The organism is Streptomyces sp. NPDC020965 (genome assembly GCF_044333555.1).
Taxonomy (GTDB): domain Bacteria; phylum Actinomycetota; class Actinomycetes; order Streptomycetales; family Streptomycetaceae; genus Streptomyces.
In genome coordinates this window covers 986188-1446467 of the sequence record NZ_JBIRRE010000001.1, presented here as the reverse complement: position 1 = coordinate 1446467, position 460280 = coordinate 986188, and the positions used below count along the sequence as shown (strand labels likewise).

Genomic DNA, 460280 nt, shown 5'->3' with positions numbered 1-460280 from the left:
GCCGGGCCGCCCGACCTTTCGACTGGAGCCCACACCATGGCCATCGAGGTCCGCATCCCGACCATCCTCCGCACCTACACCGACGGCGCCAAGGCCGTACCGGGCAGCGGGAACACGCTCGCCGAGCTGCTCGCCGACCTCGAAACCCGGCACCCGGGCATCCAGGAGCGCATCGTGCAGGGCGAGGAGCTGCGCCGCTTCGTGAACGTCTACCTCAACGACGAGGACGTCCGCTTCCTGGACGGCATCTCCACCAAGCTGACCGACGGTGACAGCGTGACGATCCTGCCGGCCGTCGCCGGTGGAATGCACTGATACCGATGCGTTACGACTCCCCGCTCGCGGCGATCGGCAACACCCCGCTGGTCCGCCTCCCCCGGCTCTCCCCGTCGGACGACGTCCGCATCTGGGCCAAGCTTGAGGACCGCAATCCGACCGGATCCATCAAGGACCGCCCGGCGCTCCGCATGGTCGAGCAGGCAGAGAAGGACGGCCGGCTGACACCCGGCTGCACGATCCTGGAGCCGACCTCCGGCAACACCGGCATCTCGCTGGCGATGGCGGCGAAGCTCAAGGGCTACCGGATCGTCTGCGTGATGCCCGAGAACACCAGCGACGAACGCCGTCAGTTGCTCGCCATGTGGGGCGCGGAGATCATCTCGTCACCCGCGGCCGGGGGCTCGAACACCGCGGTCCGGGTCGCCAAGGAGCTGGCGGCCGAGAACCCGAGTTGGGTGATGCTCTACCAGTACGGCAACCCGGAGAACGCGGGCGCGCACTACGCGACGACGGGCCCGGAGATCCTGGCCGACCTGCCGTCGATCACCCACTTCGTGGCGGGCCTCGGCACCACGGGCACCCTGATGGGCGTGGGCCGCTTCCTGCGCGAGAACGTCCCGGGCGTACGGATCGTCGCGGCCGAACCGCGCTATGACGACCTGGTCTACGGGCTGCGCAATCTGGACGAGGGCTTCGTGCCCGAGCTGTACGACGCCTCGGTGCTCACGACCCGCTACTCGGTCGGCTCGGCGGACGCGGTCACCCGCACCCGTGAGCTGCTCCAGCAGGAGGGGATCTTCGCAGGGGTCTCGACGGGCGCCGCGCTGCACGCCGCGATAGGCGTCGGGAACAAGGCCGTAAAGGCGGGCGAGGCCGCGGACATCGTCTTCGTGGTGGCCGACGGGGGCTGGAAGTACCTCTCCACGGGGGTGTACACCGCGCCGACCACGGAGGCCGCGATCGAGACCCTTCAGGGTCAGCTCTGGGCCTGAGCCCGGGACAGCGGTGCGGAGCGGGGCCGCACCACCGGGCCGGCGACGGGGGCCGGGACCTGGTCACCGGGTCGGGGCCGGTGCCGGGTCGGGGAGATGGCGTTGACCCGGAGGATTGCCGGGGCCGGGCGGTGCGAGGGCCGGGGCCTGATCGGGTCGGTGCCGGGGGGCCGGCTCTGACCGGGGCCTGACGGGTTCTGGTGGCTCCGCGCGGCGGAGCAGGGCGGGGAGGCGGCGGCGCGCGCTCCCCGCCTTCGGCGTTTTCACGCCCTCCGAATCAGTGACAGCACAGGTGAGTTCGCCCACACCCCCCACTCCGGAGGAGCGGCCACCCCTTTTGCGCTTTACGCTCATCGGACCGCACGCCCCACCCCCAGCCCTCCCCGTCAACGGAGGTTCCAGCTCCATGAAGCTCACCGTCGTCGGCTGCTCGGGGTCGTTCCCGTCCGCGGAATCGGCCTGTTCGAGCTACCTCGTAGAGGCCGACGGCTTCCGGCTGCTCCTCGACATGGGCAATGGTGCCCTCGGCGAGTTGCAGCGTCACATCGGTCTCTATGACCTCGATGCGATCTTCCTCAGCCATCTGCACGCCGATCACTGCATCGACATGTGCGGATATTTCGTGGCCCGCTACTACCGTCATACGGGCGGTCGCTGCGGCGCCATCCCCGTCTACGGGCCCGAGGGCACCGAGCAGCGCCTCACCACCGCGTACGCGGACACGCCATCGCCCTCCGCGATGAGCGAGGTCTTCGACTTCCACACCCTCAAGCCCGGCAGCTTCGACATCGGCCCGTTCTCGGTCCGTACGGAACGCGTCGCCCACCCCGTTGAGGCGTACGGCGTCCGGTTGGAGCACGGCGGGCGGACGCTGACCTACTCCGGTGACACGGGGGTCTGCGAAACGCTGCACGAACTGGCCGAGGGGGCGGATCTCTTCCTCTGCGAGGCGTCCTTCACCCACGGCAAGGAGGACGTGCCCGGCCTTCACCTGAACGGGCGCGAGGCGGGGGAGCAGGCGCGGGACGCGGAGGTGGGGCGGCTGGTGCTGACCCACATCCCGCCGTGGACGGACGCGGCGCGGAATCTCGCGGACGCCCGCGCGGTCTACCGGGGCCCGGCTGAGATCGCCAGGACCGGGACCGTGTACGAGGTGTGAGGCGGCGGGCCGTCCGGTGGCGCACCTGACGCCCGGTCTCCGCCCGGTGTCGTACCTGCCACCCGGTCTCCGGACGCGGATGACGAGACCGCCCACGACGAGACCGGCATATGGCAAGACCCGCCCATGACGAGCCCCGCCCATGACGAGACCCCCCGCACCGTGGGCGACACAGTGCGAGGGGTCCGCGGACCGGCATCCGGCAGGGGCTACTTCGCCTCCGCCTTCTGGAGCTCGGCCAGCTCGTCGTCCGACTCCCGGCCGGGAGTCGGCAGGTTGAACTTGGTGATCGCGAAGCGGAAGACCACGTAGTAGACCGCCGCGAAGCAGAGACCCACCAGCACCAGGAACCACGGCTTGGTCGCGATTCCCAGATTCAGCAGGAAGTCCACCGCTCCGGCCGAGAAGCCGAAGCCGTCCTTCATGCCGAGGGCCCAGGTCAGCGCCATGGAGACACCGGTCATCACCGCGTGGAAGGCGTACAGCACCGGGGCGATGAACATGAAGGTGAACTCGATCGGCTCGGTCACACCGGTGACGAACGAGGTGAGCGCGAGCGAGAACATCATGCCGCCGACGATCTTCCGGCGCTCGGGCCGGGCACAGTGCACGATCGCCAGGCACGCGGCCGGCAGGGCGAACATCATGATCGGGAAGAAGCCGGTCATGAACTGTCCGGCCTCCGGGTCACCGGCCAGGAAGCGCGCGATGTCGCCGCTGTTGCCCTCGTACTCACCGGCCTGGAACCACGGGAACGAGTTCAGCAGGTGGTGCATCCCGACGGGGATCAGCGCACGGTTGGCGACACCGAAGATGCCCGCGCCCGCCGCGCCGGAGCCGACCAGCCACTCACCGAAGTTGTGCAGACCGGTGCCGAGGACCGGCCAGATGAAGCCGAAGAGGATACCGAGGAAGAGACCCGCGAAGGCGGAGAGGATCGGGACCAGTCGGCGGCCACCGAAGAAGCCCGCCCAGTCCGGCAGCTTGGTGCGGTAGAAGCGCTGGTAGAGCAGGGCCACCACGAGGCCCATCACCACACCGCCGAGGACCTTCGCGTCCACCGGGGCGTCCTGCATGACCACCTTGCCGTCGACGGCGGCGGCGACCTTCGGCAGGTTCTCGTCCGTGAACGTGGCCAGCACGTGCTTGAAGACGAGGTATCCGGTGACGGCCGCGAGAGCGGTCGAGCCGTCGGACTTCTTCGCGTAGCCGATGGCGATACCCACGGCGAAGAGCAGCGCCATGTTGTTGAGGATCGCGTTGCCGCCGGCCGACATGTAGCCGGCTATCTCGGTGAAGAACGACGGGAAGGAATCCCGCCCGAGCATGTCGTCCTGACCGAGACGGACCAGGAGTGCGGCGGCGGGCAGCACGGCGACCGGCAGCATGAGGCTGCGGCCGATGCGCTGCATGACTGCCATCACACCCGCGCCCTTCTTCTTACCGGCCGCGGGGGCGGCACTTGCCGTGGACATCACAATCCTCCAGGGGAGCAAGGCGCCGCCGGGGGAGTGTTCTGGGGGCGACGTCTCAGGGGGAACGCGGCTGGGCCGCGTGGTCTAAACCACTGAGTGGTGTAGACCTTTGTAGCATGTTCGACATAGATAAGGAACCTGCGAATAGTAAGGAGTTAGAGAGGGTTCCTGTGAATTAACCGCGAGGGACAAAGGGCGTCATTCACGTCGCTATCCCGGCCAGTTGGCGCTTTCCGATCCCGGTCGGGGGCAGTGGTCGGGACGGTTGGTCGCGGAGGGTGTCCCGATGGCGACGGAAGGCGTTCGGGGAGGGATTCCGGGGGTGGCGGTCGGCCTCGGGGAATGGCCCCCGCGGGGTGGCGGACGGCCCCGGGGAACGACCCCGCGGTGCGGCGGACGGTGACCGGGTGTGAGTGACCGGGCGCGGAATCCGAGCAGGGCGGGTGGCGGCCCGGGTGCGTGTCAGGACGTCGCTCACGGGTGTCCCGGACGTGGCGAAGGGGCCCGGAAGGCCCTGATGTCAGGACCGTCCAAGCCCCATTCTCCCGGCGGCGGCGCGGGTGCGCGCTCCCCGGTCGCGCGGCTACTTGATGTTGTCGCGCTCCAGTTCCGCTTCGATCTCCTTGGGCTCCCGGCCCGGCGTCTGAATGTTGAATTTGATGATCGCGAACCGGAAGATCGCGTAATAGACCACCGCGAAACAGAGCCCGATGGGAATGATCATCCAGGGCTTTGTCGCCAGACTCCAGTTGATGACGTAGTCGATCAGACCGGCCGAGAAGCTGAAGCCGTCCTTCACGCCGAGCGCCCACGTCACCGCCATCGACACGCCCGTGAGCACCGCGTGGATCGCGTACAGCGCCGGGGCGACGAAGAGGAACGAGTACTCGATGGGTTCGGTGATGCCGGTGACGAACGAGGTCAGGCCCACCGACAGCATCAGACCGCCGATCTCCTTGCGCCGGTGCGGATGGGCGCAGTGGGTCATCGCCAGACAGGCGGCGGGCAGCGCGAACATCATGATGGGGAAGAAGCCCGTGGTGAACTGACCGGCGTTCGGGTCGCCCGCCAGGAACATCGAGATGTCACCGTGCACCACCGTGCCGTCCGGCTTGGTGTAGCTGCCGAGCTGGAACCAGATCGGCACATTCAGGAACTGGTGCAGGCCGATGACCAGCAGCGCCCTGTTCGTGATGCCGAAGATGCCCGAACCCCAGGCGCCCAGGTTCACCAGCCAGTCGCTGAAGCTCTCCAGGCCGCTGCCGATCGGCGGCCAGACCCACAGGCAGAGGGCCGCGAAGAGGATCGCGACGAACGACATGATGATCGGGACGAGCCGGCGGCCGTTGAAGAAGCCCAGCCAGTCCACCAGCTTGGTGCGGTGGTACCGCTGCCAGAAGTAGGCGGCCAGCAGCCCCATCACGATGCCGCCGAACACCCCGGGGTTCTGGTACTCGAAGGCCGTGGTCGCGCCGTCGGGCGCCTGGCAGCCCACCTTCGCCGCCAGGGCGTCGCCCAGGCAGGGCTTGGGGAACTGGCGCAGCACGTTGTAGTAGACGAGGAAGCCGGCGACCGCAGCGAGGGCCGTGGAGCCGTCGGCCTTCTTCGCCATGCCGATAGCGACACCGACGCAGAACAGCAGCGGCAGCCCGATGTTCGGGTCGAGCAGCGCGCCGCCCGCGCCGGCCATGACCTTTGCGACGTCGTTCCAGCCGAGACCGTCCTTGCCGAAGACGTCGTCCTGGCCGAGCCGGTTGAGGATGCCCGCCGCGGGCAGCACCGCGATGGGTAGCTGCAGGCTGCGCCCCATCTTCTGGAGCCCCTGGAAGAAGGTGCTCCACGGGGAGGGCCCGGCCGTGGCTGCGGCGGCGCTCTCTCGGCTCATCGGCGTCCTCCCGGATCGGCGGGTTTGGCAGCTGTAGCAGACTGGTGTAGACCAGTTGTGATGCGGCTCCGGGGCCGGCCCGTGGCGGGGAGCACCGGTGGTCGTCATCATTCGGTACCGGGCGGTTACTCGCCCGCGAAGATGGGCCAACCGTGCGTTACCGTGACAAAGCGGACCAGTGGTGGGCCGACGCAGCGCCGAGCGTCCCCCCGGCTGGGGACGCCCTTGAACCGCAGGGAGAGAAACATGGCCAGCAAGGCTGAGAAGATCGTCGCCGGGCTCGGTGGGATCGAGAACATCGAGGAGATCGAGGGCTGCATCACCCGCCTCCGTACCGAGGTCATTGACCCGGAGAAGGTCGACGAGGCCGCGCTCAAGGCCGCGGGCGCCCACGGCGTCGTCAAGATGGGCACCGCGATCCAGGTCGTCATCGGCACCGACGCCGACCCGATCGCCGCCGACATCGAAGACATGATGTGAGCCGCTGACACCGGCCCGCTGAAAGAGCGGCTCGCCGAAGCGCACCTGCTCGTTGAAGCACCTGCATGCTGAAGCACCTGCTCGCTGAAGACCGGCCCGTCCCGGCCGCACGGCCCGTTACGAGCCACCGTGGAGGGCCCGGTTCCGCACGGAACCGGGCCCTCCCACGCAGCCGATAGGCTCATGGCCATGGATCGAATCGACGGCCGCACCCCCGAACAGCTCCGCCCGGTCACCATCGAACGCGGATGGAGCAAGCACGCCGAGGGCTCCGTCCTCATCTCCTTCGGTGACACCAAGGTGTTCTGCACCGCCTCCGTCACCGAGGGCGTGCCGCGCTGGCGCAAGGGCAGCGGCGAAGGCTGGGTCACCGCCGAGTACTCGATGCTGCCGCGCGCGACCAACACCCGCGGCGACCGCGAATCCGTCCGCGGCCGGATCGGCGGTCGCACCCACGAAATCAGCCGACTCATCGGCCGCTCGCTCCGCGCCGTCATTGACTTCAAGGCCCTCGGCGAGAACACCATCGTCCTCGACTGCGATGTCCTCCAGGCCGACGGCGGCACCCGCACCGCCGCCATCACCGGTGCTTATGTGGCCCTCGCCGACGCCATCACCTGGGCCCAGGGCCGCAAGCTCGTGAAGGCCGGCCGTAAGCCGCTCACCGGCACCGTCGCCGCCGTCTCCGTCGGCATCGTGGACGGCGTCCCCCTCCTCGACCTCCGTTACGAGGAAGACGTGCGCGCCGACACGGACATGAACGTCGTCTGCACCGGCGACGGCCGCTTCGTCGAGGTCCAGGGCACCGCCGAGGCCGAGCCCTTCGACCGCGCGGAGCTGAACGCCCTGCTCGATCTGGCCAGCGGCGGCTGCGCCGACCTCGCCGCGCTTCAGCGCGCCGCCCTCGCGCCTACCGAAGCGACCGACTGACCTGGTTGGGTCCTTGATTGTTGAAAGCAACCAAGGACGCCCCCGGCGGCGTCGTTACTGGCACGGGCGCACGGGCCGAACCGTGCGCCCGGCCGCATTCGGGAGGGACAGTTCCATGCCTGCGCGTCGACGCATAGCACTCACGCTCGCATCCGCCGCTCTGCTCGTGCCGTTAGCCACGGGGTGCAGTGACCTCGACAAGGCCATCGACTGCGTGGAGACGGCGGAGACCCTGGTCAAGAACGTCGAGAACCTCACCGAGGCATTCACCGCGGCGGGCGAGGACCCCACCAAGTCGGGGGAGGCCCTGGACGCCATCGACAAGGCGCTCAAGGACCTCGACGACAAGACCGACAACGCCGATCTCCGCAAGGCCGTGGACGAGCTGAAGGACGGCATCGACAGCGTGCGCAAGGACGTGGAGGGCGGCGACTCGACCCCCCGCCTCAACCCCCTCACCAGCGCCACCGACGAGATCCGCAAGGTCTGCTCCCCCTAGCCCGTGTAGCCCCGGTCCGGTCGGGCCTCGAAGCCCGCCCCGGACCGGAGCTGATGACCTCCCGCCCCGCCCCGAGCCGCGTCCCGGTGGACCCGGCCCGGGGGCGGGCTCGGGCCCGGGCCGGGCGGCCGGATAATCGCGGTATGAACCGTCTCGTCCTCGCCACCCGTAACCACGGGAAGATCATCGAACTCCGGGCCATCCTCGCCGCCGCCGAGCTGCCGTACGAACTCGTCGGCGCGGACGCCTACCCCGAGATCCCCGACGTCAAGGAAACCGGCGTCACCTTCGCCGAGAACGCCCTGCTCAAGGCGCACGCCCTGGCCCGGGCCACCGGTCTGCCCGCCATCGCCGACGACTCCGGCCTCTGCGTCGACGTCCTCGGCGGCGCGCCCGGCATCTTCTCCGCCCGCTGGGCCGGCACCCACGGCGACGACGGCGCCAATCTGCGGCTGCTGCTCGCCCAGCTCTCCGACATCGCCCCCGAGCACCGGGGCGCCCAGTTCTTCTGCGCCGCCGCGCTCGCCCTCCCCGACGGTACGGAGCGGGTGGTCGAGGGCCGGATGCCCGGAGTGCTGCGCCACGCCCCGGCGGGGGCGAACGGCTTCGGCTATGACCCGATCCTCCAGCCGGAGGGCGAGGACCGGACGGCGGCCGAGCTGAGTCCGGACGAGAAGAACGCGATCAGCCACCGCGGCAAGGCGTTCCGGGCACTGGTCCCGGTCCTCCGCGAACTGGTGGGTTGACCCCGGGCGCGCTGGTGGGATGTACGGAGGGCGCGACACCCTTCCCGGGTGTCGCGCCCTTCACGCGGTGCGGCCGGAGGGACTCGAACCCTCACGGGTGTTACCCCACTGGGACCTAAACCCAGCGTGACTGCCAATTCCACCACGGCCGCGCGTGCGCCCATCGTAGTGGGCGCCCGGTCGCGGCCGGACGCGGGTCAGATCCCGAGGTCCTTGATGATCTTGGCTACATGGCCGGTCGCCTTCACGTTGTAGAAGGCGTGCTCCACCAAGCCCTTCTCGTCGACCACGACGGTCGACCGGATGACGCCCGTCACGGTCTTCCCGTACAGCTTCTTCTCGCCGAAGGCCCCGTACGCCTCCAGCGTCGCCTTGGACGGGTCACCGACGAGGGTGACCTTCAGGCTCTCCTGCTCGCGGAACTTCGCCAGCTTCTCCGGCTTGTCGGGGGAGACGCCGATGACGTCGTAGCCGGCGTTCGCGAGCAGCTCCAAGTTGTCGGTGAAGTCGCACGCCTGCTTGGTGCAGCCTGGAGTGAGGGCGGCGGGGTAGAAGTAGACGATGACCTTACGGCCCTGGTGGGAGGCGAGCGAGATCTCGTTGCCGTCCGCGTCGGGCAGGGTGAAATCGGGGGCGGTGTCGCCGGGCTTGAGTCGCTCGCTCATGGTTCTCTTCTCCTCGTCGAGCCGTGCGGGTGTACGCCGACGAGCGTAGATCCTGTCCGGGTGGGAGCGCTCCCGAAGCGGCGTGGTCCCCGGCCGCGGGGCGGCGGCACGCCGGTCGGACGGTGACTTCGCGTCCGCGATCCAGGGGTGCCGTGGGGTGCGGAGGCTATGGAGCTGACAGACTGTGGAGGTAAGGGCAAACCATGACCACGGACCACGGAGGCAGCGCGGTGTCGGACGCGAGGACCCCTGCGCAGATCGAGGCGGACATCGTCCGCCGGCGCGACCAGCTTGCCGAGACGCTGGACGAGATCGGTGTGCGCGTGCACCCCAAGACGATCGTCGGCGACGCCAAGGCGAAGGTCGCGGAGACGGTGGACCGTACGGCGGGGCGGGCCTATGTGGTCGTGCACCGCACCCTGTCGGACGTCCGCGCCGGCTTCGTCTCGGACGACGGCGCGCCACGGCTGGAGCGGGTCGTCCCGGTGGCGCTGGTGGTCGTGAGCGTGGTGGGGCTGCTCGCGCTCTCCACCCGCAAGCGCAGGGTCTGATTCGCCCCGGGCGCGGGCTACCGCGCCCCCGCCGGGGGAGGCGCGGAACACCGTGCGGGAGTACGGAACGCGTCGCGGCAGGTAGGTTCGGTGCGTGAGCGCCAACAGTCATGAACACAGCACCCAGCACGACAAGCTCCCCATCCGGATGCTGCACGACCGTGTCCTGGTGCGGACGGACATCCCGGAGGGCGAGCGGCGCTCCAGCGGCGGCATCGTCATCCCCGCCACCGCGGCCGTCGGCCGTCGGCTCGCCTGGGCCGGAGTGGTCGCGGTGGGGCAGAGCGTCCGGACCGTGGAGCCGGGGGACCGGGTGCTGTACGACCCCGAGGACCGTGCCGAGGTCGAGGTGCGGGGCGTGGCGTACGTACTGATGCGGGAGCGCGATCTGCACGCGGTGGCCGCCGACCGCTTCCAGGGCTCCGAGGACTCCACCGGCCTCTACCTCTGACCCGCGCGGACGGTCCACGCCTCCGCCGAGGGGGGTGAGCAGGGCGACCGCCGCGGGGTCACCGACCCACCGGGCGGCGCCCTCTCCTGACCCGGGCGCCTCGAACACCGGTCCCACGCCCCCGACGACCGGGCTCACGCTCGCGACGACCGGGCCGCGGCGCCCGCCGTGGCCCGGCGGCTGTCGGCGTACTCCCCGGTGCCGGTCCCGGCTCCCCCGGTCCCGTACCCCCGCCGATCGATCCGCCCACCGATCCGCCGATGTCCCCGCCGCCCTCCGTCAGACCGCCGATCACCGCGTCCCCGCCCGCGTCGGTGGCCGGGCCGCCGCTGTCCGCGCCACCGTCGGCGCCGGTGGGCGCCGAGCCGTCCGGGCCGACGCCGTCCGTCGGCGACTCACCGACGCCGGGTGTCGGACCCGGTGTCAGGTCCGGTGCCGTGCTCGGTGCCGGTCCGGTGGGTCCGGTCCCGGTGGCGGACTCCGACGAGCTGGGCGAATCCGACGGCACACCCTCCTCCGGCACCCCCGCCTCCAGCTCCAGTTCGAATTCCACGATCTCGGTCCCCTCCAGCGCCGCGCCGGTGAACTGCCCCCAGATCCGGGCCGGCGCGCCGCCGCCGTTGATCCGGGGCAGACCCATCGCCCCGTACAGCGGTTTCTGCACGCCGGTCTCCGGGTCCTGGCCCATCACGGCGACCACGGTGGCGAGTTCCGGGGTGTATCCGGCGAACCAGGCGGCCTTGTCCTCCTCCGCCGTACCGGTCTTCCCGGCCGCGGGGCGGCCCGCCGACTGGGCGGCGGTCCCGGTGCCGTCGTCCACGACGCTCCGCAGGATGGAGGTGGTGGTGTCGGCGGCCCGCCGGCTGACGGCCTGTCCGGCGTTCCGCTTCGGCAGCCGTACGCTCACCCCGTCCTTGGAGACCTTGGCGACCAGGGTGTACGTGCCGTGCCGGCCGTGGTTGGCGAGGGTCGCGTACGCCTCGGCCATATCGAGCACGCTGGCCGTGGCCGGTCCGAGCGCGATGGACGGCGACGCGTCCAGGTCCGGGGTGCTCGTCGGCAGCCCCAGATCGATCGCGGTCCGCCGCACCCTGGCCGGGCCGACGTCCATCGCCATCTGCGCGTAGACCGCGTTCACGGACTTGTCGGTGGCCTCGGTGACGGTGATCGGACCGTACGAGGTGTTGTCCTCGTTCTCCGGGGCGTACGGCTTGCCGCTCCAGCCCTGGACCGTACGCCGGTTGGTCCCGTCGTAGAGCGTGTACGGGGTGATGCGGCGCCCGTCCTGGGTGCGGGAGCCGTTCTCGACGGCGGCGGCGAAGACGAACGGTTTGAAGGTGGAGCCGACCTGGTAGTCGCGGCGGGTCGCGTTGTTGACGTACTGCCGGGTGTAGTCGACACCGCCGTACATGGCGACGACCCTCCCGTCGGACGGATCGATCGACGCGCCACCGACCCGGACATTGCGGTCGGCCTTGCGGTCCGGGTCGAGTTTCGACATGACCTGGTCGTCCACCGCCTTGGTGAACGCGTTCTGCTTGAGGCGCTCCAGGGTGGTGGTGATCCGGTACCCCCCGGCGGCGAGGGTGCTCTCGTCGAGGATCCGGTGTGCGGTCAGATAGTCCTCGACGGCCTGCACGATGTAGCCGCGCTGCCCGGCGAGCGCGGTGGCGGGCTTCGCCCGCTGGGGCGTGGGGAAGGTCATCGTCGCCCGCGCGGCCGGGGTCAGCCACGCCTCCTTCACCATGCCGTCGAGCGTGTAGTTCCAGCGGGCGAGCGCGGCGGCGGTGTTCTCGGGGTGGGTGGTGACGTCGTACGCGCTGGGGGCGTTCAGCAGCGAGGCGAGGTAGGCGCCCTGGGCGGTGTCGATGTCCTCGATGTCCCGGCCGTAGTAGGCGTGGGCCGCCGCCTGGATGCCGTACGCGTTCCGCCCGAAGTAACTGGTGTTGAGATAGCCCTGGAGGATCTCGCTCTTGCTCTGCTCCCGGCTCAGCTTGATCGCGATGAAGAACTCCTTCCACTTCCGCGTCAGCGTCTGCTCCTGGCCGAGGTAGTAGTTCTTCACGTACTGCTGGGTGATGGTGGAACCGGACTGTTTGCCCTTGCCGGTGAGGGTGTTCCAGGCGGCCCGGACCATCGCCTTGGGGTCGACCGCGCGTTCGGAGTAGAAGTCCCGGTCCTCGGCGGCCAGGACGGCGTGCTGGACCGGCAGCGGGATCTGCGCGAGCTGGACGTTCTCCCGGTTGATCTCGCCGTCGCGGGCGAGCTGGCTGCCGTCCTCGTACAGATAGACATTGGACTGGGCGGTGGCGATGGCGTTGGCGGGCGGGATGTGGACGAGGGCGTAGCCGGCGAGGAAACCGCCGATCAGCAGGAGGGCGACGAGCAGGACCGCGCCGAGCACCATCCGCCAGGTGGGCAGGAGTCGGCGCAGTCCGGTGCGCCGGCCGCCCTCCGTCCCGGGTTCCGCACCCGGTCCGGACGCGGTCGCGTCCCTGGGGGTCCAGCCCTGTCGCCACGGCTCCTCGCTCATCTGCCCATAGTGCACTTTAAGGACGGATATCCTCCGGACCTTCAGCCATAAATACCTCGCGGGGCGGCCACCACCGGTACTAGGGTCAGGCGCTTTGGTGCCATCAGGCGGGGGAGGGCGGGACGTGCGGCTCTATGCGGTCGTGGCAGCCGGGTGGTTCCGGCGCTACGCGACCTACCGGGTGGCCACGGCGGCGGGGGCCTTCACCAACACGGTCTTCGGCTTCATCATGGCCTACACCTATGTCGCCCTCTGGGACGAGCGTCCCCACCTGGGCGGATACGACGTCAGTGACGCACTCACCTATGTCTGGTTGGGGCAGTCCCTCCTGATGGCCTGCGCCATGATGGGCGGCGGCTTCGAGGACGAACTGATCGAGCGGATCCGGACCGGGGACATCGCCGTCGATCTCTACCGTCCCGCCGACCTCCAGCTCTGGTGGCTGGCCGGCGATCTGGGCCGGGCCGCCTTCCAACTGCTGGGACGCGGTGTCGTCCCCATGGCGATCGGCGCGCTCGCCTTCGATCTCGCCCTGCCGGGCTCGCCGCTCCCCTGGCTCGCCTTCGCGGTGGCGGTGGTGCTGGGGGTGCTGGTGAGTTTCGCGATCCGTTATGTGGTGGCGCTCCTCGCCTTCTGGCTCATGGACGGCGTGGGAGTCATGCAGCTCATCCGGCTCATGGGGCTGTTCTTCTCCGGCATGATCCTGCCGCTCAACATCTTCCCCGGGGCGCTCGGCGAGGTGGCGCGGGCCCTGCCGTGGTCGTCACTGCTCCAGATCCCGGCCGATGTGCTGCTCGGCAAGCGGACCGGCTGGGACCTGGTGGGGGCGTATGCCTTCCAGGCCGGCTGGGCGGTGGCGCTGCTGGGGGCCGGACGGGTGCTCCAGACGCTCGCGACACGCAGGGTGGTGGTGCAGGGTGGCTGAGACACCGAAGGGCGCGGGGACCGGGCGCGCGGCGGAGTCGGGTGCCGGGTACGGGGCCGAGTCGGGTGCCGGGTACGGGACCGAGTCGGGGGTTGGACACCGGCCCGGCCCGGAAAGCGGCCCGGGGGCCTGGTACGAGACCGAGCCGGTCGAGTCCGCACTCCGGACCGGCCTGCGCGCCTATGCGCTGATCGCGGGGATGTGGATCCGCTCCACGATGACCTACCGCGTGTCCTTCGCCATGACCACGCTCGCCGATCTGACCGTGACCGCCTTCGACTTCGTCGCGATCCTGCTGATGTTCTCGTACGTCGACACGCTCGGCGGCTTCTCGCTCGCCGAGATCGCCTTCCTGTACGGCGCGGCGGCCACCTCCTTCGGCATCACCGACCTGCTGCTGGGCTCGATGGACCGGGTCGGACGCCGGGTGCGCGACGGCACGTTCGACACCCTGCTCGTCCGCCCGGTCCCGGTGCTCGCACAGGTGGCGGCGGACCGGTTCGCGCTGCGCCGGCTGGGCCGGATCACCCAGGGATCGGTCGTCCTCGGCTGGAGCATCTCGGCCGTGGCCGTCGACTGGACGGTGCTGAAGGTGCTCATGGTGCCGATGATGCTGCTCAGCGGCGCGGCGATCTTCGGGGCGGTGTTCGTGGCCGGGGCCGCCTTCCAATTCTGGGCGCAGGACGCCTCCGAACTGCAAAACTCCTTCACGTACGGCGGCAGCACCCTCCTTCAGTACCCGCCGTCGATCTTCGCCAAGGATCTGGTGCGCGGGGTGACCTTCGTCGTACCGCTCGCCTTCGTCAACTGGCTGCCCGCACTCCATGTGCTGGACCGGCCCTATCCGCTCGATCTGCCCTCCTGGGTGGCATTCACGCCGCCCCTGGTCGCCGCCGCCTGCTGCTGGCCGGCCGTGCTGGCCTGGCGGGCGGGTCTGCGTTCGTACCGGAGCACAGGGAGCTGACCATGGACCTCATCGAACTGGAGGGCGTCGAGAAGGTATTCGACGTACGCCGCCGAATCGGACTGCTGCGCCGGGAGAAACGCCAGGTGCGCGCGGTGGACGGCATCAGCTTCCGGGTGTCGCGCGGCGAGATGGTCGGCTACATCGGCCCCAACGGCGCCGGGAAGTCGACCACCATCAAGATGCTCACCGGCATCCTCACCCCCAGTGGGGGTCGGCTCCGGGTCGCCGGCATCGACCCCGCCCGCGAGCGCACCCGGCTCGCCCGACGCATCGGAGTCGTCTTCGGCCAGCGCACCACGCTCTGGTGGGATCTGCCGCTGATGGACTCCTACCGGCTGATGCACCGGATGTACCGCGTCCCCGACCAGCGGTTCCGGGAGAACCTCGACCGCTGCGTCGAACTCCTCGACCTGGCCGAACTGCTGGACGTCCCCGTACGACAGCTCTCCCTCGGCCAGCGGATGCGCGGCGATATCGCGGCGGCGCTGCTGCACGACCCCGAGGTGCTCTACCTGGACGAGCCCACGATCGGGCTCGATGTGATCTCCAAGGCGAAGGTCCGCGGATTCCTGCGTGATCTGAACACCGAGCGCGGCACGACGGTGCTGCTCACCACCCACGACCTGACCGACATCGAACAGCTCTGCGAGCGGGTGATGGTCATCGACCACGGCCGGCTGATGTACGACGGCGCGCTCGCCGGGCTCCACGAGGTGGGGGAGAGCGAACGCACCCTGGTGGTGGACCTGGAGCGGGAACTGCCCCCGGTGGTCCTCGACTCCGCCCGCACGGTGCGGGTGGAGGGCCCGCGCCAGTGGCTGGCCTTCCCGGCCTCCCAGTCGGCGGCACCACTGGTGGCCGCGCTCGCGGAGCGGTACCCCGTGGTCGACCTCTCGGTACGGGAGCCGGACATCGAGGCCGTGATCGCGAAGATGTACGCGGATCGGTCCGGCTCGGGAAGCGACCGCTGACTATCCTGGGACGTATGAGCGAACTCCCCGAGATGCGGGCCTCCGACAGTGATCGCGAACGTATCGGCGAACTCCTGCGAGACGCGGTGGCGGAGGGCCGGCTCACCATGGAGGAGTTTGAGCAACGACTGGAGATCGCCTACCAGGCACGCACCCAGGGTGAGTTGGAGCCCCTGATCCGGGATCTGCCGGCGACCGGCACCGCGCCGGTGTCGATGGCGAAGACCGGTTCGGGCCGCTGGCGCGACCGGATCGGCGGGCCGGCCACCTCGCGGCTGGCGTTCGCGTTCTGGGGCGCCTTCGAGCGCAAGGGCCGGTGGACGGTCGGCCGGCGCTTCAACTCGTTCGCCGTGATGGCCGGCGGTGACATCGACCTCCGGGAGGCGCGGTTCGAGGAGCGCGAGGTGGTGATCCGGTGCTTCGCCCTGATGGGTGGCATCGACGTCGCCGTACCGCCCAACCTCAATATCGAGGTGTCCGGGTTCGGCCTCATGGGCGGCTTCGGCGAGGAGGGCAACGGCGACGTCGAGCCCGATCCCGAAGCGCCGACCGTGCGGATCACGGGCTTCGCGCTGATGGGCGGAGTCGGAGTGCAGCGCAAGCGGACCAAGGCGGAGAAGCAGCGCATCAAGGCCGAGCGGGAGCGGGCCATCCTGGAGCGGAACCACCCCCATCATCCCGATCTGCCCGACCGGACCGACCGCAAGGAACTGCCCTGACCTCGGACGATCGACCCGGTCGGCGGAGAACCGCTCCGCCCGTCCGGGAACTCAGGGTGCGTGCCGGGAGTCCCTGAGGTAGGGACAATGCGTACGGGGTACGTGTGGACGGGTGGATCGGGATGAATCGCACAAAAAAGAACAAGCCGGACAGTGTGGGGGCTCGGCGCACCGGGCTGCCCGCGTTCGCGTACACCGAGGCGGACGAGGAGAAGCAGCGCGGCGTCCGCCGGATGAAGATGTTCGCCACCGGGCTGCTGGTCCTCGTGGCGGTGATCTTCGCCCTCGCCACCTGGGCGAAGAACGCGGGGGCCGGCCCCTGGGCGGGCTATGTCGCCGCGGCGGCGGAGGCGGGCATGGTGGGCGCGCTCGCCGACTGGTTCGCCGTCACCGCCCTCTTCCGCCACCCGCTCGGCATCCCCATCCCGCACACCGCAATCATCCCGAACAAGAAGGACCAGCTCGGCGCCTCGCTCGGCTCCTTCGTCGGGGAGAACTTCCTCTCCGAAGGCGTCGTACGGGGACGGCTGCGGGCCCTCGGCATCGGCGAACGCCTCGGCGCCTGGCTCGCGGAACCCGCCCACGCCGACCGGGTCACCGCGGAGCTGTCCACCGCGCTGCGCGGAGCGCTCACCGTGCTCCGGGACTCGGACGTCCAGGCCGTGGTCGGTGAGGCCATCACCCGCCGCGCCGACAGCATGGAGATCGCCCCCGGCGTCGGAAAGACCCTGGAGAAGGTGGTCACCGACGGCGCCCACCACCGGGCGGTGGACCTCATCTGCGCCCGCGCCCACGACTGGCTGGTCACCCACGCCGACTCCGTGATGGACGCGGTCGAGGGCGGTGCCCCCGGCTGGACCCCGAGGTTCGTGGACCGCAAGGTCGGCGACCGGGTCTACCGCGAGCTGCTCCGCTTCGTCACCGAGATGCGCGATATGCCGGGCCACCCGGCCCGCGGCGCGATCGACCGCTTCCTGACCGACTTCGCGTCCGACCTCCAGTCGGACACGGAGACTCGCGCCCGGGTGGAGCGGATGAAGTCCGATCTGCTCGCGCGCCCCGAGGTGCAGGACGTGATCGCCTCCGCCTGGTCCTCCGTCCGCGCCATGATCATCTCTGCCGCCGACGACGACCGCAGCGAGCTCCGCCTCCGCGCCCGTGCCTCACTGCTCTCGCTGGGCGCCCGACTGGCGAGCGACGGCCGGCTCCAGTCCAAGCTGGACGGCTGGGTGGAGGGCGCCGCGGTCTATGTGGTGAACACCTACCGCGCCGAGATCACCTCGCTCATCTCCGACACGGTGTCGAGCTGGGACGCGGAACACACCTCGCGCAAGATCGAGGCCCACATCGGCCGCGACCTGCAATTCATCCGCATCAACGGCACGGTGGTCGGCGCCCTGGCGGGCCTCCTCATCTACACGGTGGCGCACGCGCTGGGCGGTTGATCGGCGGCCGGGCGCGAGGTGATCGGGCGCGAGGTGATCGGGCCGATGCCCGTCAGCCCGGTGCCCGTCAGCCGTATCGACCGCCACTGATCGACTACCGCTGAAGGGCACCGAACTGCCCGGTGGGGTAGGGGCGTTACCCTTGCGCCGCGTCCCCGTGGCACTCCCGGTAGATCCGTCCCGTTCCGCACCAGCACGGTGACCCCTTCGCCGGGGGCCAGGAGATCGCGCGGCCACGGGCCGCCAGGGTGGTCGCGTACTGGGGGAGCAGGTCCGCGTTGGCGGGTGAGGACTGTTCGGAGGCGGCGAATGCCTCGTAGGAGGGGACCGTCGAGGTCACGATGCCCAGATTGCCGGTGCCCGTGGAGGACAGATCGCGCAGCGACGCTTCGATGTCCGTCAGATGGTCCGGGTGGGTCGGGTACTCCGAGGCCAGGTCGGGATAGGCGCTGAGGAGTTCCGTCAGTTCGTGTTCCGGCCAGTGGAGGACCGCGACCGGGAAGGGGCGGGACAGCGCCGAGCGGTAGGTGCCCAGTTCGGAGCGGAGGCGGGCGATCTCCGCGCGGAGTTCGGCCGGATTGTCCGAGCCGAGGGCCCAGAGGCGGTTGGGGTCGTGGAGTTCGTCCAGCGAGATGTCCGACTGGGCGGTGTGGACCCTGTCCGCGAGGGCGTCCCACTCGTCGTGCGGGCGGCCCAGCAGCCGGCGGACCCGGTGGCGACCGGCGAGGAGTGACCGGGTCTCGTAAGGGACCTCGTCGTCGCCGGGGGCCAGCAGGAGGGTGACGGCCGTGGTGAAGGTGGCGTGGGACGCCTCCAGCTCGTCGTGGGCCTCCAGCGTCTCCGCGATGATCTCCCACGGGGCCGGGTCCACGGGGGCGGCCATCCGGACGCCGGCGATCAGCGCACGGGCCTCCGCCTCGTGGCCGTACTCCCAGAGGTTCGCCGCCTGGAGCGCCTTCACCAGCAGGGGGCGCTCGGCCCCGGCGGCGAGCAGGCGGTCGTAGAGGGTGGAGGCGCGTTCACGGTCGCCGGCCAATTCGAGGTGGGCGGCGGCTTGGAGGAGCAGCGGTTCCGTGTCCTCGGGGTACTGCGTCGCGGTACGCAGCAGGCGCTCGGCTTCGGCGGTGTGGTCGGCAGGAGTGTCGGGGCGCATGGTGGACACCGTACTGCGGTGCGCGGGTTGGTCGGGATGCCGGCTGGTCCTCGCGCAGGGGTGCACGGCCCTGGTGGCTTCCGGGCGTGGCACTTAGGGTGCGGCCCGTGCGGATACGGGAGAAGCGTGCGCGGATACCGGTGGTGGTCCACGGGGCCCGGTCGCGGGCGCGGACCCGGTGGGTCGGTGGGCTGTGGGTCTGTGCCGAGGTCACCGTCACCCTCGGGATCGTCGGCCTGCTCCTCGTCGTCCACCAGTTGTGGTGGACCAATCTCCAGGCCCGTCAGGGCGCCGAGCGTCAGGTTCACGCCTTGGAGCGGTCCTGGCAGCGGGGAGGCGAGGCAGCGAAGAGGCAAGAGGGGCGAGAGGGACAAGAGGGGTGGGAGGGGCTGGAGAGCGGGGAGGCGGCCGGGGTGGGAGGAGCAGAAGAGGAAGGCGGGAGGGACAGGACACCGGAGACAGGAGCGGAAGCGGGAGCGCGGGGAGAGGCAGTGGTCCCGGCGCGGCGCTGGGCGCAGGCGTACGCCGTCCTCCGTATCCCGAGCCTCGGTGTCACCGCCCCCGTCGCCGACGGCATCAGCAAGAAGCGGGTGCTGGACAAGGGGTACATCGGCCACTACCCGGGGACCGCGCGGCCCGGACAGCCCGGGAACTTCGCCGTCGCCGGGCACCGCAACACCCACGGCGAACCCTTCCGCCGCATCAACCGCCTACGCCCCGGTGACGACATCCGGATCGAGACCCGCGACGCCGTCTTCGTCTACGAGGTCGGCCAGACCCTCGCGCGCACCTCCCCGCGCGATATCGGCGTCATCCGGCCCGTGCCCCGCAGCCTGGTCACCCCGTCGGCCGGCTATCGCACACCGGGCCACTACCTCACCCTCACCACCTGTACCCCCGAGTACAGCTCCAGCCATCGACTCGTGGTCTGGGCCACGCTCACCGCCACGCAGCCGCGCGATCCGGTATAACGGAGGGCACAGCCGTACGAGTAGGGGAGGGGACCATGACGCGTCAGCGTCTCGGGCAACTGCTGCGCCCCGTCCTGCTCACCCTTCTCCTCGTCATCGAGTATCTGATCATCGATGGCGGGCTCATCGACGGCGGTAGCGTCTCCGCCGCCCTCGCCCTCGCGGCGACCGCCACCGGCGCTGCCGGTGCCGCCCTCGTCGTCTGTGCGGTCATCAGCGCGCGCTGCGCCCCCGTGGTGCCCCGCACCCGGGTCCGTACCGCCATCCGCGACCGCGAACAGCGCACCGCCTTCCTGCCCCAACGCGACCCCGACGCCCGCGGCCGGACCAGGCCCCGAGCGCCCGGATGCGCCCTCCCGACGGCCGCGTAGGGGCTCCACCAGCAGTTCCGCACAGCTCCCCACGCGGGTCGTCATGCCGTCATCTCCTGAATCCCGGCACGACGAGGCCCTCGGAGGGCTCACCCATGACCGTTTTCGCCACCCTGGTCGAGCGACTGGCCGATCTGCTCCAGCCGCTGTTCCAGACGTCCGCCACCGCCGCCGCGATCATCCTCTTCACCGCGCTCGTACGACTCGCCGTCCATCCGCTCTCCCGTGCGGCGGCCCGTGGCCAGAAGGCGAAGGCCCGGCTGGCACCCGACATCGCCAAGGTGCGGAAGAAGCACGCCAAGAACCCGGAGCGGATGCAGCAGGCCATGCTGGAGCTGTACGCGAAGGAGAAGACCTCGCCGCTCGCCGGCTGTCTGCCGAGCCTGTTGCAGGTGCCGGCGTTCTTCGTGCTCTATCACCTCTTCTCCAGCAGCAGCATCGGCGGCGAGCCCAACGGACTCCTCAGCCACACCCTCTTCGCCGCCCCGCTCGGCGACCGCTGGCACGACGCCCTCGCGGACGGCGGGGTCTTCGGCGGCGCGGGCGTGGTCTATCTCTTCCTCTTCGTGATCGTCGCCGTCGTCGCCGTCTTCAACTACCGGCGGACGAAGCGACAGATGGCCGAGAACCCGCTGCCCGCGGAGGTCCCCCCGGGCATGGGTGCGATGACCTCGCTTCTGCCGCTGCTCTCCTTCGCCACCCTGATCACCGTCGCCGTGGTGCCGCTCGCCGCCGCCCTCTACATCGTCACCAGTACCACTTGGTCGGCGATCGAGCGGGTGCTGCTCTACCGCGATATGCCGGCCGCGGGCGCGCTGGCCACGCCCCTCTAGGTCCGGTCCGCCCGGACAGGGCCTAGGTCCGGTCCGGAACTAGGGAGCACCCGCGGGGCGCACGGTCACCGTCACCCCTTCGTCCGCCGAACGCCGCGCCGCCTCCAGGACGTCCAGCGTCGCGGCGGCCTCCTCGGCGGTCACCGGTGGGGGAGTGCCGTCCCGCAGGGCCCGCGCGACCGCCGCGTAGTACGCCGGATAGTCGCCCGGGAGGGTCTCGACCGGCCGGCCCCCACCGGTCGGCGGGGACTCCCCGGCGCCGACCCTGGCTCGGAACGCCTCCGCCACCTGGCCCCACGCCGCCCCCGCCGTCGGGCGTTCGCCCGCGCGGAGGGCGGCCTCCTGCGGGTCGAGGCCGTAGCTCACAAAACCGGCCTCGGAGCCGAGTACCCGGAAGCGGGGGCCGAGCTGGGCGGCAGTGGCGCTCATGGAGAGGTGGGAGCGCACCCCGTCGGCATGGGTGACCGCGATGAAGGTGTCGTCGTCGGCCTCGGCCCCTTCGCGGCGCACATCCACCTCCGCGTACACCCGGACGGCCGGGCCGAACAGCGTCAGCGCCTGGTCGACCACATGGCTGCCCAGGTCGTACAGGAGTCCGCCGATATCCTCGGGGGCGCCCGACTCGCGCCAGCCGCCCTTGAGCCGGGGCCGCCAGCGCTCGAAACGGGATTCGAAACGCTGTACCCGGCCCAGCTCGCCGCTCTTGACGACACGGGTGAGGGTGCGGAAATCCCCGTCCCAGCGGCGGTTCTGGAAGACCGAGAGCAGTAGTCCGCGTTCGGTGGCCAGGGCGGCGAGCGTCCGGGCCTCGGCCGCCGTACCGGCGACGGGCTTGTCCACGACGACCGCGAGCCCGGCCCGGAGCGCGGCGGTGGCGAGCGCCACATGGGTCTTGTTCGGCGTGGCGATCACGACCAGGTCGAGCCCGCGCCCCCACACCTCGTCGGGCGTCGCGGCGAACCGTACGTCGGGGAACTCGGCCCTGGCCTGCTCCTGGCGCTCCGGCTTCGAGGTCACGATCGTGTCGAGGACCAGCCCCTCGGTGGCGGCGATCAGCGGGGCGTGGAAGACGGAACCCGCGAGGCCGTAGCCGATGAGTCCGACGCGGAGAGGAGGGCCGGTGCCAGTCATGCCTGTCACTTAAACAACGCGCTACCCGTAGTGCAAGCGATACGGACAAGGGGCGCGGGAGGGGGATGGACGGGAGGGTTACGGGCGGGGATGCTCGGCGAGGCGGCGGGCCGGGATTCTCGCCGAGCCAGTACGAAAATACGCTGATAGGGCGGAGTTGCGCCGCTGTTCGGGGCCGTGCCGGGCCATCCGGCCCACTCGCCGCCGCCGACGGGGAAGGGTCCTCTCGACCCAGCCACGCAGCAGTACGAGCAGCAAAGGTCACCTTCACTCATGCGACCGCGCAAAGCCCTCGTCGTCGGCGCCATCGCGGCCTCCGCGGCCCTGCCCGCCACTGCCGTTGCGGCCTCCGCCGTCCTGCCCACCGCCGTCGCCGAATCCCGCCAGCCCCGCTGCGGCACCCTCGCCGGCAAGGACTTCCCGATCGACACCCGCCTCCACGGCGGGCCGTCCGTCCACCACCCGGGCGGCGGTTTCCAGCAGTGGTCCGTCGACCTCGCCAATACGACGGACCGGGCCTGCGCCAACATCCATCCGGTGATCGTCTTCGCCGCCCGCGACCGTGGCCTCACCCCGGACCGGCTGCAACTGGAGTTCTACGACGCACCCGGCTCGCGCTGGCGGTCCGCCGAACTCCAGACGACGTCCGAGGACGAGGTCATCGCCGTCCTGGACGAGAAGAGCACCAGCGGTTTCGCCGTGCCGGCCGGCTCCACCGTCACCGTCCGGGTCCGGCTCGCCCTCACCGCCGACACCCCGCCCAACCAGGTCACCGTCAACGCCGCGATCGTCCAGCGGCGCGGTGCCGACGGCGACTGGGTCGGCGAGTCCGGCGACTACCGCTTCGCCGTCCTGGACGACAACGGCTACGGCGGCACCGTCACCCGCGATGAACTGGCCACCACCGGAACCGGTTCCCTGATCCGGCTCGGCGCCGCGCTCGGCACCATCCTGTTCGTCGGCGGCGCCCTGGTGCTGATCTCCCGACGGCTGCGCCCGGGCCGGCCCTGAGAGGGCCCGGAGAATCCACGAAAGCACTGGTGGGGTCAGGAGTGGACTTCCTGACTAGGCTGTTCCTGCCGGGGTGACACAGAGCCGTGCCTCCGGCATCCCAGCACACCGCGTACCCGTACGCCGCGCACGGCAGGAGCCCCCTTGATGGCAGAGCGCAAGCCGATCGAATCCTGGCTGACCGACATGGACGGCGTCCTGATCCATGAGGGAGTGCCGATCCCCGGCGCCGATGCCTTCATCAGGAAGTTGCGGGACACCGGCAAGCCGTTCCTGGTGCTCACCAACAACTCCATCTACACCGCCCGCGACCTGCACGCGCGGCTCGCCCGGATGGGTCTGGACGTCCCGGTGGAGAACATCTGGACGTCCGCGCTCGCCACCGCGCAGTTCCTGGACGACCAGCGGCCGGGCGGTACGGCGTATGTCATCGGTGAGGCCGGTCTGACGACCGCGCTGCACGACATCGGGTACGTCCTCACCGACCACGACCCCGACTACGTGGTGCTCGGCGAGACCCGTACCTACAGCTTCGAGGCCCTCACCAAGGCGATCCGGCTGATCAACGGCGGGGCCAGATTCATCTGCACCAACCCGGACGAGACCGGACCCTCCACCGAGGGGCCGCTGCCCGCCACCGGGTCCGTCGCCGCGCTGATCACCAAGGCCACCGGCAAGGACCCGTACTTCGCGGGCAAGCCGAACCCGCTGATGATGCGGACCGGCCTCAACGCCATCGGCGCGCACTCCGAGACCAGCGCGATGATCGGCGACCGGATGGACACCGATGTGCTGGCCGGTCTGGAGGCGGGCATGGAGACGTTCCTGGTGCTGACCGGGGTGACGACCCCCGACGGGATCGACCGCTACCCGTTCCGGCCGTCCACCGTGGTCGACTCGATCGCGGACCTCGTCGACCGGATCTGAGCCGGGGGCCGTACCGGGTTCGTACCGGGGTTCGTACCGGGATCCGATCGGCCCGGACGGCGGCTGTGCTGGTGAGCGGGGCGTACGGGGCGGGGGGTCACCCTCACTCGTTCGTGTAAGGGCAGGTCAGCGAGGTGTACGACGCACCCGGCCGCGCCTCCGGATGCGAAAACGCCCCACCCGCGTGAATCTTTCCGTATCAGGAGGTTCACCATGCGTACCAGGCCGATCGCTCTCCGTGCCGCTGGGGTGGGTGCCGTCCTCGTCACGGCCCCCACCGCCCTGGTCCTGATTCCCGCGGCCCCGACCAACGCCACGGCGTACGCCCGTGACTCCGTCAGCGCCACGGTCTCCCCGGCCGAAGCGGGGCCCGGGGACCGGATCGAGATCGTCGTACGGGGCTGTCGGGACGCCACCGGAACCGCCGCCGCCGGCGCGTTCGCCGGGGCGGCGCGGCTCACCGCACCGGGCGGCGGCCATGGAGAGCGCGACCGTTCCCCAGCAGACGCAGATGCAGGCGCAGAAACAGCCGTAGACGCAGGCGGGCGCGACCGGCACGGAACCGGCGACGCCGGTGCGGCGGACGGCTCCCGCACCCTCTCCGGACACACCACCCTCGCCTCCCGGGCAGGCCCCGGCAGCCATCGCGTCACCGTCACCTGCGACGGCCGCGCCCATCGCACGGCCGGCACGGTCCGGGTCCGTCAGGACCCCGCGCACCCCGGCGCACCCACCCCGGTCGCCCCGGTCAGCGCGGGCGGCGGTGGCACGGCGGCGCTCGCGGCCGGTCAGCGGCGCCACGAGGACACCGACGGCGCCGGCCCCGGCGTTCCGCACACCGTCGTCGGCCTGGTCCTCGCGGGTGTCGCGGCGGTCGTGGTCGCGTTCCGGGGCTCACGCCGCCGCCGTACCGGTTCCGACTGATATGCCGGCCACTGGGCGTTCACCGGGTACCGGCCGCCTGATCACGGGCGTGGCCTGGGCCGTTCTGCTGCTCGGGCTCTGGCTGTGGGGACATGAGATCGCCGGTGGCCTCGGCGGCAGCTCCGCGCCGACCACCGGGGACGTCGCCGCCGTCGGCCGCCCCCGCGGGGTTCCGCTGCCGCCCGCGCACGATCCGGTCGAGCCCGCCAGACCGCGCCGGGTGGACATTCCGTCGCTCGGGGTGGCCGCCGCGGTCGTTCCGCGCGGCCTGGACGCGAGGGGTGCCATCGACCCCCCGCCGTACGCGGCCCCCCGGACGGTCGGCTGGTACGGCGCCGGCACACAGCCGGGCGCGGCCGGCGCCTCGCTGCTGGTCGGCCATGTGGACACCGACACCGACCCGGCCGTCTTCTACGGTCTGAGCGCGGCGCGCCCCGGCGAGAAGGTGCGGGTGACCAGGGCCGACGGTTCGATCGCCGAGTTCACCATCGACGACGTCCAGGTCTTCGGCCGCGACCGCTTCGACGCGCGGAAGGTGTACGGGCCGCGCGAGGGCGGGCGGGCCGAGCTACGGCTGATCACCTGCGGCGGGACCTTCGACCGGGCGACGCGCACGTACACCGCCAATGTGGTCGTCTCCGCCTACCTCACGGCGGTACGGGCGCCGGGCGCGGGGAGGGAAGCCTGACGGGGCGGAAGCCTGACGCGGATCGAACCCGGCACCGGGCAGGCGGCCCGGCGTCCCCGCGTACGCCATACGGCACCCGGAGGAACGGGCCCGGGCCCGCCACCGCATGACGCCTCGTCGCCGGCCCGTCGCCCGTCCGGCACTTGACGGCCCGGCACCCGTTCGATCTGGGGGCCGATGACCCTCGTGACTGATCGAACCCGTGTGCCAGGATGGTTTCGACCGGACTTGTCCGGGGGCGGCGGCTCGATCACGGCCCCGGATCAGTGCGGCCAAGGGGAGTCGGATGTACGGGAGTCGGACCGGGCGTGCCATGGCGGGGGCGGCGGGGGCGGCGGTGCTGCTGCTCTCCGGCTGTTCGTCGGACGGCGACGACCGGAAGCCCGGGGTCGGCCAGCAGCCCAGGGACACCGATCCGTACTGGGTCAACCCCGAAGGCAACGCCGCCCGTCAGGTCGACGCCTACCGCGCAGACGGCGATGACGAGAAGGCCGGACTGATCGAGCGGATAGCGAGCCAGCCGGTCGCCGAGTGGATCGGCACGGACGAGCCCGAGGCGGAGACCCGGAAGGTCACCGAGAAGGCCGCCGGGGCCGACCGGGACGCGCTGCTGGTGCTCTACAACATTCCGCACCGTGACTGCGGGCAGTTCTCCAAGGGCGGCGCCGCCGACGCGAACGCCTACCGTGCGTGGGTCGACCAGGTGGCCCGGGGCATCGGGGAGCGCCGGGCCACGGTGATCCTGGAGCCGGACGCGGTGCTGCACCTCGTCGACAGCTGTACGCCCCGGGAGTTCCACGAGGAGCGGTACCAACTGCTGACGGGCGCGGTTGAGCGGCTGAAGCAGCAGCCGAACACCACGGTCTACCTGGACGCGGGCAACGCGGGCTGGTCCCAGCCGGACGCCCTCCACGACCCGCTGCGGCGGGCCGGTATCGAACGGGCCGACGGGTTCTCCGTCAACGTCTCCAACTTCTACCCGACGGCCGCGAGCACGGAATTCGGCAAGCGGCTCTCGGCGAAGGTCGGCGGCAAGCCCTTCGTCATCGACACCAGCCGCAACGGCAACGGGCCCTACACCGGGGGCGACCCCAAGGAGAAGTGGTGCAACCCCCCGGGCCGGGCGCTCGGCGAGGTGCCGACCACCAAGACCGACGATCCGCTGGTGGACGCGTATCTGTGGGTCAAGCGCCCGGGTGAGTCGGACGGCGACTGCAAGGGCGGCCCCAAGGCGGGCGACTGGTGGCCGGAGTACGCCCTGGGCCTCGCCCGCAACACCCCCGGGGCCTGACCCGCCCGGGGACTGCCCCAGGGACTGTACGACCCCGGGGCCTGACTCCTCCGGGACCGTACGACCCCCGGTGCCTGGACGGCGGCTGCCGGGCCCCCGGGCAAACGCTCGCCCGGGGCCCGGCACAGCCGGCCGGCGCCACGGCCGCGCCCCGGTGTGGGTCCGTCGGAGACGCCCTACGGGACCTCCACCCACACCGCCTCCGACGGCGTCCCCTTGTCATCCGTCACAAAGAGCATGTACCGGCCCGACGGCACCAGCGCCCTGTTCTCCGGCACCGTGACCCGGATGCCGTCCGCCGTCTTCGCCAGCTCCAGCGCGACCGTCCGCTGGTCCACGTCGGTGACATGGGTGACCGCGCTCGGCCGCATCAGCTTCGCCGTCGCCACCGTGTCCGCGCCGCTGACCTTGAACGTCGCCGACCCGCCGCGCTCGATCCGCTTCGGCCCGCCGCTCACCACCGGCCGTGAGTCCCGGTAGAGGTACGGCGGCTTGTAGATCTCGATCCGCTGCTCGAACACGCCCGGCTTGGTGTTGGCCTTGTCCGCGTAGAGCGAGTCGGAGCCGAAGATCATGACTCGTCCGTCGGGCAGCAGGAGCGACCCGGAGTGGTAGTTGCGGCCCACCCGCGGGTCGGCGACGCGCTTGTACTCACCCGACTTCGGGTCGTACGTACGGGCCTGGAGCACATTGGAGCCGCTCCGGCCCCGGTAGTCCTCCGAGCCGCCGGTGACCAGCACCGAGTCGTCCGGCAGGAGTGAGGCGCTCGGATAGCGGGTGCCCTTCGCGAGGTTCGCGCCGTCCGTGAAGCGGGGCTTGGCCTCCTTGAGGTCCACCAGCCGGGACTTCTTGCTGGACTTCTCGGACTCACCGACCCCGCCACCGCCGATGACCATGAAGCGCTGGTCCTGTGCGGGCGGCAGCATGACCGTCGCCGATGTCTCCATCCGGTCGGGGTCGCCCAGGCCGGGGATCTTCTCGAACTTATTGGTCTCCAGGTCCCAGACACCGGGGTCCCGGCCGACGTCGGCGGGCCCGTATCCGGCGTTGGAGCCGGAGTAGAAGAGCTTGCCGTTGTCCATCAGGAAGATCGCCGGGTAGGTGGGGAACTTCCGGATCTTGCCGGTGTACTCCCACTTCTTGGTCTTGGGGTCGTAGACCTCGTCCTTGCCGGGCACGATCGCGCCGATCTCGTCCAGACCGGAGAGCGAGAGGACCTTGCCGTCCTCCAGGGTGGTCAGCGTGGGGTACCAGCGAGCCTCGTTCATCGGGTCGACGGGGATGTACTTCTCGGCGACCGGGTCGAACTCGTAGGAGTCCTTGATGCCCTGGAAGTCCTTCTTGTCGAGCGCTAGTTTCTGGGCGATGCCGTACACATTGCGGGTGTCGTCGCCGGTCAGCCCCAGCACCTGGTAGTTGTCCTCGGTGCCGGTCTCGTACTCCTTGCCGGTCTCCTCGGCCTCGACATAGATCCGGCCGAGGCCGGCCTCGGTCCGCAGGAACCGCCCGGTCTCCTTGTCGAAGACCTTCTTCGCCTTCTCCACCAGGACCGGGTCCTTGGAGACGAAGGTCTTGCCGTTCTTCTTGCCGGTGAACCTGGTGCCGGCGGGCAGTGTCTTGGGCGCGTCCGGGTCCTCGTTGTGGACGATCATCAGACCACCGGCCTTGGTGACATCGCCCTGGAGCTTCTCGTACCGCTTGGTACCGCCCGCGACCAGCAGTTTGCCGTCCGGCAGTTGGGTGTGGCCGGCGCAGAACATATCGGCCGGCGTGGGGATCTTCTTGAACTCGTCGGACGCGGGGTCCCAGAGCACCGACTCGAACTTCTTCGCGTCGAAGTTCTTCTGGTTGTTGCCGGAGCCGGCGATCAGCAGCACCTTGCCGGTGTGCAGCAGCGCGGCGTGGATCGTGTTGATGCGGTACTCGGAGGGGACCTGGAGGAAGTCCCATTTGCCGTTCGCCGCTTTGTACTCCGGCTTGTTGATCGTGTAGTCGTGGTACTTCTCGTTGCCGAAGCGCCACATCGCCGGCCCGTTCATCCCGGCCACCGCGACGATCACCGCCGTGCCTATCGCCAAGCGACGGGCACGTCTCTTGCGGTGGTTCGTCCGGGCGCGCACTCTGCTCATTTCTTACGTCCCCCAAGGGCGATCTGCATGGTGTCTTCCGCTGCTCCGGCGCCGCCACCGGGCGGCCCCGGTGGAGCGGAGCCCCCGGCGGCGGGCCGTGGGGAGTCACCCGCGCGCCGCCTCCCGCGGTTCTTCTTCTTTTTCGCCTCGCGGATCCCGTGCCACCAGGCGAAGATCGGCGCGGCCGTGATCAACAGCGCCAGCGTGGCCCACGTGATCATGGCCGGATGATCGTTTCCGAACCAGAAGGCCGCTCCCATGGAACCGGCGAACACCAGGATGAAGAACAGGTGAATCCGGAACGTCCCGAAGAGGGTGTCCGGGCTGGACGAGTCGCCCTTCGGGGTCACCACGAAGGAGCTCTTGCGGCGCAGTACGGCGTCCATCAGCGAGCGCGCGTAGATGGGGGCGGAGAGCGCCGACATCGCCATGCCCGCGAGCCCACCGGAGCCCTCGGGCTCGTGCGGCGAGACGTTGTGGCGGCGGTTCCAGATGTAGAGGCCGATCTGGAGGGCCGACGCGTTGCCGTACAGCATCATCCAGATCGCCGGGTCGATCTGCACACCGGAGGCGCCCATCCCCAGGAAGAGCGCGCAGCTCAGCGCCGCCAGGATCCAGTTCATGGCTGACATCGGATAGAAGATGATCATCATCGTGTAGTTGAAGAGCTTGCCGGGCGGCAGACTGCCGAAGCCCTTCCAGTACTGCTTGAGGATCGTCTCGTAGGTGCCCCGGGACCAGCGCAGTTGCTGGGTGAAGAAGTCGGTCCAGGCGGTCGGGCCCTCGCCGACGGCCAGCACGTCAGGGGTGTAGACCGAACGCCACTTGTTCCCCGTCCGGGGGTTCCGCGCCCGGTGGATCTCGAAGCCCGTCGCCATGTCCTCGGTGATCGAGTCGTAGAGACCGCCGATCTGCTTCAGCGCCGTGATGCGCACGGCGTTGGAGGTGCCCACGAACATCGGCGAGCCGTAGCGGTTGCCCGCGCGCTGGATGAGCGCGTGGAAGAGGAACTGCTGGGACTCGGCGGCCTTGGTGACGAACGTGTCGTAGTTCCCGTACACCTGCGGGCCGATGACGAACCCGATGTCCGGGTCCCGGAAGTAGCCGAGCATCCGCTCCAGATAGTTGGGCAGCGGGATGTGGTCGGTGTCGACGGAGGCGAAGAAGTCGTACTTGTCGCCGTGGGCCTGGAGCCAGGCGTTGTAGTTGCCGTGCTTCGTCTTGGCCCGGTGCGGGCCCTTGGCCTGGTTCCAGTGCGCGACGCCCTTGCGGGAGAAGTGGTGCACACCGAGCCGGGCGCAGACCTCCTTGACCGCGGGATCGTCGCCCTCGTCCAGCAACCAGACGTGCATCAGACCCCGATGACGGATGCGCACGGCCGCCTCCAGGGTCTTCGTCACCATCTCCAGGGGCTCCTTGCCCGGGACGAACGAGGTGAGGAAGGCGACCCGGGTGCCGCTCTCGGGGACCACCGGCACGGGGTCGCGCGCCACCAGCGTCGCGTGCGCGTTGGAGAGGACGTTCATCGTCCGGAACAGCTCGATCAGACCGATCGACACCAGCATGACGATGTCGAGGACGAGCAGCGTGTCGTTCTTGAGGTTCGGGTCCCGCTCGGTCCAGTGTGAGGGCTGCATCAACCAGACGAAGAGACCGAGGGAGACCAGGGGCGCCGCGCCCAGCAGCAGGGCCGCGCGTATCCGGTGCGTCTCCTGGGACAGCAACGAGCGGTACTGCACGGCGTAGGGCTTGTCGGGGTCGGGCTGGGTGAGCGGGCCCGCCAGTCGGCTGTAGTGCTCGTAGTCGTACCGGGGGAGTTCCTTCTTGGCGCGTGGACGGTGGCCGCCGGTGCGGAGATGCGCGGGTATCCGGAGTTGGGTCGTCCGGGTGGGGTCCTGGGATTCCCCGGTCGCGCCGGTGTTGTCGAAGTCCCCGCCGCCGTTGGGCGTCGACGTCATGAGTCATCCCCCCGCACGCAGGATGGCTGCGTGTGATGTGGTGTTCGGTGTGTCTCGGCCGCGGGCCCCCCGGCCTGCCGCCCTGACGGAATGAGTGACTGACAGATGACTGTCGCCATGGACATGGAGACAGTCACCTGCCGGTTGCATGATGCACGTTGCCCGATTGGCACGCACGAGGGACCCCCATCCCTCGCGGGTCCATGGCGGAACCGCCCCTTCCGGGCGCTCCCAACTGGGATGGAAGCGAAATGCCCGGTCGGCGTATCGGGTTCAGGATAGATTCCACGACCCCGTTCATGATCGCAAGGCTCAATTGATCTACAACCGGTCATATGTGCGATTCGCAACTACCTTGCGAAATGGGCCGGAAGGTGGGCCCCGTGGCGGAAATGTGTCGGTGTGCCACGGTGGGCCGCATGGGGTTGTTGTGTGCGGGGTGTCCCGCGAGGAGCCTGCGGGGTGTCCCGTGAGGTGTCTTGAGAAGGTGACGCGCGGATCGCCGTACGGGCTGTCGCGGGAACGACCGAGGCCCTCGCCACCGGCTGGTGACGAGGGCCTCGGTGTTGCGTGCGCCGCCAGGGACTCGAACCCCGGACCCGCTGATTAAGAGTCAGCTGCTCTAACCAACTGAGCTAGCGGCGCCTGCTGACCTGCACAACTCTACCGGACCTCGGAGAGTGCTCCGGGCCATTATCTGATCACTTCCGGCCTGTCGGATGGTCGTTTTGTCCCTTTGATCCCTCAATATGTGATGAGTTAGGGCAATTGGGGCGCAGGGCTGACCGGCCCCCGACGACTCAGGAGTGCGGAGGGGACACGGATGACGATGCCGGTCTTCGAGGAGTACGAACCCGCTCCCGACTGCGACTGCCCGGGGTGCGTGCAGCGGCGCCGGGATCTCGTGGCCGGGGCGCAGCTCACCGTCCAGGGCCGTCTGCGTGCGATGGCGCTGTTCACGGCGGCGGGTGTGGTGCTCGGCGGCGGGACGGGCGCGAGCCCGGCCGGGGCCGCCGAGGTGGCGGGCGCGCCGGGCGCCGGGGCGGCGGGGGCCATCGGGGGGTTCGGCGCGACGACCCACGGCGCGACGACCCACGGCGCGACGGCCCGCGGCTCGGTGGCGCCTGGCTCGGTGGGTCCTGGCTCGGTGGGTCCTGGCTCGGTGGGATCGAGGGCGGCGGCGCACGGGTCGGTGGGGCTCGGGGCGGGGCGACCGGAGAGTGCGAGTCTGGCGGCGGCGCCCGGGGCCGACCCCGAGGATCATGAGCAGGGCGGCACCGGCCCCCTGCACGGACGCCCGCTCCCCGGCCCCTCCGGCACCCCGGCCCCCGCGCCCCTTCCCAAGACGACCCGGGCCGAGATCATCAACCGGGCCAAGAAGTGGGTCGCCGTCAAGGTCCCGTACAGCATGCAGAAGTTCTGGTCCGACGGTTATCGCCAGGACTGCTCGGGCTATGTCTCGATGGTCTGGAACCTCCCGGGCAACGAATGGACCGGGACCCTCGCCCGGTACGCCACCAAGATCACTCGTTCGCAGTTGCAACCGGGCGACATGCTGCTCTTCCACAACCCGGCCAACCCCACCAAGGGGTCCCACGTCACCGTCTTCGGCGGCTGGATCGACCACACCCACACCTCCTACACGGCGTACGAGCAGGCCAAGCCGCACACCCTCAAACGGGCCACCCCCATGGCGTACTGGAGCAACTCCGAGAGGTACGTCCCCTACCGCTACAAGGGGCTGACCACATCGGCCACCTCCGGGGCCGCCTCCATCGAGGCGTACCCGGGCGCGTCCGCCTTCGGGCCCGGCGCGAACAACCGGTACATCACCAAGCTCGGCGAGATGCTCGTCGAGCGCGGTGGGAAGCGTTTCTACGCGTCGGGCCCCGGGCCGCGCTGGGGCGAGGCCGACCGGAAGGCGACCGAGGCGTTCCAGCGCGCGCAGGGCTGGCGGGGGACGCTGGCGGACGGCCGGCCAGGACCGGAGACCTGGCGGCTGCTGGTGACCGGGAAGGGCAAGAGCATCCCTTCGGTCGGCACGGCCGGACCCGGCGGGGTCGCCGCGGTGGCGCCCCCGTACCCCGGGCGTGAGCACTTCCGGCCGGGGGCGTCGAGCGCCTCGGTGACCCGGCTCGGTCAGCAGCTCGTGAAGCGGGGGTACGGCAGGCACTACACGACCGGCCCCGGGCCGCGCTGGAGCGAGGCCGACCGGCGCAACACCGAGGAGTTCCAGCACGCCCAGGGCTGGCGCGGCGCGGCGGCGGACGGCCGGCCGGGCCCGGAGACCTGGCGCCGGCTCTTCGACGAGCGCGCGGGCCGGTCGAGGTGAGCGCGGTGGCCGGGGGGCATCTCCGAGGGGCCGAGGCATCGGTGCCGATTCGGCGGCAGGTACCCCGTACGACAGGGCGCACGCGTACCACCGCGTGATGCGGGACCACGATCAGCGGAGGCGGTAACGACCCATGAACACCACGACCTCGGAGCCTGAGGGCGGCGGCCCCGTGCGGCACACCCCGGTCATCGCCCAGGAGGCGACCACCGAGATCCCCGTCCATCTGCTCTTCCGTGATCACGACTCGCCCCCGATCCCGCTGCGGCCCGCCGTGGTGGCGCGGCGGCAGGGCACGGGCGAGCAGCCCCGGGTCGGCCGCGCGCCCGTCCGGCCCCCCGCGGTGGTGGTGGCGCGGCGGCCCGCGCCGCCGCTCGACCCGGATCTCGCCGAGCGGCCGGCCGTCGTGCTGCCCGGTTGGACGGGCGTGGTCGCCGGACTGTGTCCGCTCGCCGGGATCGGCGCGCTGCTGTGGGGTGCGGGAGTCCTCCCCGAGATGGTGACGCGACCCCTGGGCCTGCCCTCGTATCCGTACTACGGCATCGGTCTCCCGCTCTGGTGCCTGGTCGGGCTGGGTGTGCTCATCGCGCTCTACGCCATCGGCGGTGTCGGTCGCGGGCACACCGGGCACGCCTGGGTGCTCACCCTCTTCGGGGAGTACCGGGGGAGTGTGCGGCGGTCGGGGCTGGTGTGGGTGAGCCCGCTGCTGCTGCGGCGGCAGGTGGACGTCCGGCTGCGGCACTGGCGCAGCGATCCGATGCCCGCCGTGGACGCGGACGGTACCGCGCTGCGGGTGGTGGTGCTGGTGGTGTGGCGGGTGCGGGACACGGCGCGCGCGGTGCTCGGGGTCGAGGACCACGAGGAGTATCTGAGCGAGCAGGTGGAGTCGGCGATGGCCCGGGTGCTCTCCCGGCTGCCGGCCGACGCCTTCCACGAGGACGCGCCGACGCTGCGCGACGCCGAGGCGGTGGGGGACGCGCTGACCAGGACGCTCCTGGCGGAGTGCGCGCCGGTGGGTGTGGAGATCTTCTCGGCGCAGCCGGTGGGGATCGAGTACGCGCCGGAGGTGGCGGCGGCGATGCAGCGGCGGCGGATCGCGGCGATCGACGCGAAGCACCGGGAGAGCGTGTTGACGTCGGTGGTGGACGCGGTGGACGACACGGTGTCCCGGCTGACCTCGCGCGGGCTGATGGAGCTGGACGACTACGAGCGCAAGGCGCTGGTGAAGGACCTGACGGTGGCGTTCTACGCGAGTCGCGCTGGGAGCACGGAGAAGTAGAACCGTTTCTTCCGGATCGTGCCTGGTCGGCGCCGTTACCGGGGAACGGCGCCCATGATTGGTCTGGACATGGTGAACATCGGTCAATACATTGGGTGTTGGTCTAGACCTGAAGGACGCAGAAGGAGCGTCCCGATACCCACCCCGTACCAACGCACGCGTGCAGCACGGCTCATTGAACTCCCCCACGTTCCCTGGAGCGAAGATGCGCAAGACGTTTACCGCTGCCACCCTCGGTCTGCTCATGGCGGGCGCAAGCGTGGTCGCCACCGGCAGTGCCAACAGCCACGGCTACACCGAGTCCCCCGTCAGCCGCCAGAAACTCTGTGCCACCGGTGCCGTGAGCGGTTGCGGCAACATCCAGTGGGAGCCGCAGAGCGTCGAGGGCTACAAGGGCTTCCCGTCCGCCGGCCCCGCCGACGGCACGATCTGCTCGGGCGGCAACGGCCAGTTCTCCCAGCTGGACGACCCGCGCAATGGCGCCTGGCCCGCGACCAGCGTGTCCTCCGGTCAGAGCCAGAACTTCACCTGGCGCTTCACGGCCCGGCACGCCACCAGCGATTTCAAGTACTACATCACCAAGCAGGGTTGGAACCCCAACCAGAAGCTGACCAGGGCGGCGCTGGAGTCCCAGCCCTTCCTGACGGTGCCGTACGGGGGCAAGCAGCCGCCGTCGACGCTGTCGCACTCCGGCAACCTGCCGTCGCGCTCGGGCAAGCACGTGATCCTCGCGGTCTGGACCGTCGCGGACACCCCGAACGCGTTCTACGCCTGCTCGGACGTTAAGTTCTGACAGATTGTCAGTTACCCTGCGGCACCATGAGCATCGCGAGTACTCCTCGTACGGTCGCGGAACTCGTGGGGCGCCAGTGGAATGACCATCGGGTGGGGCTGAGGGACCGGAGCCGGGCCCTCAGCCACCACCGGATGGCCGCTGGCGCCGCCGCGCGGGCGGCGCTCCTCGTGGACCTGATACCACGCGGGGCCGAGCCCCATGTGGGGGTGCTGCTCGACAACACCCCCGAATTCCCCCTGTGGCTCGGCGCGGCGGCCCTCTCCGGGGCCGCCGTCGCGGGCATCAACCCCACCCGGCGCGGGCCGGAACTGGCCCGGGACATCACCCACACCGACTGCCGGGTGCTGATCACCGAACGCACCCACCTCCCCCTCCTCGACGGGCTCGACCTGCCGGGGGTACGGGTGCTGGTCACGGACACCGAGGCGTACGGCGAACTGCTCGCCGACTACGACGGTGCCGCACCCGGCGAATCCCGACTCGGGCCCGTCGGCCCCGGCAGCCGACTCCTCCTCTACTTCACCTCCGGCTCCACCGGCGCGCCCAAGGCGGCGATCTGCTCCCAGGGCCGGCTGGTGGCCGCCGGACACTCCCTCGCCACCCACTTCGCCGTCCGCGACGACGACGTCCACTACATCTGCATGCCGCTGTTCCACGGGAACGCGGTGATCGCGGACTGGGCCCCGGCACTCGTCGCGGGGGCCTCGGTGGCGCTCGTCCCCCGCTTCTCCGCCTCCGGCTTCCTCCCCGACGTGCGCCACTTCGGGGCGACCTACTTCACCTACGTCGGCCGGGCCGTGCAGTATCTGCTGGCCACCCCCGAGCGTCCGGACGACCGCGAGCACTCGCTGCGGCTCGGCTTCGGCACCGAGGCGGGCGCGGTCGACGCGGCCCGCTTCCGGGAGCGGTTCGGGGTGCCGCTGGTGGAGGGCTACGGATCGTCCGAGGGCGGCGCGGCCATCCAGCGCACCCCCGGCACCCCCGACGGCGCGATCGGCCGGGCCGCCCCCGGCGACGATCTGGCGGTGGTCGACCCCGACACCGGCGAGGAACGGGCGACGGCGCTGCTCTCCGCCGACGGGCGCCTGCTGAACGGCGCCGAGGCGATAGGCGAACTGGTCAACCGGGGTCCGAACCCCTTCGAGGGCTACTGGCGCCATCCGGAGGCGGACGCTGCCCGGCGCAGGGGCGGTTGGTACTGGACCGGCGACCTCTTCTTCCGGGACGCCGACGGCTACCTCCACTTCGCGGGCCGGGCGGACGACCGGCTGCGGGTGGACAGCGAGAACGTCGCGGCCGCGGTGATCGAGAACATCCTGGCGCGCTGGCCGGTGGTCGCGGCGGCGGCCGTCTACGCGGTCCCGGACCCGGTCGCGGGCGACCAGGTGATGGCGGCGCTGGCGCTCCGGCCCGGCGAGGACTTCGACGCCCCCGGATTCAGCCGGTTCCTGGCGGCCCAGCCCGATGTGGGGACGAAGATGGCGCCGCGCTTCCTGCGGGTGCTCGGGGACCTCCCGGTGACGGCGACCAACAAGATCCACCGGGCGGGGCTGCGGCGGGCGGGGTTCCTGTGCGGGGGCGAGGTGTGGTGGCGGCCGGTGGGCGAGGAGGGGTACCGCCCGCTGACCCCCGAGGACGTCGAGGCGCTGCGGCGGGAGTACGCGGAGCGGGGACGGGAGGACCTGCTCGACCGGTGAGCCGCGCCGGTGCGGTCGGTACGGGGCCGGGCGGCGGGGGAGCCGCGCCGGACTGCCCGTACAGCCGGATCCGACCGCCCGTCCCGGCTGCCCCCGTACGACTGATTCCGGCCGGACCGGGATATGCGGGAAGGGCGCCCCGGTCAGACCGGAACGCCCTTCACGATCAAGCTGTGCGCCGCCAGGGACTCGAACCCCGGACCCGCTGATTAAGAGTCAGCTGCTCTAACCAACTGAGCTAGCGGCGCTTGACGGGATAAATAATACCCGGTGGGAAACGGTGCTCCGGACACTCCCGCTCGACCCTCGCCCGTCCGGCCGGAGGAATCACGTCTGCGCAGGTCAGGAGCAGGTCAGAGGGATCTCACAGGTCGGGGGGTGCGCGGCTCAGAGCAGCAGCGACAGCACCACCGGCGCCGCCCGGCGGTTCAAGGTGTCCGCCGCCGAGCGCAGCCGGTGCGCGTGCTCGATCGGCAGTGAGAGCGCCAGACAGCCCACCGCGGCCCCGGCCGTCAGCGGAACCGCCGCGCAGACCGTGCCCACCGCGTACTCCTGGAGGTCGAGCACCGGGACCGTCGGCGGCTGGCTGTCCAGCTTGGAGAAGAGCAGCCGCTCGCTGGTGATCGTCCGCGAGGTGAACCGGGTGATCTTGTGGCGGGAGAGGTGGTCCCGCCGGGCGTCCCCGTCGAGCTGGGTGAGCAGGCACTTCCCGATCGCGCAGGCGTGGGCCGCGTACCGGAAGTCGACGTATTCGTGGACCTTCGGGGTGCGCGGGCCGTCCGCGTACTGCATGATCTTGACTTCGCCGTCGACGTACCGGCTGATGTAGACCGCGGCGCCGAGCGAGTCGCGCAGCTCCGTCAGGGTGTCCCGCAGCTTGTTCTCCAGCGCCTGCTGCCGGGTGGCCCCGGAGCCCAGCAGCACCAGGGAGTCGCCGATGGCGAACGCGCCGTCCGAGATCCGCTCCACATAGCCCTCGTGGCGGAGCATCGCCAGCATGGGCGCGAGGTGGCCGGTCGGCAGCCCCGTCTCCCGCGCGATCTGGACATCGGTGACGCCCCCGCCGTGCCGCGAGATCGTTTCCAGCACGCGCAGGACGTACTGCACCGAATGGAACGGTGCGGTCGGCTCCGGCTTCAGCGCCACGGTCTCCCCCTCGCAGGTCGTCACCGTAAGCTTCCGTACCTCACGATAGCGTTCAAGGGCGCGGGGAGGGGCCGCTGTTGACGAGAACAGCGACCCACCCCACTCCCACACGCTGGGCGGCTGCACGTTGGCATATGCCAGAGTCCTGATCGACAACTGGCGTTCGGCATCCGATCGCCGTCCGGCATCCGATCACGGTCCGGCGCCCGCCGTCGTCCGGCGCGGTCAGCGGAGGGATCAGCGAACCGGCCGGCGAACCGGTCGGGGAAGTCGTCAGAGCACCGCGCTCAGGAACTCCCGGGTGCGGTCCCGCTCCGGATCGTTGAACATCTTGTCCGGGTGGCCGAATTCAATCACCTTGCCCTGGTCGAACATCATCACGCAGTCGGACACGTCCCGGGCGAAGCCCATCTCATGCGTCACGCAGAGCATGGTGATGTCGGTGGTGTGCGCGATGTCCCGCAGTAGGTCCAGCACCCCGGCCACCAGCTCCGGGTCGAGCGCCGACGTCACCTCGTCCAGCAGCAGCACCTTCGGGCGCATCGCCAGCGCCCGCGCGATGGCCACCCGCTGCTGCTGCCCTCCGGAGAGCTGCCCAGGGTAGGCGTCACAGCGGTCCCCGAGCCCCACCAGATCGAGCAGCTCACGGGCCCGCTCGTCGGCCTCGTCCCGGGACATGCCCAGTACGTGCACGGGCGCCTCGGTGATGTTCCGCAGCACCTTCATATTGGGGAAGAGGTTGAACTGCTGGAACACCATCCCGATGTTCTTGCGCACCTCGCGGATGTGCTTCTCACCGGCCGGTACCAGCTTGCCGTTCTTCTCCTCGTGACAGAGCTGCTGCCCGCCGACGGTGATCGTGCCCTCGTCCGGCTTCAGCAGCGTCATCAGCAGCCGCAGGATCGTGGTCTTGCCCGAGCCCGATGGCCCGATCAGCGTCACGTGCTTGCGGGGGAAGACCCGGAAATCCAGGGAGTCGAGAACGGTGTTGGCACCGAACCGCTTGGTGACGTGGTCGAAGCGGATCAGCTCCTCCGGCCGCTCGCCGGCGGTTTTCGCAAGGTCGGTGTCAGCGGACAAGACGACGCTCCAGTGCTCGCATGAGAAGGGATGCCGGATAGGAGATGACGATGAAGGCGATACCGACGACCGTGAACGCCTCGACCGTGAGGAAGGTCTCGGACGCGAACTGCCGGGCCTCACCGAGCATGTCCATCACCCCGATCACGAAGATCATCGGAGTGTCCTTCAGCATCGCGATGACGTAGTTGCCGAGCGCCGGGGCCACCCGGCGGATGGCCTGCGGCAGGACCACCGCGCCCCAGGTGCGGGTGCGCGGCAGACTCAGCGCGGTCGCCGCCTCCCACTGCCCCTTCGGGACGCCGTCGATCCCCGCGCGATAGACCTCGGCGGTGTACGTCGAGTAGTGCAGCCCGAGGCCCACCACCCCGGTCACCATCGCGGAGAGGGTCACGCCCCACTCCGGCAGGACGTAGTAGAGGAAGAACAGCTGCACCAGCAGCGGGGTGTTGCGGACGAACTCGGTGACGGCCGCCACCGGCCAGCGCACCACCGCGGGACCCGAACGCTGGGCCACCGCCCAGACGAGCCCGAGCGCGAAGGCGAGCAGTGCGCCGAAGACCAGGGCCTGCATGGTGACCAGCAGACCGTCCCAGAAACGCGGCATGAAATCGCCCACCGCGGACCAGTCCCACTCCATCAGCGCTCACCTCCGGCGGAAGCCTTGGCCGGGACGGCGGCCCGACCGGCCGGGTCCTGGGGGGCCGCGTCACGCCGGACGGCGGCACGGAGGGAGGAGAGCATCCGCCCGGGGGGCTGCGGCTGTCCGATGCCGGCCTTCGCCTGGCGCTCCAGCGCCCGCATCCCGCGGGTCAGCAGGAAGGCGAGCACGAAGTACATGGCCAGGATCACCGTGTAGACCGGCGCGCTCTGGCCCGTCGCGTTCCGCACCAGCGAGGCGCCGAACGCGATGTCGGAGACACCCATGATCGAGACCAGGGCCGTGCCCTTGAGCAGCTCGATCAGCAGATTGTTGAAGGGCGGGATCATCTCAGGCCACGCCTGCGGCAGGATGATCTTGCGTAGCTGCTGCGCGGGGGTGAAACTCAGGGCGATGCCCGCCTCCCGCTGCGCCGGGGAGACCGCGTTGATCGCGCCGCGCACCACCTCGGAGCCGTACGCCCCGTAGGTGAGGCCCAGGGACAGCACGGCGGCCCACATCGGGACGAGCTGCCAGCCGAAGCCGAGCGGCAGCACGAAGAAGATCCAGAACATCAGTATCAGGGCCGATGTGCCCCGGAAGATCTCGAAGTAGACGCCGGCGACGAACCGGACTATCCACAGTCGGTGGGCGCGCGCCAGGCCGGTGACGAAGGCGACGACCACACCGAACGCGGCGCTGTAGACGGTCAGCTGGACCGTGATCCACACGCCTCTCAGCAGGAGTTCCCACAAACCCGGGCTGATCTCGCTCATGGTTTGCACTTCTCCTTGGCGGTGATCGTGGTCATCTGGTCCTTCGTGAAGCCGAAGGGACGCATGATCTCCAGTAGTTCGCCGCTCTTCTTCAGCTTGTGCAGCTCGCGGTTGAACGCGTCGCGGAGGGTGGTCTCCGGGGTGCGGAAGGCGAAGCCGCCGACATCCATCACCGGCTTCCCGTCGACGTACGGGGTGACCTCCTCGGTCGCCTCGGCGCGGGTGCTCTCGGTCTCCCGGACCACATTGCGCACGGTGACGGCGGTCCCGACGAACACATCGACCCGACCCTGTTCCACCGCGAGCAGCCCGGCCAGTTGGTCGGGGAGGGTGGTGACGGCCTTGACCCCGGCCTCCTTGGCGTACTCGATCTCCGCGTACCCCACGCCGGTCGCCATCCTCGCGCCGGACCGGGCGATGTCCTGGTAGGTGAGCAGCTTCTTGGGGTTCCCCTTCGGCACGATGAACGCGTCGAGCATCTGGTACTCGGGGTCCGCGAATATCACCTGCTCGCAGCGGGCCTCGTTGATGTACATCCCGGCCGCGACCGTGTCGAACTGGAGCGAGTTCAGTCCGGTGATCAGCGAGCCGAACTCGGTGGGGAAGGGCTCGACGTTCTCGACGCCCAGCTCCTTGAAGACCCGGTCGGCGATGGCCGGCGCCGAGCCGGTCATCCTGCCGTTCTTGTCGATGTAGCTGAAGGGCTGCTCACCCGCCAGCCCCAGCCGTACGGTGCCCTTCGCGCGCAACTGCTCCAGCAGCCGCCCGCCGTCGCCGGTGTCGGCCGTGGACACCCTGCTGCACCCGACGGCGCCGATGGCGCCCACGGCGGCGGCTCCTGCGAGCAGTGAGCGGCGTCCGATACTGCGGCCGGTGGTCTGTCTCGTGCTGTCTCGTGGTCGAGCCATGGTCGCGCGGCTACCCCGATGCCATGCGGGTATGCGGATCATTTCCGGCCCCATTTGGGGGCGGCGTCGCGGCGGAGGATGGCTGAACGACCGATTCATCACGATCTCCGCTTACCCGGCCGCCGCGCGCCCGTCCCGGCCGTCTCAGTCGTTCAGCCGGCTCAGTCCCCCCGGCTCAGTCCCCCGGCTTTTCCAGCCGGGCACCCGTTTCAGCCGCGCACCCGTCCCAGCCGGCTCAGTCCCTCAGCCGCTCAGCCGCGCACCCGCTTCATTGGCTCAGCCGCTCAGCCGCGCACCCGCTTCATTGGCTCAGCCGCTCAGCCGCTCAGCCGCGCACCCGCTTCATTGGCTCAGCCGCTCAGCCGCTCAGCCGCTCAGCCGCTCAGCCGCTCAGCCGCTCAGCCGTTTCGTCCGTCTCATCCGTGCGGCCGAGGGCGGGTGCGGGGATCGCCGCCGCCCCCGATTCGTACAGCGCGTGCGCGGCCCGCAGCACCAGCCCGTCGGCGTGACGGGCGCCGATCAGTTGGACCCCGATCGGCAGCCCGTCCTCGTCCACCCCGCACGGCACGGTCGCGGCGGGTTGCTGCGTCATGTTGAAGGGGTACGTGAACGGCGTCCACCCCGTCCAGCGCCGCAACCCCGACCCCGGCGGCACCTCCACCCCCGCTGCGAAGGCGGTGATCGGCACGGTCGGGGTGATCAGCAGGTCGTACGAGGTGTGGAACCGGCCCATCCGCCGCCCCAGCTCCGTCCGGGCGTCCACCGCCGCCAGGTACTCCAGCGCGCTGAACCCCGAAGCGGCCTCGGCCACCTCCCGCAGCCCCGGATCCAGCGTCTCTCGCTGCCGGGCCCCGAGTAGCTGCACCGTCCGGGCCGCGCCGCTGAACCACAGGGTGTGGAAGGCGCCCACCGGATCGGCGATATCCGGATCGGTCTCCTCGATGAACGCGCCGCGCCCGGCGAGCGCGCTCACCGCTCGGCGCACCGCCGACGCCACCGCCGGGTTGACCGCGACCTGCCCGCCGAAGGAGGGCGAGTAGGCGATCCGGAGCCCCTTGATACCGGCGTCGACGGTGTCCCGCACCGGTTCGGCGGGGCCCAGATGGGACCAGTCCCGGCTGTCCTCGCCGCTGATCACATCGAGCATCAGGGCCGCGTCCGCGGCGTCCCTGGCCAGCGGGCCGACATGGGAGAGCGAGCCGAAGGGGCTGGCGGGATGGATCGGAACCCGGCCGTAGGTCGGCTTCAGTCCGAAGACCCCGCAGAACGAGGCCGGGACACGGATCGAGCCACCGCCGTCCGTGCCGAGCGAGAGCGGCCCGGCGCCGACGGCCACGGCCACCGCGCTGCCGCCGCTGGAGCCGCCCGCCGTCCGGGCGGGATCGTACGGGTTGCCGGTCACCCCGTGCCGGGGCGAGTCCGTCACCCCCTTCCAGCCGAATTCCGACGATGTCGTCTTGGCGAGGAGGACCGCGCCGTGCGCGCGCAGCCGGCCCACGGATGGGGCGTCCTCGGTCCAGAGCGTGTCCGGGCGGACCGTCAGGGAGCCCCGCAGGGTCGGCCCGCCGCGTTGCAGCAGCAGATCCTTCACGGTCACCGGCACCCCGTCGAGCAGCCCCTGCGGCTCCCCCCGGCGCCAGCGCTCGGCCGACGCCGCCGCCTGGGCGAGCGCCTTCTCGGCGTCGACCCGTACGAACGCGTTGACCAGCGGCTGGACCTCTTCTATCCGGTCCAGTGCCGCCCGGGTGGCCGCCACGGGAGAGAAGTCGCCTCTCGCGTAGCCGGCCAGTAGTTGACGTGCGGTCAGGTCGGTCAGCTCAGTCAGCGGAGCAGTCATGCCTGGGGACGTACCCACGTTTCTCGTCGGCCACGTTCGGGAACGGCTTTCCGGCCCGGACGCATGGGCCGCGCCCCGGAGTGGTACCTGATGACACCGAGGTGCTGGATGAACAGAAAGGCTGGACATGACCACGGTCGGACTTCTCTACCCCGGACACTCCGCCGAGGACGACTACCCCCGGCTGGAGGTACTCCTCGACAGCGACATCAGGCTGCCGATGGTCCACACCGACATCGGCGGGGACGCGGGCCGGCCCGGCGCGCCGCTCGCCGCCGGCCCGGCGGAACGCCTCGCGGCGGGCGTCGCGGAACTCCGGCTCGCGGGCGCGGAATCACTGGTGTGGGCGTCCACCAGCGGAAGCTTCGGGTACGGCTGGGAGGGCGCCCACGACCAGATCCGCGAGCTGGCCCGGACGGCGGGGCTGCCGGCGTCGAGCACGTCGTTCGGGTTCGTCCACGCCGTGCGGAAGCTGGGCGCGACGCGGGTCGCGGTCGGTGCGACCTATCCCGCGGCCGTCACGGAGGGCTTCACCGGCTTCCTCGCGGCGGCCGGTATCGGCGTGGTCGCGGCGGAGTCGAGCGGTGTGACGACGGAGGAGGTCGCACAGTGGGGGCGCGACGAGGTCATCGCCCTGGCGCGGGCGGCGGACCACCCGGACGCGGAGGTGGTCCTGCTCCCGGACACGGCGCTGCACACGGCCGCACACCTGTCGGAACTGGAGAAGGCGGTCGCCAAGCCGGTCCTCACGGCGAACCAGGTGACGGTGTGGGAGGGCCTCCGCCTGGCGGACCGCCGCACCTGGGCACTCGAACTGGGCACCCTCTTCGCCCGCCCGGCGCCATGACCGCAGCCGGCCCGTCCGGCCCCGTGGTCGCTCCCGGCCCGTCCGGTTCCGTCACCGTCGCCGGCCGGCCCGGAGCGAGTCCGTCCGGCGACGGCTCGCGGGGAATACGCGGGCGACGGCTCGAGGGGAATACGCGGGAATAAGCGGAGCCAGCCTCCTGTTTCTCCGGCGTACGCCGTCGTCGCGCGCAGGAGGACCGACCCAGTGGATCACGCCACGCCACACCCCACCGGCACCCCGGGCCCCATGGACCCGTCCGGCACTCCCGAGGTGGAGCGCGCCGTCGATCCCGTCCGCGCCACTCCCCTCGGTACCGCACCGACCCCGCTCTCCGTCCTCGACCTGGTCACCGTCGGCGAGGGCGACACCGCCGCCGATGCGCTCCGCACCAGCGTCAGGATCGCCCAGCTCGCGGACGCCCGTGGTTTCCACCGGCACTGGGTCGCCGAGCACCACTCCATGCCCGGTGTGGCCTCCTCGTCCCCGGCCGTGATCCTGGCGCACCTCGCCGCGTACACCCACCGGGTCCGGCTCGGCTCCGGTGGTGTGATGCTGCCCAATCACGCGCCGCTGGTCATCGCCGAGCAGTTCGGCACGTTGGAGGCGCTGGCCCCCGGCCGGATCGACCTGGGTCTCGGTCGCGCGCCCGGCACGGACGGCGGCACCGCCGCGGCACTGCGCCGGGGCGACCGTACGGAAGGCGCCGACGACTTCCCGCGCCAGCTCGCCGAGCTGACCCGGTTCCTGGACGACGACTTCCCCGACGGGCATCCCTACAGCCGCGTCCACGCGGTACCCGGACCGGTGCAGGGCCCCACCGCCCGGCCGTCGGTCTGGCTGCTCGGCTCGTCAGGATTCAGCGCCCGCCTCGCCGGGTCGCTCGGGTTGCCCTTCGCGTTCGCACACCACTTCTCGGCGCGGAACACCATTCCGGCGCTGGACCTGTATCGGGAGTCCTTCCGCCCGTCGGCCGTGCTGGACGCCCCGTACGCCATGATCGGCGTCGCCGCGCTCGCCGCCGATGACGAGCGGACCGCCCGTCGCCAGGTACTGACGGGCGCGCTCTCGATGCTGCGGCTGCGGACCGGCCGGCCGGGGCTGATCCCCACCCCGGAGCAGGCCGAGGCGTACGCGTTCAGTGCGGTGGAGCGGGAGTTCGTGGACGACTGGCTCTCGAACATCGTCCACGGCACACCGGACGCGGTACGGGACGGACTCGACGGATTGCAGAAGCGTACGGGCGCCGATGAGTTGATGATCACCGCCAACGCCCATGGTGGCGCGGCCCGACTCCGCTCGTACGAGCTGATCGCGGACGCCTACGACCTGCCGCGCAGCGGCACCCCCGGCGAGTGAGCCGAAGGGGCGCGCGGGGGTCGAGAGGGAGAACGCGCGGAGGTCCCGAGGTACGAGGGACCGAGCACGATCGACCGTCGGCGCACGCTCACAGCGCCCCGGAGGCGAACCGAGCCCCAAAAACCTGAAGCTTTCTTCAACGGACCCTTATCTCGTCCTTAAACCGCTCGTCACCAGCAGGTGCGGGCGGTTACCTATGTATGCGCACCGTCCTGACGAGCGGTTTCTCGCGGCGATTGGTCTAGTCCTTGTTTGGTCAAGACCATTGACGTGGCGCTGGCGGCATCGCTATTTCTATTCAAAGCCCGTTCCACGCAACCTTCCCCCCACGCACGGAGGCTGTACGTGAGCTCCCGCAGACCCTTGATCGCGGCCCTGACGACGGCGGCACTCGCCGCCGGCGTCCTGGCCGGCTTCGCCACCACCGGTACCGCCAGCGCGGTCGGTGAGAAGGCGGCCGGCGTCGCCGCGCCGACCACCGGCGGAGTCAAGATCGCGTACTACGACCAGTGGAGCGTTTACGGCAACGCCTTCTACCCCAAGCACCTGGACACCCGGGGCATCGCGGGCAAGCTGGACATCATCAACTACTCGTTCGGGAACATCCACCCCACCGACCTGACCTGTTTCCAGGCCAACAAGGCGGCGGGCGACGACAACAACCCGAACGCGGGTGACGGCGCGGGCGACTCGTACGCCGACTACCAGCGCACCTTCTCCGCCGCTGACAGCGTCGACGGGGTCGCGGACCGCTGGGACCAGCCGATCGCGGGTGTCTTCAACCAGTTCAAGGAACTGAAGGCGAAGTACCCCAAGCTGAAGATCAACATCTCGCTCGGCGGCTGGACCTTCTCCAAGTACTTCCATGACGCGGCCAAGACCGACGCGAGCCGCAAGAAGTTGGTGGCGTCCTGCGTCAAGCAGTACCTCACCGGCGATCTGCCGGTCGCCGACGGCTTCGGCGGCCCCGGCACCGCTGCCGGGATCTTCGACGGCATCGACATCGACTGGGAGTACCCGGGCTCGTCCGGGGGCCACCTCGGCAACCACGTCGGCCCCGAGGACAAGGCCAACTTCACCCTGCTGCTGGCCGAGTTCCGCAAGCAGCTCGATGCCTTCGGCGCCGCGAACGGTGGCAAGAAGTACCTGCTGACCGCCGCCATGCCGGCCGGCCAGGACAAGATCAAGTACATCGAGACCGACAAGGTCGGCGCGTACCTCGACTACGCGAACATCATGACGTACGACATGCACGGCGCCTGGAACGGCAGCGGCCCGACCTACCACCAGTCGCCGCTGTACTCGCCGGCGTCCGACCCGACCAACCCGATCGCGCCGGGCACCCAGAAGTACTCGATCGACAACGCCGTGGACTCCTGGATCGACGGAAACCCGGCGTACGGCATCGCGGGCGGCTTCCCCGCGAACAAGCTGACCCTCGGGTACGAGTTCTACTACCGCGGCTGGAAGGGCGTTCCGGCCGGTGCCAAGAACGGTCTCGCCTCCACCGCCAACGGTGGCAGCGCCCCGCGTCCGCTGAGCCAGGCGGCCGGCATCGCCAACTACAAGGAGCTCGGCGGCATCGTCGACAACCCGGCGACGACCTTCTGGGACGACGAGGCGAAGGCCGCGTACTTCTACAAGGACGGTGAGTTCTTCACCGGCCTCGACAAGCGCGCGATCCAGGCCAGGGCGGCCTACGGGCACAGCCGCGGTCTGGGCGGCGCGATGATGTACTCGCTGATCGGCCTGGACGCCAACACCACGCTGCTCAACGACATCGTGGCCGCGGTGGGCCAGTCCCCGAACACGCCGGACCCGTCGCCGAGCACCCCCAACCCGTCTCCCAGCACGCCCAACCCCTCGCCGAGCACCCCGAACCCGTCTCCGTCGACGCCGGGACCGGGTTGCACGGCCCCGGCCTGGGCCGCGAGCGGCACGTACAACACCAACGCGCTCGCCTCGCACAAGGGGCGCGTCTGGAAGGCACAGTGGTGGACGCAGGGCGAGGAGCCCAGCACCACCGGCCAGTGGGGCGTCTGGCGCGACCAGGGACCCTGCTGACACACCCGTCCGGATCCCTGATCCGGTGACCCGCCACTGAGTCCCCCCACAAACACCGCCCCCGCCCGGAGCCACCCCTCCGGCCGGGGGCGGTACCCATTCCGCCCGCGCCCGTTCCGCCGGGGGTGCCCACTCGTCGGCGGCATTCCACCCGTACTCCGGCGCCCGTACTCCTGCGCCCGCGCCACTGCGCCCGTACCGCCGCGCCCCGTACTCCTGCGGTCGCGACACCGCGCCCGTACCACCGCGCTGACGATGCCTTACCCGTACTACTGTGCTTGCGACACCGCGTCCGTACTGCTGCTGTCACCGGGGGCGCGCCCGCTCTCTCATGCCGACAGGGGAGTGCTGACGCCGATCATCTCCGCGATGCGCTCCGGGGGGACCGCCCGCGAGTAGAGCCAGCCCTGACCGGTGTCACAGCCGATCCGCCGCAGCCTGGCGGCCTGACCCGAGGTCTCCACGCACTCCGCGGTGACGGTCAGGCCCAGCCGGTGGGCGAGCTGGACCAGCGCCTCGACGATCGTCTCGTCGGCGGGGTTGGGGTGCGCCTCGTCCTGGAAGCCGCGGACGAAGGTGCCGTCGAGCTTCAGCGCCGAGACCGGCAGCCGGCTGAGGTACGCCAGGTTCGAGTACCCGGTGCCGAAGTCGTCGATGGCGATCCGCACCCCCATATCGCTCAGCGCCTGGAGCGCCTGGAGCGGACGGCCCGCCGAGCCCATCACGGCGGACTCGGTCAGCTCCAACTGGAGCAGATCCGGCGCGAGACCGGTCTCCGCGAGGATCTCCGCCACATCCGCGACCAGGTCGGAGTCCCAGACCTGCCGTACGGCGACATTGACGCTCATGAACAGGGGCGGTGTGTCCGGGTGCTCCCGCTGCCACTGGCGGGCCTGCCGGCAGGCGGTCCGCAGCACCCACCGCCCGAGCTGGACGATCGAGCCGTCCTCCTCGGCGATCCCGATGAACCGATTCGGTGTCAGGGTCCCGAACTGCGGGTGGTGCCAGCGGACCAGCGCCTCCACCCCGCGAGTGACCCCGTCGGCCAGTCCCACCAGCGGCTGGTACTCCAACGCGAACTCGCCGTGCTCCACGGCCGGCCGGAGCGTGGAGGCGAGCGCCTGCCGGGTGACCTGGTGGGCGTTGCGCTCGGGGTCGAAGAGGGTCCAGCGGGCCTTGCCGTCCGCCTTCGCCCAGTACAGCGTGGTGTCCGCCGCCTGCATCAGACCGGTGGCGGTGGTCCCGGTGACGGTGCGCTCGACCACCCCGATCGACGCCGAGACCGACAGTCGCTGACCGTCCAGGTCGAACGGCCGTTGGAGCGCGTCCAGTACGGACCGGGCCAGCTCGGCGACCGGCTCCGTACCGAGGGAGTCCTCGACCAGGATGGCGAACTCGTCACCGCCGAGACGGGCCACCAGATGGCCGCCGCCCCGGGAGTGTCCGCCACGGCCCGCGCACTCGCCGAGTCGCTCGGCGACCGCTGCCAGCAGCCGGTCCCCGACGCGGTGCCCGAGGGTGTCGTTGATGGCCTTGAAGCCGTCGAGGTCCAGGTAGCAGAGCCCGATCCGCCCGGTGGAGCCGTCGTCGTACGCGGACGACTCCAGCGCCGCCGTCAGCCGCTCGAAGAACAGGGTGCGGTTGGGCAGCCGGGTGACCGCGTCGTGCATCTGGAGGTGGCGCAGCCGGGCGCGCAGCTCGCGCCGGTCGCTGACGTCCGCGACGGAGAGCAGCAGTCGGCGGCTGTCGGGGACGGGCGCCACCGTGATCTCCGCCCAGAGCCCACGCCCGTCGGCGTGTTTGATCCGTCTGGTGCAGCGGAACCGGGAGCGGCGGCCGTGCAGCACTTCCCGGTAGGCGTGCCAGGCGCGGGTGTCGGATGCGAGGTCGACCAGATCGGCCGCCGTCCGTTCGTGCAGCGCGCCCGGCTCGGTGCCGAAGAGGGCGGCGAGTGCCGCGTTGGCGGTGACGACGACACCCTCGCGGTCGACGAGGGCCATCGCGATCCGCGCCGCGTGGAACGCGGCCCGGTAGTCGCGCGGTTCGGAGCTATTGGCACAGCCGTGACGCTCTGTGATCCGCGGGCGTGTCCTGCCGGGGACTGCGACTCCCGCGGGCCCTGTTCCTTCGGAGGTTCCGCTCACCGCTCACTCCCACAGTGCAGTTGTGTCGTACAGGGGGCGTACAGATGTGGTCGGGAAGGGTCGTGGGCTTGGGAAAAGAGTTCGGGAAAGTGTGCCGATCATAGGGGCAGCTCCTAGGGCCGTTCCAGCTCCGCCACCTGGGTGGCGCGGGTCCACCAAACTCGGCCGATCGTTTCTGCGCGGGTCTGCGCAGGGCTGATTCCGGACTGACCGAATGTGACGTTCCGTGACCCGTCGGAGTGTCGAAGGATCTCAGGTCGTTCGAGGGCTGGGGGTGGCGCGATCACCCGAGTGGGGCACCGGAACAGGGCGTACGCCAGCAAACCGACACAAGGTGGTTGCGGTGTCTCCCATTCCGCAGCCGGAGGTCTACGTGGAGGGTCAGCAGTCACCCGCCGGAACACCCGGGGGAGTGGAGGGCGACGGCCGGCCGGGGGCCGGTGGTGCGGGGGTCGGGCGACCGGGACGGATGGCCGGAACGAGTGGGTCGGGTACGGACGGGTCGGGTGCGGAGAGGGGTGGACGGGGCAGGGGTGACGGATCTGGCGATCCTGACCGGAGCCACAGGGTCTGGACGGGCGCGAGTGGTTCGAGTGGCACCGGTGGTGCGGGCGGCGCGAGTGGCCCGGGTGGTGTGGATGACGGTACGTACCGCGGTGCCGACGGTACGAGTGGTGCGCGTGATGCCAACGTCCCCGAAAGTGCGGGTGGCGCGGGTGGCGCGGGTGGCGCGGGTGGTGCAGGTGGTGCAGGCGGTGCGGGCGGTGCAGACGGTGCAGGTAGTGCAGGCAGTGCAGGCAGTGCGGGTGGTTCAGTCGGCGGCTCGGGTGGCGGCGCGGGCGGTGCGACCGGTCAGGGGGGCGAGCGTGGCCGGCTCCGCAGTGCGGCGGCGGCCCTCACCTCACTGATGGCGCTGGCCGCCACCTCCCTCGTCGCCGGACCGGCGGTCGCCAAGACCTCGGCCGCCTCCTGCGCTCTGCCCCGTACCCCCGCTCATCACTCCCTCGGTCTCGACACCTGGAACTCGGCCTATCCGCGGCCGACCGACCGGCTCGACGCGGTCATGATCTTCCTGTCCTTTCCGGATGCCGTCCCGAGGTACGAACCCGTCGAACTCGCCGCCGACCACTTCCCCGCCACCAGCGGCTTCTTCGAGCGCGCCTCGTACGGCAAGTTCTCGCTGCGCCCGCACCCCCAGCGTGCCTGGGTGGCGATGCCGAAGGCGTCCACCGCGTACGGGATAAGCCGCGACTGGAACCCGGGCCAGCGGAGCGCGTACCTGCGGGACGCGCTCTCCGCCGCCGATGAGACGGTCGATTTCTCCCGGTACGACATCGTCTATCTGGTCGCCGACCCAGACGCGCCCGGGGTGGACTCCGACGCCACGAAGGTCGTCAACTTCGACCGCGCGATGAGCTTCGACGACACCCCCGTACGCCGGGTCGTCACGGTCTTCGAACGGCATCCCCCGGACCGCAACGTCCTGGCCCATGAGACCGGGCACGTCTTCGACCTGCCGGACCTCTACCACCGGCCCAGCGACGGCAAGGGCGACTGGGACACCCATGTCGGGGACTGGGACGTGATGGGCAGCCAGTTCGGCATGGCGCCGGACCTCTTCGGCTGGCACAAGTGGAAGCTGGGCTGGCTGGACGGGCGGGCCGTGCGCTGTGTGACCGGCCCCCAGTTGATCACCTTGGAGCCGATCGCGGCGCCCGCGCCCGGGGGGAGCCTCGGCACCCGGCTGGCGGTCGTACGGACCGGGGCGGGCGAAGCGCTGGCCATCGAGGCGCGCGGGGCCACGGGCAACGACGCCTCCATCTGTACGGAGGGCGTGCTGCTCTACCGGGTACGGTCGGACACGGCCTCCGGGGGCGGGCCCATCGGGGTCGTGGACACCCATCCGGACAGCGAGGCGTGCTGGGACCAGTCGGTCTATCCGGAGCTTGCGGACGCGCCGCTGAGGGTGGGGGAGACCTTCACGCTGCCGGGACCGGCGGGCGGGCGCACCCGGGTGGAGGTGGCGGACCGCACGGAATCGGGCGCCTGGACCATCAAGATCACTACCGCCTAGATCCCGCCTCGCCCGGTGCGGTGCCTAGCCGCACTGCCCGTTGCGGTGTCGAGGCGCACGAAAAGGGCCCCTCGCTCTCGCGAGGGGCCCTTCTCCGTCTGTGCGCCGCCAGGGACTCGAACCCCGGACCCGCTGATTAAGAGTCAGCTGCTCTAACCAACTGAGCTAGCGGCGCCTGCTGACGTCGTAGACCTTAGCACCCTGATCGGTGCGAGGAAAAATCGATACATGTACTTCCGGCGAGACGGCCGCGCGGGCCGCCCGGACACAGGCCCAGAGCAGGACCTCGGGCCCGGGGAGCCAGGGGTGTCGGGTGTCGGGGGCCACCAGCCAGCGGGAGCCCGTGCCGGGCCGCCCGCTCTCGACCAGCGGCGGGATGGTCACCGCGTCACCCGTGCCGTGGCAGAGCGGCGGCGGCACCGAGGCGCCCCACTCCTCCCACTCCAGCAGTGCGGGTAATCGCCCGGCGGTGCCCGGCGCCGCGAAGAGCAGCATCCGGCCCCGGTGCATGGCGACGGGCCCGGAACCCGGCCCCTCCGCCCAGAGCCGGTCGAGCATATGACGCCCGAAGATCGCCGGAACGTTGACGACATCGAAGACGGAACCGCAGGTCAGAGCGGTGGCGGTGGCGGGCTCTGCCTCCCAGTGGGCGAGCAGGGAGTGTGGATACGTCCCCGAGGAGGCCAGCCACTGGGCGCCGGGGCCGGTGACCTGGGCCACGCGCTGGGGGTCCGTCCCGGGTGCCGGGGGCTCCGCGCCCGGCGTGTCCCGGTGGGGGGTGGGCACGGGGGTCGGTGATCCGGAAGGAGCGGTGCGGGGATCGCGGTCGGTGTCTCGCAGCCAGGCGCTCATGAACAACATCTACCGCGGGTAACGGGTTGGATCCCGTGAGTTCGGCAAAGCGAGGACAGGGGCGAGGGGGCTGGAGTATCTTGCGCCCCCGGAATATGCCACCGGACCCTTACGGAGGCCCCTGGTGCCCCCGGCGCGGCGCCTCGCCCGCCGTACTCCGCGAACGGGCCGCGAAGGCCGCAGCGGGTCGACCACGGCCTTCCCTGCGTGTACCGGGGCCCCCGGGGGACCTACCCGGGCCACCCGGTACGCGCACGGGCTGTGCGCACGGGCTGCCTGTGGCATCCCTCGCCGGTATCCCTCGCTGGGGCTTTCCCTTCCGGCTCTCCCGGCCTCGGGCGCCGGGGCCCTCCTGCCACCTGCCCTCAAGCCGGCCTGCGCACGGGCCGTCCTGCCCTCAAGCCGTCCTGCGCACGGGCCGTCCTGCGCACGGGCCGTCCTGCGCACGGGCCGTCCTGCGCACGGGCCGTCCTGCGCACCCCGGGCCCGCCCGGTCGCGGACCGACACCGGGCCCGGTGACGAGCGCCCGGGGCGGGCCCGATCACCCCTGGGCCGCTCCAGGTGCGGGACTACCGCGGGGTCTCGTCGCGGAGCAGGCCCTGACCGAATTCGATCATCTTCTTGGCATAGTCCTCGGTCCACCCCGCCCGCTCGGCGATGTCCACCGGGGTGAGCCGGTCGAACCGGCGACGGTCAGCGAGCTGGGCGGCGGCGATGGCCTGGAACTCCACGGCCCGGTCCGCCGCGGCCCGGAAGGCGAGGGTCAGCTCGGTGGCGCGGGCGAGCAGCTCACGGGGATCCTCGATCGACTCCAGGTCGAAGAAGTGCTCGGGGTCGGCGACCGACTCGACGGGTTCGAAGAGCAGGGGAGCGGGCCGCGTCTTCCGAGCGGGCTGCTGGGCTTCCGCCATGTGCTGTTTCCTCCTCGCAGGGCCACGACGGCCACACCGGTGGGACCGGACCGCCTTCCATTGTCCAGGCGCGGGCAAGTGGGCGTGGTGGGCGCCCGAGCGCCCCCGTTCAGCCCTCCAGATGCGCCGTGTCGTTCCAGCGGTCCAGCGACGGGGCGCCGTAACTCCACCCCAGCACCGAGACCGAGGCCGGGTCCAGCTTCACGCGGGCCCCGAACGACGGCTCAAGACCCAGCCAGCGGGCCACCAGGACCCGCAGGACGTGCCCGTGCGCGAAGACCAGCACATCGCGGTCGGCCGACCGCGACCACTCGATGACCTCGTCCGCCCGCGCCGCCACCTGGGACAGCGCCTCCCCGTCCCGTACGCCGTCCCGCCAGATGAGCCAGTCCGGACCGGCGAGCTCCTTGATCTGCGGGGGCGTCAGCCCCTCGTACGCGCCGTAGTCCCACTCCATCAGCGCGTCCCAGGGGGCGGCCCGGTCGCCGAATCCCGCCAGTTCACAGGTCTCCGACGCGCGCACCAGCGGACTGGTGCGCACCTCCACGTCCCGTAGGCCCGACCACGGGGCCCGGCGCAGCCGCTCACCCAGGAGTTTCGCGCCGCGCTTGCCCTCATCGAGGAGCGGAATGTCCGTCCTGCCGGTGTGCTTGCCGAGCAGGGACCATTCGGTCTGTCCGTGCCGGACGAGCAGGATGCGCGGTGCCATGTCGCGGTTCTCCCTGAGGTTCACAGGTGCTGGTACTCCATCATCACCCACCTGATCACGAGGCGACCTCCCGGGCGAACCCGGCCCTCTCTCCGCAGGTCGGAGCCGTGGGCGGGGGTGCCACTCCGGAGACCGTACGGTCGGCCGGCGCCGGGACCACCGTCGGCCGCCCCCAGCCGGGAGTGGTCACGCCCCAAGGCAAACGGCGCTGCTTCGAAGGCACTCCCCAGGCTGCTTCGAAACCACTGCCCGGCGTCGTCCCCGGCCGTCAACCGCCGTCCCTGTTCACCATCGGATCCCCAATTGTCGGTGCCGGATGCCAGACTTCCCCGGGTGAGCGAATCCCTGGACAGCGGACCACCTCCGCAGGCGCCGACGACACCACTCCGGCTACGGCTCGCCGAGCTGCGCGGCCCCGCCGCCCGGCCCCGTCCGCTCGACGCGCGGGCGCTGGCGGCCCTCGCGGCGAACCCCGGGTGCCAGCGGCGCGCGCTGCTGGACGGCGCGGGGGTCGACAAGGCGGCGCTCGCCGCCGCGCTGGGATCGCCCACCGCCTCCGGACAGTCGCAGTTCGCCTTCATGCGCGGAAACGCCTTCGAGGCCCGGGTGAAGTCCGACGGCGGCGCGGAGCTGATGCGGCTGCTCGGCGTGGACCCCCCGGGGGAGTTCACGGTGCCCGACCTGTCGGCGGTCGGCCCGGAAGGGCGCGCGGCGCGCACGGCACTGGCCCTGCGCGACGCGACGGCGGCCGGTGGCTGGACGCTGCTCGACCACCCGCTGCTCGCCCTCGACGTCGCGGGTTCGCCCGCCTATCTGGAGCCGGACGCGGTGGTCGTCCACCCCGACGGCCGGTGGACCGTGGTCGAGATCAAGTCCTTCCCGATGATCGACGCCTCCGCCGACGCCGCCAAGGTGGGCGCGGCGGCCCGCCAGGCCGCTGTTTACGTCCTGGCGCTGGAGCGGGTCGCCGACCGCACCGACGGCGCCGAGGTCGCCCACCGGGTGCTCCTGGTCTGCCCCCGGGACTTCTCCAACCTCCCCACCGCGTCCGTCGTCGATGTCCGCAAACAGCTCGCCGTCACCCGCCGCCAGCTCGCCAGGCTCACCCGCGTCGAGGACATCGCCGCGGCGCTCCCGCCGGGCGCCACCTTCGATCTGGAGCGACCGGCCGACGAGCTGACGTTCGCGGTGGAATCGGTCTCCGCCGCCTATGCGCCCGACTGCCTCGCCGCCTGCGAGTTGGCCTTCCACTGCCGGGAGCGGGCCCGCGGGACGGGAGCGGTCGGCACCCTCGGCCGCTCCGTCCGGGGCGAGCTGGGCGGGCTGACCACGGTCGGCGATGTGCTCGCGGCGGCCCGCGGCACGGGGGGCGACCCGAGCGACCCGGCCGTCGTGGCGCTGCGGCGGGCGGCGGCGCTGCGCGCGGCGGCGCTCGCGGACGCGGATTTCGAGGTGGCTCCGTGCGGCTGACCTCCCTGACGCCCCCGTTGACCTCCCTGGCAGTGCTGACCCCCCGCGAGCTGTCCCCTCGGGGAGTCGCCAGGCAGCCCCGGACCGGGGCCCGCGCGCCCGGAGCCGGCACACCCGCGCTGGCACGCCCTCCCGCCCGTACCCCCGCCGCCGCCGTTCCCGCCCGTACCCCCGCCGCCGTCACCGCCTGCGCCGTTGCCCCTGCCGCTGTGACAGGGGCCGGCGCGGCCATCGGCCCGATCATGGCGCCGGAGGTGCCCGGATGTCGCTGATCGCCACCCTCGCCCGGTTGGAGGCCATCGAGTCCGGCCGGGCCCGGCCGCTGGCGACCGTCCGCCACCGCCATCTCTCCGCGCGACCCCTCGTCCTCGTCCCCCTGACGACGGCGGGCGAGGCCGGAGCGCCGTTGGGCGCGCTCGTCGGGACCGACCCCGAGCACCCACGACTGCTGACCGTGGCCCAGCCGCGCGACCGCGAGCTGCGCTTCGCCTTCCTCGCCGAGCTGGCCGACGCCGTCCTCCCCCACCTGGACGGATACGCCGACGACGTCGAGACGGTCGAGCGGACCGAGGCCGATCCCACGACCGGGAAGCGCGTCAAGATGGAGGCCGAACTCTGCGCCGACGCACCCCAGTTGATCGTGCCGGGGCGGACCGGCATCGACTTCGTGCGCCTCCTCGGCCGCTCCATGCGGTTCCGCCGCACGGCCGAACAGGATCCCGAAGCGGCCTACCCCGCACCGCCGCGCGTACCGCTCCTCGGCCGCTGGCTCACCCACTACGGCGAGCGGGCCCGGGTCCCCGGCTCCGCCCTCCTCCTCTCCGCGACCGATCTGCTCAACCGCCACTGGGCCACCGGTCAGTCCTCGCTGGAGGACCAGCATTTGGGCGCGCTGCTCGCCTGGATCGACCCGCCGGAGGGCATGACCGGGGCGGCGGCGGCACTCCGGGCCGAGCTGGCCCGGGACGCCCAGGGGCAGTTGCTCTGCCCCCCGGCCGGACCCGCCACCGACCCCGCGTTCGACAATCGCCTCCTCGCCCCCGCCGTCGAGGGCTACGACCGCGTCCGCCAGGCCCTCGCGGCGGCCGAGGACGGCACCGACGCCGACGCCTGGCTCGGCGAACTCGCCGTCGCCGAGCGGGAGATCCGCCGACTGCTGCTCACCCAGCTCCGCCCCACCTGGTCCGCCGTGTGGCGCTCCCTCGACCTGCTGCGGGAGCTGCCGGAGGGCACCAGGGCGGTGGACCGCTGGACGCGTGACCGCTGGTCGTTCACCGCCCACCGGGACCGGGTGCGGGCCGGCGAACCCCCACAGCCCCGCCGCGACGACGCGGTGACGGCCGCGCGGAAGCTCGCCGCCCGCGAGAGCGCCCAGACCGAGCTGGAGGCCCAGGAGGCGTTGGACGATCCGCTGGTGATGGCGGGGCGCCGGCTCTCCGGCGAGGCGTTCGTCGGCGAGGTGATCGAGACCGTCATGGCCTGGTCCGAGTCGAAGCGACCCGCACCCCGCCCCCTGATCACCCTCCGGACGGACGACGTCCCCCAACTGGCCGAGCGGGTCAAGGTGTACCGCTCCCTCGACAACAAACCCCAGTCCGCCGAGTTCGTACGGTACGAGGCCGATGGCGTCCTCGTGCTCCGGCTGACCGACCGCATGGGCCGCGCCAAGGACCCCGCCGACGGCACCGTGCCGGTCAAGGGCGACCGGATCGCCTGGACCCTGTTCGAACACGCGCAGCGGGGCGGCCCGAAGCTGCCGGAGCCGGAGGAGACGCCGTGGACCCACGGCGGCCCGCCCGCCACGGCTGCGGAGGACCCGGACCCGCTGACCTCGGAGGACATCCTGTGACCGGCTTCGATCCGGCTGCCGAGGCGGCCCGGGCCACCGACGCGATCCTCGCCGACACCCTGCGCGGCAGCCACCGGGGGGTGGTCGTGGACTCGCCCCCCGGGGCGGGGAAATCCACCCTCGTGGTCCGCGCGGCGCGGGAGCTCGCCGCCGCTGGACGCTCGTTGATGGTCATCGCCCAGACCAACGCCCAGGTGGACGACCTCGTGATCCGTCTGGCCGAGAAGGACCCCGAGCTGCCGGTGGGGCGACTGCACAGCAACGACCCCGACCCGTACGACAAGGCGCTCGACGAGCTGCGCAACGTCCGCAAGTCCGCCAAGGCCGGGGATCTCGCCGGACTGGACATCGTGATCTCCACGGCGGCGAAGTGGGCGCACGTCCAGGGCGTGGAGCCCTGGCCGCACGCCATCGTGGACGAGGCGTACCAGATGCGCTCCGACGCGCTGCTCGCCGTCGCCGGGCTCTTCGAGCAGGCCCTGTTCGTGGGTGACCCCGGTCAGCTCGACCCGTTCTCGGTCGTCGGCGCCGACCAGTGGGCGGGGCTGTCCTACGATCCCTCAGCCAGCGCCGTCTCCACCCTCCTGGCACACAATCCGGAGCTCCCGCAGCACCGGCTCCCGGTCTCCTGGCGCCTGCCGTCGTCGGCGGCGCCGCTGGTGTCGGCCGCGTTCTACCCGTACACCCCGTTCCGCAGTGGTACGGGTCCGGAGGACCGGCGGCTCTCCTTCGGTGTCGCGTCGGACGGCTCGCCGCCCGACCGGGTGCTGGACGAGGCGGCGGCTTCCGGCTGGGGCCTGCTGGAACTGCCCGCCCGGCACACCCCCCGTACGGACCCGGAGGCGGTCCGGGCGGTGGCCCGGGTGGTGCGCAGACTCCTCGACCGAGGGGGCGTCGCGACGAGCACGGCCGACGCGGATCCGACCCCCGTGACGGCCGACCGGGTCGCGGTCGGCACCGCCCACCGCGACCAGGCGGCGGCGATCCGCGCGGCCCTCGCCGAACTGGGCGTCACCGATGTGACGGTGGACACGGCCAATCGGCTCCAGGGCCGCGAGTTCGACGTCACGGTGGTCCTCCACCCGCTCTCCGGCCGCCCCGACGCGACCGCCTTCCACCTGGAGACGGGCCGGCTGTGCGTGCTCGCCTCGCGCCACCGGCACGCGTGTGTGGTGATCTGCCGCGCGGGCGTGGAGGAGCTGTTGGACGAGCACCCCTCGACGGAGCCGGTTCAGTTGGGGGTGACGGTGAAGTTCCCGGACGGCTGGGACGCAATGATGACGACCTGGGACCACCTGTCCAACCACCGGGTCTCGTGGCGGCCCTGAGGTCTTCGCCGGGGTCCGGGGCCTGCGGCTGGTCTCCACGGAAGGGTGACCCCCCGGCCCGGCAGGTACGGGCGGGTGCGGGGCCGCTTCCCCAGCCGGAGGGCCCGGTCAGACCCCCCGCACCAACTCCCCCCGCCGTGCCAGGAACTCGGGGACGCCGGGTGTCGCACCGTACGGCCGCAGGACCGTGGCCGTCGTCGTCAGCAGCGACTGGATACGGGCGGACTGGACCCGGTCCAGCAGGTCCAGCACCTGGTGGCCGGCCTCCGCGGACTCGTCCGGCGCGCCCCCGTGCGCGAGGTTGACCGCCAACTCCGCCCGGTAGAGCGCCAGGTTGCGGGTGAAGCCACGGTCCTGGAGGGAGGCCGCGCGGCGGGAGTGCCGGGCCGCGCGGGGCCAGGCGCCCATCGTGGACCAGCACTGGCCCTCCAGTAACTCCAGCTCCGGTTCGCCGAAGAAGGACATCCACTCCGGGGCCCCGGTGCCCCGGCCGAAGTACCCCCGGGCGCGGGTCAGCGCCCGCTCGCACTCGCCCCGGTCGCCGAGCCCGGCCCACCCCCCGGCCTCCCGCAGCGCCAGCAGGGACCGCAGCCGGGGGAAGTCCAGCCCCCCGGCGGCCCGGAGCCCCGCCTGTGCCGCGAGGACCGCCTCCCGGTGGCGGCCGGCGTCCCGGGCGAGGAAGGAGATGTTGGAGAAGGCGTGCGCCTCCAGCGCCGGATCGCCCGCCACCCGCGCGGTCGCGAGGGCCTCCGCGTAGTGGGAGCGCGCCTCGTCGAAGTGGCCCGAGTCATGCGCCAGCCAGCCCACGGAGAGGGTGAGTTCGCCGGCGCCCGAGTGCAGCCGGTCGGTGGTCTCGCGGCGGGTCGAGATTCCGGCGTCGAGGAGGGCGTACGCGGCCCGCAGCGGCTGCGCGGCCCGTTGGTAGAGCCCGTTCGCCCCGTAGCGGTCGTCCAGGAGGCGGATTCTCCGTACGGCCTCCTCGACGGCGGCCACCTCCGGTTCGCCGACCCGCCGCCGCGCGGGCGCGGTGTCACCCGGATCACCTCCCGCGCGCAGTACGGAGCCGAGCCCGAGCCCGGATCCCAGCCCGAAGGACGCCGCCGCCATCGTGGCGGACCCGCTGGTCATGAATGCGCGACGCAACACGTTGGTCTCCTCGTCGCCCTCGCCGTCGGTCCTGCCGTCGCCGAACTCCGCTGCGGACGGAGCCGGTTCACGCCCTGGGGACCGCTTTCGCCTCCCCCCTCGTACCCGCTCACGGGCCATGAACCCCAGATCCGCCAGGGTCAGACCGGGGTACATATGGAGGAAGACGCGTTCGTAGGCGTAGTTGGGGCAACGGATCTCACCCGCCTCCACGCGTCCGACGTAACGGGCGTCGCAGCAGACGCGTTCGTCGATCTCCCGCGCGGCCTTGCGGACGACCGCCGCGAATTCGCCCGGGGAGAGCGATCCGCGCAATCGACGGAAGGGCAGATTGGGCACCGCGTGCGGTTGTCCCGGCGCAGGTCCCGGTGCCGGGGCCGGTGCTGGTACTGCCCGTGCTGTGCGTGCCGACGACGCCATGGCCGAGCCTCTCCTGCCGTGCGGACGTCGGTACTCTCCGTACTCTCCGGGAGCCGGGGAACGCGCCCGCTGTGACGAGACGTGCTCCTAGAGTTTGGCCATGAAGCGGGCGGCGTTCACGTGATCTGCCATGAACTGCCATCCTTTGGGCGGTGTGGCGCCGTAGCCCTTGACGTGCGGAGGCGTTGAACCCCTTGGACGCGCGGTGCGCGCCCTCCGTCGAGTGAGAAGGGGTTCCCCGTGTTGGAGGTCGGCATGGAGACCAGCGCCCACGGCGCCGCCCGGATGCCTACGACACCCGCCATGACCACCGCGGTAGCGCTGTACGGCACCCCCGCGGCCACTCAGCCGATCAACCTCGCGACCACCCCGGCCACCACGCCCGCCACGCCTGCCAAACCACCCGCCAACCCCGCCGAACCACCGACCGGCTCCCCGGCCACCCCCCAGCTCGCCGCTGCGGCCCCTTCGGCGACCACCGCACGCCACCGCCCCAGCCGGGAGAGCAGCCCGCCACCGCCCGTCGCCGGCCCCTGCGATCTGGTGACGGTCCCGGCCCGGCAGGGCCTCGAAGCGGTGGACATCCTCCGTCGCTCGGCCGCGCCCGCTGTCGGCCCGGTGCTCCACGACGGCGAGTCCGACACCCTCGGCTTCTTAGTGCCGCCCGGCACGGCGGACGGCTGGGACATGCCGGGCAGTGCCTGTACGGGGACCTGGGGACACGGCCCCTGCCCCGCGCTCACCGAGCCGGCGGCTCGGGGCACCGGCTGGCTGCTGCCGCCGAGCGAGGTGGATCCGCTGACGGATCCGGCGACGCTCCGGGAGGCGCTGGGGGAGGCGGCCCGCCTCATCGAGGCAGCGGACAGCCGCCGCTGACCCCGGGCCCGCCGGGGGCCCGCCGGTTGGGGGGCACCCGTACCGCCCCCCACCGGGCGAAAGCGTCCCACCCCCGCCGATAATGGTGTGATGGCGAAGAGCAAGCGGCGGCGCGGCGGAGCGGATCGACCCGAGCGCGTCGTCGCGGACGTGGACGGCGGGGTCGCCGAACTGATACCCGATCCGGAGCGTCCTCGTGCCTGGACTCTCCTCATCGACGGGGCCCCGCAGTCCCATGTCGATCTCGACGACCCGGCGTACCTCTCCTTCGAGTACCAGCGCCGGCTCGGGCACATCGCCGATCTCGTCGCACCACCGGCCCGCCCGCTCCAGGTGGTGCATCTCGGTGGGGGTGCCTTCACACTCGCCCGCTATGTCGCCGCGACCCGACCTCGCTCCACCCAGCAGATCATCGAACTCGACGCGGCCCTGGTCCAACTGGTCCGGACCCAACTGCCCGTGGACCCCAACGCCCGGATCCGGGTACGGTCCGGCGACGCCCGCGCCGGCCTCGGCAGACTGCCCGACGGCTGGGCGGATCTGATCATCGCGGATGTGTTCGGCGGGGCTCGGACCCCGGCCCATCTCACCAGCGCCGAGTTCCTCGCCGAGGTGCGCCGGGTGCTGCGGCCCGGTGGACACTACGCGGCCAATCTCGCCGACGGCCCGCCGCTCGCCCATCTGCGGGCCCAGGTCGCCACCGCGGCCACCGTCTTCCCGGAACTGGCCCTCGCCGCCGATCCGACAGTGCTGCGCGGCAAGCGGTTCGGCAACGCCATCCTGCTCGCGTCGGACATCGCACTGCCGGTCGCCGAGCTGACCCGCCGCGTCGCGGGCGATCCCCATGCGGGCAGGGTCGAACACGGCCGTGCCCTGCTGGACTTTACCGGTGGCGCGAGCGCGGTCACCGACGCGAACGCCCGCCCCTCACCGGCGCCCCCGCCGGGGGCCTTCCACTGACGAGCACCCCCGGCGAGGGGACGTCACAACGCCTTGAACGCCTCCGCCACCGCTGCGCAGGTGGCCGCGAGGTCGTCGTCCGTGACCGCGGCGGAGACGAACCAGCAGGCCATGGGGAAGGCGTTGGCATGGACTCCGCGCTTGAGGAGTTCATGCCGGAAGGCATGGGACCGGGCCTGGTCGACGCGGAGCAGGTCGCGGTAGTGGCGGGTGGGGCTGCCGTCCGGGGTGAAGACGGTCTGGAACATGGCCCCGACGCCCTGCACGGAGCAGGGGATCCCCTGGTCGTGCGCCGCCTTCCGGGCCGTCTCCATCACCTGGCGGCCGGTGTCGTCGATCCGCTGGATGACGTCGGGATCGCCGAGTTGCCGCAGCGTCACCAGGGCCGCCGTAGCGCACAGCGGTGAGGCGTTGTACGTGCCCCCGTGCTTGACCCGCCCCGAGGCGAGCGCGTCCATGACCTCCCGACGGCCGGCGAAGGCGGCGATGGGCAGACCGCCCCCGAGCGCCTTGGAGAACACGGCGAGGTCGGGGATCACGTCGAAGAGGGCCTGGGCCCCACCGGGGCCGGTGCGGAACCCGGTACAGACCTCGTCGAAGATCAGCACGATGCCCCGGGCGGTGCACTCCTCGCGCAGGGCCTCCAGAAAGCCCGTATCGGGCATGGTGCAGGCGTTGTTGGCGACGATCGGCTCACAGATGACGGCGGCGACGTCCCCGGCGTGGGCGTCGAGCACGGCGCGCAGCGCGGGCAGGTCGTTCCACGGGCAGACCACCACGTCCTCGATGACACCCGTGGGGATCCCCGGCGAGTGCGGGACGGACCGCGGTGTGCCCGGGGGGCCGGCCTCCTGCTCCGTGGGACGGTTCGAGATCGCCAGGGTGTCCGACCACCCGTGGTAGTGCCCTTCGAACTTCAGGATCCGGGAACGCCCGGTGTGACCGCGGGCGGCGCGTACCGCGCCCTGTACGGCCTCGCTGCCGGAGTTCGCGAAACGGACGAGCTCCGCGCAGGGCACCATCCGGCAGATCGTCTCCGCCAGCTCCACTTCCGGAACGTTGCAGGTGCCGAACATCGTGCCGGTGTGGAGCACCTGGGTGAGGGCGTCCGTCAGCACCGGCGGGGCATGGCCGAGAACGGCGCTGCCGTAGGAGATGAGGTAGTCGATGTACTCGTTGCCGTCGACGTCCCGGATGCGGGAGCCGGCTCCGCTGCTGATGTAGAGCGGGTACGGGTGTGGTCCCGTGGAGGTGAGACGGGAGGACGAACTGATGCCGCCCGCGAGGGAGTGCTGCGCGCGCTCGAACCACGACCTGCTGCCGTCCGTGCCGTGCAGCGCCTGTAAACGGTCATTCATGGTTGCTCCTGTTTGCTGGGGTATGCCCGAGGACACGCTTCCGGGTGTTCGGACCGGTGCCAGGGGCGGCGTGACATGAAGGGGTGGTGCGCTGTGGTGAGGACGGCTGTGGTCACGGGAGCGGGCAGCGGCATCGGGCGGGCCTGTGCCCTGGGTCTCCTGTCCGACGGTTGGACGGTCGTACTGACCGGCCGACGCGAGGAGAAGCTGCGTGAATCGGCCGACCTCGCCGAGGCGGGCGACCGCGACCGGGCGGTACCGCTGCCGGCGGACATCACCGACCCGGAGTCCGTGGAGGCGCTCTTCTCCCGAGTGGTGGAGCGGTGGGGGCGGCTGGACCTGCTGTTCAACAACGCCGCCGACCCCATGCCGTACACGCCCACCGAGGACGTGGAGGTGGTGGACTGGCACCGGGTGATGGACTCGATCGCCACCGGCACCTTCCTGTGCTCCCGGGCGGCCTTCCGGATCATGAAGGCGCAGCACCCCCGGGGCGGGCGGATCATCAACAACGGAGCGCCCTCCGCCCAGATGCCACGACCGGACTCGATCGCCTTCTCCGCGGCCAAGCACGCCGTGGCCGGTATCACCCGCTCGCTCTCCCTCGACGGTCGCCGCCATGACATCTCCTGTGGCCAGATCGACATCGGCAATGTGACCCCCGCCGACCGCCCACAGCCCGCCGTCCGGCAGCCCGACGGCTCACTGCGGGTCGAACCCACCATGGACATCCGGCATGTGGTGGACATGGTCCGGGCCATGGCCGCCCTTCCGGTCGGGGTGAACATCCAGTCGGTCCTGGTCATGCCCAGTGCCATGCCCTATGTCGGCAGGGGGTAGCCCGTGCCTGCTGGATCTTGCTGGGCTCGCCTGATCCGTCAGACACGCCCCAGGCCCGCCACGTACGCCTGTAGCAGCCGACCGGGCGCCAGCCGCCTGGTCTGCTCCCAGGCCAGCATCCGGTGGAGGCCGTCCAGATGGATCAGCCCCTCCCGGACGGAGAGCCCCTCGTAGTCCTCCCCTCCCACCGCCCTGGTGCTCAGGAACACCGCGGTGGGTTCCGCGCGGCCCTGGTGGGCCAGCTTGCGGGCGCACACCGGATTGGACGTGGCGTACGCATCCCCCAGGGCCGCCAGCCGGGCGGCGGCGGCCCGCACGGTGAGGCCCGTCCGCGGGACCAGCTCGACCTCCCCGTCCTCGCCCAGATGCCAGGGCAACACCACGCCGTGGACCTCCGGCCCCTCCAGCAGCACCCGGTGCCAGCGGCCCTCCGCGAGGGCCTGCGCATTGCGGATATGGGTCTCAGCCTCGTCGTTGGAGTTGTCCGGATCCTCCGGGTGGTACGGGTGGTGCCGGGCGAAGTGGGCCAGCACCGTGTCGAAGGGGACCGCCTCCAGGATCCTCATCCGGCCCGCCCCGCGCCGTCCGGCTCGTACGCGCTGAAATGGCGTTCCTCGAACAATTCCACCCACCGTCCCCGTCCCGGCCGGCGCTCTCGGCCGGCCGCCAGTATCCGGCGCCAGTACGGTTTGACCGGCGGCCACGGCTCACCCGTACGACAGTACGACGCGTCGATCATGTACCGCTGGGAACCCTCGGCCCCGGACACGTCCTCGGCGCGTCGGGTGTGGAACAGCGCGGAGTGGAGGACCACCGTGGACCCCGGAGGCAGCTCGGTGATCAGTACCTCTCCCGGTAGGACACTCGTCCCCAGGTGACTGCGGGCGTCCTTCTCCGCGACCTCGTGGTGCGAACCGGGCAGTACGGCGAGAGCGCCCATGCCCGGCCGCAGGCCCTGGACGTAGTGGAGGACATGAACCATCGGAAGCCGTCGATGCCGCTGGGGCCGCTGTTCGTAGTCGTGGTGCCAGGGCTTGCCCGGGGCTCCGGAAGGGCGGCGATCGCTGTGGAGGTGGTGGAACACGAAGGTGGGGCCGAGCAGATTCTCGTCTTCCAGCAGCTCCAGCACCGGCGGGAAGGTCACCAACTCCCCGTGAGCGGCCATCTCTAACTCGACCGTCTCCGGTACGGGGCACCGATCCGGTCTTAAGCAGGCGTCGATGGACTGCTGTCGCAGCCCGGAATCCACCCAGTGATCCACCTCCTGTGTCAGACGCTCGATGAACCGAGTGGGCAGCAAGCCCGGAATCACCAGAAAGCCCTTCTCGTCGAACTCCTTGATCTGCGCTGCGATATGCGGAGAGGCGATCACGCGGCTGAACCTCCGTTGTACGCCGATGGGCAGTCCGGGCGGATGGGTCGTGCCATCCATATCCCGGGCTCTCCGGAGCCATGCCGGCACCCAACGGAATGGCCGAAGCCCCAGCGCCGGAGGTGCGGCACGAAGGTGCCAAGGGGGTGGAAGATGATTTCCGGTACGGGTGAGGCACCGATGCCGCCAGCAAGCGCGAAGGCGGAACTCCCGTCTCGCCAGCCCCTAACGGGCGCTCGCCGAGGACGAGAAGCCCCAGGCGTACCCCGGAGCCGTCGAGGCGGCGCCCGCCGACTTCACCACTCGCACACCGGTGGGCGGGGCGGCGAGAGGACGCAGCCCCGCCGCCATGCCCCCGCGACCCTCAGCGATCGTCGAACTGAACGGTCGGCGGCAGCGCGTTCCAGGTGCAGAACACCGACACCTCACGGCCGTCCTTGGTGAAGGTCACCCGGATCCACCACTCCTCCGGCCAGACCTCCATCCGCCAGCCCGGGTTGGGCGTCGCCGAGACCAGCTCCGCCGACGTCTCGCCGATGTCGAACACGACCCGGCCGCCGTCCACGGTGTAGGCGCGCACAGAGCTCGGCGACTCCGTCTTCGACCCGGCTGACGGCGAATCGGTCTTCGGCGTGGGCGATGTGGAGCTCTTGTCCCGCTTCTCCTTCTGTGAGGGAGAGGGTGACGGGTCGCCACTGTCGTGCTTCGGCTTCTTGGACGAACTCGACTGCTTCACGGGCCGAGGCTTCTCCGGCCGGCTCGGTGGCCGCTGCGTGGACGAGTCCTGCGGCTTCGCGCCCTGCGTGGTGGGATTGTCCGCGTTGACCGGCAGCGCACGCGGCCGGTCGTACGCGGTCCCGGACATGACACTGTCGACGCCCCACCAGGACAGCGTCACCGCTGCGCCGGTGGCCAGCGACCACGCTATGGCATGTACAAGTCCTCTACGCATCGTTGCCATACTGCACCACCCGCCCCAAGCCTGTCCCCAACGGGACGCAGTTCTTCCGGATCTCCGGGGTGGCGACCCGAGTACCCCGTATGGCGTACGGTGCCGCCCATGGCAAGTGTGCTCGTGGTCGAGGACGACCAATTCGTGCGCTCCGCCCTCATCCGGCATCTGACCGAGGCCCACCACACGGTACGGAGCGTCGGCACCGCCCTGGAGGCGCTGCGAGAGGTGGCCCATTTCCGGTTCGACGTGGTCATTCTGGACCTCGGCCTACCTGATCTGGACGGAGCCGAGGCGTTGAAGATGTTGCGGGGTATCACCGACGTACCCGTGATCATCGCGACCGCGAGGGACGACGAGACGGAGATCGTCCGGCTACTCAACGACGGGGCGGACGACTACCTCACCAAACCCTTCTCGGTGGAACACCTCTCCGCGCGGATGGCGGCGGTACTGCGCCGCTCCCGGGCATCGGTGGGGGAGTCCCCGCCGTCGAGGGTGATCCAGGTCGGCGGGCTCTCCATAGATCCACTGCGCCGACAGGCCGAACTCGACGGGGTGGCGCTCGATCTGACGCGCCGTGAATTCGATCTGCTGACCTTTCTCGCCGGGCGGCCCGGAGTCGTCGTCCCCCGTAAGGAACTGCTCGCCGAGGTCTGGCAGCAGAGCTACGGCGACGACCAGACCATTGACGTCCATCTGAGCTGGCTCCGTCGCAAGCTCGGCGAGACGGCGGCCCGGCCCCGCTATCTGCACACCCTCCGCGGCGTCGGAGTGAAGCTCGAACCGCCGGGCGACCCCCAGCCGGGGGGCCGGTCAGGACACCAACAAGGACATCAACCATGAGATGGGCGCTGGTCAAGGTTTCCCTGGCGGTCACGGCGATGGTCGTGATCGCCTTCGCCGTACCGCTGGGGCTCGTCATCAAGGAGATGGCCCGGGACCGGGCGTTCTCCAATGCCGACCGGCAGGCGGCTGCCATCGGACCCACCCTCTCCATCACCGCCGACCGCGATCCGCTGGAGCGGGCCGTCGGCTCCACCCAGGCCGGAGCGGCGGGGCGGATGGCGGTGCACATCCCGGCCTCCGGTGAGCCGGGGGCGCTGCCCGTCGAGATCGGCACCCGCCGCGCGGCCCGTGCCGACCTCCACACCACCACCGCCTCCACCACCGAGGTCCCCGGAGGCTGGGTACTGCTCCAGCCCACCGCGATCAGCAGCGGACAGATCGCGCTGGTCGAGGTGTTCATCCCCGACGGCGAGGTGTCCAAGGGCGTCACCACCGCCTGGCTGGTGCTCGCCGCCGTCGCCTTCGCCCTGGTCCTCGGCTCGCTCGCCGTCGCCGACCGGCTCGGGGCGCGGATGGTGCGGCCCGCCCAGCGACTCGCGGGCGCGGCCCATGAACTGGGGGAGGGCAAGCTCGGCGCCCGCGTCCCCGAGGAGGGCCCACCGGAGCTGCGCTCCGCGGCCATCGCCTTCAACGCCATGGCCGACCAGGTGGTCCAACTCCTCGCCAACGAGCGCGAGCTGGCCGCGGATCTCTCCCACCGACTGCGCACCCCGCTGACCGTGCTGCGGCTCAACGCGGCCTCGCTCGGCGAGGGGCCCGCCGCCGACCAGACCCGGGCCGCCGTCGAGCAGCTCGAACGCGAGGTCGACACGATCATCCGCACAGCGCGCGAGGCCAAGCCCCAGACCACGGCGGTCGGTCCCGGCGCCGGCTGTGACGCCTCGGAAGTCGTCCGGGAGCGGATGGACTTCTGGTCCGCGCTGGCGGAGGACGAGGGCCGCAAGGTGCGGGTCGCGGGGGTCGACCGCCCCGTACGCATCCCGGTGGCCCGCCCGGACCTGGCCGCCGCTCTCGACGCCCTGCTGGGCAATGTCTTCCGCCACACCCCGGAGGGCACGGCGTTCTCCGTCGACGTCCACAACGGCGATGACGCGGTGATAGTCCTCGTCTCCGACGCGGGCCACGGCATATCCGACCCGGAGGCGGCGATGGCCCGCGGCAACAGCGGTGGCAGGGACGGATCGACCGGGCTCGGTCTGGACATCGTGCGCCGGGTCGCCGAGTCGACGGGCGGGGACGTCCGGATCGGCAGCTCCGTGCTCGGTGGGACGGAGGTGCGGATCTGGCTCGGCCTGGACCCGCACGGCATCGGCCCGCGTGAGAGGCGGCGGGGGCACCGGGGCACGGAACGACGGCGTTCGCGGGTCTCGGTCCGGGCGCGTTGATTAACCCGTTCCGATGCCGTCCTTAAGACGAGCCTAAGAAGCCCGCGCCCTGTCCCGAAGCGGAGCTTTGTCCGTACGGGACTCGCTAACGTGCTCTTGCACCGCCATTCGTGGGCAACCCCGGCCCGCACTCCCCCCACATCCGCACCACAGATCCAGGTACGCGACATCTCCTGGACGATTCCTGCCCCCCACCCGCGCGTCCCGGTCGGGCCCCCCAACCCGACCGGGGCGCGCTCAGCACTCCCTTGCGAGTGCCACCCGCTCCACCGACCAGGCCGGCCCCACCGGCCGCGGTCATCCTGCCCGCCTCGGTCACCCCACCGACCCTGGCCGTCCCGCAGGCTCTGGTCACCCCACCTGCTCTGGCAGTCCCGCAGACCCTGGCCGTCCCGCACACTCCGGCGAGCCCGGTCGGGCCGCGTGACTCCGTGCCTTCCGGCCGCCGGGTCACCGGTCCCGATCAGCCCGAGCAGGGGCGAGGGACGCGCCGGCCGCCCGCTCTCCCGCCCCGGCCCTCCCGACATCGACCTGGCCCCCGGCTCCGCCGACCCGCCATACGCCACTGGGCGGCGATAACGGCGTGGCGTCGGCCGGAGCGAGCGGCAGAGCCACGCCAGCGGCGAGGGCCAGCACCGCCGTCGTGGCCACATTTCGGCAGATGGTTCCCGAACCACTTCTGAGCTGCATGGCATCCGCACCCTTCCGTGAGGTCGTCGATCCGTCCGCGTTCCGATCCACAGGGTCATGGTGGTTCCAACGCCCCTGCCGCCGACATCCCGCCCGCTGGCCACTGAAGAGGGGGGTAAACCCCACGTACGGGTGATCGAAACCCTGACGATCATGATGCGGCCGCCGAATTTCCCCCGCTATGGGCTCCTCTGCGCGGCCCCTCCGCACGGATCCCGCTGACGGGACCCCGGGCCTCGCGACCCCGGGCCTCGCGATCGTGAGCCGCACCGAGGGGCGCACCCGCCCTGCTTCCCGGAGGTCGAGAGCTCGGGACCGTACGCCGTCCCGTGTCCCATGCCGTCATCCCCCGGGGATAACCCGGCGCGGAACCCGGTACGGCTCGCGGGTCACCCGACGGTCACCCGGCACACGTCAAGGGCCCCGGTCCGAAGACCGGGGCCCTTGATCTATCAGGGTGAGTGACGGGACTTGAACCCGCGGCATCCTGGACCACAACCAGGTGCTCTACCAGCTGAGCTACACCCACCACGACCGGTCTTTGTTTTTCTTACCGGCCGAGAAAAAGTGTACAGGGTCCTGGAGGGTGCTCGCGCCAGGGTTATTTCACCCCGAAACCCACCATTGGTACGGAGATCACTCCGCGGTCAGGACGTGCTTCGCCGCGATCGTCCGCGCCGTGTCCGAGTCCGGGCCGGGCTGCGGCACGAAGATCGCCTCCCGGTAGTAGCGCAGCTCCGCGATCGACTCGCGGATATCCGCCAGCGCCCGGTGGTTGCCACCCTTCTCCGGGCTGTTGAAGTACGCCCTCGGGTACCAGCGGCGCGCCAGCTCCTTGACCGAGGAGACATCCACGATCCGGTAGTGGAGATAGCTCTCCAGGGTGGTCATGTCCCGCGCAAGGAAGCCGCGGTCCGTGCCCACCGTGTTTCCGCACAGCGGTGCCTTGCCGGGCTCCTTCACATGCTCACGCACATAGGCGAGCACCTGTTCCTCGGCGTCGGCGAGCGTGGTGCCGCCCGCCAGCTCGTCGAGGAGGCCCGAGGCGGTGTGCATCTGCCGCACCACCTCGGGCATGGTCTCCAGGGCCGCGTCCGGGGGACGGATCACCATGTCCACCCCGTCACCCAGCACGTTCAGTTCCGAGTCGGTGACCAGTGCGGCCACCTCAATAAGTGCGTCGTCCGTCAACGAGAGCCCGGTCATCTCGCAGTCGATCCACACCATGCGATCGTTCATGCGACTACTTTATGGGGCACTCCGCTGACCGGGCAGGCTAGGACGGCCGTGGCCGGCCGCATAGGCACCCGACGGAGGCTTCCCCAGCTCCGGAGGAGCGGCGGACGTGACGCCATGACCCGACGCGCCCGCCGCGGCGGTGCGCCTGGCCTGCACCGGCACGACCGAGTCCACCAGCGACGCCGGTGAGGGGTCGCCCTGTGGCCGCCGCACCCGGTAGGCCGCCCGATAGGCGGCCGGGGACGAACCCAGCTGCCGTCGGAAATGGCCACGCAGCGCCACGGGGGAGCGGAAGCCGCAGCGGCCCGCCACCTCGTCGACCGAGTAGTCGGAGGTCTCCAGTAGCCGCTGGGCCTGGAGGACCCGCTGGGTGATCAGCCACTGGAGCGGCGCGCTGCCCGTGAGGGAACGGAATCGCCGGTCGAACGTGCGTCGGCTCATGTACGCCCGGGCCGCCAGGGTCTCCACGTCAAACTGCTCATGGAGGTGCTCCAGCGCCCACGACACGACCTCGGCCAACGGGTCCGACCCGATTTCCTCAGGTAAAGACCTGTCCAGATAGCGTTCCTGCCCGCCACTGCGCCGCGGCGGCACGACCAGCCTGCGGGCGAGTGCCCCGGCCGCTTCCGTGCCGTGGTCGGTGCGCACGATGTGCAGACAGAGATCGATTCCGGCCGCCGTGCCCGCTGAGGTCAGCACATCGCCGTCGTCGACGAACAGCTCGCGCGGGTCCACATGGACCGACGGATACCGTTTCGCCAGCGTGGGCGCGTACATCCAGTGGGTGGTGGCCGGGCGCCCGTCCAGCAGGCCGGCCGCGGCGAGAACGAACGCGCCGGTGCACAGTCCTACTATCCGAGCCCCTTCCTCATGCGCTCGACGCAGCGCGTCGAGCGCTTCCGGCGGTGGCGGTGAGGTGATCGACCGCCAGGCCGGTACCACGACTGTTCCTGCTCTACCGATGGCCTCCAGGCCATACGGCGCGGTCAGTTCGAGCCCACCGGTGGTCCGCAGTGGGCCTTCCTCGCCTGCGCAGACGAGCAGTCGATAGCGAGGAACTCCGGCGTCCTGACGGTCGATTCCGAACACCGAGAGCGGGATGGAGCTCTCAAAGATGGGGCCGCCGCTGAACAGCAGAACCGCGACGACCTCCCGGCGCCGGCGCCCGGAGAGCTTTCGTGCTACCTCCGGTGCGGCGGAGTCCTGACTCATGACGCTAAGCCCCCCTCGGTGTTCGCGTCTCCCCGTTCTTTTCGGGCCTTTCGCTCCTGCACGTTTCCCCTCGGTTTTGCACGAGTCCCGAGCCTTCGATACTCAAGATCGAATCTACTGTGTCCCGTGGCGCCGACGTGACAAGTTCGGCATGCCCCGCTATGTCTCCATGGGAACTTGGCGCGAAGCATTCGATGACGAAGCGTTCCACTCACAGGCTCCCCAGGGAAGTGCGCCCTGCGCGCATGGCCCGTTCCGTAGGGTGCAAGGGCCGCGAATGGTCCTTTCTTCCCTGGTGACAAGGGGGTAGGTAGGCCATTTCCCCAAGGATGTGCCGGTGGCGCGAAGTTGGCTGAAACTATACGGGTGCGAGCGTACGAACGGGTCAGTCTTCGGGAACCTGCCCGCCGCTGTGGCGGCCACTTCGGTGCGACCGCGGAGCCGGTCGGCCCCGCCGTCCGCGGCCCGTTCCCGTGCCCTTCGCCGTACCTCTGGCCCCGCCCCTTCCCGTGCCACTCACGGAGCCTGTCGGCGGGGTCGGTCCCGGTGCCGGACCGTCCCCCGCGCCGGGCTCCGGCGCCATCCCTGTCCCGGCCACTCTCGCAACTCCCCACGTGACTCCGTCGGCGGGCCCCTGATCGGCCACTCCGGCGGCCATCGGGTCGGCTCCCGCCCCCGGCCGCGCCGCGGCGGCCTCCCGCTCGCCGTCGGCGGCCCGCGCCCGTACCGCGCCGCGTTCCGCGTGGCGGAGCAGTGCCCGGGAGACGGCGGTCACGGCGGCGAGGCCGAACGCCGTCGCCGCCGCCCCGCCCATCGAGGTCCCGTACCCGACGAGAACGACGGGGACGAGCAGACAGCTGAACGAAGCCCACCGCACCACATCGCTCACCGCGTCGGACGACGACCGAGTCGCCGGCCCGTCGTCAGCGCCGTGAGGCGAAGGGGAGGAAGAGGAGGAGAAGAGCGAGAAGGGAAAGAAGCGGACGGAGCGGACGGAGCGGATGGAGGGGGCGGAGTGGGCGGAGGGGGAAAAGTGGGACGAGGGAAGGGTGGGGCGGGAGGAGGTCGAGGGAGCGGAGGGGGCAGGGAGAGGAGAGGGGAGGGGTGGCGGAGGCGACGGTGACGATCGTGCGGGAGGGGAGGGTACAGCGGATGGCGCGGTCGGGGGCGCGGCGGTATGGGCGGAGCGAGCGGTCGGGGTACGGGGACGGGGGTACGGGCGTGCGGACACGGAAGCTTCCTCGGGGCTGCGCGGGGCGGCTGTGGGGTGACCTCGGTGCCAACGAGGCGCGGAGCCTTCCGGTCACTGAGCGCCCCGCGCCCCCGTACGGCCCCTGGCGCCCTCCCGTGCCGCCCGTGCGGGCCGACCGGGCTCCGGGGAGGTTTACGAGTAAGACGGGCCCCGGTGCGCTCACGGCGGCGCCTGTCGCCGTCCCCGACGGCTGTAGGTACCATCTGGCATTGCCATCCGGGACCGGCTCAGTCATGCTCCCTGGAACGCCCGATTGGGCCGACCGGCCCTGGGCATAAGAGGAGTGTCGCCGTACCCTTAGGGGTATGGGCCAGGGAAGATGATTCCCGGACACAGCATCTGTCGCCATGTCGTTCCCTCCGACTGAGGATTTCCTTCGCCGAGACACCGATGGCAGGACACGAGATTCCCGAACCCGCGGACCGCAAGCAGGTAGCCGACCCCACGTCGGATCTGCGCGCGGCGGAAGAGTCACGCCATCCCTGCGATCCGGCGTTCCGGCACGGAGTCGTCGTCGGCTTCGACGGATCGACCTCAAGTGAGCGCGCGCTGGCGTACGCCATCGGCATGGCCCGGCGCTCCGGCTCCGGCCTGATCATCGTGCATGTCGCCAATCGGCTGCCGACCACCGTCTGGGCGGGCTGTGAGCCCCCGGTCTTCGTGGATGTCCCCGATCACCGCACCGAGGTGCTCGGTCTGGAGCTGGCCTGCGCGGAGTATCTCGCCGAGGTGCCGTGGATCCTGGTGGAGCGCGGCGGCGACATCTGCCATGAGCTGGAAGAAGTCGGCCGGGAGTATTCGGCCGATGCCATCGTGGTCGGCTCCACGCACGGCATCGTCGGCCGGATCTTCGGCTCGGTGGCCGGCCGGCTGGCGCGGCGCGCGCAGCGACCCGTCGTCGTCATTCCGTAGCGGCTCGCCCCCGGCCTCCGCTCGTCCTCCTCGCACCGTCCCGCCCCGCCTCTGCTCGTACCGCCTCCGTGTCCGGCCCGCGGCCTCCGCCGGCCCTGCCTCCACGGCCGACCGGCATTTCCGTACGGGCCGTCGCGCCCCGCTTCCGTACGGACCGGCGCGGTCACCCACCGCGCACGCGCCCCCCAGCCGACACCCGATCACTTCGCGCCATAGGTGCCGGGGTTCGCCCCTCCGTCGCGGCGGTGGCGGGGGCGGGAACGGCGAAGTCCCCCCGCGCGACTGGACGGTGGCGCGGGGGGACGGTGGCCTGACTGGACGGCGCCGCGGGAGGACCGGAGCGATCCGGGCCCGGGGGCGGGCTACTCGACGGTGACCGACTTCGCCAGGTTGCGCGGCTTGTCGATGTCCCGGCCCATCGCCAGGGCCGTGTGGTAGGCGAAGAGCTGGAGCGGGATGCCCATCAGGATCGGGTCCAGCTCGTTCTCGTTCTTCGGTACGACGATGGTGTGGTCCGCCTTCTCCTGTTCGCGGTGGGCCACGGCCAGGATGCGTCCGCTGCGGGCCTTGATCTCCTCCAGCGCCGCGCGGTTCTTCTCCAGCAGTTCGTCATCCGGCACGATCGCGACGGTCGGCAGCGCGGGCTCGATCAGCGCCAGCGGGCCGTGCTTCAGCTCGGACGCCGGGTACGCCTCGGCGTGGATGTACGAGATCTCCTTGAGCTTCAGCGACGCCTCCAGCGCCACCGGGTATCCGCGGACCCGGCCGATGAACATCATCGACTTGGCGCCCGCGTACTCCTCCGCCAGCTTCTTGATGTCGGCCTCGCTCTCCAGGATCTCGGTGATCTGGGCGGGCAGCCGGCGCAGTCCTTCGATGATCCGCTTGCCGTCGGAGACCGAGAGGTCGCGGATCCGGCCCAGGTGCAGCGCGAGCAGGGCGAAGGCGACGACCGTATTGGTGAAGCACTTGGTGGAGACCACGCAGACCTCGGGCCCGGCGTGCACATAGGTGCCGCCGTCGGCCTCGCGGGCGATGGCGGAGCCGACCACGTTCACCACGCCGAGCACGCGCGCACCCTTGCGCTTCAGCTCCTGGACGGCGGCGAGTACGTCATAGGTCTCGCCGGACTGGGAGACCGCGATGTACAGCGTGTCGGGGTCCACCACGGGGTTGCGGTAGCGGAATTCGGAGGCCGGCTCGGCGTCGGCGGGGATGCGGGCCAGGGACTCGATCAGCCCGGCGCCGATCATGCCCGCGTGGTACGAGGTGCCGCAGCCGAGGATCTTGACCCGGCGAATGCCCCGGGCCTCCCGGGCGTCCAGGTTGAGCCCGCCGAGGTGCACGGTGGAGAACCGGTCGTCGATCCGGCCGCGGAGCACCCGGTCCACGGCCTCCGCCTGCTCCGAGATCTCCTTGTGCATATAGGTGTCGTGGCCGCCCATGTCGTACGACTCGGCCTCCCACTCCACGGTGGTCGGCGTGGCCGTCGTGGTCGAGCCCTCGGTCGTGTAGGTGCGGAAGTCGTCGGCCTTGAGGGTGGCCATCTCGCCGTCGTCCAGGGTGACGATCTGGCGGGTGTGGGCGACCAGGGCGGCGACGTCGGAGGCGACGAACATCTCCTTCTCGCCGATGCCGAGGACGACCGGGGAGCCGTTGCGGGCGACGACGATGCGGTCGTTGAACCCGGCGTGCATGACGGCGATGCCGTAGGTGCCCTCGACCACCTTGAGGGCCTGGCGGACCTTCTCCTCCAGGGTGTCGGCCTGGGAGCGGGCGATCAGGTGGGTGAGGACCTCGGTGTCGGTCTCGGAGGCGAAGACGATTCCATCGGCCTCCAGCTTGAGGCGCAGCTCGGAGGCGTTGTCGATGATTCCGTTGTGGACGACGGCGACGAGGTTGTCGGCGGAGAGGTGCGGATGGGCGTTCTCGTCGCTCGGGGCGCCGTGGGTGGCCCACCGGGTGTGGGCGATGCCGGTGGTGCCGGTGAAGCGCTTGGGGACCCGGGCCTCCAGTTCGCGCACCCGGCCCTTGGCCTTGACCATCTTCAGTCCGGCCGCCTTGGGGCTGGTGATCACCAGGCCGGCCGAGTCGTACCCCCGGTACTCCAGTCGCTGGAGTCCCTCCAGCAGCAGCGGTGCCACATCACGCTTACCGATGTATCCGACAATTCCGCACATAACGTTGATACCCCTCCATAGATCGGAAGCGTGCCCGAGCGGCGACCGGCGGGCGGTCAGCCGTAGACGATGCGGCGCAACTGGCGGAGTGACAGCTCCGGTGGCGCCACGGCGCGGTGCGGCAGCTCGGCCGCGACCCGCTCGAAGATCTCCGCGTTGGTCAGGCCACCGGACTGCAGTTCACGGTGGCGACGGCGGACATAGTCCTCGGTCTTCTCGTCGAAGTACGCCAGCACATCGAGCACCACCCGGGCCGCCTCGCCGCGCTGGAGGGCGCTGCTGCGGACCAGATGGTCGATGAGGTCGTCATGCGATGGAGCTGAGGGTTGCGGACGACCGGGCTGGCGTTGTTCGAGCACCCGTCGATTTTGGGGGTCCTGCGGATGGAATTGCAAGAATCCTGCCCGATTCCGGGCAGGTGGGGGCCACTTTTCGCGTGAGGCGGTTCGTTCCTGGGTGAAGAGCGTCTGATTTCGGGCGATATGGGATGAATGGTGAGGTTTGGGTGTGCCGGAGGTGTCCGGGGTGCTAGAGGTGCCGGTGCGCCCGGGGTGCTGGAGGCGCTGGAGACGCCCGGGGCGCTAGAGGCGTTTGAGTACGGCCTGCTTGGCGGTGGCGAACTCGTCGTCCGTGAGTATTCCGGCCTGGTGTAGCTCGCCCAGCTCCCGCAGTCGACGCAGGAGGGCGTCGTGATCGGCGCCGCCGTCGTCGCCCTTGGCGGTGAGGACGGGCGTGGGCCGGTCCGGGGCGTGCGGGTGGGGCATCCGCGCCACCACGGCCGCCGCGACCAGCGCCATCAACGGGTCCTTCCGGAAGCCCCACAGGTCCACCGCGTGCGGATCGTACTTCGGCGGGGCGGCGGTCGCGGAGTGGCTGACGGTGAAGCGGAGGTAGCCGTTCTCAAGACCGGACGACGGCAGCCACTCGACCGACTCCAACTCCCTCAGGGAGAGGGCGCGGGCGCCCCCCGACGCCTTGGAGTCCTCGGTCTTCCAGTTCCACGACAGCTTGATCTGTTCCCCGTCGAAGGAGACCGTGCCGTCCCCCGCGCTCACGGTGATCGGCACGGCGGGGCCGGGCAGCAGATAGCGGTCGATCGGATCGGCGGGGATCTGGTCGAGCAGCAGGGCGTTCCGCACCTCGTCCACGAAGTACTCGGCGACGCCCGCACGGTCGCTCTCCACGATCAGTTGGTACGGGTCGGAGCCGTCGACCAGATTGCCGCCGGTGATCTGGAGGAGGGGGTCCGCGCCGTTGCGCAGCCGCAGCCGGAGCCGTCCCGAACGCTTGCCGCCGGGTTCGTAGGAGACGCCGGCGAGTGCCTCCAGGGGGACCGTGACCTCGCCGAGCGTCTTGCGCAGCAGGCTCACGCTTTTGTCGGCTCCGGGCACGACGCGCACCGAGTCCCCGTCGAAGGTCCAGGTGCCGTCCTTCTGGATGATTTCCGCCATGCGGCGATTGTTTCATTGGCGGACCCGGTGCCGGGGGTGGAGGGCGGACCGGGGGAGGTGTGAACGGGCGCGCGCGAGGGACCGTTTCACGCGCGCCCGTCCGATCAGGGGGTGGCGCCCGGCCGGGCGCCGAGCCCGGCGAACGACTCCCGGGTGCAGAAGCTGAGATAGGCGTCCTTCTCCGGCTTCTCGATCCGGTCGACGATCTCGAAGCCGACGTGGTCGTGGAGCGTGAGTGCGGCGTCGTCGCGGACATCGGGCTCCACGACCACGCGCCGCACCGAATCGTCCGCGAACAGCTCCGCCATGACCGCGGTGATCACCGTACGGCTGAAGTCGTGGGCGGGGGCGTCCGTCGGTGCGACCAGGAAGCGCATCCCGACATCGCCGGGCTCCGGTGCGTACAGCCCCACCAGCTCCAGGTGGCGGGGGTCGTACCGCTCCAGCAGGAAGGCGGGCTCACCGCCCAACAGGCCGATGAACGCATGGCGGTGCTCATGGGCCGCCACGGCCATGTACTCGCGTTCGATGTCCTGGAGCCGGGCGTCGCGCATCATCCAGAAGGCGGCCTCGGGTCGGGTGACCCAGCCGTGCACGAGTTCGGCGTCGACCAGTGGGTCGAGGGGGCGGACGGTGCAGGGCATGCGCTTCTCGCTCGCGGCGCCGAACGGCCGCCGGGGCACGCCGACTCCGTGCCTCGCCCGCGCGACTCCTTCCGTCACGGCGCGCCGGTGGGCGATCGCCGTTCCGGTGTTGAGTGGCTGCGAGCGCATTCGATGCCCTTCCGGGGGTGCGGAGTTGGCCGTCCGTCGAAGGCGTGGCGACGGGGCGAGAAGGCGATGTTTATGAAGGTTAGCCTAACCTAACTTGCCACGCCACTCCCGGCGCATTCCCCACATGGGTGGCGTGTCGTCGCGCGATCCCCGGCCGGGTGCCGGGTGCTCGATCCCCGGCGGCTCGATCCCTGGCAGCTTGGTGACCGGCAGCTTGATCGCCGGCAGCTCGGTGACCGGCAGTTCGATTCCTCGCAGTTCGATCCCCAGGGTCCGGTGCCACCCCGGTGCAGTGAAGGCGGCCCCGGACCCCCGCTGGCGGTCTGCCCGCCAGCCCGTCAGCCCGTGAGCCCCAACTCGCGGGCGATCAACATGCGCTGCACCTCGCTCGTACCCTCGCCGATCTCCAGGATCTTGGAGTCGCGCCACATCCGGGCCACCGGGTACTCGTTCATGAAACCGTAGCCACCGTGGATCTGGGTGGCCTCGCGGGCATTGTCCACCGCGACCGTGGACGAGTACAGCTTCGCCACGGCGGCCTCCTTCTTGAAGGGCTCGCCCCGCACCAGTCGGGAGGCCGCGTCCCGCCAGCCGACCCGGGCCATATGCGCCCGCATCTCCATATCGGCGATCTTGAACTGGATGGCCTGGTTGGCGCCGATCGGCCGGCCGAAGGCGTGCCGCTCCTGTGCGTACTTCACCGACTCGTCCACACAGCCCTGGGCGAGCCCCGTCGCGAGCGCCGAGATCGCGATCCGGCCCTCGTCCAGGATGCGGAGGAACTGGGCGTACCCCCGACCCTCCGCGCCCACCAGGTTCGCCAGCGGTACCCGTACGTCCTCGAAGGCGAGTTCGCGGGTGTCCGATGCGTTCCAGCCGACCTTGGAGTAGGCGGGTGCGACGGTGAATCCGGGGGTGCCGGAGGGGACGATGATCGAGGAGATCAGCGGCTTGCCCTCGGAGGTGCGGCCGGTGACGGCGGTGACCGTCACCAGGCCCGTGAGGTCCGTACCGGCATTGGTGATGAAGCACTTGGAGCCGTTGATCACCCACTCGTCGCCGTCCCGTACGGCCGTGGTGCGGGTGCCGCCCGCGTCGGAGCCGCCCTCGGGCTCGGTGAGACCGAACGCGCCGAGCAGCTCACCCGAGCAGAGCCGGGGCAGCCACTCGCGCTTCTGCTCCTCCGTACCGAAGCGGAAGATCGGCATCGCGCCGAGCGACACCCCGGCCTCCAGGGTGATCGCCACCGATGAGTCGACGCGGGCCAGCTCCTCCAGGGCGATGCCGAGGGCCAGGTAGTCGCCGCCCATGCCCCCGTACTCCTCCGGGAAGGGCAGTCCGAACAGGCCCATCCGGCCCATCTCGCGGACGATCTCGTACGGGAACTCATGGCGCTCGTACAGTTCGCCGATCTTCGGAGCGACCACCTCGCGCGCGAATCGCTCCACGGTGCGGCGGAGTTCCTCGTGTTCCGGGGTGAGCCGGTGGTCCAGGGACATGGGAGTCACTCCTTGTGGTCTGCGTGGGGCGCGCGGTCCGCGTGGTCCGTGCCGTCCGCGTGGTCCGGGTCGGTCGGGTCGGTCGGTTCGGGGGCGTCACCGCCGGGGGCGAGGGCGGTGGGGGAGAGGGCGCGTACGGTGCGGGAGGGGCTCGGACGGCCCAGCCGGTCGGCCATCCAGACGCTGGTGGCGACGAGTCGGCCGAGATCGACACCGGTCTCGACGCCGAGGCCCTGGAGCATCCACACCAGGTCCTCGGTGGCGAGATTCCCGGTGGCGCTCTTCGCGTACGGGCAGCCGCCGAGCCCGCCCGCCGAGGCGTCCACGGTGGTGACGCCGAACCGCAGGGCGGTGAGGGTGTTGGCGAGGGCCTGTCCGTAGGTGTCGTGGAAGTGCACCCCGAGCGCGCCGACGGGCACCCCCGCGCCGGTCAGCCCGGTGAGCACGGCGAGCACCTGGCCGGGGGTCGCCACGCCGATGGTGTCGCCGAGGGACAGCTCGTCACAGCCGAGGTCGTACAGCCGTCGGGCGACCCGGGCGACCTGGTCGACGGGGACCGGGCCCTCCCAGGGATCTCCGAAGCACATCGAGAGATAGCCGCGCACATGGACGCCGTCGTCCTTGGCGCGGGCGACGACCGGCGCGAACATCGCGAGCGATTCGTCCACCGTGCGGTTGAGGTTCTTCCGCGCGAACGTCTCGGTGGCCGAGCCGAAGACCGCGATGCGGCGCGCGCCGAGGGTGAGGGCGCGCTCCAGTCCGTGTTCGTTCGGTACGAGGACGGGGAGGTCGACTCCGTCGATGCCGGCCAGCAGCGGGAGGAGTCGCTCGGCGTCCGCGAGCTGGGGGACCCAGTCGGGGTGGACGAAGCTGGTGGCCTCGACGGTGGTGAGCCCGGCGGCGGCGAGCCGGTGCACGAACTCGGCCTTGACCTCGGTGGGGACGACCGTCTTCTCATTCTGTAGGCCGTCGCGGGGGCCGACCTCGTGGATGCGGACCCGGGTCGGCAGGCCCGGCTCCGGGAAGGGCATGGGCAGTCCGTCGATCATGCGCCCGCCTCCGTGGTGCGCGGTGCTTCCGCTGTCCCGGGCGTCTCCCCTGACCTGTGTGTTTCCTCCGCACCTGGCGTCTCGGGCATCGCGGGAACCTCAGGTGTCCCTGGTGTCTCGTGCGGGGTGACCACGACCAGGATCTGGTCCATGGCGACGGTGGCCCCCGGGACGACGTCCAGCTCGGTGACGGTTCCGGCGTGCGGGGCCGAGATGACGTGCTCCATCTTCATGGCCTCGACCACCAGGAGGCTCTGTCCGGCGGCCACCTCGTCCCCGGCGCCGACCTTGACGACGGTGACGGTCCCCGGCATCGGCGCGGCGAGCGTGTCGGCACCGGAGCGAGCGGCGCCGGTGAGGGAGGCGGCGACCGGGTCGTGGTCCTGGACGTGCCAGGAGTCGCCGTCGCGGCCGAGCCAGCGGCCGGTGGCGGAGGGGACGTGGTGGAAGGTGTGGGTGCGGCCGTCGAGTTCAAGGGTGACCGTGCCGCTGCCGGTGCTGCCGGTGCTGCCGGTGCTGCCGGTGCTGCCGGTGTTGCCTGGGACCGGGACAGGGCTGTCGCGGAGCAGCCGGGCGGGCCGTGCGGGTGCTTCCGTCCCGAGGGCGACCTCGGCGTCCGGTCCCGCGCTCGCTGCCGTTCCTGCGCCCGGTGCCACCGCCGCGCCCCGTGCCCGTACTCGTACCCGCACGGCGATGGGTTCCCGGCCCGGCGTACGGAGATGGTGCACGGTCCACGCCGGTTCGCCGCCCAGCCGCCAGCCGGACGGGGCCGAGAACGGGTCCGCCCAGGCATCCCGCGGCGTCCCGGGGGAGAGGGCGGCCTGGCGCAGCAGCGCCGCCGCCGCGTACACCTCGTCCGGGACCTCGTCCCCGGTGAGACCGGGCGCCTCGCGCTCCACAAGACCCGTGTCCAGTGCGCCGGACACGACATCGGGATGGGCCAGCAGTCTGCGCAGGAAGCCCGCGTTCGTCGGGACGCCGAGGGTGACCGTCTCCGCGAGGGCGGCGCGCAGCCGCCGCAGGGCGGTGGGGCGGTCGGGGCCGTGGACGATGACCTTCGACAGCATCGGGTCGTAGCGGCTGGACACCTCGGTGCCCTCACTGAGGCCGGAGTCGGTGCGCACCCCGCCGCCGTGCGGTTCGTGCAGGGCCAGCACGGTGCCGCCGGAGGGGAGGAAGCCGCGCGCCGGGTCCTCCGCGCAGATCCGGGCCTCGACCGCGTGGCCCGTGAGGGTGATGTCCTTCTGTTCGTACGGCAGTGGTTCGCCCGCCGCGATCCGCAACTGCCACTCCACCAGGTCGAGGCCGGTGATCAGCTCGGTGACCGGGTGTTCGACCTGGAGCCGGGTGTTCATCTCCATGAAGCAGTACGCGGCCGGGTCGGTGCCCGGGACGATGAACTCGACCGTCCCGGCGCCCACATAGCCGCAGGAGCGGGCCGCCCGCACGGCCGCCTCGCCCATCGCCGCGCGGGTCTCCTCGTCCAACAGGACGGACGGCGCCTCCTCGATGACCTTCTGGTGACGGCGCTGGAGCGAGCACTCGCGCTCACCGAGATGGAGCACCCGGCCGTGGCCGTCGGCCAGTACCTGGATCTCGATGTGCCGGGGGCGCTCGATCCACCGCTCCACCAGCAGGGTGTCGTCACCGAAGGAGGCCCGCGCCTCGCGCCGTGCCGCCGCGATCTCCTCCAGCAGCGCGGACTCGACGCGGGTGAGCCGCATCCCCTTGCCGCCGCCGCCCGCCGACGGCTTCAGCAGTACGGGCATCCCGATCTCGCGGGCGGCATCGGCCAACTGGGCGTCGGTCAGTCCGGAACCGGAGGAGCCCGGCACCACCGGGACCCCGGCCGCCCGGACCGTCTCCTTGGCGCGGATCTTGTCGCCCATGAGCGCGATGGCGTCCGGCGGCGGGCCGATGAAGACCAGGCCCGCGTCGGCGCAGGCGCGGGCGAAGGCGGCGTTCTCGGCGAGGAAGCCGTAGCCGGGGTGGATGGCGTCCGCCCCGGTCCGTACGGCCGCGTCCAGCAGCCGTTCGACCGACAGATAGCTCTCGGCGGCGGGCGGCGGACCGATCCGGACCGCCGTGTCCGCCTCCCGGACGTGCCGGGCGTCGGCGTCCGCGTCGGAGAAGACGGCGACCGAGCGCACCCCCAGCGCGCGCAGCGTGCGGATGACCCGGACCGCGATCTCGCCCCGGTTGGCCACCAGGACCGTGTCGAACATCGTCATCGTCCGTGCTCCCTCACATCCGGAAGACGCCGAAGCCGGGATCACCCAGCGGGGCGTTGGCGCAGGCGGTGAGGGCCAGACCCACCACCTGACGGGTCTCCAGCGGGTCGATCACCCCGTCGTCCCAGAGCCGTGCGGTGGCGTAGTAGGCGTTGCCCTGCTGTTCGTACTGGCCGCGGATCGGGTCCTTGAAGGCGTCCTCGTCGTCACTCGACCAGTCCTCGCCGCGCGCCGCCAGTTGGTCGCGCTTGACCGTGGCCAGTACGGAGGCGGCCTGTTCGCCGCCCATGACCGAGATCTTGGCGTTGGGCCACATCCACAGGAAGCGGGGGGAGTAGGCCCGGCCGCACATCGAGTAGTTACCGGCGCCGTACGAACCGCCGACGACGACCGTCAGCTTGGGGACCCGGGCGCAGGCCACCGCCGTGACCATCTTGGCGCCGTGCTTGGCGATGCCGCCCGCCTCGTAGTCCCGGCCGACCATGAAGCCGGAGATGTTCTGGAGGAAGAGCAGGGGGATGCCGCGCTGGTCGCACAGCTCGATGAAGTGGGCGCCCTTCTGGGCGGACTCGGAGAACAGGATGCCGTTGTTGCCGATGATGCCGACGGGGTGGCCGTGGATCCGGGCGAAGCCGGTGACCAGGGTCTGCCCGAACTCCGCCTTGAACTCGGTGAACCGGGACGCGTCGGTGATCCGCGCGATCACCTCCCGGACGTCGTAGGGCGTACGGGAGTCCACGGGCACCGCCCCGTACAGCCCGCCGGGGTCGACCTCGGGCTCTTCGACCGGGGCGACCGTCCAGGGCAGCGGGCCGCGGGCGGGGAGGGTCGCCACGATGTTCCGGACGATCCGGAGGGCGTGGGCGTCGTCCTCGGCGAGGTGGTCGGTGACGCCGGAGACCCGGGAGTGGACCTCGCCGCCGCCCAACTCCTCCGCGGTGACGACCTCGCCGGTGGCGGCCTTCACCAGGGGCGGACCGCCGAGGAAGATCGTGCCCTGGTTCCGGACGATCACGGCCTCGTCGCTCATCGCCGGGACGTAGGCGCCCCCCGCCGTGCAGGAGCCGAGGACGGCCGCGATCTGCGGGATGCCGGCGCCGGACATCCGGGCCTGGTTGTAGAAGATCCGGCCGAAGTGCTCACGGTCGGGGAAGACCTCGTCCTGGAGCGGCAGGAAGGCGCCCCCGGAGTCCACCAGGTAGACGCAGGGCAGCCGGTTCTCCAGGGCGACCTCTTGGGCGCGGAGGTGCTTCTTGACGGTCATGGGGTAGTAGGTGCCGCCCTTGACGGTGGCGTCATTGGCGACGATCACGGTCTCGCGGCCGGCGACCCGGCCGATGCCCGCGATGACACCGGCGGCGGGGGCCTGGTCGTCGTACATCCCATGGGCGGCGAGGGGGGCCAGCTCAAGGAAGGGCGAGCCGGGGTCCAGCAGGGCGTCGACCCGGTCGCGGGGGAGCAGCTTGCCCCGGGCGGTGTGGCGGGCGCGGGCCTTCTCGCCGCCGCCGAGCCGGGCCGCGGCCAGCTTGGCGCGCAGGGCGTCGGCGAGCTCCCGGTGGGCCGCCTCATTGGCCTGCCAGGCCGTCGACGCGGGGTCTGCCGCGCTGGTCAGCACGGGTGCCTGCTGCATCATGACACTCCAGTTAATGAGCGTTAACGCGTCTCTTCAGGTTAACGAGCGCTAACGGCATTGTCTAGAATCGGATTCCATGAGCACCAGGACGGATGCGCCCACGCGCCGCGAGCAGATCCTCAGAGAGGCCGCCCGGCTCTTCGCGGAGCGCGGCTTCCACGGCGTGGGGGTCGACGAGATAGGGGCCGCCGTCGGCATCAGCGGCCCCGGGCTGTACCGCCACTTCGCGGGCAAGGACGCCATGCTCGCGGAACTGCTGGTGGGCATCAGTGAGCGGCTACTGACCGGCGGCAGGCTGCGGGTCGAGGAATCGGCGTCGGCCGACGATCCGGCGGAGGCACTACTGGCGTCGCTCATCGACGGCCATATCGACTTCGCGCTGGACGACCGTCCGCTGATCACCCTCCACGACCGGGAGCTGGACCGGCTGCGCGACACCGACCGCAAGCTGGTGCGCCAGCTCCAGCGGCAGTACGTGGAGCTGTGGGTGGCGGCGGTACGGGAGCTGCACCCGGAGGTGCCGGAGACGGAGGCGCGGGCGGCGGTGCACGCGGTGTTCGGGCTGCTGAACTCGACACCGAGGCTGGGGCCGCAGGGGGGCGGGCTGTCGGCGCGCGCGGCGACGGAGACGCTGCTGCGGAGGCTGGCGCACGGGGCCTTCGCGTCGCTGGCGCCGTCCGCGGACGAGCGGGCGCTCCGGGGGGCGTCCTCGGACGACCGGGCCTTCGGGGCGCCGCCCTCGGACGAGCGGGCTTTCCGGGGCGGCCCCGCCCCGACCCGTCCTGAGGCGCTCTGAGGCGTTCTGAGAGCCGTTACGGGGGCCCGAGGGCTCCTGAGAGACGGGCGCGCCCCTCGGCGACCCTCCCGGGGCGGTTGGACCCGCGCCTCTCGCCCGCCCTCCTGAGGCAGGCGGACCGGCGCCCTCGCCCGTACCCCTGCCCCACCCCGGACCCGTAGCCCGAGTCCGGCCCGTACCCCTGCCCGTACGCTCGCCCCGGCCCGGACCCGCCCGTAATACGTGATGCGCCATGCGCTCCCCGGTGGTGACGGCACAATGGGAATCATGCCGATACCCAGCCGTGCCGCGCTCATCGAACACCTCGTCCGCACTCGTATCGCCGGAGACGTCGCCACCCCCCGCGACAACAACCTCTCCCACTACCGCAAGCTCGCCAACGGTGACCGTCACTACTGGCTGGGTCTGGAGCTGGGCGACCGCTGGAGCGACGAGCAGGACGTACTGGCCGTGATGGCCGAGCGGTGCGGAGTGGTGGACGACCCCGGCTACCGCGTCGGACAGGACACGATCGACCCCGAACTGACCGTGGCCGCCCTGGATCGGCTCGCCGCCCGGCTGCGGAAGGCGGCGGCCGGACGGGAACGGGTGCTCTTCGCGACCGGACACCCCGGCGGGCTGCTCGACGTCCACCGGCAGACGGCGGACGCGCTGCGCGCGGCGGGCTGCGAGATCGTCCGCATCCCCGGCGGGCTCACCGCCGACGACGGCATGGTCTTCCAGTTCGCGGACGTGGCGGTCCTGGAGCGCGGCGCCACCCTCTGGCACACCCACTCCCCGGCGCCGATGGCCGCGATCCTCGACGGCCTGGAGCGGGACGGCAGACCGCAGCCCGATCTGGTGGTCGCCGACCACGGCTGGGCCGGGTGCGCGGGTCAGCGGGGGCTGGACTCGGTGGGCTACGCCGACTGCAACGACCCGGCGCTCTTCATCGCGGAGGCGGAGGGGACCGTACAGGTGACGGTGCCGCTGGACGACCATGTGACCGATCCGAGGTTCTACGACCCGATGACCGCGTACCTGCTGGACGCGGCGGGCCTCTCCTAGCTCAGCCGGAGCCCCCGACCGGGTCCCCGGCCGCCCCCGACCGTGGCCGCTCACTCCGCCGCCCGGGTCACCCGCCGTCCGGGTCACCCGCCGTCCGGATCACCCATCGGTCGGATCATCCGCCGTCCGGATCACCCATCGGTCGGGCGTCGACCGGTGGGGCCTTCGCCGGTGCGGCCTTCACCGGTCGAGCGCTCGTCGCCGAGGCCGGGAGTCGGGTCCAGATACACCCGCCGGATCGACGGGAACCGCTCCCGGAGCTGCTGTTCGGCCTCCTCGCACGCCCACTCCACCTGCCGGGCGCTCGACGCGTCCCGGAAGTCCACCTTCGCGGCTACGAGGATCTCGCGCGGCCCCTGGATGAGGGTGGTCAGCTCCAGCACGGCGACGATGTGCGGGACCGTGAGGATCTCCTCCCGGACCGCGTCCCGCATCGACCGGGGGAGCGGGCGGCCGATGAGGAGTCGGGCGTTGCTGCGGCCCAGCACCCAGGCGACGCACACCAGCAGCAGTCCGATGAGGACCGAGGCGATCCCGTCGTACACGCCCGAGCCGGTGAGTTGCGCGCCGAGCAGTCCACCGGCGGCCAGCAGCAGTCCCACGAGGGCCGCCGAATCCTCCAGGACCACGGCCTTGACGGCGGTGTCCGGGGTCACCCGGAGGTAGTGCCCGGCCGCCGTGCCCAGTCGGGCGGCCTCGGCGCGGACCTGCCGGAGGCCGGTGCGGAGCGAGAAGCTCTCCAGCAGGAAGGCCACCCCGAGCACGATGTACGAGATGAGCGGATCGCCCAGCTTCTCGCCGTGGATGAGGGTGTGGATCCCGTCGTACACGGCGAAGACCGCGCCACCGACGAAGGTCGCGACGGAGGCGAGCAGGGCCCAGATGTAGCGCTCGGGTCCATGGCCGAGCGGGTGTTCCTCGTCGGCGGGCCGCGAGCTGCGCTTGAGCGCAGTGAGGAGAAGCAGCTCGGTGACGGTGTCGGCGACGGAGTGGGCCGCCTCGGCGAGCATCGCGCTGGATCCGCTGACCACACCGGCGACGGCCTTGGCGACGGCGATCCCGAGGTTGGCGAGGGCGGCCACGACGACCGTGAACGTACTCTCGGCGTTCCCGTCGCCCACCGTCGGCGAGCTGTCCGTTTCGCTCATGGAACGGACGGTATGCGCTCCACCGGTCCTGCCGTGGGAGGCTATCCGTCCTGTTCCGGCTTCCGAAGCACCTCGATCAGCGCGGAGATGCTGTGATCGCGGTGGCCCGCGTCGACGGCCCGCCGCACCAGATCGTGGAGCGGCTCCTGCCAGGAGACGTCGATGTTCCCCTCCACGCCGAGCTGTGCCTCGTCCGCGAGTGCCTCGTGGAAGATGCCAACGGTGGAGCCGGGCTGGGAGTAGTCGCCCGAGTCGATCTCCGCGGCGAAGCCCGGCAGCACGGAGATGATCATCTCCAGCCATTTGGTGGTGTACGGGATCATCGAGCTCGCCGTCCGACCGCGCGCGGTCATCAGGGCAGCGCCCTGGAAGAAACCGGCGAGGGCGGGCAGCAGCAGGCCGCCGACCGCCATCTCGTACAGGGCGGCGAGATCCACCTCCTCGCCGAGGTGGACGGTGTCGCCACCGAGGACCCGCAACGTCGCCTCGTACTCGTCGAACACGGCCCGCTCGCCGCTGTAGTACAGCAGGGTGTCCGGCCTCCCCACCGCGGATGGCACGTTCTTCACCGCCCCGTCGAGGAACCGGGCGCCCTGCTCGCCGGCCCAGACCGCCATCCGGCGCGCGCCGGCCGGGGTGCCGCTGTTCAGTGTGACCAGGGTGCGCCCGGCGAATGCGCCCCCGGCCGGCCCCAAGGCGTCGAACGTGGCTTCGTACGTGGTCAGACAGGCGATGACGAGCGGACTCGCGGCGACTGCCGCCGCGACGCTCCCGGCCTGGACCGCGCCCTTCGCGACGAGCGGCGCGGCCTTGCCCGGGCTGCGGTTCCACACGGTGGTCGGATGCCCGGCAGCGACGAAGGCGTCCGCGAGCGCCGCGCCCATGAGTCCGAGTCCGATGACGGTCACGGGCGTCCGATTGTCCCCGGTCATGCGTCGCTCCAGTCCTGGTGATTGTGGGATGGGGGCGCCGGCGGGGGCGCCCGTTCCATGCTGGGGCGGCGCGGAGTTCCCCTCAAGTACTGACTATTAAGTGCGTACTTACCCTGAGGTCAGTACCTCTGTGTCTCTGTGTTTCTGCGTCCCGGGGCCGGGACCGACCCGGACCGGGTGCGTACGCGGTGGTGGCGGAGCGCGGTGGAGTGGCCAGTGCCGATGCCGATCTGCCCGGGCTGCTGGAAATCACGCCGGGACATCGTGCGCCGGCGAACCGCGAAACGCGCTGGCGGAACGACGAAACCCTGCTCGATCCGCGCCACGTCGAGCGGATCGAACAGGGTGTCCGGGGGGTGTCGGTCAGAGGCCCATCGACTTCGCGATGATCGACTTCATGACCTCGCTGGTGCCGCCGTAGATCCGGTTGACCCGGTTGTCCGCGTACAGCCGCGCGATCGGGTACTCGTTCATGTAGCCGTAGCCGCCGTGCAACTGGAGGCACTTGTCGATCACCCGATGGGCGACCTCGGTGCAGAAGAGCTTCGCGGACGCCGCCTCCGCCGCCGAGAGTTCGCCCGCGTCGTGGGCCTCCAGGGCGCGGTCCACGACCGCCTCCGCCGCGTCGACCTCGGCCTTGCAGGCGGCGAGTTCGAACTTGGTGTTCTGGAACGAGGCGACCGTCTTACCGAAGACGGTGCGCTCGGACACGTACTGCTGGGTGAAACGGATCGCCGCCGACGCCTGCGCGTACGCACCGGCCGCGATGGCCAGCCGTTCCTGGGGGAGGTTCTGGCCGAGGTAGGAGAAGCCCTTGCCCTCCTCGCCGAGGAGGTCCTCGACGGGGACCTTGACGTCCGTGAAGGACAGTTCGGCCGTGTCGGAGGTCTTCAGGCCCAGCTTGTCGAGCTTGCGGCCGACCGCGTACCCCGCCAGCCCCGTGTCCACGACGAAGAGCGAGATGCCGAGGCGGCGGTCCTCGGCGGACGGCGCTTCGGTGCGGGCGCAGACGATCACCCGGTCCGCGTGGACGCCGCCGGTGATGAAGGTCTTCGAGCCGTTGAGGACGTAGTGGCTGCCGTCGGCGGAGAGCTTCGCGGTCGTCTTCATGCCCGCGAGGTCGGAGCCGGTGCCGGGCTCGGTCATCGCGATGGCGTACATGGTCGCGCCGGAGGCGAAGTCGGGGAGCCAGCGCTTCTTCTGCTCGTCGGTGGCGTAGGCGACGAGGTACGGGAGGCAGAGTGCGACATGCACTCCGGAGCCGCCGAAGGAGACGCCCGCGCGGGCGGTCTCCTCGGCGATGATCGCCTGGAACTTGAAGGACTCCTCGCCCGCGCCGCCGTACTCCTCGGGCACCTCGATGCCGAAGACGCCCAGCTCGCCGAGCTTGTAGTAGAAGTCGCGTGGCGCCTGGCCGGCCGCGCACCACTCGTCGTAGACCGGGACCACTTCGGCCTCGATGAAGGCCCGGATGGTCTCCCGGAACGCCTCGTGGTCCTCGTTGAACACCGTACGGCGCACGGACGCCTCCTCTGGAGTCCTCGGGAAGTCCTCATAGCGATATATGCCTAAGCGCTTGCTCAGGCCAAGTTACCGGCTGGTCACCGAGGCTGTCCAGGGAAATCCTCGTACAACCTTTCGTACGGGGCCGTACGAATTCCGGCGTACGAATTCCGGTACGGGGGCGGGGGCCAGTGGCGTTCCGTACGGGGGCGGGCGTTGGGGCTTTCGGGATCCGAACCGGGCTTTCAGGATCCGAACCGGGCTCAGGATCCGAACCGGGCTCAGGATCTGAACCGGGGCTTTCAGGTTCGAAAGAGAGGCACTAACTGCGCCGCAGCGCGAACCACAGCTCCATCCGGACGTCCGCGTCGTCCAGGTCTTCACCCAGCAGCGCCGCGCACCGGGCGATCCGCTGCCGGACCGTGTTGCGGTGCACCTCAAGCGCCGCCGCCGTACGGTCCCAGCCGCCGTGCAGCGACAGCCAGGTGCGCAGGGTCTCCAGCAGCGCGGGCGTGTTCGCCAGCGGGGCGAGTCGGCGTGCGGCGTGGTGGGCCGCCTCGTCCGGGTCCACCAGTGCGTCGAAGCCCCCGGGCCGGTGGCGGACCAGCTCCGAGCGGGTCGCCAGGGCGCGGCGCAGCGCCCGGGCCGCCCGCTGGTCGGCCGCGGTGAGGTCCTCCGGGCCGACCTGGTCGCTGACGCCCAGCACCCAGCCGGGCTGTGGCGCCGCCGCCGTGCCCTCCGGCAGCAGCACCCGTACGGTCCCGTCGTCGGCCGGGTCCACCAGCGCGCTGCCGAGCGCCGCCCCCAGCGCGGACGCGGCGAACGGCGTCCGCTGACCGCCGCGCGCGTGCACCACCGTCCACATCCGGGGGCCCAGTGGGCGGGCCGCCTCCTCGGCGGAGGCGCCGAGCAGCAGCCGGACCAGCGCGGTGGCGCGGCCCGTGCTGTCGAGGCCCTGGTGGGGCGCGGTGAGCAGGGACAGCAGGACGACGGCGACGCCCGCGACCGTGTGGTCGCCGGGCTCCCCGGCCGGGGTCGCGAGCCCCAGGGCCAGGCCCTGGCCGCCGCCGAGCGCGTAGGCGCTGAGACGGGTGCCGGCCGCCGTGTCGCTGGCGGCGGTGGGGCCGACGCCGGGGGCCACCATCCGGGCCAGCCGCCGCAGTGCCTGCCGCGCTTCGGCAGCCGGGGGCCTGCCCGCCGCTGACAGTTCGGTGCCGTCGGGAGAGAGCAGGACCGCACGGCCGCCGAAGCCCGCCGCGAGCTGGCCCAGCACGGCGGGGACCGGGTCCGGGCGGGCGGCGGCCGTCGCCAGGCCCTGCTGCGCCCGGGTCACCCGGCGCAGCTCCCGGTGGCGCGCCTCCGCCATCAGCCGCCACACCGCCCTGGCCACCGCCGTGAACGTCGTCTCCGGGGGGACCTCCAGCAGGGGCAGACCGTGCCGGTCGCACGCCGCGATCAGTTCGCCGGGGACCGTGTCGTACACCGGTGTGACGCCGAAGCCGAGCGCCGCGGCACCGGCCTGGACGATCCGTGCCACATAGGTGTCCGGGTCCGTCAGCAGGACCCCGGCGCTGAGCAGCAGTTCGCCGCCGAGGAGGTACGGATACGGGTCGGCCATCTCGGACGTGTGCACCCAGTGGACAGCGGTGTCAGCCGTCGCCGGCCCGGCGATCCGGCGCAGCCCGAGTTCCTCCCGCGCCAGCAGCGCGGTCAGCGGGACCGGTGGGGTGGGTGGTGCGGCTGTGGTGTCCGACATGGATATTCCATCCAGAGAAGTCGTCAGCAGTGGAGGAAACGTACACTTCAGCGCCGCTTTCCGGCCACCTAGCGTCATCACGCGGACAGGACACCCCGCGGAACGCACGCAGAGCGTCCACGGAGCGCGGGCCGCTGGCGGACGAGGACGGAGCCGCGGAACGGGCGCGATGGAACGGGACGGGACGGGACGGGACGGAACTGGACGGCGGCGAACGCGGACGATCGCGGGCGTGGATCTGAACACCCCCGACGTCCTGGGGACCGGACAACGGGGAACGAGACGGCCCGAGGGGTGAACACCGCCCGGGGGACGGACAAGCACCCGGGGGCGAGAAGCCTCCGGGTGACGAGACGGAAGGAATGCCGATGGCTGTCGACTACGCGGTGATCGCTGTCTATCTGGCCGGGATGCTCGGCATGGGCTGGTGGGGGATGCGCCGCGCCAAGTCCAAGAGCGAGTTCCTGGTCGCCGGGCGCCGGCTCGGCCCCTGGATGTACTCCGGGACCATGGCCGCCATCGTCCTCGGCGGCGCCTCCACCATCGGCGGCGTCGGACTCGGCTACAAGCACGGTCTCTCCGGCGCCTGGATGGTCTTCACCATCGGCCTCGGGCTGCTCGCCCTCTCCGTCTTCTTCTCCGCGCGCATCGCCCGGCTGAAGGTCTACACCGTCTCCGAGATGCTCGATCTGCGCTACGGCGGCCGGGCGGGCGTCATATCCGGCCTGGTGATGTGGGCCTACACCCTGATGCTGGCGGTCACCTCCACCATCGCGTACGCCACCATCTTCGACGTCCTCTTCGATATCGACCGGACCGTCTCGATCATCCTCGGCGGCGCGATCGTCGTCGCCTACTCCACGCTCGGCGGCATGTGGTCGATCACCCTGACCGACATGGTGCAGTTCGTCGTCAAGACGGTCGGCGTGCTGCTGCTCCTGCTGCCGATCGCCGTCATCAAGGCGGGCGGCTTCAGCGAGATGCGGGCCGAGCTGCCCGACGAGTACTTCGCCCCGCTCGGCATCGGCGCCGAGACGATCTTCACCTATGTCCTTATCTATACCTTCGGCATGCTCATCGGGCAGGACATCTGGCAGCGGGTGTTCACCGCCCGCGGTGACAAGGTCGCCCGCTGGGGCGGTATGGCGGCAGGTACGTACTGTCTCGTCTACGCCCTCGCCGGCGCCCTGATCGGCACCGCGGCCAAGGTCCTCTACCCGAAGCTCGACAACCCCGACGACGCCTTCGCGCTGATCGTCAAGGACGAGCTGCCGATGGGCGTACGGGGACTCGTGCTCGCCGCCGCCCTCGCCGCCGTGATGTCCACCTCGTCCGGCGCGCTGATCGCCTGCGCCACGGTCGCCAACAACGACATCTGGTCCCGGCTGCGCGGACTGACCTCCCGCGACGCGCCCGTAGGCGACCATGACGAGGTCAAGGGCAACCGGCTCTTCATCCTCGGCATGGGCATCCTGGTCATCTGTGTCGCCATCGCGCTCAACGACGTCGTCGAGGCACTGACCGTCGCCTACAACCTGCTCGTCGGCGGACTGCTCGTACCGATCATCGGCGGACTGCTGTGGAAGCGCGGCACCGTCCAGGGCGCGCTCGCCGCCGTCGCCGTCGGCGGGCTGGCCGTGATCGGCCTGATGGTGTCGTACGGGATCCTCGCCACCGAGCCCGTCTACTACGGCCTGCTCGCCTCCCTCACCGTGTACGTGGTGGTCAGCCTGCTCACCCGGCCCACGGACGCCGCCGTGCTGGCGAACTGGCGCGAGCGGCTCGCGGGCCGGGGCGGCGACGAGACACCGGACGGGGCGGCGGGGGAGCCCGCCGAACGCGCCGGGGTCTGAGGGCCGGGGGCCGGTGGGCCGCGACACCGGCCGAGACATGGACCCGTGCCGGTGCCGGTGCCGGTGCCGGGGCCGTGTCACCGGACCAGGCACGGACCGGTGCCAATCCAGGCCCACCAGGGAAACCGCTGGTGGGAAGCGTGGGGCCGGGGTTATCCACAGGCCGGACCGCGTAAGTCCGGAGCACGACTAAAGTCGAACGTATCGAAGCGTAGGAAAGAAGGCATTCCATATGAGCAGCAACGAGCAGCCGCGCGGACCGATCGACTCGTCCCGCGTCCCGCGGTACGCCGGACCCGCCACGTTCGCCCGGCTGCCCCGGCTCGACGAGGTCGGCACCGCCGATGTCGCCGTCGTCGGAGTGCCCTTCGACGCCGGGGTCTCCTACCGGCCCGGCGCCCGCTTCGGCGGCAACGCCATCCGCGAGGCGTCCCGGCTGCTGCGCCCCTACAACCCCGCGCAGGACGCCTCCCCCTTCGCCCTCGCGCAGGTCGCCGACGCCGGTGACATCGCGGCGAACCCGTTCAACATCCACGAGGCCGTCGAGACCATCGAGGCCGCCGCCGACGACCTGCTCGCCACGGGCGCCCGGATGATGACGCTCGGCGGCGACCACACCATCGCCCTGCCGCTGCTGCGCTCCATGGCGAAGAAGCACGGCCCGGTCGCCCTGCTCCACTTCGACGCCCACCTGGACACCTGGGACACCTACTTCGGCGCCGAGTACACCCACGGCACCCCCTTCCGGCGCGCCGTCGAGGAGGGCATCCTCGACACCTCCGCCCTCTCCCACGTCGGCACCCGTGGCCCGCTGTACGGCAAGCAGGACCTCACCGACGACGAGAAGATGGGCTTCGGCATCGTCACCTCGGCCGACATCTACCGTCGCGGCGCCGACGAGGTCGCCGACCAGCTCCGCCAGCGGATCGGCGACCGCCCGCTCTACATCTCCATCGACATCGACTGCCTCGACCCGGCGCACGCCCCCGGCACGGGCACGCCCGAGGCCGGTGGCATGACCTCCCGCGAGCTGCTGGAGATCCTGCGCGGGCTCGCCTCCTGCAATCTCGTCTCGGCCGATGTGGTGGAGGTCGCCCCCGCCTACGACCACGCCGAGATCACCGCCGTCGCCGCCTCCCACACCGCCTACGAACTCACCACGATCATGACCCGCCAGATCGCGGCCGGACGGGCGGCCCGGTGACCCACGACCACGATGTGGAGCTGCGGCCCACCGCCAGGCAGACCGAGGCCGCACTGAACCCCCCACCGGGACGCACCGGCGGCGACCTCGTCATCGAGACCCTCCAGGGCCTGGGCGCCACCACCGTCTTCGGCCTTCCCGGACAGCACGCGCTCGGCATGTTCGACGCGCTGCGCCGCTCCTCCCTCACGTATGTCGGACTCCGCGTGGAGAACAACGCCGGCTTCGCCGCCGACGCGTATGGACGGATCACCGGCGAGGTCGCTCCGCTGCTGCTCTCCACCGGGCCGGGCGCGCTGATGTCGCTGGCCGCGCTCCAGGAGGCGGCGTCCGCGTCCGCGCCCGTGCTCGCCATCGGCAGCCAGATCCCGACGGCGGGTCTCGGTGGCGGCCGACACGGCTATCTCCATGAACTCCGCGATCAGAGCGCCTCGTTCCGCGACATCGTGAAGTCCACCCACACCGCCCGGACGGCCTCCCAGATCCCGTCCGCCGTCGCCGCCGCCTGGCAGTCGGCGCTGACCGCGCCGCACGGCCCGGTCTGGGTGGAGATCCCGCAGGACGTCCTCCTCGCGGAGACGCTGCTGCCGGTCGTCACCGCGATGGACGCCACCCCCGACGACATCGTGCCCCGCCCCGAACTGACCGCGCTCGCCGCCCATCTGCTCGCGACCGCCGAACGCCCGGCGATCATCGCGGGCGGTGGAGTCGTACGCTCCGACGCGTCCGGCAAGCTGCGTGCGCTCGCCGAGCGGATCGGCGCGCCGGTCGTCACCACCTTCGGTGGCAAGGGCGCGTTTCCCTGGGAGCATCCCCTGTCGCTCCAGTCCTGGCTGGAGGACCGGCACACCACCGACTTCCTGGAGGACGCTGATGTCCTGCTCGTCGTCGGCTCCGGGCTCGGCGAACTCTCCTCGAACTACCACACGTTCGCCCCGCGCGGCCGGGTGATCCAGATCGAGGCGGACGCCGGGAAGTTGGAGTCCAACCACCCCGGTGTCGGTATCCACGCCGATGCGCGGATCGCCCTCTCCGCCCTGCTCGAAACGGTGGCCGAACGGCCCGATCCGGAGGCGCCCGAGCGCGTCCGCGCGGTTCTCGCCCGGGTCCGGGACCGGATCGACGCCCAGGACCGCACCCTGGAACAGCGGGTGCTCGCCGCCGTCCGGGAGGCCCTGCCCGACACCTCACCCAGCTTCTGGGACATGACGATCCTGGCCTACTGGGCCTGGTCCGCCTTTGACGCCCGGCGCCCGAACACCATGCACTCGGCCCAGGGCGCCGGCGGCCTCGGTTACGGCTTCCCGGCCGCGCTCGGCGCGGCGGTCGCCGATCCCGGCCGGCCGGTGCTCGCCGTCTCCGGCGACGGCGGCGCGATGTACTCCATAGCGGAGCTCGCCATGGCGAAGCAGTACGGACTCCCGGTCACCTGGCTGATCGTGGACGACGGCGGTTACGGCATCCTCCGCGAGTACATGACCGACACCTTCGGCGAGGCGACGGCCACCGAATTGGCCCGCCCCGACTTCGTGGCGCTGGCCGAGTCCTTCGGTGTCCCGGCGGTCCGGAGCTCGACGGAGACGCTCGCGGAGGATCTGACGAAGGCGCTGGCCGCGCCGGGTCCCTCGGTGGTCGTCCTCCCGGCGCTGCTGCGGATGTTCGCTCCGACGCACGTCTGAGGTTCGGGGGCCGAGGGCCCGGGCCCCGGGGGCTGGATACCCGGGTGTCCGGGGCTCTGGATCTCCGGAGGTGCAGAGTTCTGCCGGTCTGAGGTTTGGTCACTGCTCCAGGGAAAGTCGTTCTTACGTTTTCGTATGCTGCGGCGGAGTGCCCTGGCCCGTCATCGGCGGGTGGGGGCGCCGTGCCGGTCGTCGCCGATCGGGGCCGGGGCGTGGATGCCGGCGTGCCGTCGCACGCCGGGAGGGGTGTGGGGGGAACAGTGGGGAAGTCAAGGATGTGGGCGCTCACCGCTTCGGCGGGAGTGCTGTTGGGCAGCGCGCTGGCGGTCCCCGTGCAGGCGGCCCCCGTACCGGCTGCTCCGGTGCCGGCGGCCCCTGGGGCGAAGGCCGCGCTGCCGCTCTGTCCGACGGTGTTCGGGCATGGCGGCTACCCCACCGGGGCGAATCCCTGGGACCGTGACCAGGTCCGCCAGCCGAACCACCCCAAGGGCCTTGCCCAGCAGAAGGGCTGGGGCGCGGACGGCGTGGAGGCCGATCTTCAGTTGACGAAGAACGGCACCAAGGGCGTGATGTGGCACAACACCACGACCAATGGGCTGACCGGGACGCGCAAGCCCATCACCGAGCTGCCGTGGGCGACCGGCACCGATCAGCTCAAGGGCCGCGCGATCTCCCGGGGTCCGTACACCGGGGAGAAGGTGCACACCTTCCGGGAGTGGCTCGACAGCGCCCGGTCGAACAACCTGATCGCGATGGTGGAGCTGAAGGGCGAGGCCAAGCAGTCGCTGCTCAACAGCGATACGGCGATCCGGGCCACGGCGTGGAACGAGGTCGTCGCGCCGATCTCGGAGCGGATGGCCTCGCAGAAGATCATGATCTACACGCGTGACGCGGCGCTGAAGCCCGAACTCGACCAGCGGATACGGCAGGCGGGGCTCGCGCCCGCGCTCACGGGCTTTCCGGCCTGGGTCGACGGGATCGGCTGGGAGGAGCCTCCGCCGGCGGCTTCCGGCAACCACACCGAGTGGCGGGCGGAGTTGGCCCGGCTCGGGTCGGTCACGTCCTCGGCGCGGATGGCCACCTCATGGACGAAGGACTTCACCGCCTGGCTGCGGGGGAAGTGCGTCTGACGCCCGCCACGCGCGGCCGCGGCGCGGGACGAGCAGCCGGCCCTCCCGGGGCCGGCCCTCCCGAGCCGCCGCGCACCCCTGGACGGCGGGTGGCCGCGCCGGCGCGCGCACCCCCGGCCGGTTCTCCCGCGCCGCCGCGCTGCCCGGGTAGGCAGGCGGGCCGCGCCGCCGCGCACCCCGTGGCCGCTGCCGTGCGGCCCCGGTCCGGGCCGTGGTCACCCGCCGTACACCGCGCCTCGGTCAGTGGGGAGACCCCATGAATTTCACGCCGCGGGCTGAAGCTCGAAGACGCCCGGACAGGGCCTAAGCGGGCGCCACGAAACCCGACTCGTACGCGGCGATCACGGCCTGGGTGCGGTCCCGGGCGCCCAGTTTGCCGAGCACCGCGCTCACATGGGTCTTCACGGTCTCCGTGCCGACCACCAGCCGCTCGGCGATCTCCGCGTTCGACAGCCCGCGCGCCATCAGCCGCAGTACCGCCGCCTCCCGCTCGGTGAGCGCGGCCCGTTCCATCGCGGCGCGCGCCGGACTGCTCCCGTACTCGGCGGCGAGCGCCCGTACGGCGGCCGGGAACAGCAGTGATTCGCCCTCCGCGACCAGCCGTACCGCGTGCACGATCTCGGTGGGGCGGGCCCGCTTGAGCAGGAATCCGTCGGCGCCCGCGCGCAGCGCCCCGTACACGTACTCGTCGTTCTCGAAGGTCGTGATGATCAGGATCTTGGGCGGCGTGTCGATGCCGCGCAGCACGGCGCGGGTGGCCTCGATGCCGTCGAGCAGTGGCATCCGGACGTCCATGGCCACCACATCGGGCCGGAGTCGGCGGACGAGCGGGATCACGGCGGCACCGTCGGCCGCCTCGCCCACGACCTCGATATCGGGTTGGGCTTCGAGTACGGCGCGGAGACCGGCACGGACGAGGGGTTCGTCGTCGACGAGGAGAACGGTGATCGGCACCGGGTCAGCGTAGGCGCCGGGGCGACCGTAGTACGGGGGTGGGGCACGGGCGGTGCCGAAACGTTTCAGCGCGCGGTCTGGGGGTGTCGGGTGCGGGGTGTCGGGTGCCGAGGCGCCCGGTACGGGGGCGCGAACGGTGCGCGGGCCGGTGGTAGCGAGGCGGGTGGTAGCGAGACGGGTGGGGCGCGGGACCCGGGCCACGGCGGATGGGCGCGGGGTCACGGTGGACGGGGCAATGGCGGATGGGCGCGGGCTGGGGTACGGCCAGACGGCAGACGGGCACGGGCTCACGGCGGACCGGTGAGCGGGAGGCCGACCCGGACCCGCCACCCACCCTCGTACGGACCCGTCGTGGCGTCGCCGCCCAGGAGTGCCGCCCGCTCCCGTATCCCCCGCAGCCCGCTGCCACTACTGCCACCACCGCCCCGGCCGTTCGCGGCCGTGCGGCCCGCCGTGGCGCCGGACAGCGGATTGGACACCTCTAGTACGAGCCGTTCGTCCGCGACGGCGATCCGGACCCGCGTCACCACCGGACCCGCGTGCCGCAGCACATTGGTCAGCGACTCCTGGACGATGCGATATCCCTCCCGGGACACCGGCCCCGGCACCTCCGCCACCGGACCCGTCACCTCGGCGTGGACCTCGGCGCCCGACGCCCGCGCGGACTCCAGCAGGCGGTCCGTGTCGGCGAGTGTCGGCCGCCCGCTCACCGGCTGTCCGGACTCCCGCAGTACGAGCAGTACGCGCTCCAGATCCTCCAGCGCGGCCCGTCCGGTCTCCTCGATCGCGCTCAGCGCCCGCTCGGTGAACTCCGGGCTGCCCGCCGCCCTGGCCGCCCCCGCCTGCACGACCGCGACCGTCAGCGCGTGTCCGATGGAGTCGTGCAGCTCACGGGCGATCCGGTTGCGCTCAAGCAGTTGCTCGGTGCGTTCCTCCAGGGCGGCCAGCCGTTCCTGCGGGGAGGGTCCGAGCAGTCGCCGGGCGATGGCGGTGATCAGTTCCCCGGCGCCGACGACGAACGCCAGCAGGGCGACGAAGGGCAGCGGCGCGAGTACCCCGTACCACCAGTGGCCGCCCGGCAGTTCGAGGACCGAGAACCGTTCCGTGCTGCCCGTCGCGGCCCGCACCAGATCGAATCCGAGCCCGGGCAGATGGATGGTGAGATAGCCGGTGAGCGTGCCCAGCGCGAGCCGGAGCTCCAGCCACAGCACGGTCCGGCCGCGATCGGCCCAGCTCACGGAGGGCGCGGCGGCGATGCCCGAGTTGGATTCGGCGTCCGCGCCGGTGATGCTCGACGCGGACTCCCTGAAGCCGTGCCGGGTCAACAACAGCCGGGCCTGGAGGCCCTCCACCGTCCGCATCGCGGGCACCAGGCCGGCGAGCGCGAGCAGGAGGGGCGGCACGTACATCCGATCCTCGTAGATGAGGACCCAGATGCCGATGATGGTCACGGCCATGAACAGATGCAGCCAGCGGGTGTAGGTGACCGGGCGGATCAAGGGGCGGAGTCGGCGGAGCATCCGGCCATCGTGCCAGGGGCGGACCGCCGTCCGGCTCCCCCGCACGGGGGAGCCGGAAGCCACCCGCGGGGGAGGTCCCAGGACCCTCTCGGCGGCCAGGCTGACTCCCATGACCAGCATCGATGTCAGCAACCTCACCAAGGAGTACGGCGCGGTCCGGGCCGTGGACGGACTGACGTTCAGCGTCCGGCCCGGCCGGGTCACCGGCTTCCTCGGCCCGAACGGCGCCGGGAAGTCCACCACCATGCGACTCGTCCTCGGCCTGGACCGCCCCACCTCGGGCACCGCCACGGTCGGCGGCAGCCCCTACCGGGAACTCGACGAACCGCTGCGCGCCGTCGGAGCGTTGCTCGACGCCCGGGCCGCGCTGGGCTCCCGTACCGCCCGGGGACATCTGCGCGTCCTCGCCGCGACCGTGGGGATACCGGCGAGCCGGGTGGACGAGGTCCTGGAACAGACCGGGATCGCGAGTGTCGCGGGCCGCCGTGTCGGCACCTTCTCGCTCGGGATGCGCCAGCGCCTCGGCATCGCGTCCGCCCTGCTCGGAGACCCGGCCGTCGTGATGCTGGACGAACCGTCCAACGGGCTCGACCCCGAGGGGATCATCTGGATCCGCGAACTGCTGCGCGGACTGGCGCGGGACGGCAGGGCGGTCCTGGTCTCCAGCCATCTGATGGGCGAGACCGAGACCTTCGCGGACCACCTCGTGGTGCTCGGCAAGGGCCGACTGCTCGCCGACACCGGCACCCGGGAGTTCATCGAATCCCTGACCACCCGCCGGGTCCGGCTGCGGACCACGGAGGGCGGACGGCTGGCCGAGGCGCTGAGGAGGAAGGGGTACGAGCCCGTCCCGGCGGACGACGGGAGCTGGACCGTCGACGACGCGCGGGTCGCGGACATCGGCCCGCTCGCGGCACGGGAGGGCATCCCCATCCTCGAACTGGCCGGTGAGGAACCCTCGCTGGAGGACGCCTACCTCGCCCTGACCGCTGGTGAAGCCGAGTACACAGCCAAGGAGGCATGACCGTGTTGCTCCGTTCCGCAGTCCATTCCGAGTGGCTGAAGTTCCGTACCCTGTGGTCCCAGTGGATCGCGCTCGCGGCCGTGTTCGCGGCGACGGTCGCCTTCTCCCTGCTGATGAGCGGCACCTTCACGGCGGAGGACCTGGCCCGGCCGGATTTCGACCCACTCCGCTCCTCGTACTACGGCCTCAACTTCGGCGCGATCGGCGCGGTCTCCTTCGGCGCGATGGCGGTGGCGGGGGAGTACCGTACGGGCGCGATCCGGATCTCCCTGGCCGCGGTGCCGCGCCGGGGCGTCTTCTACACGGCGAAGCTGATGGTCGTCGGCGCGCTCGCACTCGCCGTGGGGCTGGTCAGCAGCCTGACCTGCTTCCTGGCCGGGCAGGTGTTCCTCGACGACCGGGGCGTCGGTCTGGGCGACCCGGGTGCCCTGCGCGCGGTGCTCGGCTGCGGGATCTACCTGGCGCTGATCGCCCTCTTCGCGGCGGGCCTCACGATGGTGCTGCGCAGCGCGCCGGCCGTGCTGGGCACCCTGATCCCGTTCCTGATCATGGTGTCGTTCGTCTTCGGTGACATCGAGGACGACGGCGGCCTCGCTGACTTCCTCCCCGACCGCGCCGGCCAGCAGGTCCTGCTCCAGGACCCGACGGGACCGCTGGGGCCCTGGGCCGGTCTGGGAGTGCTGGCGCTCTGGGTGGCGGCGGCGCTCTGGGCGGGCGGGGCGGCGCTCGGACGCCGGGACGCGTGAGGCGCGCACGCTCCGGCCGGAGGCCCCGGCGTCCGTCCGTACCGCCGTGGCGTCCTCCGTACCGCTGCCCGTACCCCTTCCCGTACCGCCGCCGCCCGGGGCGGTACGGGAAGGGAGTGCGCGGAGCGGACGGTGGAGGGGGGCCCGTGGGACGACGGCGGGCGGGGCGCCGGGGGCGTCGTGTCACGCTTCGCGTACGAGCGTCACTGATCGGTAACCGTTGGCCTCGCCCGTGGAAAAGTCGTACAACCATTCCGTTTCCCAGTGGTCATCTCCGTCGGGTGCGCCGCGAACAGGCGACCGCTCACACAGACACAAGGGGACGGGGAACCCTCCATGACTCACCACCGAATGAACGGGCGCGCGCGGGCAGCCGTCGCGGTGCTGGCCACGGCCACCATCGCGCCACTCGCAGTGACCGCCACCGCCACGCCCGCCGCCGCTGCGGTGCCGACGGTGGCCTGTACCTCCAAGACCGAGGGGCTCGCGGAGAAGCTCAAGAAGGACATCGCCGCCGCCCTCAAGGGCCGGACCTCCACCACCGCGATCCTGCTCAACGACCGGATCACCAAGACGAGCTGCGTTCTCCGCCCGGACCAGCAGTTCGACTCCGCCAGCGTCGTCAAGGTGACCGTGCTCGCCGCCCTCCTCCAAGAGGCCCAGATACAGAAGCGCGGCTTCACCAAGCGGGAGTTCACCCTCGCCACCGACATGATCACCAAGTCGGACAACGCCGCCACCACCGCGCTGTGGAAGCAGCTCGGAGTGACCAAGGTCAAGCGTTTCCTGACCGCTGCCGGGATGACCAAGACGGTCCCCGGCACCGGTGGCTACTGGGGACTCACCCAGATCAACGCCCGCGATCAGCAGAAGCTCCTCGGGCTGCTGACCGCGAAGAGCACCGTCATCACCGATCCCAACCGGGCCTACGCCCTCAAACTGATGAACAAGGTCGTCGCCGCGCAGCGCTGGGGAACCCCGGCCGGGGCGCCCGCCACCGCGACCGTGCAGGTCAAGAACGGCTGGCTGCCGCGCGCCACCAAGGGCTGGCGGGTCCACAGCGTCGGCGCCTTCACCGGCGGGCCGCACGACTACACGATCACCGTCCTCACCCATGACAACAAGGTCATGAACGACGGCGTGAACACCATCCAGGCCGTCTCCCGGGCCATCCACAAGGCCATCAACCCGACGGCCCCGGCGCGCACCGCCTTCGTGCCGCCCGCGGTGCCGCAGGAGGCCGTCCCGGCGACCCCGGAGCGTGCCGCGATGGACGCGATCCCGGCCCTTCCCTGACGCACCACCTCCGCGACCGGTTTATTGCGGAGGGATGAAATCCGCTCCTCGGCGCGTTGGTGCCTTCCGGTGGGACAGAACCAACGGGAGGCACTACGTGGCGGGGAAACGGCCGGACCAGGGGACGCCGTCGGACCAGGGCGGACAGCCCGATCCGACGGCGGAACCGACAGCCGACCGGGCGGCTGACCGGGCGGCTGACGCGGCCCCGGTGCCGCCCCCTGCGACGCCCCCCGTGACGGCATCGGCGGCCGGCCAGGCACCGACCGCGGACCCGGCGACGCCGACCGTCACACCGGAGCCGACGGCCGACCGGACGGCCGACCGGGCGGCTGACCCGGCACCCGGGAAGCCACCCGGCTGGGCCCGGCGCCTCTCCGGATACGCCTGGCGCTACCGCCGCAACGTCCTGCTCGCCCTCGGCTCCTCCCTCGGCGGCATGGCCGTCATGGCCCTCGTCCCCCTGATCACCAAGGTCGTCATCGACGACGTCATCGGCGACGGTTCCCGCTCCCTCGCCGTCTGGACCGGACTCCTCCTCGCCGCGGCCGTCGTCGTCTACGTCCTCACCTACATCCGCCGCTACTACGGCGGCCGGCTCGCCCTCGACGTCCAGCACGATCTCCGCACCGAGATGTACGCGACGATCACCCGCCTCGACGGCCGCCGCCAGGACGAGCTCTCCACCGGCCAGGTCGTCGGCCGTGCCACCAGCGACCTCCAGCTCATCCAGGGCCTGCTCTTCATGCTCCCGATGACCATCGGGAACATCCTGCTCTTCCTGATATCCCTGGCGATCATGGCGTGGCTGTCGCTGCCACTCACCCTGATCGCCGTCGCCGTGGCCCCCGCCCTCTGGTGGATCGCCAAGCGCAGCCGCGTCCGGCTGCACCCCGCCACCTGGTACGCGCAGAGCCAGGCCGCGGCCGTCGCCGGAGTCGTGGACGGCGCCGTCTCCGGCGTCCGGGTCGTCAAGGGCTTCGGCCAGGAGGACCAGGAGAGCGGCAAGCTGCGCGACGCCGGCCGCAAGCTCTTCGCCGGACGGCTGCGCACGGTCAAGCTGAACGCCCGCTACACCCCCGCCCTCCAGTCCGTACCCGCGCTCGGTCAGGTCGCCATGCTGGCCGTCGGCGGCTGGCTGGCGACCCGCGGGGAGATCACCCTCGGCACCTTCGTCGCCTTCTCCGCGTACCTCGCCCAGCTCGTCGGCCCGGTCCGGATGCTCGCGATGGTCCTCACCGTCGGCCAGCAGGCCCGCGCCGGTGTGGACCGCGTCCTGGAGCTGATCGACACCGAGCCGACCCTGACCGACGGCACCAGGGAGCTCCCGGCGGACGCCCCCGCCACCGTCGAGTTCGACGGGGTGACCTTCGGTTACGACAGCGAACGGCCCGTGCTCGACGGATTCTCGCTGGAGATCGGCGCGGGCGAGACCGTCGCCGTCGTCGGCGCCTCCGGCAGCGGGAAGTCGACCGTCTCGCTGCTGCTGCCCCGCTTCTACGACGTGACCCACGGCGCCGTCCTCGTCGGTGGCCACGACGTCCGCGAGCTGACCCTGGAATCGCTGCGGGCCGCCATCGGGCTCGTACCGGAGGACAGCTTCCTCTTCTCCGACACCATCCGGGCCAACATCGCCTACGGGAAGCCCGACGCGACCGACGCCGAGATCGAGACCGCCGCGCGCGCCGCCCAGGCGGACCGATTCATCAGCGAGCTGCCCGACGGCTATGACACCACCGTCGGCGAACACGGCCTCACCCTCTCCGGAGGCCAGCGCCAGCGGGTCGCGCTGGCCCGCGCCATCCTCACCGATCCCCGGCTGCTCCTCCTCGACGACGCGACCTCCGCCGTCGACGCCCGGGTCGAGCACGAGATCCACGAGGCGCTGCGTTCGGTCATGGCCGGGCGGACCACCCTGCTGATCGCCCACCGCCGCTCCACCCTCAACCTCGCCGACCGCATCGCCGTGTTGGACGCCGGCCGCCTCGCCGACATCGGTACGCACGAAGAGCTAACCCGGCGCTCCGCCCTCTACCGCAGGCTGCTGACCGATCCGGACGAGCTGGGAGCGGTCTCCCCGGGCCATGCCCCGCCGCTGGCCGCGGGGCCGGGCGACGACCGCACCGTACGCGAGGAACTCGACGCGGAGTTCGACGCCGAAAGCGGTCTCACCCCCCGGCTCTGGGTACGGACCGAGTCCGTCCCCGAGTCCGCCGCGCCGGGTGCCACGCCCGAGCTCCTCGCCCAGGTCGAGGCGCTGCCCCCGGCCGACGACACCCCCGACGTCGACGAGGTCCGGGCGGTGCGCGTCGAGCGCGAGCCCGGCGAGCGCGGCGGGCTCCGGATGGTGCTCCGCGGCTTCGGGCTGCCCCTGCTGCTCAGCCTGCTGCTGGTCGCCGTCGACGCGGGGATGGGGCTGCTGCTGCCCGTACTGATCCGGCACGGCATCGACCAGGGCGTGGAACAGGTCGCGCTCGGCGCGGTCTGGGTCGCCTCCGGGCTCGCGCTGGTCACCGTGCTGGTGCAGTGGATCGCCCAGACCGGCGAGATCCGGATGACCGGCCGTACCGGGGAGCGGGTCCTCTACTCCGTACGACTGCGGATCTTCGCTCAGCTCCAGCGGCTCGGGCTCGACTACTACGAGCGCGAACTGACTGGTCGGATTATGACCAGGATGACGACGGACGTGGACGCGCTGTCGACCTTCCTCCAGACCGGCCTGGTCACGGCCTTCGTCTCGGTCGTCACCTTCCTCGGCATCATGGTCGCCCTGGTCGTCATCGACCTCGAACTGGCGCTGGTGGTCTTCGCGACCCTGCCCGTGCTGATCTTCGGTACGTACTTCTTCCGCAAGCAGAGCGTGAAGGCGTACGAGCTGGCCCGGGACCGGGTCAGCGGCGTCAACGCCGACCTCCAGGAGACCGTGTCCGGGCTGCGGATCGTGCAGGCGTTCCGCCGCGAGAGCCACGGCAACCAGCGGTACGCGGCCGGCAGCGACAGTTACCGCCAGGCCCGGGTCCGCGGACAGTGGCTGATATCGGTCTACTTCCCCTTCGTCCAACTGCTGTCGTCGGTCGCCGCCGCCGCCGTACTGATCGTCGGTGCCAACCGGATCGAGGCGGGCACCCTGACCACCGGCGCGCTGGTCGCCTATCTGCTCTACATCGACCTGTTCTTCGCCCCCGTCCAGCAGCTCTCCCAGGTCTTCGACGGCTACCAGCAGGCCGCCGTGTCGCTGCGGCGCATCGAGGAACTGCTCAAGGAGCCGACCTCGACGGTGGTCGCGCGCGAGCCGGTCGTGGTGCGGTCGTTCAGCGGCGAGATCACCTTCGAGGACGTCGACTTCTCGTACGGGGAGAAGGACGCCGCCGCCCCGCCCTCCGCCGACGCCCCCTCCGTCGCCCCTGCCGATGCCCCGCCCGCCGACGCCCCGCCCGCCGACGGCGCGAAGACGGGAGACGTCCTGGCGGCCGGTGCCGCGGCGAAAGCCGGCCGAGGTGAGGAGACCGCGCTCACCGGGATCAACCTCCGCATACCGGCCGGCCAGACCGTCGCCTTCGTCGGCGAGACCGGAGCGGGCAAGTCGACGCTGGTCAAGCTGGTCGCGCGGTACTACGACCCCACCCGCGGGCGGGTGACGGTGGACGGCGAGGACCTGCGCAGGCTGGATCTGACCGCCTACCGGCACCGGCTCGGTGTCGTGCCCCAGGAGGCGTACCTCTTCGTCGGCACGGTCCGGGACGCCATCGCGTACGGCCGGCCCGGCGCCGGGGACGCCGAGGTGGAGGCCGCCGCCCGCGCGGTCGGCGCCCACGACATGATCGCCACCCTTGACGGCGGCTATCTCCACGAGGTCTCCGAGCGCGGGCGGAATCTCTCGGCGGGGCAGCGGCAGTTGATCGCCCTCGCCCGCGCCGAACTTGTCGATCCCGACATCCTGCTGCTGGACGAGGCGACGGCCGCGCTCGATCTGGACACCGAGGCCCAGGTCAACCAGGCGACGGAGCGGCTGACCGGCCGTCGTACGACCCTGGTCGTGGCGCACCGGCTGACCACGGCGGCCCGCGCGGACCGGGTGGTGGTGATGGCGGACGGCCGGGTCGTGGAGGACGGCACCCACGACGAACTCCTCGCCAGGGAAGGTCAGTACGCGACGCTGTGGCGCACCTTCGTGGGGGAGGACGAGCCCGTACGGGTGTGACGCGGCGCCCCTCCCCGTACGGCGCCCCTCCCGTACGGCGTCCACCCGTACGGCGCCCCCGGGCGCGCGCCCGCGCGCGCGGGCGCGATGCGATCGTCCGGCTGAACCCGCGCGCCGAGGTGCAACGCGTCCCGCACACGTGTGAGATGCCGTGATGCGGCGGCGCACGACGGCGCGGTGCAGGTGTGCGTGGGTGTGCGTGGGGGCGTGTGCGGGAGACGTGCGCGCGACAACCATTCGGCAGCCCCGAGCGTCGTACGCATGTACGGGAATCGATTGGTGGGGGGGAAGCCATGGTGTTCAGTCGGGCCGGCGCGGCGTCGATCGGGGGGACGGGGCCACTACGGGCCCTGCTGACGCGGTGCGTCGTCGTCCTGGTGGCGGTCGCCGGGATCACCGTCGCAGGTGGCGGCGGGTCATCAGCCGGGGCCGCACCCGTCGCCCCCCAGCGTGCCGCGCCCGCCCAGGCGACTGCCGCGTGTTCGGGCCGGCCGGTGCGGACGGTCCGGTTCGCCACGGGTGAGCTGCGCGTCTACAAGAACAGTCGGTACGCCTGCGCCGTCACCCTCGCGAACAGGCCCGGCGCCCGGCGCGCCATGTCGGTCTCCCTCCAACCGCGCGGCGGCCGTGCGGTGGTGGAGTCGGGACGGTTCACCCGGCAGGCGGGACCCGTCACGGTCCATGCCCTCAGCCGCTGCGTACGGGCCTCCGGGAAGGTCTCCGGGGTCGGTGGCTCCACCGGCTGGATCCTCTGCTGAACCGGCCGGTGTCCGGAAGATCTCCCGGCGCAGGCTCCGGTGTCGAACGGAACCGGCGTCAAACGGCATTGATCCCGGCGTCGAACGGTAGCGGTTCCTGGATCGAACGGCACCGGTTCCGGCGTCGAACGGGAGTGGCTCCGGCGTCGAATGACACCGTCTCCGGTGCCGAGCGGGACCGGCCCCGCCCTCGAAAGGGAACCGGCCCCGCGCTCGAAACGGGTTGAATCGCCTGTCGAATCCGCCCCTTTGCCCATATCTGTTCATGCAACATGAAATTAGGTCTGGCGGGGTGGGCATCGGCCCGGCTAGGTTCACCGCGATCCACAGTTTTGAGTCAGGGGAGGGTTAATGCAGAAGGCGCTCAGAGGAGTGCTGTCGCTCGCGTTGCTCATCGGCACCGTGAGTGCGGCCGGCGTGACGGCGGGAGCGGCCACCGCCGCGGAGTCCGCGACCGGCACCAAGGCCGGTTCGCCGGCGGTCCAGGACATCAAGGACCGGATCCTCGCGATACCGGGCATGAGCATCATCGAGGAGAAGCCGTCCCCCGGGTACCGGTTCTTCGTCCTCAACTACGCCCAGCCGGTGGACCACCGGAACCCGCGCAAGGGGACCTTCCAGCAGCGACTGACCCTGTTGCACAAGGACACCACTCGGCCCACCGTCTTCTTCACCTCCGGCTACGGTCTGAACACCAACCCGCGCCGCAGCGAGCCGACGACGATCATCGACGGCAACCAGGTCTCCATGGAGTACCGGTTCTTCACGCCGTCCCGGCCCAGCCCCGCCGACTGGTCCAAGCTGACCATCTGGCAGGCGGCCAGTGACCAGCACCGCGTCTTCACCGCGCTGAAGAAGATCTACACCGAGAAGTGGCTCTCCACCGGTGGCTCCAAGGGTGGCATGACCGCCACCTACTACGAGCGCTTCTACCCGCGTGACATGGACGCTGTCGTCGCCTACGTCGCCCCGAACGACGTGGTGAACAAAGAGGACTCCGCCTACGACCGCTTCTTCGCGAAGGTCGGCACCAAGGAGTGCCGCACCAAGCTGAACAACGTCGAGCGTGAGGCCCTTCAGCGCCGTACGGCACTCAAGCGGATCTACACCCAGTTCGCGAACGACAACGGCTACACCTTCAAGACCGTCGGCACGCTGGACCGGGCGTACGAGGCCACCGTCCTGGACTTCGCCTGGGGCTTCTGGCAGTACAGCCTGGCCTCGGACTGCGCCAACATCCCGGTCGCGAAGAACGCGACGGACCAGCAGCTGTGGGACACGATCGACTCGATCGCCGGCTTCTCGTTCTACTCCGACCAGGGTCTGGCGCCGTACACGCCGTACTACTACCAGGCCGGTACGGAGATGGGCGCGCCGACCATCAAGCAGCCCCACCTCAAGGGCCTGAGCCGGTACGGCTACCAGCCGCCGCGGAACTTCGTCCCGCGCGACATCCCGATGACCTTCAAGTCGGACGCCATGAAGGACATTGACCGCTGGGTGCGGGACAACGCCAACCGGATGATGTTCGTCAACGGCGAGAACGACCCGTGGAGCTCGGAGCCCTTCCGTCCGGGCAAGAAGAGCCGCGACAGCTATGTCTACACCGCGCCGGGCGCCAACCACGGCGCCAATGTGGCCAGTCTGGTCCCCGCCGAGCGAGCCAAGGCCACCGCTTCCATTCTGAAGTGGGCGGGCGTCGCCCCGGCCGCCGTCCAGAAGGACGCCGGCAAGGCGAAGCCGCTGGCGAGGTATGACGCGAAGCTCGACAAGTTCGACATCGAGCGGGAGCCGACGCTGCGTCCGTAGTGTCGCCCGACAGGGGATCCGGGTGGGCCGTTCCGCCCGCCGGGAGGTTCCGAGTGGGCCGTTCCCGTCGCCGTACGATCCGTACGCGACGGGAACGGCCCACCGTTCTTCCGCCACCCAGGCGGCTCGCTCCGGAACCATCCGGACGGGCGGGGAGACAGCGGGGGACGGTCGGCCGACGGCAGGGCGGCGGTGTTCGACCGCCTCCGCTACGTCAGCCGTCCCCCCCTCACTACGTCAGCCGTACGCCTCAGTCGTCGTACGACAGTCCGTGGCCGACGGGCAGCAGAACCTTGGTCGGGTCGTCCGCGCGCAGTACGGGCACGGGCAGCCGGCCCTCCGGCTCGACCCGGCCCCCGATGACCCGGGCGGCGGCCCGGAGCTCGACCTCCGTCCAGCCGTAGGAGGCGACCGACCCCACGACGCCACCGTCGAGCTGCGCGATGTCGTACGGATTGCGGATGGCGAGGTTGATGACCGGTACCCCGGTCGCGACCAGCCGGGCGACCAGGGTGCGCTGGGCGCTGGTGGCGGAGACGTTGTGCGTGGCCACGAGCACGGCGTCCTGGCCGCTGGCCGCCGCCACCGCCTCGTCGATCTTCGCGGCGTTCGGTGCGGTGCCGGTGGGCAGCGTGGTCGTGGTGAAGCCCAGCTCGGTGAGGGAGGTGGCCAGGATGGTCGTGGCCGGCCTGTCCGTCCCGGTCGGCGAGGCGGGATCGGCCCCGACGACCAGCACCTTCCGCTGCCGGCGCCGGCGCAGCGGCAGCGCGTCCCGCTTGTTGACGAGCAGCGTCGTGGTCCGCTCGGCGATCCCGTCGGCGGCGACGAGGTGCTTACGGATGCCGACCGTGCGGTCCACATCGCGGCGGGAGACGAACGGGTCCTTGAGCAGCCCCACCTTGTCCTTGAGCCGCAGGATGCGGAGGACCGACTCCTCGATACGGGCGACGGTCAGCTCACCGCTCCGGACGGCGGCCACCACCGCCTTCCAGGCGATGTCCAGGTTGAACGGGAAGAGCAACTGGTCCACGCCCGCCTTGAGCGCGAGCACCGGCACCCGGTCGTCGCCGTACTTCTCCCGTACGCCCTTCATATTGAGCGCATCCGTCACGATGACGCCCTTGAAGCCGAGTTCCTCGCGGAGGATCCCGGTGATGATCGGGCGGGAGAGCGTCGCCGGGTCGTTGCTGGGGTCCAGCGCGGGGAACTGGATATGGGCCGTCATGATCGAGTCGATCCCGGCCTTGATGGCGGACCGGAACGGCGGCGCGTCGATCCGGTCCCACTCCTCGCGGGTGTGGGTGATGAGCGGCAGCCCGGTGTGACTGTCCACGGTGGTGTCCCCGTGCCCGGGGAAGTGCTTGGAGGAGGCCGCGACGCCGGCGCCCTGATAGCCGAGTACCTGCGCGGCGACCAGCCGGGCGGCGGCCGGCCCGTCCGAGCCGAAGGACCGTACGCCGATGATCGGGTTGGCCGGGTTCACATTGACATCGGCGACCGGGGCGAAGTTCTGCAGAATGCCCATGGCGGCGAGTTCGCTGCCCGCGATGTAGGCGGCGTTGCGGGCGTCGGACCGGGAACCACCGGCCCCCAGCGCCATCGCACCGGGCAGCAGGGTCGCCGGCTTGCCGATCCGGTTGACCACGCCGTGTTCCTGGTCGATGGAGAGCAGCAGGGGTACGGGGGTGGGCTGGGCGAGCCCGGCCCGCTGGATGTCATTGGACATCTCGGCCAACTGGTACGGGTCGCCGATGTTGTGCGACCAGTTGAAGTAGAGGATGCCGCCGAGGTGGTACCTGTTGATCAGCTCGGTGGCGTTGCGGACCCCGAAATCCCTCAAGTTCAGGTCGACGTGCGCCTGCTCCGGGGCGGTCGCCGACTTCCCGTACACATAAGAGACAAAGAGCTGGCCGACCTTCTCCTCAAGGCTCATCCGGGAGATGAGCCGCTTGAGGCGTTGGTCCCGCCCGGCCGAGTGCCCGCCGCCCTTACCGTCCGCGTGGGCGAGCGGTGCCGCGCCCACGGAAACGGCGGCGGCGACAGTGGCGGTGGCGGTGAGAACGGTCCGTCTGGACAGGTGCCGATCGCGCATGGTGATCCTTCCGGCCTTACTCAGCAACGGAGTTGAAGGAAGCTTCCAAGGACAAACGGATAACCGGAAGATAACGGCCAGGTCAAGGGGGTCCCCGTCGGTAACCGGCGCGCCACGCGAAAGATCACCGGTACGGCCCGATATATGCCCGCCACCGGCGCAGTCGGGAGGGAACGCACCGGTGGCGGCGGCCCTGCCGACCACAGCGGGCTGGAGACAGAAAGGCCGGCTGATCGCACCGAATCGAAGCGAGCCGGCACCGCGCTGTGGACCCACTCGGCGGGGTTGGGACATTAGACGGTCGACAGCTCCGGCTGGTTGCCTATTTCGCCGTCATCTTGTGATGGGCTCGGGGGCGTAACCGTGGGTTCCGGTGCGTCCCGGTGGGCCCCCGGCCGGGACTCCGGGAGGCTTGGGCGCGGACTCGTGGGCCTTCGGGCGACGCGGTGGGTCACCCTCCCCGCGCGGCCGGGAGCCCGCGGCGCGTGGACGGCCCCCCGACGACCGACTCGTACGCCCGGTGGTGGATTTCGCCCGCGAGGCGGGGTACCGGGAACGTGAGCCGTGGACCACCGACGCGCGGACGGGTGCCTGCCGGATCTGTCGGGTCCCGGAGCGGGTCGGGTTCACACTCGTACCACTCACCACACTCGTACCACTCACAGCGCTCACAGCACTCACAGTGCTCACAACCGAACGGCCGCACCGGTCGTACGGAGCGGATCTGGCCGGCCAGGACTGGTGGCCGCCCCTTCAGGAAGGAACCGCCGGATGAAGTTCGCGTTCTCGACCCTCGGAGTCCCCGGACTGCCCGTAGCCGATGTGGTCGCCCTCGCCGCCGACACGGGGTATCAGGGCGTGGAACTCCGGGCCGCCCCCGATGAGCCGGTGCACACCGGGATCACCCAGGACGAACGGGCCCGAGTGGCGAAGGAGTTCGAACGGGCGGGTGTCCAGGTCCTCTCCGTCTGCGGGTACACCGGTGCCGCCGCGGAGGGCGACGACACCCCCGTCCTCCAGGAGATCGGCGAACTGCTCTGGCTCGCCAGGGACCTGGGCGCACCGTTCGTCCGAGTCTTCCCGGGCGGAGAGGGTCAGGATCCGGCCACCGCGGAGGCCGTCGCCGCCCGTCGGCTGGGCGCCGCGGCGGAGACCGCGGCCGGGATCGGTGTACGGATCCTGCTGGAGACCCATGACTCGCACCGGACCGGCGCCGGGGTCTCCCGCATCCTGGGTCCGGTCGGCCATCGGCACGCGGGGGCCATCTGGGACGTGGTGCACCCCTGGCTGGACGGCGAGGAGCCGGCCGCCGCGTATGCCGCACTCTCTCCCTTCCTCGGCTATGTCCAGGTCAAGGACGTGGCGTCCCGCGACGATCTCGCTCCGCTGCCGCTCGGCGCGGGGGTGTTGCCACTGGCCGAGTGCCTGGCGACCCTCCCCGCGGACACGTGGGTGAGCTGGGAGTACGAGAAGCGCTGGCACCCGGAGGCGACGGAGCTGCGGGAGCTGCTGGTGCCGGGCCGGGAGCATCTGGAGAGCCTGCTGCCGGGGTGACGGGCGATCCGGCCGTGCCGGGCGTCGGTACGGGTACGGGTACGGGCGCCGGTGCAGGTGCCCGGGTTGGAACGGATGCCGGGGCCGGTCCCGGGCCGGGGACCAGCGGCTGGGTCGACGGCTGGATCCGCGGCTGGGTCGACGGTGGCTGGATCCGCGGCTCGGCGGCCGTGCGGACGAATGAGGTGAGCGCAACCCCGCCGACCAACAGTGCCGCCGCGCCCCAGCGCAGCGGAGTCACCGACTCGTCCAGCAGCAGGGCGGCCGACGACATGCCGAACACCGGCACGAGGAGGGTGAAGGGCGCGACGGCGGACGCGGGGTAGCGGTGCAGCAGATACGCCCAGGCCGCGAAACCGAACACAGTCGAGACCCAGGCGATGAAACCGAGCGCCCCGACCCCGGCCCAGTCGAGGGAGCGCAGGGCGGCGAGATCGGCCCCCGGCCCCTCCACCAGGAGGGACAGTCCGAGCAGTGGCAGTACGGGGACGGTGCACACCCAGACCATGAAGTTCAGGGCGTCCGGGGGCGACGCCCGCCGGGTCAGCACATTGGAGACCCCCCAGCAGGCAGCGGCGGCGATGACGAGGGTGAAGGCGAGCAGTGACCCCGACATGCCCTCGTCGACCGCGGCGAGCCCGATCCCGGACAGGGCCACGGCCATGCCGATGACACGGAGCCTCCCCGGGCGTTCGGCGAGGACGGCGGCTGCCAGGAGGGCCGTGAAGACCGCCTGGGCCTGGAGGACGAGCGAGGAGAGTCCCGCGGGCATTCCGGCGTCCATGCCGACGAAGAGCAGCCCGAACTTCCCCACCCCCAGGGCCAGTCCGACACCAATGATCCACTTCCAGGCGACCTTCGGCCGGCCGACGAGGAAGACGGCGGGGACGGCCGCGACGAGGAAGCGCAGGGCGGAGAAGAGCAGTGGCGGGAAGTGGTCGAGCCCGATGTCGATGACGACGAAGTTCACACCCCAGATGGCGGCGACGAGTACGGCGAGGGCGATGTGTACGGGGCGCATGTCTTGAGGATCACTGGCTGAACCATGTAGCACCAGCGCGGAATTCTTCATACTGGGATTAAGCAACACTGATGAATGGGGGCGGATCATGCTCGATCTGGGGCGGTTGAGAGCGCTGCACGCGGTTGCGGTGCATGGTTCGGTGGCGGCTGCGGCCACCGCGCTCGGATACACGCCGTCGGCGGTGTCGCAGCAGATCACCAAGTTGGAGCGGGAGACCCGGACGACCCTGCTGGAACGGCGCGGCCGGGGCGTGGTCCTCACCGACGAGGCATGTCATCTCGCGGCGACCGCGCGGGAGCTGCTGGCGATCGTCGAACGCGCGGAGACGACCCTGGAGGAACGCCGGGGCCGGCCGACGGGACGGCTGACGATCGCGGCCTTCCCGTCGGCGGCCCGCGGGCTGCTGCCGGGGGTGCTCGGGGAGCTGGCCCGACTCCACCCGGGTCTTGACGCGCGGATGACGGAGGTCGACCCGCATCTGTCGATCGACCTGGTGGCCCGGGGGATGACGGATCTGGCGGTCGCCCACGACTGGGACATCGCGCCGCTGCCCGCCCCGGAAGGGGTGGAGCAGGTGCGGCTGGGGGACGATCTCTGCGATCTCCTGGTGCCGGAGGGGCATCCACTGGCGGAGCGGGGCGGCCCGGTGCGCCGGGAGGACCTGATGGGCGAGCGGTGGATCTGCCAGCCCCCGGGCACGGTCTGCCACGACTGGCTCATCCGTACCCTGCGCGCGACGGGCCGCGAACCGGAGCTGGTCCACCAGGCGGAGGAGAACCACACCCAACTGGCCCTGGTGGCGGCGGGTCTGGGTGTGGCGGTGATCCCCCGGCTGGGGCGGGGGGCGCTGCCGGACGGGGTGGTGACGGTGGCGTTGGACCCGGTACCGAGACGGCGGTTGTACGCGCTCTGGCGGACGGGCGCGGCGCGGCGTCCGGCGATCACGGTGACGGTGGGGATGCTCCGTGACCGCTTCACGGCCCCGCCCGCCTGAGGGCCGCCCACGTCCGGGCCGTCCGGGGCCGACCAATTCAGGGCCCGACCAATTCGGGCCCCCCGGCGGCGGCCATGACCGCTTCACGGCCCCGCCGCCCTGGAACCTGACCGCGTCCGGGGCTCCCGCCCGGACCGGCCCGCTCCCTGGCGACCTGAGGCTCGACCATCCGGGGCCGGGCCCACTCCTGTCCGCTTGAGCCCGGCTTGCTTCCCTTCGCCCCGGGCCGGCTCCTGTCCGTCTGAGCCCGGCCCGTTCCCCTCCGCCCCGGACCTGTTTCCCGTCGCCCCGAGTCGGACCCGTTCCCCTCCCCCTGAGCCTGGCACTCCCCGCCGCCTGAGTACCGGCCCGCCTGATTCGGCTCCGCTCTTCGACCTCGGCCCGCCTACCTCGGTTCCGCCGTCGACCTCCGCACCACCAACTCCGCCCCGATGGTCGCGATCCCCCCGCTCGGCGGCGCTTCCTTCCCCATCGCCAGCCGCCCCGCCCGCGCCCCCGCCTCGTACAGCGGCAGCCGTACGGTCGTCAGCGCCGGCACCACGTCCACCGAGAACGGCAGGTCGTCGAAGCCCGCCACCGAGATGTCCTCCGGAATGCGCGCCCCCCGCGCCCGCAACGCCGCGCACGCCCCCAGGGCCACGGTGTCATTCGCCGCCACGATTGCGGTCAACTCCGGCTCCCGTCGCAGTAGTTCCAGCGTCGCGTCATAGCCGGATCCACGCGTGTACGAGCCATGCACCGTGAGCCGTTCCTGATCGCTCCCAACCCCGCCCCCGACCCCGGCCGCCGCCAACGCCTCGCGGTGGCCCTCCAACCGGTGCCGGGTCGTCGTGCGCTCGGTCGGCCCGGCCACGTAACCGATTCGACGGTGGCCGAGCCCCAACAGGTGTTCGGTGAGCAGTCGCCCGCCGCCCCGGTTGTCGAAGGTGAGCGCGGCGAGCATCGACTCCCCGCCCAGACCGGGCAACGGCGGCCGTCCGCACAGGACGACCGTGGTGCCCGCGTTGGCGAGCTTCGCCAGCTTCGCCGACATCGCCGCGATATGCGCCGGGTCCTCCATGGCGCCCCCGGTCAGCACGACCGCCGCCGCCCGCTGCCGCTGCAACAGCGTGAGATAGGTCAGCTCGCGCTCCGGCGAGCCGCCCGTGTTGCAGACGACGGCGAGCTTCTCGCCGCCCGCCCGCCCCGAGCCCTCCTGCCCGCCGATCGCGGTCTGCGCGGCTCCGGCCATGATCCCGAAGAAGGGGTCGGCGATGTCGTTGACAAGGATGCCGACGATGTCGGAGGTGGCGGCGGCGAGCGAGCTGGCGGGCCCGTTCAACACGTAATCCAGCTCGTCGACGGCGCGAAGAACCCGCTCCCGGGTCGTTGCCGCGACGGGGTAATTGCCGTTGAGGACTCGGGACACGGTGGCCGGGGATACCCGGGCGCGTGCCGCGACGTCCGCCAGGGTGACTGTCATCGCATTCCTCCGGAGAGATGGGCCAGGGGCCTTGTCCGGGCCACTTCCGGGAGGCTAGCGTCCTCCTGCGTAGAAAGCGCTTGCCGTCAGGGCGTCGACGGACCGTCCCCGATGAGCGATTCGGCCCCCGGCCGGGAACATGGGAGGCACCTTCGTGACCCGCAGGACCGTGCGGATCGCCATGAACGGCGTCACCGGCCGAATGGGCTACCACCAGCACCTGGTGCGCTCGCTGCTCGCCATTCGCGCCGAGGGTGGACTCGACCTCGGGGACGGTGAGGTGCTCTGGCCCGAACCCGTCCTGGTCGGTCGCCGTGAGCCCGCGCTGCGCGCCATCGCCGAACGGCACGGTCTCACCCACTGGACAACCGAACTGGACGCCGTGCTCACCGACGGCACGGACCACAGCTGTGACATCTACTTCGATGCCCAGGCCACCTCCGCCCGGGTCGCCGCACTCGAACGGGCCATCGCGGCGGGCCGGCACGTCTACACGGAGAAGCCGACCGCGACCGACCTCGTGAGCGCACTAGCCCTTGCCAGGCGTGCCGACGCGGCGGGCATCCGCCACGGCGTCGTCCAGGACAAGATCTTCCTGCCGGGACTGCGGAAGCTGAAACGACTGGTGGACGGCGGCTTCTTCGGCGAGGTCCTGTCCGTGCGCGGGGAGTTCGGCTACTGGGTCTTCGAGGGGGACTGGCAACCGGCCCAACGCCCCTCCTGGAACTACCGTTCGGAGGACGGCGGCGGCATCACCATCGACATGTTCCCCCACTGGGAGTACGTCCTGCACGAGCTCTTCGCCCGGGTCACCAGTGTGAGCGCGCACATCACCACCCATGTGCCGCGCCGCTGGGACGAGCACGGCACCCCCTACACCGCGACGGCCGACGACGCCGCGTACGCCGTGTTCGAACTGGCGGACGGCACGGTGGCGCAGATCAACTCCTCCTGGGCGGTACGCGTGATGCGCGACGAACTGGTGGAGTTCCAGGTCGACGGCACCCACGGTTCGGCGGTCGCCGGACTCCGCCGCTGCCGGGTCCAACACCGCTCGACCACCCCCAAACCGGTCTGGAACCCGGATCTGCCCGGCACGGAGTCCTTCCGCGACCAGTGGCAGGAGATCCCGGACAACGCGGAGTTCGAGAACGGGTTCAAGGCGCAGTGGGAGCTGTTCCTGCGCCATGTCGCGCTCGGGGAGCCGTACCGCTGGGATCTGCTGGCGGGCGCGCGCGGGGTGCAGCTCGCCGAACTCGGCCGCCGCTCATCGGCCGAGGGCCGCCGTGTCGACGTGCCGGAGCTGGTCCTGTGACCATCCGGCTGCCGGCCCCGGACGGCCGGTCACACCCGTACACACCCCGCGCCGAACCCGTCCGTGTCGCACCGCCAGGTCGGTTGACCTCCCGTACGGTCTTCGCCGCCGCGCATGTCGTCGCCAACCCGTACGCATCCCCGTATCCGTCCCCGTATCCGTCCCTGGGCCCGCCCCCGCAGCCGCCTTCGGGGTTGCCTTCGGGGTCGTCCCCGGGGCCACACCTCGGCGCGGCCCCCGCGACGGTGTCCGCCATCGACTGGGACACCACGCTGGCCTTCCGCCGCCATCTGTGGTCGTACGGGCTGGGCGTGGCGGAGGCGATGGACACGGCACAGCGCGGTATGGGCCTGGAGTGGCCGGCCGCCGCCGAACTGATCCGGCGCTCGGCCGCCGAGGCGAGGGCGGTCGGTGGCCGGATCGCCTGCGGTGTCGGTACGGACCAGCTCACCGGTCCCGCTGATCTCGCGACCGTCCGCCGTGCCTACGAGGAGCAACTCGCGACCGTCGAGGAGGCCGGCGCGCAACCGATCCTGATGGCCTCCCGAGCCCTGGTGACGGCGGCCCGCGGCCCGGAGGACTACCTGGCCCTCTACGGCGAACTGCTGCGGCAGTCGAGCCGTCCGGTCATCCTCCACTGGCTGGGCCCGATGTTCGATCCCGCTCTCGACGGCTACTGGGGCAGCACCGATCTCTCCACGGCCACCACCACCTTCCTCCAGATCGTGACGGACACCGCGGACAAGGTCGACGGCGTCAAGATCTCCCTGCTGGACGCCGGCCGCGAGATCGACCTGCGGCGCCGACTCCCGGCCGGCGTGCGGTGCTTCACCGGCGACGACTTCCACTACCCCGAGCTGATCGCCGGTGACGAACGGGGCTTCAGCCACGCCCTGCTGGGGGTGTTCGATCCCCTGGGCCCGCTGGCGGCGGACGCCGTACGAGCCCTGGACGCCGGAGACACCGACGGGTTCCGGGCCCGGCTCGACCCGACCGTGGAACTCGCCCGCCATCTCTTCCAGCCGCCCACCCGCCACTACAAGACGGGTGTGGTGCTGCTGGCCTGGCTCGCCGGGCACCAGTCACACTTCACGATGGTCGGCGGCCACCAGTCCGCGCGCTCGCTGCCGCATCTCGCGACGGCGTACGAACTCGCCGACAGAATTGGTCTGTTCCCGGATCCGGCACTGGCCGAGTCCCGAATGCGCTCCCTTCTGACGGTGTACGGAGTCGACGCATGACCCAGCGTCCCGACCCGGCACACTCGACCGACCCGTGTCATGGCCCCGACCCGGCACACTCGACCCACTCGTGTCATGGGGCCGATCCGGCCCATGCGGCTGACTTGGCCCACGCCACCTGCCCCGGCCGTCTGACCGACCCGCTCCTCGCCACCGACCCGGGCCATCCGGCTGACCCGTGCCATACGCCCGATCCGGGCCACGCGAGAGTGTCGTCCCGGGCATCGGGACCGGAGCGGGCGACCCGGCTGGCCCGTCTCAGCATCAACCAGATGACCGTGAAACAACTCGCTCTCCCCGAATTCCTCAACGCCTGCCGCCGCCTCGGCGTTCCCGCCGTCGGACTCTGGCGCGAACCGGTCCGGTCGTACGGGGTGGAGGCGGCGGCCGGGCTCGTCCGGGACGCGGGTCTGACCGTGACCAGCCTCTGCCGCGGCGGTTTCGTCACGGCGATCGACCGGGCGGACCGTGCCCGCGCCCTGGACGACAACCGTGCCGCCGTCGACGAAGCGGCGGCCCTCGGCACCGACACCCTGGTCCTGGTCTGCGGCGGACTTCCGACGGGCAGCCGAGATCTGGCCGGCGCCCGGGAACGGATCGCCGACGCGCTCGGGGTGCTCGCCCCCTACGCGGGCGAACGCGGCGTCCGGCTGGCGATCGAACCGCTGCACCCGATGTTCGCGGCGGACCGGTCCGTGGTCTCCACGCTGGCGCAGGCGCTGGAGCTGGCCGAGCGGTCGCCGGCGACTCAGGTGGGTGTGGTGGTGGACACTTACCACATCTGGTGGGACGACACGGCGCCGGACGCGGTGGCGAGGGCGGGGGAGTCCGGCCGCTTGTGCGCCGTGCAACTGGCCGACTGGGTCACGCCGTTGCCGCGCGGGGTGCTGAACGGTCGGGGGCAGCTCGGGGACGGATCGATCGAGCTGCGCTGGTGGCGCGAGCGGGTGGACGCGGCCGGTTTCCGGGGGCCGATCGAAGTGGAACTGTTCAACGAGGAGCTGTGGGCGCGGGACGGGGTGGAGGTCCTCACGGAGACCGCCGACCGCTTTATCCGCCACGTCCTCCCGGTCCCGCCGTCCGCCCCGGTCTCGTCCGCCTTGGCCTCGTCCGCCTTGGCCTCGTACGGGGCGGTTTTCTCCGGTCCGGAGCCTGGGTCGGAGCCCGATCCGGAGCCGCTCGAAAAATAAGCGCGCGCAACGGTGCAACCCTTTGCGGGGGACGCGTGTCGTACCTTGCGTCGGGGTCTTCGGGGGAAGACCTGGGGGGATCTGGGCTCCCGACAGGGGGGAATGGAGGGGCCCGGTCGTTATGACCGGGCCTCCTCGACATCTCCCCGCCCCACGCTCACCCCATCCGCCGCGACGCGAACCGCCACCCGTCACCCGCTGTCGGCTCCGGGTCCCAACCCGCCTCGCGCACCCATCCGCTCCGGTCCGCTGTTCCACCGGCCCGCTGCCCACCGGCCCACTGCCCCACCGGTCCGGGTACCCCTCCCGACGTGCGCCGGAAGCGCCGCCGCGGGAGTTGTCCACAGGCCGCACGCGTTGTCGGACCCGGACGGTAGCGTCGGGGCATGTCCAATCTGGCAGTGCTCGAAGGGGTCCTTGAGCGGATCACCTACGCCAACGAGGAGAACGGCTACACCGTCGCCCGGGTCGACACCGGCCGCGGTGCCGGCGATCTCCTCACGGTGGTCGGTTCGCTGCTCGGCGCGCAGCCGGGCGAGTCGCTGCGCATGGAGGGCCGCTGGGGCTCCCACGCGCAGTACGGCAAGCAGTTCACCGTGGAGAACTACACCACGGTCCTCCCCGCGACCATCCAGGGCATCCGCCGCTATCTCGGTTCGGGGCTGATCAAGGGCATCGGCCCCAAGATCGCCGAGCGGATCGTGGACCACTTCGGCGTGGACACCCTCGATGTCATCGAGGGCGAGCCGAAGCGCCTGATAGAGGTCCCCGGACTCGGTCCGAAGCGGACGGCGTTGATCGGTGTGGCCTGGGAGGAGCAGAAGGCCATCAAAGAGGTCATGGTCTTCCTCCAGGGCGTCGGTGTCTCGACCTCCATCGCCGTCCGCATCTACAAGAAGTACGAGGACGCCTCGATCTCGGTGGTGCGGAATCAGCCGTACCGGCTGGCGGCCGATGTGTGGGGCATCGGCTTCCTCACCGCCGACAAGATCGCGCAGGCGGTGGGCATCCCGCACGACAGTCCGGAGCGGGTCAAGGCCGGCCTGCAGTACGCCCTCTCCCAATCCACCGACCAGGGGCACTGCTTCCTCCCCGAGGAGCAGCTCATCGCCGACGCGGTGAAGCTGCTCCAGGTGGACACCGGCCTGGTCATCGAGTGCCTGGCCGAGCTGGCGGCCGACCCGGAGGGCGTGGTGCGGGAGTCGGTTCCGGCGCCCGACGGCGGCGAGCCGGTGACCGCCGTCTTCCTGGTCCCCTTCCACCGCGCCGAGCTGTCCCTCTCGGGCCAGCTCCAGCGGCTGCTGCGGGCTCCCGACGACCGGCTCCCGGCCTTCCGGGACGTGGACTGGGACAAGGCATTGCTCTGGCTCGCGGAGCGTACAGGCGCCGAGCTCGCCCCCGAGCAGGAGGCGGCGGTCCGGCTCGCCCTCACCAGCCGGGTGGCGGTGCTGACGGGTGGTCCGGGCTGTGGGAAGTCCTTCACCGTACGGTCGGTGGTGGAGCTCGCGCGCGCCAAGAAGGCGAAGGTGGTGCTGGCCGCCCCCACCGGGCGCGCGGCCAAGCGGCTCTCCGAGCTGACCGGGGCCGAGGCGTCCACGGTGCACCGGCTCCTCGAACTCAAGCCGGGCGGTGACGCGGCCTATGACCGGGACCGACCGCTGGACGCTGACCTGGTGGTGGTGGACGAGGCGTCGATGCTCGATCTGCTGCTGGCCAACAAGCTGGTCAAGGCGGTCGCACCGGGGGCTCATCTGCTGCTGGTGGGGGATGTGGACCAGTTGCCCAGCGTGGGTGCGGGCGAGGTGCTGCGGGATCTGCTGGCGGACGGTGGGCCGGTGCCCAGCGTCCGGCTGACCCGCATCTTCCGGCAGGCCCAGGAGTCCGGTGTCGTCACCAACGCCCACCGCATCAACTCCGGCGTGCAGCCCATCACCACGGGCCTCACCGACTTCTTCCTCTTCGTGGAGGAGGAGACGGAGGACGCCGGAAAGCTCACCGTGGATGTGGCGGCGCGAAGGATTCCAGCCAAATTCGGCCTCGATCCACGGCGAGATGTCCAGGTCCTGGCCCCCATGCACCGAGGTCCGGCCGGCGCGGGCACGCTCAACGGCCTGCTACAGCAGGCCATTACACCCGGCCGCCCTGATCTGCCGGAGAAGCGGCTCGGCGGCCGGGTCTTCCGGATCGGCGACAAGGTCACCCAGATCCGCAACAACTACGACAAGGGGGAGAACGGCGTCTTCAACGGCACGGTCGGCGTGGTCACCTCGCTCCAGCTCGACGAACAGCGCCTGACGGTCCTGACGGACGAGGACGAGGAGATTCCGTACGACTTCGACGAGCTGGACGAGTTGGCCCACGCATATGCCGTCACCATCCACCGTTCCCAGGGCAGCGAGTACCCCGCCGTGGTGATCCCGGTCACCACCGGTGCCTGGATGATGCTCCAGCGGAATCTGCTGTACACGGCGGTCACCCGGGCCAAGAAGCTCGTCGTGCTGGTCGGCTCCCGCAAGGCGATAGGTCAGGCGGTGCGCACCGTCTCCGCGGGCCGCCGCTTCACCGCACTCGACCATCGGCTCAGCGGCGGCTGACCCGCCCCCGGCCGCTCGGGTGGAGACGCCCGCCGCCCCGCCGGGGGAGACGGCGCGCCGGCACTCGGCCGGCCGGGGGAAGCGCCTTGGTTCCGGGGTGGGAAATGACACCCCGACTTCCGGAATCGGGGCGAACGGGGCAGGATGAGCAGGTTGGCGGCACTGAGTGCCGCCAATAGGCCCAACGGTCGACCCCGAGTGCACTCTCCTGAGCCAAATGGGGGATGGTAGAGACAGTCAGGGCACCTCGAAGAAGAGGCACTACGTCGGTGAGGGATGACGTGAGCGACAACTCTGTAGTACTGCGGTACGCGGACGGTGAGTACACCTACCCGGTGACTGATAGCACCGTCGGTGACAAGGGCTTCGACATCGGGAAGCTCCGAGCCCAGACCGGTCTGGTGACCCTGGACAGCGGCTATGGCAATACAGCCGCTTATAAATCCGCGATCACCTACCTCGACGGCGAGCGGGGCATCCTTCGCTACCGCGGCTACCCGATTGAACAGCTGGCCGAGCGCTCCTCTTTCACCGAGGTGGCCTACCTGCTGATCAACGGCGAGCTTCCGACGGTGGACGAGCTGTCCGCCTTCAAGGGGGAGATCACCCAGCACACGCTGCTCCACGAGGACGTCAAGCGGTTCTTCGACGGCTTCCCGCGTGACGCGCACCCGATGGCCATGCTGTCCTCCGTGGTCAGCGCGCTGTCCACGTTCTACCAGGACAGCCACAACCCGTTCGACGAGAAGCAGCGCCACCTCTCCACGATCCGGCTGCTCGCCAAGCTGCCCACGATCGCGGCGTACGCGTACAAGAAGTCGATCGGCCACCCCTTCGTCTACCCGCGCAACGACCTCGGGTACGTGGAGAACTTCCTGCGGATGACCTTCTCGGTCCCCGCGCAGGAGTACGACCTGGACCCGGTCGTGGTGGCGGCGCTCGACAAGCTGCTGATCCTCCACGCGGACCACGAGCAGAACTGCTCGACCTCCACCGTCCGGCTGGTCGGCTCCTCGCAGGCGAACATGTTCGCCTCGATCTCCGCGGGCATCTCGGCGCTCTGGGGCCCGCTGCACGGCGGCGCCAACCAGTCGGTGCTGGAGATGCTGGAGGGCATCCAGGCGTCCGGCGGTGACGTCGACTCCTTCATCCGCAAGGTGAAGAACAAGGAGGACGGCGTCCGTCTGATGGGCTTCGGCCACCGGGTCTACAAGAACTTCGACCCCCGGGCCCAGATCATCAAGGCGGCGGCGCACGACGTCCTCTCGGCGCTCGGCAAGTCGGACGAACTGCTCGACATCGCCCTGAAGCTGGAAGAGCACGCGCTGTCCGACGACTACTTCGTCGAGCGCAAGCTCTACCCGAACGTCGACTTCTACACGGGCCTGATCTACCGGGCCATGGGCTTCCCGACCGAGATGTTCACCGTGCTCTTCGCGCTCGGCCGGCTGCCCGGCTGGATCGCCCAGTGGCACGAGATGATCAAGGAGCCGGGTTCGCGCATCGGCCGTCCGCGGCAGATCTACACGGGCGTCGTCGAGCGCGACTTCGTCCCGGTCGAGGCCCGCTGACACTCGCTGGACCCCCACCGACCGGTCGGACTGTTCGGCCCGGTCGGTTCGACCAGTTTGACTGACCGGCTCGGTTTCCCCGTCAGGGGGGACCGGCCGGAGAGCTCTCCCCGGGCCGGGGTGCGGCTGTTGTCCGTCCTGGGCCCCGCCGACGCCGGGCGCGGCGCGCGATCTCTCGCGTGCCCGCGCCCCGCATGGCCCGCTGGGCGCGCCCGCGCCCCGTCGCCCGGGTTTCCCCTCGCCTCGCGCCCGCCCGCGCCCCACAGGCGCCCTTGCGCCCCTTTCGCGTGCCGCCCTCGGCGGTCTCCTGCGTGCCCCGCGCGTGGCCCTGTAACTCCTGTGGCTCCAGCGCCTCCCGTGACCACTCACCGGGAACGGCGTAACGCGCGCCGCCCACCAGGGAACGCGCCGCCCACCAGGAAAGACGAAAGCGCCCCGCCGCCGATCCCCCCACGGGTCGACGAACGGGGCGCTTCCCATATCCCCGGAGCGGATTCCCCCCACGGGATCCGGCCGGGCGTCTGGTGTCGCGGTAACACTTCACGCGCGGTCTGCCGGGGTACGTACGCACGGGAGGGCCGCTCAAAGCTCCCCGGGCACGTGCCCCGGCCAACGCTTGCCTGGGATGTCCCCCAAGACATCCCATGAACGTCCCCCAAGACGTTCCTGGCATCGTCCATTTAGACTCACGAAGAGCCTGAATGGTTACCCCCAAATATCTGTGATCTAGGTCTCTTTGTGAAGGTCTTGTGCGTCACATGTAGCCACCGGAAGGCCCGTGGCGACAGGTTGTCCGTCACCACAAAAACGGACGAAATGACCGGGCCGAAATTGGTGATCATGGCGTTGACCAGGCGTGATGCCATGACTGGGATAGTGGCGACGTTTTAGCCGAAGGCCCAGAAAAGATTGCCCTTGAGCGTGCCCGGTGTCCGGCGTACGAGACGAATGACACTGGCGGCGGCGCGGAGTTCGCCGTGTACGGGTGTATAGCAGCCCGTCGGGAGTGCGGCCACGCGCCCGAACCGTTCGTCGCCGTGTCGTCCGTGGCGATCTTCTCGACCGGACGCCGGTCCGTCCGGGCGCCCGTCCGTCCGCCTGCTCGGGCGGACGGACGGATGCGGTCGTCGCCTGCGCCGGACGGCGAGATGTCGCCGGCTTCCGGACGGTGAAGTGGTCACCCGTGCCGGATCGCGAGATGGCTGCTGGTGCCCGGCCGGAAACGGCACCGGGCCGTACGGGGCCAGCGCGCGACTGGTCGGGTACGGCCCGGTGGGTGGGGGCGGCGCCTGCTCAGGCGCGGCCGACCAGCTCGTAGCCGGCCTCGTCCACTGCGCCGCGCACGGCCTCGTCGTCCAGCGGCGCCTCGGAGACCACGGTCACCAGGCCCGTCGACGCGACGGCGGTCACGGCGGTGACGCCGGCGAGGGCGGAGACCTCGGACGAGATGGAGCCCTCGCAGTGGCCGCAGGTCATGCCGGCGACCTGGTAGACGGTGGTGACGCCGCCCTTGGCGCCCTCGTCGGCCGCGTCCGTGCCGCAGGAGCTGCCACCACAGCAACCGGAGGCGGGAGCGGTCTCGGTGATCTCGATCTCGTTCTCGGTCTTCGCGGTCATGTCGTTCTCCTCGTCGGACCTGTGAATACGCCCGTATCGGCGCACTCATGGCGTGCCAGGGGTCTCCGGGGCTGCCGGGACCCTGTGACACCGACTATACAATACCCCTAGGGGGTATCGATTCCCCATCGGGGGTTCCTCGGTGATTTCCAGGTCCGGGTCAGGCTCCCTCGGTGCGCGGTCCGGTGACCGCGCAGCTCCCGTCGGTGGCGAGGAAGATCGGGTCCAGATAGCGGAACATGACGTTCTTGATCTCCTGCGCGTATGCGTCCCGTTCCGCGCCCTCGTGGGCGAGGACCAGATCGAGGCCGGCCTTGAAGAGGGTGAAGGTCGTGTTCGCGATCCGGGACAGGTCGGCGGGCGGGGTCTCGGGCAGATAGCCGCCGATGATCTCCTCGATCCGGGTGAGCAGTCCGGCGTGGATCGCGTGGAACTCCTGGGTGATCTGGCCGGGCGCGTCGGGGCCGTGGATCAGCACGGCGAAGGCCGGGTTCTCGTAGTTGAACGCGAAGAGCGGGTCCAGCACCGCGTCCAGCAGCTCGTTGAGGGGGAGATCGCTGCCGGCGGCCAGGAGGGCGGTGCCGTGGGACTCGCGCCACTGTTCGAGTAGTCGGCCGCCCAGCTCGATGGCGATGGCCTCTTTGTTCGGGAAGAACTGGTAGAGGGTGCCGGGGGAGACGCCCGCCTCGCGGGCGATGGCGTTGGTGCTGGAGGCGCTGTAGCCGGAGCTGGTGAATACGGTCGCGGCGGCGTCGAGCAACTGGGCGATCCGGCGCTCGCCGCGGGCCTGGCGGCGCCGGGGCTTGACAGGGGCCGTGCCGTCGCCGCCGTCGCTGCTCTTGCCGATGTCCGTGCCTGTGCCTGTGCCCGTGTTCGTGCCCGTGTTCGTGTCTGTGGTGGTGGCGCCGGACGGGTGGTCCGGGCTGCGGTGTCCGTGTTCCCCGTGTTCCCCGTGTTCCCCATGTTTCGGGTGGTCCGGCTCCTGCGTGGACGGTCCGGGTGAGGTCGGCTCCGGTGTTCTGGGCTCCGGTGAGGTCGGCTCCGGCACTGCGAAATCCCCAGCTTCCTGGTGCGGTTGACAAACGCGAGTCACCGCTCGCATTCTTGGTTAATGCGAGCGATGGCTCGTGTTTGCCACTCTATGGCAATGGTCGACCCATGCAGCCTGCCCGGAAAAGCCTGCGCATGGGTCAAGGTGAAGGGGACACCGCACCATGTCCGAAGTCAACAGCCCTTCCTCGGGTGCGGGGGAGGCCGGGAGATGGACTCGCTTCGTCACTGCCCGACCGCGGCTCTCGCTGCTCGTCGCGCTGGTGCTCACCGCGCTCGCCGTCTTCGCGGGGAGCGGGGTCGCGGATCGGATGGGCAGTGGGGGATGGACTGACCCGGCCGCCGAGTCCACCTATGCGACCGAGGCGCTGCAGCGGGAGTTCCCCGCCTCCCAGCCGAATCTGCTGCTACTCGTCGATGTTCGCGACGACCGGCCCGGCGCCGCTCCGGGCGGTTCCGCCGGGCGGGTGGGTGTGGACCGTCCGGAGGTCGCTGCCGAGGCGCGGCGGCTGACGGAGCGGCTCACGGCCGAGGACGGCATCACGGGAGTCGGTTCCTACTGGGCGACCCCGTCCCCCGCGCTGCGCTCGGAGGACGGGCGGCAGGCACTGATAGCGGCCCGTATCCAGGGCGACGAGAAGACCACGTCGGAGATCCTGGATCGGATCGCACCCGAGTATCGGGGAGCGCACGGAGCGGTGGAGGTCTCGATCGGCGGCCCCGTGGCCGTGCAGCACGAGATGACGACCATCATCCAGGAAGACCTGCTGCGCGCCGAGCTGATCGCCCTGCCGGTGACCCTGCTGCTGTTGATCATGGTCTTCGGTAGTGCGGTGGCGGCGATGCTGCCGCTGGTGGTCGGTGTCGTCGCGATCCTGGGGACCAATGCGGTGCTCCGTGGGCTCACGGAGTTCACCGATGTCTCGGTCTTCGCCATGAACCTCACCACCGCGTTGGGGCTCGGGCTCGCCATCGACTACGCACTCTTCGTCGTCCGAAGATTCCGGGAAGAGCTGGCCGCGGGCGCCGAGGTGCGGGCCGCCGTGGCGACCACCCTGCGCACCGCGGGACGCACGGTGCTGTTCTCGGCGATGACCGTGGCCGTGTCGCTGGCCGCCATGCTCGTCTTCCCCATGTACTTCCTCCGCTCCTTCGCCTACGCCGGGATCGCGGTGGTGGTGCTGGCCGCCGCCGCCGCGCTGATCCTGCTGCCGGCCGCGCTGATGCTGCTGGGCCACCGAATCAACGCGCTGGATCTGCGCGGCGCCCTCCGACGGCGCCGGTCCAGGGGCGGCACCACGGAGACTGTCACCACCGGTGCCGGCGCCGGGAGCGGTGCCGAGCGTGGTGCCGGCTGGGCCCGCCTCGCCGATCTGGTGATGCGTCGCGCGCCGCTGTTCGCCTTCGGCACCATCGCCGCGCTGCTCCTGCTCGGTCTGCCCTTCCTCGGCGTGAAGTTCGGCACGCCCGACGACCGGCAGCTCCCGTCGACCGCCGAATCCCATGTGGTCCAGCAGCAGATCCGGGACGGCTTCCCCGGCAGCCCCGACGGCAGTATCGAGATCCTCGCGGTCACCAAGGACGGAGCGCCCGGTACGAAGGGTGCGGAGGGCTCCGAAGGCACGGCGGGTGCTGCCGCGGCGGGTTCCCGCACGACCGCCGCCTACGCCGAATACCGGGAGCGGGTCGCCGCACTCCCCGGTGTGCTCAGGGTCGATGGGCCGGTCGTCTCCGGCTCGGCCGCCTATTTCAGCGTGCAGCCCACGGGTGAGGCGGTGGGCGAGAGCGCTCAGCAATTGGTGCATGAGCTGCGTGAGCTGTCGGCACCGTTCGAGACGTCGGTGACCGGTCGCGCCGCCGCGCTGGAGGACTCCAAGTCAGCGATAGCGGACAAGTTGCCGCTGGCGCTCGGGATCATCATCATGGCGACTCTGCTGCTGGTGTTCCTGCTCACCGGCAGCGTGCTGATTCCGCTCCAGGCGGTGGTGCTCAACGCCCTGAGCCTGACAGCCATGTTCGGCGCCCTGGTCTGGGTCTTCCAGGACGGCAATCTCTCCGGACCGCTCGGCTTCACCCCCACCGGGGACATCGAGACGAATCTGCCCGTCCTGATGTTCTGCATCGCCTTCGGCCTCTCCATGGACTACGGCGTCTTCCTGCTCTCGCGGATCAAGGAGGAGCACGACCGGACGCATGACCACGACCGGGCGGTCCGATTCGGGCTTCAGCGCACCGGTGGGCTGATCACCGCGGCGGCCGTGATCCTCGCGGTGGTGATGGTGGCGATCGGCACCTCGCGGGTGACCAACACCAAGATGTTCGGCCTCGGAGTCGCACTGGCCGTGCTGATGGACGCCATGGTGGTGCGCAGTCTGCTGGTCCCGTCGGTGATGAAGCTGATGGGTGCTTGGACCTGGTGGGCACCCGGGCCACTGCGCCGGTTCCATCAGCGGTTCGGGCTGAGCGAGGGGGAGATACCCAAGCCGGCCCCGGTCCCAGGTCCCACTGAGGATCAGAAGCGGGACCAGAAGCGGGATAGGGGCCCCGAGTCGACGCCTGAGTCCGTGGCGCGGGACGAAGCCAGGGTCTGACGGCCGGCCGGGGCGGGCGCAGGCAGGTGCGCGCGGGCCGGCCGGGGAAGCCCCCTCAGCCCCCAGCCCCTCGGTCCTTCCGGCGCCCCGGCGCCGGAAGGACCGAGGGGTACTGGGCAAAGCGGAGTCCCGCGCCCCTCTCGGGGCGCGGGACCGTGGGTGGTGGTGTCGGCGGATCAGTTGGTTCTACGGCCCTTGGCGCCCGGCCGGTTGGCCACCCAGACGCGGATGGTGTCCGCGTACCAGTACGGCTTACCGGCCTCCACGCTGTCGGGTGGAGGGAGAAGCCCGTGCTTGCGGTAGGAGCGGACGGTGTCGGGTTGCACCCGGATGTGAGCAGCGATCTCCTTGTACGACCAGAGCCTTCTGTCCGTCATCTGTCTGGCACCTCCCCGCGGGCGCGACAGCGGCGGCCCCAAGGCCGTCGGGAGAGCTGTCGCACCGACGCTGGCGATCACTGAGCTTGTCCCTCGTTGAACGACTGTGGGGAGGGAGCGCCGTTGCTGTCGACCGGCTGTGACGGAAAACCCGCGTAATGGAGAAATGCGTGATCACCGGGCGACAACTGTGACAGATACGACGGGTAGGTCTCAGGCGCCGCAGGAGTGGAGGAACCGCCGGGTCCGCTGAGCGATCGGGAAGGGCTTGTCGGGCGGACACGGATACATGTCCTGCTCGACGATGGCGAAGAGGTCCACGTCCAGTGCCTGCGCCGCGGCCAGTACGGGTTCCAGCGCGGGCACCCCGGAAGGCGGTTCGCACATCACCCCGCGCCCCACCGCCGGGCCGAACGGCACCTCGTCGGCGATGACCCCGGCGAGGATCTCCGGGTCCACCTGCTTCAGATGGAGATAGCCGATTCGCTCGCCGTAGGTCTCGATCAGCCGGACACTGTCACCGCCGCAGTAGGCGTAGTGCCCGGTGTCGAGGCAGAGCGAGACCAACTCGGGATCGGTGGCGTCGAGGAAGCGGCTGACGTTGTCCTCGCTGTCGATATGGGTGTCGGCGTGCGGATGCACCACGATCCGCAGCCCGTAGTGCTCGCGCACCGCACGCCCCAGCCGCTCCGTCTGGGCGGCCAGATCGCGCCACTGCGCGGGCGTCAGGGTGCTGTCCTCCAGCACCCGGCCGGTCTTGTCGTCGCGCCAGAAGGAGGGAATGACGACCAGGTGGTCCGCGCCCATGGCCCGGGTGAGCGCCGCGATGTCCGCGACATGTGCCCAGGTCTTCTCCCAGACGGCGGGCCCATGGTGCAGTCCGGTGAAGACCGTCCCCGCCGAGACCTTCAGCCCGCGCCTGGCGGTCTCCTCGGCGAGCACGGCGGGATCGCTGGGGAGATATCCGTACGGACCCAGTTCGATCCACTCGTATCCCGCCTCGGCGACCTCGTCGAGGAAGCGCCGCCAGGGGACCTGCCGCGGATCATCGGGAAACCACACCCCCCAGGAGTCGGGGGCCGAGCCGACCCGGATGCGGTTCAGGGAGGGGACGGGGGAGGTCATACGGCCGAGCTTTCCGGCCGTCGCGGAGGGGTGTCAAGCCTTCGTCCGAATGTCAGGACAAAATGTTGACAGGGTTCCCGCGGGAGCACTAGACCTGGGGAGAGCCGGGCGCCGAACCGAAGGGACGGACATGCCGCAGCCGCACGACCCGCAGTCGTACGATCCCCAGCCGCAGGGACCGCAGTCGTCCGATCCCGGGGAGTACGACGTGATCGCCATGGGGCGGATCGGCGTGGATCTGTATCCGCTGCGGACGGGTGTCCCGCTGGCGCTGGTCGACACCTTCGGGAAGTTCCTCGGCGGCTCGGCAACCAATGTCGCAGTCGGCGCGGCCCGGCTCGGCCGCCGTACGGCCGTGATCACCCGTACCGGTCAGGACGCCTTCGGTGACTACCTTCACCAGGCGCTGCGCGAGTTCGGCGTCGATGACCGCTGGGTGACCCCGGTCGCCGCGTACCCCACCCCGGTCACCTTCTGCGAGATCTTCCCCCCGGATGATTTCCCGCTCTACTTCTACCGGCACCCCAAGGCGCCCGACCTGGAGATCCACGAACACGAGCTGGATCCGACGGCGATCCGCGCGGCACGCGTCTTCTGGATGACCGGCACCGGCCTGTGCGCCGAACCGAGCCGGAGCGCCACGCTCGCCGCACTCGGCCACCGGGACCGGGCCGGTATCACCGTCTTCGACCTCGACTGGCGGCCCATGTTCTGGGCGGACCCCGGCACGGCCCGGCCCTACTACCGGGAGGCGCTCGCCCGCGCCACCGTCGCCGTCGGCAATGCGGAGGAGTGCGAGATCGCCACCGGGGAGCGTGAGCCCCTCGCGGCGGCCCGCGCTCTCCTCGCCACCGGGGTCGAACTCGCCGTCGTCAAACAGGGACCCAAGGGAGTCCTCGCCCTCCACCGCGACGGCACCCGGGCCGAGGTCCCCCCGGTCCCCGTCGACGTGGTCAACGGACTCGGCGCCGGTGACGCGTTCGGTGGGGCGCTCTGCCACGGTCTGCTCGCCGGCTGGGAGCTGGAGCGGATCATGCGGTACGCCAACGCGGCCGGCGCGATCGTCGCGTCCCGGCTCGCCTGCTCCAGCGCGATGCCGTACCCGGCCGAGGTCGACCAGGTCCTCGCGGGCGGCCCGGTCCCCCCGTCCCCGACACCCCCGCCGTCGCCCCCGTCCCCACAGCTCCCGGCACCGTCTCCGCAGCCCCTGGCATCGGACCCCGGAGCCGCGTCGTGAGCCGGGTCGACATCGCCGAACTGGTCGGTATCCGCACCCGGCACCCCGAGGCCGTCGCGGAGGCCGCCACCCGTCGCCGTCGCCGCCCCGGCCTCATCGGCCCCAGCGGGCGGTTGATGATCGTCGCCGCCGATCATCCGGCCCGGGGATCACTCGCCGTCGGCGACCGCCGGCTCGCCATGGCCAACCGCCTCGACCTCCTCGAACGACTCTGCCTCGCGCTCTCCCGCCCCGGCGTCGACGGCGTCCTCGCCACCGCCGACATCCTCGACGACCTGCTCCTCCTCGGTGCGCTCGACGACAAGGTCGTCATGGGCTCCATGAACCGCGGTGGCCTCGCGGGCGCGAGCTTCGAACTCGACGACCGCTTCACCGGCCACCGCGCCCAGGACCTCGCCCGACTCGGCTTCGACGCCGGCAAGCTGCTGCTCCGCGTCGACTACCAGGACCCGGCGTCCCTCGACACCCTGTACTCCGCCGCCCGCGCCGTCGACCAGATGGCCGAGCGTCGCCTCCCCGTCTTCATCGAGCCGTTCATCTGCCACCGTGTCGACGGCCGTCTCCGTACCGATCTCGGCGCCGAGGCGGTCACCCGATCCATCGCCATCGCATCCGGACTCGGCGGTACCTCCGCGTACAGCTGGCTGAAGGTCCCCGTCACCGCGAATCCGGACGATATGGCGGCCGTGATGGAGACCTCCACGCTCCCCGCGGTCATCCTGGGCGGTGAGATCGGCGACGATCAGCACGGCGCGTACGAGAAATGGCGCGGGGCGCTCCAACTGCCCACCGTCCAGGGTCTGGTGGTGGGCCGCTCGCTGCTCTACCCGGTCGACGGAGATGTCACCGCCGCCGTGGACACTGCGGTGGGACTGCTGTAGCCGGACGACGGAACGCCCCGGGAAAGACGGATGACGGATGACGGAGAGGCCATGAACGCCGACGGAACCCATCAGCCGGTCGCCACCGACCGGTATCTACCCGCGGGCAGCACCGCCGGAGGACCGTACGCCCTCCGGGTCGACCCCGAGCGCGCGGGCTGGGGCCATTCCGGCCTCCGGGTGCTGGAACTGGGGCCCGGTGCGTCGCACTCCTTGACCACGGAGGACAGTGAGTGGATCGTGCTACCGCTGAACGGCGGCTGCACGGTGCGCACGGACGGCCAACTCTTCGAACTGCGGGGCAGAGAGAGCGTCTTCGGCGGAGTGACGGACTTCGCCTACCTACCGCGTGATGCCCACGCCCAGATCACCTCCGGCGCGGGAGGCCGCTTCGCTTTGGCAGGAGCGAAGTGCGAGCGACGACTCCCCGCTCGCTACGGCCCCGCGCCGGAGGTACCGGTAGAACTGCGCGGCTCCGGCGTCTGCTCGCGCCAGGTCAACAACTTCGCCGCGGCCGACACCTTCGACTGCGACCGGCTGATCGCGGTCGAGGTGCTCACCCCCGGGGGCAACTGGTCCTCGTACCCGCCGCACAAGCACGACGAGCACCGGCCGGGCGTCGAGTCCGAGTTGGAGGAGATCTACTACTTCGAGGTCGACGGCGACGGCGTCGGCTACCACCGGGTCTCCCCGTCCCGTCCGGGCGGCACGGACGTCCTCGCCGAGGTCCGCACCGGGGACACCATCCTCATCCCCGACGGCTGGCACGGCCCGTCCATCGCCGCGCCTGGCCGTGACCTGTACTACCTGAACGTGATGGCGGGGCCCGGCGCGGCCCGTGAGTGGCTGATCAGCGACCACCCGGACCACGGCTGGATCCGCGACACCTGGCCCGCACAACCGGTCGACCCCCGGCTGCCGTTGTACGAGGCGCCGCCCGCCCCCGCGGTCACCCCGTCCCCCGACGCCGAGGAGGGCCACCCATGACAGGGCCACTTCCGCCCGAATCGCCCACGCCCGGAGCACGGACGCCCGCATCACCGGCCTCCGCATCACGGACCCCCCGGTCATCGGCGGCCGGCCGTCGGCTCACCGTCGCCCAGGCGCTGGTCGCGTTCCTCGCCCGCCAGTACACCGAGCGCGACGGACGCCGCCACCGATTGATCAACGCCACCTGGGGCATCTTCGGCCACGGCAATGTCGCCGGACTCGGCCAGGCGCTGCTGGAGTCCGGTACCGGCCCCGACGCGGCGATGCCGTACGTCCAGGGCCGTAATGAACAAGCCATGGTGCACGCAGCCGTCGGCTACGCCCGTCAGTCACGCCGGCTCTCCGCACACGCCGTGACCACCTCCATCGGCCCCGGCGCGACCAATCTCGTCACCGGCGCCGCGCTGGCCACCGTCAACCGGCTGCCCGTCCTCCTGCTGCCCGGCGACGTGTTCGCCACCCGGCCCGCCGACCCCGTACTCCAGCAGCTCGAAGTCCCTTACGCGGGCGATGTATCGGTCAACGACGCACTGCGACCCGTCTCCCGCTACTTCGACCGGGTCACCCGCCCGGAGGCGCTGATCCCGGCCGCGCTGCAGGCGATGCGCGTCCTCACGGATCCCGCGGAGACGGGCGCCGTGACGCTGGCGCTGCCCCAGGACGTGCAGGTCGAGGCGTACGACTGGCCGGAGGAGTTCTTCGCCGATCGGGTGTGGCGCGTGGGCCGCCAGCGCCCCGACACCGATGCGCTGGCGGCGGCGCGGGAGGCGCTGGCCAGCGCAGCCCGCCCGTTGATCGTCGCGGGCGGTGGCGTTCACCACAGCGAGGCCGAGGACGCGCTGCGCGCCTTCGCCGATGCCACCGGCATCCCCGTCGCCGCCACCCAGGCCGGCAAGGGATCCCTCCCGTACGACCATCCCGGCGACATCGGGGGCATCGGCCACACCGGTACGGCGACCGCCGACGAACTCGCCCGCACCGCCGATCTGGTGATCGGGATCGGCACCCGCTGGTCGGACTTCACCACCGCGTCATCGACCCTCTTCCAGAACCCGTCCGTCCGCTTCCTGAACATCAACATCACCTCGTTCGACGCCCACAAGATGTCCGGGATCTCCCTCGTCGGCGACGCCCGCGCGACCCTGGAGGAGCTGGGCGGAGCACCACGCGTCCCGGCGGCGTACGAGGCGGAGTACCGCGCGGGCAAGGAGAGCTGGGAGCGCCGCGTCGACCGCGCGTACGCGACTCCCGACCCGGCCGCCCGTCCCACCCAGGCGCAGGTCCTCGGCCTTCTCGACTCGCTGGTGACCGGCGACGACATCGTGATCAACGCGGCGGGTTCACTCCCCGGCGACCTGCACAAACTGTGGCGCGCCCGCTCGACCGACCAGTACCACGTCGAGTACGGCTACTCCTGCATGGGATACGAGATCCCCGCGGCCATCGGCGTCGGCATGGCCGCCCCGGGCCGGCCCGTCTGGGCGCTCGTCGGCGATGGGACGTATCTGATGAATCCCACCGAGATCGTCACCGCCGTCCAGGAGAACATCCCCGTCACCGTGGTGATCCTCCAGAACCACGGCTACGCCTCGATCGGTGGCCTCTCCGAGTCTGTCGGCGCCGAGGGCTTCGGCACCGCCTACCGCCGCCGCGCCCCGGACGGTACGTACACGGGCCCCCCGCTCCCCGTCGACCTCGCCGCCAACGCCGCCGCGCTCGGGCTGCGGGTGATCCGCGCCCGGACCGTACGTGACCTGCGGGAAGCCCTCGCCGAAGCCCGCGCGGCCGATGTCCCCACAGGTGTCTATGTGGAGACCGAAACGCCAGACACAGTGTCGGGGCCGCCCCCGGCCCAGGCGTGGTGGGATGTTCCGGTGGCACAGACCGCGACCCGTCCGGCCGCGGTCAAGGCCCGGGAGGAGTACGACCGACACGTCGCAGCCCGCCGCCGCCATCTCTGAAGAAGACCGCCAGCTGTGAAGGAGCCGTTCGTCATGACGAAGACCGTCCACCACTGGATCGGTGGCCAGACCGTCGAGGGCACGTCCGGCGACTGGGGCCCGGTCACCGACCCGGCCACCGGTGTGGTCACCACCCGGGTGGCGCTGGCCTCGGCCGACGAGGTCGCGGCGGCCGTCGCCGCGGCGAAGGAGGCGTACGCGAGCTGGGGCATGTCCTCGCTCGCCCAGCGCACCACCGTCCTCTTCCGCTACCGCGCGCTGCTGGACGCCCGCCGCGACGACATCGCCGCGCTGATCACCGCCGAGCACGGCAAGGTGCACTCCGACGCGCTCGGCGAGGTCGCCCGCGGACTGGAGATCGTGGAACTGGCCTGCGGGATCACCACCCAGCTCAAGGGCGAGCTGTCCACCCAGGTCTCCAGCCGGGTCGATGTCTCCTCGATCCGGCAGCCGCTCGGGGTCGTCGCGGGCATCACACCGTTCAACTTCCCGGCGATGGTGCCGATGTGGATGTTCCCGCTGGCCATCGCCTGCGGGAACACCTTCGTCCTCAAGCCGAGCGAGAAGGACCCATCGGCGGCGAACCTGCTCGCGGAGCTGGCCGCCGAGGCCGGACTGCCGCCGGGGGTGCTCAATGTGGTCCACGGCGCCAAGGCGGCGGTGGACGCCCTGCTCACCCACCCGGACGTCGCGGCCGTCTCCTTCGTGGGCTCGACCCCCATCGCCCGCTACATCCACACCACGGCCGCCGCCAACGGCAAACGCGTCCAGGCGCTCGGCGGTGCCAAGAACCACATGCTGGTCCTCCCGGACGCGGACCTGGACGCGGCGGCCGACGCCGCGGTCTCGGCCGCGTACGGTTCCGCCGGCGAGCGGTGCATGGCGATCTCCGCCGTCGTCGCGATCGAGTCGATCGCTGACGAGCTGGTGACGAAGATCCGTGAGCGTGCCGAGAAGATCAGGATCGGACCCGGCACCGACGCGTCGTCCGAGATGGGCCCGCTGATCACCAAGGCCCACCGCGACAAGGTGGCCTCCTATGTGACGGGGGCGGCCGACCAGGGCGCCGAGGTCGTCCTCGACGGCACCGGCTTCACCGTCGACGGGTACGAGGACGGCCACTGGATCGGCCTCTCCCTGCTGGACCGGGTCTCCACCGACTCCGACGCGTACCGCGACGAGATCTTCGGCCCGGTGCTCTGCGTGCTGCGCGCGGAGACCTATGACGAGGCCATCGCGCTCATCAACGGTTCGCCGTACGGCAACGGCACCGCGATCTTCACCCGCGACGGCGGCGCGGCCCGTCGCTTCCAGTTGGAGGTCGAGGCGGGCATGGTCGGAGTGAACGTCCCGATCCCGGTCCCGGTCGGCTACCACTCCTTCGGTGGCTGGAAGGACTCCCTCTTCGGCGACCACCACATCTACGGCAACGACGGTGTGCATTTCTACACCCGCGGCAAGGTCGTCACCACCCGCTGGCCCGACCCCTCGGAGCCGCACTCCGGGGTGGACCTCGGTTTCCCCCGCAACCACTGATCCTTCCGTCCGGCCCCCGGCCCCGGCCCCCGGCCCCCAAAACCCAGGGCCGGGGGCCGGCACCCGGTGGCCGTAATTCGGTGGCCCGTCGTCCGGGCGTCCCGCCACCCTGGTCCCCATGGATGAACCGACGCGCCGTGTCCGTGCGCTCCACACCGAGTCGACGATCACGGTCTACCAGGCGTACAGGCCGGCGCTCGGCCTGCCCGCCGCCCGCGACGGGCGGTTTCCGCCGTCCTGGAAGCGGTCGCGGATGACATGGATTAAGCCGTCCTTCCTCTGGATGATGTACCGCAGCGGCTGGGGACTGAAGGAGGGCCAGGAGACGGTCCTCGCCGTCGAGATCAGCCGGGAGGGGTTCGACTGGGCGCTGCGGAACTCCTGTCTCTCCCACTACGACCGTGACGCGCACACCGACCGTGCCGCCTGGAAGGGGGAGTTGCGCGCATCGCCCGCGCGGGTGCAGTGGGACCCCGAGCGCGATCTGCGGCTCCAGGCCCTGCCGTACCGCTCGCTCCAGCTCGGTCTCGCCGGGGAGGCTTCGCGGCGGTACGCGGACGAGTGGACGGTCTCGATCCGCGACGTGACACCGCTGGCGCACCGGATCCACGCGCTGGTACGGGCCGGAGAGCCGGCCGCCGCGGCGGCGCTGCTGCCCGAGGAACGGCCCTACCCCGCGCCCTCCCAGTCCCCTGCCGTGTCGGCGGAGGTGCCGTTCCCCGAGACGCCGCCGGTGAAGGTCCCGTAACTCCGGGGTGTCGTCGGCAGCGGCACCGCCGACCGGGGAGGTGTGCGAAACCGGGCACCAGCAGGGTTCCCTGTACCGGAGGGGCGGGGCGGCGGCGAGTCTCCCGGCCACCCCCGGCGATCGAGTGTCAGGGGCCGTCTACCACGTCGGTTGTACGCCGGGCGGTGCGGCTACTCCCCGGGGAGACGGCCGGGGTCCCCCTGACGGCAGCCGAGACCACACAGGCGATCCGCTTAGGGTTTCACCTATGCAGATCCGACTACCCCGACCCCGCCGGCGCGGCCGATGGCTCGCAGGTGCGGCCGCCGTCGCCGTCCTGGTGGGCGCGGGCACCTGGACCGCCGTCGCCGACGACAGCGCCCCTGCCGTGCACCGCGAGGACCAGGTGCGCACCATGCCCGGAGCGAAGATCGACACCTCCTGGTTCACGGCGGGCGACAAGGACGAACGCCGGCCGGCCGTGCTCCTCGGGCACGGTTTCGGTGGCAGCAAGGACGATGTACGCGACCAGGCCGAGAAACTGGCCCGGGACGGCTACGCCGTACTGACCTGGTCCGCCCGCGGCTTCGGCCAGTCCACCGGACAGATCGGGCTCAACGACCCCGACTTCGAGGTCAAGGACGTCTCCCGGCTGATCGACTGGCTCGCCGGGCGTCCCGAGGTGCGGCTCGACGCCGACGGTGATCCGCGGGTCGGCATCGCCGGTGGCTCCTACGGCGGCGCGATCTCCCTGCTGGCAGCCGGTCACGACAAGCGGGTCGACGCCATCGCCCCCTCGATCACCTACTGGAACCTGGCCGACGCCCTGTTCCCCGACGGTGTCTTCAAGAAGCTCTGGGCCGGCATCTTCTTCTCCACCAGCTCGACCGACGCGGCCGGCCCGGGCGCGGAAGCCCCCGTGGACGCCCCGGCCGGGAACACGCCGGCCGACGGCGGCGCCCCCGGCGGCCGGCCGGGCACCACGGCCCCCGGCACCGGGGGCCCCGCGAACCCCGCAGGCTGTGGCCGCTTCCAGCCCGTGCTCTGCGCCATGTACGAGCGCGTCGCCGTCGCCGGGAAGCCCGACGCCGCGGCCCGTCAACTGCTGGAGCGCCGAAGCCCCTCCGCCGTCGGCGACCGCATCACCACGCCCACCCTGATCGTGCAGGGCCAGTCCGACTCGCTCTTCCCGCTCTCCCACGCCGATGCCATGGCCCGGCAGATCAGCGCCAACGGCGCACCCGTCTCCGTCGACTGGATCGCCGGCGGCCACGACGGCGGGGACCGCGAGGCCGACCGGATCGAGAGCCGAATCACCTCCTGGTTCGACCGGTATCTGAAGCAGGACAAGGGCGCCGACACCGGACCCGCCTTCCGCGTCAGCCGCACCGGAGGCGTCGACTCCACCGATGGCCAGGCCCGGCTCCGTGGCGCGACCGGCAACCGCTATCCGGGTCTCGACAGTGGCCCCCGGCCGATTGCGCTCACCGGCCGCGAACAGAGCTTCTCCAATCCGGCCGGCGCCACCCCGCCCGCCATCTCCGCCGTCCCCGGCCTCAGCGGCGGACTCGGACAGTTCTCCTCCCTCGGGGTCGGACTCTCCCTCGACTTCCCCGGCCAGCACGCGCGCTTCGAGTCCAAACCCCTCCGGGAACCCCTGCGGATCACCGGATCACCGACCGCGCGCGTCAAGGTCACCTCCAGCACCGGCGCGGCAGTCCTCTTCGCCAAGGTGTACGACGTCGGCCCGGATGGTCGCGGACAGGTACTCCCCTCCCAACTCGTCGCCCCGATCCGGGTCGACGGAGCCCAGCGGGGCAAGGAGATCACCCTGACCCTGCCCGCCGTGGACCACGAGGTCGACGCCGGACACCGACTGCGTCTCGTCCTCTCCGCCACCGACCTCGGCTACGCCTCCCCGCCCGCCCCGGCCCGCTACACCGTCGCCCTCGCCGGCGACACCTCGCTGGGCGTGCCCACCGCGCCATCCGTCCGGACCGAGGGCGCCGGACTGCCCTGGTGGACCTGGGCGCTCCCCGCCGGGAGCGCGCTGGTCGCCGCCGTGCTGCTGTTCACCGCCCGCCGACGAGTCGCCGCCCCGGCACCCGAACCCGAACTCGCCGAGGTCCCACTGGAGATCACGGGCCTGACCAAGCGGTACGCCAAATCGACCGACCGCTACGCCGTCCAGGACCTCTCCTTCCGGGTCGAGAAGGGCCAGGTCCTCGGTCTCCTCGGCCCCAACGGTGCCGGCAAGACCACTACCCTTCGTATGTTGATGGGACTCATCCGCCCCGACCAGGGCGAGATCCGGGTCTTCGGCCACGCCATCCGTCCGGGCGCGCCGGTGCTCTCCCGGGTCGGCGCGTTCGTCGAGGGCGCTGGTTTCCTGCCGCATCTCTCCGGGCGCGAGAACCTGGAGCTGTACTGGCGGGCCACCGGGCGCCCCGACGGTGACGCCTTCATCGAGGAGGCCCTGGAGATCGCGGGCCTCGGTGAAGCGCTCGCCCGCGCCGTCCGCACCTACTCACAGGGAATGCGGCAGCGGCTGGCCATCGCGCAGGCGATGCTCGGTATGCCGGATCTGCTGATCCTTGACGAGCCGACGAACGGACTCGACCCGCCGCAGATCCGCGAAATGCGCGACGTGATGATCCGGTACGCGGCTGCTGGCCGGACGGTCATCGTCTCCAGTCACCTCCTGTCCGAGGTCGAACAGACCTGTACCCATCTGGTGGTCATGGACCGGGGCCGGCTGGTGCAGGCGGGACCGGTCGCGGAGATCACGGGCGAGAGCGACACCCTGCTGGTCACCACCGCCACCGACGTCCCCGCGCCGGTCGTCGAGAAGATCGGCGCACTGCCGGGGATCGGATCGGCCACCCGCGTGGACGACGGCCTGCTGGTACGTCTCGACGGGGCCACCGCCACCGACATGATCGGTGAACTCGTCCGGCTGGATGTGCCACTGACCGGCGTCGGACCGCACCGCCGCCTTGAGGACGCCTTCCTCACCCTGATCGGAGGATCCGCATGAGCACGCTGGTCGACTCGGCCCCCGGCTACCGCCCCGGCCGCACCCTGCCCCTGCGGGTGGAGGCGATCCGGCAGCTCAAACGGCGCCGCACCATGGTGATGGCCGGGATACTGGCTGCCCTGCCGCTGGTGCTGATCGTCGCCTTCGCCATCGGCGGCACCCCCGGTGACGGAGAGGTCGACGGTCGCGTCACCCTGATGGACACGGCCACCGCGTCGGGCATCAACTTCGTCGCCACCTGCCTCTTCGCCTCGGCGGGCTTTCTGCTGGTGGTGCCGGTGGCCCTCTTCCACGGGGACACGGTCGCCTCGGAGGCCAACTGGTCGTCGCTGCGCTATCTGCTGGCCGCGCCCGTCCCGCGCGCCCGGCTCCTCTGGTCCAAGCTGGCGGTGGCCCTCGGCTTCAGCGCCGCCGCGATGGTGCTGCTGCCGCTGATCGCACTGATCGCGGGCACGATCGCCTATGGCTGGGGGCCGCTGAAGCTGCCTACGGGTGGCTCCCTCGCCACCGCCGAGACCCTGCCCCGGCTGGCCCTGGTCATCGTCTTCATCTTCCTCTCCCAACTGGTCACCGCGGGGCTCGCCTTCTGGCTCTCCACCAAGACCGACGCCCCGCTGGGCGCGGTGGGCGGAGCGGTCGGACTGACGATCGTCGGCAATGTGCTGGACGCGGTCACCGCGCTCGGCGACTGGCGCGAGGTGCTACCCGCGCACTGGCAGTTCGCCTGGATCGACGCCCTCCAGCCACAACTGGAGTGGACCGGCATGGTGAAGGGCGCGGCGGTCTCGGTGAGCTTCGCCCTGGTGCTCTTCGCGCTCGCCTTCCGGAACTTCTCCCGCAAGGACATCGTGTCCTAGTCGGCCGAAACCCCGCGGTGAGACCCTGCGGGACGCGCTAGATCCACCCTCGACGAGCCGCTTCCGCGCCAGCCCGGAAGCGGCTCGTCGTGCCCAGGGCCGCGAGCAACTGACCCACCCGACGGCTGTAGGTGCGTCCGGATATCTTCAGCTTGAGCGCCGCGGCGTCGTCCGTCAGCCCCGCCATGATGGCGTCGAGCACCGGCTTGAGATGGTCGGGCAGCGCGCCGGGCAGGGTGTGCTCGGCCACCTCGTCACCCGACTCCCACCAGACCTGATGGACACGGACGAAGGCATGGACGATCACCGGGTCCCGGATCAACAGCACGCCGTTGTAGTGCAGGTCGAGATCGAGCGGGACGATCGCGACCGAGCGGTCCGCGACGACTATCTTGAACGGGATGGCGTCCGTCACCCGGGCCTCACCGGCACAGCGCCACGGCTCCCGGAGATGGGCCAGGCCGTGCCGTGGCGCGATACGACGGACCGTCGTGATCCGCGCGGCGGCCGTGCGCACGCATGCGCCCGCGAATCTCAGAAAGGACTCCGGAAGCCCCTGGCCGATCGCGCCGGCCGGATCGTCGAAGCTGAGAAGCTCATGACGGGCCGAACCGACCAGACGTGTCAGGGCCGCTCTGACATGGGCCACCCCATGAATCCGCTGTCCCGGCAGCTCACGCGGAACCGTCCGCGACACCTCGCGGCCGAGCGTTGAGCCCGGAACCACCCCCACTGGCATGACACACCATCCCCCCGGTGTTTTGCGCCGCCACACGGCCGTCCCCCCGGATCCGTGCGCGTACTCCATGTACGCATACGACCCCGCACCGTGACAAGGCCCTGATCGGGGGGTGGCGAGTCCTTGCCACTCCGGGGTTCCGGCCGTCGAGCTGGGGCAGGCTGAAGGCAGGAGGACGGGCCCCACCGCGAGGAGCCCGACCCCGAGCGGCGCGGGCAAACCGCGGGGTAACGCCCGCCGCCCGTCGCCGTATTGAGACCCCGTCGTTTTAAGGCCCTGCCGCCTTGGGGGCCCGCCGCATTCAGACCCTGCCGCGTTGAGGCGTTGCCGCATCGAGATGTTTCCGCAACTGCTTCGACGGCTCCCGCGGGCCGCCTCGGACGTCACATCCACACATGCTGACGCCCCAGGGGAGTCCGATGAAGCTCCAACCCATGCTCCAAACCGTGCTCCGTACCCGGTTCCGGTTCCGGTTCCGCAGATACACCGACGCCACCGCCCCAGCGGCGACGCGCACCGGTGAGGCGATGTCCGGCGACGGCCGGCCACGCGCCCGTACCCGCAGATCGGGTGCCCCCGCGGGGATCCGTCGGGGAGCGGTCGCCGCCGTGCTGGCCGGTGGGGTGCTGCTCACCGCCGGCTGTAGTTCCGACAGCCAGAGCGGTCGTCAATCGACCCATGACGCAGAGGACGGGATACCCGGTGACACCAGGGAAGACAGGAATCCAACTCCCGCGAGGCAGGGGAGCGGTGGCTCCTTCAGCGCGGGCTCGGGGGGCTCGGGGGGCTTGGCCGGTCCGGCGGGTCCCGAGGGTTACAGTGCGGCGGAGCGGCGGGACGGCCCGTGGAAGACCAGGGCCCCCGACTATCTCTCGACCTTCGCGCTCGATGTGGACACCGCCTCCTACGGCTACGCCCGGCGGACCCTGGCCGACGGCAAGAAGCCCGATCCCGCGAATATCCGGCCGGAGGAATTCGTCAACAGCTTCCGTCAGGACTATCCGAGGCCCACGGGTGACGGCTTCTCGGTAACCGTGGACGGGGCCCGTCCGGGCGCCTCCGACGGCGAGATCCGGGGCGAGGTCGGCGGTGCGGACGAGGGCGGCGACACCTGGTCCCTCGTGCGGGTCGGGCTCTCCACCAAGCCATCGGACCGTACGGGCGAACGCCCACCCGCCGCGCTCACCTTCGTCGTCGATGTCTCCGGGTCCATGGCCGAGCCGGGCAGGCTCGACCTGGTCAAGGAGTCGCTCCGGATCCTCACCGGCGAGCTGCGCGACGACGACTCCATCGCCCTGGTCACCTTCAGCGACACGGCCACCACCCGGCTGCCGATGACCCGGGTCGACCGTGGGCGCGATCGGATCCGGAAGGTGATCGAGGAGCTGGAGCCGGACGACTCCACCAATGTCGGCGCGGGCGTTCGCACCGGTTACGCGGAGGCGGTCGAGGGCCGTCGGGCCGGGGCCACCAACCGGGTCGTCCTGCTCTCCGACGCTCTCGCCAACACCGGGGAGACCGATGCCGAAGCGATCCTCAACCGTATCGACGACGCCCGGCGCACCCACGGCATCACGCTCTTCGGCGTGGGCGTCGGCAGTAAGTACGGAGACGCGTTCATGGAGCGTCTCGCCGATCAGGGCGACGGGCACACCACCTATGTGTCCACCGTCGAGCAGGCCCGGAAGGTCTTCCGCGACCAGCTCCCGGCCCATGTCGAGGTGCGGGCACGGGACGCCAAGGCGCAGGTGGCCTTCGACTCGACGAACGTGCGGCAGTTCCGGCTCATCGGATACGAGAACCGGGCCGTGGCGGACGAGGACTTCCGCGACGACCGGGTGGACGGCGGCGAGGTGGGCCCCGGCCACACAGTGACGGCGCTGTACGCCGTGCGGATGCGGGAGGGCGCGACCGGCCATGTGGCGACGGCGACCGTGCGGTGGCTCGACCCCGCCACCCGGGCACCGCACGAGCGATCGGGATCGATCGGGGCGAGCGCGGTCGACGGCGGACTGTGGCAGGGGGCGTCCAACCGGTTCCAGGTGACGGCGGTCGCGGCGTACTTCGCCGATCGCCTGCGCGGCGGCTCGGTACCGGGAGCGCCGGAGCTGGGAGAGCTGGCCGAGCGAGCGAGGGAGCTGGCGGACGAGACGGAGGACGACGCGGTGCGGCAACTGGCCGAATCGATCGAGCAGGCGCGGAGCCTACAGGGCTGAGCCAGCGGGGAGGGCGGGGGAATGGTCGCGGACGGCGTGTCCGGACGGCTGCGGTGATCGTCTCGGCCCGTCATGATGTGCGGTATGGCGACCGTTCTCCTCGCTCTCGCGATCATCTCGACCGGTCTGTACGCGGGTTTCATGCTCTCGTTCCAGACCGCGATCATGCCGGCTCTCGCCCGGCTCGACGACGATCATTTCCTGGCGGCCATGCGCCGTGTCAACGAGGTCGTGCCGCGGCCCCTGTTCCTGCTGACGTTCTTCTCGATCATCGTGTTTCCGGCCGTGTCCCTCGCGGTACCGGTGGACGGCCGCTCCGACACCCAGCGGTGGCTGCTCGTCGCGGGCCTGGCCTGTTCGGTGATCAATCACCTCGTCACCGTGGCCGGCAATGTCCCACTGAACAACGCCCTCGCTGCGTCGGAGAGGGCATCGGAGGAGGCATCGAAGAGGGCGCCGGAACAGAGTGGGCGGAGTGAGGGAAGCAGGGGGAGTGAGCGGGCCGGGGAGTCGGTGAGTGAGGTTCCGGGAGAGCGGGGAGCGCAGTCCGGTAGGGCCGGGGCCGATCGTGCGGCGCGGATGGCCTTCGAGCCCCGCTGGAACCGACTCCACCTCATCCGCACCCTGTTCACCCTCGCCGCCTTCGCGCTGGTGGTCAGTTCCGCGCTGTAGTGACGGTGCAGAGCCCCACCGACTGCTCGCCCCGCTGAGTCCGTGCCGCCGCGCCCTGAGCGGGAGTCCCTGCGTACCGGTCGAGTACCGGTCAGCGTCGGCGGCGCGCGATGGTGATGATCTCCGTGGAGGTGGCGCCGACGGGGGAGCGGTCCCACTCCCCGTACTGCGCCTCGATCTCCAGTCCGGCCCCGGCGAGGAACGACGAGAGACCGTCCACGTCGAGGAATCGGAGCGTGCTCCGGCTCACCCGGGACCGTTCCCAGTCCGGGCTGGAGTAGGTGTGGGAGAACGAGACGGTGTCCCCGGCCGGGGGATCGACCTGGAGGGTGACCCGTACCAGGGCGCCCGACGCGTCCCTGACCTCGGCGTCGTAGGTGCCGTCGGCCACCCAGGACTCCCACGCCCGCGCCGCCGGGTCACGCGCCTCGAAGGCGAAGCGGCCTCCGTCACTCAGTGCGGTGCCGATCGCGGTCAGCGCCGTGCGCAGTTCGTCATCGGTCACTAGCTCCTGGAAGGCGTGGCCCGACATCACGATGAGGTCGAACTCCCCCTCCGCGTCGATGTCGGACGCGGAGCCGAGGGTCCATTCGATGTCCGTACGGTGCCGCGCCTGGGCCAGCATTCCCGCACCGGGATCGATGCCGGCCAGGCGCCCGGTGTGCCCGGCGTCGCGGGCCAGTTGCAGCAGGGTCCCCGTACCGCAGCCGACGTCGAGCACGGAGCCGGCGGACATGATCATCGGGAGGTAGAAGCCGAAGTCGGATCTGTCGTCGGTCGGGGAGAGGGAGTCGTACAGCGCGGCGAGAGCGGGATCGGAGAACGCGTGGTCGACCATGGCGCCAGCCTGCCAGCCCGGTGCACCCGCCTCAACGCGATATCCAGCGGATGCCGCGAGCCTCCGGAGGTCGTGAGCCTCCGGAGGTCGCGGAAGACTCCGGAGGTCGTGAGTGTCAGGAGGTCGCGGAAGGCTCCGGAGGGTTTCCGGGGGAGGGAGGGTTCAGGTGGATGGGAAGGGTCCGGGGGCGGGAAGGCTTCGGGGGACGAGCGGGCGGACCTGTTCCGCGGTGAAGCGGATGAACCCCTCCGGATCGGGGTCGTCGGCGGTGGGCTGGAGGACCACCGTGTCGGCCCCCGCGTCGGCGAGCCGCTGGACCGCCTCGGCGACCGCCGCGGCGTCCCCGGCGACCCCGAGCCCGGTCGGGTCGCCGCCCCACCTGCCGAGTTCGGCCGCTAGCCGGGCGGCAGCGTCCGGTCCGGTGGCCGCGTGAAGATAGACGACCACCGGGTGGGGACCCGTACGGCCGGCCGCCGCACGGCCCTCCTCGATGAGCAGCCGGGCCGCGCGGACGCCGTCGGCCGACACGCTGGCGTCGAGGATGGTCCCGTCGGCCGCTTCGCCGGTCAGTCGCAGCGAACGCGGTCCGAGCGCCCCGGCGAGTACCGGGGGCGCGGTCGTCGGCGGCCAGTCGAGAGCGACGGCGTCGAGCCGCACATAGCGCCCCTCCGTGGTGACCCGTTCGCCGCGCAACAGTGCCCGTAGCGCGGCCAGATACTCACGCAACAGCGTGACGGGCGACTCGACCCGCGCGCCGACCTGCCCCATCCAGTCCTGGACGCCATGCCCCACCCCCAGGACGACCCGGGCCGGGAACAGCCGGTCCATGGTGGCGGCTTCCATGCCGGTCAGCGCGACGTTCCGCAGGGGCACCGGCAGCAGCCCGACGCCGACGCGCAGCCGTTCGGTCCAGGCGAGCGCGGCGGCGGCGCTCGCGATACCGCTCTCCAGGAAGCAGTCCTCCCAGAGCCACAGCTCCTCAAGTCCGGCGTCGTCGGCGGCGCGTGCGATGGCGCGCAGCCGCTCAGGGGGAAGCTGGGGACGGAAGACGGCGCCGAGATCGGTCATGCGTCCTTCCTACCGTCCGTCGCCGGGGTGCGACAACGGCCATTCGGCTCTCGCCGTCCGGTCCGGCACGCTCCCGAAGCCCGCCGGGTCAGTCGCGCGCGGGCCCCACCCCCAGGGTGATCACGTCGTAGTGGGAGTAACTGTTGAGGTCATCGGTGCGGCACAGGGTGACCCGGAGCCCCGCGAGGTGCCAGCTCTCCGTGTACTCGTCCAGCTCTCCCTCGGTGACCTCCAGCGGCTCCCCGAGTTCGGCTCTGATCAGTGCTCCGATACGGCGGTACTCGGCGTGGAAGTCCGCCCGCGCCGCGTCGGGGAGCCGGGCCCAGTCGTCGCCGTACTGGCCGTCGAGTTCGTCCTCGTCGTCCGGATCCGCGTCCGCCGGCTCTTCGCCGAACGCCGGCCAGAACAGCGCGCACGGCAGTCGGACGTACGAGGAGTGGTCCTCCGGCCCGGTGGGGCCGCCGCCCAACTCGATCCGCCATCCGACACGTTCGTCCCCGGGAGCCCGCCCGAAGAAGTGCGGGGAGCCGGGGCCGCCGCCCCACTCCACGACCACGCCCCCGGATTCGTCGGCGGGCCGGGCCCACCCGTACGACACCAACGCCCTTTCGATCGTGGACCGTTCCCATTGTCCTTCGGCGAGTTCGATCATTCGTCGGACCTGTACCGCGCCCACCCGCAGGGTCTTCAACGTCATGGCCGGACAGTAGCGAGCACCGGTGACATCCGGCCGGGTCGTCGCCTCGGAACCCTCGCTCACAGGCGGCCCGCGCCCCCGCAGGCGTACGCCCCCCGGGGCGCGGGCCGGAACGCGACGGGCCCAGGGGCACGTCCACGGAGAGGGGCCGGGCGTGCGGGGCCGGGCGTGCGGGACGGGACCGGGCCGTTCGGGTGCCGGGGGTGTGGGACCGGGCCGTACGGGGCCAGGAGTACGCGGGCCTATGGCGAGACCCCTCGCCGGTGGGGCGGCCCTCGGATCATCGATTTGCGCGACCCCTGGTTCATGCGGCCCCTTGATCCATACAACCTCTGATTCATGGGTCCAATCGAGTGATATGTCGGAGGAGCCCGGTATGTGCTTAGAAGGGGCACAATCGAAGGAGGGGGTGCGGTATCTCCCGTCCGGAAGGTGATCAGATGGCAGCGACCCGGCGCCGGTCCCGATATGCCCCGGATCATGGACTCACCACCCGCATGGTGACGACGATGTTCCTGATAGGGCTGCTGTATGTCGTTTTCGTGGGCGTTCTGCTGGCGCTGGTACGCGGCGCCTGGCCGGTCATCCTGCTGATCGCGGGCGGTCTCTTCATCGCGCAGTTCTGGTTCAGCGACAAGATCGCGGCCCATGGCATGGGCGCGCGCGAGGTCACCCCCGAACAGGCACCCGAGCTGCACGGAGCGGTGGACCGCATCTGCGCACTCGCCGATATGCCCAAACCGAGAGTCGCCATCGCCGACAGTGACGTACCGAACGCCTTCGCCACCGGTCGTAGCCAGAAGACTGCCCTGGTCTGTGCCACCACCGGTCTGCTCCGCAGGCTGGAGCCCGAGGAACTGGAAGGGGTGCTGGCGCACGAGCTGTCACACGTCGCCCACCGTGATGTGGCGGTCATGACCATCGCATCGTTCCTCGGTGTGCTCGCCGGTGTGATGACCCGGGTCGCCCTCTGGGGCGGTCTGGGCCGGGCGGGGCGCGGGAACAGCAACACGGCCCTCGCCGTCGTGCTGATCCCCCTGGTGAGCGCGGTCGTCTACGTGATCAGTTTTCTGCTCACCAGGCTGCTGTCCCGGTACCGGGAACTCTCCGCCGACCGGGCCGCCGCCCTGCTGACGGGTCGCCCGTCCGCGCTCGCCGCCGCGCTGACCAAGGTGACCGGGGACATGGCCCGGATTCCGACCCAGGACCTGCGGAAGGCGGAGCCGTACAACGCCTTCTGGTTCGCCCCGGCGTTCTCCTCCCGGGAGAGCCTCAGCCGGTTGCTGTCCTCGCACCCGACGCTGGAGCAGCGGCTGGAGCAGCTCGGCCGGATCTCCACCCAGCTCTCCCGCCCGTGATGCGCCGGCTGTGTGGACCAGCGCCTCGCGTCCCCCGCCCCCACCCCCGCCCCCGGATCCGTTCGCGCCGGGCGGGAGTACGGGCGGGGATACGGGCCACGGGCAGGGGGCGCGGGCGGGGGACCCATGGCGCTTGACCTGATCTGAACGCGACATCCGAGGAGGCACACCGGTGGGATTCCTCGACACGATCCTCGGGCGCGGTAAGCCCGTACGGCCCGATCTCGATCAACTCTTCGGGCTGCCGGCGGCGGCGATCACCCTCCAGGCGGGGGCCGGTTTCGCTCCCACCGGGGTGGGCTCGGTCTGCTTCGCGAGCGTCGAGGGCGGTGCGTTCGCCCAGCTCCAGCGGGACGTACGGGAATTGCTGGACGCGGACACCGGCCGCGGCGGCATCCCGGTCGAGTTCAGCAGGGACGCGTACGGCTACACCTGGCTGCTCGCCCGTCAGCCCGCGTCCGACACGGCATCGCTCGTCAACGATCTGCACGCGGTCAACACCCTGCTCCAGGACGGCGGATTCGGACCCCAACTGCTCTGCTCGCTGATCGTCTTCCGGGAGGCGGCCGGGGAACGGACCCTGGCGCTGGTCTACCTCTACAAACGCGGCACGTTCTATCCGTTCGTGCCGCTGCCGGGGGCCACGGAGCGACGGGACAACGCCCTGGAGCTACAGATCCGGACCCTGCTCGCCGACGATGTGCGGATGGAGGAGGACCTGGCCCGCTGGTTCCCGGTCTGGGGCGCGCCGGGCCTCACGGGGGAAGCGGATTAGCGGTACGGGGCGGTACGGAGCGGGGCGGATACCGGGGGCCCGATACGGGTGCGCCGGGAAGCCGCCGTGTCCTAGGTTGGGTGATCGCCCGCCGTACCGCATTGCCCCAGGAGGAGCCGCATGGCCGACCGTGACCCCCGGCACCTCTCCGCCGAAGAGCTGCGGGCCCGGATCGACACGACCAAGCCGCACTCCGCGCGCTTCTGGAACTACTTCGTCGGAGGCAAGGACCACTACCCGGTGGACCGGGCACTGGGGGACCAGATCAAGGGGATATTCCCCGGGCTGGTCGATGTGGCGCAGACCAGCCGCCTCTTCCTGGGCCGGGCGGTCACCCGGCTCGCCCGCGAGGAGGGCGTCCGGCACTTCCTCGACATCGGCACCGGACTTCCGACGGCCGACAACACCCATGAGGTCGCCCAGCGTGTGGCACCGGACGCGCACATCGTCTACGTGGACAATGACCCGCTCGTCCTGGCCCATGCGCGCGCCCTGCTGACCAGCACGCCCGAGGGAAACACGGCCTATATGGACGCCGATCTCTATGAGCCCGACGCCATCTTGGAGGCCGCCGCGCCCCTCCTGGAGGCGGCGCGGCCCGTCGCCCTGATGCTGCTGAACGTCCTGGGGCATGTCGCCGAGTACGAGCAGGCGCGGGAACTGGTGTCGCGGCTCATGGCTGGTCTGCCGAGCGGGAGCTATCTGGTGATCAGCGACAGCACCGCCACCAGCGCGGGCATGGTCGCGGCCTCGGAGGCGTACAACCTGAGCGGAGCGGTCCCGTACTACGTACGTGAGGTCGCGGAGATAGCGGGCTTCTTCGATGGTCTGGAACTGCTCGATCCGGGTATCACCGAGGTGACGCGATGGCGCGCGGAGCCCGGCGAGCAGCCGGAGACGATGGCCGCCGTCGACGCCTACTGCGGGGTGGGTCGCAAGCCGTAGCGCCGGCCGGGGGAGACTCGGGTAGTCCCATGCCCCCCACCGGCACCGGAGGAAGTCCCACGGACACCATGGACACGGGGTCTCTCATCCTCCCGTTGCCACGATTCCTCCCGTTGCCATGATCCGTGCCCCCCGAGAACGGAACCACCATGAACACCTGGATCACCCGCCCCGAGACTCCCGAGGACATCGCCGCGATCCACGAGATCAATGCGACCGCGTTCGACACCCCCGCTGAGGCGGAGCTGGTGGACGCCCTGCGCAGGGACCCCGACGCGTGGATCGACGGACTCTCCTTGGTGGCCCAGGCGCCCGACGGCAGCCTCGCCGCGCACGCCCTGCTCACCCGCTGTCATGTGGACGGCAAGCCCGCGCTGGCCCTTGCGCCGTGCGCGGTCCGCCCGGCCCACCAGCGCCAGGGAGCGGGTTCCGCTGTCATCCGGGCCGCGCTCGAAGCCGCCCGTACGGCGGGGGAGAGCCTGGTCCTGGTCCTCGGGCACGCCGACTACTACCCGAAGTTCGGCTTCGAGCCCGCCTCCCGCTGGGGCATCCGGGCGCCGTTCGAGGTGCCCGACGAGGCGATGATGGCGCTCGTGCTGGACACCGGGCGGCCGGTGCCCTCCGGTGTGATCCGGTACGCGGCGGCCTTCGGCGTCTGAGTCGTGGGCCGGGGCGCCGGAGGCAGATGCCCCGGCACCCCGGGTCTCGCCGCCGCCTCGGGTCCCGGCCGCCGTCTCGGGTCCCGGCGCCCCTCTGGGGCTTGGCGCCGCCTCGCGCCCGGGCCGTTTGGATCAACGCGGTTCGATGAGCACCGTGGCTGCGGGCCCCGCATGGCTCCGGGCCGTGTCGGCATCCGCCATCTCGTGCACCTGGACGAGATTGCCGAGGTCGCGGGAGAGCTCGTCGGCGAGCCGCGCCAGGCGGGCGCGCCACTCGTCGGCGGCCGGGGCGGCCGGGGTGGCCGAGGCGGTCGAGGCGGTCGAGGCGGTCGAGGCGGTCGTCAGGGTGGCGGAGCCCTCGCCGTACGGCGGCACCACCACGATCTCCAGCAGGTCAGGAGGGTGGGCGGCGGTGCCATCGGCGACCTTGCCGGTCAGCGCGAGATAGACGGGTGCCGGGGTGAGCGTCTCGTCGACCCGACGTCGTACGTCATCCACCAGCCTGCCGCGCAGATCCGCGAGCTGTCCCACCGCGCCCCATGCGATATGACCCGGTACGACGCGCACGTCGTCGCCGCGCCGACGGGCCACGATCATTCCCAGCAGGCCGAGCCGGAAGAGAACGCTCTCCAACTGGGTGGCGGCCACCGAGGCCAGCCGGGCGAGCTCCTCGACGCTCAGCGCCGCGCCGTCCGCGGTGCCCGCGCCGTCCATGCTGCCCGTGCTGTCCGTGGTGCCCGCACTGTCCGTGGGGCCCGCGCCGTCTGGGCCGTCTGAGTCGTTCGGGTCGACCGCACCGTCCGCCAGTGATGTACCGGTCTCCACCGGCGTCGCGCCGGCCTGGGCGGTCAGGGCCTCGCGGTGGGCGGACAGGGCCGCGACCGTACGGCCGGAGGCTCCGGGAAACAGTGCGGTGACGGGGCTGGTGAAGTTCATGGCTGTCTTTCCGTGGTTCCCGGTGCGGCCCGCGCGGCTCCGCCCGAGGACTGGCGGCCGGCCGGAGCGGCCTCAGTCGGCTCTCGTGTGGGGATCCTCCGCGACGGAGGTCCCCTGATTCTGTTACCTGAAGCCGACTTGAGGTCAAGCCGTCAAGCCCGTCAGGCGGCGGCCCCGGTCAGCAGTCGGTTGGTGATGCCGGCGAGCCGGCGGCCCTGGTAGCGCGCGGCGTTGAGGACGTTCTCACCGGGCAGGTCACCGGCGCCGGAGGCGTGGGCGGTGCCGTAGGGGTTGCCGTTCGCGGCGTAGACGGACTGGTCGGTGTAGCCGGGCGGCACGATGAGCGAGCCCCAGTGGTAGAGCGTGTTGTACAGGGCGAGCAGTGTCGACTCGTTGCCGCCGTGGAGGTTGGCGGCGCTGACGAACGCGGTGGTGGGCTTGTCGGCGAAGACGCCCCGCTGCCAGAGCCCGCCCGTGCTGTCGATGAACTGCTTCAGCTGTGCGGAGACATTGCCGAAGCGGGTCGGAGTGCCGAAGGCATAGGCGTCAGCCCAGGTGAGGTCGGAATGGGTGGCCGTTTCGATGTGCTGGGTGGCGTCGACGTGCGCGCGCCAGGCCGGGTTGGAATCGATGGCGGCGTCCGGAGCGAGTTCGGCCACGCGGCGCAGCCGTACCTCCGCGCCCGCCTGCTCGGCACCCTCGGCGAGGGCCTGGGCGAGGTGGTGCACGCTCCCGGTCGAGGAGTAGTAGATGACGGCGATCTTGGGGGCGGTTGCGGTGGTCATGGCAGACCTCTCTCCAGCGGTGTGGTGGAAGCGGATAGCTATCCGCTTCGCTGAAAGGTAGATCATGGGTCGACCGGCTGGCAAGTGGTAAGCGGATAGCTATCCACTAGGCTGGGGGTGGAGAATGGAGGCTCATCGGCCCGCACTCCCGGGGCGCGCGGTCCCGGGCCCGTACTCCCGCAACCGCTCCCATCACCAGCCCGCAGCCCGCAGCCCGTATCCGTAATCGCCAGTCGCCAGTCGCCAGTCGCCAGTCGTTACTCGTTGGTCGTTAGTCGTCAGTCACCGGTCCAGCGGTCCAGCGGGGGGCGGCAGCGAAGCCCACCCCGGCCCCAGCGCGGGCAGAAGGGAGTCCCCGGCCGTGCACGCCATGGAGCCTCACCGTGTGGATCTCTCCCTGACCGACCCCCGACCGACCAGCCCGCCCCCCACCACCCCCCGCGCGGACGCCGTGCTCAACCGCCGCAGGATCCTCGACGCCGCCGCCGAGATCGTGGCCACGCAGGGCCCCGAGGCCCTCACCATGAACGCCGTCGCCCGCGCGTCCGGCACCGGAGTGGGCACCGTCTACCGGCGCTTCGGTGATGTTGCCGAACTCTTCTCGGCCCTCCTGGACGAACGGGAGCAGCAGTTCCAGGAAGCCTTCATGGCGGGCCCGCCCCCGCTCGGCCCCGGCGCGCCGCCCCGGGAACGGCTGCGCGCCTTCCTCCACGCGCTCGCGGACCGGGTGGTCGAGCAGCGCGAACTCCTGCTCGCCGGTGAGACCGCCTCACCGATCGCGCGCTACAACCACGGCTCCTATCTCGCCCGACACACCCACACGGCGATGCTGCTCCGCCAGCTCCGCCCCACCGCGGATGCCCCGCTCCTGGCGCACCTCCTGCTCGCACCCTTCGCGCCCAGCCTGATCACCCATCTGACGCGCGACCGGGGTCAGACGCCGGACCAGATCAAGAGCGGCCTGGACGACGTCCTCGGTGGTCTCCTCGACGGTCCACTTGGCGGTCCACTTGGTGGGGAGTGACCCCGACGGCGGGGCGACTGCGCCCCCGGCGACCAAACCGCACCCCGGCCCGAGCCTGACCTGGGACCGAGCCTGACCTGGGACCGAGCCTGACCTGGGACTGAGCCCGGGTTCGGCCCTGCGTCCCGGTTGGGCGGGAGCATCGAAAAATGTATGGCTCAGCCCCGGAAGAACGCGCTTCCATGATCCCGCCCCCGGGCAGCAGGATGGCTACGAACCACTTCACGGGAGGAAACATGTCGTCAGCCATCGGGCTCTCCGACCCGGAGACCCCGGTCACCGCCGCGTCCGATACCGCCGCGTCCGAAGCCGCAGCGTCCGGCACTGTCGCGTTGGGCACGGTCCCGTCCGGGGTCGGCGCGGAGCTGCTGCCCAGCACCGCCGAGGACGGACCGGCCGGGCTGGCCATCGGTGGAGTGCCCCTCACCGAACTGGCGCGGAGCTTCGGGACGCCCCTGTTCGTGTACGACGAGGAGCACCTGCGGCAGCGCTGCCGGGAGGCCGTCGCCGCCTTCGGCCGGGACAACGTCGCGTACGCCTCCAAAGCCTTCCTCTGCGTGGCCATGGCCCGGCTCGCCCACGAAGAGGGGATGCTGCTCGATGTCGCCTCCGGCGGCGAACTGCGGGTGGCGCTCCGGGCCGGCCTGCCAGGAGACCGGATCGTGCTGCACGGCAACAACAAGGACGACGCGGAGCTCCGTACGGCGATCACGGCCGGGGTGCGCCACATCGTGGTCGACAGCTTCGACGAGATGGACCGGATCGAGCGCCTGCACACGGTGGAGGGGCTGGCCCCGGCCCGCATCTATCTGCGGGTGGCACCCGGCGTCGCGGCCGGCGCCCACGAGTCGATCCGTACCGGTGGCAACGATTCGAAGTTCGGCTTCGGCATCGCGGGCGGCGCCGCAGCCAGCGCCGTGCGCCGGGCCGTCGACTCCCCGGCGATGGTCTTCGAGGGCGTGCACGCGCACGTTGGGTCCCAGGTGCTGGATGTCGCCGAACTGGCGGCGGGCGCAGCGGCCGTCGCGCGGTTCGCCGTCGGGGTCCAGGCGCGTCGGATCACCATCGGCGGTGGACTCGGTGTCGCGTACGAGACCGGGCAGTCGGCACCCTCCTTCGCGGAGTGGGCCACCCGGGTCCGGGAGGCGGTACGCGGCGCCGGATGGGCCGGCGACGTGGGTGTCGAACCCGGCCGTTCGATCGTCGCGCGGGCCGGACTGACGCTGTACCGGGTGGGGACGATCAAGCAGATCGAGGGCGTCCGCACCTATGTCAGCGTCGACGGAGGCATGAGCGACAACCCGCGCCCGGCGCTGTACTCCGGCCGGTACGAGGCGTTCCTGCCGCGCTGCCCCGGCGCGCCACGGCCACTGCGGGCACGGCTGGTCGGGAAGCACTGCGAGAGCGGCGATGTGATCATCAACGACGCCGCGCTGCCTGCCGACCTCCAGGTGTCCGACCTGCTGGCCACGCCGGTCACCGGCGCGTACGGCTACGCCATGGCGTCCAACTACAACAAGTTGCCGCGCCCGGCCGTGGTCTTCGTGCGGGACGGGCGGGCTCGGGTCGTGGTCCGCCGCGAGACCGACGAGGATCTGCTGCGCCTGGATCTGCCCGACCCGGCATACCCGGCCGGCACGTAAACAGGCCCAACCGGCCCAACCGGCCCTGCTGAGCCGGCCAGCACGTAAACGGGCCCTGCCGAGCCGGCCGGCAGGGAACCAGGCCCACCGTACGACCGGTAGCCCACCCGGCGTCCGCCACCCGGAGCCACCCGCCCGTACGACCGGCCCACCGCAACCCCGCCCCCGTACGAGCGACGCGTGAGCCTGGCCCGTACCAGCGCCGGTCCGTACGAGCGCCGGCCCGTACCAGCGGCCCGTACGAGCGCCGGTCCGTACGAGCGCCGGCCCGTACGGCCGGGCCGCCGCGACTCCGGCCCGTACGAGCGGGAACCCGCAGCTCCGCCCGCCGCCCGACAGCCGGGGGCGCCGACCCGGGGCGCCCCCCGGGGGCCGCCGCGATCCCCCGCCCGTACGGCCTAACCTGGCCCGATGCTGAACAGCACCCGTCTGCTCGTCCTCCTGGAGATCGCTCGCCGGGGCACCATCGTGGCCGCCGCCCAGGCACTGCATCTGAGCCCGTCCGCCATCTCCCACCAGCTCGCCCGGCTGGAGCGGGAAGTCGGCGTGGCGCTGGTCGAACGGGCACCCCAGAGCCTGCGGTTGACGGCCGCCGGCCAACGGCTGGCCGACCACGCCCAGTCGATCGCGGATCTGATGGCCGTGGCGCGGGACGATCTACGGGGCCACTCCGAGGGCGAGGCGGGGACCCTGCGGCTGGGGTTCTTCGCCTCCTCCGGCCTGGAGCTGCTGCCCCGGGCGCTGTCGGCCTTCGCGGCGCGGCGACCCCAGGTCGAGCTGGAACTGATTCTGGGCCAGCCGCACGAGCTGGTACCCGATCTGGAGGCGGGCCGGCTGGACGCGGCGGTCGTCTTCGAACACCCACTGGACCCCTGGTGCCGACAGGCGTCCGTGGACGTGGCCATGTTCTTCGACGAACCACAGCTCGTGGTGGTACCGCCGGGACACCGACTGGCCAGGCGCGGTGTGGTCCGGCTGGCCGCGCTGGAGGGCGAGACCTGGATCGGCACCCGTGGCGGGGACACCGGCGAACCGGTACTGGAGCGGGCGTGCGCGGCGGAGGGCTTTCTCCCCCGGGTCCGCTGTCGCACCGACCACTACCAGGTGACCATCAATCTGGCCCGTGCCGGCATGGGCATCGCGCTGGTCCCGGCCCTGGGCCTGGGGGACACGGCGGGGGTGTACGTCTGCCGCCTGGACCACCCTCGGCTGCACCGGCGGATCGGGGTCGCCACCCGGGGCACGAACCGCAATCCGCTGCTCCGCGCGTTCCTCACCGAGCTGCGGACGGCGGCGACGGAGGTGGGGGCGCTGCTGGAGACGGAGTGGACCTGACCGGCCGTACGGGACATCACGCGGCCGCTCCGCCGGGGGGAGCGACGCCAGGCCCGGCCGGTTGGCGGGAGGTCCGCGGCCGGCCGGCCGGGGGAGACTCCACCAGCGCGCTGCCATGCGGTCAGTCGGCGATGTCGACCCCGTAACCACGGGCGAAGGCGTCCAGGCCGTGGTCGTACCCCTGGCCGACGGTACGGAGTCGCCACAGCGGGCCGCGTCGGTAGATCTCGGCGAGGAGCAGGGTGCGTTCGGTGGTCGCGGCGTCGAGAGTGGCCTGGGCGAGGGGCGCCTCGCTGGTCCCGGGGGCCGCGGTGATCTGAATGGCGCCTACGTCGCCGAAGGTCGGCGAACCGTCGATCGCCGCCGCCACGACGACCTTGCGGGCCGACGGCGGCAGCGTGGCGAGTTGAACGCTGATGGTCTGCTCGGTCGGCCCGTCACCGAGGAGTCGCACCGTACCGCCGGGGTTCTCCGGGGCTCCGTAGAAGACGAAGTCCTCGTCGAAGGAGACCTGTTCGTCCTCGTCCACCACGAAGGCGACGACATCGATCTCGCAGGCCGTCTGCTGGGCCCAGGTGGCGGTCACGGTCCAACGGCCCGCGTCCGCCGCCCGGTCCGGCAGGTCAAGGACGCCGCCGCGCGGCAGTACGTGGGTGGCCTGGCCGTGCCGGGCGTCCGGCGCGGCGGTGGGGGAGTCGAGCCAGCCGGTGTCGTGCGTGGGTATCGCGAGTGAGGTGATCCGGGACATGCGGCGGTCGTTCGCCCCGCCGTCGAGGAGGATGACGTCGGTGACGCTCGCGGAGAGATTGATCGCGGCGGATCCGCCCAGGTCGACGATGCGGACGCGGGTGGCCGCTGCGTCGGGATGGGTACCGCCGAGGACGAGCACCCGCCGCCGGGCGAGCGGCTTCCCGGGCGGCGCCACCACCCCGGCGGTGACCTTCGCCGCTACCCCAGCCGCAGCCGGGGTCTCCTGTGCGGGCACGGCGGGTGCGGCGGGCGCGCTGATGTCCGTCTTGCTCGCGGGTGCGGCGGGTGCGGCGGGTGCGGAGGCGGCGGTGCCCTCCCGGCCGTCGTCCTCAGTGCCCTTCCGGGCTGCGGGGATGACGACCGGGGTGCCCGTCTGCTCGTGCGCGTCCCCCGGGCGCACATCGTCCAGCAGCCGCAGGAAGGTGCGTTCGTCGATGACCGGGACATTCTCAGCGAGGGCACGCCGCGCCTTGGCGGAACCCGACGCGAGGTCGTTGGTGACCAGGGCGCTGGTGTGCCGACTGACCGAACCCATGGTGTTCAGTCCGGCCGCGACGGACCGGCCGACCAACTCCGTGCGGGCCGAGTCCGTCTGTCCGGTGATGGCGATCTTCATGCCCTGGACCAGCGGACCTCCGGGCGTCAGTCGGCCCGGATTCCGGAACGCGCACGCGGCCTTGGGCGGCTGCGGCATGAACCGCGGGTCCTGCCGGGGCGGGCAGGCCACCAGGGGCAGCGGCAGTTCGAGCCGGGCGGCGTCCCGCAGCGTGCCGCGCAACACCCCGGCCAGCACCCGGGTGTCGTCGAGGGCGTCGTGCGCCGCGAGCTGGGTGACTCCGTAGTGGGCGGCGAGCGTCCCCAGCCGCAGATCGTCGGTCGGCGGATCCACCCGCCGATTCAGCGCCAGCGTGCACAGCCGTCGGGCGACCGGCAGCTCGACGCCGGCGCGGGCGAACTCGTGTGCGAGGAAGTCGTAGTCGAACTGGGCGTTGTGGGCGACCAGCACCCGATCTCGCAGCATCTCCCCGATCCGCCCGGCGACCTGATCGAAGGTCGGCGCGCCCCGCAGCCGATCGGCCGTCAGCCCGTGAATGTGCACCGGCCCGGGATCGCAGCCGGGGTCGAGCAGGGTCGAGAACTCCGCTGTCTGCTCTCCGTCCGGGCCGAGCGTCACCACGGCGATCGACAGCACACGGTCCCGACGGGCCACCAGCCCGGAGGTCTCCACATCCACGAGCGCCCAGTCGAGGGCGTAATCACGCAGGCCGGACATGTCGAGAGCGGAGGGCGCGAGAGGCATGTGACAAAGGATGATCTGATTTCCACCCCTCCTTCAACCCGGATGACCATTCATCCCCATATGTAACATCCGACGCTCCACGAGCGGCCCCCGGCCGACTTGCCCTTCGGCCTTCGCCGGATGCCCGCTCCGATCGCCGGACGCCCGGCCCGGCCAGGGGTGCCCGCCCGCTCTCGGTGATCGTCGCCAACCCGTGCCCGCGCCCGTGACCAGCGCTTACGCCGCCGCTACGCTGCCGTCGCTAGGGTGCATCGGACCTGCGAAAAAGCCCTCCGCGACGGGAGGGCTCGGTGCGATCTGGAGTGTGTGCCCCCGGCAGGACTCGAACCTGCGGCCAAGCGCTTAGAAGGAACCCGACTAGTTCGATCTTGATATATCCCTGACCTGCACGAACGCGTCTTAACGGCCCCTTTGCAGGGGGTGCCATTCCACGCATTTTCCACAGCTTGGGAATGATTGCTGTGAAGGTTCGAGGTTGATCTCTCTACTCACTGTCTCGATACGGAGGCAGGGGCCGGTATCCATCATGGTGGGGTCCCGGGGGCTAGGGCTGTCGGGATCTTCTCGGAGACTACGCGTGCCTGTCGCTGTCCGCCCCGGCGGTCTGCGGCACTCCGAGCTTGTGCGACGGACCGTCGGGGGCGGAGCCGCACGTTGGAAACGGGCTTCGATTTTCTGCCGGTGCCTGCCGGGGCTCGGCTGTGAGCCGTTCTCGCCGCACGTGAGTGAACTGCCCTGTCATGCCGGAAACAATTCTGTCCCTTCCCGGCGTTGTAGCCCCAGCGGTAGCAAGATCGGGAGGGGAAGGTGTCGGGGCTGAGGCTGTTTCATACGACAAGCGGCGTGACGGAGGTTGCGCCGCGTCTGGCGGATGTCGAGGCGGATGTGCAGGATCTCGTCGAGGCCCACATGGAGACGATGCTGGGGGTGCGGTTCCTGGCGAGCGAGTACAGCACCGGCTCGGTGCACGGCGGGCGGATCGACTCGCTGGGTCTCGACGAGAATGGCGCACCGGTGATCGTCGAGTACAAGCGGGCGACTGACGCCGGGGTGATCCACCAGGGGCTGTTCTACCTGTCCTGGCTGATGGACCACCGGGACGAGTTCCAGCGCCTGGTTCGCCACCGGCTCGGCACCGAGGCTGCGGCCGGGGTCCTGTGGAGCGCACCGAGGCTGATCTGTGTGGCCGGTGACTTCACCCGCTACGACGTCCACGCCGTACGCGAGCACCGCCGCAGCATCGACCTCGTGCGCTACCGCTTCTACGGCGATCACCACATCGGGCTGGAAACGGTGGCCTCCGTCACCGGGCACGCCACTGTTTCCCGGATGGCCCGTCGGCGGCGCGCGGCCGGGGGCCAGGGCGGGCGTACGACAGGCGGGGCGATGACGGAGCTGGCCGCCGCGGTCGACGAGACGTTGCTCGGCCTCGGGAACGACATCGTCCCCGTACAGCGCAAGCAGTACCGGGCCTACCAGCGGCTGCGGAACTTTGCCTGCGTTTGCCCGCCGCAGCAGGCCAAACTCCTCGTCTACCTCAAGGCCGACCCGGGCACGGTGGACCTCGTCCCCGGCTTCACCCGGGACGTGACGGGACTCGGACACCACGGAACCGGCGACCTGGAGGTCCAGCTACGCACGGAGCGGGACTTGGAGAAGGCACACGACATGTTCCGCATGGCGTACGCGGTGGCGTAGCGGTGCTTGCCCTGGATTGCCTGAGATGGTCGATGCCCGCGACCGGGCAGCGTTGTGCTGCGATTCGTAGTGGTGTGCTGCTGCCTTTAGATGAGTGCGGTCAGAGATTGGCGGTGGATTAATCAATGGTCCGCTGGATCCCCGGTTTCGCCAACCGGGGATCCGGTGCTATACGCGGGAGTGGTGGCGCAGGCCGGGTCGTCGGCGGTCGTCGCGGCCTTGATGACGACGACGTCCACGTTCTTTCACGTTGGCCATGGAAATGCGGCAGGTGACAGTGGCCTGGAGGTTGGTTGGGGCGCTGCCCACGCGGGATCGCAGTCCGGGGCGAGGCCGTATTCGGAGACATCGTTCGGGGTGCGCTGGAAGCGGGTGATCTGGGTCATGAGGGCGGTCGCGAACGCCGGTGTCTGGAGGAAGCCGGGCGGGACATTGGAGAGGTAGACGCGGCAGTGGCGGGTCTGCTGGTGGAGGGTGTACCAGTCCTGTTGGACCTGGCGCATGCCGCCCTGGTGCAGGCGGCGCCACTCCATGTACATGGAGTCGACGGCGCGGGCGGTGGCGATGAGGTCGTCGGCTCCGCACGCCGCGCACCAGGCGCGGACGTCCGCGTCGGAGGGGGCGGGGCCGCGCCCTTTTGGATGCGGGTGGTCTTCGCGGGGTGCCAGCCGCAGCGGGCGGAGAGCTCTTTCCCGGTGAGGCCGACGTCCTTGCGCAGGTGCGTGAGCCACACGGCGAGCGGCTCGCGGGCCCCTGTGCGCTGGAGGAGGGGGAGGCGGTCGTCATGAGGTGGCGGCCCTTGAGGGTGCGTCGGTCAGATGCGGTAGTCGGCGTGGTCAGTGGCCAGGTCCCACACCGAGCGGAACGCCTCGGCGCACAGCTTGATGGCCTGCAGGTCTTCGGTATGGTCGGGCTCCAGGGCCTGGCCGTCACCGGAGAAGGCGTTGAACCGCACGAGATGGTCGTCGATGAGCCAGAAGTCGTTGCCCGGCAGCGTGAGCGCGGAGGCGCGGTGGCGGGGCAGCCAGCGGACCTGTTCGCCGGCGCGGAGGTTGGCGTCGGTGATGGCGTGCTCGAAGCGGATGTAGTCGGTGACGGGCTCGGACACGACCCGGGCCCGGCGGACTTTCACCCCGCAGGCGACGGTCCGCACCACCAGCGGCAGCCACCCGCCCCAGAACCGCGAGTCGTCGGCGGGCACGCTCCCGTCCCGCAGGAACGCGTCGTACGCGTCCCGCTCCTCCCCCACGGCGTAGACGTCCCGCAGCTCCAGGTGCAGGGCGTGCCGCTGGGCGGAGTCGAGGAGGTCCTCAAAGCTGGGCGTGGGCGGCTTCTGCGGGCGGACTGTCCTGACTGCAGGCGGCCCGGGTCGACGCGTCGGCGAACTTGCCCTGCAGGACCAGGTGCGGCCACTCCGCGGTGTCGGTGTCCACCCACACCGCAGGGCAGTTCCCTCCACCCGAGTCCGGGTCTGTCCCGAAGAAAAGTAACGCATTCCCTCCGAAGCGAGCCGGTTGCGCGTAGTCGCGCACCGACCGTCCCGCAGGCCGGCGACACCGTCAAGAGTCTTCTGTCCGGACCGGGGCGGCGTTCGGGGAATCCCGGCGCGAGCTCGTTCGCGTCCACTGCGTTATGAGTGGTCGTTGTGCGTATTCGCCAGGAGCCACCGCGCTCCATCGTGAGGCAGGACCTGGGCCTTTACCGCGTCGGCGCCCCAACGACTGCTGACGGGCCTCGGGTAGCCGTCCCGGCCCGCACAGTGCCTCCGCGCTCATTTCAGACAGCCTCACCACAACTCTTGGCCAAACCGTCCGAAGGTCCCGGGGTCGGGCTCAGGCACTGCCTAGCGTGAGCCCATACCGGATCCCGCGACCAAGGAGACGTTATGTCGGACAAGTCCGTTGACGTGACAGACACATCGTTCGCCGGCACCGTTCTCCAGGCGCCCGGGTCGGTCCTGGTGGACTTCTGGGCGGCGTGGAGCGGACCGTGCACGATGATGGCGCCCCACCTGGAGGAAGCCGCCGCGCAATACGCCGGGCGGCTGACCATCGCCAAGCTCAACATCGACCACAACCCCGCCACCGGCCCGCAGTACGACGTGGAGGCCATCCCCGCACTCCTGCTGTTCAACGACGGCAAGGTCACCGCGACCCACTTCGGAGCCCTCTCCAAAAAGCAGCTGACGCAGTTCATCGACGCGAACCTCTGACCCCAGCAAGCTCCCGCGCACCCAGGAGGTTCCCGTGATCCGCTCAGCCCTCGCCGCCCTGACCGCCCTGATTGCAGCCTGTGCCGGCCTGGTGACCGCCGCTCCGGCCCAGGCCGCACCCGGTGACCTGGTGTGCCTGCCGCCCACCAGCTCGACCGTCACGTTCAGCCCGGCGCTGACCACCGTGCCCCAGGACGTCACCGTCACCACGAACAACCTGTTCGGCCCGTGCACCTCGACCAGCGTCCCCGGCATCACCTCCGGCACCTTCAGCGGCAGCTTCCACGTCCCGGGCCGCAGCTGCCTGACCCTGGCCGGCTCGGGGTCCTCGACCTCCACCATCACCTGGAACACCGGCCAGACCAGCACGCTGTCACTGAACTACACCACCACCATCGCGGGAGCCGTCTACACCTCCGTCCTGATCGGCACCGTGACCAGCGGGCTGTTCGCCGGCGACACCGTGGTGAGCAACCAGACCGGCCCCGCCACCGACGTCCTGACGTGCACCCTGGGCCTGGGCACGGTTTCCGGGCTCTACACCGTCGGCACCATCACCTTCGTCTGACCAACCCACCGGCCCGGCAGGGTCACGGTCGCGCCGCCCGGCTCACCTGCGGAATCGGCCTCGCCCAAGCGGTGACCATCGCCCCACGCCCCCGCACCGGCCGCTTGCCCAGAGCGATCACCGAAGACCGAAACCGGCAAAATCCCGGTCCGCGCGCATGGGAGGGTCGGAGCACCGGGCGGGCCGGTGACCTGCGGCGTGCGGCGGGGGATCCGAGCACCGGAGTGGGGCGGCGGGGGGTTTGCGGGGATGGACCCGGCTGGCTCAAGGGCGGCGACCGGGCCGGGAGTCGCTGAGGGAGAGGCGGCCTCTCCCCGGGGTAACCCGCCCCCACCGGCCCCGGCTGCGGATCGGCCTGCGGCCCTGGACCGTCTGCCCCGCCTCGTCTCCACGCCCGCGTGTCCCGGTCCTGTGGCCGGAGCCCGGAGGGCCCTGGACGTTTCCGCGGCGAAGCCGCCGTTGGCGCGGGGGCGATTCCGTGGTGGTCACAGGTGCGCGTCGAGGAATTCCTTGAGCTGAACTTTCGTCAGGGCGCCGGTCTTCCTGGCCACGACGGTGCCGTTCCTGAAAATCAGGAGAGCGGGAATCTTTTGCACGTCGTGCTGGGGCGCTGTCGCGGGGTTCCGGTCGATGTCCAGCTTGGCGACGGTGAGCCTGCCCGTGTACTCCGAGGCGATCTCGTCGAGGACGGGTTCCATCATCTTGCAGGGCCCGGCCCACTCGGCGCAGAACTCGACCAGCACAGGCCCGTCGTCGCGCAGGACCTGCTCCGTGAAGGAGCGGTCGGTCACCTCGATCACGATGCCGTTCATCAGCGTTCCTCCTCTTCCCCGGTACCTCGGCAAAATCGGATGCCCCGGGGGCGGCGGGAGCCTTCTGCGGCTCCGTGTTCAACGCCGGTCGTGGGCCCGGTCCCGCCGGCGCCGCAGCGCCGGCGGGACCGGGCAGGTGGCGGGTCAGGTGCAGTTGATGAGGAGGGGGGTGGTGGCGGTGCAGGTGCGGGTGGCGGTGTCGTTGCCGGCCGCCGGGTCTGACGGGGCACTGGCGGTGCGGGTGGCGGTGAGGGTGTAGGGGGTTCCGAGGCTGAGGAGGGCGACGGGGACCCTGAAGCTCCGGGTCACGCTGTCGCCCGGGGCCACCGTGGTCAGCGCGCATTCGGCGGTCCGGCCGGTGACGGTGCAGTCGGGGCTGGTGGCGCCGGAGACCGGGAGCTGTGCGGTGAGGGTGGCGGAGGTGACCGGGGCGGGGCCGTTGTTGGTGGCGGTGAGGGTGTAGTCGATCCGCCCGCCGAGGCCGGGTACCGGCTGCGCCGTCAGCGTGAGGGCGAGGTCGGCGGAGGCCGGGGTGGGCGGGGTCACCAGCACGACGTCGGAGGGGCTGCGGCCGGTGGTGACCCGGGCCGTGGCCGTGTTGGTGGTCGTGTCGATGAGGGAGAGGGTGCCGCTGGTGTTGCCGGTGGCGTAGACGCGCTGCCCGTCCTCGCTGATCGCGAGGGTGCTGGGGCGCGGCGGCAGGGAGACGGAGCCGGTGACCGTGCGGGTGGCGGTGTCGACGACGGCCACGTCGGCGCCGGTGTTGCGGGCGGTGTAGGCGCGGGTGCCGTCAGTGGTGAAGACCGTTTCGAAGGGGCTGCCGCCGGTGGGGACGCTGCCGGTGAAAGTGTTGGTGGCGGGGTTGAGGATGTTGACGCGGTTGTCGGTGGCGTTGGAGACGTAGGCGCGGGTCCCGTCGGGGGTGAAGGTGATGTCGCGGTTGCCGCCGGGGGACGGGATCGACGGTTCGAGGGTGTCCGTGGTGGTGTTGAAGACGGTGATGCTGCCGAACTGGGACAGGTAGAGCCGGGTCCCGTCGGGGGAGAGCGCGGCACCGGTCGTGGCCGTGTCGATGGCGTGGGTGGCGGTGACGGTGTGGGTGGCGGTGTCGATGACCGACAGGGTCTTGTCGTTGAAGTTGCTGACGAAGGCCCGGCTGCCGTCGGCGGAGAAGACGGGGAACTGGGGGCTGCGGCCGACCGGAACGGTGGCCACGACCGACCGGGTGGCGGTGTCGATCACCGAGACGGACCGGTCGGCGCCGTCGTTGGCCACATAGACGAGCCTTTGGTCCGGTGAGACCGCCAGGTCGATCGGATTACTTCCGACGGGAATCCGCGCCAGCACCGTGGTCGCCCCGGCGTCGACCACCGCGACCTGGTTGTCGCTCCGGTTGGTCACATACGCCACGGTCGGCTCCGCGACCGCCCGCGGCTTCGCCGCCGCGGGCACGCTCTGTGGCCCGGCCGCCTGCACCGGCGGCGCCAGCGCCACCGCGCCCGCCAGCAGCCCGGCCACGGGAGCCATCACCAGCAGCCGCTGGTGGAACGGACGTAACCCCCACCGCGATATGACCTTCATCAGCATGTTCCTCTCCTGCAGCGAGCCGGCCCGCCTCTCACAGAAGGGGCCGGGCGGTACGGCGTACCGTCCGGCGACATCTACCGCCCAAAGCCGACCCCAAGCAGGACGCACCAGAGATACGCTCATATGAATTACCGGTAATCGCACACACGCGCGAGAATGTGCCCGTTGTCGAACACAGGAGCACCTCGACGCGGAGGCGTCAGGGCGGGGGCATCACAGCCCGATGGCGGAACTCGCGGGGTATCCCTGAGCCGAGCAGGGACGGCAACACCAGGAACCCCGGCCCAGCGAAAGCCACCTGGTCCAAGCCCTCCCGCAGCGACGGCACCGGCAACAGCTCCATCGAATTCGCCGACCTCGTTACCCGAGTGGGCATCCACGACTCGAAGGACAGCCAAGGCCCCGCCCTTGTCGTACCAGCGGTCACCTGGGCCGAGTGCGTGGGCTTCGCGACCGGTGCCTGACCACTCACCACAAGCTCAACCACAGGCGGCGCGTCCGGCGCTCCATGGCGCCGCCGGGCATGTCCCTGCCGACCCGCGCCGAGCTGAACACCGTTCTCTCCGTCACCCCGTATGACACGGCGCTATGGGACTACACCGCCCCGGGATTCCGCAGCAACCTCGAAGGCGGGGCCGGCCCGGGCCCCCACAACGGGGTGCACAACTGGGTCGGGGGACAGATGCTGCAGAGCGTGTCACCCAACGATCCGGGCTTCTGGCTGCACCACAGTTCGTGGACAAGATCTGGGCGCACTGGCAGCGGTGACACCGCCGGAACTCCTATCTGCCCGCCGTGAGCGCCACCAGCGTGGTCGCGCTGAAGCAGGCCATGGCCCCCTGGAACAACGTCACCTCGGCCGCGGTACTCGACCACACCCGCTTCTACACCTACGCCTAGTAGTCCTGTGACCGGGAACACCCGCCGGGGATGCGGGCGCGTTCGCAGTGCTGAGCGGTCACCGCTCCCGCCCCGTCCGCCCGGCGTTCGCTCTCTGACCGGGAGCGCCCACCGCCTTCTCCGGAGGACTCCTTCCATGATCGATCTGGTCATCCGCACGCTCGACGAGAACGACGCGCGGCGGGGCTTCGATACGAAGCCGCGGACAACCGCCATGTGAAATCCGGAGCCCGGGGCGGCCCGTGGCGGCGGCCCCGGGCTGGGGAGCGACTACTCGGCGCTGCGGCTGGGCCGTGCCGGGCGGGATGGCGGCCTGTGGGTGGCGAGGAGGGCCATGTCGTCGCCGGTGAGGCCGCCCGAGAAGCGCCGTACGTCATCGACGAGGGTGCCGAGCAGGCGGGCGGGGGTCGCGAAGTGCCGGCCCGCCAGACGTGCCTGCGGGTCGTAGAAGGCTCCGGAGGCGTCCCGGGCCTCGGAGAGGCCGTCGGTGTAGAGGAGCAGGGTCGCGTCCGGGGGAAACTCCCACACGTCCGGCCGGTGGGGTGACGGGGCGAGGTCGGACAGCCCGAGCGGCAGCCGGAAGACCGTGGGCGTGAGGGCGGTGACGGTTCCGTCCCCGGCCAGGAGCAGGGGGGCGGGGTGGCCGCAGTTGAGTACCCGTACGACCCGGTGGCCCGGCGGGATCTCGGCGAGAACGCAGGTGACGAAGGTTTCCGTGTCGTGGTCGCCGTCCCGGTCCGCGCGGTCCCGGTCCAGCGCTTTCTCCAGGCGCGCCGCCACCTCGGGGAGGGTCCTCTCCTCGTGCGACGCCTCGCGGAAGGCGCCCAGGACGATGGAGACGGTCTCGATCGCGGTGATTCCCTTGCCCCGGACGTCGCCCATGACCAGCCGTAGACCGTGCGGGGTGGAGCACGCGCTGTAGAGATCGCCGCCGATCAGCGCCTCCCGTTGCGCGGCCTCGTACCGGGCGGCCACCCGCAGCCCGCCGACGAGGCTGGCAGGAGACGGGACGACGGCGCGCTGGGCGGCCTCGGCCACTTCGCGGGAGGAGGCGAGTTCCTCACGCCCCCGGCGCACCACGATGTTCAGCAGCACCGCGATGGCCGTGGCGAACAGGATCGTGGTGAGCTGGGTGACCAGATTCTGCGGGCCGACTCTTTCCCATCTGACGCGTGCGATCACCTGCAGGGCCGCGGCGGCGGCGAAGGCCACGCCTCCGAAGCTCACGGTCTGCCACCTGGTGTGGAGCGGTGCGGCCATCAGCGGGGCGGCCACGAAGAACGGCGTGCCGTTCAGTTTCGCGGGGGTGACGACCTGGAACGTGACACCGAGCACGATCAGGGCGAAGGGCAGCAGCCGGGACAGCCGGGACAGGTACGACGGCACTGGGGCAGGGTCCGTGACGGCGTCCCGCCCGCCGGTGGTCTTGTTGCGCAACCAAACCTCCGACAGAGTCCTGACGGCCGGCGCCCCGGGGCGGACACCGGCGTCATGAGAACCGTCTGCGCCACCGAAGGCGGGCCGCACGACGGCGCGGGGCGCGGCCTCATGCCCGCGTGAAAGGCTAAAGGCGACAAGGTCCGGAAAGGCCGAAAGGTCACCGGGTCCGGAGCCTGGCACGGGTCCCGCTCGTGACCGTCAGCTTCGGCAACCTCCAACCATCTCATATGGGCGTTTTATGTATAAATTACTTTATCGTGCGATATGCGTAAACAGCACTCCCAAAATCAGGAGCCCCGCTCATGGGCGCGGAACGCACCACGGCCGCCCCGCGTCCAGCCCTCGGAAACGGGTCAACATCCCGGGACGCGAGGCGTCACCGGCGAGGCGCAGCGGGGCGGGCCGCGGCGTGCAGCCGACTCATCGGGCCTGCGGGCCCTGCCGGAGCCTGTGCCGCGCTTCGCATGGAGCCCCGCCCCAGGTGCGCACGAGGCCGCGGTGCCATCGGGCGCCGGCCTCTGTCCGGTCAGGACGGCGCCCCGCGTGACGGCTTCTGACTCGGTGTTCGTACGGAGTGTCCGCGTACGGTCGTGTCTCGCTCCGGCGTGATTCTCGTGGCCGGAGATCATTTCCGTGGTGCGGTCGGGTGGTCCGCATAGCGGGCGGCCCATGGAGGCGGCGCCGCCGCGGAGCGGCCATCGCTGGGGTTCCCGCCGGATCGGGCAGGGCGGGGTCAGGAGCTGATGAGGGTTCCGACGCCGGTCTGGCTGGTCACTCCGGGCGGGATTGCGCACGCCAGCAGGTTGAGGCTGTTCTGCGAGAGCACCTCGGTGAACCCCGCGCCGGTGAACAGTCCGCTGGTGATCGTGCCCGTCCAGGTGAACACCGTCTGGCCGGCGATGAACTGCAGGGTCATGGTGCCGACGAATGTCGAGCTCTGGCCGGTGTTCCACGTGATGGTGTTGGTCGCCGGGCCGGTGTACGGCAGGTCCAGGCAGCTGCTCACGGCGTCCGTGCTGCCGCTTCTGGTGCCCGAGGTGATCGTCGGCTGACTGGTCGATACGCAGTTGGAATAGCCGACGTCGAACGTCTGGTGCTGCATGCGGGGCTGGAGCAGCAGGCCGGGCGAGTGAGTGATCTGTGCGCTGGTCGTGCAGGTGAAGTCGCCCACGGCGGCGTTGGCGGGAGAGGAGCCGGTCAGCAGGGCCGCCATGGCTGCGGCGGATAGCAGGACCGCGGTCGTGACGCGGCCCGGGGAGCGGGTGGTCGCGGGTGAGGACGGCAGGAGTTTCACGGGACCTCCGGGTGCGCCGGCGGACGAGGGCCAGGTCGGTTCTCCCGGCGACGCCGGGGTTCGCCCCTCTTTCTAGCCGCCGACCGGCACACCTCTACCCCCACGGCAGTGAAGATCACCCAGCCGGCCGATAGAACCTCTCGGCATCCCCGGGCCGGTCGAACCCGAGGCTCAACGGAGGATCACGCGAAGAGCAGTCGGCCTACCCCCATGGAAGAGAGCGCGGCCACACCGTGAAATCGGGCAACCTCGGACGTTCGAGCCCCGCTCAACGGCGGACCAGAAACGCCGGGATGACGGCGGTGCGCACGGCACGGGCTGCAGCCGGGTCCCTGATCGAGTGCATGCAGGAGGCCGATCAGGTGCAGTTCCCCCAGCGGCGCGCTTTTACGAAGCGGGAGGACGGATGCCGGTACATCGATGGAGTTTGTGGCAGCAACCCCCTCTAACGCCAGCCGGTACATCAAGCGTGACACCGCCCGCTACCCGCTGGTCCCTGCTGGCCGCCTATCTGCGCACACTCTAAGTCGGTCTCGCCGGCGAGCTCGGCGAGTGCTGTTTCGATGCCGGTGGCAGGGTCGGCGATGAGGACGGTGCGGTGCCGCAGCGAAGGCGGGACGGTCATGAAGACTCCGGGTCATCGTCGAGGACTGCCTCGCGGACGTGGCGGCAGGGGCCAGTCGCTTGCCCCTAACAGGGCTTGGGAAACCACATTCTGCGTTCGGGTGGGCGGACCGGCAGAGGCCCGGCGACCGGTCGGACGCCTTCCGCCCGGCGGGAACAGGCACGGCTTCGGCGGGCCGTGAGAGGCGGTCGAGCGGGGCTGTCCCTCGTTGGTCACCGCGGTCGGGATGGCGGTCCGTGCCGGTCACCGGTGTGCGGTCCGGTTCTGGTCTGTGACAGCGACCGTGGACCGGGCACCGGCGACAGGGGGGCGCTCCCAGTGAAAGGGTGCCACGGCATGTCCGGCAACGTCTTTCTCGGCTATGTCCGTGTCCGCGCCGGATACACCTGTCGGCAGGAGGCCGCCACGGTGAGCCACTACGTGCTTGCGGTCCTCGGGATCCGGGCTGAGAGCGGCGCCCCGCCGCACCTTCTCGCTCATTCGCAAAGAATTCCCGCCAAAGGGTGCATAATGCGACCTGAACTCTGCGGTCCGTCACAGTCTCAGCAAGATCGGTCAGCACATGTCTCGCGAGGCGCAATGTCCCCTCAACGGCCCAGGCGGCAACTGCCGGGACGGCACACGCTTCAGCGACCGGTCAAGGCGGGCAGAGCGCCGGACGAAGTCGCCTGGCGCTCAGCGGGGCTGCCATGTCTCCTGAGCCGGCGATCCCCTCGACCTCGGACGAGTTGACCGGGGGCGTCGCGGGGACGTCACCGGGCGAGCCCTCCCGGGAGGACCGCCGCCCGGCCCGTTTCAGCGACTCGGCCACGAGTCACGAGTCCGCGAGTCTGGTGGCCCTGGTCGAGCGGATTCCTGAAGGCTGGACTCTCGCCACGTACGAAGGCCGGCGCTACGGACTGACGCGGACCACCCGAGTGGGCGGTCGGAGCATCAGCGTTCTCGCCGAGGAACTGGGCGGGCCTGATCTGATCAGCGCCAATGTGTATCGCACACACAAGGCAGACCACCTGCGTGCCTGCGAGATGCCCGAAGCCAAGGTGTTGGCCTTCCTGCGAAGGTGGATACCCGCGTGACCATGGCATCGACCTGCCGGCCGGCGGCCACAGCCTGCTCAAGGCGGGGTCTGCCTCCACAGGGGTACAGGAAATGCACTGACAACCGGTACTGCAGTGGCATCGGAATTGCTTGCCGGCCTCGGGTGCGGCGCCGGTACACCCCCGGGAGATCGCGCGGACAGGTCAGACGCCGCATACGGAAGGGCGGCATGCACAACGTCCAACCACGTTCCCGGAGGGCGTATTGACGCAGCATCACAGCGTCACGGCTTTCCCGGCCATCGAACAGATGCCACCCGGGGTGCCGCGCGCAGCTCATTGAGATCACCTTCGTCGCTCCTTCGGTCTCGATAGTGATCACCTGAAGTGCGCTCGACTTCATCCGGCGAGAAGCAGCCGGCGTCATAGGAGGCTTGTGGCCAGGCGACTGGCCGAAGATTCTGTTCACGGAGGACCGTCGATGGATGTCAGCACCGTCACCAAAGCTCCGTACGGCCGGAAGGGTCACAGCCATGCATGAATACCTGCTCGCCGGCCTCTGGGGGCTGGTTGCAGGGAGCGGTCTGCTTGTGGGGGCTCTGATCGCCGATCTCTTCTTCGGTAAACTGTCCCATCGCGTGATCGCCGCCGTCATGGGCTTTGGAGGCGGAGTCCTGATCGCTGTCGTCGCGGGAGAGCTGCTCGGGGATGCCATTCACAGGGGTGTGGGAGTGTCGGCAATGATCGGGTTGCTGGCCGGGGCGGGAATGTTCAGCGGGATCAATTGGTATCTCGCCAAGGGCGGAGCGCGTAATCGAAAACGGTGCGGTGAATGCGTGGAGCAACCCAAGGAGGAGGAACAGCGCGGCAGTGGAGTCGCGATCGCGGTGGGATCGGTCCTCGATGGTGTTCCCGAAGCGCTCGTCATCGGCGTAACCGTTGCGGGCGGAGGGAAGATTGGTTTGAGCGTGATCGCCGGGTTCTTTCTTGCCAATGTTCCGCAGGGGCTGTCAAGTGCGTCCGGGATGAAGTTCGCGGGCCGGTCTCGCCGCTACATCTTCACGATCTGGGCAGGGATCCCGCTGCTGGGCGGGGTCACGGCCGCCGTCGGAAATTTGCTGCTCGGTTCAGCAACGGCGCAAGGGCCAGTAATTCTCGCATTCGCTGCCGGTGCGGTGTTGTCCATGCTTGCGGAAGCAATGATCCCAGAGGCGTTCGAGAATGCTCAGGCATTTATCGGGTTGATTACCGTTACCGGACTTCTCACCCTCTACCTGATCTCACACTAGCCTCGATCCTGCGTGACAGTCCTCGTCAGCCTGCTGACGGGGACTTCTTGCTTTCCGGGAGCGGATCCGAGGTGAGGTCAGGGTGGTGTCCCAGCTCCCGTGCCGAGCGAGCGCGGGGTTTCAACTGCTCCCGTGATGTGGCTACTCGCTTAGACAGATCATTGCGACTGTTCAGCCGGGGCCGGGCAGGAGCGAGAACCGGCCTCGGGCGGCGAGAAGGACGCGGGTCCCGGGTCGCAGGCTTCGGGTGGGGGCCGTCGGGCTCGGCCGCCTTGCGCGATTTGATCAGGGCGTTGATGTCGAGCTGCATGGTGGCGACGACGCCGACGCTGTTCCTGGCGTCGTCGGCTGCCTTGGCCGCGGCGGACCGGATGAGGAATGAGGAATCCGGAGAGGACCAGGGTGCAGATGACGAAGAAGAGGCCGATCAGCATCAGGGATTCCCGAGGTGACTGGTCAGGCGCCACCATGCCCGTTTGAAGAGATGCATTGCGTACGACTGCTCCTTGCCCGGCACATTGTTTGAACCTCATGCCGCCGTAGCCGGACTGCGATGTGAGCCGTGTTCGCCAAGTTCGGGGGGCCGGGCCGGATCTCATACACGGTTCCCATCCCGCGTCTGCTCATTGCGGGCAGTCGGGAATGCCGAATACTTACGGGAATTCAGTCGAGGTCGAGAACACCGGTCCGCACCTCGACGACATCGTCGCCCATCGTCTGTTCGAACCCTTCTACCGCCGGCAGCCCCGCGTCACCAGCGACCGCTCCGGCCACGGCCTGGGCCTGGCCATCGTCCGCTCGATCGTGCACGCCCACCACGGCACCGTCACCGCGTCCGCCAACCCCGATGGCGGCCTGACCGTACGCGCCTCGCTGCCGGCGGACGCGAGGTGATCAGGACCCGGGGTGCTGGTGCGCGCCGGGTGCCGGACCGCGGAGAGACCGCGCCGAACTCCCCCGTGTAGGAGGGGCGAGCCGGGCGCGGTCCCCGGGTGGCTACTTGCCGGTGTACGCGTCGTACACGGACACCGTCGCTCTGCCGCCGTGGGTGTCGGCGACCTCACCCCGCAGGGCGACCGACTTCCCCCTGGCGGGGTTCTTGACGGTGATCATCCCCTTGGCAACGGGCGTCTGCTGCCAGGTGGTGCCGCCGTCGTAGGAGACGGAGACGACGAGGGACTTCATCCCGGTGCCCGCTGCGGGCCCCTGGACCGTCACCGGGAAGGTCACCGTGCGGTCCGCCGGGACGGTGCCGTCCAGGTTCACCTGGGCACCGAACCGTACGGATGACAGCGCGGTGCGCGTCTCACCGTCCGTCGCCGGCCTGGCGCTGCGGAAGGTCCAGGAGCCGTCGACACGGGTTCCGACAGCGGAGACGGACGGGCTCCGTGTGACTGATGTGGCCAGGGTGTACTCGGCGTCTTCCGGGCCGACACCGTAGAACACCCAGCCGGTCAGCGCATCGGCCTTCTCCGCGATCAGGGTGGTGCCCTGGTGGAGTGTGGTCTTCGCCGAGGAGTGGACGGAGCGGCCGGTGTTGCCCCGGCCGTCGGAGAACAGCGGCACGACGAACTCAAGCCTGTTCCCCTGGCGGAAGACGCCGCTGCGGCCCTGCATCAACGGGGAGTGCACGGCGGTGCCGAGCGCCACCCGCTGGGCCGTACCCGGTCGGTGGTTCTGCTTCTGCGTGGTGTACGTGCTCTCCTCCGACCCCTGGGCGTCGAGCTGGGTTCCGGACAGGGACCAGAGGTTGGCCTTGCCGTCGGTGGCCAGATAGTGGGTCCGGGAGCCGGGAAGGGCGTAGGGATACTCGGAGCCGAAGTCGAACTGCTCCTCGCCGCCCAGCGCCGTGGTGCGCCCGGTCTTGCCGGGTACGGAGGCACCGAGCGCCGCGGTGACCTTGGCGAAGTCGGCAGGCCCGAACTTCCTCGTGTATCCGGTGAAGATCCGTTTCACCTCACCTCCCGCGGCGAGGCTGTACTGGGTCGAGGCGCCGCGCTCCCACTGGGCGTAGAAGGCGTCCCTGATGGTGACGCCGACGGGCTGCTCCGGGCCCAGTTGCGCGGTGCGGAAGCCGTCGAATGTGGTGGAGTAGTAGTCGCCGAATTGTATGGACCGCTCACCCATGCGGACGGAGAACGCAGCGGCGGCGCCGGTCATCCGTGCCCGGGAATCCGCGACGGTCATCTCGACGGGTCTGGCGGCGCGGGCGTCGATGGTGAGGGCGGTGTTCCCGGTCAGCGCGAGTCTGGGGTGGACCAGCCGGTCCGAGCCGCCCGACGGGTCGTAGTGCTGCGCGAAGAGGGCGTAGTCGCCCCTGGGCAGCCGGAGCTTCACCGTGCCGGTGGTATTGCCTTCGATGTCCATGGAGACATCGCCTTCGCCGGAGAGCTGGCCCAGGTGGGTGGCGAAAGCTGTGCTGGGCTGTCCGTTCCGGTCCAGGAAGTCGAGGGTCAGATCGTACGATTCGATCTCCCGGTCCACGGAGGCAGTGGTGCGCACGGTCTGGCCGCCGCCGCTCGCGGTGACGACGGCGGTGTGCACGCCGTTGCTGTCGCCGCCGGCCCGGGTGTCCGCGGTGAAGGGAACAGCCGCGCTGCCACCCGCGGGAATGGTGACCCTGTTCGTACCGATGGTGAAGAGCCCGGCGGGGGCGGGTCCGCCCCGGGGGCTGAAGCCCTTGACCGCCAGGTCCAGGGTGATCTCCTGGGTGCCGAGGTTGCGGTAGGTGATCTGCTTGGTGACGGGCTGGTCGTCGGTGTGCGGCCACTGCTGGACGCCGAAGGAGAGGGTGCTCTCGTCGGCGATCACGGTCTGTTCGACGGCGCGGTCGACGGCTACCCGGCCGGACCCCTGCTGGAAGACGGAGTACCCGCCATCCTGGGCGGAGCCGGTCAGCGCGGCCTTGAGACGCTCGCCCGTCCAGCCGGGGTGCCGCTGTTTGAGCAGCGCCGCCGCGCCGGCGACGTGCGGTGCGGCCATCGATGTACCGCTGATGGTGAAGTAGCCGGCCGGTTTCTCGCCGACCTCCTTGGCGATGACGCTGTCGGGAGCAGACGCTGCGGTGATGCCCATGCCGGGAGCGGTGATGTCGGGCTTGATGGCTCCGTCGTGCAGCGGCCCGACAGCGGAGAAGGGGGCGATCTTGTCGGTGTCGTCCACGGCCCCGACGGTGAGAGCCGCTTCCGCGCGGCCCGGGGAACTGACGGAACCGGGATCCGGCCCGTTGTTGCCGGCGGAGACGGTGAACAGGACGCCCTTTTCCTTCGACAGCCGGTTGATGTGCGCCTCCAGCGGTCTGACGGTGCGCGCGTCGAGCGCGTCGGCCGTCGGCCCGAGGCTGGAGCCGAGGCTCATGCTGACGATATCGGCGCCCCGGCCGACGGCCCAGTCGACGGCGGCGATGCTGTCGGACTCCGCGACCCCGTTGTCGTTGATGACTTTGGCGTTGAGGATCTTCGCCCCGGGGGCGACGCCCTTGTACCTGCCGCCGGACTTGGCGCCGGTCCCGGCCACGGTCGACGCGATGTGCGTACCGTGCCCGTGCCGGTCCCGGGTGTCCGGGGACGAGGTGAAGTTCGCCGACCCGACCACCTGCCCCGTCAGATCCGGGTGGGTTTCGTCGACCCCGCTGTCCACGACCGCGACAGTGACGCCCTTGCCGTCGTACCCCGACTGCCACACCTTCGGAGCGCCGATGTGCCCCACACTCGTGTCCAGGACGGGGGTGTACACCTGGTCCAGCCAGACCCGCTCGATCCCGGGCACGGTCCCCGCTGTCCGGGCGGCCCCGCCCCCGGCTCCGGTGAGGGCGGCCCACAGCCCGCCCGGGTCCCGCTTCGGTACGGTCACGGCGTCCGCGTTGATCGACGGCAGAGTCCGCGCCACCTTCGTATCCGCGCGGACCCCCTGCCGGGCGCCGGCCGCCGACGCCCCTGCGTACTCGACGATGACCTTCAGCCCATCGCCGTACGCCCGGCGGCTCTCGGGGCTGTTGAGCCCCGTCACATCGAAGAGCCGCCTGTCGAGGGTGCCCTGGGCGATCAGCCGCCCGGCGTCGGCGGGCACGGCGTAAGTGCGCCCCCGCTCGGTCCAGCTCCGTACGGATATCTCCTCCCGCCCCTGCCCCCGCTCGATGGAGACAACACGGTCCTGCCCGTTCAGAGCGACCCGGTCCCCGGTGATCAGGGCGATCCACTGAAGCCCTCCCCCGCCACCGCCCGGGGCGGGCCCGGTATCCGGATATGCGGGGGTAGCGGCCATTCCGGCGACGAGCGCCGCCGCCAAGAGGCCCGTGGTGACGGTGACCGCACCACGCCCTCGATGCCTGCTGGAGAACAAAACGCCTCCCTGCTCCGCGGGGCCAGGGGATGTGAAGGACCAGGAGCGGCCCCGCTTCCCGCTCCCGCGGAGTGAGAGCGATCGGCGCTGCCCGGCGATATCACCGCTGCAAGCAATGGCTTGAAACACCTTCTGTGTCACCACCCCCTCAAGCCCCTTTCGACCCAGTGGCCCCGGCCACCCCGGCCTCGCGCCGTGACTGACCACTTTCAGCCACCCGAAGGCGCTCCGGGGCCGGACCCGCCCGCGATAACGGAGGCCCCGGACCGTGCGGCGACGACTACTTGTACGGTGCTGGTCCGATAGGCGTACGCCCCGGCCTCGGAGCTCCATGGCCACTCCTCGCCCGCGGTGATGACAGCGACCGAGTCGGTGCTCTCGTGGCGTCACCGGACGCCCGCGGTGATGCCGTGCGACAAGGTCGTACTCGGCTCGTGATGTTCCCCGGCCTCTCCGGTCGCCATACTCCCGGGATGAGATCCATATACCGTTCCGTCGCGGGGCGCGATGCCATCGGGCGCTGGTGTGCCGAGCGGCTCGACGAGTGGCCGGTCGCGCACGAGCGGGTGACGTTGAGCGTTTCCGGTGTGCGGACGCATGTGGTGACGGCGGGGTCGGGGAGCCCGGTGGTCTTCGTTCCCGGGACCAACTTCAACGCGGCGGCGTCGCTGCCGGTGGCCTCGGCGCTGGTCGCGGCGGGGCACCGGGTCATCCTGCCGGACGTCCCCGGCCAGCCCGGCCTCAGCTCAGGGGAACGGGGTCTCGCAGGCGGGCGGTTGTCCTGGTACGGCAGATGGCTGGGCGAGGTGATCGAGCAGACCGCCGCCGGCCCCGTCACGGTGATGGGCCACTCCTTCGGCGCCGCCGTGGCCCTGTCCTGCGATTCCCCGCACATCGAGCGGCTCGTCCTCGCCTCCCCCGCCGGACTGACCGGACTCAGCGTGCCCCCGCGCCTGCTGGCCGCCTCGGCCGCCTGGTTCCTGCGGCCCACCCCCGCGAGCAGCGCCCGCCTGCTGCGCGCCATGTCCGCACCCGGACGCCAACCGCGTGAGGAGCTGGTGGAGTGGATGACCCTCGTTGCCCGGCATTCGCGCTCCAGCGGGGCGCCCGGCAGGGCCGAACCGCCGCCCGGGCGGTGCACGCGGCTGGCCGTCACCGGAGCCCACGACGTCTTCCTCCCGCCCGAACGGCTGCACCGCGCGGTACGCGACACCCTCGGAACCGAACTCCGGGTCGTCGCCGGAGCCGGGCACCTCATCGTGGAGGAACACCCCGAACTCCTCGCCTCCCTCGCCGGCCGCGCCCCGCACCCCGCGGAAGGAGGCATCAGCGGTGACGAGGACGCCGGACCGGCACAGTAGGCCGTGGCAACCGGTTGTCGCAGACCGTCCCGCTGTACTCAATCCCCGCCGGAGCCCAAGAGCACGGGCGTCCGCCCGGGACGCAGCCCACACCGGGCACAGCCGAAGGCCGGGCGGTCAGACGGTCGGACGGCGGTCCAGTGATGAGCTTCGGCGCCACCGAGCCCACGCGGCTGACGCGGTCCCCTGGGAGTGTCGGCCGATGGTGCCGACCAGGAGGCGGCACCGGCGACCAGTGTGCCCGGCGGCTGGACGGGAACACCCGCTGCTCCTGGACCGTACCGTGCGGACCGGTCACGTCAGGGAATCCCCGTCCGCGTACGATACCGAACCCCGTTCACCACCGTCCGATGATCCGCCCATCGCCCGCCCGGCACACCCACCCCGGGTAGTAACGGCGCGACGCATTCCCCCGATGGCTCCCCACCTGCAATTACCACCGCGGACACACCGCACTCGCAGGCAAACCACCCGCCAACCGCGCCCCCAACCTCACAGGGCAATACACCTAGGACACGGGGTTTGGTGCCGGTGTTCGTCCGGGGGTTCGCTGGGCTCGCAGATTGACGGTGCCGCGGTTGCGGACCGCGGTGCGGGCGGCGGTGTACGCGTCGGCGGGGCTCGATGCCGGGCGGGGTGCGGGTGCCCAGTCGTCTCCGTTGGCGGTGAAGGGATACCAGAGGTCGTCGGGGCCGAGTCTGATCTGGACACCGGTTGTGGGGTCGGTGATGCGGTTGTCGGTCACTTCCAGCGGGCCGGTGGCCGTTGCGCGCTTGGACTCGATCGCCCGGACTGCCTCGTCGAGCGCGGATTGATCAGGGCTTGAGGGGTGGAGGGCGACGCGGACGGCTGTGGTGCCACCGAAGGTGAAGGCCGCCCGGAGCCGGCGGAGTTCGGCCAGGCGCATGCCCGCTCGGCCCGCAGCGGCTTCGGCGTCAGCCGTGGAGCGGCCGTGCAGGAGGCGTACGAGATCGACGATCGGGTCGTTGTCGCAGCGCTGGCCGTCCAGCAGGGCACGGGCGCGTTGTGCGGCGTCACGCGCGAGGTCGGCGATGTCTTCGGCGCTGGCCACTGTGACGGGGGCCGGGGGCAGGTCGTGCTTCCACAGCGGCCGGGGCGGATTGCTGTTTGTCTCGTGATTCATGTGCGTGCGCTCAGGGTGAGGAGGCGGAGGAGTTCGGAGTCGTCGAGGGTGCCGAGGTCGATCTCGCCCTGGGGCAGGAGGGTTCTGGCGAGGTCGCGTTTGCGGTCGAGGAGAGCGGTGATCCGCTCTTCGATGCTGTGGGCGGCGACGAGATGGTGGACGTGCACGTCGCGTTTCTGCCCGAGGCGGTAGACGCGGTCGTTGGCCTGCTCTTCGGCCGCGGGGTTCCACAATCGGTTGTAGTGGATGACGTGGTTGGCATGGGTCAGATTGAGGCCGAGGCCCCCGCTCTGCGGGGTGAGGACGAGGACGCCCCCGGCGTCGCTGTTGAAGGCGTCGAGGACCGTGGTCCGCTGGGTGGGGGTGAGCTGCCCGTCGAACACGGCGGTCCGGTGGCCGCGTGCGGCGAGGTAGGCGGCGAGGATCTTGTCGGCGTGGACGTAGGTCGTGAAGACGAGGGCCGATTCACCCTGCTCCCGGATGGGATGGAGGAGCTGGTGCAGGGCTTCGAGTTTGGGGGCGCGCCGACCTGCTTCGTGAGGGTCTCCGGCGATGGTTTCGAGGGGTTCGTCGAGGTAGTGGGCGGGGCTGATACAGATTTTGCGGAGGCTGGTGATCAGGTTGAGGATGACTTCGCCCCGGCGGGGGTTCGAGGGGTAGGTCTGGAGTTGCTTGAGGGTGTCGCGGGAGAGCCCTTCGTAGAGCCCGATCTGTTCCCGCGAGAGACCGATGCGATGGGTGGTCTCGTTCTTCCGGGGGAGGACGATGCCGAGGTCCGGATCGTTCTTCAGGCGGCGGAGCATGAACGGCTGGAGAAGCTGGTGGAGGCGGTCGATGGCCTGGCGGGCGTCAGGGCTGCTGCTGGGACGCTCGATCGGCCGGGCATAGAGTGCGTTGAACTGGGCCCGGGAGCTGAATAGCTCGGGGTTGCACCAGTCCATGATCGCCCACAGTTCGTCGGGCTGGTTCTCCACGGGAGTCCCGGTCAGGGCGAGACGCCGGCCGGTGAGCTTGCGGGCCAGGCGCGCGACCTGGGTCCGGTCGTTCTTGAGTTTCTGTGCCTCGTCGGCGATCACCAGCCCCCAGGGGATGTCGGCCAGTGAGGCGTGGTCCTGGCGCAGCAGGTGGTAGCTGGTGACCACGATGCCGTTCTCGCGCATGTCGGCGAGTGAGCGCTGGGGTCCCTGGTAGCGGACGGCAGGGGTGCCGGGGGCGTGGACGGTGATCTCGCGGCACCACTGGTCGACCAGGGACTGGGGGCACAGCACGAGGGTCGGGGCGGGTGCCCGCTGGGTGCGGTTGAGGTGCAGGGCGAGGGCGGTGACGGTTTTACCCAGGCCCATGTCGTCGGCGAGGAGTCCGCCGAAGCCCAGGTCGAGGAGGCGGCTGAGTCGGTGGACGGCACTGGCCTGGTACGGGAAGAGGGTGGGTCCGCTGCGCTGTGCGGGCACGGTGCTGCGGGTGGGGGTTCTCAGTTCCGCGACGAGGTCGGCCAGTCCGTCGGCCGGTGTGCAGGCGTAGGTCCGTCCGTCCAGGGTGATGGTGCCGTAGAGCACGTCGAGGAGCGCCTGGCGGGCGGGCTGGGACGGAAGGGAGCGGTGGCGGAGCTTGTCGCGGGTGTCGTCGTCGATGAGGATCCACCGGTTGCGCAGCCGTACCCAGGGCATCGCCGCGTTGACGAGGGCATCCAGCTCGGCGGGCTCCAGGACGGTGCCGTCCAGGGCGAACTGCCAGCGCCGGTCGAGAAGTTCACCGAGGCCCATGCGGCCTTCCACGGCCGGCAGGGGTGAACCGGTGCCGACAATGGCGGTGATCCCGAGCTCGCTCGCCCAGTCATTGGTCCAGTCGACCTGAATCCCTGAGCGGGCCAGTTGGTCACCGACGCTGCCTTTCAGGAGTACGGCATCCTGGAGGCTGAGGACGAAGGCGTCGGGGCGGGCCTGAGTGCCCAGGGGTCGCAGCGGAGGGAAGCAGTGACCGGCACGCCGTAGCGCCCGGGCTGTGCGGGAGGCCAGATCGTGGTCGGGATCGGGCAGGGGGTGTGTCCCGCTCCAGACGTCGCGGGCCTCGACGGCGGAGCCGGGATCACCGGGATGTCCCAGCAGTTGGAGGGTGCCGTGGGTGCGGGTGGAGGTGGGGCTTCGGGGGGAGTCGATCCGCAGGATCATCGGCGGTGCGTCGTCGGGAAGGACCTCGTCCTGGACGGCATCCGCCCAGTCCTGCAGGATCGCCGGGACCGGGTGCTGGTAGCGGACAGAGCTGGCGAAGGGGCGCAGGCCGAACAGCAGGTCGGCGGCGGGCGGGGGGAGGAACCGGTCGGTGAGGGCGTCCAAGGCCGACTTCAGTGTGACCAGGGGATCGGCGGGTTCTTCGCGGCCGGGCTCCGCGCGAGTCGCCATCAGGCTGCGGGGCAGGTGGACGAGTTCCTTGGCCAGTTCGTCCAGGCGCACCAGGACGGCAGCGGGCAGCGGGCCGCACTTCCACACCGGCTGCCGCTCGTGAGGCGACTCGGCTTCGCTGATCGCCGGATAGACCCAGCCGGCGGCGATGGCCTCCAGCCCCCTACGCGCAGCTTCGGCCCACACTTCCACGGACATGCTCCAGCCCGTGTCCGGGGCGGCCAGCAGAGAGGGCAGGACTTCGGAGAGGTCCACACGCCAGCATCGGACGGTGTCGATCTCCCCACCGGGCAGCAGGAGTCGCCGTGAGACGACGGCATCCGGGTCGACCTCGGCGTCGCGGGGCGGGTCCAGGAGCAGCCATCCCGCTTCCAGGGGGCCGGCGGACTGGTCGAACGCCAGGTCCCGGCCGTCGTCGAGCGCCTGCCGGACCAGGTCGGCGGGGGCCGCCGCAGGGGAACGGCGCCGCTGGAGACCGATGGCGTCCGGATCGACCGGCGGAACGGGCGGCTTGCTTTCGGACACATCGGCCTCGTCCTGCGCGGGCCTCGCCAGTGGCACTGCGGGGACGGGCACCGGGGCGTCGGCGGATTCCGCTGCTGGAGGAGAGGGCTCCGGGCCCGGCGGCAGAGGGTCGATGAGCTGGTGGTTCAGCATCAGGACGAGGCTCTCCGCAGCCGCCTGCCGCGCGGCGGCCTTACTCGGACCCTTGCCCGATCCGGTGAGCGTGTTGCCCTGGTGAACACACGAGGCTCGGGCCGTAAAAGGGACGCCGCCGTCTTCGGCGGTCACGCTGACGGCACTGATCGTGCCGCGTTGCTGGGCCTCGTGCAGAACCCCGACCGCCGTGCTGGTCTGCGACACCACCAGCTCACTTCCCCTGGCCGGGGGCTTCTCAGGGATGGGCAGACCGGTCACCTTGGCCAGCAGGTGGACACGGGCCAGGAGCAGGGCCTGTGACTTCGACGGGGACGTGCAGGGCGGCCCGATCACGATGTCGTCGCCGTCACCGACCGCCGCTCTGGCCAGGTACTGCCCTCGTGCCGGAGCGGGGGCGACCTCATCACGCGGCGCCCGCAGTCCCTGCTCTTTCGCGAAACGCTGCAGCAGGACGAGCGCAGTCTGATGGTCCACCTTCGGCACCGCGGCAAGGGCCTCCTCGCGAGCGCACCGCCACAGGGCACCCGTGCTGCGGAACAGCAGCCGCTCCGCCAGCGGCAGGGTCATCAGACCGGAACGCGCCCGCACCACGACGTGCTCCGCCAGTGCCCGCTGATCCTCTTCCTCGGGGCCGGCGAGCACCGCCAGGAACTCGGCGGCACTCAGCGCCGCGTACGGGGCTTCCCGCAACGGCAGCGCCGGCCCGCCCACGACGGCGACAGCGGGGATGTCCTCATCCGCGATCCCCGCGAGGCTCGCGAGCAGACTGACCTGAGCACGCTGATGGGCTTCCTTCTTCGTCCGCGCGGTGCACCACCGGCTTTCATGCGCCACCCCGCCGGTCTCCATCGAGACCCGGGCGGTGAACCCCTTGGCGGCGGACGAGCCCGAAGTCCATTCCGGTTCCCTGACCGGCACGCCCAGACCGTGGGCGTGCATGGACAGAATGCTCGGAGCCAGATGGGGGCGGCTCACCACGCGCGCATAGGCCGCCTCACGCGCGGCCCGCGACCCGCCGCCGTCGATGGGGACGAGAAGGAGCATCCGCAGGTCGCTCAGCGACAGTTCGTCAGCGGCTGCCCGGTGGCGGACTTCCGCAGCGTTGCCCTCGTCCAGTACACCCCGCCGGTAGAGCGCTTGAACCCAGCTCATCGAGGTGCCCACCGCGGTCATGCCCGCCCTCCGCGGATCGCGGCGCGCGGGTATCTGGTCATCGAAGTTCCGGTCACGCTCCGCCACACTAGACTACATAGAGCAATGATTGAGTGCGGAGTGTAATCACATGAGTGGAGTCGCGGAGGCGTCGCCCATCCTGTCACCGGAACCTTCACCCGCTGAGGAGGCCGACGGCTCGCAGGATGTCTTGTCAGGGCACGAACACCATCGGGCCACCGTCCCCCGCCCAAGCCGTCCGGTACGCCCGTTCCAGTGCCGTGTCTGCGGCAGCCTGGAGCGCGGGCAGTACGTTCCCGCAGGCTGGTACCTCGTCCACCGAGCCGCCGGCAACAACGAGAGAGCGATCGGTAAGGGCATGTACTGCACGATCGACTGTCTCGCTCGCGGCTCGGACCGGATGCGCGAGAAGACGACAGGCCCACAAGACCGACTGCACCTCAACGATCACGCCCGGGAACTGGTGGAGCGGGCCCTGGGCCTCATGCACAGCGGTCTCACCGTCCGGCAGGCGGGCGACACCATCGACGTGCGCACCGAAACGCTGCGATCCTGGCTCGTCTCCGCAGGGATCGCCATCGACGGTCACGGCATGCTCGCCGGAGTCCAGAACCCCTCGCACGCCCGTCAGCAACGCCCCAGCGCGATTTCCGGTTTCCTTGCCGAACGCCTCGGAGGCTCACCGGTCAGCGCCATCAACGAACTCGCCCAGATCCGGATGCTCCTGGACCTGACCTGGAAGACAGCCAACCAGGGGCCGCCCCACGCGCCCCAGTTCACCACAACCGTCACCGCTATCCGCGCCGACGAAGACACTATGGTCACTGCCAGCGGCCGTTCGAAACGAAAGTCTGAGGCGAAGACCCGGGCCGCCGAACAGCTCGTACGCATGCTCGGCGAGAAGCACCAGACACCAACGAGTGGCCCGCACGCGGAGTAGCGCAGCGGAAGGACCGCACCGTCCCTCAAGTCATACCGGGGCGGGGACGGCCCGGACCCGGTCGCAACGATCACCGTGCGCGTCCAGTGCGGGCACGAGAGACGTCGGGCGGCAGGCTGTGGGAAGCGGTGTTGACGAGACCGCTCGGCTGCCGGGCCGGTGCGGACACCGGAAGGGAACGGATGCCCTCACCGTGGGAGAGGTCGAAGGTGAGGTCCTGCAGGAGCGGGGCCGGGGCGTGGGTGGAGAGGTGGATGGCCCAGGTGGGCTGGTCGGCGGTGTTACCGCCCCACAGGGTCCAGGTGGGCAGGATGCCGCTCGGGCGCTGGGCTGCGAAGGCATCGAACCGCAGCCCCGCCGGCTCACTGGTGGGGGCGGTCCACATCATGTAGTGGCCATCGGCCTTCTGCGGCCAGCCGTCGTCGGCGAGGGGACGGGTGGCCTCGGCGAGCGTCTTCTCAGTGATCCTGGTGTCAGGGCCGCGGCCCCAGGCATTCTCGGAGGCGATGCTGTCGAGGAGGGTACGCATGATCTCGACGGGAGTCGTGGAGGTGGCGGTGGCGTGCCAGATGCGCTCTCCGACGGGGGATTCGTAGGCGGCGACGGTCCAGGCGGTGTCGCGCGGGCCGGTCTCGTGGACGAACTCCGCCCGCAGGGTCAGGCTCTCGTGACTGGCGACGGTCGTCTCGTCCCAGGGCCGGTACTTCTCCCATTCGCCCTGGGTCTCAAGGAACTCGCGGAGAAGGGCTTCGTGGTCGCCGGGGTCGGCGGCGTACACCGGAACGGTCTCGGTCCGGGGCGGCGCCGGTTCGGCCGGCGCGGTCTCGCTGGGCGCGCGTGCGCCGACGGCCGACGTGCCGGCGAGAGCGGCTGCCGCGCCCTGCTCCGTCTCGGTGGCGGGTGCCGGGCCGGGGCGCACGGCGTCGGTGTAGAGATCGTCGAACTCGTTCAGGGCCTCGCCGGTCGTGCCGTAGGCCAGGGTGGTCTGCCGCAGGTGGTTCTCGCCGTGGAGGTGGACGCTCTGGCCGCCGGGGTAGGTGCCGACGGCGACCATGGTGTGTCCGTCGTGGGCGTGGCGGTGGATGATCAGCCGTCCGGCGGCGATGTCGTCGTGGATCTTCTGTGCTTCCTGGGAGACCTCGCGGATCTCGTCGCGGGTCAGCCAGGGCATGGGGTAGTCGGCCCAGGTCCACTCGGTGTCGATGTCGTCCTGCAGGCCGGGGGTGATCTCGACTGCGGCCCCGGCGGACCGGAGGGCGGTCGCCGCCTGCTGAGCGTGGTGGGGTTCCTCATGGTCGATCCGGGCCAGGACCATGGTCACCGGGTCCAGGGGGCGGAAACCGTGGCCGGCCAGCAGTGCCCGGGCGGTGTCGGTGCCCTCGCTGGTGCCGGCGAGGGCTGCTGTGACCGCCCCGGGATGGTCGGGATGCTGGTCGAGACGGACACGGGCGATAGGGGTGCGAGGCAAGCGGGGTTCCTTCTTCACAGAGGGGGCTATCGGCTGGTGCGTGCCGGGCTGGAGGGGGCAGTGGTGCGCAAGGGGCCCGCGCGGGCCGCAGCGGTGGTTCTCGGGGTCTGACGCTGGTTGGGTGGCTGCGGAGCGTGGTGCTGGTGCTGCCACCGGGCGCGGACGGCGGTGAGGTCGGCCAAGGCGCGGCGGCTGCCGGTGACGAGCTGGTGGACGCTGTTGGCCGGGTCGTCGGCGTATGACCGAATGAGGTTGGCGGTGGTGCGGGCCTGGTGGAGCAGCGCGCGCTGGAGAACCTTCCCGCCCCAGTGCTCTACGGACCCGGCCGGTGTGGCGAGGAGGTTCAGGATGTGGGCCGGGGCGGTGTCCCGGAGGAGGCCGCGGTGCTGGGCCTCCCACAGGACGGTGACGGGGTCGATGGGCTCGCCACGGTGGGCGAGGGCGGTCAGGCAGTGGAACAGGGCAGCGTGCACGGGAAGGGCGAAATCGACCGGGAGCAGCCATCGCATCCGGGCCATTTCACCGGGGTGCGCGGTCGCGGTCGCCAGCAGCAGCCGCTCCTCGTCCAGAACGTCCGAGCCGGTGTTCCGCGGCGGATCGGGGGGAGCTGGGGTGCGGGGCAGGGAGCCGGGGTGCGGAGCGAACTGTCCCGTGAGGTCGTCGAGATACCGGGCGAGAGTGTCGGCCTGGGCGAGTACGGCCGAGGCCGGGTCCGGCTGGACGGGGACGGTGGCAGTTTGCGCGAGGCTTCCGGCGTGGGTGCGCAGCGTGCGGCGGGCGTGGTCGGCGCGGATCATCTGGGTGTAGGCCGCCGTGTGCCGGGGATCCGGGCAGGCTTGGACGAGCGCGTGGAGGTAGGCGGCGGTGAGCCCGCGGGCGTCACGGCGCGCGTGATCCAGAACAGATGACAGCCATACCGGTTCACTTGCATGCACGGCGGCCTCCGGCGGGGCGAGGGCGCCCATGGCGGCGAACAGAGCAGCGTGGGCGGGATCGCCGAACTGGGCTGCCCCCAGCGAGCCGAGAGTGCCGAGGCGGTGGGGCTCCAGGAGCAGGGCTCCGAGGAGGGCCTGCTCGGCGTAGTGCACAGGCGGTGACGGCTCGGGATCGTCCGGCCCGGCACCGGTCCCGTCGCCACACGGGTCGATCGTGTCGGGCATCAGGCCGCCAGGATGAAGTCGTCGCGGGTGAGGGTCTTGCCGAGGTGAGGGGCCAGCAGATGGGCGGCCAGCCGGGGTGGGACGGCGTTGCCGATCTGCGAGAACTGCTGCCCCTTGTTGCCCTGCCACGGGTACGCGGTCGGGAACGTCTGCAGGGCGCCAGCCTCGGCGGCGGTGATCCTGATCGATTCCGTCGGCCCGCTGTCCCCGCTGGTCTCGTCCGGGAGGGGCTCGGCGACCCAGACGCATTCGTTGGCGCGATGGCCGAAGAACAGTGTCCCGGCCGGCTCCTCGATGGACCGGACAGTGGCGTTGGCCTGGTTGTTGCTGCGCAGGCTCCAGGACCAGCGGTGCGCCTCTGCGGTGAAGGTGGGGGCCGGGCTGTCGGCGGGACGGTTCTCGCGGGTGCCGTGCCGCTCGGTCCATCCTGACCCTTCGCGACGGGATTTGAGAACGATTCCGGTCCCGGGCCCCTGCCGGGTCCAGGCACCGCGGTCACGGGCGTCGGCGAGGGCTTTGCGGGACCCGGAGGGGAAAGGTTCGGGCCCGCCTCCTGGGCCTCCGCCGGCGCAGACGGTGGGTACCGGCCGGTTGGTGGCGCCCCAGCCGAGGGCCTCGGCCATGCTCACCCACCGTTCACGGCCGGGCCCGAACAGCGTCTCCGGCTCCAAGGTCCTGGCATGGGTGGGCGAGGGCGGCTCGGCGGTCCGGACTCGGGAGGCGAGGAGGATCGCCCGCCGTCGTGTCTGTGGCACCCCGTAGTCGGCGGCGTTCAGGATCCCCGTCCATACGGAGAATCCCCAGGTACGGAGGATCGCCGCGTACTGCTTCCACAGGGGCAGGACGTGAGGGACCTCCTCCATCGCCACCCACTCCGGCTCGCCGGTGCTGTTGAGGGCATGGAGGTACCGCATCGGCTCGGCCGCGAGCAACGATCGCTCGTCGCGGCAGGCGCTCAGCAACCGTTCACGGGTGTCGTGCCCGGCGGCGAGATCAGCGACGGCTTGGTGGACCAGCGGCTGGTCCACCAGACCCAGCTGCTTGCCCGCCATCGACCACGCTTGACACGGCGGGGACGCGATCAGCCCCAGCACGCGCCCGGAGAAGACCCACGTCGGGTAGAGGGCGATGTCGGTGCGGATGGTGAGCAGTCGGGCGGCTGCCCGCGTGCGGCAGGCCCATTCGTCCCATTCCAAACCCACTTCCCTCACGCTCCACCGCGACAGAGGGACCGACCACCCGCCCGGACCGGCGAACAGGTCCAGAACAAGTCCGTTCACGTGGCCAGCCCGTAGTCGTCCCGCACCGGCTCGGCGTTCGAACCGCGACATGCCCAGGGAGAGCAGCCGCCGGTGACGCCCTGCTCCAACTCGTCCGAGTCGGTTACCGTGATGTCGAGGTCTTGCTGGCGGGCGGCCCATTCGGCAGCGGTGACATGGTCGATCGGTGCCTGGTCGAGAGGGACGCGGGAGCGGTGTAGAAACGCCTGGCCGAGCAGTGGGTTTCCGGATGCGTTCGCGCGGGCATTTCCCTGCCGGATCGCCGCGTCGAACGCGACGACGTCCTCCCACTCTTCGGGGGAGGAGTCCCGAATGCTTCGCCATTGTGCGTTTCCGTGAAACGGGCATCCGAGGCAGCTGGATTTCGGGGTGCTGGCCAGTCCGCGGGCGGTCAGGTAGCGGATGCAGTCGGCGCGGGACCAGTTCAAATCGGTGATGAGAGGGTGCCGGTTGCGCATGTACTTGACGTCGGCGTCCTTGGCTCGGTGGAATTCATCGGTGGAGATGCCGACCCACTGCTCGACGAACACACCCTGCGGAATGCGCGCCGGATACGGGTAGCCGAGAAGTTTCCGGACCTGCTTCTTTATTGGCTTGATCTTGTATTCGCCAGTACATTGCCGCCGGGTCATTCCGGCCTTGCCGTCTTTGTTGAGTATATAGAGAGGCATGCTGGCGAACCGATGCTGCGGATCGAGTGCATCGTCTCTGATATTTCCGGACGATACCCGCAGAATGGGTATCCCTGCGGGTATCGCTATCTCTCTTTCGAGTCGGTCCAGATGCTCGTAGACGGCTTTGGGTTCCCAGCCGGTATCGGCGAAGATGGCGTAATCGATTTTGGGGAGAATGCCCTCGGCGGAGAGGGCAAGCATGGCGCTGGACTGGATTCCCGCGCCGAGGGAAATAGCGCGGAATTGTGGCGTGGGGGAAATGACGGTTCCTGGCGAGTGGGGGCGGGGAGGGCGGCGGCAGCGAGGTGCCTGGTGCGGCAGGTCGCGTCAGCGGGGTGCGTGCTGGAGGGCTTGCACGTACGCGGCGACGAGGTCGCGCGTCTCCCTCGGGGCCCTGGCCGAGGGCGCGAGCAACGGGGGTGCCGATGACCACCGTGTCGACCAGGGGCGCGATGCCCGGCGGCCGGTCGACGTGGGCGTCGATGTGGGGAATTCCAAGAAAGGGCCTACCGGGTGCGTCCTCGCGTCGCGGGAAGAGCCGGGGCGGCTGGATGCAGGGGCGGGGCGTCGCCGAGGGCGTCGAGGGCCGCGTGCCCGGCGGGGGTGAGGAGGACGCGCTGGCCGAGGTGGATGCTGCTGGCGACATCTCGGGTGATGAGACGGGCAGTTGCAAGGGCGTCGTACACGGGCATCGTGATCCGGGCGGAAGTTCCAGTCGCGATTATGCGGAAAGGGCCTCTGAAGGACCGGTACAGGATGACGTGGTGGCGGGCGATGACTTCCAGGGCCCGGTGTCGGGCGGGTGTGAGCCGTGGGGCCGGCTCCTGCTGCGCGGGGGATTGCGGGTCTTGGTCGCTGGGTGGGGTGGGGGTGGGCACGGTTTCCTTTGGGGAAGGGGCCGAAGTCGGATCTTTGAGGAGCGGACGAGGTGCCCAGTCATGACTGGGACGGCCTCGGCGTGCCGGACAACCCGGATGGAACTCTCGTTGAGTGGGAGCCCGGGAAACTGGGCTCCCACGTAGGGGTTTTCGGCTAGGGCTTTGGCAAGATCGGAGGCGGCCAGGGACGTGGACACGACGGATGCTTCTGTGGTCCGGTCAGCGGCGGCGGCCCGGGGTCGTATCGGGAGACGGGGGGACTCCGGGCGCTGCGGTGACACGGCTGCTGAGGGCGGTGCGGGCGTCGCTGAGGCAGTGGCCGATGGCCGGCAAATGGCGGTGGAGATCGATCCGGTCCACCGCGTCCTTGGTGGAGGTGTGCGGGGTCGGCCGGGAGAGCGCGGCGAGGGAGACCAGGGCCTGGGTATACCGGGTGAGGGCCTGGGCGAGGGGTACTGCCGCCGTGGTCAGCGCTTCGACGGGTCGCCATGCGCCGGAGGGCTGCTCGTGGGCGTGCTCGGCGTAGGAGAGGCTGTCCCCGGCGAACCGGGTCACGAGGTGGCTGATCAGGCTGATGTGCCGGGTGGCGGTGAACAGGCCGCCCGGACCCGGGGTGACCGGGTGGGCGGCGATGTCCTCGATGACGGCGTCGACCGCGGCGTGTGGGGTCAGGTCGTCCAGGTCGTGGGGTTCGTACAAGGTGGTTTTTTCTGTTCAGGGCTATGAACGGCCAGGTCCGTGCCGGGGGCGGGCGATTCGGTTACGCGGCCTTCCCGAAGTCGCCCTGCTGGGGTGCGGCCTTGGCGACCGCGCGGGCGGTGATGCCCCGGGACGCGGTGGCTGAGGCGGCGGTCAGGGCGTCGGCGCCGGGTTCCAGGTACCAGGGGCGCAGGTCGAGCATGGCTGCGCGCATGCCGGTGGCGAAGCAGAGAGCGGTGCCCTTGGGCAGGGCGCGGATGGCGTCGGCGGGCAGGATCCGTTCCTGCCGCATGCTGATGCTGGTCGAAGTGCCGGAGTCGCTGGTGGAGGTGGACTTGGTCTCGACGTCGTGGTCGCCGATCAGGCGGGAGAGCTTGTCGGCGAAGTCCGGGTCGTCGATTCCGGAGCCGATGACCTTGATGGTGGAGGCGGACCACATGGCGTCCATGCCCGCGTCGCCCCAGACCTTCTGGCCCTGGCGGTAGGACTGGAGGATCGTCATCGGGATGATCCCCCGGGAGCCGAGGTGCGAGTACAGGTCCGGAAGATCGCTGATTTTGCACACGTTCGCGGCCTCGTCGAGGATCGCGAGCATCGGCGGGTCGAGGCGTCCGCCGGCGCGTTCGGCTTGGGCGGTCGCGGCCCGCATCACCGAGTCGGCGCAGGCGGCGATGAGCGCGGACGCGCCGCCTCCGCCGTCCTTCGACAGCAGGAACAGTGTGTCGCTGCTGGTGACGAACTCGGTGGGCCGGAACTCCTTGACCCCTTCCTGGGGGGTGACCCAGCGGGCGATCTCTGTGTTGAGGAGGGCGGCGGCGTACTGGCGGGCGGTCTCGTAGATGCCGTCCCTCGTCTCGGGCGGACCTTCGACGGTGCCCTTGAGCTGGGCGGCGACGGCGGCGAATCCGTGATCGCGGAGAATGTCGAGGGGCCGGCGGTCGGCGGGGAAGGCCAGCCACTGCATCACATCGGTGATCGGCCGCTCGTCCAGGGCAGCGGCCAGGAATAGCTGGGACAGGATGTTGCTGCCGGCCTTGGACCAGAAGTCGCCCTGCTGGGAGGCGTCCACGCTGGCGGCGAGGAAATGCCCGGCGAGCCGTCCGGCGCCGTCGAGGGTCTTGGCGTCGGCGAGGGGGTTCCACCACATGGTCCGCTCGGCGTGGGCGATCTGCTGCGGGTCCATCGACCACACCCGCCCCACCGCCGACCGCGCGTCCAAGGTGGCTGTGTAGGCGTCGCCGGCCGCCTTGTTCGAGGTCAGGAGCACCGGGCCGGGGGCGGCGAGGATGCTCGGGATCGCCAGGCTGGTGGTCTTCCCGGAGCGGGGGGCCATGATCGCGACGGCGACGTCCTCGTATCCCATGCGCACCTCGGTCCGGGTGCCCTGGAGGTTGCCGAGGAGGATGCCGGTGTCGGAGGGTGCGATGTGCTTCGTCTTCTTGAGGCTGGGGCGCAGGGAGCGGGCCTTGGTCTCGATGGCCTTGGCGAGCAGCGGCTCGACGTCCTTTGCCCTGGCCATCCCGGCGACCTTTTTCCGGCCGCCGCTGCCTGCTCTGTGCCGTCTCCAGCACACGGCGGCGATCACGGCGAGCAGGATCAGGAATACGGCGGGGGCGATGCGGGTGCCGATGAGCAGGGACGTTTCCCCGGCTTCGGGCCAGAGCCGGTCGGGGTTCAGGAGGGCGTCGGCGGGCTGATATGCGGCCTGCGGCCGGCCGGTGATCCGGGCGGCGATGTTGCCTCCGAGCCAGGCGGCGTTGGCGGCCGGGACGGCGACGGCGAAGGCGCCGAGGAGGGCTTTGAAGGCCAGGTCGGTGCCCGGGCTGGGGGCGGAGGGGGAGTTCGGCAAGCGAGGCGGTCCAGGGGAGAAAGGGGTGGGCTGGGATCAGCGGGTGTGGCGGGGAGGGGGCGGAACGCGCGGAGCGCGCGGACTCGCCTCCAGTGCGTCCGAGGAGGGGACGGTAAGCTGCTGGACTCGGTGCTCCAGCGCGAAGGCCCTCTCAGCTGAGGGAATTTCGCGGACGGTGACCTGAGCTCGGGCCCGGGCCAGCGGCGACAGATCCAGGAGGTCTCGGGCCAGGGGGGTGGGGTCGGCGAGTGCCCGCGTGAAGCCCGCGATCAGCGGCAGGGGAGTGGCGCCGCTGAAGCGGGCCTGCCAGAGCTGGCCCTCGGGGTCCTCGCCGATCGCTGTCGTGACGAACCAGCTGTCGGCGCTGCCCTCGGTGAAGTGCTCGACGCGGGCGAAGCCGTCCGGGGACGTCAGGCCGTCGTGGTCGCGTCCCGGGAGCCAGCCCTCCGCCAGCAGCGGCCCATATGGGTCCGGGTGGGCGGAGGCGGTGTGGGGGTGGGTGAGGGCGTCGGTGAAGCCCGCGATGGCCTCGACCGGGGTGCGTCCGCCGAAGGTCGCGTGCCAGGCCGGCCGGCCGGCGGCGGACGCGTGGTGGAGGATCCACCACTGGCCGTCGGCGGTGGGCTCCAGCTTCAGCAGCGCCTTCAGGCCGGGGCTGGAGAGGATGACCCGCGGCATCAGAGGGTCGTCTCCGTAACTCCAGCCGGCCGCACGGTGCAGGGGCACGGTGATCCAGGCGGGATCTCCGCCGCCGGCCAGGTGCCGCGGTGCGATGAAGTCGACCTCGACGCTCTCGGGCCCGGTCACCTGCGCACCGCCGAGGAGGACCGGACGGTCGCGGGCTGGGCGGGAGCGCTGGTCGTCAGCAGCGGACGGTCCGCCCCGGCCGTGGCTGCGCGGATACCGACAACGGCCGGAGCATGCAGGACCCACTCCTCCAGCCGGGGCCACGCGGCAGCGTTCCGCTCGGCGATCACCGCGCCGTATGCGTCGCTGCCGGGCCCGGCACCGGGCGGAAGGTCGCTGAGAGCCTGCTCCGCCGAGGCGCTGAGCGCGTCAAGCTGGTGCGCGACGGCGGTGAGGACGCCGAGCTGCCAGCCCCATCGGGGCTGACTGACATCGGAGGGAACGCGGGGCCGGCGCTGCTCGCTGGAGGTGACGAGCCGTGCGGCGATCAGCGCGATCGGCTCGAACGCGGCCCAGGCTTCCGCGTTGCGACGGGCTTCGGCCTGCTGGTGGGCCTCGTCGTCGAACGGCCAGCCGTCGGGGTCGGTGTGGAGGTCGATGTGGGACTCCCACGCGCTCTGGAGCTGGTTCATGCGGGCTAGGAAGACGCCCAGGAGATCGTCGGGACGTGGGTCGTGCGGGGAAATGGCGGTGTCACCTTGCCTGTCGTAGAGATTGAGAGGGAGTGGGTCCGGGGGAAGGTGCCCTGCTGGCTGGGGGGTTGGCGCGGCGGGTGGCCCGGACCTGGGCTCGGACGGTGTCGATACGGGTGTGGTGGGCCGCGACGTGCGCCTCGGGGGTCACCTTGCTGTCGGTGCGCCGGGCGCTGTAGTGGGCCTCGGTTTGACCCCAGTTGCGCTGCAGGGGTGCGGGGTCGGTGAGCGCGGCGGCCAAGCCCGTGATCAGGTGCGGCGGGGGCTCGTACGCGATCCAGGCGCTCCAGATCACTGGCCCCTTGTCCGGGCGGGACCGGACATGGACGCGCCAGGCGCGGTCCTCGTAGCCCTTGGTGATCCGCAGGTTCTCGAAGCTGACCATTCCGTCGGGAGAACGGGCCGCGGTGCCGTCCTTGATTGCGGTTCGCGACCAGCCGGCGTTGTCCAGCAGATCCCACACCCCGGGCGTCTCCTCTGCGGGCGGCGGGAGAAAGAGCTGGTCCGTGAGGCCGGCGAGGATCTCCACGGGGATCGTGGTGAACTGCGCGTGCCAGTAGTCGAGGGGGTCATGGCTGCGCAGGCGCCACGTCGCACCGCCCGCCATGATCTGTGGCTCGTGCCGCAGCTGGTAGCGCAGGTTGGGGCTGACCAGGTCGACCACCGGCGCGAGCGGGTCGGACTGCGCCTTCCATCCGGCGGCGGCCAGAGCGTGGGTGACGTGGCGGGCGTCCCCCGGCCCGGCCAGATGACGGGGCGCGATGTCGTCGAGGAAGCTGGTGTGATCGGAGGCGAAGACGCCCAGCTGCCGTTGGCTCAGCACGGCGCTCTCCACTGTCCGGTGGCCGGAGCCGGGGGCGGGGTCACCGGTGGCCTCCCCGCCGGGCCGGGCCCGGCCCGGGCGCGGGTGCCGTCGCGACGGTGCCGCTGGAGGAGCCGCGAGCTGCGGAACGGGTGCCGGTACGCTGGCGTTCGGCCGTGGCCTGGGGATTGACGGCGGCGTTGAGTTCGATGACCGCGCTGGCGCCGGCGGCCCAGGTGTCGAGCGCGGGCCAGGCTTCGTCGTAGAACTCGGTGAGCACATAGTCGACGGTGGCCACCCCGGCGTCGCCCTTCACCAGATGGTCCCGCAGCCGGTCGATGGCGCGGTCGTGCTCCGAGGTCAGGCTTTCGGCCGCCTGGGACAGAGCGGTGATTCTGGACTCCCACGCGCCGCGAGACACGTCGGGGAGCTGGTTGAGCTGGGCGGCGGCGGTGGCGAGCATCGCACCGGCATGTTCGCGGAGCGGCCGGAACGCTTCCCACAGGGTGCGGTCGCGGCGGTGGGCGGCCCAGCCGTACGCCTCGCCGTCCTTCGGCCAGCCGTCGCTGTCCTGCTGCTGTGCGGGATCGTGCTCGAACGCGGTCATGATCGCCTCTGCCTGGCGGAGGAAGCGGTCGAGCCGGGCGAGATGGACGTCGGGCTGGGTGATCGGGTCGATGGTCGTTCCTTCGGGGCTTGACCGCCCCGCCCCGGTGCTGGTGACCGGGGCGGAACGGGGGAGATCCTCCACGGCGGTCCGGGCGGGGCGTCAGGAGTTCTGGCGGCGATGCGTCTCGAAGAGCGGCCCCCAGTAAGTGGGGATGGCCGGGGGATCGCGGCGTTCGCGAGCGGCTGGCGGGGCGGGACGAGAGGAGCGGCGGATCAGGAATCTGGCCAGGCGGCGCAGCCGGGACGGCGCGGTCGGGGCCGGGGTGAGGTCAGGGATGGAACGGCTCCGGATGAGGTTGCGGGTACTTGGCGGGGCTGGGCACGGTGGGGTCGGCCGGGGTGGTCAGCGGCTGTGCCGGGCCTACCCGGTGTGCCCCGGCGGTGGGGGAAGTGCGGGATTCCGGACTCGGGACCTGGGGCCTTGCGCGGTGCGCGGACAGGACGGGTGGGCCTGCCGGCACTCGACCGGGGTGACGGTGGAGACCGTGTGCGTCACATGACAGTGGGCGGCGTTCGGCACGCCGTGGTCCCGTTGCGGCGAGGCGGGGCTCAGCGGCGCGCGTGGGCCTGTCCGGCATGCGAGTACGGGGATGTGGCAGGTGTGGTCATGCGGGGGCGGGCGCTGGACCAGTTGCTGCGGGCCCAGGCGGCGGCGCGTGCGGCGGTGATGCGGGCCTGCTGCCAGGCGGTCAGTTCAGCGGGTAGGACCGATACGGATGTGGTGCGGATCCGGTTGCTGGGCGGGAACATCCCGCGAGGTCGCATCACCGGCTTCGGGTCGGCCAGCGCCGCGCTGAACGACTCGACGAGGTGCATCGGGGTGGTGGGGCTGAAGGCCGCTTGCCACGCCGTGCCGTGCTCGGTACGGGCCGAGGCCCACCAGTGTGCCTGTGCGGGCGCGGACTGGTGGAACTGCAACCAGGTGTTCTTGTCGGGGCTGACAGCGGTGACGTGAGGCCCGGGCTGTGCCTGCCACCCCTGGCGTTCCAGGGGCGCCCACGGGTTGGGGGCGTGGGCGGAGCGCGGCCGGGTGAGGGCGTCGGTGAACCCGGCGACGATCTCCGCGGGGGTCTGGAGACCGAGGGTGGCGTGCCAGGCTTCCTGGTGACCGCTCGCCTTGCCCCGGACGGTCCAGCCACCGGGCTGAACGAGCGGGTCGAAGCCGAGACGGACACTCTTGTCGGGGCTGTCGAAGACGATCGGCCCGCCCGGCTTGGAAAGGTCTTTCCACCCGGAGGCGCGCAGGAACTCGGTCACATGCCGCAGGTCACCGCCGCCGGCCAGGTACCGGGGCTCGATGAGGTAGTGCTGCTGGGGCCGGGCGTTCCACTCGTCCCAGAACTGCTTGCTCACCGGCCCCTCCCCGGGGGCGGACCCGTGGCGGGCTTCGGGGGTGAGGCCGTACTGCCGTCCGCCGTTCGCCGGGCGAGCTGCCGGAACGTGTCCGCGTGTTCGTCGAGGTCCAGACCCACGTCATGGAGTTCGTTCGCTGCGCGGCCGAGAGCGAGCCACACCCCGGGCGGGAACACCCTGTTCTCGGTGTGGTCCTTCGCGTAGTGCGAGGCGGTGGCCACCAGGGTGGTGATCCGGGCCAGGACGCCGTCGTCCGGATCGAGGACCGCTCCGATGATCTGGGCGGCCTCGGTGGGCTGGGCCTGGGCGAGGTGTCCGGCGAGCTGGTCAATGTGCCGGGCGATCTCCCCGGCGAGGCGAATGTGGTAGGTGGAGTCGGTCATGGTCCTCCCGGACACAGAAGAAGGGCGGGGCAGGCGCTCAAAGGTGCTGGCCGCGCCGGGTTTCGTGGAGGGCGGCCCAGTCGGCCGGGGCGAGCGGATGCGGTCGTCTGCGGCTGATGGGGGTACAGGCGCGCAGGTAGCGGCGGACGAGGAAGACGGCCAGCCGGGGCGGCCGGAACGTGCTGATGGACGGGGGCGTGCGGTCGGGGATTGCCAGGACTCCAGGAAGAAATGTGCGTGCGGTTGGGGGCCGGGCCCTGCCGCAAGGGCGGGGCCCGGCCGGTGGTTCAGGCGGTACGGCCCGGACGGGGTCCGCCAGCAGTCGGCGTCGGTGCGGCTACCGGTGAGGGGGCGGGTGCCGTGCCCGCCGGGGCGACGCCGCGGCTCCGGTACTCCGCCACGGCCTCCCGATAGGCGGCTGGGTCGAAGATGTCGTCGGTGATGTTGACGACGTATCCCGCCATGAGGAGGGTGGGGACGGCCCGGGTGGCGACACGCTTCTGCTCGGCCTCGGCAAGGTCCGCGGGTGCCTCGTGCCACACATAGGCGGGGCCTGCGGTGGCCGGCGTCTGACGTTGCAGGCCGAGTTTGTCGAGCAGGGCCAAAAGCTGTTCCGGGGCGCCTGTGGCGGTGTCGGCGTGGATGGTGGTGCTCAGGGCCTTGCGGTAGATCTCTACGTCGGAGCCGGATTCGTCGGCGCGGTTGCCCAAGGAACGGGACCTCCATAACTGGGTGTGCGGGTCAGCGCCGGAGAGCCCTCGCCGCGGTCGGGGCCGGCGAAGCGGCGGTGGTGGGGGCGGGTCGGTTCGGCGGATGGCGCATCTCGGTGCCGATGCCCAGCGTGGTCAGTTGCGCACCGGCTGCCCGGACGGCCCGTGCCTGGTGGGCGGTGTCGTCACCGGACAGGACGAACGCCTTCTCCGCCGGGTCCCAGACGAAGCCGTTCTCGTGCAGGACGGCTGCGGCCTTCTGGCTCTCGGGTTTCGCGGCGAGCAGTCCTTCGCCGAGCCATGTCATGGTCACCGCCTCCCGGACAGGCACCGGTGCCGTGGCGGGCGCCGGGTGTGCGGCGTTGTGCTGGACCTGGGTGAGGGCCTTGTCGTAGCGGGGCAGCAGGTCGACGGTGATGTCCTCCGCCGCGCGGGACGGGTCGTCGGGAACGGCGATCCCGTCCGGCTCGCGCACCCCGCGGAACGCCTCGGGGGCGATGTTGGGCGGGGCCATGGCGCCGACGAGGAACTCCTCCTCGGCGCCGGGGCGGCCGATCACATACAGCCGTGTCCCGTCGTCGCGGGTCAGCACCGCGTCCTGCCCCAGCACCGCGGCGGCGACGGCGCCGGAGACGAGGTTCATGTCCCATACCTCCTCGGCGTGGGAGAACTGCTCCGGATAGTCGGTGTGCTGGTGGTAGTCGCTGCGCCAGGCGCCGGGGAGTTCGTCGGCGAGGGCGATGGCGAACGACTCCAGGTCGTGCATGTCAGGGGTGTCGGGCAAGGGGCTCCTCAAGCGATGGGGCGGTTCAGCGACGGCGGCCGGCCGCGGCCGGAGCGGTTGCGGGCGGGACGCGTGACGGCGGGGGAGGGGGTGGGCAGGCGCAGACGGCGGAGGCTTCACGCTCGCTGGGCGGGACCTCGCCGCTGCACACCGAACGCGTGGGGTGGTCGGTGCGGCGGTCGGCGAGGTCGGTGCGGATGCCGCGCAGGTCGGCGGCGACGGCGCTGAGCCCGTGGGCGGCGAGGTAGCGAAGCCGCTCCGCCATCGGTGCGTCCGCGGGGCCGCCGAGGTCCTGGTGGAAGTCGGCCGTGGCGGCGATGACATCGGCGAGTCCGGCGAGGACGCCGTCGTACGCCGCGGTCACCTCGGCGAGGATGTCGGCGACCTCGTCGCTGGTGGTCGCCGCGCGGATGCCGTCGGCGAGGTTCGCGACCTGGGCGCCGAGCGGCAGATCGCGTACCAGGCGGGCCTCGGTGTCGAAGTCCTCATCGCACTGGAGGGGGTGGCCGGCGGAGCGGAGGCGGGCCACGGCCCGGATGGCGAGCCGGGTCTCCTCGTTGGGGGTGAGGCCGGTGGGCAGCCGGTGGTACAGCTCATGGGTGCGCACGACGGGCACGAAGCCCGAGCGCTCCAGGATGCCGTGGGCTTCCGGGTCGCCTCCCCGTGCGAGGACTTCACAGGAGTGTTCGTCCCGCTGAAGGGTCAGAAATCGGTTGGCCAAAGACAAGGATGGGTTCTCTGTTCGTGGAGAGTCAGCGTGAGCGATAAGCCGGAGATGTCGGCGGGTCGGCGGCGACGCCAGGAGACGGGAGAGTGGTTCGGCCCGTGCGGCTCAGGGTGGAGGCGGTGACGTCGAGGTCCCGCTGGAGGGCGTGGAGACGGCGCGCGGTCAGCTCCAGACGCTGCCCGGCCTCCGACCCGTACGTCCCGGGAATGCCGGCGAGACGGAGTGCCGCGTGTTCAACGAACCCGCGCACGACCGCGATCGGGCCGCTTCTCTCGTCGGCGAGCTGGCGGAGCACCAGACCGATCTGCACCTCCGCGCTCGCCACGTTCACTGGTGAGCCCGGGGCCGGCTCCGGCTCGTGGGGGCGATGGGGACTCTGGAGCCGGAAGTCGGCTTCGATGCGGCGGGTCTCCACCGCGAGATGCTGCGGGAGCTGGGTCGCCTGTGGCTGCCAGGTGCCGTCGAGGCGGATCAAGTTGGCCAGGAGGTCAAGGCGGCCCGGCTGGGCCTGGACGGCGATCCAGCGACAACAGGACGACCCAGCGCCTGTTCGAGAGCGCCGGTGGCGAGCAGTCTCCGCTGCCACAGACGGGGGATCACTGCCCGCCCCGGGCATCGTCGATGTGGACGAGCTGGTTGAGCACGGTGACCGAGTACCAGCCGCAGTCCACCGGCCCGTCCGCCGAGACCAGCTTCGGGAGGAGATAGTCCTCCATTGCCCGCAGGTGGATCAGGCAGTCCGGACACCGGCGCGAGAGGTGAACCATGTACCGCGGGTGCGCGGTGACGTAGGTCTGCCGCCCGCCGGACGGGTTGCGCAGCCGCCACCCGTCCTCGTCCGTGGAAGTGTGCCAGGAGGGGGTCACGACCGACATTGCCTCCCCCCACAGCTCACCACCGGCAGTCCCCTTGAGGACCACGACCCGGTCGCCGGGCCGGAAATGGGCGTGGGTGATGTCCCGGTGAGGGGTGAGGATGTCGTCGGGGACGTACGGCGGGCGGGAGGCGTGGGGCACGGCGGAGTCCTTCCTTCCACGATGCGCGGGTGGCGGTGGGGAGGATTCAAGAATCCGCAGAATCCCCGGTTTCACGAACCGGGCATCATCGGCTATAAGGCACCGCGCCTACCGGTACGGGTTCTCCGTACCGCGATCGGCGTCGGACGCGGCGTCGAGGAGTTCCGGCAGGTCAGCGCCGTCGGCGTCGCGCTGGTCAATCCACCATCCGGCCCGCGAGATGCTGCGGGTCTTCTCCTCCAGGGCGGCCCAGTCCACGTCGTCCCAGGTGCCTTCAGCGACCAGGGCGGTGTGGGCGGCGGTCACCAGCTGGTGGCGGGAGCGCTCGCCCCACGCCAGGGCCTTCTCGGGGCCTTCGAGGGGCGGCATGTCGAACTGTCGTGCCCACGCGGTGGCGGCTTCCTGCTCTTCGGCGCGCTTGGCGGCGAGCCATTCCTCCCGGCCGGCCGTGTCGCTGTCGCGTGCGGCCTTCCAGCAGTCGGTGCAGTCCCGGCCGCTGAGCCAGCGGGCGAAGGACCCGCGCCGGTCTGCGGCGCGGGAGGAGAGGTCGTGAGTCCATGCGTGCCCACAGGCGTGGACGATGTCCCAGGAAGTCGGAACCCCCGGTGAATTCCGTTTGATGGGGGTTACGTTCGGGGTCGGGCTGCTGGTCTGGGGCTTCAAATCGAGTGCCTTTCGTGGGCGGTTGGGGTGGCGGCCTGCGTCGTTTCAGCGTGTCCTGCGGATGGCGTCTGTGGCCGCCGTGGCGATGGCGGCGGGAGCGCTGGAGGGCTGGGGCAGGTGCAGCAGGGTGGTCCCCGGCAAGTGGCGGGACTGCGCGGTGAGGGTGAGCTGGAGTACGGCGCAGCCGGCGGTCGTGAGGTGCTTGACGCGGGTGACGGCTTGAGCGGTTTCGTCGCTGTTGTACCGGGCGTCGGTGACGATCACGAGGAGGCGGCCGGTGCCGGGGCGGCTGAGTTCGAGGCCGTGGTCGAGTGCGTCGATGGCGTTGCCGAGGTTGTGGTGGCCGCCGTTGGCGTTGAACGTCGTCACGCGTTCTGGTGCTCGGTGGGTGGGTCGGGTCAGTGCGGTGAGGTGCGTGTCGAAGGCGATGGTGGCGGTGAGGGAGTCGGGGTCGGTCAGGGCTGCTGCGCGTGCCACGATCCAGGCGGCGGAGGCGACGGGTGCGCAGGCGGCACGCATGGAGCCGGAGACGTCGACGGCGATACCCACACGCAGTGGTGGGGTGGGGGAGTTCCGGCGGCGGGTGTGGGTGAACGGTTGGGCGGTGGGGACCGACCCGGCCGCGCGCTGGGCGTCGCGGGCGAGGGCCGCGCGCATGTTGAGGCGGCCGGGCGGGGTGGGGCTGGTGGTCCGCTCCTCGGTCCGCTCGCGGTAGGCGGCGGCGCGCAGGGCGCGGCTCAGGCGCGCGGCGGCACTCTGCTCGGCGGCGGTGGGCCTGCGGGTGCCGGTGACCGGGTTGTTGTAGGGCGCCGGTGTGCCGTCGGGGGTGACGGTGGTGCCACGGGTGTTGAAGACGCTCTTGGCGGTGGCGGCGGCTTTGCGTCGCCGGCCGGCCCGCTGGGCGCGGTCCTGAGCCTGCGCCTTGGACTGCGCGGCCATGGCATCGGTTGCTGCGGCCTGTGCCGCGAGGTCGGCGGCGTCGGTGGCGGCCGTGCTGTCCATGACGACTCCCACGGCGCCGGACAGCAGATCGGTGAGGTTTTCCGGCACGGGCAGGGCGGGGGCCGCGGTGTCCAGAGCGTCGCACCATTCTTTCGCGTGCGCGAGCATGGTCGTGGCGTCGTGGTCGGCGCACTGGTGGGCTGCGGTCCAGATGCGGGTGAGGGTGGCCAGCAGGGGCGCGCCCAGCACCTTTTCGCACAGATCGGCGACGGCCCGGGTCTCGCCGGCGTCCAGGATGCCGACGTCACGGCGGCCGAGGATCAGGGCCGCAACGGATGCGGCGTGCTCGATGCCCTGGAGGGTGGGGTGGGCGATGTCGGGCATCACCAGCGTTCGGGCACTGGTGCGCAGGTACGTGCGATCCGTGGGCCGCCTGGCCAGGTGTGCGCCTTCGACACGGCTCTCCTCCAGCAGGAGCGCGGCCTCGACAACACGGGGGTCCGCTCCGGCAGGCGCCGTCCAGACGGAGTGGGCCGCGTGCGCGGCCTCGTGGACGAACACTCCCCACGCGGCGGGATACCGCTCCTCGTCGCCCACGATCCGCGGATGGATCTCGTGGGGCTTCAGCGGGGCGAACAGGCCGGCGTCGAACTCGACCTCGCCCAGAGCGGGGAAGAACGCGGCCGGTGCGCCGCTGCGCGTGCCGGGGCGGCAGGTGACGAGGAGGTCCTGGCGGCCGGAGAGGGCGACCAGCCGGTCGCCGAGTTCGGCTCCCACCCGTAGCCACGCGTTGGGGGAGGAACGGGGTTGCGCGGGCGGGGCGCCGTCGTCGTCCCAGCGCGCGAGGTCGGCGTCGTCGTCTGGTGTAGTGGTGGGGGGCTGGACGTGGTGGTGGGCGCTCATCGCGAGCGGCCCCGGTGCGCGGAGCCGATGCTCGGGGGCTGCCGGGCGGCCGAGGCGGGGAGCTGCTTGCCGAGGGTGAGCGGCGCGACCTGTTTGACGCCGGCGGCCTTGATGACGGCGGCGGCGACGGCGTCGCGATCCTCCACAGGAGCGATGCCGACCAGGTTCGCGAGCGCGGCCCTGGTGCCGAGGACGGCCTCGGTCTTCTGGTAGCTGAGCAGCTCCCGCAGCTGGGGGGCCCAGCCCAGCTCACCGAGTTCGACCTGGCGCGCGAGGTGCCGGGCGACCCGGACCACCCGTGCATCGATCCTCAGCGCGAGGGCGAGGTCATAGTCCGTGCCGACCTGGATCTGCACGCTGAACCGGGACGACAGCGCCTCCGTCAACACCGCCCCGTGGACGCCGGGATTGTGGCCCGCCACCACGTAGAAGCCCGGCTCGGCCTTGACGGTCTCGCCCTTGTGGGCCTTGACCTGGATCTGCCTGCGCCCGTCCATCGCGGGATACAGCGCCGCCAGGACCTTCGGTGAGATCAAGGTGGCATCGTCGATCAGCAGGGCACGGCCCTCGGTCATCGCGGTGACCAGCGGACCGTACTGGAAAACATAGCCTCCGCCGTCGGCCTGTGTGTACTCGCCGATCAAGTCGCCGACCGTGGTGTCGCCGTCACCGGCGACGGTGAGCAGGTCCGGGAACGCCGCCTCCACCAGCGATGTCTTGCCGGTGCCCGGAGGGCCGTAGAGCAGCACCGGCACATCGGCGTCGCGCAGGCGATTCAACGCCTCGACGTCGGGCAGATCGGCCAGCTCCCGGGGGTGGTAGAGCTGGCCCCCCGCGCGGCGGATCGGACCGGTCTGCTTCGGCTTGGCTGCTGCGGGAATGGTCGTGCGGGCCGTGGCCGCCTGGGCGCGGGGAGCGTGGGTGCCCGGTGGGCTGATCACAGCGCTCTGCGCGGCTGCGGCGGTCTTCGCGTTCGCGCGGAACTCCGGCTGCCCGGTACCGCCTTGGTCGGCCTCACCGCGCCGCACCAGGGTGAGGGCGGCGTTGCGGACAGCGCCGTGGGAATGGCCCAGCTGCCGGGCCATCTCCCCGATCGTGAGCGTGTCCGCCGGCCGGTCGGCCAACAGCCGGGCCACCTTGGCCCGCAGCTCGCCGCCCTTGGTACGCGCCGGACTGGCAGGCTTTCCGGGTGTGGTCAAAACGAAGTCCCTTCAGCAGATGCGGGTGCGGGCGGGGTTGGCGATGCACTGGAGAGGCTGGCCGCTCTCGGAGCGGATCACGGACTGTGCCGACAACGGCGACCGGGCCAACCGGGGCGTACCGTCCGCGCTCACCGGCCGACCGCGGGCTCGGTGCAGGTGCAGGGGATGACCGGCGACGAGCAGCTCGCCGGCTGCCGAGCAGACCCGTGCGTCCGCTCCGTACCGGGTTCCGACGCTCGGCACGCGCAGCCTGGCGTCTCTTCGAAGCCGTCCTGGAGCAGGATCCGCCGGGCGGCGGCGTTGTAGCCGGTGGTGGTGATCTCGCCGGTGATGGTGTGCCGGATCGTCATGAACGGCTCTGCTGGTGCTTCGGGCAAGGCGGATCTCCTATCGGTGGTGGCGGAAAGCGGTGGGGTGTTGGGCGAGGGCGGGGCGGGCCCGGAGCTTCCAGCACATCAACGGTGCGTGGCTGGACCACGAACGATGGGCAGTGACTGCCGACATGCTCCAGGGCGGGCCTCACTGCCCCGCAGCTACCTGACTCGCCTTTCCGCACATTCTGATAGCCGGTTGTACCGACAACAGCCAAGTGACCCTCTGAAGGGGAACGAAGAGTTGGAGTGCGGTGCCGCGTCACGAGTCGCTGATGCCTTGACGGTGGGGATCAGCGGCGGTGCGCGGGCGTCGTGGCGAGCGGTGCCGTGCCGGGGAGGGTTGTGGGGATGGCCGGGTGGCCGGTGCCGGGGGGACGGTGGGCGAGCGGGGTCCGGTGGGGCGGCAGCACGGCCACGGTCGAGCTCAGGTCGTCGCCGGCGTCCCTGAGTTCGGCGGTGAGAACGGCGAACTGCCGGGACAGTGCGCCGAGCCGTCCGGCCACGCGCTGAGCGTGCTGGGTCCCCAGGGCCTGGGCGAACTCCGCGCAGACGCTGACGAACTCCTCCAGGCGGATCAGCTGGCCGCGGGTGAGCCCGTAGCGGTCGACTGCTGTCTCGATCGCCTCTGCCACATCCGATGCACGGCGTGCCTCGCGGACGTCCTGGATCAGGACCTGGAAGCTCACTTCCGCACAGTGGGCACGCTCCGCGTACGGGGAGGCGTTGGGGTGCAGCACTCCGGGCGGAACGGGGGGAGGGCTCGCGTCGATGGCCTCCATCTCGTCCTCGTAGTGCCCCAGGACCTGTACGTCCGGGCTGTCGAGGTCTCCCGCGAGGGCCACCGCAGTGAACGTCTCGTCTTCGTGCTGGAGGACGGCGATGGTGATGAGCCGCTGCTCGGCGTCGTACCAGGACTCATACGGGGTGAGGCGGCCGGAGGACCGCGCCGCCCGGGCCAGGTGCGTCCACTTCCGCAGTTCGTCGCCGGGCAGCTCGGTGGTCGTCGGGGTGTGCTGCAGGTCGGCCAGGTCGCGGGCGGTGCCCGCGTGCTCGGCCCATGTCACGAGATGGGGCCACATGGCCTGCTGCGTGGTGTGGGCGGTCTCGTTGTCCGGCTCGTGGGCTGCCTCGGAGAGGATCTGCTGGATCTGGTCGGCCGCGTGCTCAAGGTTGTCAAGTCGCGCGGCCCATCCGGCGTGGTGCCGGGCGGGCGGCAGGCTGTCCAGTGCGCCGCGTGCCGCCGTGAGCAGTGTCCCGGCGTGCTGCAGGAGGGTGGTCCGGTATATCTCGGCGGCGGCCTGGTTGCGTTCCGCGACCGCCTCGGCGGCGGCGCGGGCGTCGATGATGGTTCCGTGCCGGTTGCGCAGGCCGTCGAGAACGGTCTCGCAGCGCAAGTGCACGACCGAGAACCGCAGGGCGAAGTCGCGAGCTCGGCCGACCGCGCTCGCGGACGGCTGGGGCGAATCGGTGATCTGTGCCTCCTGGGCCAGTGGATGATGGACGGTCCGCGCAGGGCTACGCGCGTACGCCCGGCGCGGTGTGCGCCGGTGTGCGGATGGCCGCGGCGAGGGTGAGTGCGGCGCCGAGCGCGGGAAGGACGGGTCCGCCGAGAGGGTGCGTGGAGAGAGCGCCTGCCAGGGCGGTGCCCAGAGCGTGTCCGGTGCCGCCGGCGAGGATCAGCCACGCGTACGCTTCCGCCCGTCGTCCCGCCGGGGCCAGCCTCTGCACCGTGAGGACGACGCTGGTGGTGACGACGGTGTGGAACAGCCCCGGCACGGCCATCGCCGCCACGGTGACACCGCTCGCAGGGTGGTGGTGCGCGGCGAGCAGCGGGACGAACCAGGCCGCTTGGAGCGCTGCCGAGCCGGTGACCAGGTGTCGTCGGGCGCTTGCGCGGTGGAGGCGGCGGGCGAGCAGGATGCTCCCGGCCAGGGCGCCGAGGGAGAAGACGGCCGGTACCAGTCCGGTGAGGGCGGGGGCGCTGTTCTCGTCGGCGAGTCGGACGGCCCACACGTTCATCGCGCCGGTCGACAGACCCGTTCCGGTCAGGACGGCGACGAGGCCGCCGAGCCACGCCGTGAGCAGTCGTCCCGATGCCCGTACCGGGCGGCTGGTCGGGTGCCATGACCGTGCCGGGACGGAGGTGAGGACGCCCGCCGCGCCGGCCAGCCCGAGGACGGCGGCCACGGTAAGTGCGGCGTCGGGGCCGTGCGCGGCGGCCAGGGCACCGGTGAGGAGGGGGCCGGTGATGAAGACGAGGCCGGAGCACGTGCTGTCCAGAAGGACGGCGGCCCGCCGTTCTGCCGGTTGGGTCAGCATCCGGGGCCACATAGCCCGAAGGCCCGCTTCCAGCGGGGGCGCGGTCAGAGCGGCGAACACCACTGCCGCCACGGCGCCGGCTCGGTGCGCGCCGGCGGCGTGCGGGAGGGCGAGCAGGGTTGCGGCGTGCAGGACGGCACCGGGTCCGGAGACCCGCACGGGCCCGTACCGGTCCAGCAGCCTGCCCTTGACCGGCTGGGACAGAGCGGCGGTCAGGGAGTAGACGGCGCCGAGCAGACCGCCGGTGGCGAGCGAGCCGCTGGCCGTGGTGATCAGCAGGATCACCGCTATCGGCACCATGACGGTGGGGAGCCGACCGACCAGCGTGGCCGTCAGCAGCCGGACGACATGGGGGCGGGCCAGGACCACCCGCAGGGGGCCGCGCGGAGGCGTGGAGAGCGGTTGGTCGGCGGAGCGCGGCGGAGAGATAGGTGCTGGGCTTTCGGTCGGGAAGGGACGGGAGGTGCCCCTGCGGTGCGGGTCGGTCAGTAGGAGGTGTCACCCGACCAGGCGGGATCGGTGGTGCTGCCCGGGGTTCAACACGCGGTGCGCCGTGGCGGTGGCGTTTTATCGGCAGGCCGGCAGGGAGGCTTACAACACCGCGGATGCTCATGCCGTACGCGGTGGCCGACCACTGCGTAGTGCGACCGGACGTCGGCGGTCACCGGCTTCTCCCCACTGGCCGGACAGCCGCCCCGCCGGGTACCGGGGCGGCCACCGGCAGAGGGGGCGGGGACACCGTGGTGCGCAGTTGAGGTGAGCGGGTGGTGGCCGCCCGGGCGAGCCGGGTCTGCCGGGCGTTGGCGAGCTGCTCCGGCAGATCGGGTTCGGATGCCGGGTCGAGGGTGTAGTCGGCGTAGACGGCGAAGCCGCGGGCGCGCAGGTCGTGGACGGCCTGGCGGGTACGGCGCGCGCCGTCGTGGTCGGGGCGGGTCAGCCGGTAGAGGCCCGGTGTGCCGGGGACCTGTTCGAACTGCTCGCGGGTGAGGTACCAGTCGGCGAGGTGGATGGGGGTGTGGGCGGTGGCGGTGGCGGCGAAGCCGTGTTCGGGGTGGGTGCCGAACACGAAGTGCGAGGGATGGTCCACAGGTCTCCGGGTCGTTGCGGTCGGGGTCAGCGGTGGAGGCCGGCGCTCGCCTGAGGCGGCAGTGCCCGTGGGGTCATCGGGGGGAGAGCGAGGGCGCGGACGCCGGGGCGGTCGAGCCTGGCGCGGGCCTGCCGGGTCAGGGCGTCGCCGTCGGCCAGCCAGGTCCGGATCGCCGGCCGTGCCAGACGGTTGCGCTGGGCCTTCGTTTCCGAGTCGTGCTCGGTGCGGATGATGGCGGCTGCCTGCGCCGGGTCCTCATAGGCGGCCTGCCAGTCGTCACGCAGGAGTTCGCTCCCCGCTTCGAGGGCGCCGCGCAGCCGTTCCAGCGCGGCGCGGTCCGCGGGCGGACCTTGTTCGGGCAGAAGGTGCGCGAACAGGAGGGGGCCGTGGACGAGGAACTCGCGGAACTCGTGCCAGGCGCGTTCGGCCACCGAGCCGTCCGGGACGTCGTGCACGCCGGTTTCCTGGCCGGCGACGTGGGTGCCCGGCTGGTGTGCCTGGACGAGCACCCGGGTGCGGGCGAGGGCGTGTTCGACCGCGTCGATCCGGCGGTGCTGGATTGCCTGGTGGTAGGCGGGCAGGAACTGATCGGTGATCGCCTGTGCGGCGGCGTCGGGGGCCTGGGGGAGGACGATGCCCAGCGGGGTGTTCGGTTCTTCTTCGTTGTCGTCGAACGGTTCGGGCGCGAGGGCGCCGAGCAGATATCCGTGGGTGTGGCCGGGGCGTTCGGCGAGGAGCAGATGGATGCCCTCGCCGTTGCCGAACTGAACGGCATAGGGCACCCGGTCGGTGCGCACCGCTGCAGAGAGGGGGCCGGTGTCCCAGAGCCAGGGGACGAGGTCTTCCTGCCAGATCGGGTGGCTGTAGATCTCCACCGTCGTGGTCCAGGTCCCGGGCAGACGGCGGGCGATGGAGTCGGCGACGTCGCCGATGTAGGGGCGGCTGCTGGTGGTCACCGCGCTCAGGTGGCGGTCGGCGGTGACGACCAGCTGCGCGAGTGCGCGGCGGGCGGCGGACGGGTCGCTGTCGGTAAGTGTGTAGACGCCTCCGCGGTCGCGGGCGAACCCGGCCAACTTGAGGGCGGTCTCGGCCCAGGGATACTTCTCGCCGCCGGCGGTGGCGACGATCCCCGAACGTGCGCTGACGCAGAGGCTGATCTGGGCGGGGAGGGATGGAGAGGGCACAGGAGGTCCTGGTGGTCAGCGGGTGTGCGGCTGCTGCGCGGAGCCGGGCGTGCGCGGGGGAAGCCCGGGCCCGCTGCGCGGAGACCGGTCGGAAGGCGGACGAATCCGGCGGGTGGTGACCAGGTGCGCGAGGTCGGGATGCTGCGCGAGGGCGGCGGGCCGCACGAGCGGCTCCGGACTCAGGGTGTCGTTCAGAACGGCGTTGACGACGAACGGCGGCGCCTCCTGGGTGAAGGAGACGCCCCACAGGGGTCCGAGTTCTGGGGTGACGGCGAAGATGTGCCAGACGATGTCCTCGTCGCCCTGGAGGAGCGGACCGTCGGAGCCGGGTGGGCGGCCCATCATCGCGGCGAGCCCGTCCACGGACTGCATTCCCACCAGTCCTAGCCCGTCGGCCAGTTCCCACCGTTCGTCGACATGCAGCTCGATCATGTCCGGCTCGGTGCCGCCCGCTATTCCGTAGATCAGGTGGTCCGCGTCGGCTTCCAGGCCGCGGGCGACGGTTTCGGTGAGAGAGGCGAGGAACTCCACGGGCGTGGCCCCGGCGACATCGGCCCGCCACCTTTCGGGCGCGCCGTGGCCGGTGCGGGCGGTGATCGTCAGGTGCGGCCCCCGTCCCTCCTCCGCCCGGCTGTGGCGGATCGTTATCCGTTCGCACGGGCTGGTGGCGCTGACGACATAGGGATACACGGCGACGGGCCACGCGTGGTTCTGGGCGAAGGCCACCAGGTGCTGGCGGTGCAGGTCCGGCGGGCTGGCCGCGAGGTAGCGGGGGCTGAAATGCACCGGCTCGTCGGGGGCAAGAGGTTGCTGGGCGGACATGGAGGCGGCCTTTCGGGCACATGAGACGGGTGACATCAGGCCGCGGCGGTGGACGGAGCGCGGCTTCAAGCGGGGCGCCGGACCGAGCCAGAGGGCGCGGTCCGGCGCAGTGACCTACCGGCCAGGCCGTGGGCCGGGGGGTGCGGCGTTCGGCGGGGTGGGCGGGAGACTCGGCGGGACCTGCTCCCGGTCCGGCGCGGCCGGCGTGGGTGCCGGGTCGTAGTGGGCACGCAGGGCCGCCATGCCCGCGTCGTCGGCGATGCCCATGACGGAGAGGCTCCTGCCGGCCGCCTCCATCAGGAGACGGGGCGGTGACCCGGGAGCGGCACTGCGGTGGTGACCGTTCCACTTGGCGGCGGCCAGGAGATAGTCGCTCATGGCTCGAAGTACCGGTTCGGCGGCGTCCAGCAGCCGGTCGGTGACGGCGTGAGCCTCGGCGGGAGCCGCGGCGGCGGCGAGCGCCGTGAGGTAGGGGGCCAGGTCCGGGCTCGGCAAGGGACTTTCCGGCACGGAGTGGTCGGCCAGGAAGGGCTCCGCGTCGCGCCGGGCCCAGCGCAGCAGATCGTCACGGGTGGCGATGCCGAAGCGGGCGGCGGCTATCTGCTCGCTGGTGCGGCCGACGTTGTCGTAAAGCTCGAAGTCGGGATGGGACAAACAGTCCTCCGATGGGATGGCGAGACAGTGGGGCGCCGGGGATGGGTCAGCGGGTCCGGCCGGGCGGCGGGAGCACCGGCGGTGGAAGGGGGACGACGGAGGCCCGGGCAACGGTGCCCGCCTGCGGGCCGGGGGCGTGCGGGAGGCTGAGGTCACGCATCTGATCGACGGCGAAGTGCAGCTGCTCGCCGAGCTGGCGTACGTCCGCGGCGGCGTCGGTGAGGTCGTCGTGCAGGTCGAAGGCGTCGTCGCTCTCGGCTTCCCTCGCCTTCTCGGCTGCGGCCTCGAAGAAGTCGGCCAGTTTCTCCAGCAGTCCGCGGTTCGGTTCCAGAACCTGGTTCAGGAAGACGGCGGCGCCGCTGTAGGAGGAGGTGCCGTTGAGCTGGTCGGTCAGTGCGTCCAGGTGGAGTGCGAGGAGGTAGTCGTCGGCGGGTCCGGCGGCTGTTTCGGGGCCCGCTCCTGGACGGGCGCCGGGTGCGGAGGGCTGGGGTTCCATGGAGGTGAGCTCGCAAGTGTTCTGACGACGGTGTCGTTGGTGGAGAAGTCGGATCGCGGCGACGGAGCGGGCCAGCTACGTGTGCGCCGCGGGGCCGGCGGCGCATCTGTGGCCAGGTGCACGTGACCGTGGCGCATGCTGGGTCAGCGTCCCGGACCAAGAGGGCTCTGTCGGCCTGGACGCGCCTTTCGTCATCTGGGTGTCCAGGTCGGCGGTGTCCCTTACGCCGTCGAGAGCTCGGTGTTCAGCTCGAACTCCCGCAGATGTCGGCCTGGTCGGCGGTCCAGCCGAATGCCAGGCGTTCCAGGTCTCCGAGGTAGACGACGTCGGCGTGGGCGCGGAAGGCGTCGATGCGCTGGTCGACGTAGTCCTGGACCTCGGTGTCCGCCAGGTCGACGCGTGCCCGGTTGCGTCGCGACAGCCGGCTCCATTCCAGCAGGTCGGAGTCGGTGGCCCGGTCCATCCACACCCACACGCCGGTGCCCAGCTTGACGAGATCGCGGGGATGGAAGAGAGCGCCGGTGCGTCTGCGGCGGGGGTTGCGGTGTTCACCGAAGCCGGTGACCAGGCTCTGAGCGAGCCGGTCGAGCGCGGCGGCCCTGATGTGGGGGTCGAGGTCTTCGCGGGTGAGCTGTACGCGCACCGCGTCGGTGAGACGGCGTTTGTGGAAGCGGCCGTCGGCGTCGGTGAGCGCCTCGGCGCTCTGCTCGACGATGCGCTGGAGGCGGCTGTCGGCGGTGGACGTCACGGAAGGTCACGCTCCTGCCAGACCTGGTCCATCTCCGCCAGCGCCGTCACGGCGTGTGCGATGGTCTCGCGGGTGATGGGGGTACCGCTGGCGAAGGCCGGGTCGTAGCGGCTGAAGGTCCTGGTGCCGCGGGCCTTCGCGAGCACCGGGACCACCTCGTCCAGCAGGCGGGTGGCGACGCGGCGCTCCCGCTTGTCCTCCTCGACCCGGGCGGTGTGCTCCGCCCATGCGCCGGCCAGGGTCAGATGGCCTTCGACGACCCGGTCGGCGAGTTCTGGATCTGCTTCGCGCAGGCGGGTGAGCTGGACCTCGGCCGAGTTGGCCTTGGCTTTGTTCTCCCGGGCGCTGGCGTATGCCTCGTCCAGCCCCATGGCGCCGGCGATGACCGGGTCCACGAGGTCGGGCGCGTGCTGCAGGACGGTGCTTGCCCGTCCGAGCACGGCCACGGCGACTCCGATCTGCTCTCCCAGGGAGCGTGCCGTCTGTTCCGTTTCGGAACGCCGCTCGTGTTCCGGGTCGGAACGGCCGTGTTGTTCCGAAACGGAACGGGCCTTGACCGTGATCATCGCGGCCTGACCCTTGGTGAGGCTGCGGCGTCGGAGGTTGACGGACAGGATGTAGATGTCGGGGTCGTCGCCGTCGTAGGTGGTGAAGGCCGGTGCAGTGCCGGCCTGTTCGCAGGCGGCGAGCCGGCCGCGTCCGTCGAGTACCCGGCCGTGGCGGTCGACGACGATGGGCTGCAGCAGCCCGTGCTCGCGGATGTCGTGGGCGAGAGCGCTCAGGTCGTCTTCGTCGAGCAGGGGGAGAAGCGAAGCGGTGGGGTGGAATTCGATGTGAAGCTCCTCGGAATATCCGGAAGGCAGGGGACGGGCAAGTACGTGCGTCAACCGACGGGGCCGTGCGCCGGGATTCGTGAACTCGGCGCCTTTTCAGTGCATGCGGGCGTCGGTGTCGAAGAGCTGGGCTTCCTGCGGGTGCAGAAGATGTTGAACGATGAAGGACCGTCCGGCGACCCGCCACAGGCCGCGTCCGCGGTTGAGATGGGCGACGGCCTGGGTCTCGACGCTGGTGAGGCCGAGGAGGGTGGCGGCTGCCTGGAGCTGGTCGTTCTCCTGGCGGTAGATGATCCGGGTGGAGCAGTCGGCGAGAAGTCCTTCGGCGAGGGCTCGTCCGCGGGATCCGGCGTCGCCGGCGGTGAGCAGGTCGGACAGCCGGTGAATCACCATCAAGTTCGCGATGCCCAGTCCCCGGGAGAGTTTCCACTGGGCCTGCATGCGCTGGAGGAGGCCGGGGTGGCGCATGAGGCGCCAGGCTTCGTCGTAGACGATCCAGCGCCGGCCGCCGTTCGGGTCGGTGAGGGCGCTCTCCATCCAGGCGGAGGCGCAGGTCATGGCGAGGACGAGGGCGGTGTCGTCGCCGGAGCCGCCGAGGCGGGACAGGTCGATGGTGAGCATCGGGCTGTTGGGGTCGAAGGCGACGGTCGAGGGGGCGTCGAACATGCCGGCGAGGTCACCGTGCACGAGCCTGCGGAGTGCGTGGGCGAGGTCGCGGGCCGCGTCGCCGAGCCGTCCGGACAGGGCGCCGCCCGCGATGTCGAGGAGGCCCGGGTTGTTGAGGGTGGTGGCGATGTCGCCGAGGAGCGGGGCCCGTCCGGTTGCGGTGGCGTGGGAGACGACGGTGTCGAGGGCGACGTCGAGGGCGGTGTGCTCCATCGGGGCCAGGTCCCGGCCGAGGACGGTCCTTGCCAGTGATCCGAGGAGCAGCAGGCGGCGCTTGCGGATCTCGGTCGCCCAGTCTGCCTCCGACACGCTGACCGGGCGGGGTGCGGCGTCCAGGGGATTGAGTTTGCCCGGGAGGCCGGGGCCCAGGGCGATGGAGGTGCCGCCGAGCGCGGTGGCCACCGCCGTCCATTCCCCCTTCGGGTCGCAGGGGACGTAGACGCGGTACCCGAACGCGACGGACCGCAGGGCGAAGGACTTGGCGAGCGCGGACTTGCCCTGTCCGATCACCCCGGCGAGCAGCACGTTGGGGTTGGTGAAGCCCTCGATCTTCCCGTAGAGGGTGAACGGGTCGAAGCTGAAAGCCGCCTCGGCGTGGACGTCGCGGCCGATGTAGATTCCGTCTGCCCCCAGCCCGCCCTCGGCCAGGAACGGGTACGCGCCGCTGGCGGTGGCGGTGGTCATGCGATGCGCGGGCAGCCGCAGTCGGCTGCCGCGGGCGGACGCAGGACCGGGTCGTCCGCCCGTCCCGTACAGCGGGCGGGGCATCTCTTCCTCGGCCGGTGCCGAATCGTCCAGGTGGGTGTTGGCGGCGGCGCGGGCCTGGGCGGTGGCTTCGGCGAGCTGGCGGCGGGCCTTCTTGCGGCCGGCGCGGTCCGTGCCGTGCGGGGTGAACAGCGGTGAAGCGGAGGCGCGGCGGGCGCGGCGGGACGGCCGGTGGTTCATCGGAGGCTCGTTTCGGCGGCGTGGTCCGCTCATGAGGCCCGGGTGGGGTGGCCGTGGAGCGGGGTGAGGTCGGCGGGGGTGGTCTTGCGGCGGATGGCGTGGCCGGCGGCGAGGTGGCGCTGGCAGATGGTCAGCACCGGCGGACCTTCCGGAAGGCCCTTCGGGTCCCAGTCCGAACCGGTGGTGCCGGGGGTGCTGGGGAGGGTGTGGAAGGCGTCGTGGACTTCTGCGGTGGCCTGCCAGATTCGGGTGTGCGCGGCGGCGAGATGTCTCCCGGCGGTGGGGTGCGGGGGCCGGATCTGTTCGGCGCACTGGTCCAGGAGCCGGTGCAGCGCGGTGAGATGGGCGTGCAGGGTGTCCAGGTGCGCGCGGTCCGCCGCCCGGGGCGCGGTGGGGCGTTCGGCGTTGAGCGCGCGGGAGTGGTGGCGCAGGCCGGCGGTCGAGGCCCGCAGGTAGGGGAAGGCGTCGGGGGGTGAGGTCAAGAGGGTCCTTGGTGCCGGGGCGGCTCGTGATGCGGTCTGGCATGTGGCGGCGGATGGGGAGTGCCGTTCACCGTCGGGGGCGCGGCTCCGCACCGGGCGGTCGGGGCGACGGAGGCAGTGGCCCGGAGGCGGCACGTGGTGGGGTGCCGCTCGGCAGCGACCATGACTGCTCGTGCCGCAGGTCGTTGAACGTCCCCGGTGCTGCCGTACCGGGGTGGCTCTGCTCGGGGATGAAGACGGCGTTGCTGGTGGCGTCGGGCTCGTCGTCGGGTCTGCGGGTGTCGGCCACCCATTGCCGGAAGGACGGCAGCTGGAGGAGAGCCTGGTGCGCGCTGGTGAGGTCGGTGCCGTGGACGGCGAACAGCCACGGACTTGCTCCGTCGACATGTCCGGGGCCGGTGAAGGCGAGGGTGAACGTGTGCTGAGGATGCGCCGCGGCGAGGCGTTCGAGCCGGTTGCGGACGGCGTCGAGCGTGTCACTGGCTTCGATCGCTGTCTCCAGGCGGGCTTCCTCGTACTCCGGGTAGCGCTCCTCGACCACGTACCCGTCGGCGCGGTGCTCGTCGAGCCGGGCCTGGTGACGGTGGTGCATCTCCCGCAGCGGGCCGAGGAGTGCGCGGATCTCGTCGGCGAGATCGGGGGGCGGATTGGTCACAGAGCGATCCGGGCGAGGGGGAGGGCGGCGGTGGTGAAGGCGTCCGGCTGCTGGAAATCAAGCCGCCGCAGGTCGACCTGGGCGGATCCGGCGGCGGTCTCGATGGTCGCGCACGCCGCGTCGAGCAGGGCGTCGGTCGGTGCGGAGACGGTAATCAGCCCGGTCAGGTCGACATCGGAGTGCCCGGCGATCAGCTGCCGTTCGCGCTGCTTGGCGTCGGCGTACTCGATGCTGTCGGCCTCGGAGTCGACCATGCCCCGCCGTCGGCGTTCAGCGGCGTCCGCGATGATCGTGGCCTTGGTGCGCTGCACATCGCGCAGCGCCGCTTCCAGCGTCTTGGGCACGTAGATAAGGGAGAGGCTGCGCCGCACACCGGCGGTGAACATCAGCCCGTGGAGGAACCCGGCGCTGGTCTCGGTGCGGGGCCAGTTCTCGACCCAGAAGGTGGCGTGCCGGGCGGAGTCGGTGATCACCCGGTCCGCTTCCTCGACCTGCACGACCGGGCCGGCGGCTTCCGGGTCGGCTTCGGCCCGGCCGCTCTCCGACCACTGCTGCAGCCGGGACAGGGCCTTCGGGTCGTAGGCGGTACGGATGACCGCAGCGATCTCCGGGGCGGTGAGCCACCCGGACACGGTCAGCCCCGCCCCGCGCACGGCCTGGGTGACCGAGGAAGTGGTCTGCTCCAAAACCGTGAACGCGCCCGGCAGCCCGCCGCCCGCCTGGGAGACCAGCCTTTTGGCGGCCTTCAGGTCGAGAGAGATCACCAGGTAGGACTCGTGGGGTGCCGCGGCCGGTCCGGCGGAGGCGACCAGGTCGCTGTAGATCTGGCCGGCGACCGGGGTGTCGGGACGGCCCTGCTGGGCCCAGTGCCGGGTCAGGGTGTCGCCGGAGTCCGGGACGGTGCGTTCCAGCACCTGGATGGCGGCGATGTGCCCGGTGCGGGAGACGCTGGCCAGGGCTCTGCCCCAGCCGGCGACGTTGGAGTTCTGCGAGGCGGGGTCGAGCAGGGCGAACGCCCGGGAGGAGATGCGGGCGACGGCGGTCAGCGTCTGGCGGTGCGGGTCGTGGACGGCGGCGGCCTCGGACCCGTGGGGGGTGACGACCCGCAGGGAAGCGGCTGTGCCCGGGAGATGGAGGACGCCGTCCTGCCGGGGCCGGGACACAGGGCGGGCGAGCCACTTCGTCTGCCCGGAGCGCCGCCGGAACAGGTAGCGCAGGACGATCGGTGCCCAGTCGACGAGAGACCGGCCGCTGCGCCTCACGAACACGAGGGCTGCGACCGCTCCCCACAGAGGGGTGAGGGCCACGGCGCCGGTCAGCCCGGTGGACACGACGGTGACCATCAGCAGGGCGAGCGCGGCGGAGACCAGGGTCAGCTGCGGCAGGGACAGACCCAGGAGGATGCCGCGCCGCGAGCGGTGCGGAAACTTCACCGTGACCGGTGCTGGGGATGCGGAGAGTTCAGACAAGGGGGAACCGTCCAGGCGAATCGGGCCGGGGGCCGGTCGGAGCACCACACACGTGGTCGTGCTCCGACCGGCAAGGGGCGGTGGAGGTCAGGAGCCGGTGGGCGAGGGCGGCGGGCTCGCGGGCCCGCTGGACGTGCCCGGACCGGAACGGGTGGTGAAGTCCGGTGCGGGCGGGGCGCCCTGCGGGGGCGGCGGCGCGGTACTCGCCGGAGCATTGCGCGGCCCGTGCCCCGCGGGCGGATCGACGGGGGCCGCAGGCGCCGACTGGCTGCTGCCCCCCTGTTCGGCACCTGCAGGCGTCGGCGGGCTCTGCTGACCGCTGGAACTGGAGCCTTCGCCCGATCCGGGACTGACGGGCGCTTCCTGGACGGCCTTCTCCACGCCCTTGGCCATCGCGTCGACGGCGGGCGACATGCCACCCAGACCGCCACTGCCCTGACCACTCTGAGCGCCACCTTCACCGCTGCCGCTGTCGGCGCTGGTGGAGGAGGAGGCGATATCGCCGGGGAACCCTCCGTCGGCGAAGTCCGGGCCCTGCGGCGCGGCACTCCCCGCGCCGCCTGCGGCACCAGCTGCTCCGCCGGTCCCGGCGGTCGCCGCCATGGCGGCGGCCTTCCGTCCGGCACGTTCGGCGTGCTGCCGGGCGAGCTGCGCACCGGCTCCGCCGGCGCGGTGGATGTCCTCGCCGTTGGTGCCCTCGGCGGCCCAGTGAACGAACTTGAACGTGACGTACGGGCACAACAGGACCATCAGCATGATGACGATGCCGGCCATGACGTCGGAGAGCGCGGCGATGCCGTCGCTGGCTTCGGTCTTGCCCATGGCGGAGATCCCGAGGAGGAAGACCACGGTCATCAGCAGTTTCGAGACGACGAGGGTGGCGGTGGCCTCGATCCAGCCGCGGCGCCACCGGCGGGTCGCCTCCCATCCGCCGCCCGCGGCGGCGAACACCGCGAGGGTCACCATGACCAGGATGCCGACCTTGCGGACCATCATCACGCACCAGTACAGGAAAGCGCCGATCGCGGCTCCGAGGCCGGCGAACACCATCACCAGCCAGCCCAGGCCCGAGATGGCGCCGATCTGGCCCACCTTGACCGTGCGCCGGACGGCGTCTTCGATACTGGTGCCCGCCGCTCTGAACAGGCCGTCTGACAGAGCGTCCACGACCTCGATGGCGACCGTGGTCAGGGCGATGGCGGCGAACGCGAAGATCACACCGGACGCGGTGCCGGTGAACGCCTGAGCGAGGGCCTGGCCGTCGCGTTTCATCGCGGCCCGGATCAGCTGCGCGGAGAACGTCGCGACGAGCACGATCAGTCCGATGGGCAGCAAGGTCTCGTAGTTGTCGCGAAACCACGCGGCGTTCAGGTCGATGTTCGTGGTGGCGTTGACGGCGTCGGCGGCGAGATCGGCCGCCGCGGCGGCCAGCTCTCCGGTCGACTTGGCCATCCAGTTCCCGATCGCCGCACCCGGGTCGGACACGAACTTCGCGGCGTCCGCGACGCCGCACACGGTGTTCGCCAGGGGAAGATCACAGAAATCCATGAGGGATGCCCCTCCTCTCAGATGGCGAGCCGGCTACGGGGCGACGCGGGGGGCGATGGACACGAGCGCGCAGTCCGCCGATGGGCGGCACTGGACGGCGAGGGTGACCGAACGGTCCTCGGCCCCGCCACCGCCGCCCTTCCAGGCGATGGACTGCTTGCCGGTGGCGGTGACGATGTAGATGTACGCCTCGGTCAGGGCAGCCGGATCGTCCGCCAGCGCCTGCTTGAACGCCGAGGGGAACGTGGCGGTGGAGATCGTGGCGGTGGCGTGCTGGGCGTTGTCCCGCATCCGCGACCACAGCACCGGATCCGGCACCTGGGCCTGCACCCCGGTCCAGTCGCTGTACTTCGCCTCGTCCGTCATCCACGCCCGCATCCCGGCCAGTTGCTGGTCGCGGCTGGTGGTGCGGGTGTCGTAGGACCAGAGCATCGCGGCGGCGGCCTTGCCGAATGCCAGCGGATCGGCGATCTGCGGAGCTGCGGCCACCGCGCCCCGGCCGGGCGACGGCTTGCCCTGTCCCTCTGACGAATCGGCGGACGGGGCGGCGGGCTTCGCGGGAGCTGCGGGAGCGGAGGTCTTGCTGTCCTGATCGGCCTGGCCGGTGACGTAGGCGGCAAGGCCGGCGGCGGCGACCAGCACGGCGAGAACGGCGGCGACGACCGCGATGCGGCGGTTGGCCGACCAGCCGGCAGTGCGCTGGCGCAGGGCCGTGGTGCGGGATCGTTTCATCAGTTGACCTGCGTCCCCAGCGCGGAGAAGAAGGCCACGATTCCGTTGGCGGCGCCGAGGCCGAGCGCGGCGCCTGCGCTCACCAACGCGCCCTTCTTTCCGTTGGCCTCGGCCTGGTGGCCGCCGGAGTGGTGGCCCCAGGCCCACACACCGAGGGAGACGGCCAAGGCGCCGACCACGGCGATGATCCCAAACATGTTGATCGAAGAGACGACGTCGCGGAGCACGTTGAGGCCCGGAAGGCCGCCGCCCTTCGGTGTGATGCCCGGGTCGAAGGCGAGATGGGTGACGCGGTCGGCGAGGGACATGGCTATGGCGAAGCTCCTTGCTTACACGGGCCACCGGGCCCGCGGGAAACGGAGGAAGAAGAGGAGGGAAGAAGGAAGAAGAAGAGGGGAGGGGGCGTCAGAGGACGCGGCGCACGGTGAGGATCTTTGTGTCCTTCACAGGCTCGATCCGGACGTTCGTCCCGGTCCGCGGTGCGTTGATCAAAAGCCCGGAGCCCATGTAGAGGCTGACGTGCTCCGGCACGGCGGCCGTGCCGCGGGAGAAGATGAGATCACCGGGACGCATGGCCTTCGCAGAGACGGCCTTGCCCTCCTTGACCTGGGTGTACGTGGTACGTGTCAGGGAGACGCCGGCGGCGCGGTACGCCTGCTGGGTGAGGCTGGAGCAGTCGCAGCGGCCCATCGGATCCGGACCGCGCGGGTCGGTGCACGTACCGCCCCACTGGTAGGGGGTGCCGAGCTGCCCCATCGCCCAAGTGATCGCCTCGCGGGCCTCCGGATCGGCGTCCTTCGGGATCTCGTACCCCTCCGGCACAGCACCTTCCGGGATCGGCCCGAAACCGGACCCGTCCTCACCCGGGACGCATCCGCTGCCGGTACTGGGAGAGCCGGTGTCCTCGCCGGATTCGCCCTGGTCGGGCAGGATCGCGACGATGGCCTGCTGCAGTGCCCGGGACAGCGGCTCCCACTGCGCGTACGCGTCGGGGAACCCACTCTTCTGGACGGCCTGGGCGGCCTGGGTGATGGTCATCTGCTGCCAGCCGGAGACCTTGAGCAGACCCTCGTAGAACTTGGTGGAGCTGTAGACGGGGTCGCGGATCTGCTCGGGACTGCCCCAGCCCATGCTCGGACGCTGCTGGAACAAGCCCAGGCTGTCGCGATCCCCGTAGTCGAGGTTGCGGAGCCGAGACTCCTGCAGGGCTGTGGCCAGGGCGACGACCTGTCCGCGTTCGGGTACTCCGAGGGAGATACCGGTGGCGACGATCGTCTTCGCGTGCGGGATCTGCTCCGCGGGGAGTTCGAGGCCCTCGACCTTGATGTCCTGGTCGGCGCCCTCGCCGCCGAGGATGGCCGCGACCTGCTTCGCGACCGCCTCGGTGTCGACATCGGTGCCGGTGGCGCAGGAGGTGTAGTCGAGGGCGGCGCTGCTGCCGGACGCGACCAGGACGGCGGTTCCGGCGAGGAGGAGGGGGGAGAGGCAGAAGACGCCGATGGCGGCGGCTGCGGCCTTCAACCGGTGCCGCCTCCCGGAACGGGGTTGTCAGCCGGTGGGCGGTTTCCGGGCACGCCGGAGCGCGGGTGTGTCACAGGGGTACTCCTTGAAGTGAATCCGTCCGCCGTGGTGTCCGGTGTGAGAGGCAGCGGCCGGTGGTGGGACATCAGTTGCTCCTCCAGCACACGAGTTGCCGCTCGCGTCCCGGAGATCGCCGATCAGGTGCAACAGGACATGGGAATGCTCCAGGAAGGCGTGATGGGAGATTGCCATCGGCGGTGTTCGCCGGGCAGTTCCAAAACAGTAAGCCCAGATCCCCGGTTGGCGAAATAGTTCACCACTTCGCTGTGGGCGCCCTGGGGCGGTCCCGGCGACGACAGCGGCCAACCGGGGATCGTGCCCTAGAGTTGTGATACCTCCCCGTCGCCACCCGCCTCACAGGCGGTCATCCGCCCTGCCCCTATTTGCCGGGCAGTACCGGGCGGCGAGCCGGAACACTTCCTCTCCCTCATTCCCGACCCGAATCCCGGGGTATCCCTTTGCCTTTTTCCCTCCACCAGGGCGACGCCCTGACCGTCCTCTCCGGCCTGCCGGACAACTGCGTCGACTCCGTGATCACCGACCCGCCGTACAACAGCGGCGGCCGGACCGCGAAGGAGCGCACGTCCCGCAGCGCCCGCCAGAAGTACACCTCCGCCGACGCCGGCCATGACCTTCCCGACTTCACCGGCGAGAACATGGACCAGCGCAGCTACGGCTACTGGCTCACCCAGACCATGACCGAGGCCCACCGCCTCACCAAGATCGGCGGGACTGCGCTCGTCTTCACCGACTGGCGCCAGCTCCCGGTCACGACAGACGCCATCCAGGCGGCGGGGTGGCTTTGGCGCGGCGTCCTCGCCTGGCACAAGCCGCAGGCCAGGCCGCAGAAGGGGCGCTTCACCCAGAACTGTGAGTTCATCGTCTGGGCGTCCAACGGGCCGATCGACGCCTCCCGGAACCCGGTCTACCTACCCGGCCTCTACAGCGCTTCGCAGCCGTCGGGGAAGAACCGCCAGCACATCACGCAGAAGCCCGTAAGTGTCATGCGTGAACTGGTGCAAATCTGCCCGGACGGCGGCACCGTCCTCGATTTCTGCGCGGGCTCCGGCTCGACCGGGGTCGCGGCCCTGCTGGAGGGCCGCGACTTCATCGGCGTCGAGAAGACCCAGCACTACGCGCAGGTTGCCGCCGACCGGCTCACCGAAACCCTGCAGCAGACGCGCACGCAGGACGACTTCGGCCTCACCGCATAGCCGTCGCCACGCTCCTGTCCGGACGGGCCCGATTGTTCTCACGGGCCCGTCCGGACGGCACGTGGATTCATATAGCAGCCGATCCCCGGTTAGCGAAATCGGGAATTGATCGGATCGTTGATGCCGCAACCCGTCATTCACCGGCCGCGGCTTCAAGGAGACCATGCGTGTCCGAATCCACAGATCCCCCCGACGGCGGGATGATCCCCCCGATACGGCTGCCCGATTCCGGCCTGAAATCCATAGAGGCCAGCGTCCGCAAACTGCTCGACCAGACGGCCGAGCAGGCACGGCAGCTCGACAGCCTCTCGGCGGAACCCGGCCCAGCCCACCGCCCACCAGCCCCGTTCCCGGGCTTCGGTATGACCGGCTTTGCGGGCATGCCAGGACTGCCGCCTCCGTCGCCCGCGCCGCCCGAGCCGAAGCCGATCCTGGAACTCGACGGCGAGGAGTACGAGAACGAACTCGACTCGCTCTCCGACTGGGTGGACGACTTCCTTATGCCCACGTACGGCGCGGAGGTCACCACCGCCGCGCCGTGGTGCGATGAGTGGCAGGAACACCGTGACGTCGTCGCCTGGATGCACGCCCTGTGGATGGCCTACCAGCAGCACAAGGACCCCGAAGCGGGGCTCGCCGGCCTGTTCGTGTGGCACCGAGACTTCCTCACCCACGCGATGGCGGCGGTCCGCGCCCCGGGCGGCCCGCTGTCCGCGTGCAAGACCGACCCGGACCGCCCCTCCCACCGGCTGCTGGCAGGCCCCGCACCCTCGGCCCGCTCGAAGCCCGAAGCCGACACCCCGACAGCAGACGCGACACCGGACGGGGCCGGAGCATGACCGGCCACCCAGCGCCGGCGTTCGGTCTCAGCTTCGACCCGCGCGCCCTGACCGACCTCCTGGCCGCACCGGGCGACATCCGCGATCTGGCACTCGCCCAGCTCCAGGACGTCGTCACCGCGCAGTTGTTCGGCGGCAGGCTCAGCGGTGACCTGGACGGGTTCCGCAAGCTCTACGTCGATCACCGCGCCCAGTGGCGGATCGTCTACGGCCAGCGCCCGGCCCCGCCGGGATCGGCCCACCGCGCCGAGATCCATGTGGTGGCGGTGCGGCCCCGGGCCGGGCAGGACGCCTACGACACCGCCCGCGCTCGCCTCGCCATCACCCGCCGGCCGATGAGCGCCCGGACCCACGCCGCCCGTACCCGATCCCCCCAGCTGGCCAGCACCCCGGGCCAGGTATCCAGGCCCAGCCCGCCTCCGCGCCCGATGCCCGGTCTTCCCCACCCCGCTCCGACCTCGAAGGGCCCCATCCGTTGACGACCGTGTTTCCCACCCTTCTCGACCGGTTCGCCGCCACCCTGCGCGGGGCCGAGCTGCCGCCGGAGGACCCGCACCACCGCGCGATCCTTGACACTTTCCTTGAAGTCCAGCGGCTGGGCCGGCAGCTCACCGGGTCGAGCCCCGCCCACGGCCGGCTCGACGGGACCGGAGAGCGGCTGATACAGCTCGCCGAACGCCTCGCCGCTGGCCGCGAGCTCGCCGTTCTTCTCTCCTCCCATTGGTGCTGCCGCACCGAAGAGGAAATCGCCGAGGACGACGCGGAGGACTTCCTGTCCTGCCCGGACGAGCACCCGCCGACGTCCGGCGTCGTCCAGGACGTCCTGCGAGTCTTCGCCGACTTCGGCGACCCCGACGCTCTCGCATCCGCCGATCTGGTGGCCGCGCTGCGGCGCCTGCCAGGCACAGCGGACGATCGCGGGCGCTACGCCGGCCTCACCCAGGCACGCCTCGCCCAGCTCCTGTCCCCCTACGAGATCTCCACCCGTGACGTCACGCTGCCGGATGGCCGCCGCCGCAAGTCCTACCGCCGCGCCGCGCTCGCTGACTGCCGCTGATCCGGAAGGGAGGTTTTGCCATGTCCGCCACACCTGCGCCGAAGGCGCCGACCGGGCTGGATCACCGGATCGAGGCGGCTGTGGGCTGCAGCGTCGACGCCCTGTGGGAGCACCGCGACCGTGGTCTCCTCGACGAGCCGCTCGCCCGTCTGGCCGACGCTCACCGTACGCTCGCGGCGGCCGAGACATCGGTGGCCTTCTACCGGGTCCTGCTCCACCGCCTGGCCTCGGGCGAGTTCCCCGTCGACACCGCGCTGTTCGGGCGCATCGAACGGACCGTCGACCAGTTGGAGCAGGCCGCGGCTGCCCGCGACGAGCGGCACGCGGGCGTGCTGGCCGTGCTGGAACCGGTCGAGGCGGCGGCCCGATTGCAGACTCCGTCCGAGGAGACAGACTTGCCTGCCCGGGACATCGCCGCCCTCCTCGCCATCGCCCGGGGCGCCAAACTCCACGAGCATCTCCTCACCCAGCGGCTTTCCGTGATCACCGCCTCCGGGGCTCGCGTCGGATACGAGCAGCTCCAGCAGCTGGAGCAGGCCGGACTCCTTGAACGGGACGCTGCTCATCCGGTTCACGCCGGGCAGCCGGTCACCCTCACCGACGCAGGCCGCAGTGCCCTCGCCGGCACTCGGAGACCGCAGACGACGGGCACCGGCCGCCCCGTTCCGCAGGTGGGGGAGTGGCCCGCCGCGGCCCGCTCCCGTCACTGAACCCGGGCCCTCGCGGCCCCATCCACCAGCCGTGCATGCGCTGACCTGAAAGCTCCCTTGTTCATGCCTTCACACTCGCCGGATTTCCGACTTGACGGCTACGAGGCCGTCAACCCCCGTGTTCAGAAAGCCTTCTGGCAGCACATAGACATCAATCAGAACGACCTCATCCGGCTCGCCGACCATCACAGCGAGGACGGACGTCACAGCCACTACGTCCTCCACGACCAGTCCGTCACCTGGGGCATCCCGGGGGAGCCTCAGCTCATCGCCCTCCACCTGCAGCGCGACCCGGCAGAGCGGACGTTCCGCTTCGAGCACGCCACGCTGCCCCTGGCTTCCATGGCCCAGTCCTGGCTCATCGCCCGCGGCTGCCCACCCGACGCCATCCGCCTTCCGGGCGACATGGGCACGACGGCGGCCGACGACGCCACCCGTGCTCTGGAAGAGCGACTTAAAGGCGATGGCGACTCCTACGCCCTCCTCACCAGCTACACCGACGACCACCACACCTCCCACCAGATCACCGTGCTGCTGCGCGCCGTGGACGAAGAGGAAGCACAGCCTTTCCGGGTGCTACTGGAACAAGCCGACCTCACCCCCTTCACGCACACCCTCCGCGAAGGGGGCTTCGACACCTTCAAGGAGGCCACCACCTGGTGGGAAAGCCATTGGAGAGGTGAGGGCCCCCCGCTGCCGGCGATATCGCCGCCCGCGCGCCGTACCTCTGCGCCCGGGCTGCCACCCGCCGGACCCATCCACCACCCCCACGCCTCGCCGCGCACGCTGAACTCCTGCCCGTGGTCGCCCAGCCGACCACGCCGCCCCCAGGACGTACCTGCTGACTGAATTCCGATTCGTCACCCCCGGCGGGCGCGGGGAAAGGTAGCAGCACTTTCCCGGTTCGTGAAACCGGGGATTCTCCGGACTCTAGAACTGTCGCCCGGCACATCGCCCGGCGCGCCATTTCCGTGTATCCCCCTTTTCCGTCTGGAGGCCATTTCTCATGGGTTCTGCCCGATTCGCCGTCAGTGCCGCTGTGCTCGGCGCGCTCGCCCTTCCTCTCGCCGCCGCACCGGCCGCGACCGCCGCCGCCCCGGCTGTCGCCGTCGAGCACGGCCACCGCCCGTGTGACCGGCCCGGACCATGGGTGATCGGCACGAAGGCCGTCACCATGCGCTCCAAAGCGACCACCAAGTCCACCGCTGTCGGCATCCTCTACAAGGGCCAGAAGTTCACCGTCCACAAGACCAGCGGCAACTGGCATCACATCACCAACAAGACCACGAAGGTCAAGGGCTGGGTCTCCGGCAGCTACGTCTACCGGGACGTTCGCATGTGCCTGAGCTATTAGCCAGCCCAGGCGCTCTGCACAGTCCCGCCGCATTCACTGAAGGATTCCGTCCCGTTGGCCGCAGTCGGCCATGCGGCCATCGGTCCGGTACTCCCGAGCATGAAAAGGAGAGCGTTCAGTGTCCGATGACTCCGATGATGTGATGGGCGTTCTCGCGGCCCGGATCGAGGAGAAGTTCCAGATGGGCCTGCCGGCGCTCCGGCGCGCGGTAGCTTGCGCGCCGCACGCCAGCCCCGCCGCTACCGAGGCCGTCCGCTGGTATGGCCTCCTGGCCACCGCGCAGAAAGCGCTCGGCCGGGCCGAGGACGCCCTTGTCGAAGTCCTCATGTCCGAGCCGCCCGGCGAACTCGACGATCGCGTCATGCAGTTGGCTCACCGCGTGAACGCCGCTTTCGATATCCGCGACGGGCGGGCCATGGTCCTGCGTCAGCTCCTGGACCCGCAAGCCCCGGGCACCCCCGGCGTATGGCGCGGGACCGCTGCGACCGCCCGCCGGGGACCGGCCCCCACAACCAGCACGCCGGCCCGCCCCGCACTCCCGATGCCGGAGATCCGAAGGGCGGCCCGGTGAGCGTGACGACGCGCTTCTCCAGCCAGGACACGGCGCTGGAAGAGGCGTTCGGCGCTCCGGTCCACCAGCTGTACGCGACCGCCACCGCGTCCGGGGCTTCCGCCGCATTGCGCCGGGCCCTGGAGCTGCGGTCCTTTCTGGTCCTGGCCGAGGAGCAGGTCGTCCGGGTCCGCGACCGGGTCCACCAGTCCACGGCCCCCGGCCGCGACCTGGGCGAGCTGTCCGCCGACGCGCTGCGTTTCGACGCGCAGTGGATGGAGGCGGCTCTCAGTGCCCGCGACGGATACCTCACGGCCCTGGCCGGCCTGTTGCGGTCCATGCCTCCGCCCGAATCCGCCTCTCGCCGCCCGGTGGAGTTCACCCAGGCCAAGATCACCACCGCCCTGCCGCCCGCCGGCCCGGCCCCGACGCGGGCCGGGGCGGCGGGGGCACCGACCGTGAAGGCCCGCTGATTGACCGCATCCCACTCCACGGCCCAGACGCTGACCGCGCGGATCGAGACCCTGTACGGCCATCCGCTCGCCGCGCTCGAAGCCCACGCCGAGGCCACGCCGCACGACAGCATGCTCGCCGCCCTCCTGGGCAGTCTGGCCGATCTCCAGCTCGCCGAACGCAGCATCACCTTCCACCGCGACCGGCTGCGGCAACTCGCGCACCCGGACCGGTCGATCGAAGCGTTCGACGCCGGCCACCTGCTCGACAACGCCCGCCGCATCAGCGAAGCGGTCGCCGTCCGCGACGCCCACACGAAGACCCTGAGCGCCGTCCTGCAGAGCCTGCACCGCATCCCCGTACCGACATCCGAGCCAGCCCCGGCGCCACCGCCCGTACCCGCTCCCGCCAGCGCTGCCCGCACACGCTGACCCGCCCCGATACTGCCTGGAGTTCCCTCTCTTGATCCCCACCGGTCTGCCCCCCGCCGTCCACGCCGATCTGTCGCGGGTCATCGAATCCCTCGGCATGCTCACCCCGCGCTGGAACGCGCGGATTCTGATCACCCTCGCCGGCCGGCCCCTGCGGTACACGGAGATCAAAAGCCGGATGCCGTGGCTGCAGGACGGCCAGCTCCACCCCAAGCTCCGCTGGCTCTCGGACGCCGGCCTGGTGGAACGCACCGAGCACGGCGTCCGCCACGTAACCTACGGGCTTTCCGCCCGCGGCCGTGACCTGATGCCGGTCCTCGCGGTGATCTCCGTCTGGGGCGACGCTCATCTGGAGAAGGCCACCCCCACAGCGGTAGGCGCACAGCCTGCCTCGACCGTGCAGGACATCGAGGACAGCCTGGTCCTGGTCTCCTACCGGCACGCCACCCCGATCCTGTGGTCCCTGCAGGCCCGCGGGACGGCCGGCGCCACGGCCATCGCCGCCGACGCGATGCCCGGCCAACGCCTCAGCGCCGTCTACCCGCGCCTTCGGCAGCTGGTCGACGACCGACTCGTCGACACCGACGCGGAGGGGACCGACTACTGCCTTTCCTCGCCCGGCCGGGCCCTCGCCCCCGTCTACCGCGCCCTCTCGGCATGGGCGGCCGGCCGCCCCCTCGCCGACGCCGCAGCCCACCCCGTGTGGGGCCACCCGCCGGCCCCGTCCCAGTCCGCCACAGGCATGTGGGCCTCCACCGCGAAGACCCCGCCCGCTCCGCAGACCACGCCCGCGGCACAGTGGCGCGCCGGAGACCTCTTCTCCCACCAGGCGCCGGCTCGCGCGGGCGCTCTGGCAGGGGGCCACCGCCGATGACCTCCACCAAGCCCACCCCCGCCCAGCTCGTCCATACGGTCGAGGTGCTCGGTCATCCGGGGGTGGTCCGGCTGGTCAGCGAGATCGACGATCACGGACCCGTCGCCCGGCACATGCTCAGCCGTACCTTCCCCGACCTGCGGCTCCAGCAGGTCCGCGACGGTTCCGTGCTGGCCCGCACCCACCGGCTCATCCACAGCGGACAGCAGTCGGGGCAGCCCGCCTACCGGCTCACCCCTCGCGGCGCCGACCTGGCCGATGTCTACGACACCGCCGCCCGATGGGCCCGTGCTCACCACCACCCCACCCGGCACGCCGACTTCACCACCCGCGTCCGCGCCACCCTCACCCTCCTCACCCAGAACACCGCCTATGCCACGGAGCCCGCGCAGGCCCTGCACCAGTGGATCCAGGCGAACTGGGGCGTTCTCGACGCCCGGGCAGCCGCGCCCCCGACAGTCGTTCTGAACGCCTCTTCCGGCGGTGCATGTGGCTGACGTCGATGCGGACGTCCACGTCAGCCCCCGCTACCTCGCCGGTTCGATATCGACCGGTGACGTGGGTCTGCAGGCCGCGCTCGACGCGGGCTGGCAGCTGACCCACGACGACCTCGGCAACTGCTACCTTCCATCCCCTGACCAGCGGCTCCGGATCGGCTTCATGCCCGAGGGCGACGACGACGCCCTGTGGAAGATCGCCGCCTACGAGCACCAGTTCGCCCGCCCCCGGTGGGCCGCTGCGTTCAGCAGTGACACCCCCACGGAGTTCGTCACCGCCTTCACCACCGCCCTCCTCGACTCCTACCAGAAGGACGACGACTCCTTCCTGCGAGGCGGGCTCGGCAGAGCCGACGACCCGCACCCAGTGCTCGCCCCGCTGGCAGATGCCGGCTGGAGGATGACCGACGACTGGTGGCTACGGGAGATGAAGGCACCCGACGCCCTCGCCGGAGCCTGGTACCGGCGCGGCGCCCTCGACCCGGACGGCGAGCTGACCAGTAACGCGACCCGGTGGGGCCTGTGGGGAGGGCCGAAGAAGAGCTACTGGTACGCGGTCTTCTCCACCCACACGCCCGCCGCGTTCATCACCGCCACCGCGGCAGCGGTCGTCGACCCCGAACCCGCCCTGCGCTGGTCCGGCGGACTCTCCCGGATGACCCGCGCCCACGCGCAGATCACACCGGCCCGTCCTCCGGCTCCCACGCCCAGGGACATCGCCCGCAGGCACCGGCGGACCACCCCGGCCCTCGGGACGCGTGCCGTGCCCCGCTGGTCCACCAGCACCCCCTCCGGCCGGCTGCCCGCCCCGGCCCGCGCGGCAGCCCGCCGCTGACCCAACTCCCCTTCACCCCTGGAGTTCCATGTCCCTGCACGCCGAGCAGTTCTTCACCAGCGGATTCCCCCACCAGCTCGCGGGAGTCGTGATCGGGAACTCGTTCTACAGCCAGGCGCCCGACTCCGGACACCGTCTGCGGATCGACTTCTACGAAACGATCACGCAGCACCAGTACGGCGGCCTGCGCCTGAGCGTCGTCCATCCCGACCGGGGCAAGATCGACACACTGGCTCTGTCCTTCAAGGAGTACGGAACCTTCCGCGCTCGCGACGCCGCATCCGGCACCTATGACCGCGATGTCGTCCACGCCTTCCCCGGAGGCGCCGAACCGCCATGGCGGGGAGGGGACTTCACCTCCCTCGTCCACGCCGTCCATACCTACGCGGGCATGTGGGGATTCCCCGCCCCCGACCCCATGGTCCGGCCGGCCACGAGAGTGGCGGGACCGGCCCCGGCTCCCTCCCGGGTCCGCGGAACGGCAGCCCGTGCGCGATAGCACCCTGCGGGATCTGCGGGACCTGGGGATCCCGGTCACCGTCACTGGGGCCGCGCCCGGTAGGTCGCCCTGGACGGAACTCGCCTTCACCGCCGGAGAGGTCTCCGTCCGGTGGTTCAGCCACCACGCGCCGTCCGGGAACACCGTGGAGGTGCACCGGCTCCCGGTACGTCACGCTCCCGCCGTCCTGAACGCGGTCGGGGCGAGGGCCGATGCCGAACTGGCCGGCTACCGCCTCCCGGAGGACTTCGAGGGCGAGGCGGCCCGGTGGCTCGACAGCCAGACCGGGCACGCGCTCGGCCTGGTCGCCAAGACTCCCCTGCCCGGCCACGAGGACGACGCGCTCCCGCCGACCTACACCAGCGAACTCGCCGCCAGCTGGCTCGGCTCCGAACACGCCATCGTCGAACTCTCGGGACCGTCGATGAACGCCGTCTGCAGCCTGTGGATCTACGGTCTCACCGACCTGACGGTCCGCACCGTCCTCTCCGCCATCACTCAGTCCCTCACCGGTCCGCACCGGCCCGGCCTCCGTGGCACCGGCACCCCGGCATCGCCGCCGTTCCGGCTTGCTGGGCAGAAAGGCCCCTCCTATGGCTCTCGATGATCTCCATCCGGAGGCCGAGGTGCTGGTCATGCCCCGGTACCTCGCCGGCCCCGGAGGTCTGGACCTTCAGATGGCCTGGCCCCTCCCGTTCGAGGAGGGCTGGCTGCTCCACCAGCCCGGCGACGGTGACGCGGTGGGGGTCAGCCCCTGCCAGCGCGTCCGCCTGGGATTCGCCCCCGACCCCACCGGCGTCCACGGCCCCGGAGGCGGCACGTGGCAGACCCATATCCACACCGACCCGTTCACCCCGGCGGCATGGACCATGACCTTCAGCGGCGCTGTGCCCCTGGAGATCCTGCGCGACGCCCACACCGAAGTCCTCTCGCTCTACCTGGAGGGCCTGCACGGTGAACGGGACTGGCTGACCGAGACCGGGGACACGCCGGCTTCGGCCGGATATCTGCCTCTCCTCACCGCGGGCTGGAGCCACACGGTCGACACCGACGGCAAGCAGACCTTCCGCAGCCCCGACACCGGCGCGTTCCTCCGGCACTGGTACTCCCCGCGCAAACCCGCCGCCCTCAACCCCACCTGGGCCTTCAGGGCCGACATCCCGGGCGAGCCCCTGCTCTGGCAGGCGACCTTCACCACCGGCACCCCGGCGTCGGTGATCGCCGCCGTCACCACCTCCCTCGTCGAGGCGCTGCCTCTGGCCCGCACCGTCCGCGAACTCCCGGCACAGAGCCGCACCCACGTGCGCTACTCCCCATCCCTGTCCGCACCATCCCCCACCCCTCGGCCGCCACAGCTCCCCCCACGGCCGCCTGCCCCGCCCGCGGGCCGCTCCCGCTGACCACCCTGCCACCGCCGCAAGCACTCCCCCTCTCCTCCTGATCTGGAGCACTACCGCTTTGCACAGTTCTTCCACCCGCGGCATCCGCCGACCGCTCGCCGTGGCGGTCGCCGCCACCGTCGTCGGAACCCTCGCCACCGGTACCCCTGCCGCAGCTGCCGATCATCTCGGCCCCGGGTACAGCATTCCCGACAGCGACGGGAACGCCGGATCGAGCCACATCGGCGCGTACGGTCCGCCCGGGCCGCAGGTCTGGGGCGATTCCCAGACCTATTGCGCGGACCCGCTGAAGAAGGGCCCCGCCGACGCGGACGGCTACAGCGCCCCGAAGCCCGTCTCCTCCTGGACCTCGTCGGTCACCGGCAAGCCCGTCCCGAAGAAGCACTTGGCCTACGCCTCCTACGTGATCGGCAAGTATGGCCAGACCCGGTCGGATGCCCAGGCGGCGGCCGTGGACGCCGCCGTCTACGAATGGCTCGCCGGGGGCACGTACGCGATCAACGGCAAGCGCGGTAAGGAACGTCTCGCCTACCCGGTCGTCTCCCCGACCTCCCGCACTCTCGCCCTGCGCTACATCGACGAGGCCAAGAAGTACGCGGGCCCCTACGCCCTCACGATCACCCCGTCGGTGAAGACCACCCATGCTGGGAAGAGGGTCACGGTGGACGTGAAGGTCACCTCCACCCTCACCGGCACCGCGATCCCCGGCGTCCCGGTCAGCCTCACCGGATCCGGCGCCGGAACCGCCACCGGCAAGGTCACCACCGACAAGACCGGCTCCGCGGAATGGGAGTTCATCCCTTCAAAGGCCGGAACAGCCGCGGTGGCCGCGACAGCGACCGGCCTGCCCGGCGCGCAGCTCAAGGTCCTCGCCCCCAACAACCCCGTAGCACAGCGGATGCTCCTCGCCGGGGACACCACCACCGCCAAGGACACCGCGGCCGTCGCCGTGACGGCTGCCCCGGGCGGCGTGACGATTCACAAGGAGAACCCCGAAGGGGACGTTCTCGTCGGCGCGGTCTTCCAGCTCTTGGAGAAGAAGACCGGCAGGGTCGTCGCCGAAGGCAAGACCGGCAAGGAGGGGGTGCTCGTCTTCGACGACATCGCCCCGGGCACCTACACGCTGCGGGAGACCTCCACCGGCGACACCATCCACGAACTGGTCCCCGACCAGGACGTCACCATCGAATCCGGCCGCACCGCCCAGGCCCACCCCATCACGATCGTCGACCCGTTCAAGAAGGCCGATCTCCTGCTCCGCAAGACCGACAAGGCCACGGGCGCGACCCTGCCGGGCGCGGTGATCAACATCACCGAGAACAAGGTCCAGGACGGCGAGCACATGCCGGGGGAGAAGCTGCTCGCGCTCACCACCGGCAAGGACGGCACCGCGAAGGCGAAGCTCGACGTCACCCTGAAGGCGGGCACCCGCTACTGGGCCACCGAGATCACGGCCCCCGACGGCTACCAGCTCAACCCCAAGCCCGTCGCGTTCACCGCCGAGCCCGGTCAGACCGTCACCGTCACCCTCCCCAACACCGCAGTCCCGACCACACCGCCCCCGACAACTCCGCCCACTACGCCGCCGACCAGCCCGCCGGTATCTCCGCCCGCCAAGCCGCCGATGAACCCGCCGGCCACCCCGGACGTCACCCCGCCATCCGGCAGCCTCGCCCATACCGGTGCCGACACCACCTGGTGGCTGCTCGGCGGAGCGGGCGCCCTGCTCGCCGCCGGAAGCGCCGCCTTCTGGGCAGCCCGGCGACGGCGGACCCAGAACGACGAGGACCAGACCACCGTCTGACAGCCGTCTCCGCCGACGTCCTGCGCGGAAGGCGCCCAAGGCACCCCCCGGGCTCCTTGAACCGGGCGGGCCACTCACAGCAGGGGCTCGCCCGTCTGCCGCAGTTACCCCACTCCTCCTCCCCACCACAGGAGCCCCTCCCTGCCCACCCTTCCCCGTACCTGCCGCAGCCCGGCCCCGGCCCTGGCTGTCTTTGGCAGTGTGATCGGCGTCCTGGCTTGGGCGCCGCCCGCCGCCGCCGAGACCGCCAGCCCCTCACGCCCGCCCTCGTCCGGGACGGCACCGCAGGTGACTCCCGACGCGGCGCCCGCAACCGGAGGTATCCGGATCATCAAGAAGGACCCCGGCGGGGCCCTTCTGCCCGGCGCGTCCTTCACCCTCGTCGACAGCACCGGGACCCAGGCGGGCACGGGCACGACCGACGCAGCAGGACGGCTCGACTTCCAGGAGCTGGGTCCCGGCGTCTACAGGCTCAAAGAGACCTCCAGCGGCAGCCCGCTGCACGAAGTCGTCGCCGACCAGGACGTCATCGTCCCGCCCGGCGTGATGGTGCCCCTGACCATCGTCGATCCGTTCAAGCCCGCCGGCCTGACCGTCACGAAGACCGACCGCACCACGGGGAAGCCCCTGGCCGGCGCGGTCATCAACATCACCCCCCACGGCGGCGGCCGGGCATTCACCCTGACCACCGGCAAGGACGGCACCGCGAAGACCACCCTGCCCGTGACCGTACGCACCGGCACCCCCTACACCGCCACCGAGACCAGAGCCCCCGCCGGATACCGCCTCAACCCGACGCCCGTGAGGATCACTGCCAAGCCCGGCGCCCCGGTCACCCTCAACCACGCCGGCGTCAAGAAGACGGCCCCGACTCCGCCGCCCGTCAAACCTCCGCAGACCGCCCCGCCCGCAGTCAGACCGCCGACGACCACCAGGCCCTCACCGAACCCCTCCGTTGGAGGTACCGCCGCACCGAAGTCCCCGCAGAAGACCGGAACCCCATCCGCCTCCGCCATCACGGCCTCTGAAGAGGCGGACAGCACGCTCGCCGTAGACCAGACCGAGGAGAAGGGCGAACTCGCCCGCACCGGCGCCGCCGCACCCTGGCTCCTCGGAGGAACCGGTCTGCTCCTGGCGGCCGGGGCCAGCGCGGTCATCGCCGCCCGCCGCCGACGCCCCAACGGCCAGAACCACACCGCCGCCGACACCGGCCAGGACTGACCCCGGGCGGGTCACCAACCCGTACCGACTGACTGAGGGCCCGGAGAATCCAATCCACTGGATTCTCCGGGCCCTCACGCATACCCGCCCCCACCCAGATTGGCGCCAGGGCGCGTTGCCGCGCCGCTCAGCCGGATCGCGGGCCCGCGATCCCGACGGACAGGGGCCACACCCGCTGTTCTCCCGCGACGCGCTCCTCCCGGGTGAGGACGCCCAGCTCCTGGCGCTGCTCGTAGGGGAGGCAGTCGAGGGCGAGGCGTCGGGCGGCATAGTCCGTGACGGAGGTCGCCAGCGGAATCTGGAGATCGTCGGTCATCCCCGCGGGCTCGAACCGGGTCGACAGGCAGTCGGCCAGGAGATCGCCCAGTGGCACCCCCGCCGCCAGCCCCCTGGACAGGGAAACGGACAGGAGATCCAGCAGCCCGTGCAGAGTCGAGCCCTGCTTCGCCATCCGGATCTCCACCCGCACCGGAGCCCCACCGGAGGCGTATGACACGGTCAGATGCCCGCTGGCCGACCCCACCGTGAACGCCCGCGTCCGCGACCCCAGCCGCCGCTCCCGCCGCACAACCGTCTCGATCGTCATGCCCCTCATGCCTCTTTCCCGTCCGTCCACCCGGGCCGCGCTCGCGCTCCGGGCGCCACATGATGCCCGACGACGGACCGCGACCCGCTCCTGTTCCCCCGTACGGAATGTTAATCGAACTCACGTTCCCATCATCGGGTGGGCGAGCCCTCTCCGTGGAGCGCGATCCGGGGCATTCTGTCCATATTTTCGACAGTTCGCCGGGGGCAGACAGGAAAGATCGCGAAAGGGCTGGTGCAAGCAGGCAGGGGCATGTCAACGTAGACGACTCGCAGGGAAACAGCAGGTCAGAGAGGTGATCGTGTTGACCGTCGATCTTTCCCCGCCCGGATTCTCCACCACTGTCGAGGAGCTGCGACTGCGTTCGTGGCAACTCGGGCCCGGCCAGCCGACGCTCGTGATCGACCAGTTCACCAACGCGGACTTCAACCTGGTCGTCGACGACCGGGCCGATGTCCACATCAACAGTAAGGACGGGCGTTTCTACCTCGGCTGGTTCCCGGCGGGGCGTCCCGGCACCGACGGGGAGGGCTGGAAACTCGCCGTCACCGGGACCGCCCAAGTTCCCGGCTACCACGTGTCGTTCGATACCGACACGCCGGCCCAGGTCGTCGCGGCGGCCGTGGCCGCCGTCCTCGGCTCCTCCCACCCCCGCTGAACCCGCCCGGCCCCGTCTTGTACTACAGAGCGGGAGAGTCCGTTCGCCCCCGGCGCGTACTCTTCCCCCGCTCTGGCCCCGGCTCCCGCACAGAAGGAGAATCCCGTGGAACCGCAGAACCCCGCTACGCCGGAGCTGACGGTCGGCGAGCTGATCGACCAGCTGTCCGCCTTGGACCGCAACGCGACCGTACGGATCGCGGCCAACCCGTTCTTTCCCATGGCCCACCGTCTCGCGGCCGTGATGCCCGCCTCGGACGAGACGGGCCGACCGCTGGTCTTCCTCGCAGACGGCGACCAGCTGGGCCACGTCCCCCCGGACGTCGCGGTCCGTCTCACCTGGCATGAGCCGACCACCGCACCCCCGCGCACCCGTCGCAGGGCAGCCCGCCCCACCGGCCAGTGAACCGTCCCCCCAGCCCCAGGAGGCGCTGCTGAACCCGCACCACCCCCTCGATCCGTCCACCCCCCGCCCAAAGCCACATCTGTGGGTGGCCCCGCGGCACCTCGCCGGCGACGACGACACCCTCGCCGACCTGGTCGGCGCCGCCCTCACCGGCGCGGGCTGGCGCATGTGGCCGACCGCCCGCCAGACCCTCCTCTACGTGAGCCCCGACGAGCTGTGCGGCGCCGAATGGGTCCGCGCAAGCTACCCCTTCGCGCTCGGCGGCCTGCCCGTAGCCTGGCAGATCACCGCCCGCTCACACCCCGCCGGCACGATGCGCGAGTGGAACGCCTACTTCACCGGCGGCACCCCGCCCGAGGCGATCACCGACTTCCTCACCGCACTCGACGCCCGCCCCGAACCCCACGCCCCGTTCGGCGGGCCCGAGACGGTCCTCGACGCGCTGACCGGCCAGGGCTGGTACCGCGACATCGACCGCCCCCACAGCGCCGCCTCCGACCCGGGCTTCACCGCCAGCGTCTCCCTCGAAGCCGTGCCGGAGCACGTCTTCGACGCCGACCCGCGCCCCGACCTGCCCGGCTGGCAGGCATGGGCCGAGCCGGTGCCCGGGACTCCCCTGTGGTGCGCGACCTTCAGCAGCTCCACCCCGCATGACCTCGTCGCCGCGTTCGCCGCGTCGCTGGCCTCACCTGTCCCCGTACGGCGAAAGCTCCTGCCCGAGGGCACCGACGGCCATCTCACCCTGCTGCCCCCGATCTGACTCGGCCCTCACGAAAGAGGTTCCCTGTGCCCTCCCCGACCACGGCGCCGCACAGCGGCAGCGAGGCGAACTGCCGGAACTGCGGCGCACCCGGCTTCCTCGCCCGCAACCACGATCTCCCCTCAGCGCCTGCCTGGTGTGTCGACTGCCACGAACACCAACGCACCCCCCAGGCCCAGGCCGGCCACCCCTGCGAAGACGACTGCCGCCTGCCCGTCGACCACGACGGCCTGTGCTCCCGGCGCATCTGACGTCTTCCCGCATCCTCTGCTCCACGGAGGTTCCTTGCCCCTGCTACTGATCCGCCTCGCCACCGGCCCCATGAACGGCACCGCCCACCTCGGCGTCCTGCTCGGGACGGAGCCGGTGACGGCCTGCGCCACCCGCTCGCCAGATCTCCAGCCCGTCCCCGACGCGAGCGCCCACGCCATGTGCCAGTCCTGCGCCCGCGCTCTCCTGGTCCTCACCACCGCCCCGCATCCCGGCGAGCCGGAGGCCCGTACCACCACGGGGCGCGGACGGGGCCAGGTCCGCCACCGACCCGTCCCGGGACACCTCCTCGCCTACTGCGGCAACTCCCTCGGCAAACGGCGGCCGGATCCGACCCTCAGCCGGTGCACCCCGTGCGCCCGGCTCAGCGACGCCATCGACGCCCTGCGCCGCCGGGCCGGCGAGCTGCTCCTTCCCGCGGCCGAGCCGTGCCACGCCGACGACACCCTGCTCTGGGCGCCCGACGGCCTGGGCGACCTCGTCACCGGACACCGGCGCAACGCCGCTACAGGCAAGGGGTTCTGCGACCGCCCGCTCGCCGATCCCCACCCGGGAGCGTCGAACGAGTGCGCACCGTGCCGGATCCACTGGGAGTTGGCCGAGCTGATCCGGCAGATGGTCACTCTGCCCCGCATGCGGGACGAGGCCCGGACCTGGCACCAGCGGGACCTGGACGTCTTCGACGACCGCGCCCTCACCCTCATAGCCGGAGACGTGTATACCCTCTCCGGCTGTCAGGAGACCCACTACGTCGTCGCGGTCGCCGACCGCGGCGGCAAAACTCGCACCGACCTCCTCGTCTACCTCCCCGCCGAGGACCGGGTGGCCGATCTACGCCTGCGGCGCGACCGGCTCGTCACCGTCCAGCGCCCCATCCGCTGAGCTACGGCACAACCGCCGCCCCCGAAAGCGAGGGCAAACGGCAGAGAAGAGCCCGGAGGGCCAGACCGTCATGGTCTGGCCCTCCGGGCTTACGTGCTGGCTTCCAGAAACTGCGGTTGACGTTAGCTCGGTGATCCGGCTTTGCCGAGTGCCTTCTCCACGTGGGTGTCGACGAGGCCGGGAGACCCGGAGACGATCACGAGCAGCGTGCCCGTGCGGATAGCGGTCTGCTTGACGATGCTGCTGCGCCCGCCGGTGGTGGAGGTAATCAGCTGGGACCACTGTTCGTCGCCCAGCGCCGGGGCGGTGAGCTTCTGGGTCTGCACTTTCACCGGGGTATTGCCGACCACGACCTGATAGACCGGACAGGAGACCATGGCATCGAAGATCCGCCCCGTTCCCGCCGACAGCCTGGTCCCGGTGTCGCTGTACAGCTCCTGCGATACCTCCGAGTCGGCGCTGCCCGTGTAGGTGAAGGCGGCCTTCGCCCGGTTGGGGAAGTCCAGAGAGCCGCCGGCTGCCGCGTCGCCGCCGAGCTTCTCCAGCGCGGGACACCCGATCACCGTCACATCGTCGCGGCCGGAGTTCCGCTCCGGCTTGCGGGTATACCCCTGGCCGAGGTCGGCCTCGTTCAGAAGCCTCTCGCGCAGCTGCTCCGTCGTCAGCACCTTCCCCGGCTTGGAGTTGGCCGACGCAGCTTCGGGCTCGGCGGTACGAGTGGTAGGAGCAGGGGAGGGTGCGCTGGTGGAGCAGCCCGGGAGGGTGATGAGGGTGAGGGCGGTCAGGGCGAGGACGGCCGTGGTAGTGGAGCGGCGGTGCATGCGGGTTCCCCTGGGGTCGGTGCGGAGGTCTGACTGGCCGAACCTCCGGTTCGGCGGGGTAGGGGTGCGGGAGTCAGTGGCCGAGGTGGCGCAGGCCCTCGCCGAGGGTGGCGTGGCGGTGTTCCATCGGGCCGGAGTGGCGGTTGAACCACGCCCCGTCCAGAGCCGGGTCGTGGGTCTCGTGGCCTTCGCGGCACCGGCGCCACACGGCGCCCCGCATCGCGAGGATGACCCAGTCGCGGTACGCGCCGCACTGCGGACACTCACGGATCTCACCCTCGACCACGAGCGGCCCCGGCCAGGGCATCATCATCCCTGTCACCTCGCCCTGGGAGGCCGACAGCAGATCAGGGGGCAGGAAGTCGTCCACCACCGCAACCACTTCCGGCGAGGGGGCCGGTACGCCGCTCGGACCGGTGCCCGGCCGGGCGGCGCGTGGTTCGGGGGAAGGCTGACGCTGAGCCCACTCCAGCATGTCCCGGCCGGCGCTCTGGGTCTCACGCCACTCACGGTCGTCCCGTATCCGCTCGAACATCCTGCGCTCCCTCACGTCTCGTCCCTCGGGCCACCCAGAGCGTGCCCCATACATCTGTCCGGCTTCAACTCTGAAAGTTGTTAATCACCGGACCTTCCGCCCCTGGTCAGAGCGGTTCGCGGTTGCCCGGGCCGGCTGCGGCGCGGTCGTCGCCCGTGCGGTGACAGGGGGCACGGTGGTGGTGTCGGCGGGCAGGTCAGCCATGCGGCGCAGCCGCCACACCAGGACGTCGCTGAGTGATCCGGCGGTATCCAGTTCGCGGCGCTGTGCGGCCTCGGCGAGCAGGCCGGCCGGGTCGTGGCCTGCGGCCTGGGCGTCGGCGAGGGTGGCGGCGAGCGCGGGCCAGCCGGATTCGCCGAGGATCTGCCCGGCAAGCTCCGGCACCGCCGCCCGCACATACGCGGCCTGCTGGAGCTGGAGCGGCTGGGCCATGCGGCGGCCCCGCTCGTTGAGTGCGTTCAGGGGCTGCCCGGCGGCCTGCTGGTAGGCGGCGCGCAGGTGTTCGGCCGTCTGCCGGGCGGCGGCGGCCTGCTGCGCGTGTCCCTTCCTCGCATGCCAGTTCGCGGCGGCGACGGCGAGGAAGAACACCATGTCGATCACCATCGCCGTACTCGCCCCGTCCTCACCCCGGCCCAGCGCCGGCCCGCCGCGCATGAGGTCGCGGGCGGCCTGCCGCAGCGCCCGGTCGTGCCCGCGTACGGCCCGGACATGGGAGCGCGACGCCCGCTCGAACGCCCAGGCGGCCTCCCGCAGCTCACGGCGGGTGTGAGCGGCGGATGTCTTCGCGAGCGCGTCCAGTACCTCACCGGCACCGGCGAGCTGTGCCGCTGTCGCCGGATCGTCGCCCTGGTCGATGACCAGTACGGCGTGCCATGCCGCGTGTGTCGCACGGCGGCGTGCGGGTGCTGGGCCGCTTGGGACGAGTTGGTGCCCGGAGGCCGCCTGCGGGTCCGGCGCCCGGCCGGGTGTACTAGTCCCAGCGTTGGCCCAGCGTTCGCGGATGCGGGGCAGCGACAGGTCGGGGGCGAGCTTCGATCCGGAGTAGAAGACCGGCTCATTGTCCTTGTTGCGGTCGTCGGGCAGGGCGACCGTGTAGCCGAGGAGGTCCCCGGACGGGGCGATACGACGCCGCACCAAGAGCCCGGCGGCGGCGAGCCGGTCGAAGAACTCGGCCTCCCCGTCCGCGCCGGCCACCGCGCGCCGGACGGTCTCCCGCAGCTCCTCCCGCGGCGTTCGTTCCCGCTGTTCGCGTGTGGCTTTGTGGCGCTCGGCGCTGGTGGGGCGCTGGGCGGCGGTGCCGTCACCGGCGTTGAGGCGGCGAAGGCCGTACTCGGCTTCGACGAGGCGGGCTTCGGCCTGGGCGCGTGCGGCGTCGTGGTCGAGGTCGGGTTTGTAGCCGTCCTCCTGGACGAGGGTGGCGATGATGTGGATGTGGTCGTCCGCGTGCCGGACGGCCGCCCAGCGGCAACCGGCTCCGTTCGCGTCGGCGTCGTCGATGCCGGTGGCGGCGACCATCCGCCGGGCGATCTCGCCCCACTCGTCGTCGGTCAGGACGCGGTCGGTGGGGGCGTTGCGGACCGAGAGGTGCCAAACGTGCTTGCGGGGCCGGTCGCGTTCCTCGATGTTGTCGAGCGGCTGGTCGAGGAGCCGCTGGAGATCCTTGATGGTGGCGGCGAAGTCGTCGGCACGGCCGGGGTCGGGCGCGTTGTCGTCCCAGGACGCCACCAGGTGCGGGTCGGTGTGCTCCTCGTGCGTGCCCGGCCCGTACAGATAGTGGAGCAGGCCGATGGTGCGCTTCCCGCGCTTGTGGATCCTGGGGATCATGCCGGTGGTGGCTTTCTAGTGCTGGGCGAGCAGTCGGTCGGTGGCGTCCTGGACGCGGTGCACGGCGCGTCGTGTGGCGGCGATGACGGCGTCGAGTTCCGGCTCGGTGGGCTGGGCGCCGGAGTTGATGGCGCGGGCGATCTGGTTGAGGTTGTTGCCGACCTGGCCGAGGTGGCGGCGGGCGGCGAACAGCTCGGTCACGGTCTCGCGCTGTCCGGCGATGGTGGCGGCGGTGTGGTCGAGGTCGCTGGCGGCGGTGAGGCCGGCGCGGGCGAGGAACGCGGGCAGCGACGTACGGGTGCGCTGCGCGGCGGCGGTGAGGAGGGTCTTCTCTTCGTCGTTCAGGCGGACGCTGCAGACGCGGACGCGCTTGCGGTCGTGCGGCTTTGGCGAGCGCTTGCGCGAAGGGTTCTTCGCGTCACGGCGCTGACGGCGCGGTGTCTGCTTCTCCGGCTGCGGTCCGCCCTCGGTCGCTGCCTCCCGGACCAGTGCCCCCCGGCGCTGGTCCGGACCCGCCACCCCCGGGGCGGGCTCGGCCAAGACGCGCTTCCCCGACGGGGAAGAGTGTCTTGGCCGATAACTTGCTCGCGTCGAGGTCGAGTTGGAGCCTGGCGAACCCTTGGCGTGGGTGTCGGCCTTGTTCGGCGACGTCATCGGATGCGGGCCTTCCTGGTGCGGGCGTGGAGCTGGATCTGGGCGGCCAGCTCAACCATGGCGGCCGGCCCGTCCAGGACCCGGACGGGTGCGGTGGGGGTGCGCTGGACGAGCCACTGCCCGGTCGGGACGGGGACGGCGGCATGCAGGAGCCGGTGGCGGACCAGGACGTCGGCCCAAGCGTCGGCTTCGGCGGCTGTCGCGGCCGTGGTGCGGGGAGTGTGGGAATACACGGGAGTGACCTCCGGGGTGGGGGCGGTGTCCCGGCACCGGCCGGGACACCGCAGCAGCGCAGGGTGTGGGTTATGCGGGGTTCAGCCGCATTCGGGGCAGCGCTCGTAGTGCCGGTTCAGGGCGCGGGCCATGGCCCGCTTTGCGCCGGCGGCGTGCTTCGCGCTTGCCTTCGCCGACGGTTTGCCCTCGTGGCGCTCGGAGTGGCTGCGCAGGAAGGTGATGTCCTGCTCGTAGCCGCTCTTGATACGGCTGAACCGCTGGCAGGTCTTCATCGGGTGCTCCTCGTGGTGGTGGTGCCGGTCGTGCTGCGCAGGCGCTGCAGGACCGGGGAGAGGTTCTCGTTGCGGATGGAGATGCGCTGGTCGCGCATGATCTCCCTGAGCTGGACGCGGGTGATGGCCTCGTTGCCGTCGCGTTCCAGCACCGTGGGGACGTAGGGATGGATCAGCGCGACGATGTCGTCCTCGGAGAAGCGGGACCGTGAACCCTGGCCCTTACGGGACCGTCCCCCGGTCCCCTTCCCCTGCGCTTTTGTCGCGGTCCCCGGGACCGTGCGGGGACGGGCACTGCTCCGACCGCCGGCTACCGGGGCGTCATCCCGGTCCCGGTCCTGTTCGGTCGCGGGGACCGGACGGTCCGGTGCCTGTTCCTGGCGGAGTGCGCGGGGACTGGCGTCCTTCTCGTTGGTTGCGGCTGTTCTGTCCGCGAGGTCCCGGGGACGCTCCTCGTCGCTGGGTGCCGGTCCCGAAGGCGTCACTGAGTGCCGGTCCCCGTCCCCGGTCCCCGGTTCTCCGAGCGGGACTGGGCCGTCTGCCAGCGGTTTTACGTCGGGGACCGTGCGGTCCTGGGCCCCGGGACCGTCCGGGACCATGGTCCGGTCCCCGACGGGGTGGAGTTCCGGCCCGGTCCCGTGAATCGGGCGGCCGGTGCGGTCCCCGGTCCCCGGTGCCCCCGGAGCCAGCGCCCGGTCCCGGGGACCGGACGGCACGGTTCCCGACGCCGGTCCCGTTGCGGTCCCCGCGGGACGGTCCCCGTCCGGTGGGGTGGCTGTCCGGTTCCCGGAACCGGTCCCGGACCGTGGCGCGGCGACCGGCTGGAGTCCCCGGTCCCGGTCCCGGATGCGGCTCGCGGGAGTGGTCCCCGGCTGCGGTCCCCTGGCCCGCTCGGTCCCCGCTGCGGTGCTGGTGGGGTGGTGGCGGGTGATGAGGATGTAGAGGTGGACGGCGCCGGCGAGGGCGAGCGGGGCGAGGGTGGACAGGATGGCGACGACGGTGTCGCCCAGCCGCAGTCCGCCGTCGGCTTGCATCTGCTGGTTGAGGCGGACCGCGTGGAGGGCGTTGGCCCAGATGCTCGCCGTGGTGGCGGTGCCGAACAGGGTCCACACGTACAGGCGGGCGCCGAAGGGCGCGGTGCGCAGGACGAGCAGGGCGCGGACCCCGTAGGCGATGAACCCGTCGATCACGAAGGGGAAGAGGTAGGTCAGGAATCCGCGGACATGGATCGCGACGGCCATCTGCTGCAGCGCGTCGTAGGACAGTGCGCAGCCTGCGGTGCCGAGGGCGAGGATGGCGAGGCGGTCCCAGGTTCCGACGGGGGCGACATCGTGCGCGGTGGTGCGGGGGGTCATGCGGCCTTTCCGAGCGCGGCGATCAGGGCGGTGGTGTGGATGTGGCCGGGGACCGGCGAGGACACGGGCGCTGCGGGCTTTTCCTCGCCCGGCTGCTCGTCGTCGGCGGTTTCGGCTGTGGCGTCGTCGGGGCCCTCGTCGCCGCCCTCCTCCTGGGGCTGGTCCTCGGCGGTGCCGTAGAGGTCCCAGTACCGGTCGCGGTCCTCGACGGCGTGGGCGGCCTCGCGCATGAGGTCGCGGGCGTAGTCGAGGTCGAGCTGGAGGGTGTAGGCGAGGCGCTCGGGGGTCCAGCCGCGGACGTGGGCGTGGCGGGTGACGGCCTTGCGTTCGGCGGTGGAGAGGTGGACGTCGCGGCCGAGGAACGCGGCGCGTACCCGGGCGTAGTCGAGGCGCTCGCTGATCTTCGCCTGCCACGCCTGCCGTTCGGCCTCGGTCAGGCCGCCCCAGATGCCCTCTTTGGTGCCGTTGTCGAGGGCATGGTTGAAGCAGTCCTTCTTCACCGGGCACCCGCCGCAGAGCGACTTGGCCTGGGCGATGGCCTTGTGATTCCGGGGCCGTGGGAAGAACAGCTCGTCCGCCTGCTGAGGGGCCAGCTCGCGGCAGAGGCCGCGGGCGTGCCAGCTGTGGTCGGCGATCCCGCGCAGCGCGGGGCGGGTGGCGTCGATGGTGGTGATGTAGCGCAAGGGGAGTCTCCGGGTACGCCTCATGGGCCGTCAGCGGACACGTGTCACCGTGAGTGCGGGTCGCGTGTTCGGGAGGCGGGGCGGGCAAGGGGCGCGGGCGTGGGGCGTCGCGCCGGAGGTCAGATGCCGGGAAGCAAGGTCAGCGGGCTTGGAAGCGGCGGTCCGGGCCGCTGAGTTCCACGGCGGTGCACATGCCGGACAGGCGGGACAGGACCCGGTCGCCGACCCGGTCGCGCAGCACCGGCTGTCCCGGCGGGAGGCCCTGGGTGCGGACCGGGGGCAGGTTGCTGGTGACCAGCGTGGGGAAACGATTCTGCGCCCGCCAGTTCAGCAGCCGGAACGTCAGTTCCTCAGTCCACTCGCTGTTCTTCGCCGCGCCGAGGTCGTCCAGGAGCAGAACCGGGACCCGCATGACGCGGCGGAGCAGGACCTCAGGGTCAGCGCCGCCGCGGGAGCGCATCTCGCCGTAGAGGTCGGCGGCGGTGGTGGCCTGCCAGGGCACCGCGCACCCGGCGGCGGTCAGCGACCGGATCGCCCCGAACGCCTCGTGCGTCTTCCCGGTTCCGGTCGGGCCCCACAGCAGCAGCGACGGTCCCCGGGCGACCAGCCTGCGCCCGGCCGCGCCGTAGTGCGGCTGGAGGGAATCCGCGTACGGAGCGGTCGCCGACCCGGCGATCGTGCGCACCCAGGCGGCGACGTCCGGATGGGCGGCGACGGCGTTCCGGTAGTCGTACGGGATCCGCTTCTGCGCGGCTTCCAGCGCCGGATCCGGCTCCGGCACGCTCGGCGGCAGCGGGGTGCCGGCGTCGATACCGCGAGCGGCGAGCTGGGCGTCGAGGCGGGCGCGGAGCCGCTCCCCGATCGCGGGCTGCGGGTCGGCGGACCGGTTGAGCGTGCGGGTCACAGGCTCCTCCCGAAGGTCGTCGGCTCCGGCGCGTTCGGGTTCAGATAGGGCTGGTGGCCGGTGGCGGCCCAGGGGCCCCCGCCGGAGGCGCTCGGTGCCCCGGCACCCACGAGCGGCGGGTTGACGACCTCGTTCACCAGGCTCGGCAGCACGCTCGGGTGGAGCGCCTTGGCCCGCAGCCGGTCCATCGCGGCGCGGATGTGGTCCGGTTCGAAGCCCTCGTCCAGGAGCGCCTTGAGGTTCCGGCCCAGCTGGCCGATGACGTTCCCCGGCGGGCGCTGGTGGCAGCCCTTCACGTACTCGGCCACCAGCTCCTTCGCCGAGACCCGCTCGGAGGAGGCGTCGGGAGCGGGCGCCTCGCGCCCCCTACGGGAAGATCCAGGATCCAAGATCCTAGATCCAGGCCGTGAGTCCTCCGTGAGATGTGCGTGAGTCGCGTCCCGATCCAGCTCCGCAGCGCTCTGACCAGCGATTTTATCGCCAGGTGCCGTGGGTTCCTCTGCAGGGAACCCGGGCGGAGCCGAGGCTGCCGGTTGCACCGCGCGTCCGTGTTCCGCCGGTGCCGGGTCCGGCGCGGAGCCGACCGCCTCCGGCTGTTCGAGCCCTCCGGGAGTGCTCACGGAGACCCCGAACCGGTCGGGACAGGAGCCCGCCTGGGCGGCCTGCATGCGCGAGACGCTGGGGCAGCGGGTCTCCTGGCACTTCCCGCACTTGCGCGCGACCTGATGCCCGGGGCACCGCGGCAGGCGCGAATCGGTCGCCCGGTTGATCTTCTGGTGCTCCTCCCACTTCACGATGTGAAGGTAGGTGCGGCCATTGCAGCCGGTGTACCGGCAGATCAGCCCGGCCTCGGCCAGCTCCTCCAGGTCCTGGGCGACATGCGCGGGGGTGTGCTCCTGGCGAAGCGCCCACAGCCGCCCGGCGATGATCGCCGGATGGTCGCGGCAGCGACCCGAGTCGTCGGAGAGGGTCAGCAGGCCGATGAAGGTGAGGACCGCGGTCACGCTGACGGAGGCGATGTCCTCGGACACGAAGAGTTCAGGCTTGACGGTACGGATGCGGGACATCAGGCAGCACCCCCGTCCCGGGGGGCCGGCAGGTGGCCGGAGTGGTCGGGTATCGCGCAGGCCGGGGCGTTCGGCCTTTTGCGCGCGGGGGTGGACATGCGACACTCTCCTCTTGAAGTGATGCCGCTCCGGTGTGTCCTGTGAGAAGGGCCGGTGCGGTGTTGGTGGGACGTCTCATGCCCTTGCCGGGGCGGAGTGTCCATCGCGATCGGCGTCGGAGAGGTTCCAGCTCTCTCGGCGCCGTCGCTGTCTGCGCTCAGTTTTCGGTGCTGCCTGACGGATTCTCCTGCGGTCGTCCTGCCACGGTTCCGCCGTGGACCGGGCGGCTTTCACCCGGGGACCAGCAACACACCACACACCCCGCGCGGAAGTCCATACATAGCTCTAGTCCGCTGTACACCTCTGAAATGCATGAATGGGCACGGTGCATCGGAACGAGGGGTGTGGTGCCCTTCGCCGGAAGGCCGGCGGGCGGGGCGAGCACGGTGCTCACTCGTTGCTCCGTTTCGATGGCCGGGCGAGAGAGGTCCGGCGCGGTGTTGATACGGTCTGTACGCGTTTCAACTTGTCGCTGGCGGCGACGCGGGCAGGGCGATTACGCACCCATCCCGTGGACACCGCGACAAAGTCACGTCACGAAAGGTATCTTCTCAGGGTGGCCTGATCAAGTGGCTTCAGCGTCCGTATCCGCACTGCGCACACCAGGGAGCGCCCATGCCCGACCGCGTCTTCGACGGCCGTGCCTTTCGCGCCAAGCGCCGGGCGGCGGACCTCACCCAGCGGCAGGTCGCCGACGCCGTGGGCGTCCAGGAGGCCGCGGTCGCGCGGTGGGAGAGCGAGACCACCAAGCCGCTCCCGGAGACTCTGCCGGTACTCGCCCGGCTCCTGGGCCTGCCTCTCGGCACGCTGTTCCCCCGGGAGGGGAAACCTGATCTGGCGGACCTGCGAGCGGACGCCGGGTACTCCCAGAAGGACACCATCGCAATCACCGGGGCATCAACCACCAGCTCCGTCCGCAAGGCGGAGAGCGGGGTCCGCCGGCTCTCCGACGAGCTGGTCGCCCTGCTCGCCGCCGCGTACGGCGTGAGCGAGGGGACGCTGCGGGCGGGCCAGGAACGGTCCTTCGGGAATACGGCACCCGACGAGGAAAATGGCGTGCCGTCTACTCTGGCGGAGAAGATCCAGTTCGCCCTGGACCGCACGTACCCCGGAGAGTCGGCTCCCTCGGACGCGCAGCTCGCCGCAGCCGTCAACGAGTACGCGGGAGCCACCGTCGTATCCGGGGAGGACATCCGAGACCTGCGCACCGGAGCGGTGACCGAGGCAGCGCCGATCGTCCTCGAAGGCGTGGCGGACATGCTCGGGGTCAAGCTCGCGTACTTGAAATCAGACGACGCTGTCACCCGCCAAGTCGTCGAAGGTCTCACGCTGCTCGCGTCGAAGCGACGGGGAGACGTTGGACAGATTGCCGCCCGGGGCATGGGGGCGGAGGGCCTCTCGGCCGATTTGCTCGCCATCGTCAACGAGGTGGTCGCAGATCTTGCCCAGCGGCCCCGTCCGGACGACCCCCAGCGCTAGACATCCAGCAGGGGCGGAAGCGCTCCAGCCAGTCAGATCTCAGGGCCGCAGCTCACCGGCAACTGCCCCCTCCCCGGAAGGGGGTGCCATCGCTTTCCCGGCGCTACCACAGCTCTTGGCCGGCACCCCCTCAATATCTCTTGTGGCGGTGCCGGCCAGGCATGTGACTACCCAGGTGGTGCCGTGACGTCAGATGGTTTCCGCGGCCAGGCGGGTTCCCCGGGCGATGACTGCAGTGACCTGCTTGAGGTGGCTCAGGTCCGCCAGCGGGTCGCCTTCCACGACGAGGAGGTCAGCGCTGTAACCGGCCGTGATCTGTCCGGTTGTGCCACCCACTCCGAGGGCATTGGCGGCTTCCCCGGTGGCCATGTCCAGGATGCGTCCGCGGTCCAGGCCGAGGTGCTCGTAGAACGCGAGGCTGTCGGCGATCCCAGTGAAGCCAGTCCGCTGGACTCCGGCGTCGGTCCCCGCGACCAGTTTCACGCCGGCGCCGGCCATCTGCCGGATGAGGCCGAACATGGCCTCTGCACGCTCGGCGCCGAAGATCCTCGGCAGCATGGGCCAGTGCTGGCTGATCGTGGGACAGACGTGAATGCCCTGGGTGATGATCTGCTCCAGGACGTCCTGCCGAAGGTCGAAGCCGTCGGCGGTCATCCAGGTGCAGTGTTCCAGGGTGTCGACTCCAGCCTGGACAGCGGCGGCGATGCCGTCCGTTCCGTGCGCGTGGGCGGCCACCGGCAGCCCTGCCTCGTGAGCCTCGGCGACGAGCGCGGCGAGTTCCTCGGCGCTGAACTGCGTCTCCCAGCTCTTGGACCCGTCCTTCGTCAGACCGCCACCGGTCTCCATGACCTTGATGACCCGGGCTCCGGCTGCGACGTTGCGCTTCACCAGAGCGCGGATCTCCTCAACGCCGGAGACCTCGCCTCCCAGGAAGTGGCAGTGCCCGCCGGGCGGGGTGACGGGCACCGCCGCGGAGATGATCCGGGGCCCGGGGGCCGTGCCAGAGGCGATCTCCCGCTCCAGACGCAGGGCCAGCCCGCCGCGGTCGCCGAGGTCCCGGACCGTGGTGACGCCGCTGGCCACAAGCTGTGCGGCCCGGGTGCGCATGGCGGAGAACAGGGCGGTGTCGTCCTGCTCGGCGAGTGCGGCGACCGGGTCGGCACCGCCGTCGAAACTGAGGTGCACATGGGCATCGATCAGCCCAGGAAGCACCGTGCCGCCCGGGAAGTCGAGGCGGGGGGTGCCGGCAGGAGCCTGGGGCTCCACCTCGCCGCGCGGGCCGACGGCGACGATCTTCTCGCCTTCGATGAGGACAGCGCCGTCGAAAAGGTAGGTTCCGGGTCCGGCGAGGACGCGTGCGGCGGTGATCAGCATGAGGGGATGCTCCTTGCAGGTCGGGTCAGGTGGTGCGCAGGGCGTCGGCAAGCTCCACGAGTTGCCTCGCGTCGTCGTCCCTGCTGACGGTGTCCGGCACCGCGAGAGGCACGGCCAAACGCGGGACGTCCGCGCCGCTACCGGCTTCCGCAGCGGCGGCGCGCAGCCTGCGAGCCAACTCGTCCGGGTCGAGCGCCAGGACGTCGCCCCCGGCAGAGGTGTGCAGGTGGGGACTGATACGCAGCAGCCCATCGCGGATTTCTACGATCCTGCGGTGATAGCGGCGGTGGACGCCGCGGGCCCGCATGCGGTCGGACCAAGTTGCCGGGGGTTTGAGGACCGTTTCCGGATAGGTCTCGGCAAGAAGGTGCCACAGGGGTTCGAGCCGGTGATGTGTGTGGCGGCGGCTCCACCACAGGCGGCCGGCGGAGTAACGGGACCGCGCGCCGAGGTAGGTGATCCCCAGGACGAAAGCGATGATCGAGACGACGAGCAGCACTTCGACCGCGTTCATCAGCGACTCGGCGACCTCGCCGCCCGTCCAGCGGGTCAGGACGAAAACTGCGCGAACCGCACAGGCGATGGCCATACCGGTCATACCCCAGGCCGCGACCCACAGGCCGGTCGAATGAGGACGATGCGACATCCGCGCGTACTGGCGGGTCCACAGACCCGCCACCGCCAGGGCGTACATCATGTAGCCACCCGCGACGAGGTAGAAACCCGCCACTTGAGGCACGGTCATGTCGGCGCTGGAGAAACTGCCAGCCAGCTCCTCATGCGGGACCGTGACCGCGCAGAGGGTGATGATGGCGGCCACCGCGCCCACGAGGGCAGCCTCGCGGCGGGCCCTGCGCCGGCCGGCCTGCTCGTCCGTGGTGGAGTGCAGGAAGAACGTCATCAGGAAGTACAACGTGCCCAGCAGCAGCAGGTTCTGGACCAGTTTGGCGGCGCCATGGAAGGCCACCATGTCGAAATCGGCGGCCCCCTCCGGCATCGCTACCGGGTACGAGGCAGCCGCAGTGACCAGGCACAACGTCAGGGACCGCAACGGAGCGTCATGTGGATTGCGCAGAAGCTGCGCCGTCTTCCACACCACTGCCGCGCCGAGGAAGGCGAGGAAGACCGATCTCACAGCCACCCCCGGCGGTCGCCGAGCGCGGTCTGGACCCGGCGCACAGCCGGATCCTCCGAGACCGCCGGCGGAGCGAGATCAAGCGCCGAATCCCACTCCATCAGGATCGTGGCGACCAGCTCGACCGCGCACTCCTCGTCATCATCGAGGGCACAGCGCTGCGCCACACGCTGGACCGCCTCCGGCTCCAGGCCGGTTATGCCCGCGTACTTCTCGATCATCGCGCGGTCCATGGGCGCGGACTTCGCGCGCTGCCGGTCGGACATGATGATGTGCCCGACCTCGTGCAGGATGATGTGGTCCTGGTGGAGCCGGGTCGTCCGCTCCTGGTAGAGGATCACATCCACATCCGCGGTCTCCAGCCACAGGCCCGAGGGCCCCGCCGGGGGGAGGGCGCGGGCTTGCAGTTCAATCTCACGTCCTCGCTGCTCACCCAGAGCCCGGCACAGCGTCTCCACGCTGAGCGGAGGCTGGATGCCGAGCTCTTGCAGCCCCTTCCGTAGGGCACGCCGCAGTTGGCGCTCGGTTCCCCTCCGGGCGGTTTGCGGCAGAAGGCGCTTTCGCCACCACATCTGCTGATTCCTCTGGTCGGTCTACGGACACGAACACCCGCGGCAGGAAGGCACACACCACGGGGCTGCCCCTACGGCAGGCAGGGCTATCCCCTGGTCGGAAATCGGGGTTAGCGGAGATGCGCTGGAGGGGGCGAATTCCAGGTACGGACTAGGTGCAGAGGAATGAATGCAAACAATATTGAAGGAGTCGCTCGCGGCGGAAGAACGTCACTCTCGCAAGCTCCCTTGAATGTGCGCCGACAAAAAGCGCGATCTGGTGGTGCGGCATGCGTGCGGGAGCAGCTTGTGGCCGTGCCCAGTCATCCCGTGCACCCAGTCATCTCAGTTCCTGGACGTCCTGAAACTTAGGGTCACATTTATCGATCCGTCAACTGAGACGGAGGCCACTCGCCTGCCCGTCTGCGAGGTCGAAAGATCGAAATCAGGGTGCTGGATCATGAAGGGGAATCGCGCCACCGCAATGCTGTTCGGTCGTCATCTCGCTTGTGGTAGATGCGTTTTGAGCCCGCGCGGCAGGAGTGGCGGGGTCGGGGGATGTGTCGTCTGGTCGAGAGCGGTCGCTGCTGTGGGTGGTCCCCGCCTCTGTCTGGTGTCGCGGCGGAGGGCTGCGGTCGCGTACCTAGAGGTAGAACCGGACGGTAATATTCCGTATGGTCGCTGACCTGGACCGTTGAGCGCCTCGGCGTGGTCTGTGTTGTTGGCGACCCGCTGCGGTTGGTGTGGCTGGAAGCGTCTCGCCGCTCGGGATGCGTCCGGTGCGGAGGTGATACGGGGAGCGGCCATCGGTATGCGATGTCCGGTCGCATTGTGCTGCGGCAACTAGTGGGAGTGTCGGCTCTCTGGGGTAATCCCCGAGTTCCCTCGGTCCGGAGTCGGGGCCCCACAGAATTGTGCGATGCCTGGAATGAGAAAGGTGTGGGGAGAAATGGCCGCGGGTTCCCAGTACAGTCAGGAGTTCCTCGCCTTTTGGGGGGAGCGTCATTTGTGCACCCTCACCACCCTGCGTTCCGACGGGACTCCGCACGTGGTGCCCGTCGGGGTCACCTTTGATGCGGAAGCGGGAATAGCGCGCATCATCACTCGCAAAACGTCGAAGAAGGTTGCGAATATCGCCGTCCCCGGGGCTCGCGTTGCGGTATGCCAGGTAGACGGCGGACGCTGGGCCACGCTTGAAGGGACCGCCGAGGTCCGCACCGAAGCCGCGTTGATCGGCGATGCTGTGAGCCGATACGCGGAGCGCTACGGGCGCACCCCCGGTCCCGACCCGGAACGCGTCGTGATCGAGATATCCATCGACCGATCGATGGGGCAGACGCTCCAGCGTCAGGCACCCCGCACCGCGACAGCCGTCAGCACCACGTAGAAACTCAGGGGCGCTCCATCCGGCCGAAAACGGCCGACGGTTCTCCGACGTGTCTGCGAACGCCTGATTCGGCTATTAGGCGGCCGGGGCGCTTCCCGCACTGACAGCCGGTGACCGTCAGCGGGGCGATCGCCGCTCCTCTGGTGCTGCCCGGCAAGCCCTTGGAAGCAACTACTGACAGAGCGACAGGCGTCGGTCCGCTGAGCCGGGCGAGGCCGGGAGTCAGGCCCCGGTGACGGTGCTGCCCGGCATCGGCTCCGCGAGCGCGGCCCGCCAGGCCGGCGAGCCGCAGGCGTCGGCGAAGTACTGCGTCTCGTGCATCACGTGCTGGCCGGCGAATTCCATGATGCTCACCGAGTACGAGGGAACGCCGTCGTAGGTGATGGCGCATTCGCTCACCCACAGATTCGCGTGGCCGGTGATCCGCTGGACGGTGAAGTGTCGGTCGGCCGGGTGCCCGCCGCGTTGCGCCGAAATCGTCGCGCGGCCCTGGAACCGCTCACCCGACTGCGGGTAGTCCAGGATCGCGTCCGTGGCATAGATGGCGTGCTCGGCTTCGGTGTCCCCGAGTTCCGAGGCCCGCCAACGCTCCTCGATCGCGGCCCTAGTCCGGGAGTCAGCATTCATGGCACCACCCTTCCGCAGCGGTGACAGCCTAGGCACTCCGGGCCGCGGTCGGCCCGGCACCAGGCGGACGTGGGTTGCCCAGTCCTCCCTTTGGTGCCCGTGAAGTTCGGGCTTTGCGGTGCAGGACGTCAGGCCACTCCCCGTATAAGCCCCAGTCGGGTGCTCCTCCGATATCGTCTGAGGTGTCAGTGCTTCTGCTGCGCGAGGCAGTTGGCCAGGCTCGTTCCGGCAATGGCACAGGCATCGTTCATGGCGACCAGGTCGGCGGCTGAGATGGCGCCTCGGTCGAGGCCGCCGTTGCGCATCAGTGCTTCCAGGTTTTTGCGTTGCTGGTCGTTGGCCGTGGGGATCGGGCTGCGCAGGATCTCCCGTGCTGCGAAGGCGTCGCCTGCTCTTTCGGTGTCGTCAAGCACCGTCCGGCACAGCGGCTCCGTCAACATCTGGGAGTTGGCCGGAGCCAGGGCGATCACCGTCCGTAGCAGCCGTACGCGGAACATGCGGGTATGAGGTTCGGTGGCCTCCACCGCGGTCCGTGCGCTGTTCAGGACAGTTGCGAAGAGCCCTTCCCGGGCGCGGCCTGCAAAGATTTCAGTGCCGTGCCGAAGGAGTTGCCGCACGGCGTCCTCCCACGGTTCGGTGATGAGTGCCTCGTCCAACAGGGCGTTGGCAGTGTCCGAGTCGTTTGCTTGCCAGGAGGCGACGATGCGGGCTTGCCTGCTGTCGAACAGCCGGCTCGGTTCGGGGTCGTAGGCGACGGCGTGCTGGGCGGCCTTGGCCCAGTGGCTGGTGGCGGCCAGCAGGCGGGTGCCGTCGTCCATCATCAGGAACCGCAGCCACGGCTGAATGTGGCGCACGGTTGCCGGGGTGGCGAACCGGGTGAAGTCGATGCGCTGCCCATGGAGCGTCACGGCGCCGCCGTGGTGCACGGCCTGGTGCAGGTCGACCAACTGCTGGTAAGCGGTACCGGGGTCGCCGGAGCGGGCGGTCAGCCGGATCAGGTTGACCATCGGCTGGAGCGCCGCGATGGCGACGTCCCCGCTGACGGGCCAGGCCGACTGGAACAGGTGCAGCTGGCGGATACACAGGTCGGCGGCCAGGTCGGGGAGCCCGCAGTCGGACGCGATCAGCGCGGACAGGTTCCAGGTGGCGCAGGCGGCGTCGATCCGGCCGGTGAGCGGGCCGGGCCGCGCGGACCTTTCGGCACAGGTGCGCAGCTCCTCGATACGGGTGGCGAAGCTGGGGTACACCAGGTGGGATCGACGCATGAGGGGGAGTCGTGCGGAGGCCCGCTGGATTGCGGTCGGTGGCGGCGCGGTCGTCATGGTGCGAGCCTTTCGCTGGCATCGGGGTCCAAGTCTGGCTGCAGGATCGCGGCCTTGGCGGCGTGCGCGAGAATGCTCTGGGTGTGCGGAGGCAGGCCGATGCGGTTCCAGTGAAAGATGACGTGGTAGGCCACGACGTGCCGCAGGCCGCGGTCGAGGGCTCCGGCGCTGTTCGCGACTCCGAGGTCACGGCCCGCGCGGCGGAACGCGTGGACCCAGTCGGTGGCGGGCTTGAGGGTCAGATCGGACTGGAGCATCGCGCCGGCGGGGCTGGTGTCGGCCAGGAGCAGGGGGCGCAGGTCAGCGGTCATGCTGTGGATCTTGGCGGGTGGCACGTTGGGCGGCAGGGGGCGTTCTTGGGAGACGCGGTGCCAGACATCGCCTTGCTCGTACCACTCCAGTTCGGCGGCGCGCATCAGGGTGGCGCACAGCAGCAGCGATCTCTCTCGGCGGCCCAAGTCACCGTGGGGTGTGGTGAGGATGGCGCGGCTGTCTGCGTGGAAGAGAGTGTGGGCGATGGCCATGCTGGTGTCGCCGCCGAAGGCCGCGGTCTCGGGTTCATAGACGCCGGGCCACCAGCGTTCGGCTCGTCCGTCCGCTGTGAGTTCGTCCAAGGCCGCAGGGATTGCCGGAGGGATCTGTTTCCCGTCGGGTAGAAGTAGCCGCATCCGCCAGCAGGGGTGCTTGCGGATGAACCACCACCCGGTGATCAGACCGTCGTGTTCGGCCAGGTCAAGAACGGGGACGAGGCCAGCGGCGGTCTGTTCGGCCTCGGCCCAGTCGGTGAACTGAATGTACAGCTGACGCCAGGTGGGGACCCGCATCTGCTGGGCGAGGGCGTGTTGTCCCGCTTGGCGGTAGGCGGCGACGGCAGCGGCGAGGTCGGCGGGGTCGAGGCCGGCGCGGGCGGCAGCAGTGTTCGGGCTGGCTCCGGCCAGCACGTCCTGTACGGCGGCCAGCGTCTGGTCCAGCGGCGCCGACGGGTTCAGTCGATCAGCAGGCATGCGTCCCATCCGGAGATCGGCGCCGTGTCGTGAGCGGCGGTGTTCAGGGCGAGGGCGGTTCCGGCGTCGCCTTGCAGCAGACCGGGGTCGGGGCCGGGGTGGGCTTGACGGACCAGGGTGTCGGCCAGGCCGGGCAGAGCGGCGTCCAAGACCGGGCCGACAGCGTCACGGGCCGCACGCCAGGCGGTCTGGTAGACGCCCGCCCAGCCGTGGCACAGCCCGGTGTCGGTGATCTTGGACAACTGGTCGGGGTCGGTGAGGCAGCGTGCGAGGCCGGTTTCGTAGAGAGACTGGAGTGCCGGGTCGCGGCGGGCAAGGGCGGCGAGCTGTCCGGCCCGGGCGATGCCGGGGGTGCCGTAGCACCAGCTGGGCCGTGCCGGACCGCGATGAGCGGGGCGCCCGGCGCGGAGTTCACCGAGATGGAGGTGTTCGGGCCACCAGGGGCCGGCGGGACCGTCCTGCCGCCACGTGTCGAGCCAATGGAGGATGGTGTCGATGGCCTCCTCCTGTCCGTCGACCCTCACGCCTTGACGCAAGGCGCGAGCGAGGAGCAGCAGCGGCCCGGTGACGCCGTGGGCCGTACCGAAGTTCGCGTGCCCGGCAGAGACATCGGCCGGGGAGAGGTCGGGTTGGTGGTCGACCCACCAGCCCGGCAGAACACCATGCTCGATGTGGCGGATGGGAAGGACCAGCCGCACGAGGTAGCCCAGGACGCGTTCCATCGCGGAGCTGGACGGGGACCGGCGCAGGAGATAGGCGCCGATCCCGGTCAGCCCGGAGAAGATGTCGTACTCGTGGAAATTGGTTGGGCGCCCGCCGCGCATGCGGGCTTTCGCCGCGTCGGCTTTGCGGTGGGCGAGGTTGGTGACGTGCCGGTCCAGGGCTGACAGGGAGTTCTGGTACCGGGGCGCGTCGTCGGTGACGGCGCAGTGGAGCATGAAGGCGACGGCGGGCGCCCCCAGGTACAGGCCGCTGGTGATGGCCGCGCTGATGTCGGTGCCGACGGCGGTCTTGATCCAGGCGTGTGCCTGCTGCCAGGTGCCCTGTCCGGTACGGGCGCGCTCGACGTGGAGGAGCGCGGTGCCGGCGGCACCAGTGGCCAGGGCCTGCGCTGCCCAGGACTGGTCTGCGGGCGGCGGGGCGGGTGCGGCGAGGCGCTGGGCGAAGGTGTCCGCGAGCAGGGCTGGACTGTTGGTGGTCACGGCTGCCGCTTCCGGTGTCGCAGAGCGCAGGTTCGGGCGAGTCGGTTGGTGGCGCGTTCGTGATCGGGGTCGATGGGCAGCGCTCGGATGCAGTGCTGGTGGAGCAGGGACCGCAGCACACTCTCGCGATCGAACGGAATGGCCAGCTGCTCTCGGTAGGCGGTCAGCGCGGCAGCACGCTGCCGCCAGGCGCTGGCGACCTCGGTGCCTCCGGGCAGGGCCAGCAGGGCGGTGCGCTCGGGATCGGCCAGCGCCATGGCCAGCGCGGTTCGCTCTCGGGGAAGGGGGCCCTGCTCCTGGGGGAGGGTGGAGGTCAGCCAGTCGGCCGCCTGCCCTGGGTCGCCGGTGAACTGGACGGCCAGGTCGACCATGCTCGCGGCGGTGAGCGCCTGCCCCATGGCTGGGTCGCCGGCGACGGCACGGACCTGCGCGACACCGGCGGCCGAGTCCGCAGCGAACACCTGGTGCACCGCATCCAGGACGGGCCCGTGCCCGTACCGGCCGGAGTGCGGCTGGTAGGTGGCCAGCTCCAGCCCCGGGGCCAAGCACTGCCGGTGGAGGGACTCTGCCCACACGTGGAGCAGTTGGGAGGCGGGTCCGTAGTCGTTCAGGGTGGGCAGGGTCAGGTACAGGGCCAGGTGTGGGACGGAGCCCGGATGGGTGGTGTCGCGGTGGCGCTGGAACCACCAGGTCGGCGCGACGCCGAATGTGTCGAGCAGGTCCGGCAGATGGCGGGTCAGGATCTCGTCGTGCCGCGAGGGGTGGGCGAACAGCCGGGCGAAGAGCACGGTGGGACCGCCGGGCTGAAGATGGTCGGCGACTGCGGACCCGCACGGGAGCGGGACCGTGCCAGCCGGAGTGGGGTTCGCCAGCGGGATCAGCAGCTGGTGCGGGCGGCCGATCCACGCCTGGTCCCGCGGGCCGGTGGTTTCACGTAACTCGACCAGGCGCGTCCGGTCCACACAGGCGCGCAACAGCGCCCGGTGAATCTGCTGGTCAAGATCGAGAGACAGTTGCTGATCGTTCTCGACCATGGCTATGTGGTCGGGAACGCGAAGCCGTGCGCGCCACTGGTCCAGAGCCTTGCCCCAGTCGGCCATCGGCGCGGACCGGGCCGGCAGTTCCCCTGCGGTCAGCAGCCACCGGGCGGGCGCCAGAACGGTCCGCTTGTACCGCACACGCGGCAGGTAGGGCAGGGTGGCGGCGACACCGAAGGTGAACGACTTATAGGCGGCGCTGCGGGCGGTGTTGATCTCCGCCAGAAACCGGGCGAGCGGCGGCGTATGGATAGACGCTTCCAGCGCGTGGAGGACGCGGGGCTCGACATGCTGCCCGGTCGACGCACGGATCAGGTAGAAGCGGCAGGCGTCGGCGATCACGGTCAAATCGTCGAGCGGGATCACATCCGGGCCGGGTTCGTGGTGCTGGCCGAGGGGGATGGTGTGCGGCAGGAGCTGCGAGGTGCGGGCGACGTTCTCGTTGCGGCGCCGCCGCGGGGCGAACACCAGCTGCGCCGGGATCGCGCCGGGGCCGACGGTCGCGTACGAGTCGGTGAGCGCGGAATGTGCGGATGGCGGGAGCAGGTGAGCGAACCGGCCGAACATGCTGCTGCCGGGGCGGGGCGCTCCGTTGACCAGCAGCTGGTAGTCGCCCCGCTGCACAGCCTCCACGGTGGGGGCGTGGATCTCCACGGCGATTTCCGCCCGTGGTGCGGGCAGCAGCGGTTCGGCGTGGTCGGCGGTCAGGTCGGCGATCGTCGCCCGGGTGAGGACCAGCTCGTCCCCGCCCGCGAGCATCACCTCCTGGAGCAGACGCAGGATTGCCTCGTCCCGGCCGGTCAGCTCGTACGGGGCGCGCTCGCGGCCGGAGCCCAGAAAACCCGCAGGCAGGCCGAGACCGCTGTCGCCGACCAGGTCGCGCACAGGTACCGCCGCACCGATGCCGTACCGGTCGAGAAAGCGCTGGTGGTAGTCGCGCCACTGCGGATACCCGTACGGGTGGGGCGACAGCCGGTGCATGACCTGAGCCGCTTCGGCGGCCTCGCTCAGCAGGGCCTCGGGGATGTCGACTGTGCAGCCCAGTACGGCGTCGACCAGCAGCGGGACCCGGGCCACGGAGCTGAGGCGCTGCATGCCACGGACGAGGACGGACTCCGGCGCCCAGGGAGCTGTTCCGGTGGGGCGCTCGATGCGGTCGCGGATATCCGCGAGCCGGGCCGCGAGATCGGAGACGTCGGCGATGCCGGCGGCTTCGGCCCTCTCCAGTTCGGCGCACACGTGGGCGAGTGGTTCGGTCGATGTCATCGCCGGCCACAGGCTGCTGATCAGGATGTGCCTGCCCAGCAAGTCGGCAACCAGGCTGGTGAGCTGGTCGGGGTGCGCCGTGGGGAACTTGTCGGCCAGGCGGCGCATCAGCACGCTGTACGGGATGGGGGTGTCGGCAGCGGCGAGGACGGCGGCCACGGGCCTGGTGAGGCGGACGGACAGCTCGACCGGGGCAAAGCCCCCGGCATGCGCGTCGGTCGGCATTCCGTCGACCACGTGCCGGTTTCCGCGCAGGTGTCCGGTGTTGTTGGTGACGACGGTCAGCCGGGCAAGCAGGGCGGGACTGCCCTCCAGCTGGGTGATCACGTCCGTCATCCAGTCGGAATCCGGCCGGAGTACCGTCCGGTAGCCGTTCTCCCACTGGACCCGGGCCGTCTTGGCCGGCCGTACGGGAGCCACTCCGGCGAACACCCCGAACGGTGTGGGCCGATGGTTCCAGCGCAGCAGGTATGCCGCCACAGACCGGACGGCCCGGCGAACGCGGCGCGCATCGGTGACAGCGCCGCTCAGAATCTCGTTGACCCGCTCGCACAGGACGGGGCTGGCCGCAGACAGCGCGTCGGGCACCGGGGCATGCCATACCCCGGACAACCACTGGCGTCCCTGCGCGACAAGGTCGGCGCCGTCCAGGTCGAGATCCGGAACGGATATCTGGTGGGAAGCGGTGGAGGCGCGCAGCAGCACTCCGTGCTGCCACTGGTAGGTGATGGGTGATCTGTGTGCCACTGGTGCCCCTTCTCGAATACGGGGTGGTGCGCAGACAGGTGCCGCCGGGGAAGCAGCCGATCGGCTGCCGCCCCGGCGACGGGGAAGAGGGGGCCTTGTCAGGAGGCGTCCTCGATGGAGGAGACGCAGGAGCTGGCCCCGTTGGCGCAGGTGTTGCCGCAGCCGTCGCTGGTGGGGCAGTTGAAGTTGTAGACGGGGCTTTCGGCAACGACGACGCGGATGTCCAGCTGGAAGTCGTCGTCGGACAGCTCCCCGGCCGGCGGTTCAACCGCGGCGGTGAGGCTGTCCAGCAGGGCGGTGGTCATGTGATCACACTCTCTCTGTCCGATGGGATGGTGCGAGAGACCTGGCCAGGTACCGCTTCTACGCGGTCGGCCAGGAGATGGAGATCCGGCTGTGCTTCTTGTCGATGATCCGGTCGCCGGTGATCCGGTCATCGGGCGTGCCCGCCGGGTAGACGGCGATGCGCGGTCCGGGCGTAGTGCGGTGCGCTGTGCCCCAGGCGCGGACGATGTCGGCGAGCCGCTCGGCGAAGCCGGCCCCGTCGGGGCCGAAGGCGTGGAATCCGAACTCCGCGTTCTTCTTCTCCGGGTTGCGTCGCAGCACGATGTAGCCGAAGTTCGGGCCGTCGATCGCGACCATCGAGAAGCCGAGGTTGGTGGGGCCGATCGCGCCGGTGGCCAGGTCCGGGATGATGGACATGCTGCAGTACGTCGGTACGTGCGCCGCCAGGTACATCTGCAGTGTGCCGATGGGCTCCTGGTTGGCGACGGTCACTCCGGTCCACGTCTCGGCGCGGTCGGTGTCCAGAACGCCGTCGAGTAGGGACGGGTCGGTGGGCAGCCCCTCGTCGAAGTGCAGGGTCACGCCCTTGTCGCCGGGCAGCTGCATCGTCTGCTGGGTGTGGGAGCCGGCGCCCTGCACGGCCACGAAGCCGCACACGTGGGCACTGGTGGCCAGCAGGTGGTCGGCCTGGCGGACGAACCCGTACGTGCGGGTCAGGCCGTTGATGCGGAGCGGTACGACGAGTCGACCATCGTCCTTGAGCTGGTCGGTCCAGGCGGGCGGGATGTCCCACGCACCGAAGGTGACCACGATCGCGTCATAGGGGGCGTGCTCGGGGACACCGTTCTCGGCGTCGGCGACGACGACGTTGACGCCGGTGTAGCCGGTCTCTGTGAGAAACCGCGCGGCTCGTTCGGCCGGCGCGGGGGCGATGTCGACGGTGGTCACCTGCCCGTCGGGACCGGCCAGCTCCGCGATGTAGGCGGCGTTCGGACCGTTGGTGCCGATCTCCAGAACATGGTCACCGGGGTGGATGCCGGCCTGTTCCAGCTGCATGGCCTGGATCTGCGGTGCGGAGACTGAGCTGGTGTGATTACCGTGCTCGTCCTCCTGGGTGATCACGGCGTTGTAGGTGCTGTAGGCGTCATCGAGCGGGGCCTCCGGCACCGCCAGGTGCCGGGGCACCTGCCGCAGAGCGGCCTCGACGCGCGGCGACACGACCGTGCCGTCCTCCTTGAGCTGGTCAACGGCCTTGTCACGCAGCTCCGTCGCACGGTTCTCGTCGGGCAGTTCGGTCATATGGCTCGTCTCCTCGTGGTGCGTGTACGCGAAACCGTGATGATGTCGATGTGACCACCCCCGCGCCATGTGGCCCTCTAGTCAGGGCCGAAATTCAGCCTTCTGCGGCCGGTCGGCCTGTCGTACCGCTGGTTGGCGCGGCGCGAGTGCCAGGGGCGTGTATAAGTCGGTTTGTGGTGGCGCCCGCAGAGGCCAAGCCGGGGCTGTGTCCCGTGGCCCGGGCTGTGGCGGGACGTCATCGAGCAGCTGGGGGGCTGCGGCGTTGTCCCAGATGGAGGGTGAAGACGGATTGTTCATCCGAGTGGTTCCCCTTGTAGTCGCCGTTCGCGGGTTGGCGGTGTCCGTGCAGGTCCTCGGTGTGCGCGTCATGAGCGGCGACGTCGACGGTCTTCCGCCAGTTCGACGCCGAGGGCGACGAGCTGCCGGATTCGGTGCGGGTCGGTGAGCCTTCCGGTGCGGTACTCCTGGACGCGGCTGTTGATCCAGGTGGCGGGGCGGATGGGAATCGGCCCCGTGTCGATGACCAGGGTTCTCGGCAGGCTGAGGTGTCCGTGCTGGTTCTTGAGCCGGGTCAGTGCCTCGATGTGGAGGTCCCACCGCCACTGGAGCACGTCCCAAATGAATCCCCGCTCGTCGAGCTGGGCGCGCTGGGTGGCGGCGAGTCGTTCAGGGTGGGTGCGGTAGCTGTTGACCTGGGTCCCGACCTTGCGGCCTGCGGTGATGTGCTTCTGGGGGATGTTGAGATGCCCTTCGGCCTGCTGGAAGGCATCGAGGTCGCCGAGGAACTGGTCCCATTCGTGTGCGTCGGGGTCCCAGATGAAGCCCTCGGCTTCGAGCGCGGTGAACCGGGAGGGGTGCAGGGTGTCGGCCGCGTGATGCTGGCGCGCTGTCGCGGCGATGGCACCGAGTTTGTATTGTCGACCGTTGCGGGTGACGACGTAATCGTTGGAGATGCTGAGATGTCCGTACTCGGCCTTGTAGGCACGCAGTGCGGATACCAGTTCGCGGAGCTGGTGTTCGGGGACGTCCCAGACCATGCCGAGTGCGTCCATCTGCTGCCGTTGCTGCGGGGTGAGTGTCTCGGCGCGTGTGCGGAGGTTGGCGATCCACTGCCCGAGCCCCGTCTCCGTCCGGTGGTCCCGGTGAACGAGGAGGTTGCCGTGTTCGCGTCGGTAGAGCTCGGTGGCCCGTATGTATTCGCCCCAGGACGGGGTGAGCGCCGTCACCGTACGGACCGAAACGGCTGCGGCGAAGTCGTCGGGCACAGGTATCCCGCTGACCGCGAGCCAGTCCGGCAGCCCGCCCCGGCTGCCGAAGAGCCGCCCGGTTCGCTCTGGCTCGGCCATACGCCGCCGTGCCGTCTCCAGGTCCCCGAGCAGGGAGTCGTCGTGCGAGGCGAGGGCGCCCGCGGTTTCCCAGACCTGTCCGAACCCTGCGCCGGCGAGCGCGGTGGCGGGGTCCTGCCCGGGTTCGAGGAGTACGGGGACCAGTACCGACGCCGTCTTGGCCCGGGACCGGTCCCCGCGGCGCAGGGCCCGTCCGATGCCCTGGATGGTGTCGATCGTGCCGCGGGGGCTCAGGAAGCACACCGCGTCCACTTCCGGGGCGTTGAATCCTTCTGTCAGAACGCGTGAGTTCGCAACGACCACCAGCCCCTCGCCGGGGTCGGTCAGCCGGTTCAGGACCCGGCGCCGGCCGCCTGCGGCCTGCCCGCCGTGCACGTAGTCCGCCCACAGGCTCACCGGCCGTTCGGACGGCGCGAGCATGTCGTAGGCGCGCGGCAGCAGCATGGTGAACCACTTCGCGTCGGCGACACTGCGGTGGTATGTGATCAGGCGCCGGATTCCGTACTCTTTCGCTGCCCGCAGTACCGCGAGTTGCGCGGCGAGCATCCGTGCTGCGACCGCCGCCGACCCCACCCGCAGGTAGGAGTCGTCGCCAGCGAGCAGCGCCGATACCTCCTCACCCGTGATGACGGCCACCACCAGCCGGTACGGCGCCAGAAGGCCCATGTCGATTGCCTGCGCGAACGACATCCGGTACGCCACCGGACCGTAGATGCTCTCGTTCGACATGCTGATCACCGCATCGGGATCGCCGTTCACGATCCGCGGCGTCGCTGTCATGTACAGACGTCGCTTCGCCACCAGCAGCCGCTCGTCGTGCACCGCACCCCACGGCTTGCCTGCCGGACCGGCAGTCCGGTGCGCCTCGTCCACGACCGCGATGTCCACCGGCGCCATGCCCCAGCGGTCCTGCGCCTGCGTCACCGCCCCCAGACTCTGATATGTGCAGGCCACCGTCACCGGACCGGCGCCCGCACACAACTCCGCCAGCCGCCCCGGATCGACGGTCACCCCCGCCGTCTCCACACCACCGCGCCGCGCGGACAGCACCTCACGGTCCGAACACACCGCCACGACCCGCCCCAGCCCCCCTGTGCCCCGCTGCTGCGCCCATTCGTTCATGGCCTGGTGCACGAGTTCCAGGGTCGGGACCATCACCATCGCCCTGCCCGCGCCGGCCTGGGCCACCCGGAGCGCGGCTTCGCCCGCGACGCGGGTCTTCCCGGTCCCGCAGGGCATCACCAGGGTGGCGCGGTTCTCGGTCTGGAGGGTCTTGTCGACCGCGTCGGCGGCTTCCCGCTGGTGGGGAAAGAGTGTGCGCAGCGCTACCTCGCTCATCAGTCCTCCCCCGCAGAGTGGGACCGGTTGAGGATGTCCGCGAGGTGGTCGCCGTCCAGGGTGAGCCGGACGATGTGGTGGTCGGAGACTTCCAGGGGCACTTCACAGACGTCCACGTCGGTGACCGCGGGCAGCAGTTCGGGGGTTGCGTAGACGCGGTCGACGCGGGCATCAGGGCCGTGCGTCTCGTACGCGTCCACCGTGGGAGCGACAGCGGCGGGGGTTCCGTCGTGGTGCGTGGCCCAGTACCGGGCCACATCCCTGAGTCCGGCGGTGTGCAGGACGTTGTCCGGTCGGGTGTCCATGTGCCGCGTGCCGTCGGGGCCGAGGTAGGAGCGGTGGGCGCGGTGGGGCTCGTCCTGGATGTTCTCCAGGACCGGCAGCGCGGGGTCGCCCTTCACGCCGGGCTCGGGGTAGCCGTTGGTGTCCCCGCCGATCAGGGCGGGGACCCGTACGGTCTCGCCGTTCTGGGCGGTCCACTGCTTGTCGGCCCAAGTGGTCAGCCATTCCGTCTCGGCCAGGCGATTCGTGCCGGAGGCGTAGTTGAGGTGGAAGGACGCGACCGCGAGCGGCAAGGCGTCCTTGCCAGCGGGGAGGTAGTGCATCGTGAGCGCAGTCGGCGGCAGTACCCACATCGGGCCCGTCCGGGGCCACTCCCGCACTGTGCGGAACACCCGCTGGTCCGCAAAGATCGCGGTGCAGGACTGCGGGCCGAGCCAGCCCCGCATTCCGAGGACGTGCTCAAGCTCGTACAGGACCGCGCTGCCGTCCTCGTCCGCGCCCCACATCTCCTGCCGCAGCACCAGGTGCGGGCTGTGCCTGGCCAGGCGTTCGTGAGCCCGGTGCCGCAGGTCCCGGTCGTTCTTCCCATTCCGTTCCAGGTTCCAGCAGACCACGGTGACCTTGTTGCTCATACGGCGATTCCCTCTGTCGCAGGTTGGGTTTGGTGCGCTGCCCGGGGTCGGGGTCCGCTCGCCAGCCGGACCCCGGGCAGCTGTTCGGTGGACGGCCCCGGTTCAGGACTTGACCGCGATGCCGGCGAACGCGGCACAGTCCTCAGCTCGGGCGGGATAGGGAGTGAAGTGGCGGACGGTTGGGCCGTGGGCGGACCACTGGCTCACAGCGGCGAGGCCGCATCCGAGGTGGTCGAAGCCGCCGAAGAGGGCCGACACTTGGGCGGGGCTCCGGGGGCGGACGAGGATGCCGTGCCGCTCGTACGCGGCTACCGCCCGGGGCACTGTGCGGGGATTGAAGTGGTCGGTCAGGTGGGTGACCGACAGGGTGCTGCCGACCGGCAGCCAGTCCCGGAGCGCCTCCATCGCGTCCGCTACCGCGGCATCGTCGAGGTTCCACGGCAGTACGTCGTGCACGCTGACGGCGATCGGCCCGCCGAGGTCGAAGGCCCCGGCTATGTCCGGGTGCGCGAGCAGGGTCTCCATGTCGAGGAGGTCGGCAGCCACTACGTCTGTGGCGTATGGGGGTCCGATGTCGAGCCGGGTCTTGGCGTGGGCGAGGACGCCGGGGTCGCGGTCGACGTAGACGACAGGACTACCGTGGGGGACGAGGCGGTGAAGGTCAGGACTGTGGGGCAGGCCGCAGCCGAGGTCCAAGAACTGGGCGATGCCACGACGGAGCACGGCTGCGGTGGCTGTCTGGGTGAAGTACCGGTTCGTCCGGGCCGCCAGCGGTGCCCACGGCGCGGCCTGATAGAGGTCGAGGGCGGCGTCTCGGTCGGGCTGGTATGTCTCGATTCCGCCCAGCAGGCAGTCGTACACCCGCGGCGACCGGGCCTTGGCGAAGTGGTCGGCCCTCAGCGCTTCCAGCTCTGGCGGCTGACGGGCTGTCGCCACGTCGCCCTCCGGCGGCATCGGCTCCACATTCATGCTCACGCGAGTCATACGGGGACCTCCGCGTTCCGGAGGTGCTGTTGGAGAGCGGTCACGGTGAGCGCGAGGCAGGCGGTGTGCCATACCCGGTTCCGGGCGCCGACGGGCCACGGAGCTGTGATGGCCTCCACCGCCCGTCGCACCGCCAGTTTCTCCCGACCGCCCACCACCGGCGCGAGGGGAACAGCGGTCGGCGCCGCGCATTCCCGGGATTCGGTGATCGGCCCGGTCATCGTCGCCTCCGCGTCGCCTCGGCAGCGGCGAGGGCCTGGGGCAGATCCTCGTAAAGCGGCACCGTGAACCCCGTGATCCGCAGGATCTTCCGCAGCGGCGCACCACCCAGCAGACGCAACCCGCGCCCGTCGGCGTCCATCCGCAGGCGCAGGCCCAGCACTGTGCCCAGGGCGGTGGAGTCCAGGAACTCCACGGCGGAGAGGTCGAGAACCACGTCTCCGGTCGACTCGCCGGCAAGGGCGTCGAGCCGGTCACGCAGGGGGACGTTCTCCCGCTCCTCGACCATCCCGCCGACGGAGATCACCAGGACACCCTGCTCCGGGCGAGCGGACAGCCAGGCGTTCCGGCCCAGCCGCTCGGTGTCCGACCCGTTCTCGACCGGGTGTGGTTTCAAGCCGACCGCGCCGTATCCGTGGACCTCGGAGGGAGGAATGGCCGCGATCTCGGTGTCGGGTTGGTGCCACTGGTGCACCGGCACCAGCCCGGGCTCCACCAGCGTCAGTCCGGAGAGGAACCGCTCGATCACCGCCCGGCCACGTGTGCGGGCCTGGACCGCCTCGCCTGCCAGCAGTGCCTCTGCTTGACGCATGACCAGCGGCGCGAAGTCGTCGGTCACATGTGACAGGACGACGGCGCTGCCCGGCGGGAGGGCGTTCACCAGGCGCTCGACGAGGATGTGCGGGCGCTCCTCGTCTCTGATGAAGTGGACGACGGCGGTGAGCAGCAGCGCGATCGGGCGATTGAAGTCCAGCAGTCGTTGTGCTTCGGTGAGGATGATGTCGGGGTTGCGGAGGTCGGCGGTCACCATTGCGGTTGTGCCGGTCTGGCTGCGTAGGAGAGCGTCTCCGTGGGCGAGTACCAGCGGGTCGTGGTCCACATAGAGGATTCGGGAATCAGGGTGGACGCTCTCCACGACCGTGTGGACGTTGGGGCCGGAATCGGCGGGGAGTCCGCACCCGACGTCGAGGAACTGGTCGATGCCGAAGGCGCGGGCCGTGTGGTCGACGGCTCGGATCAAGAAGGCGCGGTTCTGTGTCGCGATCAGCTTGGGCTTCAGACCGAGTCTGTGGATGCGCCGGGCGATGTCCCGGTCGTTCTCGTACGCGGATTTGCCGCCTTGGTAGGCGTCATAGAGCCGAGCGGTGCTGGGCGCGCCCATTCCGGCTGGAGGTTGGGCACGGTCGTGCTGCGGTGTCATGACGGTTCCGGGGTGAAGGTCTGGGCGTCGAGCGCGGTCAGTGCGGCCGGGGGTGACGGCCAAGGGGAATCGCTCGCTGGTTCTCCGTGCTCGGCCGGGTGCCGGAGGCTGTCGCTCATCGCTTCGCACCGTCATAGTGTTCGGTCGGACCTGTCTGTATGGGCGCGCGGGACCGGCCGCGGAGGACGTTGTTGACGGCCTGGGTCGGTGGCCCGGCCGGGGTGAGCTGGGGGCAGCGGGCGGCCAGGGCAGCCAGGAGGGCGGTGGCCTGAAGCAGGGCGAGGGGTATCCCGGCACAGAGGTGAGGCCCGTGTCCGAAGGCCAGATGCTGTTCGGGGCTGGGCCGGTGAAGGTTGTACTGGTCGGCGTCCGCGCCCCATCGGTCGGCGTCTCGGCCGGCGGACCCGTAGAGGATCCAGACCTGCTGCCCGGACTCGATCCGTACCCCGCCCACCGTGGTGGTTCGTGTCGCGATGCGTCCGAAGCCCTGTATCGGGGCTTCGTATCGGAGGGCTTCGTGGAACGCGGCACTCGCTAGGGAGGGGGTGGTGCGTATGGCGGCCCACTGGTCGGGGTGGCGGCCGAGCTGGGTGATGGTTTCGGTGATACCGAGGATGGTGGTGTCCATGCTGGCGGCGGTGTAGGCGGCCGACAGCGGGACCGCTTCCTCCTCGGTGAGCTGACCGGCGTCGACCGCGTCGAATATGGCCCCGATCCACGAACCGGGCTGGATGTTGTCGCGCCTGACGTGTTCGTGGAGGAAGGCGACCATGGCCGTGGCGGCGGGCAGCGCCGCCTGGTAGCGGTCGTTGTTGGGGCCGAAGACGTCGAACGTCGCCCCGGCACCAGCGAGGACGAGCTGGTGGTGCTCCGTCGGGATGCCCATCAGGGCCATTACGGTGCTCGTCACCATGGCCCGTACGAGGGTTGCCGCGTCGAACACTCCGCCTGCGGGTGGAACGTGTTCGGCGATGAGTCGTTCTGCCCGCACCCGGATCTGCGGGGATAGGGCGCTGACCGCCCGGGGAGCAAGCTGCCGGGAGAGGATTCGCCGCAGCCGGGCGTGCCGCTCACCGTCGGAGGCGATCACTGTGCCGCCCAGGACAACCTCGTTGGCCAGCTCGGTCAGGGCGAGAGCGCCGTCCGAGCGGTAGGCATCGGCATCGTGGAGCACGGCGCGGGCCTCGGCGTAGCGGGGGATCGCCCACACACCGTGGCGCTCCAGATAGACAGCTGGGCCGGTGGCCCGCAGCGCTTCATAGACGGGGTAGGGATCGTCGAGGACGCGGTCGTCGAAGAGGTCGACGTCTGAACTCGCGGGACCGGTGGTGGGTCTGGGGCTGGTGGCGGCGGGCATCAGTGGTCTCCCTGCGTCAGACGGTGATGGGGGTGGAATCGAGACGGTGGTCGATCAGGGCGATCAGAGCCTGGATGCTGGACTGCTCGTCACGGGCGTCCAGGTCCACGACCGGGACGCCGGACCGCAGGTCCAGCGAGGTGCGGACGGCTTCGGGGCTGTAGGCGAAGGAGTCAGGGAAGCGGTTGACGGCGACCACGAAGGGAACGTGGCGCTGCTCGAAGAAGTCGACCGCCGCGAACGCCGATTCCATGCGGCGGGTGTCGGCGATCACGATCGCGCCGGCCGCACCGCGCAGCAGGTCGGGCCACAGGAACCAGAACCGCTCCTGGCCGGGGGTGCCGAACAGATAGAGCACGATGTCCCCGTCCCGGTTCTTTCCGGGCAGGGTGCGGCGTCCGAAGTCGAGCGCGACAGTGGTGGTGGTCTTCGCCTCGATGGAGGTGGTGTCGTCGACCGTCTCGCCGGCAGCGGTCAGCTCTGCTTCGGTCCGAACCGGGTTGATTTCGCTGACCGCGCCGACGAACGTCGTCTTGCCGGCGCCGAAACCTCCGGCTATCAGGAACTTCACCCGCTCGGTGTCGGGGGTGTCAGAGTGCTGCATTCAGCCGGTCTCTCACTCGTAGCAGAAGGGCGTTGGTGACGACCGAGTCCCTGGTCAGGTCCATAGGCTCGGCAGTGGTGACCAGATGGCGGTCGCGGAGTTCGGCGACGAGGGCCGCGGTGACGCCCAGCGGCAACTCCAGCTCGCCGGCGATCTGGGTGACCACCTGCGGGGTGCGGCACAACTGGAGAATGCGGGCGTACCGGGTGCCGGCCGGGGGCGCGCCGTGGGCGTGACCGGGGTCTGTCTGGACCTGGGTGTCCAGGCGGATCTGCCCGCCCTCCAGGTCGAGGATGCGGCCCCCGGTCGCCGACCACGGCCGCGACCGGCGTCCCCGTCGCGGCTGAGGCGCGTTCACGCCGGGGCACCTCCCGGGCCAGCCGGCCGCCGCCGTCCCGCCTCCAGCACGGTGGCGAGCTGCTGCGTGAGACGGGTCAGCTCGAACCCGACCGTCTGGAGGTTCGCCGACCGCGTTGTGCTCACGGCTAGATGGGTGGTGTCCGCACTGCGGACAACCATGAAGTAGCCGTCCTCCATCTCGATCAGCGTCCGCAGCACCGCACCCGTCCCGTCCACCACGGCGGCGTTCTCGGCGAGGGACGCAAGCCCGGAGACGATCGCCGCACGGGAGTCCGCCGACTCCTGCGCCATGCCGCTCCAGTACAGCGCCAGCCCGTCCTCGGCGACCACCACCGCCGAGCACACCCCGGCGATGCCGTTCACTTTGTCGTCCAGTAGCTCCTGGACCGCCAGAACCTGCACATGCTGCTTCATCAGGTCGTTTCCCTCTCTGTCGTTGTCGTGTCGGCCGTCTTCGGATCCGGGTGGGCCGCTTCGCCGTCCCGTCCGCCCCGCTGCCAGGCACCCCAGCTGGCACCTGCTTCCTCCGGGGACACCTCGCCCTGCGCGGGCCGCGTTGGGCGATGCCCCGGCTCGGGGGACCGGGCGAGCTGTGGTGCCAGGTGCTCTCCGCTGCGCCGCCGGGGCAGAGCGGGGGCGGCTGGGTCGGTTGCCGCTGGCACAGCGGCGCCGACGGCTGGCGCGGTGGGGGATGCGAGCGCCGGGGCGGGGGAGCGCCGGTCTGCGGCGGGCCGCAGACGGCGGGTACCGGGCTCCTCGTGCGGGAGATTCCGCTGTGGCAAGCCCTGTTGGGGTGTGGTCGGTGCGGGGGCGGTCGAGACTGCCGCGACGGCGGGTGCGGGGCACATCAGGGTGAATGGGATGAGGAAGACGGCCTTCACGCCGCCGTAGTCCGAGGGGCGCAGACGGACCCGCATGCCGTGGCGGGCGGCGAGCCGGGCGACCACGAACAGGCCCAGTCCGCCGTCGTGGGCCGCCATGCTCTCGAAGGTGGGGACTTCGGCGAGCTTCCGGTTGGCTTGCTCGAACGCCGCCTGGGTCATCCCTGCGCCCATGTCTTCGATCTCGACCGCGACCCCGTGGACGGCGGCCTGCGCGGTGACGGTGACCGGTCCGCGGGAATGGCCCAGGGCGTTGTCCAGCAGCGCCGCCAGTACATGGATGACTCCGGTCACCGCAGGTGCGGACAACCACTGCTCGCCCCGGATCCGGTTCTCCACACGGCTGGGCTCCGCAGTCTCCGCCCGGGCGTCGTGGACGGCGTCGGCCAGTGTCTTGGGCTCGGTATAGGGCTCGTGCCGGGCCTCCCCCGTCACGGTGACCAGGTTGTCCAAGTGCCGACGGGTGCGCACCGCGTGCTGGTCGAGGCGGATCAGGTCCTCCAGCACCTGGGCGTCCTGCCCGTACCGGGTCTCCAGCGTGTCCAGTTCGCTCAACACGAGTTCCACGCCGTTCAGGGCCCGGGAGGTGGTGACCGTGACGAACCCGCCGAACCCGCGCCGGTCGGCCGCCTGCGACGCCGCGATCTCCACGACCATTCGCTGCGAGGCGGTCAGCGCACGCTCCAGACCGGTGAACTCGTCCGCCCGCCTCTGCTGATCGGGGAACTCCGCCTGCGGATCAACCCGCTGCCCGGCCCGCAGCCGCCGCACCACCTCCGGCAGCTGTTCACCCGTCCCCTCCGCCGCGGCCTGCACCTGCCGTAGCCGACGGGCGATCGAACGGACCACACCGACCAGAAGGGCGGTGACTGCAAGGACCGCCGCCGAGCTCCCGCCCACCTGCACTAGGACGTCCGAGCGGATCTCGTCCGCCCGCTGATATCCGTGGGCGAGGAGCCCGGCTGTCCGTGACCCGTTCAGCGCGGCGATCTTCCCCGCGACCTCGCCGTGCGCTGCCATCCACTCAGCCGCCTCCGGCGGAAGCTCGTTCACCCCGTCATCGCCCCCCGGCGCGTTGATGACGGCGAACTCGACCCGCTCCTTCGTCTTCCACGCCTCGCTGGCGACGATCGCGTCGTACAGCGCCTTGTCCTTCGGCGGCAGATACGGGGCGATCCACCGCTCGTACATCACATGCTGCTGCCCGTACGCCAGCGCGAACGCCGCCCGGTCCTCTGGGCCCATCCGCCCAGCGGCCAGCGCGGCCGACAACAGCATGTCCTCCTGCGCCAGACCCTCCACCGCCCAGAACAGCCCGACCAGAGCCCGGGTCTCGGTGTTGAGTTCCGCATCGTCCATCGCGGACAGCGCCTGGTAGAACTCGACCAGGTTGGTGAGCAGCCCCGTGTAGTAGCCCGTGACCTCCTCCCGGCTGCCGCGCCCGTTCGCCCGCTCCCGCACGGCGGCCAAACGGTCCAGGTCGGCATAGACCGTCTCCACGTACGACCACTTGTGCCGCAGATCCTGCTCCAGCCGCGTGCCGGACATGTGCCGGAACGAGGTGATCCCCTCGTCGGTCGCCGACCGGGCCTTCTCCAGCGCCCGCCGGTTTCCCTTGCTGGGGCGCTCCAGGAACACAGCCGTCGCCTTCCGCTCCGCCTGCGCACCCACGAAGAGCGGCAAGGACGCCTCGCCGCCCAGCTCACCCGTTGCCGAGTCACGGCGCAGACTCATCTGGACGGTCCAGTCCTGCGCCGCGTTCACCGCGACCAATGCGACCAACGAGGTGATCGCGATTCCCGCGATCAACACCAGCCGCGCACGCACCGTCAGTACCGTCCGCCGACGGCCTCGCTTCCCGCGGCGCCTCTGATCAGTGGGTGTCGTCGTCATTAGTCCTCGAACTCAGCAGGAAACAGGAAGAAGGAAACGGTGGAAACATGGGCATTTCATCGCCCGTGGGGCGCGAAGTGCCCGATGCCCGGCGGCATGGAGAAGGAGGGGTGGCCGTCGGGGCGCTCACCTCCGGGCCCGAGATCGGGGGAATCGCCGGGGCGGAGGGGCTCGGTGTGCCCCGACGGCCGGTCTTAAGGCCGGCCCACGGATCAGGGGCCGCGCCCGGCCGAGCGCTCAACGCCTCCGGGATCGGTCACTGAAGCCGATGGCAGTCCGTACGCAGGGAGCAGCGGTCCGCGTTCATGGCCGCGAAGCACCGCGTGCTCCTCGCTTCGGGCATTCAGGGTCCCCAGCACCAGCTGCCGCAGCTCCCGCCCATGCTCGGGCCGCAGCCCGGCCCGGTCCGTGTACTGCTCCAGGGACCACCCCGCCGCCCACGCCCTCAGCAGATCCAGTTGCCAGACCGGCAACTCCACAGGCGGGCCGGGGCAGACGGTGATGAGCCTGCGGGCTGCGGCAAGGTGCACGATCCGGGTCCACCGAATTCCCTGGCCGTCCGCGAGTGCCCGCCCCAGCGCTGCGACACCGCCATGTGCTTCCCGCACGTTCGGGAAGAGACCGCAGTCTGAAAGGGTTCGCGCGGACACACCCTGCGCGACCGCGTCCAGAACCACCGCATCCTGGGCCGACGCCGGCCCACACCCATCCACGGCGAATCCGTAGAAGCGGTCCCTCGCGACCCGGGAAACCCACGGCGGACACGTCGCCCCCCACTCGACGACGAAGCCTCCTCCCGCCGAGTCGACCGAGATGGCGGGGCGTAGTCGTACTTCCGGGAAGTCCAACCGGCCGGCCAGCGCACCGGCGATGCCATCCCCGATCTCACGCGTCGCCGCTTCCAGCACGCCACCAAGCCGGTTGCCTCCGACCGGTACCGCCAACAGCGGTGCCCGAAAGACGCATAGGGCCACAGAAGTGGCGAGCAGAAGCGGGTTCGCCAAGCGGCCCAGCATGAACTCGTAGTCGTACGCGATCTGCGGCGGGTGCGCCGTCACGTTCAGCGCCGGATACGCCTGGCGGACAGGCGCCACGGGTGCCGAAACCGAGGTAGGGGCGCCGCTTCGGCCGACTTGCACAGGAACGGTATGGGAGACGGAACGCGTGGAGGCCGGGGACATCGCTGTGAGGGTCATGAATCTTCCGTCAGCAGGGGGACTGAAAGGACAGAGAGGAGGCGCGGTCAGGGCACCGTGGTGGGAGGGGGTGGACGAGGCTTCGTTGGTGGAGGACGTTCATCCAGACCCGCTTGCCGGACCTGCCGAGGTGGGGGATGTAGCCCCAGCCGTCGCCGATCTGCTGGACCAAGGGCAGGCCACGGCCGCAGTCATCGTCGTCGCCCGCACGGCCCAGGCACGGTGGCTCCGCGGAACCGTCCTCTACCCCGACGTGCAAAGCCCGTTCGTCGCACTCCAGGGTCAGCGTGATCAGGTCGCCAGGACGTGACCCGTGCTTGATGGCATTGATCACCAGCTCGTTCACCGCCACCAGCAGCAGATCCAGATCGTGACCGGTCAGCATCGACTCCCAAGCCCGCAGAAAGTGGCCGGACAGCCTCCGAACCGTCGGAGCGTGGGCTTCCAGTGCGGGGAATACCGCGCAGCACAAGCCCGGTGGCGGCGGAGAACCGGCCGGGCACGACACTCCGCCGCCCAGGGCACAAGGCAGGTTGGTTCGGGTCCAGACACGGAGCCAGTCGGCTGTCTCCCAGGAGGCTGGCTCGCTCGCCGTCACCGATACCCGGTGCTCAGCCAGCCAACCGAGCACGTCGGCACGGTGGGCATCGTCCCACCCAAGTTCTGCCCGTGACCGCACGAACAACATGCCCCCCTTGGCGGTGCTCAGAAATGGGGCCAGCTTCTGCCACCCAGGACGCTCCCGGAGCGCCATACGCGTGTTGGCGATGTCGGCGACTGTCGCCCGGACCGCGTACCCGCGCTCCTTGGCCGCGCGGGTCAACCCGTCGAGGGCAGCCATCGACATATCCGCGTTCGACTCGCAGGCATACAGGACCGCAGATTTCACAGGACCGGACACAGGCAGACCCCCGGCGGATCGTGGCGAGGAGGGATCGTTGGAGTGAGGAGGCCAGACCATTCGAATCACATCCTTGTGACCGGAGCCGAGGCGGAAGGTGCCGTCGCCCGGCACGGGCATCGGGGACTGCTGTCTGAGGGGGAGGGCCGATCTGGCGGTGGCGGGGCCGCCCAGGTTCGTGGAACGGCGGCACGCAGGACAACCGTGACTACTCACGGCCCGGGGCGATGTCCGTGACTTCTCAGGGACCCGGCCAGGGATTCCGTGAGAAGTCACGGAAACCAAAGGGCTGTTCTCACCCGCATCACTACACTCGGTGCACAACTTGTACGCGGAGGTGACGACATGGCTGAGCAGCACCCGGCCTCCTGCGCCGCACGAATGCGCGACCGTGCCGAGACCGAGGGCTGGCCCGCCGAACAGGCAGCCGCCACCATCGCGCAGTGCTGCTCGGTGAGCCCCTTGCGGGCACACCGGCTCGCTCGGGGATGGACCCTCAAGCAGGCCGTGGATGCCTACCGGACCATGACCCAGAACGTGGCCTGGGCCGCACGCGTTGACCAGGAACAGCTGCGGATCTGGGAGACCCGTCCCACCCGGCGCCCCAGGGCGCAGACCATCGATCTTCTGTGCCGCTTGTACGGAACCAGTGCCGAAGGACTCGGGCTCAGCGGTGACTACTCTCCCGCCCCCACTTCCACGGCGTCCATGCCGGCGATTCCGGATCTCCACCGAAACGCCGGCCCGGCGGCCTTCGCCCCCCAGCTGGCGGCTGACGCGCTTGACCAAGTCCTCGACCGGACCCGCCACGGCGTGGACCGCACTCTCGCTCGCGCCACCGTCAGCCCCACCCAACTGGATCTTCTGGAGGAGCGGCTGCTGGATCTGCGGCGGCAGTACCTTGTCACCGCACCGGTCCCCATGCTCGGCCTCATGCTGCCCGACCTCGACGAGATCCAGCTTCTGGCCGCCGAACGGCAACCCGCCACTGTGCAGATGAGACTGTCGGAGATGACGGCCGTGCTGGCCACCCTCGTCGCCGACGCCCTGATGAAGGTCGGTCGCCTGCGCCAGTCTCGGGCCTGGTACGCCACCGCCCGCGCTGCCGCCGACGACAGCACCAACACTGACCTTCGCGCCCGAGTCCGCGCCCAGGCCGCGATGCTGCCCTACTACTACGGACCTCTGGGCACAGCGGTCGCCCTCTCCCGCGAGGCCCGGATACTCGCCCGGCACCACTTCACCCCCACCGGAGCGTTCGCCGCCGCCGCCGAAGCCCGCGCCCTCGCCCGCCACGGAGACACCACCCGCGCTCACGAGGCCATCCGCCGCTCCCGGGATGCCTTCGACCGCGCCAGCCCCGGCGACCCCGATGATGCCTTCGCCTTTCCCGAACGCCGCCTCCTGCTCTACCTCAGCGGTGCACTCACCTACCTCGGCAACACCCACGAAGCCGAGCGCATCCAGACCCGCGCGCTCACTCTCTACGGCAGCCACGGAGGCATCGACCCCGCCTTGCTCCACCTGGAACAGGCGATCTGCCTCGCCCGCGAGCGTCGCCTGTCCGAGGCGTGTCAGCTCGCCACGAGCGCCTATCTCGAACTGCCTGCCGATCAACGCACCGAACTCCTCGGGGCCCGTGCCCACGACGTGCTCACGAGCATTCCGGAACGAATGCGATCTGCACCGGCCGCCCGCGAACTCGGCGAAGCCCTGGCACTCCCCACCAGCGGGAAGTGACAGACCCACCCGGTCTGCATCAGCCTTGGGGCTATGACGGACCCCCACCTGCCCGGCGGATACACCAGCGACGAACTGACCACCCTGCTCGCGCAGGCGTGCGAGGAACTCGGTCTCGATGACAGCCGGCCGCGTCTGCTGCGCGGTCACACCAACGCCGTTGTCCTCCTCGGCGCCGTCGTCCTCAAGATCGCCCGCAAGGGGACCGCACCGCAGACCGTCGAGCGAACGGCCGCTCTCGTCCGCTGGCTCCAGGACCGTGGCTTTCCCACCGTGCCCTTCCACCCCACTGCCCGGCAGCCCCTCCGCCTCGCCGGGGGAGCCCTGGCCACCGTCTGGACCTATCTGCCCCAGCCCACCAACTCCATCACCGCGGCGGATCTCGCCGCCCCCCTCGCTGCCCTCCACCGCATGCCCGCTCCGCCAGTACCAGTACGGCAGCTCGACAACCTCACCGCCATCCGTCGCTCCCTCTCCGCCACCCGGTCCCTCGATGCTGAGGACAGGGACTTCCTCAGCCACCGAGCCGACCAGCTCGAACGCGCGCTCAATCAAGTGGAATACGCCCTCGCGCCCGGTATCGTCCAGGGAGACCCGCAGCACCGCAACGCCCTGCACGACTCGGCCGGCGATCGGACGGTTCTGTGCGACTGGGACACCATCGCCCACGGTCAGCCTGAATGGGACCTGGTCACCGTGGAGATCCATTGCAGGCGGTTCGGATACGGCCCCCGCCACTGGGCGGACTTCGCCGACGCCTACGGGACCGACGTGACCACCTGGCCCGGATACCGCGTCCTGCGCGACATTCGCGAACTGCGCATGATCACCACCAACGCCCGCAAATCCGCACATACATCCGGATCCCTCTCCGAGGTGCAGCGTCGCATCAAGGGCCTGCGCGAAGAAGAAGACGCTCTGCTGTGGAGCATCCTGTGAACCAGCAGCTCCAGGACCGTTAGGACCCCCCATCTCTGCGGTTCCCAGGAATGGGGAGTAAGTGGACAGGCAGACGCCGGGCTTCAAAGCCCGTTGCTCGGAGGGTGGGCGAGGTTGGTTGCGCGGCCTGCAGGAAGGGCGCCCCATGCTGCTATCCCAACGGGGGGCGGTGCAGCTCATCGTCTACGCTCCCGATCCTTGTTGGAGGACTCGTGTGAACGCCGGCGGTGCTGCGCCCTTGCGTGGCTCGGCACTGTCGATTACGGGCTTCAACGGAAGTACCCGACGGCTGAGGGGGAGCCGCTGCCACGAGGCCCCAGGAAGCTTGTGGGTCGCCGCGTTCTGTGTCGAGACGAGCACACACCGAAAGCGGTCGGGTGGACAATGACGTGGACCGATCCAGGACCGATCCCAACGCAGAAGGGCGTCTTCGATGTCTGACCAGCTCCGGAACGATATGCGGCAGGAGCGCCGGGCATCGGCCATGGGGTGGAAGCAGTTCGCCCGTGAGGCGGGGTTCGGCGAGGCATATCTGCGCAATGTCGAGAATGGCAACCGCGCGGTGACCGTCGGCGTCGCAAGCGCCTACGACCGGGTGCTGAAGACCGGCGGCATCTTCGCGGGGGTACTGGAGGACATGCCCGCGATGGCGAAGGGCGTGCCATGGGATCAACCGGGGAGCCTGACGGTTCTCACTGGCCTGTTGAAAGGGAGCAGCGTGGACCGTAGGGGCGTTCTCTCGGCAGGGGCGGCGCTGGCTGCCTCAGCGGGCAGTTGGTCCAAGGCCCTGGGGTCGAAATCGCCGGCCGAGACGCCTATCGCCCTTGCCGACGGAGCTGCCCTGCTCACCCATGTGGAAGACCGGCTCGAACATCTCAGGCACTTCGACGACGAACTTGGCAGCGGCGAGTTGTACCAGCTGGCCCGCAACGAGTTGGCCTTGATCGTGATGCTGATCAAGTCGCGTCGTTACGACAGCTCTGCACTGGCTCATCTGCATTCGATGGCGTCCGAGGCGGCTCGTCAGATCGCGTGGGCGGCCTTCGACCAGGGGTCCCCCGGCATTGCCCAGCGCTTCTTCGATGGGTCACTTCGAGCTTCTGCCGAGGCCGACGACCCCATTGCCGGTGCCTATACGCTGTCGTTTGCCGCGATCCAGTGCTACTCCACCCCCGGTCAGGCGAACCGGGCAGTATCACTTCTGGAGACGGCACAGGAACAGGTGAGGTGGAGGGCGACTCCACGCATGCACGCCATGCTGGCCGCCCGCATTGCCCGTGCGCTGTCAAAGTCCGGTGCGAAGAAGGAGTCTGCTCACCAACTCGCCATCGCCCGATCTGCACTGGACAAGGGCAGGCACGACGATGACCCGAAATCCTTGTATTGGGTGGACTACGGTGAAATCGAAATGATCGCCGGCTCGTCCGCTTTGCAACTCGGAGACCCGGCCGAGGCGGTACGCCGCTTCGAGGCCGCCATGCATGCCTCGTACCCTGGCGACGAGGCGTACCCGCGAAGCCACGCGATCTACCTGGCCCGAGCGGCGGAAGCCCATCTCGCAATGCACGACCTGGACGCCGCAGTCGCCAAGGCGCACCACGCGGCACGATGCCTTGGTTCGGTGGACTCCGCGCGTTCGGCGACAGAACTAGAGGGACTGCGCGTGAAGCTGGCGGCACATACTTCCTACGGCCCGGTACGCGAGTTTCTACAGGCCGGATAGGCCGAGCAGTCCGCAGAGACGGCTAGCCGCCACATTCTCGTCCAGAGCGAGGAGGGGGGTGATGCCGAGACTGTGGGCGACGGCGAGGTTCTCCTCGCTGTCGTCGAGGAACACGCACTTGGTGGCTGGCACCCCGAGCTTGTCGAGCACTAGGTGGAAGATGGCGGGCTCGGGCTTGCGCATCCCGTGCTCCGAGGAGAGCACGACCTCGTCGAAGGTGCCGTGCAAGTCGAATCCCGCATACGGGTCGTATGGTTCCCGCCCGAGGCTGTTGGAGAGCACGGCGGTCCTGATCCCGGCAGACCGCGCCTGCCGGGCTACCTTGAGCATCTGGTGAGCCGGGAAAGCGTCGTAGAGATAGCGAGCCATCAGGTTGTCAGGTGCGACGCCCATGAGGGCGGCGAACCCGCTGTTCCAGTCGGTCTGGCTGATACGACCAAGTTCGAGCTGCCGAAACAGCTCCTGACCTCGGGGGTCGGACCACGCGCGAAGAAAGGTGCCCCGCGCGAGCCCCTCCCGGTCCTCGAAGTACGAGATGACCTCGACCATGTTGAAGGTCAGCACCCCGAAGAAGTCGAAGATCAAGCCGTCGTACTTGGGCTTTGGGGACGTCGCCATCCACAAAGCCTACGGTCTTGACCCCGTTTGCATCAGGGACCCTCGGACGTCATCTTCTCCAGAAGAGCTGGTGCAGCTCAGCCCAGCAGTGAGCGGCGGTGCGTCCGGAGCCGGCACCTGCTCGCCGTGTGGCTCTTCCGCCCACCTCGATACCTCCGCAGGGAGGTGGGCGCGATGTCCCAGCAGGGCATGAGACTCCACTGGCTCGTACGCTGTCTCGCCCTCACTGCTGGGTACATGCCGGGGCCAGTCCGAAGCCCTGTTCGGCATCGCCCGCTCCCACACGCTCGCGAAGGCCGGCAGGGCGCTGGCTGGCGTCCAACGGGCCCATGTCTCAGTGGCGGCCGGGGGCGACGCTCAGATGCCGTTCTGGGCCCGTTGGCCTCCCACTCGGGCTTCCAGTTGATCAGACACTCCGGCCCTGCATGGATCATGGCCGTCACCGCCGGGAGGCTGAAACAGGAGCCTTCCCGGCGTCCGTTGCCAGTCCCTCCCGGCTACGGCCGGGAGGGAGCCGGGGTCTGCGGGCTTCGTGCCGTGGGCAGAGTGATGCCCTCAGCGTGGGCCGCCTGTCCCGGGCGCAACGTCCAAGGCACGGAGCCTGTTTCCGTCAGCCACTCATTCGCCAGCAGGCGCCCCACGACGAAGCTCTTCAGTGAGTGCTTCAGTTCCCAGCCCAGGCCCGTGCACAGCTGGGCGTACGAGGGGCCGTGTCCGTGCTCGCTCCGAAAGGCCACGGTGAACTCAGCCGCCAGTGGGCCGCGGTCCGGTTGGGTGTCCTTCCACTTGCCGTAGGCAGTCTTGAGGTTCCTGGAGAAGAACTGAGGGCGGCCGGGTGTCGTGAACGCCTGTGCGACCGGCTCAGGAGGCAGAGCGCACACGGCGCAGAACTCGACGGCCTCAGCGTGCCGTCGCAGGGCAGGGGTGGCCTCGCTTTTCCATAGAGTCCATGCATCTGCGTCGAACTGGAATCCCGGAGTTGAAGTGACCACGACCGCTTTGTCTTCACTTTTGGAGGGCTCCACCGCCTTTTCCTCTTCGGTGCGATGGCGCATGCCCGACAAGTGACGTACTGCAGGGTCGAGGCGGCAGCGGTCCCCGGACAGCTCGGCGAGGAAGCCATTTCGCAGGAGGTCGGGCAAGGTGGCCCGGCAGGCTTCGGGAAGGTCGGGCGGGATCTGTCCGAGGAGCTTGGACGTGCTGTGTGCGGCGAGGAAGAGGCCGGCCAGCCGCGCGGCGGGTGGGAGCTTCCTGACCGGCTTGGCGGACAGGGCCCGCGTGGTCCATCCGGACACCCGCGAACGCGTGTTCTTCCCGAAAGGCAGAGGGTGGTTCGTCTCCTGGGCCAGGCCAGGGACGGTGACGGAGACCGGTGCCGCAGGGTCGCCGTCGAAGACCACATCCTCCACCTGCCAGCCCAGGCCGCGAAGAGCGTCAACGGCTTTGCGTGCGTCACCCAGCCGCAAGGCAGACAGATCCGCCCCGGTGATGTTTCCGACACCGCCACGTGCTGCCCGGATGGCCACCACCACGGCGACGAGCTGAGCGTCGGGGCCGGGAAGGGGCAGCGAGGCCACGTAGCTCAACAGTGTGCGCGCCGCTTCACCCTGCTGGGACGTCAAGAGGAAGGGCAACTGCTGGGCCTTTCCGGCCGGGGCTGCGCTGACAATGCTGGGGCTGGATGAAGTGTTCGACACGGCACGTCCAACGCCTGCCGTGGGCCGGGGTCACCGCCTTTGCTCCGTCTGGAGCAGGGTGCTGCCGAGGAGGCTTGCCCCTACTCGCCAAACAAATTCTGGCCTGCATACCTGCTCTTTCACTTGGCAGTGCTTGATAAACGAGCATGGTCGGCGCCTTCAGTAACTACGTTGGCGCACGCCCACTCTGGGGCCACCATGCTTCGCTGTGAGGAGGATCCGGTCGATGCCAGGCAGCCATTTTTCGGCCGTCTTTGACGCCCCCTGTTCCTGATTCGCTCACGGCAGACGGCAATCTTCCTGCAAGGACTTGAATCCGTCAGTAAGCCATGTCAACGTACAACACCCCCGAGACCAGACGAGCAGGTGGTGGCCCGTGAAATCAATGCGACCGAGTTGAGTTTCGCGGGTGTTGCCGTCCAGTCCGGCTGCCGCCATTCCCACTTCGGAGCTGACGATAGTGGGGTCGGCCGGGGCTCCCAATATCTGGATGCTCCGTGACGCGGAATCGGGCAGGTCGGTGGAGTGCGCAGGGCGATGTATAGCCGACGATCCCCGGTTCGCCAAACCGGGGATCGTCCGGACCATTGATGTCGTTCGCAGGGGCTGCTTGGCGGTGGACCTGCTGCGAACGGAGTGGACAGCTGCTGCCCGGAATGTGAAGGAAGGGCACGTGCTGCTGCCCATTCGCGAACGGCCAGCTCACCGAGTCAGGGCATCCGGTAGCCAGATCCGCTGTGGATCTCCTGGTGCCGCTCTGGGGGTTGGCCGCCCACTCGGTCCGTTGCCCAGAAAGAGGCCCTACCTGTGTGCCGATCCGTGGTACCTGCTGCCCATTCCCATTATTCCCCCACACATTGGTTTGTGGACCTGTCAAAGTCGCGTGCTGCGACCGCCCGCTCCCTTGCGATGTCCCCATGACGGTTGCGACCCGCCCCGGACAGAAGCTGACCGTGGAAGAAGTCTGCGACGAGCTGCAGATTTCCCGGTCCACCTTCTACGACTGGAGACAGAAGCGCCGCGGCCCGCGCTGTATTCGTCTGCCCAACGGGTCAATTCGCGTGCGGCGCAGTGATCTCGAAAATTGGCTGACTGATTGCGAGGACCTTACGTGAACGGCACTGTCAACGTCCGGGTATTCACTACGAAGGTGAACCGGCTGGCGAAGGGATTCAGCTACACCGTTCGCTGGAAGGTCGATGGCCAGGTGTTCAGCAAGACCTACAAGACATCCGCTCAGGCGAACACCCGCAGATCCCAACTGGTCGCTGCGGAGAAGAAGGGCGAACTCTTCAGCACCATCACGGGGCTCCCGGCCACGCTGGAGACCCGCGCTTCGGGGCTGCGCTGGTACGACTTTGCCGTTTCCTACGTTGACGGGAAGTGGCCCAAGATCGCTGGCAACACCCGCAAGAATCTCTCGAAGGCGATGACCACCGCCACGCTCGCCCTCTTGAGGAGCCCGCTGCCAGGGCACTTCGACCCCGTCGAGGTTCGGACCGCGCTGCGTGAGTGGGCCTTCAACGCGAAACGGCGCGCCGATCAGGACATCCCCGGCGAGGTCCGGGAGATCCTGGACTGGGTCCAGCGCAACACCCTGCCTGTAGCGAACCTGGACGACGAGGACACGGCGGAGGAGTTCGTCACGGCGCTCGGCACTCTCCTGAACGGGAAGCCCGCCGCCGCCAGTTCCATCTCCCGCAACCGCCGCATCATGAACCCGGCCATGGAGCACGCGGTCAAACGGCGGCTCATACGTGGCAACCCGCTCCCCAAGGGCAGGGGTGAGAGCAGGCCGTCCTCCAAGGCGGCCCAGGCGATCGACAAGCGGTCCCTGCTCAACGTCGCCCAGTGCAGCGCGCTGCTGACCTGGGTCGGGAAGAGGTCGCGCATGGGCCGCTGCTATCGGGCCTTCTTCGCCACTCTCTACTACGCCGGACTCCGCCCGGAGGAAGCCGTCGGCATGCTCGTCAGCGATGCCACTCTCCCGGAAGAGGGCTGGGGCGAGCTGCTCGTCCACACCGCGCAGCCGGAGGTCGGCAGCCGCTGGACGGACACAGGCGAGGTCCACGAGGAACGAGGGCTCAAGGGGCGCGCCGAGGGAGACACCCGGCCGGTACCGGCCCATCCGACCCTCGTGGCGGTCCTGCGCGACCTGATCGAGGACTACGACCTCAAGCCCGGCGACATTCTCTTCCAGGGGGAGGGCGGAGGCATGCTCGCCGGCTCGGTCTACCGCCGGGTCTGGGGAAAGGCCCGAAAGGAAGTCCTCCCAGAACACGAGTGCGCCTCCCCGGTCGGAAAACGCGTCTATGACCTGCGCCACACCTGCCTGACGGGCTGGCTCAACAGCGGTATTCCGCCGGCGCAGGTCGCCGCCTGGGCCGGGAACAGCGTCCCCGTCCTCCACGCGATCTACGCCCGGTGTGTCACCGGGCAGCTGAAGGACTACCAGAAGCGTATCGAGGCTGCCCAGGGACTGGAGCTGGATCTCACCGAGGGGTGAGCCCTGCTGGGATCCGATGCCCGCACCGTGCCGCAATCGTGAGCACGTGCGGGCATCTGCGCGTTCCGGGGCTGCCGCTCAGGGCCTCAAACCATTCCACGCATATTCCACAGATACTCGTAGAGACCCGGCTTCAGCGGGGGTCAGCCGGACTCCGAGGTCATTCGGGAGAGGTAGGCGCTGGTTGGCCCGGAAGGCTCGCCGCCCCTTCTGACCTGCAAAAACACGACACTGCGACGGGACGGTCGGTGGTGCCCCCGGCAGGACTCGAACCTGCGGCCAAGCGCTTAGAAGGCGCCTGCTCTATCCACTGAGCTACGGGGGCCGGATGGTGGCCGCGGCTGCCGGAGCCCGCGGGTCCGTACATGACCGGGGACAAGGATAGGGCTCCGATTGCCTTGACCCGGTTGCTTCACCTGCGTGGCACGATGTGGAGGTTCGGTGAAGCGAACCGATAATCGCAGGCGAGTGCGATTCCTGCAGCGCTTTTTGCGTCTCGCGTCCCGGGTGTTGTGCAGTCGTTATGCCTGCGCCCCACTCATCCCGTCTGTCCCGTCTGTCCGACCGGCGCGCAGACAACACCATACGCTTCAAAAAACCGCCAAAATTAGGCATTCTTCGCATGTGGTGACCTTGGATGCACGGACTCAGCTCATCGACGCACTTACCGCCCTGCGCGACCGTGTCGCCGCCGTGCGTCTGCCTCTCCCGCTTCCTGGCGCCCCACGCGCCCGGCAGACACGGGTTGAGCTGCTCGCACAGCTCGACGACTACCTCGTCCCCCGGCTCAGAGATCCCGCCGCGCCCCTCCTCGCCGTCGTCGGCGGATCCACCGGGGCCGGAAAGTCCACTCTCGTCAACTCCCTCATCGGGCGGCGCGTCACCGAGGCGGGGGTGCTGCGCCCGACCACTCGTACACCCGTTCTTGTCTGCCACCCGGACGATCACCACTGGTTCGCGAGGATGCGCATCCTGCCCCACCTCACCCGCGTCTGGCTGCCGCAACAGGAGGAGGCCGAGGAACCTCCCGGCGGCGGAGCGAACCTACGGGTCGAGAAGGCATCCTCCCTGCCGCGTGGACTCGCCCTCCTCGACGCCCCCGACATCGACTCCCTCGTCGTCGAGAACCGGCTGCTCGCCGCCGAGTTGATCTGCGCCGCCGACGTCTGGGTGATGGTGACCACCGCCTCCCGCTACGCCGACGCCGTGCCCTGGCATCTGCTCCGTACCGCCAAGGAGTACGACGCCACGATCGTCACCGTCCTCGACCGGGTGCCCCACCCGGTGATCGCCGATGTCTCCCGGCAGTACGCCGCCCTCCTTACGAAGGCCGGACTCGGCGAGGTGCCCCGGTTCACCATCCCGGAACTGCCCGAGTCGACGGGGGGTGGCAGCGGGCTGCTCCCCACCACCGCCGTCGCGCCCCTGTTCGCCTGGCTGGCGCACCGGGCGCACGACCCCGCCGCCCGGCAGCAGGCCATCGGGCGCACCGCCAGCGGTGTGATCGCCTCGCTCAACACCCGGATGCCGGAGCTGGCCGCGGCCGTCGCCGGGCAGTACGCCGCCACCGTGCGGCTGATGGGTGTGGTGGAGGAGGCGTACGACAGAGAACGCGAACGGGTGAACCGGCAACTGAAAGCCGGTGCGGTGCTCGCGGGGGACGCGCGCACCCGGTGGCGCGGCTTCCCGCGCGACAGTAGTGCCGGTGAACTCCTCGACTCCCTCGTCGGCAGTCTGGGTGCGCTGGTGCAGTGTGCCGTCGCGGCGGCCGACGAGCATGTGCAGGACACCTGGCGCCGTGAGCCCGGCGCCGACGCCGTGGTCTACCGGGGGCGGCTGGACCTGGAGGCGGCCGAACGGATCGGGATGACCGTACGGCGCTGGCGGCGCGAGCTGGAGGAACTGGCCGAGGACGAGGTGAGACGGCTGGAACTGACCGTCGCGCCGGATTCCGAGGCGGTGGCCGCCCTCGTCGCGACGGCCCTCCTCGGCGGGCGCCGGGCCCGTGGCGCCGGTGAGCAGCTCGCCGAGCGGATCGGGGCGCAGGCGGCGCTCCGGCTGCGCGACAACGGCGGCGAGCTGATGTCCCGGTACATCGACTCCGTCCTGCACAGCGAACGCGACCGTCGGCTGGCGCCGCTCGACGCGCTCGACGTCTCCCCCGAACCGCAGGCCGAGCTGATCGCCGCCCTGTCCCTACTCCAGAAGGTGAGGTGACGGCGGTGACCGCCATCACGGGCGACCAGAGCCAGACCGACGAGGGGACCGAAGGCCGGGCGGAGGAGCGGGCGGGTGCGGCGCGGGCCGGCGGTGCGGCGGGAGAGCTGCCCTCGAATGGTCCAGAAAGACTGAAAAGGCAAGAAAAGCTAGAAAAGCCGGAACAACGGGAGGGGCCTGAGGGGCCGGAAGAGCCTGAGGGGCGGGAGGGGCCGGAGGGGCCGGAAGGGAATGACGGGCGACCGGGGGAGCCGTTCGGGCGGCCGGCCTCCAGGCGCAAAGGCGCGGGAAGCACCGACGGGGAGGACAGGGGCGGCGGAGATGGCGACGGCCGGGGTGCGGGGGATGGCGATGGCCGGAGTACGGGGGACGGGGCGGGCGGACCCCGGGACCCGGCCGGTGGTGATGCCGACGCCGGCGACCGCTGGGACGACGGGCTCATCGCCCGGCGCGCCGGCCCCCGCTCCACCGGCGAAGAGGTCATGGCGGAGGGCGAGGAGCACGTTCCGATCGGTGGCACCTACGGAGGCCCACTCCGCGTCCGCCTCGACGCACTCCGCGAGTTGGTCGGCCTCTCCCGCACCAGGCTGGAGGGCAGTGCCCTCGCCGAGGCCGGGCGGGTACTGGACGAGGCCGCCGCCCGGCAGCGGCTCTCCTCCCGACACACGGTCGTCGCCATCGCGGGCGCGACCGGAAGCGGTAAATCCACCCTCTTCAACGCCCTCGCGCAGGTCCCGCTCTCCGAGACCGGACTGCGCCGCCCGACCACATCAGCGCCGATCGCCTGCGGCTGGTCCGAGGGCGCGGCCGGGCTGCTCGACCGGCTCGCCATCCCCCCGAGGCTCCGGCGCAGACCGCTCGCGGGCGGCGCCGAGGAACTGGCCGGGCTGGTGCTGGTCGATCTGCCCGACCACGACTCGGCGATGGTCAGGCACCGCGAGCAGGTGGACCGGGTGCTCGCGCTGGTGGACGCGGTGATCTGGGTGGTCGACCCGGAGAAGTACGCGGACGCGGCCCTGCACGAACGCTATCTGCGGCCCCTCGCGGGCCATGCGGAGGTCACCTTCGTCGTGCTCAACCAGGTCGACCGGCTGCCCGGCGACGCCGCCGACCAGGTACTGGACGATCTGCGCCGCCTCCTCGACGACGACGGCATGGCGCTCGGGGAACACGGCGAACCGGGCGCCACCGTGCTCGCCCTCTCCGCGCTCACCGGCAACGGCGTCGATGAGCTGCGCGATCTGTTGGGCACGTTCGTCCAGGAGCGCACCGCCGCCGCCCGCCGGCTCTCCGCCGACGTGGACGCCGCCGCGGGCAGGCTCCGCACGGCGTACGTGGCCCAGGGCCGGACCGGTCTCGATGAACGGTCGCGTGACGACTTCGCGGCCCGGCTCGCCGAGGCGGTCGGCGCCAAGGCGGCGGGTGAGGCCGCCGAGCGCGAGTGGCGCCGACACGCCGGGAGGGCGTGCGGGACGCCCTGGCTGCGGCTGTGGCGCTGGTACGAGCGCGCCAGGACGCCCGGGAGCCGGCTGCCCGTGGTGACCGCGCCGGTGGAGGAGGAACTCACGGCGCGCCAACGCGTCGAACAGGCGGTGCGTACGGTCGCGGACGAGGCGACCGCCGGGCTGCCCACGCCCTTCGCGCAGGCAGTGCGGGAGTCGGCCGTCCGCGGCGCGGAGGGTCTGCCGGAGGCGCTGGACGAACTGGCCGTACGGGAGGCCGCAACGACCGGCAAGAGGCCCCTGCGGCCGGCCTGGTGGCCCGCCGCAGTCCTGGCGCAGGCGTCGATGACGCTGCTACAGATCTACGGCGGGCTGTGGCTGGTGGGCCAGATCGTCGGGCTTCTGACGCCCGGGCTGATCGTGCCGGCACTGCTGATGGCGGCTGGGATCGTGGGCGGACCGCTGGTGGAGTGGGCGTGTACGGCCGCGGTACGGGGGCCCGCGCGGCGTTACGGGCAGGACGCCGAGCGGAGGCTGCGCGAGGCGGCGGCGGGGTGTGGACGGGCGCGGGTGCTCGACCCGATCGCGGGGGAGCTGATGCGGTACCGGGAGGTACGGGAGCAGTACGCCACGGTCGCGGGGCGGAGCGGCCCCGACACGGGTTCGCCTATGGGCTCGAACCCGGGCATGGGCTCCAACCCCGGCATGGGCATGGCGGTTGGGGGCGGCGCCGGGGACGGGCGGGGGTAGGAAACGGGCGGGGTAGGAGACGGGCGGGGGTGACGGAGCGGCGGGTGACGGGGCTGGGGGTGACGGAGTTATCCCCAACAGCCCGGTGGTCCACAGGCCCGGACGGGATCTCGCGGCGCGGTCCAGCATGGTCATGGGTCGGCCGGATGCCGGCCCGTTGGATCAGGCGGGCCGGTCGTGATGCCGGCCCGCGGGACCGGGCGGGTCGGCGGGGGCCGGTCCGCGGCCGACGGGGAGGTGGTCGCCATGAGCGACACGATGGTCACGGTGCTGGGCAATGTCGCCACGAGCGTGGAGTACCGGGAGACGGCGTCGGGCGGGATGGCGCGATTCCGTCTCGCGGTGACGCCCGGGCGCTGGGGCCGGGAGCGCGGGGTCTGGGTCGATGGGCGGACCGGCTTCTACACGGTCTTCGCCTGGCGTGCTCTCGCCCTGAATCTGGCCGGGTCCGTCACCCTCGGCGAGCCACTCATCGTCCATGGGCGGTTGCGGGTGCGGGAGGAGGAGCGAGATGGAACGGAGCGGGATGTGCGGGACGGGCCGCGCCGGACCTTCGTGGACATCGAGGCGGTCGCGGTGGGGCACGATCTGACGCGTGGCACGGCGGCGTTCCGGCGTGCGGCCAGGCCCGTGTCGAATGTGACGGCGCGTCGGCCGGATCCCGCGTACGCGCAACGGATTCCCGCCCAGGGGAATGCCACTCCGGGGTATCCGGGCCCGGGGCACGCCCCGATTCCGGTTCCGAATCCCGCTTCGGTGAATGTGGCTCCGGGTGATCCGGTCGGTTCGGAGAGTTCCGAAGGGGCGGGAAGTCCGGAGCTTCGGGGCGGCCGGACGGTCCCGCACGACCCGGCCGATTCCGCAGCCGGTTCTGTCGGCTCGGGCGGGGCTTGGGCCGGCTCTTCGGTTGGCTCGGGCGGCTTGGCCGGCCCGGCTTCCGGGGATGCGGATCCTTGGGCCGGAGCCCCGGAGAATGCGGGTGCGCGTGCGGGTGGGGGGAATGCGGTTCAGGGGAATACCGCATCGGGTCTTACGGGTGAGGGCGGGACGGAGGCCGAGGTCGCGGCACCCTTCTGACCGGTCCCGGCGTCCTTCCAGCCACGGTGTCCCCACCTTCCCGGCCAGGGCGTCCCGGCCCATCCTCCGCCGGTCGCGGCGGAGTTGTGGAGATTTGTCGATTCGATAATGGCGAAAGGGCGTTGACCGCGGTCGGCGCCATAACGATTCCGATTCGGAATGGTTGTCTGACGGTATGACGGGGGAATCCGGCGGCGCCACCTCCCTAGGCTTTCCCTGTACTCACGGGGCACTTGAGTCTGCTGGCGAGGCACTCCCCCCATGCGTCACACACGCGATCCGCGGCACCGCATGCGATCCGCGGCGCTGATGGCCACGCGTGAAAGCGAATCACGCCTCGCTCGGAGGGGAATTCTGTGTTTGCCAAGTTCTCTGCGTCGGCTGTGCGTGGGCGGGTCACCGCCCGTCGTCTGACGGCCGCCGCCCTGATGTCGGGTCTCGTCGCCACGGGTCCCCTCCTGGGCGCGGGCGCGGCGGTCGCCGACGACAGTGCTCGGCACCAGAGTGGGGCCGTCGCCACGCTCGACGGGCTGAAGACCTTCGACCGGGCGGTGCTCCGCGCGAACGGCACGAGCCATCGGATACCGGCCGGCCTCTTCGAGATGACCGTTGACGGCGGCGGCCGGCTGAAGACGTACTGCGTCGACATTCACAACCCGACCCAGGACCGGGCGAAGTATCTGGAGACCGCCTGGAACCAGACCTCGCTCGGCGCCAACCGGAACGCCGGCCGGATCCGCTGGATCCTCCAGCACTCCTACCCTCAGGTCGACGACCTCGCGGCGCTGGCCAAGTCGGCGGGCACCGGGCCGCTCACGCAGAAGACCGCCGCGGCCGGTACCCAGGTCGCCATCTGGCGCTACTCGGACAACGCACAGGTCGACGCGGTCGACCCCGCCGCCGAGAAGCTCGCCGACTGGCTGGAGAAGAGGGCGGGCGTCGTCGCGGAGCCGACGGCGTCACTCCGGCTCGACCCGAGCGCCGTCTCCGGCAGGCCGGGCGCGCGGCTGGGTCCGGTGACCGTACGGACGGACGCGGACGCGGTCTCGCTGGCCCCGCCGACGGACGCCGGCGTCAGCGGGGTCCGGGTCACCGACGCGGCGGGCAGACCCGTCACCACCGCTGTCAACGGCGGCAAGCTGTACTTCGACGTCCCGGCCGGCACTCCGGACGGTTCGGCGACGCTCTCGGCGCAGGCGACGACGTCCATCCCGGTGGGCCGGGCGTTCTCCGCCGCGGCGACCACCAGCCAGACCCAGATACTCGCCGGCTCCAGTCAGTCCACGGTCTCCGCGAGCGCGACGGCCACCTGGGCCGCGAAGGGGGCGATACCCGCGGTCTCGGCGAAGAAGAACTGCGCCAAGGGCGGTGTCGACGTCACCGCGAGCAACAAGGGCGACGCACCTTTCACCTTCGAGCTGGCCGGGACCGAGCACACGATCCGTGCCGGGGAGTCGCGGACCGTCACCGTCCCGGTCGACGAGGACCGGGCGTACGACTTCACCATCAGCGGGCCCGGAGGCTTCACCGAGAGCTTCCAGGGGGTGCTGGACTGCCGGACCACCGGCGCCGCCGTGCCGGGGCCGGAGATCGAGGCGCAGAGCCACACCACCCGGCCCGCTCCGGCCGCGGCGGGGGGCTCATCCGCGGGCACGACCAGCGCCGGGGCCTCCGTCGACCTGGCCGCGACCGGAGGTTCCAGTGCCACGCCGGTCATCGCGGGCTTCGCGGTCGCCCTCGTCGTGATCGGCGGCACCGCGGTCTTCTTCCTCCGTGAGAAGAAGCCGGCGACGGAGAAGGCGGAGTAGGCGGAGAAGGCGATGCGGAAGGCCCCCGGGCAAGGGTGCGCGGGGGCGGGGGCGGGGGCGGGGGTGGCCCGGGAGCGGGCCGCGAGGAGACGGGGAGGCCCCGGAGCTCCGAGGACGGGAGGGTTCTCGGAGGCCGTTCCTCCCGAGGTCGGAGGGCTCCGCAGGGGCGACTCCCCGTTACCGGTTTCCCCCGGGGGACGGGCGTACGGCAAGATGGGTTGTCTCTGCCCACCCACTTCCTGCCGGACGGTTTCTCTTGGCTGAGTACATCTACACGATGCGCAAGACGCGCAAGGCGCACGGCGACAAGGTCATCCTCGATGACGTGACGCTGAGCTTCCTGCCCGGCGCGAAGATCGGTGTGGTCGGCCCGAACGGCGCCGGTAAGTCCACCGTGCTGAAGATCATGGCCGGTCTGGAGCAGCCCTCCAACGGTGACGCGTTCCTGTCGCCCGGCTACACCGTCGGCATCCTGCTCCAGGAGCCGCCGCTGGACGAGTCCAAGACCGTGCTGGAGAACGTCCAGGGCGGGGTGGCGGAGGTCAAGAGCCAGCTCGACCGGTTCAACGAGATCGCCGAGCTGATGGCGACCGACTACTCCGACGAGCTGCTCGACGAGATGGGCAAGCTTCAGGAGAAGCTGGACCACGCCAACGCCTGGGACCTCGACGCCCAGCTTGAGCAGGCCATGGACGCGCTGGGCTGCCCCCCCGGGGACTGGCCCGTCACCAACCTCTCCGGTGGTGAGAAGCGCCGCGTCGCCCTGTGCAAGCTGCTGCTCGAAGCCCCCGACCTGCTCCTCCTCGACGAGCCCACCAACCACCTGGACGCCGAGTCGGTCCAGTGGCTGGAGTCCCACCTCGCCAAGTACGCGGGCACCGTCGTCGCCATCACCCACGACCGGTACTTCCTCGACAACGTCGCGGGCTGGATCCTGGAGCTCGACCGTGGCCGCGCCATCGGCTACGAGGGCAACTACTCCACCTACCTGGAGACCAAGCAGACGCGTCTCAAGGTCGAGGGCCAGAAGGACGCCAAGCGCGCCAAGCGGCTCCGCGAGGAGCTGGAGTGGGTCCGCTCCAACGCCAAGGGACGGCAGGCCAAGTCCAAGGCCCGGCTCGCGCGTTACGAGGAGATGGCCGCCGAGGCCGACAAGATGCGGAAGCTGGACTTCGAGGAGATCCAGATCCCGCCGGGTCCCCGTCTGGGCAGCATCGTCGTGGACGTCGAGAACCTCTCGAAGGGCTTCGGCGACAAACTCCTCATCGACGACCTCAGCTTCACCCTGCCGCGCAACGGCATCGTCGGCGTCATCGGCCCGAACGGCGCGGGCAAGACCACGCTGTTCAAGATGATCCAGGCCATGGAGGAGCCGGACTCCGGCAGCATCAAGGTCGGCGAGACCGTCAAGATCTCCTACGTCGACCAGAGCCGCGGCAACATCGACCCCAAGAAGTCGCTGTGGGCCGTGGTCTCCGACGAGCTGGACTACATCAAGGTCGGCCAGGTCGAGATGCCCTCCCGCGCTTATGTCTCCGCCTTCGGATTCAAGGGCCCGGACCAGCAGAAGCCCGCTGGCATCCTCTCCGGTGGTGAGCGCAACCGGCTGAACCTCGCGCTCACGCTCAAGCAGGGCGGAAACCTCCTCCTCCTCGACGAGCCCACCAACGACCTCGACGTCGAGACGCTCTCCTCGCTGGAGAACGCGCTGCTGGAGTTCCCGGGCGCCGCGGTGGTCGTCTCCCACGACCGGTGGTTCCTCGACCGGGTGGCGACGCACATCCTCGCCTACGAGGGCGACTCCAAGTGGTTCTGGTTCGAGGGCAACTTCGAGTCGTACGAGAAGAACAAGATCGAGCGCCTCGGCCCGGACGCGGCCCGTCCGCACCGTGCCACGTACAAGAAGCTGACCCGAGGCTGAGGGGCTGAGTCACGCATGGCCCGGCACCTCTACCACTGTCCCCTCCGCTGGTCGGACATGGACGCCTTCGGGCACGTCAACAACGTCGTCTTCCTGAGGTATCTCGAAGAGGCGCGGATCGACTTCATGTTCCGGCTCCAGCCGGGGGACGGCTCTCCGTCGTTCTCCGGGGGGTCCGTCGTGGCGCGGCACGAGATCGACTACGTGAGGCCGCTGGTGCACCGGCACGAGCCGGTCGTCGTCGAGTCGTGGGTCACGCGGATCACCGCCGCTTCGCTCACCATCGCGTACGAGATCAAGGACACCGAGGGCGCCTCGCAGCTGTATGTGCGGGCCTCGACCGTCGTCGTCCCGTACGACCTGGAAGCCGGTCGTCCGCGCCGGATCTCGGCGGAGGAGAAGTCCCACCTCCAGCAGTATCTGGAGACCGCCGAGACGATGGAAGAGGGCGCTCTCGTCGCATGAGTGTCCCCGTGCAGAGCCTGCACTTCGCCGACGCGAGGGAGGCGGAGGATCTCTCCGCCTTCCTCGCCCGGCTGCTCCACTACGACCGCGCCGCCGCCGTCCGCCTCCAGGCGGGCGGTCCGGAGGGGCCCGGGGCGAGCCTCGCCGTCTTCGGACGCCCGCCCTCCTTCGAGGTGCTCGCGATCCGTACGGCGCGCCTCGGCGCACCCGCCGAACTGGATGTCACCGTCTCGGCCGGTGAGCTGCTCGACCGGGTCACGACAGCCGCCTTCGCCGTCCCGGAGCCCGTCACCGGGCCGCCCTGGGCCGGTGTGCTGCCGCCGCGGGGCGGTTGGCGGGAGCTGCCGGGGCTGCCCGCGGCGACGGCCCTGCGCGCCGCGGTCGCCACCGCCGTCACCGAGTTCCGTACCCGTGACGAACTACTGCCCGCCGCACACCGCGTCCGCTCGGAACGGGACCGGATCGGACGGGAGATCTGGTCCCGCACCGTCGCCGACACCCCGATGCCGCTGCGGGCCGCGCACGCCGCGCACTCCCTCGGCTTCCTGCGCCCCGGAGTCCCGCTGGCACTGCTGTCCAGCGGGTCCTGGCTCCGGCTGCGCACCCCGTTCGGGTCGATCGCCCTCCGGACGGCGGGCCTCGGCGGACTGACCGTCGTACCCACCCGGACCCGGGCTCACTGACCCGGGTCCGTCCGCCGACCGCGCCGTCCGCTCTCAGCCCTCGGTGTTGATCATCGAGGCGGCGGCATAGGTGAGGTAGTTCCACAGCTGACGCTCCAGCTCCGGGGCCAGCTCCAGCTCGTCCACGGCCACCCGCATGTGTTTCAGCCAGGCGTCATGGGCGGCCCGGTCGACGGCGAACGGAGCGTGCCGCATCCGCAGCCGGGGGTGGCCGCGGTTCTCGCTGTAGGTGCGGGGGCCGCCCCAGTACTGCATCAGGAAGAGCGCGAACCGTTCCTCGGCGGGGCCGAGGTCCTCCTCCGGGTACATCGGCCGCAGCAGCGGGTCGTCGGCGACCCCCTCGTAGAAGCGGTGGACCAGGCGACGGAACGTCTCCTCGCCGCCGACCAGCTCGTAGAAGGTCTGCTCCTGAAGCGTGCCGCGCGGAATTTCGGTCACGTGGATAAGCCTCGCAATATGTTTCGGCCGGCCTCAAGGAGTGTCTCTGCCGGTGGCCCCCGGATGCCCGGCACCCTCCATGGTCTCAGATGGACCGGACGACGACCCGGGACCTAGGACCTTCCCGGACGGGACCCCCGGGGTAGGGCGGGAGGGCCTTCCGGGGTCCCCGAGTCAGCGGTCCCGCCCCGGGGGCCGCCGACTCGTCAGGGGGGTTCCGGCCTCGGCTGCTCGCGCCCGCGGCCGGGGCGAAGGAGAGTGGAGGCATGGGGACGCACCTGGAACGGTTCGCCGAGCCCGCCGCCGAGGCGCGACAGGCGCTGGTACGGATGATCGTGGCCGACGGCGGGCTGACCGACCCGGCCTGGTGCCGCGCCTTCGAAGAGGTGCCCCGGCACCTCTTCGTCCCGTACTACTTCGTCCACCGGCCGGGGGGCTACGAGCGGCTGTGGTGCGAGGACCTCGACCCCGTACGGCGCGAGCGATGGCTGCGCGGCGCCTACTACGACGGTCCGCTCGCCACCCGCGTCCGTGACGGCGAGTTGATCTCCTCCAGCAGCCAGCCGTCCCTGATGGCCCGGATGCTCCAGGCGCTGGACGTACGGGACGGGGACGCCGTACTGGAGATCGGCGCCGGCACCGGCTACAACGCGGCACTCCTCTGCCACCGGCTCGGCGACGGGCGGGTGACCACCATCGACGTGGACACGGAGATCACCGAGTCGGCCCGTGCGCATCTGACCGACGCGGGCTACCGTCCCCGGGTGGTCACCGGTGACGGTGCGCGCGGCTGCCCCGAGCGGGCACCCTTCGACCGGATCATCGCCACCTGCACACTGCCGTCCGTCCCCCGCGCCTGGCTGCCGCAGTGCCGTCCCGGCGCACGGATCCTCGCGCCGCTCTCCACCGGGCTGATCGCGCTCCGGGTGCGGGACGACGACCGGGGGCGTGTCGCCGAGGGGCATTTCCTGCGGACCTCGGCGTACTTCGTGGCGCTGCGGGGCGGCTCGGCGGTGCCGGAGCGGCGGATCGGTGGAGTGCCCCGGAGGATGCTGGAGAACGATCTCTTCCGCTTCCTGCTGACGCTGACGGCGGGCAGCCTCGACCCCCATGAAGCCCTCTCGCTCTGGGAGCGGGAGCGCCGCCCGACCCGGGACCGGTTCGGCGTCACCGTCAGCGGGCGCGGACAGTGGGCCTGGCTGGACGATCCCGGAGGACCGTACGTCTGGCCCCTGGGTGAGCCGGGCGACGGCGAGCGCTGAACGGACGAGGGAGGGGGCGGCCACCCGGCCGCCCCCTCCCTCAGGCCGTACTCGACGAGCTGCTAGCCCTGGCGGACGGTGATCGTCGTCCAGGCGCCGACATGGACCCGGTCGCCGTCGCCCAGTTGTACGGGGACGAACGGCTGGATCGGTTCCTCGGCGCCGTTGATCGTCGTGCCGTTGGTGGAGTTCTGGTCCACGACGGACCAGGAGCCGTCCGGCTGCTGCACCAGTACGGCGTGCTGGTGGGAGACGCCCGGGTCCTCCGGGGGCACCGACAGGTCGATGTCGGGGGACTCGCCGGTGGACTGGCGGCGGCGGCCGATGGTGATCTGGTTCCCGGTGAGCGGCAGATGCTGCTCGGGGGAGTAGGCGGGCAGATTGAGGCCGGTGGCGTCCGGGCCGCTGCGCTGCATCATCGCCAGGAAGTAGTCACGGTCGGGTGCGACCACGGCCGTCCAGGCACCCCCTGGCTGGTACGACGAGGGCGGCGACTGGTGCTGGCCCGGCGCGGAGCCCGCACCCGGTTGCTGACCTTGCTGCCCCTGCTGGCTCGGCTGTGCCTGCTGGCCGTGCTGCCCCTGCTGACCGTGTGGGCTGTTCTGGCCGGGCTGGCCGGGCTGGCCGGGCTGGCCGTACTGCGGCGGCGCGGGCGGCGCCGACTGCTGCTGGAACTGCGCACCGGGTCCCTGCGGGACCTGTGACTGCGCGGGCGGGGAGAGCATCCAGTCGTCCGCGCCGCCGGTGTGCTGCGGCTGGGCCGGCGCGGGCGGCGCCGACTGCTGCTGGAACGGCGACGGCGGCGCGCCACCGTGCTGACCGGGACCCTGCGGGGCCTGCTGACCGGGTCCCTGCGGGAACGACGACGGTCCGGCCGCTCCGCCGGGGCCCGACGGGAACTGCGGCGGACGCGGCCCCGGGCCCTCGTTCAGCGGTTCGGCGGGCCGGTTGAGCTGCGAGGGCCGCGAGCGCTGGTACTCGTAGGGGTCGTGCTGCATCCCCGTGCCCTGCTGCTGGTGCTGCGGAGGAGCAGACTGCTGGCTGGTGAAGCCCGAGGGGAGGTTCAGCCCCGGTGACGGCGGCTGAGGGGCGGGCGCGACCGGTGTGTACGAGGTGGCCGTGTGGGTCAGGAAGTTGTACCGGCACTCCTCGCAGAACGGGGCCATCGCCTCACGCGGCGTACGGCACTGCGGGCACAATTCGGCCACCGCGGTCGCGTTGGGGTCGCCCCCGGGTCCCGGGTACCCGTACGCGGGTGGTGGCGGAGGCGGTACGGCTCCCGTGGGAGCGCCGGGGCCGGCCATGCGGCGGCCGCAGACCTCGCACCAGTCGTCGGAACCCGACTGGTGTCCGTTCGGGCAGGTCGGCATGTCGGCGCTTCCCCCTCTCCTCGTCCGGCCCGCGGGCCGTCACACGTCGATCTCGCTGCTGAACTGCTACTTCTTCACACGAACGGTCTTGGTGGAACGCGTTTCGAGGGTCATCTCGTCGGCGTCCGCGACCTTCGCTTTCAGTCGCACAGTACCGGTCGCCGCGTCGACCACGTCCACCACCTTCGAAAGGAGTTTCGCAGTGTCCTCGTTTCCGGATGCCTCCGCGAGCTGCACCGCCCGCCCTAGCTTCGCCGTCGCGCCGTCGAAATCACCCGACTTGCGGGCATCCAGCCCCTCCTGGATGACATCGGCCAGCTCGGCCTGGCCGGTGTAGTGGGCGACTTGGGGATTGATCGAGGTGGAGGCCGCCATATCGTCCGTCCACACCGCCCGGATCAGCCCCTGGGAGAGCACCTCGGGGGCACCGCCGTCGGCGGCCGGGATGATCAACGACACACGGGCCGCCAGCATCTCCTGGCCGATACCGGCCTCCGGCACCCTTACCGACACGTGATAGTCGCGGGACTCATCACCCCAGGAACCGGTCGGATAGTCGCCCGCGCGGGGCCCCGCCTCGGTGCGCCGGTGGGTCAGCTCCTCGACCGTGGGGGCCACCTGCTTGACGAACCGGATCTCGGCACCGAGGGGCGTCCACAGCCGCAGCGCCACGTCCGCGACCTCCTTGCCCATCGCGTTCTCCATCATGCTGGTGAAGTCGGCGGCGAGTTGGGACGGGTCGGCGACGATATCGGCGGTGCCGAGCAGCGCCGAGGCGATCCCGGTGACCTCCTTGACCTCCCAGTCGGTGCCGACACCACGGGCGTCACAGGTGAACCGGCCGGCGACGGCGGTCAGCGCGGCCCGCAGATCCTCCGGTGACTCGTGCTCATTGCGCCCGTCGGTCAGCAGGATGCCGTGGCGGATCGGGCTGTCGGACGACGCCAGCAGCCGGTCGGCCAGCCGCAACCAGGTGCCGATGGCGGTGCCGCCGCCCGCGGTGAGCCGCCGCAGGGAGTCCTTCGCCTGCTCCCGGGTTCGCCGGTCGGCGACGGCAAGCCGGCCACCGCCGGGGTAGACCTCGCGCGCCACATGCGTACCGTCGACCACCGCGAACTCCACACCGTCCCGCAGGGTGTCGATCGCGGCGGCCGTCGCCTCCCGGGCGTTGCGCATCTTGGTCGGCGGATAGTCCATCGAACCGGAACAGTCGACCATGATCACAACCGCGGCGCCCGCGGACCCGCCGGGTATGGCCGCGGGAGACGCGGAAGCACCCGTGAGGGGCGCTCCGCCGCTGGTGCCGCCTCCGGTGGAGGAGACGGTCACGATGGCGCTCACCTCCCGGCCGCCCTCCGGGAGGAACTCGTTCTGGTACACCTCCACCGAGAACTGCGGCACCTGGGACTTGGAGAAATTGGCCATCTGCTGGACTCCTTGAGCGCTCCGCCCGGAAGGACGCCGGGGCGGGCCGTAAGAGAGAAGGACAAGTCGTCGGCGGAAGCGGCGGCGCGGCTCATGCCTGGTGGTAGGCGTCGTAGGCCGATCCTGCCCCTTGCCGCACCACGGCGAACGGCAGCACCGCCACTGTTACGTTGTCGTGGCCCCCACCGTCGAGGGCGTGTCCGACCAGCACCTGGGCGCTGTGCAGGGGCCGGTCGGTGGCGTCGGCGGGGATGGCCCTGGCCATGTCGTCGGCCGCCTCCGCGTAATTCCACAGCCCGTCCGTGCAGACCACGACCACGCCGGGGTGGTCGGGCTGGAACGCGGCCGTGTGCGGGTCGAGGTCATAGGCGTCGGCGCCCAGCCAGCCCGTGATGGCGTGGGCGCGATCGTCCGCGTACGCCTCCGCCTCGCTCATCAGACCGGCGGCCACCATCTGCGCGGCCCACGAGTCGTCCTCGGTGAGCCGGACGGCCTGGGCGCTGCGATCGTCGGGCACCCAGTAGACCCGGCTGTCACCGATCCAGCCGATGATCAGCAGTCCGCCCGCCGAGATGGCGCCGACGATCGTGCACGCGGGCGCGTTGAGCTGGTGGTGCGGGGGGTCCTCCAGGGTGTCGCCCTGTGGATCCCGCCCGGCCAGTGCGTTGACCGCGGCGCCCGCCGCGAGGATCGCCTCGCGCATGGCCTGCTGGGGGTGGGTGCCGCGCGGCAGCGTTTCGAGCAGCAGCTCATTGGCGGCCACCGCGGCGGCCTGCGACGCCTCGTCGGGCCGGGTCGCCGACGAGACGCCGTCGCAGACGATCGCGATGACGGCGGGGGAGCCGTCGGGCAGCGCGGTGGACGAGACCGTGAAGGCGTCTTCGTTGCGGTGGTGGCGCAGCCCACGGTCGCTGACCGCGGCGACCGAGCCCAACTCCCGCTCGATGTGATCGCGCTCCCGGGGCTGTGCGTGGCCGCAGTTCTCGCAGTACCCGTCGGTGTCGACATGACCGGCGCGACAGGCCACACACACCTTGGTGTACGGGGGTGTCGGGACGGGCGGCGGATCGACGGCACGGGGATCGGCCGCGACCTGAGGCGTGACGGGCGGTGTGCTGGGCGGCGGCGGAGGCAGCTCGAAGTCCCCGCCGCCCGGCCCGGCACCCGGCTGATGCCCGGAGTGCGGCGGATAGGGACCGGCCGGCGGATAGGGCTGTCCGGCGCCGGGCCCGGTGGGGCTGCCGGGGTAGGCGGCACCGTGCGGTGCGCCGCCGGGGGGCTGGGTGTACCCCGGGCCGCCGTGGCCGGGGGAGGGAGGCACGTCCGGCCGTGGCGGGGGCGGCGGTTGGCCGCCGTACGGGTCAGTCCCGGGCGGTCCGCCGTGCGGGGGCACGGGAGGCGGACCGCCTGGGCCGCCCGAACCGGTGACGGTGGGCCAGTTGACCGGGGGGCCGGCCGGCATCCCGATGGCTAGCGTCGGGCGGTCCGCGCCGGGCGGCGCGGACACGGCCGACAGGTCGTGGCCGCACGCGCCGCAGAAGCGGTCACCCTGCTCCAGCGGTTCGGCACAGCTCGGGCACGTCGGCCCAGCGGCAGGCTGGTGCGTCTGCGAGGACATCAATTCACACCCACGTCCGGGGGCGGAAGCGGTTGGCGCGCTCCACCAGGTCCATCCGCTCCTCGCCCCGCTGGGCGAGCCGGGCGAGCACCCGGTAGGAGCGTTCCAACCCGAAGCGCAGGCCGCGCTCGTGCAGTTCACTGCCGAGCAGCACGGTCGGCGCGGGCGGCGCGGCGGGCGCGCCGCCGGGCCGTGGTGCGCTCGACGGATCCGGTACGGACGACGGGGCTCCGGGACTACCGGAGAGTACCCAGTCCAGGGCCGTGCCGAGTACCTCGGTGGACAACTGCTCGCGGCGCACGGCGTCCAGACCGAACTCCTTCAACGCGTCCACCTGCGTGGCCGCCGCTGCCAGATCGGCGATCAGCGGGTCCTGTGCGGCCCGCCGCCGCAGCCGCGCGCGCACGGCGGCGACCCGGGCCGCCGTGTAGTGGATCGATGCCTCCGGCACAGACTCCAGCGTGCGGACGGCGCCGGCCCGGTCACCCGCCGCGAGCTGCACCCGGGCCAGCCCGAAGGCGGCGCTGACATATCCGGGATCGGTCGTCCACACCAGGCGGTAGTACTCCGCCGCATTGTCCAACTGGCCCAGCACCTCGGCGCAGACGCCCAGGGCGAGCTTGGGTGCGGGCTCGCCGGGGAAGGCGTCGTAGACCGCGTCGAAGGAGAGCGCCGCCGCCTCGTTGTCCCCGGTGACCAGGGAGGTCAGACCCCGGTACCAGACCACCCGCCAGTCGTCGGAGTGCCGGACCTCCAGGCTCTCCAGCGAGGTCGTCCCGGCCCCGACATCGCCCATCTCCAGCCGGGCGCGCAGCTCCCGCAGCCGGGTCTCCGGGGACGGGGCGGGCGCGGCGTTCAGTGCCGCGATCAGCTCGGCGGGTGCGGAGGCCATCAACCCGGCGAGGAAACCGGCGTTGGGATCGTTCGCGTCGATCCGGGGAACGGGCAGGGCGAGCGCGACGGCGGGGGTGTCGAGCGCGACGAGATGGGGGGCGAGCCGCGCGCCGGGCGCGCCCGCGCCGAGCCGCGCGGTCCCCTCGACCGGACCCGCGCCGGCGCCGCCGGCCGTGGCGGGTGGGGTGGCGGTGCCCGTCAGCGGGGCCCCCACCTGTCGCGGGATCGCGAGCGGCGTCCCGGACGCGGCCTTCCGCCCCTTGCGGATCTCCCGCGCCCCCAGGACCGACACATCGCCGGTCAACTCCGCGAACAACTCATGGTCCGGCACCCGCAACTCCGGGCCGAAGAGCGTGGACAGCGACGGACGCGGGCGGCCCGTCTGTAGCGCCACGACCTCTCTGAGCACCCCCGTGAGCTGCTCCGCCATCTCCTGCGCCGAGGAGAACCGCCGCGCCGGATCGGGGTCCGTCGCCCGGACGAGCAGCCGGTAGAACGATTCGTACGTCTGGAAGACCTGGATGTTCTCCGGGTCCGGCAGGGAGTCCACGAAGACGTTCGTGTATCCCTGGAAGTCGAAGGTGAGCACCGCCAGCGTCCGCGCCACGGTGTAGAGGTCGGAGGCGACCGAAGGGCCGACGTCGGCGACCTCCGGGGCCTGATAGCCGACCGTGCCGTAGATCGCCGACTCCTCGTCGTCCATCCGGCGCACCGCGCCCATGTCTATGAGCTTCAACTGGTCCTGCTGCTGGATCGCGTTGTCGACCTTGAAATCGCAGTACAGCAGATTCCGGCTGTGCAGATGCCCGAGCGCCTCCAGTGCCTCGATCCCGTAGGCGCACGCCTGTTCCACCGGCAGCGGATCCCGCTTGCCGGTCGCGTCGCGCCGGTCGTTGGCCAGCTCCTTGAGCGATTTGCCGCCGACGTACTCCATGACGATGTAGCCGTCGAGGGAGCCGGTCCGCTGGTCGAGGTGTTCCACGAAGTTGTAGATGCGGACGATGTTGGAGTGCTCGATCTCGGCGAGGAAGCGGCGCTCCGAGATCGCCGCCGCCATCGCGTCCTGGTCACCGGTGTCCAGCAGGCCCTTGAGGACCACCCAGCGGTCCGACACCGCCCGGTCCACCGCCAGATAGACCCAGCCCAGACCGCCGTGGGCCAGACAGCCCACCACCTCGTACTGGCCGTGCACGATATCGCCCTGGGTCAGCTTGGGCACGAAGGAGTACGGATGGCCGCAGGAGGTGCAGAAGCCCTCCGTACGGCCCTGGCTGCCGCCCCGCGAGCGGCCCACCGGGGCGCCGCAGTCCGAGCGGGAACAGAACCTCTTGCGCTCCGGGACCTCCGGATCGCTCATCACCGCCGCACGCGGCTCGGGACGCGGCACATCCGGCACGCTCACCAGGCCCGCGCCCAGCCGATTCCGGCCGGATGCGCCGGTGGAGGTGCCCGAGCTGCGCACCGAGACCGAGCGGTTCGAGGTGCTGGAGCCGGTCAGCGCCCGCGACAGCCGGCCCGAGACGGACCGGCGCGAAGTGGACGAGCGGGACGAAGAGCGCGACGACGCCCGGGACGACGCCCGTGAACTGCTCCGCGCCGACGCCGGGGAACCGCTCCGCGCCGACGTGCTGCCGCCACCGCCCGCGCGGGGGCCGCCCGCCACCGCCACGACGGGCGCCAGACCGCAGGTGTCGCAGTACAGCTCGCCGCCACCCATGTCCTCATAGGCGCCGTCACAGCCAGGCCGCTGGCAGTTCGTCTTCTCGCTCACGCGTCCCCTCCGCGGTCGGTGGCCCCCGGTGGCCGGTGGTCCTGGTGGGCCAGGGCTTCCGCCGCGGCCCGCTGGTAACGCAGCACCGCCTGGTCGGCGACGCGCAGATCGCACGGCGCGCTCCACAGCATCCTGCGGGCCACGTCGTACCTCTCGATCAGTAGCGGGTCCTCGGCGAGGCCGTGCCGGGAGACCTTCGCCTTGTAGGCGTCCAGCCTGCCGCGCAGCTCGGCGCGGACGGCCAGGGGGGCCGTGACGGCCGTCAGGGACTCCCTGGCCCGAAGCAGTTCGTCCTCGGCTTCTCGCTCCAGCGACTCCAGCAGGGGAGAGAGCCGGTGCCACTGGGAGTGCCGGCGGTACTCCGCGGCGGTGGAGAGCCGCTCCTGGAGCGCGGTCGGCGGACCGCTGACCGCGGGCACCTCGGACGCGGCGATCTTCGCCAGCACCTCGCCCCGAGCGGAGCGGGCCTCGGAGAGGGTCCGGTCCGCCCGGGAGAGCACATCACGCAGCCGGAGCAGCCGCTCCTCGGAGTCCTGTCGGACCCCCAGCACCGCTTCGATCTCGCGGCGGATGTCCTCCAGTGCGCGCGCCGCACGGTCGTAACGATCGGTGTCCGGCCGGCCGCCACCGGGTGCCGAACTCCCCGGCGCGGGGCGCCAGAAGGCCAGCGGATCGGAGATCACCTGGGCCCGGAGCGTGGACATTTCATGGGTGATGGACTCCAGTTCGTCCCCGGCCGGGTGCTCACCGGGCCGCACCCCCACGGAGTGCGCGAGGGAACGGGTGCGCTGGAGCTCCGCCGAGAGCAGGTCTATCCGCGCGGGCAGTGCCGACCAGACCGCGTCCGATGTCACCACCATGTCCAGCGAGGTCGCGTACAGCGCGTTCATCCGCTCGACCAGCTCCGCCAGCGTGAACCGCTCGGAGAGCTTGGCGGGGCCGGTGGCCGCCGACGGCAGCCCCGTGCCCGCGTTGGCCACGGTGACGCTGGGGCCGCGCAACCGCTCGGTCAGCTCCGCCAGGTCCTCACGGCTGGACCAGCGGCGGCGGGCCCGCAGCTCACGGGTGTCGTCGAGGGCGGCGGTGTACGCCTCGAAGTACCCCCAGAGCAGGGAGATCGCCTGGTCGGTGGCGGCCCAGCGGTCCTTGGTGACACCGGTCAACTCGGCGCCTTCGAGGAGTCTGCGACCGGCGTGGTCCTGGAGGGCGAGCAGTGAGGACTCGATCGCCTCGTGCTCGGCGGCGAGGCGCGCCAGGGAGCGATCCACCTCGTCCCGGTCCATGACCGGCCCGTGGACTCTCCCGCCGGAGCCGGGGAACGGTCCCGCGACGCCCATCGATCACCTCTTTCGTTCGTCGGCCGGTGTTCGTCGGCCGGGTGCGGCACTCCAGCACTGCCGCATCCGGTCCGTGCCGTGCTCAGCCGGTGCGGTACTTGGGCGCGGGCGGGCCGGATATCCCGGGCAGATCGTCGGCGAGCCACTCCTTGTACGCCTTGGTCCAGGCGCCCTCGCGGTACTCCTCCAGCACGCGGTTCACCCGGCGCACCAGATCGTCCTTGCCGAGCTTGGTCGCCACGCCGTAGTACTCGGTGGTGAAGGTCCGGCCACCCTTGAGCTCGATCGCCGGGTCCTGGGCGGCCTGGCCGGCCGCCAGGGCGTTGTCCGTCACGACGGCGTCGACCAGGCCCTCCTGGAGCCGCACCAGACAGTCGAGCTGGTTGGGCACGGTGAAGATGTCCTCGTCCGCCGGCTTTCCGTCGTGGGCGTCCTTGAAGACCGCGCCGAAGGAGTTCTTCTCCAGTGCGTCATACGCCGTCGAACCCTCCGCCGAGCAGACCCGCTTGCCCTTCAGGGAAGCGTTGTACCCGGTGATCGTGGAGTTCTTGGGGGCGAGGACCTGCTGGCCGGTCTGGAAGTACGCGGTGGAGAACGCGACCTGTTTGATCCGGGCGCAGTTGATGGTCATGGTGCGCACCACGATGTCCACGGTGCCCTTGTTGAGGGCGGGGATGCGCTGATTGGTGGGTATGGCGCGGAAGATGATGGCGTCCGGCCTGCCCACGATGTCCTTGGCGATGGCGCGGGCGAGATCGATGTCAAAGCCCTTGATCGCTCCGGTGGCGGGATCGCGGTAGCCCCAGCGGTAGCTGTTCTGGTCCACTCCGACGATCAGCTTCCCGCGCTTCTTGATCTCCGAGATGTTCGGTCCGTCGGCGCCCGACGGGGTGAGGGATGCCTCCGGCGAGGTGCACTCGTCCGCCTCGGCACGCGAGGCCGAGGCGATGCCCCCGCCCGATCCGGCGACGGCGTGGCCGGCGCCCTGGGAGAGCGGCAGCAGGGTGGCGGCGGCGGTCAGTGCGCAGGCGGCTGCCATGCTCGCCACACCGCCCCAGCCACGGAAGCTGATGCGCTGCCTGAAGGGGGTCCTCCCCCCGGTCGTGTCGTCCGACATCTCGCCCCCTCTCACCGGTACTCCGACAACCTGCGGTTGATGCCGACGATCACGCACACCCCGCCCAGCACCCCGAGCGCCGCGGCGCCGATCGGCAGCCCACCCAGGGCGCTCCGCCCGTCCTTCGCGGCCCGGGTGAACTCGCGCTGCTCATGGGCGAGCGCCTTCGCCAGCGCCGCGTCCACCTGGTCGAAGGACTCCCCGGTGGAGTCCTTCGCACCGATGACCTTGCGCAGCGCGCCCTCGTAGTCGCCGGCCTTGTCGGTGGCGCTGGCCGCCTTGTGTCGGGTCTGCCACTGGTCCACGGCCGCCCTCGCGTCCCGCACGGGGTCACCGCCCCGGGAGTCGTCGGCGAGGCCCTGGGCCTTCCGCAGACCTTCGCCGAGCCGCCGCATTCCCGTGCCGTACTCCGTCTCGTACTTGTCGTTCTTGCCGTCGTCGGTGAGGACCGCGCCCCGGGCGACCAGGACGAGATTCTCATTGGCGCGGGCCTTCAGGGAGCTGATCCGTGCGTCGTTCAGCACCTTGAGGGACTTCTGGCCGTGCTCCCGGGCTTCGTTCAGCTCGGTGCGGGCCACGGTGTGCCCGACGGTCAGCCACAGCAGCACGACCGTGGTGGCGGCGGTGGCGGCGAGCAGACCGTGGTTGAAGACGCGGTTCGTGTGCCGGTAGACCCGGCGCTGGGCCCAGACCAGGGAGCCGATCGCCAGCAGGCCGACCGCGAGGGAGAGGACCGGCCAGAAGCGGGCGTCGTCGTCGTCCTGGTCGAGCCGGGCCGTCTCCGCGTCGTACAACTTCTGGGCGGCGGGCAGCAGGACCTTGGTCATCTGCTCATTGGCGAACCGCAGATAGGCGCCGCCGAGGGGCAGCCCCTGGCGGTTGTAGGAGCGGGCCGTCTCGACCCGGCCCGTGTAGATCGGCAACTGGCCGTTGAGCGTGGCGATCTGACGGCCGGAGTCGCTGGCGCTGTCGGTGTTCGTCGCAGCCTTGATCAGCAACTGGGAGGCGAGCGCGATGTCCTTCTCATACCGCTCGCGCACACCGGGGGGCTCCTGGCCCGCACCGGCGAGGAAGCCGCTGGAGGCCGCGGTGTCGGCGTCGGCGAGCGAGCGGTAGACGGACGCGGCGTCCGCGCTCAGCGGCTGACTGCGGCTGACCACGTCGTCGGCCGCGGAGGTGCGGTCGGCGATCTCGAAGGCCGTCACCGCGCCGAACGCGACGACCAGCGCGGCGAGCACGGCCCCGATGATCTGGAGGCGGCCCGGCTCGGTGGTCGCGGCGGCGCGCAGCCGCTCGGTGACCTCGGCGAGGGGGCCGCGCTCATTCAGTCCGGGGGAGGTGCCGGGCTCGCCGGGGGCTCTGGACCCCGGCGGGCCGGCCGGACCGCCGGGCCCCGCTGCCTTCGATCCCCCGGGCGGCGCGGGCGACTCCGTGGGCGCGCTGCGCACATTCGGTGGATGTGTCATATGACCTCCCCCTCGGTCGCTGACGGCGCGCCGCTCCGCGCGGCGGGTCGGGGGACGTCCTCCCCTGGCCAGCAGTATGGCCGCGATGACTGGTAAAGGCAGCCGGATTGACTGGATCTTGTACCGGTCGTGGTCGTTCCGCTGATGTGACGTCCCACCCTGAATACGCTTCCCGACCTTGATCGGTTCCCTCTGTTCCGTCTGGTGTTCGGTTCCCCGAATACCGGACGGATACCGAACGGATGACGGATCCATGGCAGGCCCATTCCCGGACCTGTTCCCGGACCCGTTCCCGGACGGATGAGGGACGGATGTGGGACGGATGTGGATGGATACCGGACCCGTTCCCGGACGGATGACGAGCGCCCGGACCGCCCGGCGCGGTGGAGTTCACCGTGCCGGGCGGTCCGGGGAGCATCGGCCCCGTAGGGGCGTATGGGCTACACCCCCGCCGCGTAGTGCGCGCGCAGCTTCGCGCGGGCCTCCGGCGGCGCCCCCGTGTGGTCGAACCCCAGCAGCGCCGCCCCCAGCACCGGAGGCGCCGTGACCACCTCGATCACGGCCTTCGGCGCCTTCACCGCCAGTAGTTCGGCGATCTGCCCGTCCAACTCCGGGTGCCGCGCGGCCAGCACGCTGCCGCCCAGCAGCACTGGCGCCGCCTCGTCCAGCAGCCCCAGCCGCCCCAGCGCCACGGTCGACATGGACACGACCTCCTCCGCCAGCCGCCGTACCAGCGACCGCGCGACGTCATCGCCGGCCAGGCTGGTGGCGAAGAGGACCGGGGTGAGTTCATGCGTCCGGGCGTACGGGAGATGCCCCCGGTGCAACGCCTCGATCAGCGCGTACATGGAGTCCAGCCCGAAGTGCGCGGGCAGCGTACGGGCCAGGGCCGTCGGTGCGCCCCGGCCGTCCTCCGCCCGCGCGGCCGACCAGAGGGATTCCTCGGCCAGGCCCAGACCGCCACCCCAGTCCCCGGAGATCTTCCCGATCGCCGGGAAGCGCGCGGTGCGCCCGTCGGGCAGCATCCCCACGCAGTTGATCCCCGCGCCGCAGACCACGGCGACGCCCCGGGGTTCGTCCAGACCCGCCCGCAGGATCGCGAACGTGTCGTTCCGTACCTCCGTCGTCCGCCCCCACCCCCGGGCGTGCAGGGCGGCGGTCAGCTCCGCCTCCTCCACCGGGAGATCGGCGTTGGCGAGACAGGCGGAGACATGCTCGACCCCGCCCCGTACGCCCGCCGCCGCCAGCGCCTCGCCGACCGCCGAAGCGAGCGTGTCGATCGCCCGGTCGAGACCGGCCTTCGGCGGCTGGAAACCCGCTCCCCGCGCCGCCGCGAGGACCGATCCGTCGTGGCCGATCACGGCCACGTCGGTCTTGCTGTTGCCCGCGTCGACGGCGAGGACCGCGGCGGGGCCGCCGTCCGCGCCGGCGGGTTCCGGAACCGCGGTGGTCACGCCCACGCCAGGTGCTCCCGGTTGTGCGCGAGGAGCCGGTCGGTCAGCGCGTCGGCGTACTCGTACTGGCCGATCAGCGGATGCGACAGCAGGGCGGCGAAGACGCGGTCCCGGCCGCCGCGCAGGGCGGCGTCGAGCGCCAGGTCCTCGTACGCCGTCACCTGGGCGATCAGGCCCGCGTAGAGCGGGTCGACCTTGGGCACGGCGAGCGGGGTCGCACCGTCCGCACCCACGGCGGCCTGCACCTCGATCACGGCGTCGTCCGGGAGGAAGGGCAGCGTGCCGCCGTTGCGGGTGTTCACCACCTGGTACGGGCTGCCGCCCCCGGCCAGGAGCGACGCCGCGAGGTCCACGGCCGCCTCCGAGTAGAAGGCGCCACCGCGCTTGGCGAGCAGCTCCGGCTTGGTGTCCAGCGTCGGGTCCCCGTACATCGTCAGTAGTTCCTGTTCCATGGCCGCCACCTCGGCGGCCCTGGAGGGCTTGGTCCGCAGTTCCCGAACCACCTCGTCGTGCGCGTAGAAGTAGCGCAGGTAGTACGAGGGGACCACGCCGAGCCGGTCGATCAGCGGCCGGGGCAGGCTCAGATCGCCGGCGATGGTGTCGGCGTGGTCGGCGAGCAGCTTGGGCAGCAGGTCCGCGCCGTCGGGCCCGCCGATCCGTACGCCCGTCTCCCAGGTCAGATGGTTGAGGCCGATGTGGTCGAGATGGACTTCGGCGGGGGCGACGTCCAGCAGCCGGGCGAACTTGCGCTGGAAGCCGATGGCGACATTGCAGAGACCGACGGCCTTGTGACCGGCCTGGAGCAGCGCCCTGGTCACGATGCCCACCGGATTGGTGAAGTCGATGATCCACGCGTTGGGGTTGGTACGCCGTACGCGTTCGGCGATGTCGAGGACGACGGGCACGGTCCGCAGCGCCTTGGCGAGGCCGCCGGCGCCCGTCGTCTCCTGTCCGACGCAGCCGCACTCCAGCGGCCAGGTCTCGTCGTTCAACCGGGCCGCCTGGCCGCCGACGCGGAGCTGGAGCAGCACCGCGTCGGCGTCGGCGACGCCCGCGTCCACATCCGTCGTGGTGACGATGGTGCCGTTGTGGCCCTGCTTGGCGAAGATCCGCCGGGCCAGCCCGCCGACCAGCTCCAGCCGGTCGGCGGCCGGGTCGATGAGCACCAGCTCGCTGATGGGGAGGGTGTCCCTCAGTCTGGCGAAGCCGTCGATCAACTCTGGGGTATAGGTGGATCCGCCACCCACGACTGCGAGCTTCATGTTCTAGCCCTTCACTCCGGTCAGTGTGACGCCCTCGACAAACGCCTTCTGGGCGAAGAAGAAGACGAGGATCACGGGGGCCATGACCAGGACGGTCGCGGCCATGGTCAGGTTCCAGTCTGTGTGATGCGCGCCCTTGAAGGACTCCAGGCCGTAACTGAGCGTCCAGGCGGCCGGATTCTCCGAGGCGTAGATCTGTGGTCCGAAGTAGTCGTTCCAGGCGTAGAAGAACTGGAACAGCGCCACCGCCGCGATGCCCGGTTTGGCCATCGGCAGCACGACCTTGAGCAGGGTGCGCAGCTCGCCACAGCCGTCCACCCTTGCCGCGTCGAGGTATTCGTTGGGGATGGTCAGCAGGAACTGCCGCAGCAGGAAGATCGCGAACGCGTCACCGAAGGCCATCGGGATGATCAGCGGCCAGAGCGAACCGGTCAGATCCCACTGTTTCGCCCAGAAGAGATACATCGGAATGATGATCACCTGGGGTGGCAGCATCATCATCGAGATGACCAGCATCATCGCCAGCCGCTGGCCGCGGAAGCGGAACTTCGCGAGTGCGTACGCCACCGGGACGGATGAGACGACCACGAGGACCGTCCCCAGACCGGCGTAGATCAGGGTGTTCTTCCACCAAGTCAGGAAGCCCGGGGTGTCGAGCACCTTGGTGTAGTTGCCCCACTCCCAGTGCGTCGGGATCAGATCGCGGGTCAGGGTCTGCTGATTGGTCATCAGCGACGTCAGGAAGACGAAGACGAAGGGGAGTACGAAGAAGAGGGCGACGGCGACTCCGAGGGAGTGCACCGCGATCCAGTGCAGCAGTGCCTTGCGGCGGGCGGTGCGCGCGGCGGGCGTGAGCGGTGTGTCCCGCGCGGCGGGCGCCTTCTTGCCAGGAGCGCCAGGAGTGCCTGGAGTACCGGAAGCACCAGTAGTACCAGTAGTACCAGTAGTACCAGTAGCACCAGTAGTACTGGGAGCACCGGGCGCACCAGTGATGTCGGGAGTGCCAGCAGCGCCGGCGGTGTCGGGAGTTCGGGCCATGGGTCAGTCCCCCACCTGGACGAGGCCGCCGCGTTTGCGCATCAGGAACGCGGTGAAGACCATCGCGAGTGCGAACAGTACGAGGGCGACGACCGCCGCCGCGCCGTAGTCGAATCGCTGGAATCCGGCGTTGTAGATGATCTGCGGCAGGGTCAGCGTGGACTTCTCCGGATAGCCGGGTTCGAACTGCTGCCCGCTGCCGCCCATCACCCCGGACGCGACCTTCGCCGCGACCATGGGCTGGGTGTAGTACTGCATGGTCGCGATCACACCGGTGACCACGGCGAACAGCACGATGGGGGAGATGTTCGGCAGGGTGACGAAGCGGAATCGCTGGAAGGACGAGGCCCCGTCCAGCTCTGCCGCCTCGTACTGCTCCTTCGGCACGTCGAGCAGTGCCGCCATGAAGATCACCATCAGATCTCCGACACCCCAGATCGCCAGCGCGGAGAGCGCGGGCTTGGACCAGTCGGGGTCGGTGAACCAGTCCGGGCTCGGCAGTCCGACCGAGTCGAGCAGGGTGTTCACCGGCCCCGTACCGGGGTTGAGCAGGAAGACGAACGCCAGGGTCGCCGCGACGGGCGGGGCGAGGTACGGCAGGTAGAAGAGGGTGCGGAAGACCCCGGTGCCCGTCTTGATCTTGGTGATGAGCAGTCCGACGCCCAGACCGAAGGCGACCCGGCAGGTGACCATCACCAGCACCAGCCAGAGCGTGTTGCCCAGGGCCGGCCAGAACATCGGGTAGTCGCTGAAGACGTACTTCCAGTTGTCCAGCCCGTTGAAGGTGGGTGGGCGGAATCCGTCGTACTTCATGAAGGAGAAGTACACGGTCGATGCGAGCGGATAGGCGAAGAAGACGCCGAATCCGATCAGCCAGGGCGACAGGAACGCCAGTGTTCTCAGCCGCGATCTGCGGTGCTTCGAACGCAGGGTGTACGTGGTCATCGCAGTGCCGCTTCTGCTACTTCAGCTTCGCGATGTCGGTGTCGATCTGCTGGGCGGCCTTCTCCAGGCCCGCCTTCAGATCCTTCAGCTTGCCCGACTCGTACCGGAAGCCGACGTCCTGCAGGGTGAGGTGGTAGGCGCCGCCGCCGACATTGGCCGGGCTGGTGTTGGACTTGGGGTGCTGGGCGATGTCGATGAAGGTCTTGAACGCGGGGTCGTACTTCAGGTCGGGCGACTTCAGCGCCTCGATCGTGGAGGGCACGTTGCGGATGCCGTTGGAGAACGCCACCACGGCGTCGGTGTCCGTGGTCATGTACTTCACCAGCTCCCAGGCCGCGTTCTGCTTCTTGCTGGTGGAGGCGATGCCCATGATCGTGCCGGAGAGGAAGCCCTTGCCGTAGTCGGCGATCTGGTCGTCGGCGACGGGCAGCGGGGCGGTGCCGATCTCGAACTTCACCCCGGCGTCCTTGGCCATGCCGAGCCGCCACTCGCCGTCGAGCTGCATGGCGACCTGGCCGGTGTGGAAGGGGTGCTTGGCGCCCCACTCGTCACCGAAGCCGGCGCGGTACTTCTTCAGCTTGGGGAAGCCGCCCAGCGAATCGACCAGATCCTTCTGGGTGGTGATCATCCTGGTGAAGGCCGGGTCCTTGGCGATGTTGGACTTGCCCTCGGCATCGAAGTAGGTCGGCGACCACTGCGAGACGTAGTGCGAGATGGTCGTCTCATAACCGTGGTAGTTCGGCATGAAGCCGAGCTGCTCGAAGGTGTCGCCCTTCGGCTTGGTCAGCTTCTTGGCCACGGCCTTCAGCTCGCTCCAGGTCTTCGGCGGCTCGGCGATACCGGCCGCCTTGAAGGCGTCCTTGTTGTAGTAGAGGCCGTACGCGTCGCTGAGCAGCGGCAGCGAGCACTGGTTGCCCTCGAACTGGGTGTAGTCGAGCAGCGGCTTGTGGAAGACCTTCACCGGGTCGATCTTCGACTTCTTCAGGAAGGGGTTGAGGTCGACGAACGCACCGGTGGCGCAGAACTTGCCGACACTCGTGGTGGAGAAGGAGGAGACCACGTCCGGGGCGTTGGAACCACCCGCGCGCAGCGCCTGGTTGATCTTGTCGTCGGTCATATTGCCGACGATCTTGACCTTGATGTTCTTGTGCGCCGCCTGGAACCGGTCGACGTTGTCCTTCATCGCCTTGACCTCGCTGGGGGCCGACCAGCCGTGCCAGAGGGTGAGGGTGGTCTTGGCGTTGGGGTCGTCGTCGGCGGAGCTCTCGCTCGATCCGGTGCAGGCGGAGGCGAGCAGGGATATCGCGGCGGTTGCGGCGAGCGCGGCGGCTGATTTCCTGGCGCGGCTGGAGCGTATGGACATGGCGGTGCCTCCCTGTGTCGGGTGATGGGTAGGGATGTGCCTGTCGTTACGTGGTGCGGCCGATAGTGGGGCGGCGGCGCTGTACGGGTACGGGTGCGGTGCGCGGGCGGTGTACGAGTGCCGTGCGGTGGCGGTGCTGTACGGGTGCGGTCTGCGGCGCTGTACGGGTGCCGTGCGGTGCGCGGGCGGTGTCGTTCAGCGGGACGCGGAGGTGTCGAAGACCTCGTCGCGCGTGGTGGCCAGGGCGCTCTCCAGCGCTCCTCGCAGGACGGGATGGTGCCGTACGGTGCCGATGACCAGCCGGGGCCGGGTCGCGGCCAGCTCGGTCAACTCGGCCTGGACACGGGCGCGCAGGGGTTCGCCGCCCGCGACGATCGCGTCCCCCGCGAGGACCACCAGCTCGGGGTCGAGCACGGCGACCATGGAGGCGAGACCGGTGGCGAGACCGGTCGCGTAGGCGTGCAGGAGCAGTCGGTAGGGCCCCGAGGCCGCGTCGGCGGCACGGGCCACCAGCGCGGGGGCCACTTCGGTGTAGTGGCCCTGACCGACATCCACCACGCCCAGCTCCCGGGCCAGCCGGGGCAGCGACTGTGCGCCGGCCAACTCCTGGAAGCCGCCGCTGTTGGCCTTGGTCACCTGCCGGACCAGGGGGGTGCCCGGCACCGGCAGGAAGCCGACCTCACCGGCGCCCCCGGTGAACCCCCGGTGCAGCCGGCCGCCGATGACGAGGGCGGCGCCGAGGCCCTCCTCGTTCCACAGCAGCATGAAGTTGTCATGGCCGCGGGCCGCGCCCAGCCGCTGTTCGGCGACGGCCACGAGGTTGACGTCGTTCTCGTACTCGACGGGCATCAGCAGACGGGCCGCCAGCTCGTCGAGGAGGGTGGTGGAGTGCCAGCCGGGGAGGTGGGAGGCGTACCGCAGCCGCCCGGTGGAGGGGTCGAAGGCGCCGGGGGTGCCGATGACCAGCCGGTGGACCGCGTCCCGGGTGAGGTCGGCGGCCTTCACGGCGCCGTCGAGCGCCTCGGTGACCTGCTCGACCACGTCCGCCCCGCGCCGGGCCGGGGTCGGCAGCTCGAACTCCCCGACCGTGGTGCCGGTGATGTCGGCGACGGCGGCGCGGATGCGCTGCGGGGTGACGTCGAGTCCGGCGGCGAAGGCGGCCCGGGCGTTCACCGCGTAGAGCTGGGCGTTGGGGCCCGGCCGGCCCTCGGTGGTCCCGGTGGCGACGACGAGACCGGCCGCTTCCAGCCGTACCAGCAACTGGGACGCGGTGGGCTTGGAGAGCCCGGTCAGTTTCCCTATCTTGGTACGCGACAAGGGCCCGTGCGCCAGCAGCAGATCGAGCGCGGCACGGTCGTTCATCGCGCGGAGGACGCGCGGTGTACCGGGAGTGATGCCGGTGGTGGTGCCGGGGGTGATACCGGCCACGACGGTTGCACCTGCCCTTCGACTGCCGACGTCTTGGACTGTTAGTAAAGTTTCCTATCCGGTGGAGAACGTAGGCCGGATGTCAGGTGGGCGTCAATGGCCGACGCCCCCGAGGCAATCAATCCGTTACCTCGGGGGCGTCGCGCGTATGTGATTGTTCGGATTCGTCACCTTCGAGCCGCGGCCGCCGTGGACGACCGGCAGCCGTGGACGACCGGCAGCCCCGTGGAGAACCGACCGGGCGACGGGCGTGGGATCAGCGACCGTCGGTGAGGACCAGCGGCAGCGGCGCCCAGTACCCGTTGAGCGCGCCCGCCGTGATCCGGATCATCGGCCGTCCGTTCACGATCGCGCGCCGGTCGAAGGGTGCGTTGGACGGGGTCGCGAACTTCACCGTCTTGGTGATGCCGGTCTTGCCGTCCACGCCGAACTTCACGCACGTGATATCCACGTCGGCCGGGAAGGTCGCCGTGCGCTGCGGATGGAAGGTGGTGGAGACGTACTCGCCCCGGAGGAACACCTTCGGGTACGCCTCACCGATCCACCAGCCGGTGTACGCACCCGCGTTGATCCGGTAGTAGATGCCACGGCCCTGGATGCGGCGGCGTACGTTGACCGGTGCCTGGGTGGCGGTCCGGAAGGTGACCTTCTTGGTGGCGAGCTGCTTGTCGCCCTTGGCCGGGTCCCAGTCGAAGTTCTTCGACGCGTCCTTGGTGTCCAGCTTGTAGAGCGTGTGCGAACCCGCCGCGATGGCCGCGACCGATCCGGCGCGCAGCCCGAACGCCGGGAAGTCGTCGATCAACTGGTCCTGCTGGTGGGCGAGGGCCGGGCTGCCGGTCTGCCAGTGCAACTGCCGCATCAGATTGATGTGGTGCTGGTGGTAGCTCGGCGTGGGAATCCGGTGGGTGTGGCAGTAGTACGAGATCCAGCGGCTGTTGCGCAGCCGGGGGAAGTGGTCCCGGATGGTGGTGACCGAACCGTCGAACAGCTTCTCCGCCAGCGGATTGCCGGTCGCCTGGAAGTAGTCCCAGATGCCGAACATGGCGAAGATCATGCCGTTGAAGGTGTAGTCGCCGGTGCCCGCGACCCGGCCCGGATACTCCTGTATCCAGAGGTAGCCGTTCTTGTCCTTGTTCACGGACCAGGGCTTGCCGTCGTCGGCGCGCAGCAGCGAGGCGAAGGCGCCGTCGGCCGCCGCCAGGTACTGCCTGCGCTCGGCGGCGGTGATCGCCTCAAGCTGGGCGAGCTGGATGAAGAGGCTGATCGCCTCGCCCTGGGCCATGCCCGAGTACCAGGGGGCCTTGTAGTCGACCCCGCTGTGCTTGGCGTGCTTGAAGTCGAAGGGGTACGGGAAGTACCACGCGCCCCGGGCCTCGACCCGCTTGTCGATCAGCCGCTTGGCCTGGGCCTTGGCCCGCTTCAGGAAGAGCGCCTTGCGGGAGGCCACCCGCTCCGTGCGGTAGCTGGCGATGCAGCCGAGGCCGAACTGCGCCTGGGTGACCGGCTGGTCATAGCCCGGCGCGGTGCGCTTGGGCCGGTACATGATGACGCCCTGCGCGTCGAGATAGGTGTTCTCGGTGTTGGGCGTGACGTTCTCCCAGCGCGTGGGGCGGTCCCGCCACGGGCGCATGTACTCGGGCATGTCGGTCACGATGGTGAAGCCGCTGGTCTTGAACTGGAACGGCAGCTTCGTCGGTACGGAGGCCCTGGCGGCTGCCGCCGCCTCGGGGGTCACCGCCTTGTCCGCGTACGGGATGGAGGTCCGGGCGGCGGGGCTGGATATGGTCCCGCCCGCCAACTGCTCCGGCAGCTCCGGCACGGGCGGCGCCTCGACGCCGCCGGGGGTCGCGGGCAGGCTCAGCGCCAGCGACCTGGGCATCCCGCCGAAGGGATCGGCCGGCGACGGCTCGACGGCCGCAGCGGCCGTGGCGAAGGTTCCCCCACCCACCACGGTCGCTCCGGCGATGGTCCCGCCCGCCACGGTGATGAAGCGTCGGCGACCAATGTCAACACGTCTTTTTTCGGCCATGCTTGTTGAACCCCCCCAAGGGTTGACTGACAGCAGGAAATACGGAAGATCCTACGTGGCGTACGGGGAGGTCGTGACAGAAGTTATGCCATGGGGGACGCGGGAAACGGGTCGGGGTGTCCGGGTGGGGGAAATGGCAATGCCCCGGCCGACCGGCCGGGGCATTTTTCAGCCACCTTATGGCTACTTCGCAGTCTGATTGCAGCGAGGTCTGATGACTGCGCGGTCGGACTGCTGCGCGGTCGGACTACTTCGAGAGGTTCGTCGGGGGCGGTATGGGAGCCGCGGCCAGCGATTGCGGGGACATCGGGCTCGCCAGCGCCGAGGGCGGCGCGACCGAAGCCGACCGGTCCGCCACCGCCGCTTCCTCCGCCAGCGGCAGACCGCCGACGATGCGGATGCCCGCCGCGTCGAACGCCCGCTTGATCCGCCAGCGCAGCTCCCGCTCTATCCCCAGCGCCTTGCCCGGCATCGTCTTCACGGCGACCCGGACCGTCATGGAATCCAGCAGCACCTCGGTCAGCCCCAGCACCTCCACCGGGCCCCATAGCTGCTCATTCCAGGGCTCCGCCTTCGCCAGCTCCTCACCGACCCCGTCGATCACCGAACGCACCTGGTCCAGATCCTCCGACGGTCGGACCGCGACATCCACCGACGACGTCGCCCAGCCCTGGCTCATGTTCCCGATCCGTTTGATCTCGCCATTGCGGACGTACCAGATCTCGCCGTCGTCGCCGCGGAGCTTCGTCACCCGCAGACCGACCTCGATCACCTCGCCCGTGGCCACCCCGGCGTCGACCGCGTCACCCACCCCGTACTGGTCCTCCATGATCATGAAGACACCGGAGAGGAAATCCGTGACGAGGTTGCGCGCGCCGAAACCGATCGCCACACCGGCCACACCGGCCGAAGCGAGCAGCGGCGCGAGATTGATCTTGAAGGCGCCGAGGATCATCAGCCCCGCGGTACCGAGGATCAGGAACGAGGCGACCGACCGCAGCACCGAGCCGATGGCCTCCGAGCGCTGCCGCCGTCGCTCCGCGTTGACCAGCAGGCCGCCGAGCGCCGTACCTTCCACCGCCTGGGCGGAACGGTTCATCCGCGCTATCAACTTCGTCAGCGCCCGCCGCACCATGATCCGGAGCACGATCGCCACGATCAGGATCAGGGCGATCCGCAGACCCGTGTTCAGCCAGGTGGACCAGTTCTGCTCCACCCAGCTCGCGGCGTCCCCCGCCTGCTTGGCCGCCTCGTCGAACGACACGGTCCCCGAGGGCTCCGACGGCGGAGCCGACGGGTCGGCAGCGGCCGACAGGACGGCCAGCGAGAACGCGGTCAAGGCAAGGACCTCCAGGGGCATCGGGGTACGGCTCGGCCAACCACAGTAACGGCGCATCCGGTCCCGCCCCCTGCCGTCGGTACCGGAGAGACAAGGCTCACCCGGGGAGGAATGACGACCGCCGGACGTTGTGCCAGGGGTGTGGTTGAAAACACTTCGAGCCCGTTACCGTCACGTGGTGGCGCTCGGACCTGGCATAAGGAGAGACTGAGAGCAGATCGTCCCGGCGCGAGCCACGCGCCGCCGGCGTACAAGGAGGCATCCACCGTGCCGCACGTCCTGGTCCTCAACGCGTCGTACGAGCCACTCGGCGTCGTACCGCTCCGCCGCGCGCTCGTCCTCGTCCTGGAGAACAAGGCTCTCTGCCTGGAGGAGTCCGGCGCCTTCATGCACAGCGCGACCCGCGTGGTCGCCGCCCCGAGCGTCGTCCGGCTCAGGCGATTCGTCCGGGTCCCCTACCGGGGGCCCGTCCCGCTCACCCGCAAAGCGCTCTTCGCCCGCGACGGCGGGCGCTGTATGTACTGCGGTGGCGTCGCAACCAGCGTCGACCATGTCATCCCCCGCAGTCGCGGCGGACAGCACGTCTGGGACAACGTGGTGGCGGCCTGCCGCCGCTGCAACCACGTCAAAGCCGACCGGCACCTGCGGGAGCTGGGCTGGCGACTACGGCACCAACCCGCGCCGCCGAGCGGCCTGGCGTGGCGGATCATCGGGACGGGGCACCGGGATCCACGCTGGCTGCCTTATCTGCAACCGTATGGGGCCGACGATGCGATGGCACGCATCGACGGGCCTTCTTCTTTTTTGGGGACTCGGTTCGCCTCCGGGGCGCTGTGATTTTAGGGCTCGGTTCGCCAGCGGAGGGCCTGGCACCCCCTGGCGAGTGAGCCGAAGGGGCGCGCGGGTGCCGAAAGGGAGAACGCGCGGAGGTCCCGAGGTACGAGGGATCGAGCACGATCGACCGTCGGCGCACGCTTAAAGCGCCCCGGAGGCGAACCGAGCCTCAAGAAGAAGAGGCGACCGCGTACGCCTCGACCGACCACAGGGAGTAACCGAAGCGGGTCGCCCGCTCGTCGCCCTGGACGCGGAGGAAGCGGACGTCGCGGGCGTCCATCCGGATCGCCTCCCGGCCGCCCCGGCTCTTGGTGACCGTCGCCGCCGTGCTCCAGGTGCGGCCGTCCGACGAGACCTGAAGGCGGTACTTCGCGGCGTGCGCGTCCTGCCAGTGCAGCACCACCTGGCCCAGCCGGGCGGGGCGGGCGAGCTGGAGCTGCCACCAGGCGTCGTCCTCGGCGGGGGAGGACCAGCGGGTCTCCGGGTCGCCGTCGATCGCGGCCGACGCCGGGAAGTCGGGGGTCTCGTCGCCGGACGACGAGGCCGCGGTGTCCGCCGCCCGTGCCAGATCGGGGCCCCCGGTCCGCGGATAGGCCCGTACGGTCAGGGTCTGCTCCTGGCCCGCGAAGGCCAGCGGCACCCGGTACTCCCCGGACGGCGTGCCGGCCGGGACGGAGACCTCCACCGGCACGGTCGTCCGCACGCCCCGCGGCACCGTCGTCCGCTTCGGCACCGTCACCTTGATCCCGGCCGGGGGCTTCGCCGTGAGGGCGCCGCTCACCCCGCCGGGCCGCTGCGGTGTGAGCGCGACACCCGTGCGCTGCGGACCGCCACCGATCTCGGCGTCGGTCTCCCCGCGTACGAGATCGAGACCGGCGGCCGGTTCGTCGGTGAACCACGGCACCAGGGACCGTACGGCGACGGGCTCCGCGCCCTCCGAAGTGATCCGGACCGCGTCCATCCGCAGCCCCCGGGCGTCGGCCTGGGTCCAGCCGCTGGCCGAGAGGGTGCCCACCGGGCGCCAGCCCTCGCCGGGCACATGCGCTTCCAACCGGCCCGCGCCGGTGCCGGGCTCGGTCATCGCGGTGATCGTGCCGACGGGCCGGGCCCGGTCCAGCCAGACCGTGTCGTCGCCCGCGGTGTCGGCGACCCGGTCGGCACCCGTCCAGGCCGCCGACTCCTTCGCCGCGCGGACGAGGAACGGGTCCAGCACTCCCTTGCCGACCGTGGCCTTGCTCGCCGCCAGCTCGGAGCGCAGCCGCTCCAGTGCGAGCGAGCTCCGCCAGGCCGCCGCCCCATCGCCCCTGACCTGGGCCTGGAGCATGTCGACGGCGAGTTCCCCGGCCCGGCCGTAGCGGGCGAGCTGGTCCAGCCACGGTCGTACGTCGTCGTCCAGCCGGCCGTCGGCGGGCCGCGCCAGCCGGTCCGGTGCCTGGCGCATCACGGTGAACGCGGCCCGCAGCGCGTTCGCCGCCCGGTCCCGCGCGGCGGGACCGGTGGCGGCGCGGGAGTTCCAGAAATCGCGCAGCAGCGGTCGGAGATAGGCGGACTCGGAGGGGTTGAGGATCGACGAGGAGTGGTGGCCCGCCAGCGCGCTCAACGCCTCCCTGGTCCGCGCGTCGCCGCCGGCCAGATCGGATATGGCGGCCTGCCAGGACTCCTGCGGCCGGTAGTCCCGCGGGTTCCAGGCGAAGTCGGCGGCGGTGAAGAGCGGGATGCGGGAAGCCGAAGCCTGCTCCATGGCATTGGCCAGCAGTGCGACGGAACCGGTCGCGACGGCGGGCTCCCGGCCGGTGTAGGGGCCGAGGAAGATCCGGTCCTGGGCGTAGTCGTTCACCGGGTAGTTGTCCATGGTGACCAGCGGATGCTTGAACGCCGCACGCGCCCCGGCCAGCTCGCGGCCGGTGATCGTACGCGGCACCACGCCGACACCCGTCCACGCCACCTGCACCCGACCGTCCAGTTCATCGGCGAGCGCCCGCCGATAGTCGGTGTCGCCCTCCTGGTAGAACTCCGTCGGCATCAGCGACAGCGGCTCCGCCTCGGGGTGGCGATCCGCCAGATACCGGGCCACCTCGCCGGCCACCTCGGCCTGCGCCCGCGCCGCCGCCTGCGGGCCCGAACCGAAGACCTCCGCGTCCCGGTCGCAGTGCCACTCGCTGTAGCTGACGTCCTGGAACTGGAGCTGGAAGGCGCGCACGCCCAGCGCCCACATCCCCTCGATCTTCCGGGTCAGCGCCTTGACGTCATCCTCTTTGGCGAGACACATCTCCTGCGCGGGCGCCACGGCCCAGGCGAGGGTCACATGGTTGCGTCGCGCCCGCTCGGCCAGCTCGCGGAACTCCGCCCGCTCGGCTGCGGGATAGGCATCGCGCCAGCGCGCCTGTCGGAAGGGGTCGTCACCGGGGGCGTAGAGGTAGCGGTTCTGCTTGGTCCGTCCCATGAAGTCGAGCTGTGCGAGCCGCTCCTGATGGCTCCACGGCTCCCCGTAGAAACCCTCTGTCGTCCCGCGCACCGCCGTGCCCGGCCAGTCGCGGATGTGGACACCGGCGATGGACCGGCCGCCGCCCGTGGGTGCCGTGGTGATGAGCTGGCGCAGTGTCTGGGCGCCGTGGAAGAGGCCGCTCTCGCCGACTCCGTCGATCGCGACGGCGCCCCGGCCCTGGAGGGTGCCGACCGCGATCCGGTACCCACCGGCCGGCAGATCGGCGCGCTGCGGCGCCCGCAGGGCGCGCAGTGCGTCCTGCGCGCCGTCACCGCCGATGTGCAGCACGGGGCCGCGTCCGGGCGCTGCGGTGTGGACCGTGCCGACGCCGGACTCCCGCAGCAGCCGCTCCACCAGCTCGACCGCGTACGGATCGGCGCCGGGGGCGGCGAGGAGGGTCGCCTCCCCGCCGAGCGGGACGGCGGGGCCGACCGTCCGCATGGTCTGGGGGCGCGGCCATACGGGGGGCAGCGCGCCGGCGCCCTCGGGATCCGTGGCGGTACGCGTGGGAAGGACGGGATCACCGGGTGCGGCGACCGCGCCCTGCGCTCCACCGAGGAGACTGCCGATCACCGCGACGGCGACGGCGGTAGCCGTACGCCTCTTCTGCGCGAGCCGCACGCTGTCTCCCCTCGCTCCCGAATGTAACCGTTCGGTTGCGAAGCCCACCACCCGGCGTCCAAGGTGTCAATGTGTGGGGCCGATCTGCCCCTTTCGCCCGGGCGGTGGAGCGCCCGGGATGATCGTCACACCGGGAACCACATGTGACTCGGAACACGTTGACTGATCGTGAATGCCTGCGGTGGGTCCCACTGGGTAGGGGCTCCGCTGACCGCTACCGTCAGTACCGTCTGTTGGGAGTGACCGTCATGGCCGCATCCGCTCATCTGCTGCTCTCCGCCCTGACCACCCCGGTCCCCGGGGCCGACCAGGTCCCGGCCCCCCGATCGTCGACCACTCGTACCCGGCCCACGCTCGGTAAACCCTCGGGCTTCGGCCCCTTCCTCGTCGGGTCGCCGGCGCATCAGGGGGCGGTCGGCCCCCTGACCAGTGAGCCGCCGCTCCCCGACGCGGCTCCACTCACCAGCGAACCTCCGCTCGCCGACACCGCTCCGTTGACCAGCGAGCCGACCGCCGCCGGATTCGCCGGTGGCTCTCAGTCCCCAGGAGTCTGAAGGAGTCCCCATGGGCGTTGCCCGGCTCGCCGCGCTGTATGGAGTCGCCACCGAGCACGGGCCGTCCGGCGGGGCGCGAGTGCCCGTGCCCGAGGCGACCGTCGTCGCGGTCCTCGCCGCGCTCGGGGTGGACGCGGCCGACCCCTCGGCCGTCCGGCGCGCGCTGGACCGCGCGGAGTCCGCGGCGGCGCGGCTGCTGCCCCCGACGGTGATCCTCTGGCGCGACGCCCCGGACGAACCCCATGACACCGCCGTCCCGGACGAATCCCACGGCACCGCCGCCCACCACGAACCTCATGGCGCCGCCCCGCATAAGGCCCACGACACCGCCGGCCCGTGCGAACCCCACGCCGCCGCCCCGCATAAGGCCCACGGCACCTCCGCACCGCCGCCCCCTGGCGGACCGTCCGGGATCCCGGCCGCGCCGAGCTCCGTGCCACCGACCGTGCCTTCGACCGATCGGCCGGCCGGGCTCCCGGCCGCGCTGGACGGGCTGCCCCCGGGGACGGTGGTGCGGATCGCCCTGGAGGGCGGCGGCGAGACACAGAGCTGGGGCCGACTGCCGCACGGGGTCCACCGGTTGACGGCCCGCGCTCCCGACGGCCGCACCGACCGGGGATTCCTCATCGTCGCGCCCGGCCGTGCCCCGCAGCCGCCCGGCCGCTCCCACGGCTTCCTCGTCCAGCTCTACTCCCTTCTCTCCACCCGCTCCTGGGGCATGGGCGACCTCGGCGATCTAGCCGAGTTGGCGACCTGGTCCGGGCGTTCGCTCGGGACCGGATTCCTCCAGGTCAACCCCCTGCACGCGGCCGTACCCGGCGCGCCCGGCGGTGGCACCGACCCCTCCCCGTACCGCCCCTCATCGCGTCGCTTCCCCGATCCCGTCCATCTGCGCGTCGAGTCGATCCCGGAGTACGCGTACGTCACCGGCGCGGACCGGGAGCGGCTCGCGGAGCTGCGGGAGCGGGCCGCCGAGCTGCGCGCGGCCGTGCTGGAGGAGGGGGTGCTGATCGACCGGGACGCCGTGTGGGCGCTGAAGCGCGAGGCCCTGGAGCTGGTGCTCCGGGTGCCGCTCGGCCCCGGCCGCGCCGCCGCCTACCGTGATTTCCTCGCCGAGCAGGGCCGCGCGCTGGCGGACCACGCCACCTGGTGCGCCCTCGCCGAGGTGCACGGCCCCGACCACCACACCTGGCCCCCGGAGCTACGGGACCCGCGCTCGGACGCCACCGCCCGCGCCCGGCGGGCGCTGCCGGACCGGATCGACTTCCACACCCGGACCGCCTGGCTCACCGACGGCCAACTGGCCCGCGCCGGGCGGGCGGCGCGCGAAGCGGGAATGGCCGTCGGCATCGTCCACGACCTGGCGGTCGGGGTCCACCCCGGCGGTGCCGACGCCTGGGCGCAGGGTGAGGTCTTCGCCTCCGGAATGTCGATCGGCGCGCCCCCGGACGCCTTCAACGCGCACGGCCAGGACTGGGGCCTGCCGCCCTGGCGCCCCGATGCCCTCGCGGCCAGCGGATACGCCCCGTACCGCGAACTCCTGCGCGGTCTGCTGCGGCATGCGGGCGCGCTGCGGATCGACCACGTCATGGGCCTGTTCCGGCTCTGGTGGGTCCCCGAGGGTCGCCCGCCCACCGAAGGCACCTATGTGCGGTACGACGCCGATGCGATGCTCGCCGTCCTCGTCCTGGAGGCCCACCGGGCGGGCGCGATCGTCATAGGGGAGGACCTCGGCACGGTCGAACCAGGGGTGCGCGAGGCCCTGCGGCGCCGGGGCGTGCTCGGCACCTCCGTCCTCTGGTTCGAGCGCGACTGGGCGGGCACCGGCCGGCCGCTGCCGCCGGAGGCGTGGCGCGAGGGCTGTGTGGCGACCGCGACCACCCACGATCTGCCGCCCACCGCCGCCCGGCTGACCGGGGAACACGTGGAACTACGCCACCGCCTGGGGTTGCTGACCCGCCCGCTCGCCGAGGAGCGCGCCCGGGAGCGGGCCGATGTCCGGGAGTGGTTGCTGCTACTTCAGGGCCTCGGGCTGCTGGAGGGGAGCCAGGAGGGAGAAGGGGAGGGGCCGGGTGACGAGGAGGAGCGGATCAGGGCGGCCCACCGCTTTCTGTTGCGGACGCCCGCCCGGCTGGTCGGCGTCTGGCTGCCGGACGCGGTGGGGGACCGCCGTCCGCAGAATCTGCCCGGCACCTGGGACCAGTATCCGAACTGGCGACTGCCGATCGCCGACGCCGGTGCCCGTCCGCTGACCCTGGAAGAGCTGACGGCCTCTCCCCGGCTGCACGCACTGATGGAGGTCTTCATCTCCGGCGCTCCCGCGGGCGCCCGGCCGTGAGCCGGCGGGGGGGGGCCGGCACCCGGGGAGACCCCCGTACGGCACCCCGGGCGCGCGGTCGGATCGACCGTTCGCTACGTTGGGGACCGTGGACAAGAAGAACACTTTGCGCGCCGGCACCGTCGCGGCCGGTACGACGCTCATGATGCTGCTCCTGTCGTCGCCCGCGCTCGCCCTGACGCGTGACGACGGCGACGACCCGGGCCAGGGCCTGAGCGTGGCCGAGACGCTCGGTCTCTTTGTAGCGGCGCCGCTGGGCATCTTCGTGCTCATCGCGGGCCTGGTGATGGTCCTCGACAAGTCGACGGACCGGCAGCAGCAGAGCTGACGGGCCGCGCCTGACGTTTCTCAGGGCGCTCCGGGGGTGCGACACCCCCGGAGCGCCCTTGTCATGCCCGGACCCCGGTCCGGGATCTCAGTCCCGGCCCGCGGGGTTGAGCGGGTGCCTAAGGGCTGAGGGGCGCCTTGGCCATGCTCGACGGCGCGGGCCTGGGCGCAGGCCTGGCCCGCGCTGGAGCCCGAGCCTGGCCCGCATTGGAGCCCGAGCCTGGCCCGCGCTGGAGCCCGAGCCTGGCCCGCGCTGGAGCCCGAGCCTGGCCCGCGCTGGAGCCCGAGCCTGGCCCGCGCTGGAGCCCGAGCCTGGCCCGCATTGGAGCCCGAGCCTGGCCCGCACCCGGAGCCCGAGCCCGGCCCGCACCCGGAGCCCGAGCGCCGCACTGATGGAGCCGGGATCGGGCCGTGTCGCCGGCCGGGCGCGGGTCTCACCGGTGGAGCGGTGCCCGGTGCCCTGACGCGCCCCGTTCGGACGGGCTCATTCGTGCGCCGCGAGCAGCGTCCGCAGCAGGTCGGCCAGTTGCTCCGCGCCCGTCTCGTCCAGCGCCGCGTCGAAGATCTGGTGCTGGAGCGATAGACCGGCCGTCACCGCCCCGTCCACCAGCTCCCGCCCGTGCTCGCTGAGGGTGACGCGGAGCCCGCGCCGGTCGTGCGGATCGGGGCTGCGGCTGAGCAGCCCCGCCTTCTCCAGCTTGTCGAGCCGCCCGGTCATGCCGCCGGTGGTCAGCATCAGCGTCGCCGACAGTTCGCGCGGTGACAGGGTGTACGGCTCTCCCGAGCGCCGCAGCGTCCCCAGGACGTCGAACTCCCCGCGTGACAGCCCGAAGCGGCGGTACTCCTTCTCGACCCCGTCGCCCATGGCACGGGCGATCCGGTAGATGCGGCCGTAGACGGCCATCGGGCCGGTGTCGAGATCGGGCCGGACCGCCGCCCACTGGTCGATGATCGCGTCCACCGCGTCGGGGGAACCCTGGGAAGTCATAACGGTCAGTATCCGTGGGTAGCAGATTGTTCGCAAGTAAGCTGCTTACAGGTGAGTAGCTTAGGAGTAAGCTACTTTCTATGAATCGCGCAGCCATCGTTGCTCTGACCGCGCTGGCCCCCGTCTCCTGGGGTTCCACCTATGCGGTCACCACGGAGTTCCTTCCGGCCGACAGACCCCTGTTCACCGGGCTGATGAGAGCCCTGCCCGCAGGGCTGTTGATCCTCGCGGCCACCCGAGTGCTGCCCCGGGGCGCCTGGTGGTGGAAGGCGGGCGTGCTCGGCGCGCTCAACATCGGCGCGTTCTTCCCGCTGCTCTTCCTCGCCGCCTACCGGCTGCCCGGCGGGGTCGCCGCCGTCGTCGGCTCGGTCGGCCCGCTCTTCGTCGCCGGGCTCGCCGCGCTGCTGCTGAGCGAACGGCCGACCACCCGCACCCTGCTCAGCGCGATCGTGGCGGCCTTCGGGGTCAGCCTGGTGGTCCTGCGGGCCGGGGCGGCGCTGGACCTCGTCGGTGTGCTCGCCGGTCTGGCCTCATCCGCCTCGATGTCGGCGGGCGTCGTCCTCACCAAGCGCTGGGGCCGCCCTGCGGGCGTCGGCCCGCTGGTGATGACCGGCTGGCAGCTCACGGCCGGCGGGCTGTTGATCGCCCCCGTCGCCCTCCTCGTCGAGGGCGCGCCCCCGCGCTCGACGGCACCAACATCGCCGGCTATCTCTATCTCGCGCTCGTCAACACGGCGATCGCCTACTGGCTCTGGTTCCGTGGCATAGAGCGGCTCACCGCCACCTCCGCCACCCTCCTCGGCCCGCTGTCACCGATCACGGCGGCGGTCATCGGCTGGGCCGCGCTGGGTGAGGCACTCAGCCCCGTACAACTCGTGGGAATGGCCCTGGCGTTCGCGGCGACCCTGGCCGGACAGCTCAAGACCCACCGACGCCCGGCCCCGGAGAAGGCGGCGGCGCATGCGGGGACGGTCCATGCGGGGACGGTCCATGCGGGGACGGCGCATGAGGAGACCGCGGGGCCGCCGATGCCGGAGGCGCCGTACGGGAAGACCGCCGGAGCCACCGGCGCTCGGGCGCCCCTGAGGCACGCGGGCTCAGCAGGATCCGGAAGGGAGGCCCAGTAGCGTCGTCCGCCCCCGGCCCGGGCCTAGGGCGCCTCGGCCGCCACCGCCAGGGACTGGAGGTACCGCATAAGTGCCATCAGGACATCCCGGCTGGAACCCCGCATCCGCGCGTCGCACTCCATGATCGGCACCGCGGCGGGCAGGTCGAGCGCCGCCCGGATCTCGTCGACCGGATACGGCGGTGCGTCCGGGAAGGAGTTGACGGCCACCACGAACGGCATCCGCCGCTCCTCCAACCGTCCGATGACGTCGAAGCTGACCTCCAGTCGGCGGGTGTCCACCAGGACGACCGCGCCGAGGGCGCCTTCGAACAGCCCCCGCCACAGGAACCAGAACCGCTGCTGCCCCGGGGTGCCGAACAGATACAGCACCAGTTCCTCATTGATGCTGATCCGGCCGAAGTCCATGGCGACGGTCGTGGCGGTCTTCCGCTCCAGGCCCTGGGTGTCGTCGACGCCGACGCCGGCCTGGGTCATCGTCTCCTCGGTGGTCAGCGGCCTGATCTCGCTCACCGAGCCCACCAGGGTCGTCTTGCCCACGCCGAACCCGCCCACGATGACCACTTTGACGGCGGCGGTGGCCGTCTCCGGCAGCATGTCCTCGCTGCGCGGCCCCAGGGCCGGCTCAGAGCTTCTGGAGTCCATCGATTACTGCCTCAATCAATGCGAGGTCGGGGAGGAGAGCGGGCTGGACCGGCGCGCGGGCCACTACCTGCTTCTTGGTCAGCAGATCGCCGAGAAGCACGGTGACGACGCTCACCGGAAGGCTCAGATAGGCGGAGATCTCGGCCACCGAGAGCGGCGACCGACAGAGCCGGATGATGGAGGAGTGCTCCGGCTGCATCCCGTGCCGGGGGCCCGACCTGGCCACGATCAGCGTGACCAGGTCGAGGTCGGCCGGCCCGGATGAGCCGCTGCGCCCGCCCGTGATGACATACAGACGCTCGGGGCTGCCGTCCTCCCAGCCCCCCGCGTTGCTCACGCGGTCTGCCTGCCCTGCCTCGGCGGACTGCTGAGGTGCTCTCCGATCCTCAGCACGAGGTCGCGCATGCGCTGTCCCATCAGCCCGGCGTCGACGCCCTCGTCGGCGAGGACCGCGAGGAACGCCCCCGAGCCGGCCGCCATCAGATAGAAGAAGCCGCCGGTCATCTCGATGACGACGAGCTGCATCCGGCCGTCGCTGCCGGGGAGTTCGGAGGCGACGGCCCCCGCCAGGCTCTGGAGCCCGGCGCAGGCGGCGGCCAGCCGGTCGGCGGTGTCCGTGTCCGCCCCGTGCTGGGCCATCCGTAGCCCGTCCGCCGACAGCACGATCACATGTCTGGTCTGCGGGACGCCTTCGGCCAGGTCCTTGAGCATCCAGTCCATGTCGGTCTGGTTGGACCGCTGCTGAATCATGGCTGTGTACTCCCCTTGTTCGTCTGGGTTGGCTCACCGGCCAGGCCGTTCTGGAACGCCGTGAGCCACATACCGGGCTGCACCGCGGGCGCGGCCTCCGGCTCGGGCCCGGCGGCGGCAGCGGGCGCTGCGGTGACGGGGCTCCTGCGGCGCCGCTGGGGCAGTCCGGTCGGCGTCCGTTCGGTGACGACCGGTATCTCGTCGTCCGTCATCAGCTCCGGCACGGTCGGGCCGGCCGTGCCGGTCGGGCCCGCGGGGCTGATGGGTTCGGGGTGGCTGATCGGGCCCGTGGGGCCGGTGATCGGTCGGGGCGACGGCTGCTGGGTGGTCGGATCGCCGGGGCGGGGCCCGGAGGACGTTCCGATGCCGTGCGCCAGGCCGGTCGCGGAGGCGACGGTGGTGATCAGATCCTTGGGCACCACGACCACGGCACGCACACCGCCGTACGCCGATGGGCGCAGCGAGACCGTGAATCCGTACGCCTGCGCCAGCCGCCCGACCACGGCGAGGCCGAGGCGGGGCGATTCGCCCAGGTCGTTGACGTCGATGCCCTGCTGCGCCGCGCGGAGCATCCGCGCGGCCCGCGCGCGGGCCTCCTCGCTCATGCTCACTCCGCCGTCCTCGACCTCCACGGCGATACCGGAGTTCACCTCACCGGCGGTGAGATGGACCTTCGTCCGGGGCGGCGAGTAGCGGGTGGCGTTGTCGAGCAGTTCGGCCAGTGCGTGGATCAGCGGCTCGACGGCGGTGCCGACGACGGCGACCTCGGAGACCGAGTGCAGCTCCACCCGCTGGTAGTCGATGATCCGCGACATCGCGCCGCGCAGCACGCTGTAGAGGGGGACGGCCTTGCTCCACTGGCGGCCGGGCCGCGCGCCGCCGAGCACGGCGATGGAGTCGGCGAGCCGGCCGATCAGCGCGGTGCCGTGGTCGATGCGGAGCAGATCGCCGAAGACCTCGGGGTTGTTGCCGTGCCGGTCCTCCATCTCCCGCAGTTCCTGCGCCTGCTGGTGCACGATGGCCTGCACCCGGCGGGCGATGTTCACGAAGGCGCGCTGCGCGGACTCGCGGAGGTCCTCCTCCGCGACGACGGCGTCGAGTACGGAGCCGAGGACGGCCTGGTGCTCGGCGGGGACGTCCAGCGATTCGAGGACGTCCTCGCGGATCTCGCCCGCCCGGAGTCGCTCCACCACCTGCGGGAGCAGTTCGCCCGCCAGCCGCGCGGTCTCGGCCCGCTGACGAGCCAGCTCGGCCTCGCGCACGGTGAGCCGGGCGCCCAGCAGCTCGACCTGCCGGCCGCGCCGCCCGGCCTCGTAACTGGCGACGGCGACCGCGAGGACGGCGGTCACTCCGATCCAGATCACGGACGTACGGGCCGACGCGGAGACCTGCACCGCGGCCATCACGGCGGGAACGGAGGTGATGACGACGGGTACGAGCCAGGTGAGGGCGACCGCCCTCCGCGCACTTCCGGTCGACGCACTTCCGGTCGACGTTTCCTGTCGAACCATCAGCACCCTCAACCTTCAAGCCATGGAAACGGAAATGATCATATGACGACAGTCGGGGAGCATATCCGTTTCCCGCCAAGGGACCTGATGACGGGTCATGGAGCTGCCGCGATGTTGATGCCGATGGAGGCAGAGATGCCCAGGTGGCGGGGGTCGGGGACGGAAGAAACGATTTTCGGCCAAGTTAGAAGCGGTGTCAGCCGGTGCGGGTGATGAAACCGGTGGAGGCAGACGGAAGCCCCGAGTGGTTTCCGGTAGGAACTCCTACCGGAAACCACCCGGGGCGAGAGGGAAGCGGGTCGGATCCGGTCGCCCGGACCGGTCCCTAGGAGGCCGCGGCCGAGTCCGCCGCCTGCGCCCGCAGTGCGCGCTCGACGCCCGACCGCGACTCCGAGACCAGCCGCCGCAGCGCCGCGCTCGGCTCCGCCGACGCCAGCCAGGCGTCGGTCGCCTCCAGCGTCGCCCGCGAGACCTGGAACGACGGATAGAGACCGATCACGATCTGCTGCGCCATCTCCGGGCTGCGGGACTCCCACACACCCTTGACCGCCGCGAAGTACTTTGCGGCGTACGGGGCGAGCAGCTCGCGCTGATCGGTCTGGACGAATCCGCCGATCACCGCCTCCTGCTGGGCGTTGGGCAGGCTGTCGCCCGCCATGACCAACTCCCAGACCTCCGCCTTGGCCTCCTCGGTCGGCCGGGCGGCCCGCGCGGAGTCGGCGTGCCGCTCGCCCGCCGCCGTCCGGTCCCGCTCGTACTCCGCCGCGATGCCGTCCTCGTCCAGCACCCCGGTCGCTGCCAGCCGCTCCACGAACGCCCAGCGCAGCTCGGTGTCGACCGCGAGCCCCTCGATCGTCCTGGTGCCGTCCAGCAGCGCCTGGAGCAGATCGAGCTGCTGCGGGGTACGGGCGGTCGCCGCGAAGGCGCGCGCCCAGGCGAGCTGGTGGTCGCTGCCCGGCGCGGCGGAGCGCAGGTGCGCGAGGGTCGCGTCGGTCCACTGGGTGAGCCCGGCCTCGCGCCACTCCGGTGCCGCGTACAGGTCGATCGCCGTCTTCACCTGCCGGTGCAGCGACTGCACCACGCCGATGTCCGACTCCTTGCCGATGCCGGAGAGGACCAGCGCCAGGTAGTCGCGGGTCGCCAGCTCGCCGTCGCGGGTCATGTCCCAGGCGGAGGCCCAGCACAGGGCGCGCGGCAGGGACTCGGTGAAGTCGCCGAGGTGTTCGGTGACGACCCGCAGCGATTCCTCGTCCAGCCGGACCTTCGCGTACGACAGGTCGTCGTCGTTGAGGAGGAACACCGCCGGACGGCGGGTGCCACTCGGGAACGGCACGTCGGTGAGTTCGCCGTCGACGTCCAGCTCGATCCGGTTGGTCCGGACGAGCTTGCCACGCTCGTCCAGGTCGTAGCAGCCGATCGCGATCCGGTGGGGTCGCAGCGTCGACTTCCCGGTGGCCCCCGCGGGCAGCGCGGGCGCCTCCTGCCGTACCGCGAAGGAGGTCACGTACCCCTCGGCGGAGACCTCGACCTCGGGCCGCAGCACATTGATGCCGGCGGTCTGGAGCCACTTCTCCGACCACGTGGTCAGATCGCGCCCGGAGGTCTTCTCCAGCGCGCCGAGGAGATCGGTCAGCCGGGTGTTGCCGAAGGCGTGCGCCTTGAAATACGCCTGGACGCCCTTGAAGAACGCCTCCTCGCCGACGTACGCCACGAGCTGCTTCAGGACGGATGCGCCCTTGGCGTAGGTGATGCCGTCGAAGTTGACCAGGACATCGTCGATGTCCCGGATCTCGGCCATGATCGGGTGCGTGGAGGGGAGCTGGTCCTGCCGGTACGCCCAGGTCTTCATGGAGTTCGCGAACGTCGTCCACGAGTGCGGCCAGCGCGAGCCGGGCGCGGCGGACTGGCAGGCGATCGAGGTGTAGGTGGCGAACGACTCGTTCAGCCAGAGGTCGTTCCACCACTCCATGGTGACGAGGTCGCCGAACCACATGTGGGCCAGCTCGTGCAGAATCGTCTCCGCCCGGACCTCGTACGCCGCGTCCGTCACCTTCGAACGGAAGACGTACTGGTCCCGGATGGTCACCGCGCCCGCGTTCTCCATCGCGCCCGCGTTGAACTCGGGGACGAAGAGCTGGTCGTACTTGGCGAACGGGTAGTCGTAGTCGAACTTCTCCTGGAACCAGTCGAAGCCCTGCCGGGTGACCTCGAAGATCGCGTCGGAGTCCAGGTACTGGGCGAGCGAGGGCCGGCAGTAGATGCCGAGCGGGACGGTCTGGCCGTCCTTCTCGTACGAGCTGTGGACCGCGTGGTACGGGCCGGTGATCAGCGCCGTGATGTACGTGGAGATCCGGGGCGTCGGCTCGAAGCGCCAGACCCGGTCCTCGGGCTCGGGCGTCGGCGAGTTGGAGATCACCGTCCAGCCCTCCGGAGCCGTCACGGTGAACTGGAAGGTGGCCTTCAGGTCGGGCTGCTCGAAGTTGGCGAAGACCCGGCGCGCGTCCGGCACCTCGAACTGGGTGTAGAGGTACGCCTGCTGGTCGACCGGGTCGACGAAGCGGTGCAGACCCTCACCGGTGTTCGTGTACGAGCAGTCCGCCACGACCGTCAGCTCGTTCGGCCCCTCGTGGAGATGGGCCAGGGCGATCCGCGAGTCGCGGAAGACCGCCGCGACGTCGAGCGACTTGCCGTTCAGCACGACCTCGTGGACGGCCGGGGCGACCAGGTCGATAAAGGTCTCCGCGCCCGCCTCGGCGGAGTCGAAGCGCACGGTGGTCACTGACCGGTAGTCGCCTCCCTCCTGCGCCCCACTGAGATCGAGATCGATCTCATATGAGTGAGTGGTGAGCAGTCGCGCCCGCTCCTGGGCCTCTTCGCGGGTCAGATTCGTGCCAGGCACGCGGCATCTCCTCGTTTTCGTGACGTTTTCCGTCATCTTTCCACGCGCCGGGCGGGAGCCGCGCTGGAGTATTCGCGCGCCGGTCACAGAAGCGCGATGTCCGGTTTCCGCCAGCGGTCGGGGGCGTCCAGCGGCACGCTGGGCCGATGACCACCACCACCGTGAAGTACCGGCCCCGACCCATCGACCCCGGCACCCTGGAGCGGCTGCGCGCGCTGGACGACGCCGGTCGTCCGAGCGTCCCGAGCACCGACCCGGAGGGGGGCGCGCCGCTGCGCTGCTGTCTGCGGAGAAGCCGGGCGGGGGAGTCGATCGCCCTGGTCTCGTACGCTCCGCTGCGTCGCTGGGCGGCCGGGCGCGGGGTCGATCCCGGCGCCTATGACGAGCAGGGACCGGTCTTCATCCATGCGACGGAGTGCGGCGGTCCTGAGCCGGTGGCCGACTATCCGTTCGCCCGGCCGGGTGTGCTGCGGACCCTGCGCCGTTACGGTGCGGACGGGCGGATCCTGGGTGGCCGGCTGCTGGAGCTGCCGGAGGGGGCGGCCGGGGAGGGGGTCGGGGAGGCGTTCGACGCGGCGCTGGACGAGGCGTTCGCGGCGCCGGAGGTGATGCAGGTGCATGTACGGGCGGTGGAGTACGGCTGCTTCCTCTTCGAGGTGCGGCGGCCCTGACGGAGCCGGGGGTCGCGCTGGCGGAGCATGGTGCCGCGGTGCTGACCGAGCCGGAGGTGTGGCGCTGCCGGAGCATGGTGCCGCGCTGCTGACGGAGTCGGGGTCGCGCTGGCGGAGCATGGTGCCGCGGTGCTGACCGAGCCGGAGGTGTGGCGCTGCCGGAGCGGGAATCGGTCGCCCCACCGGCCACCGGCCACCGGCCACGGCAGCCGGGCCCCCCGCCCGCGGCGGGCCCGTCACGGCCGGGGCGCGGGGGAGAGTTTGGGCCCGCGCCGATGGGGTGGCTGGCGGGCCGAGGCCGTCGCCCGGGAGCCGCACGACGGACAGACCCGCCGGGTGACCTCGATCAGCCGCATACCGCTGTCGTAATGGAATACGTCCGTCACCGAGCCCTCGCAATGCGGTGCCGCGCAGGCGGTGCTCGCGTATATCGCCGTCAGCGCCGGACCCGACAGTGTCGAGAAGTCGCAGAACAGACAGGGAAAGGTGTGCAGCCCTTCCTCGTTCGCCACGTAGGCGACGGCTTCGGGACGTTTGCAGCGGGGGCAGATCCAGGCCATGTCGAACCAGTCAGTCATATGTCGGAGGCCCGATTATGCGGCTGTGATCATGGCTGGCGGGGGTGGTGCGGGGGCATTCACCCGTTAGGAGGCCCGGAATGAGGGAATGGTGTTCGGTCATGTCCGGTGATCGGTATCGGATCCCTCACGGGAAGGAATGGAAAGATCATCGTTCCTGATGAGGGAAGGTAATTCGGGTATCCCGAATATTCGCCGGACCGGTATTACGAGCCGAATGCGCTCGAAGCGATTCAGTGGAATGCGAGGGCCCCTGGTGGTGTGCGACCGCACACCACCAGGGGCCCTCGTCACGCTGTCGGCCCTCGCGGGCCGTGGCTCAGCCCCGCAGCTCCGCCGCGACCAGCTCGGCGATCTGGATCGTGTTCAGCGCCGCGCCCTTGCGCAGGTTGTCATTGGAGAGGAACAGCGCCAGCCCGTGCTCCACCGTCTCGTCCACCCGGATGCGGCCCACGTAGGACGCGTCCCGGCCGGCCGCCTGGAGCGGAGTCGGGATCTCGGAGAGTTCCACGCCGGGCGCATCGGCCAGCAGCTCGTACGCGCGCTCCACGCTCAGCGGGCGCTCGAAGGAGGCGTTCACCTGGACCGAGTGCCCCGAGAAGACCGGCACCCGGACACAGGTGCCGGAGACCTTCAGCTCCGGAAGCTCCAGGATCTTGCGGGACTCATTGCGCAGCTTCTGCTCCTCGTCGGTCTCGAAGGAGCCGTCGTCCACCAGATTGCCCGCGAGCGGCACCACGTTGAACGCGATGGGGCGCTGGTAGACGCCCGGCTCGGGGAAGGTCACGGCCTCGCCGTCGTGGGTCAGCTCCGCCGCGTGCTCGAACGTCTTCCGCACCTGGCCGTCCAGCTCGGCGACGCCGGCCAGGCCGGAGCCGGAGACCGCCTGGTAGGTGGTGGCGACCAGGGAGGTCAGCCCGGCCTGCACGGCCAGCGGCTTCAGTACCGGCATCGCCGCCATCGTGGTGCAGTTGGGGTTGGCGATGATGCCCTTGGGGCGGTCCTTGATCGCGTGCGGGTTGACCTCGGAGACCACCAGCGGCACCTGCGGGTCGAGCCGCCAGGCCGAGGAGTTGTCGATCACGACGGCGCCCTGTGCGGCGACCTTCTCCGCCAGCGCCCGCGAGGTCGCGCCGCCCGCCGAGAAGAGCACGATGTCCAGGCCGGAGTAGTCGGCCGTGGCCGCGTCCTCGACCGTGATCTCCTGGCCCTCCCACTCGATGGTGGAACCGGCCGAGCGGGCCGAGGCCAGCAGCCGCAGCTCCTCGACCGGGAACTTCCGCTCGGCGAGGATTCCGCGCATGACTGTGCCGACCTGACCGGTCGCCCCGACGATTCCGACCCTCACGGAAGTCTCCTTTATGCCTGTTCGTACTGATTTTACTGACCTGGGTACGGCTCCATGATGCGTATGTCCCCGGCCAGGTTGTCCAGTCCATTGTCCGCTTCGTGGACAGTGTGACGTAGCCCATGATTCCGGTGTCCCGAGTTGACCACCGGGGGGCAGACGAAAGGGGTGGGCGCCCCCAGCGGGACACCCACCCCTCACTACTGCGGTGTTACGGGGTGACCTTCTCGATCACCACGCTGCCCGCGCCGGCGGAGGTGCCGCGCGAGTTCACCAGCTTGACCTCGCCGAAGAACTGACGTCCTTCGGGAGCCGCACCGGCCACCACGACCTCCGCGCTGACCTGCGCGGAGCCGCCGTTCTCCAGCTGTACCGGCTTGCTGGAGTCGACCTTCAGCTCACCGAGCGAAGGCGTGAAGAACACATCGCGGTAGTCGAAGGCGGTCGTCCCGGCCGGGACGGAGTAGCCGTCGACCACGATGGTGTACGTACCGGCGGGGGGCTTGAGGAGGGTGACCGCCTCTTCCGAGTCGCCGTCCGCCGAGGACCCGACCTGGGTCGCCCCGCGGAAGACCGCGAGGTCCAGGTCGGCCGAGGCGTCGGAGACCGCGCCGATGGCGACGTCGAGGCGCTCGACGCCCGCACCGATGGTGACGGTCGTCTCCTGCGACTCACCGTGCTTGATCGTCGGCCGGTCGACCTTCGCCGAGCCCAGCGATCCGCCCGCCAGCTTGCCGTCGATGGCGGCGAAGCGGTTGGTGACGGTCCAGTTGACGGCGGCCGGAGTACCGACCTGCGCCTCCGGGAGCGTCTGGACGGCCGGGGAGAAGTCGGCGCCCAACAGCGTCACATCGAGCTCGTACGGGTTGTCCAGCAGCGGCGACGTACGCCGCGACTCGACCTCGATCTCCCAGACGCCCGGCTGCGGGTTCGCGTACGAGCGCAGGTCCGGCCGGCAGGTGTTCGAGGGGCTGGTGTAGTTCGGGTAGCAGTAGATGGTCGCGCTGTCCTCCATCTGCACCCCGTACGGGTGGATGCTGATGAAGCGCGTCTGGCTGCCCGCGGCGAGGCCACCGAGGGCGACCTCAAGGGTCTTCGCGCCGCGCGGCACCGTGATGAAGTACGACTTGTGGCTGTTGCGCTGCACCGACTCGTCGGCCGAGAAGGTGTGCGAGGGCGCCGCCAGCGGCGTGGACACCACGACGGTCGACAGGATCTGCTTGTCGACACCCTCCGTGCGCGGGTCGTCCGCCTGGAGGATCGCGCTGTGCACGCCGGCCGTCTTCGGCCGGGCCTGGACGGTGACGGTGACCGGCTGGTTCAGCGGCAGCCGCACGCGGTCGCCGTTCAGCAGCCGGAAGGTGCTGCCGTCGTTGTACTTCCACTCCAGGTTGTGCCAGAGCGCGCCCTTGGGACCGGTGGTCCGGGTGATGGTGACGTCGTACGTCCGCGACTTGCCGGCCTGGAGGCCGCCCTCGCGGTCGTAGATGCCGGTGCCGAAGCCCGGCGTCTTCAGCGCCTCGTCGATCGCGGTGTCGACGGGGGCCTTGACGCTGTACTCGTGCGCCGTGGCGCCGTTGCGGATGGAGTCCCAGGCGTCCACGACATCGATCAGACCGGAGCCCTGCTCATGCGCCTTCACACCGGAGATCTTGTTCGCGGTGCTGGTGAGGGCGGTGCGCAGCTTCGCCGGGGTCAGCTCGATCCCGCGCTGGGCCGCCGCCGACAGCAGCAGGGCGCTCGCGCCCGTCGCCTGCGGCGAGGACATCGAGGTGCCCTGCATCATCGAGTAGCCCGGGGGCAACTGGTAGCCGGACTCGGCGACCGGGCCACCGGCGGACCAGGTCTGCGTGGTGTTGATCGCCGCGCCGGGCGCGGTGATGGTGGGCGTGAAGCCACCGTCCTCGCGCGGGCCGCGGGAGGAGAACGGCAGCATGGCGTTCTTCTTGGTGACGCCGGAGCCGTAGTTGGCGGCCCAGGTCTCCTTGGTGATCGACGCGCCGACCGAGATCGCCTTGTCGGCGACGGCCGGGTCGCTGATCGTGTTGGTGCCGGGGCCGTCGTTGCCGGCCGAGATCAGTAGCTGGACGCCGTAGAGCTCGATCAGCCGGTTGTACATCTCCGCGCGGGCGTTGTTGCCGTCGTTGAGCGCCGGCAGACCGCCGATGGAGATGTTGACGATGTCCACGCCGCGGTCGATGACCAGATCGGCCAGACCCTCGCTGAGCGCGATGTTGGTGCAGCCACCGGTCCAGGTGCAGGCGCGCGACGAGACGAGCTTGGCGCCGGGGGCGGCGCCGTTCATCTTGCCGCCGAAGAGGCCGTTGGCGGCGGTGATACCAGCGACGTGTGAACCGTGCGAACCCTCGATGACACCGATGTTCACATAGTCGGCGGTCGCGCCGGCCGCGTTGTAGACGACGTCCTCGCGGACCTCGATCGTGAACGGGATGCGCTCGGCGACCGGGGTGGCCGGGTTGTCCTTGCCGAAGTAGCCGACCTGGAAGCCGTTCTTGTACGCCTTCATCACCTTGTCGTTGGTGAAGTCGGCGTCGTTGTTCAGGTCGACCCGTACGGTCCGGGTCGTCGGGTCGTAGAGCAGCGCCCACACATCGGTGGTGTCGCCGTCCCGGTTGAGGTCACCGGCCATATCGCCACCGATGGTGGCGGACTCGGCGAAGAGGTTGAACTTGTAGGCGCCGCGCGGGGCGGTGTACGCGCGGTTGTTGACGTTGAACGCCGGACCGGCGACATCGAGACGCATCTGGCGCCAAGTGCCGTCGCGGTCGGCGACCGGGTCGGTCGCGGTGACCCAGTCGACGATCTTGCGCTCACCGGTGGTGGTCTTCTGGAGCGCCGGGTGGGAGACGTCCACGCCGGAGTCCAGGATGCCGATGGTCACGCCCCGGCCGTCGTACTTGGGGTTCTGCTTCACGAAGTCGACCGCGCCCGTCTCGAAGGACGGGTTGTACGGGTTCTTCGCGGGGGTGCTCTGGTCGGGCGCCGGGTAGGCGGTGGCCTGCTTGCCCGCCTTGCGCGCGACCGGGGAGCGGTCCCCACCCGGGGTCGGGTCGGGGAGCTTGATCTCGTGCTTGAGGTCGATGCCCCGAACACTGGAGAGCTTGGCGGCGGCCTTGAGGGCGGCCTCCGCCTTGGCCGTGGGGACCGTGGCCCGCACATAGCCGAGCTTGTCGTACTTCTTGCCGACCACGGCGCCGTCGACGGCGTCGAGCTGGCCGGACACCTGCTCGGTCGCACCGGGTGTGGTGGCGACCATGAAGGTGACGGACTTCTCGCCCTTGGCCTCCGCCTCGGCGAGCAGCGCCTCGTCGGCCGCGCCGATCTTCTCGGAGGCGGTGGCCGCCTTGACGCCGGCGCTGTTGGCCGGATCGTCGGCGGGGGCGGTGGCGAACGCGGGTACGGCGGCCGTGGCCACCAGCGCGGTCACCATGGAGGCCGCGGCCGCGATACGGGCCACGCGTCTGTGCCCTGGCACGGAGCGCCCGGATATGGAGCTCTGGGAATCGGGGGTCATCAGCATCCCTGGTTGTGAAAGAGACGTTTCCCTGGTGGAGAGTCAGTCCGGATTTCGGTGCCGGATGACCGCTCAGCCTTTCGTACGGGTGCAGTTTTGTGGAGGGTTGACGGAGGTGTGATGTGGCCATGGCAGAAATCCGCCACCGCGCACAGTGCGCCACAGAGGACAAACAGGGAGCTACCGAGTCATCGTGTGGGGGCGTGCGGGAGCGAACGGAGGGCGCCCCGGCAGACGAGGGGCGCCCTGCGCATGGATTGGCCGAAAGCGGATCAACTTCGCCACCTCACTCAACGCGAGCCCCCGGCGCCGGAGTCCCTCTGATCGATCGCGGCCCATCAACACCAACGGGAGCTGGAATGTCCACACGTACGGTCCGCACGGCGCTGGTCACCACGGTGGCGGCCCTCGCCACCGCCGCCCTGGTCGCCCCGGCCGGTGCACACACCATTCACACCGGCACCGACCATCAACCCGCCCAGCGGGCCCTGGAACAGGCCGTACGCGAAGGGGTGCCCGGGGCCGTCGCCCAGGCCCGCGACCGGAACGGCGCCTGGAGCGGCACGGCCGGGGTCGGCGATCTGCGCACCGGGCGCGAGAGGCTGCCCCAGGACCGTTTCCGGATCGGCTCCATCACCAAGACCTTCGTGGCCACCGTCCTGCTCCAGTTGGAGGCCGAGCGCAGACTCGATCTGGACGACACCGTGGACCGCTGGCTCCCCGGACTGGTCCGGGGCAACGGCCATGACGGGCGGCGGATCACCCTGCGCCAACTCCTCAACCACACCAGCGGCGTCTACAGCTACACCGAGGACCCCGGCTTCGGCGAGCAGGTCTTCGGCGAGGGCTTCCTCCGGCACCGCTACGACACCTGGCGGCCCGAGCAGTTCGTCGACATCGCGATGAAGCACAAGCCCTACTTCGCCCCCGGCACGGCCTGGCGCTACTCCAACACCAACTACTCGATCGCCGGCATGGTGATCGAGAAGGTCACCGGACGGTCCTACAACTCCGAGATCGAACGCCGCATCCTGCGCCCGCTCAAGCTCCGGGCCACCTCGGTGCCGGCGACCGACCCCCGGGTGCCGGCCCCGGCGAGCCGGGCGTACTCCAAGCTCTCCGACAACCCCGACGCGAAGATCCACGACGTGACCCGGCTGAACCCGACGCTGGCCGGGGCGGCGGGTGGGATGATCTCCGACGCCAATGACCTCCAGCGGTTCCTCCGGGCGCTGCTGACGGGTGGTCTGCTGCCACCGGCCCAGCTCAGGGCGATGACCACGACCGTCGCGATCGACCCCGCGCAGCCGGCGTACCGCTATGGCCTCGGTGTGCAGGGCACCACGCTGAGCTGTGGCAAGGAGGTCTGGGGTCATGGCGGCGGCATCCACGGCTCCTCGTCCGAGGCGTTCGCCACCCGGGACGCACGCCATTCGCTGTCGCTGAACTTCAACGGTGACTGGGCGGGGGACAGCTCGAGGGTGATCGAAGCGGAGTTCTGCGAGTAGGGCTTGCCTGATGGGCGATCCGGGCGATCCGGGCGGTCCGGGCGGTTGGTGCGGCTCGGCGGCGGTGCGGTGCTGCGGTCGGGTGGTGCGGTCTTTGGCGGCCGTGCGGTGCGGCCGTGCGGTGGTGCGGCTCGGTGACACGGCCCCGCTGCGTTCGGACCGGTCGGGTCGGTCGGGTCGGTCGGGGTTGGTCGGGGTTGGTTCGGGTAGCCCGGGCGGTTCGGGCTGGTTCCGGCTAATCACGTTGGTGCGGGTGGTGCGGGTGGTGCGGGTGGTGCGGGTGGTGCGGGTGGTGCGGGTGGTGCGGGTGGTGCGGCCGTCGGTACCGGGTGCGCCCGCCCGGTCCGCCCCGGCGCCCCCCGGTCCGGCCGTCAGCGGGGCAGTACCACCACGGCGGGCGCCGGGTCACGGTCCCGCCCCGCCGCCAGCGCGGCACGGACGACCGTGGCCTGCTGCTCCGGCGCCTCCCGCAGTTTCCTCGGCGTGATGTGTACGACGGTGATGCCGAGCCGCTCCAGCCGCTCGCGGCGCCGGGTGCCCTCGGCCCACACCGTCTCCTCGTCGTGCCGGGGCGCGCGGGTGTCCAGCTCCACCGCCAGGGCCTGGTCGGGCCAGTAGGCGTCCACCCCACCGAGGTAGGCGCCCCCCGGCAGCCGGAGGTCCACGTTCCACACGGGGTCCGGCAGCCCCTGCCCGTACACCAGTGCGTACAGCCGCTCCTCGGCGAGCGAGCGCCCCTCGGCCAGGAGGGCGTCCACGGCGTCCACGACGCTCGGCCGGTCCAGCAGCCGGGCCCGGTTCAACGCGGACACCACGGTGGCCGGTTCGCAGTGTCCGTCCCGTACGGCCTCGGTGAGCAGCCGTCGTACGGTGTCGGGGTCGGTGGTCTCCGCGACGGCGTCCGCCAGGGCGCGGGCCACGGGGGCGACGGGCAGTCCGTCGATCGTCCGGGCCCGGGGGAGCGCGTGTGCCCGGACGATCCGGGCGCAGCCGACGGAGCGCAGTCGCCGGGTGCCCGGCACCAGGACGTCGATCCGTTCGCGGCGGTGCGCCGGCTCCACCCCGGTGAACCCGTGCAGCGCGAGCGCGGCGAGTCCGGTGATCATGGCGTCGCCGTAGGGTCCTCTGAGCGTGGCGCCGTCCTCCGGGTCGGCGCCCGCGCCCCTGCCCTGTGCGGGGACGACGGGCCGCCCGGCGTAGAGCAGCACCCCGCGCAGCCGCTCCTGCTCGGTGACCGGGCCGGAGTGCAGGAGGTAGACCCCCGGCAGCAGGCTCTGCCAGGGGCCGCCGGGGCGGCAGCGGGCGGTGGCCTGGGCGTGGGAGACGCCGTGCGCGCGGAGCTGGGCGGCGGAGAGGACACGGTCGGCGTGGCGGAGGGGTGTGCTGTGGCTCATGTCCCGGACAGTGCCCAAGGAGTGAGCCTCCCCTAACCCCTGTTACGTCTCCGTCACCATCCCACTACCTCCCGCCCCCAGCTTTCCCCCGTCCGGCCGGTGCCGGGACGGCCACGCGCCCCCCGGAACGGCGCGACGGCCGTTCCGAAGGGGCTTCCCGGCGCGGCGCCGATCCGGAGATGGGGTGCCTTGGTGCGGGAGCGTCAGGACGCCGCGTCGACGGCCTGTCCGCGATGGGCGCGGCGCAGGTCGTCCTGGGCCTCCAGGACCAGTCGGCGCAGGGCCGGTGCCGCGTCCTCGTGTGCCGCCAGCCATGCCTCGGTCGCCGGCAGCGCGTTCTCGTCGAGCGACGGGAACAGCCCCGAGACCACGTCCATGCCGATCTGGATCGAGCGCTCGTCCCACACCCGTTCGATCGCCTCGAAGTACCGGTGGGTGTACGGGGCCAGCAGCTCGCGCTGGCCCGGCTGGACGAAGCCGGAGATCGTCGCCCCGACCAGTGCGTTGGAGAGGGTGTCGGACTCGACCACCGTCGCCCACGCCCGCTTCTTGACGTCCGCGGCCGGGCGGGCCGCCAGACAGCGGACCTGGTGGCGCTTGCCGGACGCGGTGTCGTCGCGCGCCAGCTCCGTGGCGATCACGATCTCGTCCGCGGCCCCGTGCGCCGCCAGCGGCTCCAGGAACGCCCAGCGCAGCTCCTGGTCCACGTCGAGGCCGTCGATCCGGGCGGTCCCGTCGAGCAGACCCGCCAGCAGTTGGAGGTCGGTCGCCGACTCCGCCACCGAGGCGAAGAACCGGGCCCAGGTGAGCTGGTGCTGGCTCCCCGGCTCGGCCTGTCGCAGCTCCCGCAGCGCGCTCTCGGCGACCAGCCGGCCGCCCTCCGCGCGCCATGCGGGCGCGGCGTAGTGCGTCAGCGCCGAGTGGACCCAGGCGTGCAGCATGTGGAGCACGCCGATGTCCGTCTCCCGGCCCGCGTTGTCCCGTACCAGGGCGATGAAGTCCCGGGCGGGCATCAGCGCGTCACGGGTGAGGTTCCACAGCGCCGACCAGCACAGGGCCCGCGCCAGCGGGTCGGTGAGGTCGCCGAGGTGGGCCCGGAGGGTGGCCAGCGAGCGGTCGTCGAAGCGGATCTTGCAGTAGGTGAGGTCGTCGTCGTTCACCAGGATCAGATCGGGCCGCTCGGCGCCCGCCAGCTCGGTCACGACGGTGCGCGCGCCGGTGACGTCGATCTCGGCGCGGGCGTACCGGGTCAGCTCGGTGCCGTCGTGCCGGTAGAGCCCGACGGCGACCCGGTGCGGGCGGAGTTCGTCGCCGTCCTGGGCCACGGCCAGTTCGGTGATGCGATCGCCCGCGTCGTACGTCACCTCGGGCGTGAGCGCATTGACACCGGCGGTCTGGAGCCAGGACCGCGACCACCCGGTCATATCCCGCCCGGAGGTCTCCTCCAGTACGGAGAGCAGGTCGCCGAGCCGGGTGTTCCCGTACGCGTGCCGCTTGAAGTAGCGCCGGGCGCCCTCCAGGAAGGCGTCCTCGCCGACGTAGGCGACGAGCTGCTTGAGTACGGAAGCGCCCTTGGCGTAGGTGATGCCGTCGAAGTTGAGCTTGGCGTCCTCCAGATCACGGATGTCGGCCGTGATCGGATGGGTGGACGGCAGTTGGTCGGCGCGGTAGGCCCATGCCTTGCGCCGGTTGGCGAAGGTGATCCAGCCGTCGGTGAAGCGGGTGGCACCGACGATCGCGTACGAGCCCATGAAGTCGGCGAAGGACTCCTTCAGCCAGAGGTCGTCCCACCAGGTCATGGTGACGAGGTCGCCGAACCACATATGCGCCATCTCGTGCAGGATGACGTTGGCGCGGCCCTCGTAGGACGCCTGGGTCACCTTGCCCCGGAAGATGAACTCCTCGCGGAAGGTCACACAGCCCGGGTTCTCCATCGCGCCGATGTTGTACTCGGGGACGAACGCCTGGTCGTACTTGCCGAAGGGGTACGGGTAGTCGAACCGGTCGTGGAAGAAGTCCAGGCCCTGCTTGGTGACGAGGAAGATGTCGTCGGCGTCGAAGTGCCGGGCGAGGCCCTTGCGGCACATCGCGCCGAGCGGGATCTCCAGCTCGGTCCCGTCGTCGAGGACGCGCCGGTAGACATCGGTCTCGTAGTGGTACGGACCGGCCACGACGGCGGTGATGTACGTGGAGATCGGCCGGGTCTCGGCGAACCGCCAGGTCCCGTCGGCCGCCCGCTCGCCCGCGCCGTTGCTCCAGACGGTCCAGCCGTCGGGGGCGGTCACCTCGAAGCGGAAGGGCGCCTTCAGATCCGGCTGTTCGAAATTGGCGAAGACCCGGCGGGCGTCGGCCGGTTCGTACTGCGTGTAGAGGTAGACCTCGCCGTCCTCCGGGTCGACGAACCGGTGCAGCCCCTCGCCCGTACGGCTGTAGGCGCACTGCGCGTCCACGACCAGGACGTTCTGCTCGGCCAGCGAGTCCAGCGCGATCCGGGTGCCGTCGAAGACGGTCCCCGGGTCCAGCTTCTCGCCGTTCAGCGTCACGCCGGTGACCTCGGGGGCGAGCAGATCGGCGAAGGAGGAGGCGCCCGGCCGCGCGCAGCGGAACCGGATCGTCGTCACCGAGCGGAAGGTGAGGGGCCCGGGGCCAGCGGTGTCCTCCCCGACCGCCGACCGCAGGTCGAGGGCGACCTCGTACCCGTCGACGGACAGCAGCTCGGCCCGCTGACGGGCCTCGTCGCGGGACAGATTCTCTCCGGGCACGGGCACTCCTCTGTGTCTCGTTCGAACAGGGTCGATACTCCCATGCGCCCCTGACCACCGGTATCCGGGAATCGGCCGGTGACCGGTGATGTTCTTCCGGGAAGGCACAACACATTCGTGTCAGGCACACAGCCGCGTCAGGCACACAGCGCGTTCGCGGCGCGTCCCGAACGCGGTTCCCATGAGGAGTGACATGTCCGAGAACACCACCAAGACGCCGGTGGACTTCTGGTTCGACCCCCTGTGCCCATGGGCCTGGATGACCTCCCGCTGGATGCTGGAGGTGGAGAAGGTCCGCGATGTCGAGGTCCGCTGGCACGTGATGAGCCTCGCCGTACTCAACGAGGACCGGCTCGACGAGCTGCCGGAGCAGTACCGGGAGGGGATGAAGCAGGCATGGGGTCCGGTCAGGGTCGTCATCGCTGCGAGCGAGAAGCACGGCCCCGAGGTGATCGGGGGGCTGTACACGGCACTCGGCACCCGGATCCACAACCAGGGCGAGGGCCCGACCCGGGAGGCCGTCGCCGGCGCCCTCGCGGATGTGGGCCTGCCCGCCGATCTGATCGACTACGCGGACAGCGACACCTACGACACCGAGCTGCGCGCCTCCCACCAGGAGGGCATCGACAAGGTCGGCCAGGAGGTCGGCACCCCGGTCATCGCGGTCCCCGGCCCGGACGGGGAGCAGATCGCCTTCTTCGGCCCGGTGGTGACGCCGGCGCCCAAGGGCGAGGCGGCGGCCCGGCTCTGGGACGGCACCCTGCTGGTGGCGGGCACCCCGGGCTTCTACGAGATCAAGCGCACCCGCGACCAGGACCCGGTCTTCGACTGACGGCCACCCACCCCTTCCCGGTGAGAGGGACGACGTCCGGTCGCGCTCCTCGGTGAGGGGGAGGGCTTCCGGGCCGGGTCCCCTCGGTGAGGGGGAGGCGTCCGGGTGAGCTTCCCGGGCGGAGGTGGACGGCGTCCGGGTGAGCTTCCCCGGTGAACGGGAGGGGGTCCGGGCGCAGAAGTGCCCCGCGAGTCATGTCCTCGCGGGGCACTTCCTCTGTTCCGCCCGCCACATGAAGGTTGAGAAGACGATCACGAGCAGGACGACCGCGGGGGCGTGGCGCGGCGGCCCCCGGCGCGCCTGTTACGGCGTCACGGCGCGATGAGCGGCGTGCGCTCCTTCGCCTCGGCGTAGCGCTTGGCCACGTCCTGCCAGTTGACGACCTGCCACATGGCGTCGATGAAGTCGACCTTCTGGTTCTTGTACTGAAGGTAGAAGGCGTGCTCCCAGGCGTCGAAGACCAGGATCGGCACCGAGCCCTGCCCGACATTGCCCTGGTGGTCGTAGACCTGCTCGACGATCAGCCGACGGCTCACCGGCTCGTAGGCGAGCACGCCCCAGCCGGAGCCCTGCGTCGTCGCCGACGCCTTGGTGAGCTGCGCCTTGAACTTGGCGAAGGAGCCGAACGACTCCGCGATGGCGTCCGCCAGCTCGCCGACGCCGTCCTTGTCCAGCGGCTCGCCACCGCCGTCACCGGTCATGTTGTGCCAGTAGATGCTGTGGAGGATGTGGCCGGAGAGATGGAACGCGAGGTTCTTCTCCAGCCCGTTGATCGCCCCCCACGCGTCCTTGTCACGCGCTTCCGCGAGCTGTTCGAGGGTGTCGTTGGCACCCTTCACATAGGCGGCGTGGTGCTTGTCGTGGTGCAGCTCGATGATCTGCGGATTGATGACCGGTTCCAGCTCGGAGTAGTCGTACGGCAGATCAGGAAGCGTGTAAATGGCCATGCCCGGTGGTCCCTCCGGTTACTTATTGCACATCGTACGCAAGTGCACGTTAGCAGCAGGAGGGAACCACTTGTGATCAGGCATTGGTCCTAGGACCGAGGTGTCATACCGTCCCTGGCGGCCACCGCGATATCCGGGAAATCGGTGACCACCGCGGCCACCCCCAGCCCGTAGAACCGCTCGTACTCGGCGAAGGCGTCACCGAAGCCGATGGGATCCGCCCCGCGGCGGAGTTCGGTGGGGAGGAACTGGTTCTCCGCGCGGAACGTGTAGGCGCCGACCTTCAGACCCGCCGCCCGGGCGTCGCGCGGCAGGGAGGAGGGCGGTACGAGGGACGACTTGTCCGGGCCGATCCACTCGGCGTACTCCGCGATCCGCCGCAGCCCCTCCGGGGTGGTCATCTCCGCGTACGTCAGATCGTGGCCGTAGGGGCCCCCGGTGGTGCCGATCGCCTGCCACAGCGGCAGCCGCGGGCCCGCCGAGGCCGCGATCCGCAGCAGGCTCGACGGCTCGAAGGACTGCACGACGCACTCCCGCGCCCCGAGCCCGTTGCGCCGGACCAGCCGTACCAGCTCAGGTTCCAGCGGCAGTCCGATAGAGCGGAAGTAGGTGGGGTGTTTCAGCTCCGGGAAGACGGTGATCCGGCGCCCGTGACGGCGGGACAGGGCGCGGGCGAGATCCACCACTTCCTGAAGGGTGAGGATCGGCTGTCGGCCGTCGAAGACGGTGTTGCGATTGCGGATCAGCGGAAGTCTCTCCACCGCCCGCAGCGTCTTGAGTTCCGCGAGGGTGAAGTCCTCGGTGAACCAGCCGTTGACCCACCGCCCGTCGATGGGTTTCGCCGTCTCGCGGTCCGCGAACTCCGGCCGGGCGCGGACGTCCGTCGTGCCGGAGATCTCGTTCTCGTGCCGGACGACCAGCACATGGTCCTTGGTGGACACGAGATCCGGTTCGATCCAGTCGGCGCCGGAGCGGACCGCGAAGGCGTACGAGTCCGAGGTGTGCTCGGGGCGCCAGCCCGCGGCGCCCCGGTGCCCGATCACCACCGGGCGTGGCGGGGGCGGCTCCGCGCGGGCCGTGGTGGTCGTGCCGGCGCTCGCCGCCGCCGCGCCGACGGCGAGCAGTACGGAACGGCGGCCCGGTGTCGCTGGCATGAGGTGTCCCCTCCCGAGTCCGATGACGGGTCCGGTGGTGGCGGTGGCGGTGGCGATGCTGCGGGTGGCTCGGGTGGCTCGGGTGGTGGCGGTGCTGCGGTGGCTCAGGTGGCTCAGGTGGCTCAGGTGGCGCTCGGGGCGCCGGTGGTGCTGGTGTGCCAGGTGTTGCCGCCGACGGGTCAGATGGTGCCGGTGTGACGGGTGCCGTGGGTGGCGGCGCGGGCCCGCGCCCCGGTCAGCCGCTCCCGGTGGTCGTCGTACGCCGCCGTGTAGAACTCCGCGCGCGCCGGATCCGGCTCCACCACCGCCGTCGGGGCCGTCCACACCGCCGTGTCCAGGGCGACCCCGTACCGCTCGGCCGCCGCCAGCACCGCGCCCCGCGCCCCCACCTCCCCCTCGACGATCCGCAGCGGCCGGCCCAGCACATCCGCGAACAGCCGGGTCCACGCGGCCGACCGGGTGCCGCCCCCGCAGATCGCCAGCGTGCCGGTGAGTCCGGCCGCCGCCAGACAGTCCCGGGCCGCGAAGGCGATCCCCTCACAGGTGGCGCGGACCAGATCCGCCCGGGTCGTCTCCAGGGACACCCCGGTCACCTCGGCGCGCAGCCCCGGCTCGACGAACGGCGCGCGCTCGCCCGACGGCGCGAAGTAGGGGAGCACCCGCACCCCGTGGGAGCCGGCCGGGGTGGCCGCCAGCAGCCCGTCCACCTCCTCATGCGCCACACCGGTGGTCCGCAGCACCCAGTCCAGCGCGGCCGTCCCCACCATCGCGGGCATCGCGCGCAGCCACCGCCCCCGGTGGTCGGTGGAGATGTGCAGCCCGGCCGGTTCACGGTCGAGATCGAGGGAGTCGACGGCGACCAGCGCCGCCAGACAGGTGCCGACGATCAGCAGCCCGTCGCCGGGTGTGGTGACCCCCGCGCCGAGGGCGCAGGCGGGCAGGTCGTACGGCCCGTTCGCGATCCGTACCCCCGGCTCCACCTCGCCCACCGCGAGCGGATCGCCGATCGCGGGCAGCAGGCCACGGCGGTGCCCGAGCCCCAGCGTCGCCAGGACGTCCCCGGCGTACTCCCGGGTGCGCGGATCCAGGAACGGCATCGACGCGTCGGACACATCCGTGGCCGCGACCCCCGTCAGCCGCTGGAAGACCATGTCCTTGCAGTAGACCGCCGCCGTCGCCGCGTCCAGCGACTCCGGCTCGTACCGCTCCAGCCAGGCCAGCACCGGTCCCGGCGAGCCGGGGAACAGCGCGCCGCCGGTGCGCCGGAACACGGCCGCGGCCACCCCCGACGACTGCCAGTGGTCGACCAGTTCATGGGCCCGGCCGTCCATCCATGAGATCGCGGACCGGACGGGGCGGCCGGCGCCGTCCACCAGCCAGACCCCGTCGCCCTGCCCGGTCAGGCCGACCAGTTCGACGGGTCCGGGGGAAGCCGCCCGCACCGCCGCCAGCACGGTGACGACGGCGTCGTACACCTCCTCCATGTCCTGTTCGACGCGCCCGCCGTGGAGATCGAGGGCGAGCGGCCGGGACTCCACGCGCAGCGGGCGTCCGCGCGCGTCGAAGGCGGCGGCCTTGACCACGGACGTGCCGACGTCGATCCCGATGTACACGGCCATCGTCGGACGCTCCTCCCGGGCGGTTCGGATCCGCACCTCTGGATCGGGCCGGGGGCGGTGTTCCCCGGCCGGACGGCATGGGGCCGGGTCAGTCGAGCGCGTGGGCGAGGGGCTCGCCCCGGACATGGCGGCCCACCTCGGCCGCCGCGATGACGGCGGCCTTGTGGGCCACCGCCCGGCTCGCCCCGGCCACATGCGGGGTGAGGACGGTCCGGGGGGTGGCGAACAGTCGGTCCCCCGGGGGCAGCGGCTCCCGCTCATAGGTGTCGAGCGCGGCGGCGGCCAGCCGTCCGGAGTCCAGCGCGTCGCAGAGCGCCTCGGTGTCCAGTAGCCCGCCGCGCGCCGCGTTCACCACCACAGCCCCCGGTGGCAGCAGCGCCAGTTCGCGCGCGCCGATCAGCCCACGGGTCTCGGGGGTGAGCCGGGCGTGCAGGGTGAGCACCCGGGAGCGGGCGAGCAGGGCGTCCAGCGAACGCGTCCGCATCCCGTGCACATCGCCGCGCACATACGGGTCGTACACCTCCACCTCCGCGCCGAAGGCGGTCAGCACCCGGGCGACCCGGCTGCCGACCGCGCCGTAGCCGACCAGGCCGACCGGGGTGTCCTCCAGTTCGAGACCGATCCGTTCGTACGTGTAGGAAGACCCGTCCCAGTGACCGCCGTTGGCGAGCGAGTGGTGCGCCTCCGGGATGCCGCGCAGCGCCGCCAGCATCAGCCCGATCGTGAACTCGGCGGTCGCCGCCGCGTTCCGCCCCGGCGCGTAACAGACCCGGACGCCCCGCTCTCGGGCCGCCGCCGCGTTCACATTGACCGGGCCGCCCCGGCAGACCGCGATCAGCCGCAGCGCGGGGGCCGAGTCGAGGACGCGCTCCGTGAAGGGGGCCATCTGGGTGACACAGACCTCCACTCCGTCGAGCGCCTTGATCAGGGCGTCCTCGGAGTCGCTGGCCTCCGTCACCTCGGCGACCGGGCCGAAGGGTTCAAGCGGCCAGGGCAGGGTGAGTTCACTCAACTGGAAGGAATGATCGGCGAGTTCGCGGCGCAGCGCGTCGGCGATCAGGGAGTTGCGGACGAAGTGGTCGCCGGCGGCCAGGACTCTCATTCGGTTCCTCCGCGTCGTCGTGGGCCCGCGCCCCGGGTGCCGTCAGTGGTACGGGAGTGCAGCGGATGCTAGTCGTCGCTCGGTGCCGTCAGGGGATGCCGCGCGGGGGCCGCCACGGCCCCAGGGGTGCCGGGTCCGCGCATGGCTTCCGAGCTTGGGACCGGGGCCGGGGACCGTCAATCCCGCGAACCCGGTTTTCTCTCAGCGAGGATGAGAAGTCGTCAGGGACGGACCCGCACGCATCCGCAGGATTGATGGCACGGCCCCGGCAGCCCCCGTAAGCCGTCGCCGGACTCAGAACAGGAGACGCCATGTGGATGGGCATCGATCTGGGCACCCAGGGCGTCCGCGCCGTCGTCGTCACCGATGACGGCGAGATCCTCGGTTCCGGCGCGGCGCCGCTGACCGGTCTGCGCGACGGACCCCGCCATGAACAGCGGCCCGCCGACTGGTGGACCGCCACCGTGACCGCCGTCCGCCAGGCGCTGCGCGCCGGTCACCGCCCGCGTGCCCTCGCCATCTGCTCCACCTCCGGCACGGTCCTGCTCGCCGACGGGCACGGCCGCCCGCTGACCCCCGCACTGATGTACGACGACGGCCGGGCGCCCGGTCGGGGTCCCGGCCGGGCGCTCTGGCTGCTGCGGGAGTACGGCCCCGGGCACATCACCCACCAGGCCGATCTGATCGTCACCCGACTCGCCGGCCGGCCGCTGCCCACCGACTCCAGCCATGCCCTGAAGACGGGTTACGACCCCGAACGCGGCGCCTTCGGGCAGCAGGAACTTCCCGGTGGTGTGCTGCCGGAGGTGGTCCGCCCCGGCACCCGGCTCGGTGAGGTCGGCGCGGCGGCGGCCGAGGAGACCGGTATCCCGGCCGGGACGGTGATCGTGGCCGGTATGACCGACGGCTGTGCGGCCCAGCTCGCCTCCGGCCCGCTCACGGTGGGCTCCTGGAATTCGGTGCTCGGTACGACCCTCGTCCTCAAGGGCGTCACCGCCACCCCGCTGCGGGATCCGGCCGGGGTGGTCTACAACCATCTCTCCCCGGACGGGAACTGGCTCCCCGGCGGGGCCTCCGGCGTCGGCGGGGGCGCGCTGCGGGCCGCGTTCCCCGACGCCGACCCGGCCGCGCTGGACGGTCTCGCCGCCGCCCATGAACCGGCCGGGGCCGTCGCCTACCCCCTGGCCGCGCGCGGCGAGCGCTTCCCCTTCCTGGCCCCGGACGCCATCGGGTTCCTGCTGGGCGAGCCCGGGTCGGCGGCGGACCACTGGGCGGCCCTCCTCCAGGGCGTGGCCCTGGTGGAGCGGCTCTGTCTGGACTATCTCGATCTGCTGGGCGCGCCCGTGGACGGACCGCTGACCTTCACCGGCGGCGCGGTCCGCAGCGCCTACTGGACCCGGCTGCGGGCGGAGGTCCTGGGCCGCGAGGTCCGGGTGCCCGAGTGCGGCGAACCCGCGCTGGGCATGGCCGTCCTCGCGGCGTACGGGTCGGGTGCGGCGCCCGTGCTGGGTGCGGCGGCGGCGCGGATGGTACGGATCCGGGAGGTGGTTCCCGGCGGCCGGGGCGACCGGTTCACGGAGCCCTATCTGATGATGGTGGACGAGCTGGCCCGGCGCGGCTGGCTGCCGGACCCGCTGGCGGCGCACGCCCGGCGGCGGACCACGGCGCCGTGAACGCGGCGCCGTGGATGCGACCAGGCGCCCGACTGCCGCACGGAGAGGAAGAGGAGAGGACACCATGAGCGCGACACTGCTGCTGGCCCGGCACGGTCAGACCATCTGGCACGCGGAGAACCGCTACGCCGGGGTGAGCGATGTGCCCCTCACTGACGAGGGGCGCGAGCAGGCGGACCGGCTGGGTCGCTGGGCGGTACGGAACGAGGTCGACGCGATCGTCACATCGACGCTCTCCCGGGCGATCGAGACGGCGGCACCGGCGGTCGCCGCGCTCGGTCTGGTCCCGTTCCGCGACCACGAACTGCGCGAGTGCGACTTCGGCGTGGTCGAGGGCCGCACCCTGGCCGAGTTCGGGGCGGCGCACCCGGCAGCGGCGGCGGCGTTCCGGGCGGACCCGGTGGCCCATCCGTTCCCCTCGGCGGAGGACCCCCGGTCGGCGGCGGCCCGGGGCGCCGCCGCGCTCCGCCGTACCGCCGCGCGGCACGAGGGCGAACGGGTCCTGGTGGTCGCGCACAACTCCCTGCTGCGGCTGGTGCTGTGCGAGCTGCTGTCGATCCCGCTCGCGGAGTACCGCCGGGTGTTCCCCGGGCTCGTCAACGCGGCGGTCTCCGCAGTCCGGCTGACCGGCGACCAGTGCGCGCTGCTCTCGCTGAACGTGCCCTGCGAGCTCTCGCTGAACGTGCCCTGCGACTGAGCCGGGGGCGCTGGCTCAGTCGCAGGGCACGGAACGACGCCCCGGCTCCCGAGGTGGTCGAGCCCCGGGACCACGCGGTGTCGTCGGTGACCCCGGGGGGATCACGCGGTGCGGTCGGTGACTCCGGGGGGATCACGCGGTGCGGTCGGTGGGCTCCGGGATCACGCGGTGTCGTCGGCCGGCTTCGCCGCCCGCGCCGCCAGCCGCTGGCGCAGATAGCCCACCGCCGCGAGACCCACCGTCAGCCCGCCCGAGTAGTACAACTGCGTCCGGGTGTCCGGCTCCCGCGCCATCAGGACGAACACGGTCGCCATCCCGGCCAGCGCCACCCAGGTCAGCCCGGGGTACAGCCACATCTTCACCACCAGCCGCTCCGGCTCGTCCCGCTCCGTCCGCCGCCGCAGGATGAGCTGGGAGATGGCGATGAAGGTCCAGACGACCAGGATGATCGCGCCGACCATATTCAGCAGCCACATGAAGACGTCGTCCGGCCGCCAGTAGCTCAGCAGCACACAGGCGAAGCCGAACAGGGACGACACCAGCACCGCCGTCCTCGGCACCCCGCCGAGGGTCCGGCCCAGCGCCTTCGGGCCCTGGCCGCGGGCGACCAGCGAGCAGGCCATCCGCGAGGCGCCGTAGATGTTCGCGTTCATCGCCGAGAGCAGCGCGATCAGCACCACCACGTTCATGATCTCGCCGGCGCCCGGGATGCCGATGTGGTCGAGGGTGGCGACGTACGGGCCCTTCTCCACCACCATCGGATCGGTCCACGGGACCAGGGTGACGATGACGGCCATGGAGCCGATGTAGAAGATGGCGATCCGCCACATCGCGGTCTTCACGGCCTTGGCGACGCCCTGCACGGGGTGTTCGGACTCGGCCGCCGCGATGGTGACCGTCTCCAGGCCGCCGTAGGCGAAGAGGGAGGCGAGCAGTCCGACGACGAGCCCCTCCGCGCCCATCGGCAGGAAGCCGCCGTCGCCGGTGAGGTTGGTGGCGCCGGGCGCGTCCGTGCCCGGCAGCGCCCCGACGATGGCGAGGACGCCGATCCCCAGGAAGATGATGATCGCGCCGACCTTCAGGGCGGCGAACCAGAACTCGAACTCGCCGAAGTTCTTCACCGCCGCGAGGTTCGTCCCGCAGAACACCAGCATGAAGAGGGCGACCCACACCCATTCGGGCGTCCCCGGCAGCCAGCCGGTCATGATCTTGGCCGCGCCGATGCCTTCGAGGCCGACGGCGACACAGAGTAGGAACCAGAAGGCCCAGCCCGCCGTGAAACCGGCCCAGGGGCCGATCGCCCGCTCGGCGTGGACGGAGAACGAGCCGGAGGCCGGATTGGCCGCCGACATCTCGCCGAGCATCCGCATCACCAGCATGACCAGCAGCCCGGAGAGGGCGTAGGCGATCACGATGGAGGGCCCGGCCTTGGCGATGCCCGCGCCGGAGCCGACGAAGAGTCCGGCGCCGATCACCCCGCCGAGCGCGATCATCGAGAGATGGCGTTGCTTGAGCCCGTGCGACAGCGTCACATCGGCCGGGCGACGGTCGACGGGCGGCGGCGCGGAGGTCCGAGACATATGAACGTGCCCTGTTCCTTGGCTGACGGCTGTGGGGGGAAGCAGCACAGTCTGAGCCCACGCACCGCTGACTGGGAATGTCCGTCCGCTATACGGTCACGAGCCTGACACATGGTGTACACACGCACACTGTGCTCCGACGAACTTGACACACTCCGGCGCTTTGGCAGAAACCTACAGCCCGTATCCGTGACGAGCATCACGTTTCCGGGTGCGTGATCGAGCTTATTTGTGCACTCCCCATGAAGACAGCGCATCGGCCTTTGTCGGTGGCTGACGGTGATCGGAGTAAACCCGGTGGGCTACCGTCACCGTGTTCCTCCTACACCTTCCTTTACACCTCCCTTCGGCCCCGCGGAGTCCCGATGAGCACTGCTTCTGCCACTCCCCGTCCGGGCGCGGTCCTCGCGGACCTGCTGCCCGCCTCCCGCACCCGGGACATCGCACTCGTCGTCGGTGGCGCGGCGCTGACGGGCATCGCGGCGCAGCTCGCCGTCCCGGTCCCGGGCTCCCCGGTCCCGGTCTCCGGCCAGACCTTCGCCGCCCTGCTGGTGGGCACGGCGCTCGGCGCCCGTCGGGGGTTCCTCTCGCTGGCGCTCTACGCGGTGGTGGGCATGGCGGGGATGCCGTGGTTCGCGGAGGGCCAGTCCGGCTGGTCGATGCCGTCGGTCGGCTACATCCTCGGCATGCTGCTCGCGGCGACGGTGGTGGGCGCGCTGGCCCGCCGCGGCGCGGACCGGTCCATGGCGCGGACGGCCGGTTCGATGGTGCTCGGCTCGGCGATCATCTACGCGGTCGGCGTCCCCTATCTCGCCCTCGCGACGGGCATGACGTTCTCGCAGGCGGTCGCGGCCGGTCTGACGCCGTTCCTCATCGGTGACGCGCTGAAGGCCGCGCTCGCGATGGGCGCGCTGCCCACCGCCTGGAAGCTCCTCGGCCGCCGCGACTGAGACACCACCGCGACCGGCACGTCCCGGCCTGCGCCGCCGTGACCGGCACGCCTTGACCGGCGCCGCGACACGGCGGGGGCGGGCATCCCGACCGGATGCCCGCCCCCGCCGCGTTCGCGGCTCCTCAGGAGGGGCGCCCCGGACCGCCGCCCGGACGCCGGAACAGATCCCCCGGGTCGTACGCCGCCTTCACCCGCCCGATGCGCTCCAGGGTCTCGGCGTCGTACAGCCCCTCCGGGCGTTCCCCCGCCCCGAAGACGAAGTTCAGCGAACGCCCCAGCACCCGCGCCCCCAGGCCGCCGTACACCTTCTCGTACAGCGCCCGGATCGCCGCCACGTCCGTATCCGGTGTCACCAGCGACAGCGTGCGCACCGCATAGGCCGCCTCACGGTACGGCACGGCGTTCGGGGCGGGCGTCCGCAGCGCCCCGCCCAGCGGGCTGAGCTGAGTCACCGTCCACACCGGCTGGTCGGGGCCCGTCAACCGCAACACCTCACCGAAGGCGTCCGCGTCCAGCCCACTCAGCATCGCGTTGTCCCCGTAGTACGCGTGCGGCTGATCCGGATCGTTGTGGATGGTCGCGGAATCGGTGTACGGCAGCTCGCGCAGCGAGTCCTCCAGCGCGGGCCCGATCGCCCGCAGCGGCGCCACCAGCCGCTCGCCCGCGGCGGCGCTCCCGGTGTACGCGACCCGCACGGCCGTGACGCGGCGCCCCCGCAGATGCGCCGGGACCATGGGCAGATCCGGGTAGACCATGACGCCCAGGCTGGACGTCAGCTCGTCCGGCACCGTCGCCGCCCACTCCAGATAGGCGCGCGCGACGTCGTCCGCGGGTCCGTCCCCGAACAGGATCCCCCCGCCGTACAGCCGGGTGACCGGCACCAGGCCGATCTCGATCGCCGTGACGACGCCGAGGCCCGCCCCGGCGCCGAGCAGCGCCCAGTAGAGCTCGCCGGAGGTCACCCGGCGCGGTTCGCCGTCCCCGGTCACGACCTCGATCGCGCGTACGTGGTCGGCGGTGTACCCGAACTGCCGGGCCAGCAGCCCCAGCCCGCCGCCGAGGGTGTACGAGACGGCGCCGACGGTCGGGGCCGATCCGCTGAGCGGTGCCAGCCCGTACGGCGCCGCCGCCGCCACGACCTGCCCCCAGCGGACCCCGGCTTCGATCCGGGCGGTACGCGTCACGGGGTCGATCCGGACGCCGTCCATCCGGCGGGTGCTGATCAGTACGCCGCCCTGCGACGGGCCCGGCCGGCCGTGTCCGGTGGCCTGGACGCCGACTGGCAGTCCGTGTGCGGCGGCGTGGGCGACGGCCCGCCGCACCTCCTCCGCGTCGGTGGCGGCGACGATCAGATCGGGCCGCACGGTGCAGCCGGTCTGGAAGCCGGCCGATTCGTCGTCGTATCCGGCGTCACCGGGACGGAAGGTGGTCTGGGCGATGTTCTCCATGGCCCGCACCCTGCCGGGGATACCTGACATCTGCCGTCAGGTATCCCCGCGGGCCGCCCCGGGTGTCGCTCCGGGCCGCCCGGGTATCCCCATGAGCCGCCCGGGTGTCGCTCCGGTCACCGACACGGCCGGGTCCGATCCGGCCGGTCCGATCCGGCCGCCCTGTTCATCCGGTCCTGGACGTCTTCCGGGACGCCTTCCGGGACCGCTCCCGCCAGCACGCGATCACGATCACGATCGCGGCCACCAGCAGCGACAGCAGTACCTGCTCGCGCGCCGTGTCGTCGAAGAGCATGTAGACGAGGATGAAGGAGATCATTCCGATCGTCGCCCAGGTCAGCCCGGGGAACAGCCACATCCGCACGACCAGCCGCTCCGGCGCCTCCCGCAGGATGATCCCGCGCATCCGCAGTTGGGTGCAGCAGATCACCAGCCAGACGAAGAGCGCCACCGCGCCCGACGAGTTGAGCAGGAAGGCGAAGACGGTGTCGGGCCACTTGTAGTTGAAGAAGACCGCGACGAACCCGAAGAGGACCGACGACAGAATCGCCGCGCGCGGCACCCCACGCCGGTCCGTCCGGGCGAAGGGGGCGGGGGCGTCACCGCGCCGCCCCAGCGAGAACGCCATCCGCGAGGCCGTGTAGAGCCCCGAGTTGAGGCAGGACAGCACGGCGGTCAGCACGACGACGTTCATGATCTGACCGGCGTGCGGGATGCCGATGGAGTTCAGGGCGGCGATGTACGAACCGTCCTCGGTGATCGACTTGTCGTTCCACGGCAGCAGGGTCAGCACGACGAAGATCGAACCGAGGTAGAAGACGGCGATCCGCCAGATGACGCTGTTCGTCGCCTTGGACACGGCGCGCTGCGGATCGGACGACTCGCCCGCCGCCAGGGTCACGATCTCACTGCCCATGAAGGAGAAGACGACCATCAGGACGCCGGTCAGGACCGCCCCGTACCCCTCCGGGAAGAATCCCCCGGAGTCGGTGAGGTGGGCCAAGCCCGCGCCCGGGTTGTCCGACCCCGGCAGCAGACCGAAGACCGCCAGCAGACCGATCGCCACGAACGCGCCGATCGCCACCACCTTGATCCCGGCGAACCAGAACTCGAACTCGCCGTACGAGCCGACCGATGCCAGGTTCGTCGCCGTCAGCACCACCATCACGATCAGCGCCCACGCCCACTGCGGCACCGCCGGGACCCAGCTCTCCAGGATCACCGCGCCCGCCGTCGCCTCGACGGCGAGCACCACGACCCAGAAGAACCAGTAGAGCCAGCCGATCGAGAATCCGGCCCAGCGGCCCAGCGCCCGGTCCGCGTACTCGGAGAACGAGCCCGACGCCGGATTGGCCGCCGCCATCTCGCCGAGCATCCGCATCACCAGCACGACCATCGTGCCGACCAGGGCGTACGAGATGAGGATCGCGGGCCCCGCGGCGGCGATCCCGGATCCGGACCCGATGAAGAGCCCGGCACCGATCACCCCACCGATGGCGATCATGGACAGATGCCGGTTCTTCAGCCCCGGCTGCAGGGTGTCCGCCTGCTCGGGTCCCCTCTCCTCGTCCTCTTTGTTCAGGGTCTCCTGCGACGTCATAAGGGTCTTTCCTCGCGTTCGGGTGCCGACCCCGCTGACTGCTACCCGGGCGCGTGCGTGCCACACTCGGATCATGCGCGTTTACCTCGGTTCCGACCACGCCGGATACGAACTCAAGAACCACCTCGTGGCATGGCTCCAGGCCCATGGGCACGAGGCCGTCGACTGCGGCCCGCACATCTATGACGCCCAGGACGACTACCCGCCCTTCTGCCTCCGCGCGGCGGAGAGGACGGCGGCCGACCCGGACGCCCTGGGCATCGTCATCGGTGGCTCGGGCAACGGCGAGCAGATCGCGGCGAACAAGGTCAAGGGCGTGCGCGCCGCGCTGGCGTGGAGCGAGCAGACGGCGGCGCTGGGGCGCGAGCACAACAACGCCAACGTCGTCGCGATCGGCGGCCGGATGCACTCGGTGGAGGAGTCCACGAAGTTCGTGGAGATCTTCCTGAACACCCCGTACTCGGGCGAGGAGCGGCACACCCGCCGCATCGAGATGCTCACCGCCTACGAGACCACGGGCGAACTCCCCCCGATCCCGGCCCACCACCCCCAGCAGGGCTGACCACCGGCTTCTCGGACGCTCCGGGGACGGGTACGGACGGCGCACCCGTCCGTACCCGCCCCCGGAGCCGGTTCGTACGTCCGTGGTCCCTTCCGTGCGCGGGTCATCCGCCGCGCACGCCCGGCCCGGGACGGACCCCGGGAGACACCGAAGGAGCCGTACCCGTGCCCGAGGGGCATACGATCCACCGGCTCGCCCAGGACCACCGCGAGCGCCTGCTCGACCGGCCGGTCCTGGTCGCCAGCCCCCAGGGCAGGTTCGCCGACTCGGCCGCCCTGCTGAACGACCAGGTCATGACGGACGCCGAGGCCCATGGGAAGCATCTCTTCCTCGGCTTCGGACCGCTCGGCTGGATCCACATCCACCTGGGGCTCTTCGGCAAGGTGGACCTCGGGGACACCCCCGCGCCCCCGCCGACCGACACCGTCCGCCTCCGGCTCCTCGACGCGGACTCCTACGTCGACCTCCGGGGGCCCACCACCTGCGCCCTGATCACGGACGCCGAGAAGGCCGCGATACACGACCGGCTGGGACCCGATCCGCTCCGCACCGGGGACGACCCGGACCGCGCCTGGCAGCGGATCTACCGCTCCCGTACGACCGTCGCGGCGCTGCTCCTGGACCAGAAGGTCATCGCGGGCGTCGGCAATGTCTACCGCGCCGAGGTGCTCTTCCGGCACGGCATCGACCCGTACCGTGCGGGCCGGGACCTGACCCGGCGCGAGTGGGACGCGATCTGGGCGGATCTGGCCGGGCTGATGCGCGAGGGCGTACGGAACAACCGCATCGACACCGTCCGCCAGGAGCACACCCCGGAGGAGATGGGCCGCGAACCGAGGGTCGACGACCACGGTGGCGAGGTCTATGTCTATCGCCGGGCCGCGATGCCCTGCCATATCTGTGGCACCGGGATCCGCACGGCGGGTCTCGCCGCCCGGAACCTCTTCTGGTGCCCCACCTGCCAGCAGCGGTAACGGTCGGGGGCCGGTCTCCGGTCCAGGTCTCCCAGGCCGCGACCGGACCCGGACCGGAGACCTAGATGTTGTGCGGCACCCACGGCGCCGCATCGCTGCCGAAGGCGACCGCCGCGGCCGTCAGCGCACCGGGAGTGCGCTCCTCGACCCGCCCCGCCGCCGCCAGCGCGGTCAGCGCGGTCCCACCGAGGTAGGCACTGGCCAGCGCCCCCACCGGCAGGGCGAGATCGGCGGCGGCCCGGGTCGGCTCGCAGACCGCGCCCTTCTCGTCGCCGCTCAGCCGCCACCGCCCGTTGTTCCACGGACAGAAGGCGTCCTCGACGTCGAGCACCACCTCCACCGGCGTGCGGTACGTCCGCGCCGCCAGCGCGCCGCCGACGTCGACCAGCCGGGCGTGCAGCCCGTCGATGACCCGCAGTCCGCAGCGCCGGATGTCGGAGACGAAGTGCTGCCAGGGGTCGTCCACCGGCCGGTTGCGCATCCGTACCCGGGTCATGAGGTCGATCCCGAACAGATAGCGCCACAGCCCGGCGTTTGCGGCCGGGGTCAACGCCTCCAGGTCCTGGACCTCGATCGCGCCGTTCGGCCCGGCGTTCTCCCAGGACGGAATGATCCGGTACAGCGCGTACCCGATGACATCGCCGTCGAGTTCGGCGAACACGCACTGGAGCGGGGAGGCGCCCGGATGGTCGGCGGGGGAGTCGAGGAGCATGAGCTTCTCCCAGCCCGGAAGCCGGACGATCATGCCGGGGCGGGTCGGTACCCGCCGGGCGTAGAGGGCCTCGATCGTGTCCATCGAGTCGACCGGCGGTACGCGGCGGATCCGGATGTCGTCGGTGCCCACGGGTGCTTCGATCCGGACCCGGGTGGTGTCGATATCGGCGTTGAGGTGCCAGCTCGCGGTCCCGTATCCGAACCGGCCGTAGATCTCCGGCTCGGACGCGGTGAGCAGGGCGACCGGTTCGCCCCAGGCGTGGATATCGTCGAGCTGGCGCCGCATCATCGAGGTGAGGATCCCGCGCCGCCGGTGGGTGGCGGCGACACTGACCATGGTCACGCCCGCCATGGGCACCGCCGCGCCGCCGGGTGCGGTGACCCGGAAGCCGAACGTCCCCGCCGTGGCGACGCAGTCGGCGCCGTCCCAGACGGCGAGCGAGCGCTCGTAGTCGGTTAGCTGCTGGATCAGCTTCTGCTTCTCGTCGGGCTCGGCGATGCCACCGAAAGCCAGCCCCAACGTTCCGTACCAGGCGTCCCACTCGGTCGGGCGGAGCACACGCAGCTCTGTGGTCATGCGCCATCCCTACCAGGCGGCCGGTGGGGGGCGCGACGGAATTTCCGACCACTGCCGGGGGTGGCAACCGGCCCCGCCTGCGCGGTCACCCCGTCCGGGCGACGGTGGCGGTCACCCCGTCCTGGCAGCGGTCGGGGCAGCGGTCGAGCCTCTGTCATATGCCATGACTATCCAGCGATACATCGACAGAGCGACCTGATTTCGAACGCGTGGTCACCGGGGTCCCCCTGCACGGATGGCCGATGGATCGATAAGGTCACACGACAATGGCTCATGGCGGTGGAGTGGATTCGAGTAGGGCCCGGTTGCGGAAGGCGGTGCACCGGGTACGCATCGCGCTGCGCAAGTCCGCCGTCGACTACTTCCGGGGCGACGGCGCGGACACCATCGCGCTCGCCGGACTGCTGCTGACCGTCCCGGCGCTCACCTGGGGCACCATCGAGAACTCCGAGTGGGTCTCGCCCGCCGCCCTCGTCCTGCCGATCGTGGCGGGCGCGCTGCTGCTGCGTCCGGCGAGCCTGCTGGGGCTGTACGCGACCTGTGCGGGCGGTCTGATCGCGGAGACGCTCGTCCTCGGCCCCTACACCGACGGGCCCGGCCGGGTGACGCCCGGGACCGTACTCGTCGTCGCCGCCTGCGGCTTCTTCGGCCTGCTGATCGCCCAGTTCCGGGCCCGCGTCGGGGTGCCCTGGAGACGCGGCGGCACCATGCTGTTCGACCTCCGCGAACGCATCCGCGTCCAGAGCGCGCTGCCCCGCCTGCCGAAGGGCTGGCACCGCGAGATGGCCCTCCGCCCGGCCGGCGGCCAGTCGTTCTCCGGTGACTTCGTCGTCGCCGCCCGTACGAACGGGGGCCGGACCCTGGAGGTCGTCCTCACCGACGTGTCCGGCAAGGGCATGGACGCGGCCTCGCGGGCCCTGTTGCTGTCGGGCGCGTTCGGCGGACTGCTGGGCTCGCTGCCGCCGCACGGATTCCTGCCCGCCGCCAACGGCTATCTGCTCCGCCAGGACTGGGACGAAGGCTTCGCGACCTCCATCCACCTCGTCCTCGACCTGGAGTCCGGCGACTACGAACTCCTCTCAGCGGGCCACGTTCCCGCGCTTCAGCTCAACGCGGGCAGCGGCCGATGGGAGGAGATGACCGGCGAGGGCCCGCTCCTCGGGGTCTACGACGGGGCGCAGTTCGACCCGGTGAAGGGCTCGCTGCGCCCGGGCGATGTGCTGATGCTCTTCACGGACGGCCTGGTGGAGGCGTCGGACCGGGACCTCAGCGAGGGCATCGACCGTCTCACGGGCGAGGCGGACCGCTATGTGACCTCGGGGTTCGAAGGAGCGGCCTGGCATTTGATCGAGGCGGTCGCCAAGGACGTCAACGACGACCGGGCGCTGTTGCTGCTCTGCCGGGACGCCGCTTCCTGACCCGTCCGTCCGCACCGTCGTATCGTCGGGGCGGTGAGTACGGAGCAGCGGTCGGGCTCGCGGCGCGCGTCAGCCCGGAGCCCGAACCGTCCGGTCCACCGGCCGAGGCCCCGGGGGCTCTTGTCACACCGGGGGGCTACATTGACCACCATGACGAAGACGGACTTCCTACGCCGGCCCCAGGGCGGGGCGCGTAGGGAAGGAACACATGGCGCACTCGCCGCACCGCCGCTGGAAGGGCTGCGGGTTGTGTAGTCCGCACAAGCACAAGGGACATGGGCGCGCGGTGCGTGACCCGTGGCCGGTGCTGCGGAAGACGGGCAAGAAGCGCAGGCTGCGGCGGGGCGACCTGGGGGACCAGGTCTGACGCCACCGCCGGTCGACACGGAGCGGGCCCCCACCGATCATCGGTGGGGGCCCGCTCCATGTCCGCTTCGATCGGCGACCGCGCATTTCTGTGGTGGCGCGCGTCGCGGCCGGGGGCTCAGACGAGCAGGCGGCTCTTTCTGGTCCGGCAGCAGCCGGCTCAGACGAGCTGGGGAGGTTTCTCCCGGTCCGGCAGCAGCCGGGCCACCAGGTGCGACCGCCCGGCGAAGAACGGGCCGAGCACGGCGAGCACCAGCACATATCCCGCGATGAACGGCGAGAGCCGTTCGTCCAGACCGGCGCCGGCCGCCATGGTCGCGAGGATCAGCGCGAACTCGCCGCGCGCCAACAGCGTCATGGAGATGTTCGCGGCCGGGCCGGAGCCGAAGTCGTAGATACGGGCGGCGGCCAGTCCCGCGAGCACGTTCATCGCCAGCGTCACCGCGACGGCCGCGAGGACCGGCCAGACGACGGAGGGCAGATCGCCGGGGTCGATCGAGAGACCGAAGGCGAAGAAGAAGATCGCGCCGAAGGCGTCGCGCAGCGGGTGGACGAGTTTCATGATGCGCTCGCCCGACGTCGTACTGCCCAGCATCAGGCCGACCATGAAGGCGCCGATCGCGTCCGCGACCCCGAACCACTCCGAGACACCGGCCATGAAGACGGCGGCGCCGAGGAAGGAGATGACGAGCAACTCGTCGTCGCGGGTGTTGATGAGCCGCCCGATCACCTTGGTGCCGAAACGCGCGGCGAGGGCGAGGAGCAGCAGGAAGCCGAATGCCTTGCCACCGTCGAGCACGGCGGCGGAGAGGCTGTCCGCGCCGGACAGGATGGGCTGGAGCGCGGCCAGGTAGAGGGCGAGGAAGATGTCCTCGACCACGATGATGCCGAGGATGGGTTTGGTCTCGGGGTTGCCGATGCGGCCGAGGTCGACCAGCACCTTCGTCACGATCGCGGACGAGGAGATGCCGAGCACTCCGGCGAGGACGAGGGCTTCCGACGTCCCCCAGCCGAGGGCGAATCCGAAGCCGAGTCCGGCGCCGACGTTGAGCAGCAGGTAGGCGCCGCCGGCCATGGCCATGCGGCGGCCGCCGGCCTTCAGGTCGTCGAGGTGGAACTCCAGCCCCAGATAGAAGAGGAGGAGGACCAGGCCGAGGGCGGAGAGCATCTCCAGATCGTGCGGGTCCGAGAGGAGCACGATGCCGGGGGTGTGCGGGCCGAGCAGGATGCCGGCCAGGATGAAGAGCGGGATCGTCGGCAGGCCGATGCGGCCGCCGAGCCGGGCGAGGAGGGCGGCGGCGAGGAAAGCGCCGCCCATGGCGATGAGGGTGTCTGCGTGTCCGATGGGCTCGTCCTTTGGCGTCAAGAGGGCGTCAAGGAACCGTCAGTAATTAGTTTACCAAATGATTGATGTGCGCAACTATATCGGGGGTTAAGGGGGGTACCAGTGGGGGTGGACCTGTGGTTTTCCCTACCCCGGTCCGGCTGTGCGCACCATGGTCCGCACCCGCATCCGTTCCGTAGCGTCAAGTCATCGACCTGGGCAGTTATGGGCCGGGCAGGGACAAGGCGGAGGACACGATGGGGCTGCGGCGCAGCAAGCGGCGGGACGAGCGGCGGGCCGATCAGCGGTCGTACGGCGAGGGCGCGCCGGGCGCGGGGCCCTGGCAGCAGGGCGCTGGCCACGCACCGGCCGATCCCGGCGCGGCGGTCGAACTCCGCGGCGTCCGCCGCCAGTACGGCAAGGGCACCGGCGCGGTCCACGCCCTGCGGGGCATCGACCTCGCCCTCCCCCGGGGCAGCTTCACCGCCGTGATGGGACCCTCCGGCTCCGGCAAGTCCACCTTCCTCCAGTGCGCGGCGGGTCTGGACCGGCCCACCGAGGGATCCGTGCGGCTCGGCGGCACCGAGATCACCGGCATGAGCGAGAACAAGCTCACGATCCTGCGCCGGAGCCGACTCGGCTTCGTCTTCCAGGCGTTCAATCTGCTGCCGTCGCTGACGGTCGAACAGAATGTGCTGCTGCCGATGCGGCTCGCGGGCAAGCGCCCCGACCGGCGCAAGGCCGCCCAGGTGCTCGCCCAGGTCGGCCTCGGCGACAAGGGCGCGCGCCGCCCCGCCGAGCTCTCCGGCGGACAGCAGCAGCGGGTCGCCCTCGCCCGTGCGCTGGTGACCAGGCCCGATGTGGTCTTCGCCGACGAGCCGACCGGCGCGCTCGACACCACCACGGCCGGCGAGGTGCTCGCCCTGCTGCGGTCCGCGGTGGACACCCTCGGCGCGACCGTCGTCATGGTGACCCACGACCCGGTCGCCGCCGCCTACGCCGACCGGGTCCTCTTCCTCGCGGACGGCTCGATCGCCGACAGCCTCACCGGAGCGAACCCTGCGCGGATCGCGGCCCGGATGACCACCCTGACCACGTCCAACGCCTATGCCGGAGCCGTCGCGTAATGACCAGGTCCAACGGCCTCGCCCGAGCCGCCATCCGCTTCAAACCCTCGGGGTTCGTCGGTACGTTCATCGCGCTGCTGCTGACCGCCGGGATCGTCGCCGCCTGCGGCATCATGCTGGAGAGCGGCTTGCGGGCCGCCGCGCCGCCCACGCGGTACGCGGACGCCCCGGTGGTCGTCGCCGCCGATCAGCAGATCCGGTTCACCTCCGGCAGCGGTGAGAACAGGACCACCCAGTACGCGGAGATCCCCGACCGGGCCCGCCTCGACGCCGGCCTGGTCGCCAAGGCCGCGGCGGTTCCGGGAGCGGCCACCGCCATCGGCGATGTGACCTTCCCCGTCCGCACGGAGAAGGCGCCGCTGTCGGGCAGCGGGTGGGGCTCGTCGGCCTTCACCGGCACCCGGCTGACGGCCGGTGCCGCGCCCGGCGCCGGGGAGGTCGTCCTCGGCGGCGGCGCCCGCGTCGGCGACCGGGTCACCCTGGAGACCCCTGGCGGGAAGCGGGACTTCCGGGTCTCGGGCCTCGCCGCCGGACCTGCCGTCTGGTTCAGCGACGCGGAGGCCGTGCGGCTCTCCGGCCACCCGGGCAGGATCGACGCCATAGCCGTCCTCCCCGAGCGCGGCACCAGCGCCGAGGCCCTGGCCGCCGAGGTCTCCCGGGCGATCGGCGGGAAGAAGGGCGCCGACGGCGCCCCCAAGGTCCGCACCGGTGACGACCGGAGCACGGCGGAGGATTCCGGCCTGGCCCAGGCCAAGGAGCTGCTCATCGCCCTCGGTGGATCCTTCGGCGGCATCGCCACCATGGTTGCCGTCTTCACCGCGGCCGGGACCGTGGCCCTCTCGGTCGGCCTGCGCCGCCGCGAGTTCGCCCTGCTCCGGGCCATCGGCGCGACCCCGCGCCAGATCCGCCGCACCATCGCCACCGAAGCCATCCTCGTCGCCCCGATCGCCGGCGCGCTCGGCTGCCTGCCCGGATTCGCGCTCGCCTCCTGGTGGTTCGGACAGCTGAAGGAGAAGGGCGCGGTGCCCGGCGCCGTCGAACTGACCGTCTCCGCCCTGCCGCTGGGCGTCGCCACCGTCACCGCCGTGGTCACCGCGCTGCTCGCCGGGTTGGTCGCGGCCCGCGGTCCGGCGCGGATCAAGCCCGGTCAGGCGCTGGCCGACGCCTCCGTCGAGCGGCTCCGCTTCGGCCCGGTACGGACGCCCCTGGGCATCGCCGCCGCCATCGGGGGAGTGGTCCTCGCGGGCGTCGCCGCCAGCGCGTCCGGCATGGAAGCGGCGAACACCGCCCTCGGTGTGGTCATGCTCTTCATGCTCGCGGTCGGACTGCTCGGACCCCTGCTCGCCCGGGTCTGCGCCGGCCTCTTCGGCCTCCCGCTCCGCGCCGCGGGCGCCTCCGGCTCGCTGGCCGCGGCCAACTCCCGTACCAACGCCCGCAGACTGGCCTCCGCGATCACCCCGATCGTGCTCGCCATGGCCTTCTCCTCGGTCCTCGTCTTCCTGCACACCAGCACCGACCGGGCGACCGCCAACCAGCAGCGGGACGGCATCACCGCCGACCATGTGATCACCGCCGCGGACGGTGGAGTGCTCCCGGCCGATGCGGCGGCCCGTGCGACCGCGACCCCCGGAGTCGGCGCGGCCGTCTCCGTGCTGCGGACCGAGGTCCTGGTGAAGACGACGATCCTCTCCGAGGACTCGCTGGATCCCGCCTCCGCCCAGGGCGTGGACGGCGCCCCCGCCGCGCTCGCCAAGGTCCAGGACCTCGATGTCCGCCATGGCTCGCTGGCCGCCCTCGCCCCCGGCACGGTCGCCCTCGACGCCTCCCTGGCCGATTCGGCCGATGTCTCCACCGGCGACCGCCTCACCCTCCGCCTGCCGGACGGGACCGTCGCCACCCCGAAGGTCGTCGCGGTCTACGGACGCGGCCTGGGCTTCGCACAGGTCACCCTCCCCGCGGCGACGCTGAAGCCCCATGTCACCTCGCCCTACCCGCACGATCTGCTGGTCCGCTCCACCCCCGAGGCGGCAACCGCCCTGGCCTCGCTCGGCACGGTCCACGACCGCTCCGGATACACGGCCGCGCAGAATGTGGACCGTGAGGTCAACGCCTGGGGCAATATGACGATGGCCGCGATCCTGGGCGGCTTCGCGGCCGTCGCCGCCGCCAACACCCTGGTGATGACGGTCCTCGACCGCCGCCGCGAGCTGGGCATGCTGCGCCTGATCGGCTCCACCCGCCGCCAGGTGATGGGCATGATCCGCTGGGAGGCCCTGCTGGTGGTGTCCGTCGGGGTGGTCGTCGGCACGGCGATAGCCCTGGCGACGCTGATCCCGATGGTGAAGGGCCTGACGGGGGAGGCCCCCTACATACCCCCGGTGGTGTACGGCTCCTTCGTGGCCGCCATCGCCTGCCTGGGCCTGGCCGCGACAACCCTCCCGGCCCGCGCGGCCCTGAAGAGCTGACCCCGTCGCCCGTCGGGGGCCGAGATCCAGCCCGCCCGGCGATTGAGGGCACCCTCGACGGCCCACCACGGCGAAGCGCTGGCGGGAGGCACCGCGCCCGGACGGCCCACGGCAGGGAGGGCCGGGTCAACCCGGTACCCCGGCCATGGGCGGTCCCCGGCCAACTGTCGGGCGACCGCCGCCGCACCAGGGGCGGGGCCCCCGGCCCGGCCGTAGAGTCGGTGGCATGTCAGCACTCAGCCTCGCCGACGTCGAGCGCGTCGCCCGCACCGCGCACTCCGGCCGGACCGACAAGTCGGGCCGCCCCTACGCGGAGCACATCGCCGCCGTCGCCGAGGGGGTCCGGGAGCGAGGGGGCAGCGATGAGCAGATCGCGGCCGGGTGGCTGCACGACACCGTCGAGGACGGGGTGCTCTCCCTCGCGTGGCTCCAGACCGCCGAGCTCTCCCCGTCCGTCAAGGACATGGTCCTCGCCCTCACCAGGGGAGCGGACGAGGATCTGGAGTCGTACACCCGGCGCATCCTGGCGACCCCGGGCGCCCTCCTCGTCAAGGAGGCCGACCTCGCGCACAACACGAATCCCGCCCGGCTCGCCGCGCTGGACGAGGAGACCCGGGCGCGGCTGACCGCGAAGTACGCGCGCACCCGCGAGCTGCTCGGCCTCTAGGCCCTGTCCGGAGGCCCCGGGGCCCCCGGCCGAGCGGGCCCGGTTCAGCGCCGGGGGCCCAGCTCCTGGGCATCGCGGCGGAACGCCCAGCGCAGCTCCGGTTCGGTCGCCCAGCGCATCGCCCGCCGCACGGGGGGCGTGCAGAAGAGGGTCACCATGAGCACCGCCAGCGCGGTCAGCAGGAACCGGCCGGGGGGATCGCTGAGCCAGGTGTGCGTCTCGAAGACGCCCGCCCACTCCGCGGCCTTCAGCGGCAGCCCATGGAGCAGATAGCCGCAGATGGTGCCCACGCCGAGCACGGTGAACCAGGTCCTACGGCGCGGCACCCACGCCAGGAAGCCCACCGTGAGCAGGACCGCGAACGCGAAGAGCGTGAAGGTCATCACCACACCACTCCACCACGGCGCCTCGATCTCCTGTGCGCTGAACGACCGGTAGACCCAACTGAAGTTGAACCGGGGCGCGGCCCAGTAGGCGAGCAGGCCGGCGCCCGCGAAGAGCGGCAGCGAGAGCAGCCGCACCTCCCGCCGCCGTATGAGCTGGAAGTGCTCCGGCTTCAGGACCAGGCCCAGGACGAAGTACGGCAGGAACTGGAGGACCCGCTGGAGGTTGAGATCGGCTCCGATGCCCGGTGTCACCGACGCCAGCGCGGCGATGCCGAGCGCCACCGGGAGCGGGTGGCGGAGCTGCCGCCAGATCGGCGTCGTCAGCCGCCAGATGAAGAGCGCGGCCAGGAACCAGGTCAGATAGAACGGATCGAGCAGGCTGATCGGATGCCCTGGTTCGTCCCCCGCCCAGCGCCGGAAGAGCGAGTACACCACCTCGAAGACGACATAGGGCAGGGCGATCCCCGTCAGCAGTCGTCTGATCTGGTGCGGACGGCCGCTGTAACTCCGGGAGAAGTAGCCGGAGACGATGATGAAGGCCGGCATATGGAAGGTGTAGACGAGCAGATACAGCGCCCGGGTGGTCTGGCTGCCGTCCATGACCGGCTCCCACGCGTGGCCGATCGCGACCAGCACGATGGCCAGATACTTCGCGTTGTCGAACCAGGCGTCTCGACCGGTGGACTTCGAGGCGACCGCCGCCACGGTCGTGGGCGTGTCGCGGGTGATGGTTGTGGCGGCTTTCGGGCGAGTCGTGGGGACGGGGTCCGGCTCCCGGGCCTGGGGCCGCTGAGCCCGGGTGAATCCATGCGGAGCGTGGAACATTCGAGGCACCTTAGCCGGGGCGAATGGAATTCGTAAAACGCCTTCCCGGTTTTCCGCAGGCGAATCCGAAACTATCGAAAACCGCCCTGTATGCCCTAATTAATACCCCTTAAATGGGGCATATCGCCACGACGGCTATGCGACTGTGAAATACCTCTCCGGCTGGATCTGAATTTCCTGTGACCGGCCTGTGATTGCCCGGAAACGATCGATTCGCATTTCTCCGTGCATTCCGCCCACGCCGGGTGTGGCGTCCCGTCGACGGGGTAGCGGAAGGGGTCGCTGGCGCGAAACCGCCGCCCGACGATCTGTCAGGAGGCGGCATGAAACGGCTCGTTGGTGGCACGATGTTCCCGAGTCAGGCGGGACCGACCGAGGGTGTGATCAGTTGTGGCCATTTCGCTGTCAGCGGTGCTGCTGTTGGGGATCATCCTCGTCATCATGATCAGGTCGGGTTCCCTCAAGGGCGGCCCGTCGATCGTCGCGGTCCTGTTCGGGTTCTTCCTCGCCTCGTCGGGCATGGCCCCGTCGATCAACAGGTTCACGGAATCGATAGCGGACATGATCCGGGACATCAGCTTCTGAAGAGCCGCTGAAGAGTCCCTGAAGCCGCTGCCGACCTCTGAAGCACTCCGCCCCGCGGGCCCCCGTCCGCCCGCGACCCCCGGGGGCGTCGCCGACCCGGGAGCGGTGACGAGCGGCGCAGCAAGTCATCAAAAACGCCTCAGGCCCGACTCCCCCGCGAACGCCGGGAGTCGGGCCTGAGGCCATCAACAGAGCGGGCGACGGGAATCGAACCCGCGTAGCTAGTTTGGAAGACTAGGGCTCTACCATTGAGCTACGCCCGCAAGCACCGCACCGCGAGTGACGCGCCGTAACGGGCGCCGCGGTACGAAGAGCATCGTAGCGGTTCCCGGGGCCGCACCGCACACCCCGTCCGACCGCCCGGTGGGGGCGGTGGCGCTCACCCGTCCGGCCGCGCCGTAATACGGCAGCCGCACCAGCGGCGAACATGTACCCTACGTGTCGCACCGACGGGGTGTGGCGCAGCTTGGTAGCGCGTCCGCTTTGGGAGCGGAAGGTCGTCGGTTCGAATCCGGCCACCCCGACCATCATCAGCATCGGCCCCACATGATCGCGTTGTGGGGCCGATCCTGCTTGCGGCTACTATGCAGACTGCGTGCCCGTGTGTCCGGCGATGAGTCCGACCGAGTGAGACGACTGAGACGACGATCCGGGCCGATCAGCTGAGCCGCCCATATGTGGCGGATGCGGCAGAACCCCAGAATTCAGCCATCAAGGAGACCGAACCGTGAAGAGCGCCGTGGAGACCCTGAACCCGACTCGGGTTCGGCTCACAGTCGAGGTGCCCTTCGAGGAGCTCAAGGACAGCCTCGACGCGGCGTACAAGAAGATCAACCAGCAGGTCACGGTCAAGGGCTTCCGTAAGGGCAAGATCCCGGCCCGAGTGATCGACCAGCGGTTCGGCCGTGGTGCTGTGCTGGAGGAGGCCGTCAACGACGCCCTCCCGAAGCTCTACACCGAGGCGGTCAACGAGGCGGAGATCAACCCCCTCGGCCAGCCCGACGTCGACATCACGGAGCTGAAGGACGGCGAGACGCTGAACTTCACCGCCGAGGTCGACATCCGTCCCGCCATCGAGATCCCGGACTACTCCGGCATCGAGGTCACCGTCGACGCCGTCGAGGTCACCGAGAGCGATGTGGACGAGGCCGTCGACCAGCTCCGTGAGCGCTTCGCCTCCACCAGCCCGGTGGAGCGCGCGGCCGAGGACGGCGACGTCGTCACGATCGACCTTGAGGCCAAGGTCGACGGCGAGGTCCTGGCGGACGGTGTCGCCACCGACGTCTCCTACACGATCGGCTCCGGCGAGCTGCTCGAAGGCATCGACGACGCCGTCAAGGGCCTGGAGGCCGGTGGCGAGGCCACCTTCACCTCCCAGCTCAAGGGCGGCTCCGCCGAGGGCAAGGACGCCGAGGTCACCGTGAAGGTCACCGCGGTCGCCAAGCGTGAGCTTCCCGAGCTGGACGACGAGTTCGCCCAGATGGCGAGCGAGTTCGACACCCTGGAGGAGCTGAAGGCGGACAGCCGCAAGCGCCTTGAGGAGAAGAAGCAGTACGACCAGGCGACGCAGGCCCAGGAGAAGGTGCTGGAGGAGCTGCTGAAGCTGGCGGAGGTCCCGATCCCCGAGAAGCTCCTCGAGGACGAGGTCAACACCCGCAAGCACAACCTGGAGCACCACCAGCTCGGCCAGATGGGCATCGACCTCCCGAAGTACCTGGAGATCCAGGGCAAGACGGAGGAGGAGTTCATCGCCGAGACCAAGGAGCAGGCGGTCAAGGGCATCAAGACCCAGTTCCTGCTGGACGAGCTGGTCTCCACGGAGAAGCTCAACGTCAACCAGGAGGAGCTCACCGAGCACCTCATGCGCCGCGCCGCCACCTCCGGCATGAGCCCGGACCAGTTCGCCCAGGCCGTGGTCGAGGGCAACCAGGTGCCGATGCTCGTGGGCGAGGTCGCCCGCGGTAAGGCGCTCGCCGTCGTGGTCGAGGCCGCCAAGGTCGTCGACACCAACGGCGAGGTCGTCGACCTCGACGACGCCGAGGAGGAGGCCGCCACCGAGGTCGCCGCCGAGGCCACCGAGGACGCCGCCGACACGGCTGAGGACAAGACGGAGAAGACGGAGAAGACGGAGGGCTGAGCCCCCGCCCGACCCCGCGCGCAGGGCCTGGACGACGAACGCGTCCAGGCCCTGTGCCGTACCCGGCGCGGCTCAACCACCTTGCGCTCCGAGCGAACAGTTCGGGAACCGGGATGGCGTTGTCCGACCTGCGCGTTAGGGTCCATGAATACGAGGGCAGGGGAGTCCCCGCCCCCGGCACGAAGACGCTGAGACGGCAGGCAGCCGTCAGAGACGAGCAGGTGTATACGTGACGAATCTGATGCCTTTCGCCGCCGGTGAGCCGTCCCTCGGTGGTGGCCTCGGCGACCAGGTCTACAGCCGGCTGCTCGGCGAGCGCATCATCTTCCTCGGCCAGCAGGTCGACGATGACATCGCCAACAAGATCACCGCGCAGCTGCTGCTCCTTGCCGCCGACCCGGACAAGGACATCTACCTCTACATCAACAGCCCCGGCGGTTCGGTGACGGCCGGCATGGCGGTCTACGACACCATGCAGTACATCCCGAACGACGTGGTGACCATCGGTATGGGCATGGCGGCCTCCATGGGCCAGTTCCTGCTGACCGGTGGCGCGGCCGGCAAGCGCTTCGCGCTGCCCAACACGGACATCCTCATGCACCAGGGTTCGGCCGGACTCGGTGGCACCGCCTCCGACATCAAGATCCAGGCCGAGTATCTGCTCCGGACGAAGCAGCGTATGGCGGAGATCACTGCCCGCCACTCCGGCCAGACCGTCGAGGCGATCATCCGCGACGGCGACCGTGACCGCTGGTTCACCTCCGAGGAGGCCAAGGAGTACGGCCTCATCGACGAGATCATCACCGCCGCGTCGGGCGTCCCCGGCGGCGGCGGTACCGGCGCCTGAGCCGTCACCCAGCCACTCAGTTCTCAGTTTGCGAAACGCCCGCGAATCGTTACGCAGAACGCCACCAGGACGGTGAACACCCACATGAGCAACATCTCCGCGAGCGGCCTCTACACCGGCCCGCAGCTGGACAACCGCTATGTCGTCCCGCGCTTCGTCGAGCGCACCTCTCAGGGTGTGCGCGAGTACGACCCGTACGCGAAGCTCTTCGAGGAGCGCATCATCTTCCTCGGCGTGCAGATCGACGACGCCTCCGCCAACGACGTCATGGCACAGCTGCTGTGCCTGGAGTCGATGGACCCCGACCGTGACATCTCGATCTACATCAACAGCCCCGGTGGTTCCTTCACCGCGCTGACGGCGATCTACGACACGATGCAGTTCGTCAAGCCCGACATCCAGACGGTCTGCATGGGCCAGGCGGCCTCCGCCGCCGCCGTGCTGCTCGCCGCGGGCACCCCCGGCAAGCGGATGGCGCTGCCCCACACCCGGGTCCTCATCCACCAGCCGTCCTCGCAGACCGGCCGCGAGCAGCTCTCCGACCTGGAGATCGCGGCCCGGGAGATCCTGCGGATGCGCGAGCAGCTAGAGGAGATGCTGGCCAAGCACTCCACCACGCCGATCGAGAAGGTCCGCGACGACATCGAGCGCGACAAGATCCTGACCGCCGAAGAGGCGCTGGCGTACGGTCTGGTCGACCAGATCGTCTCGACGCGCAAGACCACGGCGGCTGCCGCCGCCTGATAGGTGCGTAACCCTTGGCGCGGTGCACGACCATGTGAACCGCGCCAAGGGGGGCCCGAACGCGGGCCCCGGCAAGGTACCGTCGGATATGAGGCACCAGGAGTCGGCCGAACCAAGCCGCTCCCAGGCGAAGGGGAAGCACCTCGTGGCACGCATCGGTGATGGCGGCGACCTGCTCAAGTGCTCGTTCTGCGGAAAGAGCCAGAAGCAGGTGAAGAAGCTCATCGCAGGCCCCGGTGTGTACATCTGCGACGAGTGCATCGATCTCTGTAACGAGATCATCGAGGAAGAGCTCGCGGAGACCTCCGAGGTGCGGTGGGAAGAGCTTCCCAAGCCGCGCGAGATCTACGAATTCCTCGAAGGCTATGTCGTCGGGCAGGAGCCCGCGAAGAAGGCGCTCTCCGTCGCGGTCTACAACCACTACAAGCGCGTCCAGGCCGGTGAGAACGGCGGTGGCCAGGGCCGCGAGGACGGCATCGAGCTGTCCAAGTCCAACATCCTGCTGCTGGGCCCCACGGGTTCCGGCAAGACGCTGCTGGCGCAGACGCTCGCCCGGATGCTCAATGTCCCCTTCGCCATCGCCGACGCCACGGCGCTGACCGAGGCGGGCTATGTGGGCGAGGACGTCGAGAACATCCTCCTGAAGCTGATTCAGGCGGCGGACTACGACGTCAAGAAGGCCGAGACCGGGATCATCTACATCGATGAGATCGACAAGGTCGCCCGGAAGAGCGAGAACCCCTCGATCACCCGTGATGTGAGCGGCGAGGGCGTCCAGCAGGCGCTGCTGAAGATCCTGGAGGGCACCACCGCCTCCGTACCGCCGCAGGGCGGACGCAAGCACCCGCACCAGGAGTTCATCCAGATCGACACGACGAACGTCCTGTTCATCGTGGGCGGTGCGTTCGCCGGTCTGGAGAAGATCATCGAGTCGCGGGCGGGTGCCAAGGGCATCGGCTTCGGCGCGACGATCCGCTCCAAGCGCGAAATCGAGGCGAGCAACCAGTTCCAGGAGGTCATGCCGGAGGACCTGGTGAAGTTCGGGATGATCCCGGAGTTCATCGGCCGCCTCCCGGTGCTGACCTCGGTGCACAACCTGGACCGCGAGGCGCTGCTCCAGATCCTGGTGGAGCCGAGGAACGCCCTGGTCAAGCAGTACCAGCGGCTCTTCGAACTCGACGGCGTCGAGCTGGACTTCGACCGCCCGTCGCTGGAGGCCATCGCCGACCAGGCGATCCTGCGCGGCACCGGCGCGCGCGGTCTGCGCGCCATCATGGAGGAGGTCCTCCAGTCGGTGATGTACGAGGTGCCGTCCCGCAAGGACGTGGCCCGGGTCGTGGTCACGGCGGATGTGGTGCGCAACAACGTCAATCCGACGCTGGTGCCCCGCATCGTCAAGAACGACGGCCGGCACGAGAAGTCCGCCTGACCCGCTGAACTCATGAGAGAGGGGCGCCCGACCGGTTCGACCGGCCGGGCGCCCCTCTTCCGTACGCCTACGCGCACGACCCGTACGCGTCGCGTACGGGATCAGACCTTCGTACGGGAGGTCTGGTAGAGCTTGCCCGCCAATTCGGCGACCTGGTCCTGGGTCATGGCATCACTCTTGCCGCCGAACATCTGCGCGATGTCCACCGCGGTGACCGAGGCGACCGTGCTGTAGTCCGCCCAGACGCACATCGGCACCTCGAACGGCTTCTGCGGCTGCGCGGCCCCGGAGTTGGCCTTGGCCTTGGGGACGAACCTGGCGTTCTGGCATTTCATCAGGGCGCCGTCGAAGCCGGCCGGCTTGTACGACTTGGCGCTGCCGAGCATCGAGATGTCGACATCGTCGCCCTTGCCCTCGTCGCCCTCGTGGGCGGCGGTGAAGTAGCCGTCGATCGCCCGCCGCGGATCGGTGACATCGCCCGACAGCCCGCCGAGGATCAGCCCCTTCCCCTGCATCGGATCGCCCTTGGTGCCGTCCCGGTAGGTCACGGAGATCTGCTCGGGGTCCATGACCCCCATCGCCTCCGCCTTCTCCTTCTCCTCGCCGGTGACGGGCCGCAGCGACGCGTCACGGTCCCTCTTGTACTCGTCGACCGACGCGGCCGGGGTGAGCTTGTAGCCCTTCGTGCTGTCCGCGACGGCGCTGTTGTCGCCGTCCTCACCGTCCGCCAGCAGGAAGAACGCACCACCGGCGATCACCGCGAGCGCCGCCGCCACGGCGACCGCCACGATCAGGCCGGTCCGCTTCTTCGGCGCCGGGGGCGGGAACTGTGCCGGGGGCGGGAACTGGCCGGGGTGCTGCGGATACCCGCCGTAGGGCCCCGGCTGCTGTGGCTGGCCGAACCCCTCCTGGGCGGGCGGCTGCGGGGAGCCGAACCCCTCCTGGGGCGCCTGCGGGGGCTGCTGCGGATACCCGTAGCCGGGCGGCGGGGGCTGCTGGGGGTACCCGTAGCCGGGCGGCGGGGCCTGCGGCGGCGGGCCGTAGGGACCCGGCTGGCCGTACGGTCCCGGCGCTCCCCCCGGCGGCGGTCCCGGCTGCTGGGGCGGTCCGCCGTACGGGCCCGGCTGGTTATGGCTCATTCCTGGGTTCCCCTCCAGATGTTTATGTGGCAGAGACATCCTGGCCCAAACGTTTCCTCTCCAGAGCGGCTCGCGTCACACCGTTACCGAACACGCCCATTTCCGTACCCCCTCGTGACACCCCCGCCCTGCCACCGCCGAACCACCCCCGCCCGGCCCGGAACCAGACACGGAACCCACATCCGGGCGCCCCTTCTCACGTGCCTACGGTGTCCGGGTCGGCGTATTCCAGCCCGTCCGGCGATTGAGGACCCGCCCGCGGGGTGTGCGCGGCAGCCGACGGCGGGTCGGGGATCCCCGTGCCCGGCCGTGGGCACACCCGGGGCCGAGCTCACAGCCACGCCCTGGATGATGGGGGACATGCCCCACGTGCCCGCCTCGTACGTCGCGCGGCGCGCACTCGCCGTCGCGCGTTCCGGCGCGCGCCGTTCCACCGCCTCGCTGGACCTCGTCGCCGCCCTCAGCTGTCTCTCGCTGATGCTGCTCGACGTCCCCGGGCTCGCCAACTCCGACAACTCCCTCACCGGCCTCACCGCGACCCTCGTCCTGGCGGCCGGCGCGAGCACCCTCGTCCTGCGGCGCCGGGCCCCCTGGGTGCCCTATCTCGTCGCCCTCGGACTGCTCGGCTGGCTCCACGAGCTGACCCTCATCCAGTTCGCGCTCTACTCCATCGGCCGGTTCCGTGGGCGCCGCGCCGGCGTGCTCGCCACCCTCGGATACATCGCCTTCGCGTACGCGCTCTACAGCCTCCCGGGCCGGCCCGAGTACGACGCCGCCCCCCTGAGCGACTTCCTCAGCCTGGTGGTGCCCGTCGGCGTGCTCGCCACCGGTGTGGGCATCGCGGCCTACCGCCAGGACCTGGTCCGCGAGCTGGCGGCGCACCGGGCGGAGACCGCCGCGCTCCAGGCGGTGCAGGCCGAGCGCACCTCCGTGGCGCGGGATGTGCACGATCTGGTCGGCCGGGAGCTGACCGTGCTCGCCGTACGGGCCGAAGTGCTCTCCGTACGGTCCCGGGGCACCGACCGGCAGAAGGACTTCGAGGAACTCGCGGACACCGCCCGCCGCGCCCATCTCATGCTGAACGACACGATCGTGCACCGTGCCGACGAACGCACCGCCACCCCCGGTCTGGAGGGGCTGCCCGCGCTCGCGGACGAGAGCGAGCGGATGGGCAGCCCGGTGACGCTCGTCATCTGCGACCAGGCGCGCGGGCTCTCCCCGCTGCGGCAGACGGCGGTCTACCGGGTGGTGCAGGAGTGCCTCACCAATGCCGCGAAGCACGCCCCGGGGGAGCGGGTGACCGTGCTGATCGGTCTGGAGGGCTCCCGGCTGCGGATCGTCGTCCGTAACCCGCTGCCCGCCGCCGCCCCGCCCACCGAGCCCGTCTCCAGCGGCACCGGCACCTTCTCCATGAGGGAGCGGGTGCGCAGTATGGGTGGCACCCTGACGGCCGGCCCGAGCCGTGGATCGTACGAGGTGGTGGCGGTGTTCCCCGGCGGTATCGCCGCCACGGTGAGCCCGGGGACGCCGGGGAAGCCATGGACCCTAGACTGGTCCCGTGAGTGAACACCCCGCCGACGAGCCCGACCGCTTCGACCAGATCGTCGATGCCGAGACCAACCGTGACCCCGACCTGGCGGTGATCGAGGCCGGCAGCCGCACCTTGCGCGCCGGAACCGGAGCGCCCCAGGGCGATTCCGTCCCCGGCCGCCCCGTCGACCCGGAGGTCGACAAGGCGCTACAGGCGGTCGAGGCGGACCTGGCGACCCGCTGGGGCGAGACCAAGCTGGAGCCGTCGGTGCGCCGGATCGCGGCGCTGATGGACGTGCTGGGCGAACCCCAGCACGCGTACCCCTCGATCCACATCACCGGCACCAACGGCAAGACGTCCACGGCCCGGATGATCGAGTCGCTGCTCGCCGGGTTCGATCTGCGCACCGGCCGGTTCACCTCGCCGCATGTGCAGTCGATCACCGAGCGGATCAGCCTCGACGGCGCGCCGATGACCGCCGAGCGCTTCATCGCCACGTACGAGGACATCAAGCCGTACGTGGACATGGTCGACACGGCCCAGGACTACCGGCTCTCCTTCTTCGAGGTGATGACCGGGATGGCGTACGCGGCCTTCGCGGACACCCCCGTCGATGTGGCGGTCGTCGAGGTCGGCATGGGCGGCGCCTGGGACGCGACGAACGTGATCGACGGGTCCGTGGCCGTGGTCACGCCGATAGACCTGGACCACACCGACCGGCTCGGCTCCACCAAGGCCGAGATCGCGACGGAGAAGTCCGGGATCATCAAGCAGGGCGCGACGGTCATCCTGGCCCAGCAGTCGGTGGACGCCGCGCAGGTGATGTTGAAGAAGGCCGTCGAGGTCGACGCGACGGTGGCCCGTGAGGGCATGGAGTTCGGTGTGGTCTCCCGGGAGATCGCGGTCGGCGGCCAGCAGCTGACGCTGCGCGGTCTCGGCGGCGAGTACGAGGAGATCTTCCTGCCGCTGCACGGCGCCCACCAGGCGCACAACGCGTCGGTGGCGCTGGCCGCCGTGGAGGCGTTCTTCGGGGTCGGCGGGGAGCAGCCCCGGACGCTGGACATCGATGTGATCCGCAAGGCGTTCGCCTCGGTGTCGTCGCCGGGCCGTCTTGAGGTCGTCCGCCGCAGCCCCACGGTCGTGCTGGACGCGGCGCACAATCCGGCCGGCGCCCGCGCGACGGCCGCCGCGGTCACCGAGGCGTTCGGTTTCTCGCGGCTGATCGGTGTGGTCGCCGCGAGCGACGGCAAGGACGTGCGCGGCGTGCTGGAGGCTTTCGAGCCGATCTTCGCCGAGGTCGTCATCACGGAGAACTCCACCCATCGCGCGATGAGCGCGGACGCGCTGGCCGCCATCGCCGTCGAGGTGTTCGGCGACGACGACCGGGTGGTGGTCGAACCCCGTCTCGACGAGGCGCTGGAGACGGCGATCACGCTGGCCGAGGAGGAGGCCGAGTACGCGGGCGCGGGTGTGCTGGTGACCGGTTCGGTGCTCACGGTCGGGGAAGCCCGGCTGCTCCTAGGGAAGGGCTGACCCCGATGCGTACGCTCTGCGCCTCCACTCTGATCGGCGAGTTCTTCGTGGTGGGCTTCGCCGGTCTGGTGGCCATGAAGGATCCCGATCTCTCCATGGCGACGGTCTGGACGGTCTGTGGCATCGCGATGGCCCTGTCGCTCCTGCTCTGCGGAATGATCACTCGGCCCGGTGGGATCCAGCTCGGCTGGGTCCTTCAGGCCGGGCTGATCCTCAGCGGCTTCGTGGTGCCGACCATGTTCTTCCTGGGCGCGTGCTTCACGGCCCTGTGGTGGGCGTCGATCCACTACGGCGGCAAGATCGACGAGGTGAAGGCCCGCTGGGCCGAGCAATCCTCAGAGCCTGACGCTGCGTAACCTGTCCTCCCGTACGCCCTGTAGCCTCTGAACTCCTTGACCCGCACTGTGAGGAGCCCCCACGTGACCCAGCGCACGCTTGTCCTGCTCAAGCCGGACGCCGTCCGCCGTGGACTGATCGGCGAGATCATCGGCCGTATCGAGGCGAAGGCCGGCTGGACCATCGGGGCGCTGGAGCTGCGCACGCTGGACCAGGAGACCCTGGAGCTGCATTACGGCGAGCACAAGGGGAAGCCGTTCTACGAGCCCCTCGTGGAGTTCATGGCCTCCGGTCCCGTCGTCGCCCTGGTGGTCGACGGCGAGCGGGTCATCGACGGTGTCCGGCAGCTCGCCGGACCCACCGACCCGATCGCCGCCGCGCCGGGCTCCATCCGTGGCGACTTCGGCACCATCGTCCGGGAGAATCTGATCCACGCGTCGGACTCCGAGGAGTCCGCCATTCGGGAACTGAAGATTTTCTTTCCGGGGCTTTCCTGACCGAGTGTCAGCCAAACAGCGCTCATGACCTGGGGCGATCGAAGGAATTCGGTCGCCTTTTGGCATATGCGACCGCAATGCGGGAACGCATCGCCGCGACACCTCGTCATGTGAAGTAGAGGTGGACCACCGCGCCGCGCCCGTGCGGGCGGCACTACGATGGAAGCCTCACGCCACAGCACCCACCTCGCCATCCTGAGAAGCCATCAAAGCTCTATTTGGGAAGGCCAGACGCATCCTCATGGGGAACATCATGTCGTTCATCGGCCGTGACATGGCTGTCGACCTCGGGACCGCCAACACGCTGGTGTACGTCAGGGGCCGGGGGATCGTCCTCAACGAGCCGTCCGTCGTCGCCATCAACACCAACACGGGCGGCATTCTCGCGGTCGGCTCCGAGGCGAAGAAGATGATCGGCCGGACACCGGGCAACATCGTTGCCGTCCGGCCGCTGAAGGACGGCGTCATCGCCGACTTCGAGATCACCGAGCGGATGCTCCGCTACTTCATTCTGAAGATTCACAAGCGCCGTTATCTCGCCCGCCCGCGCGTCGTCGTCTGTGTGCCTTCCGGCATTACCGGAGTCGAGCGCCGTGCGGTCATCGAGGCATCGACGCAGGCGGGCGCCCGGCAGGTGCACATCATCGAGGAGCCCATGGCCGCGGCCATCGGTTCCGGACTCCCGGTTCATGAAGCCACCGGCAATATGGTCGTCGACATCGGTGGCGGTACCACCGAAGTCGCCGTCATCTCCCTCGGCGGAATCGTCACGGCACAGTCCATCCGCGTCGCAGGCGACGAGTTGGACAATGCCATCATTCAGCACATCAAGAAGGAGTACTCCCTCCTTCTCGGTGAGCGCTCCGCCGAGAACATCAAGATCACTATTGGTTCCGCCTATGACCTGGACCAGGACGAGCACACCGAGATCCGTGGCCGTGACCTCGTCTCCGGACTGCCGAAGACCGTCGTCATCTCGGCCACCGAGGTCCGCAAGGCGATCGAAGAGCCGGTCAACGCGATCGTCGACGCGGTCAAGACCACCCTCGACAAGTGCCCGCCCGAGCTGTCCGGCGACGTCATGGACCGGGGCATCGTCCTCACCGGCGGCGGCGCGCTGCTGCGCGGACTGGACGAGCGGCTGCGCCGCGAGACCGGGATGCCGATCCACATTGCCGAGGACCCGCTGGACTCGGTGGCGCTCGGCGCCGGCAAGTGCGTGGAGGAGTTCGAGGCGCTCCAGCAGGTCCTGGACGCCCAGCCCCGCCGTTAGGGTCTTCCTCTCGGATCAGGCCGGGGCGCGCGAGCCCAGCGAGAGCCGAGAGAGAGGCCCTGGCCCGCCGTCAGGTCCCCCGGGCGGCCGCCCCCGCCCGGGGGACCACCCGGTCGCCCCGGGTACACCTTCCCGGGTACACCTGTACGGGTGCCTGCCAACCTTCGCCGTGGATCGTTGATATACAGACATCTCCATTCCTACGAGGAAGGCACGGCCGCCGCACGTGAGGGACACACGAGAGAGCCGGCTGCTCCTGGTGCTGCTGATCGCCATCGCGTTCGCTTTGATCACGGTGGACATCCGCGGGGGCGAGGACTCACCCGTCGACGGCGCCCGGCAGGCCGCCGCGACGGTCTTCGGGCCGGTGGAGAAGGGCGTCGCGACCGCGGTCGACCCGATCGGCAACGCCATCGGCGCCGTCCGGGACTCCGGCCGGCGCCATGACCGCATCAGCGTCCTGGAGCGGGAGAACGCCGAACTCAAGACCAGACTCGGCAGCGACGACCGCAACCGCAGCCGCGCCCGCGAACTCGACACCATGTTGAAGACGGCGGGCGCCGGGCAGTACGGCATCAAGGGCGCCCAGGTCATCGCCATAGGAGCGGCCCAGGGCTTCTCCTGGACGGTCACCATCGACATCGGCTCCCTCGACGGGGTCCAGCGCGATATGACCGTACTCAACGGCGACGGGCTCGTCGGGCGGGTCACCACCGTCGGCCCGCACACCGCCACCGTCCTCCTCGCCAACGACCCCGACTTCGCGGTGGGCACCCGGATGGAGAAGACCGACGAACTCGGCTTCGCCACCGGCCAGGGCGACCGCCCCCTCTCGGTCCAACTGCTCAACGGCAAGCACAAGGTCAAGAAGGGCGACCGGCTGGTCACCTTCGGCTCCCAGGCCGACAAGCCGTTCGTGCCCGGCGTCCCGATCGGCGAGGTGGTCCGCGTCGACCCCTCCGGCGGCGATCTGACCCGGACCATCTACGTCCGCCCCTACGTCGGCTTCTCCAAGCTCGACATCGTGGGCGTCGTCGTCCAGGCGCCCCGCACCGATCCACGCGACACGGTGCTGCCGGCCAAGCCCGCCGCGCCCAAGCCCACGCCGACGGTCACCGTCACGGTCACCCCCACCCCGGGGGCCGACCCGAACGCACCCGACGGCACCGCCGACGGCGCCAGCCCCGGCAGCACGCCGCCGGCCGGTACCGATGGCCAGAACGACGAGCAGCAGTAGGAGCTGATCCGTCATGCGCTTCAACCGGATGCTTCTCTCCACGACCCTCGTCGTGGTCGCCCTCGTCATCCAGGTCTCCGTCCTCGCCCGCCTCCAGCTCCCCGGTGCCGTCCCCGACCTGGTGCTGCTCACCGTCCTCGGACTCGCCTTCGTGTACGGGCACCTCGCGGGCGCCTTCATCGGCTTCGGCGCCGGACTCCTCGCCGACCTCGCGCCCCCCGCCGACCACGCGGCCGGCCGGTACGCACTGGTGCTCTGCCTGATCGGCTACCTCGCCGGTCTCGCGCGCCCCGAGAACGGCAAGCTCAAATCGGCCACCGGCCCGATGCTCGTGGTCGTTGCCGCCGCCATCGGCTCGACCCTGCTGTACGCGGGAGTCGGCGCCCTCGTCGGCGACACCGCCGCCCGCCATGTGGGTCTGGTCAGCCTGCTGTTCACGGCCGCGGTCTACGACCTCCTGCTGGCGCCGTTCACCGTCCCGTTCATCATGGCCCTGGCCCGGCGGGCCGACAACGATCCGCTGGTGGACAGCCAGAGCGGCGGGAGCGATGTCTCATCCGGCTGGCTCTCCTCCGGCACCGGACTGCGGATCGGCACCCAGCGCGGCGGACTGCGCGTCAAGGCCGCCCGGAGCAGAGCCTCCCGCGCCGGCAAGATCAAGGGGGTCAAGCGACTGTGAGGCCGACTCACCCAGTGACCGCGCGGTCCACCGCGCGGACGACCGAAGCCCACACCGGCCCGCGCCCACACACCCGGCTGACCGCGGGCAACCGTACCCACCGCCCGTCCGACGGCCGGCGAGCACCGGCGACGGCCGGGACCGTGACGGCGCCGGACCACGACTGCGACTGAGGGGGCACGCCCACCATGAGCAACATCCCCGAGACCGGTCGGACCCCCCGGGTCCAGATCCGGCTCGTCGTCATCCAGGTGCTGGTCTTCTCGCTGCTGCTCACCCTCGGCGGCCGACTCTGGTACCTCCAGATCCGCAACGGCGCGGAGTACACGGACGAGGCGAAGAACAACGGCGTCCAGCGCGTCGTCCAGCCCGCCGTGCGCGGCTCCATCCTCGACGCCCGGGGCGTCGCGCTCGCCGACAACCAGACCCGGCTGGTCGTCTCCGCGTCCCGTACCGAGCTGATGAAGATAAAGGACGACGGCAAGGGTGTCCTGACCCGGCTCGCGGGCGTCCTCGGCCTGCCGCCCAAGGAGGTCCAGGACAAGGTCAGGCTCTGTGACTCCAAGACGCCGAAGCCCTGCTGGAACGGCTCCCCCTACCAGCCCATCCCGGTCACCGACGACGCCACCACCCAGCAGGCCCTACAGATCCGCGAGCGCGCCGAGGACTTCCCCGGCATCACCGCCGAGCCCACCGCCGTACGCCACTACAGCTCGCCCGGCAAGGCCAACACCGCCCAGGTGCTCGGCTACCTCTCGCCCGTCACCGACGACGAGATCCAGAAGGCCAAGGACAGTGAGTCCCCCTTCCTCCGCTCCGACCAGGTCGGCCGCTCCGGCCTGGAGCGCACCTACGACAGCGCCCTGCGCGGCAAGGCCGGTGTCACCCGGTACGAGGTCGACAACCTCGGCCGGGTCATCGGCGAGGCCGACCGCGACAAGGCCCAGCCCGGCGCCAACCTCGTCACCTCCATCGACGCCCGTGTCCAGGCCGTCGCGGAGTACGAACTGAACGAAGCGATGAAGACCGCCCGCAAGGAGATGGACCGCAACACCAACGAGCTCTACAAGGCCGACGCGGGCGCGGTCGTCGTGATGGAGAACAAGACCGGCCGCGTCATCTCGATGGCCTCCCAGCCGACGTACGACCCCAATGCCTGGGTCGGCGGCATCTCCGGCAAGGACTACGGAAGGCTCACCGGCAAGGGCTCCAACTATCCGCTGCTGAACCGCGCCATCCAGGGCCAGGCCGCCCCCGGCTCGATCTTCAAGGTGATCTCCTCCACCGCCGCCGTCAACGCCGGCTACGACTTCGAGGGCAACTACCCCTGCCCCTCCTCGTACTCCGTCGGCAGCCAGGTCTTCAAGAACTTCGAGTCCAAGGGGTACGGCTCCATCGACCTCGGCCGGGCCCTCGAAGTCTCCTGCGACACCGTCTTCTACGGCCTCTCCCACCGCGAGTGGCAGAAGGACGGCGGCATCAAGCCCAAGAAGAGCCCCAACGACTGGTTCTACAAGACGGCCCACCAGTTCGGCCTCGGCAAGGAGACCGGCATCGACCTCCCCAACGAGGTCACCGGCCGGGTCCCGGACCGCCAGTGGAAGCAGCGCTTCTGGCAGGCCAACAAGGCCGGCTGGTGCAAGCAGGGCAAGAAGAACGGCGACTACGTCCAGCGGATCGCGTACGAGAGCTGTCTCGAAGGCAATCTGATGCGCGCCGGTGACTCCGTCAACTACTCCATCGGACAGGGCGACACCCTCGTCACGCCGATACAGATGGCGACGATCTACGCGGCCATCGCCAACGGCGGCACCCTCTACAACCCCACCGTGGGCAAGGCGATCATCAGCGCCGACGGCAAGAGCGTCAAAGAGATCAAACCCGTCGCGCACGGCAAGCTCCCGATGAACACCGCGACCAGCAAGTTGATAAACGCCGCCCTCGCGGGAGTCGCGACCCGCGGTTCGGCCGCCTGGCGATTCGGCGGCTGGCCGCAGGACAGGATCCCGATGCACGCCAAGACGGGTACCGCCGAGGTCTACGGCAAGCAGACGACCTCGTGGTTCGCCTCCTACACCAACGACTACACGATCGTGATGACCATCTCCCAGGGTGGTACGGGATCGGGCGCGTCCGGACCGGCCGTACGCAAGATCTACGAGGCGATGTACGGACTGGACGAGAAGGGCGGCCAGGACCTGAAGACGGCCCTGCTCCCCGCCCCGCAGAAGGCCCTCCCGGCGATCGGCGCGGACGGCACCATCGACGCGCCCGCCATCAAGCCGTACGTACCGCGCAAGCCGCTGGAGGAGAACGAACAGCAGGCCGGCACCGCCGACCAGCGACAGAACGACCAGCAGCCGAACGACCCGCGGCAGGACACCGACCAGCTCGCGGGGCCGCCCGCGCGGAGGGACTGAGCCATGGCCGGCACCAACGGCTTCTCCGTCTCCGGCTACGGACCCCGGCAGGACGGCCTCTGGTCCCAGCTCTCCGCCCGGGACTCGGTGGTGCGCCGGCTCGACTGGCCACTGCTGCTCTCCGCCCTCGCGCTCTCCGGCATCGGCGCGCTGCTGGTCTGGTCGGCGACCCGCGGCCGGACCGAGCTGACCCAGGGCGACCCGTACTCCTTCCTCTTCCGGCACCTGCTCAACACCGGTATCGGCGTCGCCCTGATGGTGGGCACCATCTGGCTCGGCCACCGCACCCTGCGCGGCGCCGTCCCGGTGCTGTACGGCGTCTCCGTCCTGCTCATCCTGCTCGTCCTCACCCCGCTCGGCGCCACCATCAACGGCGCCCACGCATGGATCGTGATCGGCGGCGGGTACTCGATCCAGCCCTCGGAGTTCGTGAAGATCACGATCATCCTGGGGATGGCGATGCTGCTCGCCTCCCGGGTGGACGCGGGTGACCTCGCCCACCCCGACCACCGCACCGTCGCCAAGTCGCTGGGCATCGCCGCCCTCCCGATGGCCATCGTCATGCTGATGCCGGACCTCGGCTCCGTGATGGTGATGGCCGTGATCATGCTCGGGGTGCTGCTCGCCTCCGGCGCCTCCAACCGGTGGGTCCTCGGGCTGATCGGCAGCGGCGTCCTGGGCGCGGTGCTGGTCACCGCGCTCGGGCTGCTCGACGAGTACCAGATCAACCGGTTCGCCGCCTTCGCCAACCCGGAACTCGACCCGGCCGGCGTCGGCTACAACACCAACCAGGCCCGGATCGCGATCGGCTCCGGCGGCCTGCTGGGCACCGGCCTCTTCAAGGGCTCCCAGACCACCGGCCAGTTCGTCCCCGAACAACAGACCGACTTCGTCTTCACCGTCGCGGGCGAGGAGCTGGGCTTCCTCGGGGCCGGGCTGATCCTCGTCCTGCTCGGCGTGGTGTTCTGGCGCGCCTGCCGGATCGCCCGGGAGACGACCGAGCTGTACGGCACGATCGTCGCGGCCGGGATCATCGCCTGGTTCGCCTTCCAGTCCTTCGAGAACATCGGCATGACCCTCGGCATCATGCCGGTCGCGGGCCTGCCGCTGCCGTTCGTGTCGTACGGCGGATCGTCCATGTTCGCCGTCTGGGTGGCGATCGGCCTGCTCCAGTCCATCCGGGTCCAACGACCGATAACGGCCTAGTTCCGGACATGCTCTGGACATGACAGGGGTCGTGGGGCTGCCGTAATCGGTCTTTCCGCACTAGATTCGGTTCATGGCGGACACGAAGCGCGAGATCGAGCGGAAATACGAAGCCACCCCCGAGACCCGACTGCCGGATCTGACCCGAGTGACCGGTGTCGCGGCCGTCGTCGACCACGGCATCGCCGAACTCGACGCGACCTACTACGACACGAGCGATCTGCGGCTCGCCGCCGCCTCCATCACCCTCCGGCGCAGAACGGGCGGCGGCGACGCGGGCTGGCACCTCAAGCTCCCGGTCGCCCCCGGCGTCCGCGACGAGATCGGCGCCCCCCTGTCCGCGACCCTCCCCCGGCCCCTCGCCGCGCTGGTCAGGGCCCGCACCCGGGGCGCCGAGCTGGTGCCCGTGATGCGGCTGCTCTCCTCCCGGGGCGTCCACCACCTGGTCGACGCCGACGGCACCCCGCTCGCCGAGGTGAGCCGCGACGCCGTCGTCGCCGAACGGCTGACCGACGGCGATGGGCGCACCGCGGCCTGGGACGAGATCGAGGTCGAACTCGCCGACGACCAGGACCCGGCGATCCTCGACCGCGTCGACAAGAAGCTGACGAAGGCCGGGCTCCGGCCATCGGCTGCACCGTCCAAGCTGGCCAGGGCGCTGGCGGAGACCGGCCTCGACATCCCGGTGTCCACGCCGGTCGAGCCGGTGGACGCGGGCGGCCACCTCCTCGCCTACCTGCGCGAACAGGTCACCGCCCTGCTCGCGTATGACCCCGGGGTCCGCCGCGACCTGCCCGACGCCGTCCACCAGACGCGGGTCGCGACCCGCCGGCTCCGCAGCGCCTTCCGCTCGTACCGCAAGGTCCTGGACCGCACCGTCACCGACCCGATCGGCGAAGAGCTGAAGTGGCTCGCCGGTGAGCTGGGGGTCGCCCGCGACCAGGAGGTGCTCACCGCCCGGCTGCGCGCCCGGATCGACGCCGTACCCCGCCCCCTGCTGCTCGGACCGGTCCGCGGCCGGCTGCGGATCTGGTCCACCGCCCATGGCTCGGGCGCCCGCCGCAAGGCCATCACCACCCTCGACAGCCGGCGCTATCTCGCCCTCCTCGACACCCTGGAGGCGCTGCTCGCCGATCCGCCACTGCGGAAGGCGGCGGTGCGCTCGGCGGCCCAGGTGTTCCCCGCGGAGTTGCTGAAGGACTACGGGCGGCTCGCGGACCGGATCGGCCACGCGCTGGACCTGCCCCCCGGCGGTGACCGCGATCTGGCCATGCACGACGCCCGCAAGGCGGCGAAGCGCGCGCGGTACGCGGGCGAGGCGGCGACCCCCGCCCTCGGCCCGGCCGCGAAGCGGTTCGCCAAGCGGATGAAGGCCGTGCAGACCGTCCTCGGCGACCACCAGGACAGTGTGGTGGCCCGCGACGCCCTCCGTAATCTGGCGATCCAGTCCCACGCCGCGGGCGAGTCCGCGTTCACCTGGGGCCTGCTGTACGGGCAGGAGCAGCGCTCCGCCGCCGACCGGGAGCGCGAGCTGCCCGGGGTCTGGGCCGAGGCCGCGCAGGAGCGGATCAGGGCGGAGCTGACGGGCTGAGGCGGCGGGGGAGCGGCGGAGGGGACCCGCTTCGCGGTGCCGGGGGCCCCGAGCACCGGGGTACGCTGGATGGTCAACTCCGCCAGCTCACGAAAGCTCTGAGATGTCTACTGTTGAGTCGGTCTTCCCACAGCTCGAAGCTCTGCTCCCGCATGTGCAGAAGCCGATCCAGTACGTCGGTGGTGAGCTGAACTCCACGGTGAAGCCGTGGGAGAGCTGCGACGTCCGCTGGGCGCTGATGTACCCCGACGCGTACGAGGTCGGACTGCCCAACCAGGGCGTCATGATCCTCTACGAGGTGCTCAACGAACGCGAGGGCGTCCTCGCCGAGCGCACCTACAGCGTCTGGCCCGACCTCGAAGCGCTGATGCGCGAACACGGCGTACCGCAGTTCACCGTGGACAGCCACCGCCCCGTCGGCGCCTTCGACGTCTTCGGGCTCAGCTTCTCCACCGAGCTGGGCTACACCAACATGCTCACTGCCCTCGATCTCGCGGGCATCCCGCTGGAGGCGCGCCACCGCACGATCGACGACCCGATCGTCCTCGCCGGAGGCCATGCGGCCTTCAACCCCGAGCCGGTCGCCGAGTTCATCGACTGCGCGGTCATCGGCGACGGAGAGCAGGCCGTCCTCGATATGACCGAGATCATCCGCGCCTGGAAGGCGGAGGGCCGCCCCGGTGGCCGCGAGGAGGTCCTCTTCCGCCTCGCGAAGACCGGCGGCGTCTACGTCCCCCGCTTCTACGACGTGGAGTACCTGCCCGACGGGCGGATCGGCCGGGTCGTCCCCAACAAGTCCGGCGTCCCGTGGCGGGTCTCCAAGCACACCGTCATGGACCTGGACGAATGGCCCTACCCCAAGCAGCCGCTGGTCCCGCTCGCCGAGACCGTCCACGAGCGGATGTCCGTGGAGATCTTCCGCGGCTGCACCCGGGGCTGCCGCTTCTGCCAGGCCGGCATGATCACGCGACCCGTACGGGAGCGAAGCATCACCGGCATCGGCGAGATGGTCGACAAGGGCCTCAAGGCGACCGGCTTCGAAGAGGTCGGCCTCCTCTCGCTCTCCAGCGCCGACCACTCCGAGATCGCCGACGTCGCCAAGGGACTGGCCGACCGGTACGAGGAGGACAAGATCGGGCTCTCCCTCCCCTCCACCCGGGTGGACGCCTTCAACGTCGACCTCGCCAACGAGCTGACCCGCAACGGCCGCCGGTCCGGCCTCACCTTCGCCCCCGAGGGCGGCTCCGAGCGGCTGCGCAAGGTCATCAACAAGATGGTCTCGGAGGAGGACCTGATCCGTACCGTCGCCACGGCGTACGGCAACGGCTGGCGGCAGGTGAAGCTCTACTTCATGTGCGGACTGCCCACCGAGACCGATGAGGACGTGCTCCAGATCGGCGATATGGCGGTCAACGTCATCGCCAAGGGCCGTGAGGTCTCCGGCGCCCAGGACATCCGCTGCACCGTCTCCATCGGCGGCTTCGTCCCCAAGCCCCACACCCCCTTCCAGTGGGCGCCCCAGCTCAGCGCCGAACAGACCGACGCCCGACTGACGAAGCTCCGCGACAAGATCCGCGGCGACAAGAAGTACGGCCGCTCGATCGGCTTCCGCTACCACGACGGGAAGCCCGGCATCGTGGAGGGCCTCCTCTCCCGCGGTGACCGGCGCATCGGGGCCGTCATCCGCGCCGTCTACGAGGACGGCGGACGCTTCGACGGCTGGCGCGAGCACTTCTCGTACGACCGCTGGATGGCCTGCGCCGAGAAGACGCTCCCCGAGTTCGGGGTGGACGTCGACTGGTACACCACCCGGGAGCGCACCTACGAGGAGGTCCTGCCCTGGGACCACCTGGACTCCGGTCTGGACAAGGACTGGCTCTGGGCGGACTGGCAGGACGCGCTGGACGAGACCGAGGTCGAGGACTGCCGCTGGACGCCGTGCTTCGACTGCGGCGTCTGCCCGCAGCTCGATCTCGACATCCAGATCGGCCCCACCGGCAAGAAGCTGCTGCCGCTGTCGGTCGTCAAGCCGTAGCGGGTCAGGCCGTAGCGGGTCAGGTAGTAGTGATCGGCGGAGGGTTCCAGTCCGTCGCATGACCGGGCCCCCCGCCGCCCCCGGGGATCGTGAGGTGGCTCGGGGGCCCCGGTCGGGGGGCGTGAGGCGTACGGGACCCCGGACGGGGGCGTGGGGCGCCGATTGCCTGGCCGGGGGCGTGAGGCGACGGGTTCCGCGCCGCCGCGCCCAGGGCCGGAAGGTGTGACCGGGGGCCCCGCCGCCCCGTACCGCGAGTGACCGGGCCGGCCTCCTGACCGGGCCGCCCGACCGTATGCACAGGGCTCCCAAGGCCCCGCGCCAGAACCTGCCGAGCCGGCCGCCGGTGTGGCCCTCATGGAGGCCCGGGAACCCTCGGGGGCTCCGGCGCGTACTCTGGGTAGTACAACGACTGTCCCCTGCGCGGCGGCCTGGTCCGAGATCTCCCCGCGGAAGCGGGGGTGAGCCGGGCGGGGCCCCCATGGGGTACCCCCGCATTCCGAGGGTGGCGCGCCACCGCGCCGCCCCGCACCGAGGAGAAGAACCACTGGGCAAGCGACAGCCCGAAGGCCCGCCGCCCGCACCCGCGGTGCAGCGCATCCGACTGCGCTACACCAAGCGCGGCCGCCTCCGGTTCACCAGTCACCGTGACTTCCAGCGCGCCTTCGAGCGGGCGCTGCGGCGCGCCGAGGTGCCCATGGCGTACTCGGCGGGCTTCACCCCGCACCCCAAGGTGTCGTACGCCAATGCCGCACCCACCGGCACGGGCAGCGAGGCCGAGTATCTGGAGATCGCGCTCACCGCGCCCCGCGACCCCGAGAGCCTGCGTGAGCTGCTCGACGAGTCGCTGCCGACCGGCCTCGACATCGTGGACGCCGTCGAGGCCCGTACGTCCGGGCTCGCCGATCGGCTCACCGCTTCGGTGTGGGAGCTGCGGCTCGACCGGGTCCCCGTCGAGGACGCGGAGAACGCCGTCGTGGCCTTCCTCGCGGCCGAGACCGTCGAGGTCCAGCGCAGGGCCAAGAACGGCATGCGGACCTTCGACGCGCGGGGTGCCGTGGCCGGTCTCGAAGTGGTCCGTCCACAGCCTGATAGGACCCTGGACGGCCCCTGTGCGATACTGCGGCTGGTTGTTCGGCACGTAACGCCTGCCGTGCGACCTGACGACGTCCTGTCCGGTCTCCGCGCTGTGGCCGACCTGGCGCCGCCGGTCCCCGCAGCGGTGACCAGGCTGGCGCAGGGGCTCTTCGACGAGGAGTCCGGCACGGTGACCGATCCGCTCGCGCTCGACCGCGAGGCAGTACCGACCGCCCCACCCACGGCCGTCGAGACGGCCTCCCCCTAGCTCTGCCAGGGGATCCGGTGACGGTGCCCGACGGTCGCGCCGCGCGCACAGGCAGTCGTCACAGCACGGTCCTCGGACTCGGGAGCCACCTGAGTCGGGCCGCGCGAAACCACAACAGACTTTCGCCAGGCCGTGCGTACATCGCGTACGGAACCGGCGAGCCAGACATATCAGCTCCCGTGCGGCGCCCGCGCCCCGGACGGCGGCCCCGCGTAGAGCGGGCCGCGGCCGGACCGGAATGAGGCGCGGCGCCCGGGAGCGTGACGGGAGAACCGCCCGCATGCACGCGTCGAACGAATCCGGCACCGCCGGAGAGATCAACGAGGACCGCACCACCCCCAGCGACACGCTGCCGCCGCGCCGCCGTCGCCGGGCCGCTTCGCGTCCCGCGGGGCCGCCCGGTGCGACCGCCGAGGCGGCGGAGGCCGCCGCTGAGGCACCGGCCGAGGCCGAGGCACCCGCGGCGCGCACCCCGCGTCGCCGCGCGACCCGTAAGACTGCCGAGGTCCCAGCGGCCACGGCGACCCCTGAGGCCGCCGACGCCCCCGAGGCCACCGAAGCGAAGGCCGCCGCACCGCGCCGTAGCCGTCGTGCCGCCGAGGCTCCCGAGGCTCCGGCCGCTGAGGCCGAGGCTCCGGTGGAGGCTGCCGCGCCGCGTAAGCGTCGTCGTGCCACTCGTGAGGTCAGCGCCCCCGAGGCGCCCGCCCAGGCCCCCGTCGCGGAGTCGCCGGCCGAGGCACCCGCGCAGGCTCCGGCCGCTGAGGTCGAGGCCCCGGTGGAGGCCGCTGCGCCGCGTAAGCGCCGCCGCGCGTCCGCCCCGGCCGGTACGCCCAAGGCCGAGACCGCCGTCGAGCCCGACCCCACAGAGGACACAGCGGCCCAGGCGGTCACGGAGGCCGCCGAGGCTCCCGCGGCCCGCACCCCGCGCCGTCGCGCCACCCGTAAGGCCACCGCGGCCGAGCCCGCTGAGGTCGCCACGGAGGTCACCGAGCCCGCCGAGGCTCCGGCCGCTGAGGTCGAGGCTCCGGTGGAGGCTGCCGCGCCGCGTAAGCGTCGTCGTGCCACTCGTGAGGTCAGCGCCCCCGAGGCGCCCGCCCAGGCCCCCGTCGCGGAGTCGCCGGCCGAGGCACCCGCGCAGGCTCCGGCCGCTGAGGTCGAGGCCCCGGTGGAGGCCGCTGCGCCGCGTAAGCGCCGTCGCGCCACCCGTGAGGTGAGCGCCCCCGAGGCACCCACCGAGTCCGTGGCCGTCGTGGCGCCCGAGCCCACAGAGGACACAGCGGCCGCCGAGGCTGCCGAGGCGCCCACGTCGCGCACCGCGCGTCGCCGGGCCACCCGTAAGGCCACCGCCGCCGAGGCCGCGGAGACCGCCGCGCCCGCGCCGGAGCCGGAGAAGACGGCCACCCGCGGTGGCCGCAACCGCCGCCGCGTTGCCTCGCCCGAGTTCACCGCGCACGCCGCGCGGAAGGACGAGAGCGCGCCGCGCCGCGCCGCCCGCCCCGCCGTCGCCGTCTTCCAGGCCCCGGTCTTCGCCGAGCCGATGTTCCAGACGCCGGAGACCGCGGCCGCCGCGGCAGCCGCCGCCTATGACACGGAGGACACGGAGGGCGAAGAGACCGAGCTGGAGGAGTTGGTCGAGGACCAGCCCGTCGAGGCCGTCGAGACCGCTCCCGAGCCCGTCGAGACCGCCCCGGAGCCCGCCGGGCGCCGTCGCCGTCGCCGTCGTGGCGAGGCGGCCCCCGAGCGCGTCGAGACCGCCCCCGAGCGGGTCGAGGAGCGCGCCGAGACGGTCGAGCGGCAGCCCGATGCCGTGACCGAGGACGACTCAGCCGACGAGGTCTCCGACGACGAGGCCGAGTTCGAGGACCGCCCGTCGCGGCGCCGTCGCCGTGGTGGCCGTCGCCGCCGTCGTGGTGAGGTCGCCGACGCCGACGAGACCTCGGACGAGCGGTCGGCCGATGCCGCCGACGATGACTCCGAGACCCGCGACGAAGCCGCCGACGACGCCGATGAAGCGCGCGACGACGACGCCGAGTCTGCCGCCGGCTCCTCCAGCAGCCGTCGCCGCCGCCGTCGGCGCCGTCGCAGCGGTGAGCCCATGACCGACGACGAGGCCGCCGCCGGCGACCCGGAGCGTACGGTCGTCAAGGTGCGCGAGCCCCGACCCGCCCGCGCCAAGGGCGATGACGCGTCCGACTTCCAGGACGCCGTGCAGTCCATCAAGGGCTCCACCCGTCTGGAGGCGAAGAAGCAGCGCCGCCGGGAGGGCCGCGAGCAGGGCCGCCGCCGAGTGCCGATCATCACCGAGGCCGAGTTCCTGGCCCGCCGTGAGGCCGTCGAGCGCGTGATGGTCGTCCGCCAGAGCGGCGAGCGCACCCAGATCGGTGTCCTCGAAGACAATGTGCTGGTCGAGCACTACGTCAACAAGGAGCAGGCGACGTCGTACGTCGGCAACGTCTACCTGGGCAAGGTGCAGAACGTCCTGCCGTCCATGGAGGCCGCCTTCGTCGACATCGGCAAGGGCCGCAACGCCGTCCTCTACGCCGGTGAAGTCAACTTCGAGGCGCTGGGCATGGCCAACGGCCCCCGCCGCATCGAGGCCGCGCTCAAGTCCGGTCAGTCCGTGCTCGTCCAGGTGACGAAGGACCCGATCGGTCACAAGGGCGCCCGGCTGACCAGCCAGGTCTCCCTGCCCGGCCGGTACCTGGTCTATGTGCCCGAGGGCTCGATGACCGGCATCAGCCGCAAGCTGCCCGACACCGAGCGGGCCCGGCTGAAGACCATCCTCAAGAAGATCGTCCCCGAGGACGCGGGCGTCATCGTCCGTACCGCCGCCGAGGGCGCGAGCGAGGACGAGCTGCGCCGCGACGTCGAGCGCCTCCAGGGCCAGTGGGACGACATCAAGCAGAAGTCGAAGGGCAGCGGCAGCTCGAACGCGCCCTCGCTGCTCTACGGCGAGCCGGACATGACCGTCCGGGTGGTCCGCGACATCTTCAACGAGGACTTCTCCAAGGTCATCGTCAGTGGTGACGAGGCGTGGGAGACCATCCACGGCTATGTGTCGCACGTCGCGCCGGACCTCTCCGACCGGTTGCAGCGCTGGACCAGCGAGGTCGACGTCTTCGCGACGTACCGCATCGACGAGCAGCTGATGAAGGCGCTGGACCGCAAGGTCTGGCTGCCGTCCGGTGGCTCGCTGGTGATCGACAAGACCGAAGCCATGATCGTGATCGACGTCAACACCGGCAAGTTCACCGGTCAGGGCGGAAATCTGGAAGAGACCGTCACCAGGAACAACCTGGAGGCGGCCGAGGAGATCGTGCGTCAGCTCCGGCTGCGTGACCTCGGTGGCATCGTCGTCGTGGACTTCATCGACATGGTCCTGGAGTCCAACCGCGATCTGGTGATGCGGCGACTGCTGGAGTGCCTGGGCCGCGACCGTACGAAGCACCAGGTCGCCGAGGTCACCTCGCTGGGCCTGGTCCAGATGACCCGCAAGCGGGTGGGCCAGGGTCTGCTGGAGTCCTTCTCCGAGACCTGTGTCCACTGCAACGGCCGTGGTGTGATCGTGCACATGGAGCAGCCGACCTCCGTCGGCGGCGGTGGCGGTGCCGTCGGCAAGCGCGCCAAGAAGCGTGGCCGCGGCGGCTCCGAGCACACCCACGACCACGACCACGAGACGGTGTCCGCCGAATCCGAGACGGAGTCCTACGAGACGGAGGCCGAGGTCGCCGCCGAGGTGGCCGCGCCCGTCGCGCTGGCCGAGCCGTCCTTCGTACCGGACGAGGAGCTGTACAGCAGCGCCGCCGAGGCGGAGGCCGCCGCGCACCGTGGCCGTGGCCGTCGCCGGGCGACCCGCAGGGCGTCCGCGCCGAGCGGTGCCCCCCGGTCCGCCGAGCCCGTCGCCGCCCCGGAGCCCGTCGCGTCCCCGGAGCCCGAGGCCGCCCCGGAGCCCGAGGCCCAGCCGGTCGCCGATGCGCCCGTCGTCGAGACCGCTCCCGAGCCGGAGGCGGCCCCCGCGGGCCGTACCCGTCGCCGGGCGACCCGTAAGGCCACCGCGCCGGCCGGGGCGCCGAAGGCGGCGGAGCCGGAGGTCGTCATCGAGGCCGCGCCGGAGGTCCGGGCCGAGGCCCCGGCCCCCGAGCCGGTCGCCGCCGAACCGCGGGCCGAGGAGCAGCCGGTGGCCGCTCCGCCGCGGGCCCGCCGTCGGGCGACCCGCAAGGTCACCGCGCCGGCCGGTTCGCCGTCGGGCGCGGAGGACGCCGCGATCGTCGTGGTCACCGGTACGCCGGAGCCCATTTCCGAGCCGGCCGCCCCGGTCGAGTCCGCCGAGGAGCCGGTCAAGAAGACGGCCACCCGGAAGACCGCGGCGAAGAAGGCGCCCGCGAAGGCGCCCGCGAAGAAGGCCGCCGCCAAGAAGACGACGGCGAAGAAGACCGCGGCGAAGAAGACGACCGTGAAGAAGGCCACGAAGAAGTCCGTCGCGGCCGAGACGCAGACGCCCCCGGCGGTGTCTGCGTCCACCGAGGACTGAACAGTTGGTGAGTCCTGGGTGAACCGATCGTGTCCCATCCCACAGTCCTGGGATGGGGCACGGTCTTTGTCTCCGAATTGATGCAGTGGCCCCATAACGGGCCCGAAATTGGTGAGGAAATCCCTGATAATGTGACGGCGGTCGCTGCCGGGTGAGGATCCCGTTCCGGACACTACGGTGGGTGGCCGGCTCGGGACACGACCGGTCCTGAATCCTCGGTAGGGCGTTGGCTTCGCGCCGAAGGGGTGTGCGCGGCCTGATGGAATCACCGCGGCGCCCCTGACCTCCTGCCACAAATAGCTCTTGCGGTGTTCAAGGAGGACGTCCATGACGAGCAGCAATCGGCAGCCCATTCCCGCTGCCCGCCCGGTCATCGGTGAAGAAGAGATCGAGGCCGTGGTGCGCGTGATGCGCAGCGGCCGGGTCGTGCAGGGCCCCGAAGTGGCCGCGTTCGAGGAGGGATTCTCCGAGCTGGTCGACGGACGCCACTGCGTCGCCGTCAACTCCGGTACCTCCGCGCTGCATCTCCTTCTGCTGGCGCTGGGCATCGGCCCCGGCGACGAGGTGATCGTGCCCTCGTTCTCGTTCGCCGCCACGGCGAACGTGGTCCGGCTCGTCGGCGCCGACGCCGTCTTCGCCGATATCGAGCCCGACACCTACGGCCTGGACCCGGCCGCCGTCGAGGCCGCCATCACCCCGCGCACCGCCGCCATCATGCCGGTGCACCTGTACGGCCACCCGGCCTCGATGAACCAGATCATGGCCATCGCCGCCAAGCACAAGCTGGCCGTCGTCGAGGACGCCTGCCAGGCGCACGCGGCGGCGCTGAACGGCACCCCGGTCGGCGCGTTCGGCGCGGGCGGCACCTTCAGCTTCTACCCGACGAAGAACATGCACTCGCTCGAAGGCGGCATGATCTCCACGGGTGATGCCGAGATCGCCCGTACCCTCCGGCTGCTGCGCAACCAGGGCATGGAGCAGCGGTACGCCAACGAGATCATCGGCGTCAACATGCGCCTCACCGACGTGGCCGCCGCCGTCGGCCGCGTACAGCTCGGCAAGCTCCACGGCTGGACCGAGCAGCGCATCGCGAACGCCGCGTACCTCAGCGAGCACATCACCGCACCGGGCGTCACCACGCCGACCGTGGCCGATGGCGCGCGCCACATCTTCCACCAGTACACGATCCGCGTCAGCGGTGACCGCGACGCCGCCATGGCGAAGCTCACCGAGGCCGGTGTCGGCAACGCCGTCTACTACCCGACCCCCATCCACCGGCTGAAGCCGTTCTGGGAGCCGGACCAGAAGGCGGGCCGCAACTGGGATCTGCCGGAGACTGAGCGCGCCGCCGCCGAGGTCGTCTCGCTGCCGGTGCACCCCTCGCTGTCCGCGGAAGACCTTGAGCGGATCGTCGTCGCCGTGAACGAGCTTGGAGAGAATCTGTGACCACCGCCCCGGTGTCCCAGGGACTGCGGGCCGGCCTCATCGGCCTCGGCTCGATGGGCCGTCACCACGCCCGTGTACTCGCCGGCCTGGACGGCGTCCAGTTCGTCGGCGTCGTCGACCCGATGGGCGACAAGAACGGCTGGGCGCAGGGCGTGCCCGTGCTGTCGGAGGTCGAGGAGCTGATCGCGCTCGGCATCGACTACGCCGTGGTGGCCTGCCCGACCGCGCTGCACGAGGAGGTCGGCCTGAAGCTGGCCGCAGCCGGTGTCGGCGCGCTGATCGAGAAGCCCGTCGCGGACACCGTGGACGGCGCCCGCAGGCTCGTCGAGGCGTTCGAGGCGCGCGGTCTGGTCGCCGGTGTCGGCCACATCGAGCGCTGCAACCCGGCGCTCCGCTCGCTGCGGCAGCGGCTGGAGGCCGGCGAGCTGGGCGACGTCTACCAGGTCGTCACCCGCCGCCAGGGCCCCTTCCCGCACCGCATCGCCGATGTCGGTGTGGTCAAGGACCTCGCCACCCACGACATCGACCTCACCGGCTGGGTGACCGGCCAGACCTACACCTCGATCGCCGCGCGCACGGTCTCCAAGTCCGGCCGCCCGCACGAGGACATGGTCTCCGCCGTCGGTCAGCTCTCCGACGGCACCATGGTCAACCACCTGGTCAACTGGCTGAGCCCGCTCAAGGAGCGCTTCACCTCGGTCACCGGTGAGAAGGGCTGCTTCATCGCGGACACCCTCACCGCCGACCTCACCTTCTACTCGAACGCCGCCCAGGCCACCGAGTGGGAGGCGCTCCAGGCGTTCCGCGGGGTCGCCGAGGGCGACATGATCCGTTACGCCATTCCCAAGCGCGAGCCGCTGCTGGTCGAGCACGAGCTGTTCCGGGATGCTGTTCTCGGCAAGTCCGACGACATCTGCACGCTGCGCCAGGGCCTCCGTACGGTCGAGGTGGCGGCGGCCGTCCTGGAGTCCGCCGCAGCAGGGGTTACCGTCGATCTCTCCGCGCACGCCGCGGCCCAGTAGGGCGAGGGAGCCTTGACCAGTCCTGACGTCACCGTCGTCGTGGCCGTCTACAACACGATGCCGTATCTGACGGAATGTCTTAACTCGCTTGTCGGGCAGAGCATCGGCCTGGACAGGCTTGAGGTCGTGGCCGTCGACGACGGTTCCACGGACGACAGCGGCGCGGAGCTGGACCGCTTCGCGGCGAAGTACCCGGGCACCGTCAAGGTGATCCACCAGACGAACTCCGGTGGCCCCGCCGCGCCCAGTAACAGGGCGCTGGAGGTGGCCACCGGCCGTTTCGTCTACTTCCTCGGATCCGACGACTACCTCGGCAAGGAGGCGCTGGCCCGCATGGTGGCCTGCGCCGACCAGCACGGCTCCGACGTGGTCGTCGGCAAGATGGTCGGCACCAACGGCCGCTACGTCCACCAGGCGCTCTACAAGAAGAGCGACCCGGACGTCAGCCTCTACGACTCGGCGCTTCCGTACACCCTGGCGAACACCAAGCTGTTCCGCCGGGAGCTGGTCGAGGAGCACGGGCTGCGCTTCCCGGAGGACATGCCGGTCGGCAGCGACCAGCCGTTCACCATCGAGGCGTGCGTCCGGGCGCGGAAGATCTCGGTGCTCGCCGACTACACGTACTACTACGCGGTCAAGCGCGGTGACGCGAGCAACATCACCTACCGCGCCGACCATCTGGCCCGGATGCGGTGCGCCGAGCGCATCCTGGACTTCGCGGCGGGGCTGATCGAGGAGGGCCCGAAGCGCGACCACGTCTTCGAGCGCCACTTCAACTGGGAGCTGGCCAAGCTCATCCAGGGCGACTTCCCCGAGGTCGAACCGCGGACCCGGCGCGAACTCTGCATCGGGATCGCGGGACTGGCCGACGAGTATCTGACCGAACCCATCCGCGACGCCCTGCCGGTGCAGCGCCGGGTCCGGCTCACCCTCGCCCAGCGGGGCATGGTCGACGAGCTGGTCGAGGTCATCGCGGCCGAGGAGAAGGGCGGCCCGCCGCCGTTCCTGCTTGCGGGCGACCGGGCGTTCGCGCGCTACACCGGCTTCCGCGACACCGGCCTGGTCATTCCCGACCGGATCTACGAGGTCTTCGGCGAGTCGGTCGCCGCCGCGCTCGCCTCCGGCACCGAGCTGGAGTCGGCCGCCTGGGAACAGCACGGTGACGAGCTGTCCCTGGCCGTCGCCGTACGGGTCCCGGTCGCCGGCGACATCGGATCGCTCGCCGTCCGCCTCGTCCAGGGCGCCATGCCCAAGAGCGCGGACAAGCCGGGCGGCCGGCAGTTGCCGGCCGGCCATCAACTCCCGCCCGCCGTCGGGAAGTCGACCCTGGAGACCACGGCCGACGGCAGTGCCACGGTCATCCGTGCGCTGATCCCGATCGAGGCCCGTACGGCGTCGGCCGGGGTGCGCGTCCATGTCGAGGTCGCGGGCCGGCTGTACGAGATCCCCGTACGCGGCCAGGACAAGCCCATGCCGCTGGCCCGGCGCTGGCGCAGCGGCACCCCGTACCGAGTGGCCGCGCGTGTGAACGCCAAGGGCCGAATGGTGGTCGCGACCGGACTGCTGTTCCCGCCCGCCGAGAGATGGTGGTCGCGTGTGCGACCCCTGCTGGCCCGTGTGAAGAGGAAAGTATCCCGATGAATATCTGTGTAGTAGCGCTCGGCAAGATCGGGCTCCCGCTCGCCGTCCAGTTCGCCGCCAAGGGCCACAACGTCATCGGCGCCGACGTCAACGAGAAGGTCGTGGAGCTGGTCAACGCCGGCACCGAGCCCTTCCCCGGCGAGCACGACCTGGACCGGCTGCTGAAGGAGACGGTCGGCGCCGGCCTGCTGAGCGCCACCACCGACACGGCCGCCGCCGTCGCCCAGTCCGACGCCGTCGTCGTCGTCGTCCCGCTGTTCGTGGACGCCGAGGGCACCCCGGACTTCGGCTGGATGGACTCCGCCACCCAGGACATCGCGCGGGGCCTCAAGCCCGGCACCCTGGTCTCGTACGAGACGACCCTGCCGGTCGGCACCACCCGCACCCGGTGGGCGCCGATGCTGGAGAAGGGCTCCGGGCTCACCGCGGGCAAGGACTTCCACCTGGTCTTCTCGCCGGAGCGGGTCCTCACCGGCCGCGTCTTCGCCGACCTGCGCCGCTACCCCAAGCTCGTCGGCGGCATCGACGAGATCTCCGCCCGGCACGGCGTGGAGTTCTACGAGAGCGTCCTCGACTTCGACGAGCGCGCCGACCTGTCCCGGCCGAACGGGGTCTGGGACCTGGGCACCGCCGAGGCGTCCGAGCTGGCCAAGCTCGCCGAGACCACGTACCGCGATGTCAACATCGGCCTGGCGAACCAGTTCGCCCGCTTCGCCGACAAGAACGACATCGACGTCAAGAAGGTCATCGAGGCGTGTAACTCGCAGCCGTACAGCCACATCCACCAGCCCGGGATCGCGGTCGGCGGCCACTGCATCCCGATCTACCCCCGGATGTACCTCTGGAACGACCCGGAGGCCACCGTCGTCCGCTCGGCGCGCGAGGCCAACGCCGCCATGCCGGAGTACGCGGTGGACCTGCTGGCCGCCGCCTACGGCGAGCTGGACGGCGCCGGTGTCCTGGTGCTGGGCGCGGCCTACCGCGGTGGCGTCAAGGAGACCGCGTTCTCGGGCGTCTTCGGGACCGTTGAGGCGCTGAAGGCGCGCGGGGCCGTCCCGTACGTCTCCGACCCGATGTACACGGCCGAGGAACTGACCGCGCACGGGCTCATCCCGCACGAGGGCCAGGCCGTCACCGCCGCGATCCTCCAGGCGGACCACGCCGAGTACCGCGAGCTGGCCGCCGCCGACCTCCCGGACGTCCGCGTCCTGGTCGACGGCCGGCGCACCACCGACCCGGCCCGCTGGGAAGGCGTACGCCGGGTCGTCATCGGCGGCTGATTCGTTGCGGCAGTGAACAGTGGCCCCGTCCCGCGCGTGCCGCGTGGGGCGGGGCCTTCTGCGAGAGGACAGTGGACATGACGTGGTTGATCACCGGCGGAGCCGGATACATCGGATCGCACGTGGTGCGGGCGATGATCGAGGGCGGCGAGGAGGTCGTCGTCCTGGACGACCTGAGCACCGGCGCCAAGGACCGGCTCCCCGACGGCGTCCCGCTGGAAGTGGGCACCGTACTCGACCGCGAGCTGCTCGACCGGGTGCTGCGGGAACACGCCGTCACCGGTGTCGTGCACCTCGCGGGCAAGAAGCAGGTCGCCGAATCGGTCGCCCGGCCGCTGTACTACTACCACGAGAACGTGGAGGGCCTGCGGGTCCTGCTGGCGGCCGTGGTGGACGCGGGTGTCAGCCGGTTCCTCTTCTCGTCGTCGGCGTCCGTGTACGGGATGCCCGATGTGGACCTCGTCACCGAGGAGACCCCCTGCCGGCCGATGAGCCCGTACGGGGAGACCAAGCTCGCCGGCGAATGGCTGGTCTCGGCGGTGGGCGCGGCGCACGGGCTGGCGACGGCCGCCCTGCGCTACTTCAACGTCGCGGGCGCGGGCTCACCGGAGCTGGGTGACGAAGGCGTCCACAACCTGGTGCCGATGGTGTTCGAACGCCTCACGGCGGGCGAACCGCCGAAGGTATTCGGCGACGACTACGCGACACCGGACGGCACCTGCGTCCGCGACTACATCCACGTCGCGGACATCGCCTCGGCACATGTGGCCGTGGCCCGACGCCTGGTGTCCGACGCGTCGGCGGCCCTCACCCTCAACATCGGCCGGGGCGAAGGCGTGTCGGTCGCCGAGATGGTCCGCGTCATCGGCGACGTCACCGGCCGTACGACCCCCCCGGTGACGACGCCCCGGCGCCCCGGCGACCCGGCGCGGGTGGTCGCTTCGGCGGACCGCATCCGCGGGGAGCTGGGCTGGGAGGCGCGCCACGACGTCCACGCGATGGTGACCTCTGCCTGGTCCGGCTGGCTCACCCGCCACCCCCTGCCCCCCGTCTGAACGGCACACCCTCCGGGCGTGTCCGGGGTGCTGGTGATGATCCGGCTCTCCTGTGCGGGAGGGTCCGTCCTCAATCGCCGGACGGGCTTGATTTCAGCCTCTCCGGACGGAGTTCGGGGAGCGGGGTCTCGTTCCATGTGCCTCTGACGAGGGGCCGGGTAATTCAGCCTCTCTGGCGTTTGAGGAGCGGGGTTCGGGGCGGAGCCCTGACGGCGGGGCTGGGCGTGTCCGGGGTGCTGGTGATGATCCGGCTCTCCTGTGCGGGAGGGTCCGTCCTCAATCGCCGGACGGGCTTGATTTCAGCCTCTCCGGACGGAGTTCGGGGAGCGGGGTCTCGTTCCATGTGCCTCTGGCGAGGGGCTGAGTAATTCAGCCTCTCCGGCGTTTGAGGAGCGGGGGTTCGGGGGCAGCGCCCCGGGGATACGGGGGCCCGGAAAGGGGGACGGGCCCCCGGGGGTCACCCCGGAGGCCCGTACGGTCCAGCGAGCCGCATGGCTATTCGTCGAAGTCGAGCAGCAGCTCGTCGAAGTCGCGGCTCACCACCGGCCAGTCCCACACCGACAGCGCATGCTCCGACGCCAGCTTCCCCGCGTTCCGCCACGCCTCGTCCGTCGCGGTCGTCTCCAGGATCCGCTTCGCCGCCTCCTCCGGGGAGGAGACCACCCACCCCTCGGGGTAGAGGGTCCGCGCGCTGTGCTCGCGGCCCGCGTAGAACGGCCAGTCCCGCACCACCGGTACCGCCGCGCTCGCCGCGCCCTCCATCAGGCCAACGTGGCAGCCCTCCCGCACGGAGGAGCTGAGGATGGTGCCGATCTCGACCAGCTTGGACGGTACGTCGTCGGTCGGGCCGAGCCGGACGACCGCGCCCGACTCCTCCAGCGGCGCGATCCGGGCCTCGAACTCCTTGAGGTAGTCCTTGGTGGCGCGGCTCGTCTTGGGGTCCATGTTGCCGCCGACGAGCACCAGCCGGTAGCGGTCGTCGTGCGCGCGCACGAGCTCCAGGACGTCGATGGCCCACTGCGGGTCCTTCGCGACCTGCGAGATGCCGACGAGCCCCAGATTGAAGCGCGCGTCCGTCTGCTTCGCGAGGACGAAGTCGCTGAGGTCCATGGCGTTGTGGAGCATGTGCGTGCGCGGCGCGTGCTCGCCCCGGAGCTGCGGCACCAGGGCCGTCGTCAGGTCCTGGACGTGGTCGGCGACGTAGACCAGGTCGTCGATGCGCGAGAAGTCGACGAGGTGCGGCCACCGGGTGAACGCCTCGTAGCTGTGCAGCCGGACGACGATCCGGGTGGTGCCCGGGTCGATGGTCGTCAGCATCACGGCGGGTGCGACGCACCAGTCGAGGAAGACGGTGTCGGCCCAGTCCAGATGCGGCCGCATCATCTGTTCGACCTGCTCCGCGTAGAGCGCGTCGCCGCCGAGCCGGTTCTCTATCATGCGCCGGCCGGCCCAGGAGAGCCGCTTCATGGCGGTGCTGGCCGCGAGGTCGAGATAGCGCAGCTCGACATCGGGGTGGTCCTCGTACCGCTTGAGCAGCATCTTGAGGAAGTTGTCGTTGGCGCTGGTGGTGACGAGCAGCCGCAGCGGCCGGTTCAGCGGGGCCTGTGCGGCGGGCTTCTTCCGGCCGCGCGGCTCCACGATCTTCTTCATCACGGCGGACGCGTGCGTGGGTGCCGCGTACGCCGTCGGGTCGGTCGCCAGCGGAGAGCTGAGCTGGTCGATGTGGATGACCCGGTGGAAGGCGAGGACGAGCGCCCGGTCGAGGGTGCTCGCGGCGGCGGCGGGGTCGCCCGCCTGGTACTGCTCGTCGGCCTGGGTCAGCAGTTCCTGGACGGTGCTGTCGAGGGCGCGCGGCGCGATGCCCTTGTTCAGCTCGGTCCGGACCGCCTCGTCCAGCAGCCCCGTACGGATCTTCCGGTCACCGATCCGGCCCGCCGCGGTCGTCAGCGCGAGCGTCGCGCCTCCGGGCCGGCCGGCCCAGCGCATTCCCTCGGCGACCTGGCGGGAGAGCGCGGCCCGTACTCCGGACGGCACGCCGGGCGCGCCGAGCGCGGTGCGCCACAGACGGGCGCCGACGGCGCTGCGCATCACGGGACGGGCGGTGGCGGTCCGCATCATGGTCTGCGGCAGCGCCTTGGCCTCGCGGCGCACATCGCTGGCGAGCAGCGCGGGCGGCGGCACGAGCCGCCGCTTGGCGACGGTCTGACCGGTCTGCTCGCCCTCCAGCGCACGCAGCGCCGGGGCGATGCCGAAGAACGCGCCGGCGGTGGAGTTGTACTGGGCGAGCCGCCAGACGGTGTACACGGCGTTCGGGTCGAGGGCGACCAGATGGGCGGCGCCGTGGCCGTGCTGGCGGAGCCACGGGTTGCGCCGGACCTGGACCCAGAGCTTGCGGCCGTGCGGCACCCGCTTCAGCTTGCGCCGGGTCGCGGTGCTCAAATGCCCTATGCCGAAGGGCAGTTGGCGGTAGCTGTCCAGGCCGAGCGCTTCCAGCTCCTCCGGGCAGTTCCGGGCGTCGAAGAGGACGGCCATATGGACACGGACGCCGAGGGCGCGGAACTTCTGCACCGCGCCGGCCAGTACGCCGAGTTGCGGCTTGGCGGTGGCGACGAAAAGCACATCGGTCACGGGGTGGGCCCTCCGGCGACGATCGACTCGGCGGTCTGGGTGGTGGTGCCCGCGGCGGCCGGTCCACCGGGCTCGGCGGCGAGCCGGGCGACCAGGTTCCGTACGGCCACGGACATCAGGACCTCACGGGTGAACTGGTCGGCGTGCGCCATGGCTTCGGCGTGTACCTCCTGGCTCGTCTCGACGGCCATATGCGCCGCCTTGACGAAGGACTCGGCGAGCCCCTCCTCCTCGATGCCGACGGCGCCGGTCCACAGGGGGTGCCCCTGGAGGACGTTGGACGCGTCGTGCTCGACCACATGGGCCGAGACGATCGGGAGGCCGGTCGCCATGTACTCGTACACCTTGCCGGAGGTCACATAGCGACCGCCGATCAGGATGAGCACCATCGCGTCCCAGCGGGCGTAGATGGCGGAGACCTCGGCCTTGGCGGCGGGTCCACCGAAGTAGACGCCGTCGGCCTCGGCCTGCTTGAGCATCTCGGAGTGCTTGTTGGCCTCGCGGCCGGCGCCGTTGCCGATGTGGCCGCGGACCTCGAAGCGCGCGTTGGCGAGCAGCGGCTCGCGCTCGCGGGCCGCGCGCCAGGCGTTGAGCACGGTCTCCAGGTGCGCGGGGGTGAAGTTGACGGTCCCGAGGTAGCCGAAGACGAGCCCGGCGTCGGGGTCGGCGCTGTGGGCGTGGCCGGGGGAGCTGTCGGCGTCGTACCCGTTGCGCACGACCTCCACGCGGGAGGCGAACTCGGGGTAGCGGGCCCGGTAGTGGTCGGCGATCGGGTCATTGACGACCCAGAGGCTGACCGCGTTGTCCAGGACCTTCTGCTCCCAGCGGCCCATCTCGGAGTTCTTGGTGAACGCCTCGATGCCGGTGATCACGTCGATGGACCAGCCGTCGCGGAAGTCCACCGCGTACGGGACCTTCTTCTCTTCCCAGAGCTTCCAGGCCGCCGCGAGGTTCACATACGGCACACAGCTCGCGACCAGCAGGTCGGCCGGGTGGTCCCGATGGATGTCGAGGACGGCCTGCTCCAGGTCGCCGCGCCATTCGCCGAAATTCGGCTCGGGGAACGCCTTCTGCTGCCGGGCGCGCAGTTGCGTGACCCAGCGGTTGGGGTTGAGGGCGCGCTCCTCGTCGTAGAGACGGATGTCCGTCTCCAGGTCCTCACGGGACAGCGGCAGTTCCACGATCTTGACCCGGGGGTCGACCTGGTCGAGCAGGGTGAGATCGACACCGGAGTCGCGCTCCCAGGATTCCTGGGCGATGTTGACCACGGTGACGTCCCAGCCCGCGGAGCAGAACTGGTTCGCCGTCTCGCGCATGCGATAGGCACTGCTCTTCGCCGCCGGCGGGAAGCCGATCGCAAGATAGATGACATGCGGCCGCGAGCCTTCGGAGGGCAGCCCGGACCTGGGAGACGCTGACATAACCGGTGACGCTAGCACGGTGATGTGTACGGACTTCGGCCCCGATGTGGGACCAATTGTCCGTCACACGTGCCGGCTGCCCCCCTTCCACTCTTCCATGATCCTGACAACGTTCTGGGCGGCCCGGCCGTCGCCGTAGGGCGTGCCGGGGTCGGTGGTCGGCACCGCGCGGGTGACCGTCGCGGCCCACTCGTCGGCGGGCAGGTCCTGCGGGTCGGGTACGAGGACGTTCCAACCGGTGTCGACGGTTTCCACCCACTCCGTCTCCGGCCGGATCGTGGTGGTGATCCGCTCCAGCAGGAACGCCTCCTTCTGGAGGCCACCCGAGTCGGTGACCACACCGGAGGAGGCGAGCACGGCGGCGATCAGACCGGCGTACGGGAGGGGGCGGCCGACGTGGACCGAGCCCTGGTCGAGCTTGATGCCGTGCTCGGCGGCGCGGGCGACGAGGCGCGGGTGGGCGAGGAGGGCGACCGGCAGCGGCAGCGCGGCGAGCGACCCGATGATCGCGGCGAGCCGCTCGGGGTCGTCCGTGTTGTCCGGCCGGTGCAGGGTGGCCAAAAGGAACGGCTCGGCCGGGTCGATGCCCTCGGGGAGCGCGGGGGCGCCGTGCTCCCCGGCGAGTACCGCGTCACGGATGCGGAGGCAGATGTCGACCATCACATCGCCGGCGAGGACCGCGCGGTCCTTGAGGCCCTCGTCCGCGAGGTGGCGCATGGCCTCCTCGGTCGGCGCGAGCAGCACATCGGCGCAGTGGTCGGTGAGGACGCGGTTGTGCTCCTCCGGCATCCGCCGGTTGAACGAGCGCAGACCGGCCTCCAGGTGGGCGACCGGCAGATGCATCTTCACGGCCGAAAGGGCGCCCGCGATGGTGGAGTTGGTGTCGCCGTAGACGAGGACCCAGTCGGGCTTCTCCCGCTCCAGGACCGGGTCGAGCGCGGTGAGGACCGATCCGGTCTGGGCGCCGTGGCTGCCGGAGCCGACCCCGAGGTGGACGTCGGGGTCCGGGATGCCGAGGCCGTCGAAGAAGACGTCGGAGAGATCCGCGTCGTAGTGCTGCCCGGTGTGCACGATGACATGCTCGTGCTCCGTGCCCGCGAACGCGGCCGCGATGGGCGCGAGCTTCACCAATTGGGGACGTGCACCGACGATGCTGATGACTTTCACGTAACACTCTTCTTCTGGGAGCCGGTCACTGGCAGGGTGTCCTGACCCATGGTAGGCAATGGCCGGGCCGGGCCGGGCGGCAGGCACTGTCGTACTATCGTCGCGCACGTTTTGCGGGGCGGTCACGGGAAGCACGGGAAAGTCGACGGTGAGCCATGGCGGTCTGGTCCGGACGGACATCCGGTCGGGAAACGGCGGGACGGTCGGACGCTCCGACGCGCGGTGACGCGACCGGGGCACCACCGTCACCAGCGGTTTCCACCGCACCCACACCCACCACGAACTGGCTGGTCCGGGGCAAGGACGGCCGCCTCACGGCGTACGCGCCCGGTAACGAGTCGGTGCTGCGCTGGACCGAGGTGCACCCCGGCGGCCCGGCGTGGACCGGGCCGGAGGTGATCCCGGCGCCGGGTGTGGTCCCGTACCTCTCCATCGCCCAGGGACCCGACGGCTATGTCCATCTGGTGAGCCTGCGGCAGAAGCGGCTGCCGGACGGACTGATGGGTACGGATGTGGTGTACGCCCTCCAGTACCAGTCGGGTCTGGCGGTGCGCGACTGGTCGGTGGTCGGGAATCCCTACCCCAACGATCCCGCGCTCGCCGCCCGGATAGGGCTGCCGGCCGCCGTGATCGACCAGGACTGCTCGCTGCACGTCTTCGTCCGGAACGTCGGCGGCGGCGTCTGCGGGCGCGCCAGCGTCCCGTCCGGCAAGTGGAACAAGTGGGCCGACTTCAAGGGCAGCGAGGGCGTCGGCGCGGTCTCCGGGACGATCAATGACAACGGCCTGATGGAGTTCGCGCTGCCGACGGCGGACGTGATCATGCGCTGGGCCCAGGAGACCAAGGGCGTCAAGTTCCTGCGGGCCGATGACATCGCGACCAAGGCCGAGGCGGACTCGGTCAGTTCGCTGCGGACCGACGGTGACCGGCTCACCTGGTTCTGGCATTCGGCGGTGGACCGTACGGTGCACGCCTGGCGCCCGTCGATGACCTCGCCCACCGTCCTCGGCACCGGTACGGGCACGGGCCCCATCGCACTCGCCCGCACCCCGGTCGACGGCCACGACTGCACGATCCTGGCCCACCGCGACGCCGCGACGGGCCGGCCCGCGCTCGCCGCGTACCCGACGGAGGACGAGTCCCGCGGGGTCACCTGGACGGTGACGGGCGAGCCGTGCGTGGGTGTGCCGGCGCTGGCGGTCGACGCGCGCGGGAAGGTGGTGCTGGCGGCGTTCGGCACGGACGGCGCGCTGATGGTCACCCGGCAGAAGGACGAGTCCGGGCTGGCGCTGTCGGCCTGGGAGCGGTTCTGACCGCCGCCCCGCACCGCCCGTAGCCGCTCGTACGGGGCCGGGAGCAGGCGCCCCCGGCCCCGTACGGAAGAACGGCCGTGGCCCGGGGTACGCCCCCCGGACCGTACGGAAGAACGGCCGTGGTCCGGGGTGTGCGCCCCCGGTCCCGTACGGAAGAAACAGCCGTGGCCCGGGGGGTGTGCCCGGGCCCGTACGGGTGCGTGCCCCGGCCCGTACGGAGAACGCTACGCGCGCTCGGAGAGCACGCCGTCGGTCTCCGTGTACAGCTCGCCCGACTTCGGGCACTCCCAGACCCCCGGCTCACCGTCCCGCTCGACCAGCCGCACGCCCACCCGGCCGACCCAGCCGATCCGCCGCGCCGGAACACCGACGACCAGGGCGAAGTCGGGGACGTCCTTGGTGACCACGGCACCCGCCGCGATCATGGCCCAGCGGCCGATCTCCAGCGGGGCGACACAGACCGCGCGCGCGCCGATGGAGGCGCCGTCGGCGATCCGTACGCCCACGGCCTCCCAGTCACCGCCGCGCATCTGCTTGCCGTCGGGGGCCACCGAACGCGGGTTGTGGTCATTGGTGAGGACCACCGCGGGGCCGATGAAGACACCGTCGCCCAGCTCGGCGGGCTCGTAGACCAGCGCGTAGTTCTGGAGCTTGCAGTTGTCGCCCATGCGCACGCCGGTGCCGACATAGGCGCCACGGCCGATCACACAGCCCTCGCCGAGCCTGGCTCCCTCGCGGATCTGGGCGAGCTCCCAGACGCTGCTGCCGGCGCCGACCTCGGCGCTCTCGTCCACCTGGGCGGTGGGCTGGACCCTGTAGTTCACTTCTTCTGCCTTCCGTGCGCCTGCGATTGCGCCGGCGATGCGCGGCTTCGCCCGGCGAGCATACGGGCCGCCCCCGGCCCGCCGTCGCCGGGCCGTCACCCCCGCCGTCCGCGTGCGGGCAGCCCCCGCCAGGCGCCGCGGCGGGCGAGGAAGAGGACCCCCGGCACGTCCTTGAGGATCTCCTCGCGCTCGCCGAAACCGTCCGGGACCTGGGGCAGCCCCAGCGCCGCCACCAGGGCGCGCCGCCGCCGGGCCGGATCGCCGCCGCCGCGCAGCAGGGCGGTCAGCGGGCGGGGGTCGGCGGCCGGAAAGGCGCGGGTGAGGGCGTGCGCGACGGCGGCGGCCTCGGCATGGCCGACGACCGGGGCCGTGGGGTCCCAGAGCTGGGCCGCCCCGGCCCGGCCCCGGTGGACGAGGGTGAACCCCTGGTGGTCGGCCGAGTGGCGGAGGACCAGGACGGGCCACCGCTCGCCGGTGGTGAGCAGCCGGGCCGCCGCCGTCAGGGGTTCCTCATCGGGCGCCGGGGGCGTGCGCCCGGCCGGGATCAGCTCGACATAGCTGAGACGGTCGCCCGGGCCCGGGCCCGGCGCGGGGGCGATCCGCAGCGGCACCCCGCTGCGCAGCGCCGCCTTCGCGACCCGGTGCGGCGGGGCCGCCGCGATGGCCAGCGCGCGGGGCGCTGGGACCTCGGGCAGCGGGGCGGGCGGGGTCAGCGGCCGGGGCGGCCGGCTGAAGAACGGGGTCCGGGATGCCACCTGGGTCCGCACCCCCAGCCGTAGCTCCAGGAACTGCGCGCGGCTGGGGCCGAGGTACGCCCACGGGTACTCCCGGGCGTGCACCCCTATCTCCCGGAACACCTCCAGCGCCTCGTCCCAGCGGCGGCCGATGATCAGCATCAGCGCCAGGTGGTTGCGGAAGCCGGCCGCCTCGGGGTCGCCCGGTGGGTACCAGGCGGAGAGGTCCTGGGCGCGCCTGACCGCCGCCGATAGCTGGACCGGATGGATGGTGCGGTCGCCGGCTCCACCGTGGGCGACGATCGCGTACTCGACGGCGGCGAGCAGCGGCAGCGCGTTCAGCAGCGAACCGGGCAGGGCACGGGCGGCGGCCCGCTCGGCGAAGCCGAACATCTCGCCGTGCGAGCCGTACCACTTCTCGCACCGGTACTGGAGCGCGCTGGTGTGACAGCCGTAGTGGTACGGGGAGCGGGCGACGGCCTCCGCCCAGCAGGCATCGAAGACCGCGCGGGGCGACTGGGCGCCCCGCGCGTGGGTGAGGGCGATCTCCCACGGCACCGGGTCGGCGGGGTTCAGCTCGGTCGCGGCGGAGATCACCGGCACGGCGTCCTCCAGCAGTGCGAAGAACGCCCGGAACCGGTCTTCGGAGACCTGCCCCGCGCGGTGGCCCGTCCGGACGTCCCAGGCCCGCTGGACGGCGCGGGCCGCCTTCAGCAGCACCGCGTCGGGGTTGTCCGGCTCGACCGCGAGCCACCGCTCCAGCCAGCCCGGATGGCGCAGGGCACATCCGGACAGGGCGGCGACCCAGCCGCTGCGCGTCTCCCACCGGGCACCCAGCCGGGTCTCGGCGAGCAGTTCGCGGGCGGGTCCCGGGTCCCCGGTGGCGGCGGCGCGCAGCGCGGACCGCAGCGCCGGATCGGCGACCGCGTCGACGGTGACGGCCGCGTCGGGCGGCAGGTCGGCGCCCACGGCCGAGCCATGGCGGAGCATCCGGGGCATGGACAGGAGGGAGGCGCGCAGTGACACGGACGCCTATTGAACAGGCACCGGCCGACGTCCACCAGGGAGTGCGCGGAAAGAGCGCCACGCATCGGCGGTCACCCGGTCACTCGGCGGCACAGCCACCCGGCCAGCGGTACGGCCACCCGGCCGCGCTGTCACCCGGACACGCGCGAGGGCCGGCGGCCGTACGGGGGCTCCGCGGACCCGACCGCCCCGCGCGGCCGGGAGGACGGGTGGCCGTACGGGGGCTCCGCGCGACCCGCACCCCGGTTTGACCCCCTGGATCGCTCCCCGTAACCTTGACCCTCGGTGTGTTTCCATACGCGCCCACCCCTGAGCACCTCCCTCCCGACGGCTTCACGGCCGTATCCGGGAGAGGCCGCTCGTCCTCCCGGATCACCATGGGCCCCGGCCCGTGTGAGCGGCTGGCTTCAGGGGTCCCGATCCGAGCGAAAGAGAGTTCCGCGTGTACGCCATCGTGCGCAGCGGTGGTCGCCAGCACAAGGTTGCTGTCGGCGACATCGTTGAGGTTGACAAGATTCCCACCGGCAAGGTTGGCGACACGGTAGAGCTTTCTACCCTGCTCGTTGTCGACGGCGAGGCTGTGACCAGCGACCCGTGGGTCCTGGCCGGTATCAAGGTCACCGCCGAGATCGTGGACCACCACAAGGGCGCGAAGATCGACATCCTTCGCTACAAGAACAAGACCGGCTACCGCCGTCGCCAGGGTCACCGCCAGCAGTACACGGCGATCAAGGTCACCGGTATCCCCACGGCTGCGAAGTAAGGGACTGAGGAGAGATGGCACACAAGAAGGGCGCATCGTCCACCCGGAACGGTCGCGACTCCAATGCTCAGCGGCTCGGCGTGAAGCGCTTCGGCGGTCAGGTCGTCAACGCCGGTGAGATCCTGGTCCGCCAGCGTGGCACCCACTTCCACCCGGGCTCGGGCGTCGGTCGCGGCAGCGACGACACCCTGTTCGCGCTGAACGCCGGTGCGGTCGAATTCGGCCGGCACCGTGGCCGCAAGGTCGTGAACATCGTTCCGGTAGCCGTGTGATTCGACCCCTTCGGGTCACACTCGGTCGCCGTTGAGCGATTTTCAGGAGGCGGACCTCACTTCCCGTACGGCATTCGTACGGGAAGCAGGTCCGCCTTCGCCGTGTTAGAGCTAAGACATATCCGTAAGCAATGGAGGCACCACCCATGACCACCTTCGTGGACCGCGTCGAGCTGCACGTCGCCGCGGGTAACGGGGGCCACGGCTGCGCCTCCGTTATGCGGGAGAAGTTCAAGCCGCTGGGCGGCCCCGACGGTGGTACCGGCGGCCGTGGCGGCGATGTGATCCTGGTCGTCGACCAGTCGGTCACCACTCTGCTCGACTACCACCACAGCCCCCACCGCAAGGCCACCAACGGCCAGCCGGGCGCCGGCGACAACCGTTCCGGCAAGGACGGCCAGGACCTGGTCCTGCCGGTGCCGGACGGCACCGTCGTCCTCGACAAGGACGGCAACGTACTCGCCGACCTCGTCGGCCAGGGCACCGTCTTCGTGGCCGGTCAGGGCGGTCGCGGCGGCCTCGGCAACGCGGCGCTCGCCTCCGCCCGCCGCAAGGCCCCCGGCTTCGCGCTGCTCGGGGTCCCCGGCGAGGCCCGTGACGTGGTCATGGAGCTGAAGACCGTCGCCGATGTGGCGCTGGTCGGCTACCCGAGCGCGGGCAAGTCCTCGCTGATCTCGGTGCTCAGTGCAGCCAAGCCGAAGATCGCGGACTACCCCTTCACCACCCTCGTACCGAACCTCGGTGTGGTCACGGCGGGCTCGACCGTCTACACCATCGCCGATGTGCCCGGACTGATCCCCGGCGCCAGCCAGGGCAAGGGCCTGGGCCTGGAGTTCCTGCGCCATGTCGAGCGCTGCTCGGTGCTGGTGCACGTACTGGACACGGCGACGCTGGAGTCCGACCGTGACCCGGTCTCCGACCTCGATGTGATCGAGGCCGAGCTGACCCAGTACGGCGGGCTGGACGACCGGCCGCGGATCGTCGTCCTCAACAAGGTCGACATCCCCGACGGCCAGGACCTCGCCGATATGATCCGCCCCGAGCTGGAGTCCCGCGGCTACCAGGTCTTCGAGGTGTCGGCGGTCTCCCGCACCGGGCTGAAGGAGCTGTCCTTCGGTCTCGCCGGGATCATCGCCGAGGCCCGCGCGGCCAAGCCGGTGGAGGAGGCGACCCGTATCGTCCTCCGCCCGAAGGCCGTGGACGACGCCGGTTTCACCGTCGTCCAGGAGGAGGACGGGATCTACCGGGTGCGCGGCGAGAAGCCGGAGCGCTGGGTCCGTCAGACCGACTTCAGCAACGACGAGGCCGTCGGCTACCTCGCCGACCGGCTGAGCCGCCTCGGGGTCGAGGAGCGCCTGATGAAGGCGGGTGCCCGCGCCGGCGACGGCGTGGCCATCGGTCCCGAGGAGAACGCCGTGGTCTTCGACTGGGAGCCGACCGTGATGGCGGGCGCCGAGATGCTCGGCCGTCGCGGTGAGGACCACCGTCTCGACGCACCCCGGCCCGCGTCGCAGCGCCGCCGCGACCGTGAGGCGGAGCGGGACGACGTGGACCGTGCGTACGACGAGTTCAATCCCTTCTAGGCCCTGGCCGACCGTCGCCGGATTCCGCCCGGAATCCGGCGCTGAGGCAACCTTCCGCCCCCGACCGCCATCTAGCAGTCGGGGGCGGGGTGGTTTCACAACCTCGGCGGAGTCAACGGGAGCGCGCTGGTGAAGATTTCCTTTCTGATTCATACGGTGTACGGCATCGGCGGGACCATCCGCACGACGCTGAACCTCGCGGAGGAACTCGCCGACCGGCACGAGATCGAGATCGTCTCCGTGCTCCGCCACCGTGACGAGCCGCTGTTCGCGGTCGACCCGCGCATCACCCTCGTATCCCTGGTGGACACCCGCCCGTCGTCACCGACGAACGAGATCGAGGACCCGCGCCAGCTGCGGCCCGCCGAGTGGATCCCGCGTCGGGAGAGCCGCTACCGGGAGTACAGCGCGCTCACTGACGAGCGGGTACGGGACCACTACGCCGACTCGGACGCCGACGTGATCATCGCGACCCGGCCGGCACTGATCGCGTACATCGCGCAGTTCGCCCCGGAGCACGCGGTGCTCGTCGGCCAGGAACATATGACGCACAACCACCACAAGCCCGAGCTGCGCGCCGAGATGCTCCCCCATTTCACCCGGCTCGACGCGCTGGTGACGGTCTCCGAGGGGGACGCCGCCTCCTACCGGGAGCACATGCCGCTGCCGGACACCCGGGTGCTCGCGATCCCCAACAGCGTTCCGGAGCCGGTGGTCGAACCGTCCGACACCTCGGGCACGACGGTGATGGCGGCGGGCCGGCTCTCCGGCGAGAAGCAGTACGACGTGCTCATCGAGGCGTTCGCCCAGGTGGTGGCGGTCCGGCCGGAGTGGACGCTGCGCATCTGCGGCTGGGGCGCACAGAAGGACCGGCTGCGGCTCCGCGTCGACCAGTTGGGGCTGCACAACAACGTCCACCTCATGGGGCCGCGCTCACCGATCGAGCCGGAGTGGGTGAAGGGCGCCATCGCGGTCTCCACCTCCCGTCATGAGTCGTTCGGTATGACCCTCGTGGAGGCCATGCGCTGTGGTCTGCCGGTGGTCAGCACCGACTGCGACCACGGACCCCGGGAGATCATCGCGGACGGCGTGGACGGGCTGCTGGTGCCGGTCGGTGACGCCCGCGCGGTCGCCGGGGCGCTGCTGCGGCTCATCGACGACGAGGGGCTGCGGCGGCGGATGGGGGCGGCGGCGGTGCGTAACGGTCGGCGCTTCGACCCGGGGCCGATCGCCAAGCTGCACGAGGAACTCTTCACGGAACTCGGCGCGGCGAAGGGGCAGGTGGGTGGTGGGCGTGGGGCCGTCGCACCCCGGCCGGCCGGTGGGGGTGTCCCCGATGGAGCGGGCCTGTCGGGGGCGCGGGCCGATGTGGTGGTCACCGATGACGGCGGTGTGGTCGTCTCACTGCTGCCCGGCACCGGGCCGTCCGGAGGAACCGCGCCGTCCGGTGGCGTCGGGCCGTCCGGTGGTGCCCGGCCGTCCGGTGGCGTCGGGCCGTCCGGTGGCGCCCGGCTGGTGTGCGTCCATCCGCACCCCGACATAGCGAATCGATACTTCACGGTCGATGGGGAGGGGCGCGCCCGGATACCCGGCGGCGCGGATCTGCCCGAGGGCGTCTGGACCTGCCATCTCACCGCCTCCGTACGGGACACCGGGTCCGATCCGGCTGCCCCGGGATCAGCCGGGTACACCTCCGCCGCCCCGGCCGCCGACCCCATCCAGGTCGAAGCCCCCACCCCGGTCGCCGGCCCCATCCCGGTCGGGGACCTCGGACCGCTCGCCGTCCGCGCGATCGACCAGCGCGGCGCCATGCGCGCCGCCGCCCGCGTCACGGCGGGGGAGCCCGTCCGTCAGCTCGTCCCCTATCCCAAGCAGGGCGCGCTCACGCTGCGCTCCTGGGTCAGACCGGTCCACGCCGAGGTCGGCGCCGTCCGTCTCACCGGCCGGCAGCTCACCCTGGAGGGCCGGCTGCTCGGTACGGGGGTGTCCGACGGCGCTCCGGTCCTGCTGCTGCGACGGCGCGGCGCCGCCCCCGCCGAGCTGGAGTTCCCCGGCACCCCGGTGGGCCGCGACGGATTCCGGGTCACCCTTCCGTGCGCCGCCCCGGTGGCCGAGCGGGCCGGTGCCCATGACGTCTGGGACCTCTGGCTCCGGTACGCGCCCGGCACGCCCCCCGCCCGGCTGGCCCGGGTGCTGGACGATGTGGTGGAGAAAGGATCCGTCTTCCCGTATCCCGTCGTCGAACCGCTCGGCACGGGCGGCCGGAGGCCACTGGCGCTGCTGCGCTCGGCGGTACGCGGGCTCGGCGGCAGGTCACAGCCGGAGCCCACGCTCACCGTCTTCTACAGCGCCACCAACGACCTGGTGCTGAAGGTTGTCGACAAACCGACGGGCTGACCGCGTGAACCCCTCGGGCGTGTGGTGTCGGTCACTCACCGGCCCGCGGCGGAAGTGGAGGCAGTGTCTACCATTTCCCTGGCCACGGGGTGAACATTCCGTTTCCGCGCCGTGTGGGGTGCCCGGCGTCCGCCTTGCGGGACGGTCACGCAGAGTGCGACCATCGCAGCGTCCCCCCACTCGTCTCAAGGTAGGTCGTTCTGTGTCTGTGCCGCACGAAGCCAAGCTCCGCACCACGGCCGTCGTCCTTGCCGGGGGGACCGGTCAGCGCGTCGGGCTGTCGATCCCGAAGCAGCTGCTGAAGATCGCGGGGAAGGCCGTCATCGAGCACACGCTGACGATCTTCCAACAGGCGGAGTCCATCGACGATGTGATCGTGCTGATGGCGCCGGGTTTCGTGGGCGACGTGGAGTCCATCGTCAGCAGGGCGGGCCTGACCAAGGTCACCCGGGTCATCGAGGGCGGCGCCACCCGCAACGAGACCACCGAGCGAGCCATCGCCGCCCTCGGCGAGGGCCTCACCGAGGGGGAGGACCGCAACGTCCTCTTCCATGACGCGGTCCGTCCGCTTCTGTCACAGCGAGTGATCCAGGACTGTGTGGACGCGCTGGACCGGTACGCGGCCGTCGATGTCGCCATCCCCTCCGCGGACACCATCATCGTGACCCGGACCCACGGGGACGACGGCGAGTTCATCACCGACGTCCCCGACCGCTCCCGCCTGCGACGCGGCCAGACCCCGCAGGCGTTCAAGCTCTCCACGATCCGGCGGGCGTACGAAGTCGCCTCCGACGACCCCAACTTCCAGGCCACCGACGACTGTTCGGTGGTCCTCAAGTATCTGCCGGACGTACCGATCCATGTCGTCGCGGGCGACGAGTACAACATGAAGGTGACCCAGCCGGTCGATGTCTTCATCGCCGACAAGCTGTTCCAGCTCGCCTCCACGGCCGCCCCCCGCCAGGCCGACGAGGCCGCCTACCGGGAGCTGCTCGCCGGCCGCACCCTGGTCGTCTTCGGCGGGTCGTACGGCATCGGCGCGGACATCGCCGAGCTGGCGAGGACGTACGGCGCGAAGGTCTACGCCCTGGGTCGGTCCACCACCGGCACCCACGTCGAGAACCCGGAACACGTGGACGACGCGCTCTCCAAGGCGTACTCCGAGACGGGCCGGATCGACTACGTGATCAACACGGCGGGCGTGCTGCGCATCGGCAAGCTGGCCGAGACGGACAACAGCACCATCCTGGAAGCGCTCAAGGTCAATTACCTGGCGCCGGTGCAGATCGCCCGCGCCTCCTACAAGTATCTGGCGGAGACCAAGGGGCAACTGCTCCTCTACACCTCCTCCAGCTATACGCGCGGACGGGCCGAGTACAGCCTTTACTCATCCACGAAGGCGGCCATGGTGAATCTCACCCAGGCGCTGTCGGACGAGTGGGCGAATGACGGGATCCGAGTGAATTGCGTCAACCCCGAGCGCACGGCCACCCCCATGCGGACCAAGGCATTCGGCACGGAACCGTCAGGCAGTCTGCTGTCGTCTGAAGCTGTGGCGCGCACCTCCCTTGACGTGCTGCTTTCCGAGTTGACCGGCCATGTCATCGACGTACGGCAGCAGGATCCGACCCGTGGCGCGAGCGAGGCATCGGGCTTCGAGCAGGCGCTCGCGGCGGTCCTGGACCGCGAGGAAGATATGTAATAATCCACGGTCAAAGCGCTCAAAGTAGCTGCTGAAAGCAGTGAAGCGGTTTTCGGGCCTCCGTGAACGCCTCGTGCGACATGCGGAGGGTGTGGGGGATCCAGGGGCTCGGCTGCGTCATTTCTGCACACTGCGTCATTTATGCAAAAGGACCAACCCGCACCCCTTTGGAGCAGGTTCTTCGTGATTTCGACCGCCATTCGTCTGGCCCGCGTCGGCAGCCCTTCCGAGCTGGTCGCCGCCGCGCTGCTCGGCCTCGGCTATCCATGCGTCATGCTCGGGGCCCTGCTTCCGAACATCTGGCTCTTCGCGTCGGCGGCGGCCGTGACCTACGCGGCGGACTGGTATCTGCACCAGAAGGGCAGCTACCTGGTCAACCGCCTCAACCAGGTCAGAGTCGGCCTGCCGATCCGCTTCCTGCTGCGCCAGTTGCTGCTGGTCCTGCTCCTCGCCCGGGAGGGCCTGGCGGAGACCCCGCTCTTCTACACGGCCGTCGCCGGATTCCTGATCTTCTACGGCCTCCAGGCGCCGCACGGGGCCCTCGCGACCCTCATCCGGCTGCGCCGGACGATGCCGGTCGTCACCCGGAACGTCGACCTCAGCGGCGTACGCATCCCGGACGCCCCGCCCAACGCACTGCTGCGACGCTCCGGCGAGAAGATGCTCCACCTGGACATCCCCGCCGTGGCCGGTGTGCTGGCCGCCGTCGTCGTGGACCGGAACGCCATCGGCTACGCGGGGGTCGCGATCACCCTCGGCCTCGGCGCGCTCTACACCTTCGCGCTCGCGCCCTACCTGCGCCGCAGCCGTCTGGTCCCCCGCGCGGGGGCCGTGCTGAAGGCCGTCAGCGCCTGGCTGCTGGAGTACCGGCCCACCGTCGTGCTCTACTTCTCCGGCTCCAACGAGTCCGCGTACCAGGTCAACATGTGGCTGGAGACGATGGACCAGATCGAGGGCCGGCCGCTGATCATCATGCGGGAGCGGGAACTGGTGGCGAAGCTCGGCACCACCTCCGTACCCGTCATCTGTGTGCCAGGCGGCACCCATCTGATGAACCTCGACCTCTCCACGGTCCGTGTCGCGCTCTATCCGGCCAATGTCGGCAAGAACATTCACCTCCTGCGCGTACCGACCATGAAGCACGTCTTCATCGGCCACGGCGACAGCGACAAGCTCGCCAGCGTCAACCCCTTCAGCAAGGTGTACGACGAGGTGTGGACCGCCGGCCGCGCGGGCCGCGACCGCTACGCGCTGGCCGACGTCGGGGTGCGGGACGAGGACATCGTCGAGGTCGGACGGCCGCAACTCGCCCCCATCCAGAGCTGGACCGGCACCACCAAGAACCCGATCCCCACGATCCTGTACGCCCCCACCTGGGAGGGCTGGGACGACAACCCGGGCAACACCTCCCTGCTGCTGGCGGGCGAGAACATCGTGCGCCGGCTGCTCGCCGCCGAGCCGCCCGTACGCCTGGTCTACAAGCCGCATCCGTTCACCGGCATCCGCAACAAGAAGGCCAAGGCCGTCCACGAGCGGATCACGGCCATGGTCAAGACGGCCGCCGCGGCCCGCGCCACCGACGCCCGCTGGACGGCCCAGGCCGCCGCCGCCGCGTCCGACCAGGCCGCCGCCCGCGCCGATATGACCCGTATCCAGGCCGAACTGACCGCGCTGGCCGCACCCGGCCGCGCGGGCGGCGACGAGTCCGAGGAGTCCCGGGTCTCCCTCGCCGACCCGGTCCGGATGGCACGTATCACCCTGCTCCGCGCCGAGTGGAACGACGCCTACTGGCGCTCCCACGGCTGGTGGGAGCACCGGATCGTCACCGGTGGCGAGCCGAAGCTGTACGACTGCTTCAACGACGCCGACGCCATGGTCTCCGATATCTCCAGCGTGGTCTCGGACTTCATGGCGAGCGGCAAGCCGTACGCCGTCACCGACTCCGCCGCCCTGGGCATCGAGGAGTTCCAGCGGCAGAACACCGCCGCCCGGGCCGCGGTCGTCCTCTCCAACAGCGCGGCGGAACTGGACGCACTGCTCGCGGCGGTCACCGCGCCGGATCGCGATCCGCTGGCGCCCGCGCGCCGGGAGCTGAAGGAGTACCTCCTCGGCCCCGACCGCCCGACCTCCATGGAACGGTTCAACTCCGCCGTGCGGACGCTCCAGGCCGGTGCGGAGGCGCGCAACCTCGGCGTGCTGCGCCGCATCGGCGAACAGCCGCTGGGCGAACTGGACCGGGAGTCGGACGCCGGACCGGTGGAGAGCCAGGAGGTCGCGGAGACGCTGGACGCGGTCGAGGCCGTCGATCCCGTCGAGGCGGCCGACCCCATGGACGCGCTGGACGCCACCGGGTCCACGGCATCGCCGGACGCCGCTGAAGCCGACGAGCGGGAAGCACCGCTGGCCCGCTGAGGCGTTCCCGGGGCCCGTACGCGATGCCGTGCGGGCCCTTTCGGCTGCCCGGCGCCGCTCCCCGTCGCCCCGGTGCCGCTCCCTGTCGCTTGTCCGCCGGGGTGTCCAGCCGGTGAAATGGCCGGGCGGCCGGCCCCCGCCCTGACATAGATTCGGAGTGTGACAGTGGCAAGACAGCAGGTAACGCAGGCCCGCAGGATCGTGGTCAAGGTCGGTTCGTCCTCCCTGACCACCGCTGCGGGCGGGCTCGACGCCGACCGCGTGGACGCGCTCGTCGACACCCTCGCCAAGGCCCGTGGCGGGGGTACGAAGGAGATCGTGCTCGTCTCGTCGGGCGCCATCGCGGCCGGACTCGCGCCACTCGGCCTGGCCCGCCGCCCCGAGGGCCTGGCCCGTCAACAGGCCGCCGCCAGCGTGGGCCAGGGGCTCCTGGTCGCCCGCTACACCGCGTCCTTCGCCCGCTACGGCGTACGGGTCGGTCAGGTGCTCCTCACCGCCGACGACACCAGCCGCAGGGCCCACTACCGCAACGCCTTCCAGACCCTGGACCAACTGCTGTCGATGGGCGCGGTGCCGGTCGTCAACGAGAACGACACCGTCGCCACGGACGAGATCCGCTTCGGCGACAACGACCGGCTCGCCGCCCTCGTCGCCCATCTCGTCCGGGCGGACCTGCTGGTGCTCCTGTCCGATGTGGACGGCCTCTACGACGGGGACCCTGCCAGGGCGGGCACCGTACGGATCGACGAGGTGCGCGGTCCGGCCGACATCGCGCATGTCGAGATCGGCAGCGTGGGCAAGGCGGGAGTCGGCAGCGGCGGCATGGTCACCAAGGTCGAGGCCGCGAGGATCGCGGCGGCGGCGGGGGTGCCCGTCGTCCTCACCTCCGCCGTGCGCGCCGGCGACGCGCTCGCGGGCCGGGTCACGGGCACCTACTTCCACAGCACCGGCCGCCGCTCCGCCGACCGGCTGCTCTGGCTCGCCCACGCCTCCACCCCGCAGGGCGCGTTGATCCTCGACGACGGCGCGGTCGACGCGGTCGTCCACCGGAGGATGTCGCTGCTGCCGGCCGGAATCGCCGCGGTGGAGGGCGAGTTCAGCGCGGGGGACCCGGTCGAACTGCGGGACGCCCAGGGTCGGCCCGTCGCCCGCGGACTGGTCAACTTCGACGCCAAGGAAATCCCCCAACTCCTCGGCCGCTCCACCCGCGACCTCGCCAGGGAACTCGGCCCCGAGTACGAGAAGGAAGTCGTACACAGGGACGATCTGGTCGTGCTGCACTCCTGAAACGGCTGAAAGTCCCGCCATCCGGCCGGGACCTTTATGAAAAACGCCCCAAGTCCGGTCTGGGGCTGGTCAACTTTGTTGCGGGGGATGGCGGGGTACAGCACGACCACACATGCAACAGGAGGCCGCCGGTGAGACGAGCGCGCCCGGGGGATGTGCCCCGCGGGGACGGAGGCATCCCCCTGTTCCGCAGGTCGGTGGGCGACTCCGGCCGCAGGGCGGCGGGGGAGCACACCCGTCGGACGGCGGGTGAGGAACACACCCTGACGAGCGTCGAGGCGGGCGCCGACTTCGGCGCTCTGGAGGAGCGGCAGAACCCGGGGTCGAGATCCACCACCGCGACCGGCCGGGCGATCGAGGACCGGACCCACTCCAAGCTGTGGCACATCACCCTCAGCGTCTCCGGCGCCGACGCGCCGCTCAACGAGGTCCGGCGCGGTCTGGAACAGCTCGCACACGACCATCCGTTCCTGCTGACCAGCCGCTACGCCAAGGACCACGCCGAGATCCGGTACTGGGAGGAGGCGCGGGATCTGCACGACGCGGCGGCCGTCGCCCTGCGGCTCTGGGGCGAGCACCGCTCGACCGCCAAACTGCCGCCGTGGAAGATCGTCGGCCTGGAGGTCATCGACCGGCAGACCTACCACCAGCGCATCGCGGAGGGCTACGGCCCGCCACCCGCGGTCCGGGTGGGCGTGCACCCCTTCTGACGCGCCCCGGCCGCTCACCGCGGGCCCACGGCCGGGACGGCTCCCGCGGGGTGCCCACGCGGTCCGGGCGCTCACCGTGGCTCCGCCGCCGTGGCTGCTCCCGCGGGGTGCCGCGGCAGCCCGGTGCCTCTCGTGCCCGGGGGCGGGAGGCGCGGGGCACGGCGCCGTCTCGGAGTGCGGGACACAGCGGGGTACGACGGGATACGGGCCGGACGGCCACGGCGAGCGCATTACCCTGCGGGTATGACCACGTCCTCGCCGCTCCCGCCGCACGACAACCTCTCGCCGGTCATCCGGACCGCCCACCGGGCGCGCGCCGCCGCCGCCGAAATCGCGCCACTGCCGCGTTCGGCGAAGGACGAGGCGCTGCTCGCCATCGCCGACGCCCTGGAGGCCCGTACGACCGACGTCGTCACGGCCAACGCCGAGGACGTCGACCGGGCCCGGCAGGCCGGGACCAGTGAGTCGATCATCGACCGGCTCACCCTCACCCCGGAGCGGGTGCGGGCCATCGCCGCCGATGTCCGTCATGTCGCTTCGCTGCCGGACCCGGTCGGCGAGGTCGTCCGTGGTTCGACCCTGCCCAACGGCATCGATCTGCGCCAGATCCGGGTGCCCCTCGGAGTCGTCGGCATCATCTACGAGGCCCGCCCGAACGTCACGGTGGACGCCGCCGCCCTCTGCCTCAAGTCCGGCAACGCCGTCCTCCTCCGCGGCTCGTCCTCCGCGTACTCCTCCAACACCGCGCTGGTCCAGGTCCTGCGCGATGCGGTCGAAGGGGTCGGTCTGCCGGCCGACGCGATCCAGCTCGTCCCGGGGGAGTCCCGCGACTCCGTACAGGAGTTGATGCGGGCCCGTGGCCTGGTGGACGTGCTGATCCCGCGCGGCGGCGCCGGTCTGATCCGTACGGTCGTCGAGGAGTCCACCGTCCCCGTCATCGAGACGGGCACCGGCAACTGCCATGTGTACGTCGACGCGGAGACCGATCTCGACATGGCCGTCGACATCCTGATCAACTCCAAGGCCCAGCGCCCCAGCGTCTGCAACGCCGCCGAGACACTGCTGGTCCACCAGGACATCGCCCCCGCCTTCCTGCCGCGCGCGCTGGAAGCCCTGGCGGAAGCGGGGGTGACCGTGCACGCCGACGAGCGGGTGCTGGCGTACGACGGCGACACCAAGGCCACGCTCGTGCCGGCCACCGCCGACGACTGGGAGACGGAGTACCTCTCCTACGACATCGCGGCGGCGGTCGTCGACTCCCTGGACGCGGCCGTCGGCCACATCCGGCGTTGGTCCTCCGGTCACACCGAGGCGATCGTCACCACCTCTCAGGCGACGGCCCGGCGATTCACCCAATTGGTCGATTCGACCACGGTCGCTGTGAACGCCTCGACCCGTTTCACGGACGGTGGTCAGTTCGGTTTCGGCGCCGAGATCGGTATCTCCACCCAGAAACTGCACGCCCGAGGCCCGATGGGCCTGCCAGAGCTCACCTCCACGAAGTACATCGTCACCGGCGACGGTCACACAAGGTAATCGTCCCGCTGTCGCTGTCGCTGTCGCTGTCGCTGTCGTCGCCATCGCCATCGTCGCCGTCTGCGCCACGGTCTGCACCGCTGTGTCCCCCCTGCCGTCACCCGGCCGGGGGGACACCCGCCCCCCGGATTCCCGACCCCGCCCCATCGCCCCGTCCAGCCCCTTCCGGATCCGCCTCAAACCCCCACCCGGATCGCTCCCGGCTCGCCGTCTCCACCGCTCCTCAGCTCGCCTCCGCTTGTCTTCCGCCTCATTTCCAGCCGTTTCCGCTCTCTTCCCCCGCCCCCGCGCCGCTCCCACGGGTACGCCTCTGCGGGCTCCTCTCCCTGGACCAGGGGGTCCGGGGGCCGTGCGCGGAGGCACTCGCGCGCGAGCGGAGTCCGTCCTCCGTCTGCCCAAAGCCATGGGCCCCGGTCTACTCTGAAGACGTGCCGGACGACGTGGGGGGCAGGCCGTTCCCGGACGGCTGGGAGCCCGACGACGACCGCGGAGGCGCGGACGAGGACTTCGCCCCCGTGGTGTTCGACGAGGACTTCGTCCGGGCCGCGGAGATCCATGAACCCACCGCTGTCGAACGGCTGCTCGCCGCCGCCCAGGCCCGCGCCGAGGCCGAAGCGGCCCGCGCCGGTCCGCCCCTGGGCATCCACGACGACGACCCCTACGGCGACGACGGATACCGGTACGGCCGGGGCCACCATGACGACGACGCCCTCTTCGACGATGACTCCCCGTACGGCAGGCACGGGGGCGCACTCCGCCCCTATCGGAGCAGCGCCCGCTGGCACCGCCCGGTGGCCTGGGTGCTGGCCCTGCTGATGGGGATCGGGATGGTCGCCCTCGCCTTCACCGCCGTCTACCGGGGAGCCGCGGGCAACCGCCAGGACCAGATCCCCGCCCCCACGGCGACGACCGGCGTCGACGCCACCCCCTCGACCGGCTCTCTGACGGACCCGACCGGCACCATCACCCGCCGGGTCGGTGGCCCCTCGGCCTCCGCCGAGTACTCCCCGCCCTCGGCCCCGGCCGACCCTCAAGCGCCCTGATCACCCCCCGATCACCCGCTGCCCCTCCCGACTCCCTCCGTCGCGATGTCTTTCCGTCCTCCGGTCCGCCGCGCCCCCTCCGTCACCCTTTCGCGCCTTCTCCGTACGGGACGGCCACCGGCCGAGAGCGCACGACACCCCGCCCGTCACCTGGTCAAACCTTGAACAACTCGCCTGTCCCCCATCGGACTCCATCGTGATGCTCCGCGTTTACCGATGGCCCGGCCGACCTACTCTGAAGGTATGTCCGGGCGCAGAGACCCACCTGAGGGGCCACCCGAGGGATCCCCCGGAGGTGGAGAGGACGAGTACCGATCCGTCGTCTTCGACGAATCGTTCGTACGGGCTGCCCGGCTTCAGGAGTTCTCCGCCCGAGAGCGCATGGGCGAGCCCGCCCGCGCCGTCCGCAACCTCCCCGGATGGAATCCCCGAACCGGCCCCAGAGCGGCCCTGGCCCTGCTTCTGCTGGTGGCACTGGCCTTCGGGACCGCGATCTATCTGGGTGTCCGCAATCCCTACCGGCCGCCGTCCCCACGGAGCGTCGACGCACCGCGTATCACCGTCATCCCCCTCGTCCCCCAAGGGCCCGTACCGGGCGGCACCCCGGACGAGCTCTACGCACACAGCCCCGCCGCGCACTTCCGCATCGGCGCCGCGGGCATCGCCCTCCCCGCCGTACGGCGCACCAAGAACTTCTCGGAGAGCCAGGTCATGAACGCGCTGACCACGGCGAAGGACTACCTGGTCGCGTCCTCCCTGGATCCCGAGGTCCTCACGGGCGGCACCGTACGGCCCGTACGGGTCCTGCTCGACCCCGACCAGTTGGAACAGTTCGACCGGGGTATGGCCGCCCCGGCCGCCGACGGCCACCACACGGTCACCGGCTGGCTGATCCGCTACGACCCGGCACAGATCGCGCTGGCCCATCCGGAGGTGCGGGTACGGGGCACGCTGAGCGTCACCGAAGCAGGCCCTCACGCGCTGAAGGTCACCTCGGACCACACCTTCGCCTATGCCCTCCGCCCCGCCGCGCCCCGGAGCCCCGCCAGCGCGGACCGAACGGGCGGCACGGACGGGCCGGTCGGCGTGGACACGGCGGGCCATCCGGGACAGGCGTCCCTCTTCACCGTCCGCCGCGAGCTGAGCTTCCGCCTCGACCGGGAGGATCTGCACCAGCACCGGGTCGAGCTGTTGACCAGCTACGTCCAGGCCGGTCCCCAGTCATGCTCCGACCGCACCACCGGGACACTGCGCCCGCTGCTCGCCGGCCGACACGCGACGGCGGGCATCCCACCCGGCACCAACCCGTACTCGATGGGCGATGCCACCACGGCACTCTGCGGCTCCCTGGCCCCCGGGGCCCAGCCGAATCTCCAGGCGCCCCGGAAACCCTAAGGCGTTTCCGAATGGGTAGGGCGAGGCCCCGGACAGGCCCCCATGGTCCTGTCCGGGCGGCCGTCGCCGGGCCCGACAAGATCGCCCGGACAGGGCTAGCTGTCGCTGGTCCCGCTTCCCTTGCCGCTGCTGCCGTTCCCGTTCCCGCCGCCGTTGGCGCCGCCCGTGAACCTGTCCCGCAGCTTGCCGCCCAGATCGCCCGCGCCGCCGGCTATGTCGCCGACCAGCTTCATCAGCGGATCCTTGCTCGTCCGCACGGTATCCGCGTAGTGCGAGGCCGACTCCCGGAAGGAGTCCGTGACCGAGGTGTCCTTGTCCTCCTCGCGCCGGGGGTAGTGACCGTCCATGATCCGCTGGTAGTCACGGCTCTCGGCCCACTTCTTCAGCTCCGCCGCACGGACCGTGGTGAACGGGTGCGTGCGCGGCAGCACATTCAGAATCTTCAGCACGGAGTCGCGCAGATCGCCGCTCTCTTCGTACTCCTCGGCCTGCTTCAGGAACGCGTCGACATTCATCTCATGCAGATGATTGCCACCCGCTATCTTCATCAGCCCGCGCATCGACGCCTGGAGGTCCTGGCCCACCAACAGCCCAGCGCGGTCGGCCGACAGCTCCGACTTGCGGAACCACTCCCGGAGCGCGGTGATGATCGCCATGATCGCCACATTGCCGAGCGGAATCCAGGCGATCTTCAGCGCGAGGTTGGTGAGGAAGAGCAGGACCGTGCGGTAGACGGAGTGACCGGAGAGGGCATGGCCCACCTCATGTCCCACGACCGCCCGCATCTCCTCTTCGTCCAACAGCTCCACCAGACCGGTGGTCACCACGATGATCGGCTCGTCGAGTCCGATACACATGGCATTGGGACGCGGGTCCTGGGTCACATACATCGACGGGACCTTCTCCAGGTCCAGGATGTAGCAGGCGTCCCTCAGCATGGAGTTGAGGTTTGCGAACTGGGCGTCGCTCACCCGCACCGAGTCGGAGAGGAAGAGCAACCGCAGGCTGCGCTCCGGCAGCAGTCCGCTCAGTGCCTTGAAGACGGTGTCGAATCCGCTGAGCTTGCGCAGGGCGACCAGCGCCGAGCGGTCGGCGGGGTGTTCGTACGCCCGTGAAGAGATGCCCGGGAAGCGCTTGCGCTGCCTGCTCGGCACATTCTCATGACTGCTATCGGTCATTCATGCCCCCTGCTCTGACCTGTGCTTCGCCCTGATGGTGCGTCGCGCGAGTGATGGACTCGTCCCCCTGACGAACCCCAGCGTAGGCGGTGGGTCCACCGCGTGCCGGAGCCTGTGGATAACTCCCGGGGGCGGCGCCGGGCCGGTGTGTCCGGTGCCGGGCGCCGCCGAAACGGCGCCGTGATTCCGACAACGACCGAGTCGGCGTGAGCGTGCCCGAGCCCTCCACATACGATGTGCTGGAAGTCTCCCCGCTCCGTCTCCGATCGATAAGGGCCGCCGAAGATGAGCCTCACCAGCACCGCCGCCAACCTGGTCACTCTCGCCGAGGGCGCCGAAGGGGGCGGTGGCCACGCAAGCCTCCAGCCGATCGTCGTCGGTGGCGGCGCGTTCCTCGCGCTGCTTCTGCTGCTGTGGATCACGACCAGTTTCAACCGGGACCGCTGAGCCACCGAGGCCGGGTTGGCCGGGCGACCGTGCCAGTAGGCTCTGCACGCATGGGAGAGCAGGAAGTGTCTAGGGGCTCCGGTTCCGGCCGGCGGCGGCTCGGTGTGATGGGCGGGACGTTCGATCCCATCCACCACGGGCACCTGGTGGCCGCCAGTGAGGTGGCCGCCCTTTTCCATCTCGACGAGGTGGTCTTCGTACCGACCGGCCAGCCGTGGCAGAAGAGTCACCAGGCCGTGTCTCCGGCCGAGGACCGCTATCTCATGACGGTCATCGCCACGGCGTCCAACCCCCAGTTCTCGGTCAGTCGTATCGACGTGGACCGCCCGGGTCGTACGTACACCATCGACACCCTGCGCGACCTGCGGACCCGTAACGAGGACGCGGATCTGTTCTTCATCACCGGGGCCGACGCGCTCTCCCAGATCCTCGGCTGGCGGGACGCTTCGGAGCTGTTCTCGCTCGCGCATTTCATCGGTGTGACCCGGCCGGGGCACGATCTGACGGACGACGGGCTCCCCGAGGGCAAGGTCTCCCTGGTGGAGGTCCCGGCCCTGGCGATCTCCTCCACCGACTGCCGGTCGAGGGTCGAAAAGGGCGATCCGGTCTGGTATCTCGTGCCTGATGGTGTGGTGCGCTACATCGACAAGCGCCAGCTGTACCGCGGCGAGTGAGCCACGGAGAGGGGCACCGGTGAACGACCAGCAGAACCCGTACGACCCGTATGGCCAGCAGCCACAGATCATCGGCTATGACGCGTATGGGCAGCCGGTCTATCAGCAGCCCCAGCAGCCCCAGCAGTACGACCCCTACGCGCAACAGGGGCAGCCGCTGCCCGAGCAGGGATACGGCTACGACCCGTACTCCCAGCAGCAACAGCGACACCAGCAGGGCGAAGAGCCCCAGCAGTACGACCCGTACACCGGTTCCCCCGTGTCGCAACAGCCCCCGATGCCATCCGACCAGGGCCAGAACCAGAACAACGGCCAGGGTGGGCAGGGCGGCCAGGGGTACGGATACGGCTACGGATTCACCGGCGCACCCGGCTACGACAGCGGAAGCGGCTACGGCCAGGAGTCTGGCTATGCCCAGGGGACCGGGTACGCCCCCGCGGCAGGAGTCGACGACCGCTCCGGGTTCGACACCCCGCCCGGCCACGAGACCGCCCAGGGCCACGACGGCGGTCGGCGGTCCGGCGCCGTCGACACGGATCAGCAGTGGAACATCCCCCAACAGCAGCCTTCCGCGCGGCGGGCTGCTGGTCCCGGTGCCGCCGCGCCCGCGGAGTCCGTCCCCGTGCACACCCCGGAGACCGAAGCCGCGTGGGCGGAAGGCCCGGGGGCGTTCGACGGCCCGGAAGGGGCCGGGGGAGCCGGGGAAGCCGGGGGGACCGTACCCGGACCGCGTCGCCCCGAAGGCGAACGGGACGAACGGGACTACCGCACCGAGCAGTTCTCCTTCATCGAGGAGCCCGACGAGGACTCCGAAGACGTCATCGACTGGCTGAAGTTCACCGAGAGCCGGTCGGAGCGCCGCGAAGAGGCCAAACGGCGCGGTCGCAACAGGGTCGTCGCGCTCGTCGCCGTACTGGCGCTGGCCCTGGTGGGCGGCGTCGGCTACCTCTGGTCCGCCGGCGAGCTGCCCGGACTCTCGGAATCCGGGTCGAAGTCGGGCGCTGCGGCCACCGGAACGCAGAAGCGCGACGTGATCGTGGTCCATCTGCACAACACCAAGAAGAAGGGCACCTCGACCGCCCTTCTGGTCGACAACGTCACCACCGGACGGGGCACCACCGTCCTGCTCCCCAACGCGCTCTCCGTCGCCAACGACGACGGCACCACCACCACCCTGGGCAAGTCCGTCGACGACGACGGTTCCGAGGGGACCCGGCAGGCGGTCGGCACCCTCCTCGGCGCGAAGGTCACCGGTACCTGGCGGCTCGACACCCCGTTCCTGGAGAACCTGGTCGAGCTGGTCGGCACCATCGATCTGACCACGGACACCGCGGTACCCGGCGCCAAGGCGGGCGCCGCGCCCCTGGTGAAGCAGGGCGAGAACCAGACCCTGAACGGACGGGCGGCCGTCGCCTACGCCACCCATCTCGGCCCCGCCGAGACCGAGGCCAAACAGCTCCAGCGGTTCGGCCAGGTCATGCAGGCCGTCCTCAAGAAGATCCCGAGCGACGCCGGGTCCGCGACGGTCACCGTCGAGACCCTGGGCCAGATCCTCGACCCCTCCCTGACCGAGAAGGACCTGGGCGCGTCCTTGGCCCAGCTCTCGGAGTACGCCAAGGGCGGCGACTACACGACCACCCTGCTGCCGGTCCAGCAGGACGGCTCACTCACCGAGCAGGCGTCCAGCGGCGTGGTCAAGAACATCCTGGGCGGTTCGGTCAGCGCGCCGGAGAAGGGCGCCGCCGTCCGAGTGGGGATCAGGAACGCCACCGGCGAGGCCGCGGCCACCGAGACCGCTCGCGTCTCCCTGGTCAACGGCGGATACGCGGTCGTCGACAGCGGCGCCGCGGACACGGCGGACGCTTCCAGCGTCACTTACGGTGACGACGCACGGAAGGCGGAGGCCGCGGAGGTCGCCAAGACACTGGGGCTTCCGACGGACGCGGTGAAGAAGGCCGCCACCGCTCCGAATGCCGACATCAGCGTCGTCATCGGGCAGGACTTCAAGGCCGAAAGATGATCCTGGCCGGTCACGCCGGGAATCCCCTCATTTCCGGCGTGACCAGGGCGGACGTCATCCCACGGGTGTCCTGGTGAGCGCCCTCGCGACCGCCGTGATGATCAAGGACGGACGGGAGCGGCAGGGCTGTCGGCGGTCCGTGAGACCCTTGTAGGGTCATCCGACCGTCGACGAAAGCCAGCTTGTGACCGCTACGGACCGCTCCATCGAGCTCGTCAACGCCGCCGCCCAGGCAGCCGCTGACCGGCTCGCGCACGACATCATCGCGTACGACGTCAGTGATGTGCTGTCGATCACCGACGCCTTCCTGCTCGCCTCCGCGCCCAACGACCGCCAGGTCAAGTCGATCGTCGACGAGATCGAGGAGCGGCTGAACAAGGAGCTGGGCGCCAAGCCGGTGCGCCGCGAAGGCGACCGCGACGCCCGCTGGATCCTTCTGGACTACGTCGACATCGTCGTCCACGTCCAGCACAGCGAGGAGCGTGTCTTCTACGCTCTGGAGCGCCTGTGGAAGGACTGCCCCGAGCTGCCGCTGCCCGAGGACGCCGTGAAGACCCGCGGCAAGGCCAAGGAGCACGCCGAGCTCACCGGTGGTACGGACGGTGAGTTGAGCTGAACGAGGACGCCTACAAACGCACCGGCCGCCGTATCGTCCTATGGCGGCACGGGCAGACGTCCTGGAATCTGGAGCGTCGTTTCCAGGGCACCACGGACATCGCCCTGACTGAGTCCGGCGTCGCCCAGGCGCGCCGGGCGGCGCGGCTGCTCGCCTCCCTCAATCCGGACGCGATCGTCGCCTCCGACCTCAAGCGCGCCGCCGCCACGGCGAGCGAGCTGTCGGAGCTGACCGGCCTCCCCGTCTCGTACGACGCCGCCCTGCGGGAGACGTACGCGGGCGTCTGGCAGGGGCTGACCCACCAGGAGATCATCGAGCGGTACACGGACGAGTACACGGCCTGGAAGCGCGGCGAGCCCGTGCGCCGGGGCGGTGGCGAGCTGGAGACCGAGGTCGCCGACCGGGCCGCTCCCGTGGTCCTCCGCCACGTCGAGAAGCTCCCCGAGAACGGCACGCTCGTCGTGGCCAGCCACGGAGGCACGATCCGCACCACGATCGGCCGCCTGCTGGGACTGGAGTCCACGCACTGGGAGAGCCTCGGTGGCCTCACCAACTGCTGCTGGTCGGTGCTCGGTGAGGGTGCGCGGGGCTGGCGGCTGCTGGAGCACAACGCCGGCACCCTGCCGGAGCCGGTCCTCGGGGACGACGACTGACCCCCTGTTTCCGGGATCGGGCGCGGGGATCGGGTGCCGGACCTGGGCGCCTGGCCCGGCCCGTGGCCTCCCGGATTTCACTTTCCGGCAGGTCGCAGGCTAAAGTTCTTCTTGTTCGCAGCGCCGAGCGCGAAGAACACGCGGGGCTATAGCTCAGTTGGTAGAGCGCCTGCATGGCATGCAGGAGGTCAGGAGTTCAATTCTCCTTAGCTCCACAAATCGAACAAACGGGATCCCGTCCTCCTCGGAGGGCGGGATTTCGCGTTCCATGGCACCTTCACGCCATCGACCCCTCCCACCGGCGCCCGGTCATGGCAGAATCGGACGGCCGGGAGGGACAACCGGCCAGGACGGGAAGGAGACGCGATGTCCAGCGGCGGGAGTGATCAGGCGCTTGACCTGCTTCCCCTTGTGGACATACGGGTTCTCCTCAGCTGCCCGTCCTGCGGATCCGCGCATGTTGCCCAGGTCCTCGGCGACAACGGTGGAGTTTCCTACGTGTGCACGTCCTGCGGTCACAGCTGGAGCTGAGTGATGGGGGCACACAGGCGTAAATGCGACTGGTGCGGCAGTGGTACGCCCATCGTCCGTGACATGGAGCCGATCAACTCCGACTATCAGTACTGGTGTGAGGACTGCGCGCGGGCGTTGATCATAAAAGGCGACCCGATCGAGACCTATCGAGAGCTGGAGGGGGAGCCGATCTACGGTCGCCTCCTGGACGAGCACTGTGCGCTGAAGCGTTTCTACTCGTTCGCCACGGCGTAGCCGGGGTGAGCCCGGCCCCGTGACAGCGGGTCGGGGCCGGTCCATGGCGAGGGCGGGTTGCGCCATCTGAGCGTCCGTATGGGCGAGTTCCGGCCAGTCTGGAAGTCGTCGCCCCCATGGTTGCCCGCGCTCGCGCCGAGGCCGGACGAAAGGATTTGGTGAAGCGCCGCAGGGGGCGTTAATGTTGTCGAAGTCGCCACGGGGAAACAACAAACCGGACGACATCTGGCAAGGGGCTATAGCTCAGTTGGTAGAGCGCCTGCATGGCATGCAGGAGGTCAGGAGTTCAATTCTCCTTAGCTCCACAATACGAAGACGGCGGACCATCCATCGGGTGGTCCGCCGTCTTCGTGTGTCCCGCCGGCCGCACCCGGGCTTCCCGGCTCGTCGGGATGAGGGCGCCGGCCGGGGGCGCGCGTCCGAGCCCCCGCCTCGGGATGTCGATCGGTGGATCTCCCCACGGAGGGATACGGGACCGGCACCGGCTCGCCTCGACGGTCCGATCGATCTTCTTGGCCGGGCGCCCGGATGGTCCGCTGCGGTACCCTGACGCCATGCGTGCCGTATGCCTTCTGCTTAGCGAGCCGCGCTGATCAGTCCCGACGGATGACAAGGTCCGGTCGGAATCGGCGCGGCGTCCCCTCCTGTGCGAGGGGTCCTTTTGTTTGTGGGCATCGCCCGTTTGCGGGCGCCGTCCGTTCACGCATCGCCGGCAGAGACGATCGATGGAGCTTTAAGGATCATGAGCGAGACGAATTCCGCTGCTTCCGCTGCCGAGGTGGCCGCGCCGCACCGGTACACGGCCGCGATGGCCGCCGACATCGAGGCGCGCTGGCAGGACCTCTGGGACGCCGACGGCACGTACGAGGCGCCCAACCCGACGGGTGACCTGGCCGGTGATTCCGCTCTGGCGGCCCGGCCCAAGAAGTTCATCATGGACATGTTCCCGTACCCCTCCGGTGCGGGTCTGCACGTCGGCCACCCCCTCGGTTACATCGCCACCGACGTCTACGCCCGTCACCAGCGCATGACCGGGCACAACGTGCTGCACACGCTCGGATTCGACGCCTTCGGCCTGCCCGCCGAGCAGCACGCGGTCGCCACCGGTACACACCCCCGGGTGTCGACCGAGGCGGCCATGGCGAACATGAAGCGCCAGCTCCGCAGGCTGGGCCTGGGCCACGACCAGCGCCGGTCGATCGCGACGATCGACCCGGAGTACTACAAGTGGACGCAGTGGATCTTCCTGCAGATCTTCAACTCCTGGTACGACGACGAGGCCGGGGCGGCCCGTCCGATCGCCGAGCTGGTGGAGCGGTTCGAGAGCGGCGAGCGGCCCGTGCCGGGCACCACACGCGCGTGGGGCGAGCTGAGCGCCGTCGAGCGTGCCGAGGTGCTGGGCCGGTACCGGCTGGCGTACGCCTCCGAGGCACCCGTCAACTGGTGCCCGGGGCTGGGCACCGTACTGGCGAATGAGGAGGTCACCGCGGACGGCCGCTCCGAGCGCGGGAACTTCCCGGTCTTCAAGGCCAAGCTGCGGCAGTGGAACATGCGGATCACCGCCTACGCGGACCGCCTGCTGGACGACCTGGACGCCTTGGACTGGCCCGAAGCGATCAAGTTGCAGCAGCGCAACTGGATTGGCCGTTCTGAGGGCGCGCGCGTCGACTTCTCCGTAGAGGGCCACGACGACGCGCGGATCACGGTCTTCACCACCCGTCCCGACACCCTGTTCGGCGCGACCTACATGGTGTTGGCGCCCGAGCACGGTCTGATCGACTCGATCCTGCCCGCGGAGTGGCCCCAGGGAGTCAAGGAGGCGTGGACCGGTGGCGCCGCCACCCCCGCTGACGCCGTGTCCGCCTACCGCAAGCAGGCGCAGACGAAGAGCGACGTTGAGCGCCAGACCGAGCACAAGGACAAGACCGGTGTCTTCACCGGCGCGTACGCCCTGAACCCGGTCACCGGCACCCGCGTCCCCGTCTTCGTCGCCGACTACGTGCTGATGGGCTACGGCACCGGCGCGATCATGGCCGTGCCCGGACAGGACGTCCGGGACTGGGAGTTCGCCGAGGCATTCGGCCTGCCGATCATCCGGACCGTGCAGCCGCCCGCCGACTGGGAGGGCGAGGCGTTCACCGGCCAGGGACCCGCGATCAACTCCGCGAACGCCGAGATCTCCCTGGACGGTCTGGCGGTCGCCGAGGCCAAGGCCACGATCACGGAGTGGCTGGTCGCCCGGGGAATCGGCGAGGCGACGGTCAACTTCCGGCTGCGTGACTGGCTGTTCAGCCGTCAGCGCTACTGGGGCGAGCCGTTCCCGATCGTCTACGACGAGGACGGTGTCGCACACGCGCTGCCCGAGTCGATGCTGCCGCTGGAGCTGCCGGAGGTGGACGACTACTCGCCGAGGACGTTCGACCCCGACGACGCGGACACCAGGCCCGAGACTCCGCTCTCCCGCAACGAGGAGTGGGTCGACGTCACGCTGGACCTGGGTGACGGTCCCAAGAAGTACCGCCGCGAGACCAACACGATGCCCAACTGGGCCGGTTCGTGCTGGTACGAGCTGCGCTACCTGGACCCGCACAACAGCGAGAAGCTGGTCGACCCGGCCATCGAGCAGTACTGGATGGGGCCGCGCGAGGGGATGCCGCACGGCGGCGTCGACCTGTACGTGGGCGGCGCCGAGCACGCCGTGCTGCACCTGCTGTACGCGCGGTTCTGGTCCAAGGTGCTGTTCGACCTGGGGCACATCTCGTCCCCCGAGCCGTTCCACAAGCTGTACAACCAGGGCATGATCCAGGCGTACGTCTACCGGGACGCCCGTGGATTCCCGGTGCCGGCCACCGAGATCGAGGAGCGGGACGGCAAGTTCTTCCACCAGGGCGAGCCGGTCAAGCGCGAGCTGGGCAAGATGGGCAAGTCCCTGAAGAACGCCGTCACCCCGGACGAGATCGCCGCCGAGTACGGGGCCGACACGCTGCGCCTCTACGAGATGGCGATGGGGCCGCTGGACGTCTCCCGGCCGTGGGACACCCGGGCGGTCGTCGGCCAGTACCGACTGTTGCAGCGGCTGTGGCGCAATGTCGTCGATGAGTCGACGGGTGAGGTCACGGTCGTCGAGGACGCTTCGGCGGACGGTGCTGGCGGTGCTGGCGGTGCCGACGAGGCCACGCTGCGTGCGCTGCACAAGGCGATCGACGGCGTCGGGCAGGACATGGCGGCGCTGCGGTTCAACACCGCCATCGCCAAGATCACCGAGCTGAACAACCATCTGACCAAGGCCGGTGGCCCGCTGCCGCGCGGTGTGGCCGAACGGCTGGTGCTGCTGATCGCGCCGCTGGCCCCGCACATCGCCGAGGAGCTGTGGCGCAAGCTGGGGCACACCGACTCGGTGGTGCACCAGGGCTTCCCGGTCGCGGACCCGGCGTACGTGGTGGACGAGTCCGTGATCTGCGTGGTGCAGATCAAGGGCAAGGTCAAGGCGCGGCTGGAGGTCCCGCCGTCGATCTCGGACGCCGAGCTGGAGGCGCTGGCGCTGGGTGACGCGGCCGTGGTCGCAGCGCTGGGCGGCGCGGGGATCCGTAAGGTGATCGTCCGGGCACCGAAGCTGGTCAACATCGTCCCCGCGTAGGCATTCCGGCCGATACCCTACGGGCGCCCGGGGTGCCCGTAGGGGGATGCCGGGTTCGTCGCTCGGTGGGATTCCCGGTTTCGGGGGTCCCGCCGAGCGGCCGAGGAACGGAAGTCCCTCATCAGGGTCTCCCCTACGGGCAGGTCGGGGGTTTCGCTGGAACCCTTGGACCCTCCGTTCCGTTTACCGTGGAGAAGACACAACCCGACGCCGAAGGGGCGCTCATGGAAGCCATTATTGCGGTACTGGCGCTTCTTTTCGTCGTCTTGGTGGCGTTTGGCACGGTAAAGGCCGTTCGCGCGGCCAAGCGGGGTGTGGAGCGTACGGTCTCGCAGGCGCGACGTACGGTCGAGGACACGACGCTGCGCGCCAAGACTTATGGTCAGGGCGGTGTCGCCGGCGAGTTGGCACAGCTACGGCTGTCGCTGCGGACGTCGATGAGGTCGACACAGGACGCCCTGCGCGCCGGTGCGGAGGAGGACTCCTCTCTCTCCGAGTCCCTCGCCCTCTTCGAGCGGTTGAGCGCCCATGGCCGCGAGTTGGACGACGAGCTGAAGCGACTGGAGCGGGAGCCCGACCGGAGCACGGTCTCCGGGCGCATCCCGGAGCTCCGTGAGCGCACGGAACGGATCACGCACTCCGCGGAGTCACTGCGGTGGGCCGCGCGCGACCGGGCGCAGAGGTTCGCCGACGACGATCTGGACACGCTGAGCGCGCAGATCGACATGGAGGCGGGAGCGCTGCGGCACTGGTCCGCCTCCGAGGCCGACACCGTGGCGGCTCCGGGCGCCCCGGCCGCCGAGTGGCCCAAGACGGCCGCGAGTGGCGCGACGGGCTCGGAGCAGAGCCGGCCCGCATCGGACGCCGAGACCGGAGACCGGCCGGGGCAGGCGGAGAAGAAGCAGGATCAGCCCCAGGCGATCACCGCGCGTGACCCCCAGCAGCAGACGACTTACTCCTGGCAGAAGACCCCCCGCCCGGAGACCACGAACTGACACCGTTCCCGCACAGGGCCGGGCTGCCCTCCCGCGCCCCTGACCGGTAATCTCCCGCTCATGTCCCGCCATGTCGCGATCGTCACCGATTCCACGGCCTACCTGCCGCATCCGGCGATGGACCGCCACGGCATTGTGGCGGTTCCCCTGACCGTCGTCCTCGGCGACCAAGCGCTGGAGGAGGGCACCGAGATCTCGGCCCGCTCCGTGGCGCTCGCATTGCAGAAGCGGCGCCCGGTGACGACATCGCGCCCGAGCCCCGAGATGTTCGCCGCGAGATATCGGGCGAGCGCCGAGGCTGGGGCGACCGGGATCGTCTCGCTTCATCTGTCGTCAGAGTTCTCCGGGACGTACGACGCGGCCGTGCTCGCGGCCAAGGACGCTCCTGTGCCCGTGCGGGTGGTGGACACGGGGATGGTGGCCATGGCACTCGGTTTCTGCGCACTTGCGGCGGCCGAGACGGCCGAGGCTGGTGGGACGCTGGATGAGGCCGTTGCCGCGGCGGAGAAGCGGGCCTCGGGCACCTCGGCCTATTTCTATGTCGACACCCTGGACTATCTGCGCCGAGGCGGTCGGATCGGGGCGGCTCAGGCGCTCTTCGGCTCCGCGCTGGCCGTGAAACCGCTACTGCAACTGGACGGCGGCCGCATCGAGTTGATGGAGAAGGTACGTACGGCGTCCAAGGCCATCGCCCGGCTGGAGGAGATCGCGGTCGATCGGGCGGGTGCGGGTGCGGTGGACATCGCGGTGCACCACCTGGCCGCGTCGGAACGGGCGGCGACTCTCGCCGAACGGCTGCGGGAGCGGGTGCCCGGACTGATCGATCTGCATGTCAGCGAGGTGGGCGCGGTGATTGGGGCGCATACGGGGCCGGGGCTGCTGGGGGCTGTGGTCTCGCCACGCTGAGTCTCGGTCGACCGCGACCGCGACCGCGACCGCGACCGCGACCATGACGGCGACGGCGCGGCGACGGCGACCATGATGGCGACGGCGACCGCGGCACCGACGCTGGCGCTGGAGCACGGGCGAGCGGCGGGGCGGCGCGAGCGGGTGGGATTCGGGTGCGATGCGGGGGCCGGACCGGTCCGCGTTGCTGTGGTCTGGTGCGGGGCCCGTCGAGTCAGGTGGGTCGCGTCGCGTCGAGTCGAGTCGTACGTTTCCTCGCTGGGGCCCTGGGGTTGCTGGGGCCGCCGGGACTCCGTGGGGCGGCCGAGGGTGGCCGGGTTATCCACAACGGGCGGGTTGTCCACGGGAATCGGGCCGGCTCAGCGGGTTCGGGCGAATGTGCTTACCGTCCTGTACATGGCTCTTCGATCACGTTCCGCAAGCAGTGGGCCGGGCCGCAGCCCGGCCTCGGACGGCCGCGCCCGCATCAGGCGCGGCGCGGCTGCCGGTCCCGGCTCGGCCAGGGGCCGCGCACCGGCCCGGACGCCGCGTGTGCGTGGCGGACGGGTTCCCACCGCCTCCGCTTCGGCGCGCCGTCGCGCTGATGCCCTGCTCGGGGGAGTGGCTACTGCTCCCGCCGACCTTCGCCCGGCTCCGGGTGGGCGTCCCCCGCCGAGTACGGGCATGAGTACGGGCGCGGAGTCGGCTGGTGCGATGGCGGGCAGCGCGGGTGCCGGGCCGTCGGGCGTGAGCACGGAGCCGCCAGGAGGGGTGGCGGCGGTCGGGGCGCCGACGGATGGCGGCGCCCGACGGCGGCTGGCGCTCGCCGTGCGGGAGCGATTACCGCTGTGGGTGCGGCTTCGGTGCGGCCTCGAACCCAGGGCGCTCGCGGCCCTGGCCGTCGTCCTGGCGGTGGCCGCGATTCTCGCGGCGCAGCACTTCTGGTTCGGCCGGCCGCAGGCCGTGTCCGCGCCGGAGCTGGTCCGACAGGACATGGGCGCGCCCCAGTCGCCCCGACCGTCGCTCCAGGGCGCTTCGCAGCCCGGAGCGGGCCCGGGAGCGCGGATCGTCGTCGATGTCGGCGGCAAGGTGCGGCGACCGGGAGTGCTCCGGCTTCCCGCCGGATCCCGGGTCGCGGACGCGTTGAACGCTGCCGGAGGCGTCAGGGCGGGAGCGGATACGACCGGGCTCAACCGGGCCCGTGTGCTCGTCGATGGCGAGCAGGTGCTGGTGGGTGTGGTCCATCCGGACGGTGCGCCCGTGGTGGGGACGGGCGCGACGGACCCGGCCCGGCCGGGAGCCGGTGGGCCTGTCGGGGTAGGTGTGCGAGGAGCCCCCGACGGGCCGGGGAGTCTCGGGCCGCTGAGCCTCAACACGGCCACGGCCGAGCAGCTCGACTCCCTTCCCGGCGTCGGCCCCGTGCTGGCTCGGCACATCATCGACCACCGAGACCGGCACGGGGGCTTTCGTTCCGTCGATGAGCTCCGCGAGGTCAACGGGATCGGTGATCGTCGGTTCGCGGACCTCCGGACCCTGGTCCGGCCATGACGCGCCGGCACGCTGGCAGCGAGCCGGAACAGCGGCCGGGGACGGGCGGCAGCTCCCGGCAGGAGGGGCCGCTCGATCTACGGCTGGTGCCACCGGCCCTGGCCGCCTGGGCGGCGGCGGCCATTGCCCTGGGTGACGCGGGGTGGCGAACAGCGGCCGGGGTGACACTCTGTGTCGCGGTCGCGCTCCTGCTGCTGGCCCGGAGGGCGGCGCGGGCAAGGACCGGTGGAGGCGCGGCGTCGGTCGGTGCCACCCGGGTGGCACGACATCCGCATGGCCTCAACACCACCGCGGTGGCGGCCACTCTGCTCTGTGCCGCGGCCGGCGCGGCGGTCGCCGGACTTCATGGCGCGGATCTGCGCCGGGGGCCACTGCCCGCCATCGCCGACCGATACGGCCGCGCCACCGTCGAGTTGACCGTCACCTCCGATCCCCGGCTCACCCACCCCCGTGACCCGGGTGCGCGGGCGTCCGGGCGATCCCTGGTCTTTGGCGCGGAAGCGACCCGGGTGACCTCCCCAGGCACCGCGCCGACCAGGGTCCGGACACCTGTCCTGGTGGTCGTGCGGTCCGAGACGGCCCGACATCCGTACCAACACTGGCAGCGGCTGCTGCCCTCGACCCGGCTGAGGCTGTCGGCCCGGCTCGCACCGCCGCTGAACGACGACGACCGGTTCGCAGCCGTGCTGAGATCGAGCGGGCACCGCCCGGAGGTCATCGGCGCGCCGACGGCCGTCCAGCGCACGGCCGGAGCACTCCGGTCCGGCCTGCGTGAGGCATCGGACGGACTGGCCCCGGACGCCCGCGCCCTCCTCCCCGGGCTGGTCGTCGGAGACACATCACGGGTCACCGCCGAGCTGAGGGATGCCTTCGAGGCCACCGATCTCACGCATCTGCTTGCCGTGTCCGGAAGCAACCTCACGATCGTTCTTCTGCTGCTGATCGGCCCGCCGGGCACCGCTCTCCTCGCCGAACGGGGCGGTCTCGCACCCCGGCTGGGCATCACCCTGCGCGGCACAGCCCTGCTCGGGGGAGCGCTGACCCTGGCGTTCGTGGTCGTGTGCAGACCGGAGCCGAGCGTATTGAGGGCGGCCGCGTGCGGCGCCATCACGCTGCTCGCCATCGGCACCGGACGGCGCCGGTCGCTCGTCCCCGCGCTGGCGGCGGCCGTGCTGCTCCTGGTGCTGTACGACCCGCTGCTCTCGCGGCACTACGGATTCCTGCTGTCCGTGCTGGCCACCGGGGCGCTGCTCATCATCGCTCCCGGCTGGAGCGCGGCGCTGCGGCGCCGTGGTGTGCCGGCGAGGCTCGCGGATGTGCTGGCCGCGGCGGGTGCGGCGCAGATCGTATGTGCCCCCGTGGTCGCGGTCTTCGCGGCCAGAGTCAGCCTGGTGGCGATCCCGTGCAATCTGATCGCCGAACTCGCCATCGCCCCGGCCACCGTCCTCGGCTTCGCCGCGCTCGCCGCCGCCACGGTCGCGATGCCGATCGCCGAACTGCTGGCGGGGCTCGCGGGATGGCCGACCGGCTGGATCGCGATCGTCGCCCACGCCGGAGCCGCGCTGCCCGGAGCGGAGACGCAGTGGCCTGGTGGCTGGCGCGGCGGACTGCTGCTCGCCGCCGTCAGCGGGGTGCTCGTGCTCATCGTCCGCAAGCTGCCGCGCCGGCCGTGGGTGGGTGTGGCCTGCGCGCTCTTGCTCCTGTTGGCCGTCGTCCGCCCGGCGCCGCTGACCCGGGTGCTCGCGGGCTGGCCGCCGTCCGGCTGGGTGTACGCGATGTGCGATGTCGGACAAGGGGACGCCACGGTACTGGCGGTGGGCGACGGCTCGGCCGTGGTGGTGGATGCGGGGCCGGATCCGGAAGCGGTCGACCGGTGCCTGCGCGATCTGGGGGTCACCAGGGTTCCGCTCGTCCTGCTCTCCCACTTTCACTCCGACCACGTCCGGGGGCTGCCCGGAGTGCTCAGAGGGAGGACCGTTGGTGCGGTTCAGGTGACGGTGCTCGACGAGCCCCGTGAGCAGAGCGCCGCCGTGCGCAGGGCCACCGAGGAGGCGGGAGTGCCTCTGCTCCGGGCGGAGCTGGGGGAGCGTCGCCGGGTGGGGCGGCTCGACTGGCAGGTGCTCTGGCCGACCGGCGGCACGGTGGCGGGCGCCGCGTGGGGCACTGCCCCAGACACTGCCTCGGGTGCTGCGTGGGGCGCTGAGTCGGGCTCGCGGCCCGGCCCGATCTCGGGCGCTCTCCCGGGCGCCGGCCCCGGCCGACTGCCGGAGCCCCCGCCGGAGAGTCCGAATGACGCCAGTGTCACCCTGCTGGTGCGCGTCGCCTCCGGTCCGACCCTGCTGCTGCTCGGAGACCTCGAACCACCCTCCCAGCGTGGCCTGTTGTTGGCCCATCCGGGGTTGCCCCGGGTGGATGTCCTCAAAGTGGCCCATCACGGTTCCGCGCATCAACACCCCGGGCTGTTGCGGGCGGTGCGCCCGCGACTGGCGCTGATCTCAGTGGGACGGGAGAACGGATACGGTCACCCATCGCCCCGGACCGTCGACGCGTTGCGGGCCGGCGGCGCGGTGGTGCTGCGCACCGATACGGACGGGCCGATCGCGGTGACGGGTGCCGGCCGGGACCTGCGGGCGAACCTCGGCGGAGGCGCACCGGGCAACGATCGACGCGGTCGGATCAGCAGGGGCAGCCGGATCAGCCGGGGCCGTCACCTCAGTCGGGACCGTGAGGGCCGTCGGAGTGGACGGAGCCGCTGGGTGTGCCAGGCATCCGGGCCGGCCGGCCGCCGCGAACCTGCTGGTGCTGGTGCTGGTGCTGGTGCTGGGGTCTTGGGCGATGGGCCTAGAGCCGGGGGACCGTGGCGGGTTGTGGCCCGGCGCGTCACACTCGGCTCATGGACGCCTACCTTCGCCGTATCGGCGCTGACCGCCCGATCCGGGCCGATCTCGCGGCCTTGCGTGACCTACAGGTGCGGCACCTGCGGTCGGTGCCGTTCGAGAACCTCTCCGTTCACTTCGGTGAGACCGTCGTGCTGGCGGAGAAGGAGTTGCTCGCCAAGGTCGTGGATGGTGGACGCGGGGGCTTCTGTTACGAACTCAATGGCGCGTTCGCCGCTTTGCTGCGCGAGCTGGGGTTCACCGTCGACCTTCTGCAGGCCCGGGTCTACGACGATGGGCGGCTCGGCATCCCGTACGACCATCTCGCCCTGCTGGTCGAGTCGGTGGACGAGAGCGGACGGCCGGGGCGATGGCTGGTGGATGTCGGGTTCGGTGATCACGCCCACCACCCGCTCGCGTTCGACGAACGCGGGGACCAGAGCGATCCGGCCGGGACCTTCCAGCTCGTGCCGGCCGACCACGGCGATCTCGATCTGTACCGGGACGGCAAACCGCAGTTCCGGTTGGAGACACGACCACACGCGCTCGAAGACTTCCGGGCCGGCGCCTGGTGGCACAGCACCTCGCCGGAATCGCACTTCACCCGGTCGCTGGTCTGCTCCCGGCTCACCGTCGACGGCCGGATCACCCTCAGCGGTCGCAAGCTGGTCATCACCGAGCACGGGGAACGGCACGAGCGGCGACTGGCCGACGACACGGCGGTGCTTGCGGCCTACCGCGACCACTTCGGGCTGCGGTTCGACCGTCTGCCACCCGATCCGCGCCGCGCGGACGGCTGACTCGCGGGCCACTGACTCACGAACTGCTGCCTCGTCGACTACCGATTTCTGTAGCCGCGCCGACCCGGTCGCGCGGCCGGGGGCCCGGGGAGCCCCATGTGTCAGGGGTGCGGCGGAGATCGCGGCCAGGGCCGGAGAGGTGTCGGGGCCCGGGACGGTGACCGGAGTGGGGGCGGGTCAGTGGGGTGACTCCAGCCAGCCCTCGTACTCGGCCGCGAAATCGTCCAGCGCCGTGGGGTCCAGCCGGGCCGTGGGGTCCTCCACCACGACCAGCCACTGGGCGTCCTCGGCGTCGTCCTCCCCGGCCAGCGCGTCGCGCACGAGCTGGGGCTCGTCGGTCACGCCGAAGCGGTCGGCCAGCTCCTGTGCCACCTCCTCCGCGGCGTCGCGGTCGGGCAGCACCAGTACATGTCGTCCTTCACTCACCCGTTCATTCTCCGGTACGGGACGGCCGGTCCGGGCCGCGGTGTCAGTGGCCCATGGGATGCTGGACGGCGATGGCCACCAGGAAGAATTCGACCGACGATCCGCTCGCCCCCGTCACGCTCGCCGTGGGTCAGGAGGATCTCCTCCTCGACCGCGCGGTGCGGCAGGTCGTGGTGGCCGCGCGAGCCGCCGACGCCGACACGGACGTACGCGATCTCACCGCCGACCAGCTCCAGCCCGGCACCCTCGCCGAGCTGACGAGCCCCTCGCTCTTCGCCGAGCGCAAGGTGGTGATCGTGCGGAATGCACAGGATCTGTCCGCCGACACGATCAAGGACGTCAAGGGGTACCTCACCGCCCCCGTCGACGAGATCACCCTCGTCCTGCTCCATCCCGGTGGAGCCAAGGGCAAGGGGCTGCTGGACGCGGCCCGGAAGGCCGGTGCCCGGGAGGTGGCCTGCCCCAAGACCACGAAGCCGGCCGAGCGGCTCACCTTCGTGCGGTCCGAGTTCCGGGCGCTGGGCAGGTCCGCGACGCCCGAGGCGTGCCAGGCGCTGGTGGACTCCATCGGCAGTGATCTGCGCGAGCTGGCGAGTGCCGCCTCCCAGCTCACCTCCGATGTGGAGGGCACGATCGACGAGGCGGTCGTCGGGCGGTACTACACGGGCCGTGCCGAGGCGTCCAGCTTCACCGTCGCCGACCGGGCGGTGGAGGGGCGGGCGGCCGAGGCGCTAGAGGCGCTGCGCTGGTCGCTGTCGACCGGGGTCGCGCCCGTGCTGATCACCAGTGCGCTCGCCCAGGGTGTGCGGGCGATCGGAAAGCTCTCCTCCGCGCGTGGCGGGCGCCCCGCGGACCTCGCGCGGGAGCTGGGGATGCCGCCGTGGAAGATCGACCGGGTGCGGCAGCAGATGCGGGGCTGGACGCCGGACGGGGTCTCGGTGGCCCTGCGGGCCGTCGCCGAGGCCGACGCGGGCGTGAAGGGCGGCGGGGACGACCCGGAGTACGCCTTGGAGAAGGCCGTCGTGACGATCGCCAGAGCGGCGCGCTCCCACCGCTGAGCCCCTTGCTGACCCACGCCTGAGCCCCACACGCTCCCACGGCCCCTGTGGGCCTGCCTGACAGAAAGCCTCGGGCTCGTACCGTTCTGGGGAAGAACGGTACGAGCCCGAGGCTTCGAAAGTCCTGCTGGGTGGACTCGCACCCGCGTGGCGAACGCAGGTCCAAGTACGAGTCCGGGGGTGCCGGGCGGGGAGCGGATGAGAGGGCCCGCTCCTGGTCCTTCCGGCGATCAAGTCGTTCGGCGACCGGCCCGTGCGGGCCGCTGCCGAGAGTGAGGGGGTCGCCCCCCTGGAGTTACCGCGAAGGAGTGCTCAGCCCTGGAGGGAGGCAACCTTGGACGCCAGCGCCGACTTCTTGTTGGCGGCGGCGTTCTTGTGGATGACGCCCTTCGAGACAGCCTTGTCGAGCTGGCGGGACGCCTCGCGAGTGGCCACAGCGGCCTTCTCGACGTCGCCCGAAGCGGAGGCCTCACGGGCCTTGCGGATCGCGGTCTTGAGCGAGGACTTGACGGACTTGTTGCGCAGGCGCGCCTTCTCGTTCGTCTTGTTCCGCTTGATCTGGGACTTGATGTTCGCCACGAAAGAGCCTTCTCAGGTTCGATTGATCTTTGATGAGTGCCCCGTGCTACGCCATGGTGACTACACCACGGCATGAGACACAGCTAACCAGGCTACCAGTCACCGTACGGGCGGCCCAAACCGGGCGCAGTCCGCCACCCGTGGGACCATAGAGGCTACGTATCGATCCGCCATCGCCCGAGACGAGACGCCCCGCGTCTCAAGAATCAGGACCCTGCGTGCCCGCGACTCCTCCCCACGTGCCCGAGCCGAGCCGTACCGACCCGGCGCTGATCCGCAATTTCTGCATCATCGCGCACATCGACCACGGTAAGTCGACCCTCGCCGACCGGATGCTCCAGCTCACCGGTGTGGTCGACCAGCGGCAGATGCGCGCCCAGTACCTCGACCGGATGGACATCGAGCGCGAGCGCGGAATCACGATCAAGTCCCAGGCGGTCCGACTGCCCTGGGCGCCCTCCGAGGGCGCCGGTCAGGGCACGACCCACATCCTGAACATGATCGACACCCCCGGGCACGTGGACTTCACCTACGAGGTGTCCCGTTCCCTGGCGGCCTGTGAGGGCACGATCCTCCTGGTCGACGCGGCGCAGGGCATCGAGGCGCAGACCCTCGCCAACCTCTACCTCGCGATGGAGAAGAACCTCACCATCGTCCCGGTCCTCAACAAGATCGACCTGCCGGCCGCCCAGCCGGAGAAGTTCTCCGAGGAGCTGGCCAACCTGGTCGGCTGTGACCCGGACGACGTGCTCAAGGTGTCGGCCAAGTCCGGTCTCGGCGTCGAGGCCCTGCTGGACCGGGTGGTCCGCGAGGTGCCCGCCCCCGTCGGTGTCGCCGACGCCCCCGCCCGCGCCATGATCTTCGACTCGGTCTACGACTCGTACCGCGGCGTGGTGACCTACGTCCGAGTCGTCGACGGCAAGCTCGGCAAGCGCGAGCGCATCCGGATGATGTCCACCGGCGCCACCCACGAGCTGCTGGAGATCGGCACCAACTCCCCGGAGATGCTCTCCGCCGACGGTCTCGGCGTCGGCGAGGTGGGCTATCTGATCACCGGTGTGAAGGACGTCCGCCAGTCCAAGGTCGGCGACACCATCACCCAGCTGACCAAGGGAGCCACCGAGCCGCTCGGCGGCTACAAGGACCCCAAGCCGATGGTGTTCTCCGGCCTGTACCCGTTGGACGGCTCCGACTACCCCGAGCTGCGTGACGCCCTCGACAAGCTCCAGCTCAACGACGCCGCGCTGGTGTACGAGCCGGAGACGTCCGCCGCCCTCGGCTTCGGCTTCCGCGTCGGCTTCCTCGGGCTGCTGCACCTGGACGTGATTCGGGAGCGGCTGGAGCGCGAGTTCAATCTCGACCTGATCGCCACCGCGCCCAACGTGGTCTACCGGGTCCTCATGGAGGACGGTGCCGAGCACACCGTCACCAACCCGAGCGAGTTCCCCGAGGGCAAGATCACGGACGTCTACGAGCCGGTCGTCCGGGCCACGATCCTCGCCCCCAGCGAGTTCATCGGCGCGATCATGGAGCTGTGCCAGACCCGGCGCGGCACCCTGCTCGGCATGGACTACCTCTCCGAGGACCGGGTCGAGATCCGCTACACCCTCCCCCTCGCCGAGATCGTCTTCGACTTCTTCGACCAGTTGAAGTCGAAGACCCGTGGTTACGCCTCGCTCGACTACGAGCCCACCGGCGAGCAGGCATCCAGCCTGGTCAAGGTCGACATCCTGCTGCACGGCGACAAGGTCGACGCCTTCTCCGCGATCACGCACAAGGACGCCGCGTACGCCTACGGTGTGCGGCTCGTCGCCAAGCTGCGGGAGCTGATCCCCCGGCAGGCGTTCGAGGTGCCGATCCAGGCCGCCATCGGCTCCCGGGTCATCGCCCGCGAGACCATCCGCGCCATCCGCAAGGACGTCCTCGCCAAGTGCTACGGCGGTGACATCTCCCGTAAGCGGAAGCTGCTGGAGAAGCAGAAGGAAGGCAAGAAGCGGATGAAGATGGTCGGCAGCGTGGAGGTGCCGCAGGAGGCATTCATCGCCGTCCTCTCCAGCGACGAGAGCAGCGGCAAGGGAAAGAAGTAGTCCCAGCCGATGTGCCCGTTGTTTTCGTACGTCTCCGACGACGGTCCGAAGGCGCCCGCCGGTCACCCGCGCGGGCGCCTTCGCGCTGTCCCCGGGGGCGCCGTGGCGCCCGCCCGCTTCGTTATGAAGCGGCGGGCCGCATCCTCTTACGCACCGGCACGGCGCGCTTTACTCTGATCACGGTTCCATGGTTACTCGCCAGTTAGAAACCCAGCCAGCCGTGCAGTGCTGCCGCAGGCCCGGAGGATGTCGTGACCACACAGACCTTGATCGAGAACCGACCGCCCTCGGTGGCGACCCTGTTCGCCGAGCGGGTGGCGGCCACGCCGGACGCCGAGGCGTTCCGTTTCCCGGTGGTCGCCGCCTCCGGCCAGGGCCCCGACGACTGGAAGTCGCTGAGCTGGGGCGGGACGGGTGAGCGGGTCTTCGGCATCGCGGCCGGACTCATCGACATCGGGGTGCGGCCCGAGGACTGTGTCGCCCTGCTCTCCACCACCCGGATCGAGTGGATCCTCGCCGACCTCGGAGTGATGTGCGCGGGCGGCGCCACCACCACCGTCTACCCGTCCACCAACGCCGAGGAGTCGGCGTACATCCTCGCCGACTCCGGCAGCACGGTCCTCATCGCCGAGGACGCGAGCCAGCTCGCCAAGGTCCGTGAGCGGCGCGCCGAGCTGCCCGCCCTCCGGCACGTCGTCGTCATCGACGGCACCGGGGTGACCGCCGATCCGGCCGACCCCGAGGGCTGGGTCCTCACCCTCGGTGAGCTGGAGGCCCGTGGCGCGCGGTACCGCACGAGCCACCCGGAGGCGGTCAAGGAGCGCATCGGCGCGATCACCGCCGACCAGCTCGCGACCATCATCTACACCTCCGGCACCACCGGCCGCCCCAAGGGCGTCCGGCTGCCGCACGACAACTGGTCGTACATGGCGAAGGCCATCGCGGGGACCGGACTGCTCACCAAGGACGACGTCCAGTACCTCTGGCTCCCGCTCGCCCATGTCTTCGGCAAGGTGCTCACCTCCGGACAGATCGAGATCGGCCACGTCACCGCGGTGGACGGCCGGATCGACAAGATCATCGAGAATCTCCCGGTGGTGCAGCCGACCTACATGGCCGCGGTGCCCCGCATCTTCGAGAAGGTGTACAACGGCGTCGCCGCGAAGGCGCGCGCCGGCGGCGGTGCGAAGTACAAGATCTTCCAGTGGGCGGCCGATGTCGCCCGCGAGTACGCCAAGGCGACCCAGGACAATTTCCGCCGTACGGGCTCCGCCTCCGCGCCCTTCGCCCTGACCGCCAAGCACAAGGTCGCGGACGCCCTCGTCTACAGCAAGCTCCGGGAGGCGTTCGGCGGCCGGCTGCGCGCCGCGATCTCCGGTTCGGCCGCGCTCTCGCCGGACATCGGCTACTTCTTCGCCGGCGCCGGAATCCACATCCTGGAGGGTTACGGCCTCACCGAGTCGTCCGCCGCCTCCTTCGTCAACCCGGGCGAGGCGTACCGCACGGGCACGGTCGGCAAGCCGCTGCCCGGCACCGAGGTACGGATCGCGGATGACGGCGAGGTCCTGCTGCGCGGCCCCGGGATCATGGAGGGCTACCACGGGCTGCCCGAGAAGACCCGCGAGGTCCTGGAGTCCGACGGCTGGCTGCACACCGGTGACATCGGCGAGCTGTCGGCCGACGGCTATCTGCGGATCACCGACCGTAAGAAGGACCTGATCAAAACGTCGGGCGGCAAGTACATCGCGCCGACCGAGGTGGAGATCCGGTTCAAGGCGATCTGCCCGTTCGTCTCCAACATCGTGGTGATCGGCGCGGACCGTAACTTCTGTACGGCGCTGATCGCGCTGGACGAGCCGACCCTGCTCGGCTGGGCGAAGGAGCACGGCCTCGCGGGCACGTCCTACACCGAGCTGCTCCGCGCGCCCGCGACGGTCGAGCTGGTGCAGGGCTATGTGACCCGGCTCAACGAGGGCCTCCAGCGCTGGCAGACGGTGAAGAAGTTCCGGCTGCTGCCCCGGGACCTCGATGTCGAGCACGGCGATCTGACGCCCAGCCTCAAGCTGAAGCGGCCGGCGGTCGAGCGTGAGTTCAAGCACCTGATCGAGGAGATGTACGAGGGCGCCCGCGAGTCGTAGGCGCCCCCGCCCGCGGCTTCGAGCGGGGGCCCCGTGGCCCCCCGCCGGCTCCTGCCCACGGCTTCGGGCGGGTCCCGCGGTCCACGCCGGCCCCCGCCCGGTCGGTGTGCGGGTCCCCGGCGCCGTGCGCGGTGACGGACAATGGGCTCATGCCTTCCGTACTGCCCGATGGTGAGCCCGTCCCCGAGGACGGGTCGCTCCCGGCATCCGCCCTCGACGGGGCCGGTGAGCGACCGCTCGCCTTCTATCTGCACGTGCCGTACTGCGCGACGCGCTGCGGCTACTGCGACTTCAACACCTACACCGCCACCGAGCTGCGCGGCTCGGGCGGTGTGCTGGCCTCCCGCGACAACTACGCCGCGACCCTCGCCGACGAGGTCCGCCTCGCCCGCAAGGTCCTCGGCGACGACCCCCGCCCGGTGCGGACGGTCTTCGTCGGCGGTGGCACACCGACGCTGCTGGCCGCCGCCGACCTGGTCGCGATGCTCGCCACCGTACGGGAGGAGTTCGGTCTCGCGGCGGACGCGGAGATCACCACCGAGGCCAATCCGGAGTCGGTGGGTCCGGAGTATCTGGCGGAGCTGCGGGCCGGGGGCTTCAACCGGATCTCCTTCGGTATGCAGAGCGCGCGCCAGCACGTACTGAAGGTGCTGGACCGTACGCATACGCCGGGTCGGCCGGAGGCGTGTGTCGCGGAGGCGCGGGCGGCGGGCTTCGAGCATGTCAACCTCGACCTGATCTACGGCACCCCCGGCGAGACGGACGACGACTGGCGCGCGTCGCTGGCGGCTGCCGTGGGCGCGGGCCCGGACCACATCTCCGCGTACTCCCTGATCGTGGAGGAGGGGACTCAGCTCGCGCGGCGGATCCGGCGCGGCGAGGTCCCGATGACGGACGACGATGTGCACGCGGACCGGTATCTGATCGCGGACTCCGTGCTCGCGGAGGCCGGTTTCGCCTGGTACGAGGTGTCCAACTGGGCCACGACGGACGCCGGGCGCTGCCTCCACAACGAGCTGTACTGGCGCGGCGCCGACTGGTGGGGGGCGGGCCCCGGGGCGCACAGCCATGTGGGCGGGGTGCGCTGGTGGAATGTGAAGCACCCCGGCGCGTACGCGGCGGCACTCGCCCAGGGCCGCTCGCCCGGCGCCGGCCGGGAGCTGCTGTCGGACGCGGACCGCAGGGTCGAAAGGATTCTGCTGGAGCTGCGACTGCGCGACGGCATCCCGCTGTCGCTGCTGCGGCCGGCCGGTCTCCGGGCGTCCGTCGACGCGCTGGCGGACGGCCGCCTCGATGAGCGGGCGTACGGGGAGGGGCGGGCGGTCCTCACACTGCGCGGCCGACTCCTGGCGGACGCGGTGGTCCGGGATCTGGTGGACGACTGACGACGGACCCCGGGTGGCTAGCGACGGACCCTGCCGCTGGCTACGGCCCCCGCCACTGACGACGGACCCCTGCCGCCTGGCGACGGACCCCGGGTGGCTGACGGCAGCCCCTGCCGCTGGCGACGGCCCCCGCCACTGATGACGGCTCCAGCCCCTGACAACCGTTCCAGCCGCCGCCGACGGTCCCGGCCGGTCCCTGCCGCTGACACCGCCGGGCCACCGCCCTCCCACGGCGGTCGTCGCGGCGGAGCCGGCCCCCGCCCCTCCCGCCGTGGTCAGAGCAGCGACAGGCTCCCGCCGCGGAGCGCCCAGATGGCCGTCCAGCCGTTGTTCACGGAGGTCTGCCACTTGTGCCACAGGGCGCTGTCGCCACTGAGGTGGTAGGACTCCAGCCGCCCGTCGGCGTTACGACCGACGGCCGGATCGCTCAGCAGCCCACCGCTGTGGAGCTGCCAGTCGCCCCAGCCGCCGTTCGCCACCTGCTGCTCGACCCGCCAGGCCGCCAGATCGGTGCCCCGGGCGAAGACCACCAGTCGCCCGTCGGCCTCCTGGCAGACGGCGGGGACGCCGATGCGGGGGCCGCCGCGATTGGTCCAGTTCGGGTGCCAGTCACCGTTCGGGGCGGACTGCCAGATATGGCGCACGGTGTGGTCGGGGGCGACGCCGAAGACCTCAAGCCGGCCGTCCTTGTTCGCGAACACCGCGGGATCGGCGCGCAGATCGCCGCCGCGCGAGGCCCAGACGGGTGTCCACGGGCCGTTGGGCGACGTCTGCCAGATGTGCCACAGCGCGTCGTCCGCGCCGCGTACGAAGACCTCCAGCCGGCCGTCCTCGTTCTGGAACACGGCCGGGCAGCCGCGCAGCGTCCCGCCGAGGGAGCTCCACTCCGGGGCCCAGGTGCCGTTGGGGGAGGTCTGCCAGATGTGCCAGAGGGCGTTGTCCGCGCCGCGTACGAAGACTTCAAGCCGGCCGTCCTCGTTCTGGAACACGGCGAGGCCGCGGCCCAGGATCCGCTGACCGCCCAGCGGGCGCCAGGCGGATACCCAGGGGCCGCCCGGCGCGGTCTGCCAGAGGTGCCGGACCACGCCGTCAGCGCCGCCCGCGAAGACCTCCAGCCGCCCGTCGGCGTTGCGGAAGACCGTGGGCGCCGTGGCGATCACCCCGCCGCGCGAGGCCCAGTCCGCCGCCCAGGCGCCGCCGGGTGCGGTCTGCCAGGTGTGCCATAAAGCGTGGTCGGAACCGGTGGCGAAGAGTTCCAGTCGGCCGTCCGCATTGCGGGCGGCGCGGATACTCGCGAGGCCAGGGTCGAATGCCATGGCGTTCCTCCTCTGTCTGCGATCGGACGTCCGCGACCGGGGGCCGTGTGCGCGGGTCCGGGTCGGGAGCCCGTGAACGGAGCGGCCATCGGGAACCGCCACCGGGTTCCGGGTGCCGAATCCAGGTGTCGAGGACGTGGCGGAGGCGGTTCCGGGCGGACGTTCCGATGACTGACGGAACGCCCGCGGACGGTGACAGGTGCGCGGCGTGGCGCCGAAGTGCAGAGAGGTGCTGTCCAGGGGCGGCCGTGGTTACACAGCGGCGGCGATCAACGGCTTAAAGTCGTAATTCTGACTAGAACGGGTGCTTTTCATATGTTCGGCACGCTATGCCTGGTCGGACCCTGCCAGCCGGCCCGATCAAGCCCCCCGTCCCACCCGCGACGACCGCGCCGCGACCTTCGCGCTGACGCCGGTCAGCCACCCGCCTGAGCCGCCCGCCCCGCGCGCGGAGCCGGTCAGTCCACCGTCACGAAGTCGATCAGTTCCTCCACCCGTCCCAGCAGCTCCGGCTCCAGATCCTTGTACGACCGCACCCGCGACAGGATGTGCTGCCAGGCCGCGCCCGTGTTCTCCGGCCAGCCGAGCGCCTCACAGACCCCCGTCTTCCAGTCCCGGCCGCGCGGGACCGTCGGCCACGCGGGGATGGCGAGCGATGACGGCTTCACCGCCTCCCAGACGTCGATGAAGGGATGGCCCGTCACCAGGACGTACGGATCGGTCACCGAGGCCGCGATCCGGGACTCCTTCGAGCCCGGGACCAGATGGTCCACCAGCACCCCGAGGCGGGCGTCCGGCCCCGGCGAGAACTCCGCGACGATGGCGGGCAGATCGTCGATCCCCTCCAGATACTCGACCACCACCCCCTCGATCCGCAGGTCGTCGCCCCAGACCCGCTCCACCAGTTCGGCGTCGTGGCGGCCCTCCACATAGATGCGGCCCGCGCGCGCCACCCGCGCCCGTGCGCCCGGGACCGCGACGGATCCGGAAGCGGTACGGGACCGGGCACCGGGGGAGCGGCCGGCCGCCGCGGCCGACGGGCGGACCAGGGTCACCACCACGCCCTCCAACAGGAAGCCCCTCGGGTCCAGCGGGAAGACCCGGTGCTTGCCGAAACGGTCCTCCAGGGTCACCGTGCCCGCCTCGCAGCCGATCACGGCGCCGCAGAAGCCCGTGCTGACCTCCTCCACGACCAGATCGGGGTCGGCGGGGACCTCGGGAGCCGGAGTCGACCGCTTCCAGGGCGGCGTCAGATCAGGGCTGTCGTATCTGCTGCGCATGGGCTCATTCTGCCGCCACGCCCCCAACGGGAGCCCCTGAGGAAACCGACAGGCCCCGAGGCGCCCCTCGCGCCCACGGAACCCGCCAAGCCCCGCCAAGCCCCACCAAGCACCGAGCGCCCCTCGCGCCCCGAAGACCCCTCGCCTCCCGAACACCCGCCCGTGGCCCTACCGGCGAGCCGGCCCGCCCCCCCCACCACCGCCGTCACGACCCCCCGAACCGCCGCGCCAGCGCGTCCCGCTGGGCCCGTACGAAGGTGGCGTCCACCACCGCGCCGTGCCCCGGCACATACAGCGCGTCCTCCCCGCCGATGGCCAGCAGCCGGTCCAGCGCGGCCGGCCAGCGCGCGCCGACCGCGTCCGGCCCCGCCTGCGGTTCGCCGGACTCCTCCACCAGATCGCCGCAGAACACCACCGCGGGGCTCCCCGCCACCGGGGGCACCAGGGCCGCCAGATCGTGTCCCGTATGGCCGGGGCCGACCGAGACCAGCAGCACCCGGCGGCCGCCCCCCAGCTCCACCGTCAGCTCGCCGGAGACCGTCCGGCCCGGCACCACCAGCCGCGCGGTCGCCGCCGCCGCGTCGGCCGCGGCCACCCCGTGCCGTACGGCGTCGGCCCGCAGCACCTCGCGCTCCCGCGTCAGTAGCGCGTCGACGCCCAGCGCCCCGTACACCGGCGTGCCGTCGAAGGCTGCCGTCCCCAGCACATGGTCGAAATGGGGGTGGCTCAGTGCGATATGCGTCACCCGGCCGCCGTTGAGCAGGGCCTCCGCCTGGGTCCGGAGTTCGGCGCCCTCGTGGAGGGTCGAGCCGGTGTCGTAGAGGAGGGCGCCCTCCGTGCCGACGATCAATCCACTGGTCGCGTCCCACCCCGGCAGTCGGCGGCGGCCCACTCCGGCGGCCAACCGCTCCCAGCCGAGGTCTTCCCAAGCGACATCCATAGCGGCGACGCTACTGGCACGACCAGCGAGGGCGCGCGGTAGGGTGGCCGGTCGCCCTTGCTACGGCCGTACCTCACGGCCGTACACTGGCACGGGGAAATCCTGGCACTCGAACCTTCTGAGTGCCAGGGAGCCCCCGGCGAACGACCAACGGAACCCGACCGACGAACCACCGAGAGACCGAGCTGGAGGTGTGCGCGATGCTCAGCGAACGCAGACTCGAAGTGTTGCGCGCCATCGTCCAGGACTATGTCGGCACCGAGGAGCCAGTCGGCTCCAAGGCGCTCACCGAGCGTCACCGCCTGGGCGTCTCCCCGGCCACGGTGCGCAACGACATGGCGGTGCTGGAGGAGGAGGGGTTTATCGCCCAGCCCCACACCAGTGCCGGGCGCATCCCGACGGACAAGGGATACCGCCTCTTCGTCGACAAGCTGGCCGGGGTCAAGCCCTTGTCCTCGGCCGAGCGGCGCGCCATTCAGAGCTTCCTCGACGGTGCCGTGGACCTCGACGACGTCGTCGGGCGTACGGTCAGGCTGCTGGCGCAGCTCACCCGGCAGGTCGCCGTCGTCCAGTACCCCTCGCTCACCCGGTCCACGGTCCGGCATGTGGAGCTGCTCTCGCTGGCGCCCGCCCGACTGATGCTCGTACTGATCACGGACACCGGCCGGGTCGAACAGCGCATGATCGACTGCCCGGCGCCGTTCGGTGACACCTCGCTAGCGGATCTGCGGGCGCGGCTCAACAGCCGGGTCGTCGGACGCCGGTTCGCGGATGTGCCGCAGTTGGTGCAGGACCTTCCCGAGTCCTTCGAGCCGGAGGACCGGGGGCCCGTCTCCACCGTGCTCTCCACTCTGCTGGAGACCCTGGTCGAGGAGACCGAGGAGCGGCTGGTGATCGGCGGCACCGCCAATCTCACCCGCTTCGGACATGACTTCCCCCTGACGATCAGGCCGGTGCTGGAGGCGCTGGAAGAGCATGTGGTGCTGCTCAAACTCCTCGGCGAGGCGAAGGAATTGGGCGGGATGGGCATGACCGTCCGGATCGGTCATGAGAATGCCCATGAGGGCCTCAACTCAACGTCCGTGGTCGCCGTCGGCTACGGTTCGGGCGACGAGGCAGTCGCCAAACTCGGCGTGGTCGGACCGACCCGCATGGACTACCCCGGAACGATGGGAGCGGTACGCGCAGTGGCACGTTACGTCGGACAGATCCTGGCGGAGTCGTAAGTGGCCACGGACTATTACGCCGTGCTCGGCGTACGCCGCGACGCGTCCCAGGACGAGATCAAGAAGGCATTCCGACGGCTCGCGCGCGAGCTGCACCCGGATGTGAATCCTGATCCGAAGACGCAGGAGCGCTTCAAGGAGATCAACGCCGCCTACGAGGTGTTGTCGGACCCGCAGAAGAAGCAGGTCTACGACCTCGGCGGGGATCCGCTCTCGCAGGCCGGTGGTGGTGCGGGCGGCTTCGGAGCCGGAAACTTCGGGAATTTCTCGGACATCATGGACGCGTTCTTCGGGACGGCGTCGCAGCGGGGGCCGAGGTCGCGTACGCGGCGCGGCCAGGACGCGATGATTCGCCTGGAGATCAATCTCAACGAGGCCGCCTTCGGTACGACCAAGGAGATCCAGGTCGACACCGCCGTCGTCTGCACCACGTGCAGCGGCGAGGGCGCGGCCCCCGGCACCTCGGCGCAGACCTGTGACATGTGCCGTGGCCGCGGTGAGGTCTCGCAGGTGACGCGGTCCTTCCTGGGCCAGGTCATGACCTCGCGGCCGTGTCCGCAGTGCCAGGGCTTCGGGACCGTCGTGCCCACGCCGTGTCCGGAGTGCGCGGGTGACGGCCGGGTGCGTTCGCGCCGGACCCTGACCGTGAAGATCCCGGCCGGTGTCGACAACGGCACGCGGATCCAGCTCGCGGGCGAGGGCGAGGTCGGCCCCGGTGGCGGCCCGGCCGGCGATCTGTACGTCGAGATACACGAACTACCGCACTCGGTGTTCCAGCGGCGCGGCGACGATCTGCACTGCACGGTGACCATTCCGATGACGGCGGCCGCCCTCGGTACGCAAGTGCCGCTGGAGACGCTCGACGGCGTGGAGGAGGTCGACATCCGGCCCGGTACCCAGTCGGGTCAGTCGATTCCGCTGCACGGGCGGGGCGTGACGCATCTGCGGGGCGGCGGTCGCGGTGACCTCATCGTGCACGTCGAGGTGATGACACCGACAAAGCTGGACGCGGAGCAGGAGCGGGTGCTGCGGGAGCTGTCGAAGCTGCGGGGTGAGGAGCGGCCCCTGGGCCAGTTCCAGCCCGGTCAGCAGGGACTGTTCTCCCGGCTGAAGGACGCGTTCAACGGCCGTTAGGGTTCCGGGCCGGGCC

General features: G+C 70.9%; 379 protein-coding genes, 10 tRNA genes and 7 pseudogenes. 200 read left to right on the top strand and 196 right to left on the bottom strand.

The annotated features are described in order from the left end of the window. The first annotated feature begins 36 nt into the window (after positions 1-36). From ACH4S7_RS06275 to ACH4S7_RS06265, 3 genes are all read left to right on the top strand, one after another. Complete coding sequence (locus ACH4S7_RS06275) at positions 37-315, top strand: MoaD/ThiS family protein (RefSeq protein ID WP_398519871.1); 279 nt, start codon at positions 37-39, stop codon at positions 313-315. Positions 316-320: 5 nt separating this feature from the next. Beyond that, entirely contained in the window at positions 321-1271 is a 951-nt protein-coding gene (locus ACH4S7_RS06270) for a PLP-dependent cysteine synthase family protein (protein ID WP_398519870.1), read from the top strand. Positions 1272-1677: 406 nt separating this feature from the next. Further along, positions 1678-2430, top strand: coding sequence for an MBL fold metallo-hydrolase (locus ACH4S7_RS06265; RefSeq protein WP_398519869.1), 753 nt, complete (start codon positions 1678-1680; stop codon positions 2428-2430). 209 nt (positions 2431-2639) lie between these two features. Here ACH4S7_RS06265 and ACH4S7_RS06260 read toward each other — a convergent pair whose 3' ends face one another. Together ACH4S7_RS06260 and ACH4S7_RS06255 are read right to left on the bottom strand one after the other, a co-directional pair. Next, the gene (locus tag ACH4S7_RS06260; RefSeq protein WP_398519868.1) at positions 2640-3905 is read right to left on the bottom strand and encodes a PTS transporter subunit EIIC; all 1266 of its coding nucleotides are present in this window, start codon (positions 3903-3905) and stop codon (positions 2640-2642) included. Positions 3906-4488: 583 nt separating this feature from the next. Then, positions 4489-5790 carry a PTS transporter subunit EIIC gene (locus ACH4S7_RS06255; RefSeq protein ID WP_398519867.1) on the bottom strand — a complete coding sequence of 434 codons (1302 nt, stop codon included), beginning with the start codon at positions 5788-5790 and terminating at the stop codon, positions 4489-4491. Positions 5791-6036: 246 nt separating this feature from the next. Here ACH4S7_RS06255 and ACH4S7_RS06250 point away from each other — a divergent pair, with 246 nt between their 5' ends. From ACH4S7_RS06250 to rdgB, 4 genes are all read left to right on the top strand, one after another. Next, the gene (locus ACH4S7_RS06250; protein ID WP_398519866.1) at positions 6037-6270 is read left to right on the top strand and encodes a glucose PTS transporter subunit EIIB; all 234 of its coding nucleotides are present in this window, start codon (positions 6037-6039) and stop codon (positions 6268-6270) included. 189 nt (positions 6271-6459) lie between these two features. Then, positions 6460-7200, top strand: coding sequence for a ribonuclease PH (gene rph / locus ACH4S7_RS06245; RefSeq protein WP_398519865.1), 741 nt, complete (start codon positions 6460-6462; stop codon positions 7198-7200). Positions 7201-7315: 115 nt separating this feature from the next. Next, positions 7316-7699 carry a hypothetical protein gene (locus ACH4S7_RS06240; protein ID WP_398519864.1) on the top strand — a complete coding sequence of 128 codons (384 nt, stop codon included), beginning with the start codon at positions 7316-7318 and terminating at the stop codon, positions 7697-7699. Positions 7700-7842: 143 nt separating this feature from the next. Next, positions 7843-8445, top strand: a complete 603-nt coding sequence (gene rdgB / locus ACH4S7_RS06235) for an RdgB/HAM1 family non-canonical purine NTP pyrophosphatase (protein ID WP_398519863.1) — start codon at positions 7843-7845, stop codon at positions 8443-8445. 68 nt (positions 8446-8513) lie between these two features. On the opposite strand, the gene ACH4S7_RS06230 is transcribed toward rdgB, so the two are convergent. Together ACH4S7_RS06230 and bcp are read right to left on the bottom strand one after the other, a co-directional pair. Then, positions 8514-8597 (bottom strand) — tRNA-Leu (locus ACH4S7_RS06230). Positions 8598-8642: 45 nt separating this feature from the next. After that, complete coding sequence (bcp, locus tag ACH4S7_RS06225; RefSeq protein WP_398519862.1) at positions 8643-9110, bottom strand: thioredoxin-dependent thiol peroxidase; 468 nt, start codon at positions 9108-9110, stop codon at positions 8643-8645. 203 nt (positions 9111-9313) lie between these two features. On the opposite strand from bcp, the gene ACH4S7_RS06220 reads away from it, so the two are divergent. Next, positions 9314-9661, top strand: a complete 348-nt coding sequence (locus ACH4S7_RS06220) for a DUF3618 domain-containing protein (RefSeq protein WP_398519861.1) — start codon at positions 9314-9316, stop codon at positions 9659-9661. Positions 9662-9755: 94 nt separating this feature from the next. Then, entirely contained in the window at positions 9756-10112 is a 357-nt protein-coding gene (locus tag ACH4S7_RS06215; RefSeq protein WP_398519860.1) for a GroES family chaperonin, read from the top strand. A 58-nt stretch (positions 10113-10170) separates the two neighbouring features. Here the strand turns inward: ACH4S7_RS06215 and ACH4S7_RS06210 are convergent, their stop codons facing one another. Further along, a complete protein-coding gene (locus tag ACH4S7_RS06210; protein ID WP_398519859.1) occupies positions 10171-12645 on the bottom strand; it encodes a transglycosylase domain-containing protein in 2475 nt (824 codons plus the stop codon). Positions 12646-12769: 124 nt separating this feature from the next. On the opposite strand from ACH4S7_RS06210, the gene ACH4S7_RS06205 reads away from it, so the two are divergent. The 5 genes from ACH4S7_RS06205 (at position 12770) to ACH4S7_RS06185 (ending at position 17672) form a co-directional block, all read left to right on the top strand. Next, the gene (locus ACH4S7_RS06205) at positions 12770-13570 is read left to right on the top strand and encodes an ABC transporter permease (protein WP_398519858.1); all 801 of its coding nucleotides are present in this window, start codon (positions 12770-12772) and stop codon (positions 13568-13570) included. Next, the gene (locus tag ACH4S7_RS06200; RefSeq protein WP_398519857.1) at positions 13563-14534 is read left to right on the top strand and encodes an ABC transporter permease; all 972 of its coding nucleotides are present in this window, start codon (positions 13563-13565) and stop codon (positions 14532-14534) included. Before ACH4S7_RS06205 ends, ACH4S7_RS06200 begins: the two co-directional genes overlap by 8 nt. A gap of 2 nt (positions 14535-14536) precedes the next feature. Further along, a complete protein-coding gene (locus ACH4S7_RS06195; protein ID WP_398519856.1) occupies positions 14537-15508 on the top strand; it encodes an ATP-binding cassette domain-containing protein in 972 nt (323 codons plus the stop codon). A gap of 32 nt (positions 15509-15540) precedes the next feature. Then, positions 15541-16227: a DUF1707 domain-containing protein gene (locus ACH4S7_RS06190; RefSeq protein WP_398520050.1), complete on the top strand. Its 687-nt coding sequence runs from the start codon at positions 15541-15543 to the stop codon at positions 16225-16227. Between the two features lie 122 nt (positions 16228-16349). Continuing rightward, positions 16350-17672 carry a DUF445 domain-containing protein gene (locus ACH4S7_RS06185; RefSeq protein ID WP_398519855.1) on the top strand — a complete coding sequence of 441 codons (1323 nt, stop codon included), beginning with the start codon at positions 16350-16352 and terminating at the stop codon, positions 17670-17672. A 136-nt stretch (positions 17673-17808) separates the two neighbouring features. On the opposite strand, the gene ACH4S7_RS06180 is transcribed toward ACH4S7_RS06185, so the two are convergent. Then, positions 17809-18825, bottom strand: coding sequence for an SEC-C domain-containing protein (locus tag ACH4S7_RS06180; protein ID WP_398519854.1), 1017 nt, complete (start codon positions 18823-18825; stop codon positions 17809-17811). Positions 18826-18932: 107 nt separating this feature from the next. On the opposite strand from ACH4S7_RS06180, the gene ACH4S7_RS06175 reads away from it, so the two are divergent. The 3 genes from ACH4S7_RS06175 to ACH4S7_RS06165 all read left to right on the top strand — a co-directional run bounded on the left by ACH4S7_RS06175 (position 18933) and on the right by ACH4S7_RS06165 (position 21000). Beyond that, positions 18933-19796 carry a class E sortase gene (locus ACH4S7_RS06175; RefSeq protein WP_398519853.1) on the top strand — a complete coding sequence of 288 codons (864 nt, stop codon included), beginning with the start codon at positions 18933-18935 and terminating at the stop codon, positions 19794-19796. A 35-nt stretch (positions 19797-19831) separates the two neighbouring features. Then, on the top strand, positions 19832-20167 hold the full coding sequence (locus ACH4S7_RS06170; RefSeq protein WP_398519852.1) for a DUF6412 domain-containing protein: 336 nt from the start codon (positions 19832-19834) through the stop codon (positions 20165-20167). 95 nt (positions 20168-20262) lie between these two features. Then, positions 20263-21000 carry a YidC/Oxa1 family membrane protein insertase gene (locus ACH4S7_RS06165; protein ID WP_398519851.1) on the top strand — a complete coding sequence of 246 codons (738 nt, stop codon included), beginning with the start codon at positions 20263-20265 and terminating at the stop codon, positions 20998-21000. A 39-nt stretch (positions 21001-21039) separates the two neighbouring features. On the opposite strand, the gene ACH4S7_RS06160 is transcribed toward ACH4S7_RS06165, so the two are convergent. Then, the gene (locus ACH4S7_RS06160) at positions 21040-22131 is read right to left on the bottom strand and encodes a Gfo/Idh/MocA family oxidoreductase (RefSeq protein WP_398519850.1); all 1092 of its coding nucleotides are present in this window, start codon (positions 22129-22131) and stop codon (positions 21040-21042) included. Positions 22132-22404: 273 nt separating this feature from the next. Here ACH4S7_RS06160 and ACH4S7_RS06155 point away from each other — a divergent pair, with 273 nt between their 5' ends. From ACH4S7_RS06155 to ACH4S7_RS06135, 5 genes are all read left to right on the top strand, one after another. Next, entirely contained in the window at positions 22405-23142 is a 738-nt protein-coding gene (locus ACH4S7_RS06155; protein ID WP_398519849.1) for a hypothetical protein, read from the top strand. Between the two features lie 147 nt (positions 23143-23289). Further along, positions 23290-24069 (top strand): HAD-IIA family hydrolase, encoded by a 780-nt coding sequence (locus ACH4S7_RS06150; RefSeq protein ID WP_398519848.1) that lies wholly within the window; start codon positions 23290-23292, stop codon positions 24067-24069. A gap of 213 nt (positions 24070-24282) precedes the next feature. Further along, positions 24283-24993: a hypothetical protein gene (locus tag ACH4S7_RS06145; protein WP_398519847.1), complete on the top strand. Its 711-nt coding sequence runs from the start codon at positions 24283-24285 to the stop codon at positions 24991-24993. 1 nt (position 24994) lies between these two features. Then, positions 24995-25681, top strand: a complete 687-nt coding sequence (locus ACH4S7_RS06140; protein WP_398519846.1) for a class F sortase — start codon at positions 24995-24997, stop codon at positions 25679-25681. Positions 25682-25967: 286 nt separating this feature from the next. Continuing rightward, positions 25968-26972 (top strand): glycoside hydrolase family 6 protein, encoded by a 1005-nt coding sequence (locus ACH4S7_RS06135; protein WP_398519845.1) that lies wholly within the window; start codon positions 25968-25970, stop codon positions 26970-26972. Between the two features lie 176 nt (positions 26973-27148). Here the strand turns inward: ACH4S7_RS06135 and ACH4S7_RS06130 are convergent, their stop codons facing one another. The 3 genes from ACH4S7_RS06130 to ACH4S7_RS06120 all read right to left on the bottom strand — a co-directional run bounded on the left by ACH4S7_RS06130 (position 27149) and on the right by ACH4S7_RS06120 (position 31704). Next, positions 27149-29101, bottom strand: coding sequence for a galactose oxidase-like domain-containing protein (locus ACH4S7_RS06130; protein WP_398519844.1), 1953 nt, complete (start codon positions 29099-29101; stop codon positions 27149-27151). Next, on the bottom strand, positions 29098-31059 hold the full coding sequence (locus ACH4S7_RS06125; RefSeq protein WP_398519843.1) for a glycosyltransferase family 2 protein: 1962 nt from the start codon (positions 31057-31059) through the stop codon (positions 29098-29100). Before ACH4S7_RS06125 ends, ACH4S7_RS06130 begins: the two co-directional genes overlap by 4 nt. 571 nt (positions 31060-31630) lie before the next feature. After that, positions 31631-31704: transfer RNA gene (locus ACH4S7_RS06120), tRNA-Lys, on the bottom strand. A 178-nt stretch (positions 31705-31882) separates the two neighbouring features. Between ACH4S7_RS06120 and ACH4S7_RS06115 the strand changes: the two genes are divergently transcribed. The 4 genes from ACH4S7_RS06115 to ACH4S7_RS06100 all read left to right on the top strand — a co-directional run bounded on the left by ACH4S7_RS06115 (position 31883) and on the right by ACH4S7_RS06100 (position 37163). Further along, positions 31883-33391, top strand: coding sequence for a peptidoglycan-binding protein (locus tag ACH4S7_RS06115; RefSeq protein WP_398519842.1), 1509 nt, complete (start codon positions 31883-31885; stop codon positions 33389-33391). Between the two features lie 133 nt (positions 33392-33524). Continuing rightward, entirely contained in the window at positions 33525-34670 is a 1146-nt protein-coding gene (locus ACH4S7_RS06110) for an SPFH domain-containing protein (protein WP_398519841.1), read from the top strand. A 205-nt stretch (positions 34671-34875) separates the two neighbouring features. Beyond that, a complete protein-coding gene (locus tag ACH4S7_RS06105; protein ID WP_398519840.1) occupies positions 34876-35463 on the top strand; it encodes a lytic polysaccharide monooxygenase in 588 nt (195 codons plus the stop codon). A gap of 26 nt (positions 35464-35489) precedes the next feature. Then, positions 35490-37163 (top strand): AMP-binding protein, encoded by a 1674-nt coding sequence (locus tag ACH4S7_RS06100; protein WP_398519839.1) that lies wholly within the window; start codon positions 35490-35492, stop codon positions 37161-37163. Positions 37164-37337: 174 nt separating this feature from the next. On the opposite strand, the gene ACH4S7_RS06095 is transcribed toward ACH4S7_RS06100, so the two are convergent. From ACH4S7_RS06095 to ACH4S7_RS06065, 7 genes are all read right to left on the bottom strand, one after another. Next, positions 37338-37411 (bottom strand) — tRNA-Lys (locus ACH4S7_RS06095). 139 nt (positions 37412-37550) lie between these two features. After that, positions 37551-38309: an IclR family transcriptional regulator gene (locus tag ACH4S7_RS06090; protein ID WP_398520049.1), complete on the bottom strand. Its 759-nt coding sequence runs from the start codon at positions 38307-38309 to the stop codon at positions 37551-37553. A gap of 273 nt (positions 38310-38582) precedes the next feature. Then, complete coding sequence (ehuA, locus tag ACH4S7_RS06085) at positions 38583-39389, bottom strand: ectoine/hydroxyectoine ABC transporter ATP-binding protein EhuA (protein WP_398519838.1); 807 nt, start codon at positions 39387-39389, stop codon at positions 38583-38585. Further along, positions 39379-40029, bottom strand: coding sequence for an ectoine/hydroxyectoine ABC transporter permease subunit EhuD (gene ehuD, locus ACH4S7_RS06080; RefSeq protein WP_398519837.1), 651 nt, complete (start codon positions 40027-40029; stop codon positions 39379-39381). The genes ehuA and ehuD overlap by 11 nt, the downstream gene beginning before the upstream one ends. Next, on the bottom strand, positions 40029-40805 hold the full coding sequence (gene ehuC, locus ACH4S7_RS06075) for an ectoine/hydroxyectoine ABC transporter permease subunit EhuC (RefSeq protein WP_398519836.1): 777 nt from the start codon (positions 40803-40805) through the stop codon (positions 40029-40031). The genes ehuD and ehuC overlap by 1 nt, the downstream gene beginning before the upstream one ends. Beyond that, complete coding sequence (gene ehuB / locus ACH4S7_RS06070) at positions 40802-41713, bottom strand: ectoine/hydroxyectoine ABC transporter substrate-binding protein EhuB (protein WP_398519835.1); 912 nt, start codon at positions 41711-41713, stop codon at positions 40802-40804. Before ehuB ends, ehuC begins: the two co-directional genes overlap by 4 nt. Before the next feature lie 382 nt (positions 41714-42095). Beyond that, complete coding sequence (locus ACH4S7_RS06065) at positions 42096-43550, bottom strand: amidase (protein WP_398519834.1); 1455 nt, start codon at positions 43548-43550, stop codon at positions 42096-42098. Positions 43551-43677: 127 nt separating this feature from the next. Here ACH4S7_RS06065 and ACH4S7_RS06060 point away from each other — a divergent pair, with 127 nt between their 5' ends. The 3 genes from ACH4S7_RS06060 (at position 43678) to ACH4S7_RS06050 (ending at position 47817) form a co-directional block, all read left to right on the top strand. Then, positions 43678-44397, top strand: a complete 720-nt coding sequence (locus tag ACH4S7_RS06060) for a decarboxylase (protein ID WP_398519833.1) — start codon at positions 43678-43680, stop codon at positions 44395-44397. 246 nt (positions 44398-44643) lie between these two features. Beyond that, the gene (locus tag ACH4S7_RS06055) at positions 44644-45753 is read left to right on the top strand and encodes an LLM class flavin-dependent oxidoreductase (RefSeq protein WP_398520048.1); all 1110 of its coding nucleotides are present in this window, start codon (positions 44644-44646) and stop codon (positions 45751-45753) included. 345 nt (positions 45754-46098) lie between these two features. Continuing rightward, complete coding sequence (locus tag ACH4S7_RS06050) at positions 46099-47817, top strand: glycosyl hydrolase family 18 protein (protein ID WP_398519832.1); 1719 nt, start codon at positions 46099-46101, stop codon at positions 47815-47817. A gap of 329 nt (positions 47818-48146) precedes the next feature. Here ACH4S7_RS06050 and ACH4S7_RS06045 read toward each other — a convergent pair whose 3' ends face one another. Then, positions 48147-49961 carry a putative bifunctional diguanylate cyclase/phosphodiesterase gene (locus tag ACH4S7_RS06045; protein WP_398519831.1) on the bottom strand — a complete coding sequence of 605 codons (1815 nt, stop codon included), beginning with the start codon at positions 49959-49961 and terminating at the stop codon, positions 48147-48149. A gap of 634 nt (positions 49962-50595) precedes the next feature. Here ACH4S7_RS06045 and ACH4S7_RS06040 point away from each other — a divergent pair. Then, positions 50596-52035: a M6 family metalloprotease domain-containing protein gene (locus ACH4S7_RS06040; protein WP_398519830.1), complete on the top strand. Its 1440-nt coding sequence runs from the start codon at positions 50596-50598 to the stop codon at positions 52033-52035. 101 nt (positions 52036-52136) lie between these two features. On the opposite strand, the gene ACH4S7_RS06035 is transcribed toward ACH4S7_RS06040, so the two are convergent. The 4 genes from ACH4S7_RS06035 to ACH4S7_RS06020 all read right to left on the bottom strand — a co-directional run bounded on the left by ACH4S7_RS06035 (position 52137) and on the right by ACH4S7_RS06020 (position 54508). Next, a tRNA-Lys gene (locus ACH4S7_RS06035) sits at positions 52137-52210 on the bottom strand. Further along, entirely contained in the window at positions 52201-52887 is a 687-nt protein-coding gene (locus ACH4S7_RS06030; protein ID WP_398520047.1) for a hypothetical protein, read from the bottom strand. Before ACH4S7_RS06030 ends, ACH4S7_RS06035 begins: the two co-directional genes overlap by 10 nt. Before the next feature lie 570 nt (positions 52888-53457). Then, positions 53458-53799, bottom strand: a complete 342-nt coding sequence (locus tag ACH4S7_RS06025; protein ID WP_398519829.1) for a hypothetical protein — start codon at positions 53797-53799, stop codon at positions 53458-53460. A 109-nt stretch (positions 53800-53908) separates the two neighbouring features. Beyond that, a complete protein-coding gene (locus ACH4S7_RS06020; RefSeq protein WP_398519828.1) occupies positions 53909-54508 on the bottom strand; it encodes a histidine phosphatase family protein in 600 nt (199 codons plus the stop codon). Positions 54509-54841: 333 nt separating this feature from the next. Here ACH4S7_RS06020 and ACH4S7_RS06015 point away from each other — a divergent pair, with 333 nt between their 5' ends. From ACH4S7_RS06015 to ACH4S7_RS06005, 3 genes are all read left to right on the top strand, one after another. Then, the gene (locus ACH4S7_RS06015) at positions 54842-55978 is read left to right on the top strand and encodes a hypothetical protein (RefSeq protein WP_398519827.1); all 1137 of its coding nucleotides are present in this window, start codon (positions 54842-54844) and stop codon (positions 55976-55978) included. 262 nt (positions 55979-56240) lie between these two features. Further along, the gene (locus ACH4S7_RS06010) at positions 56241-57827 is read left to right on the top strand and encodes a hypothetical protein (protein ID WP_398519826.1); all 1587 of its coding nucleotides are present in this window, start codon (positions 56241-56243) and stop codon (positions 57825-57827) included. Next, a complete protein-coding gene (locus ACH4S7_RS06005; RefSeq protein WP_398519825.1) occupies positions 57824-59155 on the top strand; it encodes an AAA domain-containing protein in 1332 nt (443 codons plus the stop codon). The genes ACH4S7_RS06010 and ACH4S7_RS06005 overlap by 4 nt, the downstream gene beginning before the upstream one ends. Before the next feature lie 108 nt (positions 59156-59263). On the opposite strand, the gene ACH4S7_RS06000 is transcribed toward ACH4S7_RS06005, so the two are convergent. Continuing rightward, a complete protein-coding gene (locus ACH4S7_RS06000) occupies positions 59264-60721 on the bottom strand; it encodes a tetratricopeptide repeat protein (RefSeq protein WP_398519824.1) in 1458 nt (485 codons plus the stop codon). Positions 60722-61072: 351 nt separating this feature from the next. Between ACH4S7_RS06000 and ACH4S7_RS05995 the strand changes: the two genes are divergently transcribed. Beyond that, positions 61073-61597, top strand: coding sequence for a hypothetical protein (locus tag ACH4S7_RS05995; protein WP_398520046.1), 525 nt, complete (start codon positions 61073-61075; stop codon positions 61595-61597). Between the two features lie 90 nt (positions 61598-61687). Beyond that, a complete protein-coding gene (locus tag ACH4S7_RS05990; protein ID WP_398519823.1) occupies positions 61688-62557 on the top strand; it encodes a spermidine synthase in 870 nt (289 codons plus the stop codon). A gap of 23 nt (positions 62558-62580) precedes the next feature. Here the strand turns inward: ACH4S7_RS05990 and ACH4S7_RS05985 are convergent, their stop codons facing one another. Beyond that, on the bottom strand, positions 62581-63915 hold the full coding sequence (locus ACH4S7_RS05985; RefSeq protein WP_398519822.1) for an aspartate aminotransferase family protein: 1335 nt from the start codon (positions 63913-63915) through the stop codon (positions 62581-62583). 96 nt (positions 63916-64011) lie between these two features. Here ACH4S7_RS05985 and ACH4S7_RS05980 point away from each other — a divergent pair, with 96 nt between their 5' ends. Beyond that, positions 64012-64755: an SDR family oxidoreductase gene (locus ACH4S7_RS05980; protein ID WP_398519821.1), complete on the top strand. Its 744-nt coding sequence runs from the start codon at positions 64012-64014 to the stop codon at positions 64753-64755. Between the two features lie 38 nt (positions 64756-64793). Here ACH4S7_RS05980 and ACH4S7_RS05975 read toward each other — a convergent pair whose 3' ends face one another. From ACH4S7_RS05975 to ACH4S7_RS05965, 3 genes are all read right to left on the bottom strand, one after another. After that, positions 64794-65321: a DUF6309 family protein gene (locus tag ACH4S7_RS05975; RefSeq protein WP_398519820.1), complete on the bottom strand. Its 528-nt coding sequence runs from the start codon at positions 65319-65321 to the stop codon at positions 64794-64796. Then, on the bottom strand, positions 65318-66187 hold the full coding sequence (locus ACH4S7_RS05970; protein WP_398519819.1) for a phytanoyl-CoA dioxygenase family protein: 870 nt from the start codon (positions 66185-66187) through the stop codon (positions 65318-65320). The genes ACH4S7_RS05975 and ACH4S7_RS05970 overlap by 4 nt, the downstream gene beginning before the upstream one ends. Positions 66188-66491: 304 nt before the next feature. Continuing rightward, positions 66492-67079: a hypothetical protein gene (locus ACH4S7_RS05965; protein ID WP_398519818.1), complete on the bottom strand. Its 588-nt coding sequence runs from the start codon at positions 67077-67079 to the stop codon at positions 66492-66494. A gap of 108 nt (positions 67080-67187) precedes the next feature. Here ACH4S7_RS05965 and ACH4S7_RS05960 point away from each other — a divergent pair, with 108 nt between their 5' ends. Then, positions 67188-67925, top strand: coding sequence for a response regulator transcription factor (locus ACH4S7_RS05960; protein WP_398519817.1), 738 nt, complete (start codon positions 67188-67190; stop codon positions 67923-67925). Continuing rightward, positions 67922-69313, top strand: coding sequence for a sensor histidine kinase (locus ACH4S7_RS05955; protein ID WP_398519816.1), 1392 nt, complete (start codon positions 67922-67924; stop codon positions 69311-69313). The genes ACH4S7_RS05960 and ACH4S7_RS05955 overlap by 4 nt, the downstream gene beginning before the upstream one ends. Positions 69314-70459: 1146 nt before the next feature. Here ACH4S7_RS05955 and ACH4S7_RS05950 read toward each other — a convergent pair. The 3 genes from ACH4S7_RS05950 to ACH4S7_RS05940 form a co-directional block, all read right to left on the bottom strand. Then, positions 70460-70532: transfer RNA gene (locus tag ACH4S7_RS05950), tRNA-His, on the bottom strand. A 107-nt stretch (positions 70533-70639) separates the two neighbouring features. Further along, positions 70640-71242 carry an oligoribonuclease gene (orn, locus tag ACH4S7_RS05945; RefSeq protein ID WP_398519815.1) on the bottom strand — a complete coding sequence of 201 codons (603 nt, stop codon included), beginning with the start codon at positions 71240-71242 and terminating at the stop codon, positions 70640-70642. Positions 71243-71251: 9 nt separating this feature from the next. Continuing rightward, positions 71252-72454, bottom strand: a complete 1203-nt coding sequence (locus ACH4S7_RS05940; RefSeq protein WP_398519814.1) for a GlxA family transcriptional regulator — start codon at positions 72452-72454, stop codon at positions 71252-71254. A 1642-nt stretch (positions 72455-74096) separates the two neighbouring features. Here ACH4S7_RS05940 and ACH4S7_RS05935 point away from each other — a divergent pair. After that, the gene (locus ACH4S7_RS05935; RefSeq protein ID WP_398519813.1) at positions 74097-74618 is read left to right on the top strand and encodes a universal stress protein; all 522 of its coding nucleotides are present in this window, start codon (positions 74097-74099) and stop codon (positions 74616-74618) included. A 362-nt stretch (positions 74619-74980) separates the two neighbouring features. Here the strand turns inward: ACH4S7_RS05935 and glmS are convergent, their stop codons facing one another. The 8 genes from glmS to ACH4S7_RS05895 form a co-directional block, all read right to left on the bottom strand. Continuing rightward, on the bottom strand, positions 74981-76798 hold the full coding sequence (glmS, locus tag ACH4S7_RS05930; protein ID WP_398519812.1) for a glutamine--fructose-6-phosphate transaminase (isomerizing): 1818 nt from the start codon (positions 76796-76798) through the stop codon (positions 74981-74983). Positions 76799-76854: 56 nt separating this feature from the next. Next, positions 76855-77157 (bottom strand): hypothetical protein, encoded by a 303-nt coding sequence (locus tag ACH4S7_RS05925; protein WP_398519811.1) that lies wholly within the window; start codon positions 77155-77157, stop codon positions 76855-76857. 222 nt (positions 77158-77379) lie between these two features. Next, positions 77380-78249 carry a DUF4429 domain-containing protein gene (locus ACH4S7_RS05920; protein ID WP_398519810.1) on the bottom strand — a complete coding sequence of 290 codons (870 nt, stop codon included), beginning with the start codon at positions 78247-78249 and terminating at the stop codon, positions 77380-77382. Positions 78250-78353: 104 nt separating this feature from the next. After that, positions 78354-78893, bottom strand: a complete 540-nt coding sequence (locus ACH4S7_RS05915) for a GNAT family N-acetyltransferase (RefSeq protein ID WP_398520045.1) — start codon at positions 78891-78893, stop codon at positions 78354-78356. Positions 78894-79360: 467 nt separating this feature from the next. Beyond that, complete coding sequence (locus ACH4S7_RS05910) at positions 79361-80521, bottom strand: acyl-CoA dehydrogenase family protein (protein WP_398519809.1); 1161 nt, start codon at positions 80519-80521, stop codon at positions 79361-79363. A gap of 5 nt (positions 80522-80526) precedes the next feature. Further along, positions 80527-81570: a hydroxymethylglutaryl-CoA lyase gene (locus ACH4S7_RS05905; protein ID WP_398519808.1), complete on the bottom strand. Its 1044-nt coding sequence runs from the start codon at positions 81568-81570 to the stop codon at positions 80527-80529. Beyond that, a complete protein-coding gene (locus tag ACH4S7_RS05900; protein WP_398520044.1) occupies positions 81567-83795 on the bottom strand; it encodes an acetyl/propionyl/methylcrotonyl-CoA carboxylase subunit alpha in 2229 nt (742 codons plus the stop codon). Before ACH4S7_RS05900 ends, ACH4S7_RS05905 begins: the two co-directional genes overlap by 4 nt. Before the next feature lie 19 nt (positions 83796-83814). After that, the gene (locus ACH4S7_RS05895; protein ID WP_398519807.1) at positions 83815-85431 is read right to left on the bottom strand and encodes a carboxyl transferase domain-containing protein; all 1617 of its coding nucleotides are present in this window, start codon (positions 85429-85431) and stop codon (positions 83815-83817) included. Between the two features lie 79 nt (positions 85432-85510). On the opposite strand from ACH4S7_RS05895, the pseudogene ACH4S7_RS05890 reads away from it, so the two are divergent. After that, a pseudogene (locus ACH4S7_RS05890) lies at positions 85511-86107 on the top strand (TetR/AcrR family transcriptional regulator); the annotation flags it as partial. A gap of 390 nt (positions 86108-86497) precedes the next feature. Continuing rightward, positions 86498-87277, top strand: coding sequence for a phosphatase (locus ACH4S7_RS05885; RefSeq protein WP_398519806.1), 780 nt, complete (start codon positions 86498-86500; stop codon positions 87275-87277). Between the two features lie 131 nt (positions 87278-87408). Here ACH4S7_RS05885 and ACH4S7_RS05880 read toward each other — a convergent pair whose 3' ends face one another. Beyond that, positions 87409-88425, bottom strand: a complete 1017-nt coding sequence (locus tag ACH4S7_RS05880; protein ID WP_398519805.1) for a cation diffusion facilitator family transporter — start codon at positions 88423-88425, stop codon at positions 87409-87411. Between the two features lie 41 nt (positions 88426-88466). Beyond that, positions 88467-89357: an NAD(P)-dependent oxidoreductase gene (locus ACH4S7_RS05875; RefSeq protein WP_398519804.1), complete on the bottom strand. Its 891-nt coding sequence runs from the start codon at positions 89355-89357 to the stop codon at positions 88467-88469. A gap of 209 nt (positions 89358-89566) precedes the next feature. Between ACH4S7_RS05875 and ACH4S7_RS05870 the strand changes: the two genes are divergently transcribed. Next, positions 89567-89746, top strand: coding sequence for a hypothetical protein (locus ACH4S7_RS05870; RefSeq protein ID WP_398519803.1), 180 nt, complete (start codon positions 89567-89569; stop codon positions 89744-89746). Here the strand turns inward: ACH4S7_RS05870 and ACH4S7_RS05865 are convergent. Both ACH4S7_RS05865 and ACH4S7_RS05860 read right to left on the bottom strand, forming a co-directional pair. Beyond that, positions 89721-90878 carry an acyl-CoA dehydrogenase family protein gene (locus ACH4S7_RS05865; protein WP_398519802.1) on the bottom strand — a complete coding sequence of 386 codons (1158 nt, stop codon included), beginning with the start codon at positions 90876-90878 and terminating at the stop codon, positions 89721-89723. The two genes, ACH4S7_RS05870 and ACH4S7_RS05865, sit on opposite strands and share 26 nt — an antisense overlap. A gap of 304 nt (positions 90879-91182) precedes the next feature. Further along, positions 91183-92616 carry a PucR family transcriptional regulator gene (locus ACH4S7_RS05860; RefSeq protein ID WP_398519801.1) on the bottom strand — a complete coding sequence of 478 codons (1434 nt, stop codon included), beginning with the start codon at positions 92614-92616 and terminating at the stop codon, positions 91183-91185. A gap of 368 nt (positions 92617-92984) precedes the next feature. Between ACH4S7_RS05860 and ACH4S7_RS05855 the strand changes: the two genes are divergently transcribed. The 4 genes from ACH4S7_RS05855 (at position 92985) to ACH4S7_RS05840 (ending at position 98482) form a co-directional block, all read left to right on the top strand. Next, a complete protein-coding gene (locus ACH4S7_RS05855) occupies positions 92985-94469 on the top strand; it encodes a sodium:solute symporter (protein ID WP_398519800.1) in 1485 nt (494 codons plus the stop codon). A gap of 232 nt (positions 94470-94701) precedes the next feature. Continuing rightward, a complete protein-coding gene (gene speB / locus ACH4S7_RS05850) occupies positions 94702-95673 on the top strand; it encodes an agmatinase (protein ID WP_398519799.1) in 972 nt (323 codons plus the stop codon). After that, the gene (locus tag ACH4S7_RS05845) at positions 95670-97352 is read left to right on the top strand and encodes a thiamine pyrophosphate-binding protein (RefSeq protein ID WP_398519798.1); all 1683 of its coding nucleotides are present in this window, start codon (positions 95670-95672) and stop codon (positions 97350-97352) included. Before speB ends, ACH4S7_RS05845 begins: the two co-directional genes overlap by 4 nt. Positions 97353-97627: 275 nt before the next feature. Then, the gene (locus tag ACH4S7_RS05840) at positions 97628-98482 is read left to right on the top strand and encodes a glycerophosphodiester phosphodiesterase family protein (RefSeq protein ID WP_398519797.1); all 855 of its coding nucleotides are present in this window, start codon (positions 97628-97630) and stop codon (positions 98480-98482) included. Positions 98483-98785: 303 nt separating this feature from the next. On the opposite strand, the gene ACH4S7_RS05835 is transcribed toward ACH4S7_RS05840, so the two are convergent. Together ACH4S7_RS05835 and ACH4S7_RS05830 are read right to left on the bottom strand one after the other, a co-directional pair. Beyond that, positions 98786-99436 carry a response regulator gene (locus ACH4S7_RS05835; RefSeq protein WP_398519796.1) on the bottom strand — a complete coding sequence of 217 codons (651 nt, stop codon included), beginning with the start codon at positions 99434-99436 and terminating at the stop codon, positions 98786-98788. 287 nt (positions 99437-99723) lie between these two features. Continuing rightward, positions 99724-100956, bottom strand: a complete 1233-nt coding sequence (locus ACH4S7_RS05830) for a sensor histidine kinase (RefSeq protein ID WP_398519795.1) — start codon at positions 100954-100956, stop codon at positions 99724-99726. Between the two features lie 109 nt (positions 100957-101065). Here ACH4S7_RS05830 and ACH4S7_RS05825 point away from each other — a divergent pair, with 109 nt between their 5' ends. The 6 genes from ACH4S7_RS05825 to ACH4S7_RS05800 all read left to right on the top strand — a co-directional run bounded on the left by ACH4S7_RS05825 (position 101066) and on the right by ACH4S7_RS05800 (position 110790). Continuing rightward, positions 101066-101980 (top strand): ABC transporter ATP-binding protein, encoded by a 915-nt coding sequence (locus ACH4S7_RS05825; RefSeq protein WP_398519794.1) that lies wholly within the window; start codon positions 101066-101068, stop codon positions 101978-101980. Then, the gene (locus ACH4S7_RS05820; RefSeq protein WP_398519793.1) at positions 101977-102726 is read left to right on the top strand and encodes an ABC transporter permease; all 750 of its coding nucleotides are present in this window, start codon (positions 101977-101979) and stop codon (positions 102724-102726) included. Before ACH4S7_RS05825 ends, ACH4S7_RS05820 begins: the two co-directional genes overlap by 4 nt. A 336-nt stretch (positions 102727-103062) precedes the next feature. Next, positions 103063-104022 carry a serine hydrolase gene (locus ACH4S7_RS05815; RefSeq protein ID WP_398519792.1) on the top strand — a complete coding sequence of 320 codons (960 nt, stop codon included), beginning with the start codon at positions 103063-103065 and terminating at the stop codon, positions 104020-104022. Positions 104023-104431: 409 nt separating this feature from the next. Beyond that, complete coding sequence (locus tag ACH4S7_RS05810; protein ID WP_398520043.1) at positions 104432-108223, top strand: ABC transporter ATP-binding protein; 3792 nt, start codon at positions 104432-104434, stop codon at positions 108221-108223. Positions 108224-108516: 293 nt separating this feature from the next. Beyond that, a complete protein-coding gene (locus ACH4S7_RS05805; RefSeq protein WP_398519791.1) occupies positions 108517-108981 on the top strand; it encodes a hypothetical protein in 465 nt (154 codons plus the stop codon). Between the two features lie 351 nt (positions 108982-109332). Next, a complete protein-coding gene (locus ACH4S7_RS05800) occupies positions 109333-110790 on the top strand; it encodes a S28 family serine protease (RefSeq protein ID WP_398519790.1) in 1458 nt (485 codons plus the stop codon). A gap of 250 nt (positions 110791-111040) precedes the next feature. Here the strand turns inward: ACH4S7_RS05800 and ACH4S7_RS05795 are convergent, their stop codons facing one another. Next, positions 111041-112882 carry a glycoside hydrolase family 3 protein gene (locus ACH4S7_RS05795; RefSeq protein ID WP_398519789.1) on the bottom strand — a complete coding sequence of 614 codons (1842 nt, stop codon included), beginning with the start codon at positions 112880-112882 and terminating at the stop codon, positions 111041-111043. Positions 112883-113653: 771 nt separating this feature from the next. Here ACH4S7_RS05795 and ACH4S7_RS05790 point away from each other — a divergent pair. Next, positions 113654-114436 (top strand): sugar phosphate isomerase/epimerase family protein, encoded by a 783-nt coding sequence (locus ACH4S7_RS05790; protein WP_398519788.1) that lies wholly within the window; start codon positions 113654-113656, stop codon positions 114434-114436. A gap of 166 nt (positions 114437-114602) precedes the next feature. Here the strand turns inward: ACH4S7_RS05790 and ACH4S7_RS05785 are convergent. Next, a pseudogene (locus tag ACH4S7_RS05785) lies at positions 114603-115457 on the bottom strand (EamA family transporter); the annotation flags it as partial. 88 nt (positions 115458-115545) lie between these two features. On the opposite strand from ACH4S7_RS05785, the gene ACH4S7_RS05780 reads away from it, so the two are divergent. After that, positions 115546-116454, top strand: coding sequence for a LysR substrate-binding domain-containing protein (locus tag ACH4S7_RS05780; RefSeq protein WP_398519787.1), 909 nt, complete (start codon positions 115546-115548; stop codon positions 116452-116454). A 385-nt stretch (positions 116455-116839) separates the two neighbouring features. Here the strand turns inward: ACH4S7_RS05780 and ACH4S7_RS05775 are convergent, their stop codons facing one another. Continuing rightward, on the bottom strand, positions 116840-117916 hold the full coding sequence (locus ACH4S7_RS05775; protein ID WP_398519786.1) for a LacI family DNA-binding transcriptional regulator: 1077 nt from the start codon (positions 117914-117916) through the stop codon (positions 116840-116842). A 154-nt stretch (positions 117917-118070) separates the two neighbouring features. On the opposite strand from ACH4S7_RS05775, the gene ACH4S7_RS05770 reads away from it, so the two are divergent. From ACH4S7_RS05770 to ACH4S7_RS05750, 5 genes are all read left to right on the top strand, one after another. Next, positions 118071-119231: a Gfo/Idh/MocA family protein gene (locus tag ACH4S7_RS05770; protein WP_398519785.1), complete on the top strand. Its 1161-nt coding sequence runs from the start codon at positions 118071-118073 to the stop codon at positions 119229-119231. Next, positions 119228-120472, top strand: a complete 1245-nt coding sequence (locus tag ACH4S7_RS05765) for a dihydrodipicolinate synthase family protein (protein ID WP_398519784.1) — start codon at positions 119228-119230, stop codon at positions 120470-120472. The genes ACH4S7_RS05770 and ACH4S7_RS05765 overlap by 4 nt, the downstream gene beginning before the upstream one ends. 272 nt (positions 120473-120744) lie before the next feature. Further along, a complete protein-coding gene (locus tag ACH4S7_RS05760; RefSeq protein WP_398519783.1) occupies positions 120745-121662 on the top strand; it encodes a sugar phosphate isomerase/epimerase family protein in 918 nt (305 codons plus the stop codon). Positions 121663-122048: 386 nt separating this feature from the next. Then, positions 122049-124256 carry an ATP-dependent RecD-like DNA helicase gene (locus ACH4S7_RS05755; RefSeq protein ID WP_398519782.1) on the top strand — a complete coding sequence of 736 codons (2208 nt, stop codon included), beginning with the start codon at positions 122049-122051 and terminating at the stop codon, positions 124254-124256. 281 nt (positions 124257-124537) lie between these two features. Further along, positions 124538-125827 (top strand): citrate synthase, encoded by a 1290-nt coding sequence (locus ACH4S7_RS05750; RefSeq protein ID WP_398519781.1) that lies wholly within the window; start codon positions 124538-124540, stop codon positions 125825-125827. 887 nt (positions 125828-126714) lie between these two features. On the opposite strand, the gene ACH4S7_RS05745 is transcribed toward ACH4S7_RS05750, so the two are convergent. The 3 genes from ACH4S7_RS05745 to ACH4S7_RS05735 form a co-directional block, all read right to left on the bottom strand. Further along, on the bottom strand, positions 126715-126843 hold the full coding sequence (locus ACH4S7_RS05745) for a hypothetical protein (protein WP_398519780.1): 129 nt from the start codon (positions 126841-126843) through the stop codon (positions 126715-126717). 277 nt (positions 126844-127120) lie between these two features. After that, on the bottom strand, positions 127121-127444 hold the full coding sequence (locus ACH4S7_RS05740) for a heavy-metal-associated domain-containing protein (RefSeq protein WP_398519779.1): 324 nt from the start codon (positions 127442-127444) through the stop codon (positions 127121-127123). A gap of 160 nt (positions 127445-127604) precedes the next feature. Next, on the bottom strand, positions 127605-128291 hold the full coding sequence (locus tag ACH4S7_RS05735) for a TetR/AcrR family transcriptional regulator (protein WP_398520042.1): 687 nt from the start codon (positions 128289-128291) through the stop codon (positions 127605-127607). 367 nt (positions 128292-128658) lie between these two features. On the opposite strand from ACH4S7_RS05735, the gene ACH4S7_RS05730 reads away from it, so the two are divergent. Beyond that, positions 128659-131085 carry an MMPL family transporter gene (locus ACH4S7_RS05730; RefSeq protein ID WP_398519778.1) on the top strand — a complete coding sequence of 809 codons (2427 nt, stop codon included), beginning with the start codon at positions 128659-128661 and terminating at the stop codon, positions 131083-131085. A 176-nt stretch (positions 131086-131261) separates the two neighbouring features. Here the strand turns inward: ACH4S7_RS05730 and ACH4S7_RS05725 are convergent, their stop codons facing one another. Both ACH4S7_RS05725 and ACH4S7_RS05720 read right to left on the bottom strand, forming a co-directional pair. After that, positions 131262-131462 carry a helix-turn-helix transcriptional regulator gene (locus tag ACH4S7_RS05725; protein WP_398519777.1) on the bottom strand — a complete coding sequence of 67 codons (201 nt, stop codon included), beginning with the start codon at positions 131460-131462 and terminating at the stop codon, positions 131262-131264. A 213-nt stretch (positions 131463-131675) separates the two neighbouring features. Next, positions 131676-132587: a sugar phosphate isomerase/epimerase family protein gene (locus tag ACH4S7_RS05720; RefSeq protein ID WP_398519776.1), complete on the bottom strand. Its 912-nt coding sequence runs from the start codon at positions 132585-132587 to the stop codon at positions 131676-131678. A gap of 217 nt (positions 132588-132804) precedes the next feature. On the opposite strand from ACH4S7_RS05720, the gene iolC reads away from it, so the two are divergent. The 8 genes from iolC (at position 132805) to ACH4S7_RS05680 (ending at position 143813) form a co-directional block, all read left to right on the top strand. After that, positions 132805-133824: a 5-dehydro-2-deoxygluconokinase gene (gene iolC, locus ACH4S7_RS05715; RefSeq protein ID WP_398520041.1), complete on the top strand. Its 1020-nt coding sequence runs from the start codon at positions 132805-132807 to the stop codon at positions 133822-133824. Then, positions 133821-134705 (top strand): deoxyribose-phosphate aldolase, encoded by an 885-nt coding sequence (locus tag ACH4S7_RS05710; RefSeq protein WP_398519775.1) that lies wholly within the window; start codon positions 133821-133823, stop codon positions 134703-134705. Before iolC ends, ACH4S7_RS05710 begins: the two co-directional genes overlap by 4 nt. Before the next feature lie 51 nt (positions 134706-134756). Next, a complete protein-coding gene (gene iolB / locus ACH4S7_RS05705) occupies positions 134757-135692 on the top strand; it encodes a 5-deoxy-glucuronate isomerase (protein WP_398520040.1) in 936 nt (311 codons plus the stop codon). Next, a complete protein-coding gene (gene iolD, locus ACH4S7_RS05700) occupies positions 135689-137656 on the top strand; it encodes a 3D-(3,5/4)-trihydroxycyclohexane-1,2-dione acylhydrolase (decyclizing) (protein ID WP_398519774.1) in 1968 nt (655 codons plus the stop codon). The genes iolB and iolD overlap by 4 nt, the downstream gene beginning before the upstream one ends. Before the next feature lie 33 nt (positions 137657-137689). Beyond that, complete coding sequence (locus ACH4S7_RS05695) at positions 137690-139192, top strand: CoA-acylating methylmalonate-semialdehyde dehydrogenase (RefSeq protein WP_398519773.1); 1503 nt, start codon at positions 137690-137692, stop codon at positions 139190-139192. Between the two features lie 118 nt (positions 139193-139310). Continuing rightward, positions 139311-139940 carry a DUF4291 domain-containing protein gene (locus tag ACH4S7_RS05690; RefSeq protein ID WP_398519772.1) on the top strand — a complete coding sequence of 210 codons (630 nt, stop codon included), beginning with the start codon at positions 139311-139313 and terminating at the stop codon, positions 139938-139940. Positions 139941-140187: 247 nt separating this feature from the next. Next, a complete protein-coding gene (locus ACH4S7_RS05685) occupies positions 140188-142956 on the top strand; it encodes an alpha/beta fold hydrolase (protein WP_398519771.1) in 2769 nt (922 codons plus the stop codon). Next, positions 142953-143813: an ABC transporter permease gene (locus ACH4S7_RS05680; RefSeq protein ID WP_398519770.1), complete on the top strand. Its 861-nt coding sequence runs from the start codon at positions 142953-142955 to the stop codon at positions 143811-143813. Before ACH4S7_RS05685 ends, ACH4S7_RS05680 begins: the two co-directional genes overlap by 4 nt. 37 nt (positions 143814-143850) lie before the next feature. On the opposite strand, the gene ACH4S7_RS05675 is transcribed toward ACH4S7_RS05680, so the two are convergent. Next, positions 143851-144462 (bottom strand): DNA-binding response regulator, encoded by a 612-nt coding sequence (locus tag ACH4S7_RS05675; RefSeq protein ID WP_398519769.1) that lies wholly within the window; start codon positions 144460-144462, stop codon positions 143851-143853. A 617-nt stretch (positions 144463-145079) separates the two neighbouring features. On the opposite strand from ACH4S7_RS05675, the gene ACH4S7_RS05670 reads away from it, so the two are divergent. Together ACH4S7_RS05670 and ACH4S7_RS05665 are read left to right on the top strand one after the other, a co-directional pair. Further along, positions 145080-146768, top strand: coding sequence for a von Willebrand factor type A domain-containing protein (locus tag ACH4S7_RS05670; protein ID WP_398520039.1), 1689 nt, complete (start codon positions 145080-145082; stop codon positions 146766-146768). Between the two features lie 84 nt (positions 146769-146852). After that, positions 146853-147440, top strand: coding sequence for a DUF1772 domain-containing protein (locus tag ACH4S7_RS05665; RefSeq protein WP_398519768.1), 588 nt, complete (start codon positions 146853-146855; stop codon positions 147438-147440). 91 nt (positions 147441-147531) lie between these two features. Here the strand turns inward: ACH4S7_RS05665 and ACH4S7_RS05660 are convergent, their stop codons facing one another. The 3 genes from ACH4S7_RS05660 to ACH4S7_RS05650 form a co-directional block, all read right to left on the bottom strand. Beyond that, positions 147532-148278 (bottom strand): class I SAM-dependent methyltransferase, encoded by a 747-nt coding sequence (locus tag ACH4S7_RS05660; RefSeq protein ID WP_398519767.1) that lies wholly within the window; start codon positions 148276-148278, stop codon positions 147532-147534. 162 nt (positions 148279-148440) lie between these two features. Next, entirely contained in the window at positions 148441-149346 is a 906-nt protein-coding gene (locus ACH4S7_RS05655) for an LLM class flavin-dependent oxidoreductase (protein ID WP_398519766.1), read from the bottom strand. An 88-nt stretch (positions 149347-149434) separates the two neighbouring features. Then, a complete protein-coding gene (locus ACH4S7_RS05650; protein WP_398519765.1) occupies positions 149435-150043 on the bottom strand; it encodes a hypothetical protein in 609 nt (202 codons plus the stop codon). 440 nt (positions 150044-150483) lie between these two features. Between ACH4S7_RS05650 and htpX the strand changes: the two genes are divergently transcribed. The 4 genes from htpX (at position 150484) to ACH4S7_RS05630 (ending at position 153780) form a co-directional block, all read left to right on the top strand. Next, positions 150484-151401 (top strand): zinc metalloprotease HtpX, encoded by a 918-nt coding sequence (htpX, locus tag ACH4S7_RS05645; protein WP_398519764.1) that lies wholly within the window; start codon positions 150484-150486, stop codon positions 151399-151401. A 172-nt stretch (positions 151402-151573) separates the two neighbouring features. Next, positions 151574-152176: a hypothetical protein gene (locus tag ACH4S7_RS05640; protein WP_398519763.1), complete on the top strand. Its 603-nt coding sequence runs from the start codon at positions 151574-151576 to the stop codon at positions 152174-152176. A 120-nt stretch (positions 152177-152296) separates the two neighbouring features. After that, on the top strand, positions 152297-153121 hold the full coding sequence (locus ACH4S7_RS05635) for an SAM-dependent methyltransferase (RefSeq protein WP_398519762.1): 825 nt from the start codon (positions 152297-152299) through the stop codon (positions 153119-153121). A 149-nt stretch (positions 153122-153270) separates the two neighbouring features. Next, positions 153271-153780: a GNAT family N-acetyltransferase gene (locus ACH4S7_RS05630; protein ID WP_398519761.1), complete on the top strand. Its 510-nt coding sequence runs from the start codon at positions 153271-153273 to the stop codon at positions 153778-153780. A gap of 132 nt (positions 153781-153912) precedes the next feature. On the opposite strand, the gene ACH4S7_RS05625 is transcribed toward ACH4S7_RS05630, so the two are convergent. Beyond that, entirely contained in the window at positions 153913-154716 is an 804-nt protein-coding gene (locus ACH4S7_RS05625) for a hypothetical protein (protein WP_398519760.1), read from the bottom strand. A gap of 161 nt (positions 154717-154877) precedes the next feature. Further along, the gene (wrbA, locus tag ACH4S7_RS05620) at positions 154878-155501 is read right to left on the bottom strand and encodes an NAD(P)H:quinone oxidoreductase (protein ID WP_398519759.1); all 624 of its coding nucleotides are present in this window, start codon (positions 155499-155501) and stop codon (positions 154878-154880) included. A 385-nt stretch (positions 155502-155886) separates the two neighbouring features. Between wrbA and ACH4S7_RS05615 the strand changes: the two genes are divergently transcribed. The 4 genes from ACH4S7_RS05615 (at position 155887) to ACH4S7_RS05600 (ending at position 159503) form a co-directional block, all read left to right on the top strand. Then, the gene (locus tag ACH4S7_RS05615; protein WP_398519758.1) at positions 155887-156525 is read left to right on the top strand and encodes a TetR/AcrR family transcriptional regulator; all 639 of its coding nucleotides are present in this window, start codon (positions 155887-155889) and stop codon (positions 156523-156525) included. A 236-nt stretch (positions 156526-156761) separates the two neighbouring features. Continuing rightward, positions 156762-158168, top strand: coding sequence for a diaminopimelate decarboxylase (lysA, locus tag ACH4S7_RS05610; RefSeq protein ID WP_398519757.1), 1407 nt, complete (start codon positions 156762-156764; stop codon positions 158166-158168). Positions 158169-158348: 180 nt separating this feature from the next. Continuing rightward, complete coding sequence (locus tag ACH4S7_RS05605; RefSeq protein ID WP_398519756.1) at positions 158349-158570, top strand: hypothetical protein; 222 nt, start codon at positions 158349-158351, stop codon at positions 158568-158570. A gap of 9 nt (positions 158571-158579) precedes the next feature. After that, positions 158580-159503, top strand: a complete 924-nt coding sequence (locus tag ACH4S7_RS05600) for a LysR family transcriptional regulator (protein ID WP_398519755.1) — start codon at positions 158580-158582, stop codon at positions 159501-159503. A 121-nt stretch (positions 159504-159624) separates the two neighbouring features. Here ACH4S7_RS05600 and ACH4S7_RS05595 read toward each other — a convergent pair whose 3' ends face one another. Continuing rightward, entirely contained in the window at positions 159625-161553 is a 1929-nt protein-coding gene (locus ACH4S7_RS05595; RefSeq protein ID WP_398519754.1) for a TerD family protein, read from the bottom strand. 807 nt (positions 161554-162360) lie between these two features. Between ACH4S7_RS05595 and ACH4S7_RS05590 the strand changes: the two genes are divergently transcribed. Further along, a complete protein-coding gene (locus tag ACH4S7_RS05590) occupies positions 162361-163251 on the top strand; it encodes a transporter (protein ID WP_398519753.1) in 891 nt (296 codons plus the stop codon). A gap of 245 nt (positions 163252-163496) precedes the next feature. Here ACH4S7_RS05590 and ACH4S7_RS05585 read toward each other — a convergent pair whose 3' ends face one another. Beyond that, the gene (locus ACH4S7_RS05585) at positions 163497-163784 is read right to left on the bottom strand and encodes a hypothetical protein (protein WP_398519752.1); all 288 of its coding nucleotides are present in this window, start codon (positions 163782-163784) and stop codon (positions 163497-163499) included. 281 nt (positions 163785-164065) lie between these two features. After that, entirely contained in the window at positions 164066-164746 is a 681-nt protein-coding gene (locus tag ACH4S7_RS05580; RefSeq protein WP_398519751.1) for a DUF6879 family protein, read from the bottom strand. Positions 164747-165136: 390 nt separating this feature from the next. Between ACH4S7_RS05580 and trxA (ACH4S7_RS05575) the strand changes: the two genes are divergently transcribed. Next, complete coding sequence (gene trxA / locus ACH4S7_RS05575; RefSeq protein WP_398519750.1) at positions 165137-165463, top strand: thioredoxin TrxA; 327 nt, start codon at positions 165137-165139, stop codon at positions 165461-165463. 34 nt (positions 165464-165497) lie between these two features. Then, positions 165498-166031, top strand: a complete 534-nt coding sequence (locus ACH4S7_RS05570) for a hypothetical protein (RefSeq protein ID WP_398519749.1) — start codon at positions 165498-165500, stop codon at positions 166029-166031. 485 nt (positions 166032-166516) lie between these two features. Here the strand turns inward: ACH4S7_RS05570 and trxA (ACH4S7_RS05565) are convergent, their stop codons facing one another. Together trxA (ACH4S7_RS05565) and ACH4S7_RS05560 are read right to left on the bottom strand one after the other, a co-directional pair. Further along, a complete protein-coding gene (gene trxA / locus ACH4S7_RS05565; RefSeq protein ID WP_398519748.1) occupies positions 166517-166843 on the bottom strand; it encodes a thioredoxin TrxA in 327 nt (108 codons plus the stop codon). Positions 166844-166987: 144 nt separating this feature from the next. Continuing rightward, a complete protein-coding gene (locus ACH4S7_RS05560) occupies positions 166988-168430 on the bottom strand; it encodes a cytochrome D1 domain-containing protein (RefSeq protein WP_398519747.1) in 1443 nt (480 codons plus the stop codon). 158 nt (positions 168431-168588) lie between these two features. Between ACH4S7_RS05560 and ACH4S7_RS05555 the strand changes: the two genes are divergently transcribed. Further along, positions 168589-168894: a DUF397 domain-containing protein gene (locus ACH4S7_RS05555; protein WP_398519746.1), complete on the top strand. Its 306-nt coding sequence runs from the start codon at positions 168589-168591 to the stop codon at positions 168892-168894. Between the two features lie 44 nt (positions 168895-168938). Next, positions 168939-169229, top strand: a complete 291-nt coding sequence (locus tag ACH4S7_RS05550) for a tyrosinase family protein (protein WP_398520038.1) — start codon at positions 168939-168941, stop codon at positions 169227-169229. Positions 169230-169600: 371 nt separating this feature from the next. On the opposite strand, the gene ACH4S7_RS05545 is transcribed toward ACH4S7_RS05550, so the two are convergent. Continuing rightward, complete coding sequence (locus ACH4S7_RS05545; protein ID WP_398519745.1) at positions 169601-170767, bottom strand: PP2C family protein-serine/threonine phosphatase; 1167 nt, start codon at positions 170765-170767, stop codon at positions 169601-169603. Between the two features lie 736 nt (positions 170768-171503). Beyond that, on the bottom strand, positions 171504-171983 hold the full coding sequence (locus tag ACH4S7_RS05540) for a hypothetical protein (protein WP_398519744.1): 480 nt from the start codon (positions 171981-171983) through the stop codon (positions 171504-171506). Between the two features lie 1395 nt (positions 171984-173378). Between ACH4S7_RS05540 and ACH4S7_RS05535 the strand changes: the two genes are divergently transcribed. From ACH4S7_RS05535 to ACH4S7_RS05525, 3 genes are all read left to right on the top strand, one after another. Further along, the gene (locus ACH4S7_RS05535; RefSeq protein ID WP_398519743.1) at positions 173379-173765 is read left to right on the top strand and encodes a hypothetical protein; all 387 of its coding nucleotides are present in this window, start codon (positions 173379-173381) and stop codon (positions 173763-173765) included. Positions 173766-174259: 494 nt separating this feature from the next. Next, the gene (locus ACH4S7_RS05530) at positions 174260-175015 is read left to right on the top strand and encodes a ZIP family metal transporter (protein ID WP_398519742.1); all 756 of its coding nucleotides are present in this window, start codon (positions 174260-174262) and stop codon (positions 175013-175015) included. Positions 175016-175657: 642 nt separating this feature from the next. Then, a complete protein-coding gene (locus ACH4S7_RS05525; RefSeq protein ID WP_398519741.1) occupies positions 175658-175909 on the top strand; it encodes a sensor histidine kinase in 252 nt (83 codons plus the stop codon). A 102-nt stretch (positions 175910-176011) separates the two neighbouring features. Here ACH4S7_RS05525 and ACH4S7_RS05520 read toward each other — a convergent pair whose 3' ends face one another. Further along, positions 176012-179356, bottom strand: a complete 3345-nt coding sequence (locus ACH4S7_RS05520) for a S8 family serine peptidase (protein WP_398519740.1) — start codon at positions 179354-179356, stop codon at positions 176012-176014. A gap of 473 nt (positions 179357-179829) precedes the next feature. Between ACH4S7_RS05520 and ACH4S7_RS05515 the strand changes: the two genes are divergently transcribed. After that, positions 179830-180717, top strand: a complete 888-nt coding sequence (locus ACH4S7_RS05515; RefSeq protein WP_398519739.1) for an alpha/beta fold hydrolase — start codon at positions 179830-179832, stop codon at positions 180715-180717. A gap of 302 nt (positions 180718-181019) precedes the next feature. Here the strand turns inward: ACH4S7_RS05515 and ACH4S7_RS05510 are convergent. Beyond that, a pseudogene (locus ACH4S7_RS05510) lies at positions 181020-181157 on the bottom strand (transposase); the annotation flags it as partial. Here ACH4S7_RS05510 and ACH4S7_RS05505 point away from each other — a divergent pair. Continuing rightward, a pseudogene (locus ACH4S7_RS05505) lies at positions 181113-181229 on the top strand (IS481 family transposase); the annotation flags it as partial. The pseudogenes ACH4S7_RS05510 and ACH4S7_RS05505 overlap by 45 nt on opposite strands. Here the strand turns inward: ACH4S7_RS05505 and ACH4S7_RS05500 are convergent. Then, a complete protein-coding gene (locus ACH4S7_RS05500; protein ID WP_398519738.1) occupies positions 181226-181861 on the bottom strand; it encodes a hypothetical protein in 636 nt (211 codons plus the stop codon). The pseudogene ACH4S7_RS05505 and the gene ACH4S7_RS05500 sit on opposite strands and share 4 nt — an antisense overlap. Beyond that, on the bottom strand, positions 181858-186159 hold the full coding sequence (locus tag ACH4S7_RS05495; protein ID WP_398519737.1) for a DEAD/DEAH box helicase: 4302 nt from the start codon (positions 186157-186159) through the stop codon (positions 181858-181860). The genes ACH4S7_RS05500 and ACH4S7_RS05495 overlap by 4 nt, the downstream gene beginning before the upstream one ends. 124 nt (positions 186160-186283) lie before the next feature. On the opposite strand from ACH4S7_RS05495, the gene ACH4S7_RS05490 reads away from it, so the two are divergent. Further along, the gene (locus ACH4S7_RS05490) at positions 186284-187033 is read left to right on the top strand and encodes a double-stranded RNA binding motif domain-containing protein (RefSeq protein WP_398519736.1); all 750 of its coding nucleotides are present in this window, start codon (positions 186284-186286) and stop codon (positions 187031-187033) included. A 70-nt stretch (positions 187034-187103) separates the two neighbouring features. Here the strand turns inward: ACH4S7_RS05490 and ACH4S7_RS05485 are convergent, their stop codons facing one another. From ACH4S7_RS05485 to ACH4S7_RS05300, 38 genes are all read right to left on the bottom strand, one after another. Further along, positions 187104-188501: a DUF317 domain-containing protein gene (locus ACH4S7_RS05485; protein ID WP_398519735.1), complete on the bottom strand. Its 1398-nt coding sequence runs from the start codon at positions 188499-188501 to the stop codon at positions 187104-187106. Between the two features lie 26 nt (positions 188502-188527). After that, the gene (locus tag ACH4S7_RS05480) at positions 188528-189661 is read right to left on the bottom strand and encodes a DnaB-like helicase N-terminal domain-containing protein (RefSeq protein ID WP_398519734.1); all 1134 of its coding nucleotides are present in this window, start codon (positions 189659-189661) and stop codon (positions 188528-188530) included. Next, the gene (locus ACH4S7_RS05475; RefSeq protein WP_398519733.1) at positions 189661-190992 is read right to left on the bottom strand and encodes a DNA cytosine methyltransferase; all 1332 of its coding nucleotides are present in this window, start codon (positions 190990-190992) and stop codon (positions 189661-189663) included. The genes ACH4S7_RS05480 and ACH4S7_RS05475 overlap by 1 nt, the downstream gene beginning before the upstream one ends. Beyond that, complete coding sequence (locus ACH4S7_RS05470; RefSeq protein WP_398519732.1) at positions 190938-191816, bottom strand: hypothetical protein; 879 nt, start codon at positions 191814-191816, stop codon at positions 190938-190940. Before ACH4S7_RS05470 ends, ACH4S7_RS05475 begins: the two co-directional genes overlap by 55 nt. 896 nt (positions 191817-192712) lie before the next feature. Then, the gene (locus tag ACH4S7_RS05465) at positions 192713-193192 is read right to left on the bottom strand and encodes a hypothetical protein (protein WP_398519731.1); all 480 of its coding nucleotides are present in this window, start codon (positions 193190-193192) and stop codon (positions 192713-192715) included. Positions 193193-193253: 61 nt separating this feature from the next. Beyond that, positions 193254-195041, bottom strand: a complete 1788-nt coding sequence (locus tag ACH4S7_RS05460; protein WP_398519730.1) for a type IV secretory system conjugative DNA transfer family protein — start codon at positions 195039-195041, stop codon at positions 193254-193256. 36 nt (positions 195042-195077) lie between these two features. Then, positions 195078-195848, bottom strand: a complete 771-nt coding sequence (locus ACH4S7_RS05455; RefSeq protein WP_398519729.1) for a DUF317 domain-containing protein — start codon at positions 195846-195848, stop codon at positions 195078-195080. Next, positions 195845-196360, bottom strand: a complete 516-nt coding sequence (locus ACH4S7_RS05450; RefSeq protein ID WP_398519728.1) for a hypothetical protein — start codon at positions 196358-196360, stop codon at positions 195845-195847. Before ACH4S7_RS05450 ends, ACH4S7_RS05455 begins: the two co-directional genes overlap by 4 nt. A gap of 61 nt (positions 196361-196421) precedes the next feature. Further along, complete coding sequence (locus ACH4S7_RS05445; protein ID WP_398519727.1) at positions 196422-197243, bottom strand: DUF317 domain-containing protein; 822 nt, start codon at positions 197241-197243, stop codon at positions 196422-196424. Positions 197244-197283: 40 nt separating this feature from the next. Then, the gene (locus ACH4S7_RS05440; RefSeq protein WP_398519726.1) at positions 197284-197973 is read right to left on the bottom strand and encodes a hypothetical protein; all 690 of its coding nucleotides are present in this window, start codon (positions 197971-197973) and stop codon (positions 197284-197286) included. Between the two features lie 467 nt (positions 197974-198440). Then, positions 198441-199244, bottom strand: coding sequence for a DUF317 domain-containing protein (locus tag ACH4S7_RS05435; protein WP_398519725.1), 804 nt, complete (start codon positions 199242-199244; stop codon positions 198441-198443). Continuing rightward, on the bottom strand, positions 199241-199627 hold the full coding sequence (locus ACH4S7_RS05430) for a hypothetical protein (protein WP_398519724.1): 387 nt from the start codon (positions 199625-199627) through the stop codon (positions 199241-199243). The genes ACH4S7_RS05435 and ACH4S7_RS05430 overlap by 4 nt, the downstream gene beginning before the upstream one ends. A gap of 287 nt (positions 199628-199914) precedes the next feature. Beyond that, the gene (locus tag ACH4S7_RS05425) at positions 199915-200337 is read right to left on the bottom strand and encodes a hypothetical protein (RefSeq protein ID WP_398519723.1); all 423 of its coding nucleotides are present in this window, start codon (positions 200335-200337) and stop codon (positions 199915-199917) included. 31 nt (positions 200338-200368) lie between these two features. Continuing rightward, on the bottom strand, positions 200369-201121 hold the full coding sequence (locus ACH4S7_RS05420) for a hypothetical protein (protein WP_398519722.1): 753 nt from the start codon (positions 201119-201121) through the stop codon (positions 200369-200371). Between the two features lie 25 nt (positions 201122-201146). After that, the gene (locus tag ACH4S7_RS05415; RefSeq protein WP_398519721.1) at positions 201147-201842 is read right to left on the bottom strand and encodes a hypothetical protein; all 696 of its coding nucleotides are present in this window, start codon (positions 201840-201842) and stop codon (positions 201147-201149) included. Between the two features lie 31 nt (positions 201843-201873). Continuing rightward, the gene (locus ACH4S7_RS05410; RefSeq protein WP_398519720.1) at positions 201874-202323 is read right to left on the bottom strand and encodes a hypothetical protein; all 450 of its coding nucleotides are present in this window, start codon (positions 202321-202323) and stop codon (positions 201874-201876) included. A gap of 121 nt (positions 202324-202444) precedes the next feature. Continuing rightward, complete coding sequence (locus tag ACH4S7_RS05405; RefSeq protein WP_398519719.1) at positions 202445-202864, bottom strand: hypothetical protein; 420 nt, start codon at positions 202862-202864, stop codon at positions 202445-202447. Positions 202865-202972: 108 nt separating this feature from the next. Continuing rightward, entirely contained in the window at positions 202973-203446 is a 474-nt protein-coding gene (locus tag ACH4S7_RS05400; RefSeq protein ID WP_398520037.1) for a hypothetical protein, read from the bottom strand. Positions 203447-203572: 126 nt separating this feature from the next. After that, on the bottom strand, positions 203573-205372 hold the full coding sequence (locus ACH4S7_RS05395) for a hypothetical protein (RefSeq protein ID WP_398519718.1): 1800 nt from the start codon (positions 205370-205372) through the stop codon (positions 203573-203575). Continuing rightward, positions 205369-206508, bottom strand: coding sequence for an AAA family ATPase (locus ACH4S7_RS05390; RefSeq protein WP_398520036.1), 1140 nt, complete (start codon positions 206506-206508; stop codon positions 205369-205371). The genes ACH4S7_RS05395 and ACH4S7_RS05390 overlap by 4 nt, the downstream gene beginning before the upstream one ends. 194 nt (positions 206509-206702) lie before the next feature. Then, entirely contained in the window at positions 206703-206924 is a 222-nt protein-coding gene (locus ACH4S7_RS05385) for a hypothetical protein (protein WP_398520035.1), read from the bottom strand. 314 nt (positions 206925-207238) lie between these two features. Then, a complete protein-coding gene (locus ACH4S7_RS05380; RefSeq protein ID WP_398519717.1) occupies positions 207239-208348 on the bottom strand; it encodes a hypothetical protein in 1110 nt (369 codons plus the stop codon). Between the two features lie 115 nt (positions 208349-208463). Next, on the bottom strand, positions 208464-209636 hold the full coding sequence (locus ACH4S7_RS05375) for an MFS transporter (protein WP_398519716.1): 1173 nt from the start codon (positions 209634-209636) through the stop codon (positions 208464-208466). 292 nt (positions 209637-209928) lie between these two features. Continuing rightward, on the bottom strand, positions 209929-210354 hold the full coding sequence (locus ACH4S7_RS05370; RefSeq protein WP_398519715.1) for a hypothetical protein: 426 nt from the start codon (positions 210352-210354) through the stop codon (positions 209929-209931). Positions 210355-210380: 26 nt separating this feature from the next. After that, positions 210381-211538, bottom strand: a complete 1158-nt coding sequence (locus ACH4S7_RS05365; protein WP_398519714.1) for a hypothetical protein — start codon at positions 211536-211538, stop codon at positions 210381-210383. Positions 211539-211553: 15 nt separating this feature from the next. Beyond that, the gene (locus ACH4S7_RS05360; RefSeq protein ID WP_398519713.1) at positions 211554-212360 is read right to left on the bottom strand and encodes a DUF317 domain-containing protein; all 807 of its coding nucleotides are present in this window, start codon (positions 212358-212360) and stop codon (positions 211554-211556) included. Between the two features lie 114 nt (positions 212361-212474). Further along, entirely contained in the window at positions 212475-213014 is a 540-nt protein-coding gene (locus tag ACH4S7_RS05355) for a hypothetical protein (protein ID WP_398519712.1), read from the bottom strand. 46 nt (positions 213015-213060) lie between these two features. After that, a complete protein-coding gene (locus ACH4S7_RS05350; RefSeq protein WP_398519711.1) occupies positions 213061-213510 on the bottom strand; it encodes a hypothetical protein in 450 nt (149 codons plus the stop codon). A 244-nt stretch (positions 213511-213754) separates the two neighbouring features. Then, on the bottom strand, positions 213755-214258 hold the full coding sequence (locus ACH4S7_RS05345; protein ID WP_398519710.1) for a hypothetical protein: 504 nt from the start codon (positions 214256-214258) through the stop codon (positions 213755-213757). Beyond that, entirely contained in the window at positions 214255-215145 is an 891-nt protein-coding gene (locus ACH4S7_RS05340; protein ID WP_398519709.1) for a ParB/RepB/Spo0J family partition protein, read from the bottom strand. The genes ACH4S7_RS05345 and ACH4S7_RS05340 overlap by 4 nt, the downstream gene beginning before the upstream one ends. Before the next feature lie 42 nt (positions 215146-215187). Then, positions 215188-216702: a VirB4 family type IV secretion system protein gene (locus ACH4S7_RS05335; RefSeq protein ID WP_398519708.1), complete on the bottom strand. Its 1515-nt coding sequence runs from the start codon at positions 216700-216702 to the stop codon at positions 215188-215190. Positions 216703-216731: 29 nt separating this feature from the next. Continuing rightward, on the bottom strand, positions 216732-217184 hold the full coding sequence (locus ACH4S7_RS05330) for a DUF6238 family protein (protein WP_398519707.1): 453 nt from the start codon (positions 217182-217184) through the stop codon (positions 216732-216734). A 67-nt stretch (positions 217185-217251) separates the two neighbouring features. Beyond that, positions 217252-217839 carry a hypothetical protein gene (locus ACH4S7_RS05325; RefSeq protein ID WP_398519706.1) on the bottom strand — a complete coding sequence of 196 codons (588 nt, stop codon included), beginning with the start codon at positions 217837-217839 and terminating at the stop codon, positions 217252-217254. After that, positions 217836-219308 carry an SCO6880 family protein gene (locus ACH4S7_RS05320; protein WP_398519705.1) on the bottom strand — a complete coding sequence of 491 codons (1473 nt, stop codon included), beginning with the start codon at positions 219306-219308 and terminating at the stop codon, positions 217836-217838. The genes ACH4S7_RS05325 and ACH4S7_RS05320 overlap by 4 nt, the downstream gene beginning before the upstream one ends. Positions 219309-219395: 87 nt before the next feature. Next, positions 219396-220856, bottom strand: a complete 1461-nt coding sequence (locus tag ACH4S7_RS05315; protein ID WP_398519704.1) for an ATP-binding protein — start codon at positions 220854-220856, stop codon at positions 219396-219398. Positions 220857-220889: 33 nt separating this feature from the next. Continuing rightward, positions 220890-221588 carry a hypothetical protein gene (locus ACH4S7_RS05310; RefSeq protein ID WP_398519703.1) on the bottom strand — a complete coding sequence of 233 codons (699 nt, stop codon included), beginning with the start codon at positions 221586-221588 and terminating at the stop codon, positions 220890-220892. Further along, positions 221588-221896 carry a DUF6112 family protein gene (locus ACH4S7_RS05305; protein ID WP_398519702.1) on the bottom strand — a complete coding sequence of 103 codons (309 nt, stop codon included), beginning with the start codon at positions 221894-221896 and terminating at the stop codon, positions 221588-221590. The genes ACH4S7_RS05310 and ACH4S7_RS05305 overlap by 1 nt, the downstream gene beginning before the upstream one ends. A gap of 97 nt (positions 221897-221993) precedes the next feature. Beyond that, positions 221994-223109, bottom strand: coding sequence for a C40 family peptidase (locus tag ACH4S7_RS05300; RefSeq protein ID WP_398519701.1), 1116 nt, complete (start codon positions 223107-223109; stop codon positions 221994-221996). 518 nt (positions 223110-223627) lie between these two features. Here ACH4S7_RS05300 and ACH4S7_RS05295 point away from each other — a divergent pair. The 7 genes from ACH4S7_RS05295 to ACH4S7_RS05265 all read left to right on the top strand — a co-directional run bounded on the left by ACH4S7_RS05295 (position 223628) and on the right by ACH4S7_RS05265 (position 228343). Further along, positions 223628-224383, top strand: coding sequence for a DNA-methyltransferase (locus ACH4S7_RS05295; protein WP_398519700.1), 756 nt, complete (start codon positions 223628-223630; stop codon positions 224381-224383). Positions 224384-224550: 167 nt separating this feature from the next. Then, a complete protein-coding gene (locus ACH4S7_RS05290) occupies positions 224551-225222 on the top strand; it encodes a DUF4913 domain-containing protein (protein WP_398519699.1) in 672 nt (223 codons plus the stop codon). After that, a complete protein-coding gene (locus ACH4S7_RS05285) occupies positions 225219-225701 on the top strand; it encodes a hypothetical protein (protein ID WP_398519698.1) in 483 nt (160 codons plus the stop codon). Before ACH4S7_RS05290 ends, ACH4S7_RS05285 begins: the two co-directional genes overlap by 4 nt. Positions 225702-225706: 5 nt before the next feature. Then, positions 225707-226279, top strand: coding sequence for a DUF3631 domain-containing protein (locus ACH4S7_RS05280; RefSeq protein ID WP_398519697.1), 573 nt, complete (start codon positions 225707-225709; stop codon positions 226277-226279). 20 nt (positions 226280-226299) lie between these two features. Next, on the top strand, positions 226300-226989 hold the full coding sequence (locus ACH4S7_RS05275) for a hypothetical protein (protein WP_398519696.1): 690 nt from the start codon (positions 226300-226302) through the stop codon (positions 226987-226989). Between the two features lie 63 nt (positions 226990-227052). Beyond that, the gene (locus ACH4S7_RS05270; RefSeq protein ID WP_398519695.1) at positions 227053-227838 is read left to right on the top strand and encodes a hypothetical protein; all 786 of its coding nucleotides are present in this window, start codon (positions 227053-227055) and stop codon (positions 227836-227838) included. Between the two features lie 157 nt (positions 227839-227995). After that, the gene (locus ACH4S7_RS05265) at positions 227996-228343 is read left to right on the top strand and encodes an SH3 domain-containing protein (protein ID WP_398519694.1); all 348 of its coding nucleotides are present in this window, start codon (positions 227996-227998) and stop codon (positions 228341-228343) included. A gap of 115 nt (positions 228344-228458) precedes the next feature. Here the strand turns inward: ACH4S7_RS05265 and ACH4S7_RS05260 are convergent, their stop codons facing one another. Then, on the bottom strand, positions 228459-228788 hold the full coding sequence (locus ACH4S7_RS05260) for a hypothetical protein (RefSeq protein WP_398519693.1): 330 nt from the start codon (positions 228786-228788) through the stop codon (positions 228459-228461). A 122-nt stretch (positions 228789-228910) separates the two neighbouring features. On the opposite strand from ACH4S7_RS05260, the gene ACH4S7_RS05255 reads away from it, so the two are divergent. The 10 genes from ACH4S7_RS05255 to ACH4S7_RS05210 all read left to right on the top strand — a co-directional run bounded on the left by ACH4S7_RS05255 (position 228911) and on the right by ACH4S7_RS05210 (position 236907). Next, positions 228911-229366, top strand: coding sequence for a hypothetical protein (locus ACH4S7_RS05255; RefSeq protein WP_398519692.1), 456 nt, complete (start codon positions 228911-228913; stop codon positions 229364-229366). After that, the gene (locus tag ACH4S7_RS05250; RefSeq protein ID WP_398519691.1) at positions 229367-229777 is read left to right on the top strand and encodes a hypothetical protein; all 411 of its coding nucleotides are present in this window, start codon (positions 229367-229369) and stop codon (positions 229775-229777) included. Between the two features lie 31 nt (positions 229778-229808). Then, positions 229809-230651: a winged helix-turn-helix transcriptional regulator gene (locus ACH4S7_RS05245; protein WP_398519690.1), complete on the top strand. Its 843-nt coding sequence runs from the start codon at positions 229809-229811 to the stop codon at positions 230649-230651. Next, positions 230648-231148 (top strand): hypothetical protein, encoded by a 501-nt coding sequence (locus tag ACH4S7_RS05240; protein ID WP_398519689.1) that lies wholly within the window; start codon positions 230648-230650, stop codon positions 231146-231148. Before ACH4S7_RS05245 ends, ACH4S7_RS05240 begins: the two co-directional genes overlap by 4 nt. Next, complete coding sequence (locus tag ACH4S7_RS05235) at positions 231141-231983, top strand: DUF317 domain-containing protein (protein WP_398519688.1); 843 nt, start codon at positions 231141-231143, stop codon at positions 231981-231983. Before ACH4S7_RS05240 ends, ACH4S7_RS05235 begins: the two co-directional genes overlap by 8 nt. Positions 231984-232011: 28 nt before the next feature. Beyond that, positions 232012-232482 carry a hypothetical protein gene (locus tag ACH4S7_RS05230; protein ID WP_398519687.1) on the top strand — a complete coding sequence of 157 codons (471 nt, stop codon included), beginning with the start codon at positions 232012-232014 and terminating at the stop codon, positions 232480-232482. After that, positions 232472-233089, top strand: a complete 618-nt coding sequence (locus ACH4S7_RS05225) for a hypothetical protein (protein WP_398519686.1) — start codon at positions 232472-232474, stop codon at positions 233087-233089. Before ACH4S7_RS05230 ends, ACH4S7_RS05225 begins: the two co-directional genes overlap by 11 nt. After that, on the top strand, positions 233076-233882 hold the full coding sequence (locus ACH4S7_RS05220; protein WP_398519685.1) for a DUF317 domain-containing protein: 807 nt from the start codon (positions 233076-233078) through the stop codon (positions 233880-233882). Before ACH4S7_RS05225 ends, ACH4S7_RS05220 begins: the two co-directional genes overlap by 14 nt. A gap of 58 nt (positions 233883-233940) precedes the next feature. Continuing rightward, the gene (locus ACH4S7_RS05215; protein WP_398519684.1) at positions 233941-235686 is read left to right on the top strand and encodes a collagen binding domain-containing protein; all 1746 of its coding nucleotides are present in this window, start codon (positions 233941-233943) and stop codon (positions 235684-235686) included. A 201-nt stretch (positions 235687-235887) separates the two neighbouring features. After that, the gene (locus tag ACH4S7_RS05210; RefSeq protein ID WP_398519683.1) at positions 235888-236907 is read left to right on the top strand and encodes a collagen binding domain-containing protein; all 1020 of its coding nucleotides are present in this window, start codon (positions 235888-235890) and stop codon (positions 236905-236907) included. A gap of 127 nt (positions 236908-237034) precedes the next feature. Here ACH4S7_RS05210 and ACH4S7_RS05205 read toward each other — a convergent pair whose 3' ends face one another. After that, the gene (locus ACH4S7_RS05205) at positions 237035-237493 is read right to left on the bottom strand and encodes a ribonucleoside-diphosphate reductase (protein ID WP_398519682.1); all 459 of its coding nucleotides are present in this window, start codon (positions 237491-237493) and stop codon (positions 237035-237037) included. A gap of 304 nt (positions 237494-237797) precedes the next feature. On the opposite strand from ACH4S7_RS05205, the gene ACH4S7_RS05200 reads away from it, so the two are divergent. The 5 genes from ACH4S7_RS05200 to ACH4S7_RS05180 all read left to right on the top strand — a co-directional run bounded on the left by ACH4S7_RS05200 (position 237798) and on the right by ACH4S7_RS05180 (position 240468). Beyond that, positions 237798-238151, top strand: a complete 354-nt coding sequence (locus ACH4S7_RS05200) for a DUF317 domain-containing protein (RefSeq protein ID WP_398519681.1) — start codon at positions 237798-237800, stop codon at positions 238149-238151. A gap of 105 nt (positions 238152-238256) precedes the next feature. Beyond that, on the top strand, positions 238257-238556 hold the full coding sequence (locus tag ACH4S7_RS05195) for a hypothetical protein (RefSeq protein WP_398519680.1): 300 nt from the start codon (positions 238257-238259) through the stop codon (positions 238554-238556). 79 nt (positions 238557-238635) lie between these two features. After that, positions 238636-239316, top strand: a complete 681-nt coding sequence (locus ACH4S7_RS05190; RefSeq protein WP_398520034.1) for a DUF317 domain-containing protein — start codon at positions 238636-238638, stop codon at positions 239314-239316. A 26-nt stretch (positions 239317-239342) separates the two neighbouring features. Beyond that, entirely contained in the window at positions 239343-239567 is a 225-nt protein-coding gene (locus ACH4S7_RS05185) for a hypothetical protein (RefSeq protein WP_398519679.1), read from the top strand. A gap of 34 nt (positions 239568-239601) precedes the next feature. Next, on the top strand, positions 239602-240468 hold the full coding sequence (locus ACH4S7_RS05180) for a hypothetical protein (protein ID WP_398519678.1): 867 nt from the start codon (positions 239602-239604) through the stop codon (positions 240466-240468). 122 nt (positions 240469-240590) lie between these two features. Here the strand turns inward: ACH4S7_RS05180 and ACH4S7_RS05175 are convergent, their stop codons facing one another. From ACH4S7_RS05175 to ACH4S7_RS05130, 10 genes are all read right to left on the bottom strand, one after another. After that, positions 240591-241289, bottom strand: coding sequence for a hypothetical protein (locus ACH4S7_RS05175; protein ID WP_398519677.1), 699 nt, complete (start codon positions 241287-241289; stop codon positions 240591-240593). A gap of 73 nt (positions 241290-241362) precedes the next feature. Continuing rightward, positions 241363-241824 (bottom strand): hypothetical protein, encoded by a 462-nt coding sequence (locus tag ACH4S7_RS05170; RefSeq protein WP_398519676.1) that lies wholly within the window; start codon positions 241822-241824, stop codon positions 241363-241365. An 84-nt stretch (positions 241825-241908) separates the two neighbouring features. Beyond that, the gene (locus tag ACH4S7_RS05165) at positions 241909-243648 is read right to left on the bottom strand and encodes a relaxase/mobilization nuclease domain-containing protein (RefSeq protein ID WP_398519675.1); all 1740 of its coding nucleotides are present in this window, start codon (positions 243646-243648) and stop codon (positions 241909-241911) included. Between the two features lie 15 nt (positions 243649-243663). Further along, positions 243664-244188: a plasmid mobilization protein gene (locus tag ACH4S7_RS05160; protein ID WP_398519674.1), complete on the bottom strand. Its 525-nt coding sequence runs from the start codon at positions 244186-244188 to the stop codon at positions 243664-243666. Positions 244189-244298: 110 nt separating this feature from the next. After that, positions 244299-244535 carry a hypothetical protein gene (locus ACH4S7_RS05155; protein ID WP_398519673.1) on the bottom strand — a complete coding sequence of 79 codons (237 nt, stop codon included), beginning with the start codon at positions 244533-244535 and terminating at the stop codon, positions 244299-244301. Between the two features lie 81 nt (positions 244536-244616). Beyond that, positions 244617-244808 (bottom strand): hypothetical protein, encoded by a 192-nt coding sequence (locus ACH4S7_RS05150; protein ID WP_398519672.1) that lies wholly within the window; start codon positions 244806-244808, stop codon positions 244617-244619. After that, positions 244805-246163: a DUF2637 domain-containing protein gene (locus tag ACH4S7_RS05145; protein WP_398519671.1), complete on the bottom strand. Its 1359-nt coding sequence runs from the start codon at positions 246161-246163 to the stop codon at positions 244805-244807. Before ACH4S7_RS05145 ends, ACH4S7_RS05150 begins: the two co-directional genes overlap by 4 nt. After that, the gene (locus ACH4S7_RS05140; RefSeq protein WP_398519670.1) at positions 246160-246846 is read right to left on the bottom strand and encodes a WhiB family transcriptional regulator; all 687 of its coding nucleotides are present in this window, start codon (positions 246844-246846) and stop codon (positions 246160-246162) included. Before ACH4S7_RS05140 ends, ACH4S7_RS05145 begins: the two co-directional genes overlap by 4 nt. A gap of 139 nt (positions 246847-246985) precedes the next feature. After that, complete coding sequence (locus ACH4S7_RS05135) at positions 246986-247750, bottom strand: ATP-binding protein (protein ID WP_398519669.1); 765 nt, start codon at positions 247748-247750, stop codon at positions 246986-246988. Continuing rightward, positions 247747-248817, bottom strand: a complete 1071-nt coding sequence (locus ACH4S7_RS05130) for a hypothetical protein (RefSeq protein WP_398519668.1) — start codon at positions 248815-248817, stop codon at positions 247747-247749. The genes ACH4S7_RS05135 and ACH4S7_RS05130 overlap by 4 nt, the downstream gene beginning before the upstream one ends. 714 nt (positions 248818-249531) lie before the next feature. On the opposite strand from ACH4S7_RS05130, the gene ACH4S7_RS05125 reads away from it, so the two are divergent. After that, positions 249532-250395, top strand: a complete 864-nt coding sequence (locus ACH4S7_RS05125) for a helix-turn-helix domain-containing protein (RefSeq protein ID WP_398519667.1) — start codon at positions 249532-249534, stop codon at positions 250393-250395. A gap of 189 nt (positions 250396-250584) precedes the next feature. On the opposite strand, the gene ACH4S7_RS05120 is transcribed toward ACH4S7_RS05125, so the two are convergent. Genes ACH4S7_RS05120 through ACH4S7_RS05110 form a run of 3 tightly spaced genes read right to left on the bottom strand, consistent with a single transcriptional unit; the run spans position 250585 to position 253251 of the window. Then, complete coding sequence (locus tag ACH4S7_RS05120) at positions 250585-251769, bottom strand: amidohydrolase family protein (protein ID WP_398519666.1); 1185 nt, start codon at positions 251767-251769, stop codon at positions 250585-250587. A gap of 25 nt (positions 251770-251794) precedes the next feature. After that, entirely contained in the window at positions 251795-252904 is a 1110-nt protein-coding gene (locus ACH4S7_RS05115; RefSeq protein WP_398519665.1) for an MAB_1171c family putative transporter, read from the bottom strand. Beyond that, entirely contained in the window at positions 252901-253251 is a 351-nt protein-coding gene (locus ACH4S7_RS05110) for a hypothetical protein (protein ID WP_398519664.1), read from the bottom strand. The genes ACH4S7_RS05115 and ACH4S7_RS05110 overlap by 4 nt, the downstream gene beginning before the upstream one ends. 1132 nt (positions 253252-254383) lie before the next feature. On the opposite strand from ACH4S7_RS05110, the gene ACH4S7_RS05105 reads away from it, so the two are divergent. After that, a complete protein-coding gene (locus ACH4S7_RS05105; protein ID WP_398519663.1) occupies positions 254384-254842 on the top strand; it encodes a pyridoxamine 5'-phosphate oxidase family protein in 459 nt (152 codons plus the stop codon). A gap of 222 nt (positions 254843-255064) precedes the next feature. On the opposite strand, the gene ACH4S7_RS05100 is transcribed toward ACH4S7_RS05105, so the two are convergent. From ACH4S7_RS05100 to ACH4S7_RS05005, 20 genes are all read right to left on the bottom strand, one after another. Beyond that, positions 255065-255469 (bottom strand): nuclear transport factor 2 family protein, encoded by a 405-nt coding sequence (locus tag ACH4S7_RS05100; RefSeq protein ID WP_398519662.1) that lies wholly within the window; start codon positions 255467-255469, stop codon positions 255065-255067. Between the two features lie 185 nt (positions 255470-255654). Beyond that, the gene (locus tag ACH4S7_RS05095; RefSeq protein ID WP_398519661.1) at positions 255655-256734 is read right to left on the bottom strand and encodes a hypothetical protein; all 1080 of its coding nucleotides are present in this window, start codon (positions 256732-256734) and stop codon (positions 255655-255657) included. A gap of 53 nt (positions 256735-256787) precedes the next feature. Continuing rightward, the gene (locus ACH4S7_RS05090) at positions 256788-257795 is read right to left on the bottom strand and encodes a thiopeptide-type bacteriocin biosynthesis protein (RefSeq protein WP_398519660.1); all 1008 of its coding nucleotides are present in this window, start codon (positions 257793-257795) and stop codon (positions 256788-256790) included. Beyond that, a complete protein-coding gene (locus ACH4S7_RS05085; RefSeq protein WP_398519659.1) occupies positions 257777-258997 on the bottom strand; it encodes a lanthionine synthetase C family protein in 1221 nt (406 codons plus the stop codon). Before ACH4S7_RS05085 ends, ACH4S7_RS05090 begins: the two co-directional genes overlap by 19 nt. Continuing rightward, complete coding sequence (locus ACH4S7_RS05080; protein WP_398519658.1) at positions 258994-262047, bottom strand: lantibiotic dehydratase; 3054 nt, start codon at positions 262045-262047, stop codon at positions 258994-258996. Before ACH4S7_RS05080 ends, ACH4S7_RS05085 begins: the two co-directional genes overlap by 4 nt. Before the next feature lie 98 nt (positions 262048-262145). Next, positions 262146-262352 (bottom strand): FxLD family lanthipeptide, encoded by a 207-nt coding sequence (locus ACH4S7_RS05075; RefSeq protein ID WP_398519657.1) that lies wholly within the window; start codon positions 262350-262352, stop codon positions 262146-262148. Positions 262353-262410: 58 nt separating this feature from the next. Continuing rightward, positions 262411-263631 (bottom strand): methyltransferase, FxLD system, encoded by a 1221-nt coding sequence (gene fxlM, locus ACH4S7_RS05070; protein WP_398519656.1) that lies wholly within the window; start codon positions 263629-263631, stop codon positions 262411-262413. A gap of 365 nt (positions 263632-263996) precedes the next feature. After that, positions 263997-266315, bottom strand: a complete 2319-nt coding sequence (locus ACH4S7_RS05065; RefSeq protein WP_398519655.1) for a Helicase associated domain protein — start codon at positions 266313-266315, stop codon at positions 263997-263999. Next, positions 266315-267229, bottom strand: coding sequence for an endonuclease/exonuclease/phosphatase family protein (locus ACH4S7_RS05060; RefSeq protein WP_398519654.1), 915 nt, complete (start codon positions 267227-267229; stop codon positions 266315-266317). The genes ACH4S7_RS05065 and ACH4S7_RS05060 overlap by 1 nt, the downstream gene beginning before the upstream one ends. 102 nt (positions 267230-267331) lie before the next feature. Further along, positions 267332-268213, bottom strand: a complete 882-nt coding sequence (locus ACH4S7_RS05055; RefSeq protein ID WP_398519653.1) for an SAM-dependent methyltransferase — start codon at positions 268211-268213, stop codon at positions 267332-267334. Continuing rightward, positions 268210-268434, bottom strand: a complete 225-nt coding sequence (locus tag ACH4S7_RS05050) for a hypothetical protein (protein ID WP_398519652.1) — start codon at positions 268432-268434, stop codon at positions 268210-268212. Before ACH4S7_RS05050 ends, ACH4S7_RS05055 begins: the two co-directional genes overlap by 4 nt. Beyond that, positions 268431-269594 carry an SAM-dependent methyltransferase gene (locus ACH4S7_RS05045; RefSeq protein ID WP_398519651.1) on the bottom strand — a complete coding sequence of 388 codons (1164 nt, stop codon included), beginning with the start codon at positions 269592-269594 and terminating at the stop codon, positions 268431-268433. The genes ACH4S7_RS05050 and ACH4S7_RS05045 overlap by 4 nt, the downstream gene beginning before the upstream one ends. A 35-nt stretch (positions 269595-269629) precedes the next feature. Next, the gene (locus ACH4S7_RS05040) at positions 269630-269752 is read right to left on the bottom strand and encodes a hypothetical protein (protein ID WP_398519650.1); all 123 of its coding nucleotides are present in this window, start codon (positions 269750-269752) and stop codon (positions 269630-269632) included. Next, the gene (locus ACH4S7_RS05035; RefSeq protein WP_398519649.1) at positions 269749-270990 is read right to left on the bottom strand and encodes a cytochrome P450; all 1242 of its coding nucleotides are present in this window, start codon (positions 270988-270990) and stop codon (positions 269749-269751) included. Before ACH4S7_RS05035 ends, ACH4S7_RS05040 begins: the two co-directional genes overlap by 4 nt. 16 nt (positions 270991-271006) lie before the next feature. Beyond that, positions 271007-271594, bottom strand: coding sequence for a GTP-binding protein (locus ACH4S7_RS05030; protein WP_398519648.1), 588 nt, complete (start codon positions 271592-271594; stop codon positions 271007-271009). Continuing rightward, on the bottom strand, positions 271581-271952 hold the full coding sequence (locus ACH4S7_RS05025) for a DUF742 domain-containing protein (protein ID WP_398519647.1): 372 nt from the start codon (positions 271950-271952) through the stop codon (positions 271581-271583). Before ACH4S7_RS05025 ends, ACH4S7_RS05030 begins: the two co-directional genes overlap by 14 nt. Beyond that, on the bottom strand, positions 271949-272368 hold the full coding sequence (locus ACH4S7_RS05020; protein ID WP_398519646.1) for a roadblock/LC7 domain-containing protein: 420 nt from the start codon (positions 272366-272368) through the stop codon (positions 271949-271951). Before ACH4S7_RS05020 ends, ACH4S7_RS05025 begins: the two co-directional genes overlap by 4 nt. After that, the gene (locus ACH4S7_RS05015) at positions 272368-274662 is read right to left on the bottom strand and encodes a sensor histidine kinase (protein WP_398519645.1); all 2295 of its coding nucleotides are present in this window, start codon (positions 274660-274662) and stop codon (positions 272368-272370) included. Before ACH4S7_RS05015 ends, ACH4S7_RS05020 begins: the two co-directional genes overlap by 1 nt. A 278-nt stretch (positions 274663-274940) precedes the next feature. Next, positions 274941-275924 (bottom strand): DUF6302 family protein, encoded by a 984-nt coding sequence (locus ACH4S7_RS05010; RefSeq protein ID WP_398519644.1) that lies wholly within the window; start codon positions 275922-275924, stop codon positions 274941-274943. A gap of 10 nt (positions 275925-275934) precedes the next feature. Next, positions 275935-276765: an ATP-binding protein gene (locus ACH4S7_RS05005; RefSeq protein WP_398519643.1), complete on the bottom strand. Its 831-nt coding sequence runs from the start codon at positions 276763-276765 to the stop codon at positions 275935-275937. Positions 276766-277170: 405 nt separating this feature from the next. On the opposite strand from ACH4S7_RS05005, the gene ACH4S7_RS05000 reads away from it, so the two are divergent. The 3 genes from ACH4S7_RS05000 to ACH4S7_RS04990 all read left to right on the top strand — a co-directional run bounded on the left by ACH4S7_RS05000 (position 277171) and on the right by ACH4S7_RS04990 (position 281227). Continuing rightward, positions 277171-278565: a helix-turn-helix domain-containing protein gene (locus ACH4S7_RS05000; RefSeq protein WP_398519642.1), complete on the top strand. Its 1395-nt coding sequence runs from the start codon at positions 277171-277173 to the stop codon at positions 278563-278565. A gap of 33 nt (positions 278566-278598) precedes the next feature. Then, positions 278599-279504, top strand: a complete 906-nt coding sequence (locus ACH4S7_RS04995; RefSeq protein WP_398519641.1) for a phosphotransferase family protein — start codon at positions 278599-278601, stop codon at positions 279502-279504. 433 nt (positions 279505-279937) lie between these two features. After that, positions 279938-281227 carry a helix-turn-helix domain-containing protein gene (locus tag ACH4S7_RS04990; protein ID WP_398519640.1) on the top strand — a complete coding sequence of 430 codons (1290 nt, stop codon included), beginning with the start codon at positions 279938-279940 and terminating at the stop codon, positions 281225-281227. Here the strand turns inward: ACH4S7_RS04990 and ACH4S7_RS04985 are convergent. After that, positions 281213-281845, bottom strand: a complete 633-nt coding sequence (locus tag ACH4S7_RS04985) for an HAD family hydrolase (RefSeq protein ID WP_398519639.1) — start codon at positions 281843-281845, stop codon at positions 281213-281215. The two genes, ACH4S7_RS04990 and ACH4S7_RS04985, sit on opposite strands and share 15 nt — an antisense overlap. A gap of 497 nt (positions 281846-282342) precedes the next feature. Beyond that, positions 282343-283542 (bottom strand): hypothetical protein, encoded by a 1200-nt coding sequence (locus ACH4S7_RS04980; RefSeq protein ID WP_398519638.1) that lies wholly within the window; start codon positions 283540-283542, stop codon positions 282343-282345. Positions 283543-284459: 917 nt separating this feature from the next. Here ACH4S7_RS04980 and ACH4S7_RS04975 point away from each other — a divergent pair. After that, complete coding sequence (locus ACH4S7_RS04975) at positions 284460-284657, top strand: helix-turn-helix transcriptional regulator (RefSeq protein ID WP_398519637.1); 198 nt, start codon at positions 284460-284462, stop codon at positions 284655-284657. Then, the gene (locus ACH4S7_RS04970) at positions 284654-286048 is read left to right on the top strand and encodes a tyrosine-type recombinase/integrase (RefSeq protein WP_398519636.1); all 1395 of its coding nucleotides are present in this window, start codon (positions 284654-284656) and stop codon (positions 286046-286048) included. The genes ACH4S7_RS04975 and ACH4S7_RS04970 overlap by 4 nt, the downstream gene beginning before the upstream one ends. 249 nt (positions 286049-286297) lie before the next feature. Here the strand turns inward: ACH4S7_RS04970 and ACH4S7_RS04965 are convergent. Next, a tRNA-Arg gene (locus ACH4S7_RS04965) sits at positions 286298-286373 on the bottom strand. 308 nt (positions 286374-286681) lie between these two features. Here ACH4S7_RS04965 and ACH4S7_RS04960 point away from each other — a divergent pair. The 7 genes and pseudogenes from ACH4S7_RS04960 to ACH4S7_RS04930 all read left to right on the top strand — a co-directional run bounded on the left by ACH4S7_RS04960 (position 286682) and on the right by ACH4S7_RS04930 (position 296411). Then, positions 286682-288265, top strand: coding sequence for a dynamin family protein (locus tag ACH4S7_RS04960; protein ID WP_398519635.1), 1584 nt, complete (start codon positions 286682-286684; stop codon positions 288263-288265). A gap of 440 nt (positions 288266-288705) precedes the next feature. Beyond that, positions 288706-290457 carry a GTPase gene (locus ACH4S7_RS04955; protein ID WP_398520033.1) on the top strand — a complete coding sequence of 584 codons (1752 nt, stop codon included), beginning with the start codon at positions 288706-288708 and terminating at the stop codon, positions 290455-290457. A 246-nt stretch (positions 290458-290703) separates the two neighbouring features. Then, positions 290704-291108: pseudogene (locus ACH4S7_RS04950) on the top strand (single-stranded DNA-binding protein); the annotation flags it as partial. A gap of 782 nt (positions 291109-291890) precedes the next feature. After that, complete coding sequence (locus ACH4S7_RS04945) at positions 291891-293342, top strand: Cys-Gln thioester bond-forming surface protein (protein WP_398519634.1); 1452 nt, start codon at positions 291891-291893, stop codon at positions 293340-293342. A gap of 256 nt (positions 293343-293598) precedes the next feature. Continuing rightward, positions 293599-295263, top strand: coding sequence for an energy-dependent translational throttle protein EttA (gene ettA / locus ACH4S7_RS04940; protein ID WP_398519633.1), 1665 nt, complete (start codon positions 293599-293601; stop codon positions 295261-295263). 15 nt (positions 295264-295278) lie between these two features. After that, the gene (locus ACH4S7_RS04935; protein ID WP_398519632.1) at positions 295279-295728 is read left to right on the top strand and encodes an acyl-CoA thioesterase; all 450 of its coding nucleotides are present in this window, start codon (positions 295279-295281) and stop codon (positions 295726-295728) included. Further along, positions 295725-296411, top strand: coding sequence for a hypothetical protein (locus tag ACH4S7_RS04930; RefSeq protein ID WP_398519631.1), 687 nt, complete (start codon positions 295725-295727; stop codon positions 296409-296411). Before ACH4S7_RS04935 ends, ACH4S7_RS04930 begins: the two co-directional genes overlap by 4 nt. Positions 296412-296444: 33 nt before the next feature. On the opposite strand, the gene ACH4S7_RS04925 is transcribed toward ACH4S7_RS04930, so the two are convergent. Continuing rightward, positions 296445-296849, bottom strand: coding sequence for a globin (locus ACH4S7_RS04925; RefSeq protein WP_398519630.1), 405 nt, complete (start codon positions 296847-296849; stop codon positions 296445-296447). Between the two features lie 266 nt (positions 296850-297115). Here ACH4S7_RS04925 and ACH4S7_RS04920 point away from each other — a divergent pair, with 266 nt between their 5' ends. Next, a complete protein-coding gene (locus tag ACH4S7_RS04920; protein ID WP_398519629.1) occupies positions 297116-298111 on the top strand; it encodes a methyltransferase domain-containing protein in 996 nt (331 codons plus the stop codon). 62 nt (positions 298112-298173) lie between these two features. Here the strand turns inward: ACH4S7_RS04920 and ACH4S7_RS04915 are convergent, their stop codons facing one another. The 15 genes from ACH4S7_RS04915 to ACH4S7_RS04845 all read right to left on the bottom strand — a co-directional run bounded on the left by ACH4S7_RS04915 (position 298174) and on the right by ACH4S7_RS04845 (position 319988). Next, complete coding sequence (locus ACH4S7_RS04915; protein ID WP_398519628.1) at positions 298174-299481, bottom strand: FHA domain-containing protein; 1308 nt, start codon at positions 299479-299481, stop codon at positions 298174-298176. A 66-nt stretch (positions 299482-299547) separates the two neighbouring features. Further along, positions 299548-300906: a VWA domain-containing protein gene (locus ACH4S7_RS04910; RefSeq protein WP_398519627.1), complete on the bottom strand. Its 1359-nt coding sequence runs from the start codon at positions 300904-300906 to the stop codon at positions 299548-299550. A 91-nt stretch (positions 300907-300997) separates the two neighbouring features. Beyond that, on the bottom strand, positions 300998-302524 hold the full coding sequence (locus ACH4S7_RS04905; RefSeq protein ID WP_398519626.1) for a PP2C family serine/threonine-protein phosphatase: 1527 nt from the start codon (positions 302522-302524) through the stop codon (positions 300998-301000). Between the two features lie 4 nt (positions 302525-302528). Next, positions 302529-305135: a tetratricopeptide repeat protein gene (locus ACH4S7_RS04900; RefSeq protein WP_398520032.1), complete on the bottom strand. Its 2607-nt coding sequence runs from the start codon at positions 305133-305135 to the stop codon at positions 302529-302531. A 50-nt stretch (positions 305136-305185) separates the two neighbouring features. After that, positions 305186-306526: a hypothetical protein gene (locus ACH4S7_RS04895; protein WP_398519625.1), complete on the bottom strand. Its 1341-nt coding sequence runs from the start codon at positions 306524-306526 to the stop codon at positions 305186-305188. 82 nt (positions 306527-306608) lie between these two features. Further along, complete coding sequence (locus ACH4S7_RS04890) at positions 306609-307643, bottom strand: glutamate ABC transporter substrate-binding protein (protein WP_398519624.1); 1035 nt, start codon at positions 307641-307643, stop codon at positions 306609-306611. Between the two features lie 11 nt (positions 307644-307654). Continuing rightward, positions 307655-309109, bottom strand: coding sequence for a hypothetical protein (locus tag ACH4S7_RS04885; RefSeq protein ID WP_398519623.1), 1455 nt, complete (start codon positions 309107-309109; stop codon positions 307655-307657). 440 nt (positions 309110-309549) lie between these two features. After that, on the bottom strand, positions 309550-310569 hold the full coding sequence (locus ACH4S7_RS04880) for an N-acetylglucosamine kinase (RefSeq protein ID WP_398519622.1): 1020 nt from the start codon (positions 310567-310569) through the stop codon (positions 309550-309552). After that, on the bottom strand, positions 310560-311825 hold the full coding sequence (locus ACH4S7_RS04875) for a 6-phospho-beta-glucosidase (RefSeq protein ID WP_398519621.1): 1266 nt from the start codon (positions 311823-311825) through the stop codon (positions 310560-310562). The genes ACH4S7_RS04880 and ACH4S7_RS04875 overlap by 10 nt, the downstream gene beginning before the upstream one ends. Positions 311826-311828: 3 nt before the next feature. Further along, positions 311829-312818 carry a carbohydrate ABC transporter permease gene (locus ACH4S7_RS04870; RefSeq protein WP_398520031.1) on the bottom strand — a complete coding sequence of 330 codons (990 nt, stop codon included), beginning with the start codon at positions 312816-312818 and terminating at the stop codon, positions 311829-311831. Between the two features lie 48 nt (positions 312819-312866). Then, the gene (locus tag ACH4S7_RS04865; RefSeq protein ID WP_398519620.1) at positions 312867-313808 is read right to left on the bottom strand and encodes a carbohydrate ABC transporter permease; all 942 of its coding nucleotides are present in this window, start codon (positions 313806-313808) and stop codon (positions 312867-312869) included. 16 nt (positions 313809-313824) lie between these two features. After that, positions 313825-315171, bottom strand: a complete 1347-nt coding sequence (locus ACH4S7_RS04860; protein ID WP_398519619.1) for an ABC transporter substrate-binding protein — start codon at positions 315169-315171, stop codon at positions 313825-313827. Between the two features lie 195 nt (positions 315172-315366). Continuing rightward, on the bottom strand, positions 315367-316599 hold the full coding sequence (locus tag ACH4S7_RS04855) for an ROK family protein (RefSeq protein ID WP_398519618.1): 1233 nt from the start codon (positions 316597-316599) through the stop codon (positions 315367-315369). A gap of 256 nt (positions 316600-316855) precedes the next feature. Beyond that, a complete protein-coding gene (locus ACH4S7_RS04850) occupies positions 316856-318628 on the bottom strand; it encodes a D-glucuronyl C5-epimerase family protein (protein WP_398519617.1) in 1773 nt (590 codons plus the stop codon). A 247-nt stretch (positions 318629-318875) separates the two neighbouring features. Next, a complete protein-coding gene (locus ACH4S7_RS04845) occupies positions 318876-319988 on the bottom strand; it encodes a mechanosensitive ion channel family protein (RefSeq protein WP_398519616.1) in 1113 nt (370 codons plus the stop codon). A gap of 246 nt (positions 319989-320234) precedes the next feature. On the opposite strand from ACH4S7_RS04845, the gene ACH4S7_RS04840 reads away from it, so the two are divergent. Beyond that, complete coding sequence (locus ACH4S7_RS04840; protein ID WP_398519615.1) at positions 320235-320804, top strand: HNH endonuclease; 570 nt, start codon at positions 320235-320237, stop codon at positions 320802-320804. Between the two features lie 166 nt (positions 320805-320970). On the opposite strand, the gene ACH4S7_RS04835 is transcribed toward ACH4S7_RS04840, so the two are convergent. Further along, positions 320971-323907: a beta-N-acetylglucosaminidase domain-containing protein gene (locus ACH4S7_RS04835; RefSeq protein ID WP_398519614.1), complete on the bottom strand. Its 2937-nt coding sequence runs from the start codon at positions 323905-323907 to the stop codon at positions 320971-320973. Positions 323908-324155: 248 nt separating this feature from the next. Between ACH4S7_RS04835 and ACH4S7_RS04830 the strand changes: the two genes are divergently transcribed. From ACH4S7_RS04830 to ACH4S7_RS04820, 3 genes are all read left to right on the top strand, one after another. Continuing rightward, complete coding sequence (locus ACH4S7_RS04830) at positions 324156-324461, top strand: hypothetical protein (RefSeq protein WP_398519613.1); 306 nt, start codon at positions 324156-324158, stop codon at positions 324459-324461. A gap of 10 nt (positions 324462-324471) precedes the next feature. Further along, on the top strand, positions 324472-326799 hold the full coding sequence (malQ, locus tag ACH4S7_RS04825; protein WP_398519612.1) for a 4-alpha-glucanotransferase: 2328 nt from the start codon (positions 324472-324474) through the stop codon (positions 326797-326799). Positions 326800-326887: 88 nt separating this feature from the next. Then, positions 326888-327127 carry a hypothetical protein gene (locus tag ACH4S7_RS04820; RefSeq protein WP_398519611.1) on the top strand — a complete coding sequence of 80 codons (240 nt, stop codon included), beginning with the start codon at positions 326888-326890 and terminating at the stop codon, positions 327125-327127. Positions 327128-327610: 483 nt separating this feature from the next. On the opposite strand, the gene ACH4S7_RS04815 is transcribed toward ACH4S7_RS04820, so the two are convergent. Continuing rightward, positions 327611-328114, bottom strand: a complete 504-nt coding sequence (locus tag ACH4S7_RS04815) for a MarR family winged helix-turn-helix transcriptional regulator (RefSeq protein WP_398519610.1) — start codon at positions 328112-328114, stop codon at positions 327611-327613. A gap of 80 nt (positions 328115-328194) precedes the next feature. Here ACH4S7_RS04815 and ACH4S7_RS04810 point away from each other — a divergent pair. Further along, positions 328195-329240, top strand: a pseudogene (locus ACH4S7_RS04810) (EamA family transporter). Positions 329241-329263: 23 nt separating this feature from the next. On the opposite strand, the gene ACH4S7_RS04805 reads toward ACH4S7_RS04810, so the two are convergent. The 5 genes from ACH4S7_RS04805 to pepN (ACH4S7_RS04785) all read right to left on the bottom strand — a co-directional run bounded on the left by ACH4S7_RS04805 (position 329264) and on the right by pepN (ACH4S7_RS04785) (position 335044). Next, positions 329264-329884, bottom strand: coding sequence for a GTP-binding protein (locus ACH4S7_RS04805; protein ID WP_398519609.1), 621 nt, complete (start codon positions 329882-329884; stop codon positions 329264-329266). Next, the gene (locus ACH4S7_RS04800) at positions 329865-330221 is read right to left on the bottom strand and encodes a DUF742 domain-containing protein (protein WP_398519608.1); all 357 of its coding nucleotides are present in this window, start codon (positions 330219-330221) and stop codon (positions 329865-329867) included. The genes ACH4S7_RS04805 and ACH4S7_RS04800 overlap by 20 nt, the downstream gene beginning before the upstream one ends. Next, positions 330218-330634 (bottom strand): roadblock/LC7 domain-containing protein, encoded by a 417-nt coding sequence (locus ACH4S7_RS04795; RefSeq protein ID WP_398519607.1) that lies wholly within the window; start codon positions 330632-330634, stop codon positions 330218-330220. The genes ACH4S7_RS04800 and ACH4S7_RS04795 overlap by 4 nt, the downstream gene beginning before the upstream one ends. Beyond that, entirely contained in the window at positions 330631-332145 is a 1515-nt protein-coding gene (locus ACH4S7_RS04790) for an ATP-binding protein (protein ID WP_398519606.1), read from the bottom strand. The genes ACH4S7_RS04795 and ACH4S7_RS04790 overlap by 4 nt, the downstream gene beginning before the upstream one ends. Positions 332146-332470: 325 nt before the next feature. Further along, positions 332471-335044, bottom strand: a complete 2574-nt coding sequence (gene pepN / locus ACH4S7_RS04785) for an aminopeptidase N (RefSeq protein ID WP_398519605.1) — start codon at positions 335042-335044, stop codon at positions 332471-332473. Between the two features lie 146 nt (positions 335045-335190). Here pepN (ACH4S7_RS04785) and ACH4S7_RS04780 point away from each other — a divergent pair, with 146 nt between their 5' ends. After that, positions 335191-335715, top strand: coding sequence for a DUF1203 domain-containing protein (locus tag ACH4S7_RS04780; protein WP_398519604.1), 525 nt, complete (start codon positions 335191-335193; stop codon positions 335713-335715). Between the two features lie 236 nt (positions 335716-335951). On the opposite strand, the gene ACH4S7_RS04775 is transcribed toward ACH4S7_RS04780, so the two are convergent. The 3 genes from ACH4S7_RS04775 to ACH4S7_RS04765 form a co-directional block, all read right to left on the bottom strand. Then, complete coding sequence (locus ACH4S7_RS04775) at positions 335952-336293, bottom strand: hypothetical protein (protein ID WP_398519603.1); 342 nt, start codon at positions 336291-336293, stop codon at positions 335952-335954. A gap of 319 nt (positions 336294-336612) precedes the next feature. Then, a complete protein-coding gene (locus ACH4S7_RS04770) occupies positions 336613-337641 on the bottom strand; it encodes an aspartate-semialdehyde dehydrogenase (RefSeq protein ID WP_398519602.1) in 1029 nt (342 codons plus the stop codon). Between the two features lie 211 nt (positions 337642-337852). Beyond that, entirely contained in the window at positions 337853-341182 is a 3330-nt protein-coding gene (locus ACH4S7_RS04765; RefSeq protein WP_398519601.1) for a S8 family serine peptidase, read from the bottom strand. 353 nt (positions 341183-341535) lie between these two features. Between ACH4S7_RS04765 and ACH4S7_RS04760 the strand changes: the two genes are divergently transcribed. Then, positions 341536-342684, top strand: a complete 1149-nt coding sequence (locus tag ACH4S7_RS04760) for a serine hydrolase domain-containing protein (protein ID WP_398519600.1) — start codon at positions 341536-341538, stop codon at positions 342682-342684. A gap of 371 nt (positions 342685-343055) precedes the next feature. Here the strand turns inward: ACH4S7_RS04760 and ACH4S7_RS04755 are convergent, their stop codons facing one another. Continuing rightward, on the bottom strand, positions 343056-344078 hold the full coding sequence (locus ACH4S7_RS04755; protein WP_398519599.1) for a hypothetical protein: 1023 nt from the start codon (positions 344076-344078) through the stop codon (positions 343056-343058). Positions 344079-344281: 203 nt separating this feature from the next. Continuing rightward, positions 344282-346840, bottom strand: a complete 2559-nt coding sequence (pepN, locus tag ACH4S7_RS04750) for an aminopeptidase N (RefSeq protein WP_398519598.1) — start codon at positions 346838-346840, stop codon at positions 344282-344284. A gap of 193 nt (positions 346841-347033) precedes the next feature. Between pepN (ACH4S7_RS04750) and ACH4S7_RS04745 the strand changes: the two genes are divergently transcribed. Further along, the gene (locus ACH4S7_RS04745; protein WP_398519597.1) at positions 347034-347672 is read left to right on the top strand and encodes a DsbA family protein; all 639 of its coding nucleotides are present in this window, start codon (positions 347034-347036) and stop codon (positions 347670-347672) included. Positions 347673-347983: 311 nt separating this feature from the next. Here the strand turns inward: ACH4S7_RS04745 and ACH4S7_RS04740 are convergent, their stop codons facing one another. The 4 genes from ACH4S7_RS04740 to ACH4S7_RS04725 form a co-directional block, all read right to left on the bottom strand. Continuing rightward, the gene (locus ACH4S7_RS04740; protein WP_398519596.1) at positions 347984-348619 is read right to left on the bottom strand and encodes a superoxide dismutase; all 636 of its coding nucleotides are present in this window, start codon (positions 348617-348619) and stop codon (positions 347984-347986) included. Between the two features lie 89 nt (positions 348620-348708). Beyond that, positions 348709-349773, bottom strand: a complete 1065-nt coding sequence (locus ACH4S7_RS04735) for a glycerophosphodiester phosphodiesterase family protein (RefSeq protein WP_398519595.1) — start codon at positions 349771-349773, stop codon at positions 348709-348711. A gap of 179 nt (positions 349774-349952) precedes the next feature. After that, positions 349953-351386: an FGGY family carbohydrate kinase gene (locus ACH4S7_RS04730; RefSeq protein WP_398520030.1), complete on the bottom strand. Its 1434-nt coding sequence runs from the start codon at positions 351384-351386 to the stop codon at positions 349953-349955. A gap of 94 nt (positions 351387-351480) precedes the next feature. Next, positions 351481-352494 (bottom strand): 2-hydroxyacid dehydrogenase, encoded by a 1014-nt coding sequence (locus tag ACH4S7_RS04725; RefSeq protein WP_398519594.1) that lies wholly within the window; start codon positions 352492-352494, stop codon positions 351481-351483. Positions 352495-352805: 311 nt separating this feature from the next. Here ACH4S7_RS04725 and ACH4S7_RS04720 point away from each other — a divergent pair, with 311 nt between their 5' ends. Together ACH4S7_RS04720 and ACH4S7_RS04715 are read left to right on the top strand one after the other, a co-directional pair. Continuing rightward, positions 352806-354167 carry an FGGY-family carbohydrate kinase gene (locus tag ACH4S7_RS04720; RefSeq protein ID WP_398519593.1) on the top strand — a complete coding sequence of 454 codons (1362 nt, stop codon included), beginning with the start codon at positions 352806-352808 and terminating at the stop codon, positions 354165-354167. A 64-nt stretch (positions 354168-354231) separates the two neighbouring features. Beyond that, entirely contained in the window at positions 354232-354864 is a 633-nt protein-coding gene (locus ACH4S7_RS04715; RefSeq protein WP_398519592.1) for a histidine phosphatase family protein, read from the top strand. Positions 354865-355025: 161 nt separating this feature from the next. On the opposite strand, the gene ACH4S7_RS04710 is transcribed toward ACH4S7_RS04715, so the two are convergent. Beyond that, a complete protein-coding gene (locus tag ACH4S7_RS04710; RefSeq protein ID WP_398519591.1) occupies positions 355026-356444 on the bottom strand; it encodes an amino acid permease in 1419 nt (472 codons plus the stop codon). 365 nt (positions 356445-356809) lie between these two features. Between ACH4S7_RS04710 and ACH4S7_RS04705 the strand changes: the two genes are divergently transcribed. Then, entirely contained in the window at positions 356810-357394 is a 585-nt protein-coding gene (locus ACH4S7_RS04705; protein ID WP_398519590.1) for a biotin transporter BioY, read from the top strand. Between the two features lie 124 nt (positions 357395-357518). Here the strand turns inward: ACH4S7_RS04705 and ACH4S7_RS04700 are convergent, their stop codons facing one another. Both ACH4S7_RS04700 and ACH4S7_RS04695 read right to left on the bottom strand, forming a co-directional pair. Beyond that, positions 357519-358874: an FAD-binding oxidoreductase gene (locus ACH4S7_RS04700; RefSeq protein WP_398519589.1), complete on the bottom strand. Its 1356-nt coding sequence runs from the start codon at positions 358872-358874 to the stop codon at positions 357519-357521. A 136-nt stretch (positions 358875-359010) separates the two neighbouring features. Next, positions 359011-360444 carry an amino acid permease gene (locus ACH4S7_RS04695; RefSeq protein ID WP_398519588.1) on the bottom strand — a complete coding sequence of 478 codons (1434 nt, stop codon included), beginning with the start codon at positions 360442-360444 and terminating at the stop codon, positions 359011-359013. 73 nt (positions 360445-360517) lie between these two features. Here ACH4S7_RS04695 and ACH4S7_RS04690 point away from each other — a divergent pair, with 73 nt between their 5' ends. Further along, entirely contained in the window at positions 360518-361006 is a 489-nt protein-coding gene (locus ACH4S7_RS04690; protein ID WP_398519587.1) for a ribose-5-phosphate isomerase, read from the top strand. A 164-nt stretch (positions 361007-361170) separates the two neighbouring features. Further along, a complete protein-coding gene (locus tag ACH4S7_RS04685; protein ID WP_398519586.1) occupies positions 361171-361980 on the top strand; it encodes an Fpg/Nei family DNA glycosylase in 810 nt (269 codons plus the stop codon). A 61-nt stretch (positions 361981-362041) separates the two neighbouring features. Here the strand turns inward: ACH4S7_RS04685 and ACH4S7_RS04680 are convergent, their stop codons facing one another. Beyond that, on the bottom strand, positions 362042-363271 hold the full coding sequence (locus ACH4S7_RS04680) for a GNAT family N-acetyltransferase (protein ID WP_398519585.1): 1230 nt from the start codon (positions 363269-363271) through the stop codon (positions 362042-362044). A 266-nt stretch (positions 363272-363537) separates the two neighbouring features. Here ACH4S7_RS04680 and ACH4S7_RS04675 point away from each other — a divergent pair, with 266 nt between their 5' ends. Together ACH4S7_RS04675 and ACH4S7_RS04670 are read left to right on the top strand one after the other, a co-directional pair. Beyond that, positions 363538-364689 (top strand): PP2C family protein-serine/threonine phosphatase, encoded by a 1152-nt coding sequence (locus ACH4S7_RS04675; RefSeq protein WP_398519584.1) that lies wholly within the window; start codon positions 363538-363540, stop codon positions 364687-364689. Between the two features lie 208 nt (positions 364690-364897). Beyond that, positions 364898-365056: a hypothetical protein gene (locus ACH4S7_RS04670; RefSeq protein ID WP_398519583.1), complete on the top strand. Its 159-nt coding sequence runs from the start codon at positions 364898-364900 to the stop codon at positions 365054-365056. 159 nt (positions 365057-365215) lie between these two features. Here the strand turns inward: ACH4S7_RS04670 and ACH4S7_RS04665 are convergent, their stop codons facing one another. Beyond that, positions 365216-366373, bottom strand: coding sequence for a cation:proton antiporter (locus tag ACH4S7_RS04665; RefSeq protein WP_398519582.1), 1158 nt, complete (start codon positions 366371-366373; stop codon positions 365216-365218). A 263-nt stretch (positions 366374-366636) separates the two neighbouring features. Here ACH4S7_RS04665 and ACH4S7_RS04660 point away from each other — a divergent pair, with 263 nt between their 5' ends. From ACH4S7_RS04660 to ACH4S7_RS04650, 3 genes are all read left to right on the top strand, one after another. Continuing rightward, a complete protein-coding gene (locus tag ACH4S7_RS04660) occupies positions 366637-367506 on the top strand; it encodes an ABC transporter ATP-binding protein (protein ID WP_398519581.1) in 870 nt (289 codons plus the stop codon). Further along, positions 367506-369971: an ABC transporter permease gene (locus ACH4S7_RS04655; RefSeq protein ID WP_398519580.1), complete on the top strand. Its 2466-nt coding sequence runs from the start codon at positions 367506-367508 to the stop codon at positions 369969-369971. Before ACH4S7_RS04660 ends, ACH4S7_RS04655 begins: the two co-directional genes overlap by 1 nt. 226 nt (positions 369972-370197) lie before the next feature. After that, positions 370198-370638, top strand: coding sequence for an HD domain-containing protein (locus ACH4S7_RS04650; protein WP_398519579.1), 441 nt, complete (start codon positions 370198-370200; stop codon positions 370636-370638). Between the two features lie 44 nt (positions 370639-370682). Here ACH4S7_RS04650 and ACH4S7_RS04645 read toward each other — a convergent pair whose 3' ends face one another. After that, positions 370683-371849, bottom strand: coding sequence for an acyltransferase family protein (locus tag ACH4S7_RS04645; RefSeq protein ID WP_398519578.1), 1167 nt, complete (start codon positions 371847-371849; stop codon positions 370683-370685). Positions 371850-372239: 390 nt separating this feature from the next. Here ACH4S7_RS04645 and ACH4S7_RS04640 point away from each other — a divergent pair, with 390 nt between their 5' ends. Further along, positions 372240-372434, top strand: a complete 195-nt coding sequence (locus ACH4S7_RS04640) for a hypothetical protein (RefSeq protein ID WP_398519577.1) — start codon at positions 372240-372242, stop codon at positions 372432-372434. A gap of 192 nt (positions 372435-372626) precedes the next feature. Here ACH4S7_RS04640 and ACH4S7_RS04635 read toward each other — a convergent pair. Further along, a tRNA-Gly gene (locus ACH4S7_RS04635) sits at positions 372627-372697 on the bottom strand. Between the two features lie 187 nt (positions 372698-372884). Here ACH4S7_RS04635 and ACH4S7_RS04630 point away from each other — a divergent pair. The 5 genes from ACH4S7_RS04630 (at position 372885) to clpX (ending at position 377591) form a co-directional block, all read left to right on the top strand. Further along, positions 372885-372961 (top strand) — tRNA-Pro (locus ACH4S7_RS04630). A 200-nt stretch (positions 372962-373161) separates the two neighbouring features. Then, positions 373162-374571: a trigger factor gene (gene tig / locus ACH4S7_RS04625; RefSeq protein WP_398519576.1), complete on the top strand. Its 1410-nt coding sequence runs from the start codon at positions 373162-373164 to the stop codon at positions 374569-374571. A gap of 241 nt (positions 374572-374812) precedes the next feature. Next, a complete protein-coding gene (locus ACH4S7_RS04620; protein ID WP_398520029.1) occupies positions 374813-375418 on the top strand; it encodes an ATP-dependent Clp protease proteolytic subunit in 606 nt (201 codons plus the stop codon). Positions 375419-375502: 84 nt separating this feature from the next. Then, positions 375503-376162 (top strand): ATP-dependent Clp protease proteolytic subunit, encoded by a 660-nt coding sequence (locus ACH4S7_RS04615; protein WP_398519575.1) that lies wholly within the window; start codon positions 375503-375505, stop codon positions 376160-376162. 145 nt (positions 376163-376307) lie between these two features. Next, complete coding sequence (clpX, locus tag ACH4S7_RS04610) at positions 376308-377591, top strand: ATP-dependent Clp protease ATP-binding subunit ClpX (RefSeq protein WP_398520028.1); 1284 nt, start codon at positions 376308-376310, stop codon at positions 377589-377591. Between the two features lie 101 nt (positions 377592-377692). Here the strand turns inward: clpX and ACH4S7_RS04605 are convergent, their stop codons facing one another. Then, positions 377693-378730: a hypothetical protein gene (locus ACH4S7_RS04605; protein ID WP_398519574.1), complete on the bottom strand. Its 1038-nt coding sequence runs from the start codon at positions 378728-378730 to the stop codon at positions 377693-377695. A 360-nt stretch (positions 378731-379090) separates the two neighbouring features. Between ACH4S7_RS04605 and ACH4S7_RS04600 the strand changes: the two genes are divergently transcribed. The 18 genes from ACH4S7_RS04600 to galE all read left to right on the top strand — a co-directional run bounded on the left by ACH4S7_RS04600 (position 379091) and on the right by galE (position 405385). Next, on the top strand, positions 379091-380296 hold the full coding sequence (locus ACH4S7_RS04600) for an ATP-binding protein (protein ID WP_398519573.1): 1206 nt from the start codon (positions 379091-379093) through the stop codon (positions 380294-380296). Then, positions 380289-381794 (top strand): bifunctional folylpolyglutamate synthase/dihydrofolate synthase, encoded by a 1506-nt coding sequence (locus ACH4S7_RS04595; RefSeq protein ID WP_398519572.1) that lies wholly within the window; start codon positions 380289-380291, stop codon positions 381792-381794. The genes ACH4S7_RS04600 and ACH4S7_RS04595 overlap by 8 nt, the downstream gene beginning before the upstream one ends. Before the next feature lie 5 nt (positions 381795-381799). After that, complete coding sequence (locus tag ACH4S7_RS04590) at positions 381800-382150, top strand: DUF4233 domain-containing protein (RefSeq protein ID WP_398519571.1); 351 nt, start codon at positions 381800-381802, stop codon at positions 382148-382150. Between the two features lie 63 nt (positions 382151-382213). Then, positions 382214-382627 (top strand): nucleoside-diphosphate kinase, encoded by a 414-nt coding sequence (gene ndk, locus ACH4S7_RS04585; protein WP_398519570.1) that lies wholly within the window; start codon positions 382214-382216, stop codon positions 382625-382627. Between the two features lie 253 nt (positions 382628-382880). Then, positions 382881-383900 carry a rod shape-determining protein gene (locus ACH4S7_RS04580; protein ID WP_398519569.1) on the top strand — a complete coding sequence of 340 codons (1020 nt, stop codon included), beginning with the start codon at positions 382881-382883 and terminating at the stop codon, positions 383898-383900. A 226-nt stretch (positions 383901-384126) separates the two neighbouring features. Next, the gene (mreC, locus tag ACH4S7_RS04575) at positions 384127-385137 is read left to right on the top strand and encodes a rod shape-determining protein MreC (RefSeq protein WP_398519568.1); all 1011 of its coding nucleotides are present in this window, start codon (positions 384127-384129) and stop codon (positions 385135-385137) included. Positions 385138-385150: 13 nt separating this feature from the next. Then, the gene (gene mreD / locus ACH4S7_RS04570; protein ID WP_398519567.1) at positions 385151-385816 is read left to right on the top strand and encodes a rod shape-determining protein MreD; all 666 of its coding nucleotides are present in this window, start codon (positions 385151-385153) and stop codon (positions 385814-385816) included. 188 nt (positions 385817-386004) lie between these two features. Beyond that, a complete protein-coding gene (mrdA, locus tag ACH4S7_RS04565) occupies positions 386005-388236 on the top strand; it encodes a penicillin-binding protein 2 (RefSeq protein ID WP_398519566.1) in 2232 nt (743 codons plus the stop codon). A gap of 3 nt (positions 388237-388239) precedes the next feature. After that, positions 388240-389442, top strand: a complete 1203-nt coding sequence (gene rodA / locus ACH4S7_RS04560; protein WP_398519565.1) for a rod shape-determining protein RodA — start codon at positions 388240-388242, stop codon at positions 389440-389442. 73 nt (positions 389443-389515) lie between these two features. Further along, positions 389516-391033 (top strand): CHAD domain-containing protein, encoded by a 1518-nt coding sequence (locus ACH4S7_RS04555; protein WP_398519564.1) that lies wholly within the window; start codon positions 389516-389518, stop codon positions 391031-391033. A gap of 103 nt (positions 391034-391136) precedes the next feature. Then, complete coding sequence (locus ACH4S7_RS04550; protein ID WP_398519563.1) at positions 391137-393068, top strand: TIGR03960 family B12-binding radical SAM protein; 1932 nt, start codon at positions 391137-391139, stop codon at positions 393066-393068. Positions 393069-393654: 586 nt separating this feature from the next. Continuing rightward, positions 393655-394410, top strand: coding sequence for a TIGR03936 family radical SAM-associated protein (locus tag ACH4S7_RS04545; protein WP_398520027.1), 756 nt, complete (start codon positions 393655-393657; stop codon positions 394408-394410). Positions 394411-394690: 280 nt separating this feature from the next. Beyond that, a complete protein-coding gene (locus ACH4S7_RS04540) occupies positions 394691-398941 on the top strand; it encodes an Rne/Rng family ribonuclease (protein ID WP_398519562.1) in 4251 nt (1416 codons plus the stop codon). Between the two features lie 327 nt (positions 398942-399268). Next, positions 399269-400387 carry a DegT/DnrJ/EryC1/StrS family aminotransferase gene (locus ACH4S7_RS04535; RefSeq protein WP_398519561.1) on the top strand — a complete coding sequence of 373 codons (1119 nt, stop codon included), beginning with the start codon at positions 399269-399271 and terminating at the stop codon, positions 400385-400387. Positions 400388-400398: 11 nt separating this feature from the next. Beyond that, complete coding sequence (locus ACH4S7_RS04530) at positions 400399-401409, top strand: Gfo/Idh/MocA family protein (protein ID WP_398520026.1); 1011 nt, start codon at positions 400399-400401, stop codon at positions 401407-401409. 12 nt (positions 401410-401421) lie between these two features. Continuing rightward, a complete protein-coding gene (locus ACH4S7_RS04525; RefSeq protein WP_398519560.1) occupies positions 401422-403050 on the top strand; it encodes a glycosyltransferase family 2 protein in 1629 nt (542 codons plus the stop codon). Next, on the top strand, positions 403047-404330 hold the full coding sequence (locus ACH4S7_RS04520; protein ID WP_398519559.1) for a nucleotide sugar dehydrogenase: 1284 nt from the start codon (positions 403047-403049) through the stop codon (positions 404328-404330). The genes ACH4S7_RS04525 and ACH4S7_RS04520 overlap by 4 nt, the downstream gene beginning before the upstream one ends. Positions 404331-404407: 77 nt before the next feature. Next, the gene (gene galE, locus ACH4S7_RS04515; protein ID WP_398519558.1) at positions 404408-405385 is read left to right on the top strand and encodes a UDP-glucose 4-epimerase GalE; all 978 of its coding nucleotides are present in this window, start codon (positions 404408-404410) and stop codon (positions 405383-405385) included. A 495-nt stretch (positions 405386-405880) separates the two neighbouring features. Here the strand turns inward: galE and ACH4S7_RS04510 are convergent, their stop codons facing one another. The 3 genes from ACH4S7_RS04510 to wecB all read right to left on the bottom strand — a co-directional run bounded on the left by ACH4S7_RS04510 (position 405881) and on the right by wecB (position 410601). Beyond that, positions 405881-408013 (bottom strand): glycosyltransferase family 1 protein, encoded by a 2133-nt coding sequence (locus tag ACH4S7_RS04510; protein WP_398519557.1) that lies wholly within the window; start codon positions 408011-408013, stop codon positions 405881-405883. Next, entirely contained in the window at positions 408010-409329 is a 1320-nt protein-coding gene (locus ACH4S7_RS04505; protein ID WP_398519556.1) for a glycosyltransferase, read from the bottom strand. The genes ACH4S7_RS04510 and ACH4S7_RS04505 overlap by 4 nt, the downstream gene beginning before the upstream one ends. Before the next feature lie 168 nt (positions 409330-409497). Next, a complete protein-coding gene (gene wecB / locus ACH4S7_RS04500) occupies positions 409498-410601 on the bottom strand; it encodes a non-hydrolyzing UDP-N-acetylglucosamine 2-epimerase (RefSeq protein WP_398519555.1) in 1104 nt (367 codons plus the stop codon). 155 nt (positions 410602-410756) lie between these two features. Between wecB and ACH4S7_RS04495 the strand changes: the two genes are divergently transcribed. After that, a complete protein-coding gene (locus tag ACH4S7_RS04495; protein ID WP_398519554.1) occupies positions 410757-411914 on the top strand; it encodes a hypothetical protein in 1158 nt (385 codons plus the stop codon). A 224-nt stretch (positions 411915-412138) separates the two neighbouring features. Here the strand turns inward: ACH4S7_RS04495 and ACH4S7_RS04490 are convergent, their stop codons facing one another. After that, positions 412139-412738, bottom strand: coding sequence for an acyltransferase (locus ACH4S7_RS04490; protein ID WP_398519553.1), 600 nt, complete (start codon positions 412736-412738; stop codon positions 412139-412141). 95 nt (positions 412739-412833) lie between these two features. Beyond that, the gene (locus tag ACH4S7_RS04485) at positions 412834-414498 is read right to left on the bottom strand and encodes a hypothetical protein (protein WP_398519552.1); all 1665 of its coding nucleotides are present in this window, start codon (positions 414496-414498) and stop codon (positions 412834-412836) included. A gap of 442 nt (positions 414499-414940) precedes the next feature. Between ACH4S7_RS04485 and rplU the strand changes: the two genes are divergently transcribed. From rplU to ACH4S7_RS04430, 11 genes are all read left to right on the top strand, one after another. Then, a complete protein-coding gene (rplU, locus tag ACH4S7_RS04480) occupies positions 414941-415261 on the top strand; it encodes a 50S ribosomal protein L21 (RefSeq protein ID WP_398519551.1) in 321 nt (106 codons plus the stop codon). A 14-nt stretch (positions 415262-415275) separates the two neighbouring features. Continuing rightward, complete coding sequence (gene rpmA / locus ACH4S7_RS04475; protein WP_398519550.1) at positions 415276-415533, top strand: 50S ribosomal protein L27; 258 nt, start codon at positions 415276-415278, stop codon at positions 415531-415533. 146 nt (positions 415534-415679) lie between these two features. After that, positions 415680-417116 carry a GTPase ObgE gene (gene obgE / locus ACH4S7_RS04470; RefSeq protein WP_398519549.1) on the top strand — a complete coding sequence of 479 codons (1437 nt, stop codon included), beginning with the start codon at positions 415680-415682 and terminating at the stop codon, positions 417114-417116. A gap of 129 nt (positions 417117-417245) precedes the next feature. After that, a complete protein-coding gene (locus ACH4S7_RS04465) occupies positions 417246-419513 on the top strand; it encodes a glycosyltransferase family 4 protein (RefSeq protein WP_398519548.1) in 2268 nt (755 codons plus the stop codon). Between the two features lie 202 nt (positions 419514-419715). Further along, complete coding sequence (locus ACH4S7_RS04460; RefSeq protein ID WP_398519547.1) at positions 419716-421215, top strand: D-ribitol-5-phosphate cytidylyltransferase; 1500 nt, start codon at positions 419716-419718, stop codon at positions 421213-421215. A 183-nt stretch (positions 421216-421398) separates the two neighbouring features. Continuing rightward, positions 421399-423627, top strand: coding sequence for a hypothetical protein (locus ACH4S7_RS04455; protein ID WP_398519546.1), 2229 nt, complete (start codon positions 421399-421401; stop codon positions 423625-423627). A 159-nt stretch (positions 423628-423786) separates the two neighbouring features. Next, positions 423787-424914 carry a glutamate 5-kinase gene (proB, locus tag ACH4S7_RS04450; RefSeq protein ID WP_398519545.1) on the top strand — a complete coding sequence of 376 codons (1128 nt, stop codon included), beginning with the start codon at positions 423787-423789 and terminating at the stop codon, positions 424912-424914. 131 nt (positions 424915-425045) lie between these two features. Then, the gene (locus tag ACH4S7_RS04445) at positions 425046-425624 is read left to right on the top strand and encodes a hypothetical protein (protein ID WP_398519544.1); all 579 of its coding nucleotides are present in this window, start codon (positions 425046-425048) and stop codon (positions 425622-425624) included. 243 nt (positions 425625-425867) lie between these two features. Next, positions 425868-427160, top strand: coding sequence for a glutamate-5-semialdehyde dehydrogenase (locus ACH4S7_RS04440; protein WP_398519543.1), 1293 nt, complete (start codon positions 425868-425870; stop codon positions 427158-427160). Between the two features lie 428 nt (positions 427161-427588). After that, complete coding sequence (locus tag ACH4S7_RS04435; protein ID WP_398519542.1) at positions 427589-428203, top strand: hypothetical protein; 615 nt, start codon at positions 427589-427591, stop codon at positions 428201-428203. A gap of 243 nt (positions 428204-428446) precedes the next feature. Next, positions 428447-429598, top strand: coding sequence for a hypothetical protein (locus tag ACH4S7_RS04430; RefSeq protein WP_398519541.1), 1152 nt, complete (start codon positions 428447-428449; stop codon positions 429596-429598). A 95-nt stretch (positions 429599-429693) separates the two neighbouring features. On the opposite strand, the gene ACH4S7_RS04425 is transcribed toward ACH4S7_RS04430, so the two are convergent. After that, positions 429694-430776 (bottom strand): M48 family metallopeptidase, encoded by a 1083-nt coding sequence (locus tag ACH4S7_RS04425; protein WP_398519540.1) that lies wholly within the window; start codon positions 430774-430776, stop codon positions 429694-429696. Positions 430777-431061: 285 nt separating this feature from the next. On the opposite strand from ACH4S7_RS04425, the gene ACH4S7_RS04420 reads away from it, so the two are divergent. The 14 genes and pseudogenes from ACH4S7_RS04420 (at position 431062) to ACH4S7_RS04355 (ending at position 446695) form a co-directional block, all read left to right on the top strand. Beyond that, complete coding sequence (locus tag ACH4S7_RS04420) at positions 431062-431223, top strand: hypothetical protein (RefSeq protein WP_398519539.1); 162 nt, start codon at positions 431062-431064, stop codon at positions 431221-431223. A gap of 50 nt (positions 431224-431273) precedes the next feature. Next, positions 431274-431897, top strand: coding sequence for a nicotinate-nucleotide adenylyltransferase (gene nadD, locus ACH4S7_RS04415; RefSeq protein WP_398519538.1), 624 nt, complete (start codon positions 431274-431276; stop codon positions 431895-431897). A gap of 19 nt (positions 431898-431916) precedes the next feature. Continuing rightward, positions 431917-433917 (top strand): LCP family protein, encoded by a 2001-nt coding sequence (locus tag ACH4S7_RS04410; protein ID WP_398519537.1) that lies wholly within the window; start codon positions 431917-431919, stop codon positions 433915-433917. A 184-nt stretch (positions 433918-434101) separates the two neighbouring features. Continuing rightward, entirely contained in the window at positions 434102-434533 is a 432-nt protein-coding gene (rsfS, locus tag ACH4S7_RS04405) for a ribosome silencing factor (protein ID WP_398519536.1), read from the top strand. Then, positions 434530-435186, top strand: a complete 657-nt coding sequence (locus ACH4S7_RS04400) for a histidine phosphatase family protein (RefSeq protein ID WP_398520025.1) — start codon at positions 434530-434532, stop codon at positions 435184-435186. The genes rsfS and ACH4S7_RS04400 overlap by 4 nt, the downstream gene beginning before the upstream one ends. 142 nt (positions 435187-435328) lie before the next feature. Beyond that, positions 435329-435401: transfer RNA gene (locus ACH4S7_RS04395), tRNA-Ala, on the top strand. Between the two features lie 319 nt (positions 435402-435720). Then, positions 435721-435954 carry a hypothetical protein gene (locus tag ACH4S7_RS04390; RefSeq protein ID WP_398519535.1) on the top strand — a complete coding sequence of 78 codons (234 nt, stop codon included), beginning with the start codon at positions 435721-435723 and terminating at the stop codon, positions 435952-435954. Between the two features lie 232 nt (positions 435955-436186). Beyond that, a tRNA-Ala gene (locus ACH4S7_RS04385) sits at positions 436187-436259 on the top strand. 437 nt (positions 436260-436696) lie between these two features. Further along, positions 436697-439591: a leucine--tRNA ligase gene (leuS, locus tag ACH4S7_RS04380; RefSeq protein WP_398519534.1), complete on the top strand. Its 2895-nt coding sequence runs from the start codon at positions 436697-436699 to the stop codon at positions 439589-439591. Positions 439592-439815: 224 nt separating this feature from the next. Beyond that, complete coding sequence (locus ACH4S7_RS04375) at positions 439816-440586, top strand: hypothetical protein (protein WP_398519533.1); 771 nt, start codon at positions 439816-439818, stop codon at positions 440584-440586. Between the two features lie 60 nt (positions 440587-440646). Then, complete coding sequence (locus ACH4S7_RS04370; protein WP_398519532.1) at positions 440647-441492, top strand: DegV family protein; 846 nt, start codon at positions 440647-440649, stop codon at positions 441490-441492. A gap of 663 nt (positions 441493-442155) precedes the next feature. After that, positions 442156-443019, top strand: coding sequence for a helix-hairpin-helix domain-containing protein (locus ACH4S7_RS04365; RefSeq protein WP_398519531.1), 864 nt, complete (start codon positions 442156-442158; stop codon positions 443017-443019). Continuing rightward, a pseudogene (locus ACH4S7_RS04360) lies at positions 443016-445652 on the top strand (ComEC/Rec2 family competence protein); the annotation flags it as partial. The gene ACH4S7_RS04365 and the pseudogene ACH4S7_RS04360, both read left to right, overlap by 4 nt. 260 nt (positions 445653-445912) lie before the next feature. Next, positions 445913-446695 (top strand): arylamine N-acetyltransferase, encoded by a 783-nt coding sequence (locus tag ACH4S7_RS04355; RefSeq protein WP_398519530.1) that lies wholly within the window; start codon positions 445913-445915, stop codon positions 446693-446695. A gap of 177 nt (positions 446696-446872) precedes the next feature. Here ACH4S7_RS04355 and ACH4S7_RS04350 read toward each other — a convergent pair whose 3' ends face one another. Continuing rightward, positions 446873-447121 (bottom strand): hypothetical protein, encoded by a 249-nt coding sequence (locus ACH4S7_RS04350; protein WP_398519529.1) that lies wholly within the window; start codon positions 447119-447121, stop codon positions 446873-446875. A 71-nt stretch (positions 447122-447192) separates the two neighbouring features. On the opposite strand from ACH4S7_RS04350, the gene holA reads away from it, so the two are divergent. Beyond that, positions 447193-448179, top strand: coding sequence for a DNA polymerase III subunit delta (gene holA, locus ACH4S7_RS04345; protein WP_398519528.1), 987 nt, complete (start codon positions 447193-447195; stop codon positions 448177-448179). Positions 448180-448491: 312 nt separating this feature from the next. Here the strand turns inward: holA and rpsT are convergent, their stop codons facing one another. Next, positions 448492-448758: a 30S ribosomal protein S20 gene (gene rpsT, locus ACH4S7_RS04340; protein WP_398519527.1), complete on the bottom strand. Its 267-nt coding sequence runs from the start codon at positions 448756-448758 to the stop codon at positions 448492-448494. A 218-nt stretch (positions 448759-448976) separates the two neighbouring features. On the opposite strand from rpsT, the gene lepA reads away from it, so the two are divergent. From lepA to hemW, 3 genes are all read left to right on the top strand, one after another. After that, the gene (gene lepA / locus ACH4S7_RS04335; RefSeq protein ID WP_398519526.1) at positions 448977-450845 is read left to right on the top strand and encodes a translation elongation factor 4; all 1869 of its coding nucleotides are present in this window, start codon (positions 448977-448979) and stop codon (positions 450843-450845) included. Between the two features lie 251 nt (positions 450846-451096). After that, on the top strand, positions 451097-452983 hold the full coding sequence (locus ACH4S7_RS04330) for an AMP-dependent synthetase/ligase (RefSeq protein WP_398519525.1): 1887 nt from the start codon (positions 451097-451099) through the stop codon (positions 452981-452983). Between the two features lie 149 nt (positions 452984-453132). Further along, complete coding sequence (gene hemW, locus ACH4S7_RS04325) at positions 453133-454368, top strand: radical SAM family heme chaperone HemW (RefSeq protein ID WP_398519524.1); 1236 nt, start codon at positions 453133-453135, stop codon at positions 454366-454368. A gap of 275 nt (positions 454369-454643) precedes the next feature. Here hemW and ACH4S7_RS04320 read toward each other — a convergent pair whose 3' ends face one another. From ACH4S7_RS04320 to ACH4S7_RS04310, 3 genes are all read right to left on the bottom strand, one after another. Further along, positions 454644-455684 (bottom strand): hypothetical protein, encoded by a 1041-nt coding sequence (locus tag ACH4S7_RS04320; protein ID WP_398519523.1) that lies wholly within the window; start codon positions 455682-455684, stop codon positions 454644-454646. Positions 455685-456142: 458 nt separating this feature from the next. After that, the gene (locus ACH4S7_RS04315) at positions 456143-456964 is read right to left on the bottom strand and encodes a DUF3097 domain-containing protein (RefSeq protein ID WP_398519522.1); all 822 of its coding nucleotides are present in this window, start codon (positions 456962-456964) and stop codon (positions 456143-456145) included. A 205-nt stretch (positions 456965-457169) separates the two neighbouring features. Continuing rightward, positions 457170-457904, bottom strand: a complete 735-nt coding sequence (locus ACH4S7_RS04310) for an MBL fold metallo-hydrolase (protein ID WP_398519521.1) — start codon at positions 457902-457904, stop codon at positions 457170-457172. 200 nt (positions 457905-458104) lie between these two features. Between ACH4S7_RS04310 and hrcA the strand changes: the two genes are divergently transcribed. Next, positions 458105-459130 (top strand): heat-inducible transcriptional repressor HrcA, encoded by a 1026-nt coding sequence (gene hrcA / locus ACH4S7_RS04305; protein ID WP_398519520.1) that lies wholly within the window; start codon positions 458105-458107, stop codon positions 459128-459130. Then, complete coding sequence (gene dnaJ / locus ACH4S7_RS04300) at positions 459131-460264, top strand: molecular chaperone DnaJ (protein ID WP_398519519.1); 1134 nt, start codon at positions 459131-459133, stop codon at positions 460262-460264. The last annotated feature ends 16 nt before the right edge of the window (positions 460265-460280 follow it).

What these genes read in the sequence shown, in the direction of transcription:
- ACH4S7_RS06275 (WP_398519871.1), top strand. Translation starts at nt 37, where the DNA reads ATGGCCATCGAGGTCCGCATCCCGACCATCCTCCGCACCTACACCGAC.
- ACH4S7_RS06270 (WP_398519870.1), top strand. Translation starts at nt 321, where the DNA reads ATGCGTTACGACTCCCCGCTCGCGGCGATCGGCAACACCCCGCTGGTC.
- ACH4S7_RS06265 (WP_398519869.1), top strand. Translation starts at nt 1,678, where the DNA reads ATGAAGCTCACCGTCGTCGGCTGCTCGGGGTCGTTCCCGTCCGCGGAA.
- ACH4S7_RS06260 (WP_398519868.1), bottom strand. Translation starts at nt 3,905, where the DNA reads ATGTCCACGGCAAGTGCCGCCCCCGCGGCCGGTAAGAAGAAGGGCGCG.
- ACH4S7_RS06255 (WP_398519867.1), bottom strand. Translation starts at nt 5,790, where the DNA reads ATGAGCCGAGAGAGCGCCGCCGCAGCCACGGCCGGGCCCTCCCCGTGG.
- ACH4S7_RS06250 (WP_398519866.1), top strand. Translation starts at nt 6,037, where the DNA reads ATGGCCAGCAAGGCTGAGAAGATCGTCGCCGGGCTCGGTGGGATCGAG.
- rph (WP_398519865.1), top strand. Translation starts at nt 6,460, where the DNA reads ATGGATCGAATCGACGGCCGCACCCCCGAACAGCTCCGCCCGGTCACC.
- ACH4S7_RS06240 (WP_398519864.1), top strand. Translation starts at nt 7,316, where the DNA reads ATGCCTGCGCGTCGACGCATAGCACTCACGCTCGCATCCGCCGCTCTG.
- rdgB (WP_398519863.1), top strand. Translation starts at nt 7,843, where the DNA reads ATGAACCGTCTCGTCCTCGCCACCCGTAACCACGGGAAGATCATCGAA.
- bcp (WP_398519862.1), bottom strand. Translation starts at nt 9,110, where the DNA reads ATGAGCGAGCGACTCAAGCCCGGCGACACCGCCCCCGATTTCACCCTG.
- ACH4S7_RS06220 (WP_398519861.1), top strand. Translation starts at nt 9,314, where the DNA reads ATGACCACGGACCACGGAGGCAGCGCGGTGTCGGACGCGAGGACCCCT.
- ACH4S7_RS06210 (WP_398519859.1), bottom strand. Translation starts at nt 12,645, where the DNA reads ATGAGCGAGGAGCCGTGGCGACAGGGCTGGACCCCCAGGGACGCGACC.
- ACH4S7_RS06195 (WP_398519856.1), top strand. Translation starts at nt 14,537, where the DNA reads ATGGACCTCATCGAACTGGAGGGCGTCGAGAAGGTATTCGACGTACGC.
- ACH4S7_RS06190 (WP_398520050.1), top strand. Translation starts at nt 15,541, where the DNA reads ATGCGGGCCTCCGACAGTGATCGCGAACGTATCGGCGAACTCCTGCGA.
- ACH4S7_RS06185 (WP_398519855.1), top strand. Translation starts at nt 16,350, where the DNA reads ATGAATCGCACAAAAAAGAACAAGCCGGACAGTGTGGGGGCTCGGCGC.
- ACH4S7_RS06180 (WP_398519854.1), bottom strand. Translation starts at nt 18,825, where the DNA reads ATGCGCCCCGACACTCCTGCCGACCACACCGCCGAAGCCGAGCGCCTG.
- ACH4S7_RS06170 (WP_398519852.1), top strand. Translation starts at nt 19,832, where the DNA reads ATGACGCGTCAGCGTCTCGGGCAACTGCTGCGCCCCGTCCTGCTCACC.
- ACH4S7_RS06165 (WP_398519851.1), top strand. Translation starts at nt 20,263, where the DNA reads ATGACCGTTTTCGCCACCCTGGTCGAGCGACTGGCCGATCTGCTCCAG.
- ACH4S7_RS06160 (WP_398519850.1), bottom strand. Translation starts at nt 22,131, where the DNA reads ATGACTGGCACCGGCCCTCCTCTCCGCGTCGGACTCATCGGCTACGGC.
- ACH4S7_RS06155 (WP_398519849.1), top strand. Translation starts at nt 22,405, where the DNA reads ATGCGACCGCGCAAAGCCCTCGTCGTCGGCGCCATCGCGGCCTCCGCG.
- ACH4S7_RS06150 (WP_398519848.1), top strand. Translation starts at nt 23,290, where the DNA reads ATGGCAGAGCGCAAGCCGATCGAATCCTGGCTGACCGACATGGACGGC.
- ACH4S7_RS06145 (WP_398519847.1), top strand. Translation starts at nt 24,283, where the DNA reads ATGCGTACCAGGCCGATCGCTCTCCGTGCCGCTGGGGTGGGTGCCGTC.
- ACH4S7_RS06140 (WP_398519846.1), top strand. Translation starts at nt 24,995, where the DNA reads ATGCCGGCCACTGGGCGTTCACCGGGTACCGGCCGCCTGATCACGGGC.
- ACH4S7_RS06135 (WP_398519845.1), top strand. Translation starts at nt 25,968, where the DNA reads ATGTACGGGAGTCGGACCGGGCGTGCCATGGCGGGGGCGGCGGGGGCG.
- ACH4S7_RS06130 (WP_398519844.1), bottom strand. Translation starts at nt 29,101, where the DNA reads ATGAGCAGAGTGCGCGCCCGGACGAACCACCGCAAGAGACGTGCCCGT.
- ACH4S7_RS06125 (WP_398519843.1), bottom strand. Translation starts at nt 31,059, where the DNA reads ATGACGTCGACGCCCAACGGCGGCGGGGACTTCGACAACACCGGCGCG.
- ACH4S7_RS06115 (WP_398519842.1), top strand. Translation starts at nt 31,883, where the DNA reads ATGACGATGCCGGTCTTCGAGGAGTACGAACCCGCTCCCGACTGCGAC.
- ACH4S7_RS06110 (WP_398519841.1), top strand. Translation starts at nt 33,525, where the DNA reads ATGAACACCACGACCTCGGAGCCTGAGGGCGGCGGCCCCGTGCGGCAC.
- ACH4S7_RS06105 (WP_398519840.1), top strand. Translation starts at nt 34,876, where the DNA reads ATGCGCAAGACGTTTACCGCTGCCACCCTCGGTCTGCTCATGGCGGGC.
- ACH4S7_RS06100 (WP_398519839.1), top strand. Translation starts at nt 35,490, where the DNA reads ATGAGCATCGCGAGTACTCCTCGTACGGTCGCGGAACTCGTGGGGCGC.
- ehuD (WP_398519837.1), bottom strand. Translation starts at nt 40,029, where the DNA reads ATGGAGTGGGACTGGTCCGCGGTGGGCGATTTCATGCCGCGTTTCTGG.
- ehuC (WP_398519836.1), bottom strand. Translation starts at nt 40,805, where the DNA reads ATGAGCGAGATCAGCCCGGGTTTGTGGGAACTCCTGCTGAGAGGCGTG.
- ehuB (WP_398519835.1), bottom strand. Translation starts at nt 41,713, where the DNA reads ATGGCTCGACCACGAGACAGCACGAGACAGACCACCGGCCGCAGTATC.
- ACH4S7_RS06065 (WP_398519834.1), bottom strand. Translation starts at nt 43,550, where the DNA reads ATGACTGCTCCGCTGACTGAGCTGACCGACCTGACCGCACGTCAACTA.
- ACH4S7_RS06060 (WP_398519833.1), top strand. Translation starts at nt 43,678, where the DNA reads ATGACCACGGTCGGACTTCTCTACCCCGGACACTCCGCCGAGGACGAC.
- ACH4S7_RS06055 (WP_398520048.1), top strand. Translation starts at nt 44,644, where the DNA reads ATGGACCCGTCCGGCACTCCCGAGGTGGAGCGCGCCGTCGATCCCGTC.
- ACH4S7_RS06030 (WP_398520047.1), bottom strand. Translation starts at nt 52,887, where the DNA reads ATGAGCGCCTGGCTGCGAGACACCGACCGCGATCCCCGCACCGCTCCT.
- ACH4S7_RS06025 (WP_398519829.1), bottom strand. Translation starts at nt 53,799, where the DNA reads ATGGCGGAAGCCCAGCAGCCCGCTCGGAAGACGCGGCCCGCTCCCCTG.
- ACH4S7_RS06020 (WP_398519828.1), bottom strand. Translation starts at nt 54,508, where the DNA reads ATGGCACCGCGCATCCTGCTCGTCCGGCACGGACAGACCGAATGGTCC.
- ACH4S7_RS06010 (WP_398519826.1), top strand. Translation starts at nt 56,241, where the DNA reads ATGTCGCTGATCGCCACCCTCGCCCGGTTGGAGGCCATCGAGTCCGGC.
- ACH4S7_RS06000 (WP_398519824.1), bottom strand. Translation starts at nt 60,721, where the DNA reads ATGGCGTCGTCGGCACGCACAGCACGGGCAGTACCAGCACCGGCCCCG.
- ACH4S7_RS05990 (WP_398519823.1), top strand. Translation starts at nt 61,688, where the DNA reads ATGGCGAAGAGCAAGCGGCGGCGCGGCGGAGCGGATCGACCCGAGCGC.
- ACH4S7_RS05985 (WP_398519822.1), bottom strand. Translation starts at nt 63,915, where the DNA reads ATGAATGACCGTTTACAGGCGCTGCACGGCACGGACGGCAGCAGGTCG.
- ACH4S7_RS05975 (WP_398519820.1), bottom strand. Translation starts at nt 65,321, where the DNA reads ATGAGGATCCTGGAGGCGGTCCCCTTCGACACGGTGCTGGCCCACTTC.
- ACH4S7_RS05970 (WP_398519819.1), bottom strand. Translation starts at nt 66,187, where the DNA reads ATGGATGGCACGACCCATCCGCCCGGACTGCCCATCGGCGTACAACGG.
- ACH4S7_RS05965 (WP_398519818.1), bottom strand. Translation starts at nt 67,079, where the DNA reads ATGCGTAGAGGACTTGTACATGCCATAGCGTGGTCGCTGGCCACCGGC.
- ACH4S7_RS05960 (WP_398519817.1), top strand. Translation starts at nt 67,188, where the DNA reads ATGGCAAGTGTGCTCGTGGTCGAGGACGACCAATTCGTGCGCTCCGCC.
- ACH4S7_RS05955 (WP_398519816.1), top strand. Translation starts at nt 67,922, where the DNA reads ATGAGATGGGCGCTGGTCAAGGTTTCCCTGGCGGTCACGGCGATGGTC.
- orn (WP_398519815.1), bottom strand. Translation starts at nt 71,242, where the DNA reads ATGAACGATCGCATGGTGTGGATCGACTGCGAGATGACCGGGCTCTCG.
- ACH4S7_RS05940 (WP_398519814.1), bottom strand. Translation starts at nt 72,454, where the DNA reads ATGAGTCAGGACTCCGCCGCACCGGAGGTAGCACGAAAGCTCTCCGGG.
- ACH4S7_RS05935 (WP_398519813.1), top strand. Translation starts at nt 74,097, where the DNA reads ATGGCAGGACACGAGATTCCCGAACCCGCGGACCGCAAGCAGGTAGCC.
- glmS (WP_398519812.1), bottom strand. Translation starts at nt 76,798, where the DNA reads ATGTGCGGAATTGTCGGATACATCGGTAAGCGTGATGTGGCACCGCTG.
- ACH4S7_RS05920 (WP_398519810.1), bottom strand. Translation starts at nt 78,249, where the DNA reads ATGGCGGAAATCATCCAGAAGGACGGCACCTGGACCTTCGACGGGGAC.
- ACH4S7_RS05915 (WP_398520045.1), bottom strand. Translation starts at nt 78,893, where the DNA reads ATGCCCTGCACCGTCCGCCCCCTCGACCCACTGGTCGACGCCGAACTC.
- ACH4S7_RS05910 (WP_398519809.1), bottom strand. Translation starts at nt 80,521, where the DNA reads ATGTCCCTGGACCACCGGCTCACCCCGGAACACGAGGAACTCCGCCGC.
- ACH4S7_RS05905 (WP_398519808.1), bottom strand. Translation starts at nt 81,570, where the DNA reads ATGATCGACGGACTGCCCATGCCCTTCCCGGAGCCGGGCCTGCCGACC.
- ACH4S7_RS05900 (WP_398520044.1), bottom strand. Translation starts at nt 83,795, where the DNA reads ATGTTCGACACGGTCCTGGTGGCCAACCGGGGCGAGATCGCGGTCCGG.
- ACH4S7_RS05895 (WP_398519807.1), bottom strand. Translation starts at nt 85,431, where the DNA reads ATGCAGCAGGCACCCGTGCTGACCAGCGCGGCAGACCCCGCGTCGACG.
- ACH4S7_RS05885 (WP_398519806.1), top strand. Translation starts at nt 86,498, where the DNA reads ATGCCGATACCCAGCCGTGCCGCGCTCATCGAACACCTCGTCCGCACT.
- ACH4S7_RS05880 (WP_398519805.1), bottom strand. Translation starts at nt 88,425, where the DNA reads ATGAGCGAAACGGACAGCTCGCCGACGGTGGGCGACGGGAACGCCGAG.
- ACH4S7_RS05875 (WP_398519804.1), bottom strand. Translation starts at nt 89,357, where the DNA reads ATGACCGGGGACAATCGGACGCCCGTGACCGTCATCGGACTCGGACTC.
- ACH4S7_RS05860 (WP_398519801.1), bottom strand. Translation starts at nt 92,616, where the DNA reads ATGTCGGACACCACAGCCGCACCACCCACCCCACCGGTCCCGCTGACC.
- ACH4S7_RS05855 (WP_398519800.1), top strand. Translation starts at nt 92,985, where the DNA reads ATGGCTGTCGACTACGCGGTGATCGCTGTCTATCTGGCCGGGATGCTC.
- speB (WP_398519799.1), top strand. Translation starts at nt 94,702, where the DNA reads ATGAGCAGCAACGAGCAGCCGCGCGGACCGATCGACTCGTCCCGCGTC.
- ACH4S7_RS05840 (WP_398519797.1), top strand. Translation starts at nt 97,628, where the DNA reads ATGTGGGCGCTCACCGCTTCGGCGGGAGTGCTGTTGGGCAGCGCGCTG.
- ACH4S7_RS05830 (WP_398519795.1), bottom strand. Translation starts at nt 100,956, where the DNA reads ATGCTCCGCCGACTCCGCCCCTTGATCCGCCCGGTCACCTACACCCGC.
- ACH4S7_RS05825 (WP_398519794.1), top strand. Translation starts at nt 101,066, where the DNA reads ATGACCAGCATCGATGTCAGCAACCTCACCAAGGAGTACGGCGCGGTC.
- ACH4S7_RS05820 (WP_398519793.1), top strand. Translation starts at nt 101,977, where the DNA reads ATGACCGTGTTGCTCCGTTCCGCAGTCCATTCCGAGTGGCTGAAGTTC.
- ACH4S7_RS05815 (WP_398519792.1), top strand. Translation starts at nt 103,063, where the DNA reads ATGACTCACCACCGAATGAACGGGCGCGCGCGGGCAGCCGTCGCGGTG.
- ACH4S7_RS05805 (WP_398519791.1), top strand. Translation starts at nt 108,517, where the DNA reads ATGGTGTTCAGTCGGGCCGGCGCGGCGTCGATCGGGGGGACGGGGCCA.
- ACH4S7_RS05800 (WP_398519790.1), top strand. Translation starts at nt 109,333, where the DNA reads ATGCAGAAGGCGCTCAGAGGAGTGCTGTCGCTCGCGTTGCTCATCGGC.
- ACH4S7_RS05795 (WP_398519789.1), bottom strand. Translation starts at nt 112,882, where the DNA reads ATGCGCGATCGGCACCTGTCCAGACGGACCGTTCTCACCGCCACCGCC.
- ACH4S7_RS05790 (WP_398519788.1), top strand. Translation starts at nt 113,654, where the DNA reads ATGAAGTTCGCGTTCTCGACCCTCGGAGTCCCCGGACTGCCCGTAGCC.
- ACH4S7_RS05780 (WP_398519787.1), top strand. Translation starts at nt 115,546, where the DNA reads ATGCTCGATCTGGGGCGGTTGAGAGCGCTGCACGCGGTTGCGGTGCAT.
- ACH4S7_RS05775 (WP_398519786.1), bottom strand. Translation starts at nt 117,916, where the DNA reads ATGACAGTCACCCTGGCGGACGTCGCGGCACGCGCCCGGGTATCCCCG.
- ACH4S7_RS05760 (WP_398519783.1), top strand. Translation starts at nt 120,745, where the DNA reads ATGACCGTGAAACAACTCGCTCTCCCCGAATTCCTCAACGCCTGCCGC.
- ACH4S7_RS05755 (WP_398519782.1), top strand. Translation starts at nt 122,049, where the DNA reads ATGTCCAATCTGGCAGTGCTCGAAGGGGTCCTTGAGCGGATCACCTAC.
- ACH4S7_RS05740 (WP_398519779.1), bottom strand. Translation starts at nt 127,444, where the DNA reads ATGACCGCGAAGACCGAGAACGAGATCGAGATCACCGAGACCGCTCCC.
- ACH4S7_RS05730 (WP_398519778.1), top strand. Translation starts at nt 128,659, where the DNA reads ATGTCCGAAGTCAACAGCCCTTCCTCGGGTGCGGGGGAGGCCGGGAGA.
- ACH4S7_RS05725 (WP_398519777.1), bottom strand. Translation starts at nt 131,462, where the DNA reads ATGACGGACAGAAGGCTCTGGTCGTACAAGGAGATCGCTGCTCACATC.
- ACH4S7_RS05720 (WP_398519776.1), bottom strand. Translation starts at nt 132,587, where the DNA reads ATGACCTCCCCCGTCCCCTCCCTGAACCGCATCCGGGTCGGCTCGGCC.
- iolC (WP_398520041.1), top strand. Translation starts at nt 132,805, where the DNA reads ATGGGGCGGATCGGCGTGGATCTGTATCCGCTGCGGACGGGTGTCCCG.
- iolB (WP_398520040.1), top strand. Translation starts at nt 134,757, where the DNA reads ATGAACGCCGACGGAACCCATCAGCCGGTCGCCACCGACCGGTATCTA.
- iolD (WP_398519774.1), top strand. Translation starts at nt 135,689, where the DNA reads ATGACAGGGCCACTTCCGCCCGAATCGCCCACGCCCGGAGCACGGACG.
- ACH4S7_RS05695 (WP_398519773.1), top strand. Translation starts at nt 137,690, where the DNA reads ATGACGAAGACCGTCCACCACTGGATCGGTGGCCAGACCGTCGAGGGC.
- ACH4S7_RS05690 (WP_398519772.1), top strand. Translation starts at nt 139,311, where the DNA reads ATGGATGAACCGACGCGCCGTGTCCGTGCGCTCCACACCGAGTCGACG.
- ACH4S7_RS05685 (WP_398519771.1), top strand. Translation starts at nt 140,188, where the DNA reads ATGCAGATCCGACTACCCCGACCCCGCCGGCGCGGCCGATGGCTCGCA.
- ACH4S7_RS05680 (WP_398519770.1), top strand. Translation starts at nt 142,953, where the DNA reads ATGAGCACGCTGGTCGACTCGGCCCCCGGCTACCGCCCCGGCCGCACC.
- ACH4S7_RS05670 (WP_398520039.1), top strand. Translation starts at nt 145,080, where the DNA reads ATGTCCGGCGACGGCCGGCCACGCGCCCGTACCCGCAGATCGGGTGCC.
- ACH4S7_RS05665 (WP_398519768.1), top strand. Translation starts at nt 146,853, where the DNA reads ATGGCGACCGTTCTCCTCGCTCTCGCGATCATCTCGACCGGTCTGTAC.
- ACH4S7_RS05660 (WP_398519767.1), bottom strand. Translation starts at nt 148,278, where the DNA reads ATGGTCGACCACGCGTTCTCCGATCCCGCTCTCGCCGCGCTGTACGAC.
- ACH4S7_RS05655 (WP_398519766.1), bottom strand. Translation starts at nt 149,346, where the DNA reads ATGACCGATCTCGGCGCCGTCTTCCGTCCCCAGCTTCCCCCTGAGCGG.
- ACH4S7_RS05650 (WP_398519765.1), bottom strand. Translation starts at nt 150,043, where the DNA reads ATGACGTTGAAGACCCTGCGGGTGGGCGCGGTACAGGTCCGACGAATG.
- htpX (WP_398519764.1), top strand. Translation starts at nt 150,484, where the DNA reads ATGGCAGCGACCCGGCGCCGGTCCCGATATGCCCCGGATCATGGACTC.
- ACH4S7_RS05635 (WP_398519762.1), top strand. Translation starts at nt 152,297, where the DNA reads ATGGCCGACCGTGACCCCCGGCACCTCTCCGCCGAAGAGCTGCGGGCC.
- ACH4S7_RS05630 (WP_398519761.1), top strand. Translation starts at nt 153,271, where the DNA reads ATGAACACCTGGATCACCCGCCCCGAGACTCCCGAGGACATCGCCGCG.
- ACH4S7_RS05625 (WP_398519760.1), bottom strand. Translation starts at nt 154,716, where the DNA reads ATGAACTTCACCAGCCCCGTCACCGCACTGTTTCCCGGAGCCTCCGGC.
- wrbA (WP_398519759.1), bottom strand. Translation starts at nt 155,501, where the DNA reads ATGACCACCGCAACCGCCCCCAAGATCGCCGTCATCTACTACTCCTCG.
- lysA (WP_398519757.1), top strand. Translation starts at nt 156,762, where the DNA reads ATGTCGTCAGCCATCGGGCTCTCCGACCCGGAGACCCCGGTCACCGCC.
- ACH4S7_RS05600 (WP_398519755.1), top strand. Translation starts at nt 158,580, where the DNA reads ATGCTGAACAGCACCCGTCTGCTCGTCCTCCTGGAGATCGCTCGCCGG.
- ACH4S7_RS05595 (WP_398519754.1), bottom strand. Translation starts at nt 161,553, where the DNA reads ATGCCTCTCGCGCCCTCCGCTCTCGACATGTCCGGCCTGCGTGATTAC.
- ACH4S7_RS05585 (WP_398519752.1), bottom strand. Translation starts at nt 163,784, where the DNA reads ATGGAGTGGCGCCGCCTGCACCAGGGCGGCATGCGCCAGGTCCAACAG.
- ACH4S7_RS05580 (WP_398519751.1), bottom strand. Translation starts at nt 164,746, where the DNA reads ATGCGTTACTTTTCTTCGGGACAGACCCGGACTCGGGTGGAGGGAACT.
- trxA (WP_398519750.1), top strand. Translation starts at nt 165,137, where the DNA reads ATGTCGGACAAGTCCGTTGACGTGACAGACACATCGTTCGCCGGCACC.
- trxA (WP_398519748.1), bottom strand. Translation starts at nt 166,843, where the DNA reads ATGAACGGCATCGTGATCGAGGTGACCGACCGCTCCTTCACGGAGCAG.
- ACH4S7_RS05560 (WP_398519747.1), bottom strand. Translation starts at nt 168,430, where the DNA reads ATGCTGATGAAGGTCATATCGCGGTGGGGGTTACGTCCGTTCCACCAG.
- ACH4S7_RS05550 (WP_398520038.1), top strand. Translation starts at nt 168,939, where the DNA reads ATGGCGCCGCCGGGCATGTCCCTGCCGACCCGCGCCGAGCTGAACACC.
- ACH4S7_RS05540 (WP_398519744.1), bottom strand. Translation starts at nt 171,983, where the DNA reads ATGGCGGCCCTGCTGACCGGCTCCTCTCCCGCCAACGCCGCCGTGGGC.
- ACH4S7_RS05535 (WP_398519743.1), top strand. Translation starts at nt 173,379, where the DNA reads ATGTCTCCTGAGCCGGCGATCCCCTCGACCTCGGACGAGTTGACCGGG.
- ACH4S7_RS05530 (WP_398519742.1), top strand. Translation starts at nt 174,260, where the DNA reads ATGCATGAATACCTGCTCGCCGGCCTCTGGGGGCTGGTTGCAGGGAGC.
- ACH4S7_RS05525 (WP_398519741.1), top strand. Translation starts at nt 175,658, where the DNA reads ATGCCGAATACTTACGGGAATTCAGTCGAGGTCGAGAACACCGGTCCG.
- ACH4S7_RS05515 (WP_398519739.1), top strand. Translation starts at nt 179,830, where the DNA reads ATGAGATCCATATACCGTTCCGTCGCGGGGCGCGATGCCATCGGGCGC.
- ACH4S7_RS05500 (WP_398519738.1), bottom strand. Translation starts at nt 181,861, where the DNA reads ATGAATCACGAGACAAACAGCAATCCGCCCCGGCCGCTGTGGAAGCAC.
- ACH4S7_RS05480 (WP_398519734.1), bottom strand. Translation starts at nt 189,661, where the DNA reads ATGCCCGACACGATCGACCCGTGTGGCGACGGGACCGGTGCCGGGCCG.
- ACH4S7_RS05475 (WP_398519733.1), bottom strand. Translation starts at nt 190,992, where the DNA reads ATGTCGCGGTTCGAACGCCGAGCCGGTGCGGGACGACTACGGGCTGGC.
- ACH4S7_RS05470 (WP_398519732.1), bottom strand. Translation starts at nt 191,816, where the DNA reads ATGCTTGCCCTCTCCGCCGAGGGCATTCTCCCCAAAATCGATTACGCC.
- ACH4S7_RS05450 (WP_398519728.1), bottom strand. Translation starts at nt 196,360, where the DNA reads ATGAACCAGCTCCAGAGCGCGTGGGAGTCCCACATCGACCTCCACACC.
- ACH4S7_RS05430 (WP_398519724.1), bottom strand. Translation starts at nt 199,627, where the DNA reads ATGACCGACTCCACCTACCACATTCGCCTCGCCGGGGAGATCGCCCGG.
- ACH4S7_RS05395 (WP_398519718.1), bottom strand. Translation starts at nt 205,372, where the DNA reads ATGAGCGCCCACCACCACGTCCAGCCCCCCACCACTACACCAGACGAC.
- ACH4S7_RS05385 (WP_398520035.1), bottom strand. Translation starts at nt 206,924, where the DNA reads ATGACGATCCGGCACACCATCACCGGCGAGATCACCACCACCGGCTAC.
- ACH4S7_RS05360 (WP_398519713.1), bottom strand. Translation starts at nt 212,360, where the DNA reads ATGTCCGCCCAGCAACCTCTTGCCCCCGACGAGCCGGTGCATTTCAGC.
- ACH4S7_RS05350 (WP_398519711.1), bottom strand. Translation starts at nt 213,510, where the DNA reads ATGGAACCCCAGCCCTCCGCACCCGGCGCCCGTCCAGGAGCGGGCCCC.
- ACH4S7_RS05335 (WP_398519708.1), bottom strand. Translation starts at nt 216,702, where the DNA reads ATGAACCACCGGCCGTCCCGCCGCGCCCGCCGCGCCTCCGCTTCACCG.
- ACH4S7_RS05315 (WP_398519704.1), bottom strand. Translation starts at nt 220,856, where the DNA reads ATGGATTTCTGTGATCTTCCCCTGGCGAACACCGTGTGCGGCGTCGCG.
- ACH4S7_RS05310 (WP_398519703.1), bottom strand. Translation starts at nt 221,588, where the DNA reads ATGAAACGATCCCGCACCACGGCCCTGCGCCAGCGCACTGCCGGCTGG.
- ACH4S7_RS05305 (WP_398519702.1), bottom strand. Translation starts at nt 221,896, where the DNA reads ATGTCCCTCGCCGACCGCGTCACCCATCTCGCCTTCGACCCGGGCATC.
- ACH4S7_RS05285 (WP_398519698.1), top strand. Translation starts at nt 225,219, where the DNA reads ATGACCGGCCACCCAGCGCCGGCGTTCGGTCTCAGCTTCGACCCGCGC.
- ACH4S7_RS05275 (WP_398519696.1), top strand. Translation starts at nt 226,300, where the DNA reads ATGTCCGCCACACCTGCGCCGAAGGCGCCGACCGGGCTGGATCACCGG.
- ACH4S7_RS05270 (WP_398519695.1), top strand. Translation starts at nt 227,053, where the DNA reads ATGCCTTCACACTCGCCGGATTTCCGACTTGACGGCTACGAGGCCGTC.
- ACH4S7_RS05265 (WP_398519694.1), top strand. Translation starts at nt 227,996, where the DNA reads ATGGGTTCTGCCCGATTCGCCGTCAGTGCCGCTGTGCTCGGCGCGCTC.
- ACH4S7_RS05240 (WP_398519689.1), top strand. Translation starts at nt 230,648, where the DNA reads ATGACCTCCACCAAGCCCACCCCCGCCCAGCTCGTCCATACGGTCGAG.
- ACH4S7_RS05230 (WP_398519687.1), top strand. Translation starts at nt 232,012, where the DNA reads ATGTCCCTGCACGCCGAGCAGTTCTTCACCAGCGGATTCCCCCACCAG.
- ACH4S7_RS05220 (WP_398519685.1), top strand. Translation starts at nt 233,076, where the DNA reads ATGGCTCTCGATGATCTCCATCCGGAGGCCGAGGTGCTGGTCATGCCC.
- ACH4S7_RS05205 (WP_398519682.1), bottom strand. Translation starts at nt 237,493, where the DNA reads ATGACGATCGAGACGGTTGTGCGGCGGGAGCGGCGGCTGGGGTCGCGG.
- ACH4S7_RS05175 (WP_398519677.1), bottom strand. Translation starts at nt 241,289, where the DNA reads ATGCACCGCCGCTCCACTACCACGGCCGTCCTCGCCCTGACCGCCCTC.
- ACH4S7_RS05170 (WP_398519676.1), bottom strand. Translation starts at nt 241,824, where the DNA reads ATGTTCGAGCGGATACGGGACGACCGTGAGTGGCGTGAGACCCAGAGC.
- ACH4S7_RS05165 (WP_398519675.1), bottom strand. Translation starts at nt 243,648, where the DNA reads ATGATCCCCAGGATCCACAAGCGCGGGAAGCGCACCATCGGCCTGCTC.
- ACH4S7_RS05150 (WP_398519672.1), bottom strand. Translation starts at nt 244,808, where the DNA reads ATGAAGACCTGCCAGCGGTTCAGCCGTATCAAGAGCGGCTACGAGCAG.
- ACH4S7_RS05145 (WP_398519671.1), bottom strand. Translation starts at nt 246,163, where the DNA reads ATGACCCCCCGCACCACCGCGCACGATGTCGCCCCCGTCGGAACCTGG.
- ACH4S7_RS05130 (WP_398519668.1), bottom strand. Translation starts at nt 248,817, where the DNA reads ATGTCCCGCATCCGTACCGTCAAGCCTGAACTCTTCGTGTCCGAGGAC.
- ACH4S7_RS05125 (WP_398519667.1), top strand. Translation starts at nt 249,532, where the DNA reads ATGCCCGACCGCGTCTTCGACGGCCGTGCCTTTCGCGCCAAGCGCCGG.
- ACH4S7_RS05120 (WP_398519666.1), bottom strand. Translation starts at nt 251,769, where the DNA reads ATGCTGATCACCGCCGCACGCGTCCTCGCCGGACCCGGAACCTACCTT.
- ACH4S7_RS05105 (WP_398519663.1), top strand. Translation starts at nt 254,384, where the DNA reads ATGAGAAAGGTGTGGGGAGAAATGGCCGCGGGTTCCCAGTACAGTCAG.
- ACH4S7_RS05100 (WP_398519662.1), bottom strand. Translation starts at nt 255,469, where the DNA reads ATGAATGCTGACTCCCGGACTAGGGCCGCGATCGAGGAGCGTTGGCGG.
- ACH4S7_RS05095 (WP_398519661.1), bottom strand. Translation starts at nt 256,734, where the DNA reads ATGCGTCGATCCCACCTGGTGTACCCCAGCTTCGCCACCCGTATCGAG.
- ACH4S7_RS05090 (WP_398519660.1), bottom strand. Translation starts at nt 257,795, where the DNA reads ATGCCTGCTGATCGACTGAACCCGTCGGCGCCGCTGGACCAGACGCTG.
- ACH4S7_RS05075 (WP_398519657.1), bottom strand. Translation starts at nt 262,352, where the DNA reads ATGACCACCGCCCTGCTGGACAGCCTCACCGCCGCGGTTGAACCGCCG.
- fxlM (WP_398519656.1), bottom strand. Translation starts at nt 263,631, where the DNA reads ATGACCGAACTGCCCGACGAGAACCGTGCGACGGAGCTGCGTGACAAG.
- ACH4S7_RS05065 (WP_398519655.1), bottom strand. Translation starts at nt 266,315, where the DNA reads ATGAGCGAGGTAGCGCTGCGCACACTCTTTCCCCACCAGCGGGAAGCC.
- ACH4S7_RS05060 (WP_398519654.1), bottom strand. Translation starts at nt 267,229, where the DNA reads ATGAGCAACAAGGTCACCGTGGTCTGCTGGAACCTGGAACGGAATGGG.
- ACH4S7_RS05055 (WP_398519653.1), bottom strand. Translation starts at nt 268,213, where the DNA reads ATGACTCGCGTGAGCATGAATGTGGAGCCGATGCCGCCGGAGGGCGAC.
- ACH4S7_RS05050 (WP_398519652.1), bottom strand. Translation starts at nt 268,434, where the DNA reads ATGACCGGGCCGATCACCGAATCCCGGGAATGCGCGGCGCCGACCGCT.
- ACH4S7_RS05045 (WP_398519651.1), bottom strand. Translation starts at nt 269,594, where the DNA reads ATGGGCGCGCCCAGCACCGCTCGGCTCTATGACGCCTACCAAGGCGGC.
- ACH4S7_RS05040 (WP_398519650.1), bottom strand. Translation starts at nt 269,752, where the DNA reads ATGAGCGACAGCCTCCGGCACCCGGCCGAGCACGGAGAACCAGCGAGC.
- ACH4S7_RS05035 (WP_398519649.1), bottom strand. Translation starts at nt 270,990, where the DNA reads ATGCCCGCCGCCACCAGCCCCAGACCCACCACCGGTCCCGCGAGTTCA.
- ACH4S7_RS05030 (WP_398519648.1), bottom strand. Translation starts at nt 271,594, where the DNA reads ATGCAGCACTCTGACACCCCCGACACCGAGCGGGTGAAGTTCCTGATA.
- ACH4S7_RS05020 (WP_398519646.1), bottom strand. Translation starts at nt 272,368, where the DNA reads ATGAAGCAGCATGTGCAGGTTCTGGCGGTCCAGGAGCTACTGGACGAC.
- ACH4S7_RS05010 (WP_398519644.1), bottom strand. Translation starts at nt 275,924, where the DNA reads ATGACCCTCACAGCGATGTCCCCGGCCTCCACGCGTTCCGTCTCCCAT.
- ACH4S7_RS05005 (WP_398519643.1), bottom strand. Translation starts at nt 276,765, where the DNA reads ATGGCTGCCCTCGACGGGTTGACCCGCGCGGCCAAGGAGCGCGGGTAC.
- ACH4S7_RS05000 (WP_398519642.1), top strand. Translation starts at nt 277,171, where the DNA reads ATGGCTGAGCAGCACCCGGCCTCCTGCGCCGCACGAATGCGCGACCGT.
- ACH4S7_RS04995 (WP_398519641.1), top strand. Translation starts at nt 278,599, where the DNA reads ATGACGGACCCCCACCTGCCCGGCGGATACACCAGCGACGAACTGACC.
- ACH4S7_RS04990 (WP_398519640.1), top strand. Translation starts at nt 279,938, where the DNA reads ATGTCTGACCAGCTCCGGAACGATATGCGGCAGGAGCGCCGGGCATCG.
- ACH4S7_RS04985 (WP_398519639.1), bottom strand. Translation starts at nt 281,845, where the DNA reads ATGGCGACGTCCCCAAAGCCCAAGTACGACGGCTTGATCTTCGACTTC.
- ACH4S7_RS04975 (WP_398519637.1), top strand. Translation starts at nt 284,460, where the DNA reads ATGACGGTTGCGACCCGCCCCGGACAGAAGCTGACCGTGGAAGAAGTC.
- ACH4S7_RS04935 (WP_398519632.1), top strand. Translation starts at nt 295,279, where the DNA reads ATGGCCCGGCACCTCTACCACTGTCCCCTCCGCTGGTCGGACATGGAC.
- ACH4S7_RS04930 (WP_398519631.1), top strand. Translation starts at nt 295,725, where the DNA reads ATGAGTGTCCCCGTGCAGAGCCTGCACTTCGCCGACGCGAGGGAGGCG.
- ACH4S7_RS04920 (WP_398519629.1), top strand. Translation starts at nt 297,116, where the DNA reads ATGGGGACGCACCTGGAACGGTTCGCCGAGCCCGCCGCCGAGGCGCGA.
- ACH4S7_RS04915 (WP_398519628.1), bottom strand. Translation starts at nt 299,481, where the DNA reads ATGCCGACCTGCCCGAACGGACACCAGTCGGGTTCCGACGACTGGTGC.
- ACH4S7_RS04910 (WP_398519627.1), bottom strand. Translation starts at nt 300,906, where the DNA reads ATGGCCAATTTCTCCAAGTCCCAGGTGCCGCAGTTCTCGGTGGAGGTG.
- ACH4S7_RS04905 (WP_398519626.1), bottom strand. Translation starts at nt 302,524, where the DNA reads ATGTCCTCGCAGACGCACCAGCCTGCCGCTGGGCCGACGTGCCCGAGC.
- ACH4S7_RS04900 (WP_398520032.1), bottom strand. Translation starts at nt 305,135, where the DNA reads ATGGGTGGCGGCGAGCTGTACTGCGACACCTGCGGTCTGGCGCCCGTC.
- ACH4S7_RS04895 (WP_398519625.1), bottom strand. Translation starts at nt 306,526, where the DNA reads ATGGGCGTCGCGGGACCGTTCCCCGGCTCCGGCGGGAGAGTCCACGGG.
- ACH4S7_RS04890 (WP_398519624.1), bottom strand. Translation starts at nt 307,643, where the DNA reads ATGTCGGACGACACGACCGGGGGGAGGACCCCCTTCAGGCAGCGCATC.
- ACH4S7_RS04885 (WP_398519623.1), bottom strand. Translation starts at nt 309,109, where the DNA reads ATGACACATCCACCGAATGTGCGCAGCGCGCCCACGGAGTCGCCCGCG.
- ACH4S7_RS04875 (WP_398519621.1), bottom strand. Translation starts at nt 311,825, where the DNA reads ATGAAGCTCGCAGTCGTGGGTGGCGGATCCACCTATACCCCAGAGTTG.
- ACH4S7_RS04865 (WP_398519620.1), bottom strand. Translation starts at nt 313,808, where the DNA reads ATGACCACGTACACCCTGCGTTCGAAGCACCGCAGATCGCGGCTGAGA.
- ACH4S7_RS04860 (WP_398519619.1), bottom strand. Translation starts at nt 315,171, where the DNA reads ATGTCCATACGCTCCAGCCGCGCCAGGAAATCAGCCGCCGCGCTCGCC.
- ACH4S7_RS04850 (WP_398519617.1), bottom strand. Translation starts at nt 318,628, where the DNA reads ATGGCCGAAAAAAGACGTGTTGACATTGGTCGCCGACGCTTCATCACC.
- ACH4S7_RS04845 (WP_398519616.1), bottom strand. Translation starts at nt 319,988, where the DNA reads ATGCCCCTGGAGGTCCTTGCCTTGACCGCGTTCTCGCTGGCCGTCCTG.
- ACH4S7_RS04830 (WP_398519613.1), top strand. Translation starts at nt 324,156, where the DNA reads ATGGCCGCATCCGCTCATCTGCTGCTCTCCGCCCTGACCACCCCGGTC.
- malQ (WP_398519612.1), top strand. Translation starts at nt 324,472, where the DNA reads ATGGGCGTTGCCCGGCTCGCCGCGCTGTATGGAGTCGCCACCGAGCAC.
- ACH4S7_RS04815 (WP_398519610.1), bottom strand. Translation starts at nt 328,114, where the DNA reads ATGACTTCCCAGGGTTCCCCCGACGCGGTGGACGCGATCATCGACCAG.
- ACH4S7_RS04805 (WP_398519609.1), bottom strand. Translation starts at nt 329,884, where the DNA reads ATGGACTCCAGAAGCTCTGAGCCGGCCCTGGGGCCGCGCAGCGAGGAC.
- ACH4S7_RS04795 (WP_398519607.1), bottom strand. Translation starts at nt 330,634, where the DNA reads ATGATTCAGCAGCGGTCCAACCAGACCGACATGGACTGGATGCTCAAG.
- ACH4S7_RS04790 (WP_398519606.1), bottom strand. Translation starts at nt 332,145, where the DNA reads ATGGTTCGACAGGAAACGTCGACCGGAAGTGCGTCGACCGGAAGTGCG.
- ACH4S7_RS04780 (WP_398519604.1), top strand. Translation starts at nt 335,191, where the DNA reads ATGACCACCACCACCGTGAAGTACCGGCCCCGACCCATCGACCCCGGC.
- ACH4S7_RS04775 (WP_398519603.1), bottom strand. Translation starts at nt 336,293, where the DNA reads ATGACTGACTGGTTCGACATGGCCTGGATCTGCCCCCGCTGCAAACGT.
- ACH4S7_RS04765 (WP_398519601.1), bottom strand. Translation starts at nt 341,182, where the DNA reads ATGCTGATGACCCCCGATTCCCAGAGCTCCATATCCGGGCGCTCCGTG.
- ACH4S7_RS04760 (WP_398519600.1), top strand. Translation starts at nt 341,536, where the DNA reads ATGTCCACACGTACGGTCCGCACGGCGCTGGTCACCACGGTGGCGGCC.
- ACH4S7_RS04755 (WP_398519599.1), bottom strand. Translation starts at nt 344,078, where the DNA reads ATGAGCCACAGCACACCCCTCCGCCACGCCGACCGTGTCCTCTCCGCC.
- ACH4S7_RS04745 (WP_398519597.1), top strand. Translation starts at nt 347,034, where the DNA reads ATGTCCGAGAACACCACCAAGACGCCGGTGGACTTCTGGTTCGACCCC.
- ACH4S7_RS04740 (WP_398519596.1), bottom strand. Translation starts at nt 348,619, where the DNA reads ATGGCCATTTACACGCTTCCTGATCTGCCGTACGACTACTCCGAGCTG.
- ACH4S7_RS04735 (WP_398519595.1), bottom strand. Translation starts at nt 349,773, where the DNA reads ATGCCAGCGACACCGGGCCGCCGTTCCGTACTGCTCGCCGTCGGCGCG.
- ACH4S7_RS04725 (WP_398519594.1), bottom strand. Translation starts at nt 352,494, where the DNA reads ATGAGAGTCCTGGCCGCCGGCGACCACTTCGTCCGCAACTCCCTGATC.
- ACH4S7_RS04720 (WP_398519593.1), top strand. Translation starts at nt 352,806, where the DNA reads ATGTGGATGGGCATCGATCTGGGCACCCAGGGCGTCCGCGCCGTCGTC.
- ACH4S7_RS04715 (WP_398519592.1), top strand. Translation starts at nt 354,232, where the DNA reads ATGAGCGCGACACTGCTGCTGGCCCGGCACGGTCAGACCATCTGGCAC.
- ACH4S7_RS04710 (WP_398519591.1), bottom strand. Translation starts at nt 356,444, where the DNA reads ATGTCTCGGACCTCCGCGCCGCCGCCCGTCGACCGTCGCCCGGCCGAT.
- ACH4S7_RS04705 (WP_398519590.1), top strand. Translation starts at nt 356,810, where the DNA reads ATGAGCACTGCTTCTGCCACTCCCCGTCCGGGCGCGGTCCTCGCGGAC.
- ACH4S7_RS04700 (WP_398519589.1), bottom strand. Translation starts at nt 358,874, where the DNA reads ATGTCAGGTATCCCCGGCAGGGTGCGGGCCATGGAGAACATCGCCCAG.
- ACH4S7_RS04695 (WP_398519588.1), bottom strand. Translation starts at nt 360,444, where the DNA reads ATGACGTCGCAGGAGACCCTGAACAAAGAGGACGAGGAGAGGGGACCC.
- ACH4S7_RS04690 (WP_398519587.1), top strand. Translation starts at nt 360,518, where the DNA reads ATGCGCGTTTACCTCGGTTCCGACCACGCCGGATACGAACTCAAGAAC.
- ACH4S7_RS04680 (WP_398519585.1), bottom strand. Translation starts at nt 363,271, where the DNA reads ATGACCACAGAGCTGCGTGTGCTCCGCCCGACCGAGTGGGACGCCTGG.
- ACH4S7_RS04675 (WP_398519584.1), top strand. Translation starts at nt 363,538, where the DNA reads ATGGCTCATGGCGGTGGAGTGGATTCGAGTAGGGCCCGGTTGCGGAAG.
- ACH4S7_RS04670 (WP_398519583.1), top strand. Translation starts at nt 364,898, where the DNA reads ATGGCGCACTCGCCGCACCGCCGCTGGAAGGGCTGCGGGTTGTGTAGT.
- ACH4S7_RS04665 (WP_398519582.1), bottom strand. Translation starts at nt 366,373, where the DNA reads ATGGGCGGCGCTTTCCTCGCCGCCGCCCTCCTCGCCCGGCTCGGCGGC.
- ACH4S7_RS04660 (WP_398519581.1), top strand. Translation starts at nt 366,637, where the DNA reads ATGGGGCTGCGGCGCAGCAAGCGGCGGGACGAGCGGCGGGCCGATCAG.
- ACH4S7_RS04655 (WP_398519580.1), top strand. Translation starts at nt 367,506, where the DNA reads ATGACCAGGTCCAACGGCCTCGCCCGAGCCGCCATCCGCTTCAAACCC.
- ACH4S7_RS04650 (WP_398519579.1), top strand. Translation starts at nt 370,198, where the DNA reads ATGTCAGCACTCAGCCTCGCCGACGTCGAGCGCGTCGCCCGCACCGCG.
- ACH4S7_RS04645 (WP_398519578.1), bottom strand. Translation starts at nt 371,849, where the DNA reads ATGTTCCACGCTCCGCATGGATTCACCCGGGCTCAGCGGCCCCAGGCC.
- ACH4S7_RS04620 (WP_398520029.1), top strand. Translation starts at nt 374,813, where the DNA reads ATGCCTTTCGCCGCCGGTGAGCCGTCCCTCGGTGGTGGCCTCGGCGAC.
- ACH4S7_RS04615 (WP_398519575.1), top strand. Translation starts at nt 375,503, where the DNA reads ATGAGCAACATCTCCGCGAGCGGCCTCTACACCGGCCCGCAGCTGGAC.
- ACH4S7_RS04605 (WP_398519574.1), bottom strand. Translation starts at nt 378,730, where the DNA reads ATGAGCCATAACCAGCCGGGCCCGTACGGCGGACCGCCCCAGCAGCCG.
- ACH4S7_RS04600 (WP_398519573.1), top strand. Translation starts at nt 379,091, where the DNA reads ATGCCCCACGTGCCCGCCTCGTACGTCGCGCGGCGCGCACTCGCCGTC.
- ACH4S7_RS04590 (WP_398519571.1), top strand. Translation starts at nt 381,800, where the DNA reads ATGCGTACGCTCTGCGCCTCCACTCTGATCGGCGAGTTCTTCGTGGTG.
- ACH4S7_RS04580 (WP_398519569.1), top strand. Translation starts at nt 382,881, where the DNA reads ATGTCGTTCATCGGCCGTGACATGGCTGTCGACCTCGGGACCGCCAAC.
- mreD (WP_398519567.1), top strand. Translation starts at nt 385,151, where the DNA reads ATGCGCTTCAACCGGATGCTTCTCTCCACGACCCTCGTCGTGGTCGCC.
- mrdA (WP_398519566.1), top strand. Translation starts at nt 386,005, where the DNA reads ATGAGCAACATCCCCGAGACCGGTCGGACCCCCCGGGTCCAGATCCGG.
- rodA (WP_398519565.1), top strand. Translation starts at nt 388,240, where the DNA reads ATGGCCGGCACCAACGGCTTCTCCGTCTCCGGCTACGGACCCCGGCAG.
- ACH4S7_RS04555 (WP_398519564.1), top strand. Translation starts at nt 389,516, where the DNA reads ATGGCGGACACGAAGCGCGAGATCGAGCGGAAATACGAAGCCACCCCC.
- ACH4S7_RS04550 (WP_398519563.1), top strand. Translation starts at nt 391,137, where the DNA reads ATGTCTACTGTTGAGTCGGTCTTCCCACAGCTCGAAGCTCTGCTCCCG.
- ACH4S7_RS04540 (WP_398519562.1), top strand. Translation starts at nt 394,691, where the DNA reads ATGCACGCGTCGAACGAATCCGGCACCGCCGGAGAGATCAACGAGGAC.
- ACH4S7_RS04535 (WP_398519561.1), top strand. Translation starts at nt 399,269, where the DNA reads ATGACGAGCAGCAATCGGCAGCCCATTCCCGCTGCCCGCCCGGTCATC.
- ACH4S7_RS04520 (WP_398519559.1), top strand. Translation starts at nt 403,047, where the DNA reads ATGAATATCTGTGTAGTAGCGCTCGGCAAGATCGGGCTCCCGCTCGCC.
- galE (WP_398519558.1), top strand. Translation starts at nt 404,408, where the DNA reads ATGACGTGGTTGATCACCGGCGGAGCCGGATACATCGGATCGCACGTG.
- ACH4S7_RS04505 (WP_398519556.1), bottom strand. Translation starts at nt 409,329, where the DNA reads ATGCGCGAGACGGCGAACCAGTTCTGCTCCGCGGGCTGGGACGTCACC.
- ACH4S7_RS04495 (WP_398519554.1), top strand. Translation starts at nt 410,757, where the DNA reads ATGGCGGTCTGGTCCGGACGGACATCCGGTCGGGAAACGGCGGGACGG.
- rpmA (WP_398519550.1), top strand. Translation starts at nt 415,276, where the DNA reads ATGGCACACAAGAAGGGCGCATCGTCCACCCGGAACGGTCGCGACTCC.
- obgE (WP_398519549.1), top strand. Translation starts at nt 415,680, where the DNA reads ATGACCACCTTCGTGGACCGCGTCGAGCTGCACGTCGCCGCGGGTAAC.
- ACH4S7_RS04440 (WP_398519543.1), top strand. Translation starts at nt 425,868, where the DNA reads ATGACCACGTCCTCGCCGCTCCCGCCGCACGACAACCTCTCGCCGGTC.
- ACH4S7_RS04430 (WP_398519541.1), top strand. Translation starts at nt 428,447, where the DNA reads ATGTCCGGGCGCAGAGACCCACCTGAGGGGCCACCCGAGGGATCCCCC.
- ACH4S7_RS04425 (WP_398519540.1), bottom strand. Translation starts at nt 430,776, where the DNA reads ATGACCGATAGCAGTCATGAGAATGTGCCGAGCAGGCAGCGCAAGCGC.
- ACH4S7_RS04420 (WP_398519539.1), top strand. Translation starts at nt 431,062, where the DNA reads ATGAGCCTCACCAGCACCGCCGCCAACCTGGTCACTCTCGCCGAGGGC.
- nadD (WP_398519538.1), top strand. Translation starts at nt 431,274, where the DNA reads ATGGGAGAGCAGGAAGTGTCTAGGGGCTCCGGTTCCGGCCGGCGGCGG.
- ACH4S7_RS04390 (WP_398519535.1), top strand. Translation starts at nt 435,721, where the DNA reads ATGGGGGCACACAGGCGTAAATGCGACTGGTGCGGCAGTGGTACGCCC.
- leuS (WP_398519534.1), top strand. Translation starts at nt 436,697, where the DNA reads ATGAGCGAGACGAATTCCGCTGCTTCCGCTGCCGAGGTGGCCGCGCCG.
- ACH4S7_RS04375 (WP_398519533.1), top strand. Translation starts at nt 439,816, where the DNA reads ATGGAAGCCATTATTGCGGTACTGGCGCTTCTTTTCGTCGTCTTGGTG.
- ACH4S7_RS04370 (WP_398519532.1), top strand. Translation starts at nt 440,647, where the DNA reads ATGTCCCGCCATGTCGCGATCGTCACCGATTCCACGGCCTACCTGCCG.
- ACH4S7_RS04365 (WP_398519531.1), top strand. Translation starts at nt 442,156, where the DNA reads ATGAGTACGGGCGCGGAGTCGGCTGGTGCGATGGCGGGCAGCGCGGGT.
- ACH4S7_RS04355 (WP_398519530.1), top strand. Translation starts at nt 445,913, where the DNA reads ATGGACGCCTACCTTCGCCGTATCGGCGCTGACCGCCCGATCCGGGCC.
- holA (WP_398519528.1), top strand. Translation starts at nt 447,193, where the DNA reads ATGGCCACCAGGAAGAATTCGACCGACGATCCGCTCGCCCCCGTCACG.
- hemW (WP_398519524.1), top strand. Translation starts at nt 453,133, where the DNA reads ATGCCTTCCGTACTGCCCGATGGTGAGCCCGTCCCCGAGGACGGGTCG.
- ACH4S7_RS04320 (WP_398519523.1), bottom strand. Translation starts at nt 455,684, where the DNA reads ATGGCATTCGACCCTGGCCTCGCGAGTATCCGCGCCGCCCGCAATGCG.
- ACH4S7_RS04315 (WP_398519522.1), bottom strand. Translation starts at nt 456,964, where the DNA reads ATGCGCAGCAGATACGACAGCCCTGATCTGACGCCGCCCTGGAAGCGG.
- ACH4S7_RS04310 (WP_398519521.1), bottom strand. Translation starts at nt 457,904, where the DNA reads ATGGATGTCGCTTGGGAAGACCTCGGCTGGGAGCGGTTGGCCGCCGGA.
- hrcA (WP_398519520.1), top strand. Translation starts at nt 458,105, where the DNA reads ATGCTCAGCGAACGCAGACTCGAAGTGTTGCGCGCCATCGTCCAGGAC.